This is a genomic window from Paenibacillus dendritiformis (genome assembly GCF_945605565.1).
GTDB lineage: Bacteria > Bacillota > Bacilli > Paenibacillales > Paenibacillaceae > Paenibacillus_B > Paenibacillus_B dendritiformis_A.
The window spans coordinates 6209301-6610000 of the sequence record NZ_OX216966.1; the positions used below are offsets into that span (position 1 = coordinate 6209301).

Annotated in this window: 331 protein-coding genes, 21 tRNA genes, 2 rRNA genes, 6 pseudogenes, 3 riboswitches and 2 other annotated features (2 of these 365 cut by a window edge); of the genes and pseudogenes, 89 read left to right on the plus strand and 271 right to left on the minus strand. The window is 54.5% G+C overall.

Features of this window, described 5'->3' with window-relative positions:
- Window positions 1-1681 carry the 3' portion of a M60 family metallopeptidase gene (locus tag NNL35_RS27915; protein WP_006677695.1) on the plus strand. 791 nt of this gene lie to the left of the window's left edge, so the window shows 1681 of its 2472 coding nt (coding positions 792-2472); its start codon lies beyond the left edge, outside the window; it ends in the stop codon at window positions 1679-1681.
- A gap of 734 nt (window positions 1682-2415) precedes the next feature.
- Here the strand turns inward: NNL35_RS27915 and NNL35_RS27920 are convergent.
- The 6 genes from NNL35_RS27920 to NNL35_RS27945 all read right to left on the minus strand — a co-directional run bounded on the left by NNL35_RS27920 (window position 2416) and on the right by NNL35_RS27945 (window position 12129).
- Window positions 2416-2766 (minus strand): type II toxin-antitoxin system PemK/MazF family toxin, encoded by a 351-nt coding sequence (locus NNL35_RS27920; protein ID WP_006677694.1) that lies wholly within the window; start codon window positions 2764-2766, stop codon window positions 2416-2418.
- A 3-nt stretch (window positions 2767-2769) separates the two neighbouring features.
- Window positions 2770-3051 carry a CopG family ribbon-helix-helix protein gene (locus NNL35_RS27925; protein ID WP_040731899.1) on the minus strand — a complete coding sequence of 94 codons (282 nt, stop codon included), beginning with the start codon at window positions 3049-3051 and terminating at the stop codon, window positions 2770-2772.
- A gap of 207 nt (window positions 3052-3258) precedes the next feature.
- Window positions 3259-4494 carry an alanine racemase gene (alr, locus tag NNL35_RS27930; protein ID WP_006677692.1) on the minus strand — a complete coding sequence of 412 codons (1236 nt, stop codon included), beginning with the start codon at window positions 4492-4494 and terminating at the stop codon, window positions 3259-3261.
- 241 nt (window positions 4495-4735) lie between these two features.
- Window positions 4736-5854 (minus strand): DUF4367 domain-containing protein, encoded by a 1119-nt coding sequence (locus NNL35_RS27935; protein WP_006677691.1) that lies wholly within the window; start codon window positions 5852-5854, stop codon window positions 4736-4738.
- Window positions 5855-6097: 243 nt separating this feature from the next.
- A complete protein-coding gene (locus NNL35_RS27940) occupies window positions 6098-9853 on the minus strand; it encodes an S-layer homology domain-containing protein (protein ID WP_006677690.1) in 3756 nt (1251 codons plus the stop codon).
- A gap of 161 nt (window positions 9854-10014) precedes the next feature.
- Window positions 10015-12129, minus strand: coding sequence for a 5'-nucleotidase C-terminal domain-containing protein (locus NNL35_RS27945; RefSeq protein WP_420832883.1), 2115 nt, complete (start codon window positions 12127-12129; stop codon window positions 10015-10017).
- Window positions 12130-12632: 503 nt separating this feature from the next.
- Between NNL35_RS27945 and NNL35_RS27950 the strand changes: the two genes are divergently transcribed.
- Complete coding sequence (locus tag NNL35_RS27950; protein WP_006677688.1) at window positions 12633-12914, plus strand: hypothetical protein; 282 nt, start codon at window positions 12633-12635, stop codon at window positions 12912-12914.
- Window positions 12915-12937: 23 nt separating this feature from the next.
- On the opposite strand, the gene NNL35_RS27955 is transcribed toward NNL35_RS27950, so the two are convergent.
- From NNL35_RS27955 to NNL35_RS27990, 8 genes are all read right to left on the minus strand, one after another.
- Complete coding sequence (locus NNL35_RS27955; protein WP_006677687.1) at window positions 12938-13759, minus strand: carbohydrate ABC transporter permease; 822 nt, start codon at window positions 13757-13759, stop codon at window positions 12938-12940.
- The gene (locus NNL35_RS27960; protein ID WP_006677686.1) at window positions 13760-14740 is read right to left on the minus strand and encodes a carbohydrate ABC transporter permease; all 981 of its coding nucleotides are present in this window, start codon (window positions 14738-14740) and stop codon (window positions 13760-13762) included.
- 100 nt (window positions 14741-14840) lie between these two features.
- Complete coding sequence (locus tag NNL35_RS27965) at window positions 14841-16193, minus strand: ABC transporter substrate-binding protein (RefSeq protein ID WP_040731903.1); 1353 nt, start codon at window positions 16191-16193, stop codon at window positions 14841-14843.
- 331 nt (window positions 16194-16524) lie between these two features.
- Entirely contained in the window at window positions 16525-17898 is a 1374-nt protein-coding gene (locus NNL35_RS27970; RefSeq protein WP_006677684.1) for an AraC family transcriptional regulator, read from the minus strand.
- Window positions 17873-19342, minus strand: coding sequence for a sensor histidine kinase (locus tag NNL35_RS27975; RefSeq protein ID WP_006677683.1), 1470 nt, complete (start codon window positions 19340-19342; stop codon window positions 17873-17875). Before NNL35_RS27975 ends, NNL35_RS27970 begins: the two co-directional genes overlap by 26 nt.
- A gap of 6 nt (window positions 19343-19348) precedes the next feature.
- Entirely contained in the window at window positions 19349-20341 is a 993-nt protein-coding gene (locus tag NNL35_RS27980; RefSeq protein WP_006677682.1) for a substrate-binding domain-containing protein, read from the minus strand.
- A 165-nt stretch (window positions 20342-20506) separates the two neighbouring features.
- Window positions 20507-20737 carry a cupredoxin domain-containing protein gene (locus NNL35_RS27985; RefSeq protein WP_006677681.1) on the minus strand — a complete coding sequence of 77 codons (231 nt, stop codon included), beginning with the start codon at window positions 20735-20737 and terminating at the stop codon, window positions 20507-20509.
- On the minus strand, window positions 20734-21762 hold the full coding sequence (locus tag NNL35_RS27990) for a TIR domain-containing protein (RefSeq protein ID WP_006677680.1): 1029 nt from the start codon (window positions 21760-21762) through the stop codon (window positions 20734-20736). The genes NNL35_RS27985 and NNL35_RS27990 overlap by 4 nt, the downstream gene beginning before the upstream one ends.
- 188 nt (window positions 21763-21950) lie before the next feature.
- On the opposite strand from NNL35_RS27990, the gene NNL35_RS27995 reads away from it, so the two are divergent.
- Window positions 21951-23777, plus strand: a complete 1827-nt coding sequence (locus NNL35_RS27995; protein WP_006677679.1) for an adenine deaminase — start codon at window positions 21951-21953, stop codon at window positions 23775-23777.
- 57 nt (window positions 23778-23834) lie between these two features.
- Here NNL35_RS27995 and NNL35_RS28000 read toward each other — a convergent pair whose 3' ends face one another.
- The 11 genes and pseudogenes from NNL35_RS28000 to NNL35_RS28050 all read right to left on the minus strand — a co-directional run bounded on the left by NNL35_RS28000 (window position 23835) and on the right by NNL35_RS28050 (window position 38839).
- Window positions 23835-24803 carry a metallophosphoesterase family protein gene (locus NNL35_RS28000; RefSeq protein WP_006677678.1) on the minus strand — a complete coding sequence of 323 codons (969 nt, stop codon included), beginning with the start codon at window positions 24801-24803 and terminating at the stop codon, window positions 23835-23837.
- Window positions 24804-24934: 131 nt separating this feature from the next.
- Window positions 24935-26260 (minus strand): DRTGG domain-containing protein, encoded by a 1326-nt coding sequence (locus NNL35_RS28005; RefSeq protein WP_006677677.1) that lies wholly within the window; start codon window positions 26258-26260, stop codon window positions 24935-24937.
- A gap of 143 nt (window positions 26261-26403) precedes the next feature.
- Window positions 26404-26583 carry a hypothetical protein gene (locus tag NNL35_RS28010; RefSeq protein ID WP_040731896.1) on the minus strand — a complete coding sequence of 60 codons (180 nt, stop codon included), beginning with the start codon at window positions 26581-26583 and terminating at the stop codon, window positions 26404-26406.
- 24 nt (window positions 26584-26607) lie between these two features.
- The gene (aceB, locus tag NNL35_RS28015) at window positions 26608-28206 is read right to left on the minus strand and encodes a malate synthase A (protein WP_006677676.1); all 1599 of its coding nucleotides are present in this window, start codon (window positions 28204-28206) and stop codon (window positions 26608-26610) included.
- 49 nt (window positions 28207-28255) lie between these two features.
- Window positions 28256-29539 (minus strand): isocitrate lyase, encoded by a 1284-nt coding sequence (aceA, locus tag NNL35_RS28020; protein WP_006677675.1) that lies wholly within the window; start codon window positions 29537-29539, stop codon window positions 28256-28258.
- A 37-nt stretch (window positions 29540-29576) separates the two neighbouring features.
- Window positions 29577-29924, minus strand: a complete 348-nt coding sequence (locus NNL35_RS28025) for a hypothetical protein (protein WP_138985644.1) — start codon at window positions 29922-29924, stop codon at window positions 29577-29579.
- Between the two features lie 1088 nt (window positions 29925-31012).
- The gene (locus NNL35_RS28030) at window positions 31013-32809 is read right to left on the minus strand and encodes a flavocytochrome c (protein ID WP_006676906.1); all 1797 of its coding nucleotides are present in this window, start codon (window positions 32807-32809) and stop codon (window positions 31013-31015) included.
- 597 nt (window positions 32810-33406) lie between these two features.
- A pseudogene (locus NNL35_RS28035) lies at window positions 33407-35731 on the minus strand (glycoside hydrolase family 95 protein); the annotation flags it as partial.
- Between the two features lie 125 nt (window positions 35732-35856).
- The gene (locus tag NNL35_RS28040; protein ID WP_254553927.1) at window positions 35857-36954 is read right to left on the minus strand and encodes a winged helix DNA-binding domain-containing protein; all 1098 of its coding nucleotides are present in this window, start codon (window positions 36952-36954) and stop codon (window positions 35857-35859) included.
- A 94-nt stretch (window positions 36955-37048) separates the two neighbouring features.
- Window positions 37049-38533, minus strand: coding sequence for a serine hydrolase (locus NNL35_RS28045; RefSeq protein WP_006676903.1), 1485 nt, complete (start codon window positions 38531-38533; stop codon window positions 37049-37051).
- A gap of 33 nt (window positions 38534-38566) precedes the next feature.
- Complete coding sequence (locus tag NNL35_RS28050; RefSeq protein WP_006676902.1) at window positions 38567-38839, minus strand: DUF3471 domain-containing protein; 273 nt, start codon at window positions 38837-38839, stop codon at window positions 38567-38569.
- 120 nt (window positions 38840-38959) lie between these two features.
- On the opposite strand from NNL35_RS28050, the gene NNL35_RS28055 reads away from it, so the two are divergent.
- On the plus strand, window positions 38960-40111 hold the full coding sequence (locus NNL35_RS28055) for a serine hydrolase domain-containing protein (RefSeq protein WP_006676901.1): 1152 nt from the start codon (window positions 38960-38962) through the stop codon (window positions 40109-40111).
- An 87-nt stretch (window positions 40112-40198) separates the two neighbouring features.
- Here the strand turns inward: NNL35_RS28055 and NNL35_RS28060 are convergent, their stop codons facing one another.
- Window positions 40199-40444, minus strand: a complete 246-nt coding sequence (locus tag NNL35_RS28060) for a hypothetical protein (protein WP_006676900.1) — start codon at window positions 40442-40444, stop codon at window positions 40199-40201.
- Between the two features lie 350 nt (window positions 40445-40794).
- On the opposite strand from NNL35_RS28060, the gene NNL35_RS28065 reads away from it, so the two are divergent.
- On the plus strand, window positions 40795-41883 hold the full coding sequence (locus NNL35_RS28065) for a S1 family peptidase (RefSeq protein ID WP_006676899.1): 1089 nt from the start codon (window positions 40795-40797) through the stop codon (window positions 41881-41883).
- 106 nt (window positions 41884-41989) lie between these two features.
- On the opposite strand, the gene cysC is transcribed toward NNL35_RS28065, so the two are convergent.
- The 6 genes from cysC to NNL35_RS28095 form a co-directional block, all read right to left on the minus strand.
- A complete protein-coding gene (gene cysC / locus NNL35_RS28070; RefSeq protein ID WP_006676898.1) occupies window positions 41990-42520 on the minus strand; it encodes an adenylyl-sulfate kinase in 531 nt (176 codons plus the stop codon).
- Window positions 42513-43403 (minus strand): STM4011 family radical SAM protein, encoded by an 891-nt coding sequence (locus tag NNL35_RS28075; RefSeq protein ID WP_006676897.1) that lies wholly within the window; start codon window positions 43401-43403, stop codon window positions 42513-42515. Before NNL35_RS28075 ends, cysC begins: the two co-directional genes overlap by 8 nt.
- Window positions 43400-44731: an STM4012 family radical SAM protein gene (locus NNL35_RS28080; RefSeq protein WP_006676896.1), complete on the minus strand. Its 1332-nt coding sequence runs from the start codon at window positions 44729-44731 to the stop codon at window positions 43400-43402. Before NNL35_RS28080 ends, NNL35_RS28075 begins: the two co-directional genes overlap by 4 nt.
- Before the next feature lie 158 nt (window positions 44732-44889).
- Window positions 44890-45672: an STM4013/SEN3800 family hydrolase gene (locus tag NNL35_RS28085; protein WP_006676895.1), complete on the minus strand. Its 783-nt coding sequence runs from the start codon at window positions 45670-45672 to the stop codon at window positions 44890-44892.
- The gene (locus tag NNL35_RS28090; RefSeq protein WP_006676894.1) at window positions 45669-46928 is read right to left on the minus strand and encodes an STM4014 family protein; all 1260 of its coding nucleotides are present in this window, start codon (window positions 46926-46928) and stop codon (window positions 45669-45671) included. Before NNL35_RS28090 ends, NNL35_RS28085 begins: the two co-directional genes overlap by 4 nt.
- A gap of 2 nt (window positions 46929-46930) precedes the next feature.
- Window positions 46931-47770, minus strand: coding sequence for an STM4015 family protein (locus NNL35_RS28095; RefSeq protein WP_006676893.1), 840 nt, complete (start codon window positions 47768-47770; stop codon window positions 46931-46933).
- A 385-nt stretch (window positions 47771-48155) separates the two neighbouring features.
- On the opposite strand from NNL35_RS28095, the gene NNL35_RS28100 reads away from it, so the two are divergent.
- Complete coding sequence (locus tag NNL35_RS28100; RefSeq protein WP_006676892.1) at window positions 48156-48539, plus strand: hypothetical protein; 384 nt, start codon at window positions 48156-48158, stop codon at window positions 48537-48539.
- A 131-nt stretch (window positions 48540-48670) separates the two neighbouring features.
- Here NNL35_RS28100 and NNL35_RS28105 read toward each other — a convergent pair whose 3' ends face one another.
- Window positions 48671-50257 carry an FAD-dependent oxidoreductase gene (locus tag NNL35_RS28105; RefSeq protein ID WP_006676891.1) on the minus strand — a complete coding sequence of 529 codons (1587 nt, stop codon included), beginning with the start codon at window positions 50255-50257 and terminating at the stop codon, window positions 48671-48673.
- A 280-nt stretch (window positions 50258-50537) separates the two neighbouring features.
- On the opposite strand from NNL35_RS28105, the gene NNL35_RS28110 reads away from it, so the two are divergent.
- Window positions 50538-51359, plus strand: a complete 822-nt coding sequence (locus tag NNL35_RS28110; RefSeq protein ID WP_006676890.1) for a sugar phosphate isomerase/epimerase family protein — start codon at window positions 50538-50540, stop codon at window positions 51357-51359.
- Window positions 51360-51424: 65 nt separating this feature from the next.
- Here NNL35_RS28110 and NNL35_RS28115 read toward each other — a convergent pair whose 3' ends face one another.
- The 6 genes from NNL35_RS28115 to mgrA all read right to left on the minus strand — a co-directional run bounded on the left by NNL35_RS28115 (window position 51425) and on the right by mgrA (window position 58513).
- On the minus strand, window positions 51425-52030 hold the full coding sequence (locus NNL35_RS28115) for a response regulator transcription factor (RefSeq protein WP_006676889.1): 606 nt from the start codon (window positions 52028-52030) through the stop codon (window positions 51425-51427).
- Window positions 52027-53163 carry a sensor histidine kinase gene (locus NNL35_RS28120; protein WP_006676888.1) on the minus strand — a complete coding sequence of 379 codons (1137 nt, stop codon included), beginning with the start codon at window positions 53161-53163 and terminating at the stop codon, window positions 52027-52029. Before NNL35_RS28120 ends, NNL35_RS28115 begins: the two co-directional genes overlap by 4 nt.
- A gap of 4 nt (window positions 53164-53167) precedes the next feature.
- Window positions 53168-53905, minus strand: a complete 738-nt coding sequence (locus tag NNL35_RS28125) for an ABC transporter permease (protein WP_006676887.1) — start codon at window positions 53903-53905, stop codon at window positions 53168-53170.
- Complete coding sequence (locus tag NNL35_RS28130) at window positions 53905-54816, minus strand: ABC transporter ATP-binding protein (protein ID WP_006676886.1); 912 nt, start codon at window positions 54814-54816, stop codon at window positions 53905-53907. Before NNL35_RS28130 ends, NNL35_RS28125 begins: the two co-directional genes overlap by 1 nt.
- A gap of 862 nt (window positions 54817-55678) precedes the next feature.
- A complete protein-coding gene (locus NNL35_RS28135; protein ID WP_006676885.1) occupies window positions 55679-57361 on the minus strand; it encodes an alpha/beta hydrolase family protein in 1683 nt (560 codons plus the stop codon).
- 159 nt (window positions 57362-57520) lie between these two features.
- Complete coding sequence (gene mgrA, locus NNL35_RS28140; RefSeq protein WP_006676884.1) at window positions 57521-58513, minus strand: L-glyceraldehyde 3-phosphate reductase; 993 nt, start codon at window positions 58511-58513, stop codon at window positions 57521-57523.
- A gap of 258 nt (window positions 58514-58771) precedes the next feature.
- On the opposite strand from mgrA, the gene NNL35_RS28145 reads away from it, so the two are divergent.
- Both NNL35_RS28145 and NNL35_RS28150 read left to right on the plus strand, forming a co-directional pair.
- Entirely contained in the window at window positions 58772-58876 is a 105-nt protein-coding gene (locus NNL35_RS28145) for a DUF6254 family protein (protein ID WP_220084708.1), read from the plus strand.
- A 136-nt stretch (window positions 58877-59012) separates the two neighbouring features.
- Window positions 59013-59258 (plus strand): hypothetical protein, encoded by a 246-nt coding sequence (locus NNL35_RS28150; RefSeq protein WP_254553928.1) that lies wholly within the window; start codon window positions 59013-59015, stop codon window positions 59256-59258.
- Between the two features lie 98 nt (window positions 59259-59356).
- On the opposite strand, the gene NNL35_RS28155 is transcribed toward NNL35_RS28150, so the two are convergent.
- Together NNL35_RS28155 and NNL35_RS28160 are read right to left on the minus strand one after the other, a co-directional pair.
- Entirely contained in the window at window positions 59357-59746 is a 390-nt protein-coding gene (locus tag NNL35_RS28155) for a tautomerase family protein (RefSeq protein WP_006676882.1), read from the minus strand.
- 3 nt (window positions 59747-59749) lie between these two features.
- The gene (locus NNL35_RS28160) at window positions 59750-60529 is read right to left on the minus strand and encodes a DeoR/GlpR family DNA-binding transcription regulator (RefSeq protein WP_006676881.1); all 780 of its coding nucleotides are present in this window, start codon (window positions 60527-60529) and stop codon (window positions 59750-59752) included.
- A gap of 251 nt (window positions 60530-60780) precedes the next feature.
- Here NNL35_RS28160 and iolA point away from each other — a divergent pair, with 251 nt between their 5' ends.
- From iolA to fba, 3 genes are read left to right on the plus strand one after another with little or no spacing between them, the layout of a single operon-like run.
- Window positions 60781-62244 (plus strand): methylmalonate-semialdehyde dehydrogenase, encoded by a 1464-nt coding sequence (gene iolA, locus NNL35_RS28165; RefSeq protein WP_254553929.1) that lies wholly within the window; start codon window positions 60781-60783, stop codon window positions 62242-62244.
- A gap of 42 nt (window positions 62245-62286) precedes the next feature.
- The gene (gene iolC / locus NNL35_RS28170) at window positions 62287-63261 is read left to right on the plus strand and encodes a 5-dehydro-2-deoxygluconokinase (protein ID WP_006676879.1); all 975 of its coding nucleotides are present in this window, start codon (window positions 62287-62289) and stop codon (window positions 63259-63261) included.
- A gap of 47 nt (window positions 63262-63308) precedes the next feature.
- Entirely contained in the window at window positions 63309-64163 is an 855-nt protein-coding gene (gene fba / locus NNL35_RS28175) for a class II fructose-1,6-bisphosphate aldolase (RefSeq protein WP_006676878.1), read from the plus strand.
- A 99-nt stretch (window positions 64164-64262) separates the two neighbouring features.
- Here fba and NNL35_RS28180 read toward each other — a convergent pair whose 3' ends face one another.
- From NNL35_RS28180 to NNL35_RS28290, 23 genes are all read right to left on the minus strand, one after another.
- The gene (locus tag NNL35_RS28180; RefSeq protein ID WP_006676877.1) at window positions 64263-65576 is read right to left on the minus strand and encodes a serine hydrolase domain-containing protein; all 1314 of its coding nucleotides are present in this window, start codon (window positions 65574-65576) and stop codon (window positions 64263-64265) included.
- Window positions 65573-65821, minus strand: coding sequence for a P-loop nucleotide/nucleoside kinase family protein (locus NNL35_RS28185; protein ID WP_006676876.1), 249 nt, complete (start codon window positions 65819-65821; stop codon window positions 65573-65575). The genes NNL35_RS28180 and NNL35_RS28185 overlap by 4 nt, the downstream gene beginning before the upstream one ends.
- Window positions 65822-66109: 288 nt before the next feature.
- The gene (locus tag NNL35_RS28190; RefSeq protein WP_238535331.1) at window positions 66110-66547 is read right to left on the minus strand and encodes a hypothetical protein; all 438 of its coding nucleotides are present in this window, start codon (window positions 66545-66547) and stop codon (window positions 66110-66112) included.
- 164 nt (window positions 66548-66711) lie between these two features.
- On the minus strand, window positions 66712-67200 hold the full coding sequence (locus tag NNL35_RS28195; RefSeq protein ID WP_040731204.1) for a hypothetical protein: 489 nt from the start codon (window positions 67198-67200) through the stop codon (window positions 66712-66714).
- A gap of 51 nt (window positions 67201-67251) precedes the next feature.
- The gene (locus NNL35_RS28200) at window positions 67252-68520 is read right to left on the minus strand and encodes a hypothetical protein (RefSeq protein WP_254553930.1); all 1269 of its coding nucleotides are present in this window, start codon (window positions 68518-68520) and stop codon (window positions 67252-67254) included.
- A 594-nt stretch (window positions 68521-69114) separates the two neighbouring features.
- Window positions 69115-70224 (minus strand): ethanolamine utilization protein EutH, encoded by a 1110-nt coding sequence (eutH, locus tag NNL35_RS28205; protein WP_006676872.1) that lies wholly within the window; start codon window positions 70222-70224, stop codon window positions 69115-69117.
- A 121-nt stretch (window positions 70225-70345) separates the two neighbouring features.
- A complete protein-coding gene (locus NNL35_RS28210; RefSeq protein WP_006676871.1) occupies window positions 70346-70891 on the minus strand; it encodes a BMC domain-containing protein in 546 nt (181 codons plus the stop codon).
- Window positions 70884-71162, minus strand: a complete 279-nt coding sequence (locus NNL35_RS28215) for a EutN/CcmL family microcompartment protein (RefSeq protein ID WP_006676870.1) — start codon at window positions 71160-71162, stop codon at window positions 70884-70886. Before NNL35_RS28215 ends, NNL35_RS28210 begins: the two co-directional genes overlap by 8 nt.
- Window positions 71163-71178: 16 nt before the next feature.
- Window positions 71179-71880: a hypothetical protein gene (locus NNL35_RS28220; RefSeq protein ID WP_006676869.1), complete on the minus strand. Its 702-nt coding sequence runs from the start codon at window positions 71878-71880 to the stop codon at window positions 71179-71181.
- Window positions 71881-71904: 24 nt separating this feature from the next.
- Complete coding sequence (eutD, locus tag NNL35_RS28225; RefSeq protein WP_006676868.1) at window positions 71905-72540, minus strand: ethanolamine utilization phosphate acetyltransferase EutD; 636 nt, start codon at window positions 72538-72540, stop codon at window positions 71905-71907.
- Window positions 72541-72550: 10 nt separating this feature from the next.
- Complete coding sequence (locus tag NNL35_RS28230; protein WP_006676867.1) at window positions 72551-73348, minus strand: ethanolamine utilization cobalamin adenosyltransferase; 798 nt, start codon at window positions 73346-73348, stop codon at window positions 72551-72553.
- A 145-nt stretch (window positions 73349-73493) separates the two neighbouring features.
- Window positions 73494-73781, minus strand: a complete 288-nt coding sequence (pduA, locus tag NNL35_RS28235; protein ID WP_006676866.1) for a propanediol utilization microcompartment protein PduA — start codon at window positions 73779-73781, stop codon at window positions 73494-73496.
- Window positions 73782-73917: 136 nt separating this feature from the next.
- Entirely contained in the window at window positions 73918-75384 is a 1467-nt protein-coding gene (locus NNL35_RS28240) for an acetaldehyde dehydrogenase (acetylating) (protein WP_006676865.1), read from the minus strand.
- Between the two features lie 29 nt (window positions 75385-75413).
- Window positions 75414-76085: a BMC domain-containing protein gene (locus tag NNL35_RS30495; protein ID WP_083835542.1), complete on the minus strand. Its 672-nt coding sequence runs from the start codon at window positions 76083-76085 to the stop codon at window positions 75414-75416.
- A gap of 11 nt (window positions 76086-76096) precedes the next feature.
- Window positions 76097-76750: an ethanolamine utilization microcompartment protein EutL gene (gene eutL, locus NNL35_RS28250; protein WP_006676863.1), complete on the minus strand. Its 654-nt coding sequence runs from the start codon at window positions 76748-76750 to the stop codon at window positions 76097-76099.
- A gap of 39 nt (window positions 76751-76789) precedes the next feature.
- A complete protein-coding gene (gene eutC, locus NNL35_RS28255; protein WP_006676862.1) occupies window positions 76790-77764 on the minus strand; it encodes an ethanolamine ammonia-lyase subunit EutC in 975 nt (324 codons plus the stop codon).
- Window positions 77765-77782: 18 nt separating this feature from the next.
- Entirely contained in the window at window positions 77783-79147 is a 1365-nt protein-coding gene (locus tag NNL35_RS28260; RefSeq protein WP_006676861.1) for an ethanolamine ammonia-lyase subunit EutB, read from the minus strand.
- Window positions 79148-79194: 47 nt separating this feature from the next.
- On the minus strand, window positions 79195-80625 hold the full coding sequence (eutA, locus tag NNL35_RS28265) for an ethanolamine ammonia-lyase reactivating factor EutA (protein ID WP_006676860.1): 1431 nt from the start codon (window positions 80623-80625) through the stop codon (window positions 79195-79197).
- A 137-nt stretch (window positions 80626-80762) separates the two neighbouring features.
- Window positions 80763-82181: a sensor histidine kinase gene (locus NNL35_RS28270; protein ID WP_420798529.1), complete on the minus strand. Its 1419-nt coding sequence runs from the start codon at window positions 82179-82181 to the stop codon at window positions 80763-80765.
- A 1-nt stretch (window position 82182) separates the two neighbouring features.
- Window positions 82183-82755: an ANTAR domain-containing response regulator gene (locus NNL35_RS28275; RefSeq protein ID WP_006676858.1), complete on the minus strand. Its 573-nt coding sequence runs from the start codon at window positions 82753-82755 to the stop codon at window positions 82183-82185.
- Between the two features lie 51 nt (window positions 82756-82806).
- Window positions 82807-83238 (minus strand): EutP/PduV family microcompartment system protein, encoded by a 432-nt coding sequence (locus tag NNL35_RS28280; RefSeq protein WP_006676857.1) that lies wholly within the window; start codon window positions 83236-83238, stop codon window positions 82807-82809.
- A gap of 11 nt (window positions 83239-83249) precedes the next feature.
- Entirely contained in the window at window positions 83250-83603 is a 354-nt protein-coding gene (locus tag NNL35_RS28285; protein WP_006676856.1) for a BMC domain-containing protein, read from the minus strand.
- A 199-nt stretch (window positions 83604-83802) separates the two neighbouring features.
- Window positions 83803-84945 carry a 1-propanol dehydrogenase PduQ gene (locus tag NNL35_RS28290; RefSeq protein ID WP_006676855.1) on the minus strand — a complete coding sequence of 381 codons (1143 nt, stop codon included), beginning with the start codon at window positions 84943-84945 and terminating at the stop codon, window positions 83803-83805.
- Window positions 84946-85035: 90 nt separating this feature from the next.
- Between NNL35_RS28290 and NNL35_RS28295 the strand changes: the two genes are divergently transcribed.
- From NNL35_RS28295 to NNL35_RS28305, 3 genes are all read left to right on the plus strand, one after another.
- Window positions 85036-85293 carry a hypothetical protein gene (locus tag NNL35_RS28295; protein ID WP_254553931.1) on the plus strand — a complete coding sequence of 86 codons (258 nt, stop codon included), beginning with the start codon at window positions 85036-85038 and terminating at the stop codon, window positions 85291-85293.
- 36 nt (window positions 85294-85329) lie between these two features.
- Window positions 85330-85481: riboswitch (adenosylcobalamin (AdoCbl) riboswitch) on the minus strand.
- A gap of 391 nt (window positions 85482-85872) precedes the next feature.
- Window positions 85873-86514 carry a 5,6-dimethylbenzimidazole synthase gene (gene bluB / locus NNL35_RS28300; protein ID WP_040731227.1) on the plus strand — a complete coding sequence of 214 codons (642 nt, stop codon included), beginning with the start codon at window positions 85873-85875 and terminating at the stop codon, window positions 86512-86514.
- A 483-nt stretch (window positions 86515-86997) separates the two neighbouring features.
- On the plus strand, window positions 86998-87927 hold the full coding sequence (locus NNL35_RS28305; protein WP_006676853.1) for a manganese-dependent inorganic pyrophosphatase: 930 nt from the start codon (window positions 86998-87000) through the stop codon (window positions 87925-87927).
- 761 nt (window positions 87928-88688) lie between these two features.
- Here NNL35_RS28305 and NNL35_RS28310 read toward each other — a convergent pair.
- The 9 genes from NNL35_RS28310 to NNL35_RS28345 form a co-directional block, all read right to left on the minus strand.
- Window positions 88689-89549, minus strand: coding sequence for a MurR/RpiR family transcriptional regulator (locus NNL35_RS28310; RefSeq protein WP_006676852.1), 861 nt, complete (start codon window positions 89547-89549; stop codon window positions 88689-88691).
- Between the two features lie 94 nt (window positions 89550-89643).
- Window positions 89644-90333 carry a hypothetical protein gene (locus tag NNL35_RS28315; protein ID WP_006676851.1) on the minus strand — a complete coding sequence of 230 codons (690 nt, stop codon included), beginning with the start codon at window positions 90331-90333 and terminating at the stop codon, window positions 89644-89646.
- A 12-nt stretch (window positions 90334-90345) separates the two neighbouring features.
- Window positions 90346-92493 carry a hydantoinase/oxoprolinase family protein gene (locus NNL35_RS28320; protein WP_006676850.1) on the minus strand — a complete coding sequence of 716 codons (2148 nt, stop codon included), beginning with the start codon at window positions 92491-92493 and terminating at the stop codon, window positions 90346-90348.
- A 61-nt stretch (window positions 92494-92554) separates the two neighbouring features.
- Window positions 92555-93847, minus strand: a complete 1293-nt coding sequence (locus NNL35_RS28325) for a citrate transporter (protein ID WP_202947080.1) — start codon at window positions 93845-93847, stop codon at window positions 92555-92557.
- A 46-nt stretch (window positions 93848-93893) separates the two neighbouring features.
- Complete coding sequence (locus NNL35_RS28330) at window positions 93894-95252, minus strand: FAD-dependent oxidoreductase (RefSeq protein WP_006676848.1); 1359 nt, start codon at window positions 95250-95252, stop codon at window positions 93894-93896.
- 218 nt (window positions 95253-95470) lie between these two features.
- On the minus strand, window positions 95471-96148 hold the full coding sequence (locus NNL35_RS28335; protein WP_006676847.1) for an N-acetylmuramoyl-L-alanine amidase: 678 nt from the start codon (window positions 96146-96148) through the stop codon (window positions 95471-95473).
- 283 nt (window positions 96149-96431) lie between these two features.
- Window positions 96432-96557, minus strand: coding sequence for an LPXTG cell wall anchor domain-containing protein (locus NNL35_RS30765; RefSeq protein ID WP_420798528.1), 126 nt, complete (start codon window positions 96555-96557; stop codon window positions 96432-96434).
- 182 nt (window positions 96558-96739) lie between these two features.
- Window positions 96740-97075 (minus strand): type II toxin-antitoxin system PemK/MazF family toxin, encoded by a 336-nt coding sequence (locus NNL35_RS28340; RefSeq protein ID WP_006676846.1) that lies wholly within the window; start codon window positions 97073-97075, stop codon window positions 96740-96742.
- Complete coding sequence (locus NNL35_RS28345) at window positions 97072-97341, minus strand: AbrB/MazE/SpoVT family DNA-binding domain-containing protein (RefSeq protein ID WP_238535330.1); 270 nt, start codon at window positions 97339-97341, stop codon at window positions 97072-97074. Before NNL35_RS28345 ends, NNL35_RS28340 begins: the two co-directional genes overlap by 4 nt.
- 487 nt (window positions 97342-97828) lie before the next feature.
- On the opposite strand from NNL35_RS28345, the gene NNL35_RS28350 reads away from it, so the two are divergent.
- The 3 genes from NNL35_RS28350 to NNL35_RS28360 all read left to right on the plus strand — a co-directional run bounded on the left by NNL35_RS28350 (window position 97829) and on the right by NNL35_RS28360 (window position 102629).
- On the plus strand, window positions 97829-99319 hold the full coding sequence (locus NNL35_RS28350) for a peptide MFS transporter (RefSeq protein WP_006676844.1): 1491 nt from the start codon (window positions 97829-97831) through the stop codon (window positions 99317-99319).
- Window positions 99320-99996: 677 nt separating this feature from the next.
- Complete coding sequence (locus NNL35_RS28355; RefSeq protein WP_006676843.1) at window positions 99997-102051, plus strand: methyl-accepting chemotaxis protein; 2055 nt, start codon at window positions 99997-99999, stop codon at window positions 102049-102051.
- Between the two features lie 362 nt (window positions 102052-102413).
- Entirely contained in the window at window positions 102414-102629 is a 216-nt protein-coding gene (locus NNL35_RS28360) for a hypothetical protein (protein ID WP_254553932.1), read from the plus strand.
- A gap of 212 nt (window positions 102630-102841) precedes the next feature.
- Here NNL35_RS28360 and NNL35_RS30770 read toward each other — a convergent pair.
- Window positions 102842-103084 (minus strand): annotated as a pseudogene (locus NNL35_RS30770) (transposase); the annotation flags it as partial.
- A gap of 185 nt (window positions 103085-103269) precedes the next feature.
- Here NNL35_RS30770 and NNL35_RS28370 point away from each other — a divergent pair.
- Window positions 103270-103710, plus strand: a complete 441-nt coding sequence (locus NNL35_RS28370; protein WP_040731193.1) for a hypothetical protein — start codon at window positions 103270-103272, stop codon at window positions 103708-103710.
- A 574-nt stretch (window positions 103711-104284) separates the two neighbouring features.
- Here NNL35_RS28370 and groL read toward each other — a convergent pair.
- From groL to ftsW, 8 genes are all read right to left on the minus strand, one after another.
- The gene (gene groL / locus NNL35_RS28375; protein ID WP_006676839.1) at window positions 104285-105913 is read right to left on the minus strand and encodes a chaperonin GroEL; all 1629 of its coding nucleotides are present in this window, start codon (window positions 105911-105913) and stop codon (window positions 104285-104287) included.
- A 120-nt stretch (window positions 105914-106033) separates the two neighbouring features.
- Window positions 106034-106315 (minus strand): co-chaperone GroES, encoded by a 282-nt coding sequence (groES, locus tag NNL35_RS28380; RefSeq protein WP_006676838.1) that lies wholly within the window; start codon window positions 106313-106315, stop codon window positions 106034-106036.
- A gap of 390 nt (window positions 106316-106705) precedes the next feature.
- Window positions 106706-107488, minus strand: a complete 783-nt coding sequence (gene tatC / locus NNL35_RS28385; RefSeq protein WP_006676837.1) for a twin-arginine translocase subunit TatC — start codon at window positions 107486-107488, stop codon at window positions 106706-106708.
- Window positions 107489-107559: 71 nt separating this feature from the next.
- Window positions 107560-107832: a twin-arginine translocase TatA/TatE family subunit gene (gene tatA, locus NNL35_RS28390; protein ID WP_006676836.1), complete on the minus strand. Its 273-nt coding sequence runs from the start codon at window positions 107830-107832 to the stop codon at window positions 107560-107562.
- A 111-nt stretch (window positions 107833-107943) separates the two neighbouring features.
- Window positions 107944-108435 carry a MogA/MoaB family molybdenum cofactor biosynthesis protein gene (locus tag NNL35_RS28395; protein ID WP_006676835.1) on the minus strand — a complete coding sequence of 164 codons (492 nt, stop codon included), beginning with the start codon at window positions 108433-108435 and terminating at the stop codon, window positions 107944-107946.
- Between the two features lie 109 nt (window positions 108436-108544).
- Window positions 108545-109231, minus strand: a complete 687-nt coding sequence (locus tag NNL35_RS28400) for a 5-formyltetrahydrofolate cyclo-ligase (protein WP_006676834.1) — start codon at window positions 109229-109231, stop codon at window positions 108545-108547.
- 299 nt (window positions 109232-109530) lie between these two features.
- Entirely contained in the window at window positions 109531-110679 is a 1149-nt protein-coding gene (locus tag NNL35_RS28405; protein ID WP_040731221.1) for an FtsW/RodA/SpoVE family cell cycle protein, read from the minus strand.
- A gap of 43 nt (window positions 110680-110722) precedes the next feature.
- Window positions 110723-111832 carry a putative lipid II flippase FtsW gene (gene ftsW / locus NNL35_RS28410; RefSeq protein ID WP_006676832.1) on the minus strand — a complete coding sequence of 370 codons (1110 nt, stop codon included), beginning with the start codon at window positions 111830-111832 and terminating at the stop codon, window positions 110723-110725.
- 185 nt (window positions 111833-112017) lie between these two features.
- A riboswitch (M-box (ykoK) riboswitch) is annotated at window positions 112018-112192 on the plus strand.
- A 369-nt stretch (window positions 112193-112561) separates the two neighbouring features.
- On the opposite strand from ftsW, the gene mgtE reads away from it, so the two are divergent.
- Both mgtE and NNL35_RS28420 read left to right on the plus strand, forming a co-directional pair.
- A complete protein-coding gene (gene mgtE / locus NNL35_RS28415; RefSeq protein ID WP_006676831.1) occupies window positions 112562-113908 on the plus strand; it encodes a magnesium transporter in 1347 nt (448 codons plus the stop codon).
- Window positions 113909-114206: 298 nt separating this feature from the next.
- Window positions 114207-116177 (plus strand): ABC-F family ATP-binding cassette domain-containing protein, encoded by a 1971-nt coding sequence (locus NNL35_RS28420; protein ID WP_006676830.1) that lies wholly within the window; start codon window positions 114207-114209, stop codon window positions 116175-116177.
- Between the two features lie 126 nt (window positions 116178-116303).
- Here the strand turns inward: NNL35_RS28420 and NNL35_RS28425 are convergent, their stop codons facing one another.
- The 7 genes from NNL35_RS28425 to tsaE all read right to left on the minus strand — a co-directional run bounded on the left by NNL35_RS28425 (window position 116304) and on the right by tsaE (window position 122565).
- Window positions 116304-116810 (minus strand): YbaK/EbsC family protein, encoded by a 507-nt coding sequence (locus NNL35_RS28425; RefSeq protein ID WP_337999302.1) that lies wholly within the window; start codon window positions 116808-116810, stop codon window positions 116304-116306.
- Window positions 116811-116921: 111 nt separating this feature from the next.
- A complete protein-coding gene (locus tag NNL35_RS28430; RefSeq protein WP_040731188.1) occupies window positions 116922-117143 on the minus strand; it encodes a hypothetical protein in 222 nt (73 codons plus the stop codon).
- Between the two features lie 39 nt (window positions 117144-117182).
- On the minus strand, window positions 117183-118814 hold the full coding sequence (locus NNL35_RS28435; RefSeq protein WP_006676828.1) for a 2-isopropylmalate synthase: 1632 nt from the start codon (window positions 118812-118814) through the stop codon (window positions 117183-117185).
- 75 nt (window positions 118815-118889) lie between these two features.
- Window positions 118890-119148: a binding site (T-box leader), on the minus strand.
- Window positions 119149-119188: 40 nt separating this feature from the next.
- Window positions 119189-119504: a binding site (T-box leader), on the minus strand.
- 127 nt (window positions 119505-119631) lie between these two features.
- Window positions 119632-120684: a tRNA (adenosine(37)-N6)-threonylcarbamoyltransferase complex transferase subunit TsaD gene (gene tsaD, locus NNL35_RS28440; protein WP_006676827.1), complete on the minus strand. Its 1053-nt coding sequence runs from the start codon at window positions 120682-120684 to the stop codon at window positions 119632-119634.
- A gap of 14 nt (window positions 120685-120698) precedes the next feature.
- Window positions 120699-121226, minus strand: a complete 528-nt coding sequence (gene rimI, locus NNL35_RS28445) for a ribosomal protein S18-alanine N-acetyltransferase (RefSeq protein WP_006676826.1) — start codon at window positions 121224-121226, stop codon at window positions 120699-120701.
- 15 nt (window positions 121227-121241) lie between these two features.
- Complete coding sequence (gene tsaB, locus NNL35_RS28450) at window positions 121242-122081, minus strand: tRNA (adenosine(37)-N6)-threonylcarbamoyltransferase complex dimerization subunit type 1 TsaB (RefSeq protein WP_006676825.1); 840 nt, start codon at window positions 122079-122081, stop codon at window positions 121242-121244.
- Between the two features lie 4 nt (window positions 122082-122085).
- Window positions 122086-122565, minus strand: coding sequence for a tRNA (adenosine(37)-N6)-threonylcarbamoyltransferase complex ATPase subunit type 1 TsaE (tsaE, locus tag NNL35_RS28455; protein WP_040731209.1), 480 nt, complete (start codon window positions 122563-122565; stop codon window positions 122086-122088).
- A 959-nt stretch (window positions 122566-123524) separates the two neighbouring features.
- Between tsaE and NNL35_RS28460 the strand changes: the two genes are divergently transcribed.
- Window positions 123525-124121 (plus strand): TetR/AcrR family transcriptional regulator, encoded by a 597-nt coding sequence (locus tag NNL35_RS28460; RefSeq protein WP_006679344.1) that lies wholly within the window; start codon window positions 123525-123527, stop codon window positions 124119-124121.
- Window positions 124118-124675: an HXXEE domain-containing protein gene (locus NNL35_RS28465; protein WP_006679343.1), complete on the plus strand. Its 558-nt coding sequence runs from the start codon at window positions 124118-124120 to the stop codon at window positions 124673-124675. The genes NNL35_RS28460 and NNL35_RS28465 overlap by 4 nt, the downstream gene beginning before the upstream one ends.
- An 83-nt stretch (window positions 124676-124758) precedes the next feature.
- Here NNL35_RS28465 and NNL35_RS28470 read toward each other — a convergent pair whose 3' ends face one another.
- Window positions 124759-124947, minus strand: coding sequence for an H-type small acid-soluble spore protein (locus NNL35_RS28470; protein WP_006679342.1), 189 nt, complete (start codon window positions 124945-124947; stop codon window positions 124759-124761).
- A 209-nt stretch (window positions 124948-125156) separates the two neighbouring features.
- Between NNL35_RS28470 and ku the strand changes: the two genes are divergently transcribed.
- The 3 genes from ku (at window position 125157) to ligD (ending at window position 128173) form a co-directional block, all read left to right on the plus strand.
- Complete coding sequence (gene ku, locus NNL35_RS28475) at window positions 125157-126173, plus strand: non-homologous end joining protein Ku (protein WP_006679341.1); 1017 nt, start codon at window positions 125157-125159, stop codon at window positions 126171-126173.
- Between the two features lie 14 nt (window positions 126174-126187).
- Entirely contained in the window at window positions 126188-127168 is a 981-nt protein-coding gene (locus NNL35_RS28480) for an ATP-dependent DNA ligase (RefSeq protein WP_254553933.1), read from the plus strand.
- A gap of 84 nt (window positions 127169-127252) precedes the next feature.
- Window positions 127253-128173: a non-homologous end-joining DNA ligase gene (gene ligD, locus NNL35_RS28485; RefSeq protein ID WP_006679339.1), complete on the plus strand. Its 921-nt coding sequence runs from the start codon at window positions 127253-127255 to the stop codon at window positions 128171-128173.
- 35 nt (window positions 128174-128208) lie between these two features.
- Here the strand turns inward: ligD and cls are convergent, their stop codons facing one another.
- Window positions 128209-129636 (minus strand): cardiolipin synthase, encoded by a 1428-nt coding sequence (gene cls / locus NNL35_RS28490; RefSeq protein ID WP_006679338.1) that lies wholly within the window; start codon window positions 129634-129636, stop codon window positions 128209-128211.
- A 398-nt stretch (window positions 129637-130034) separates the two neighbouring features.
- Between cls and NNL35_RS28495 the strand changes: the two genes are divergently transcribed.
- Both NNL35_RS28495 and NNL35_RS28500 read left to right on the plus strand, forming a co-directional pair.
- Window positions 130035-131342 (plus strand): M23 family metallopeptidase, encoded by a 1308-nt coding sequence (locus tag NNL35_RS28495; protein ID WP_238535450.1) that lies wholly within the window; start codon window positions 130035-130037, stop codon window positions 131340-131342.
- A gap of 46 nt (window positions 131343-131388) precedes the next feature.
- Window positions 131389-131847, plus strand: a complete 459-nt coding sequence (locus tag NNL35_RS28500; protein ID WP_006679335.1) for a bactofilin family protein — start codon at window positions 131389-131391, stop codon at window positions 131845-131847.
- Window positions 131848-132500: 653 nt separating this feature from the next.
- Here the strand turns inward: NNL35_RS28500 and NNL35_RS28505 are convergent.
- The 4 genes from NNL35_RS28505 to rfbC are packed head-to-tail and all read right to left on the minus strand — an operon-like array spanning window position 132501 to window position 134927.
- Window positions 132501-132707, minus strand: coding sequence for a hypothetical protein (locus NNL35_RS28505; RefSeq protein ID WP_006679334.1), 207 nt, complete (start codon window positions 132705-132707; stop codon window positions 132501-132503).
- Between the two features lie 28 nt (window positions 132708-132735).
- Complete coding sequence (locus tag NNL35_RS28510) at window positions 132736-133452, minus strand: hypothetical protein (protein ID WP_006679333.1); 717 nt, start codon at window positions 133450-133452, stop codon at window positions 132736-132738.
- A 22-nt stretch (window positions 133453-133474) separates the two neighbouring features.
- Window positions 133475-134353, minus strand: a complete 879-nt coding sequence (gene rfbD, locus NNL35_RS28515; RefSeq protein WP_006679332.1) for a dTDP-4-dehydrorhamnose reductase — start codon at window positions 134351-134353, stop codon at window positions 133475-133477.
- Between the two features lie 4 nt (window positions 134354-134357).
- Window positions 134358-134927, minus strand: coding sequence for a dTDP-4-dehydrorhamnose 3,5-epimerase (rfbC, locus tag NNL35_RS28520; RefSeq protein ID WP_006679331.1), 570 nt, complete (start codon window positions 134925-134927; stop codon window positions 134358-134360).
- A 414-nt stretch (window positions 134928-135341) separates the two neighbouring features.
- Here rfbC and NNL35_RS28525 point away from each other — a divergent pair, with 414 nt between their 5' ends.
- Both NNL35_RS28525 and NNL35_RS28530 read left to right on the plus strand, forming a co-directional pair.
- Window positions 135342-135710: a helix-turn-helix domain-containing protein gene (locus tag NNL35_RS28525; protein WP_254553934.1), complete on the plus strand. Its 369-nt coding sequence runs from the start codon at window positions 135342-135344 to the stop codon at window positions 135708-135710.
- Window positions 135711-136157: 447 nt separating this feature from the next.
- Entirely contained in the window at window positions 136158-136325 is a 168-nt protein-coding gene (locus tag NNL35_RS28530; RefSeq protein ID WP_254553935.1) for a hypothetical protein, read from the plus strand.
- Window positions 136326-136990: 665 nt separating this feature from the next.
- On the opposite strand, the gene NNL35_RS28535 is transcribed toward NNL35_RS28530, so the two are convergent.
- The 7 genes from NNL35_RS28535 to NNL35_RS28565 all read right to left on the minus strand — a co-directional run bounded on the left by NNL35_RS28535 (window position 136991) and on the right by NNL35_RS28565 (window position 149417).
- A complete protein-coding gene (locus NNL35_RS28535; RefSeq protein ID WP_238535359.1) occupies window positions 136991-138121 on the minus strand; it encodes an MFS transporter in 1131 nt (376 codons plus the stop codon).
- Window positions 138122-138453: 332 nt separating this feature from the next.
- The gene (gltB, locus tag NNL35_RS28540) at window positions 138454-143073 is read right to left on the minus strand and encodes a glutamate synthase large subunit (protein ID WP_006677524.1); all 4620 of its coding nucleotides are present in this window, start codon (window positions 143071-143073) and stop codon (window positions 138454-138456) included.
- 395 nt (window positions 143074-143468) lie between these two features.
- Window positions 143469-144320, minus strand: a complete 852-nt coding sequence (locus tag NNL35_RS28545; RefSeq protein WP_006677523.1) for an EamA family transporter — start codon at window positions 144318-144320, stop codon at window positions 143469-143471.
- Between the two features lie 228 nt (window positions 144321-144548).
- Complete coding sequence (locus NNL35_RS28550; RefSeq protein WP_006677522.1) at window positions 144549-146741, minus strand: Ig-like domain-containing protein; 2193 nt, start codon at window positions 146739-146741, stop codon at window positions 144549-144551.
- 212 nt (window positions 146742-146953) lie between these two features.
- The gene (locus tag NNL35_RS28555) at window positions 146954-147868 is read right to left on the minus strand and encodes an AraC family transcriptional regulator (protein ID WP_006677521.1); all 915 of its coding nucleotides are present in this window, start codon (window positions 147866-147868) and stop codon (window positions 146954-146956) included.
- A gap of 34 nt (window positions 147869-147902) precedes the next feature.
- Entirely contained in the window at window positions 147903-148640 is a 738-nt protein-coding gene (locus NNL35_RS28560; protein WP_006677520.1) for a phytanoyl-CoA dioxygenase family protein, read from the minus strand.
- Between the two features lie 204 nt (window positions 148641-148844).
- A complete protein-coding gene (locus tag NNL35_RS28565) occupies window positions 148845-149417 on the minus strand; it encodes a TetR/AcrR family transcriptional regulator (RefSeq protein ID WP_006677519.1) in 573 nt (190 codons plus the stop codon).
- A 210-nt stretch (window positions 149418-149627) separates the two neighbouring features.
- Here NNL35_RS28565 and NNL35_RS28570 point away from each other — a divergent pair, with 210 nt between their 5' ends.
- Both NNL35_RS28570 and NNL35_RS28575 read left to right on the plus strand, forming a co-directional pair.
- On the plus strand, window positions 149628-150749 hold the full coding sequence (locus NNL35_RS28570) for a UDP-N-acetylglucosamine--LPS N-acetylglucosamine transferase (RefSeq protein WP_006677518.1): 1122 nt from the start codon (window positions 149628-149630) through the stop codon (window positions 150747-150749).
- 21 nt (window positions 150750-150770) lie between these two features.
- Window positions 150771-151148 carry a hypothetical protein gene (locus tag NNL35_RS28575; RefSeq protein ID WP_006677517.1) on the plus strand — a complete coding sequence of 126 codons (378 nt, stop codon included), beginning with the start codon at window positions 150771-150773 and terminating at the stop codon, window positions 151146-151148.
- Between the two features lie 140 nt (window positions 151149-151288).
- Here NNL35_RS28575 and NNL35_RS28580 read toward each other — a convergent pair whose 3' ends face one another.
- On the minus strand, window positions 151289-152113 hold the full coding sequence (locus NNL35_RS28580) for a C40 family peptidase (protein WP_006677516.1): 825 nt from the start codon (window positions 152111-152113) through the stop codon (window positions 151289-151291).
- Window positions 152114-152483: 370 nt separating this feature from the next.
- On the opposite strand from NNL35_RS28580, the gene NNL35_RS28585 reads away from it, so the two are divergent.
- A complete protein-coding gene (locus NNL35_RS28585) occupies window positions 152484-153479 on the plus strand; it encodes a hypothetical protein (protein WP_254553936.1) in 996 nt (331 codons plus the stop codon).
- A gap of 145 nt (window positions 153480-153624) precedes the next feature.
- Here the strand turns inward: NNL35_RS28585 and NNL35_RS28590 are convergent, their stop codons facing one another.
- The 23 genes from NNL35_RS28590 to NNL35_RS28700 all read right to left on the minus strand — a co-directional run bounded on the left by NNL35_RS28590 (window position 153625) and on the right by NNL35_RS28700 (window position 169628).
- Entirely contained in the window at window positions 153625-154617 is a 993-nt protein-coding gene (locus tag NNL35_RS28590) for a hypothetical protein (protein ID WP_006677513.1), read from the minus strand.
- Between the two features lie 580 nt (window positions 154618-155197).
- Window positions 155198-156112, minus strand: coding sequence for a cation diffusion facilitator family transporter (locus NNL35_RS28595; protein WP_006677512.1), 915 nt, complete (start codon window positions 156110-156112; stop codon window positions 155198-155200).
- 285 nt (window positions 156113-156397) lie between these two features.
- On the minus strand, window positions 156398-157018 hold the full coding sequence (locus tag NNL35_RS28600) for a hypothetical protein (RefSeq protein WP_006677511.1): 621 nt from the start codon (window positions 157016-157018) through the stop codon (window positions 156398-156400).
- 93 nt (window positions 157019-157111) lie between these two features.
- Window positions 157112-157774, minus strand: coding sequence for an N-acetylmuramoyl-L-alanine amidase (locus tag NNL35_RS28605; protein ID WP_006677510.1), 663 nt, complete (start codon window positions 157772-157774; stop codon window positions 157112-157114).
- A 92-nt stretch (window positions 157775-157866) separates the two neighbouring features.
- Window positions 157867-158058 (minus strand): hypothetical protein, encoded by a 192-nt coding sequence (locus NNL35_RS28610; protein ID WP_050979429.1) that lies wholly within the window; start codon window positions 158056-158058, stop codon window positions 157867-157869.
- Window positions 158028-158423, minus strand: coding sequence for a sigma-70 RNA polymerase sigma factor region 4 domain-containing protein (locus NNL35_RS28615; protein ID WP_006677509.1), 396 nt, complete (start codon window positions 158421-158423; stop codon window positions 158028-158030). Before NNL35_RS28615 ends, NNL35_RS28610 begins: the two co-directional genes overlap by 31 nt.
- Before the next feature lie 81 nt (window positions 158424-158504).
- On the minus strand, window positions 158505-158921 hold the full coding sequence (locus NNL35_RS28620) for a phage holin family protein (protein ID WP_006677508.1): 417 nt from the start codon (window positions 158919-158921) through the stop codon (window positions 158505-158507).
- 75 nt (window positions 158922-158996) lie between these two features.
- Window positions 158997-159104 (minus strand): CD1375 family protein, encoded by a 108-nt coding sequence (locus NNL35_RS28625; protein ID WP_193372689.1) that lies wholly within the window; start codon window positions 159102-159104, stop codon window positions 158997-158999.
- Window positions 159104-159352: a hypothetical protein gene (locus NNL35_RS28630; protein ID WP_254553937.1), complete on the minus strand. Its 249-nt coding sequence runs from the start codon at window positions 159350-159352 to the stop codon at window positions 159104-159106. The genes NNL35_RS28625 and NNL35_RS28630 overlap by 1 nt, the downstream gene beginning before the upstream one ends.
- Window positions 159353-159541: 189 nt before the next feature.
- Window positions 159542-160726, minus strand: coding sequence for a tail fiber protein (locus tag NNL35_RS28635; RefSeq protein WP_006677506.1), 1185 nt, complete (start codon window positions 160724-160726; stop codon window positions 159542-159544).
- 99 nt (window positions 160727-160825) lie between these two features.
- Window positions 160826-161464 (minus strand): hypothetical protein, encoded by a 639-nt coding sequence (locus NNL35_RS28640; RefSeq protein ID WP_006677505.1) that lies wholly within the window; start codon window positions 161462-161464, stop codon window positions 160826-160828.
- Window positions 161457-162641, minus strand: coding sequence for a baseplate J/gp47 family protein (locus tag NNL35_RS28645; protein ID WP_006677504.1), 1185 nt, complete (start codon window positions 162639-162641; stop codon window positions 161457-161459). The genes NNL35_RS28640 and NNL35_RS28645 overlap by 8 nt, the downstream gene beginning before the upstream one ends.
- Complete coding sequence (locus tag NNL35_RS28650) at window positions 162613-162981, minus strand: DUF2634 domain-containing protein (RefSeq protein WP_006677503.1); 369 nt, start codon at window positions 162979-162981, stop codon at window positions 162613-162615. Before NNL35_RS28650 ends, NNL35_RS28645 begins: the two co-directional genes overlap by 29 nt.
- Window positions 162978-163250, minus strand: a complete 273-nt coding sequence (locus NNL35_RS28655) for a hypothetical protein (protein WP_006677502.1) — start codon at window positions 163248-163250, stop codon at window positions 162978-162980. The genes NNL35_RS28650 and NNL35_RS28655 overlap by 4 nt, the downstream gene beginning before the upstream one ends.
- A 43-nt stretch (window positions 163251-163293) precedes the next feature.
- On the minus strand, window positions 163294-164088 hold the full coding sequence (locus NNL35_RS28660) for a phage protein (RefSeq protein ID WP_006677501.1): 795 nt from the start codon (window positions 164086-164088) through the stop codon (window positions 163294-163296).
- On the minus strand, window positions 164072-164392 hold the full coding sequence (locus tag NNL35_RS28665) for a phage baseplate plug family protein (RefSeq protein WP_006677500.1): 321 nt from the start codon (window positions 164390-164392) through the stop codon (window positions 164072-164074). Before NNL35_RS28665 ends, NNL35_RS28660 begins: the two co-directional genes overlap by 17 nt.
- A 61-nt stretch (window positions 164393-164453) precedes the next feature.
- A complete protein-coding gene (locus NNL35_RS28670; RefSeq protein ID WP_006677499.1) occupies window positions 164454-165200 on the minus strand; it encodes a LysM peptidoglycan-binding domain-containing protein in 747 nt (248 codons plus the stop codon).
- Window positions 165201-165237: 37 nt separating this feature from the next.
- Window positions 165238-167019 carry a hypothetical protein gene (locus NNL35_RS28675; RefSeq protein WP_040731732.1) on the minus strand — a complete coding sequence of 594 codons (1782 nt, stop codon included), beginning with the start codon at window positions 167017-167019 and terminating at the stop codon, window positions 165238-165240.
- Entirely contained in the window at window positions 167012-167152 is a 141-nt protein-coding gene (locus NNL35_RS28680; protein ID WP_254553938.1) for a hypothetical protein, read from the minus strand. Before NNL35_RS28680 ends, NNL35_RS28675 begins: the two co-directional genes overlap by 8 nt.
- Before the next feature lie 31 nt (window positions 167153-167183).
- Window positions 167184-167468, minus strand: a complete 285-nt coding sequence (locus NNL35_RS28685) for a hypothetical protein (RefSeq protein WP_006677498.1) — start codon at window positions 167466-167468, stop codon at window positions 167184-167186.
- A 36-nt stretch (window positions 167469-167504) separates the two neighbouring features.
- The gene (locus tag NNL35_RS28690; protein WP_006677497.1) at window positions 167505-167909 is read right to left on the minus strand and encodes a phage structural protein; all 405 of its coding nucleotides are present in this window, start codon (window positions 167907-167909) and stop codon (window positions 167505-167507) included.
- An 82-nt stretch (window positions 167910-167991) separates the two neighbouring features.
- Window positions 167992-168990 carry a DUF3383 family protein gene (locus NNL35_RS28695; protein ID WP_006677496.1) on the minus strand — a complete coding sequence of 333 codons (999 nt, stop codon included), beginning with the start codon at window positions 168988-168990 and terminating at the stop codon, window positions 167992-167994.
- Window positions 168990-169628 (minus strand): hypothetical protein, encoded by a 639-nt coding sequence (locus NNL35_RS28700; RefSeq protein WP_254553939.1) that lies wholly within the window; start codon window positions 169626-169628, stop codon window positions 168990-168992. Before NNL35_RS28700 ends, NNL35_RS28695 begins: the two co-directional genes overlap by 1 nt.
- A gap of 234 nt (window positions 169629-169862) precedes the next feature.
- Between NNL35_RS28700 and NNL35_RS28705 the strand changes: the two genes are divergently transcribed.
- The gene (locus NNL35_RS28705) at window positions 169863-170324 is read left to right on the plus strand and encodes an ArpU family phage packaging/lysis transcriptional regulator (protein ID WP_006677494.1); all 462 of its coding nucleotides are present in this window, start codon (window positions 169863-169865) and stop codon (window positions 170322-170324) included.
- A gap of 76 nt (window positions 170325-170400) precedes the next feature.
- Here the strand turns inward: NNL35_RS28705 and NNL35_RS28710 are convergent, their stop codons facing one another.
- Window positions 170401-172032: an ABC-F family ATP-binding cassette domain-containing protein gene (locus tag NNL35_RS28710; protein ID WP_006677493.1), complete on the minus strand. Its 1632-nt coding sequence runs from the start codon at window positions 172030-172032 to the stop codon at window positions 170401-170403.
- A 447-nt stretch (window positions 172033-172479) separates the two neighbouring features.
- Between NNL35_RS28710 and rsgA the strand changes: the two genes are divergently transcribed.
- A complete protein-coding gene (rsgA, locus tag NNL35_RS28715) occupies window positions 172480-173655 on the plus strand; it encodes a ribosome small subunit-dependent GTPase A (RefSeq protein ID WP_254553940.1) in 1176 nt (391 codons plus the stop codon).
- Between the two features lie 140 nt (window positions 173656-173795).
- Here the strand turns inward: rsgA and NNL35_RS28720 are convergent, their stop codons facing one another.
- Window positions 173796-174761: an MBL fold metallo-hydrolase gene (locus NNL35_RS28720; protein ID WP_006677490.1), complete on the minus strand. Its 966-nt coding sequence runs from the start codon at window positions 174759-174761 to the stop codon at window positions 173796-173798.
- 447 nt (window positions 174762-175208) lie between these two features.
- Between NNL35_RS28720 and NNL35_RS28725 the strand changes: the two genes are divergently transcribed.
- A complete protein-coding gene (locus tag NNL35_RS28725) occupies window positions 175209-176360 on the plus strand; it encodes a virulence factor (protein ID WP_006677489.1) in 1152 nt (383 codons plus the stop codon).
- A gap of 162 nt (window positions 176361-176522) precedes the next feature.
- Here NNL35_RS28725 and NNL35_RS28730 read toward each other — a convergent pair whose 3' ends face one another.
- Window positions 176523-178367, minus strand: coding sequence for an ABC transporter ATP-binding protein (locus NNL35_RS28730; protein WP_006677488.1), 1845 nt, complete (start codon window positions 178365-178367; stop codon window positions 176523-176525).
- 628 nt (window positions 178368-178995) lie between these two features.
- Between NNL35_RS28730 and NNL35_RS28735 the strand changes: the two genes are divergently transcribed.
- Window positions 178996-180228 carry an IS110 family RNA-guided transposase gene (locus NNL35_RS28735; RefSeq protein WP_254552890.1) on the plus strand — a complete coding sequence of 411 codons (1233 nt, stop codon included), beginning with the start codon at window positions 178996-178998 and terminating at the stop codon, window positions 180226-180228.
- A gap of 698 nt (window positions 180229-180926) precedes the next feature.
- Here the strand turns inward: NNL35_RS28735 and NNL35_RS28740 are convergent.
- From NNL35_RS28740 to NNL35_RS28750, 3 genes are all read right to left on the minus strand, one after another.
- Entirely contained in the window at window positions 180927-181790 is an 864-nt protein-coding gene (locus NNL35_RS28740; RefSeq protein WP_238535424.1) for a MurR/RpiR family transcriptional regulator, read from the minus strand.
- 15 nt (window positions 181791-181805) lie between these two features.
- Window positions 181806-182684 (minus strand): ROK family protein, encoded by an 879-nt coding sequence (locus NNL35_RS28745; protein ID WP_006678794.1) that lies wholly within the window; start codon window positions 182682-182684, stop codon window positions 181806-181808.
- A 69-nt stretch (window positions 182685-182753) separates the two neighbouring features.
- Window positions 182754-183449, minus strand: coding sequence for an N-acetylmannosamine-6-phosphate 2-epimerase (locus NNL35_RS28750; protein ID WP_006678793.1), 696 nt, complete (start codon window positions 183447-183449; stop codon window positions 182754-182756).
- 271 nt (window positions 183450-183720) lie between these two features.
- Window positions 183721-183907: riboswitch (Lysine riboswitch) on the plus strand.
- Between the two features lie 118 nt (window positions 183908-184025).
- Between NNL35_RS28750 and NNL35_RS28755 the strand changes: the two genes are divergently transcribed.
- The 6 genes from NNL35_RS28755 to NNL35_RS28780 all read left to right on the plus strand — a co-directional run bounded on the left by NNL35_RS28755 (window position 184026) and on the right by NNL35_RS28780 (window position 194418).
- Complete coding sequence (locus NNL35_RS28755) at window positions 184026-185477, plus strand: amino acid permease (RefSeq protein ID WP_006678792.1); 1452 nt, start codon at window positions 184026-184028, stop codon at window positions 185475-185477.
- Between the two features lie 153 nt (window positions 185478-185630).
- Window positions 185631-187004 (plus strand): cytochrome ubiquinol oxidase subunit I, encoded by a 1374-nt coding sequence (locus tag NNL35_RS28760; protein WP_006678791.1) that lies wholly within the window; start codon window positions 185631-185633, stop codon window positions 187002-187004.
- Entirely contained in the window at window positions 187001-188038 is a 1038-nt protein-coding gene (locus tag NNL35_RS28765; protein WP_006678790.1) for a cytochrome d ubiquinol oxidase subunit II, read from the plus strand. The genes NNL35_RS28760 and NNL35_RS28765 overlap by 4 nt, the downstream gene beginning before the upstream one ends.
- Window positions 188039-188151: 113 nt before the next feature.
- Entirely contained in the window at window positions 188152-190641 is a 2490-nt protein-coding gene (locus NNL35_RS28770) for a GH39 family glycosyl hydrolase (RefSeq protein WP_006678789.1), read from the plus strand.
- 196 nt (window positions 190642-190837) lie between these two features.
- Window positions 190838-192079 carry a PTS sugar transporter subunit IIC gene (locus NNL35_RS28775; protein WP_006678788.1) on the plus strand — a complete coding sequence of 414 codons (1242 nt, stop codon included), beginning with the start codon at window positions 190838-190840 and terminating at the stop codon, window positions 192077-192079.
- A gap of 29 nt (window positions 192080-192108) precedes the next feature.
- Window positions 192109-194418 (plus strand): beta-glucosidase family protein, encoded by a 2310-nt coding sequence (locus NNL35_RS28780; protein ID WP_006678787.1) that lies wholly within the window; start codon window positions 192109-192111, stop codon window positions 194416-194418.
- A gap of 60 nt (window positions 194419-194478) precedes the next feature.
- On the opposite strand, the gene NNL35_RS28785 is transcribed toward NNL35_RS28780, so the two are convergent.
- The 9 genes from NNL35_RS28785 to NNL35_RS28825 form a co-directional block, all read right to left on the minus strand.
- Window positions 194479-195402, minus strand: coding sequence for a response regulator (locus NNL35_RS28785; protein WP_006678786.1), 924 nt, complete (start codon window positions 195400-195402; stop codon window positions 194479-194481).
- A gap of 34 nt (window positions 195403-195436) precedes the next feature.
- Window positions 195437-196690, minus strand: coding sequence for an ATP-binding protein (locus NNL35_RS28790; RefSeq protein WP_006678785.1), 1254 nt, complete (start codon window positions 196688-196690; stop codon window positions 195437-195439).
- 95 nt (window positions 196691-196785) lie between these two features.
- Window positions 196786-197436: an amino acid ABC transporter permease gene (locus tag NNL35_RS28795; protein WP_006678784.1), complete on the minus strand. Its 651-nt coding sequence runs from the start codon at window positions 197434-197436 to the stop codon at window positions 196786-196788.
- Window positions 197436-198107, minus strand: coding sequence for an amino acid ABC transporter permease (locus NNL35_RS28800; protein WP_006678783.1), 672 nt, complete (start codon window positions 198105-198107; stop codon window positions 197436-197438). The genes NNL35_RS28795 and NNL35_RS28800 overlap by 1 nt, the downstream gene beginning before the upstream one ends.
- Before the next feature lie 86 nt (window positions 198108-198193).
- Window positions 198194-199000 carry a transporter substrate-binding domain-containing protein gene (locus tag NNL35_RS28805; protein ID WP_083835608.1) on the minus strand — a complete coding sequence of 269 codons (807 nt, stop codon included), beginning with the start codon at window positions 198998-199000 and terminating at the stop codon, window positions 198194-198196.
- Window positions 199001-199055: 55 nt separating this feature from the next.
- Window positions 199056-199784 (minus strand): amino acid ABC transporter ATP-binding protein, encoded by a 729-nt coding sequence (locus NNL35_RS28810; protein WP_006678781.1) that lies wholly within the window; start codon window positions 199782-199784, stop codon window positions 199056-199058.
- Between the two features lie 217 nt (window positions 199785-200001).
- Window positions 200002-200682, minus strand: a complete 681-nt coding sequence (locus NNL35_RS28815; RefSeq protein ID WP_006678780.1) for a response regulator transcription factor — start codon at window positions 200680-200682, stop codon at window positions 200002-200004.
- Window positions 200639-202111, minus strand: coding sequence for a HAMP domain-containing sensor histidine kinase (locus tag NNL35_RS28820; RefSeq protein WP_254553941.1), 1473 nt, complete (start codon window positions 202109-202111; stop codon window positions 200639-200641). The genes NNL35_RS28815 and NNL35_RS28820 overlap by 44 nt, the downstream gene beginning before the upstream one ends.
- Window positions 202108-203016 carry a substrate-binding domain-containing protein gene (locus tag NNL35_RS28825; protein ID WP_006678778.1) on the minus strand — a complete coding sequence of 303 codons (909 nt, stop codon included), beginning with the start codon at window positions 203014-203016 and terminating at the stop codon, window positions 202108-202110. The genes NNL35_RS28820 and NNL35_RS28825 overlap by 4 nt, the downstream gene beginning before the upstream one ends.
- A 445-nt stretch (window positions 203017-203461) precedes the next feature.
- Here NNL35_RS28825 and pgtP point away from each other — a divergent pair, with 445 nt between their 5' ends.
- A complete protein-coding gene (pgtP, locus tag NNL35_RS28830) occupies window positions 203462-204826 on the plus strand; it encodes a phosphoglycerate transporter PgtP (protein WP_040733407.1) in 1365 nt (454 codons plus the stop codon).
- Between the two features lie 79 nt (window positions 204827-204905).
- Here the strand turns inward: pgtP and NNL35_RS28835 are convergent, their stop codons facing one another.
- The 4 genes from NNL35_RS28835 to NNL35_RS28850 all read right to left on the minus strand — a co-directional run bounded on the left by NNL35_RS28835 (window position 204906) and on the right by NNL35_RS28850 (window position 208861).
- Window positions 204906-205931, minus strand: coding sequence for a type II TA system antitoxin MqsA family protein (locus NNL35_RS28835; protein WP_040733403.1), 1026 nt, complete (start codon window positions 205929-205931; stop codon window positions 204906-204908).
- Window positions 205932-206214: 283 nt separating this feature from the next.
- On the minus strand, window positions 206215-207417 hold the full coding sequence (locus NNL35_RS28840; RefSeq protein WP_006678775.1) for a transglutaminase domain-containing protein: 1203 nt from the start codon (window positions 207415-207417) through the stop codon (window positions 206215-206217).
- Window positions 207418-207711: 294 nt separating this feature from the next.
- The gene (locus NNL35_RS28845; protein WP_006678774.1) at window positions 207712-208683 is read right to left on the minus strand and encodes an alpha/beta hydrolase; all 972 of its coding nucleotides are present in this window, start codon (window positions 208681-208683) and stop codon (window positions 207712-207714) included.
- Complete coding sequence (locus NNL35_RS28850) at window positions 208667-208861, minus strand: hypothetical protein (RefSeq protein WP_006678773.1); 195 nt, start codon at window positions 208859-208861, stop codon at window positions 208667-208669. Before NNL35_RS28850 ends, NNL35_RS28845 begins: the two co-directional genes overlap by 17 nt.
- Before the next feature lie 257 nt (window positions 208862-209118).
- Here NNL35_RS28850 and NNL35_RS28855 point away from each other — a divergent pair, with 257 nt between their 5' ends.
- Entirely contained in the window at window positions 209119-209484 is a 366-nt protein-coding gene (locus tag NNL35_RS28855; protein WP_006678772.1) for a FlxA-like family protein, read from the plus strand.
- A 203-nt stretch (window positions 209485-209687) separates the two neighbouring features.
- On the opposite strand, the gene NNL35_RS28860 is transcribed toward NNL35_RS28855, so the two are convergent.
- Window positions 209688-210341 (minus strand): bifunctional 4-hydroxy-2-oxoglutarate aldolase/2-dehydro-3-deoxy-phosphogluconate aldolase, encoded by a 654-nt coding sequence (locus NNL35_RS28860; RefSeq protein WP_006678771.1) that lies wholly within the window; start codon window positions 210339-210341, stop codon window positions 209688-209690.
- An 85-nt stretch (window positions 210342-210426) separates the two neighbouring features.
- Window positions 210427-211410: an ROK family protein gene (locus NNL35_RS28865; RefSeq protein WP_006678770.1), complete on the minus strand. Its 984-nt coding sequence runs from the start codon at window positions 211408-211410 to the stop codon at window positions 210427-210429.
- A gap of 380 nt (window positions 211411-211790) precedes the next feature.
- Here NNL35_RS28865 and NNL35_RS28870 point away from each other — a divergent pair, with 380 nt between their 5' ends.
- Window positions 211791-212000 carry a hypothetical protein gene (locus NNL35_RS28870; RefSeq protein ID WP_006678769.1) on the plus strand — a complete coding sequence of 70 codons (210 nt, stop codon included), beginning with the start codon at window positions 211791-211793 and terminating at the stop codon, window positions 211998-212000.
- A 178-nt stretch (window positions 212001-212178) separates the two neighbouring features.
- Here the strand turns inward: NNL35_RS28870 and NNL35_RS28875 are convergent, their stop codons facing one another.
- The 5 genes from NNL35_RS28875 to NNL35_RS28895 form a co-directional block, all read right to left on the minus strand.
- Complete coding sequence (locus NNL35_RS28875) at window positions 212179-212913, minus strand: YkyA family protein (RefSeq protein WP_006678768.1); 735 nt, start codon at window positions 212911-212913, stop codon at window positions 212179-212181.
- A 23-nt stretch (window positions 212914-212936) separates the two neighbouring features.
- Window positions 212937-213794, minus strand: coding sequence for a polysaccharide deacetylase family protein (locus NNL35_RS28880; protein WP_238535423.1), 858 nt, complete (start codon window positions 213792-213794; stop codon window positions 212937-212939).
- Between the two features lie 495 nt (window positions 213795-214289).
- Entirely contained in the window at window positions 214290-215279 is a 990-nt protein-coding gene (locus NNL35_RS28885) for a D-2-hydroxyacid dehydrogenase (RefSeq protein WP_006678766.1), read from the minus strand.
- A gap of 39 nt (window positions 215280-215318) precedes the next feature.
- Complete coding sequence (locus NNL35_RS28890; RefSeq protein ID WP_006678765.1) at window positions 215319-217451, minus strand: DNA topoisomerase III; 2133 nt, start codon at window positions 217449-217451, stop codon at window positions 215319-215321.
- Between the two features lie 144 nt (window positions 217452-217595).
- Window positions 217596-218384, minus strand: a complete 789-nt coding sequence (locus NNL35_RS28895; RefSeq protein ID WP_006678764.1) for an SDR family oxidoreductase — start codon at window positions 218382-218384, stop codon at window positions 217596-217598.
- Between the two features lie 204 nt (window positions 218385-218588).
- Between NNL35_RS28895 and NNL35_RS28900 the strand changes: the two genes are divergently transcribed.
- Both NNL35_RS28900 and NNL35_RS28905 read left to right on the plus strand, forming a co-directional pair.
- Window positions 218589-219296: a TraX family protein gene (locus NNL35_RS28900; RefSeq protein WP_006678763.1), complete on the plus strand. Its 708-nt coding sequence runs from the start codon at window positions 218589-218591 to the stop codon at window positions 219294-219296.
- A 189-nt stretch (window positions 219297-219485) separates the two neighbouring features.
- Window positions 219486-220223, plus strand: coding sequence for a stalk domain-containing protein (locus NNL35_RS28905; protein WP_006678762.1), 738 nt, complete (start codon window positions 219486-219488; stop codon window positions 220221-220223).
- A 57-nt stretch (window positions 220224-220280) separates the two neighbouring features.
- On the opposite strand, the gene NNL35_RS28910 is transcribed toward NNL35_RS28905, so the two are convergent.
- The 5 genes from NNL35_RS28910 to NNL35_RS28930 form a co-directional block, all read right to left on the minus strand.
- Window positions 220281-220481, minus strand: a complete 201-nt coding sequence (locus NNL35_RS28910) for a twin-arginine translocase TatA/TatE family subunit (protein WP_006678761.1) — start codon at window positions 220479-220481, stop codon at window positions 220281-220283.
- Between the two features lie 38 nt (window positions 220482-220519).
- Window positions 220520-221251, minus strand: a complete 732-nt coding sequence (gene tatC, locus NNL35_RS28915) for a twin-arginine translocase subunit TatC (protein ID WP_006678760.1) — start codon at window positions 221249-221251, stop codon at window positions 220520-220522.
- A 50-nt stretch (window positions 221252-221301) separates the two neighbouring features.
- Window positions 221302-223023 (minus strand): GMC family oxidoreductase, encoded by a 1722-nt coding sequence (locus NNL35_RS28920; protein WP_006678759.1) that lies wholly within the window; start codon window positions 223021-223023, stop codon window positions 221302-221304.
- A 21-nt stretch (window positions 223024-223044) separates the two neighbouring features.
- On the minus strand, window positions 223045-223836 hold the full coding sequence (locus tag NNL35_RS28925; protein WP_040733396.1) for a gluconate 2-dehydrogenase subunit 3 family protein: 792 nt from the start codon (window positions 223834-223836) through the stop codon (window positions 223045-223047).
- A 234-nt stretch (window positions 223837-224070) separates the two neighbouring features.
- Entirely contained in the window at window positions 224071-224454 is a 384-nt protein-coding gene (locus NNL35_RS28930; RefSeq protein ID WP_006678757.1) for a c-type cytochrome, read from the minus strand.
- Between the two features lie 186 nt (window positions 224455-224640).
- Here NNL35_RS28930 and NNL35_RS28935 point away from each other — a divergent pair, with 186 nt between their 5' ends.
- The 3 genes from NNL35_RS28935 to serS all read left to right on the plus strand — a co-directional run bounded on the left by NNL35_RS28935 (window position 224641) and on the right by serS (window position 227197).
- Window positions 224641-225120, plus strand: a complete 480-nt coding sequence (locus tag NNL35_RS28935) for a glutathione peroxidase (RefSeq protein WP_006678756.1) — start codon at window positions 224641-224643, stop codon at window positions 225118-225120.
- A 27-nt stretch (window positions 225121-225147) separates the two neighbouring features.
- Window positions 225148-225621: a MarR family winged helix-turn-helix transcriptional regulator gene (locus tag NNL35_RS28940; protein WP_006678755.1), complete on the plus strand. Its 474-nt coding sequence runs from the start codon at window positions 225148-225150 to the stop codon at window positions 225619-225621.
- Between the two features lie 301 nt (window positions 225622-225922).
- Window positions 225923-227197 carry a serine--tRNA ligase gene (gene serS / locus NNL35_RS28945; protein ID WP_006678754.1) on the plus strand — a complete coding sequence of 425 codons (1275 nt, stop codon included), beginning with the start codon at window positions 225923-225925 and terminating at the stop codon, window positions 227195-227197.
- An 89-nt stretch (window positions 227198-227286) separates the two neighbouring features.
- On the opposite strand, the gene NNL35_RS28950 is transcribed toward serS, so the two are convergent.
- The 5 genes from NNL35_RS28950 to NNL35_RS28970 all read right to left on the minus strand — a co-directional run bounded on the left by NNL35_RS28950 (window position 227287) and on the right by NNL35_RS28970 (window position 233948).
- A complete protein-coding gene (locus tag NNL35_RS28950; RefSeq protein WP_006679707.1) occupies window positions 227287-228375 on the minus strand; it encodes a copper amine oxidase N-terminal domain-containing protein in 1089 nt (362 codons plus the stop codon).
- A 251-nt stretch (window positions 228376-228626) separates the two neighbouring features.
- On the minus strand, window positions 228627-228959 hold the full coding sequence (locus tag NNL35_RS28955) for a hypothetical protein (RefSeq protein ID WP_254553942.1): 333 nt from the start codon (window positions 228957-228959) through the stop codon (window positions 228627-228629).
- A 505-nt stretch (window positions 228960-229464) separates the two neighbouring features.
- Window positions 229465-230097 (minus strand): LysE family translocator, encoded by a 633-nt coding sequence (locus NNL35_RS28960; RefSeq protein ID WP_006678620.1) that lies wholly within the window; start codon window positions 230095-230097, stop codon window positions 229465-229467.
- A 215-nt stretch (window positions 230098-230312) separates the two neighbouring features.
- Window positions 230313-233090 (minus strand): endo-beta-N-acetylglucosaminidase, encoded by a 2778-nt coding sequence (locus NNL35_RS28965; RefSeq protein ID WP_006678619.1) that lies wholly within the window; start codon window positions 233088-233090, stop codon window positions 230313-230315.
- A gap of 192 nt (window positions 233091-233282) precedes the next feature.
- Window positions 233283-233948, minus strand: a complete 666-nt coding sequence (locus NNL35_RS28970) for a tetratricopeptide repeat protein (RefSeq protein WP_006678618.1) — start codon at window positions 233946-233948, stop codon at window positions 233283-233285.
- A gap of 364 nt (window positions 233949-234312) precedes the next feature.
- Here NNL35_RS28970 and maa point away from each other — a divergent pair, with 364 nt between their 5' ends.
- Window positions 234313-234876: a maltose O-acetyltransferase gene (gene maa / locus NNL35_RS28975; RefSeq protein ID WP_006678617.1), complete on the plus strand. Its 564-nt coding sequence runs from the start codon at window positions 234313-234315 to the stop codon at window positions 234874-234876.
- A gap of 117 nt (window positions 234877-234993) precedes the next feature.
- Here the strand turns inward: maa and NNL35_RS28980 are convergent, their stop codons facing one another.
- The 7 genes from NNL35_RS28980 to NNL35_RS29010 form a co-directional block, all read right to left on the minus strand.
- A complete protein-coding gene (locus NNL35_RS28980) occupies window positions 234994-235566 on the minus strand; it encodes a class I SAM-dependent methyltransferase (protein WP_006678616.1) in 573 nt (190 codons plus the stop codon).
- 141 nt (window positions 235567-235707) lie between these two features.
- Entirely contained in the window at window positions 235708-236037 is a 330-nt protein-coding gene (locus NNL35_RS28985) for a thioredoxin family protein (protein WP_006678615.1), read from the minus strand.
- Window positions 236038-236405: 368 nt separating this feature from the next.
- Window positions 236406-238322, minus strand: coding sequence for a serine hydrolase domain-containing protein (locus NNL35_RS28990; RefSeq protein ID WP_254553943.1), 1917 nt, complete (start codon window positions 238320-238322; stop codon window positions 236406-236408).
- Window positions 238323-238353: 31 nt separating this feature from the next.
- Entirely contained in the window at window positions 238354-240684 is a 2331-nt protein-coding gene (locus NNL35_RS28995; RefSeq protein WP_006678613.1) for an ABC transporter permease, read from the minus strand.
- A 7-nt stretch (window positions 240685-240691) separates the two neighbouring features.
- Window positions 240692-241453 (minus strand): ABC transporter ATP-binding protein, encoded by a 762-nt coding sequence (locus NNL35_RS29000; protein ID WP_006678612.1) that lies wholly within the window; start codon window positions 241451-241453, stop codon window positions 240692-240694.
- A 115-nt stretch (window positions 241454-241568) separates the two neighbouring features.
- On the minus strand, window positions 241569-242828 hold the full coding sequence (locus tag NNL35_RS29005) for a HAMP domain-containing sensor histidine kinase (protein ID WP_006678611.1): 1260 nt from the start codon (window positions 242826-242828) through the stop codon (window positions 241569-241571).
- The gene (locus NNL35_RS29010) at window positions 242825-243508 is read right to left on the minus strand and encodes a response regulator transcription factor (protein ID WP_006678610.1); all 684 of its coding nucleotides are present in this window, start codon (window positions 243506-243508) and stop codon (window positions 242825-242827) included. The genes NNL35_RS29005 and NNL35_RS29010 overlap by 4 nt, the downstream gene beginning before the upstream one ends.
- 229 nt (window positions 243509-243737) lie before the next feature.
- Between NNL35_RS29010 and NNL35_RS29015 the strand changes: the two genes are divergently transcribed.
- A complete protein-coding gene (locus NNL35_RS29015) occupies window positions 243738-244661 on the plus strand; it encodes an aldo/keto reductase (protein ID WP_006678609.1) in 924 nt (307 codons plus the stop codon).
- Window positions 244662-244845: 184 nt separating this feature from the next.
- On the plus strand, window positions 244846-245034 hold the full coding sequence (locus tag NNL35_RS29020) for a hypothetical protein (protein ID WP_006678608.1): 189 nt from the start codon (window positions 244846-244848) through the stop codon (window positions 245032-245034).
- A gap of 99 nt (window positions 245035-245133) precedes the next feature.
- On the opposite strand, the gene NNL35_RS29025 is transcribed toward NNL35_RS29020, so the two are convergent.
- Entirely contained in the window at window positions 245134-246255 is a 1122-nt protein-coding gene (locus NNL35_RS29025; protein ID WP_254553945.1) for an acyl-CoA dehydrogenase family protein, read from the minus strand.
- A 248-nt stretch (window positions 246256-246503) separates the two neighbouring features.
- On the opposite strand from NNL35_RS29025, the gene NNL35_RS30575 reads away from it, so the two are divergent.
- Together NNL35_RS30575 and NNL35_RS29040 are read left to right on the plus strand one after the other, a co-directional pair.
- Window positions 246504-247778, plus strand: coding sequence for an NUDIX hydrolase N-terminal domain-containing protein (locus NNL35_RS30575; protein WP_006678606.1), 1275 nt, complete (start codon window positions 246504-246506; stop codon window positions 247776-247778).
- A gap of 91 nt (window positions 247779-247869) precedes the next feature.
- Window positions 247870-248442: a thymidine kinase gene (locus NNL35_RS29040; RefSeq protein WP_006678605.1), complete on the plus strand. Its 573-nt coding sequence runs from the start codon at window positions 247870-247872 to the stop codon at window positions 248440-248442.
- A 60-nt stretch (window positions 248443-248502) separates the two neighbouring features.
- On the opposite strand, the gene NNL35_RS29045 is transcribed toward NNL35_RS29040, so the two are convergent.
- On the minus strand, window positions 248503-248898 hold the full coding sequence (locus NNL35_RS29045) for a DUF3221 domain-containing protein (RefSeq protein WP_006678604.1): 396 nt from the start codon (window positions 248896-248898) through the stop codon (window positions 248503-248505).
- Between the two features lie 123 nt (window positions 248899-249021).
- Here NNL35_RS29045 and NNL35_RS29050 point away from each other — a divergent pair, with 123 nt between their 5' ends.
- The 3 genes from NNL35_RS29050 to NNL35_RS29060 all read left to right on the plus strand — a co-directional run bounded on the left by NNL35_RS29050 (window position 249022) and on the right by NNL35_RS29060 (window position 253667).
- Window positions 249022-249906: a hypothetical protein gene (locus NNL35_RS29050; protein WP_006678603.1), complete on the plus strand. Its 885-nt coding sequence runs from the start codon at window positions 249022-249024 to the stop codon at window positions 249904-249906.
- Window positions 249907-250993: 1087 nt separating this feature from the next.
- A complete protein-coding gene (locus tag NNL35_RS29055) occupies window positions 250994-252181 on the plus strand; it encodes an IS110 family RNA-guided transposase (protein ID WP_254553946.1) in 1188 nt (395 codons plus the stop codon).
- Between the two features lie 283 nt (window positions 252182-252464).
- Window positions 252465-253667 (plus strand): IS256 family transposase, encoded by a 1203-nt coding sequence (locus tag NNL35_RS29060; protein WP_254553947.1) that lies wholly within the window; start codon window positions 252465-252467, stop codon window positions 253665-253667.
- Window positions 253668-254348: 681 nt separating this feature from the next.
- Here NNL35_RS29060 and gpmA read toward each other — a convergent pair.
- Complete coding sequence (gene gpmA, locus NNL35_RS29065) at window positions 254349-255089, minus strand: 2,3-diphosphoglycerate-dependent phosphoglycerate mutase (protein ID WP_006679985.1); 741 nt, start codon at window positions 255087-255089, stop codon at window positions 254349-254351.
- A gap of 315 nt (window positions 255090-255404) precedes the next feature.
- Here gpmA and pepV point away from each other — a divergent pair, with 315 nt between their 5' ends.
- From pepV to NNL35_RS29080, 3 genes are all read left to right on the plus strand, one after another.
- Window positions 255405-256844, plus strand: a complete 1440-nt coding sequence (pepV, locus tag NNL35_RS29070) for a dipeptidase PepV (RefSeq protein WP_050979510.1) — start codon at window positions 255405-255407, stop codon at window positions 256842-256844.
- A gap of 111 nt (window positions 256845-256955) precedes the next feature.
- Window positions 256956-257327 (plus strand): phasin family protein, encoded by a 372-nt coding sequence (locus tag NNL35_RS29075; protein WP_006679983.1) that lies wholly within the window; start codon window positions 256956-256958, stop codon window positions 257325-257327.
- Window positions 257287-258981 (plus strand): ABC1 kinase family protein, encoded by a 1695-nt coding sequence (locus NNL35_RS29080; protein WP_254553948.1) that lies wholly within the window; start codon window positions 257287-257289, stop codon window positions 258979-258981. The genes NNL35_RS29075 and NNL35_RS29080 overlap by 41 nt, the downstream gene beginning before the upstream one ends.
- A 52-nt stretch (window positions 258982-259033) precedes the next feature.
- Here NNL35_RS29080 and NNL35_RS29085 read toward each other — a convergent pair whose 3' ends face one another.
- The 10 genes from NNL35_RS29085 to NNL35_RS29130 all read right to left on the minus strand — a co-directional run bounded on the left by NNL35_RS29085 (window position 259034) and on the right by NNL35_RS29130 (window position 267817).
- Window positions 259034-259444: a hypothetical protein gene (locus NNL35_RS29085; protein WP_138985681.1), complete on the minus strand. Its 411-nt coding sequence runs from the start codon at window positions 259442-259444 to the stop codon at window positions 259034-259036.
- A 782-nt stretch (window positions 259445-260226) separates the two neighbouring features.
- Window positions 260227-261129: an ectoine hydroxylase gene (thpD, locus tag NNL35_RS29090; protein WP_006679980.1), complete on the minus strand. Its 903-nt coding sequence runs from the start codon at window positions 261127-261129 to the stop codon at window positions 260227-260229.
- A gap of 89 nt (window positions 261130-261218) precedes the next feature.
- Window positions 261219-261602 carry an ectoine synthase gene (locus tag NNL35_RS29095; RefSeq protein WP_006679979.1) on the minus strand — a complete coding sequence of 128 codons (384 nt, stop codon included), beginning with the start codon at window positions 261600-261602 and terminating at the stop codon, window positions 261219-261221.
- A 60-nt stretch (window positions 261603-261662) separates the two neighbouring features.
- Window positions 261663-262946, minus strand: coding sequence for a diaminobutyrate--2-oxoglutarate transaminase (ectB, locus tag NNL35_RS29100; protein WP_006679978.1), 1284 nt, complete (start codon window positions 262944-262946; stop codon window positions 261663-261665).
- Window positions 262943-263482, minus strand: a complete 540-nt coding sequence (ectA, locus tag NNL35_RS29105) for a diaminobutyrate acetyltransferase (protein WP_006679977.1) — start codon at window positions 263480-263482, stop codon at window positions 262943-262945. Before ectA ends, ectB (NNL35_RS29100) begins: the two co-directional genes overlap by 4 nt.
- Window positions 263483-263484: 2 nt before the next feature.
- Complete coding sequence (gene ehuA, locus NNL35_RS29110) at window positions 263485-264351, minus strand: ectoine/hydroxyectoine ABC transporter ATP-binding protein EhuA (protein ID WP_006679976.1); 867 nt, start codon at window positions 264349-264351, stop codon at window positions 263485-263487.
- A 12-nt stretch (window positions 264352-264363) separates the two neighbouring features.
- Window positions 264364-265014 carry an ectoine/hydroxyectoine ABC transporter permease subunit EhuD gene (gene ehuD / locus NNL35_RS29115; RefSeq protein ID WP_006679975.1) on the minus strand — a complete coding sequence of 217 codons (651 nt, stop codon included), beginning with the start codon at window positions 265012-265014 and terminating at the stop codon, window positions 264364-264366.
- A 3-nt stretch (window positions 265015-265017) separates the two neighbouring features.
- Window positions 265018-265680, minus strand: a complete 663-nt coding sequence (gene ehuC / locus NNL35_RS29120) for an ectoine/hydroxyectoine ABC transporter permease subunit EhuC (RefSeq protein WP_006679974.1) — start codon at window positions 265678-265680, stop codon at window positions 265018-265020.
- 3 nt (window positions 265681-265683) lie between these two features.
- The gene (gene ehuB, locus NNL35_RS29125) at window positions 265684-266586 is read right to left on the minus strand and encodes an ectoine/hydroxyectoine ABC transporter substrate-binding protein EhuB (RefSeq protein ID WP_006679973.1); all 903 of its coding nucleotides are present in this window, start codon (window positions 266584-266586) and stop codon (window positions 265684-265686) included.
- Between the two features lie 337 nt (window positions 266587-266923).
- Window positions 266924-267817, minus strand: coding sequence for a DUF2268 domain-containing putative Zn-dependent protease (locus NNL35_RS29130; protein WP_006679972.1), 894 nt, complete (start codon window positions 267815-267817; stop codon window positions 266924-266926).
- A 344-nt stretch (window positions 267818-268161) separates the two neighbouring features.
- On the opposite strand from NNL35_RS29130, the gene NNL35_RS29135 reads away from it, so the two are divergent.
- The gene (locus NNL35_RS29135) at window positions 268162-268464 is read left to right on the plus strand and encodes a hypothetical protein (RefSeq protein WP_006679971.1); all 303 of its coding nucleotides are present in this window, start codon (window positions 268162-268164) and stop codon (window positions 268462-268464) included.
- A gap of 479 nt (window positions 268465-268943) precedes the next feature.
- Here NNL35_RS29135 and NNL35_RS29140 read toward each other — a convergent pair whose 3' ends face one another.
- The gene (locus NNL35_RS29140; protein ID WP_006679970.1) at window positions 268944-270095 is read right to left on the minus strand and encodes an epoxide hydrolase family protein; all 1152 of its coding nucleotides are present in this window, start codon (window positions 270093-270095) and stop codon (window positions 268944-268946) included.
- 230 nt (window positions 270096-270325) lie between these two features.
- Here NNL35_RS29140 and NNL35_RS29145 point away from each other — a divergent pair, with 230 nt between their 5' ends.
- The 5 genes from NNL35_RS29145 (at window position 270326) to NNL35_RS29165 (ending at window position 276111) form a co-directional block, all read left to right on the plus strand.
- Complete coding sequence (locus NNL35_RS29145; RefSeq protein WP_006679969.1) at window positions 270326-270886, plus strand: CGNR zinc finger domain-containing protein; 561 nt, start codon at window positions 270326-270328, stop codon at window positions 270884-270886.
- 309 nt (window positions 270887-271195) lie between these two features.
- Complete coding sequence (locus NNL35_RS29150; RefSeq protein ID WP_006679968.1) at window positions 271196-272434, plus strand: acyl-CoA thioesterase/bile acid-CoA:amino acid N-acyltransferase family protein; 1239 nt, start codon at window positions 271196-271198, stop codon at window positions 272432-272434.
- 396 nt (window positions 272435-272830) lie between these two features.
- Window positions 272831-273241, plus strand: a complete 411-nt coding sequence (locus NNL35_RS29155; RefSeq protein ID WP_006679967.1) for a BlaI/MecI/CopY family transcriptional regulator — start codon at window positions 272831-272833, stop codon at window positions 273239-273241.
- On the plus strand, window positions 273241-275115 hold the full coding sequence (locus NNL35_RS29160) for a M56 family metallopeptidase (protein WP_254553949.1): 1875 nt from the start codon (window positions 273241-273243) through the stop codon (window positions 275113-275115). Before NNL35_RS29155 ends, NNL35_RS29160 begins: the two co-directional genes overlap by 1 nt.
- Window positions 275116-275325: 210 nt before the next feature.
- Window positions 275326-276111 (plus strand): hypothetical protein, encoded by a 786-nt coding sequence (locus tag NNL35_RS29165; protein WP_254553950.1) that lies wholly within the window; start codon window positions 275326-275328, stop codon window positions 276109-276111.
- An 87-nt stretch (window positions 276112-276198) separates the two neighbouring features.
- Here the strand turns inward: NNL35_RS29165 and NNL35_RS29170 are convergent.
- The 8 genes and pseudogenes from NNL35_RS29170 to NNL35_RS29205 all read right to left on the minus strand — a co-directional run.
- A pseudogene (locus NNL35_RS29170) lies at window positions 276199-276374 on the minus strand (IS256 family transposase); the annotation flags it as partial.
- A gap of 195 nt (window positions 276375-276569) precedes the next feature.
- Complete coding sequence (locus tag NNL35_RS29175; protein ID WP_006679310.1) at window positions 276570-277859, minus strand: helix-turn-helix domain-containing protein; 1290 nt, start codon at window positions 277857-277859, stop codon at window positions 276570-276572.
- Between the two features lie 242 nt (window positions 277860-278101).
- Window positions 278102-279064: a siderophore ABC transporter substrate-binding protein gene (locus NNL35_RS29180; protein ID WP_006679309.1), complete on the minus strand. Its 963-nt coding sequence runs from the start codon at window positions 279062-279064 to the stop codon at window positions 278102-278104.
- A 122-nt stretch (window positions 279065-279186) separates the two neighbouring features.
- Complete coding sequence (locus NNL35_RS29185; protein WP_006679308.1) at window positions 279187-279945, minus strand: iron ABC transporter ATP-binding protein; 759 nt, start codon at window positions 279943-279945, stop codon at window positions 279187-279189.
- Window positions 279939-280889, minus strand: coding sequence for an iron chelate uptake ABC transporter family permease subunit (locus tag NNL35_RS29190; RefSeq protein ID WP_006679307.1), 951 nt, complete (start codon window positions 280887-280889; stop codon window positions 279939-279941). The genes NNL35_RS29185 and NNL35_RS29190 overlap by 7 nt, the downstream gene beginning before the upstream one ends.
- Complete coding sequence (locus tag NNL35_RS29195) at window positions 280879-281832, minus strand: ABC transporter permease (RefSeq protein ID WP_006679306.1); 954 nt, start codon at window positions 281830-281832, stop codon at window positions 280879-280881. Before NNL35_RS29195 ends, NNL35_RS29190 begins: the two co-directional genes overlap by 11 nt.
- A gap of 459 nt (window positions 281833-282291) precedes the next feature.
- A complete protein-coding gene (locus NNL35_RS29200; protein ID WP_006679305.1) occupies window positions 282292-283479 on the minus strand; it encodes a dicarboxylate/amino acid:cation symporter in 1188 nt (395 codons plus the stop codon).
- A 183-nt stretch (window positions 283480-283662) separates the two neighbouring features.
- Complete coding sequence (locus NNL35_RS29205) at window positions 283663-283932, minus strand: YqkE family protein (protein ID WP_006679304.1); 270 nt, start codon at window positions 283930-283932, stop codon at window positions 283663-283665.
- A gap of 256 nt (window positions 283933-284188) precedes the next feature.
- Between NNL35_RS29205 and NNL35_RS29210 the strand changes: the two genes are divergently transcribed.
- Together NNL35_RS29210 and NNL35_RS29215 are read left to right on the plus strand one after the other, a co-directional pair.
- Window positions 284189-284743, plus strand: a complete 555-nt coding sequence (locus NNL35_RS29210) for a PadR family transcriptional regulator (RefSeq protein WP_006679303.1) — start codon at window positions 284189-284191, stop codon at window positions 284741-284743.
- A gap of 12 nt (window positions 284744-284755) precedes the next feature.
- Window positions 284756-285229, plus strand: a complete 474-nt coding sequence (locus NNL35_RS29215) for a DUF4188 domain-containing protein (protein WP_006679302.1) — start codon at window positions 284756-284758, stop codon at window positions 285227-285229.
- A 58-nt stretch (window positions 285230-285287) separates the two neighbouring features.
- On the opposite strand, the gene infC is transcribed toward NNL35_RS29215, so the two are convergent.
- On the minus strand, window positions 285288-285776 hold the full coding sequence (gene infC, locus NNL35_RS29220; RefSeq protein ID WP_006679301.1) for a translation initiation factor IF-3: 489 nt from the start codon (window positions 285774-285776) through the stop codon (window positions 285288-285290).
- Between the two features lie 63 nt (window positions 285777-285839).
- Here infC and NNL35_RS29225 point away from each other — a divergent pair, with 63 nt between their 5' ends.
- The 3 genes from NNL35_RS29225 (at window position 285840) to NNL35_RS29235 (ending at window position 287754) form a co-directional block, all read left to right on the plus strand.
- Entirely contained in the window at window positions 285840-286172 is a 333-nt protein-coding gene (locus tag NNL35_RS29225; protein ID WP_006679300.1) for a hypothetical protein, read from the plus strand.
- Between the two features lie 233 nt (window positions 286173-286405).
- Window positions 286406-286858 (plus strand): GNAT family N-acetyltransferase, encoded by a 453-nt coding sequence (locus tag NNL35_RS29230; protein ID WP_006679299.1) that lies wholly within the window; start codon window positions 286406-286408, stop codon window positions 286856-286858.
- Window positions 286859-287085: 227 nt separating this feature from the next.
- Window positions 287086-287754: a DUF559 domain-containing protein gene (locus NNL35_RS29235; RefSeq protein WP_006679298.1), complete on the plus strand. Its 669-nt coding sequence runs from the start codon at window positions 287086-287088 to the stop codon at window positions 287752-287754.
- Between the two features lie 543 nt (window positions 287755-288297).
- Here the strand turns inward: NNL35_RS29235 and secA2 are convergent.
- The 7 genes from secA2 to NNL35_RS29275 all read right to left on the minus strand — a co-directional run bounded on the left by secA2 (window position 288298) and on the right by NNL35_RS29275 (window position 295419).
- Window positions 288298-290589, minus strand: a complete 2292-nt coding sequence (gene secA2 / locus NNL35_RS29240; protein WP_006679297.1) for an accessory Sec system translocase SecA2 — start codon at window positions 290587-290589, stop codon at window positions 288298-288300.
- Window positions 290590-291145: 556 nt separating this feature from the next.
- Entirely contained in the window at window positions 291146-291610 is a 465-nt protein-coding gene (locus NNL35_RS29250; protein WP_006679295.1) for a flavodoxin, read from the minus strand.
- 117 nt (window positions 291611-291727) lie between these two features.
- Entirely contained in the window at window positions 291728-292405 is a 678-nt protein-coding gene (locus tag NNL35_RS29255; protein WP_006679294.1) for a hypothetical protein, read from the minus strand.
- Between the two features lie 158 nt (window positions 292406-292563).
- Window positions 292564-293115 carry a GNAT family N-acetyltransferase gene (locus tag NNL35_RS29260; protein ID WP_006679293.1) on the minus strand — a complete coding sequence of 184 codons (552 nt, stop codon included), beginning with the start codon at window positions 293113-293115 and terminating at the stop codon, window positions 292564-292566.
- A 69-nt stretch (window positions 293116-293184) separates the two neighbouring features.
- Window positions 293185-293919 (minus strand): HAD family hydrolase, encoded by a 735-nt coding sequence (locus tag NNL35_RS29265; RefSeq protein WP_006679292.1) that lies wholly within the window; start codon window positions 293917-293919, stop codon window positions 293185-293187.
- Between the two features lie 129 nt (window positions 293920-294048).
- Window positions 294049-294930 (minus strand): DMT family transporter, encoded by an 882-nt coding sequence (locus NNL35_RS29270; RefSeq protein ID WP_006679291.1) that lies wholly within the window; start codon window positions 294928-294930, stop codon window positions 294049-294051.
- Window positions 294931-295035: 105 nt separating this feature from the next.
- On the minus strand, window positions 295036-295419 hold the full coding sequence (locus NNL35_RS29275) for an MmcQ/YjbR family DNA-binding protein (RefSeq protein ID WP_006679290.1): 384 nt from the start codon (window positions 295417-295419) through the stop codon (window positions 295036-295038).
- Between the two features lie 186 nt (window positions 295420-295605).
- On the opposite strand from NNL35_RS29275, the gene NNL35_RS29280 reads away from it, so the two are divergent.
- Together NNL35_RS29280 and NNL35_RS29285 are read left to right on the plus strand one after the other, a co-directional pair.
- On the plus strand, window positions 295606-296223 hold the full coding sequence (locus tag NNL35_RS29280) for a TetR/AcrR family transcriptional regulator (RefSeq protein ID WP_006679289.1): 618 nt from the start codon (window positions 295606-295608) through the stop codon (window positions 296221-296223).
- Window positions 296213-297484: a glycosyltransferase gene (locus NNL35_RS29285; protein ID WP_006679288.1), complete on the plus strand. Its 1272-nt coding sequence runs from the start codon at window positions 296213-296215 to the stop codon at window positions 297482-297484. Before NNL35_RS29280 ends, NNL35_RS29285 begins: the two co-directional genes overlap by 11 nt.
- A gap of 82 nt (window positions 297485-297566) precedes the next feature.
- Here the strand turns inward: NNL35_RS29285 and NNL35_RS29290 are convergent, their stop codons facing one another.
- From NNL35_RS29290 to NNL35_RS29340, 11 genes are all read right to left on the minus strand, one after another.
- Complete coding sequence (locus NNL35_RS29290; protein WP_238535447.1) at window positions 297567-299813, minus strand: fibronectin type III domain-containing protein; 2247 nt, start codon at window positions 299811-299813, stop codon at window positions 297567-297569.
- 595 nt (window positions 299814-300408) lie between these two features.
- Complete coding sequence (locus NNL35_RS29295; RefSeq protein ID WP_254553952.1) at window positions 300409-300576, minus strand: hypothetical protein; 168 nt, start codon at window positions 300574-300576, stop codon at window positions 300409-300411.
- A gap of 677 nt (window positions 300577-301253) precedes the next feature.
- Window positions 301254-301925, minus strand: coding sequence for a carboxylesterase family protein (locus tag NNL35_RS29300; protein ID WP_238535454.1), 672 nt, complete (start codon window positions 301923-301925; stop codon window positions 301254-301256).
- Between the two features lie 119 nt (window positions 301926-302044).
- On the minus strand, window positions 302045-302584 hold the full coding sequence (locus tag NNL35_RS29305) for a hypothetical protein (RefSeq protein ID WP_006679393.1): 540 nt from the start codon (window positions 302582-302584) through the stop codon (window positions 302045-302047).
- A 27-nt stretch (window positions 302585-302611) separates the two neighbouring features.
- Entirely contained in the window at window positions 302612-302908 is a 297-nt protein-coding gene (locus NNL35_RS29310) for a DUF6509 family protein (protein ID WP_040734107.1), read from the minus strand.
- 84 nt (window positions 302909-302992) lie between these two features.
- A complete protein-coding gene (locus tag NNL35_RS29315; protein ID WP_006679391.1) occupies window positions 302993-303355 on the minus strand; it encodes an SH3 domain-containing protein in 363 nt (120 codons plus the stop codon).
- A 102-nt stretch (window positions 303356-303457) separates the two neighbouring features.
- Window positions 303458-304795: an RCC1 domain-containing protein gene (locus tag NNL35_RS29320; RefSeq protein WP_254553953.1), complete on the minus strand. Its 1338-nt coding sequence runs from the start codon at window positions 304793-304795 to the stop codon at window positions 303458-303460.
- A 146-nt stretch (window positions 304796-304941) separates the two neighbouring features.
- Entirely contained in the window at window positions 304942-305094 is a 153-nt protein-coding gene (locus NNL35_RS29325) for a hypothetical protein (RefSeq protein WP_254553954.1), read from the minus strand.
- A gap of 208 nt (window positions 305095-305302) precedes the next feature.
- Window positions 305303-306196 carry an HD-GYP domain-containing protein gene (locus tag NNL35_RS29330; protein WP_006679389.1) on the minus strand — a complete coding sequence of 298 codons (894 nt, stop codon included), beginning with the start codon at window positions 306194-306196 and terminating at the stop codon, window positions 305303-305305.
- Between the two features lie 335 nt (window positions 306197-306531).
- On the minus strand, window positions 306532-306993 hold the full coding sequence (locus NNL35_RS29335; protein ID WP_006679388.1) for a 2-thiouracil desulfurase family protein: 462 nt from the start codon (window positions 306991-306993) through the stop codon (window positions 306532-306534).
- A 143-nt stretch (window positions 306994-307136) separates the two neighbouring features.
- Complete coding sequence (locus NNL35_RS29340; RefSeq protein WP_006679387.1) at window positions 307137-307751, minus strand: TetR/AcrR family transcriptional regulator; 615 nt, start codon at window positions 307749-307751, stop codon at window positions 307137-307139.
- A 106-nt stretch (window positions 307752-307857) separates the two neighbouring features.
- On the opposite strand from NNL35_RS29340, the gene cyoE reads away from it, so the two are divergent.
- Window positions 307858-308769, plus strand: coding sequence for a heme o synthase (gene cyoE, locus NNL35_RS29345; RefSeq protein ID WP_006679386.1), 912 nt, complete (start codon window positions 307858-307860; stop codon window positions 308767-308769).
- 42 nt (window positions 308770-308811) lie between these two features.
- Here the strand turns inward: cyoE and NNL35_RS29350 are convergent, their stop codons facing one another.
- The 4 genes from NNL35_RS29350 to NNL35_RS29365 all read right to left on the minus strand — a co-directional run bounded on the left by NNL35_RS29350 (window position 308812) and on the right by NNL35_RS29365 (window position 311328).
- Entirely contained in the window at window positions 308812-309621 is an 810-nt protein-coding gene (locus tag NNL35_RS29350; RefSeq protein ID WP_006679385.1) for a polysaccharide deacetylase family protein, read from the minus strand.
- Window positions 309609-310205, minus strand: a complete 597-nt coding sequence (locus tag NNL35_RS29355; RefSeq protein ID WP_040734094.1) for a YkoP family protein — start codon at window positions 310203-310205, stop codon at window positions 309609-309611. Before NNL35_RS29355 ends, NNL35_RS29350 begins: the two co-directional genes overlap by 13 nt.
- A gap of 257 nt (window positions 310206-310462) precedes the next feature.
- Window positions 310463-310636 (minus strand): hypothetical protein, encoded by a 174-nt coding sequence (locus NNL35_RS29360; RefSeq protein ID WP_158000477.1) that lies wholly within the window; start codon window positions 310634-310636, stop codon window positions 310463-310465.
- A gap of 26 nt (window positions 310637-310662) precedes the next feature.
- Window positions 310663-311328 (minus strand): ABC transporter permease, encoded by a 666-nt coding sequence (locus NNL35_RS29365; protein ID WP_006679383.1) that lies wholly within the window; start codon window positions 311326-311328, stop codon window positions 310663-310665.
- Window positions 311329-311571: 243 nt separating this feature from the next.
- On the opposite strand from NNL35_RS29365, the gene NNL35_RS29370 reads away from it, so the two are divergent.
- Both NNL35_RS29370 and NNL35_RS29375 read left to right on the plus strand, forming a co-directional pair.
- Entirely contained in the window at window positions 311572-312147 is a 576-nt protein-coding gene (locus tag NNL35_RS29370; protein ID WP_006679382.1) for a TetR/AcrR family transcriptional regulator, read from the plus strand.
- A 24-nt stretch (window positions 312148-312171) separates the two neighbouring features.
- Window positions 312172-314820, plus strand: a complete 2649-nt coding sequence (locus tag NNL35_RS29375; RefSeq protein WP_254553955.1) for a cation-translocating P-type ATPase — start codon at window positions 312172-312174, stop codon at window positions 314818-314820.
- Between the two features lie 119 nt (window positions 314821-314939).
- On the opposite strand, the gene NNL35_RS29380 is transcribed toward NNL35_RS29375, so the two are convergent.
- The 4 genes and pseudogenes from NNL35_RS29380 to NNL35_RS29395 all read right to left on the minus strand — a co-directional run.
- The gene (locus NNL35_RS29380) at window positions 314940-315716 is read right to left on the minus strand and encodes a formate/nitrite transporter family protein (RefSeq protein ID WP_006679381.1); all 777 of its coding nucleotides are present in this window, start codon (window positions 315714-315716) and stop codon (window positions 314940-314942) included.
- Window positions 315717-315909: 193 nt separating this feature from the next.
- The gene (locus NNL35_RS29385; RefSeq protein WP_006679380.1) at window positions 315910-316773 is read right to left on the minus strand and encodes a DUF4097 family beta strand repeat-containing protein; all 864 of its coding nucleotides are present in this window, start codon (window positions 316771-316773) and stop codon (window positions 315910-315912) included.
- A gap of 34 nt (window positions 316774-316807) precedes the next feature.
- Window positions 316808-317512 carry an ABC transporter permease gene (locus tag NNL35_RS29390; RefSeq protein WP_006679379.1) on the minus strand — a complete coding sequence of 235 codons (705 nt, stop codon included), beginning with the start codon at window positions 317510-317512 and terminating at the stop codon, window positions 316808-316810.
- A gap of 37 nt (window positions 317513-317549) precedes the next feature.
- A pseudogene (locus NNL35_RS29395) lies at window positions 317550-318239 on the minus strand (ABC transporter ATP-binding protein); the annotation flags it as partial.
- Between the two features lie 158 nt (window positions 318240-318397).
- Between NNL35_RS29395 and NNL35_RS29400 the strand changes: the two are divergent.
- A complete protein-coding gene (locus tag NNL35_RS29400; RefSeq protein ID WP_006679377.1) occupies window positions 318398-319117 on the plus strand; it encodes a response regulator transcription factor in 720 nt (239 codons plus the stop codon).
- Entirely contained in the window at window positions 319108-320211 is a 1104-nt protein-coding gene (locus NNL35_RS29405) for a sensor histidine kinase (protein ID WP_006679376.1), read from the plus strand. Before NNL35_RS29400 ends, NNL35_RS29405 begins: the two co-directional genes overlap by 10 nt.
- A 196-nt stretch (window positions 320212-320407) precedes the next feature.
- On the opposite strand, the gene NNL35_RS29410 is transcribed toward NNL35_RS29405, so the two are convergent.
- From NNL35_RS29410 to NNL35_RS29425, 4 genes are all read right to left on the minus strand, one after another.
- Window positions 320408-320480, minus strand: a tRNA-Lys gene (locus tag NNL35_RS29410).
- Window positions 320481-320675: 195 nt separating this feature from the next.
- Window positions 320676-321227, minus strand: coding sequence for a stage II sporulation protein M (locus NNL35_RS29415; RefSeq protein WP_006679375.1), 552 nt, complete (start codon window positions 321225-321227; stop codon window positions 320676-320678).
- Window positions 321228-321400: 173 nt separating this feature from the next.
- Entirely contained in the window at window positions 321401-321568 is a 168-nt protein-coding gene (locus NNL35_RS29420) for a hypothetical protein (protein WP_167539917.1), read from the minus strand.
- Window positions 321569-321789: 221 nt separating this feature from the next.
- Complete coding sequence (locus NNL35_RS29425; protein ID WP_006679374.1) at window positions 321790-323172, minus strand: Ig-like domain-containing protein; 1383 nt, start codon at window positions 323170-323172, stop codon at window positions 321790-321792.
- Between the two features lie 338 nt (window positions 323173-323510).
- Here NNL35_RS29425 and NNL35_RS29430 point away from each other — a divergent pair, with 338 nt between their 5' ends.
- A complete protein-coding gene (locus NNL35_RS29430) occupies window positions 323511-324872 on the plus strand; it encodes an FAD-dependent oxidoreductase (protein ID WP_006679373.1) in 1362 nt (453 codons plus the stop codon).
- 82 nt (window positions 324873-324954) lie between these two features.
- Here the strand turns inward: NNL35_RS29430 and NNL35_RS29435 are convergent, their stop codons facing one another.
- From NNL35_RS29435 to NNL35_RS29455, 5 genes are read right to left on the minus strand one after another with little or no spacing between them, the layout of a single operon-like run.
- Window positions 324955-325317, minus strand: a complete 363-nt coding sequence (locus NNL35_RS29435) for a hypothetical protein (protein WP_006679372.1) — start codon at window positions 325315-325317, stop codon at window positions 324955-324957.
- Between the two features lie 55 nt (window positions 325318-325372).
- On the minus strand, window positions 325373-326047 hold the full coding sequence (locus tag NNL35_RS29440; RefSeq protein ID WP_006679371.1) for an ABC transporter ATP-binding protein: 675 nt from the start codon (window positions 326045-326047) through the stop codon (window positions 325373-325375).
- A gap of 9 nt (window positions 326048-326056) precedes the next feature.
- A complete protein-coding gene (locus NNL35_RS29445; RefSeq protein ID WP_083835629.1) occupies window positions 326057-327589 on the minus strand; it encodes an ABC transporter permease in 1533 nt (510 codons plus the stop codon).
- Window positions 327590-327638: 49 nt separating this feature from the next.
- A complete protein-coding gene (locus tag NNL35_RS29450) occupies window positions 327639-329030 on the minus strand; it encodes a HAMP domain-containing sensor histidine kinase (protein ID WP_006679369.1) in 1392 nt (463 codons plus the stop codon).
- 22 nt (window positions 329031-329052) lie between these two features.
- A complete protein-coding gene (locus NNL35_RS29455) occupies window positions 329053-329724 on the minus strand; it encodes a response regulator transcription factor (protein WP_006679368.1) in 672 nt (223 codons plus the stop codon).
- 331 nt (window positions 329725-330055) lie between these two features.
- On the opposite strand from NNL35_RS29455, the pseudogene NNL35_RS29460 reads away from it, so the two are divergent.
- Both NNL35_RS29460 and NNL35_RS29465 read left to right on the plus strand, forming a co-directional pair.
- A pseudogene (locus tag NNL35_RS29460) lies at window positions 330056-330175 on the plus strand (Rrf2 family transcriptional regulator); the annotation flags it as partial.
- 159 nt (window positions 330176-330334) lie between these two features.
- Window positions 330335-331264 carry an MBL fold metallo-hydrolase gene (locus tag NNL35_RS29465; protein ID WP_006679366.1) on the plus strand — a complete coding sequence of 310 codons (930 nt, stop codon included), beginning with the start codon at window positions 330335-330337 and terminating at the stop codon, window positions 331262-331264.
- A 70-nt stretch (window positions 331265-331334) separates the two neighbouring features.
- Here NNL35_RS29465 and NNL35_RS30500 read toward each other — a convergent pair whose 3' ends face one another.
- Window positions 331335-331496 carry an IS3 family transposase gene (locus tag NNL35_RS30500; protein WP_276540158.1) on the minus strand — a complete coding sequence of 54 codons (162 nt, stop codon included), beginning with the start codon at window positions 331494-331496 and terminating at the stop codon, window positions 331335-331337.
- Between the two features lie 49 nt (window positions 331497-331545).
- Here NNL35_RS30500 and NNL35_RS29475 point away from each other — a divergent pair, with 49 nt between their 5' ends.
- From NNL35_RS29475 to NNL35_RS29485, 3 genes are all read left to right on the plus strand, one after another.
- Window positions 331546-332019, plus strand: coding sequence for a MerR family transcriptional regulator (locus tag NNL35_RS29475; RefSeq protein ID WP_050979488.1), 474 nt, complete (start codon window positions 331546-331548; stop codon window positions 332017-332019).
- A complete protein-coding gene (locus tag NNL35_RS29480) occupies window positions 332003-332449 on the plus strand; it encodes a hypothetical protein (protein WP_006679364.1) in 447 nt (148 codons plus the stop codon). The genes NNL35_RS29475 and NNL35_RS29480 overlap by 17 nt, the downstream gene beginning before the upstream one ends.
- Before the next feature lie 132 nt (window positions 332450-332581).
- Entirely contained in the window at window positions 332582-332719 is a 138-nt protein-coding gene (locus NNL35_RS29485; protein ID WP_254553956.1) for a hypothetical protein, read from the plus strand.
- Window positions 332720-333367: 648 nt separating this feature from the next.
- On the opposite strand, the gene NNL35_RS29490 is transcribed toward NNL35_RS29485, so the two are convergent.
- The 9 genes from NNL35_RS29490 to NNL35_RS29530 all read right to left on the minus strand — a co-directional run bounded on the left by NNL35_RS29490 (window position 333368) and on the right by NNL35_RS29530 (window position 379105).
- The gene (locus NNL35_RS29490; RefSeq protein WP_158000476.1) at window positions 333368-333988 is read right to left on the minus strand and encodes a transposase; all 621 of its coding nucleotides are present in this window, start codon (window positions 333986-333988) and stop codon (window positions 333368-333370) included.
- Between the two features lie 494 nt (window positions 333989-334482).
- Window positions 334483-353298, minus strand: coding sequence for a non-ribosomal peptide synthase/polyketide synthase (locus tag NNL35_RS29495; RefSeq protein ID WP_254553957.1), 18816 nt, complete (start codon window positions 353296-353298; stop codon window positions 334483-334485).
- 39 nt (window positions 353299-353337) lie between these two features.
- Window positions 353338-355071, minus strand: coding sequence for an ABC transporter ATP-binding protein (locus NNL35_RS29500; RefSeq protein ID WP_006679449.1), 1734 nt, complete (start codon window positions 355069-355071; stop codon window positions 353338-353340).
- A complete protein-coding gene (locus tag NNL35_RS29505) occupies window positions 355068-356894 on the minus strand; it encodes an ABC transporter ATP-binding protein (RefSeq protein WP_006679448.1) in 1827 nt (608 codons plus the stop codon). Before NNL35_RS29505 ends, NNL35_RS29500 begins: the two co-directional genes overlap by 4 nt.
- The gene (locus NNL35_RS29510) at window positions 356884-360192 is read right to left on the minus strand and encodes a non-ribosomal peptide synthetase (RefSeq protein ID WP_254553958.1); all 3309 of its coding nucleotides are present in this window, start codon (window positions 360190-360192) and stop codon (window positions 356884-356886) included. The genes NNL35_RS29505 and NNL35_RS29510 overlap by 11 nt, the downstream gene beginning before the upstream one ends.
- 153 nt (window positions 360193-360345) lie before the next feature.
- Complete coding sequence (locus NNL35_RS29515; RefSeq protein WP_254553959.1) at window positions 360346-375384, minus strand: non-ribosomal peptide synthetase; 15039 nt, start codon at window positions 375382-375384, stop codon at window positions 360346-360348.
- Window positions 375385-375917: 533 nt separating this feature from the next.
- Window positions 375918-377201 carry a diaminobutyrate--2-oxoglutarate transaminase gene (ectB, locus tag NNL35_RS29520; RefSeq protein WP_006678458.1) on the minus strand — a complete coding sequence of 428 codons (1284 nt, stop codon included), beginning with the start codon at window positions 377199-377201 and terminating at the stop codon, window positions 375918-375920.
- Between the two features lie 1050 nt (window positions 377202-378251).
- A complete protein-coding gene (locus NNL35_RS29525) occupies window positions 378252-378638 on the minus strand; it encodes a reverse transcriptase family protein (protein WP_050979468.1) in 387 nt (128 codons plus the stop codon).
- A gap of 254 nt (window positions 378639-378892) precedes the next feature.
- Window positions 378893-379105: a hypothetical protein gene (locus tag NNL35_RS29530; protein WP_138985660.1), complete on the minus strand. Its 213-nt coding sequence runs from the start codon at window positions 379103-379105 to the stop codon at window positions 378893-378895.
- A 398-nt stretch (window positions 379106-379503) separates the two neighbouring features.
- Between NNL35_RS29530 and NNL35_RS30775 the strand changes: the two genes are divergently transcribed.
- The gene (locus tag NNL35_RS30775; RefSeq protein WP_083835601.1) at window positions 379504-379851 is read left to right on the plus strand and encodes a TnsD family Tn7-like transposition protein; all 348 of its coding nucleotides are present in this window, start codon (window positions 379504-379506) and stop codon (window positions 379849-379851) included.
- Window positions 379852-380085: 234 nt separating this feature from the next.
- Here the strand turns inward: NNL35_RS30775 and NNL35_RS29535 are convergent, their stop codons facing one another.
- The 19 genes and pseudogenes from NNL35_RS29535 to NNL35_RS29615 all read right to left on the minus strand — a co-directional run bounded on the left by NNL35_RS29535 (window position 380086) and on the right by NNL35_RS29615 (window position 394963).
- Window positions 380086-380490 carry an ASCH domain-containing protein gene (locus NNL35_RS29535; RefSeq protein ID WP_006678459.1) on the minus strand — a complete coding sequence of 135 codons (405 nt, stop codon included), beginning with the start codon at window positions 380488-380490 and terminating at the stop codon, window positions 380086-380088.
- Window positions 380468-381514, minus strand: coding sequence for a GNAT family protein (locus NNL35_RS29540; protein ID WP_006678460.1), 1047 nt, complete (start codon window positions 381512-381514; stop codon window positions 380468-380470). The genes NNL35_RS29535 and NNL35_RS29540 overlap by 23 nt, the downstream gene beginning before the upstream one ends.
- Window positions 381511-382047 (minus strand): ATP-binding protein, encoded by a 537-nt coding sequence (locus tag NNL35_RS30780; RefSeq protein WP_420798540.1) that lies wholly within the window; start codon window positions 382045-382047, stop codon window positions 381511-381513. Before NNL35_RS30780 ends, NNL35_RS29540 begins: the two co-directional genes overlap by 4 nt.
- 258 nt (window positions 382048-382305) lie before the next feature.
- Window positions 382306-382575: pseudogene (locus NNL35_RS30785) on the minus strand (helix-turn-helix domain-containing protein); the annotation flags it as partial.
- A 251-nt stretch (window positions 382576-382826) separates the two neighbouring features.
- A complete protein-coding gene (gene glmS, locus NNL35_RS29545; protein WP_006678462.1) occupies window positions 382827-384662 on the minus strand; it encodes a glutamine--fructose-6-phosphate transaminase (isomerizing) in 1836 nt (611 codons plus the stop codon).
- 787 nt (window positions 384663-385449) lie between these two features.
- Entirely contained in the window at window positions 385450-386802 is a 1353-nt protein-coding gene (glmM, locus tag NNL35_RS29550; RefSeq protein WP_006678463.1) for a phosphoglucosamine mutase, read from the minus strand.
- A 120-nt stretch (window positions 386803-386922) separates the two neighbouring features.
- A complete protein-coding gene (locus NNL35_RS29555) occupies window positions 386923-388347 on the minus strand; it encodes a CdaR family protein (RefSeq protein WP_006678464.1) in 1425 nt (474 codons plus the stop codon).
- Entirely contained in the window at window positions 388340-389164 is an 825-nt protein-coding gene (cdaA, locus tag NNL35_RS29560; protein ID WP_006678465.1) for a diadenylate cyclase CdaA, read from the minus strand. Before cdaA ends, NNL35_RS29555 begins: the two co-directional genes overlap by 8 nt.
- 169 nt (window positions 389165-389333) lie before the next feature.
- Window positions 389334-389951 (minus strand): zf-HC2 domain-containing protein, encoded by a 618-nt coding sequence (locus tag NNL35_RS29565; RefSeq protein ID WP_006678466.1) that lies wholly within the window; start codon window positions 389949-389951, stop codon window positions 389334-389336.
- Between the two features lie 152 nt (window positions 389952-390103).
- Window positions 390104-390670 carry an RNA polymerase sigma factor SigW gene (gene sigW / locus NNL35_RS29570; protein WP_006678467.1) on the minus strand — a complete coding sequence of 189 codons (567 nt, stop codon included), beginning with the start codon at window positions 390668-390670 and terminating at the stop codon, window positions 390104-390106.
- Between the two features lie 374 nt (window positions 390671-391044).
- Window positions 391045-393837 (minus strand): phosphoenolpyruvate carboxylase, encoded by a 2793-nt coding sequence (ppc, locus tag NNL35_RS29575; RefSeq protein ID WP_254553960.1) that lies wholly within the window; start codon window positions 393835-393837, stop codon window positions 391045-391047.
- A gap of 216 nt (window positions 393838-394053) precedes the next feature.
- A tRNA-Gly gene (locus NNL35_RS29580) sits at window positions 394054-394127 on the minus strand.
- Between the two features lie 7 nt (window positions 394128-394134).
- Window positions 394135-394211: transfer RNA gene (locus NNL35_RS29585), tRNA-Pro, on the minus strand.
- 23 nt (window positions 394212-394234) lie between these two features.
- Window positions 394235-394311: transfer RNA gene (locus tag NNL35_RS29590), tRNA-Arg, on the minus strand.
- A gap of 7 nt (window positions 394312-394318) precedes the next feature.
- Window positions 394319-394393 (minus strand) — tRNA-Gly (locus NNL35_RS29595).
- Between the two features lie 230 nt (window positions 394394-394623).
- Window positions 394624-394697 (minus strand) — tRNA-Gly (locus NNL35_RS29600).
- A gap of 7 nt (window positions 394698-394704) precedes the next feature.
- Window positions 394705-394781 (minus strand) — tRNA-Pro (locus NNL35_RS29605).
- A 23-nt stretch (window positions 394782-394804) separates the two neighbouring features.
- A tRNA-Arg gene (locus tag NNL35_RS29610) sits at window positions 394805-394881 on the minus strand.
- 7 nt (window positions 394882-394888) lie between these two features.
- Window positions 394889-394963: transfer RNA gene (locus tag NNL35_RS29615), tRNA-Gly, on the minus strand.
- Window positions 394964-395217: 254 nt separating this feature from the next.
- Here NNL35_RS29615 and NNL35_RS29620 point away from each other — a divergent pair.
- Together NNL35_RS29620 and NNL35_RS29625 are read left to right on the plus strand one after the other, a co-directional pair.
- Window positions 395218-395754 carry a sigma-70 family RNA polymerase sigma factor gene (locus NNL35_RS29620; protein ID WP_006679692.1) on the plus strand — a complete coding sequence of 179 codons (537 nt, stop codon included), beginning with the start codon at window positions 395218-395220 and terminating at the stop codon, window positions 395752-395754.
- Window positions 395741-396850 (plus strand): DUF4179 domain-containing protein, encoded by a 1110-nt coding sequence (locus NNL35_RS29625; protein WP_006679691.1) that lies wholly within the window; start codon window positions 395741-395743, stop codon window positions 396848-396850. The genes NNL35_RS29620 and NNL35_RS29625 overlap by 14 nt, the downstream gene beginning before the upstream one ends.
- A gap of 472 nt (window positions 396851-397322) precedes the next feature.
- Here NNL35_RS29625 and NNL35_RS29630 read toward each other — a convergent pair.
- The 15 genes from NNL35_RS29630 to NNL35_RS29700 all read right to left on the minus strand — a co-directional run.
- Window positions 397323-397396 (minus strand) — tRNA-Gly (locus NNL35_RS29630).
- A 7-nt stretch (window positions 397397-397403) separates the two neighbouring features.
- Window positions 397404-397480: transfer RNA gene (locus NNL35_RS29635), tRNA-Pro, on the minus strand.
- A gap of 22 nt (window positions 397481-397502) precedes the next feature.
- A tRNA-Arg gene (locus tag NNL35_RS29640) sits at window positions 397503-397579 on the minus strand.
- A gap of 9 nt (window positions 397580-397588) precedes the next feature.
- A tRNA-Gly gene (locus NNL35_RS29645) sits at window positions 397589-397663 on the minus strand.
- 96 nt (window positions 397664-397759) lie between these two features.
- On the minus strand, window positions 397760-398548 hold the full coding sequence (locus tag NNL35_RS29650) for a ferric iron reductase (protein WP_006679706.1): 789 nt from the start codon (window positions 398546-398548) through the stop codon (window positions 397760-397762).
- An 85-nt stretch (window positions 398549-398633) separates the two neighbouring features.
- A tRNA-Leu gene (locus NNL35_RS29655) sits at window positions 398634-398716 on the minus strand.
- A gap of 15 nt (window positions 398717-398731) precedes the next feature.
- A tRNA-Lys gene (locus NNL35_RS29660) sits at window positions 398732-398807 on the minus strand.
- A gap of 7 nt (window positions 398808-398814) precedes the next feature.
- Window positions 398815-398889: transfer RNA gene (locus NNL35_RS29665), tRNA-Gln, on the minus strand.
- A 22-nt stretch (window positions 398890-398911) separates the two neighbouring features.
- A tRNA-Thr gene (locus NNL35_RS29670) sits at window positions 398912-398987 on the minus strand.
- Window positions 398988-398996: 9 nt separating this feature from the next.
- Window positions 398997-399072: transfer RNA gene (locus NNL35_RS29675), tRNA-Val, on the minus strand.
- Window positions 399073-399078: 6 nt separating this feature from the next.
- Window positions 399079-399153, minus strand: a tRNA-Glu gene (locus NNL35_RS29680).
- A 35-nt stretch (window positions 399154-399188) separates the two neighbouring features.
- Window positions 399189-399264, minus strand: a tRNA-Thr gene (locus tag NNL35_RS29685).
- A 4-nt stretch (window positions 399265-399268) separates the two neighbouring features.
- Window positions 399269-399344 (minus strand) — tRNA-Asn (locus NNL35_RS29690).
- Window positions 399345-399409: 65 nt separating this feature from the next.
- Window positions 399410-399526, minus strand: a 5S ribosomal RNA gene (gene rrf / locus NNL35_RS29695).
- A 61-nt stretch (window positions 399527-399587) separates the two neighbouring features.
- A 23S ribosomal RNA gene (locus NNL35_RS29700) occupies window positions 399588-400700 on the minus strand; it runs 1815 nt beyond the window's last position.

A 400700-nucleotide genomic window follows, 5' to 3' on the forward strand; every position in this document is an offset into this window, starting at 1 on the left:
GTCGCTCATGAACAACCAGGCGACGACATGGGATGGCTCGGCGCCGTTCCTGAATCTGACCCAAGCCGCTCACTATAACGCGAACCATATTATGGCCGAAGCCAAAGCGATTGAAGCCGGAACGAAAACGATCGGCGAAGCCACTATCGGGTTCTCCGATTCCGACGACAAGGCCAAAATGAAAATCATCACCTCGACATTGGGCTCGACGCTCGGATCCCTGTCTCCGGCAAGCCCGGCCTATGCCCAGGTCCAGGAGGACGCGTCCAAGCTGGGCAGCATTACGCTGCCTGTCGAGCCTGCCGCCAAGCCATACAGCGCTTCTCTGCTGCCTGCGCTGATGGAGCGCCTTCTCCGCGATCCGGCCGGCGCCAAATCGCCCTTCGCGGATGCGTTCCCGGGCAAAACCCTGGACGGCGGTCCGGCGGTAACCGGCAAGCGCATCTGGATCGATTTCGACTATTCCACCTACTCTTATCTGCGTCAATTCTACGTGCCTCAGAACTGGATCAGCACCGGCGTGTATGCGGAAGCAGGCAAGCCGATCACGATCGATGTCCCGCAAGGAACCACGAATCTCGATGTCCAGATCGGGGCTCATACCGACAACCTGAGCAGCCTGTCGCTGGACAACTGGAAGCGGGCCCCGGTTATTACGAAGCGGGAAACCTTGTCTCCGGGAAGAAATACGATCACAAGCCCTTATGGCGGCCTGGTGTATCTGATTCCGACGAAGCCGAAGCCGGGGACAGCCGTCACGGTCAACCTGAACGGCGGCGTTCAAGCCCCGCATTACATCAAAGGCACGACTAAGCTGAAGGATTGGCAAGATACGATTCGCCATTACGGAGCGCCTTGGGCCGAGCTTCAGACCGATCGAGTGATATTGACCCTGCCTTCGGAGCACGTCCGCAATCTCGATCATCCGGATGAAGTGCTGAAGCTGTGGGACGAAATGCTGACCGAATATGACAAGCTCGTCGGCACGGCGCCGAATCGAAGCTTGCCTCATCGAAGCATCTCCCTGCCTTACCGCTATGTGGGAGATATCCAGATCAGCGCCGGCTTCATGCATGCCGGATACCCGATCATGTTCTTCAACGATCCGTCCGCCATCGATGCCGTTACCGTGGATGGCATCAAGACACTGGACGGATGGGGCTGGTGGCATGAGACGGGCCATGAGTACCAGCAAAATGCCTGGACGTGGGGCAAAGTGACGGAAGTAACCGTCAACATTTTCTCCCTGTACATTCAGGACCACTTCGGCAATCCGTCTCGTCTGCTGCAAAAACGGTCCGACGGCACGACCATCTATGACACAGCCTTCAAATATATCGAGGCAACAAATGCGGATAAAAACTTCAATGATGACAATCAAGCCGACGTGTGGACCCGCCTTGTCATGTTCCGGCAGCTGCAGCTCGCTTACGGCTGGGAGCTGTACACGAAGCTGAATCATGACGTTCGCGAGATGCCTGCCGATCTGCTGCCAAAGACCGATCAAGAGCGCATCGATTTGTTCGTGACGAAGGCGTCGCAGCTGAGTGGAAATAACTTGCTGGAGTTTTTCGACAAATGGGGCTTAAAATATTCCGCTGCAGCCAAGAACAAGGTGGAAGCAATGAAATTGCCGAAGCCTAAGACCCCGATTTGGACATTGAAGGACAAGGAAAAGTGATTGCGTACGCATTATCGCGATAAGGGGATGGCGCGCTGCCGCTGTCCCTTTATTTTTTGCTCATTCGGCCGGTCGGGGCCTTGCTTTCACACTCCCCTTGCCCATTCTCCCAATCGCTCAGAATGCAGCCCTTGGGAGCTTATTCGCCTGTTCGGTGGTTCGGTGGTTCGGTTGTTCGGTGGTTCGCTTGTTCGTATTTGTTTCTTTCGTTTTGAATCCTTTTTTTGATCGCTCTCCCCGTCGTTCAGGTAAAAATATTCTCCAACGTCCTTATGTAATCTCCTGTAATCTCCCTTCCACTCAGGACTCATTATCTACTGTGTTTTTGTGATAGCAACTATCGTAAACCAAATGGATGGCAGGACTGGCTTCATTCCTCTGAACTATGGGGATATTGAACATAAGAGGCACAAATAGCTCGTAGAGCTGCCTTGCCTGTTCTGAGTCATTGGTATATTGAACGCAAGAGGCACAAAAGGGGCTCCGGATAGCGCTGGCCTTGGATGCTCTGAGTCATGGGGATACCCAACGTAAGAGACACAAATGGCTTGTGTGGCTTGCCTTGGCTTCTTCTGAGCCACGGGGATATTAAACGTAAGAGGCACATATATGCGGCCCGCCCCTCAAGCAGGCAACAAAAAAAGGCAGGGGCCAGCCCCCGCCCGAAGATTCGCATTTTTTAGCGTGGTAACAAAAAAACGAGGCAGGCCTCGTTAAGTGGGTCGTAATCGGTTTTAAAAATCAATCAATCCGAGGCTGATAAGCAGCCCGTCATCGACCTTGTGCATCGTCTCTTCATCTAAGTGTGTTATTTTGTCGGTGAGCCGTTGTTTGTCGATGGTGCGGATCTGTTCCAGCAATATGACGGAGTCGCGGTCGAAGCCATGCGTCTTCGCGTCAATTTCAACATGGGTCGGCAATTTGGCCTTCTGAATCTGCGCCGTAATTGCCGCCACGATGACGGTTGGGCTGAACCGGTTCCCGATATCATTCTGAATGACGAGAACGGGACGGACCCCTCCCTGCTCTGAACCTACGACGGGCGATAAATCCGCAAAAAAAACGTCGCCGCGCTTTACAATCAATGTCTACACCCCGCTAACCAGGCGGTCGAGCGTGCCATCCGCTTCGACTTCTGCGTAAAAAGCCTCGGATGCCATCGTCAAGTTAATTTTGGCCATTTCCATATAGCCGCGCTGCATCGATTCACGGATGTGACGCTTCTTGCGCTCTTGCAAATACAACTTCATCGCTTGGCGAATGAACTCGCTTCGATTCGATTTTTCCATAGCAACGATACCGTCCACTTCTTGCAATAGTTGGTCGGGCAAGCTGATCATAATTCGTTTGGTGTTCTGAATATTAGCCACCTGTCCTCGCACCCCCAAAGCCTTTGCTGCCTAGTACCCATTATGTCGATTCTGTAGAAAAATTATACAACAGCATATATATGCTTCATCCATATCGAGTATGTTGCAGACCTTCTGCCTACAGACAATCCCTGATACATATTCTCTCTTCAACCTGAAAATCCTGCCGAAAATGTAAAAATGATTTCGGTAAAAGGTACCATTCCCCTAAATTCCGTCAATTATTGCAGCTTCGGCGTATGCCTCCGCTTGCAGCAGCGGGTTAATCACTTTGACGGGCTTCCCGCTCTCGATATAGAGGCGCGGCATACGATGGGCAACCATGCAGACGACTTCATAATGAATCGTCCCGAGATGATCGGCGATCTCCTCCGCCGTAATGCGCTCTTCGCCCTGCTCGCCAAGGAGCACCACTTCTTCTCCCGGTTCCGGCAAGGGCCCATCTTTGGCGAGCGGCTCCAGCGAGACCATGCATTGATCCATACAGATGCGCCCCAACACCGGGACGCGCCGGCCTCGGATCAGCATATGCGCTTTCCCGCTCAGCATGCGGGAATACCCATCCGCATATCCGACGGGAATTGTCGCAATACACTCCTCTGCGCTCGTATAGTAATGCATGCCGTAGCTGATCGCCTCGCCAGCGGGAACCGTCTTCGCATGGACGATGGCCGTCTTGAGGCTAAGCACCGGCCGCAATTGAATTCGCTGCCGGTTCACATCGGCTGACGGGTACAACCCGTAGGCGCTAATGCCCACCCTTACCATATCATATGCGGACTCAGGCAATTCCATTGCCGCCGCGCTGTTGCTCGCATGTATCAACGGAACTGTCAGTTCCTGTCTTTTCAGCTCATCGATGACGGCCTGGAACCGCTCCTGCTGCAGACGGCTGTAAGCTTGATCCTTCTCATCCGCACCCGCGAAATGGGTAAACATGCCTTCGACCAGCACACCCGCAATCGCCTGCAAGCGGCGGACGCAGCCGGCCGTATCCTCCGGCGTCCGAATACCCAACCGTCCCATGCCGGTATCCGTCTTGACATGCACCTTGAGCAGGCGCCCGCCGTAGCGGCCGGACAGCCCAGGTGCCTCTTCCTCCAGCTTGCGGATCCATTCCCCGGTAAATACTGTCAAGGAAATATCATGCTCAAAGGCGGCTTCAATCCCGGCAGGCGGCGTATAGCCCAGCACCAATATCGGCACCTGTACGCCGGCCCGGCGCAATTGCACGGCTTCATCCAGGAACGCCACGTTCACATAATCCGCTCCGAACCGTTCCGCCGCCCGCGCGATCTCCACGGCGCCATGTCCGTAAGCATTCGCCTTCACACAGACGCTCAGCTTCGTGGAAGACGGAAGCGCGGCGCGAAAAGCTTCCATATTGTGATGCAGCGCATCCAGCGAAATCTCCGCTCGCGTGGGACGATAATACGCCTCCATGGTCAGTCACCTTCTTCATGTCTGTTCATCCCGTTCCATGTAACAAACCTATGTTAATGCCCATGGCGGAGACTGTCAACCAAAGAGAGATGGAAATAACCAACCATTGCTTAGGAAAATTCCGCTGCTCGCGGTCGGTCGTGTGCCGGAGGTACTATGATTCGCGCTGCGCGCCGATCACGAGAAGGTCCGCATCCGTGGAGTGCCACGAAATACGGACCGAAGAAATGTGCTGCAGCCGTTATTTCCCAGGCTGATCCACGAGTGACTGTGCAATTTTCACCATTTCTTGTTCCGGCAGGTCGCCGCTGAGCATCCGATACTTGACTCCCTCATAGGTCCAAGTCAGCGTCTTCTGCTCCTCGCCGGTCATTTGCCCATAGGTGAAGCCCAGATCCACCGCCTTTGACTCGCCGACCTGAAGCCCGACTTCCATATCCTTCGGCCGGGATTCGATCAGCGTGAACGAATATGTGCCCGTATACCGCATCATGACCGGATGATCTCCGTTGTTCGGAAGCTCTTTCTCATCGAGCTTCGCCACACCTTCCGGCAGATAAGACGGTTCAATGAAGCCGAACGGCCCCATATCCTCTTCCACATTCGCGCTGTCAAGCTGCTCCCCTGCCGCATCCGTACCTTCAGCTCCGTCCGGAGGGGCAAGCGTCTCCTGGGATGGCGGCTGTCCGTTCTCATCCAGCTCCCCGTTCGGGATCATCGCATGATTCATGCCTGTCATATTGCGCTGCATGTCGAAGGAATCTTTATCGAATTTTTTGCCGAATTCGAATTGATTGAACTTCATCTCGACGACAACCTGCGCTTCCGAATCGGTGACCTGCACCTGCTTCGGCGTGTAATCGCTCTTGTGCAGCCAGATCTTCTGGCGGACGAGCGAGTCGGTCTGATAATCGGCTGCCACATCGAATACATAGCTGTCGCCATCCTCGGTGAACTGGCGTCCCTCATCCGAGAGAATGCTGCGGACCAGGGTCTGGTAGAGATACACCTGTCCTTGATTGTCCGGCCACTCGCTCTGGAAGCGGAAAATTTTCTTCAGGCTCGGCGTCAGCACAAATACGCCCTCTTCATTGCGAAGCACGATCTGCTTGATGTCCTTCTTCTCGTTCGTCAGTTCAATCCGATAATAGGTCGGATCCTGATACCACACCTCCACGCGATACTGCAGCGGCTGAGTACCGGAATGCAGCGTCATCGTGCCGATGCCGGCATAGCTTTCCAATTTGCTCATTACTTGATCCAGGTCATGGACCACATCGGTTGCGTCCTTCTTCCCGCAGCCGGCGACCAGGATCGCCACACTCATCACGATGGCCAACATCCACGTGATTCGACGCATGTAATCATCCCCTCTGACATGAGTATTCTTCGATTCGGTGTACTCCGCATCACTGATAACATGTCTATGAGGGAACTTGGCCAATTATGCGGACTAGTTTGACGAGCCTTCGCCGGTCTCGAATCGGCTAGCCCTACTGATGGAGCGGCTTCCAGCACGCGGCTGCCACGGACCTTGAGCGAGTGAAAAAGCGAATGCCTTCCGATCAGAACGCAGCGATCGGAAGGCTTTGATCAGGCAGCCTTATGTTGATTGGGCCCGTAATTTAGCCAAGACAACGGCGGCCTCCGCTCGGGAGGTGAACGCCTTCGGCCGGAATTGGCGTTGATCGCTCCCGATCATAATCTGTTGCACGGTAACCCAATGGACCGCATCCGCTGCCCATGCCGAGATACCGGCAGCGTCTTCATAAGCCAGCGCCGGCAGCTCTTCAGATGAAGCCGCTCTATCCCCCGCATATACCCGGGCAATGACGGCAGCCATCTGTTCACGCGTTATTCGATCGTCTGGGCCGAAGGTGCTCGCATTATACCCTTTAATCAAGCCGTACTCTTGAGCAATCGAGATCGCTTTACTCGCCCAATGGTTCCCTGTATCGGCAAATACCGTCTCTTGGTGCTTCTCCAGCTTCAGCGTGTGGACGAGCAGGGTTACGAATTCCGCTCTCGTTACCGAGCGGCTCGGCTTGAACGTACCGTCGGGATACCCTGTAATGACACCAGCGGCCGCAAGCTCAAGAATCGATTCGCTTGCCCAGTGGCCTTCCACGTCCGTGAAGCGAGGCAAGCTCCCTGTGTTGTCGCAGGACCCCTCTGGCGGGCACTGCTTGTTGTCTTCGGGTACATCAGATTGCTTAGGCTCTTCCTTGTTCTTAGGGTCATTATGTTGAGGCACCTGTGCAGGAACCTTGTGGTTATCCTGCGGCGATGTGTTCCCGCCTCCATGGCTGCCTCCATTATCGTTGTCATCGACCACCGGACGAGCAGTCACTTTCACGGTGCGAAGGACTTCATCAGCCGCATTTCCCGCCTTATCGGTCACATTGTACCGCAAAATGTATTCACCCGGGATCTGGGTATTGACCTGTCCGGATACGATGATGGAGGCCGAGATATCCCCGTCGGCATTATCCATCGCGGAGGCGCCGGGATCCTGGAAAGCCGTGCCCTGGACGACATGGATGACCGGATCACCAATGAGGGTAATGGCCGGGTTCTCCCGATCGATATTTGTAATCTCAAGCTGCTTTACCGTCTCGTTCCCCGCCGTATCTGTGGCATAAAAGCTAATCCAGCCGTTATCCTGCACTTCAATCGGCTGCTTCTCTGACCAAGGCTCGCCTTCGCTGTGGAAGAAGGCCGCATCGTGAAGTCCAAGCGCCATCTTGCGATCCGCGATATCAATCGGAGCGTATACGGAAGCCGTTACCGTGACCGGGCCTTGCGTAGGCTCCGTCGGGAATAGAGTTAATGAAATCACCGGCTCCAGCCTATGAATATTGGTCACTTCAATCGTTGCGATGGCGGAATTGCCGGCCTCATCCCGGGCATAGACCGTATAGACATCGTTGACTTCCACCTCGAACGAATCCGAGCCCATAAAGCTGGTTCCGCCGGATTCGAAATAGCTTTCCGGCTGCTTGCCCGGCGCCCATTTCTGTCTGGCGATAGAGCTGGTCCTGTCGCTAATCCGGGCTGCGATCGTCACGTTGCCGTTCGTCTTCTCTTCGGGATGAACGGATAATTGGATGACAGGCTTGTCTACATCGATCTGCTTCACTTCAAAATGCTCGACAGCCCCGTTACCCGCTTCATCTTGGGCGAAGATCGTATAGTCCCCATTCGCGTAGACGATGAACCGGGAATCGGCAATCATCGATCCGCCCGTCTCAAAAAAGCTCGCTGGCCGGATGCCCTCGCTCCATTTCAGCATTTTGATCTCGCTCGCCTCATGAGTCGCCAGCACGCTCACCGTGACCGGTTGATTGGTCCAGCCCGCGGGCTCGAGCGTGATCTGAATGTGCGGAGGGGTGGTGTTCACATTCGTAATCGCGATCTGGGCGATCGCCTCATTGCCTGCTTCATCCTGCACATAGACGGTGTAGTCGCCGTTGTCGTGCACGGTGAAGCTCTTCCCCTCCAGAAGCTCCCCAGCGTCTTGAAAATAGCCGGTTGGCTGCTTCCCGCGCGCCCATTTCTTGAGCTTGACCGCAATTCCTCGGTCGGTCCCAATCATGACCGAGATCGTTACAGGCTGGTTCGTCCACGTATCCGGCGAACGCGCCAGCGTCAACTGCGGAGCCTGCTTGTAAATATTCGAAATCGTAATCGTTGCGACAGCTTCATTGCCAGCCCGATCCTTGGCATAAACGGTATAGACTCCATTGTCGGAGACGTTGAAGCGGTTTCCCGTGAGCGTATTTCCTCCATTTTCGAAAAATGCGATGCTTTGCTCTCCGGGTGCCCATTTTTGCACCGCTGCTCCGCTCTCTTCATCCACAATGCTGGCCGTAACCGTCACTTCCTTATTGGTCGGCGTCTCGGTGGATGGGGACAACGCAATGCCAGGCGGGGTCCGATCGATGTTCTCGATCGTAAAGGTGCGGATCGTCCCATTTCCGGCCCGATCGGCTGCATAGACGGTATAGGTGCCATTCTTCTGGACGGTAAAGGAATCGTTGACAATCATTGTCCCATTGCTATCGAAGTAGTCGGCAGTCCGGGTTTCCTCCGCCCATTTCAACTGCTGCACCCCGCTTTGCTCGTCTTCGGCCGCAACGGCAACCTCGATCGGAGCATTGGTCCATTCATGCGGTTCATATTGGACGTTCAACGTCGGGGCGATGCGATCGATATTGGCGATCTCGATCGTCTTCACGGCTTCATTGCCGGCGCGATCTTTGGCGTACCAGGTGTACACGCCGTTGGCGGAGGCGTTGAAGCTGTTGCCCGCCGGTATGTTGCCGCCAGCTTGAAAATAGGCGATGTTTTTCTGTCCCGCCGCCCATTTCTGCACCTCTACTCCGCTTCCGCCATCATCTGTAACCTCGGCCGTTACCTGGACATTATCGCGTGTCCAGGCTGTCGGCGCTTGCTTCAGGACAATAGCCGGCGGGGTGTTATCGAACCGGACCGAGCTGCCGTCGGTCGTCTCCGTACGCGACTTCACGATATCGCTGTCCGCTTCTTCGTAATCAATGCGAAATGCAATCTCTCCTTCGGCATCGGCAGAGGTTAGCCGGTAGCGCGCTGTCCATTTTCCGCTTTCTTCCTTCGCTTCAATCGGATGTCCTGCAATGGTGACGGTCGCTTTTTGTAAAGGAAAGATGGCAGTAAAAGAAAGCGTCACTTCATCGCCGGCCTTCGCGATGCTCGTGTTGGTGGCATGATTTGATGCGATGGCCACCGTTCTGATCGGGTCGATGTCCAGCGTATAGGTCTCGTAAGAGCGAGCGTAGTCCAGCGTTTTGTGCTCTCCTGACCACACGGTATCATACTCGCTTAAGGTGGCCCATAAAGCATTGGCCGGAACCTCCGGCCCGCTCAAAACACGGATTCCATCCACGCTGTACCTGTATTGCTGATTGGTAATGGCATGTCCTTCGCCGAAGGCTCCATCGAAGTTGCTAATCGTCAGCCACTTCAAATCGGCCGGTGCATCATTCCAATTCTGCATCTTAATGAATTGCTTTTCTGTAGTGATGCCGTCACGGCTGTAATAAAGCTCCACCCCTTCTTCAAATGCGCTGAGTGGAATAAAGCTGACCCAACGCGCATGGAGCGTACCCTTGTCCACGTCAATATAAGATACCTTGCTTCCATCGCTATAAAAGTGCATCACGCCGGAAAAGCCGCTTGGCTTGTAAACAATCACTTTGAGGTATTCCGCCTGGACCTGCTTCGCCGACACTTCGTCCGTCAGAAGCAGGAGCGCACACAGGGAGACGAATAGCATGGATAGCGCCACCCGAAACCTTATCTTTTGGTCACTGTTTTTCATGTGTTGCATCCTCCTTTCCCCGCTTTTTGTCGTAATCCATACCAAATTGTAGAGCATCCCCTATGAATCCGATATTCCCCGTTTGAGGGATTTTTGGCACGTTCGAGCACACGGATCAACAAAAAAAGCTCTCCGAAGAGAGCTTTTAGCGCGAGGGCTCATTATTTCACATACATCCCATCGACGTATGCGGTCTTCCCATCGATGGCAATTTGAATCCAGCCGTCTTTTTTACCTGTCACTTCAAGAATGGTTCCTTGCTTGACTACGGCTACAATTTTACTGTTCGGGGACGCCTGGTTGCGCACGTTTAAGTAGTAGGCTGTAACCGTTACCCGGGAAGCTGGCTTCGCCGGTTTGACCGACTCTGCCGGTCTGCCTGTGTCCGGTTCCCGTTTGTCTGATTTCGTCTTGTCAGGTTCAGGCTTCGCCGCTTTGTCCGGCTGGGCGGGCACCTCCGTTTTAGGCGTTGTGTTCTGTTGGGCCGCTTGATACGCAGCGTTTAATCGGGAATAGAGTTCACCTTTGTTCCGGGCCCCGGCAACCATTTTCACGTCCACATTGGCTTTCTCGGCAAGCGCCTTAACTTCATCGGCCTGTACGTCATCCAAAATATTAATGGAAGCCACATTCGTATATTTGCCGTCTTCCGTCGCCGGAACCTTCAGAATGCCCGCATTGACTAGTTCGATGACATCTTTGCGCGCCGGGGCGTCCGTCTCCACGCCGACAATCTTCCAGCGATTTTGCGCCTTTTGCTCCAGCACGCCCTTCTTCTCTTCCTTAATATATTTGATCGCCAGGTTGCGGATCGTGCCGCCCATTTCACCGAACGCGCTGTTGTCCTTGGAAGACCAGAGCTGTTCGAACGTTCTTCCTTCGAGAGCCCCGCCCTTGGCCACAAGCGCATCCATTCGATACGCATTCATTCCGAGCACCAGCGAATCGGTTGCCTGAATCGGGGAACCATCCAGACGGCGCAAGTTAGTAATCCGCTGGCCATAAGGCTTGCGCAGATCGATATCATATTTGATGTTCCCAAAAAAATCATTGGTGCTGTACTTGGAGGAGCGGCGCTTCAGATCAAAGCTAACCGTCACATCTCCCGGACGCGTGGAGTTAAAATACCCTACAGCCCACTCCATATAATCTTTCAGATCTTGGCCTGTTACTTTATAATTCGTTACTTCGCCAAATGTAAATTGATAGTTATAGGCGATATCCTTCTTCTTGATGTCGCCGACATCTAGTCGAGCCTTATCGTTGTCAATCTGAAAAGCGACGACATCCGCTTGGCTGTAATGCTGCATCACATCCGCAAAGAAATCCGACAGCAGCGTTTCTTCTACCTGAACCTGCGGAATCCCCTCGATTTCGTTCGGCGGAACCAGATTCTCTCCAACGAGCCGGCCGACAACCGTATTGGCATCTTGACGCGCAAATTCATGGAATGGCTTCAGGATTGCCTCAAGCCCCGGATCGGAGGCAAGAACATTGCCGTCCGCGTCTGTGACCGGGATCGTATAAGCACCTTTGGACGTCAGCACCATCTTCCCGTCTTCTTGGCTAAAATGCAAATCAATGCGGGAAATATGCGTTCCATATTTATTCGGTTCTGTAATCAATACCCCATTTACTTCTTCTTTGTTGACCAGTGTATGCATATGCCCGGCAAAAATCGCCGCCAGCTCCGGGTTCGCGTTGGCAATATCCCGCACGCCGGAATGAGGGGTGTTGTTTTCATTGTCCAGCCCCATATGCATAACCCCGATCATAACATCCACTTTGCCTGTTAATTCTTGAATCACCTTCTTGGTTTCTTCCACCGGATCGGTAAAGACCAAGCCTTTCACATGATCCGTTCCCTTTTCGAAGTCGGGGACAAACGGCGTCGTCATGCCGATTAAACCGATTTTGACGCCTTCCTTTTCTATAATCGTATAGGCAGGAAAAAAGCGTTCCCCATTGTCCTTATATACATTGCCCGCTAACATGACGCCTTCAAATTGGCTGCTCACCTTGTCCAATACATCCAACCCGAAGTTGAACTCGTGATTCCCATATGCCCATGCATCATAGCCCATCGCATTCATCGCCACCATCATCGGCGATTGGGGCTCGCTATTGAACAGCTCCGCAGAGTTGTCTTGAATCATGTCCCCGGCGTCCACCAAGATCGTATTCGGATTCTCCTGGCGAATCTGCTGAATGGCGGTGAATAACTGCGTCAGGCTTCCGCTCGGATTGGGCGCATCCGAGGCATAATCCCAAGGCATGGAACGCCCATGGATATCCGAAGTCCCTAACAAGGTAATATGTACATCTTTCTTTGCCAAGCCTTCATTGGCAACGCTTTCAGAAGCGGCCGCTGAAGTGACGACAAGACTTGTCAGCATCGTAACCGCCATCAACGCGCTCAGCCATTTTTTCCAAGTGGATCTGCTCTGGATCATCATGCTGCTGCTCCCCTCATATCGATTCATCATCCTTGACGAGCGCCGCTCTCCCATCGGCTGCGAAGCCAGACTAGCACAGGGTTGTCAGCGCTTTCGACAAATACTATACTCTTCCTTCCGCTTCATATCTATGAATGGATTAACATACATTTCGTGAAATCCGCCCATTTTCAAGAGGTTTAGAGGTTCAATTTGTCGCGCAGCTGCTCTTCCAGCTTGTCATCCCAGAACGGTTGCTTGCGACGCGGTGAAAGAAGGGCCGCGAATGACGGCAGGAGTTCACGGATACACTACTCGAAAAAGAAAGGCAGGTGCTCCCATTGATGGATCCATCGGATCGCGAGACCGAACACAACCATACCGATGTGTCGACGGTGCAATCGCAGCGCAATGACTTGACAGCGGAGGAATTCCCGGAAGGGCCATATGGCGCGAGCATCGAATCGGAATCGCTTGGCAAAAGTACGCCATGGCGAAAGGGGCAGCATGGTCCCAACCCGTTCGGCAATGAAAATCTGCAATTGCATCAAGGACTGGAACGGAACTATCCGGGCGAAGACCTGATGACGGAGGAATCGCAAAGGGAACGGATTGAAGACGAATAGTTCCGCCCGGAAAACGGCACCGCTTATCCTTTAATCGATCCGGCCAGCAATCCGCGAATGAAATATCTTCCCAGGAAAATATAGACGAGCAGCGTCGGCAAGGCCGCGAGCAGCGCCCCGGCCATCTGGACGTTCCACTGCACAATCTGGCTGCCGGACAAATTTTGCAGCGCGACCATAATCGGCTGCTGCTTCTGCGTTGTCATCGTCACCGCGAACAGGAATTCATTCCAGATGTTCGTGAATTGCCAGATGCCGACGACGACGAATCCCGTCACGGAGAGCGGCACCATCATGTTTTTGTAGATGCCGAAGAAGCCGCAGCCGTCGATTTTGGCCGCTTCCAGCATTTCATTCGGTATCGCCACGTAGAAATTCCGGAACATGAGCGTGCAGACCGGCAACCCATATACGACATGAATGAGGATAAGCCCCGGAATCGAATTGTACAGGTGGATGCGCTGCATGAACTGAATCAATGGAATCAAGATGCTCTGATACGGGATGAACATCCCGAACAGCATCAGCGCGAACAGCGCGTTCGAGCCTTTGAACTGCCATTTGGACAACACATAGCCGTTCATTGACCCGAACAGAGCCGATAATAAGGTGGCGGGAATCGCGAGCAGGAAGCTGTTGCTCAAATGCGGATACAGCTTGGACACAGCTTCGCGATACCCCGACCAATCGAGGCTCTTCGGCAGCGCCCACATCCGCTCCAGCGTAATCTCGTCCAACCCTTTGAAGCTCGTGACAAGCAGCACATATACCGGCACGAGAAAGAGCAAGGCCAAGCACGTCAAACCGGCGTACAGCGCTATCCGTTGCACTCGTTTTTGCGTCATCTATGCCTCCTCCTTCCTCATGCTTGACAGAAGATACGGGACGATTAACAGCGAGATAAGCACGAGCATGACCATCGAGATCGCGGCCCCCTGCGCGTAATGATTGCCCCGGAACGTCGTCTCGAACATGTAGACCCCGGGCATATCCGTGACGAACATCGCTCCCGGACCGGTCATGGCGTAGATAAGATCGAATATTTTGAGTGAAATATGGGTCAGCATGATGATGAGACTGACCGTAATCGGGCGGAGCTGCGGCAGCAGAATGCGCCGGAATATCGTCCATTCGCCGGCTCCGTCCACCCGGGCCGCTTCCTTCCATTCCTCGGGTATGCCGCGCAGCCCGGCCAGATACATGGCCATCGCGAAGCCCGACAGCTGCCAGACGGTAGCGATGACCACCGCAATCAGGGCGACGGGCAGCCCGAGCTCAATCTGCCCGAAGCGGAAGCCCGGGATAATGTCGGTGCTGACATACCATTTGGGCACATCCGTTATCCCGATGGCCTTCAGGATCAAGTTGACCCCTGTCGACGGGTTCAGGATCCACTGCCAGACGACGCCGGTAACGATGAAGGACAGCGCCATCGGGAAAATAAAAATGTTGCGGAAGAACGACTCGGCGCGAATCTTCCGATCGACTAGCACGGCCAAGAGCAAGCCGAAGCTAATCGTCACCGCAATAAAGAGCACCGTGAACACGAAGGTATTGCGCAAATCCGATTGGAACCGGAAATCTTGAAATAGAAAAAGATAGTTCTTCCAGCCGGCAAAGTCCAAATTGCGGGCCAGCGTGTTCCAATCGGTGAAGGACACATATCCGCTCCATCCGATAAAGCCGTACACAAATATCGCAATCGCGACAAGTGAGGGCAGCACCATCAATATGGGTACGATGTTGACCCTCTTCCGCCGCCGCGCCTTCCGCTCCGGCGGCATGGTTGGGCGCAGCGTCTCTCCGCCTGTGCCTGCGGCATTCATATTGATCCCTCCTGACCGCGGCAGCCGGCAGCGGAATCCCGCCCCCGGCCCCGCTTGCAATGTCCGTCAGAGCCGGCCGAGGATCGCCTCGGTCAGCCGCCTACTTGGCGATGCCGCTGGATAGCTGGGCGTCTCGTAGCGAGCGGGCCGCTTGCTCTACGTCCCCGTTCGTCACGAAGATGGTCATCACCTGATTGACCTGGGTCACGAAGCCTTCGGGAGCGGCGGAACCATGCGCCAGACTCGGCACGAGGCTGCTTTGCTTGAAGTCTTCGATTGTGGCTTGGCCATAAGCGTCATATTTGCTCGCATCCGCATCGATCCGCGCCGGAATCGACCCTTTGAGCGGATTGAACACATCCTGTCCTTCGACGGAGCCGAGCACCTTCAGCCATTCCTTCACCGAATCGGCATCCTTGACGTTCTGAGGCAGGCCGAACGTATCGGTAATGACCATGAAGCTGTTCCCAGAATTCGGCGTCGCAATCCAGCCGAAATCGACATTCGCCTGCATTTTCAAATCGGTCGTAAAGTAGCCTTTGGCCCAATCGCCCATAATGTTCATCGCCGCCTGGCCGTTAGCGACCAGCTGCGCAGCGTCCTGCCAGTTGCGCGCCGCATGATCGTCATTAATATAGCTGAACATGTGCTTCGTCTTCTCCAGCGCGTCCTTCACTCTCGCATCGTCGAACGGAATCTCGCCCGTGTACAGCTTCTTGAAGTCTTCCGGGCCGAGCACGCCAAGGAGCGCCGCTTCGAAGACCATGGTCGCGGTCCAAGGCTCCTTGTCGCCGAGCGCCAGCGGAGTGATACCTTTCTCCTTCAGCGCATCGGCCGCTTGGAAGAAGTCGTCGAAGGTGGCCGGAGGAGTCACTCCATGATCGTCAAACACTTTCTTATTGTAGAAAATGACGTTGCCGCGATGGATATTGACGGGGACGGAGTAGATCGTCCCGCCCTCGCTCACCATCTCGATTAAATCCTGCGGGAATTTATCCATCCAGCCTTCGCTCTCGAACAGATCATTCAAGCCCTCCATCTTGCCGGCCGCGACCCAGCCCGTGTTCAGTTCAGCCCCGCCATGCACCTGGAACGTTCCCGGCGGATCCCCGCCCTGCATTCGGCTGGCCAGCACCGCCTTGGCGTTCGTGCCCGCGCCTCCGGCCACGGCGGCATTGATGACTTCGATATCCGGATGCTTCTCGTTGAACAGCTTGATTAGGCCTAATAGCCCTGCCTCTTCCCCCGCTCCCGTCCACCAGCTGAAAATCTCAACCGACTTCTTCTCTCCGGAAGACGGCTTGTCTCCGTCTGTCTGTTGCCCTTCCTCCTGCCCGGACGCTGCCGGCTTGGCCGCCTCCGGCGGCTTCGTATCCGAACCGGAGCCGCAAGCAGCCAGGAACAGACTCATGACACAGATAACGGACAGCATCAACAGCAGTTTTTTTCTCATATCATATCCCCCTTCACGCTTGGATTTGCCATTGCGGATTTCATCATCGCACATATGAAATCGCTTACATTCAAAGTAACACAACTCTCTCCCCTGCCGGGGCGCGAAGACCTGCACTCGTTTGTCATTTATCTGGATTCATTTAAGGAGGGGAAAAAATACGGAGACGATAGCTGATGAACTAGCACTTATTTGCCTCGTTCCGCTTACATGAGACAATTCCGTCCAGGCAAGGAACGGAATAAGCCATTGCGCTGCGGGGGGACGGGCCGGCCTCTCCGCATGAAGCTTGCGTATTATGCTTCGCCGGCCCATTCAAGCAGCTCGCCGACTAATCGCCGCTATGACGGCTGCGGTATTCGGTCGGGGCTACCCCTGTCACCTTTTTGAACACGCGGCTGAAATAATTCGGATCCCGGTACCCGACCTGGTAACAGATTTCCTTCAGTGACAGCTTATCTTGCTCAATATACTGGCATGCCCGGGTAATGCGCAGCTGCGTAATATAGTCGGTGAACGTCGCTCCGGCCTGCTGCTTGAACAACTTGCTGAAATAATAAGGACTCAGATGAACCATCCCGGCCACTTCCTCCATCGCAAGCGGCAGGTGGAACCGCTCGTGGATAATGGCTCGCGCCTCCTCGATAACGGCATGCGCTTCACGATCGCGGCCCGCCTGCACTTGATGAATGGCTGCATGAAGCGCCTCTTCGGTATGGGTTCCGCTTCGGACCGCATGCAGCTGTGCCGGACGGGAGCAGCTGCCGGCTCGAACCGGAACCTGCTCGAAATGAACGACCGCGGCAGAAGCTGCATTCCGGGCATATGCTGCCGCGCAAGCCGCCTCCGCATACGATTCGCGCAGCTTGTCGATGCCGAGCTTCAAGCGCCCGATTCCGATATGGACCGCGGCCTCCGCCGCTTGCCGCAGCAGGGCAACAAGCTCCTCTCCCATCGCGAGCACATCCTCGTTCGCATATTGTGTGCCGTCCTTCAAGCGGACGAAGACCGTCATCTGTTCGCCGATAATCGGGCTGACGATACATGACAGGCGGCCGGCCAGTTCATGCCTGACGGCGTTGTATACTTTCTCCAGCCGCAAGCGCCGGCTCCCGCCCTCGCAAGCCTCGTCCGTATCGGGAGCGGCCACGGCGACGACCAGGGCATACCCCATCTGCAGCGGGAACTGAGCCAGTTCCGCCAGCTGCTGCACATTCCAGTCCTGGACCCGGTCGTTCATCAGCATCATCGCCAGCTCGTTCTCCACCAGGGGCATCAACCGCGAGACGGTGTCCCGCAAGGCCAGCTCGGTATCGCGCTTGCTTCGCTCCTGCTCCAGCTCCTGGACGAGCCGCTGCAATATGCCGATGATCTGTTCCTTCTTCGCCGGTTTCACGATGTAGTCTTTCACTCCCAAGGCAATGGCCTGCTTCGCATAAGCGAAATGATCATAAGCCGTCACCAGCACCATCTTCACCCGGCTGTGGATCGCCTGGATGTCCTGCAGCGCTTCCAGCCCCTGAATGCCCGGCATCTTCACGTCCATCATCACAATGTCCGGACGATGCCGTTCCGCAAGCTCTATCGCCCGGCGCCCGTTGGGCGCATGAATCATCTCGAAACGCTCCGGCATGGCACGGGTAATAATCAACTCCAGGCCTTCCCGTTCCAACGCTTCGTCATCCGCAATTAACAGACGGTACATCCGCTTCCACCTCCTCATAAATGGGCAGCCGCAGCCTTACCGTGGTGCCTCTCCCGGCCTCGCTCTCCAGCTCCACGATATCCTGCCGGCCGTAGAAGAGCTGCAGCCGCTTGAATACGTTCTGCAAGCCAAGCCCGGTCGAACGGTGCGCTTCGCCGCGGAAGCGGGCGTCCGCTTCCGGCGCTCCCTTCCCCAACAGTGAGGCCCGGGTCGCGTCATCCATCCCTGCTCCATTATCCGCGATGGTCACGATCACTTCCGTATCCGAGCGGGTAATGGACAAGCGCACGGCCGCGCCTTCTTCCATGCCCTCGACGCCATGGATGAACGCATTCTCGACGATGGGCTGCAGCGACAGGCACGGAATGTACTGTGCCAGCGCCCGCTCCTCGATACACATCTCGCAGCGAATGCGCTCCCGGAACCGCGCCTGCTGAATCGAGAAATATTCCGCGGTATTGTCCACTTCCTCGCGCAGCGTCACCGGGGTATCCAGCTTGCGCAAATTGTAGCGGAGCAAATTCGAGACGGACACAGTCAAGTCGCTTGTCTTGTCGGCCCCCTCGATCAGCGCCAGCTTCGACAGCACATTGAGCGTATTGAACAGGAAGTGCGGGTTGATCTGGCTCTGCAGCGCCCGCAGCTCCAGTTCCTTCACGAGACGCTCCCGCTCCAGATGCTCCATATCCTTGGCAATCAGCTTGCGGATATTGGCCAGCATATGCTGGAACGCCTCGGACAAGATCCGGAATTCATCATCTTGGCGGAACACGGGAGGCGCAATCTGCAGATTCCCCTTCGCGATCTGCTTGGCGGTTCGGACCAGCATATGTATCGGGCGGCTGATGCTCCGCGACAGCCAGATGACGAAGACGATGCTGAGCAGCATGCTCACCCCGAACAAGGCGAGGCCGATCTTGTTCATCTGCTGCGTATTTTGCAGGATTTGCCGGTAATATGGCTGATAGCTGCTCAGCTCCAGATCAACGAGCGACTGGCCTTGATCCCGAATGAATCCAGCGATTTTTTCCGTATCCTCGTACAAGACGACATACGACCGCAAACCGCGCACATCGGTCGCTCCCAACACCTCCTCCACTTTCTCCAGGAAAGAGTCCAGCATATGGTCATAATTCCGGACCGAGGTCTCATTGGTGTCCGTCTCCGCCTGCTTGGCCAGGTTCCCCTTCAAGGCGAGCAGCTCCTCTTGCTGGGCCGCCAGCTCGTGATATGTCGTATCCTTCTGGTCGATTAAATAACGGCTGAGCGTCCGAAGATGCTGCTCCGTCTGTTGGGCAATCTGCTTGTACAACAGAATGCGCTCCATCATCAGGTTGTAGCTCTCCTGCATCGTTCGGCTGCTGAAATAAATAAAATAAGTGACGGAGCTGACAAGGATGACAAGAAGAGGAATAAATACGAATAACTTCGTGCGGATATTCATCGAACGTCACTCCAATCGGATTCCATCCTTCGTCAGTATCTCCGTATCCATCAGATGATGGGCCGGAGCGCTTCTTCCCTCCAGCACGTCATGAATGATCGAGACGCTGTCATAGCCCATCCGGTACGGTTTCTGAATGATGCTCGCCTCGATCTCGCCACGGGCAAGCGCCTGCTTCGTCTCCTCGATATCATCGAAGCCGAAGATGAGCAAATCGTCCCGGCCCGAGCTTTTGGCGGCCTGCAAGATGCCCGCCCCGTCCAGCGCGCTCATCCCGACGATAATCGCAATGTCCGGATGTAAATACAGCATCTCCGACGCTTTCTGCGCCGCTTCAATCCGTGAAATATTCGAGACCCGAACATCGACGATCTGCAGCGAGCGGTGCTGGCTGATGACCGAGCGGAATCCGTCCAGCCGCAGCGTCTGATTCTCGGCGAGATTGCTGCCGATGAGAACGCCGATTTTGGTCACTGGACGATCGGAGAAGGCACGGCCGGCTTCGGCGACGATCTCGCCCAGTCTCCGTCCCGATTCATAATTGTCCGTGCCGACATAGCTGAGCCGCTTGCTGTCCGGCGAATCGGCATCCACGGTTATGACTGGAATGCCCTGCGCTACCGCTTGGTCAATCAGCCGGGTATAAGCGATGCTGTGAATGCCCTGCAGCAGAATCGCATCCACCTTCGCGGCGATAGCTTTTTCCAGCAGCATCGTCTGTTCCTCCGTATTGATGCGGAGCGGCCCGACATATTCCAAGGCAATGCCCAGCCGGTTCGCCGCATCTCTCGCCCCCTGCTCGATCATCCGCCAATACGGATTGTCCAGCTCCTGCGAGATAAGCATGACATGGGGCTTGCTGGACGCCCCGGTCTCCGTCTCGCTCCATTGGCGAATCAACTCCTGGTTGCGGTAGGTGGATGACATGAACTGAAAGAGCAGATACAGAAAGGACAGGAACAGCAAGCCGAGGACCGCGGCCCATCTCTTATCCGACATACCTCATCCCTCCCAACAAAGTTGAATACGCTTACAAATTTGATAATGATGATACGGCCCCCGCTGACCATCCGGCAACCCGCGTGGTCAGGATCTAAAAAAGATGACTCCTCGCTGGAAGAAGTCATCTTGCGCCCGCTGAACGGGTTGAATTCGTGTATCGATTTATGCGAATGAAGGCTTTGTTCGATCGACTTCGCCGCTGAGCACCTTCACATATTCTTCGTCAGAGCCTTCGACGGAAGGGCCGATATAGACAATGTCTGCCGCATTATGCTGACCGCTTCCACGAATGCCTTTCTTCCTGGAACGGCCAAACGGACCTCTTGCCTGGCGGTTAAGCTTGTTGATTCCGGCACTTCCCTTATGCAAGTGAATAGGATGATCGCCCGTCATGCGGAATCACCTCCAATTAAGTGGTCAATGGTTCGCAGCAAATCATTGTTCAGATATACAATCGCTGCTAATGCGGATTCATCCAGCAGCTTCTGCCCGGCAAAATGCACGGACAGCACGTGCTCTCTACCAAGAGGATAGCATAGCACATATACCAACGCAAGCTCCTCGCGCTTGAAAAAAGACCATTTTCCGTTAAGAAAGACATCTATCACATAAATTTGATGATCCTTGTCTTGCTGGCGCTCCGCCGCGCTGAACGAGAAAAATTGTCCTCTCCCTACATTACCCGCCACCTGCCCGATGCCATCATGGCCTTGCTTGCGCCATAGCGCCGCCCCCGTGACACGGAATCCGTGCGGAGGCATGATGGAATTGCGGACCGCCTCATACAGCGCTTCATACTTCTCCTGCACATTGGCTGTCGTCAGATTGCGATTATACTCCCAAAAAAAGTGAAGCAAGCTTTGCTTCTGCAGCAGCTCGGTTTCTTTGACAGCCAACAAGGTGCGAGGGTTTTGAAAAAAGCCCTCCTCCTTAATTTTGCGAATCAGCTGCTGGCAAGCGACAGACACGGCCGCCTCATGCTTGTTATCGGTTCGCAGCTCATAGCTCAACAGGGTAAGCCCCTGCAGATCGGAGAGCACGTGAAATTCATGTATCGTCTTCCCCTCAATCAGATCGCTGCGTTCCCGGACTCCACCTGGAATGATGGCGAACACTCTGCCCCGTCCCAGCTTTCCCCAAAAAAGCCCCATCTCGAACAACGTATTGTCCCGTGGAACAAACACATACTTCCCGCGATGCAACGCCACATCATCCGGCGCGAAAACGAAAATACCGAAATCATGCTGTTCAAGTTCTCTTTCCAATGTCTCCATCGTATATTCATTTCCGCCAAATGCCCCGGCATACCAAGGGGAAACTTGACAGTAATAATTGAGTTGCGAGTGCACGGCAGTCGCGATGTCAATCGCTTCCCTTGATGAGCCGATAAATAAATTCGGTTTCGCAGAAATGGACACAAGCGCAGCTCCTTTTTGAACTTGATAGCCCTAATTATACTATGATTTTCCAATTCTGTGTGGGGATAAAGCTATGAAATCGCTTTTTTCATAGGATTCGCTTCAATCGGTCAACGTGTAGAAAATGTTTCCTTGATCTATACTTATGCTGTTGCCATAATTTTTAGCTCACCAAAGGAGACGACACAATGAATACTAGCAACCCCTTTGCCCGGCCTCATCTTGCCGATTGCGTGCCCGACCTGATCTCGACGGCGAGAGGGGACAAAAAGGCAACCCTCGTCATTCAGCACGCAAAGCTCGTCAATGTATGCTCCGGGGAGATTCAGGCTGATATGTCCATTGGCGTGCAGGGATCGCGCATTGCCTTTGTCGGCAAAGATGCCAGTCATATGATCGGCGAGGAGACGAAGGTTATCGATGCGGGCGGCCGCTATGTCGCGCCCGGACTGCTCGACGGCCACTGCCATATCGAGAGCAGCCAGATCACGCCGTCGCAATTCGCGCGGGCCGTGCTTGTCACAGGAACGACCGGCGGCTTCTTCGATGCCCACGAGATTACCAATGTTCTCGGCCTGCCCGGCCTCCGCCTGATGCTGGAGGAAGCGAGAACGACACCGCTCGCGGCCTATATGCAGGTCGCTTCGTGCGTGCCGTCGACAGGGCCTGAGCTGGAGACCAGCGGCGCTTCAATCGGCCCGGCCGAAGTGGCGGAAGCCTTCACCTGGGGGCCGGATATGATCGCCCTGGGCGAGGTGATGAACTTCCCGGGTGTCGTGTTCAGCGATGAGAAAATGATCGGCGAGATCCAGGCGACCTTGCGCGCGGGCCGCGTCGCGGACGGGCACTATACGTGGCCGGTCGACGACTGGAGAATCTCCGCGTATGCCGCGAGCGGCATTACCGGCTGCCACGAGAGCGTCAAGGCCGAGGATGTCATCGAGCGGGTGCGCCGCGGCATGTACGCGAAGATGAGACGCGGCTCGGCATGGCATGATGTCGCCGAATCGATCAAGGCGCATACCGACTACGGCATCGATACGCGCCGCATGATTCTCGTCACCGACGACCGCAGCCCGGAATCGCTGGTGGATGAAGGACATATGGACTTCGTCGTCCGCCACGCCATCGCCCAGGGCGTTCGCCCGGTTACCGCCTTCCAGATGGCGACCATTAATACGGCGGAGCGCTTCGGCGTCGCCCGCGATGTCGGGACGATCACGCCGGCCTCGTTCGCCGACATCATTATCCTCGACGGCAACCTGGCCGACGTCAACGTCGCCATGACGATTGCCGCCGGTCAAGTCGTGGCCGAGAACGGGCGCATGATCGTGGAGCTGCCGGAGTTCAACTATCCGGAGGAAGCCATCCGTTCGGTGCATCTGACGCGGGAAGTGCGTGCAGATGATTTCGTCATTGCCGCTCCGGCCGCATCCGGCGAACGGAAGGCAAGAGCGATTCAAGTGCGGGAGAATCACGTCGATACGAAAGAGCAGATGGTATCCGTCCGCATCGAGGACGGCCGCGTGGCGCTGCGCGTAGAGGACGGCCTGTGCAAAATCGCCGTCATCGAGCGCCATAAAGGAACCGGCAATCAGGCGCTCGGCCTCGTGTCCGACGTCGGCTTCCAGGTTCCGGCCGCCATGGCGACGACTGTCGCCCATGATTGCCACAACCTGATGGTGATCGGCAACTCCGACACGTTGATGGCCACAGCGGCCAATACCGTGGCCGACATGCATGGAGGCATCGCCGTCGTGACAGAGGATGGCGTCGTCAAGCTGCCGTTGCCAGTTGCCGGCCTGATGTCCAATGCGCCGTTCGAGGAGGTCGCGGAACAATCGCGCGCCATCAGCAAGGCCCTGTACGATGCAGGCTGCACGATGAACTACGCGTTCATGACCCTGTCCCTGCTGGCGCTGATCGTCGTGCCTGAGCTGCGCCTGTCGGATATCGGCCTGATCAAGACGACGGAGCAAGGCTTCGTAGAAGTTCCGCTGTTCGTGGAAGAATAATTGTTTCTTATAATATGACAACAGGCAGCCGTCCCGCGGGATGGCTGCCTGATTCTATTACGCGTGAACCTCAGGGCGATGCTCCGGCTGTTCCCCGACGGTATGGCCGTCGCTCTCGCGAATCCATGTCTCGAAGCCGCGTTCCCCGGCCTTCAATTGAATGACGCGCGCGCCTGTCGGGAAATAATCGCTCCGTTCTCCATCCACGGAACTGACATATTGCGCCGACCGGCCGTAGCAGAGCCGAATGCCATGCAGCGTCCCGCAAAAATCATTCGCATGATCATGCCCGACGAAGGTGCCCATCACATCCCCCATCTCGACCATCGCCGCGAACAGGCCCGAGTTCACCACCGGCGAGCAAATCGGCTCCATCCGATGGCCCACGCACGTCCGGGTTTTCCACACCTCGTGATACTCCGGCAGCGGAATGTGGAAGAACGCGAGCGCCGGCAGCGGCTGCCCGCCGTTCTGCGCGGTCAGCGCCCGCGACTGCCGGATATACCATTGAATCTGATCATGGCGTATCCAGTCGTAGCCGCCCACCTGGCGCAGCGGCGAATAATCTCCGCTATCCAGAAAATAAAGGGCGGCCGCTGCCTTGCCGCTCTGATCGGCAATCGTCAGCACATAGTTCCCGTTACCGCTAACTCCAGGCGGATCAGGCTGGGCGACGCAGTGCTTGTAAGTCAACTGCGCCTGATGCATTTGCTGCCGCGTAGCCACGCCTTCCGAATCATGATTGCCGAATACGAACGCCCACGGAATCCGGTGCCGCTCCAATGTCATCGCTGCTTTGTCCAGGAAGTATAACGGATCTCCCTTCGCGCTCGCCGTCACGTCTCCCGCAATGACAATGAGATCGGGCTGCTCGGCTTCGATAATCCGATCCATCCCGGCCCGCGTCATATCATCGATATTCTGCGGGTCCTCCAGATTGAATTCACTTTCCACGCAGAACTCCGTATCGGAGAACTGGACAATCTTGAATAATCCATCCTCGCGGAACGCCAATGTCTGACTCATTAGGGGCAGCCTCCTTATTCGGGATCCCGAATCCGAATCGGGATATCGCTTGATGGCCGGAAGTATACCACGGTTCCCCCGGCCTGCTCAATATACGATATTCCCCGGGCAAGCTTTTTTCGCGAAGCGCCCTAATCCAAAATTCGGGCCGTCACCATCGCCTTGATCACACGCTGCCCTTGGACGAACATTTCCACTTCGATCTTGCAGAACCTGCGGCTTAATTCAATCACGGTCGGAATCATTTCCACGATGTTCTCGATCTCGATCGGCGCCAAATAATAAACGGAGGTGTGGTCGATCAGCAGATCCTTCTTCTTATGCTGCTTAATCGTGCGGGTGACGGCAAGCGTGATCATGCTGCCCAGGATGCCCTCGGAGATGTACCCCATCTGGTTGATCATCGAGGTATGAACGGGCCCGCGGAAATAAAGCCTGCCATCGTCCTCCCGAATCTCCTCGAACGCCGACCAGATCTGATCCTCCAGCGTCTCTCCCTGTTGAGGCTGGGACTGAACCGACTGCATCGCTTTCAATATATCCTTGCGGCTAATCACGCCGATCAGCTTCTTCTCCCCGTCAACGACCGGAATCAGCTCAATGCCTTCCCATACCATCATATGGCCCGCCGTCGCTATCGAGGTGTGAGGCATGACCGTAATCGGATTGGGGCTCATTAAATGCTCGATTCGTTCACTGTCGGAAGCGCCGATAATGTCCTTGGCGATAATCATGCCCACCGGTTTGTTCGCATCATCCACTACAGGAAAACGGTTGTGATCGCTTTCCTCGATCAGCTTTTTCAAATGCCCGACCGTGCTGGATTGGTGAATCGAGGTGAGCGGAATGTCTTTTCGAATGATATCGCCGACCAGAATGATCTGCTTCTTGATCATCCGTTCGGATAAGGCGCGGTTCAGGAGCGCAGCCACCGTAAAGGTGTCGTATTTGCAGCTGATGACCGGAAGCGCCAGCTCGTCCGCCAGCTCGCGAACCTCCGCCGGGGTATCGAAGCCGCCCGTAATCAGCACCCCTGCGCCCAAGGTCAGAGCGCTGTGATGCGCCTTGTTCCGGTTCCCGACAATCAGCAGATTTCCCGGTTCAATGTAGCGGATCATCGCTTCGAGCTGCATGGCCCCGATCACGAACTTGTTCAGCGTCTTGTCGAGGCCCGCTTTGCCGCCCAGCACCTCTCCGTCCACCAGGCTGCGTATTTCTTCGAAGGTCAGTTTGTCGATATGCTGCGGCTCTTTCTTCTCGATCCGTACGGTGCCCGTACGCTCTCTCGTGCTGACGATGCCCCGGCCCTCCGCTTCCTTGATGGCGCGGTAAGCCGTCCCCTCGCTCACGTTCAACGCTTGCGCGATTTTGCGCACCGAAATACGCGTCCCGATGTCAAGCTCCTCAATGTATTGAATAATCTGCCCGTGCTTCGTCATCATTTCTTGAGAATTCATAAGCTATCCCCTCTGTTATATAGCGGAATACTTCTATTATATAGCATGGGGAAAATATTGAAACGGAAGCGGAAAAAGAAATATCCAACAGGCCCGTTCTTCCACGAACAGGCTCTGTTGGAGATCAGATTGAACGTCTTTACTCAATCATTGCGGTAGCAATAATAATTAGTAATGAAATAATGCGACAGCGGCAAGGAGGACTGCTGGACTTCCTCGCTGCTCGAATGATAGTACAGGTCCAAAAATACGGGAGACAGCGGATAAAACGCTGTGTACTCCATCGTCTCGTCTGTCTCGTGTTCGACCTTGTTCATCGCCATATGCGTGAACCTCCTTATGCGAAATTAGGATAAGTGCATATAACCCGGTTGGGTCAAAAACGGCTCAAATGTATCCGCAACTGTCATATCGCGGAACAGAGAGGCAGCCAGCGTCAGCCGGGAGCCCGGGACTTGCTCTTCGCCGAGGCGAAGGCGGAGATTCTCCAGCTCTTCCTGAAAGATGCGATCGAAGAGTTCGACCGTTACTTTGCGCCCATCGTCGAGCACGCCCCGCGGATGGCGAATCCACTGCCACAGCTGGGCTCTCGAAATCTCGGCGGTCGCGGCATCCTCCATCAGATGGTTGATCGGCACCGCGCCCATTCCACGCAGCCATGCCTCCAAATATTGAATGCCGACCGAAATGTTCATTCTCACGCCAGCCTCAGTAATCGGCCCTTGAGGAACCTCCAGCAAATCCGCCGCGGTGATCTCGCGTTCCGGCAGCTTCCCGAGCTGGTTCGGTCCCGGCATATGGGCGTTGAACACGTCCATGGCGACTGGCACGAGACCGGGATGCGCCACCCATGTGCCGTCATGGCCGTTCTGCGCTTCCCGCAGCTTATCCTTCCGCACCTTCTCCAGCGCCGCTTCGTTCGCCGCCGGATTGTTCTTGATCGGAATCTGGGCCGCCATGCCCCCGATGCAGTAGGCTTGACGCCGATGGCACGTCTGGATGGCCAGCAGCGAATAGGCCGTCATAAAAGGCGATTCCATCGTCACGATCGCCCTGTCGGGCAAAATGACGTCCGGCTTGCTCCGAAGCTTCTTGATATAGCTGAAAATGTAGTCCCAGCGCCCGCAATTCAAGCCGGCCGCGTGATCGCGCAGCTCGAACAGAATCTCATTCATTTCGAAGGCGGCCAGAATCGTCTCGATTAAGACGGTAGCCTTAATGGTGCCGTGAGGAATGCCCAGCTCCTGCTGCGCGAATTTGAACACGTCATTCCACAGCCTCGCTTCCAGATGACTTTCCATTTTCGGAAGGTAAAAATAAGGGCCGCTTCCCTGCCGAATCAACGTCTTCGCATTATGAAAAAAGTAGAGACCGAAATCGAATAGCGACGCCGAGATCGGCTGCCCGTCGATCAACAGATGCTTCTCTTCCATATGCCAGCCCCGCGGCCGCACCTTGAGCACGGCCGGTTTCTCGTTCAATTCATAGATTTTGCCCGCCTCGTTCACGAACCGTATCGTCCGGTTCACCGCATCGCGAAGATTGACCTGGCCTTCCAACGTGTTGGCCCAGGTTGGGGAATTGGCGTCCTCGAAATCGGCCATAAACACTTTAGCGCCCGAGTTTAACGCATTGATAACCATTTTGCGATCCCCGGAGGGACCTGTAATTTCCACCCTCCGATCCTGCAAATCGGCCGGGATGGACGGAACTGTCCAATCGCCGTTCCGGACCTGTGCCGTCTCCGCCAAGAAGTCCGGCCACTCGCCCGCGTCCAATCGTTGCTGGCGCTCGTCTCTCATTCGGAGCAGTTCCTTGCGCCGCTTCCCGAACCGCCTTTCCAACGACGCCACAAATTCCAGCGCTTCAGGCGTCAAGATGATGCTGTGCGCTTCCGAGCTGCAATCCCCTTTCAATTCACGGTGTGACTGGCTCACACGGTTCATAGGTCGAACCCCCTTTTTTAAAATGGCTGAAATGCTGAAATATGGTTCATTAGCGGGTGAATTGCTCCTGCTCGGTCGAACCTGCCAACGCCGTCGTGCTGGCCAGGCCTCCGGCAATAAGCTGGGTCACTTCGTCAAAATAACTGGCTCCCACTTCCCGTTGGTGGCGGACCGCTTCATAGCCTTCCGCCTCGCTGGCGAATTCCGCTTGCTGCAGCTCGGAGTAGGCTTCCATCCCCCGCTCCTTGTACCCTTTCGCCAGACGGAACATGCTGTGGTTCAATGCATGGAAGCCGGCCAAGGTGACAAATTGGAACTTATAGCCCATGGCGCCAAGCTTCTGCTGGAAGGTGGCGATCTCCTTGTCGCTCAGCTTCCGTTTCCAGTTGAAGGATGGGGAACAGTTATACGCCAGCAATTTGCCGGGATAGCGGGCGTGAATGGCTTGCGCGAATCGTTCGGCCTCCTTCAGATTCGGTTCGGCGGTCTCGCACCAGACCATGTCGGCATAAGGGGCGTAAGCCAGGCCCCGCGATATCGCTTGATCCAGTCCCGCCCTTACATAATGGAAACCTTCCACTGTGCGTTGTCCGGTCAGGAAAGGCCGATCGTTGTCGTCGATGTCGCTGGTGAGCAGCTGCGCCGCATTCGCATCCGTCCGGGCAATCAGCACCGTATCCACCCCCATCACATCCGCCGCCAACCTCGCCGCGATCAGATGACGAATCGCCTGGCCCGTCGGCAGGAGCACCTTGCCGCCCATATGGCCGCATTTCTTCTCTGAGGCAAGCTGATCCTCCAGGTGGACTGCCGCCGCTCCCGCTTCGATCATGGCCTTCACGAGCTCGAATACATTCAGCGGCCCTCCGAAGCCGGCCTCGGCATCCGCGACGATGGGCGCGAAGAAATCGATGTCGTTCTTGCCCTCGGAATGCTGGATATGATCGGCGCGCTGCAGCGCCTGATTGATTCTCTTCACGACATGAGGAACGCTGTTCGCCGGATAGAGACTCTGATCGGGATACATTTGTCCGGACAGGTTCGCGTCCGCCGCCACCTGCCATCCGCTGAGATAGATGGCCTTCAGTCCCGCTTTGACCTGCTGAACGGCTTGGTTGCCGGTCAGGGCCCCCAGCGCGTGGATATAATCTTCCGAATGAAGCAGATCCCACAATTTCGCGGAACCTCGCTGGGCCAATGTGTATTCGATTTTCACAGACCCCCGCAATCTCAGCACGTCTTCCGGCGAATAAGGACGCCGGATGCCTTGATACCGGGTTCCAGACCAATGCTCCTTCATCTGCCCGAGTTCCGTTCTCCCATTCTCTCTCATCGCCAATCCTCCTCCATCGATTTGAATTTCGTTCGATTCATGCTTCCTGCTCCAGATAACCGTTGCCGGAGCACCGGCTGCAAGGCAGAACCCGCCTGCCCTCGCATAGCGGGCAATCATGATGTTCCTGGCCTTCAGCCATCGGGCTCATGCATTTGAAGCAGTCCAAATCGCCATTGCCGCTGCATACGGGACAATCCATGCCGTGCACCCCCTCATAACTGTTATATAACAAAACTGTTTTGTTGATGTCATTATATAACACTGGAAAGAACTGTTCAATACTGTTTTTAAATATTTTTATTGTTATATAACAAAATGGGCAGTATTCCTTAGATAGAGCGCTTCCAGCCGAGAATGTAACAAAGCCTGCACCTTGGGTCACAAGATACAGGCTCCTCCGGGAACAGGCTTGCTTCAACGACCGCCGCCCCATGCAAAAAGCCGCAGCTTGATGCTGCGGCTTTCAGACTGGCGACAAAGTCCTGTCGACAGTCTTTTTTCTTAGGAAGGCGGGGCCAGGGAAGGCAGAACAGGTTAGGTTAGGGCAAGTTGGTCCGCGCATGAAGCAAGCTGGTCCCCGCATGAAATTGCTGCACAGGCGCAGCATTTTTAACCTCAATAGTCTAAATTCCGAGAAAATCCTGCAAAATTACATTATTTCGCCATTTTAAACGCTATTTATGCCTCGCCGCACGGTAATTGCTGTATTTTTGCAGTAATCGTATTTTCGCAACCTCGTGTCAATGAAATTGCTGCATTCTTGCAGTATTGGCGGAGCAGATGACTAGGGTGGCGGGAGATACTGCTGCTTTAGGGGAGTGGATGACCGGAGCTGCAGACATTCTGGCCGGGAACGATGGAAGATGATATGGAGATGTATTTCGGAGCGGCTGCGCGCCAAGGCGGATCATCACCATCCGCTCGCCGCGGCTGAATGATGAATTTTTGCGTTCTGCCGCAGCAATCCGTGTTTGCCGGACTTCATACCGCTTCATTTCTATCCGCATGACCATATTGAGGAGGTGCTTCACGCCGAACTGGCCGCTCCGCTGGGGCTCCCTTTGCATCGGTACCGCTGAATATTGGAGGAGTTCATGGGGATCTCTCCAAATCCGGTGTATTTGCGGGACATGCTTGCGCAGGAGATGAAGCTGCTGGCCAGCAAAGGCTGTCCGACAAGGTGATTCTCACGGAATGGAATCGACCGCCTATCAGGGAATTGACAAATGACACCGTGTAACAAGGCGGCCTATCTCGGCAAAGCCATTGTCGACAGTCTTGTTTTTTATAAGATAATATTTCAATCATTCACTGCATTAATATAGTATAATATAAAAAATTCCGTATTTCTAAATAAGGATAAAAAACGTAAAGAACTCCTGCGGTTGCAGTATTCGCGGGAGTTTGTCTTCAATATGAAAGCCGCAGCTTGATGCTGCGGCTTCGCTTCGGCTTCTTTCCCATTGCTATTTACTTAGCGACTTGCTGGCCGGCGATACGGCCGAAGGTAATGGCATCGGCAATCGCATTCCCGCCAAGCCGGTTCTTGCCGTGAATAACGCCCGTGACTTCGCCTGCGGCGAACAGCCCCGGAATCGGCTGGCCTTGCTCGTTCAGCACCTCTGTCGTCTTATTGATCACGAGACCGCCCATCGTATGGTGAACGGAAGGCACCGCTTTTTGAATATAATAAGGCCCTTTGCTCATATCCTTCAATCCTGCGCGATGCTTGAAGTCCTCGTCTTTGCCCGACTTGGCGAATTTGTTGACGCGGTCGATTGTCGCCTGCAGCGCTTCCGGATCGATCTTGAAAAATTCCGCAGCTTCTTTCAGCGTATCCGCTTTGTACAAGAGGCCGTCTTTGACGAGCATTTCATATTCGTCTTTATGCGTGTCGACGGTCTTGCTGATATCCCCAATTTCCTGATTCCACAACTGGTAGGCATAGCCGCCTTCCTGAGCCAAAATCGCTTTGGAAATGACATCGCGGCGTTCCAGCTCTTCGACGAAGCGCTGGCCGCTCTGATTCACGAGAATCGCCCCGTCAAAACGGCTGTCCGCAACGAGCGAGATAACGCCGGTCTTCGGATTGCACACCGGATAAGTCTGAATGCTCTCCATATTGGTCAGGGCGGCGCCAATCGCCTGCGCCATCACAATCCCGTCTCCCGTCGTGCCCGGCGCATCCGTAGTCATATACTTCTCATCGTATTCCGGATTGTATTGCTTTCTCATCTCGACATTGGATCCGAAGCCGCCCGAGGCAATAATGACGCCTTTGTTGGCATGGAAGGTGATGGTGCCGCCGTTCGCTCCGGCTGCTTCGACGCCGATCACTTTGCCGCTGTCATCCGTGAGCAATTTCTCAGCCTTCGTGTTCGTCTTCAGATCGATGCCCATCTCGTCCAGATGCGTTTTCAGCTTCGTAATCAGTTCGGCTCCCGTATGCCCTTCCGGAATGAGCGCCCGCTTGACGGAGTGGCCGCCGAATTGGAATAAATGATCCTCCAGGAAGTTCACCTTTACTTCATCCTTCAGCCATTCTGCCGCCGCGGTCGCGTTCTCGGCCAGCACACGGACCATTTCCGGATCGCCGACATTGTCTCCGCCTTTGAGCGTATCTTCAATAAACAGCTCTGTGCTGTCTTCAATGCCCAACTTTTTCTGCACCCACGTGTTGGCCGCATTCATTTCACCGCCGGAAATCAGCGTGTTGCCGCCTACGCTAGGCATTTTCTCCAGCAGGACCACCGAAGCTCCCGCTTGCTTCGCTTCCAAAGCCGCACTGAAGCCGGCGCCGCCAGCCCCGATAATGACGACATCATACGTCTGCTCGGCCGGCTCGTCTGTCTGGGTTTTCCCAGCCGCCTGCTTCGCGACAAGCGTCAAGCCCGCCTTCGCTACCGCATCCTTCACCGCGTCGATGTAGCCTTGGCTTGTGACCGTCGAGCCGCTGATCGCATCCGCCTCCGCGCTGTTCGAGGCGATCATAGTCTCTCTCAGCTCTTTATATACAGGCTCGGCCAATACTTCGTTTTCCTTCTGTTCGAGTACTTTAATATCTGTAATCTCGTCGTTCTCAAACGTGACCTCTACCTTAATCGTGCCGTGCTTGCCATCGCCTTCTCCGATGGATGTCACGATCCGATCCTGATCCCCTCCATTATTGCCCTCCTTGCCATCTTTGTTCCCGCTCCCGCATGCCGCTAACATCACGGCCATACACAGGATAAGTGCCATGATTCCCGCTTTCTTCATCCTCTTCATGTCCCTAAAACCCCTTGTCTTCTCTTGTTGTATTCGTCTGCAGCAACAGTACTGTGCACTACACCATCATGATAGCACAGTAATCAATGCTTATTAGTGAAAGTTATCACTTTCACTATATAAAATCGTAAATAAATTCGTACAAACAACTTCGCTTCGCGGAGGAACTGCCAGGAGCTCCTCATTGCTGCAAAACTGCAGCATTTTCGCCTGTATCGCTTTCTGGAAAAGGGAATCCTGCAAATATACAGCAATTTCTTGCGTTTGGGCGCTCATGGAAGAGAAATGGTGTGAAAAGCTGCATTTCTGCAGGAATCATGCCAAGAATGCGCCTTCCTCGGGAATAAATCCTGCAAATTTGCAGGATTGGGCCGTTCATGCGCGGCGTGCAGCGCGCCTTGGGCATGAACCGCCGCGCCGCTTGCACAAAAAAAGCTGCAGCCCCCGCCAGGCTGCAGCTTCCCTTTATCCGCCCGCTTCAAACGAGGCGGGCGTGACGAGCAAGGGCGTATTCGCCTTGCACCTGAACGCCCGCTCCTGCCCGCGGTACCGGACGAGGCATTCCCCGTCCGCATCGGGCGCCACTTCGGCCGCGGCCAGCGCCCCATCCCTCCATGCCAGCGATACCGTGAAGCCGCCCCGCGCGCGCAGTCCCCGCACGGTGCCGCTCGGCCATTGGCGAGGCAGAGCCGGCAGGAGGTGGATGCCGCGATGGCTCTGGAGCAGCATCTCCGCGATCCCGGCCGCAGCTCCGAAGTTGCCGTCAATCTGGAATGGCGGATGCGCGCAGAACAGATTGACGTAAATGCCGCCATGATGATAATTGGCGCTTCCCTCTTCCTCGATGACATGCAGGAAGTTGTTCAAGATGCGCAGCGCGTGGTCCCCGTCCAGCAGCCGCGCCCATACCGCCATCTTCCAGCCCATGCTCCAGCCTGTGCCTTCGTCGCCGCGAAGCTCCATCGTCCGGGCGATCGCGCGCAGAAGCTCCGGGTTATCCTCAAGCGCGAATTGCGAGCCGGGATACAGACCGTACAGATGGGACAGATGACGGTGCTTCGGATCGGCTTCGGCGTAATCCCGCTCCCATTCCATCAGCTGCCCGCGGGCTCCAATCCGCGGCTGCGGCAGCCGCAGCGCCGCGGCCTCGCAAGCTCGGGCAAACGTGTCATCGAGGCCGAGCACATCGTTGGCCTGCTTCACGATCATCCATAAATCATACGCGATCTGCATATCCATCGCGCTGGACTGCGATACGGTGCAGGTCTGCTTCTCCCCCTCCTCCGCTCCGGGAATGAGGAAGGCGTTCTCCGGCGAGACGGAAGGGCTCGTCATCAGGCGGCCATCCTCGTCCTCCTGCACCACCCAATCGAGCAGGAAGGCCGCCGCTCCGCGGAGAAGCGGCCAGGCCCGCTCCGCCAGGAACGCCCGGTCCCGCGTATACTCGTAATGCTCCCACAGATGGCGGCACAGCCAGGCGCCGCCCATCGGCCAGTACGCCCAGGAGGGATCGCCGGACGGGCCGACATTGTGATTGCGCCATTGATCGGTCATCGCATGCGCCATCCAGCCTCCGCAGCCATAATGGACGCGGGACGCGGCCGCGCCGGTAACGGCCAGCTCCTCCATAAGCCGGAACAGCGGGTCATGGCACTCCTGCAGATGGCATACCTCCGCCAGCCAATAATTCATCTGCAGATTGATATTCAGATGATAATCGCAGTTCCAGGGCGGCTGCACCTCGTCGTTCCAGATGCCCTGCAGATTGGCGGCCTGCGTGCCGGGCCGGGAGCTGGAGATGAGCAAATAGCGGCCGTATTGGAACAAGAGCGCATAGATTCCGTTGTCGCTTCCCCCGGCGCCAATGCGCCGCAGCCGTTCATCGGTCGGGAGCTTGCGGCCGGCATCATCCGCATCGTCCAGCTCCAGCGAGACCCGCTCGAACAAGCGCCGGTAATCCTGGATGTGGGCATCCAGAAGCTGCCCGTAGCTGCGGCGGAGCGCCTCCTTCAACACGGCATGGCAGCGCTCAGCCGGAGGAACGGCCGCTTCGTCAGGCATCCGATCATAGCCTCGGAAGCTGGTTGCCGCCGCGAAGAGCAGCGTGACCGCTCGGCCCCCGCCAATCTTCAGCCGGTTATCGATACAGCGTACCCGGGTCTCCCCGTCCTCCTCCAGCACGGCCATCTTCACGGCGAAGCGGAGAGCCCGCCCCGATTCTTCGCTCTCCGCGCCATCCCCGTCATAGGCAATAGGCGGGACGGCGGAGTTGTTATGATTCCGTACCCGCTGCGGACAGCGTCCCGTCATAACTAGTCCGCCCTCGTCATCCGCCGCTACGCTATGCTCTAGCCGCGAGTCGAGCGACACGGTCACGCGCACGCCGTAAGGCGAATCGCTCTCCAGACGCACCACCATGACCTGATCGGCAGCGGAGACGAACACGGTCCGCTTCTCCAGGCTGTCTCCCGCCTGGCAGGAAGTTACGGCCAGCGCCTGCTTCAGCTGAAGCTCCCGCTTATACGCCGGCGCAGCCGGCTTCCCGCCAGCCGCCCCGCCTGTCGCCTCCGGGCCATCGAACTCCAAATAAACGTTCCCGAGCGGCTGGTACGGCTGAATGCCATGGCCTTCCGTTCCGACCATGCGCGTACCGATGAGCTCCATCGCCTCCGCATACTTCCCGGCATGCAGCAGCTGTCGCGCTTCCGGCAGCAGCTCTCCCGCCGCAGGATTATACTCGCTGACCGGATGCCCTGCCCACAGCGTATCCTCATTGAGCTGGATTCGCTCGCGCCGGACACCGCCGAACACCATCGCCCCGAAGCGCCCATTGCCAAGCGGCAGCGCTTCCGTCCACTTGTCCGCGGGCCGCGTGTACCACAGCTTCAAGTCTTCGTCACGTGCTGTCTTGCTCGTTGCCATCGCTTCTCACGCTCCTTGCATGCTCAGGTTCACTGTCATGTCACGATGTGCTTCATTTCCCGGGAAGCTGCGCCTACGGTCTGCTGCGGCATTTCCATAGAGGCTCGGAACGCACGGAATCAGAGTTATCCGCCTGCACGATGCAGCGGGGAGCTTTGATTGAAAAAAGAGGCTGTTTTCTCTGCTTCGCGGCTGAGCTCGGCCCGCCAACCTCCATCTCCCTCTCCAAACAGGCACACGTCTACTTTTTTTCCTTTTACTTTCCATGTTCCCGCTATCATGCCGTTGATCAGGACAGCCGCATGGACATGGCCCGCCGCGCCATAAATTTTTTTATAATACTCGCTTTCCATATAAAACTTTTCTTTATGCCCCAACAACAACGGATCGAATTTCGGCAGCAGCTTTACCGCCGGAATAGCCTCCGTACTGTTCGTTCTATATATGTTTTTATTATCGTACAGATCGCCAATCGAAATGAGATCGGCACTGCTATTTTTCAATATTTTTTTCGCCAGCGTGACCGTTATCCCTGACCAGTACGCAAAATCCTCGGCTCTTGCCGGACCATAAGCCTGCAAATAACGCAATAGAATGAGGCCAAGCGCTTCTTCCTGATCATACATATGATAGATGTCGGGCTGGTCCTGCAGCCACGAGCTTGTAAGATGGAATGCGATGTCCGGCTCAAGCGGGTTCCCGTGAATCACCATCCGCTTATAAGACAAGTCCTTTAATATCCCGCCCCACGGAGACAGTAAATAGTCTATGAGAGCGGTCTCGCATTTCAACGATGCGTTCAAATCCGCTTTTAACTGTTCTCGCGTCTTCGGTCCATCGGACAAGGAAGAGAGCACCGCCTCGGAGACAAGCTGCTTGTCATATTCGGTCACATGCTGCTTCAGATACGTTCCCCATCGGGTCATCCATTCCGTACCGAACGCGCTCCACATCACAGCGGCATCCGCTGTACGCATCAGATGCAATGTGCCTCTGAGCGACCACGTCCTGATTATTTTTTTCTCGTCCTCCATTAAGGACTTGATTTCATTCAAGGATACCTTGCTCTGCAGTCTGCACTGTATCGCCAGTAAGGAATGGCTGAAGATCTGTGACTGAATTCCGAACTCGTGTTCCAGCAAATCCATGACATGGGCAAGGGAGTTTTCTTGCGACAGTTTTTGTCTGTGCAGCAACTCTTGGCATCTGCTCCTCGTGTCCACCATAATGCCTCCTTCCGATTTTCCGATCCCAGGCAGCCGGATAACGCTGCGCACAGGAACAGCTTCGGTCTCCCTGCATGCCAGCTACCAGAGCCTATCCGCTTGGTACCGGATCCTGGACTTTTACAAATTCGATCTCCTTCTCCCCTGGATCCAGCAAGAACGAGACCGCAAGGCGGGATAAACGCCCCTCTGCATCCGCATGGAAGGCAGCCGGAATGCGCAGATCGAGGACGTCAAAATAGAGCTCATACCTGTCGTCGCCGAGTGGAGTCATCGCAAAGGTCAGTCCATGAAATAAGGCGCGTAATTGGCCATTCGCTATGTCGACAACCAACTCCCCATAGGCCGGGTGTTCGAATCTCCCCGTATACTCATTCACTGTGCGTACGGATACGCACCCCTGTTCCTCATTGCCGGGACGGTTCGTTTCCTTGCTCACCGCCTCTTTCCCTTGCTTCGCCCATTCCTCGTACTGCTTCATCTCCGTGGCCATTCGCTCGCTCCAGTCAATCGGCTCCAGTTCCAGCAGCCGGTCGAACAAGGTATAGGAGAGGAAGCGCGGAAGAAATGAACCATTTTTGTTCGTTAAAAGGATGACACCGATGTTCTCCTGCGGCAAAAAAGAGACGAGAGAAGAAAATCCGTCAATTCCGCCATCATGATGAACCAACTGATAGCCCCGATACGTTTCAATGCACCAGCCGAGGCCGTAAGTGCAGATGGGAAGCTCCTTTTTCCAGAAATGCGAGGAACCGCAAGGCATCTGGGGCGTATGCATCGTGGCGATGCTTCCTTCCGTGACCAGTTGCTTCCCCTGGAATGTCCCCTGATTCAACTGGAGAAGCACCCAGTTCGCCATCTCCATGACATTGCTGTTAATCGAGCCTGCCGGACCGATCACATTAAGATTGCGGTAAGCGGTCGCCTGCACCTGATTATCCTTATCTATATATGGCACAGCGGCATTCGGATGACGTTCCATCTCGTCAATGGAGAAGTTGCTGTTATCCATTCGCAGCGGCGCGAAAATCCGCTCCTGCACCCATTGCTCCCACGGAACTCCTGCAAGCTGTCCCACGAGATACCCCGCAGCCATATACATCAAATTGTTGTATTGCCACTTGGAGCGGAAATCGTGGTTCGGCTCCAAATATTGCAGCCGCTCGATGATTTCCTCCCGCGTGAACGGCGCATTGTACCACATGAGATCATGCCGCGGAAGTCCGGAGCGGTGACACAGCATATCCCGGATCGTTATTCGTTCCGTCGCGAAGCTATCATATAGTTTGAAATTGGGAAGATACTCCTTCACCGGCCGATCCCAGTCCAACTTGCCCTCATCTACGAGCATTCCCGCCGACATGGCCGTAAATGCCTTCGTGCAGGAGCCAATCGCGAACAACGTCTCCGGCGTCACCTCGAGCCCCTGCTCCACATTCCGCAGACCGAACCCTTCCGCCATCACGATCTGCTGCCCCTGGATAACCGCGATCGATAGTCCCGGCACCTTCCATTGCTCCATCTGCTGTCGAATGTATTCCGAGAATCCATGTAACTTCGCATGCATGATGCTCATCATAGTTCCTCCTTATACTTCATTCGAGTTCGTTCAACCGCCCGCTATCGCCGCCTTGACTTGTTCAAACTCGATCTCCTTCGCTGCCGGCTCCAGATTCAACGGCATCGAGAGCCGATCCTCGATCTGCTTCATTACCAAATTGCCGTAGCCCGGATGGGTAAACGTTCCCGTATAATCGTTCAGCGAAAGAGGGGGCGTGCGAACCTCTATATCCTTTGACGGCGGAGAGCCTTCCTCCCCTTCCTTCCCGTTCTTCTTTTGTGCTTCCGAGGCTGTCTGGTCTTGCTGCGGTTCACCCGACATCCGTCCGCTGTCCCGAACCCCTGGATTTGATGGTAAAATTTGTCCTTATCCACAGGGTACAGTACAATGAAGGAAGTGCTGCGCAGCCGCACAGATTGAATATAGGAGGCTTGAAGAACGATGAAGACAGCCGCGCAAACCGGGGCATGCCAGCCCCAATACGATCTCGTCAAGCTGGATACGCTGCTGCACGAGGATCATATCGCCTGGAATTTCCGCAATATGGATCATATTTTGCCGAAGCGCGATGTTCACGCGCCGGCGGACAAGTTCCGGTTCTCCGAGAACTTAGAGAATCTGGCCGATGTCCGCTACAGCTACAACGGACAAGCATCCACCGTAGGCGAGTATATGGCCAAGGTGAAAGCCACCGCTTGGCTGGTCATCAAGGATGATGCCATCGTAACTGAGCGTTATTATAACGGATATACGCGGGAATCGACCGCCACGTCGATGTCGGTCGCCAAATCGTTCATCTCGGCCCTGATGGGCATCGCCTTCGACGAAGGCGCGATGCGGGACGTCCATGATCCGGTAACGCGGTACTTGCCGGAGCTGGCCGGAAGCGGCTATGACGGAGCAACCATCAAAGATGTGCTGCAAATGTCCTCCGGCGTTCGCTTCAATGAAGACTACGCCGATCCCGATGCGGAGATTTATACCTTTATGAACGATGTCTTCGGGGAGTCGGCGATGCCGATCTCGCAGTACGTGCGCAAGCTGACGCGCTTGCAACCGCCGGGACATTACCAATACAAGAGTGTGGATACCCAAGTGCTATGTATGCTGCTGGAGCGGACGACCGGGAAAAAGTTATCGGCTTATTTGGAGGAAAAGCTGTGGCAGCCGCTTGGCATGGAATACGATGCCTATTGGAACACCGACCTGCACGGCAATGAGATTGCATTCGCCTTCTTGAATGCCGCTTTGCGGGACTACGCGAAATTCGGCCGCCTTGTTCTGCATCAGGGAGCCTGGAACGGCCGGCAGATCATTTCGGAGAAATGGATGAAGGAATCGGTCATTCCTGATCGGTCCAACCTGCAGGCGGGGCAAGCCGAGGATTGCTTCGGCTATCAGTATCAGTGGTGGACGCCGCTCGGCAGCGACGGCTCGGAGGTGATGGCCCGCGGCATTTACGGGCAACAGATCTATATCAATCGGCGGCATCATGCCGTCATCGTCAAGTCCGGCGTCGATCCGGCCGTCTTCAATGTTCATGACTTCGAGGCCGTCACGGCATACCGGACCATTCTCGAACATCTCGGATAATGTGTAACGTAAATGGCGGCACCCGTCTGCAGCCCAACACGGGTCGCGGATACCACGCAGGCGGTGTGTTCCGGGCTGCAGCGGTCGCTACCCGAGCGGAGGCTGCAGCCGAGCTAGCCGGGCAACGATGGCATGCTCCTTCCCTGGCTTGGCCTGCCGATCTGCTTGTCGCTCCCGGTGGCCGGCCCGCTTCCGCTTCTCATGCAGAATGTCATAGAAGCTGGGCTTGGTGTGGGAGCGGCCTCCGCGAATCGCCGGTCTCGCGTAAGGGTGCGCATACCAGGAATGATAAGGATCATAACGGTGCACATTGATTCGAACATCCCATTTCATCAAAGGTTCCTCCTCTTCATGATAAGCTTGCGGAAGCAGCCTTTGCCTAATGTAAAAAGACTCATGCTTGCTTGGTCTCTGCTTCTGCAGACATGGAACTCGAACAGTCCTCTCGACAATAATAAATACCCGATCTGGTCCCGCTTCAATCAGGAACAGCCTTCAGCAAACTGCTTCTTCCCCATTCTACTATTTCGTACAATGCTTTGCATCCCGTCAAGCTCCCGAGCCCGGTCTGATTGGTTCGTTGACCGGAAGGCGATTTGCTATAATATCCGTATGAGCCCCGCAGCAAGGGGATCACACATTCCAGGGTCTCTGCACGAACCTGATGCGAGGAGGATAAAGCGATGAATCCAGGCAAGCCGAACGATGCCAGGCGAGCGTCCGATCCGGCCCCGGCCGAGGAATCGGCACAGCGGTCCATTCCCGGGAGCTCCGTAATCGAGAGCGGGAATGCACGGCATGTCTCAGCCGCCGGCAAGGAGACAATGGAAGATCGGGACGCGAGCGAAGGAAATAACCTCCGGGAAGCGGAGCCGGGCAAGGAAGAGGCCCCAGCCGGATCTGCCGAAGCCTCCAGCGAACGGCAGCCCGCTGCCATGACGCAGCGGCCCGGCGAATGGCCGCAGCCCGACAATGACAATTCAGAACCGTTAACCGCAGCAGAATTCGAGCTATGGATTCGGGAGGACGAGGAGGAGGATCTGGAACCTGCTCCGCGGAGAAAATGGATGGCAAAGTCGATAACGATACTGCTTGCCCTGCTGCTGTTCGGCAATGTGCTCGCGTTCTGGCCGCAGATCTACAATCTGCCTGCCCTCCGCTTCCTCCATGCGGACAAGGAATTATCGCAGAGTGAACAGATACAGCAATACAAGCAGGCGGTCGTCATCGTCAATGCGCGTGATCGGAAGGGCACCGGCTTCAATGTGGCCGCGGAAGGCATCATCATTACGAACCGCCATGTGATGGCGGAGGACAAGACCGGAACGGTAACGTTTCAACATAACAAGACGTATCTCGCCGACGTGATCGCAAGCGATGCCGCCTTGGATGTAGCTGTATTGAAGCTGCGGGACAATCCCGATGATTCTTTGCCTGCCCTGCCGCTGGAGACGGACTCCGGGTGGCGGGAAGGCGCCCAAGTTCATATCATCGGCAACCCGCTCTCCTTCTATCATATCGCGATCGAAGGCAAGATTCTCGGTCTGACCCCGCTGCAGCAACGCGATCGGCCCGTGCTGATGATCCAGGCTCCGATCCATTCGGGCAACAGCGGGAGCCCGGTCCTGAACGAGCAGGGCCGCGTCATCGCCGTCGTCTTCGCCACCTCGACCGTGAAGCAGGGCGAAGAATCCGGGGAATCCGTTGAAGTCGGACTTGCCATCCCGATCGAAGATATTCGGCCCTATCTGAACGAAGCCGGTCAGGAGTAGCTTCACAACGGCGGGCTTCCTTGCAGCAGCGCCAACTCTCTCTCCCCCGCCTCCGGCTGAAGAAGAGGGATAGAAGCCGCCTGGCAGAGTGCCATGACCAGGACTTCTAGGTAAGCAAGGACAGGTCCTTCAGCCGGTTCAGCGCGAGCTGCACCCCTTCCTCCACGGAGCAGCGATCCGTCGGGAGGACAATCTCGGGCGCCTCCGGAGGCTCGTACACATCCGAGACGCCGGTGAACATCGGGATAGCTCCCTGCCGCGCCCGCGCATACAAGCCCTTGGGATCGCGCCGTTCGCACTCGTCCAGCGGACAATCGACGAACAATTCGATGAAGGGCGCCAGCTGCTCGCGCGCGTAAGCGCGCATGTCCCGGTACGGGCTGATCACCGAGACAATCGGAATAATTCCGTTGCGGGCCAGCAGGCCGCTAATATATACGATCCGGCGGATATTCTCCATCCGGTCTTCCCGGCTGAAGCCGAGTCCTCTGCCGATGGCGGCGCGAAGCTCATCTCCGTCCAGACATTCGACCCGGCGGCCATGCGATCGGAGCGAGGCCGCGATCGCATGCGCCATCGTCGTCTTGCCCGCCCCGGAGTATCCCGTCAGCCATAATGTGAATGCGTGTTCAGACAATCGTTGTTCCCTCCTTATGCATCGAAGCATGCCGCACAGGGATGCGTTCCAGCAATCCCTCCGCGTACACTTTGCCCAGCTCCAGCTCCGGCATATGAATATACCCGATATAACAGCCGCAGTTCTTCATTCCACAAGCACGCTCTGCCGCCAGCCCTTCCAGCCCGTCCCGGTACAGGTGGCCGATGACGCGCCGATCCTGATAGCAGCGCTTCACGATGCCGGAGCCCTGAATGTAGAAGACCGTCTCCCCTGCTGCGCAGGGCCGGCCGAGGCTGTCGTAATCCCTTAGATTGATCGCAAAATAAGGATCGATGCCCTGCAGCCGCTTCACTTCTTCCACCGCATAGTAATCGGGCTGATCCTTGTAGGCGTTCACCCAGATGTATACGTCTTCCGGAAGCAAGCGCCGGATCTCCTCGATCGCGTCGAAGGCGCTTCTGACCCCGACCGTTCCGACGCTGAAGGAGATGCCCTGCTCATACAGCCGCATGCATTGCGACAAGAAGCCGTCCCGGCTCGTCTGTCCCGGATGGTACGTGACCCAGAAGGCCGCCTTGTCCCGATTCAGCCGCTCCGTCCAGTCCAGCCGGCAGGACAAGTTCGTCTGAATGGCCACCTTCTCGATATGCGGAAGCTCGGACAGCTCAATCATCGCTTCCCTGTACCAGCGGTGAATGAGAGCCTCGCCATACGGATTGAAAAACAAAGCCAGCCGGTGCCCGGCCTCCTCCTGCGCCCTGATCCAGCCGATGAACATCTCCAGCTGGCGTTTGTCCTGGGCCAACGTCTCCTTGCTGTCCTTCGTCTTGCTGAAGGGACAATACGGGCAGCTGTAATTGCAGGACGACAGCTTCCCCCGGTAATAGAGCACCGCCCTCATCGCAGCTCATACCCTTCCATCCGCTCTCTCACGTCGGCAGAGATCAGCTCGTCCCCGATCGCGTCGGAATACGCCATCCCAAGCGCCGTCAGACGCAGCACGCCCGCTTCCAGCTCGGCCAGACCGAGGCGTAGCAGCTGCTCCAATTCGGGATGATCCTGCATCGCCCTGCTGCCGAAGCGCTCCTCATAAGCGGCCAGCTCCAGCCCTTCGCGATGCAGAATCGCCTTCAGCAGATAGCGCCGCTTCTGTTCCGCCTCACTCAGCACGAAGCCGTAATCGGCCTGATCATGCCGCTCCGCCGCTACATAGTCGGCGATGATGCTTCTCGTCGCCGCCTGGCTTACCCCGTAGCGCGACGCATAATGCACGCGGCGCGTATACGAGCGGGCGCCGCAGCCCAGGCCGACCATCCCTTCCTCTTGACAGCTGAAGGGCAGAATCCGCTTGTGAGCGAAGCCGTTCACCTTGGAGAAGCGCCGCATCGAGTACTGCGTATAACCTGCTTCCTCCAGCCGCTGGCGCGCCATCTCGTACAGCTCCAGCCGGATGTCCGTGCCCTGCTTGCGTATCTGATCCGGCTTCAGAATCGTATTCTCCCGCGTGTACAACGGGTAGATGAAGATCTCCCCCGGCCCGTAGCTGATAGCCTTCTCCAGCGAGTACAGCCAGGATTCCGGCGTCTGCCCCGGCAAACCGTAGATAAGATCGACATTCACCAGCGGGAACTCGAATGCCATCAGCCGCTCCAGGGCCTCCTCGGCCAACCGCGGCTTCTGCGGCCGGTAGATCGCCGACGCCTCTTGCTCGACGAAGCTCTGGATACCGATGCTGACACGGTCCGTCAGCCGCTCCTTGAGGACATGCAGCCGTTCCTCCGTCACCGTGTCCGGCGATGTCTCCACCGAGATGGAGGCCTGTGACGGATCCAGCCCCATCACCCGATCCGCAATATCGAACAATCGGCTCAGCAAGGGGGCTTCCAGCAGCGTAGGCGTTCCCCCGCCAACAGCAAACCGGGAAAATGACCGCCCGGCGAACCAAGGCGCCCATTGTCGGGCCTGCCGCTCCAGCGCATCGACATACTGCTCATGCACATCGGCCCGCCGGTCCGGCAGCGTGAACAGATTGCAGAAGCCGCAGCGGGCGCCGCAGAACGGAATATGCATATAGAGGAAATAATAGTCCGTCTCCTCCCCCTTCCACAGCTCCTCCAGCGGCAGCGCCGGCTCAAGGGGACGGTAAGCCGTCTTATGCGGATACGAATACAGGTAGGAACGGTACGGGGCTTGCAGCCAACGCTGCCGCTCCTCTGCCACTTCGTCCATTCGTTCGTCCATTCTTTCGCTCATTCGCTCTTCAGCCTGCCTCTCCGCTCGCCCTCCCGTCAGCCTCTCCGTTAGCCTGTCTGTTCCCCTGTCCGTTGGCCCGTTCACCCCGGCCGGAATTGATTTCGGCGCACTCATCATGCCTCTCCCCTCTCTCATTACAGAAAAAACTCCCGGTACGGCACATTCCATACGACCTCGTGCGCAAGGCGATGCCCATGATAACCATCCTCGCCATAGGCGGTGCCGTGATCGGAGAACGCCATGCAGAATGTCCTGCCCCGCTTGCGCAGCGCATCGAACAGAACGCCGAGCTGGCTGTCCACATAGCGCAGCGCCGCCCGCTGCGTCTCGACCGAATCCTCTCTCTCGCCGGGGACGAAATAATGGTTCGGCCCGTGAATCGCGGACACGTTCAGGAACAGGAACAGCCGCTGCCCCGGATCGGCCCGTTCCAGCAGCTTGATCGCATGCTGCACCTGATGCTCGGTGGAGCGGGGATTCGTCACTCCGAAGGTCATGCGCCAATAGCTCTCCTGGAAATAGCCGGGCAGTACTTTGGCCAGCTTGTTCTTTTTCGTGAAGAAAATGACCCCGCCGATGCAAATCGTCCGGTATCCTTCCGCCGCCAGCCCGGAGACGATATCCGGCGCATCGAATTGCCACGTGTACGGATGGGTCTTCAGCCCGGTATTACGCGTATGGAACAGCCGGATATGGGATGCCTTGTCCGTGTTCGCCGGGGTAGGCAGGAAGCCGCCAAAAAAGGCATGGTGCGCCGCATAGGTGAAGCTGCCCGGCGTATGCCGCTTCTCCCACGGGCCGTCCGCGCACAGGTTCGGACAGTTCGCCTCCTCCAGCTTCGCCACGTCGTACCGCAGCGTGTCGAGCGTTATCATGACAATATCGTGGGTGCCCACGATTTGATTCATATCGATCATCGGTGATTCTTCCTTTCCAGCAGCTGACGCATCTGCCATTCGTAGGTGTTCCACCCTTCATATTCGACCCGGTAGAGCAGATCGCCGAAGGGATTGATGTCGACGGCATAGGTCATCCCGCTGCCGCGCCGGACGAGCACGTCGATTCCCGCAACGGTCGAAGCCGGGAATGACGCCAAGGCCGCTTCCGCGGTCGAGGCTACCGCTTCCGCCATCCCGGAAGCGCTCATGCCTTTGTCCATCGGACGGCGCTCATTCCGCAGATGCAGGTTCGTGATCGGGCTGGAGCTGAGCCGCAGGACGGCATGGCAAGCCGACCCGTTCACGACGAGTTGGCGCACATCGAATGATTTGCCGTCGAGGCGCTCCTTCGCGATCCAGCGCTCCACGTGAGCCCCTTCCCCGCACAGCCAATCGACCATGCGGCGAATCACCGCATGGTCCCGGTACTGCCGCAGACGGCCGGAATTGTAAAAGACGGTCTCTCCCGCCCGTTCCTCCATCTCCAGCGTCGTGACCGCCAGCTCGGCTCCGGTCGCGGGCTGACACTGATACGCGATAACCCCGGCCGCTCCAGAGCCGCAGGCCAGCTTGAGGAAAAGGCGGTGCATGCCGCTCGACCGGATGGCCGCCTGCAGCTCTTCGTAGCCGGCAATCGAGCCGGCCGGGCCAGGGAGAGCAGGCATGCGCACGCCATGCCGGGATAGATGCTCCCAGCAGCGCCGCTTGTCGAACATGACCGCGATGTCGGCGGGATCGTTCACCCAGCGCACCGGGATACCGGCAGATAACGCCTGCAGCCGGAGCCGGGCGAGCAAGCGGCAATATCCCCGGAACCATTGAGCCGGATAGCGAATCCGCCCATGCTCTTCGGGAAGGCGCCGCGCAGCCTCACCCGGGATGCTCTCTTGCGCCCGGACGCCTGTCTCGTCCGCGGACCCATTCGGGGCGCCGAGCGCAATCAGCTCCCGCTCGACGGCGGGATGCTCGCCCGGAGCGTCCAGGCGGATGATTGGGCTACCGGCTCCCGAGCGGCGCAATCGATCCAGCAGTTCCTCCAGCGAGGCGGATCCCTGCAGCAGCTCCTGATAGGTCAGCAGCAGCGCGGGCGCCAGCCCGAATCTGCGGCGGGCCGCCTGCAGGCCGTCCGTGCGCCGGTTCCCGGCATTGCCGATCAGGATGTACGGCGTATCCGCAACCGTTCCTTCCCCCGCAACAGCCAGCTCAGTCCGGCGTTCTAGCTCAGACACGTTCATCGCTACTCGGTCAGGAACGGATAGCGCCAGTCGTCTTCCGTATCCTGCTGATCGCTGACATCGACGGACAATCCGGAATCTTTCCAGCGCTTCACCATCTCGTCCGACATGTAATGGTATTTGAGATCAAGATGCTTCAGCTTCTTGACCCGGGCGCTGGCGAGCAGCGCCTCTGCGCCTGCATCCGACAAGGTGCCGTATGACAGATCGAGCGTCTCCAGCTGATCCAGAATCGGCGCATCGGCTAGCGCTTGCGCGATCTCGTCCTGAATCTCGCTGTCCTTCAATCCGAGATAGGTCAGCTTCGGAAATAAACCGGGTTCTGCTACAGACAGCACGTCATCGAGCGAGCCGGAGAAGCCGTATTCATCCACGCCGAGATACAGCTCCAGCTTCCGCAGCTCCGGCAGCTTCGCGTTCCGGATGTCGGCCAGCACCTCTTCCGGCAGTCCGCCGCAAATAATGACCAGCTCCTGCAGCCGCGCATGCTCCAGAGGCTCCAGCCGCAGGTCCGTGCTTCCTTTGGCCGTGAATGATTCCAGATTCGGAAATGCCTTCAGCAAGGGAGACAGGTTCGTCTGAATAATCCAGGAGACCTCGCAGTCTTCATAGTCCATATCTCCGATGAACAGCTTTTTCAAGTTCGGGAACCGTTCCCGATTCGCAATCAGGGTGTCGAGGAAGCTGTCAGGGGAATTCTCGTAGGCCTGCCCCCAGTCGCCGATAATCAAGCTGACAAGCTGCTCGCTATGCTCTCCGGCTGCCAGCTTCTCGATCAGCGCAGACATTCTCTCTCCGTCTTCATATTCTTCGTATCCAACCGACAAACGAATTTCAATCATGGATAGCCCTCCCGTGGCGATATTGGACGTCCTATAGTTTTACGGCAACCTATTATATTTCAACATGCCGGGTAAAAGTCCTGTATCGATTCCACATTTTGGGCCTGAGATGCCGCAAAATGAATCCAAAGTCACGGGACGGTGGAAATGAATGGTTGATACAATAGAAGTCCCCTCTTCTGTATATTGTTCGCAACCGGGGAAGCGGGGTCCCATGCCCCGTGCTGCTCTCCTATATGCGAATGGGACAACACAACACGATGCAGATGGGGATACCGCTAACAGCAATTTTGAGGGTCTAAGGCCCCTTCGGGTCTTGCGCTCAAGTTGCTTGCCTGCTGACCAGGCTACGGCGGCACTCTGTCCGAGACGAAGGAGAAGCCGAATGGAGAATACGACTCTGTGGATTATCATTGGAATTTTGGTGATTGATATTATCATTGTATTGTGCGTGGTCTCGTCTATCTTGCGCAAGAAAAAGCGTGAAAGACAACAAGAGCATGAAGTGATGACACGAGGCATCCCCGCTTCCGCCACGATTATGTCCCTCTCGCCGACAACATCCATGATCGATGATCAACCTGTTGTTCTGCTGGCATTGGACGTGGCGATGCCGAACGGAGAATCGTATCCAATCGAGATCAGAACAGCCATTCATATGATAAACATTCCGCAATTCCAGGAAGGGGCGCAGATCAACGTCAAAGTGCTGGAGGAACAAGGAACGAAGCGCGTCGCCGTCCTTGGCACCGGTATGAAGAGCTATTGATCCGGCCGCCTCTCCCGTGCCGTTCCCGAACCGGTCTTGGCGAGGCGTGCGTGGCGCTTGTTCAGCGCAACTCGGGCAGGGGGCCGAACATGAAAAAGGGGGCCTGCGCCCCCTCTTCCGTCCCGCGCAGACTACATCTCGAAGCCATCCGGCCAATGGATCTGGACGCCCTTCTCCTGAATGAGCGACTGGAAGCATTCGAGATGGGATGGCTCCTCATACACTTGATGCGGCGTAACCTGATGCTGCAGCGAATAGGCGACCAGATAGCCTGCCGATTCGCCAATGTTCCATTCCGTTGGATGCAGCCGGTAGCTGCCGTTCGACACTTGGGTCGTACCGATATTTTTGCATACCGGCAATATATTGGTCATCCGGACAGGCAGCAGGGCGCCCAGCGGAATCTCATATGGATAGCTAGGCAGGTAGAACTTGCGGTGCGAGACCGTCGTCGTATGAAGATCCAGATGATAGCTGCCTACGCCGATGCTGTCGGGATAGCGGCGAATTCCTGCCTCTCCCCGCATCTCTTTGCCGACATCGGCTTCGGTAATGGTATAACGCGCCTTGATCCGGCGAGATTCCCGAATGTACGGTGCTTTGGCCATGCCATCCTCCGTGCCCAGCACGTCTGTGCGCAAGCGAAAGCCCGGGTAGCCCTTGCCGCCGTCCGGCCGCGGTATCTCCGTCTGCAGCCAATAGAGAAGCGAGAAGCTCAACTGCTTTGCATTCTCCAGATGCTTCTGCTTCTCCGCCTCGCTTACGCCGATAATCGAGCCCAGGTAGTAATCGTTCTGCGGCCAGTTGACCAGCGTGATGTCGCTGTCGTAGAAGCCCGGCTCGAACTGGGCCTTGTCGATAATCCGCCGGTACGTCCACAGCGGCATTGGATCCTGGCCGTCGGAGAACAGGTTGAATTTGCGGTACTTTGTCGGATCATTGACATTGATCGTATACATGCTTAACAGAGGATAGATGGACGGCTCCGGAACATACTCCCGCCAGAAATCATATTGCTCCGGCTTCTCGATCGTAAAGTTCCCTTCCGGGAAATAATCGATGGCGAAGACATGCGTGAACGACTGAATATCAAGCGGATTCGCCTGCTCTGACGCATGCAGTTCGCCCGTCTCCGTGCGGGACTCGGCCCCGATCACATGCTCCACCCCGGCGAGCGGCAGCAGGTCGCCGCACTCGGTCGCGTCGAGGAAGTATGAACCTCTCAGGCGGGTCAACTGCTGCGTGCGCACATGCGATACCGTGACCGAACGGACGATGTCGCCTTCCGTCTCTGCCTCGACCGGACTCGTCTCGTAGAGAATCGTAATCCTGCCGCTGCTCGTATACGGCGCCAGCATGTCATGCAGCACGCGCAAGGCCACCTTCGGCTCATGGCAGAGGCGGCTGACCCATCCCCGTCCGGGATTGAGCAGGGGATTATCCGCCGCTTGCTCGGTAAGCGGATAGTTCGCCCGGTAATAAGCACGCAATCGCTCGCGGATCTCCCGGTATGTACGGGTGCAGCCCATGGTCTCAATGACCTTGTGCTCATCGGGAGGAACCGCCTGCGACGTCAATTGACCGCCGATCCAATCCGTCTCTTCCGTCATCACCACACGCAGTCCCATTCCGGCGGCGGACAAGGCAGACGCGACGCCCCCCAATCCTCCGCCAATGATTACGACATCGGCCTGGATGTCATCCTTAACCAGTTTCATTTCCTAATCCCTCCCTTTGATGTTAAATTCATGTATACTATAGCACATCCTTCCGGCTCATTTCTCTCCTGCTTCCGATTCAAAAAGAAATTCCTCCTATCTTTTACCCGCTGCCAGACTCTCGAATCCTACAAAAAAATCGTTCGAAAAAGCCGGGGGAAATTCGACACCATTAGCATTTGAAGGGAGTCCGGTCTTATTTACACCTTCCCATTCCAATGATAGAGTAAGGGCAAAGTTCCCATGCAACCATCCTCATCGTATTGGAGGCGAGCAACCTATGTCCGAAGCCCACTCTCCATGGAAGCTGGGCACGTATTGGTACGACAAGGAATCGGTATCGCTTATGCAGGTAAAAGAAGCCGGCATCGCTTGTATTGAGCTGAATCTGGATAACGATATCCTTCCAGAGGAAGCGCTTACTCCCGCCATGCGCACACGTTACCAGCAGGCCGTGGATGCCGCCGGGAAGGCCGGTATCGAGATCTGGTCGGTTCATCTGCCCTTCGGGAACCCGTGGGACATCTCGGCATTCAATGATGCCGAGAGAATGGCCATCATCGAGGCCCACACTCACGTGATGGATTGGGCGCGAGACTGGGGCGCGCAGGTGGTCGTCATTCATCCCAGCTTCGAGCCGATTCCCGATGAGCAGCGGGAGCAGCGGTTGAAGCTGGCTGCGGCTTCCGTGCGCGAGTTAAGCGAACGGGCCCACGCGCGCGGCCTGAAGCTAGCCGTCGAGGATCTGCCTCGATCCTGCCTCGGCCGGGACAGCGCCGAGATTGCCGCCTTGATCAGCAGCGCGCCGCACGCTGTCGTCTGCTGCGATACGAACCATCTGCTGACGGAGAAGCCGGAAGAATTCATCCGCTCCATCGGGAGTCGCATCGGCACCCTGCATATCTCGGATTATGACGGCGTCGATGAGCGCCACTGGATTCCCGGCCGGGGCATCGTGAATTGGCCGGAAGTGCTTCAAGCGCTAATGGACAGCGGGTACGGCGGTCCCTTCATGTTCGAAGCGAACTACAAGGATCCCCATGATCTGGTACAATGCTACCAAGGGCTGATGAAGCTTGTCAGCGACGCACGCGCGCCGTAGCCCCGGCTGTGCTGACCAACGAGACGAGCCAGATCCGAACTCGGCTCTGGCTTGTTGTCAGGCTTTTATAACCATCCCTTGGACCTTGCGATCTCGATGGCCTCGATGCGCGTCCTGGCCTCCAGCTTGTTCATGATGCTGGACAAGTAATTGCGCACGGTTCCGTAAGATAAATACAGCGCCGACGCGATCTCATTCGCAGTGCGCCCTTCGGCGGCAAGCTTCAAAATCTCCCGCTCCCGCTCGGTCAGCGGGTTGTCTTCTTCGCGAATCACGGCAAAGGCGAGCTCCGGCGAAATCTCCCGCTCGCCCCGCATCACGTTGCGAATTGCGGCGGCAAGCCGTTCGCTCGGCTCATCCTTCAGCAGATAGCCTTGCACCCCGGCCTTCACGGCCCGTTCGAAATATCCCGGCCGGCCAAAGGTCGTCAAAATAATAACCCGGCAATTCAAGTGCCGGAGCTTCAGCTCTTCGGCTACATCCAGGCCGCTCTTGGTCGGCATCTCAATGTCCATCAGACAGACATCCGGCTCCAGCCTCGCGATCAGAGCCAGAGCCTCCTCCCCGTCGCCTGCCTGCCCAACCACTTCAATATCATCCTCCAGATCAAGGAGAGATGCGAGCGCGCCGCGCAGCATTCGCTGATCCTCAGCGATAACAATCCTGATCATGCCGCACCTCCTCCGTCCTTACCATCCTTGACGATAATCGGAACCGTTACCGTCAATTGCGTGCCGCTCTTATCCGAACCCAGCGTCAAGCTTCCATCGATCAAGGCAAGCCGTTCCGACATGCCGTTCAAGCCGTTGCCCATGCCGCTTCCGCTGCACAAGCCGATGCCGTCGTCCTGGAGACGAATCCGGGCCTCCGCATTCGTCCGCTCGATATGGATGCGGCAGTTCTTCGCGCGGCTGTGCTTAACAATATTGGTGACCGCTTCACGGACGCACAGACTGAGCATATTCTGTGTCAGGTCCGGGACTTCCTCCAATGCCAAATCCCCCTTCACCTGAAGCTCGATCCCGGCACTCCCCAGCATGCGCTCGGCCTCCACCAGTTCCTGAGCAACCGTGACGGCGCGCATGTCGGATACGAGCTCGCGCACCTGCCGCAGCGCGGCCCGGGAGGTCTGGCCAATCTCCCGGGCTTCCTCCCGTGCCCGATCGGTTTCCTGCTTCGTGATCAGCTTCTCGACCAATTGGCTCTTGAGCGTGATAAGAGACAACGTATGGCCGAGCGTATCATGCAGATCTCGGGCGATGCGCATCCGTTCCTCCCGCTTCACCAATTCACGAATCTGTTCGTTCGCCTGGTCCAACTCCTGCTCCAGTTGCTGGCGCCGATGCATCGACCGCATTCCGAATGGCGAGGCCAGCATGATGGCGATAAACGGAATAAAAAAGATATACTGGGACACATCAATGGCTCGTAAATGGAATATCATCGGCAAAAGAATGTACGCGACAAGCACGCCGTACGCAATATTGAATTTTCGCCTATCCTGATAAAATGAGATGAAGTTCGCTGTATAAAAACCAAGAAACAAATAGTTGGGATTATAGAATGTGAGCAGAATAGCGCTTAACAGCATCTGCAGCGCAATCCAAAAGTCATAGGCCCGGCCCGAAGCGAAATAAAGCTGCCGATAGGTTACGACGAATAAGGCGAGCATCGCGTAGCCGATGAGTTTCTTCACTCCATGCTCGAATTGCATATTGTAAATAAACAGGGCCATATAGATTAACCATATATAAGGATAGAATCCCAACTGTCTGGGAAACAAGCTGAACTTCGTCCGGGACATGAACCTACACCGCTTCCTGCTTTTTTCGGATATACGTAGATAGTATCATAAACAGAAGCAGATAACCTGCCAAAAACAGTGCGTGCTCCCATTGCGGCGTCTCGCCGCGCACAATCTCCCAAGCTCCGCCCCCGAAATGATAGGCCGGCAGCAGCTTCGCAGCCGTCTGGATGAACTTCGGCATGACATCCAGCGGGAACCACATGCCCCCTGTAATCGCCAGCAGCATGAAGATCGCGTTGCTGACACCGCTCGCCGTATCCACCCGCTTCATCGTCCCCACGAGGGCGCCAAGCCCGAGGAACGGGATCGATGCGAGCAACAGCCACAAGCCGCAGCTAAGCCAGGCCGACCAGGACAAGGACACTCCATTCAATAGATACCCGCACAGGAAAATTGCGATAATCGATAACAGATGCATCATGAACTGACCGAACATTTTCCCTGCAAAATAAATGCTGCCCTGCAGCGGCGTAATTCGGATATAGGTTGTCCATCCGTTCTTGCGCTCCTGCACGATGCGGATCCCCAAGGTCATAATCGCCGAACCCATAATGCTGAATGCGGTCATTGACATCAAATAATGCGCCTGCCACCAAGCCTTATTATCTACACCGACATTCACGATGCGGGTAAAGATAAAATAGAAGACCATCGGCATCAGCAGCGACCAAAATACAAAATACGGGTTCCGGATAACGCGCAGCAGTTCCATCTTGCATTGGACGAATAACAGCTTCATCAGTATGCAACCTCCTGGGTGCTCATAGTCAATTGCTCGAACGCCTCATCCAGGCGCCCTTGATCGATGCGGATATCTTTGGCCGGAAGCTGCCGCGCGAACATGGCAGCCAGCACGCTGTCGGTGTCATCCGTACGGATATGGATCCGCCCGTCGATATATTCGCAATCCGACACATTCGGCCATTGACGAATGCTGGCGGAGACTGCGCCCATATCTCCCTCAAGCTGGAAGGAGACGGATTTCTTCAGGAGCCGCGCCTTGATATCTGCTGGCTTGCCATCTTCCACAATCTTTCCCTGATGAAATAAAATAATCCGGTCGGCCGCATCATCAGCTTCCTGCAAGTAATGCGTCGTAAACAGGACCGTCTTCCCTTCGGATGCCAGTGTGCGCACTTGCTCCCAGAAGCGGCGCCGCGCCGCAACGTCCATCCCTACCGTTGGTTCATCGAAAAAGACCAGCTCCGGGTCACCAGCCAGTGCCAGCGCAAAGCCCGCTCTGCGCTTCTGCCCGCCGGACAGCTTCTCCGCATACATATTCAGCTCCGGCTTACTCAAGCCGGTCAGCTCGATCAGCCGCTCCATCGCCAGCGGCTTCGGGTAATAACTGCGGAACATCTCGATGACCTCATGCACCTTCAGCCGGTCGATGATACTGACCTCCTGCAGCATAGCCCCAATCCTCTGCCTTACTTGCTGATGCTTCGGCTCCTTACCGAACAGCCTGACCGTTCCATCGGTCGGCTCCATCAAGCCGAGCAGCATCGAAATCGTCGTGGTCTTCCCAGCACCGTTCGGCCCTAGAATGGCAACGACGGAACCTCGCATAATGTCCAGCGACACCCCGTTTACCGCCGTTTTATTTTTGAATCGTTTCGTGACATTGTCCATCTGAATCACTGCATCCATCTTGCGTCCCCCTCACTCCTTGCTTCTATCCTTATCATAAATATTCGGGGTTGGGCAGGTTAGTATGGACTGTCATGATGTCAGTATGACAATTGTCATCTTCATTACTTGGCGCGACAAGATCTGGTCCATCTCCCGGAAGTCTTGACTCTGCTGCTTTGGTTGCTGCTATCCCATTCGGTCAGATTTGTCCCTACTCCGTTCCTTTTGTTCGTTATCCCATTCGGTCAGCTATCTCTTCCTACTCCGTTCCTTTTGTTCGTTATCCCATTCGGTCAGATTTGTCCCTACTCTGTTCCTTTTGTTCGTCATCCCATTCGGTCAGATGTGTACCTACTGCGTTCCTTTTGTTCGTCATCCCATTCGGTCAGCTATGTCCCTACTCCGTTCCTTTTGTTCGTTATCCCATTCGGTCAGGCATGTCCCTACTCCGTTCCTTTCGCCTGAATATTGGGAGAATGATGGTAAGAGACCAGATACATATACGGTTACCTGACTGCTCGGGATAGTGACGTAAGAGACCAGACACATGGACGGTCTCCTGAATGCTTGGGATAGCGACGTTAAGAGGCCAGACACATAGACCTTCCCCTGACTGGTTAGGAGAGTGACGGTAAGAGACCAGACACATGGACGGCCTCCTGACTAATTGGGATAGCGATGATAAGAGGAAAGACACATATATTACGTTTACCTGACTGCTTGGGATAGCGACGAAAAGAGGCAAGACATACATACTATGTTCACCTGATTATTTGGAATAGCGACTATAAGAGGGATAGGTGGTACTGCAGGGGCAGCGCACAAAAAAGAACCGCCGGCAGCGTTTACGCTGCGGACGGTCCGGTCCGTCATGCTCAGTCTAGTTACTGCGAATCCAGGCGGCGATATCTTTCATGACTTGTTCTGGCACGTTGCCTGGAATAATGTATTCTTGGCCCGTGGACGGCTTGTCGCTCTCCACGAAGACGTGGTTCAGCTTCGAATACAGCTTGTATTGGACGTTGGTGCGGTTTTGGAGTGCCTTTTTCCATCCGTCCAGATGCTCTTTGCCGACCTGAACGTCATTGTCCCCCTGGATGATGAAGAGCGGCACCTTCTGATCCTTGGCGATCTCTCCACCGTGGTGGTTCCGGAAATCGATCCACCACGAAGCGTTCGGCAGCGGGAAATTAGCCGGAAGATTGTCAAGTGTGTATTGCTCATCCTTGATGATGGCCACCATCTGCTGCCACATCTTCAATTGTCCTTCTGCCGCCGCGACGACTTCCGCCGGTTGGCCGTTGTCTTTGGCATATTGCAGCTGGCGTTCCATCTGCTCAATCATCAAATCTTCGAGCGGTCCGGACGGACCGGCCGCGATGACAGCGCCACGGATCGCATTCCCGGTGTCGGCCTTGACGATATTCGGGATAAGCATGCCTCCCTGGCTATGTCCCAACACATAGATGCGGTCTTTGTTCAACCGCTTGTCTTGACCCGCCCACTTCACCGCCAGCACCGCATCGTCAACGGTCTCTTCCTTCACGGTGAAACGCGGAATCGCTGCGGATTGAACCGGATATTCCCGTGTCCGCTTCTCATAGCGGATGGTAGCAATCCCTTCCTTGGCCAGTCCGATCGCCATGTCACGGAACGTCTTGGCCGCCCCGATTGATTCGTCCCGGTCGTTGGCCCCCGAGCCATGAACCAGCACGAGCACCGGATATGTGCCTGCCGCATTCGCTGCTGCCGGCAGGGTCAATGTGCCCGGCAGCTTGAATTGCCCGTCGCCGATAAAAATCGTCTCTTCCTTGTACAGGGAGGCGTCGTCATAGGCCGGCGGCTGGTAGTTCCCGGATGGGAGATACGAGTAGAATACATCGTTCAACAGGCCGTTCTCCTTGTAACGAAGCGTAAGTGACAGCATCAAGTCTTTGTCCGTCTTGAACAGCACCTGCACGTTTTGGTGCACGCCATCGTTGTCGGAGGAGGCTTGAACGAATTGCGTCGGCTTCCCGACCATAGGGATGATCTGCTGCGCCAAGCGAGACAAGTGTGCCACCTTGGTCGCTTCCTTCAATTCCGGTGTTAAGAGAGAGGCCAGCTGCGCTTCCTCTTGCGGCGCTTCCGCCAGGGCCGCCCACTGGACCGTAAATTGGGCGGCGCGCGTTTTCCAATCCGCCTCATCGGCGAGCACCTTGCCGTTCACCCACTTCCCTTGAATCTGCAGCGCTTCCTTCATGGCGCCCCAAGCGATGTAATGCAGTCCCTTCTCCTTGCCTTGCAAAGAGCCGGCACCGAGCGTGACAGCTGTTCCGTTCACCTCGGAACGGCCGCTGGCGGAATCAACCGTCCACACCCGATCGCCGAAGGTTACGGTGATCGTCTTCGTCTGTTGATCCCATTCGACGAGAGCCCCAATCGATTCCGCCGCTTGCCGCAGCGGCACCAGTTCAGCCGCGGATTCGGTTGCCGCTCCGGCTTCTTGCGCCATCGCGAGCGGCGCCATGCTTCCGAATAATAGACAACCGGCGATCATCCATTTCCAGCTTGATTTTCCCATTAGTTTCTCCCCCTGAGTCATTTCATATGTAGCTGCAACGACATAAATCATTGCCATTTCAAATAATTATCCAAAAAAAACAATAGCACAGCGTTTCTTGGGGTGTCAAAGAAATCGCCAAAAAGGGAGATGTCACGATGTCGCCTACCTGTGCTTCCCCTAAGATTGCAATACTTGCTCGATATCAGCCAATTCTTCCATCGTGAACGCCAACTGCTCCAGCGCCTTCACATTTTCCTCGATCTGGCTAGCCCGGCTTGCGCCAATGAGGGCGGAAGTGACCTTCCCGCCGCGCAGTACCCAGGCAAGCGCCATCTGCGCCAGCGATTGGCCGCGGCGTTCCGCGATCTCGTGAAGCGGGCGAACCTTGGTGAGGACTTGGTCAGACACTTCTCCCTCTTTCAAAAATCCGGAAGCTTTTTTGGCTCTGGAATCTTCCGGGATCCCGTGGAGGTAACGATTCGTCAACAGCCCTTGCTGCAGTGGACAGAACGCGATGCTGCCTACGCCTTGTTCCTCCAGCACATCTTGAAGGCCATCCTCGATCCAGCGGTTCAGCATCGAGTAGGACGGCTGATGGATCAGCAGCGGCGTGCCTAATTCCTTCAAAATCCGGATCGCTTCGCTCGTCTGCTCCGCATCATACGAGGAAATGCCCACATACAGCGCCTTCCCTTGGCGGACAACTTGGTCGAGGGCCATCATCGTCTCTTCCAGCGGCGTATCCGGATCCGGACGATGCGAATAGAAAATATCGACATAGTCCAGCCCCATCCGCTTCAAGCTTTGATCGAGACTGGCGATGAGATATTTTCTCGATCCCCATTCTCCGTACGGGCCTTCCCACATGTAATAGCCTGCCTTGGTCGAGATGATCATCTGATCCCGGTACGGACGGAAATCCTCCTTCAGCATTTGCCCGAACATCAGCTCGGCGGAACCGGCCGGCGGACCATAGTTGTTCGCCAGGTCAAAATGCGTAATTCCCAGATCGAACGCGCGCCGCAGCATGGCCCGTCCTTTCTCAAATGAATCGATGCCTCCGAAATTATGCCACAGCCCCAACGAAATCGCGGGCAGCTTCAAGCCCGAACGGCCGCAGCGACGGTAAACCATCGAATCATAACGCTTCGAGTCTGCTTGATATACCATGTCCCTCATCTCTCCCTTCATAGAGCCGCCAAGGATGGCTCCTTGTTTTCTACCCCTTATTATACCTGTTCTTCCCCCTGCTGCACCTCCTGACTTTGGCGGGGATAAGGAGGGGCGCCCGGAACCATATTAATGACACATTCGATGGGGAGACCCCCGTCCGACGGATGCCGGGCAGGAGCTACGGTTGTGCAGCGACCCATCGAATGACGGATGTTATTGCCCTTATGTTCCATTATCATGAAGGAGGCTGAGCCGATGACCTCTCCGAAGCACCGGCGTGTTAATGCGGACAAAATCCGCAAACAAACTCCGCACTCCCACGGCAAAGTGAAATCGTTCCGCGAGCTGGCCGAGGAGTAGCACGGCAAGGGACAGACATCTCCGGGCGGGAAGCCTTGGCGGGGATGTCTTCCTCCCCCTCCATCATGATCAGAAGCAAGATTTCCTCCCTTCAGCGAATGAACGCATCCTTCTTGGGCAAAAATAATGGTAATCAATGTGTCAAGGGGATGAGCAAATGCATACGGCAGGCAGTGTCGCTTTCATTACGATCTATATCTTTATGGGTATTACGATATTCAGATCGCTATTCAAGCTGAAAGCAAAGTCGGAATGCGACGACGAGGCTTCAATTCTCGAATGCGATAAACAAGTGATTCATTTGTTGACCATGTTCATGGTATGGGGCGTATCCCTCATTTTTATTATTTGGTTTGTGCTGCATTTCTCTTTTCCTAAGTAAAGAATGAAGGGATCTGCTTGCAAATACAGTCTCTATGGAAACAAAAAAACTCCGTCATCGGAGTTTTTTTGCTTTTGAGGCTTGTTTTCCATTTTCATTTATAGCTTGCCCGTTAAAAATTGCGCTTCTCCGCGGCCAAAGCTCCAATCCGCCGCTCCGTTTTCCGTAATGGAAATCATCACGTCATCCGGCGATATTCCGCAGGCCGACTCCAGCCGTTCAGTAAGCAGCGCGTACAACCGTTCCTTCTGGGCGTTCGTTCTCGCTTTGCTGACGATGCTGATAATGACCAGATTCTTGGTTCGCTCGAAGCCCAAGCCCGTATCCTCGATAATCATCTCATGGGCAGGATGCTGATGCACAATCTGATAGCGGTCGCTGTGCGGCACATCGAATGCCTCCACCATCGCTTCATGGGCAGCGTCCAGCAGTTGTCTCAATTCTTGTTCGTTCCGGCCCTCGATAACATCAAAACGCAGCAATGGCATAGATCACATCCCCCTTGTACCTGATTCCTGTTCCGCCGCAATGACGGCAATTCCATGTTCGTCGCAATACTCTTGATATTCCTTCGACAGCGGCTCCGAAGTGATCAGCGTGTCCACTTTGTCGAACGGGGCATAGGTCAGCAGCGTCGAACGCCCGAATTTGGAGGCATCGGCCAGCAAATAGACCTGCTGCGCCTTGTCCACGATTTTCTTCTTAATCTCGTACTCCAAAATATCCGAGTTCGTCAATCCGCTCTCGATCGATACGCCCGTAGCCGCCATGAACGCTTTGTTAATATTGTATTTGTCGAGAATATGCAGGCTGTCGTTGCCGACGAACGATTTCGTGTCCCGTTTATAGGAATTCCCGATCGTCAATAGCGTGATATGTTCCAGATTCGCTGCCGCATTGATAATATCAAGACTATTCGTCAAAATGGTCAACTTCGGAACCCGGGGCAAATACTCCACCATACTGCGCGTCGTCGTCCCGGAGTCGATATATATCAATTCATTTCCTTCCACAAATCGAGCCGCGCACTTCGCAATTGCCGTCTTCGCCGATGAATTCGTAATATCCCGGTTCTCGAACGGAATCAGATGACTGGACATCGAGGTGACGCCGCCATAGACCTTCTGAATCGTCCCCTTGTCCAAAATATTGCTGATATCACGGCGAATCGTGTTTTTCGAAACATTGAAATGCTCGCACAGCTCGTCCAACGAGGCCGTTCCTACCGAATGGATATAATCTTCGATATCTTGCAGCCGTTTCTCCCGCATCGGCTCCTCCCCCTTATTCTTTTACAGAAAAATATAACATATAACCAAAAGTTAATCAACAGTTACCAATTTAAACAGGGTAATGTTCATTTAAAATTGAAACATCGACTCAATATAACCATGATATCACCAAATATTCGATTGACAATTACCCATCATAGGATTAATATGTACTCGAAAGATAACCAAGAAATGATAGGAGTTCATCAAGAACTTAACAACACTTACAAACCATACGGAGGAGGAGCACCATGAACGAGATCAGAAAAATCAAGAACTACATCAATGGCGAATGGGTGGAGAGCGGCACGGCCCACTATGAAAGCGTATATAATCCGGCCACTAAGGAAGTGATAGCGCAGGTTCCGCTCTCGACAAGAGCCGAATTGGATGCGGCGGCTGCCGCCGCGGCGAAGGCATTCGAGGAATGGAAGAATGTAGCCGTTCCCCGACGGGCCAGAATTCTATTCCGCTACCAACAGCTGCTCATCGAGCATCGGGAAGAGCTGGCCCGGCTCATTACGATCGAAAACGGCAAAAACCTTACGGAAGCGCTTGGCGAGGTACAGCGCGGCATTGAAAATGTCGAGTTCGCCGCCGGAGCACCCACGCTGATGATGGGAGATTCCCTCTCCTCCATTGCGACAGATGTGGAAGCGGTGAACTATCGTTATCCGATCGGCGTCATTGGCGGCATCGCGCCATTCAATTTCCCGATGATGGTGCCGTGCTGGATGTTCCCGATGGCGATCGCGCTTGGCAATACGTTCATCCTCAAGCCTTCCGAGAGAACGCCGCTCCTAACGGAGAAATTGGTCGAGCTGTTCACGGAAGCCGGGCTGCCCAAAGGCGTATTCAACGTCGTCTATGGCGCGCATGACGTGGTGAACGGCATCCTTGAGCATCCGGCCGTCAAGGCCGTATCCTTCGTCGGCTCCAAGCCGGTAGGCGAATATGTGTTCAAAAAAGGAAGCGAGAACCTCAAGCGCGTACAAGCGTTGACCGGCGCCAAAAACCATACCATTGTGTTGAAGGATGCGAATCTGGAAGAGACGGTTACGAATGTCATCTCCGCCGCCTTCGGATCGGCCGGCGAACGATGCATGGCTTGCGCCGTCATCACGGTCGAGGAAGACATTTCCGACGAGTTCATCGCGATGCTGCGCGAACGTGCGGCCGGCATCAAGATCGGCAACGGGTTGGAAGACGGCGTGTTCCTCGGTCCCGTGATCCGCGAAGATAATCTGAAGCGGACTCATCAATATATCGAGAAAGGAATCGAGGAAGGTGCCGCCCTTCTGTGCGACGGCCGTGAATCGGCCTCGGAGGACGGTTATTTTGTCGGACCGACCATTTTCGACCATGTCACGACAGAGATGACCATTTGGAAGGAAGAGATTTTTGCTCCGGTGCTCTCGATCATTCGTGTCAAAAATCTAAGGGAAGCGATCAAGATTGCCAATCAATCGGAGTTCGCCAACGGGGCGTGCCTGTTCACGACCAATGCGTCCGCTATCCGCTATTTCCGGGAGAACATTAATGCCGGCATGCTCGGAATCAACCTGGGTGTTCCTGCGCCGATGGCCTTCTTCCCATTCTCGGGCTGGAAATCGTCGTTCTACGGCACCTTGCACGCGAACGGCAAAGACAGCGTCGATTTCTATACGCGAAAGAAAGTCGTGACGGCACGATATCCAAAACCAGCATTTGAATAAAGCCGGTTCTGCATTTTAAGATCAAAAAAAGGAGTCCTAGCTATGCCTCATGCGATGGATAACACCAAGAAATACGATCTCATCGCCGTTGGTCGCGCCTGTCTTGATTTGAATGCAGTGGAATATAATCGTCCGATGGAAGAGACGATGACGTTCTCCAAATATGTCGGGGGCTCCCCCGCGAACATCGCGATCGGAAGCGCCAAGCTGGGCTTGAGAGCCGGATTCATTGGCAAAATTCCCGACGACCAGCATGGGCGGTTCATTCAAAATTATATGTCCGGGGCGGGCGTCGATACATCCCATATAGTGGTCGATACGGAAGGCCGCAAAGCCGGTCTGGCTTTCACCGAGATTAAAAGCCCGGAAGAATGCAGCATCCTGATGTACCGCGACAATGTGGCTGATTTGTATTTGAAGCCCGAAGAAGTGAGCGAAGCTTATATTCAGCAAGCCAAGACGCTGCTGGTGTCCGGCACGGCGCTGGCGCAAAGCCCGTCCCGGGAAGCGGTCCTGCAAGCGATTCATTATGCCAAGAGACATCAGATCGAGATTATATTCGAACTGGATTACCGCCCTTATACCTGGACCTCGGTTCATGAGACGTCCGTATACTATACGCTGGTAGCGGAGCAAGCGGATATCGTCATCGGAACACGGGACGAGTTCGACGTGATGGAGAACCGCAAGGGCGAGAATGAAGCGACGGTTCAATATCTGTTCCGGCACAAGCCGAAGCTGATCGTCATCAAGCACGGCGTGGAAGGGTCCTATGCGTATACGAAAGCCGGAGAGGTGTACCGCGGCCGGGCCTACAAGAGCAAGGTGCTGAAAACATTCGGCGCAGGGGATTCCTACGCTGCGGCCTTCCTCTATGCCCTGCTGTCCGGCAAAGATATTGAGACCGCTCTCCAGTACGGCAGCGCTTCGGCAGCAGTTGTCGTCAGCCGGCACAGCTCCTCGGAAGCGATGCCTTCGGTTGAGGAGATTGAAGCGCTAATCCGTGCCAACGCGTAATCAGAGGGAGCCTTGTGGAAACTTTATAGGCAAAGAGGGGAACAAGAATGACATTCGTACCGATGACAGAGATGCTGCAACGCGCTCTGAAGGAAAACTATGCCATAGGGCAGTTCAATATTAACGGTATGCTGTGGGTTCAGGCCATTCTGCAGGCGGCCGAAGAAGCACGCTCTCCTGTCATATTGGCGGCTTCCGATCGATTGATCGAGTATCTGGGCGGATTCGCCACCATCGCATCCATGGTGAAGACGGTGAAGGAAGAGTTGGAGATTACCGTGCCGGTCGCGCTTCATCTCGATCACGGCTCCAGCTTCTCCCGCTGCGTGCAAGCGATTGATGCGGGATTCAGCTCGGTCATGTATGACGGCTCCCAGCTTCCGATACAGGATAATATTTCTAATACGCAAAAAATAACCGCTTACGCTCATGCTCACGGCGTATCCGTCGAGGCTGAAGTCGGATCGGTCGGAGGGATGGAGGACGGACTCGTTGGCGGGATCCGGTATGCCGATCAATCCGAGTGCGAACGCCTGGTCAGAGAAGCCGGCGTTGATGCCCTCGCTCCTGCGCTCGGCTCCGTTCACGGCAAGTATCAAGGCGAGCCCGTGCTGGGCTTCAAGGAAATGCAGGCCATTGCGGAGGCAGTGCGCATTCCGCTCGTGCTTCACGGCGCATCCGGCATTCCGCTTCCGCAATTGAAGCGCGCGATTGAACTGGGCCATGCGAAAGTCAACTACAATACGGAGCTGGTGACGGCTTGGGCCGAGGCAGTCCGGGCGGTACTGGAGGAGAACCCGTCTCTATGCGAGCCTAGAGTTATTATGATGCCTGCCAAGGAAGCATTGGTTGCCAAGGTGAAAGAAAAGATAAACGAACTGGGCTCTGCCGGCAAAGCGTAGAGCCTGTGCCGTCCGGCGTCTGCTGCCGCCATAGACTGCGAGAGTCTTCACGGTATATGGCGGCACATTCGGTTCGCCAATAGCCTCCCGAATCCCGCTCTACTCGACTCGATGGGCCGTATGCCGCGCACCGCAGCAGTCAGTATACTCTACGCGCCTCATCACGCCCGACGGGGAAGCCGAGAACAGAAGGCGTTCGTAAATCATCTCGGTTACAAAGGTAGCATGGTTGCCATCGCAATGGACCGGGATAAGCTTGAACTTATAACTCACCCCATACATTTTCGGCACGGTCAGATACAGCTCCCCTTGCTTGACGGAGATATCCAGCACATGAAAGGGCTCCTTCTCCATCGCATATTTCCCCGCTACCGATTCAACCTCAGTGAAAGCGACGGGAACAGCGGGAATCGGCAATAACACTGGCTCCCCAAATAGGATCTTCGCCAATTCCCGGCTAACCTGCGTCACTGGAACGACATTCATATTGCTCAGCACAATGATTGCCGCTTCTTGATCAGGAAAGCGAAGCAAATCGCTGTAATAGCCGCTAACCTCTCCAAAATGATTCACGCATCGGCGGCCTAACAGTTCCGAGATCATCCATCCGCACGCGTACGAACCATGGAGCGGAGCGAACATCTTCTCCGTCCATTCGCGGCTGAGCAGCCGTCCTGATGACAATGCCGCATCCCACGCGAGCAAGTCCTCTGTCGTCGAATACAGGCCATAGGCTCCTAACGGAAATGACATGTCGGCGTATGCCGCATGAATCGGCCGCTCCCACCAGGAATAACCCGCAGCCAGCCCTGGTATCACCTGTGTTCCCTCATCGCAGCCAGTATGGCGCAGTCCGAGCGGCCGGCATATATGCTCTTCCACATAATCCGCATAGGACAGACCGGACACGTTCTCGATGATGGCCGTTAGCATCGCATAGCCCGAATTGGAGTAACCGAATCGGCTGCCTGGCTCGAATTCCAGGTCAAGCCCGCTGAACGAATCTATTACCTGATCCAGCGTCGCAGGAAGTCTCATTGTATGCGGCCAGAAGTCAGGAAAGCTGGTATAGTTGGGAGTTCCCGAACTGTTCGTCAAGCAATGGTAGAGCGTGATGCGCTCCCCGTGCGGATAATCGGGAATATACTGGCCGATCGCATCATCTATGCTCAGCTTCCCCCGCTCGTGCAGCTGAAATATGCACATCGCCGTAAATGACTTCGTAATGGAGCCGATGCGGAATGCCGTCGTCGGCCGATTCGGCACCTGATGCTCCCAATTCGCCATCCCAAAGCCTTCATTCAACAGGATGCGGCCGTTCATGGCCACCAAGATCGCTCCATGCAAATAGCCGTTCCGATCATAGGCTTCTGCCCAATGGCGAAGCCGTTCTTCCACAGACATCGAATTCATTTAGTTCCGCACCTTACGAGTGAGATGATTTCTTCCGCACACTCCTCGGGAGTCTTATCTTTGGTATAAATGATATGCTTTGCCAGCTTGTAGTTCGATTGATGCTCAACAAAGCCGATTTCCTCATAATATTGCCAACGCATACCATCTACGCTGCAGCGCGGATATCCTAGTTTTTGTGACAGAATGTCTGCTAGCGTAGATTTACCTGTTAGTATAGGACCAATGAGTATGATATTGGACACGATGATTTCCTCCTTAGCGTTATCTCTTCTGCAAGGAAACTACACCCGCCGTTGTTACGTTCCGTACAGTATACCATCTTGTTCCAGTATTTCAAGGAAAGTTCTTCCTAAATGGAACCATCCAACTCCATGTCAGAATTGATCCTCGCAATCAGCAAAAAAAAGCCCCGCAGCCGATCGATCGGCCTGCGGGGCATCAATTATATATATGAGAGCTCAGTATTGAGAGAAAACGTTACACAACAGAGCAGCGGCTTGCTCCGCCTCTACTGCCGGGGGGCCGTTGAATTACGGCACTTCAACAGGCATCTCTCCATTACAATTATTGTAATACCAGGTAGAATACCCATCTGCTTCGTGCTCTGAGCCAGAACCTGTTTTCTCATCATAGTCCGATTGGTACGGATAATCACTTACTTTATCCCCATCGACATTAAAGCTGATAGAGATTCGAGGGTACTCTTTTGCCTTTTTTGCGAATTTATAGGTTTGAAAATATTGACCCTCTATCACTTCGTTGAACACACTAGGTGTTGTAACAAACTTCGTCGTGTTCAGATATATTTCTTTCGTCTCTGTCTCCTGATGTTGCTTCTTCATCGTGTATACAAATTGCAGCGCCGTTGGAGCAAACATGACTTCCGTATGACCTATTCCGCTATAATGAGCGAGCATACGTTGTCGGAATTCATCTACAAGCGGTGAAGTTACCTTCTTATAACTCATACAGCCGGCTAGCAGTACAATCGGAAGGAGTGAACAAACCCAGTAGCACTTTCTCAAAACCCACATCCATTCATTATTGCAACTCCTCAAGGCATAGGATCGTCATTCGAAGTACATCAATCCGCCTTGCCACCACCCGTATCTTTGCATCAGAACAAAAGGACTTAATCGGGAACTTCTACAAGCATCTCTCCATTATTTGGATTGTAATACCAGGTTGAATATCCGGTTGAGTCTTGCTCCGGGCCAGAAGTTGTTTTCTCATCATAGTCCGAACGGTATGCATAATCACTCTCCTTATTCCCCTTGGTAGCAAAGCTGATCACGATTCGCGGGTAATTTTGTTCCCCTTTATAAGCTTTAAAGTATTCACCGTGTATGACTTCGCTGTCAAAACCAGGAGTTTTCACAAACTCCCTCGTTTCCAAAAATATTTCTTTCGTCTCGCTCGCACTGTATTGCTTCTTCATCGTGTATAAAAAATGTACCAATATTGGAGCAGAACTGACTTTCACCTGATCAATTTCGCTGTATTGAGCAAGCATACGCTGCCGGAACTCATCTACGAGCGGTGAAGTTACGTTCTTAAAACTGGTGCATCCGACTAACAGTGTGAGTACAATGATCGAGCAAGCCAAGCACCACTTTCTCAATAATCCACCTCCATTCGCCATTGCAACCCTTCATGGCATTACATAGAAGCGTCATTCGAAGTACATCAATCCGCCTTGCCACCAACCGTATTTCATTGCATCAAAATGAACTCGGTAATCGATACTGCGGCGCTGCCCCCAAGTGGACACGGCAATCCACCGGTTGTCATTGGGGTCTCTATAATATTTCGTTATCGTCATCCAATGCCATTCATATTCATAATTCGACCATTTTTTTGTATTCAGTGTGGCCACAGGAGAGTCAATCGACAAGCCTGCTTTAATGTAATTCGCCGTATTATCCAATGTAAAAGAAGAGTTATCCGTAACCCGGCTCAAGGTAACACCTTTATCCTTGGCATAACGTTCCACTTTAGAAGCAAAATCACTAACGGACACTTCCCCAAACATACCCGGATTAATATAATCGTACAAAGTATTCATATGCTTCATAAAGTCTGTATATGACGTAAATCCATCATATAATTTCCCGTATCTCAACGAGTTTGTGAATTTAGCTAAGTAGTTTGTAATATTTGCTGCAGCGACAGGACCACATCCCCGTTCTGCTCGTTCATTATTAGTATCCGCCCACCACCTTTGGTCGCCTCCATAACTATACACACGATTAGATAACTCTATCGGAACAAAAGTTCCATACGTCCGCTCCGAATATAAGCTGACGTCTTCTTTAGCTGCAAGCGTCGAGTAGCTAGGACTTGCCTGTTTCAAGTTAGTCATATGTTTTCTATTTTCTTCATTTCTGATGTTTTTATAAGAATCCTGAATATCGGATTGATTCTTCTCGATAATATTTGTTACTTCATTAATTTGCCTTATATTAGTTATATCAAAATATTGCACATTTTGATTCATTTCTCTTTTTATCAAATACTGCATTGGCGGTATAAATACGAGCTGAGCGGAACCTGCGTCGGAAGCGTTCGTTGCATTCAGCTCGCTGAGAATGTTGGAAATAATATTATCTTCAATGAAAATATTGTAGGTGGCATATCCATCTTCAATAGCTCCTACTGTCATGTACCCGATATCTTCTCCGTTTTCCAAAAGAGGAACCATATATGCAAACATATTATTTTGCAAATCATACAGTGGAATAAAATCTTCAGAAGCCGTAAGAGCCTTACCTTGTGTCTGAATATCCGTACTTAAATATCCTTGCAGATTCATATCTACGATCTTCATCACATCACTTTTCGGAAGAAGCTGTGCTGAACTTATGGCTAGTCCGTTTTCCACCTCTGCAGTTTCAGCAAATGCACTGGTCACAAAAACAGATGCAAGCAATGTTATGGCCATGAAAACAGCAACTATCGATTTCCTCCTCATTCAAAAGTTCCTCCTTTTAATATTGTTGTGAAACAAAAACACCTGTACGTACCTTCGATGCGCTGCTTGCTGCGCAATCGTCTCGGGGTCCGAAATCAAGCCCGGCAGTCGAAAGAAAGCTGTGCTCTGTCTTCATGCAGGAAGGTTATAGTTTGCAAATAAGCAGTTGTCTCTTGGCATGCTGTAATTAGTGTTAAATGGGGATCTAGTTGGCTCTATAATAGCGATGAGGTGATGAACAAGTCGTGGCAGCCATTCCAATATGTAAATATTTTATATTTTTGGTTATTTTAATTATTTCATAATTTTTTCCAATATCCAATAGGTACCCAGACCTATATTTTCATGAATATCGTTTCGAGGCACGGAATTACTGCATTGCGAAAAGAGACGGAGCTTGCGTTGAACTGCAACTGCTGTGGATTTCCCTTTCTTTTTCCTTGCAAAAAAAAAGCCCCGCAGCCGATCAATCGGCCTGCGAGGCATCAAATATATATATGAGAGCTCAGTATTGAGAGAAAACGTTACACAACAGAGCAGCGGCTTGCTAGGCAAGCCCGGCCTTTATGCGGCCTCCTGCTGCCCTTCGTTCGGTTCCGGCGCCATTTTCTTCGCCAAGTATACGGCTACGAAAACGGCCGTAATGCCGCCTATCAGCTTCCCGACAATCATCGGGAAGATCATTTCCTTGGCGACCCCGGCGGTAAAGCCGAGGTGATCGCCGAATACGAATGCCGCGGACACGGCAAAGGCCACGTTGATGACCTTGCCCCGGGCATCCATGTCCTTCATCATCCCGAACATCGGGATGACGTTGGCGAGCGTGGCGACCATGCCCGCCGCCGCAATCTCGTTCATGCCGAGCATTTTGCCCAGCTTCATCAGCGGCTTGTTGAATACCTTCGTGATGACAAAGACCATCGCGAAGGCGCCGGCCAGTACAATGGAAATGTCGCCGACAATCTTGATTCCTTCCTCAATCGGCGCGAGTCCGGGAATAATCGTGATGTCCGTCAGCTGCTGCGTAATGCCGGCCGCGAGCCCCAGCGTCGCGACGATAACAATGAACTGTCCGAAAATGGTGAAGCCTTTGATCATGCCCTGCGGGAACTTCCACAAGCCAAGCACGATCAGCAGGGCGAACAGCAGAATCGGCACCAGGTTGGACACAATCATCATAATCGGAAAACCTGCCGCTAATCCCCCGAGCAAGCAGCCGATTGGGATCGTGACAATGCCGGCCAAGACGCCGGTAGCCAAATATTTGTGGTCTTCCTTCTTAATGATGCCAAGCGCAACCGGAATGATGAATACGATAGTCGGCCCCAGCATGGCGCCGAGAATCGTACCGGCGAACAAGCCGGCTTCCGGCGTCTGCGCCAATTCCTGCGCCAATGAAAATCCGCCCATGTCATTGGCCAGCAGCGTCGTTGCGAACATCGCGGGGTCTGCTCCCAGCGCGCTGTACAGCGGGACGACAATCGGGCTTAACAGCTTGGCCAGCACGGGAGACAGCGAGATGATTCCGACCATCGCCAGTGTGAGCGAGCCCATGGCCATAAGTCCTTCATCGAATTGATGGCCAAGCCCGAATTTGTAACCGATGCACTTGTCGATGGCGCCGAGAATCATGAAAATAACCATGCCGTAAATGATGATTTCGTTAATCTCCACGAACGTGCTCCTCCATTCTTATTGTGCGTGTTGAATTGCGTGTTAGCGTTCGTATCGAACTATATATCGGAAAGGTTCAAAAAGGCGGTTTTTATGATCAAAAGCGGGCTTTTTGAACTGCCTATCGGAAATGCTGTCTGATTTCCTCGCTCGGGGAACGAAGCACGGTGCAATGAACAATCCGCTTTTCATCCATGGAGGAGGCGATCACCTTCATCCCTTGTTCCACGTCGCTCACGCTTCCCGTGAACACGGCGAGGAACTTGCCGCCAATCGCCATGCCGAGGTTCATCCTTTTCACATAAATATCGCACTGCTTCAAAGCCTCATTGAACGCATAAATCCCGGAAGAAACCGTTGACGTCTCCAAAATTCCGACGGCGTCCACGGGTTGGGAAGAATAGCGCTTCTTCAAGCCGTCCACGAGACCGGGATGAACGCCGTTCAGCATAAAATCGCTAATCCGGAATTCACCCGCTTCCGCCTTCGCGGAATCCATCGCCGCCTGTACGTCAGCGGTATCGCCGCTCATAATGATGAGGAACTTGCCTGGGCAAATCGGCTTCAGATGATGCACGTCCACGGGAGAGGTCTTCAGCATGCGATCCGCCGTTTCGTATCCTTTGCTGATGCTGCGAAGCTCCACTACACCAATCGCGCTACTCATGGCGGGCCACCTCGATCGAATCGACGATGCCCACGATGACCGCGTCAACGGGCACGTCCGCATTGGCTATCGATGTCCGGGCCGCGCTTCCTGTCGTAACGAGCACGGTGTCGCCGATGCCTGCTCCCGCGTTGTCCGCGGCGACGAAATGGTCGCGCTGAACCGGCGCGCCGTCCACCGATAACGGCTTGACCACCAGAAAGGTCAGCCCGTTTAGCTTATTGTCTTTACGGGTAGCCCACAGGCTGCCCGCCACTTTTCCCACGATCATAGGTTCACCTCGCCCGTTATCTTCTGTGCACCCGCATCTGCTGCGTGCGCATATAATCCTGCGCCAGCGGCGTAATAATCGCGTGCCGATCAATCACGATTTCCGTTTTGTTTTGGAGACGGCATTTTTTGAGCTCGGCTTCGGTAATGACTTTGCCGTGCAGCGCTTCCGGCTGGGAAAGCGCCTCAGCATCCGAATACGCAGCTTCGCCCCCCGCTTCGGGCACAATCGCCGCTCCTCCGTCTTCCAGACAAGCCGCCGGCAGCTCCGTCTGCTTGACCACACGGATGCCGTAGCCGCGAAGCTTGTCCACCATGCCGTCGTACAGCTTATACAGCAGGACAGGCGCTGTCGGCTTGTATTTCCGGTAAGCCAGCCCGTCCTCCAGCAAGATGACCTTCCTTCCCTTCAACAGCATCGTCAGCACGAATCGCTCGCGCGGGCCCGCGCTGATGCCATTGGCCAGGTTGGACAACAGCTGGATGCATGTCTTCGGAATGAGGAGCAGGTCGCAGTCCCGGAGCGACTCGTCGTAATAATGCACGTCATAATGCGGTTGTAGGACGCTCTCCAGTCCCGGAGCCGGCTCCGCAGCCAGCAGAACCGCCTGCTTCCTGGACGCGGCTGTCTCGGCTTCGGCGGCCTGCCGCAGCCTTTTCAATACTTCGGCCGCAACCGCTTCAATCAACGCTGCCCGATCCGGAGCTTCCATGTTCATAATTTCACACTCCTAGACCTAGTCCTAGTTGGTCTTTTTCAAAATCTTGCCCTTCGTGCCTTTCACAAAGCCGCACGCATTCGCCTCGTCATAGTCGATATGCATGTACGTTTCATAGTTCGGGCTCACCCGCACCAGCACGTCGTCGAAAATAAGCGGACGCTTGCCGTACACTTTCACCTGCACGATTTCGCCGTTCTCCACATTGTATTTCGCGGCGTCTTCCGCCTTCACGTGGATATGGCGCTGCGCGGCGATCAAGCCTCGCTCCAGCCGGATCATGTTGCTGCCCGAAGCGATGACGATGCCCGGAGTTCCTTCCAGCTTGCCGCTCTCTCTGACGGGAACAGGGATGCCCAGCACGACGGCGTCCGTCTGCGAGACCTCCACCTGCGATTCCTTGCGTTCCGGCCCCAGCACGACGACGTTGTGCAGAGCGCCCTTCGGCCCGATCAGCGTGACGCGCTCTTTGCAAGCGTATTGTCCCGGCTGGGACAGATCCTTCGCCTTCGTCAGTTGATAGCCTGGGCCGAACAGCGCATCAATCGCTTCCCGGTTCAAGTGCACATGCTTGCCGGATGCTTCGATCTCGATGCAGGCTTCATCCCGCACCCGCTTGACCACTTCATTCACGATGCTTTCTACCAGTTGATTATCCACCATTCTCACCTCAAGAATTGTACTGTCCTACGCGGATTCGGAACATGATGATCCAGAACAATGAAGACAGCCGGTTCAGCGTCCGAATGATGTCTTCGCGCTCGGCGCCTCCGTGCTCCGTTTTGAAGGCTTGGTAAGCCAGCAGCTCCGTCTCCCTCGTCAATGTGCGCAACGCATTTATGACAACAACCGCTTCGCCCATATCATAGCTGGGTTGAAAATGTTCCAATCCAAAGTATTTCTTGGGAAAATGGGACTGCTCGCGCAATTCCTTCGGTGTCATCCCAAGCAAATGAAATTCCTCGATGCTTTCGCTCAACACTTCACAGCGCACGATTTTTCGCACGAACTGTAAAATCTCTTCCAAATCGTCGACCAGCTTGGTCATGTTCAGCTTGGAGCAGCTGATTTGCGCTTCTAAAATTTTGGTTTCCAATGAATCCAGCTTGCCGCGGAATAAAATCCGGGGATGATCTTTAAAAACAAGCATATTTCCATATAAATGGGTCATATGCTCGGGCTTCGTCTCCAGAAAACCGCCGTACAGCGTGCGGAAACGTTTTTTTCCTTCGGCCGGGTCTTGCTGAGTGTCCAAGTTTTTGGTGATTTGAAGCTTGACTTCCTTCTTGGGCGCCGGGCTGTCTGCAGCGGGGGCTCCCACATAACGAAGCTCAATCTGATGATCGCTCAAAAAGCTTTTGGCGGAAGGGGTCAGAATCGTGCCCGCCGGAGCCTCATATACGGCAACCTCTTTCAGATTCTGATTCCGAAAGTGCTTGCGCAGCTCGCTTTCCGTAATCACAGCCATGTTTTCACATCCTTTTATTGCGTGCATCTTTGGTTACACGCGGGCGTCCGCGCCGCTGGCGATGAGCCGGCAGGCGGGGAGGGAGATGCGGCCGATGCCGCATCTCAGCTCCCTCTAACCCGTCAGGCTTGTCCGGAGTCGGTTATTATTCGGCTTTTGTCTTAGGAAGGATGGCATCCACTTCCGTGTGCGGTCTTGGGATAACGTGCACGGACAGCAATTCGCCCACGCGCTCTGCCGCAGCCGCGCCTGCATCCGTTGCCGCTTTGACGGCACCTACGTCGCCGCGAACCATGACCGTGACGAGACCTGCGCCGATTTGCTCTTTGCCGATCAAAGTAACGTTAGCCGCTTTGACCATTGCGTCTGCTGCTTCGATTGCGCCTACCAGACCTTTTGTTTCTACCATTCCCAATGCGTTTGCGTTTGCCATGATTAAATTCCTCCTAGTGAGTTGTATGGTTTATATGAAATGTTGTGAAAAACCGGGTTAACTTAAAGATTCGATGCCGAGCTGCTTTCTGTATCCACATCGTGATCAGAAGCGGCTTTTTGAACTGCCTTTCGAATTACATTTCTGCCAGGATGCGTTTGACGATCAAATTGATCAACTGCTCTTTATCGCCAAGATCGATGCTTGCCGCTCCGGTCTGTGCTGCCGGCTTCTCAGCCAGGTCTTCCATTTCTCTAAGCCCGTAAGCGACTCGACGGATGTTGAGCAGATTGAGCGGGCTGATGTTGTCGGATGTCGAGCTTCCGCCGACTGCGCCGCAGCCGAGCGTAAGCGCCGGTGCAATCGCCGTCGTCGCGCCGATGCCGCCAAGTGTTCCCGGCGTATTGACCAGCAAGCGGGATACCGGCTTCTTCAGTGCGAACTCCCGGACAATCTCTTCATTCTCGGAATGAATGACCATCGTATGTCCGGCGCCTTCCCCGTTCAAAATCTCGATGCAGCGCTCGCACGCCGCTTCCCAGCTGTCTTCGGTGTAGAACGCCAGGATTGGAGCCAGCTTCTCGCGCGAATACGGAACGTTGCGGCCGACGCGGTTCTCTTCGGCAATCAGCACGCGCGTGCCCGCCGGAATATCCAGGTTCGCCAGCTTCGCGATATGCTCTACGCTGCGACCGACGATTTGCGGGTTCATCGTGCCATTGGCCCGCATAATGAATTTCCCAAGCTGTGCGGCTTCCTCTGCGGAGAGGAAGTACGCGCCCTGCTTCTTGAATTCAGCGATAACCGCATCCTTGCTGCATGCTTCGACGACGACGGATTGCTCCGATGCGCAAATGGTGCCGTTGTCGAATGTCTTGGAATCCATGATGCGCTTGACCGCAAGCGGAATGTTGGCGCTCTTCTCGATAAAGGCAGGGCCGTTGCCCGGGCCGACGCCGATGGCCGGCGTGCCGGACGAGTAAGCCGCTTTGACCATAGCCGTTCCGCCGGTAGCGAGAATCAAGGCAACATCGTCGTGCTTCATCAATTGATCGGTGCCTTGAATCGTCGGAACCGACATCACCGCAATCGCGCCCTCCGGACAGCCCGCCTGTACGGCCGCTTCGCTGATAATCTTCACCGTCTCCAGAATGCACTTCAGCGCATTCGGATGCGGGGAGAAGACGATGCTGTTCCCGGCTTTAAGCGCAATGAGCGCTTTGTAGATAACGGTCGATGTCGGGTTGGTGGATGGAATCAGGCCGGCAATAACGCCGACAGGCACGGCCACCTCCATCACCTTGTGCGCTTTGTCCTCTTTCAGGACGCCAACCGTCTTCATATCTTTAATCGAGTCATACACTTGCTTCGAAGCGAATGCGTTTTTGATGATCTTGTCCTGCCAACGGCCGAAGCCCGTTTCTTCATTGGCCATCTTCGCCAGCTTCTCACGGTTCTGATAGCCGGCATCGGCGATCGCTTTGACAATCGCGTCGATCTGCTCCTGCGACATCGTGGCCAGTCGGGCTTGCGCCTCTTTGGCTTTTTTGATCAGATTGCGGACTTCTTGAATGGATCTTAGGTCTTTATCCAATGTTTCCATCAATACTCCTTCTCTCCGTTACTTTTTTGTTACGAGGTGGCTTTTTTCGTTTTCTTCGCTCGTTTCGCTGCCGGCGCGACGGCCGGCTCTGTGCGCGGTGACTGTGCATCGCTGCGGCTTGGCTGCGCGCTTGCCTTCATCTCGGCAGCCGGCGCAGGAGCTTCGGCCTTGGCGGCAGGCGCAGACATGCTTCCGGTCCGGCCGGAATCCGGTTGAACCGCGGCTTCCGCCTTGCTTGCCGCTGCGGTCTCTCCTGCCGGCGCTGCGGCGTTCACCTCAGCCTTAGCCTCAGCCGGTTCTGCCGCGGGAGGAGCTTCCGCTGCTTCCTCAGCGGCTGAAGACGTTGCCGCGACTTTCTCGCCCGCTGGCGCTTCGTCTCCGGCGGGGGCTGCCTCCCCGGCCTGCGGCTCATTGGCGTCTGCGTCAACCGGACCCGCCACCATGGCGGCCGTCTCCTCATGCAGACGCGCAATGACATGCCTTGTCAGCAGCACATTCAACTGCTTCGCCGCCTCGGCTCCCGCTTCCACGGCAGCCTGCACGGCGCCGACGTCGCCGCTCAGCTTGACCGTCACCAATCCGCCCTTGACGATCTCCGCGCCGATGCAGGTGACGCTCGCCGCTTTCAAGGCGGCATCCGCCGCGGCGATGGCTCCCAGATAGCCTCTGACTTCCACCAAACCTAACGCGTTATGTCTCATGGGCCGCTACCTTAATAGCTCGCCGGGTTATCGGCGACGAACTGGACAGCGTCCGCGAACGCGTCGCATGCCGCCTTGCAGGCAGACTGGCTGCCCGTCAGCAAGGCGCCGGCGAAGTTGGTCTCGGAAGGAGGACCGAAGAAGGCGGCCATCGTTACATCGGCGGCCTTCAGCGCCGCATCGATCGCATACATCGCTTCCAGCGGCGGGGCGATGAGATACGCCAGCGCTTCCCCTTCCTTGATGTTGGCGGTCTGGGACAAATAGCTTCCTGTACGGGAGACGCAATGGGCGAAATACGTGATGCTGTCATCCTCGTTGGCGCTAACGAAATGAGCGCCGGTCTCGATATAATCAACGGCAGCGTTCAAGCCGCTGCGCACTTCCTCCGGACTGGGGCCGGCCAATATCCCGATGACCTCGCCCGCCAGCTTCGTCGAAGCATTGGCCGAACCGGCGTACATGCTTCGCGCATAGACGACATCCACGGCAGCCGCTTTGGTCGCTTCGTCCAGCGCCGTATAGGTTACATCGTCAATGTCTGCGGTAAGGATCCCCAGGCTTTTATGATGCGGCTTCAGCTCCAGCGTACCAGCCAGATCCGGACTTACGTTGGGAATCAGCTTAACGCCTAACACCTTGGCATGAATCGGATCGTTTCTCATACGAGCCTCCTTGCGATTTTATAATTGCGAGAACTTCCTCTACAGTTTCAGATCAATCCCCGATGCTTTGCGGTCAATCATCGTCTTAATCAATTCGGCGATATGCGCGCCCGCTTCCACCGCAGGCGTTCCGCCCGAATGGATGTTGGAAATCACCGTGCGCCGCGCTTCCGGCATGCCGACCGTCGGCTTATAGGCGATGTAGGCGCTCATCGATTCCGCCGTAACCAGCCCCGGCCGCTCGCCGACCAGCAGGCAGACCACGTCAGCCTCGGTGACGTCGCCGATGACATCCATCGATGGCACGCGGCAATGCTTGACGAACAAAATATTGCCGGTCTCGATGCCATACATCTTGAGACCTTGGGTGATCGCCGGCACGATGTCGCGCAGATTTGCTTCGATCGCGGCCGAGCTCAGGCCGTCGCCGACCATCATCTGCACCTTGGCGCCCTTGGCTGTGTGCTGCTTAATATATTCAATCGTCTCTGCGGAGAACTGGCGCCCCAGATCCGGCCGGGTAATGTATTCATCCTTGTCCCGGCACATCGTCTCGATCGCCACCAGATTCATTTCCTTCACGAAATCCTCGGACACGTAAGAGAATACGGCATCCTGGGCGGCGGCGTGGTCAGCGCGGAACCGCAGCGACGTAATGGTTTTGTAGCGCGGGCCCGCACGCCATACGCCAAGACGGGCCGGCGTCTTTTCCTTCATCTTCATATAGCCTTCGCGATCGGCCGGTTCGGGAACGAGCAGCTGCTTGCGCAGGTCGATCTCCGTAATATCGTCCAGACATTCGCCGCTGTCCGCTTTCTCTTCCTCAGGCAGCGCCATCTGCATGGCCGCGGCCGGAACCGGCTCGGTCACCGCCATCTGCGGGGCAGATGCGGGCTCGGCTGCCGGCTGGGCAGGCGCCTCGGCTTGGGCCGGCTTGGCGGCTTCCTGCGGCAAGTTGCCTACCATCTCGTTCAGAATCGATTCAATCATCGATTTCAGGTCTTTTTCATTCATGAGAGCTTCCCCCTTTCCTTACTTGAGAAACACTGACGCGTCTCCGGCTTTTTTCGTCAGCTTGCCATTTTCGATGAAGCCCATTTTCTCCATCCACTGCTCGAACTCCCGGATTGGACGCAGGCCAAGCAATTCGCGCAGCGTCGCGGTCTCGTGATAGCCGGTGGTCTGATAGTTCAGCATGACATCGTCGCCATGCGGGATGCCCATGAAGAAGTTGCATCCTGCCGTCGTCAGCAGCACGGCCAGATTTTCCAGGTCGTTCTGATCGGCCTTCATATGGTTCGTGTAGCAAGCGTCGCAGCCCATGGAGATGCCCGTCAGCTTGCCCATAAAGTGATCCTCCAGCCCGGCGCGGATAACCTGCTTCGCATCATACAAGTATTCAGGGCCGATGAACCCGACGACCGTGTTGACGAGGAACGGATTGAACCGCTTGGCGAAGCCGTAGCAGCGCGCTTCCATCGTCACCTGGTCGATTCCGTGGTGGGCTTCGGAAGACAGCTCCGAGCCTTGGCCCGTCTCGAAGTACATCACGTCCGGACCGGACACTTGGCCATGCCGCAGCACGAGCTGCTGCGCTTCCTCGATCGTGGCGGCGTTGAAGCCGAATGCCGCGTTGCCTTTCTCCGAGCCGGCAATGGATTGGAAGATAAGGCCGGTCGGCGCGCCGCGCTTGACCGCTTCCATCTGGGTCGTGACATGGGCCAGCACGCAGGTCTGCGTCGGAATCTCCCACTTCTGGCGGAACTCCTCGAACCGCTTCAGGACGCGCGTTACGCTCTCGACGGAGTCGTCCACCGGATTAAGCCCCAATACCGCGTCCCCGATGCCGAACGTCAAGCCTTCCATCAGGGAAGCCATGATGCCGTCCGGATCGTCGGTCGGGTGGTTCGGCTGCAGGCGGGCCGACAACGTGCCCGGACGGCCGATCGTCGTGTTGGCGCGGGCCGTCACCCGAATCTTCTTCGCCCCGTACATCAGGTCGAGGTTGGACATGATTTTGGCGACCGCGGCCACCATTTCGGCGGTCAGCCCGCGGGATACGCGCTTGATGTCTTGTTCGGTCGTGTTATCGTCCAGAATCCACTCCCGCAGCTCTTCCACGGTCCAGTTCTGAATCTCGCTGTAAATGCGCTCATTGACCTGGTCCTGAATAATGCGGGTAACCTCGTCCTGCTCATAAGGAACCGCAGGATTGTTGCGCAAGTCCTTCAGCGTAATCTGGGACAGCACCACCTTGGCTGCCACGCGCTCTTCCGAAGACGTGGCCCCGAGTCCAGCCAGCATATCCCCCGATTTTTCTTCATTCGCTTTGGCCATCACTTCCATCAGCGTGTTGAACTGATAGGTGCGGCCGAACAGTCTCGTTTTTAAAATCACAAAAGCTCCTCCTTTCAAATGCACCCAATGGATTGGTTCAACCTCAATTAATGAAACACAAGCGTTTTGATAACGACAGGCAATACCTTGCCCTCCGCAATCGGCTTGCCGATGTCGATATAGTCGCCGTTGTCGACCTGCACGCTGTCGATGCAGACGACATCCTTCTTGTAATCCAGCAGGGCGTACAGCGTCTGTCCCAGCACCTTCGCCATATCGTGGTGGACAATCACGATTAGCGGGTACTCCCTTTCCAGCAGCTCCGCCATGCCTTCGCGCAATCCGTACGCATACTTCTGCACCTCTTGGAAGCTTGGGCTCTTCTTCCCTTCCAAAGCAATGGCGACCCGCTGCAGATCATTGTTCAGCTTGAACCAGTTCAATTTGTCGGCGATAGCCTGGGCCAGCGCCTCGGCGCTCCCCGATTCATCCGCAGACGCAAGCTTCAGAATCGGAATGTTTTTGATCGGGAAGCTCTCTTCCGTGTAGGTAATCGTGCTTCCGCTAATCTCGGTCGTATGGGAACCGGCCCCCACGACGGTGGCCCGGATGGTCTCGGCCGATCGCGCCACGGTCATCCGCTGCGTCAACGGGGAAGCGGCAATCGCTCTCCCAAGCAGGATTCCGATATCTCCATACTGGAACACATCGCCCGGCGCTTCCTGGTACACATAGTCGGCTACCCCTCCGGAGAAGGAGATGCACGGTATGTCCCGGTCCAGCTTCAGCCCTTTGTTGGTGACGATCGTGTCGTAGAAATCACCCGGCGGCCGGAGCCCGACGCTTTCCTCGAGCAGCTTCACCATCTCCCCGATGATCGGCTCCAGCGCGGCCGGCGTCACCTGCTGCCCAAGAGCCAGCTGCAATCCCCTTCGTTCCGCGAGCTGCTTGATCTTTGGCGCGATATACGTAATCTCGTGCGTCCGTTGGTCGACCTTGATCAGGCGGCCCCCGATGTCGAGACATCCCGTGTCCAGCAGCTCTCCATCGTCGAATAAGGCCAGATTGCTAGTCCCGCCGCCAATATCGATATTGACGATGGACGTCGAATGCTCCTTGGAATACGTGTGGGCCCCCGCGCCTTTGGCGGCAATGATGCTTTCCAGGTCCGGGCCTGCGGTGGCGACCACGAAGTCTCCGGCGAAGCCGCTTAGCGACTGCAGCACTTCATTGGCATTGTCCTTGCGGGCCGTCTCGCCCGTAATGATGACAGCGCCGGTTTGGATTTCTTCCTTGCGGATGCCCGCTTTCCGGTACTGCTCTTGCACGAACGTCTGGATTTGCCCGGCGTCAATCCGGTTGTCCGCCAGCACGGGCGTGAAGCAGATATCGCTCCGGTAGACCACTTCTTTGTCCGTAATGACCAAGCGGGGCACCGAAAAGGACGATGCCAGGTTCTGAATATGCAGCTTCGACAGCACGAGCTGGGTCGTCGAGGTCCCCATATCGATGCCAACGCTTAGCAGTTGCTCGTTCACGTCTCTCCCCCCCGTCGCTTGATACACATATATGCACGCAAAAAGGCTTAAAGTTATATCCCCCTCCCGCTTAGCGGGAATGGGTAACCTTAAGCCTCTTTGCTTACAGAACTACATCCTTGTAGCCCGATTCATTATTATTTTTTGAAGGTGAACGTCACGGTCGTGCCTTTCGACGGGCCGGACTCGATGTCAAGCTTGCCCTTCAGCTTGTCCTTCACATAACTGCGGACAATGGACAAGCCCAAGCTTTTGTTGGACACGTCCTTCACGGGGAAGCCGACGCCGTCATCCGCCACGACCACGGTAACCAATCCGCCATCCAGCTGCGCGTTCACTGTAATCGTGCCGTACGAGCAATCCCCAAACGCATGCTCATAGCTATTATGCAGCAGTTCGCTCACAATGAGCGCGATCGCGACCGTGCGATCGCTGTCCAGGCAGATGCTTGGCGAAGCCTCAATCTTGATGGCGACATTGCTGCAATCGACGAAGCAGCGCTCGATATTCGAAGCGATGAGCCGAATAACGTCAAGCAAGTCCACCTGCGCATCGATCTCCGTCGACAACAGCTCATGGGTCGCCGCGATGGCAAGCACCCGGCTGACACTGTCATTCAAGCATTTTTTGGCTTCCGGGCTGTCGCACTGCCGCGCCTGAATGCGGAGCAGCGACGCCACGGTCTGCAAATTGTTCTTGACCCGGTGATGAATCTCGCGGATAGCCACCGACTTCGAGACAATCTCCGCTTCCTTGTGCTTGATCTCTGTCACGTCATGCAGGATGACGCCGATGCACAGATCCCGCTCCGCGATGGACAACCGCTTCACCTGATAATAAGAGCCGGCCACCTTCACATCTGTCGTCAGCGGACAGGAAGGAGAGGTGGAGTACTGCTTCATCACGTCGGAGAAAATCGTCTGATCCAGCGACAGATTATCATAATGCAGGCCCTGAATATCCTCCAAATAACCAAGCTTCCGGTAATAGGCGTCCGCCTTCTTGTTCTTCAGCTTCAAAAATCCGTGCTTGTCGAAGACGAGAACAGCATCCTCCAGCTGATTGATAATCGAATCCTTGAACCGCAGCATGGCGGTCAGCATCGAGGACATCTCGCCGTCTTCGTATTGCGTTCCCGTCACATTGAAGTGGGCTTGAATATTGTCGCTCACATCTTTTTCATAGATGACGACCGCAATGACACCTTCCTGGTTTTTGATGGGATACACCGTCTGCCGAACCAGATGATTTTCCTGCGTGTTGGCGATGAGACCCTGCGACATGATTCCGGTCTCCAGCGTCCTCAGGACGCCGGGCTCGTTCTCGCGCAGCGCCTTCTCGCCCTCGACCGGGCGCTCGTACAGCGATTTGCCGTCATCCGGACGGCGGTGGTACACCACGATCGCCTCATTGCCCATGCTGGACAGGACGTCGATGAACACATCATCCTTCACTTCGGACATTTCGAACGACTCGGCAATCTCCGTCAGCCGGGTAATATCCGCCTCCGTCAGTGCCGTGTGCCGCTTGCACAGCCGCCGAATCCGTTCCTTGATCTCAATCATAGGAAATGACGATGGTTGTTGCAATTTCGATCATCGGACACCGTCGATCCATGCTAAGTTTGCGCAGGGTCTGATAGGCTTCTTCTTCGGTGCAGCCATTTTCCTTCATCAGAATCCCTTTTGCCTTTTCAACCGCTTTCCGCTCTTCCATCTTCTGCGACAGCTTCGATAGATTTTGTTCCAGCTTGCGTATTTCCTTGCCTTTGGCTATGGTCACTTCGACCATGGGAATGAACGACTTTTCATCGAGCGGCTTTACCAGATAACCAAGCGCACCGATAGAGGTTGCTTTTTCAATCGTCTGTTTGTCGCTGAATGCCGTCAGGAGAATAACTCCGCCGGCCAGCTGCTCTGAAATGATTCGTTTACCCGCCTTCAACCCATCCAGTATGGGCATTTGAACATCCAGGATGACCAGGTCGGGCAGATGCTTTTTGCATAATTCGATGGCTTCAAACCCATCAGAAGCTTCGCCTACTACGTTGTAGTCCGCCTCTTCCAGCATCTCACGAATATCCATTCTTGTAATAGGTTCGTCGTCGACTATTACAATTTTTCCATTCATGTGTCATGCACCTCTATGTCGATATTTGCTTGTATCCGGCTAACCAACCGCCTACTCCTCCAAGTAAGCCCGAAGAGCGTCCACTCCTACGTTCTCCACCGTTGAGACCTCGAAAATGCGCTCTGCGCCCGCCGCTTGCAGAAAAGCTCTCGCTTGCGCGATATCCTCATCTGTCCGGGCGAGCTCGGTCTTGGTCACAATCCCAATGACCGGCTTGGCGAACATCGTCGCGAAGGCCGGCGGAAAATAGCTTTCTTCCTTTGTGCAATCTTGCACAAGCCCGATTACATCGGCGTCGACGCTCGACACAAGGAGCATCTTATACAAATAACGGTTCTCGATGCACTCCCCCGGCGTATCGATCGCTTGGTCGAAGGTCTCCACCGCTTGCGTCTTTTTGTAAGCAATCTCCTGGCCGTGCAGCCATTGGCACAGCGTCGTCTTGCCCGAGCCGGTGCTGCCGGCGAAAATAATGGTCTTCATGATCGCTTCTCCTACGTTCTCGTAATCTTCGCAGCCGAGAAGCCGAGAATGTTTTGCAGGCCCAGCAGAACTTCATTCACGGCCGATTCCACGGATGATACATCGCCTGTAATGACGAGCGATCCGCTGAAGCGGTCGACGAAGCCGATCTGCACGCCAGCCGCCTTGGTCGCGATGTCCGCGCCAATAATGGAGGCTTCGCTTGGCGTAATGGTCATGATGCCGATGGCATCCTGCGCATCGCTCCCCAAGCCCAGCTTCTTGTAAATATCCGGGTTTGGGTTCGCGATAATATGAGCCAGCGTGACCTGCTTCCCTGGCACGTACTCCTGAATGACGCGTTGTTTTTCGTTATGTTGGTCCATACTCTCATCACTCATTTCTTATGAGAAAACAACATCAAATAGCCGTAAAAAAACATAAAGACCCCTTAAAAGTTCACGTAGAATTTTTAAGAAGCCTCTTCGCTTTGATTGGTATGCAACACGCCTTTGTGTTACTTTTACTATACTTTGAAGCTGCAAACGTTGTCAACCTGAACGCGCATGGTATTTATTTGATTACTTAATATTGAAACATTTTGTTCAAAATTCCGACAATATCCGACACGACCGGAACGCGCGGATTCGTGGCGGTGCAGCCGTCCTTGAGCGCTCCCTCGGCAATCGATGCGCTCATCTCTTCCAGCAGCGCTTCGTCGACATTGCACTCCCGCAGCGACTGCGGCATGCGCAATTGCTTCTGCAGCTGCTTGATCGCTTGAACCAGACTGCGAACGCCGCTCTTCGGATTCGGAGCCGACAGCCCCAAGCTCTTGGAGATTTCTGCGTATCTGACCGCCGCGGCATTGCTTTCCTCTTTGCCGTAGCCCGGCTTGTAATCGGCATTGAATTCAATCACATGCGGCAGCAGCAGCGAATTCATGCGCCCGTGCGCAATCTTGAACTTCGCTCCGGCCACATGAGCGATGCCGTGATTGAGTCCGAGCGACGCGATATTGAACGCCATGCCCGCCAGACAGGAGGCATTGTGCATTTTCTCCCGCGCCTCCAGATCGTTTCCATCCTTGTATGCTCTCGGCAAATACGCAAAGACCAGCTTGATCGCCTTCTCCGCCAAGGCGTCGGATATATCATTCGCTTTGGTGGATACATACGCCTCGAGCGCGTGAGTCAGTACGTCCATTCCCGTATCGGCGGTAATGAAGTCCGGCACGCTCTTGACCAATTCCGGGTCCAGGATCGCTTCCTGCGGCAGCATATCATCGGATACGAGCGGGTACTTGATGTTTTTCTTCTTGTCGCTGATAACGGAGAACGATGTCACTTCCGAGCCCGTTCCGCTCGTTGTCGGAATCGCCACGAACGGCATATCGTGCTGATTTAATATTTTTTGGGCGAAAATCTTCATCGCCTTGGCCGCATCGATCGCGGAACCGCCGCCAATCGCAATCATCCGATCGGCCTGGAACGCTCCGAGCGCTTCGACGCCCTCCGTTACGATTTCGATCGGAGGATCGGGCACGATGTTGCTGAAAATGTATTGCTCGTTGCTCTCATGCAGCCGTTCGAACAGCATGTTAATCATCCCCGACTTGACCATGAACGGGTCGGTGACGATGAAGATTCGTTGATTCCGCCATTCCATGAGGCGATCCAGCGCGCCTTGCCCCAGATAAATGTCGGTTTTCATCGATATTTTGTCCATAACAGGCACCTCCAATGAAGTAGTTGGCAATAAAAAAAGAGACTTTTAAAAGAACGGATTCCTTTAAAAGCCTCTTCGCTTATGATATAGGTGCACGCCATTGTGCAACTCGCCATCATTCAATTGTCTACCATCACTGTACACCGTGAACCGGACATTCGTCAACCCGTCCGATCACGGCTGCCCTTATCGGCAGGCAGTAAAAAAAGGGACCTGCACGCCGCTGTGCATCCGTTCTTCGGCCTTGAAGAACGTCCCCGCTTGCCAAGCTATACTTCATCGTATCTGTTCGGCGGCGACCACCCGGCTGTGCCGACAGCAATGTCGGCTGCCTTCCTGCAAACCTAAAAAAAGCCTAGCGAGGCGGTAATCGTCACTAGACTTGTAAACCAGCCACTTTCGCCTCGAAATGACTGGTCCAGCAAAGTTACTAGGCAAAAGACCTGACTTAAGACCGCGAATTCGGTCTATCACAGTGGCGGGACCGCGTTGGATTTGCACCAAACTTCCATTGCCTATAACTTCTTCTGTTGTGCATGACGTGAATGGGCGTCCATTCGACATCATTATAGCATAAAAAAGTGGATTGGCAAGAATGTTACTAAAAAAATACCGGTTCATTTACATCGAAATGTTACCGAAGGGAAGTTGTGATGAAAGTGTCAACCGCCCATGATTGCCTGCGATTGGAATGAAACACGTCCGGGGCGCTAGAAATCGATCTGGTTGAACACAACGGCGAATCGTCGCTCGGCTCAAACGTAGAATGAAAAAAAAGTAGAAAATTGATCTAATTTGTTGAATATATGGAATCTATGCTATCCTAAAAGGGTGAACGGATCGAGGAGTAGATAATTCGAGATGTTTCCGATTTCAAAACAACGCAGGATGAGGGAGACACGATACAGAATGAAAGAGGCGCATCACATGTTTAATGAGATCGAAAAAGAAGCAGTTTATAATGTCATTCATAAAAGAAGAGACATTCGGAATTTTCTTCCGAATCCTGTACCTGAAGAGATTATCGACCGAATTTTGGAAGCGGCACACCATGCACCCTCTGTAGGATTTATGCAGCCATGGAATTTCATTATAGTGGATTCTATGGAAGTCAAAGAGAGATTAGCTTGGGCGACAGAAAAAGAAAGACGAGCGTTGGCGATTCATTACGAAGAAGAGCGCGCTACCCAATTTTTAAGTTTAAAAATTGAAGGAATTAAAGAGGCGCCCTTAACGATCTGTGTCACCTGCGATCCAACAAGCGGTGGCTCGCATGTACTAGGACGAAATTCGATTCCGGAGACGGATATTCTTTCTACCGCATGTGCAATCCAAAATATGTGGTTAGCGGCGTGTGTAGAAGGTTTAGCCATGGGATGGGTAAGTTTTTACAAAAAAAATGATGTTCGAGATATTTTGCAAATACCTCCGCACATTGACCCCGTTGCTTTAATTTCCATTGGATATACGGACGACTACCCCTCTGCTCCCATTTTAGAACAAGTGAAGTGGGAAAAACGAAAATCTCTTAAAAATCTAATATTTCATAATAAATGGGGAGAACAATAAGCGAATGGATTGTAACAAGCTACAGTTATGTGGCTTGTTACTTGTCATCGGCTTCGGTCTGGGCCGCTCGGTTCATTCGTCACTGGGTGGGGGTAAGGACTGCCGCTCTGAAACAAGAACACTTTTTACTGTCCGTTGCTGAGCTTCTCGTGCAAACGATCCAGGCAGAAGCTGTAGCTTTCCTGCAGCTTCTTCTCCTCGTATACCGCCAACAACATCATTGTAATTCCTTTCATTTTTCCACATTTTCAAGGAGCAACGATCACGGATTCAGGTTACTATTGTCTCCTATGTGAGGGAAGACCAGTGGAATTGTTCATTATTCGCCGGGTATTGACAAAAAGGGTTTGGACTTGAAAATGGCTAAAATCGCGGCTTCGATTTTGCGATTATCTCGTCTGCCATCCGCTGTAACCTTGATTGTTAAATGGATTCTAAGGTATACTTTTCTCGCCAGAATATCGTTGTAAGGGAGTAAACATCATGGAAAAAGTTCTCATTTTCGGACATAAAAATCCAGACACAGATACGATTTGTTCCGCCATTGCTTATGCAGATTTGAAAACCCAATTAGGCTTCCATGTCGAGCCGGTTCGCCTTGGCAGCGTGAACGGGGAAACACAGTTCGCCCTGGATACGTTCCAAGCGGAAGCGCCGCGCCTGGTAGAGACCGTGGCTAACGAAGTGAACGGCGTTATTCTCGTCGATCACAACGAACGTCAGCAAAGCGCCAACGACATTGATCAAGTTCAGGTGCTGGAAGTGATTGACCATCACCGTATCGCGAACTTCGAGACGAGCGGTCCGCTGTACTACCGCGCAGAGCCGGTTGGCTGCACCGCTACGATCTTGAACAAAATGTATAAAGAGAACGGGAAAACGATCAGCAAAAATATTGCCGGCCTGATGCTGTCAGCCATCATTTCCGATTCGCTGCTGTTCAAATCCCCGACTTGCACGGAGCAAGACGTGGCTGCTGCCCGCGAACTGGCCGCCATCGCCGGCGTCGATGCGGAGAAGTACGGATTGGACATGCTGAAAGCGGGTGCGGACCTGAGCGACAAGAGCATCGAGGATCTGCTCTCGCTCGACGCGAAGGAATTCACCATGGGCAGCGCGAAGGTGGAAATTGCGCAAGTCAATGCAGTGGACGTGAACGATGTGCTCTCTCGCCAAGCGGAAGTGGAGGCGGCCTTGTCCGGCATTATCGCGAAAAAGGGCCTTGACCTGTTCGTGTTCGTCGTCACCGATATTTTGAACAGCAATTCCGTGGCCATTGCGCTCGGCTCCAAGGCGGACGCTGTCGAGAAGGCGTACAATGTAAGCTTGGAGAACAACACCGCGCTTCTGAAAGGTGTCGTATCCCGCAAGAAGCAAATTGTGCCTGTGCTGACAGACACATTGAGCAAGTAAATCCCCAAAGCCGGATATTAGGGCAATCCCCCGGATTTGGACCAATGGACCGGGCCGCGCTTACCAGTGCGGCCCGCCGTTTTGTTTCCTCCCCTACTTGACTTGCATTGACATCACCGCCAGATCGGCAAGGGGGCATCAGATAGCTTCCCTGGATGGAACGAGTTACAAATAGATGTGGAAAAAGTTGTTGTTCCTGCGTAATAAGAAATAGAAGGACATCTTATCCTGTCCCATTGGGATAACGTACATATAAGCCCAGAAGGGCATTCTCATCCTGATCTAGTGGGACACGTCGATTCGGTAAGCCTGTTTGGTAAGCAAAATCCTGCTTTAATACAGCAATTCGATATGGACGACTCTACCAGAAAGGGAATCCTGCAAAATTACAGCAATTTCCCCCGATTCCCTTCGGTTCGGAGCAAAAGGGCCTAAAATGATGTAGATGCGCAGCATTTCCTCGCAATGTCGACTCATTGAACCGAAATTCCTGTAAAATGGCAGCAATTCCCCCCACACGTTCAAGCCACAGGGGGCGATGATGCCTCCAGAAGACGGCGATGTCTCCAGAAAGGCAACGATATCTCCAGAAGGCGATGACTCCCCCAGGTTCCAACACCATCTCTTGTATCCCGTAAATCAGGCCGTTGTGAAAGGCCATGGGGGCTTTTGGCGATTCATTTTTTATGCGGTGGATCATAAATTTATTAAAAAAACGCCCCCGCCGCGCATTTGCGTGACAAGAGCGTCTGTTCCTGCAATCACAGAAAATAATTCGTTATCGACTGATCGCTGGCCAATATCCCTTCGCTGTCCAGCTTTTTCTTCAAATACTGCTTATCCGATGAAATGAAAACGCTCATAATGAGATCGACGACAAACAGAAACGTGATATGGTTGGACATAAAGGCGCTGTTGTTGACTGAGATTTTATCCGGCGCAATAATATCGACCACCGCATTTTCCGTAATCGGCGATGAGTCGTAGCAGGTGACCGCCACGGTCTTGGCCTGATTGACCTGCGCGATGGAGACGGCATCGATAATCTCCCGCGTCGAACCCGAACGCGAGAAGGCGATGACGACATCCTCGGGACCGCATTGGGAGGCGGCGATCTTCATTTCCCTGCTGTCGTTGATGGCATCGGCATGAACGCCGATAATCGCGAGCCGGTTCTTCAAGGCCATGGCCGCGAGGAACGAATCGAACAATCCGATGAGGACGATTCTGCGCGCTCCCTTCAGCAGCTCGACCACTTGATGAAGCTGATCTTCCGTAATGAGCGCCGAGGTGTTGACGATCAGCTCGTTATAATCGAGAGCCAGCGCATCAATGACGTTAATCTCGCGTCTCTCTTTCTTTTTGGCCTGCATATCGCGGTAAAACGCATCCTGGGCGAACGCGATTTTAAAATCGTTGAAGCCTTTGAAGCCCACCTTTTTGCAAAAACGGTTGATGCTTGTCTCGGATACGCCGATTTCATTCGCGATGGCCGTAATCGTATTACGGGTGATGAATTCCGGATTGTGTATAACAAAATTGGCGATTTGATTTTCGCCGTATGTTAATTTTTGCGTTTGCGATACAATTTTTGCGATGACCGCCGGAACCTGTGAAGACATGGTACCTCCTCCTGACTGCCAATGGGAAAAATGCGAATCCGGTAACCTCGCTAGCACACCCCATTATATCATATCAAGGGAGGTAATGAGAAAATCAGGCCAGCATCATTTTCCAATTTTCCGCCCTCCGGCGGAGCTCGCCTGCATCCATCGCCCCCGTCTGAACAAGAAACGCGTAATCGAGCGCATTTGGCAAACAGGGCAAGCCCAGCATCGTCTTGCAGAACGCATGCGCCGCGATTTCACTGCATTTCACAATGGTTGATCTCTTCGTATACCAGCTTCCAAGCTTGAAAACCGCAATCGGCTCCAGCGTCTCATTCGTGAATTGCCCTGCCCGGTACTCTGTATAATGAAAAAACTCATGCGCCAGATGAATGTCAATGAGCCGATCAAGCTCCTGTCCTTGCTCCTCGCATCCATTCCCCATCACCGACCGGTATGCCTGCCGCATATCGCGGAGCGACGACGCATAGATGATAATCGCCGGCGGATTCTTGGCGAAATCAATCTGCGCGCGGAAGCTTACGTTGTGGAATGTGCCGGACTGGTTCGTCACTTCATACTGCAAGCCTTCCATCTGACACAGCTCCCGTATGGACTTGCCCTTGCCCTTGTATGCAGCCGCCGTCTCTCTGCCCCGCTCAAGCGACATGCTCACATAGTACGCAATTCGGTCCTTCGGTATTTTGTGGAAAAGGGGGTCCTGCTCCAGCTCCGCGCACGCCAGCAATTCATCGGACCCTTCCCCTTCCGTCAAGCGACGGATGACCTCGTCCGGCATACCTTCCCCTCCTTACTGATAAGCAATGACGATCAATTCTTCTTCCTCTTTCAGCATTTCCGTCTCGATCTCGAGAATCGACATCAGTTGCTCCTTCGTCTGCATCCCGGTCAAATCGAGCATCTTCTCCCGATAAAAGACGAATACCTTCGGTATCGTCGCGTTCGCGTCGGAGTAGATCGTATTATCGTCTAGAAAATCTTGCAGCCGGTTCCCGAACTCGGCTTTGGCCACCTTCGCATAATGAACGTTCCCCTTCTTGAACCGGACCACGCCTTCCCGATCCAATACGCTCACATAGTTCGTCTTCTTCTTGATCAGGCCGAAGAACGATTTCTTCGTCTCCTCGCAGACGAACAGGCTCCAGCGGCCGCACTGGGACGCCAGCTTCATGCTGTCCGCCGGCTGATCGACGGAGCTGGCGGCAATGGCGGCCATCTCCTCGACAGACAGCGCTTGCTGGCCGAGATCTTTGGAGCGAAGCTCTGTCGAGCCGGTAGCGACTGCCCGCAAAATGTTTTTCTGGCTGTCGATCTCGATCGTCACCTCGACCGTATCCTCACTGGCGCCGGATTGGACGATACGCTCGACGATGTCAGAGCGGATGCGCTTGATGTCCTCTTCCGTCGGATTCACGACGGTTCTCTCCAGCTGCTCCTTCACCATCGCCAGGGCGACGCCGATGGTCGATACGTAAGGCGCGTTATTCGCGATCTGGAAGCGGAACCGCTCCCGCTCCGCCATCGCCGGGACGAGCACGGCGCCGCTGCCTCCGCCGCCGACCAGCGTCACGAACGAGCGATCCAGCTCATAGTCCTCGATCATCTCATTGACGGTCTTCATCGTCTTGTCGATCGCGATATTCATAACCTGTCTGGCGGCCTCCTCGACGCTCAAGCCGACATGGGCGGCAAGGGCTTCCCATGCCCGCACGGCCGCTTCCTTGTTCCCCCGCGCGTAATCGCCTTCCGGAATATAGCCGAGAATGTTGGCCGCGCCGGCCAGCGTGTAGGAGAATTCCTTGCCGGTCTCGCTCTCGAAAATGATATATTCGGCCGGATCCCCTTCCCGCGGGCTGACGAACTTGACCTTCGGATTGACGATCTGCTCCGTCGGGGCGAACGCCTCGTATTCCTTGCCCGCAATATGGGCGCTTCGCGGACCGACATCGATGATTTTCCCGTTCGCCACCTTAATCATGCTTCCGCCGGCAATACCAAGCGTCCGGACATCCAGGGACTGCAAATAGGTCCGGTGGCCGCCGACCTGGGCATTCTTGATCATGACCTTCCCGTTCTTGATAACGGAAATATCGACGCTCGTGCCGCCGACCTCGAAAAAGATGCCGTCCGACACCTTCTCATACATCAGCACGCCGGCAACTCCGGCGGCTAGACCCGACAGCATCGTCAAAATCGGACGCTTGCGCACCTCGTCGATGCTCATAACGCCGCCGTCGCAGCGCATAATCATGAGCGGGGATTGAATATTCGCGTTTTTGACGGATTTCTCCGTCATGTTCGCCGTTTCCATCATTTTCGGAATGAGGGACGCATTTACGACCGCCGTTCTTGTCCGTGTCTTGAGTCCATATAACTGGGAGATTTCATGCCCGCCGGTAGCATACATGCCTTTGCGGTTCGCTATCTCGACAACGCGGAGCTCGTTGGCCGGATCATCCACGCTATACGCCTCGGAAGCGACGATCACCTCCGCCCCCTGCCGGGCAAGCTCGTCAATCGCAGCTTCGATATCCTCATCCCGCAAATTTTTGGAATCGAGGTACGTATGGTACGTCTTCAAATATTTTCCCGGCGCCAGTTCAATGTCCCCGGGATTCGACTCCGAGCGCGCGCTCATGCCGTCAAGGCCGGAACCCATGCCGACAATGCCAACTCGGGCCACGTCCCCTTCCAGCAAGGCGTTCGTCGCTTGCGTCGTCCCGTGGGCGATAAAGGTCACATCGTCCGGAGCAATGCCCTCGCTCTCCAAAATCCGCTTCAATATTTGCACAATCCCTTTCGCCACACCGTCTTCGTCATGATGTGTCGTCGGAATTTTCATCTTCCCGATAACCTCATACGTCTCATTGTCAATGACGGCCGCATCCGTGAAGGTGCCTCCGACATCAATCCCAACCCTTACTTTTCTTCTCTCCATCGTTCTCCTCCTGCGGCAACGGGCGGACACCCGCAAGTCTCCGCCCTGATTCTCTCTTCATCTAAAAGACCATGAAAGACCCGAATACCATCGAAATCAGCACCGCGACCATCATCCAAGGAAGCGTCTTTTTCAAAATATCGTTAATGTCGCTCTTCGTAAAATCCGCGACCCACACATTATGCGAGTTGGTCGGGTCGGATACGGCCTGCACGTTGCTGACGACGCGCAGCGCCAGCATCGCCGCGACCGGAGTCATGCCCGCCGAGACGAACAGGGCAGCAATGCCGCTGCCCAGTCCCCATACGTTCAGCGGCCCGCGGTAGATGGCGAGCGGAGACAGCAGCGTGAAGAACAGAATGTACATCAGCGGGCTGGTCGGCAGCACCGCTTCAATCAACGGGCTGATCAGCGCCGATACCTGCGGCGCCATGACGGAATTCAACAGAATGCCGATGCCAATCATGAGCGCCATCGCGCCGGCGACGTCCTGAATCCCTTCCACCAACGCGCTGGACAGGACATGAATCGGCCGCTTCGGCCAAGTCAGCAGTATCGTAACTAACGCGCCGATGACCACCGCCGGCACGATGTCGAGCTTGAACGCAAAGACGAGAATGACCGGCACAAGCGGGCTAATGAGCGCAAAGGCAGGCACTTTTTTGCCTTCTCCACCGGAAGCCGTCGGCATCGCCCATGCTTTGCGGCCCTTGCCGTCCCGCCGGATGTAGAAAATAATCATCGCCAACGATACGAGAATGAGCGGCAGCGCGGCGACGAGCGTATAATCCGCAATCGTCTGAACCGAGAGGCCGAGCACATCGACATAGACGGCCCAGTTGGAGACGTTGAACAGCGCGCCGACGCCGACGGCGGAAATGACGACGATAGAGGCGACGAACTGGGAAATGCCCGCCGTCAGCATAATCGGAATAACGATCGTACCGACCAGGATGACCATGCCCAGGCCTCCGGCCGCCGAGAAAATAATCGACGCGGTTGCGAAAAACAAGACCGCGATCAGCACCGGCTTGTCGCCTGCAAGCTCGGCCGCTTTCCGGATAATCGACTTGGTAATGCCGACTTTATTCAAGATTTGCCCGAACCAGGCCCCGAATATCAAGCCTGCGATGGCGCCGGACAGGCGCATCGAGCCGGATGACAGAATCGTCTTGGCAATCGTGGTCGCCTCGGGATCGTTCGACATCCACGGCACGCCAGCGATGACGGCGAACAGAATCGCCATCAAGGGCAGGGCGAGAATAGTCGGAAGCTTCCGGGTCATCATTAACCCGACGAACACAAGAAAGACAAGTAAAATGCCGATGGCTTGAACCCACATTAACGATGTCACGATGATTTCCCCTCTCGAATCAAGTTCTTATCATGCTCAGGTTCATCTATATTTCTAAATAAGCGCCTTGTGCTTTGAGTACGGATTGCACTTCCTTGATGTTCACATCCTGCACGCGAATGCCGTTCTTGGCGGCTACCGCAGCGGCTACGCCGCCGGCATGGCCGATCGCCCCCGTCGTCGGCGTCGTCCGCATCGCTGCCTGCGCTTCGAAGGTGGCCGAAATGCATCTGCCGATGACGATCAGGTTCTGCACGGAATCCGTGATCATGCAGGAGTAAGGAATGCTATACATGCCTCCCCATTCCAGCTTCTGATGCTTCGTTCCTTCGCCGTCCGGACTATGGATATCGATCGGATAACCGGAATGCGCGATCGTATCCTCGAACATCCGCTGCTCCAGCAGATCCTCGGCCGTCAGCGTATACACGCCCTTAATCTGGCGGGATCCCCGAACGCCGATACTCGGGCCGGTCGATTCCACGACCGCATGCTCGAAGCCCGGAATATATTTTCGCACGAACAGTTCCAGCTCGCGGCACTGCTTCCGGCCTTCCATCTCCGCCTTGCTCAGACTGAATGCATCTGTCGGGTCATGACCGAGAATCCGGGTCGTATTCATAATGACCTCACCAGGGTTATTCGTCTCGAAGAACAGCACATTTTCCCGCTGGATCGAGATCTCGCCCCTCTCCTTCGCCAGCTTGAACAGGCTGTCGAACCCGCCTACCGACAAGCGCGGCGCCTTCTCGATAATGGACGTGTCGCCCTGATACAGAGGAAAGTCTTCCGGGTGGGCGTGAATATATTGTTTTACCTTCGGAATATCAACGTTGTACATCTTCATCTTCAACGTCATCGGCTGCATGGCCCCGTCGGATTCCCTGCCCTTGGTGAACTCGGCTCCCGCGCCGACGGACAAATCGCCGTCGCCCGTCCCGTCGATGAACACGGACGCCTCGATATCGCTCAGACCGGATTTGTTGCATACCGTTATGCTGACGATTCGTCCGCCCTCGGTCTTCACGCCGGCCAGCATCGTATGGTACAGAATCTCCCCACCGCTCTCGGTGACCATCAGCTCCAGCTCATGCTTCATCGCTTCGGCATCGAACGGGGTAACCGAATACGTGAAGCCGACCGTATCGAAAATATGTCCCGGCGACTTGCCCTGCTTCTTCAGCCGTTCAATCAACTGATCCGTAAACCCTTGAATAGCAAGCTTCTCTCCCGCATGGAAGGTCATCATCGGGCCTACCCCATTCGCGGTAAGCGTCCCGCCCAGAAATCCGTGCGACTCCACAATCAGGGTCTTCGCCCCCAAGCTGGATGCCGCAACGGCAGCCATCGCTCCCGATATGCCGCCGCCCATGACCACCACATCATACTTCAGCCTGTTCCCCATACCGTCCTCGCTCCTTCTGATTAAGTGATGTATGATTGCTGCTTACCCATAGCCTATCAGACAAAAAGTTAATTGTAAATGCTTTCAGGAAAATAATTTTCTATATATCCGAAAATTATGTTTATTATTTTCCGAGTGTTCTGAATCTGTGATTTACCGCATAAAAGGCAAAAAAATCACCGAAGCTTGTGCTCCGGCGATCTGTTATGGGCATTGCCTCATTCTCCAGGGTTATTTGCAATACGTCTCAATAGCCGCTCAGCGACCACAGCCACCTCGGCGCGGGTGATAGGCTGATTCGGTTCGAAATTTCCAGAGTCCCGCCCCACCATAATTCCGGCCTCGATCACTGCTCTGATAGAGGCTTCTGCCCAGTGGCCGATGATATCGGGTGGAACCGGCTTATCGCTTGCCTTCATTGCCTTTTCTACCAATTGCATAAACTCCTGCCACCGCGGGAGAATACGGGACGGGCACGCCTTCCCGCTCCAGTGGCGGTGCGGTACGATAGCGTTCAGCCCGATGCCGTGCCGCTTGGCCAGCAGAGCGATTAGCTCCGCGGCCCGCTGCCATGCCAACGGCTCGTCCATTCCCTGGTACATGCAGACCTCGACGCCGATGGATGACGCGTTTCCGGGGCCGCTGCCGTCGCCGGCGTGCCAGCCCTGCTCATTATCCCGCAGACTCTGGTAGATCTCATGGTCATCTACCGTGTAATGCCAGCTTGTCTGCGTTCCGCCGCTTCCGTTCAATATATAACGGCTATGCGCTTCGGCCGTAGCCCCGGGAGCGGTATTATCCGTATTGTGAACGGTAATATATTGCGGCGTCATCGGTCGGCTCGGCTTGTTCGGCCGCCCGTCGGGAAGCAATCGCTGCTTGATTTCGATAGTCACTTTTCATCAGCTCTCTTCAGCAAAATTTTTCTGGAAGAAAACAAATCCGATTGCGATAGAAAGAGTGACTTCATCGCTATGATGTTCAGCTTCTATCTTCCATAGTAAATTCTATGACGAAAAGATAGAATGCGCCGATTGCATATGTCCCGTGCCAAAAGCTTGTTTATTAAGATGGAAAATATATATCCAGCTTCCTCCAATACCTCCCCTTCTCGATGAGCATTGCAAACATAGCAAAAACCGCCTAGGAATCTATCCTTCGCGGCTGAAAAAAATAGTGTTATGCTCCGTCTCGCTTGTTTCTTTTCCGTACGTACCACAACGCAACGCCGGCGGCACATAAGAGCCAGCTTATAATCGGGAAAGCAGGTGCTTCCTCACCGGTCTGCGGCAATTTTCGCTCCATTTGATGTAAGGAAGCAACCAAAAAGAGCTTACCTGTAGAGAAAATTTCTCTCCGTAAAGATAAGCCCTGTTTTCGCTATCATCCTGATTATCGAATTTCCTATGACAACTAATAATCGTTTATATCTGGCATGTAAATATAGTCACATGAGAATCTTAACGCTTGCCTTCAATAGGGTAGCCCTAAGCCAGGATAGACCGGGCATTGCGAAGCACAGCTTTCATACATTCTGATTCTACATGAATATTCGCCACGATTTTCATTCTGCGATTTTTTACATCGAGGCTTTTCAATTGATCGGTAAGGACAACCCCTGTAAATGGAAATCCTTCCGGAAGGGGAACCTCAAAAGGATAATTTGTAACTTGGCTTGTAATCGGACATACAACCGCAAAGCCGGTCACTTCATTAAAATCGGCTTCGGACAGCACAATGGCGGGCCGCCGGCCTGCCTGTTCATATCCGGCTTGCGCATCAAAGTTAAGCCAAACTAAATCGCCACGTCCTGGAACCGTCAAATCATTTCGTCTCCTTCAATTCCTACATCCACTTCGTCATGACGAGGCGAATCTGGCTTAATTTTTGCAAGAAGCAATTTCAAATGAGCGCGCAACTCCTCGTTCGATTCTTGCGCTTTTTTCATAGGGCGAAGCAATAAATCATTTTCCGGAGTTACGATAAGCTCAATTTCCGCGCCTTCTTCCAGATTAAGACGTTTAACAATTTGGTTCGGAATACGGACAGCACTACTGTTGCCCCATTTACGGAGCGTTGCAGTCGTCATGAGAATCACGTCCTTCTCCTTCTTATGATCCAATTATACCTCAGCCCCTCGCGAAAATATGATATACAATAATCTTACATTTGATACTTCCAACTGGTCTGCAATCGAACAAGTTTGCAGAGACGGAGAGTCAAACCTTTTATGCCATATTGACGATTGGTTCGATTAATCAGTTCGAAGGCAATGATTCCCTCAGTGGCTCTTTTCATATGAATAGGCCAGCCAGAAGCTTCTGGGTTGGCCTACATCTTTTTTATACTTAATTTTCCAGTTATATTTGTAAACGCTTAACAATATAGCTAAGCATAGTTCACCTGGTAAGGCCGAAGTGTGTTCACCAAGTAACAGTATCACAGACAATGAAAATGGTTAATTGTCTTATATTGTCACTTCGAAAAGATTGCAGTCTAACTAATTAGGGTATTATAATAAAAAAAAATATTAGCTTCATTACGTTAAAGGATTATTTTATTAAAGGAGAACTGCTATGCCGAGTAATGACAGAAAGAAGATTATAGAGAGTGTTCCGCAAAAGGGATTTTTCGGGCATCCCAAAGGCTTGTTTACCCTCTTTTTCACTGAGTTCTGGGAGCGATTTTCCTATTATGGAATGAGGGCCATTCTTGTATTCTTTATGTACTATGAAGTGTCGCGGGGCGGACTCGGGTTTCCGGAGAACACCGCGCTTGCCATTATGTCCATCTATGGATCACTCGTGTATATGTCGGGAATCATCGGTGGCTGGATGGCTGACCGGATTTTAGGTACGTCGAGAGCCGTTTTCTATGGCGGTATCTTGATTATGCTCGGTCATATCGTGCTGGCTGTACCGGGGAATGCTTCGCTATTCTTTGTATCCATGATCTTGATTGTGTTAGGGACCGGTCTTTTGAAACCCAATGCATCCAGTTTAGTAGGGGAAATTTACAGCGAACAGGATAACCGCCGAGATGCGGGCTTTAGCATTTTTTATATGGGGATTAACCTTGGAGGGTTCCTTTCTCCTCTAGTTGTAGGGACCGTCGGGATGAATAATTTCCATCTTGGTTTTGGTCTTGCCGCAATCGGGATGTTCATAGGATTGGTCGTTTATTTGGTAACCCGATCCAAAAATCTAGGTCTTGCCGGTACGATTGTGGTCAACCCGCTTTCACCCGCTGAAAAGAAAAAGGTGTTTACTATTATAGGTGTGGGTATCGTTATTTTGGCCGCCTTGATCGTGGCTGCGATTGCCTTTGGTATTCTTACCTTCGATACCTTTATCAAGCTGGTTGGGATTCTAGGCATCCTGATTCCCACCCTGTACTTTATTATTATGTATCGTAGTCCAAAAACAACGCCCGTCGAGCGTTCACGAATTATTGCGTACATTCCTTTGTTCATTGCTTCGATTATGTTCTGGGCAATTCAGGAGCAAGGGTCCACGATTCTAGCCAACTATGCAGACAAGCGTACCCAATTGGAATTCGCAGGTATCCATATTTCACCCGCCTGGTTCCAGTCCCTGAATCCGCTCTTTATTATTCTACTAGCACCTGTATTCGCTTGGTTGTGGGTTAAGCTCGGAAATCGCCAGCCGACCATACCGCAAAAATTCTCACTGGGCTTATTGTTTGCCGGTTTGTCCTTTTTGATCATTCTGCTGCCGGCTTACTTCGGCGGAGCCGCTTCGCTCGTCAATCCATTGTGGCTCGTGCTCAGCTACTTCGTCGTTGTACTCGGTGAGTTATGCTTGTCGCCAGTAGGCCTCTCGGCTACTACGAAGCTAGCGCCCGCTGCCTTCACGGCCCAGACCATGAGCTTATGGTTCTTATCGAATGCCGCAGCTCAAGCCATTAATGCTCAGATCGTAAAGTTCTATACCCCAGAAACCGAGATGCTTTACTTTGGTGTGATTGGAGGGGCAGCCCTAGTGCTGAGTCTTCTGCTCTACCTGCTGTCCCCAAAGATTCAAGGCTATATGAAAGGGGTAAAATAAGCAGACCACCTCTAATGACACAGCCAGGTTCCTTGTCTACTAGGAATGACAACATATGTACTCGCAGCTCATGGCCGTCAGAAAGTGACATTCTTCTGGCGGTCTTGGGCGTGCTCGCATCGAACACCCAGACTCAATGAAGCTGTATATGGCGTCCCAAATATGGCGATCTAATGAACTTGACGATTCTGTGATAAGTCTACCATGTTTTTGATATTTCTTCAACCCAAACGTTTATCGCATATTGTTATTCTTTGATAAAGATAATGTCACTATGGGACAGGTGCAATGACACTGACCAGACCACAAATGAAGTAGTACTCGCTATGGCCCGCTCCTCTTCTCGTCCATCACGGACAATCCGCTCCCTTATTGAGTTAGTCATGCCTATACGGCCCTTAGAGTGACTTGCCGCCTGTCATCATTCGAACTACAAATCTACATATGCGCCTCTTCATATCCCACCTCCCATTTGACCCAGCAATTACTCTGGCCCTCAAGACTAGAGGCCTAAGCTCCTTGCAAAACCCAATACATTTTTCCTGCCCACATCCGACATAAGTATTAATAAGCCCCTTTTTTTGGACGATAAAGTACTCATGTCGAATTTTACTGTTTGTTGTCGAATTTCATTGGAAAATTCACTACTACTACAAACATCTTAGAGGAGGGGCTCTATGTTAAAAAGCATTAAACTGAAACTGATTCTATCCTTTTTAGTGACGATTCTCATTCCTATTTCTTTGATTGGCGTGATTGTGCAAAATAGTATGGTAAAGGAAATAACCGATAATTTCGTGACATCTACAACAAATGAAGTCTCGCAGGTGGACGGCCGAATGTCTCTTTATTTCGAAACGGTGAAAGAAAATGTCCAGCTCTTGGCTACCAGCCCAATCGTCAGCAAAGCCGATGACACCATCACCTCATATATGAACCATTCACAAAACAGAAAGGCAACACCTTCCAAAAACGGCGGCATTGAAACCGAAATTTATAAAGAATTAGAGCGTTTTGCCAAAACACATCCAAACACGTCTTCCGTGTTTTTGGGAACTGTTGACGGCGGCTACGTGCAATGGCCTGAAGAAGAAGTGGCCGCCCAATATGACCCGCGCACCCGGCCTTGGTACACCGATGGGTTAGCGAATCCCGACCAAGTCACGATGTCTGAACCGTATGCGGATGCGGTTAGCGGCGCTTTGAGAATGAGCAGCGTCACCGCCGTCAACAACGGCAATAACAAGCCGCTGGGCGTAATCGGACTTAACATGAGCTTGAGCAAACTGGCCGAGCAGCTCGACAGCATCAAAATCAAGACGACAGGCTATGTCATTCTGCTCTCCCATGACGGAACGATTCTGGCCCATCCTCGCAAACCGGAGCTAATCTCTAAAAATATTGCGGATATCGGCGTGCCGGAATTTGCCGACATCAAAGAAAAGACTTCAGATCATTTGGAGATACAGATGGATGGCACAGACTACATGACCAATTTATATACGTCACAGCAAACCGGTTGGAAATACCTATCTGTCGTTGAAAAAAACGAATTGACGCAAGAAGCCAACAAAATTGGGAAGATCAATATTATTACCAGCTCGATATGCGCTATCTTGGCCGTACTGCTGGCACTGGCGCTTGCATCAAACATTACGAAGCCGCTTCAGACTGTCGTCACCAATCTGAAAGCGATTAGCTCAGGCGATTTCACGGGCGAGGTCCCTGCTTATATCCAGCAGAAAAAGGATGAAATCGGCGTCTTAGGACAATCGTTGCAGACGATGCAATCATCCATTCGCCATCTGGTTGGAGAAATACGCGGCGCCGCAACTACATTGGCAGCCTCTTCAGAGGAGTTGTCTGCCCACACGGCAGCGAGCACGGAACAGATTCAAGAAGTCGGATCTATCGTTAAGATTGTCGCAAGCGGCGCCGAGACGCAGATGCGGGGCACAGAAGAAGGTTCCAAGGCGATGGAAGAGATGGCCATCGGCATTCAGCGCATCGCGGAGAGCACAACCAGCATATCCGAGACGTCGATGGATACGTCCGAGCAGGCGAAGAATGGCAACATGCTGCTGCAGGAAGCGGTACAGCAGATGAACGCGATTGATGAATCGGTACGTAATTCGGGGGTCCTGGTTCAAAATCTGGGCGAGCGCTCGGAACAGATGGCCTCTATCGTCGATGCCATCACCCAAATCGCAACACAGACAAACTTGCTTGCCCTTAATGCCTCCATTGAAGCCGCTCGCGCCGGGGAGCATGGTCAAGGCTTTGCCGTCGTTGCCCATGAGGTAAGGAAGCTGGCAGAACGCTCGGCGGATTCCGCGCGCGAAATCGCCGACCTGATCGAAGAAGCGAGAAATGATGCCTACAAGGCCGTCGAGTCGATGGATGACGTTCGGGAAAGCGTGGCCGATGGCATTTACAAAGTACAAAACTCCGGAAAACTGATTCAACACATCTTATCGGAAATTACCGATATGGCGGGCCAAATTCAAGACACGTCGGCCGTGACGGAAGAAATGTCCGCCGGCTCCGAAGAAGTGCTTGCATCTGTTAATGAAATCGCGCACATCGCCGAGAAGAACGCGGAGCATGCCACGACACTCGTGAAGTTCACGGATCAGCAGCTGCTCGATATGTCCACCTTGATGAAAAATGCGGAGCAGCTTAATCAAATGGCACAGACGTTGAGCCAAATGATGAGCCGCTACAAAATCTAATGGCAAAATAAATCGAAGCAGGGATCAAACCTCTTGCTCCAGGCCATCTCTATACGTGATTTTCCAGCAAAAAAGGCTCCATTCGGGAGCCTTTTCCCTTGCTATATCAAGCTCTGGGGGCGATGGATTACATCATGCCGCCCCTTCCTCGCTTTCCGCCAATATTCGCGCATTCATTCACAATCCCTTATCCGGCAAGAAGTGACTTACTGACTGCTTCCAGGGGCTTTATTTTGAGCGAAGCCTACAATAGACATTTGACCGGGTCGTTCATATATGGGGATGAATAACATGTGATTGTGATAAATACCTATAACACAATAATCAAACTGTGAAGGGAGAAGAAAATGAACGTTCACACTATGAAGGATTATGTTCTTGGCACCATTTCACCGGTCGTTAAGTACGGTTTATATGAAATGAAGTACACATCAGTAACTCATTCAATGTATGAGGTTACCGCCATCTCTTATTTGATGGGAAGAGGATATGATTTCCCCACCGCCCGGCGTATTGTCGAGTCATGGGAGGTTAATGAATCGTTTCCACCATATCAGGTGACGCGCGCGCGTTCCTAATAAACCCTCCGGGCTCCTGTTTTCTAATCCGCTCGCACTTTTCCGGTGTAAACAGAATTACATCTAAAAATATTTGATGTATCAGAAAAAGAAAAGGGGCCATCCCATAAGTAGTTTTTTACTACCCTTGAGATGACCGTAAGATTCAAAAAGGTCGAGTTAGGGTTTACATTTGTTACCGTACTCGACCTCTTTGCTTCATCACTGTCCACTAGCAAATCTTGGGCAAGGGAAAGCCACCCGACCTCGAGGCTTACTGTAGACAGGCCTCGGAGCAGGAAGCGTCTGAATCCTCTTTTGTTTTTCATTTGCCCAAATACACTTTCCGGTTCTATCATTCTTCGAACCGACAGGGCATATCCTTCTTCACTTCGCAGCTTTTTTCGCGCTTCTTGCTTATAACGGAGATACTTCATGTTTACCCGGATTTCCCAATTCCTTTTTGCCTTTTTGCAGGCTGCAGCCTCATGTGTCGCCCAGCCAACCATGTTCCCGGTTCGCTCGTTCCAGACGATGAGCTTAACGATACCCAAATTCCTCAATGCTGCGGCGCAGCTTCAACGAATTTGGATGAATAATACAGAATTTTATTCTTTCATTTGGTGAACATTAATATCGAGAAAATTTTAAGGAAAGGTTGATGAAAATGCTTTCTTTTCCCGTTCATGGTTCTAAGCACGATGAATTAGGAAACCAAAGAGCAATGGAGACAAGATTTACAATTTCAGCAAACGCAAGAATTGATGCTACTACAAAAACCTGGACTTCTGATCATTGGGAAGGATTTACTGGGTCTGTTGTTGTTTTTCTTACAGATGCTTCTGGTAACATCCTTCATGCGACTGATACCCACGCGTATGGTGTCAATGGCATTTACATAGGGGATCCAAGTCGAGAAGACATTTGGAATGAAACAATTCCTGATGACGCATTAAAGAATTTAGCAGGATATGCAGTTTGGCAGACACATACTCCTAACATTATAGTTACTCCTGACGCATTTAAAGAGTGGGCCGAGGCTATTGCGCCAATAACAAAATTTTTTGTATCCCAAGAAGAATTAGTAAGATTAAAGCAATAATCGGATCATACATCCCTTTTTGAGTTGTGTTGGTTTCTCGCGGATAATTAGGGAGATATATCCTTTCGCCGCCCGGTTACACAACGGGCTAGTATGCCGAAGAAAGCTATTGAAGCAAGGACGATCGTTTTTTCACCCATTTCAAAATTAAAATAGGAAGTAAGTGAATTTTGAATTGTACGCATTCCTAGCACAAAAAAATATCCAACAAGCCATCCTAATGCCATACCAAGTATCAGATTTATGTAATTTTTTTCTATATTTCAATATTACATAAACAATGTCGTCCTGTTCAAAAAAACATAGCTTCAAGCCATGGGCGGCGTAAATCTCCAACGCTTCAAGCTCCTTGGTTTATGTGGACTAAGCATTTCTAGGGCAAAGCCCCTAGCAAACTCTAACGGTTGCCCGTATATCCAAAAAATAAATCTACGTATCCAATGGAATTTTGAAGAAAAAACGACATAGAGGATATCATACTACAAAAAATGTGATCTAAATGTGATTTTTTTATAGAAAAAGGCTCCACTCGGGAGCCTTTTTCCTTGCTATATCAAGCTTTGCGGGCGATGGATTACATCATGCCGCCCATTCCGCCCATGCCGCCCATATCAGGCATTGCTGGCTTTTCTGGTTCCGGCTTGTCAGCGACAACCGCTTCGGTCGTCAAGAACATAGCAGCTACGGAAGCAGCGTTTTGCAGTGCGGAACGAGTAACCTTCGCAGGGTCGACGATACCCGCTTCGATCATGTTGACCCACTCGTCTGTTGCGGCGTTGTAGCCAATACCTGTCGCTTCTTTCTTCAGGCGCTCAACGATGATGGAGCCTTCTTGGCCTGCGTTGTCCGCAATCGAGCGAACCGGAGCTTCCAGCGCGCGAAGAACGATGTTGACACCAGTCAATTCGTCGCCAGTAGATTGAACGGCCGCTACCGATTGGTATACATTCATCAATGCCGTACCGCCGCCGGCAACGATGCCTTCTTCCACGGCTGCGCGAGTCGCGTTCAGAGCATCTTCGATGCGGAGCTTGCGCTCTTTCAATTCGGTTTCCGTCGCAGCGCCGACTTTGATTACCGCTACGCCGCCTGCCAATTTAGCCAGACGCTCTTGCAGCTTCTCTTTGTCGAACTCGGAAGTCGTTTCTTCGAGTTGTGTACGGATTTGCTTGATGCGAGCATTGATATCTTCTTTTGCGCCTGCACCGTCAACGATGATAGTATTTTCTTTCGTAACACGGATTTGACGTGCTGTACCCAATTGCTCGATCGTAGTCGATTTCAATTCAAGTCCGAGCTCTTCCGTGATCACTTGACCGCCAGTCAATGCAGCGATATCTTGCAGCATCGCTTTGCGGCGATCGCCGAAGCCTGGAGCCTTAACGGCTACGCAAGTGAATGTGCCGCGAAGCTTATTCACGATCAGGGTTGCTTGAGCTTCGCCTTCCACATCTTCAGCGATGATCAGGAGCTGCTTGCCTTGTTGAACGACTTTCTCAAGAACAGGAAGGATTTCTTGAATGTTGGAAACCTTCTTGTCTGTGATCAAGATATATGCGTTATCGAGGATAGCTTCCATCTTGTCGGTATCCGTGATCATGTATGGAGATACATAACCGCGGTCGAATTGCATACCTTCAACAACTTCAAGCTCGGTGTTGAAGCCTTTGGATTCCTCAACCGTAATTACGCCGTCATTGCCGACTTTCTCCATTGCTTCTGCGATCAATGCGCCGACTTCTTCGTCATCGGCAGAGATGGCAGCAACTTGAGCGATGCTTTGCTTGTTCTCGATTGGCTTCGCAATTTTCTTCAGATCTTCGACTGCAGCTTTCACTGCTTTCTCGATCCCTTTGCGAACGACCATCGGATTCGCGCCAGCCGTAACGTTCTTCAAGCCTTCGCGAATCATCGCTTGAGCCAGAACCGTAGCGGTCGTCGTACCGTCGCCGGCAACGTCGTTTGTTTTGGTAGCTACTTCTTTAACCAGTTGAGCGCCCATGTTTTCAAAAGCGTCTTCCAGTTCGATTTCCTTCGCAATCGTCACACCGTCGTTCGTGATAAGCGGAGCACCGAATTTCTTCTCCAATACGACGTTGCGGCCTTTCGGTCCAAGTGTCACTTTCACCGCGTTAGCCAGAGCGTCAACTCCGCGAAGCATGGAACGGCGTGCGTCTTCCGAGAACTTGATTTCTTTTGCCATCGTGAAACCCTCCTCAATTCATTCAGAATGATACGGCGTACATATATGTCCGTCTGGGAGTCTTCCATTCCGGAAAGACTCGAGCGTACTTATGTCGGTAAGGCTGTTCCGCCGGGCCGATTAGCCGATAACAGCGTGAACGTCGCTTTCTTTCATAATCAAATACTCTTTGCCTTCATACTTCACTTCAGTACCGGCATATTTGGAGAAAATAACGCGGTCTCCTTCTTTCAGATCGAGCGGCACACGTTGACCGTCTTTCCATACCCCGTTACCTACCGCGATAACCTTGCCTTCTTGCGGCTTCTCCTTCGCCGTATCCGGCAGAACGATACCGAAAGCTGTAGTTTCTTCCTTCGCGATTGGTTCGATCAATACGCGCTCACCTAATGGTTTGATCATGAAAAATAGCCTCCTTTGAACAAGAGTTTATAAGGTGAAGAATTCCCCGGCGCCTGACGGACAGGCAGCGGTAGAATCCTCAAAAACGAAGCATTCGCCTGGTGTTAGCACTCGATGATGCTTAGTGCTAATAACCAATTTCTATGATACTGATTTTGGGTTTACATTGCAAGAGGGTTTCGCGTGAAAAAATTATTTTTCCGATCCGGCGTTTCCGCGAGGGCACCTTACCCATTTTATCCAATAAGGCTCATAACATTCCATCCCGCCCGTGGATTGGCCCCGTTGCACGCCGAGCGCCCGCATTCGTCCGCCGGGCACAAAAAATGCAGGCACAACAAGATGAACGCTCCATGCGAACCTGTTACACCTGCATAACTGACTTCATAATCAGACCGCCGTCGTATCGGCGCCTTCCTCAAATTCCTTCTCCCATGCCTCTTGCTCCAGCAACTGCTTCCGATAGACGAGCGAAGACATGAATACGCTGATCTCATATAGAATGAGGAGCGGTATCGCCACGAGCAAGTCCGAGACGATATCCGGCGGAGACAGCATCGTCCCGAGCAAAATCAAGACAAAGTAAGCAATCCGCCGCATTTTCCGCAATCTCAGCGGGTTCAACAGCCGAATCCGGGTCAGGAACATAATGACAACCGGCAGCTCGAAGAGCAGAGAGATCGGGACCAGCAGATTGAACATGAACGAAAAATACTGCGTAATGCCGTAGGTCTCGGTCAGGTTCATATGCTTGTTAATGCCCGACGTAAAAGAAAACGCCATCGGAAAGACGACGAAATAGGCAAAGGACAGCCCAAGCAAAAACAGCACAAATACAAAAGGGACGTACCGAAGGGCAGCACGCCGTTCTATTTCCCGGAGCCCAGGGCTGACAAAAGCCCACAGCTGGTACATCGCAAACGGGAGCGTCACAGCCAATGCAATAATGAAGGCGAACTTCATGTATATCCCGATCCCGTCCCATAGCGAGAAGCCGTGAAGCGGCATCTGATTGGCCGGCTCCGTATTGCGCAAATATTCGTATATCGGATCAGCGACGAGGAGCCCTGCCACCAGGCCGATGACCAGGACAAGGATGATATAGACGACACGTTTGCGAAGCTCCGTAATGTGCTCGACCAGCGTCATTTGTTCTTCCGTTACATTCGACATGCCTCACCAACCTGTTCCTTCCATGGTAAAAGGCGGGCCCGGCCCGCTGAAAATAACAGAGAGTGCTCCCGTTACTCAGGGAGGCGGCGCTGATTCGCGCTGTTCGATTCGCCGGAAGCCTTGGCCGGCTCCTGACCAGCCGGTTCTACGTCAACCGTCTGAATTTCCTGGCGAGCAGGCTTCGCGCTCGGCTCATCCCCCATAATATCGCGTGCGCCTTCCTTGAATTCCCGCAGGGTGCGGCCGAAGGCCCGTCCCAATTCAGGCAGCTTATTCGGTCCGAACAATAATAGCGCAATGACCAAGAGCAGAAGTATTCCCGAGACGCCAATGCCGTTGAACATAGCAAAAATTTCTCCTTTCTGCAGATCCTAGAATAGAGTGCTTGTGATCTACATCATATCATACGCGCCATCCGTAATATACCAAATAATCTGTAACAATTATGAAGCGTTCTATTCCGCGCCCTTATACTCACCGTTCAGCACGGCGAGCGCATGCGGAATCTGATCCATAATCGGCAGCAGATTCTCATGCACGCCCTTCGGGTCGCCGGGAAGATTGATGATAAGCGTCTGTCCCCTCACTCCGCACACGCCGCGGTTCAGCATCGCCCGGCGCTGCTTCTGCATCGAAGCGAAGCGCATCGCTTCCGCCATTCCGGGCACGAGCCGATCGACGACCTTGAGCGTCGCTTCCGGCGTCACGTCCCGCTCCGCCATGCCGATTCCGCCCGTCGTAATAATCAAATGGGCCTGAAAATAATCGGCCATCTCGATGAGCGATGCGGAAATCTCATTCATCTCATCCGGCACAATCCGGTATTCCACAATCTCACCATGCAGTTCTTCTTCGACGAGTTCCCGAATGACCTGGGCGCTCGTATCCTCGCGCTCTCCCCGAGAACCTTTGTCGCTCGCCGTCAATATTGCTACTTTCCAGCGCATCAGGGCTCCTCCTCCCGCCTAGCCGGCATAACCGGCCTTCTTCAATATACTGGCACGCGCAGGAAGGATGTCTATCCTTCTTCCGCATGCGATGTCATTCTATCCACACTTACTCGCGCTTGCGGCATCCGTTCTTCGCGGTTAGCAGATCTGTATCGGCTGCGCAAGCAATAATCTCATCCTCGGTAATCAGCCACTCGACGGCGATGTCATGCGCTTCCATCGGCACGCGCTCCGCCAGCTGCCAGGAATAGATACAGGCCAGCCGCACGGCGGGATCGCGTCTCCGGTCAAGCGGCACACGGTCCAGCGCTTCCAGATAGGCATGCCAGAACCGGTCATAATATCCGGCGCCCAGCCCGAGCCGTCCGCCCTGCCGATCGTAGGCGATGCCGGGGACGAGAATCGCGTCCAGCTTGTCCCAATGCTCCGGATCCAGCCGTTCCGCATCGGGTCCCGGCTCCTGCAAGCCGAAGGTGCCGCTCGTGAATACCGTATGTTCTGTCCACGGGTGGAGCGACATCGTCCGCGAAGCCGCATCCGTGCGCGGAAGATAGACGACATCGCCCTGCTTCCGGCAAGCAAGCAGCAAGGCGGTAATATCCAGCTCATTGCCAAAAGGAAAATAGGCGCATAAATGCAAGGGACGGGCATGCCGCTCTCGCAGCGCTTTCATGAATGGGTAAGCCCGCCGGCATACGGCCTCGCTGCTGGCCTCCCGCTCCTGCCGGTCGACCGCCTTCCTGCGCGCCTTATATTGCAGACGAAGCATTCGCTTCTCCTCCGCTGCCGTCACCGTTACCGCCCCCTTCGATATCCGCCCTGAAGTGGTATCGGAATTCCGCAGGGCAATCTATATAGGTATGTACTCACATTTTCATTCATTTTTCATTATTTTCAACCTTAGTTTACCATCCTTCCCCCGTTAGCGCCACCATCCGGCCCATTTTTACGCAGCAAACGCCATGGCGCACGTTCTTAGCGATTCTTTGGCACGAATAGAAGCCATAATCTCAACCAATTCGAAAACCCCTGCGCAGCGCGCAGAGGGATGACTGGCGATGTTCGATTATCCCTAATCAAGCGCGCCCTTATCTAACTCCTATTGCCGTCAGTGTCTGCCGCCATGGCAATGTCGTCCTTATGGATATGGACGCTCAGCACCAGCCCGATGCACAGCATATTCGCCAGCAAGGAGCTGCCTCCGTAACTGATGAACGGAAGCGATATGCCGGTCAACGGCATGAGGCCGATATGCATGCCGATGTTAACGAAGATTTGGAACAGCAGCATGCCGGCAAGTCCGACAACGAGATAGGAGCCCGCCAGATCCCGGCTCTCCCTGGCGATATACAGCATGCGGAAAATAAGCAAATAAAACAATAGCAGCAGGACAGCAGAGCCGATAAATCCGAATTTCTCGCCAATGACCACATAGATGGAATCCGAATACGCATACGGAATGTAACCGCGATCAACGTAGAAGCCGGAATTTCCGCTCATCTGACCCGATCCGATCGCGTTCATGGCGTTATTGACATGCCACGATTTATCAGGATCTAGACCTGGTTCAAGAAACGTCTCGATTCTCGATAATTGATGGGGCTTCAACAGGTTGGCCAGGATATCATAATTCGCAAAATACAGCCAGCAGACGCCCCCGACCGGCAAAGCCATCGACGCGAGCAGCAGCAGCATATGCAAGACGCGAATGTTGCCCATCCACAGCATGACGGGCAGGACGCCGACGAACACGAGCGCAGTGCCCAAATCCGGCTGCTTCATAATGATGAATGCCGGAACGAAGAACACGGCGCCAATCGGCAGCAAATCCTGAATGAACCGAAGCTTATTGCCGGACCGCTTTTGCAGCAGATTGCATGTGACGAGCACGGCAGCTATCTTAACCAATTCGGAGGGCTGAAGCTGGAAGCTGCCGATTCTTATCCACCGTACCGCTCCGTTAATATTTTCTCCGGTGAACATCACGATCACAAGCAGAGCAAGCCCGATTCCATACAAAATATAAGATACGGCGCCCGTAAATACAGAGTAGTCGAGCAACGCTATCAGCAGCATGGGGATAAGGAAGAGAACGAAAAAGACAATGCTATACTTGTACAAGCCATCGAGATTCGTGCCGGAAGTAGCTTCATGCACGGCTACCGTCCCGAGAATCATAAGACCCAGCAGCAGCAGAAGTGTCGGCTTGTCCAATTTTGTCAGCTTGCGAATATAAAACATCATGTGAGTACCTCTAGTTCGTAGGTTGTGTAGGAAGGCATGCCTATTCGCGCTGTCTCCGATCATTATCACGAGAAATATTTAACAGAATTCCGGTACTGGCCATGCACAACAAGAGAGAAGAGCCGCCATAGCTGATGAACGGAAGCGGCACGCCCTTGATCGGCATCGCCCCGGTTACCGCCCCCAGGTTGAACGCGAATTGGGCGAATATCATAGTAATAATGCCCGTTCCGAGCATAATCCCGAAGGGCTCATCACTGCGAAGAGCTGCCATCAGGCCGCGCCAGAAGAAAAGAAAAAAGCAAAACAAAAGCAATAACCCGCCGACAAAACCGAATTCTTCTCCGATGATGGCAAAAATAAAATCGGTGTGCGCTTCCGGCAAATAGAACAGCTTCTGCACGCTTTGGCCGTATCCCGTTCCGGTCATCCCCCCGTGAGCCAGCGCGATTAAAGATTGAATCAATTGGTAGCCGGACCCTTCCGGATCATCAAACGGATTCAAAAACGAAATAATCCGCTGATAGCGATAGCTGCGGCTGAAGGCAAGAAAGACCAACAGCACTCCAAGTCCCCCGCTCAGCATCGCAATATGACGCATATTCGCCCCGCCGATAATAATAATGGTCATGGATATAATCGAAATGATCATCACCGAGCCAAAATCCGGCTGCAGCATAATAAGAAGCAGCATCGTCCCAATGACCATCAGAATGGGCAGCAATCCCCCAACGAAGACGCGAATCCGTTCTCCTTTTTTGCTGATTAGATGCGACAAATAGATGATCAAGGACAGCTTGGCGAATTCCGTCGGCTGGAACCGCATGCCGCCGACGTTGAACCATCTTGTTGCGCCATTCACCTTGATGCCGAAATAAGGAACGAGCACAAGCAGCACGATCGAGAACAACAGCAAGAAGGGGGCGGCCTTGCTCCATTTGCGAAAGGGAATGTTCATGAGAACAAACATAGCGGCAAGGCCGATGAGAGCGAACAACATTTGCTTCGACGCATAATAGGACGGATTCTCATACTTCAGGCTGACAACGGCCGAGCTGGCACTGTATATCATCGCCAATCCGAACATGACCAGCAGCAAGGTCACAAAAAGCAGCAAAAAATCCGGACGGCCTTTTATCGTTTGCTTCAAAAGAACTCACCTCGTGCATCCTGCAAAATGAAAACGTTAAAATGATTGTCATCTATGCCTCTCGCTGTTCCTGCGACACTACTCAAGTGTATTGACTCATCACCCAAAAGAGGTTATGAAAAGGTTAAAGTTGCTCCCCAGAGCTTGACAAAATCAAAAGGACGGTGTTAAGGTTTAACATGTCATAAAGACCTTGTTAGGTGAGGCTCCTATGCAAACATAGGCCACTGCCCAGAAATATCGAAAGATGCCCATGGGTAGAACAGGAATTGCCGGATTAAGGCTTTTCTTAAGGTGGCTAAGAGAAGAAGGCTTCTCTTTACGTTGCATAGTGCTAAAACTCAACTAGGGGGCGCGGGAATGTTATATTTGCGTGCATTCATCACACCCTCTAGGACTCCTGGAGGGTTTTTATTTTATTCTGCAAAGGGGGGAGAACACTCAATGGATAGTAGTTCCAGTATTCCGTCATCGAATCAAGTTCATAATCTTGTGAAGAGGGAGAACGAGGTTCTCTTTACCCTTAACTGTTATTCATACTGTGATTCGCATGCTGCCTGGTATCAGGGCAGGTGTATTTAAGTATGCATAGATGCAAGCAGTGAGTGTAAACGAGAACAGGAACTACAAGCTCTTCCTATGTGCAGGGAGGGCTTTTTTGTGTCTGTTTCCGAATGGATAATAAGTAACCATGTGTGGAAGGATGTTTGCGAATAGGAGGAAATCATTATGGTTCAAAAATGGATGATTCAAGACTTGAAAGATAGATTGGCCGAACAAAAGCAGGATGCCCTTACCGAGTTTCTGGCCCGGTACCAACCTTATGACTTAGCCGAAATGTTAATTGAGCTTGAGGAAAACGAGCAAATTCGATTTATTGCCGAGCTTCCCATTGCCCTCGGGGCAGAGATTTTGGAATATGTCGATCCCGAGTTGCAGTATCGAATTTTAGACCGCGGGACCAAGGAGACAGCAGCTTTACTGCTTAATGAGATGTCCAGTGATAAAGTGGCCGATCTGCTGCTAGCCATACATCCCCACCAAGCTGCAACGTTATCGGAGCTTCTGCCTGCCGATTACCGGGAGAAAATCAGCTCTCTGATGCAATACCCTCCAGAGTCGGCGGGAAGCCTGGCTACCGTAGATTATATTGCGGTGCGGAATTATTGGACGGTGGAGCATACGCTGCAGCACGTCCGCAAAGTCGGGCAAGATGCGGAAATGGTCTCTTACTTTTATGTGCTCGATAATAACGGCAAGCTGGTAGGGATCGTCTCGCTGAAGCAAGCTATCCTGGCCAAAGCCGATTCCAGACTAGAGGATATCATGCTCAAGGATTTCGTGTCGGTTTCTGCTCGCATGAACCAGCAGGAAGTGGCGACGATTTTATCCAACTATGATCTGGTGGCTCTGCCTGTAATCACCGATGAACAGCGAATGATCGGGATTATCACGGTCGATGATTTAATTGACGTTATCCATGAAGAAGCGACGGAAGATTTTCAGAAGATGGGCGGAAGCCAGCCTTTAGAAGTGCCGTATTTTAAAAATTCCTTTTGGAAGCTGTTCCGCAAGCGGATCGGATGGCTGCTCATCTTATTTGTAGCCGAAGCCTATACGGGGAATGTACTGCGTCACTTCGAAGACACGCTCTCGGAAGTGATTGCGCTCGCTTTCTTCATCCCCTTGTTAGTCGGCACGGGCGGGAATACGGGAACACAGACCGTAACAACGCTGGTTCGCGCCCTGGCGCTCGGGGAAGTGAAGCCGAAGAATATATTCAGAGTCATCCGTAAAGAGGTGTCCACGGGATTAATTCTGGGACTTTGTATGGGGGTAGCAACCTTTATTCGCGCCCAGATACTGGGGGTCGGTTTTGATATCGGAAGCGTCGTCGCCGTCACGGCTATTTTTATCGTGATCTGGGCCTCCCTCATCGCCGCTGTGCTGCCTCTGGTGCTCCACAAGCTCAGAGTCGATCCGGCCGTCGTCTCGGGCCCGTTTATCACCACCTTGGTGGATGGCACCGGACTTATCATCTACTTCTCTTTGGCTAAGCTGATGCTGAATCTATGATTGGAACCACTCCAATCGATTGCATCTTCTCGTGATCGCCATTATCGCTTACCGCTCCAAATGAAAGCCCCATCCTCTCCCGGGATGGGGCTCTCGTTATGCGTATCCTCCTCCCGTTGTGGCTTCCGAATCCGAAGCCTTTCCCAATCATGGGGTATCAATCGGTTCACGGCCAGAATGATTAGACAAATTTCCCGCGATCGGCGAGAATAGAAAATGTGTCAGGCCGAACAGATACTTTCATTATTTTTGAATCCTTATATGAAAATAGCTTGTTATTAACGGAGGAGATACCCCTATGCTGCTTCAAGTGAACGGCATGAGCAAGAGTTACGGGATAACTCCCGTATTGTCGAATATTACGCTGCAGATTCTGGAGCGCGAGCGGATTGGGCTGGTCGGCGTGAACGGGGCCGGCAAATCGACGCTCCTGCAGCTCATCGCCGGAGAGATGTCCCCAGACAGCGGGACCATTTATAAAGCCAAAGAAACACGCATCGGTTACCTGGCCCAGAACAGCGGACTGCAGTCCGACCGCTCCATCTGGGACGAGATGATGCTCGTATTCGCCCCATTAGTGGAAGCGGAACAGGAGCTGAGACAGCTCGAGCATGAGATTGCCGACCCGGAGACCGCCGCCGACTCCGCCCGCCATGAAGCGGTATTGCGCAGGTACGCCGAACGCTCGGAATGGTTCCGCATGCAGGGCGGTTATGAGATGGAGACGCGGGTGCGGAGCATTCTTCACGGGATGGGCTTCGGCCAGATGGACCCGGGCACGCCCATTCATACGCTGAGCGGCGGCCAGAAGACCCGGCTGGCCTTGGCCCGCATTCTGCTGCAGCAGCCGGATCTGCTGCTGCTGGACGAGCCGACGAACCATCTGGACATCCATACGCTGACTTGGCTCGAGAATTATCTTCGCTCCTATCCGGGAGCGGTGCTGGTCGTGTCTCACGACCGTTATTTCCTGGATGCGATGGTCACCACCATTATCGAGATCGAGCGGCATCAGGCGAAGCGCTACACCGGCAATTATACGAAGTATATGGAATTAAAAGCGGCCGAGTACGAGCAGCAGATGAAGCTGTATGAGAAGCAGCAGGACGAGATCGCCCGGCTGGAGGATTTCGTCCAGCGCAACCTCGTGCGCGCTTCGACGACGAAGCGGGCGCAGAGCCGGCGCAAGACGCTGGAGAAAATGGAGCGGCTGGATAAGCCGGCCGGCGAGCTGAAGAAGGCGCATTTCCGCTTCGAGACGACGAGACAGAGCGGCAAAGACGTGCTGCATGTGCAGCAGCTCTCCGCAGGCTATGACGCCGCGGAGCCATTGTTCCGCCATGCCGAATTCGATCTGAAGCGCGGCGAGATGGTCGCCCTTATCGGTCCGAACGGAATCGGCAAGTCGACCTTGCTGAAGGTGCTGATCGACAAGCATCCCCTTCGCGAAGGAAGCGTCCGCTGGGGCACCAATGTCTCGATCGGTTACTATGATCAAGAGCAATCGACGCTGAATCCGAACCATACGGTGCTCGAAGAGGTATGGAGCGCCTATCCTCATCTGGAAGAGGTGCGGATACGGACCGTATTGGGGAACTTCCTGTTCAGCGGGGATGATGTGACGAAGAAGGTCGCTTCCCTGAGCGGCGGGGAAAAGGCGCGCGTCGCCCTGGCCAAGCTGATGCTGCAGCAGGCGAACGTGCTGATTCTCGACGAGCCGACCAACCACCTCGATCTGTTCAGCAAGGAAGTGCTGGAATCGGCGCTGTACGACTATGAAGGCACACTGCTGTTCATTTCCCATGACCGCTACTTCCTGAACAAGATGGCGGAGCGCATCATCGAGCTGGATGCGGACGGAACGCACCCGTATCTCGGCAATTATGACGACTATATGGCCAAAAAGCAGGAGCTTGCCGAAGACGAAGCGATTCGCGCCTCGCTGCAGCCGGCGCCAAGCAAGCCGGCCGCGTTCCAGGGCAGCGCCGCGGCGGACAGTGCGGCCGATGCGGGCTTGAGCGCGGCGGAGGCGTATGAGGCCGACAAGCAGGCCAAGCGCGAGGAGCGTGCGCGCCAGCGGAAGCTGGAGCAATTGGAGACGCAGATTGCCGCGCTGGAAGCGGCGATCGCGGAGCGCGAGCTGGAGCTTGCCGAGCCGGACGTCTATAACGACTATGTCCGCGTCCAAGCGATCCAGACGCAGCTCGAGGAAGACAAGGAAGCATTGAACGCGGTATACGCCGAATGGGAGCAGCTGATGGAAGCCTAGAAGCAGAAGCGCGTCCATCTGCATGCCCGCCTATCCCAAGAACAAGGGGCCGCCCCGGGGTCTGTTCGGACTCTGAGGGCGGCCCTTGTCATGAGACGGCTGGCGTTTACACGGCGCCGCTGCCGCCTAGACGACCGGCATCACCCGCCCGCTCGTCATCCCGATCAGCTCCTGCGGCGTGAGCGGAAAGACGGCGTGCGGATGTCCCGCTGCAGCCCATATCTCCGCATACGGAAGCAAATCTTCATCGATTAGCGTCACTATCGGCTCCTTATGCCCGATGGGCGGGATGCCTCCGATGACGAATCCCGTGTGCTCGCGCACGAAGCCGGCGTCGGCTTTGCCCAGCTTCTCGCCGATCTCCTGTCCGATCCGCTTCTCGTTAATGCGGTTCGTTCCGCTAGCGACCACCAGCAGCGGCTTCTCTGACTGCTTCATCCGGAAGATGATGGACTTCGCGATCTGCGCGACCTCGCACCCGATCGCCTCTGCCGCTTCCTGGGCCGTGCGTGCGCTGTCCGGAAGGACGACGACCCGATTGGCGAAGCCAAGCTCCTCCAATTTGTCCTGCACCGCTTGAACCCGATCATTGATTTTTTCCATTGTGAAGATCCCTCCTGCTTCGAACCCAATCTGCCGCTGAAATCAATAGCGCGTTTTATTCCTCTGTCATCTTGCCTCGCGAGCCGCGGCGGCTGCCCGTTTTCATGTGATGAACCCCGGAACTCTCCACGCACTCGTAAATCACAAGTTATACACAGCTCGCGACTGAACGATCGGCTGCTGATCCCATGCTTCATATTCATTTTTCGCTGTCATACCAATGGTTTTCGTGGAATCACCAGCATTATCCACTGTTTTATCCACATTATCCACAACCAACAGGGCATATCTTGAAAAATCTGTCCTCTTTTTCACCTGGATACAGACCTTGGTACCAAAGGGGAGTAAGCGTTTTATCCCCATTTTCAACAGGATATGTGGATAACTTTGTCCACATCCGCATTAGGATGCATCGTGACGCTGGGCGGACAGGAGCTCCTGCTCTTGAACGGGCTCTCCATCAGCGGCGGCGCTGCGAAGCGCCTGGTTGCAGGCGGCCATATAAGCTTGGGCCGCAGCCAGCACGATGTCCTGATGCGTCGCGCTTCCCTGATACACCTGATCATGGAGCGACACCGTCACGATCGCTTCGCCCGACGCCTCTTCCCCGGAAGAGAGCGAATGCAGCTCCAGATCCTCGAACCGGATCGGCTCCCGGACGGCTTGGGACAAGGCGCGGATAACCGCTTCAATCGGTCCGCTGCCCACTCCGGCATACGTCTGCTTCTTGCCGGTCGCCTGCTCCTGCACCGTCACGGACGCGGCCCGCTTGCGGTCATTGCCCGCCACCACTTCGACATCAAGCAAGCTCAACGGCTCCAGCTGCTCGTTCAGCGTCTCGCCGATGCATTGCAGCAGCTGATCGTCCGTCACGACCTTCTGCGCATCGGCCACGCGCTTGAAGCGGTCATACACTTCGTTCAACTGGTCGGCATTGAGATGGACGCCATACTGCTCCGCGCGGTGCTTGAGCGCGTGCCGGCCCGAATGCTTGCCCAGAATAATCATATGATGCGGGATGCCCAGCTTCACCGGATCCATAATCTCATACGTGTTGCGGTTCTTGAGCAGGCCGTCCTGATGGATGCCGGACTCATGCTGGAAGGCGTTGCGGCCGACCACCGGCTTGTTATAGGCAATCGGGAAATGCATCATCCGGCTGACCGCGCGCGACGTCTCGTACAAATATTCCGGACGAATGCGGGCCGCGGCCCGCAGGGCATCGCCGCGCGTATCGAGCGCCATAATCAATTCTTCCAGCGCGCAGTTCCCCGTCCGTTCGCCGACCCCGTTGACCGTCACCTCGATCTGGGTCGCGCCCGCTTGAATCGCCGCCAGGCTGTTCGCGACCGCCAGCCCCAGGTCGTTGTGGCAGTGCGCGCTGAACACCGCATGCTCCGCCCCGCGTGCGCCCTGCCGCACCTTGCGGAACAGCGCTCCGTATTCCTCCGGCAGCGCGTAACCGACCGTATCCGGCAGGTTGATAATCGACGCGCCTTCCTCGATCGCCGCCTCCACCAGCTCGATAACGAAGTCCACATCCGAGCGCGTCGCATCCATGGCCGTGAATTCGATGCGATCGGCGAACTGCTTCGCATAGGCCACCGTCTCTCTCGCCATCTGCTTCACCTCGGCGCGCGATTTGCGCAGCTGATGCTGAAGATGGATATCCGACGACGAGATGAAAACATGAATCCTGCGCAGGGCGGCATCGGCCGTCGCCTTCACGGCTGCGTCGATATCCTCCCGAACCGCGCGCGCGAAGCCGCAGATCTCCACTTGCGGATACAAGCGGGAGATGCGCTGCACCGCTTCGAATTCACCCGGACTCGAGATCGGGAAGCCCGGCTCAATCACATCAACCCCGAGCCGGACGAGCTGCTCCGCCAGCTCCAGCTTCTGCGGCAGCGTCAAGGCCGCGCCCGGGGCCTGCTCGCCGTCCCGCAGTGTCGTGTCGAAAATCTGAATCATCCGCTTCTCCTGATCTTGCCCGATTTCGGCCTGCATCGAATTCCCTTGTGTATGTGTACCCATCGCGATTCCTCCCATTAATGCAGTTTTTCTGAAAATAATCCATCTTCTCTTGAAATAAAAAAAGCCTGACGTCTCTTAAGAGACGACAAGCTCTGCTCTGCCGCGGTACCACTCTCGTTGGAAGATCATCCGCAATCCGCAAGATCCTCCCCCTCGGCCTGATAACGGTCAGGTACCGTAGCTGCCTACTGCCGGCGGACATCCTTACGGACATGTTCAGCCGGTTCAGCCGCTCCACTCCCGGGCGAGTTCAGACGTTCCGCCGCTGCGTCGCACCACCCCGCAGCTCTCTGATCGGCTTCCGTGTCTTACTGCTCCCGTTCTACGTGTTCGATATATGCATGTTCATTGATAACAAAAAAACCTGCCATCTCGTTAGAGACGACAGGTAGATGCCGTGGTACCACTCTAGTTGACGATCTTCATCTTCGCGCTCAAGATGAAGCGATCGTCCGCTTATGCGTACACCGCCGGATCCGGATCATGGCGATGCGCGCGCCCGATGACGGGGGCACCGTAACGGCATACCACCCGCTTGAGGGACACCCGTCCACCTGCTTCCGCATCTCAAGCCGGCATTCCGCCGTTCCGCTCCCAGGCGAGTTCAAGGCAACCGCCGCTGCGTCGCACCATCCCGCAGCTCTCTGGTTCGGACCGTTATCCTCTACTGCTCCTGTTCATTGCGTGTCAACCGATATTCCCATTCCATGGAAGGATTGAGGTTTGATGACTATTATATTGTCCCGATGGAGGGGAGTCAATACCTAATTTGAAAATAAGGCACGCTCCTTCCCACTCGTCCGGCAGCGCTTGGCAGCTATTCCACCGACCACGCCTCGAGCGAGAACAGCGGCTGCGCCTGGAAATCAAGCGGCGTGAACTGCCCGTGCTTCCACTTGATATGCGCCGCGGCCGCGATCATCGCCGCATTGTCCGTGCAATATTCGAACGGCGGAATCAATAGCGGCACGCCTTCGGCCTGGCAGCGCTCGGCCAGCGCCGATCGCAATCCGCGGTTGGCGGCCACGCCGCCGCACAGCAGTAATTGGGCCGCGCCGTATTCCTTCACGGCGCGCATCGCTTTCTCCGTCAGCACGTCGATGACGGATTCCTGGAATCCGCGGGCGACGGCGGCGTACATCGGCGGCTCGCCCCGCATCTTCGCCTGATTGACGACGTTCAGCACGGCGGACTTCAGTCCGCTGAAGCTGAAATCATAGGAATCAGGCTCCAGCCAGGCGCGCGGCAGCGTGATCGCGTCATCCGCGTCCACGGCGAGGCGGTCGATATGCGGACCGCCCGGATAAGGGAAGCCGACCGCGCGGGCGACCTTGTCGTAAGCCTCGCCAACCGCGTCGTCGCGCGTGCTTCCGATGACGCGGAACACGCCCTCCCGCTCCAGATGAACCAGCTCCGTATGCCCGCCGCTGACGACGAGCGCCATGCATGGATAGGCCAGCTCCTGCACGAGCCGGTTCGCATAAATATGCCCGGCGATATGATGCGTCCCGATCAAGGGCACGTCCAGGGCCATCGCCAGCGATTTCGCCGCAACGATGCCGACGAGCAGCGAGCCGACGAGCCCCGGCCCCTGCGTGACCGCGACGGCCGTAATATCAGTCAGGGCAACGCCTGCCTGCTTGACCGCTTCCTCCAGCATGACGGTGATCGTCTCCACATGCTTGCGCGAAGCGATCTCCGGCACGACGCCGCCGAAGCGCTGATGGACGTCGATCTGGCTGGAGACTTGATTCGCCAGTACTTCGCGCCCGCCGCGAACGATGGCGACGGACGTCTCGTCGCAGCTTGTCTCGATCGCGAGTATGACGTCCGCTTCCGCCGGATGGGTATGAGAACTTGATATATTCACGAATGTCACCTGCTTTATTCCGCTTGTTGATAGGAAGAGGCGGCCAACGCTTTCAGGTCGGTCCACATAATGAGCGCATCTTCCTTGTTATCCGAATAGTATCCTTTGCGCACGCCCGCTCCCTGAAAGCCGAACTTCGCATACAGCCGCTGGGCGATATGATTCGACACCCGGACCTCCAGCGTCATCGCCTCCATGCCGTAGGCCATCGCCTGAACGACCATCTCCCGCAGCAAGCGCTCCCCGAGCTTCTGCCCCCGGAAATCGGGATGAACGGCGATATTGGTAATATGAGCTTCATCCACAACCGTCCACATGCCGGAATAGCCGATAATGCGATCGCCATGAAGCATGACCGTATATTTGGCAAAATGGTTCTGCGTCAATTCATTCCGGAACGCATCTACCGTCCACGGCACCGTGAACGAAGCGTGCTCCACCTCCAGCACGCCGGGAATATCCTCAAGCCGCATCGGCCGGAACTCCACTCCGCCGGCTTCCGCCGCCCGTTCATCCTCATCGTATTCAGGTCGTTGTCCCATCTGACATGCTCCCTTCTATAACTGCTGCTTCCGGTCCGCCCGCTCCTTCGCCAGCAGCTTCGCTTCCGCTTCGGCCAACTGCGTATAGTTCGGTTCGAGCCGATGGGTGTCTGTCCGCTCGCCTGCGGCATAGGCGCGCAGCCCGAGACGGCCGATCCAGCGCGCCTCCATCCCGCACGGGATGACGCGAATCCGGTCTCCCCATTGCGCCTGCAGGCCGTTCAGCGCTTCCTGCTGCGCTCCGGTGTCGCCGACGAACCATACTTCTGCGGCCGCATGCGAATGATCCGCGCCTCCCGCATCAGCCTGCAGCGCCCGGGACGCCTCCTCGGCGACCAGCGAGAACAGGCGAATCCCGTCCTCTCCATGCCGCTCCACGCCATTCGCCAGGGCCTCGTCCCCGCTTCCGTTCGAAGAGAAGGGAGCCGTATAGACCTGCCCCCTTCTCGCATCCATCAGCGGGTACACAAGGATTCGCCCAGCGCCGCCCGCTGCCGCGCCGTCCTGTTCGGCCTGCTGCAGGCCGGAGAGCGCCAAGGCCTCCAGGCTGGATACGCCAATAACCGGCTTGTCCCATGTCCAAGCCATCGTCTTCCCGGCCGTGACCGCAATCCGCACGCCCGTATACGATCCAGGGCCGACACCGACGGCGACAAGATCCGTCGACTTGCCGCTCCACCCGTTATCCGCCATCAGCGACTGCACCGTCGGCAGCAGCTTGATCGAATGATTGCGTTCGGCCTGGGAATGGCGCTCGGCCACGAGCGCGCCCCCTTCGAGCAAGGCGGCGGTCAGAGCAGCCGTCGATGTATCCAGGGCCAGCACCCGTGTTCTGTTATGATCCTGTTGATGCACGATGTCAGACTCCCATCCGTTTAAGTTCGTTAACCCAGCTTACATAAGGCTCCCCGTAGGCGGTCAAGCGAATGATCCGCTCCGTCTCGCCCTCCGTCTGCATAAAAAGATGCAAATAACGCGGCGGCAGCAGCGGCGTAATCAGGCTTGACCACTCAACCAGCGACACGCCGTCGCCATACAAATACTCATCCAACCCCAATTCATCCGCTTCCGCCATCGAGATGCGGTACACATCCATATGATAGAGCGGCAGCCTGCCGCTGTCATATTCCTTAATTATCGTAAACGTCGGACTGTTGACGATCCCCTCGATACCGAGCGCACGCGCGACCGCCTGCGAGAACCGGGTCTTGCCCGCCCCCAGATCTCCGTCCAGAGCGAGCACCGTGCCGGGCTGACAGCGTTCGGCCAGCTTCGCGGCCAGCCGTTCCGTATCCGCTTCGCTCGCGGAGTAAAAGGCGAATTCCGCTGATTGGTTCATAATTCCCTCCACGACATTCAACTGTTACTGACACCTCATTATACCACAAAAACGCCGTCTCTCCTCACAAGCGGCAATGCTCCAGGCAGGAACCCTCCCGCTGCCTGAGGACTGCCCGTGCCCCGGGATCCTATGTCACTTCTTCCCCCGCATATTCCGCCCCGGATGCGTCATCATCAGCAGCATATTTTCTAACGCCGGCCGCGATGCAGCTGCAATATACGCTTTGCCATCTTCACTAAGATTCCACGTATTTGGCACATGTATATGTATTTTGCAAGGTCTCTCTTTTTACATTTATTGCCCTAATCTTCAGGCTGTTGAGAAAGTCCAGAGGATTTTGGGCATTCATCAGGACTTGTCTCTCAGTAGAAAAATTTGTTCTGATCGAGTGCCTGAAAACTGCACAATGAAATGTCTATCCGATAGGCGAAGTCCTCAAAACTGCACGGTTTCTCAAGGCACGTTGATTCAGTAGGCAAAATCCTGTACAAATACAGCAATTCTGTAGGGACGACTTCACCAGAATGGGAATCCTGTAAAACGGCAGCAATTTCACCCGTTTCTCTTCCACTTAGCTCAAAAGGGCCTAAAATGATGTAGCTGTGCAGCAATTCCTCGAAATGCGGACTCGTTGAGCCGAAATTCCTGTAAAAATAGCAGAAATTCCCTCCACACGTTTAAACCCCAGGAGATTATGATGTCTCCAGAAGGCGATGACGCTCTGAATGCCATGTTTCGATTAGGTAATCACCCCTCCGAAAAAACAGGGGTTTTCCAACAGCCTGAATCTTGCAGGAAGTTTTACTCAGGCGCAAGATCGATTTTGAACTGGACTCGGGAGTGCACCGACACTGGACCTGAGCACCGAGAATTCTATCGGTATTCCCCCTTTACACGACAGGACTCGAATGGTACGATGTTACTAACTAGTTAGTTAGTAATGAGGAGGTTGCCCTATGGCACGCAATACCGCTCAGGAGAGCAAGCGCAAGCTGATGCAATCAGCCGAGAAGTTATTTGCCGCCAAGGGGGTGCGCGGTACAAAGGTCAGCGAGATCGTCGCCGGGGCGGGCTTGACCCAAGCTGCTTTTTATCTGTATTTCACAAGCAAGGACGATCTTGCCGCTCAGCTCCTGCAGCAGTTCAATGAGCAGCTGCTGCGCCTTGGCAACGCCGGTTCGGAGGTGAAGCATCTCCCCGCTTCGGATGTCGAGGCATATATCGTCTCGGCACTAACCGACTTGTTCCGTCTGTTCGGAGAACAGCCCCAGCTGACGAAGATCGCGCTGCAAATCTCCGACGACAGCGATCAGGTGCGGGAACGCATCGTCCGCCAGATCGTCGCCAACATGCTTCATAACCAATCCCTTGGAATCGTCAAGCCGGAGATCGATCCGGAGCTGACGGCCGAATCGATCGTCGCTGCGATGGAGAGACTCGTCTACCGCTATGTGGAGACCGGAGAGAGAACGCCGGAAGAGCTTGGCTCCCATACCGCAAGCCTGTTCCTTCAAGGCATGCTGCTTCATTCGGGGAAGGAGGGTAACCGATGATCGACGCGGTAACCGGTTGGATAGCCGCTCATCTTGATGCCGTCTCGGTCATGTGGCTGTTTCCTATCGTGTTCATGTTCCATGATTTCGAAGAGATCCTTTATGTCGAGCCCTGGCTTCGCCGTCACGGCGACCGCATTCTGGGGCAGATGTCCCCTGTTGCCCGCCGCTTTGCCGCGAGCAGCCTGAAGATGACGACGCGGGATTTCGCGGGCGATGTATTCTGGGTTTTCCTCGTCGTCGTAACGGCGACGCTCGCGGCCGTGCTGTTTTCCTGGTACGACCTGTATCTGATCCTGCTCCTTATCTTCTTCCTGCATGTATTCACCCATATCGGAATGTCCGTCTATACCCGCAGTCTTGCGCCCGGTGTCATCACCGCCGTCCTGCTCGTTCTGCCTTACTCCGGCTATGCCTTCTTCCGCCTGTTCGCGGATCGCGTCATCGCGCCGGAACGGTTGCTGTGGGATGGCCTCGCCGCCATCGTGCTGCTCCCTGCCATCTTCCTCCTTATGTCCCGCTGGCGCAGCCAATTCAGAACTGCGGGCAAATGACAAAACGGGAAGGCCAGACAACGCGCCTTCCCCTGCTCCCGCTCCTGTGCCTGACGCGGAATGTCCAACTTCTGCCCTTTCGCTTATTGCTGCGGCTCCTTCAACCGGTCAACCGCTACCGTCTCGGTATTGAGCGGGTTGTTCCCGACTTGCACCGTCGCCATACCATTGGCGACATCCACGCTCTCGATCCAGACCGGCTGCTCGCCGTCCAGTTGGACAGGGACCGTATCCTTCATTTCCAAAATATGCTTCGCGCGTTGTACATCCATGTTCAAAACCTCCCTTCCACTGCATCTAAGCCTTAACGTGACGCAAAGGCGCCTTTTTCATGCATGCGTAGAAGATAGCGAACTATCGCATACTTACATAGAGAGGTTACACACTGACATATAGGCGGGAACCCCATGAATACAGTGATACAGATGCCGGCACAGCGATGTGCAGGCGAATGAGTGAATAGGCGCGAGGAGGATAATTGATGCATACGGTCTGGAAAGGGGCAATCAGCTTCGGCTTGGTCCATGTCCCCGTCAAAATGCATACCGCCACCGAAGACAAAGACATCTCGATGCGAATGATACACAAGGAATGCGGCAGCCCGCTCTCCTATGTCCGCTCCTGCCCGGTCTGCAAGGAAGAGGTGGGCTGGGACGAGATCGTGAAGGGCTATGAGTATGAAAAAGGAAAATTTGTCCTGTTCGACAAAGACGAGCTGGAGCAGCTGCAGGATGATGCAAGCCGGGCGATCGCGATTCTCGATTTCGTCGACCTGCCCGAAATTGATCCGATTTATTATCAGAAGACGTATTATTTATCTCCCGATCAGGCCGGGAACAACGCGTATCAGCTGCTGCGCGAGGCGCTGGTGCAGACGGGCAAGATCGGCATCGCCAAGGTGACGATCCGGGCGAAGAGCAGTCTCGCGGCCATTCGCGTCATCGAGAATTGCCTCGTCATGGAGACGATGTTCTATCCGGATGAGATTCGCGCGGTCAAGCAGGTTCCGAATATTCCGGAGCATGTGGAGGTCAATCCGAAGGAGCTGGAGATGGCGAAGCTGCTTATCGGCCAGCTGTCGACCGCCTTCCAGCCGGAGCAGTACACGGATGAATACCGTCAGCGCTTGCTGGAGCGGATCGGGCAAAAGATTGCAGGCGAAGAAGTGCGCACCGCGCCGGCCGCCCAGCCGGCCGCCAATGTCGTCGACCTCATGGCGGCGCTGCAGGCGAGCATCGAGGCGATGAAGGGGCCGCGGCCGATCGGCACCGACCCGGGCCCGGCGGCAGCAGCGGCTCCGGCAGCAGCGGCGGAACCGAAGCGGCGTAAAAGAGCCGCACCGGCGGCGGCCGCCGACACGGCTGCCGAGGAAGCCGCACCGCGGCGCAAGAAGACGGCCCGCAAGGCGGAAGCGGGCGCGCAGAAGGCGGCCAATGACGGCGAGGAGCCGGCCGCCACGGGCGGCACGCGGCGCAAGCGGGCGCGGACGGAGACATAATGCCGCGGCCGCCGATGGAAGGCTTGGGACAGCCGCCGGGCCGGGAGGAACGGAACGCCGAAGGCTTCGCCGAGGCGCTCCCTCCATCTCTGGCGCTGCCTGCGGCGCCGATGTCTCCGCTTCGGAGCGACCGCATCCCCGCAGGCGAAGAATGGCTTCACCAACTGAAATGGGACGGCGTCCGGATGCTCGCCCTGTGCGTGCAGGGCCGCGTGCGGCTGTTCTCCAAGCGGATGCTGGAGAAGACGTCCATCTATGCGGACGTGACGGTGATGATGGAAGCGCGGCCCGAGCTTCGGGGGCGTACGCTGCTGCTCGACGGCGAGGTCGTCGTCTTCGATCCGAAGCTGGGACGGCCTTCTTTCCCGTTGGCGCTCCAACGGGAGCGGATGCGCCAGCGGCCCGACGGCGCCCTTCCCGCCGTCTACGTCCTCTTCGACGTGCTCGGCATCGAAGAGCGGAATGTAAGGCGGCTGCCCTATGAGGAGCGGCACCGCTTGCTGCTGGAGCTGTTCCCCGAGAAGCATCCCGCCTGCTTCGTGGCGGATATTTTCGAGGATGGCGATCAATTGTGGGAATGGGTGGAGCAGCACGGCTGGGAAGGCGTCGTCAGCAAAAGGCGAAGCTCCCCTTACCAGGAAGGTAAGCGTCATCAGGACTGGTTCAAGCATAAGAAGGATCTTCTCATCGAGGCCTTGACGGTCGGCTATATGATCAATAACGGCCGTCCGGCGAGCGTCGTTCTTACCGACTTGGAAGGACGCTATATTGGCAAGGCATCTATCGGACTTGATGAGATCCGCCGGCAGCTGCTGGAAGGCTGGGCAGCGCGTTATCCGGCCTCGGGCCCGCCCGGAGGACCGATTCCGGCTCTCCGCCGGGAGCCGATCGTCTGGATGAGTGTGCCGATTCCGTGCCGGGCTGCGGCCCTGGAATATACGCCGACCGGGCAGCTCCGCCATCCGCGCATCGATACGCTGCCGCTGCTGAAGTAACGGGAGCAACGCTACGCGCGAGTTTGAAGGGAACGGCATCAGAATACCGAGAGTACAGGAATGCAGATACAGGAAGGTGGGGCTATGGCCAGCAAAGAACCGCCCGCGTCCTTAATGGTGGAAGGGCATGAAATCCAAATCACGAACCCGAACAAACTGTTGTGGCCGGAAGCGGGCATAACGAAGACGGACTATATCCGGGAAATGATCCGGCTGAGCCCTTATTTGCTGGCGGCGTGCCGCGACCGCTTCCTGACGACAATCCGGTATCCGCATGGCGTTCCGGGGGAGTTTTTTTACCAGAAAAACGTGCCGCCTGGCGCCCCCTCCTTCGTCGAGACAGCGATGTCCGGGGATATCCGCTATATCGTGCTCCAAAATGTGCCTACGCTGCTGTGGCTCGCCAATCTGGCCTGCATCGAGTTCCATCCTTCGCTGCACCGCATCGGCGACCCGCTCCCGGCCGAATGGATTATCGACCTGGATCCGTCCGTTCGGGAGGAGGAGCGGATTATGGAGGCCGCCTGGATCGTAGGCGAAGCGATGGAGCGGATCGGCATCCGGACGATCCCGAAGACGTCCGGCGCCACCGGCGTGCAGCTGGTCGTGCCGATCAAGCGCGGCCCGACCTTCATGCAGCTCCGCGAGCTGGGCGAGATGCTCGCCATCTATCTGTGCGAGCTTCACCCGCAGCTGTTCACGATCGAGCGTCTGAAGAAGAACCGGGGCACCCGCATTTATATCGATTACATGCAGCATGATGCCTCCCGAACGATCGCAGCGCCGTACACGCCGCGGGCGACGCCGTATGCCTCGGTGTCGATGCCGCTTACCTGGGACGAGGTGAAGCGCAACCCGAAGCCGCGCGATTACCATCTGCTGAATGCCGCCGATCGGCTCGCCCAGGTCGGCGACCTGATCCGCGAAGCCGAGCCGCTGGCGATCGAGCCGATTCTGAAGGCATTCTCCAGCCAGATTCAAGCCATTCGGTCCCGAAAAGGCTAATTTCCGTACGTACCCTCAAATTAGAGAGAGAGAGGCTACAGCAGAGGCGACAGCAGCCGCATAACCGCCTCAGCGGCGCGCTGTCCGCGCGAGCGGGTCACGAACTGGTTGTAATCGATCTCGACGCTGTCTTCGAAATCGCGCAAAAAATCTTCCTCCAGCCGTTCGACCGCCGAAGCTTCGAACAGCACCGCATTGACTTCGAAGTTGCTGAAGAAGCTTCGCATATCAAGATTCGCCGTCCCCACGCATCCCAAGGTCCGGTCCATGAGGAAGGTTTTGGCGTGCGCGAAGCCTTTCTGATACTGATAGAAGCGGACACCCGCCTGCAGCAGCTCCTCCACGTAAGAGCGGGATGCCCAATCGACGAGGCGGGAGTCCGACTTGCCCGGAATAATGACGCGGACATCGAGGCCGCTGACGGCAGCCATCTTAAGCGCGAGCCGCACGCTGGCATCGGGAACGAAGTAAGGCGTAATGATCCAGACCCGTTCCCGCGCTGAACTGAGCACGCCGAAGAACAGCTCCTGAATCGCATCCCAGCTTGCGTCCGGGCCACTTGAGATCATCTTCACCTGCTCCGTCCCCTTGCATTGGTGCGGCGGGAACAGCTCCCGCAACGCCAGTGACTGCCCGGTCACGAACGTCCAGTCGTGCAGGAAGATCGCCTGCAGCGCATATACCGCATCTCCTTTCACCTGCAAGTGCGTATCGCGCCAAAAGCCAAGCTTGCGGTCCAATCCCAAATAATCGTCACCGATATTCATTCCGCCGACAAAGCCGATCCGGCCGTCTACGATAAGCAGCTTCCGATGATTGCGGTAATTGAGGCGGCGGCGGAAAAACGAAACCGACAGCGGCAAGAACCAGTGGAATTCCACGCCCGCTTCCTTGAACGTCCGCAAATATTTGCGGCGCAGCTCGATGCTGCCGACGCCGTCGACCACGACCCGCACCTTGACCCCTTCCTTCGCCCTGGCGATGAGCGCCTGCTGGAAGACGGTGCCGATGCCGTCGTCCCGCAATATATAGAATTCCATATGAATATGATTCTTCGCTTCTCGAATAGCGGTCAACATCGCTTCGAACGTCGCTTGTCCGTTCGTCAGCACCCGCGTCTCGTTGGAGCTCGTAATCGGGCTTTCCGACAAAGAAGACATGAGCGAGAATAACCGCTCCTGCGTATGCATTTCCGGGTTATTCAGCTCATCCGGACGGTTCACCGTCTGGATGCGGAGATGACCGATCCGGTTCTCCGGATGCGCCCAGCCTCCCCTTTTCCGCACCCGCAGCCGGGCCGTATATTCCTGGGCGAGGAAGTAGTACATGACGAAGCCGATCAGCGGGAAGCAGAACAGAATCAGCAGCCAGGCGACCGTCTTGGAAGGATGCTTGTACTCGAGCAGCACGATCGTAAAAATTTGAAATATGTATATGAGCAAGGCGACTACCAGCCATAACATCAATTTTTCTAACCTCCGCCTGTCATTGACCTCGTTGCCTTTGCAGGACTTATTTCTTGTATTACATCAGAGCGGACGTCCTGTCAACTCTGCCCATTCGGCTGTCCCTATCCTTTCATTCCTGTCCGATCAACCTGTCCTTCAAATCCCCTCAGGTTGTCCTTATCCTGTTCTGGCGCCCCACCCTTCCAGTCCCCTCGGGCTGTCCCTATCCTGTTCTGGCGCCCCATCCTTCCAAGCCCCCCGGTCACCCTATCCTTCCAGTATTGTGTATTTTTCGGCGCAATCATACGTGCAAAATCGTTCATTCGGACAGATATCCGTTCTGTATGGCAGGACACTGGAATAGAGTGCAATAGATAGACTTTGCAGGATTACGCGGAATCTGAGGTGATGTGATGAAAGGGCGTTGGTGGAATGGCCGTATGACACTGCTCGTCATCCGCGACGCGGAACAAGCGGTTAAGCAGATGAATGTGCCGAAAATGCTCGTTGTCTCCGTCCCGATTGCCGCCGTTTTGTCGATATCGGGTCTGGTGCTGAGCATGCAGTGGAAGGCCGCGGCGGAGATCCGCGAATTGGAAGGCTTGCTGTCTCATCAGTCCGAGGCGCTTGAAGTTACGGTCAAAGACAAGGACGAAGCGATTCAACGGCTGCAAAACGAGATCGTCCGCCTCTCTTCGGAGACCGAGACCGTCAAGCAGCGGATCAATCACATGAGCAGTCTGGAAAAGCAATTGGAAGACTTCGTGGAAGGAACCTCCGGCTTACCTAAGGAAAGCGGCGAGGAGCAGGCCCGCTTCGTCCGCACCACCGCCTGGAACGAACAGCGGCAGGTCGGCGGCGAGGAGATTGGCGTCGGTATGGAGCAGATGCTGCAATTGGCCAAGCGCTCGCGGCTGGATCTCGTCCAGATGCAACGCATGCTCTCCTCCCTGCAGCGCAGCGCGCCGACCGTATTGAATCAAGCGCAGAAGAAGCAGGAACTCATCGCGGGAACACCGTCCGTCTGGCCGACAAAGTCACGTCGCCTGACCTCCAGCTTCGGGTACCGGAAGGACCCGTTGACCGGATATGCCGCTTTCCATGCCGGCATCGACATTGGCGGCGAGACGGGCGACTCCGTCCTCGCAGCGGCTGAGGGAGAAGTGATTGAAGCCGGCTTCAACGCTTCGCGGGGCAATTATATTATTATCCGGCACGTCAACCAATTGGACACCTGGTATATGCATCTGCAGCAGATTCACGTCTCCGTGGGCGACAAGGTCGGCAAAGGCGATACGATCGGCGCGCTGGGCACGACCGGCCGCAGCACCGGGCCGCATCTCCACTTCCAGATAGTCCAGCGGGGCGAGCCGATTGATCCGCTGCCATTCCTGAACAATGCAACCGCAGACACCCCGGCAGAGGGAAGGCCCGTGAAGGTCTCTGCCGCCTCCAGCGCTTCAGGGGGGTCTGGGGAGTCGTGGGCATCTGGAGACCGTAGAGGTTCCGAGGGTGTCAGAAGCTCCGGAAGTTCAGGAAGGTCAGGAGGTTCTGGAGGTTCTGGAGATTCTGAAGGCTTTGGAAGTTCTGGAGGTTCTGGAGGCTTTGGAAGTTCCAGAAGTTTCGGAAGCCCCGGTCCCGGGAATTCCCCGCCATCCGTCAAGAGACTGTCGCCGCTGCCGATGTGGATTACGGGAAATGAGCAAGCCTACGGAACATAAACTGGGGCACAAGCAAGCCAAATCTGTCTAAGCAGGAGGGATTACGATGTTTCAACGCTCATCCCAGCGTATCAAGCCAACGGATACGTTCATCGGCCACGGCACCGATATGAACGGCACCGTTCACTCCGAGTCGAATGTGCGCATCGACGGGAAATTTACGGGCGAGTTGAGCAGCAGCGGCACGATCACCGTCGGCGAGCGCGGAGAGGCGCACTCCACCCTGATCGGCCGCCATGTCGTCGTCGCGGGGATCGTCGTCGGCGATATCAAGACGACGGGCAAGCTGCTTATCACCTCGTCCGGACAGGTGCTGGGCCACTGCGAATCGGGGCTGCTTGTCGTCGAGGAAGGCGGCATCTTGAACGGCACGAGCATGGTGGATCGGGAGGTGAAGGAAGGCACTGCAGCGAACGGCGCTGCCGCCGCCCACGAGCCGCCCGAACGGGAACGCGGAGAGAAGAAGGACGACGAGGCGGCTGTCGCAGAAAAGCAAGCGGGCTAACCAAGCCGCTTGCTTTTTTTCGGGGCCTCTCTGTCTCTTTTCCCGATAAGGAGATGATCTGGCCCCGCTATGTAATTCCGTATTCAATTCGTTCATACAATGCATCTCTTGCTTCGAGCTCGTCATCATGTGAGTTCTTGCCTTTTTCCTTCAATTCTTACGGCAGCCAGCGCGATTGCTTGGCCAACATACGGTATACACGTGAGCTTGTACTCTCCAAATGGACAAACTAGCCAAAGTGTCTATACATAAGTGGACAAAAGGGGGATATGATCTCACCAAGGAAAAGTGTCAATATATAGATATATCTCTGCATGTTCCCACTACATATGGTAGACCCTGAGACAGAGGAAACGATATCTCTTTTTCAAAAGTGTGTCCACTATTTGAAAGACATATTTTCTCATTTTCCATCATACAGGGACAGTGTGTAGTTGCTCCCAATATCGTAACCTGACACCCGCTCTCCGCCCGCTTCTTCGCCATCCGCCAGCCGCCTTAGCCCTTATTCCTTACTCGCTCCCTTCCTATCCCTATTCTTCTTCCCCCTCTGCTCTCTCCTTCCACTCTGCCCCCTTTCATCCTTCTTCCCAAGGCTGTTTTCTTCCCTGCTCCCGACAGGACTCTTGCCGGGAGATGGCAGCCGTTGTCGGTTAGTGCAGGGAATCATAGGGCAAGTCCGTCAGCCGGACGCGCCACATCCGGTTCAACGGCGGATGCTTCGAGACACATGGCTCGCACCCGCCTACCGGAATATCGCCGCAGAAGCCCGTCCGAAATACCAGCATCGCTTCCTCATTCGCCAGCAGGCGCTGGCAGCCCAGGCATTTCACTGCCGTGTGCAACTGCTTCGCTCTCATTTGCTTGCTCCCCTCGTCCGGAATTGATTCACTCCTGTATCCCCCGCGTTGCCGCGTTCTCGCCGGACACATTCCGCCGTTCTGCCCCGGTCACGTCCGGCGGCGACGACTCGCCCGGCATCGGCTTGGGCCAGGGCGGATAGCGCAGCCGCTCCACCCTGTCCAGCTCCGGGCGGCAGCAGCTTCGCCACAGCCGGCGGGCCTGCTCCTCCGCCGGTTCGGCGGGACGCTCCCGCCAGAGGGGGACCCCGCCGCGCGCCGCCCAGAGCTGCGCGTATTCCGCCACCCGGTACGGCACATAGCGTACCGGCCGCTTCATCGGCGCGAACAGCTCCGCGAGCGCCGCCAGCGGCTGCCCGTCCGCCGTGCCGAGGAGGACGGTGCCGGTCGCCTGCAGCCAGGCGGGAGGCAGATACGCGACATCGGTCGCCGCACCTGCCTCCCCGCTCCCGCGCAGGCGCTCCGTCGAGCCGGGCGCAGCCGCCGGCGCGGCCACGATGGCGAGGCGCATCGCATCCGCAAGCGCAGCGCCGCCCGGCCAGGAGCCCGGCACGACGACGGCATCGGCACGGCGGACGGCGTAGTCCGCATGCACCGTGCACAGCATGCGGTCGGCGCAGACGCGGCGCCAGCGCTCGGCCTCTTCGGCTTCCGGGAGGACGAGCCAGACGTCATGGCCGAGCTTCCTCAGCCGCCAGGCCAGGTCCAGGCCCCCCTCCCGCGCTCCCAGTACGGCGCATCGCATGCCTTTCCCTCCTTTGCCGCCGTCATTCCTTGCGAAGCGGACCGTTCGCGGCATAACGGCGCAAATAATCCGCCAGCGCTTCGCGCCACGGGCGCATCGGCGGAAAGCCGTTCAAGCGCAGCGCCCATCCCTCCAGGGCCGAGAAAGACGGCCGCCGGGCAGGACGGGGGAATTGCGATGTCGGCACCGAACGCACCTTGACGGACAATCCCGCCTCGTCCATAATTGCGAGCGCAAATTCATACCAGGAGCAGATCCCGGCATTCGTGACATGATACGTTCCAAAGCGGTTTGTCCGCAGCAGCCGCAAGATCATCTCGGCCAAATCAAGCGTATACGTAGGGCACCCCGATTGATCGTGCACCACTTTCAGCTCCGGCTGGACCGCCGCCTGACGCAGCATCGTCTTGACGAAGTTATTGCCGTGCGGCCCATATACCCAAGAAGTGCGAACAATGAAGGAGGACGGCTGCAGAAGCTGCACGAACCGCTCCCCTTCCCGCTTCGACGCGCCATATACATTGATCGGGCGAGTGCGGGCCGTCTCGTTGTACGGCTTGGTCGCCCGGCCATCGAACACATAATCCGTGCTGACGTAGATGAGCTTCGCACCGACCTGGCTGGCTGCCGCCGCGACATTGCGCGAACCGAAGGCGTTGACTTGATACGCCAGATCCGGGTTCTGCTCTGCTTCATCCACCTTCGTAAAAGCAGCGGCATGAATGACGGCGAATGGCCGATCCCGCAGAAATATCCGCAGAACCTCCTCCGTATCCGTCACATCCAGCTCCTGGCGGCCATAGCCCCGGGCCGGCACACCATAGCGGCGCAGCACCGCCATCATATCTTTGCCGAGTTGGCCCTCCGCTCCGGTAACGAGTACAATTCCTCCCTGATTCATCGTCTCATCCACCTCGTTCCAGACTGGACAGGAAGAACGTCTCGGCGTCTTCCAGCAGCGGCAGCGCCTTGTCCTTGTCCGACATTATCGGATTCGATGCCGGCCACGGAATCCCGAGGGCGGGATCATCCCACCGGATGCCCCGATCCCATTCCGGCGCATAGTGGGCATCCACCTTGTACATCACCTCGGTATCATCCACCAAGCTGCAGAATCCGTGGGCATAGCCCGGCGGAATCAGGAGCTGACGCTTGTTGGCCGCGCTCAGAATCACGCCGATCCATTGGCCGAACCGCGGAGAGCCGCGGCGGATATCGACCGCCACATCGTAGATGGCGCCGGCGAGCACCCGCACCAGCTTCGTCTGCGCCATCGGCTCCAGCTGATAATGCAGCCCGCGAATCGTGCCGGCCCGGACAGAGAGCGAATGATTATCCTGCACGAACGTCTGCGGAATACCGCAAGCCTCCCATTTTTCGCGATGATAGCTTTCCATAAAAAAACCGCGTCCGTCTTCAAACACCTGCGGCTCCAACATCAAAACGCCGTCCAGCGACGTAGTTATGATTTTCATAAATCCCAACTCCTTGTTCTGACGAATCGGACGGTTCAGACGCTTGGCCGCGCCCCTATTGCGGGACAGCCTCGCCGAGCGCTGATTACCTCTGCCCTCATCCTATGCAGAACCGCAGCGCAGCGTCTGTATGGCTGGAATCATATCGACGCCTACTCATATATATGCCCGCGGATGCCAAACGATGATCCCGCCGAGAACGGCCCGGAACGATCCAAGCCGGACGGTATGCTCATTGCGCCCCGGATGCAACCGGCCTATAATGAGACGGAAACCGGCCGCAAAAGACGAGCCCCTCACGGGCGCCTCACGACTGGCAGGAGTGCTAGAGCCGCACCGGTTCAACGCGGCCGCACATCCGGGACCGAATACGGTATCGGACATACGTATCCGAAGCAAAGGAGGGGCAATAATATGGAGCTGGGAAGCCGCTTGGGGCAGCTGCGCGAGCGCAGCGGCTGGACGCAGGAAGACATGGCAGAGAAGCTCGGAATTACGCGGGCGGCTCTATCGCATTACGAGAAGAACCGGCGCAAGCCCGACTTCGATACCTTGATACGAGCAGCCGATCTGTTCGGCGTATCGGTTGATTATTTGATCGGCCGCCTCCCTTGCGGGGACATTCCGCCGGATTCGGAGCCCGCGGAAGCCGCCCCCGGGATCGAGCTGGCGGATCCGGCGGCGCTGAGCCGCCTTCGCTTCGAGGTTGACGGGGAGCCATTGACTTACGAGGAGGCGCGCCGATTCGTCGCCTTCGTGCGGGCGGAGCGGATGATGCGGTAGGGGGAACGGGGGCGAATCCTTTCGGCAGCAAGCCCTTTCCCCTTTCAGCAGCTGCAAAATCCTGCAAAAGCGCAGGATTGGCGCTATACCCGCTTTTCGAAAACGAAAAACCGGCTAATGTCAGGCTGTTGGAAAACCCCTGTTTTTTACGAAGGGGTGGAGAGGTCCATTTACACAATTAAAACTCGGCGCTCAGAGCGTGCGTTTTAAGTCGACTTTTCTACGGAGAGACGAGATCCACCATATAAAAAAATGAAATAGCAAGAAATTCCCATAGACTTCTCAACGGCCTGATTTTACGGGATCCAAGAGAGACCGCGTCGGATCCTGGGGGCATCATCGCCTCCAGGAGGTATCATCGCCTCGTTGCCTTCAGGAGGCCTCGTTGCCTCTCGGGGCCTGAACGTGTGGAGGGAATTGCTGCTATTTTACAGGAATTTCGGCTCAATGAGTCCACATCCCAAGGAATTGCTGCAAATCTACATCATTTTAGGCCCTTTTGCTTCAAGTCGAAGCGAAACGGGTGAAATTCCTGCCGTTTTGCAGGATTCCCTTTCTGGTAAAGTCGGCCATATCAAATTGCTGTATTTGCGCAGGATTTCGCTTACCGATTAGGCGCGTCTGGAGAAATCATGCCGTTTTCAGGCTGTTGGAAGCCCCCTGTTTTAACGAAGGGGTGGAGATTGTCCATTTTCCTGCTCAAAACTTGGCCCCCTAGCGTTTTACATTGATTTTTTCTACGGAGAGACGAGATCTGCCACACAAAAATGAAATGCCACACAATCCCTTGGACTTTCTCAACAGCCTGCAAATGTACATCAATTTTCCCTCTTATCGCTCGAAATGGGATATAACATGAGAAAAACCTGTATTTTTGCAGGAATCATACCGAAAATGCCCTCTACCGCCATAAAATGATGTAATATCGCAGGATTGATAGCTCGGTGCGTCAATCGAAGCACAATCGGCCCAAAAGAGACGGCCATGCACATTCTAAACGACATAAAAAAGACACCCCCGCCTTGTACGCGAGGATGTCCCGTTGAGTTCGTGAAGCTATCTTACTGGATCTATGTTACTGAAACTAAGTTAGCGGATCTATGTTGCTGAAACTATACTAGTGAATTTATGCTGCTGAAACTATGCTAATGGAGCTATGTTACTGAAACGACTAGTGCTAAAACTATGCTGGCGAAGCTCTCTAACGAAACTATGCTGATGGAGTTCTGTCAGTAATGCTAGGGAATCTATGTTAGTGAAGCGATGCTTGCGCTCGACCCTTACCCGCGCATCATCATGTCATGCTGCGGAGAACGCTCCTTGCGCTGCAGCGCCGCATGCGCCACGAAGCTGAGGATGGCCAGCACCGCGATGAGCACGGAGATGAACGACACCCCGTCGAGGCCGCCGTGATCGTAGGTCAGGCCAAGCATATACGGGCCGATCATGCGCCCGATGGAAGCAATCCCCCCGGACACGCCCATATAGAAGGGCGCATCCCGTCCAGCGCGGGCCGACAGGAAGGCCGGCACCGCCGGGGAGACCAGCATCTCGCCCAAGGTAGCGAGCGCCATCGCCAGCAAGAAGCCGCTGTAGAAGGGCAGGAACCAGATGACGATATACGCCAATCCGTAAAATATCGCGCTCCATGTCAGCTGCGACGTCAACGGCACCGCGATCGTCCGCTTCATCCAGGACGTGATCGGCTGCGCCGCGAAGATAAGCACTCCGTTCAGCGTCCACAGCAGGCTGTACATGGAGAAGTTCATCCCTTGATCCGCAATATGCGGCGCAACCCCGGTTCCCCAGAGGGAATTGGCGAGCCAGATGAACAAGCTTCCTACCGACATGAACAGGTAGATCCGGTAGGCGGACAGCTTCTCCCACAGACTGCGCTCAGGCAGAACGCCCCGTTGGGCCCGGGCGGCAGCTGTCTTCTCCTCCCTGTTGGCTCCATCCGCAGTGTCTCCCTTCACGGACGATCCATCCGCCACCGAACCATTCACCGCCGCTCCATTCACGGCGCCGGCCGCAGCCGCCTCCTCGTTCTGCCCCCGCAGGAAGCGGTAGAAGAACAGGGCGAAGCCGGCGGACGTCAGCCCGTTAAGCACGAACGTCAGGTTGAAGGAGATATCCGCCAACACCCCGCTCAGCGCGGTGCCCAGCGCGACCCCGACATTATTCCCGACGTAGATGACGTTGAACAGCTCATCCCGCCGATCCGCCCAGCGGAAGCCGACGAACGACTGGATCGCCGGCATCGACGCCGAGTTGGTCAGGCCAAGCACCGTCATCGTCGTCACGTACAGCCACCAGTCGGCATGCGCCGTCACGACCAGCGACAGCTGCAGCAGGGAAGTGGCGGCCAGCGCGCCGATAAGCAGCCTCCGCACCCCGAGGCGGTAATACACTCCCCCCGCCCAACAGCTGGCCGAAAAATCCGCCCAGCATCTGCATCAAAATAACGAAGCCCGCATCCGCCAGCGGCCGGTTCAGCTGCGTATGCACGAACAGTGTCGTCAACGGCCACATCAGCGCGCCGCCGGTCGAGTTGATCATGCTGGCCCATATAAATACTTTCATTTCCCCTGTATATTTGCTCATCATGCCGCGCGGCATCAGTTTCATATCGATTCACCGTCAGTTCCCCGGAAGTCAGGCCTTCCCGCCAACGGGCAATAGCCTTGTTCCGCCGCCGGCCCCGAAGGGCTCGCACGGCGAAACAAGGCTATCGTAACATATTTTAGTTGCCTCCGGCACGTGTCAAATCTTTTACATTGGCCATAAATGCCGCATGTAGCGCATCCTTGCCCGTCATTCCGGACGCTTCTGCGAGCGCAATATGCTCCCGCATCCGCTTGTAATCCTTCGGAATGACCCGGACGAATTGCTGACGCGTCAATTCCCAGCGCGCGAGCAGACATTCGGCAAGATCGCTGCCAGTGTAGGAAGCATGCCGTTCCAACATGCGGCGAACCTGCTCTTCCTCCGCGTCCGAATCAAGCCGCTCCAGCAGGACCATCTCCAGATTGCAGCGTCCGGCGAAGACGCGTTCCGGATCGAGCACATAGGCGATGCCGCCGGACATTCCGGCCGCGAAGTTGCGTCCGGTCGGGCCCAGGACGACGACCGTTCCGCCGGTCATATATTCGCAGCCGTGATCGCCGACGCCCTCGACGACCGCTTCGGCGCCGGAGTTGCGCACCGCGAACCGCTCGCCCGCCATACCGCGGATGTATACCTCGCCGCCGGTTGCGCCGTACAGCGCCGTATTGCCGATGATGACATTGTCCTCCGGCCGGAACGTCGCTTCCGCCGGCGGCTGCACGATCAGCTTGCCGCCGGACAGCCCTTTCCCGACATAGTCGTTGCAGTCGCCCACGACGGTCAGCGTCACGCCAGGCGGCACGAATGCGCCGAAGCTCTGCCCTGCCGAGCCGTGGAAGCTGTACCGGATCGTGTCCTCCGGCAAGCCCGCGGCACCATAGCGGCGCGTAATCTCGCTGCCGAGCAGCGTGCCGGTCGCCCGGTCCTCGTTGCAGATGGCGAACACCCCTTCCACCGGATGGCGGTGCTCCAGCGCCAGCTTGGCGCGCGGGATCAGCTCCCGGGCATCGAGGGTCGCGGCCAGCTCCCGCTCCTTCCGCTTGGCCATCGCTTCCTTGTCAGCCGCGGCGCCGTTCCCGGCGGCGCTGGACGGGCGGTGAAGGAGCGGCGACAGATCCAGATGCCGCAGCTTTTCATGGCGCTGCATCTCCGCGCCGACCTGCAGCAGGTCGGTGCGGCCAATCATCTCCTCCAGCGAGCGGAAGCCAAGCTCCGCCATCAGCTCCCGCAGCTCCTCGGCGATGAAGCGCATGAAGCGGACGACATGCTCCGGGTCGCCCTTGAAGTTTTTGCGCAGCTCCGGATTCTGCGTCGCTACCCCGACCGGGCACGTATCAAGCTGGCAGACCCGCATCATGACGCAGCCGAGAGCAACCAGCGGCGCGGTGGAGAAGCCGAATTCCTCGGCCCCGAGCATCGCGGCGACAGCAACATCGCGGGCGGTCATCATTTTCCCGTCCGTCTCCAGCACGACGCGCTCCCGCAAGCCGTTCAGCAGCAGCGTCTGGTGCGTCTCGGCCAGGCCGAGCTCCCACGGGAGGCCCGCATGGCGGATCGAGCCTTGCGGGGACGCTCCCGTGCCGCCGTCATAGCCGCTGACCAGGATGACATCGGCCTTGCCCTTGGCAACCCCGGCGGCGATCGTCCCTACGCCCGCTTCCGAGACGAGCTTCACATTGATGCGGGCGCGCGGATTGGCGTTTTTGAGATCGAAGATCAGCTCCGCCAGATCCTCGATCGAATAAATATCATGATGCGGCGGCGGCGAGATGAGTCCGACGCCAGGCGTCGAGCCGCGCACTTCCGCGACCCACGGATACACTTTGCGGCCCGGAAGCTGTCCGCCCTCGCCCGGCTTGGCGCCCTGCGCCATCTTAATCTGAATCTCATCGGCCTCCACCAAATAGTGCGAGGTGACGCCGAACCGCCCGGAAGCGACCTGCTTGATCGCGCTCCGCCGGTAGTCCCCGTTCTCATCCCGCTGATAGCGCGCCGGGTCCTCGCCGCCTTCGCCGGAGTTCGAACGCCCGCCGATTCGGTTCATCGCGATGGCCAGACTCTCATGCGCCTCCTTCGATATCGAGCCGAACGACATCGCCCCCGTCTTGAAGCGGCGCAATATGTTCTCGGCAGGCTCCACTTCCTCCAGCGGAACCGCAGGACCGTTCGGCTTCAGCTCCAGCAAGGAGCGCAGCGTATAATGGCGCTCGCCCTCGCCCTGCACCCGCTTCGAATAAACCTTGTACTGCGCATAATCGTCGTTGCGGCACGCCTGCTGCAGCGCATGGATCGTGTGAGGATGGTACAGATGCTCCTCCCCGTCCCGCCGCCATTGGTACTCGCCGCCGGGATCCAGGGTCCGGTCGCGGTGCTCAGCGGTGAACGCCCGCTCATGCGGCTGCAGCGCTTCCCGGGCGACCTCCTCGATTCCGATTCCCCCGATGCGGGACGGCGTTCCGGTAAAGTACTGCTCCACGAACGCCTGGTCCAGACCGACCGCTTCAAAAATTTGCGCCCCGCGGTACGATTGAATCGTCGAGATCCCCATTTTGGACAGCACTTTGACAATGCCTTTGATGGCCGCTTTCCGGTAATTTTTCACGGCCTGCTTCGGCGAGACGCCGGCGAGCAGCCCTTCCCGGATCATATCCTCGATCGACTCGAACGCCAGATACGGATTGATCGCGCTTACGCCGTAGCCGAGCAGCAGCGCGAAATGATGCACTTCCCGCGGCTCGCCCGATTCCAGCAGCAGGCTGACCTTCGTCCGCGTCCCCTGCCGGATGAGATGGTGATGCAGGCAGGATACCGCCAGCAGCGCCGGAATGGCCGCTTCCTCCTCGCTGACGCCGCGGTCGGAGAGGATAAGCAGATTATGCCCCTTCCCAATGACCCGGTCCGCCGCTTCGCACATTGTATGAAGCGCCTCGCACAGGCCGTCCGTCCCCCGGGACGCCGTGAACAGGATCGGCAGCGTGATCGCCCGGAAGCCCGGCAAGCGGATATGGCGCAGCTTCGCGAATTGCTCGTTCGACAGAATCGGGTTCTCGATCTTAATCTGGTGGCAGCTCTCCGGCCCCGGCGCCAACAGATTCCGCTCCGGACCGATGGTCGTGCCCGTCGCTGTCACAATCTCTTCCCGAATCGCATCGATCGGCGGGTTGGTGACCTGGGCGAACATTTGCTTGAAATAGTTGTACAATCGCTGGGGACGGCGGGACAGCACGGCCAGCGGCGCATCATAGCCCATCGAGCCGATCGGCTCCGCCCCGCTGGAAGCCATCGGCTCCAGCACCTTGCGAAGATCCTCGAATGTATAGCCGAACGCCTGCTGGCGGCGGCGCACGCTCACATGTTCCGGAGCGGGCATCCGCGGCGCATCCGGTACCTCTTCCAGATCGACGAGATGCTCATCCAGCCACTGCCGGTACGGCTGTTCACCGGCGATGGCAGACTTCACCTCTTCATCGGAGATGATCCGGCCCTGCTCCGTATCGACCAGCAGCATCCGTCCCGGACGAAGGCGATCCTTGCGGAGCACCTGCTCCGGCGCGATGTCGACGACTCCGGTCTCCGAGGAGAGGATAATGACATCGTCCTTCGTCACCCAGTAGCGGGAAGGACGCAGCCCGTTCCGATCGAGAATCGCCCCGATCTGGACCCCGTCGGTGAACGCCATCGCGGCGGGTCCGTCCCACGGCTCCATCAGACAGCTGTGGTATTCATAGAACGCCCGCTTCGCCTCGTCCATCCGCTCGTCATTGGCCCATGGCTCCGGCACCATCATCATGGCGACATGAGACAGCGGCCGTCCCGCAAGATACAGAAATTCCAGCGCATTGTCGAACATGCCCGTATCGGAGCCGTCCCCGTGGATGACGGGAAGCACCTCCTTCAGTCCGACGCCGAACGCCTCGGATTCGAACTGCTTCTCACGGGCATTCATCCAATTGACGTTGCCGCGGAGCGTGTTGATCTCCCCGTTGTGGATCATGTAACGGTACGGATGGGCCCGCTCCCAGCTCGGGAACGTATTCGTGCTGAAGCGCGAATGGACCAGCGCCAGCGCCGTATCCAGCGACTCATCCTGCAAATCCAAATAAAAACGGCCGAGCTGCTCCGTCGTCAGCATCCCTTTGTACACGATCGTGCGGCTGGACAGGCTCGCGATATACATCCCGCCGCCGCTTGCGCCCGCCGCATAGCGGATCGTGCGCTCCGCGCGCTTGCGGATCACATACAGCTTCCGTTCGAAATCAAGCGGGCTTCCCGCTCCTTCCCGCAGCCCGCGGCCGATAAAGACTTGCCGGATGCACGGCATCGCTCCAAGGGCGGTGGCCCCCAATCCGCCCGCATTCACTGGCACCGTCCGGAAGCCGAGCAGCGTCTGCCCTGCTTCCTCAATCAGTCTGCCGAAATCCGCTTCCTGTCCCGCACGGATCGAGTCATCCGGGGAGAGGAAGAGCATGCCGACAGCATAGTCTCCGGGCGGAGGGAGCTCCCCTCCTTGAGCGGCCATCGCTTGCGCGAAAAATGGATGGGGAAGCTGAAGCATGATTCCCGCCCCGTCCCCGGTATTCGGCTCGCTGCCTTGACCGCCGCGATGCTCCATCCGGACGAGCATGCCCAACGCTTGCCGGACGATATCATGGGACCGCTTGCCCTTGATATGAGCGACAAAGCCCATGCCGCATGCATCTTTTTCGAATTGGGGATCATACAAGCCTTGCTGTGGAGGTAAACCATTCGGCTTCATGAGGGCACCGTCCTTTCCTGATGAAAATGTATTCTGTACATACGAAATCACATATTTATGCATTTGTATTGTTTCATCATTTTATCATCATGTTTTTTTTAGAGCAATTGAATGTTTTTATGGATCCGATAACTTCTTCGGATATCGGGATTACGCCTATATTATAAGTATTGCACATTAAATTTGCATACAGAAACATCCTTGCCCCCAATTTGCACCCATTGATATTTCTTTTGCACAATACTACATATTATTAATTAATTCACAAGAATCCCCCCAATCATTTCCTGAAAAGATTGAATTTTTATTCATTAATGCGAATAAAAAAACTGCATCTCCCTTTTTCCGGAAGATACAGTCTGCGATTCACGCTCTATTATGGAATTTTTCCCCTTTCAGCCCCACATGCTGATTAAGGCCATTCCGGCCGCGACAATCGTCGATGCGACCAGCCGCTTCTTGCCCTGCTTCTCCTTCAGAATCCAATACCCGAGAAGGGTACCGATAACAATGCTGAATTCGCGTATCGGCGCCAGATGAGCCAGCGGCCCCAAAGTCATCGCGAACAGGAATAGCAGATACGATCCTGGCGAAATAACGGCGCCGAGCCCAATCGTGCTCCAGTTCGTCCGCCATTCGCGCCGCAGCAGCCCGGCCCGCTTCACGGCAGGCGCCAGGAAGATAACGGCCCCGATGTTCGAAATCTCGATCAGCCCGAGCGGGCTGAAAAATTCGACGACGGCTTTGTCGGTCAAGGTGTATGCGGCAGTGCACATGCCGACGGAGGTCGTCAAGGCCAGCGCAATCCACCACGACTTGTCCTTCTGCTTCACGGAGAGCATGCCGCTCAAGCCGAACAGCCCTCCCACGATCAAGCTCCACCCGACCCAGCCGATTACCGACATGCTCTCCCCGTAGAGGGAGACGCTGACGAGCGGCACGAGCAGCGCGGCCGTCCCCCGCATCATCGGATACACCTGCGACAGCTCGCCTGACTTGTACGCCTGGGACACCAGATACAGATAGGTTCCCTGCAGCAGGAAGGATACGATAAGGAGCAGCGCATGTCCCCATGTCCAGGTCATCGCGATCAGATCGCGGATAAAAAAAGGCAAAAACAAAACAGTGGCAACCGCATGGAGCGAGAACAAGAACGATTCCTTGTGCAGGCTGCGCTTGGCGAATAAGTTCCATAACGCATGCGTGAATGCGGATGCGATGACGAGCAAAAGGCCATAAACCATCATGTTTTGCGTTCCTTCTTTCGTGTCGCCATCCCTTAGCCAGGGACGATTAGTCCGGTACCATGAAATAATGCTATTGTATCACATTCGCCGTGAACGACAAGACGTTATTTGAATCCGCTGCCAATGCAAAAACACCGGCACGCGGTTTTCCTTCCACGCCGAGGCTGGCCTGTCATATACGGACGGCCTGCCGCTTCTTAGGAAGCCGGCAGGCCGTACATTATTGCTTTATTTCACGCTGACACGCAGCGACGTGCTCTTGCCCTCGAAAGTCAGCTTCACGCTGGTCGAGCCTTTCGACACGGCCTGCACGCTGCCCCGCTCCACCTTCACCTTCGTGTTGGATGGCACGAACGTAACAGAGGAAGTAACATCGACGACTTCCCCGGTGTCGTAGATCGCCTTCACCTTCCAGTTCGCTTTCTGGCCGGCGGTCAGCTTCAGGCTGCCCGGTTCGGCAATCAGCTTCGTGAGCTTCGGCTTCACCGTGACAGGCACTTCCAGCTTCTGCCCCTGGAACTCGCCGGTCAGCAGCGTGCTGCCGATAGCGACTCCCTTGACGGACGTGCCTTTCACTGTCGCTACCTTTTCATTGTCCGACTTCCAGTTCACCTTGGATCCGAGCGATACCTTCTTCCCGTTCTTGTAGTAGCCCGTTACCTTGATGCTCTGGCTCTTCTTCACATTCAAGGTAAGCTTCTCCGGTTCAATCTCGAAGCGGACAACCTCTTCTTCAACCGTGACTTTGACCGAGATTTTGACATTGGCATAGGTTCCGTTCAACGTCACCTTGCTTGCCACCAGTCCTTTGATCTTTCCACCCACGACAATCAGATTCGGAGAGCTCGATTCCCATTTCACTTCGGAGGTGATATTCTCCTCATCCCCGTTCATATAGATGACCGTCACATCCGGGACCGCCTGCTCCCGTCCCGTCACGATATTCATTTCCGCCGTGTTGGACTGGAGAATGAGCGCCTTGCGCTTCACGGTCACTTCCATCGAAATCGTATGATCGCGCACGGTCGCGGTTAGAGTAGCCGTGCCCCGGCTCTCCGCCTTCATTTTCTCGTCTTTAATGGAAATGACGCCCGGGTTGGAGCTTGTCCATACCGCCAGATCGGATACATCTACGGTGTCTCCCCCCAGCGTAACCGCGCTTACCTTCGGCAGGCTCTGAGATTCTTCCATATAAATATCCATCTTGCGGATGCCGTCATTATCTTTATCCTTGTCTTCCTCCGGCCATTTCAGCTTGTCGATCGCCGGAATGACATTCACTTCAACCGATTTGGACAGTCCTTTGTACTTCGCTGTCACGGTCGCCGTGCCGGCTGCCTTGGCATAGACCTGGCCCTGCTCAACCGTCACGGCCATCACATTGCTTGATGTCCATTCCGCGAGATGCGTGACCTCTTGCTGCGTGTCGGCCGAGTTCAGGACGAATGTCTGCACTTGCAGCGGCGCGTCGCCCAGGAGCATCGTCTGCTTCTTCTCCGGCGAGATCCGCATCGCTTGGTACGATGGACGCACGACGACCGAGACCGACTTCGTCGCGCCCAGATAGGTGGCTGTAATGGTGGCCGAACCGACGCCGATCGGCTTGACAACGCCGTCCTTCACTTCCGCGACGCCGCTGTCGCTCGTCGACCAATCCGCCTTGTCGGTTACATCCTCCAGACTGCCATCCTTCGTCTTCGCCTTCGCGATTACGTTGACCGCCGCATCGCCGAATTCAAATTCAATCAGCTTGTCCGGGGACAAGGTCAACTCTTCATACGGAAGCTCGACCTTGATCTTGATTTTGCTGCTCAAGCCTTTATGCTTGACGGTGATCTCGGCTTCGCCCTTGTCCTTCAGCGTAAGCTTGCCCTTGTTCACTTCGACGACGCTCGAATTGGAAGAGCTCCAGGAAGCGTCGGAGGTCACATCGTTCTCCGTCTTGCCGTCATTGTCGTAAGCAAACGCCTTCCAATTCGGCTTCATGCCGAGGTAAAGAGTCGTTTCTTTGTCGATATCTACGCCGGTGTCTGCTGAGCGTATGCTCAATTCATCATACATATAATTAGAGACGACCGTCTTCTTCAAGGTATACCCTTGGTACTTCGCCGTAATCTCCGAAGTCCCCTTGCCGGCGCCCTTTACCCAGCCCGCGTCTACCGTGACCGCGCCCGGATTGGAGGAGCTCCAGTTCGCCTGGCCGGTCACATCCTTCTGTTCTCCCTTGATCGTGCCGATCAGCTTCAATTGAACGGACTCTCCATCCACGATGACATGAATCGGCGATACATCAGATTCAAAGTGGACGTCGGTTACCGTCTCCGCTGCGTTAGCCACTCCATGGAACGGCAGCAAGCCGATCACAAGCGCGCATACCAACACGACGCTGAGCCACGAAGTTCTTTTCCACGTTGGGTTCACTCGTTATCTTCTCCCTTCCAGCCTTGCCCTGCACTAAAAATACAAATTACTGATAGTTAATATAACGGACAAAAGACGTCAAAATGTTACCTCATAACAAAAAAATATAAGCGGCGATTCTCGATTTAGGGCTTCTTTCCTATATCTATCCGCATACGTTACACAGGACCTTTAGCCGCATCATAACCAACCGAAAAAGCCCGCGGCAGAGATCATCCGCCGGGGCTGTTCGTTGGCATATGGTCAGGGCGAGCGTTCCGCTCCGTCCGCAGACTGCGCGGTGCCCTTCCGTATTTCTTTTTGAAGGATCGTTCGAAATGATTCAACGTGCTGAAGCCGGAAGCGTAGCAGATCTCCGTGACCGGAAGGGCGGTCACGCACAGCAGGGAATGGGCGAACTGGAGCCGCCGCTCCTGCAGATAGCATTGAAACGAAGCCCCGACCTGCTTGCTGAAGCATTCGCTGAAATAATTGGCGGATAATCCGGCGTGGCTTGCCACCTCCGCCAGCGTCAACGGCTCCCGGAAATGATGCTGAATGTAGGTTACCGCGCTGCGGATCGAAGGATGAAGCCGCCGCGCCTCTTCCCCGAGCGGTTCCGGCAAGGGCGATCCGGCCTCCTCCCGCTTCTCCCTCCCGTTCCTGCGTAGACGCTCCCTCTCGATCAGCACCCGCTCCAGTGCCCCCTGAATAATGAATTCGCTGTCCTCCTGCCGCTGCTCGCTCTCGCGCCACATCCGGGCGAACTCCGCCTCGAAGGCCGGGAAGGCCTCTTCCCCCAGCCATACGCACGTGTTTCCCCGTGGGGCGAACAGCCGCCGGAACAGCTCCGGCCGGATGAACGGCTCCGAGAAAATGACATTATACAAGTCAATGCGCTGTCCCGGATCCGGAATGATCTCATGGAAATCGGCAGGCGTCATTAGAAAAAGAAGCCCTTTGCGCAGAGGAGCGGGAGTTCCGTTCACCACATGGGTGCCTTGCCCGCCGACCACAAGCGCCAGCTCAAAAAATTCATGCCAATGCACATCGATCCGCGTATCGATATGATGGCGGAAAATGCGAAAAGGGGACGAGAGAGACATATATTGTTCATGGCGCAGCCGCTCCGGCGTTGCATGACTCATTCCCCTCCCCTCCTTCCTTCAAGCTGTGGGCTTATTATACGTTGCAGAACGGATTGCCCGCAATGTCCTTGCCCCGGGCCAGCCATATTTTGAAGCCCTGATTGTTCTCCGGGATCACCTTCGCCTCGGTCGAGAAGTAACGCATCGTATACCCGCAGCGGCGGTGCATGCTCCGGTTCGGTTCCGCGCCATGGATAATCCGGGAATCATGGAGAGAGCATTCGCCCGGCTCCAGCTCGAAGTAGACCGCTTTCGACTCATCCACCTGTTTGATCTGGGTCGGGAACAGGTTCTCCTTCCCGTCCGCATCCACATATTCCGAGAAACCATTATCATGGGTGCCGGGAATGACCCGCATGCAGCCGTTCTCCTTGGTGCTTCTGTCGATGGCGAGCCAGACCGTCACGATCTTGTCGAAGCGGTCCAGACGCCCTTTCCAATAAGCCGAATCCTCGTGCCACGGGGTCGCGCGCCCCGTATACGGGTCTTTGCAAATAAAATGGCTCGACCACAATCCGATATTCGGCCCGATAATCGGCTCGACCACGTCCAGCACCTCATCGCTCAGCAGGAAGCGGAGCAGACGCTCATCCCGAAAATGCGGCGTGTCCAGCTCATCGGACAGCTTGTCGCCCTTCTGAGCCAGCTGATCCTCGAATATGCTGGTCAGCTCGGCAAAGTCCTCCGGACCGAAGAGCGGCTTTTTGTGAAGAAGGTACCCGTTCTTGCGATAGTGCTCCACCTCGGATGCCGGCCATATTGTTGTGCTCATTTCCTCATCCCCTTTGGCTGCTATGATGTACATCATAGCAACACTGTAAGCCATCGAACGCGGGAACGCTTTCGGTTTGCACGGGAAAAGTATGCATATCTTCAGGTCTCGCCTCCGAGTCCCGCAGCAACAACAAAAAAGATACCCGGACGACAGACTTGGCGGTCGCGGACCAGGTATCTTCTCTATAATAGGCGACAAATTCTACGGCGCAAGCCCTTCCATAAAATGAAGCCGGAAATGGAACTTAATCTCTTCCTTGTCCAGCGGATCGTACAGCTTGTTCCATTCTGTCGTCAGCGCCTTGTACATCTGCAGCATGACGAAGCTGATAATCTTCGGATTATGCCCCTTCACTTCGCCCTTGTCCATGGCGAGACGCACTTGGCGCTCAATATAGGTGAGCAGCTCGCTCTCCATCTTCTGAATCGCCTCCCGGGCCATGGGCGTGCCCAGGTCGCGGACTTCCTGCGTGAGCTTGATAGCCAGCTCATGGCGGCCCCGGAATTCAAGCACCCGATCAAGGACGCGATACAGATTGTCGAAGAAAGGCTTGTCTTCCTGAATTTCTCGGTCGGCAATCCCTTTCATTTCCATAATCAATTGTTGTAAAATCTCATCAAAGAGTTCTTCCTTGTTCGTGAAGAACGTGTAAATCGTTCCCTTGCCTACCTTGGCGATCTTGGCGACTTGATCCATCGTTGTCGCCTTATAGCCGAACAAGGCAAAAGACTGGGCAGCCGCATCTACGATGAGCTTACGGCGGTCAACGGACATGTACTCCGCCTCCTTCCTCCCGCTGGGAGGCTGATATGACTAAATGACCAATATCATTTTTCGGTCATCTCTTTTATACTATTGAACATAGCATATATCCGGTCTGTTTTCAACTTTGACAGCTTCCGGGACGCAGCTGCCCTTGACATTTCCGAATGCAGTAAGATGCTTCCTTTTCAGTTTCCGGTTATAATGAGAGTAGGTGAGAATATGCGAAAGAAAAGAATTCTTCTGTTGTCCGAAGGCTTCGGAACCGGACATACGCAGGCAGCCTATGCATTGTCCGTCGGAATCAGGCAGCTGGCGCCGGAAGTGCAGACCCGCGTCATGGAGCTGGGCAAATTTTTGAACCCAACGGTCGCTCCCTTAATATTTGCAGCCTATCGCAAGACCGTCAGCGTGTCTCCGAAGCTGGTCGGCATGCTCTATCGCAAGCAGTATAAAAAATCATTGAACCGGGTTACGCAATCGGCTCTGCATCGCATATTCTATACGCAAGCTTCTCATGTCATCAGACAGCTGCGGCCGGATGCCATTGTCTGCACTCATCCGTTTCCCAATATCGTCGTCTCCCGGCTGAAGCGGGCGGGACTCGACGTTCCTTTGTATACGCTGATTACCGATTATGACGCGCACGGTACCTGGATCACGCCGGAAGTGAACAAATATCTCGTCTCGGCCCCCGAGGTGGAGCAGAAGCTGATTCAGCGGGGCATCTCCCCCGAGCAGATCATCGTCACCGGCATTCCCGTCCATCCGAAGTTCTGGCAGCGCTGTCCGCAAGCGGAGGCCCAGCAGCGGCTCGGCCTGAAGCCGCTTCCGACCGTCATGCTGATGGGCGGAGGCTGGGGACTCGCTCTGGACGAGGAGCTGCTGCGTTATATGACGAAGTACCGGGAGCAGATCCAGCTTCTCCTCTGCATGGGAAGCAATGAGAAGGCGATACAGCGGATCGAGCAGGACCCGATCTTCCAGCACCCGAATATCCGGATTTTCGGTTATACGCAGGAAGTATCGATGCTGATGGACGCTTCCGACCTGCTCATTACGAAGCCGGGAGGCATGACGTGTACGGAAGGAATGATGAAGGGCATTCCGATGCTCTTCCATGCGCCGATTCCCGGACAAGAGGAAGAGAACTGCGACTTCTTCATCGAGCACGGCCTGGGGGAACTGCTGGAATCGAGAGAGACGATCGACCGCTGGTTCCATGATTTGAGCCAGCACTACGAGACGCTTCGGCAGAAGCGGCAGCTCGGGCCTTCCCCGGAAGTGAAGCCGGACGGCTGCCCGCGCGCCGTCATTGATTTGCTGTGGCATCCGCAATACTGAATATAAAGGAATGATTCACTTATGATGTTCACCCCGGTAGGGTTCGCAGGCTATATTATCATTGGACTGGCCCTTCTCGCCAGGACGCTCGGCTGGATAACGAATTCCTTCCTGTTCGCCGCGCTGATTATTGCCGGCTTCATTTGCTTCGGCATCGTGGAGAACCGTTGGGGACGGCGGCACTGGCTTGTCCGCTATCTCGATTACACGCCGCTCATGGTTCTCGTCATCGCCTATGTCGTTGCCGGGAGCGCGGTTCCCCAGTACGCAGCGATCGCGCTGCTGCTCCCGCTCGGCGCCGTCAGCTCCTTCGGAGCGGTGCGGCTCGCGCGCACGAAGAAGTACCGGACGATGCCGGTCATCGACGAGCATAAGAAGGAACCGCCGAAGTTCCAGTGACCACTGCCCATCCCCGCGCTCCGGCGTCATGCCCGCGTGCGCGGAAAATATCGCGAACAAGAAAAGAGGCCCTTGCGGCCTCTTTTCATATGAAAGGAAATATAAGTGCGTATGAAGGCGGTCAGTAAGCGGTTCCCGACTTACTTCACCACGCTGCCGCCGAACAGGAAGCGGTGCTCCCAGGTCGTGTTGAGCACATTGTTGACCCGAACGCCGCCGGATTTTTGGGAGTACGTATGCAGAATTTTACCGTCTCCCAAGTAAATCCCGACATGCGTAATCCGCTCCGTGCTCTTGTTGACGCCTTTATAATCGGAGGCCTTGGAGCCTTTATAGGACATGAAGAACATGAGATCGCCGCGCTTCAACTGGCTGATGCTTGTCTTCGCCGTGGAATTGGATTTAATCCAGCTTCCTTGCTTGCGTGAATCCGTCGGCAGCACGATGCCGAGCGCCTCCTTATAAGCTTGTCTCACGAAGGCGGAGCAATCGAATGTTTTGGTGCTGTTCCGGTTGGATCCGAATTCATATGGCGTGCCCAAATATTTTTCTCCGACCTGGATGACCTTCTCGATTTTGGCTGCGCGACTGGAAGAATCTGCCTGGTCGCTGACAGAAGGCTTGTCAGATGGCTGATTGGCTGTACCGGATTCAGCCACCTGTATGTATTTGCTGCTCGTGCTCATATATCCGGTATTGCCTTTTTCGTCCTTCACTTTGTACCAAGAGCTGTTATGCTTGTCCAATATCGTAACTTTCTCGCCTTTTTTCATGAGGCGGATAACCGAAGAAGAAGTAGACGGTTCTTTGCGCAAATTAACCGAAGCGATAATATTGCCTGTCTGGCTTGTCGACACTTGCTGCGCCGCCGCAGCCTGTGGAGCTTCGGCAGCATGGGACACCCCTGCGAATACTTGTCCGGCCATCGTAACCATCAATAATCCTAGCAATAGTTGTTTTTTCATGTCATCCTCCTTGTTGTTCTAACAATGGTGTGATTGTGACGTTGCAACGGAAAATTGAGCTGTTGTTCATATGAACAAGATGTCAAAGAATAGTATATTTTAATAGTTATACTAAAAATGTTATGACATCCCAGAAACAACTTGCCCTAATTATAAATAGAGCCGGATACAGGAAACTATCCGACAATCTGCTTAAAAATAGACAAAATTGTAACTTTCTCTAGTTCAATATGCCTATTACCCGTAAGAAAAAAGAATATTTTGTAACTATTACCCAGGAAATTAAGGTATATTATAGAAAATGGTTGATAGACTGGAGAGGAGTGTTTTGATGGTTCGGATGTCCCGGAATTCCATTTCGTGGCCATTTTTGATCCTATTATTAGTTGCAGCGGCCGATATTTCCATGCTCTTAACTTCCCCGTCGCCACCGCCGCTCGTGTCAATGGGAGTGGCTCTTGATTTCATGATCGTGCTGCCGCTGCTTGTGTTCTGGCTATGCATGCGCCGGATGAACAACGCCAAGCTGGCCGCCTTCGCTCGGGCGCTCGCCACCGCCCTCGCCGGTTATGCCGCTGCCCGGCTGTTCGTGCCTATTCACGGAGCCGAGCTCCGGCTGGCGCTTGACTCGGCCGCGCTTGGCGCCGGAATCGGATTGGCGGCATATGCGCTCTACTATGCGGCGCGGCTTCGGGCAACCTGCCGCCAATCGCGGAGCGGCGGTGCTTCTCCCGTAGACAGCATCCGCTTCGCCTTCGCCGAGACGGCATCCTCGGAGAAGCTGGGACGGCTGCTCGCGCATGAAGCCTCCATCGGCTACCATGCCTTCCTCAGCTGGCGGAAAAAGCCGTATGCGACGCAGCATGCCGCCGCCTTCCCCGCGACGGAGCAGTCCAGCATGCTGGTCGTCGTTATCGGCGCCATTCATTTGCTCGTCCTGGAAGGAATCGGCCTGCATTTTCTCGTTCACCTATGGTCTTCGGCGGCGGCATGGATCTTATCGCTATCCAACGTATACCTTATCTTCGTCCTTATCGCGGACTACCGCCTGACGAAGCTGAACCCGGTGCTGGTGACGGAACGCCTCATCCGAATCCGCGTCGCGCATGACATCTGGACCGATATCCCTCGGGATCAGATTGCCGCTGTCCGGCTGTTGAAGGAGCCGCTTCCGAATGACGAGCTGCGCAATACGGCGGCTCCCTTGTTCGGTACCCCGAATATTATGCTGGATCTGTCCGCCCCCGTCTCGGTCACGGGCCGGTTCGGAAGCCGCCGCGACCTGGAGCATGTCGCGCTCTGCCTCGATCAGCCGCATGAATTCATCGCGGCGCTGGAAGCGAAGGCGGACAGGTCGCCTTCCTAATGCCAAAAAAGCGTGCAGGCCGAATCGGATGCGAACTCCGAGTCTTCCTGCACGCTTTTCATTTTACCAATCAAGAAATTGTCTCCATTCCGCAATCGAGTAACTGCCCTCTAACCCCTTCAGATTGACCCGCAATGGCAGCACATTACTTATACTTTTCGTTCAAAAGCTGACGCAGCTCTTCATTCGAATATTGGCCTTTGATGCCTTTGATGTTTACGGTCAACTTTTTATCGGAGGCGGGTTGAATCGATTTCGCTTTATGCTGATTTTGATTGACAATCGTTTGTGAGGCGCCATCGGATACGACATATTGCCCGATATCCGGCCGGGACGAGAGGAAGAGCAAATATTGTTGGCCGGCCTTCACCTTGTCAACGGATTGATAGAGCTTAATCGTTGGCGACTCTGCCTGGCCATACAGCGTGTCATCAATGCGCAAGACAGCCTCTTGATGCGAAGCGAGCGGATCGGCTCCGTTTTCCTGGATTTCACTCACTGCATCGACATGAGCAACGACAACCAAGTCGGTCTTGCCATCTAATAATTCTTCAATATGGTAGTAAGGAAAATCCGCATGGACGGCTTCATCTGCTGAGGCAGGCGCGTTAGAAGAATTTCTTAATTGCTGGAGGTCGCTCAAATCGTGAGACTGAGGCGTAGTCATCGTGGCGCGATTGCGGTTGTAGCTCATGATGGACGTGGTTCCGTAGACCCCCTCGCCCGCCGTATCATGATCCCCCAGAAATTGAGCATGCCCGAATTCGTGGGTCGTGGAGCTGAGACTGGCGTTCCAGACTTGACTCGGGAAATCGCGAGCCAGCAACCTCTTATTCACCTTAATCGTAAAATAGGAGCTATATTTGCTGTACAGGCCATACCATGACTCCGGATAGTCCCGGTAATAGCATTTATTCTGGGACGACGATTTCTCGGTCATGGTCGTTCCCGCAGCCGCCGTCCAGTTTTTGGCCCCTTGCGCGCAGAGTCCGTTGTCACTGTCCGCACTGGCAAAGGTAATAGAATATAGATTCCACCCGGAAGGGATCGAATGGTTTTGGGCAGCGGAGGCTACCGGGGGCACAAGCGAGACAAGCAGCAAGAAAGAGACGAAAACCGATAAAAATCTTGCTTTCATTCGCATCAACCTCTTTTCTTATTCATTTTTCGACTTCTTAACCATGCTTATTTCTGTTGAATACGAGAGTGAAAAAACAAAAAGGAGGGCATTTTCATAGGTGATGTGCAAATCTGAAGAATGGCAAGGGTTCAAGAACATGAAGCGAAGGCAAAGCGTCTGGGGTTGCCTGGCGGCAAAGAGAATGCTGCACTGGAGTGTGCTTGGAAATCCTGCATGCGCAAATTTTTACCGATAACCGAACACGAATCAGGCTACGCTATTTCTCCCCTTCCGGACCCGGATTTTCTTTATCGCCAAGCAAACCAAATCGATCGGCCGATCAGGTATGTAGGATGATTGCTTCGCCATAAAAGAAGAGGTCATCGAACATCCACAACCATTATTGGGAATGTTTGTTAACGTAATCATATTTAAAAATTAAGGCTTTTGTCAATCGTTTTTTTTGAAAAAAAGCACCTTCTATTTGGTTTTGCCGTACCCCCTTGATCACATAAAAGCGCCCAAAAGAGTCTGATCCGATCAGAATCTTCCGAACGCTTTTCCGATACCAGAATACGATTCCCGATACGGCATCCGCTTAATGAGCCGTTCGGCCTTGCGGCCGGTTCTGCTCCGCTCCGGACACCATCGGCTCGACGTGAACATGAACATGGGCAATATTATGCTTGCGCTGCATCCGCTGCTCGATATCGTCGCAGATGCGATGGCCCTCCACCAGGCTCAATCCCGCATCGACCAGCACGACGACATCCACCAGCACCAGGCTTCCATGCAGCCGGGCCTTCACCTCGCGAATCGCCCGCACGCCTTCCGTGCTCTCCACCGTCTTCCGCAGCCGCTCCAGCTGCGCTTCGTCGAAGCCGTCCGTTAACGTATGGGTGGCCTCGCGGAAAATATTCCACGCCGTCTTGCAAATCAGAAGGCCGACGGTCAAGGCCGCCAGCGGATCAAGCCAGTTGAGTCCGAATTGGGCACCGAAGATACCGACTGCCGCGCCAATACTGACAAAAGCGTCGGAACGATTGTCCTGTGCCGCCGCCATAAGCGCCTGATTGCGGATCCGCGTTGCGAGACGCTTATTGTAGGTGTATACGACAAGCATAATAGCAGCACTGGCTAATGCCACCCAGCCGGTAATCGGGCTCGGGCTGCTCTCTTCCCCGGCGAACCAGGAGCGTGCGGTGGACAGAATAACCTGAATGCCGACCGTCGCCATAATGAAGGACGCAATTAGCGCCGCAATCGTCTCCGCCCGCAAATGCCCGTACGGATGATCCCGATCCGGCGGCTTCTGCGAGATGCGCAGGCCGATGAGAACGGCCGCCGAAGCGATAATATCGGTCAGGTTGTTCCAGCCGTCCGCCTGCAGCGCTTGCGACTGATACATCCAGCCAATCATCAGCTTGGCGCCGGACAAGGCAATATAAGCGGCGATGCTAATCCATGCCCCTTTTTCTCCCTGCTTCATATCCGCGTATACATCCGCACTCACGGTCAAGCCCTCCCCCGCTATCAATCCGCCACTACGAACAACTGTCATGAGCCGATGGACTTTGTCAGCGCTCATGTTGAGTTACTATCGTAACAGACGGATCCCGTGTGGGTCTACAGAAACAGTGTTGACCCCCCATACAACTCTTGAACCGGCAACAACCTGTTGCTGCCAGGTAGAAAAGTTGGGACCGTTAATGAAAGTTGCTGAGAGGCAACACTGCTTCATCCTCTTAGCTTGTACCGGATAGGGGCGGCGTATACTTGCGGGGGCTATCGAGAATCCCTAGATGAGACCATGCTTTCTTTTCAGCTCCAAAATCAATTCTTCGCTGCTCTTCGACCCGGATGCAGGGGGCTCTTCGGTGGAGAGTTCGGAATCGTTCGCGGTTCCCTCCAACTCCTTAAGTCTCTCATAATAACTCCATTCGCATACCGAGACCGTTTCAAAATAGAAAAACCTCCTATCATCCTCCTGAGCATCCAGCGACTGGGCCAAAAACCACTCTTCCTCCAAATCTTTCTCGGTAAAGACACGGGAACGATATAAAGTGAGTCCCATCTCCGTGAAGAGATAGCAGAATCCAGCGGATGCATCCCATGTTCGCGAATATGGAGAAATCTTGTCCAGCGCCTCAACCAAGTCATCTGCCTTCGTGCGAAACACATGAAATCCATGGCAAAGACAATGAGCATGCTCCTTCACATCGCTTGTCATTTGGAGCGCAATCAAGCGGTCATTCGAATCATATTCCGGCATGAAATACGAGGAAAAATCAAACGAAATATCATCGCGGCATTCATAGCGGGACGCATATTGGCGAATGCATTCCTCCACTTCATCCCTGCTCATCCCGAGCTTTATCGTTCCAATGGCTTGTCCCGGTTCGATCTCGATGGTATCCATAATCTCCTCCCTATTCGGAAGCTTCGTTTTTTCTATGTTACCATTTTCCAAAAGGTGGCGATAGAACCGGATAGCCTCAGGACACAGGAATGGCTATGCTTTTATTTGCTTGCACAGGCGCTCGACGACGACCGCCAGCTCGGCACGCGTGACCGGCTCATTCGGGGCAAACCCGGAGCCGCGGCCCGCCATCAATCCATTGGCGATCGCATACTGGATCGACGATTCGGCCCAGTGGCCCGCATAATCCCGCTCCTCGGGCTTGCCTTGTCCTCCCCGCTGCTCTTCTATGAGCTTCATGAACTCCTGCCAGCGCGGCAGCACGCGCGACGGGCAAGCCTTCCCGCTCCAGTGGCGGTGCGGAACGATACGCTCCATGGCGATGCCGTGCTTCTCCGCCAGCCGGGCGATCAGCTCCGCTGCCCGCCGCCATGCCTTCGGCTCATCCATCCCCTCGTACATGCAGATCTCGACGCCAAGCGACAGCAGATTGCCGGGTCCGTTGCCGTCCCCCGCATGCCAGCCCTGCTCATTTTCTCGCAAATGCTGATAGATCTCGCGATCGTCGACCGTATAGTGCCAACTCTTTTTCGCCCCGCCGCTTCCATTCAAAATATAGCGGGAATGCGCCTCGGCTGTGGCGCCGGGAGCCGGATTGTCCGTATTATGGATCGTTATATATTGCGGCTTCATCGGCCGGCTCGGCTTGTTCGGCCGCCCGTCGGGCAGCAGCCGCTGCTTAATTTCCAGACTCATCGTTGTTATCCTCTCATTTCTCTTGAAAATAAAAAAGCCGCAACCTTCCCAGGCAGCGGCTGTCATCCATACAAATGGTTCCTCGCATATGCTCATACCTCGGCATGCTTCAGCAGATCGATCAGTTCCAGACGAAGGCTCTGCTCCGCATCCTCCTTCGGCATGAGCATGAAGCGGCACATATATTGAATGTCGGGCTCGAAATAGCGAAGCAAGCGCATCAGGGCGTCCTTGTCATGCTGCCGGACCCGCCTCAGCCATTCAGCGAACTCAGCTTCTGACATAACCGGTGAAGGGATTTGCGTTTCCATTTGCTCACCGCCTGCTGGCTCAGATTCAGCTTCCTCGCAATCTGAACCTCTGTCTCGTTCTCTATATACAGGCTGTATAGAATAACCCGACCCTTGTCGCGGGGCAGTTCCTGCAGCAATTGCCGAACGAGCATGCGGTTGTCGGCTTGCGCCGTGAAATCGGGAGCGGCGAAGGATTCCGCCCTCCATGGGATCTCGCGGTGGCGGTCCGCCTTCGCCCGGTATTGCAGCCTCCAGGCTCTGCGATACAATTCCTTGCGAACACGTTCCATAAGAGTCGTCTGCGGAGTCACTTCGTCATTCCTCCCCTTCGGATAGCTGTTCAAAAAGCCCGGCATTCCGCCCCCTTTCCGGAGCAAAACCGGCCTTTTGAACGCTCAGTTTATCTCGCGGCCTCCGTTGGCGGCAGCGAACCGCGCTTACTGGTTCTTGTCGCGAACCTCGCCCTTGCCGCGCAGCACCTCGACCGCCTGCTTGATGACCGGCGGCAGCGGCACGCCCAGGCGGCCGCCATTCTCAATGATCGACAGCAGCTCATTGGCCAAATAGAAAAAAATCGTCGCGTCGCGCAGCAAATGCTGATCCCCCAGCACGCTGTCCACCTGATGCGCCACCGCCACGACGAAAAAAATAAACACCTTGCGCGCGATGCCCATCAGCCCGATGCTGCTGCGCAGCCGCCCTTCGGCCCCGGCCGCCATCACGCCCGTCACGTAATCAATCGCGACGATGATAAGCAGCACTTGCAGCAGCGCCGGCCAGCCGCCGAACAAAAACGCTGCCGTCCCGCCCGCCGCCGCAAAGGCTGACTTTAAGAGCACGTCCAGTCTTTCCATGTGTGGTCCCTCCTTTCAGGGATGAAAAATGCCCTCACGGGGTGTGAGGGCGTGAAAAATGCGCCTGTGCGACGCTTATGCTTCTTGTTCCACCTTTTCCTTTACGGCTGCTTTCCAGCGCTTTGGAACATCTTCGATTGTTTTCAATGCCTTTTTAATCAAGTCGCAATAAATGATAACCATTACATCTCACCTCCTTCGCTCATCTCTACTAGTTCGGCAAGAGCCATCTGCATGTTGGTAATGTCTTTTTCTTGAGTTTCTGCAACCTCGGTCAGAGCTAAGTGTGTATCGGTATTATCTTTTTCCTGTGCTTCTGCAAGCTCGGCGAGGGCAAGTTTTATTTCAACATTCTCCTTGCATAGATCAAGGATTCTACTCTCCAAAGTGTCGGGGCGCTCGTAATCGTAATAAAGTTGAGCCTTATCCACGTCGATTTTAAGGATGGGACGCAAGCCTAGAATATGATCCGGTTGCGGTATTCGACGTGCATCCCCGGTTCCTTCATCTGTTCGGGTGTTGGGTTGTGGTAGATGGTTTCTACTCTTTTACTCCGCTCATCGTAAATAACTTACATGCTATCCCTCCTAAATATCTTTAAAAGTCCCGCTTTCGCGGAGCTATGCCCACACAATGTTTCCTCGCAACACTGCCTGAATATATTCAGGGTACGATGAATTGCCTACAAATTGGGCTGACTTTAGCGCTAATCTGATTTTTATAGGGCCATTGAAGTTAAAGTCTCTCGGTATCATGTACCGACGCTCTTCCAGTGGGTCGGTATTATACCACCCTTTTTCAATGGAGACTGTATGAGGCAGGTCGCGCCGGAATGTAGCATTTTCCAGCAAGCGTAAGCTTGAGTATGACTTGGGGGAGTTAGTCTCCATGTCGTGGAGGTATATGATACGCTCCGCGTCATCTACCATTTGCAGACTGGCATACGCTCTACTATCACCCCAATTAACACCGTAATGATTTTTTATCTCGAAGGAGCACGGATTACTGACGTTTTCTAGGGGGCTGAAAATCACTATCTTAGGGTTGGTTATGGTAACCAAGTCTATGTTTCTTATTTGATATTCAGCAGTTATTTTTTCATCCACCCATATAGGATAATACCCGCCCATACTAATGCGGTTGACTCCGGCGGCCAGTTCAGGGAAAGTGCTTGCGGACGAAACTGGCCCTCCACCTTTGCCGTTGATGGCTGCCGCCACTTGCCCCTTCCCATCAACGACAGATTGCTTTACCAGCATCATCTCATCATATACTTGCTTTACAGCGAGTGGTGACGCGGCAAGATAATTACCAGCCCCCACACCCCCATCTATCCCGTCGTATAATTTACAAACCCCAAATTGTTTGGTGGTTGCGCCAGGCAATCTACCTGTATTAATCGTACCAGAAACAATATCAGAAGCGTCATGGGTGTGTTTCACATCAGCTTTGCCATTCCACGCCGTCCGCTCCGCCGCCGTAATATGCTTCACCGCGTCGGCCGCGTGTGCATCCAGATCGGCCTTTTTGGCGGCACCGATGGACTCCGGCGAGATTTTGGTCAGGTCGATATCGGCGACCTTCTCGTCCGTATACGCCTTCGCCTCTCCCAGCGCCTCCGAGACATCCTCCTTCTCCGCCGCCTTTTCCTGCAATTCCTGCAAGGCTTCGTAGGTCGTGTTCATCTGCCAGTTCAGCCACGCAGCTGGCGGCTTGTCGAGAACCTGGTAGCCTTCTTTGATTTTGGACTCCGGCGGCCGGATGCCGGGCTGCTTCCACTCCGGAAGCGGCTTCAGAAATGCCATATGGCTCCCTCCCATATCGAATCTATTGAAAAAGTTTTAGACCATTTGAGGAATCTACTTCTCCAATTAATAAAACTGCTGTTGTATGCTGCAACCCTCTTACACCGGAATCGGATAATCATGCCCCGGCGTATAGACATCCCCGAGCGTCCCGCCGACGGTCATTGCTTCATCGGCCAGCCCGTGCTCGCTCTGCTCCGGCTTGTCCGCCACGGATGACAGCTCGAACGTCCCTGACAGATCCACCTGCGCCACGCGGACGCCAGCGGAGGTGACGCTTTGGACGAGGCGGACGAACTGCGCCGGGCTCATGCCGACGCGGTTCAACTGCTCGTAAGGAACCTTGACGACCTGAATCGCCGCGGGCTCGGGATCATGGGCGTCGTTCTGCTTTTCCCGGATTGCCAGGACAGACTGATCGGCATTGAGGGCTAACGCCAGCACGCCGATGATGGAATCGATATCCCCGCTCGCATTCATGCGGGCGAGCTTCGAGCGCAGCAGGATGCGGTAGATCTCATCGGTCGCCTGCCCGCGGGGCTGGCCCAGGTTGCCGCCGATGTCATCCAGCGCGGCGCCTTCGGCCTCCTCGATGCTCTTCCAGGCCGAGATGCCCTCCACCGTGGCGCGTATCTCGTTCATCTGTTCGAGCCAGACGCTCACAAGCTGGGCGAAGCGGCTGTCTTCCTTCTCGATGACATCCGGGAGCAGCGCCATCACGTCATGCAGCTTAATCATCGCTTACCGCCACCTTAATCCGCTCCGGCGCCACGCGGGCCACCTCATACAGCGGAATATCGACGTTGCCGCTGACCCAGTCGCCCGCGCCCAGCTTCACCTTCAATTCGCTCACTTCTTCGACGCCGTCCACGTTTTGAATCGCCGCCAGCAAGCGGCTGTACACGATGCGCGAGCCTTGCGGCAGGCCAGTATAATCCTGCCGATCCGCGCCGACGCCGCCGATATACTGCGCGATCGCGGTGACGATGTCGTCCTCGCCGCGTGCCGGGAACGACGGCCCCGCCTTGACGACGGCTTCCACATGCGCATCCAGCAGCTTCATGCGGCTGAAGCAAATCTCATGCTCGTTCCCGCTCACATCCCGTACCTTGACCCTCTCCGTGCCGTCGGTGCCGATGCCCGCCGCCTTTTTCTCGAAAAGGGTCCGTGCAATCTGCTCCGACTGCCCCCCGTGCACATAGGCGCGAATCGACTTCGGCGGAACGCCTTCCGCGTTCGTCTCCATCGTATCGTTGACGCGTACGGCCGCCGACTTCACCTCCGGAAGCTGCAGCAGAGCCGATACGATCGCGTCCACCGTGGCGGCATGGCTGCCATCCCGGGCCGCCCGCAGCCGATCGCGGAATTCGGTGTCATTTTCCCGCTCGCGTCCGTCAGTCATGCTATTCGGATTCGTGATCGCCGCAATCTCCTTCACCGATGTAAGCAGCTCCGTGACCGAGCCAGCCGGAACGTTGCCGGTGCTGCCCGGCACCATCGCCGTCACCGTGACCGCGCCCTTGCCGCTCTCATCCAGCGCGCAAACCTCGTCCGTGGTGAACCAGACCCCCGACTTCGTGCCAACCTGCAATCCCGGCTGCACCGTATAATTCGGGGTTCCGGTCACCTGAATACGCCCATGCGCGGCCTGCTCCAGCTTCCGCCGCAGACCGTAGAATACGGCCAAAGCATCCAACTGGACCCCTGTCGCATATTGAATGTACGACTCATGGTACACCTGCTCGACATCCTCCCACAGCTCCGCCAAATGCCAGGCGAACACCTGCATCATCATGCCGAGCGGCGACGTCTCCGACATATTGATATCCTGACCCAGCCGCTTGCTCATGCCGGCCGCCATTTCCTCATAAATCTCATGGTACGTCTTACGCTTCAATCCCGCTTCTGTCAGCATAGACAAGCTCAACCTCCTCTCCGTCCGCGCTCGTCATCAGGACATGCGCCTGCACGGTGCGCGAATGCGCATCCCATTCCACGGTGACTTCTTCCACCGATTGCACGCGCGGTTCATCCGCGATGCAGCGCATAATCGCCTCGCGAATGCTGTCTTCGCTTACCTGCTTGCCGACGAGCCGCTCATGATCAAGCCCCATATCCGGCGCCAAAAAATATTCGCCCAAACGGGTGCTCAGCCGAATGCAAACCGCTTGCGCCAGTTCCTCGCGCCCGTCGATCCAGGCGATATCTCCATCGGTTATTCGAATATCTCCTTCATGGAGCGCCCACGTTCTCATGATCCCGCCACCTTTCCGACAATGACGCCGCCGTTCTGGCCCGCCTCGGTGAACACGACGAGGACGCGGCTCCCCTGTTCGATCACGATGTCCGGGGCCTGCTCCACCATCGGGAGCTGATAACGGATGAGGCCGGCTTCCCCGTCCAGCTCCACATCCGCCGTCCCCGACGCCAGGCTGACAACCGTGCCGATCTGCGCGCCCGCCGTGCCGGACATCTTATGATCGATCCAGGCCTCCAGGGCGCTGACCGCCCGATTCGTTCCCAATGCGCGCCACCTCCTTCTCTCATTCCGCCAAAATGACACCCGCCTAGATTTTGACCAAATCCACCTCAGTCAGGAATTGATCCGCCGACACCGTATGCTTGCCCCGCTTCACCTTGTACACGCCTTCGAACTCTTCGCTGACGAGCCGGATCTGCGCGCCCGCATGCAGCCGGTAGTTCAGAAGGGATGTCGCCCGGACCCCAGCCTCCTTGTTCTCCTCATAGGACTGCGGGCTGCCGATCAAGCCGCTCTTCGGCGATAGCCTGACGATGGAGCTTCCTCCGCCCCCATTGCTCTGCGCCTGAAAATAAAGCTTCCCCTGCCGCGTATATACGCCGGTCTTGCAGGCGGAAGCCGCGCGGCGAATCGCGTCCACCGGATCGCCCTTCACGATAAAGCCCTTCATATAGGTATGATCCGATTCCAAATCTACCGGTCCATGCGGAATCTGCGCCTGCGTCAGCAGATCGTGAATGATCGCGCTCGCCTTCGTCCCGGGCCGGTACGTATGCGCCATCTCATAGATGGAGACCGCCACGTCATCCTTCACTTGAATCGTCGTGATCCGTTCGGTCTGCTCCCGCTTCGTCCGCACCTCCACGATGCGGCCCTGAAGCACCGTGCCGAGGTCTTTGCCGTACCCCGCGTTCACAATGACGCGCATGCCGGTCCGAATATTTGCGAGCGTATGCTTGGACAGATTGTAGATCTCCACCGTTGATTCGCTCGGTTCCTTGTCGTCGTCGAAGTCGGCGATGACCTGCATCGTCAAGTCTCCATAGGTGAAGCGGTATCCGCCAATCAGAATCTCGCAGCCGCGCTTATATAAGTATTCCATCGTCATCCCCCAAATGAAGGTGCACAGACTGCCCCAGCGTGTCCCAAGTAATCAACTCTCCCGGATGATCGCCATATGGCACAATGACCTCCAGCGGGAACTCGCGCGTCTCCATGCTCTCGAACAAGGGCAGCCCCCACACGAGCTTCACGCCGAGCGCCAGCGGCTTATCCCCTTCGGACAGATCCACCGTAAAATAATCATGCGCCGCATTGTAGCGCACTTCGAACGTGTATGTTCGTTCCCCCAAGTCCATATCGAAGGAGTAGGGAATCAGATCTTTATCTATCCGGATGATTGCCATGCTTCTCCCCCTTTCCGGCCGCCGCCAGTCAAGCGGGGCGGGCTCTCCCAATGGGATCCCGTCATTTTACGCGAATGACCGTCCCTGGCGGCGGACTCATATAGGTGCTGACCCTTTTGAAATTCAGGGCGTGCAATGCTGTTACGCTGATTCCGAATTGCTTGGCGATCGAGGGCCAACTGTCGCCGGGCTGAACGCGATACATCCGTACCGGATCGCCCTTCGCCTTCGTCTTGCTCTGGTCCGACAGCAATTTCTTCCCGGTCTGAAGCGCCACGATCATGCCCGCCTGCGCGATGCCCGGCATGCCGGCGAGCTTCATCCCGGCCCGAATCCCCGCTTCGCTGACCTGGTAGTAGGCCGCGATATCTTTGACCGATTGGCCGGGGCGCACGACATGAACGTCCGGCTTCGGCCGGTAAGCCGTATTCCGCTTGCCGGAGCGGCTCTTCGGCTTGACGGCCGCTTTCCGCTTGGGCGGCAGCTTGTCGTACGCGATCTTGACGAGATTGACCTGCTTCAAGGTCATCGCGAACGACATGCCGTTCGCGATCGAATTGTCATGCGTCGTCCGCAGACTCGTAATGACACAATTCAACAGCATATTGCGGCCGCTATATTGCAACAGCTTCCCTTCATTCATCGCGGTGACGAGCCGATGCCTGTAATTCGAGGCCTGCGGCCCGATCAGCAAGCCTTCCAAATGCAGGCTCACCGTCTCCCTCTGCACATGGTCGGTGACCATGCCGCCCTTCTCGATGTTATGGCTGCTTACCTGCACCGAATATTCCGGTTCCTCGGAAATCACAAACAGTTCGACTCCGCCTAACTTGCTTTTTCGCGTACTAATAGGACATCATGCCTCCTTCCGCAACCACCGGCTTCGGCATTGGCTTCGGCGGCGGCAGCTTGCTCGCGATGCTTCGCTCGAACGAACGGAACGATGCGTCGAATTGTTCACGCGCAATCCGCTTAATCTCCTCGATCATCCGCATATCGATATAGCCGTTCACATTCAGATTCATGACCACGTTGCTATTGGCGGTGACATCGAGGCCGCTCCGGTTCCCGGCAGGAAGTGGCGGACCGAAGCTGCCCCTGCTGCTGGAATGGACAGGCTCCGGCAATGGAGAAGACGGAGCAGACGCCAACGGAGCATCTGCCATGGGCCGGTATGTTCCCGCAGCAACTGCAGGCGAGGGGAGCCGGCTTTGCACGCTCAGCTTCTTCGCGTCAGGCGCGGCGGCGGGCTGTTCCTCCTCTTTTGGAAGCAAAAACTTCTCTGCCGCCCACAGCCCGGCATCCAAAGCCAGCCCGCCCAAAAATCCGGCCGGCGTAAAGCGCAGAAACCTCGTCGCCTTACTCACGGTGCGGGCGCCTTTCAGCAGCTTGCCGAACCAGCCCGTCTTCTTGGCGGCGGACGCGGCCTTGCCGACATCCGATGCGGTTGATGTCGAAGTGGCGATCTCCGCCATCGTCCCGGTGGCGGCCTGGACTGATTGCACGGTCTCCGCCGTCGTCTGGGCGGCCGTGATCGCATATTCGCCGCCTTCCTCTTCCTCTTTCTCTTCCTTCTTCCGGCCGAACATGTTCAGGGCGAAGTCGCCCGCCATGGCGGCCACTGCGCCCCAGGTCCCGACCTTTTTCAAAAGTCCCCGCTTGGGCTTGGGGCTCGTTACTTTCCGTCGCGCGCGAGCAAACGGCGTGGACGCCGATGCACTCTTGCCTTGCGGAGCCGAAGCGGGCGAAGCGGCGGTTGCCGACGGGGCGGACGTTCCGCCTGCTGACGGCGGATTGGCTGGACCGCTATTAGCCGGCGACGATGCAGCCGGAGCGCCTTTGGCTGGCGGAACGAGTGATCCGGCTTTGGCTGGCGGCACGCCTGTACCGCCTTTGCCCGGCGGCGCGGCGGTCCCGTTCTTGGACGGAGCGACAGCCTTGCCAAGCTCCTTCTGGCGCTGCGCTCCTTCTCCGCCGCTTCGGCCTGGAGCTCCTCTCTTCAGCTTGAGAGGTTTGCCCCGGCCCGGCTTTTTCTTCTTGTTCCGTCCTCCCCCCGCGAGGCCAGACGAGATGCCTCCTCCACCCTGGCAGCAGCAGCATTTGCATTGGCTGCCGGATTCCCCGCTGAACAGCTTTTTCACGAACTCCACATTTTCAATGGCATCTTTTACTTTCGTGATGCTATCGCTCGCGGCATAGACATAATCTTGGGCGGTTTTCGCGAATTCAAGGGCTTTTTTCCAGTACGATTTCTCCTCATTCCCTGACTTCTTATCCTCCGCTTGCGCCGGGCATTGCACCACGACCGTCGTGCTCTGAAGGGCCGACAGCGAAGCGGACAACTGCTGCCCCAGCTCATTTGGCCGGGCTGCATGCGCAAGATTCTGCCCACCCGGACGGATAGAGGCCTGTCTTCGCATCATATTCGCGATCGACTTCACATCCGACGCGATGCCGCCGGTCGCCAGGGCGGGTCCGCCCCGCTTCGGTCTGGCGGCGCGCTTCATCTCCGCGATCTGCTCCTGTATGCTGTCCGTCATAATCCGGAACACGGAGCCAATCTCGTCCAGCTTGCCGTTCATCGTGCGCAGCTCGCGGTGCACATTTTTGGTAATCCGATCATCCATTGACTTGCCCCCCTCCTGTCCCGTACATCCATTCCAAAGCGGCGGCGGCCTCGCATAATTCCTCGATGCTCATCCCGCTCGCTTCCGCATACGTAATGCCGCCCCGGCTGTTCAGGACGACGCGCCAGAACAATTGCCGGAGCGGATTGCGGGAGATGGAATGTCTATACGTCGGATGATTCGGATTCCAAGGGCGTATCTACCATGCCGAGGAAGCGCGCGCATTCGAGCCAGAGCGGCGTCATGATGTCGGTCTTCTCTTCAAGCCCTTCCCAGCTCAGGCGCGGAGATACAATGACATGCTGAAGGAAAAAGTCCATCGACGGCTCCAGCTTCCATCCCCCGTCTGCTTTGAGCGCCACATCATAGAGCCGCATCAGGGCGCGGGCGCCCGGATGCTGCAGCACATATTCCTCTTGCTCGATCGTTACCGTCTGTTGCTTGCTCACTTCATTCACCCTTTCTTCCGAATCCAGATATGGAAATTAGTTCACCCGATGCGTGTAATCCAGCACTTGAATTTCAAATTCGCGATCCTCCAGCTCCGAGCCGTAAGCGGCCGCTGGCAGCTTCTTCACGATCGCCTGCGTGCCCCCGATCGTTTCGCCCGGCTCGTTGTTGGATTTCACCCAGATCGAGAACAGCTTCTTCTCGCGAGCCAGACGGTGCAGCAGGGCAATCTGCGGCGACGTCGACATCAGCGTGAGCTTGATTGTGCCGAGCGGATTATTTTTGTGCGCGATCGCCACCTCGCCGCGCGCGCCGACATGAGCCACGCTCTGCTCCTCGTCCTTTTCGCAGGAGACGAAGGTATTCTCGCCGAATCCCGTAATATACTCGCCGTTAATGACGACGGACACTTGCTTCGCATCATAAATGCCGATACTCATGAATGTGCACCTTCCTTAAATTCAATATTTTTAACCGCAAGGATGCTTTGGGATCAAAAGCAGACTATTTGCACTGCCTCCCTTAGAAACGGATGACGCCGTTCACCTTCACCTGATGCACCGCTCCGGCAATCTCGAACCAGAACGAGCCGCCGCGGTATTCGCGGTTCGCGCGATCGCTCGGATCGACCTGGTTGCGAAGCAGGAAGGAGGTGCCGAACAGCGGTTCGCCGCTGTCATCCGCGGCAATGATGCCCATGCGGAACGACTCCAGCAGCACATTGATCACCGTGCTCTCGATTTGCGCGATGCCTGCGTCCGTATATGGAATCTTGCTGGATTGATTGAGCAAATGCTGAATTTGCATTTCCATGCGGGCGCGAACATAGTCGCGCGCCATAATGACATCGATATATTCGCCGGACAGCGTCTTGCCTTCGGATGTGCGGGCTTCGCCCTGCTTGTTCACATACGTAATCGCCCCGCCGTCATGAATCTCCATCAATTCGCCGGCCGTCAGCTTCAATGGAGCGATGCCGGTGCAGGTCTTGAATTTCCAGGTCACGGAACCGACATCCGCGGATCCGACCGAGCCGACGAGCGCGGCATCCGGGTAGGCGCTGGCATCGGTATGATAGAACGCGACCGTGCGGTTGAACCCGGCGGCCTTCAACGCTTGCAGCTTCGTCTTGTCGGACACGCGCGTCACGAACAGGCGGTAGTCCTCTTTCTCCAGCTCCTGCGCCAGCGCCGTAACCGTCGCTTCGCTATTATCAGGGGAGAGCAGATAGTACCAGCCCATATCCATGACGGAACGGAGGCGCTCCGCCGCGTCTTCCTGCTCATCGCATGCCGCAATCGCGATGCGGGCCGGAGAACGGTCCCCTTGGCCGAACAGAGCTGCGGCCATCTTGTACTCCGCCGTCGATTCGGCGAAATCCGCCTGAACGGCCTTCAGATCGCCGTACTCCTTATAGGCCGATCCTCCCGCCTTCTTGCCGAGAATGAGCGGCATGCCGAAGGACAACCGTCCTGTCGGCTTCTGCAAATCAATCGTCACTTGAACATCCTGGATCGTCATTATTCCTTCATCTCCTTCAATGTCATATGAACCTTCTCAATATGGCCGGGACTTGTCCTGGCGAACGAGTCCCGCATGCGCAGACGGACGCGGATCTCCAGTCCGTGAACCGGTTCCGCCACCCATTGCGCGTCGCTGACATGAACCAACGCGGCCGACAAGCCTTCCAGCTTGTCTACGCCCTCGGTCCACAGCCAGCCGATCGCTTGGCGGCAGTGCTCCATCGCCGTCCACGGATCGGGCGAACACCAGATCAACTGCCATTCCATCTCGACCAGCCTGGTCAACGGCCCGGTCGTATCCCGGTGCCGCTGCGAGCGATCCGCGTAGGGCACGGACACGCGATACAGCAGCCTGGCTCCGTCTGGCGCCTGCCCTTCCCCGGACGCCTCCAGCGGCAGCGGTTCGAGCGGCAGTCCCGCGGACTCCGCCAGCGGCTGCAGCCACTGCTCGAAATAATCGCGATACACAATCAAGCCGCCTCTCCCCCCTCTCTTCGGCAATAAAAAAACCGGCAGCATCGCCGGCGATTGTTGCGGATCGAGGAGCAGAGCAAGGGAAAATTCGGTGCCTCTGGCAGCTTCGCCGCGCACCCTCTCGTCCGCCGATTGCGTGTCCCTTCTGCTCAACTCGTCCACAATAGCATTATAATATGGGGAACATATGTTTGTTTTATCCTATTTTTATAGAATAGCAACAGTATTTATAAAACGTTATTTTAAATAAATTAACGAACATTTGTTCTCGTTTTGTGGTATAATGAGTATATTCTCATCTATTCATGAATCTGCCGGCGGGAGGCACAGAATCGGCAGGCTCATTTTCATAAGACAAGGATGTATCGCAACAGATTATGGAGGAGGACAATCTATATGGAAGACCGGCAATTCACTATCCCTTCGTTCGATTCCTTCGATCCGAAGGCGGCCAAGCGGTTCATGGAGGAGACTTTCGCGAAATACCGGATGTGCAAGGTGATGCGGTATGCGGTGCGGGAAGCGGCGGTCACGATGAAATATGAAGCGAAGGAGCACGGCGCGACGAACCGGGTCGGCGATCCAACCGGCAGCATCGCCGCGCATAATGCGGACAAGGCGAACGAATGTCTCGCGTTCTGTGAAGTGATTGAATCGCTCGTCGACCAACTGGAGCCGGACGAGCAGTTGCTCATCCGCGAGCGCTATATGAAGGGGGCGCGCATCACGGACACGAACGTATACAGCTTCGCCTTCGACCCGCCGATCAGCGCGGTCACCTACGGCCATATCCGCAAGCGGGCCTTCCAGAAGCTGCTGCACGCGTTCCAGTATGTGTTCCCGGGTCATAGCGGATGAGGGCCACAACACAACGACAAATAAGCCCGGACCGCCTGTTCCCAGGTCGTCCGGGCCTTTCTTTTTCCGATAAGCCTTACTTCTTGCTCTCCTGCGGATACATCTGCTCGCGCAAGCCTTTGATCTCGTCGCTGTCGAGGTATTCGTCGAATGTCGTCACCCGGTCGATGATGCCGTTCGGCGTAATCTCGATGATGCGGTTCGCAATCGTCTGCACGAACTGATGGTCATGCGACGTGAACAGCATCGTGCCGTCGAAGTCGATCAGACCGTTGTTAAGCGCGGTGATGGACTCCAGATCCAAGTGGTTCGTCGGCTCGTCAAGGATGAGCACGTTCGCGCCCGCCATCATCATTTTCGAGAGCATGCAGCGCACCTTCTCGCCCCCGGACAGGACGCTCGCCTTCTTCAGCGCCTCTTCGCCGGAGAAGAGCATGCGGCCCAGGAAGCCGCGCAGGAATGTCTCGTCCTGATCCTTCGAATATTGGCGCAGCCAATCGACCAGATTGTCTTCCACCCCGTCGAAGTAAGCCGAGTTATCCTTCGGGAAATACGCCTGCGACGTCGTCACGCCCCAGCTGAACGTGCCGGCATCCGGCTCCAGCTCGCCCATCAAAATCTGGAACAGCGTCGTCTTCGCCAAGCCGTTCGGTCCAACAAGGGCGATCTTGTCGCCTTTGTTCACGACGAGATGCAGATTATCGAACACCTTCTCGCCCTCAACCGTCATGGTGAGGCCTTCGATCGTGAGCAATTGCTTGCCTGCTTCCCGTTCGGACTTGAAGTTGATGAACGGATATTTCCGGTTCGACGGACGGATGTCGTCGAGCGTAATCTTGTCGAGCATTTTTTTGCGGGCGGTCGCCTGCTTCGACTTGGACGCGTTCGCGCTGAAGCGCTGAATGAACGTCTGCAGCTCTTTGATCTTCTCTTCCTTCTTCTTGTTCTGGTCGCGCGCCATCTTCAACGCCAGCTGACTCGACTCGTACCAGAAGTCGTAGTTCCCCGCATACAGCTGAATCTTGCCGAAGTCGATATCGGCGATATGCGTGCACACCTTGTTCAGGAAGTGACGATCGTGGGATACGACGATGACGGTGCCTTCATAATCCATCAGGAAATGCTCCAGCCAGTTGATCGACTCGAGATCCAGATGGTTCGTCGGCTCGTCAAGCAGCAGGATGTTCGGGCGTCCGAACAGGGCCTGCGCCAGCAGGACGCGGACCTTCTGGTTGCCGTCCAGCTCCGACATTTTGTCGTCGTGGAGATTCTTCGGAATACCCAGCCCGATAAGCAGCTCGCCCGCATCCGCTTCGGCTTCCCAGCCGTTCAGCTCGGCGAACTCGCCTTCCAGCTCGCCCGCGCGCATGCCGTCCTCTTCGCTGAAGTCGGCCTTCGCATAGAGCGCATCCTTCTCCTTCATAATGCTGTACAGCCGCTGGTGACCCATAATTACCGTCTCCAGCACCGGAAATTCATCGTATTCATAATGGTTCTGCTTCAATACGGACATACGGTCTCCCGGAGTAATGTGAACCTCCCCGTTGGTAGGCTCGATTTCGCCGGATAATATTTTAAGAAATGTCGATTTACCTGCTCCGTTCGCGCCGATAAGACCGTAGCAATTGCCGGGAGTGAACTTGATATTCACATCCTCGAACAAAGGCCGCTTGCCGTATCGGAGCGTAACGCCGGTTGTACTAATCATGGCATTCCCGTCCTTTAACACGCGATTTATCATTCAAATGACTATTATAGCACAATATGGCCGGTTATGCCCGCTTCCTGCGCAATGACGCCCCTGCTATCTGAATCTGACGAATTGTCCCCCGCGTACCTTCGCCGTTCCCGGGATGTTCGGATAAATATGCCAGGGGGCTGTTTCCGCTGCTTTTTTTCCTATATAATGTAACTATCTGTGAATGAAAGCGAGGGATGTTATATGGTGAATGCATCTGTATATAACGTTCGGGAGGAACGAGCAAGCGCCCGGCGCTTCGGCATGATTCAACTCTAATCCCAAGCGTCGGCCCGCCTGATACCGTGCTCCCGAACTTGCTGCCGCTACGTCGTCTGTCCCTGCAAGGGACATCGTTGGTACTGCAACGCAAGTTCATTTTATGCGGCATCGACCGCACCGAAGGAGATATCAGGCTTGAACGAAACCGATAGCTATTGCAACATCCATAATGACCACAATCAACAACGAAATGAAATAAATGGAGCTGCTGCGGGCAGCGATGCGCTGGCCGGGCTGGCCAGCCTCGGCTGGGACAGCCGCTGGACCGAGACGTGGAGCCAATGGTTGAACGGGCTCAACGAAGCCGCCCAGCGCCGCTATGCGGGCGGACTGGTGCCGGCGCGCGTCTTGCTCGCGCACAAGCATCTGTACCGCATCGCCGGCCCGGACGGCAGCGAATGGCTCGCCGACGTATCCGGCCAGGCGCGCAACCAGATGACGGCTCCGGCCGATTGGCCGGCCGTCGGCGACTGGGTGGCCGCCGCGCCGCGGCCGGCGGAAGGCCGCGCGACGATCGCGGGCGTGCTGCCGCGCCGCAGCCTGTTCGCGCGCAAGGTCGCCGGCTGCCGCCCGGAGGCGCAGGTCGTGGCGGCGAACGCCGATGTGGCGCTGCTCGTCACGTCGATGACGCTCGACTTCGAGCCGCGCCGGCTGGAACGCTACGCCGCGCTTGCCTGGGACAGCGGGGCCGTGCCCTGCATCGTGCTCACGAAGGCCGATGCGGCCGACGATGCTGACACCTTCATCGCGCAGGCCGAGCTCGCCGCGCCGGGCACCGACGTGTTCGCGGTGTCCGCGCTTACCGGCGACGGCCTAGAACGGCTGCGCGCGCGGCTTGCCCCGGGGACGACGGTCGTGCTCGTCGGCTCGTCCGGCGTCGGCAAGTCGACGCTTGCCAATGCGCTGGCCGGCGGCGAGCGGATGGCGACGCAGGAGGTGCGCGCCGGCGACGGCAAAGGGCGGCACACGACGACGCACCGCGAGCTGCTGCCGCTCGAAGGCGGGGCGTGGCTCATTGACACGCCCGGCATGCGCGAGGTCGGCATGACCGCCGCCGACCATGACGGCTTGTCCTCGGCCTTCGAGGACATCGAGGCCTTGGCGGCCGCCTGCCGCTTCCACGACTGCTCGCACAGCCAGGAGCCGGGCTGCGCGGTGAACGCCGCGATCGCTTCCGGCGAGCTGGAAGCGGGCCGCCTCGCCAGCTACCGCAAGCTGCTGCGCGAAGAGGCCCGGATGCGCCAAGCCGAGGCAGTCCGCTTGCGGCGCCTGGAGGCGAAGGGCGCAAGGAAGCCGGCCAAGCGCCGCTAAGCGCAGCCGAAGCGGGCCGTCCTGACGGACGGTTCGCCTTCCCGCTCGCTGGACGGGCAATGCCCGCCCCAAGATCAACAAAGCCATCTGCCCCAGGCTCAGCGCCTTGGCAAATGGCTTTTTTGGCATGGATTACATTTCTATTGTCCGCCTGGCCACGTCTCTCCGAGCGCCAGCAGCTTGACCTTCGACTCATCGAGCTTCCGCCGCAGCCGTTCCGCTTCCAGCCGATCGAGCGCTTCCTTCGGCGTGTCATCGGCCAGCTTGAAGGCGCCGTAATGCATCGGGATCATCAGCTTCGCGCCTACATCCTCGAACGCCTGCAGCGCTTCCTCCGGCGTCACATGCTGACGGGACATGAACCATTCCGGCTCATAGGCGCCGATGGGCAACAGCGCGACATCGATAGCGAAGCGGCGGCCAATCTCCCGGAAGCCCCGGAAATATCCGCTGTCCCCGGCAAAATAAACCGTCTCCTTCGCTGGCAGCCGCTCTCCCGACTCCGCGGCTTCGAAATCCATCCGTTCCAGCACATACCCGCCCCAGTGGGAGCGGTTCATATCGGAAAGCGTCCGTCGCGTCCAATGCTGGGCCGGCACGAAGGTCACTCGTACGGAATCAATCACGAGTTCCTTCCACCATTCCAGCTCGACCGTCTGCGGGAAGCCTTTGCGCACCATCTTCGCCTTGAGCCCTCCCGGCACGACCAGCAGCGTGCGCGGGCTTACCAGCTTGCGAAGCGAGCCCAAATGCAAATGATCATAATGGGAGTGCGAGATGAGAATGACATCAACCGGCGGCATCTGATCAATCGGAATGCCGGGCGGAGACAATCGCTTCTCCATCGCCATGCTCGCCGCCCATACCGGATCCGTGACGATATTCAAGCCGCCCATTTGCAGCAGGAAGGTGGAATGCCCGATCCAGGTGACGGACAGGCCGCCATCATTGGCATGCAGCCTGGCGAGATCCGGCTCCACCTGCGGAACGACATAAGAATAATCCTTCTGCTTCAGCCGCACTTTGCGTTCGGCGCGCCAACGCCGGAATTGCTTCCATGCTTTTTCTGTCGACACATTGTCCATATTCGTGTAATAGCGCTTCATGGCACCACCTCATTTGCACACCAAGTATTCGTAAGCCTTGCCGTTCGATCGTGCATCAGCAAGGAAGGGCCGGGCAAGAAAAATCCATTCTCGTACTAGAATAACAAATCGGTCCGGCGAACTCCAATTCACCCCGCCGCCCAGCCGGCGTTCTCCAACCATTGCGTCGTTCCGCTTCCGCGCCGCACGCGGCCCGGCGCTGTCTGCCTCTATCGTATGCGCGCGCCGCAGCGCCGTCTATCTCCGTCCGGCAAAAGCAGCGAACGCCCACAGCGCTAGAGCGGTTGAGGCAGGCTGCTGCCGCAAAGCGCTTTTCTCTATTTTTAACTCAAAGCGGCCCGTTCCAACCTCTTCCCTCACAACATCTTGTCCGAGGACCCGCATTGTTCCCGGCTATGCCTTCATGTACAATGGAGACATACCAGAATGATACAGGAGGTGCCGTCAATGCAATTGATCACAATCGAACCGACGCCGAGTCCGAATTCCATGAAGCTTCATCTGGATGAGACGCTGCCGGCGGGCGTACGGCGAACCTACTCTGAAGATAACCGCCGCTCCGCGCCGCCGATCATCGGGCAGCTGCTCGATATCGACGGCGTGAAGAGCGTCTTTCATACCGCGGACTTCATCGCGCTGGATCGCTATCCGAATGCGGATTGGGCCCGCATCCTGGCCGATGTGCGCGATATTTTCGGACAGTCTCAGGAAGAGAGCGGACAGGGCGAGGAATGGTCGGCCTGGACCTCCTTCGGCGAGGCGCAGGTCTATGTTCAATATTTCCGCGGCATTCCGATGCAGATTCGGGTGCAGGCGGATAACCGTGAGGAGCGCGTCGGCCTGTCCGAGCGCTTCGTGAAGGCGGTCACCGAGGTCGCCAGCGCCACCTTGATCAAGGAGCGCAAGCTGAGCGACTACGGCATCCGCTACGGCGAGCTGGCGGATATCGCGCGCGAGGTGGAGCAGGAGCTGGAGGCCGCTTATCCGGAGGAGCGGCTTGCTTCGCTCGTGCGCCAGGCGATCGAGAAGGCCAAGAGCGATGAGCCGTTCATCGAGGAGCGGCGCGAGCTGACGGAAGAAGAGCTGGCCGCGCGCTTGAAGGACAGCGATTGGCGCGTGCGCTATGCAGCGCTCGATCGGATGGAGCCGGAGGCCAGCCGCTTGCCGCTGCTGGCGGAGACGCTCCGCGACCCGCAGAGCCAGATTCGGCGCCTGACGGTCGTCTACCTGGGCGAGATCAAGACGCAGGAATGCCTGCCGCTGCTGTTCGAAGCGCTGCGTGATGCCTCGGTCAGCGTCCGCCGCACAGCAGGGGACACCTTGTCCGATATCGGCGATCCGGCGGCGATCGAGCCGATGATCGAAGCGTTGAAGGACAAGAACAAGCTGGTCCGCTGGCGCGCGGCCCGCTTTCTCTACGAAGCGGGAGACGAGCGGGCCGTGCCGGCGCTGGAGGAAGCGGCGAACGACAGCGAATTCGAGGTCGCGCTGCAGGCGCGCATGGCGCTCGAACGCATCCGCTCCGGCGAGGAAGCGGTCGGCACGGTCTGGCAGCAGATGGCCCGCCTGCGCGAGCAATCCGAAGCCGAAAGGGCCTAACACTAGGCGGCGCTGCAGCAGTTCAGTAGACAATGGAACAACGGAACGGCAGGGTGCTTCCCTTTTTAGCAGGACACGCCACGCCTGCCCATAGCACAAGACGGTATCCTGAGCGGATACCGTCTTGTGATCATATCCGAACTCTACAGCCCGGGAATCAGCTCAATGTCCCGGCGACGGCGCCATTGCCGCTTCTTCCGGATGCTGTGTCGCATGGAACTGCGTCGTGTACAGCGAGGCATAGCGCCCTTCCCGCTTCAGCAGCGCTTCATGCCGTCCCCGCTCCACAATCTCGCCCTCTTCCACGACGAGAATCTGGTCGGCGGAGAGGACCGTGGACAAGCGGTGGGCGATGACGATGGTCGTCCGCCCCTGCATCAGCTCCGACAGAGCTGCCTGCACATACGCCTCCGATTCGGAGTCCAGATGGGATGTCGCCTCATCGAGAATGAGGATGCGCGGATTTTTGAGAATCGCCCGCGCGATCGCCAGCCGCTGCCGTTCCCCGCCGGAGAGACGGTGCCCCCGCTCCCCGACGACGGTGTCATAGCCTTGCGGCAGGCCGGCAATCATATCGTGAATATAAGCCTTGCGGCAAGCCTCCTCCAGCTCGGCCTGCGTCGCGCTGTCCTTGGCGATACGCAGGTTATCGGCCACGGTGGCATGGAACATGAACGACTCCTGGGTGACGTACGCGACCTGGGCGCGCAGCGACTCCAGCGTCACGTCCCGCACGTCATGGCCGTCGATGGAGACCGTGCCTGAGCTCGCGTCATACAGGCGGCCGATCAGGTTGATCAGCGTCGATTTGCCGGCGCCGCTCGGCCCGACAAGGGCGACCACTTCCCCGGGATCCGCCTGGAAGCTGATGCCGCGCAGCACCTCTCCTCCGCTGCCATAGCGGAAGGTGACATCTGAGAATTCCACCGCGCCTTGAACCGTGTCAAGCATCTTCGCATTCGGCCGGTCCGTCACCTCCGGCTCCATATCCATATATTCGAAAATGCGATGGAACACGCCCATCGCGGTCACGACCTCGACGTGCAGATTCAGCAAGGTCCCGAAGGGCTGATACAGCCGGGACAGATAGGCCGCGAAGGCGACGATCGCGCCGATCGTCATCGGGCCGTATATGACCTGATAACCTCCGTACATATAGATCAGCGCCGTGCCGAGCGGCCCCAGCGTCGAGACGAACATGAAGAACCAGCGTCCGGCCAGATTGAGCTTCACTTCCAGCTCTTTCACCTTGTTGTTCTGCTCCTCGAAGCGGGCTTGCAGGGCAGCTTCACGCCCGAAGATACGGGTCAGCATTGCGCCCGAGACGCCGAACACTTCCCCCAATTGCGCGGACATATCGGCCCGCACCTTCTGTGTCTCCGAGCGCAGCCGCTTGCGGTAGCCCGATACTTTGCGCACCGGAATCATCGACAACGGCAGGATGACGATCGCCATCAGCGCCAGCTTCCAGTCGAGCGTGAACAGGATGCCAATCGTCGTGCAGATGATGACGATCTGCGTGAGCGAAGAGACGGCGACATTCGTGACGACATTCTGAATCGCGGCCACATCATCGGTCACCCGCTGGATGACCTCGCCGGAGCGGGCGGCGGTGAAGAAGCCGACCGACTGCCGCTGCAGGTTCCGGAACAATCCCTGCCGCAGATCGGACATGATATGCTGCGTAACGAGCGTATTAAGATGGCTCTGCAGCACGCCCAGCATCCCGCTTGCGATCGGCAGCACGACGAGCAGGGAAGCGCAGGTCAGCAGCAGCGCCACATCCTTGTTCGGGATGGCGATGTCGATAATGCGCTGCATGACGAGCGGCGGCATCAGGCCGATGACGGCGCCGGAGAGCGCCAGAAACACAATCCAGAAAAGCCGGAACAGATACGGTCGGAACAGCGCCCCGATCCGCTTGAAGGACACGTCTTTCACTGAGACGCGCGGCTGGCCCTTCGCATCGCGGATTGGAACCGGGCGGTTGCCCCAGCCTTGGTACATTCAGATTCCCCCTCATTATCCGGCTTATCTCCCCGTTTACGCCAGTATATGTCTTGCCTTACACTGTCACCATTGTAGTACTGTGATGTTGATTCTATTATAATCGCAAAAAGCGGGTTAGGAAGACATTGCCCGTAGAAAAAACGAGGGTATTTCGCGTAACTCGCTGCACAGATCTCGAAATTCCTGCGAAATTCAGGCTGTTGAGAAAGTCCAAAGGATTTTTGGGCACTTCATCAGGACCTGTCTCTCAGTAGAAAAATTTTATCTGATCGAAGTGCCTGAAAACTGCACAATGAAATGTCTATCCGATAGGCGAAGTCCTCAAAACTGTACGGTTTCGCAAGACACGTTGATTCAGTAGGCAAAATCCTGCACAAACCCCCATGACGTCTACGACGTCACCCCCCAGAATGAAAATAGGTAGATGTAAACTTTTAAAGTTACTGTAGATGGTAATCATGAGACTAACAAATCCAAGGACGACTGTATTATTGGGGTACGACCCTGTTGCACAAACCGTCCAATTGCGATCGCGAGAACCGCCCAATGCACACCCAAGTGCGTGTATAAAATTTCCTTATTCAGGTCGCATGATTTGTTAGTACACATGAAAGCAGGTGCAAGCATGGATGCCGTACGCGAATGCTGTTGCGGATTAGATGTCCATCAAAAAACAGTAGTTGCCTGTATCCTTTACGGGGATTTAGAATCCAAGCCCAAGAAAGTCATCGAAAGCTTTGGAACAACAACTACCGAACTACTCCGACTTCAAGATTGGCTTAACGCACATGAGTGTAAAGAAGTAGCCATGGAGAGCACAGGTGTGCTGTGGAAACCGGTATGGAATATTTTAGAGTCTAGCTGCTATTTAGTGTTGGCAAACGCTAAACAAATCAAGAATACACCAGGGCGTAAGACAGACAAGAAAGATGCGGAGTGGATTGCACAACTTCATCGTTGTGGTCTCATTCAACCAAGCGTGGTGTTGCCGCAGCATTTGCGGGATTTACGAGATCTAACGAGGTATCGTCTGAGAATCGTGGTGACCATTGCTTCTGAGAAGAATCGTATCCATAAAATTCTTCAAGACGGAAACATCAAGCTTACGAGTTTTATGAGTGATTTGTTCGGCGTATCCGGGCGTCTGCTTCTGGAAAAGCTCATGGACGGAGAAGTACTCGTAGAAGATGACGTACGCGAACTTGTCAAAACCAAGCTAAAAACAAAAGTGCCTCAGTTAGTTGAAGCTCTGAATGGTCAGCTACGGCGACATCATCGTGTTATGATGCGTGCACACTGGAAGCACCTGCTGTTCGAGGAAGCAGAACTGCAAGAAATTGAATCATTAATCGACGAACAGCTTGAGCCTTATCGAAAAGAGATTGAGTGTTTAGACAGCATTCCCGGAATTGACAAGTCTTGCGCTTCCGCTATATTTGCAGAAATGGGGCCGGATATCGCCACGCGTTTTCCCACGGTCGAGCAATTCACCTCATGGGCAGGGGTATCTCCAGGTAATAATGAGAGCGCGGGGCGCAAGAAAAGCCGGAAATGCCTGCAAGGGAACAAGTATCTGAAACGTAGCATAACGCAAGCGGCATGGGCAAATTACAGGTCAAGGAATCGAATAGGTGAGCACTTTAGACGGATACGGAAACGACGAGGCGAAAAAACAGCAAGCGTAGCAACCGGACATCTCTTAATTAAGATCATTTATGCCATGATGAAAGAAGGAACGCCATACAAAGAAATAGACATGCAGGTACGCATGTCTAAACAAAGAACAGCTAATTTTTACGTAAAGAAACTCCAAGAGCTGGGCTTTGCACTTCAACTAACTGAAAACGAAACAAGCTAAATTTTGAAAATGATGTGATCATTTTCGGGGGGTGAGTCTTTTTTTGCTTTCTTAGAGTAATAATGGCCCGAAAAAGTTCTATTCATACATTTTGAAAGGGCTGTCGTGCTTACTTCAACGTTTTTATTTTCGTATAAAATACAGCAATTCTGTAGGGGCGACTTCACCAGAATGGGAATCCTGTAAAACTGCAGCAATTTCACCCGTTTCTCTTCAACTTATCTCAAAAGGGCCTAAAATGATGTAGCTGTGCAGCAATTCCTCGAAATGTGGACTCATTGAGCCGAAATTCCTGTAAAATAGCAGCAATTCCCTCCACACGTTAAAACGCCAGGAGATTATGATGTCTCCAGAAGGCGATGACGCTCTGAATGCCAAGTTTCGATTAGGTAATCACCCCTCCGAAAAAAAGGGGTTTTCCAACAGCCTGATTTTTGCAGGATTGCTGCTGGGCGGAGTTGGTTGTGTTGTTTTTGCAGACTGTGCAGGACCTGTGCCCCACAAACAAAAAAGAGCAGTCTGCACCGACTGCTCTCCAGTAATCCATAATGGCGATCGATACAAGGAAGATAAGGGGGCCGGCAAGAGAAGCATCGCGGTCCCTTCCGTCTCGCTCCGCAGCCCGGCTTCCTTCCGTCTCGCCCCGCAGCTTCGAGGCTGTCCGCCCCACCGCTGCGCTCCCCTTATCCGCGGGCGTTCTACAGCAGCTTCTCAATGACGGCGTTCGCCGTGCTCTCCTTGTTGTCGATCGATTCCTGGTACGTGCGCTTGAAATACTCGACATACAGCACATCCAGCAAGTACAGCTGCGCGATCTTCGCGGACAAGGATCCGCCCTGGAGCGGGCCCTCATTCGCTCCGCAGAGGAGCGTAACATCCGAGTGCGTTGTCAGCGGAGATTTGACGAAGCGGGTGATCGAGATGATCCTGGCTCCCTTCTCCTTCGCCTTCTTCGCAACCTCGATCGTGTCCTTGGTCGAGCCCGAGTAAGAGAACATGACCGCCACGTCGCGCTCGGTCATGAGGGCGGCCGACATCATCTGAAGATGGGAGTCGAAGGAGCATTCCGTCTTCTTCGTGATGCGCATAAATTTGTTCTTCGCTTCCAGCGCGGTAATCAAGGACGTGCCCACGCCAAAAAAATGAATGCGCTCCGCCTGAACCATGTACTCGATCGCCTTCTCGATATCGTCGGCCTTGAGGAGATCGTACGTCTCGTTGATCGCATTGACATTCGTGGTCAATACTTTGGATGCCACCTGCTCGATCGTGTCGTCCATCCCGATCTGCTCGGTCAGCTGCGGAATTTCATTTTCCACCGTAATGCTGTGCGCCAATGCGATCTTGAACTCCTGATAGCCCTTGAAGTTGAGCGACTTGCAGAACCGGAAAATACTCGATTCCCCGACGTCGCAGGCATCGGCCAGATCGGTAATGGACATATAGATGACGCTTCTCGTATGCTCCAATATATAATCCGCTACTTTGCGCTCGGTGTTCGTGAAGGAATTATACATGGAATGAATGCGAGTCAGAATACTTACAGTGCGCAGTGCATCCACCCCCTTAATGTCTTGTCACGGCAAAAGACGCGATGCGGCGCCCAACAGCCCCGCCTTGTTCCCGAGCGAAGCCTTGACGATGCGAACCCCGGCGAAGCTGTCCATAATGAACTCCTTCGTCCGCTCTTCCGCCTGGCGGACCAGCTCGTCCCGCTCCATGACGCCGCCGCCAACCACGATGGCGGAAGGATTGAAGATGTGGACGATGGACGCCAGCCCGGCCGCGACTTCCGTGATCCAGTCGTCAATGACGCGCCGCAGCGGCTCGTTGCCTTTATCTATTTTATCAAATAATATCCGCCCGTTGATACATTCCGGGTCAACCTGACGCGCCAGATGAACCAAGGCGCTCGTTGAGGCGAATTTCTCGTAATACGGTTTGAATTCCGGATCGCGGCGTTCCGCCCAAGCATGCGTCAGGATATGGCCGAACTCGGCGGCCACGCCGTTCGCGCCCCGGTAAATGTCGCCATTGATGACGATCGCGCCGCCGATGCCCGTGCCGTAGGTCAGACACAGGAAGTCGGCATAGGACCGGCCGGCGCCGAAGCGCCCCTCGCCCAAGGCAGCCGCATTGACATCGTTCTCGACCCGGACCGGCTTGCCGAACCGCTCCGTCAGCCTATCCGCGATGCGCATCCCCGTATAGCCCGGAATATTTTCATTCGCGTATACGATCACGCCCGCGTCCGCATCGACCTGACCCGCCGTGCTGACGGCAATCGCGTCATAGCCGCTGTACTCCTCCAGGTGAGCCATAAGCTTCCCGATGACATGCTCGCCGCCGCGCTTGCTCTCGGTCTCGTATTCCTGGAACCGCTCAATCCGTCCCGACTCGTCGCACAGGCCGATCTTTGTCGAAGTCCCGCCAATATCCGCCGCCACAATTTTCATAACGAACGCCCTGCCCTTCTCTATGCGCTGTATAGAAAACAATCAGAACATCATGCTAGACGTTAATCTTCAGTCCCGCTCAATGGCCTTCACGAAGCGCTTCGTAATCTCCATCGGTCTCGTAATCGCCGAGCCGACGACGGCCGTATGCACGCCGAGTTCGAATGCCCGCTTCAGCTCCTCCGGCGTCGAGATGCCGCCTTCCGCAATGACAGGGACAGGGGAAGCGGCCGCAAGCTTCCCGAGCAGCTCGAAGTCCGGCAGCGCCTTGCCCCGGGTCGCGTCCGTATAGCCGCACAGCGTCGTGCCGATGCAGTCGAAGCCCAGCTCGATCGCCGTCATGGCCTCCTCGTATGTGGAGCAATCCGCCATGAACAATTGATCCGGATACTTCGCTTTTAACTGCGGGAACTGCTCCGCAATCGTCGTCCCGTCCGGCCGCACCCGATCCGTCGCGTCAATGGCGATAATATCGACGCCTTCGCGATAAAGCAGTCCGACTTCCCGGTCCGTCGGCGTAATGAATACGTCCGAGCCTTCGTAGTCCTGCTTGATAATGCCGATGATCGGCAGCTTCACCTGCTTCTTCATCTCCTGAATATCTTCGACGCTGTTCGCGCGGATTCCCGCCGCTCCGCCCAGGAAGGCGGCATACGCCATTCTCCCCATGATGAAAGGGCTGTGCAGCGGCTCATCAGGCAGCGCCTGGCAAGACACGATCAGCTTCCCTTTGACTTGTTCAAATACATTGGCATTTCTGTTCATCTGTATGCATCTCCACGTGTTAGTAGTGTATTTCTTCACTCTGAAGTTATCCTTACTATATCACCGCTCTCGCCATACAGTAAATTATTTTCTTTTTATATTTTGTTTTTGAAAAAAATTTCTTCCTACTACTTTACGGACTCCGGAATGGCTTTCGTCGCATTCTGCAAACTTTCGGGAACATTTGTCATTGATTCCCCCGGGGGTATTCTTTATACTTAACGAATATAACGTGCCATTGTGCACATCATGCAAATCCTCATCCTATCCGAGATGAGGTAGAGGTTGCGGTTGTTAGTAGTATCTCTGCGGAGGCGGGAAGCGCCGAGGAGGCAGAGAGGAAGGAACCACCGCCGAAGTCTGCGGGCATCTTCCGGCACGCGGGCTGGGGCTGTTGCCGAAAGGCGCAGCACTGTCATACGGGATAACCCGTCCCCGTATGGTGCGCTATCTTTTAAGGAAGGGTATGATGGGGACGGTCTAACCGTCGGACGTGATACGCTCGAACGGTTTTTTGTCATGTCGCCGCTCCTTCCGACCACTGTTCAATCAACAAGGAAGCGAGGGTTTTCAAGAATGAAGGCAACAGAAGATAATCGGCAGTCCGGGCTGCGCCGCAGCCTGAAGACCCGTCATATTACGATGATCGCGCTTGGGGGCTCCATCGGCACAGGGCTGTTCCTGGCCAGCGGCGGAGCCATCGCCCAAGCGGGACCGGGCGGCGCGCTCGTCGCCTATATTGCCGTCGGCATCATGGTCTATTTCCTGATGACCAGTCTGGGCGAGCTGGCCACCTATATGCCGGATCCCGGATCGTTCAGCACCTATGCGACCCGCTTCGTCGATCCGTCGTTCGGGTTCGCGCTGGGCTGGAATTTCTGGTTCAACTGGGCGATTACGATCGCTTCGGAGCTGGTAGCCGCTACGCTCATCATCAAATACTGGTTCCCCGACAGCAATTCATTTTTATGGAGTCTACTGTTCCTCAGCATCATTTTCTTGCTGAATTTTTTGTCCGTCAAAGGCTACGGGGAGTCCGAATATTGGTTCGCTATCATTAAAATCGCAACAGTCCTTATTTTCCTCGTCGTTGGCGTGCTGATGATCTTCGGCATCCTGGGCAGTGAACGCGTCGGCTTCGAAAATTTCCGGATCGGAGACGGACCGTTCCACGGCGGATTCTTCGCAGTGCTCGGCGTCTTCATGGCGGCAGGGTACTCGTTCCAGGGCACCGAGCTCGTAGGGGTCGCCGCCGGCGAGAGCGAGAACCCGCGCGAGAGCGTGCCGCGCGCCATCCGGCAAGTATTCTGGCGGATCCTGCTGTTCTACGTGTGCGCCATCTTCGTCATCGCGCTGCTGATTCCGTACACGCATCCGAGCCTGCTGGCCAGCGATGTGGACAGCATCAACACGAGCCCGTTCACGCTCGTCTTCGAGAAGGCCGGATTCGCATTCGCCGCCGCGATTATGAATGCCGTCATTCTGACCTCCGTGCTGTCTGCCGGCAACTCGGGCATGTATGCCTCGACGCGCGTTCTCTGGGTGCTCGCGAAGGAAGGCAAGGCGCCCAAGTTCCTGAGCAAGCTGAACAAGCGCGGCGTGCCGATCAACGCGCTCATCGTCACGACGATTATCGGGATGCTCGCCTTCCTGGCCAGCTTCTTCGGCGACGGCGTCGTCTATATCTGGCTCTTGAACGCCTCCGGCATGTGCGGCTTCATCGCCTGGCTCGGCATCGCGATCAGCCATTACCGCTTCCGGCGTGCCTTCGTGAAGCAGGGCCATGATCTGAAGGAATTGCCTTATAAGGCGAGATTCTTCCCGTTCGGCCCGCTGTTCGCCTTCGCGCTCTGTATGATCGTCATTGTCGGACAGAACTATCAGGCCTTCACCGGGAACGGCATAGACTGGAAGGGATTGTTGATGACCTATATCGGTCTTCCGATCTTCCTGTCCGTCTGGCTCGGTTACAAATGGAAGCACCGGACGAAAATGATTCCGCTGGACGAATGCAAATTCGACACCTGACCCGAATCATTAGATGATACGGCCCGCTTGCGCCGGGGATTTTCCCTGTAGCGCAAGCGGGTTTTTCTGTATCGAAGAACTGGGTAATCATGCATATTCCGCACCTATTTTCCACACACTAGGCGGAAATGACAGCAGAAGAGGTGTGTGTGTATGGATTCCGTTACGATGACCCGATCCCTGTTCGGCACGTCGATGGCCTTCCACATTATATTCGCGACGCTGGGGGTCGGCATGTCGCTCATGATCGTCTTCGCGGAGATTATGTACTGGCGCAAGAAGGACTCGGATTATGCGATTATGGCGAAGCGCTGGACCAAAACGCTGGGCATCCTGCTCGGCGTCGCCATTCCGTCAGGCACCATCGTCGGCGTCATGCTCGCCCTCCTGTGGCCGGGCTTCATGGAAATCGTCGGGCAAGTCATCGCGCTTCCGTTCCAGATCGAGATATGGGCCTTTTTCTTCGAGGCTTTATTTATGGCCATCTACTTCTATGCGGCGGATCGCTTGACCCATGGCATGCGCATCTTGAGCGTCTTCTTCGTCATGGTCGGAGCCAGCGCCTCCGCCGCGCTGATCACGGCCGCGCAGGCATGGATGAATACGCCGGCCGGCTTCAACATCGTCGATGGGAAGATTACCGACGTCGATCCGTGGGCGGCCTTCTTCAATCCTTCGTACGCGACCTCAGCGCTGCACGTGCTGAGCACGGCCTATATGACCGGCGCCTTCTTCGTCGTGACCGTCGCGGCCTGGCGCCTTCTCAAGCGCAATGTGACGGAGCGGGAAGCGGCCTATCACCGCAAAGGACTCATGCTCGGCCTCGTCATCGGGCTCGTCATGACGCTCGCCACCGCCTTGAACGGCCATGCCGCCGCCCAGGGCATGTACCGCCACAATCCGGAGAAGCTGGCTGCGGCCGAGGCGCTGTTCGAGACGACGACCCACGCGCCGCTCGTCCTCGGCGGCATTCCCGATCCCGAGACGCGGACAATCAAGTACGGCATCGAATTCCCGGGCATGCTCAGCTTCCTCGCCTCGAACCGGTTCGATGCCGAGGTGAAGGGGCTCAATGAGATTCCGCGCGAGGATTGGCCGCCGCTCTTCGTCCACACCTTGTTCAATCTGATGGTCGTGATTGGCTTCGGCCTGCTCGGGCTGTCGCTTGCGGTCGTGCTGTGGCGCGCATTCACGCGCAAGTCGCCGCGCCCTTATCCGCGCTGGCTCCGCTATGTGCTGGCCGTCACCGGACCGCTGTCGCTGCTATCCATCGAGACCGGCTGGATTTTCAGCTGCTCCGCGCGCCAGCCATGGACGATCTACCGCATTCAGCGCACGTCGGAGGCGGCACTGCAGAGCGATGATATGGGCTCCTTGTTCCTCCTCTTCGTCGGCATCTATGTGCTGCTGCTCGTGCTGACGGCGCTCGTGCTCCGCTTCTACTTCCGGCGGCATCCCGTCTCTGCGGAGCTGCAGGAGCCGACACCGGACCATGACCATCCGCATACGGAGGAGGCCTTTACATGACCGATGCCACGATCGCGATTTCGATATTGTGGATGTTCCTGTTCGTCTACAGTCTGCTTGGCTCCGTTGATTTCGGGGCCGGCTTCTGGTCGATGATCTACGGCCGCCGCAGCGAGGACGGCCGGGCAGCCGAGCTGGCCAACCGGTATTTATCCCCTTCGTGGAAGGTCACCAACACGTTCCTTGTTCTGTTCGTCGTCGCGCTCGTCGGATTTTTCCCCGGGGCGACGCTTGGGCTCGCTTCCGTGCTGCTCGTCCCCGTCTGTCTCGTGCTCGTGCTGCTCACGCTGCGCAGCGCCTTCCTCGTGTACGGATATTCCGTCCACCGGTACGGCCGCACGATCAGCATTATCTCGGGCGTGACCGGGCTGCTCATCCCGGGGCTGCTCGTCTCGGTGCTTCCCGTGACGCTGGGCGGCTTCATTATGGAGACTCCGGACGGCGGCTTGACGCTCGACTTCGGGAAGCTGCTGGCCAGCCCGACGCTGTACGCCCATCTCGCCTTCGGCTACGCGACGGAGCTGTTCTTCTCGGCCCTGTTCCTGGCCGATTACTCCCGCGAGGCGCGCGATGCCGCGACCTACCGCATCTATCGGCGCTGGGCCGTCATCTTCGGCCCCTTCAGCCTGCTGACCGCGCTCGCCATCACGCTTACCGTGCAGCCGGAGGCTGCCTGGATCGTGGCGGGCTTCCGCGAGCAATGGCTTGGCTTCGCGCTGTCCGCGGCGGCCTTCGCCATCGGCTATGCGTGCCTGTTCGTCTCGCGCCGCGACGGCTGGAAGGGACATTCCCGAGCCGCCGTCGTGCTCGTCATTTTGCAGTACGCCTTCGCCAGCTACGCGTACGGGAGAGCCCATCTGCCTTACATTATTTATCCGCAGCTGACGATTGAAGCGAGCATCACGAATCCTGCGATCTTCCGCTCGCTGCTCATCAGCTATATCGTCAGCGCCCTCCTGCTCGTCCCGGTATTTTATTTGTTCTGGAAGCTGTTTTTGAAGGACCGGCGCTACTTCGAGAACGAGCCGGAATGACAGGAGCGGGAGCGCGTGCTACAGTGAAAGTGCCCAAGTAGGACCAAGGGTGCGAGCATCCGTTCGGATCAAGCGCGGATCGGCCGGATGCCGCGCTTGCGAGGAGGAATACCATGAAATACTTATATGAGTTCATTGAGCACCAAGAAGACATGCCGTTCCGCATGTTCGTCAACAGCGTGGATCATATTCATTTCCATTGGCATAAAGAGGTGGAGATGATCTGCGTCCTGCAGGGGAGCGTGCGGATCTATGTCGGCCGGGATAATCATGAATATCATCCCGGCGATTTCCTGTTCATCAACAGCTTATCCGCGCACAAAATCGAAAAGACGAGCCAGGACAACGTATTGCTGACCCTGCAGTTCAGTCCCGATCTGCTTGAGCGGCCCATGCATATTCATTGCAGATCGCAGGATCGCGGGGCCGACGGCAAGCCTGAGCATGACAAGCTCCGCCATTACTTGGCGCGAATGGCGTGGGAGCTGAACAAAAAGCCTCCCGGGTACCAATCTTGCGCCGTAGGGCTGCTGCATATGCTGATCGGGCATCTGGTTCGATCCTTTCCGCATGAGGCGCTCCCGGACAGCGAGCCGGGAACCGAACCAGGCAACGATTACGAACTCAGACGGTTGAACCGGGTGCTTCAATATATCGATAAGCATTACAGCCAGAAGATTACGCTGCAGGATATCGCGCGGCAAGAGCATTTAAGCCTGCACTATTTTTCCCATTTTTTCAAAGACAGAATCGGCATCCCGTTCCAAAAATACTTGACGCTCATCCGCTTGGAGAAATCCGCCGAATTGCTCGCGAGCACCAATAAAACCGTGACGCAGATCGCTTCGGAATGCGGCTTCGCCAATGTAAAAGCCTTCAACAGCTATTTCAAGGAAAAGTATGGCACAACCCCGACGGGATACCGGGAGAAGCAGGAGCGGGACACGCTCAAAAAAAGCAACCGTTGGAATGTAAGCACAGGCCCGATCAATGGCGCTTACTACGATATCGACACGATCCAGGCGATGGATTCCTTATACGCTTATCTGGAGAGCGGCCATGAGCTGCCGCTCAGCCGGCCGCTGGCCAGCGACAGCATCTCCATTGATGTTCACGCCGATGACCCGGTTCATCCCTACGAGCCCAACTGGAGGATGCTCACCACGGCCGGACGGGCGCTCGAGGGACTCCGCGCCGATTGGCAGGAGCAGTTCCGGGAGATGCAGTCCAGGTTGAAGTTCCGCTACATTCGCTTTCACGGAATTTTCAACGACGAGATGATGATCTATAGCGAGACGGAAGACGGCACGCCCGTCTATAACTGGTCTTATGTGGATCGGCTGTACGACTTTCTGTTGAGCGCCGGAACGAGGCCTTTTGTCGAGCTGAGCTTTATGCCTTCGCTGCTGCGCCGTTCGGAGGAGACCATTTTTTGGTGGAAGGGCAATATCTCGCCGCCTCGCGACATCACCAAATGGACGGAGCTGGTGCGCCAGTTCGTGCGCCATTGCGTGAACCGGTACGGGCTGGAGGAAGTGAAGCAATGGTATTTTGAAGTCTGGAACGAGCCGGATCTGGAGGGCATCTGCTGGGCCGGAACCCGGGAGGAGTACTTTCGCTTTTACCAGGCGACGGCGGAGGCGATCAAATCGGTGGATCCCGATCTGAGAACGGGCGGTCCCGCGCTGGGATACGGATCGATATGGAACGATACATGGGCGGAAGATTTTTTCGACTATTGCCGGACCTCCCAAGCGCCGCTTGATTTCTTCTCGTTCCACGTCTATTCCGAGTATCCGTTCACCAGATATGAAGAGCGGCTGACTACCATTATGCCGCCTGATTTTTACGGCAGAACGATCGAGCGGATTCGCGGCAAGCTCAAGGCCGCACAGCTCCCCGTGATGCCGGAACTGCATGTGACGGAGTGGAACTTCTCGCTCTACGACCGGAATTATATTCATGACACGATGTTCATGGCCCCGTTCATTCTGCGGCATGCGCTCCAGTCTCAAGGGAATCTCCACTCGCTCGGCTTCTGGTCGTTCACGGACGTGTTCGAGGAGAGCCAGGCCGTTCCCGCCATCTTGCACGGCGGCTTCGGCTTAGTCAACCGCAATGGATTAAGGAAGCCCGCCTATTACGCGTTCGAGCTTCTTGCCAAGCTGAGAGGGAACCTTCTCCGGCAGGGCGACGGGTATGCCATTACGGTATCGGGCGGTGACTATTCGATTCTGTTATACCATTACGTTCATGTCGATCCCTTGTTCGCGAGCGGCGATTGGTCCGGACTGACGGAGCGGGACAGATATACGGTATTTGAGGAAAAAGGGGATCTGGAAGTCGCGCTTCATCTCGCAGGGCTGTCGGGGAACTATAAGGCGACAACGTACCGGCTCGACCGCGATCATGGCTCGCTCTTCGACGAGTGGGTGCGCATGGGCGCTCCCGGCACGCCGAGCGAGGAGGAAATCGATTATTTACGGCGGAGAACGGGGCCGGCCGTCACGGTGGAGTTCCTCGAAGGCGTCTCTTCCTTCGATCGCCGCTTCGTGATTCCGCCGCACGGCGTGCAGCTTGTGACCTTGCAGCGCCAATATTGAAGTGGAAGACACCCTTTTGCAACGAGAGGGTGTTTTTTGCTGTCTCGGGCCGAGTTCTCCGCTTCGAGTTCCGGTTCGCGATGGCCAGAAGAACAAAAAACGCCCCCCGGGTCGGCAATAAAGGCCAAGAAAACGCATTCATTTTTATTTAAACTGGGGATGTGCACGAAGGAATTAACCTAAGGAGGAACGGCCTATGGATCGGTACATGAAGTGGATGAATGAACGTTTTGCGCCCAAATTAGACAGCTTCACGAAAAATGTATGGGTTTTCTCGATCCAGGAATCGATTATGATTGCTCTGCCGATGGTGTTTATCGGCTCTTTGATTACGCTGCTGTCCATTCTCAATGATTTTATCCCGGGAATGCCGGATTTGTCGCCGGTATCGACCTTCAGCTTCGGCCTGCTGGGCCTCTTCATCTCGTTCCTCACCCCGTATAAAGTGATGGAACAGAAAGAACGCCATAAGATCAAACTGATCGCAGGCTGCACCGGCCTCTCTTTCTACCTGATGCTGCTGAGACCGACCATCGGAGAAGACGGAACGATCAGCTTCATCCTGGAGCGGTTCGGACCGAGCGGCATGATCACTTCGCTCATCGTGGGCGTGCTTGTCGCCGTTATCTTCAGCGCGTTTCACCGGTTCTCTTTTTTCAAAAAAGATACGAGTCTGCCGGAATTCATTGTCGATTGGTTCGACTTTCTCGTGCCGATTGCCGTGATTTTGTTAGGCGGGTGGGTTCTGACGTATCCGCTGCAGTTCGATATCTTCGCCCTGATCTTGAATGTGTTCGAACCGTTGAACCAGATTAGCCAAAGCTTAATCGGGTTCGTGCTGTTCAACTTCATCGGCGTGTTCCTGTATTCCTTCGGAGTCAGTCCGTGGGTGCTGATGCCGATCTTTTACGCGATCTGGCTGCCGGCCATCGAAGCCAATGCCGCCGCCGTCGCACAGGGCATGGAGCCGATGAACATCAACACCTTCGAGACGTTCTTCTCCGGCTGGGTCGGGGTAGGCGGCATGGGGGCCACGCTGCCGATGGTCATCTGGTTCCTTTTCGCCAAATCGAAGCGGCTGAGCGCCATCGGCAAGACGACGCTGGTGCCTTCGCTGTTCAATATTAACGAGCCGGTCGTCTATGGCGCCCCGATTGCGTTCAATCCGATCTTGATGATCCCGATGTGGATCAATGGATTGATTGTTCCGATTATCGTGTATGTCACCCTGGATCTTGGTCTTGTTCCTATTCCAAGCCAGCTGTTCCAGATGTGGTACACCCCGCTTGGGATCTCGACTTACATCGTCTCGGGAATCAGTGGGCTGATCTTATTGGCCGCGGTCCTGCTCATCATGTTCGCCGTCTGGTTCCCCTTCTTCAAGGCATATGACATGCAGGAATTAAAAAAAGAACAGCAAGCACAAAATCAAAAATAGACATCACCGCATGATACGGAGGTCTGGCTATGAAAACAGCAACTGAAACGAACATGCTTCTGACGCAATTGACGCTGGAAGAAAAAGCGTCGCTCTGCGCGGGATTGAATATGTGGATGACTAAAAGCGTCGATCGGCTGAATATTCCTTCGCTCGCCATGTATGACGGCACGAACGGAATCCGGAAAACGGCCAGCACGGAAGAGCTCGGAATCTTCGGGCACAATGTGCCGGCTACATGCTACCCGACAGGTTCGGCGATCGGCTCCTCGTGGAACGTGGAGCTGCTGCGCGAACTCGGAATCGCGCTTGGGAAGGAAAGCAGAGAGCTCGATGTCGATATCTTGCTCGGACCGGGCATCAATATGAAGCGAACACCCCTGGGGGGACGCAACTTCGAATATTATTCGGAGGATCCATGCCTGACAGGAGAACTGGGGGCGGCCTTCGTGGAAGGGCTTCAAAGCCAGGGCGTCGCGGCATCCGTCAAGCACTTCGCTTGCAACAATCAGGAGTACGAGAAGATGATCACCAGCTCGGAGGTGGATGAGCGTACGCTGCGCGAAATCTATCTGAGCGCGTTCGAACGAATTGTGAAAAAGGCGGACCCATGGACGATCATGTGCTCTTACAACCTGCTTAATGGCGAGTACACCAGTGAGAACGAGTTCTTGCTGAAGCGAATTCTGCGGGAAGAATGGGGATATGACGGCGTCGTCCTCTCCGATTGGACCGCCGTAGACAATCGCATCAAAGGCATTAAGGCAGGTCTCGATCTGGAGATGCCGGGTCCGGCTCACTATCATACGCAAGCGATCGTCCAGGCGGTGCAAGCCGGGGAATTAGAAGAGCAGGAATTGGACGCATGCGTGAGAAGAATTCTGGAGTTGGTTCGACGGACGAGAGAGCACCAGGCGGTAGCGATCCAATCCGCCGAAGAACGGCATGAGTTGGCCCGCCGTGCGGCTGCCGAGAGCATGGTTCTGTTGAAAAATGATAACGGACTGCTCCCGCTTCAGCCTGAGCGCCTGTCCTCCGTCGCCGTCATCGGCCGGTTCGCGAAGCAGCCGCGCATTCAGGGTGCGGGAAGCGCCAAAGTGACGCCGGCTCGCGTCGATATCCCTTGGGACGAGCTTCAAGACATCGCTGGCGGACGCCTTGAGCTTCGCTATGCGGAAGGCTATGCCCAAGCGAGCCCGATCGATCAGATCGATGAAGGCTTGATCGAGGAGAGCGTTGCACTGGCTGCACGCTCGAATGTAGCGATCATCTTCGCCGGACAACCCGAATCCTCGGAGTCGGAAGGAATCGACATCGCCTCGATCAACTTGCCGCCCCATCAGAGTAAGCTGATCCAAGCGGTAGCCGAAGCCCAACCGAATTGTATCGTCGTTCTCAGCAGCGGTACCTCCCTCGTCATGCGCCCTTGGGTTGATCAAGTACCTTGCGTGATTCAGGGCTGGCTGTCCGGTCAAGGGGCAGGCAGAGCCATCGCCGAGATGCTGTTCGGCCTGGTTAATCCTTCGGGCAAGCTGTCGGAGACATTCCCGGTCAAGCTGTCGGACACCCCTGCGACTCTCTATCCGCGCGGCGAGGACGGCAAGCTGTATTATCGGGAGGGACTGTTCACCGGATACCGATACTATGATCGGAAGCAGTTGGAGCCGCAGTTCCCCTTCGGCCATGGCCTGTCCTATACGACATTCGAATACGATTCGATCGAAGCGGTTCAGACGGGAGACGAAGTGCATGTCGCCTGCGTCATTCGCAATACAGGCACCCGAAGCGGCAAGGAGATCATCCAGTTGTATGTGAATGATGAAGAATGCAAGTGGGTGCGTCCGGACAAAGAACTGAAGGCTTTCGCCAAAGTCGAACTGGAGCCGGGGGAAACGAAAAAGGTTCACTTTACGTTGGAACGGCGGGACTTCTCCTATTACAATACCAAGGAGCAGGGCTGGGTTGCCGATACCGGGTTTTACAATATCCTCGCGGGAAGCTCCTCTCGCGATATCCGGCTTTGCAGCCGGCTGCACTGCGATTTCGGCACGCAAGCCGTTGCATTCCACACCTTCAGCCTGTTAAGCGATTGGCTGCGTTATTCCCATTCGCAGGCAGTGCTGGAGGAATACCTGGAGGATATGAACCGGCATTCGGAAGAAGCCATCGTCTTGAACGAGGAATTCATCGGATTCTGGAATGATTTCCCGCTGATTAAAATTATTCAAATGTTCGGCCAGCAATGGCTGCAAAACAAATCCCCTCGCCTCGTCATCCAAGAGATGCTGGATCGCGTAGCCCGCTGCCAGCCTGCGGACGAAGCAACGGCGGAACGCTAGAAGCGGGACAGCTCCTTCCGGCCCTTGGAAGGAGCTGCTTTGCTGTGCGGGAGAGCCGGTTCACAGGCCGGGGGATGAGGACTCGATATAAAACACGTACAAAAATTTTCTCAGATTTATTTTGGAAGCGGATGACTTGCTCTGTTCCTCCAGCTCCCGCATGCGCAGGCGCACTTCCTGAAAATCGAATAAACGCGAAGCGAAGTATTCGAAGGTCGGGTTGCCATAGTCGCTCAAGCCTAGCGACGCCAGATTAGTAAGCGCTTGCAAGGCTAAGCGGCGGATGCGCTGCTCGATCGCGCGCACGTCCTTCTGCAGATGGGCATCGGATCCAGCCTCCTTGCGGCTGCTTAGCGCCACCTGTTCGTAGATGGTCTTGAGCGGGGGCAGATCCGGCAGGATGCTATCTCCTTGCTCCTGTTCCTTGAGCCATGTCATAATCCGAATCAGATCGGGAGCGCCCGCTTCGCCGGCAATCCCCAATTGCAGCAGCAAGGACCGGGCCTGTTGTTCGATTGATTTTTCCTTGTAGAGGGGAATGCCTGGCGCGGCATCCGCGGTTCCGGTCCTGTCCAGCGTGCGAAGCGAATTGCGGATCGTCTGCATAGACTTCTCCAGCAGCAGATGATCGGAGACGCGCCGGAGCACGGCCAGCACCTCCAGACGGTTGATCGGCTTTTGGATAAAGGTATCGACGCCTTGCTGGTAAGCTTCGCCGATCATTTCCTTATTCTCCACCTGGGAGATCATAATGAACCTGCCGCCGTACTTTTCATCGCGCAGCGCTTTGACCGTCTCAATCCCGTCGCGCCCCGGCATCAGCAAGTCGAGAATGACAATGTCCGCCTCCCGGACAGCGGCCGCGGAAGCATGAGATCCGTCTCCCGCTTCGCCCACGACCTCTCCCAGCCCGCTCTCGTCCACGATGCGCGACAACATTTTGCGAACGGCAGGGTCGTCTTCAACCAGATAAAATTTCAACAACGTTGACAGCCTCCCTTTCGATCGAACAACCTCTTCAAGTCAGCCGCTCCACAGGAATTCGTATCTCGAAGCATGTGTTCCCGGGAGCGCTGCGGACGCGGATGTCTCCATCAAGCAAGCGGACGATATCGGCGGCGTGCGATAGTCCGATGCCGGTGGAAGAGTTGCCTTCGGCATCGAATTTGGTCGTGAATCCGGGATGAAAGATCAAATCGAGCTCATCGGCGGATATGCCCGGGCCGTCGTCCGTGACGGAGAACAAGATGGAATCGTCGCGGAGATCAACCTGCACTTGGATGCGGCCTTGATGCGGCAGCGCTTCTACGGCATTCGATACGATGTTGTTCAGTACGGAGAGAAGCGGGTAAATTTCGGTGGTGGACAGATTGATGTCGCATGTGGCCTGGATGTCTGCGCTTTTGCCGAGCAGCAAGCCGTAATTCGCATTGGCCCGCGTCACCAAGGCGCATAGTTCGGCAATCGAGATACGCTTGGACAGCATCCGTTCCTGCTGAATAATTTTGAATAAGCCGGATAAAATCCGTTCTGAATCCTTTTTCACCTCATGCACATGCTCCGCGATATGAAGCGCCTGTGACGCGCCCGGATGAGATTCGGTTTTGAGCGAACGGTACAACCGGTAGCTTTCCCGCGTAATTTCTTCGATATGGGACATCGATTTGCGAAGATAAAAGGCCTCTTCGAACAGATCCGAATTAATAAGCATTAACCGCTCCAATTCCTTCTGCCTCTGTTCTCCCAATGCCCGAACTTGACGAATCGCCAGCATATTGCATAGGCCTACGGCAAAAAAGCTTCGCAGCAAGCCAACGAGAACGACCAGCATCGTCTCATGAGCCGTCATGTGCGGCGGCGTGCCGGCAGCGAACCGAATGAGCAATTCCGCCCCATTGGATACGATATCCGCTAACGCGCCGAATATGGCGACTTTGACATGATATTCTACGTTGGCTTTCAATTTGAGCAGGGAGATTATCGCTGCGAAGGTGACATAATAGAAAAATACGGGCATATGCTGCATAAATCCTTCGTCTGCCGGGATGCCATGCAGCAGCATTCCTAACATGATGCGGAAGACAACGACGAATGCGCCCACGGCGATGCCGGTCGCAAGCACAGGCACGGAGAACCATAGCAGTCCGAAAAAATAGGCCATAATTCCGAGCGAGAAGCGAAAATCGCCGCCGAACGGGGTGATCTTCATTTCGCCCAGCAATCCCGTCGATAAGAGAATGATGCTCCAAATGAGCAGCCTGTGGTCTCGCACGCTGATTGTATCGCCCCTTTCCTCCCGATGCCCTCAACGTCCTCCCTCTTATCGTACCGGAAAAGAACCCGTTTTGTCTCGTAAAATATCCATTTTCAGGAATGCTTGCTTTCGAGCTTGCGTGAAGCGATCGACAGCACGTAGTTGACTATGAAGTACAGCAGCGCCGCAAACAGGAACGTCGGAATGACGTAGTTGATATTGTGGCCGTTAATGATATTGACATGGTTCATCAGCTCCGGCAGCGCAATGACGACCGCCAGCGACGTGTCTTTCAACAGGGAAATGAATTGGCTCACCATGGGCGGCACCATGCGGCGCAGCGCGATCGGGAGCACGATATGCCTCAGCGTCTGCACCTGCGTCAAGCCGGATGAGCGTCCTGCTTCAATCAGGCCCTTCTCGACGGAATTCAGTCCGCCCCGCACAATCTCGGAGATCATCGCGGACTCGAAAATAACAAGCGCAATGACCGCGGCGGTAAATTTATCAAGCTTAATACCGATCTGGGGCAGGGCGAAATAGGTAAAAAAGATAATCAGCAGCAGCGGCAGGTTGCGAATGGCCTCGACGAGGACCGCGAATAATTTGCCCAGCACCGGCACCTTGGCGTACCGGACCGTTCCCACCAGGACGCTGATGACAAAGCTGATCGCAATCGAGATCAGAGCCACCTCGATCGTAATGAGAAAGCCCTGCAGCAGAAATTGAATATTGACGGGGGACAGCGCTCCGATAAAGTCCATTAGGCCTCCACTCCTTTGCCGGTCTGGTACTTCTGTTCCAGGAAACGAATGCCGAAGCTTAGCGGAATCGTCAAAAGCAAGTAGAACGCCGCGGCAAAAATATACGTGCTGAACGTGTCGAAGGTGTCGGAATTAATCAGGTCGGCTTGGTACATCAAGTCCGGGGCCGACAGTACGGTCAAGATCGAAGAGTTTTTTACCAGGTTCAAAAATTGATTGCCCAACGGCGGAATGACTAATTTGATCGCCTGCGGCAGGATGACATGCCGCATCGCTTGAATATAGGTCAGCCCGGAGGAGCGTGCCGCTTCCATCTGTCCGGCGGGAACCGCCTGGATGCCGGCGCGAATCACCTCCGCGATAAATGCGGAGGTATAGACCGTCAAGGCGGTCAATCCGGCCGCAAACGGAACCAGAAGGGCGCCCGTCAGCAGCGGCAGGCCAACAAGAACAAAAATGGCGATCAGCATTAACGGGATATTGCGGATAAACTCGACATACGCGGTGCCGAACCATTGCAGCGGCTTGATGGGGGTAATGCGGAACACGGCAATGACGGCGCCGAGAATAAAGCTCGCGATCAGTGAAATCACGCTGGCTGCAACGGTCCCCCCGAATCCGATGAAATAGCGGTCGAGATGCTCGGTAAGGACGGTAAATTGAATCAACATAGTTTCCCCCTCCCAGGATGGGTCAGCTTCGGTCACGGTTTTCTAAAAAGGGGGCGAGCGCCTGCTCCCCCCTCAACGGTTTCGGTTTAGTTCGGTTTTTTGCCGATCCATTTCTCATACATCCGGTCGTATTCGCCGCTGTCCTTCAGTTCCTTCAAGGTCTCATTGACCAGCTTGACGAATTCTTCATCGCCTTTCCGGATTCCAATCCCATAAGGCTCATCCGTGAAGGTCTCATCCAGGACGCGGAAGTTGGTGTCCTGCTGCGCCATTCCATACAGCAAGGCATTGTCGGTCGTCAGCGCTTGGCCCTGGCCCGCTTTCAATGCCGTGAACGCCTCGGCATAGTTCTCGAATTCGAGGATCTGCGCATCCGGTGCCGATTCGCGAATGTTTTTGGCCGATGTCGATCCTTTGGCGGTCAACACTTTCGATTCCTTGGTCAGATCCTTGATGGAGTTGATCGGGCTGTCAACGGGAACGAGCAGCGATTGGCCAGCCGTAAAATAAACATCCGAGAAATCGATCTCCTTTTTCCGCTCATCCGTAATCGTCATCGTCGCGATAATGAAGTCAATGTCGCCGTTCTTCAGCATCGGAATGCGCGTTTTGGACGTCACTTCCATCAGCTCGATCGCGTTTTCGTCGCCGAGCACCTTTTTCGCGATCTGCTTCGCGATGTCGATATCGAGACCCTGCACTTCCCCGGTGCCCGGATCCTTCAGCCCGAACAGATTCAGATCGTACTTCACCCCGGCAATGATCTTGCCTCTCTTTTTAATCTGATCAATCGTTCCTTGGCCTCCGGCAGACGTTTGGGAACACGCGGATAAAGCGCTTACAATCAATGCGGCGGCTACAGCGGCCCCAATAACTTTAAACCAACGTTTCATTAAGAACACTCCTTTTTTATTCACCTGGGTCACTTCGTGATCAAAAGCAGACTTCTTAGTGGTTTAATATCCGGCTGAGAAAGACTCGCGCCCTCTCCTCCCGCGGGCTGGTAAAAAAGTCGACCGGCTCCGCCTCCTCGATAATCCGTCCTTGATCCATAAAGACGATGCGGTCCGCCACTTCTCTCGCGAAGCCCATCTCATGGGTGACGACGACCATCGTCATCCCTTCCCGGGCCAGCGTTCTCATCACATCGAGCACTTCCCCGATCGTCTCCGGATCGAGCGCCGAGGTAGGCTCATCGAACAGCATAATTTTCGGCTTCATCGCCAACCCCCGCGCGATCGCGACGCGCTGCTGCTGGCCTCCCGAGAGCTGCGACGGGTAAGCCTTCGCTTTATCGGCAATGCCCACCTTCTCCAGGTTCAGCATCGCCGCCTGCTCGGCTTCCTGCCTCGACATGCCGGCTACTTGTATCGGAGCGAGCGTTATATTTTCCAGCACAGTCTTATGAGGGTACAGGTTGAAATGCTGGAACACCATCCCGATATTCCGCCGCAATTGATTGATGTCGGTGGACTTGTCGTTGACCCGGACGCCGTCCACAATCAGTTCGCCGTCCGTAACCGTTTCCAAACGGTTGATGCAGCGTACCATCGTGCTCTTCCCGGAGCCGCTCGGTCCGATGACGACGACCACTTCCCCCTGCTTAATCGATAAGTTAATATCCTTCAACACGTGGAATTTGCCGTAATGTTTGTTGATTTGATGGAATTGAATCATTGCTTCCCCCCCTTTGCGCCGGAATGAAATCGGTGATAACAAACAGGTTAATAGGAAAACAACGGAAAACTACCGAATCCGACAAAATTAAAATAATAAAATTTACAGGGAAATGTGCAGCGGATGGATCGCGGACATGTTCTCCGAAGGCCGGGCACAAAAAAATCACCTTTCAGCCATCGGCTTTCAAGGTGATTTTCCCAACCTGCATGTCACGCTACGATTCCGGACCGCCCTGCAGAAGATGATGCTTCATGGCATACTCGACAAGCTGGCTTCGGCGCGTTACGTTCAGCTTATTCATCATTCTCGTCTTATGCGTATCGACCGTCTTGATGCTGACCATCAATTCCCGGGCGGTCTCGACCAGCGTATAGCCTCTGGCGAGAAAACGGAGCACTTCGATCTCCCGCGGGCTCAGCAGCCGGTAAGGATCACCGGCCTCCGCTTCATGCGGCGTTTTTTTCAGCATCGACGACAACAGTATCCGTGTTTCCTGCGGCCGCAGGTAGACGTATCCGCTCATCACGGAATCAATGGCTGTATACAGCTCTTCATCCACCGCCGCCTTCGGAATATAACCGGATGCTCCCGCCCTCATAATCGATGTGATATAATCTTCATCTTCATGCATGGTGAGGACGATGACTTTTGCCTGTTCATGGCGCTGCTTGATCTCGGCAAGCACCTGGATGCCGTCCAGGCGCGGCATGCTGATGTCGAGCAGCAAGAGATGCGGCTGGACTTCCTCATACAACCGCAGGGCCTCCACGCCGTCGGCGGCTTCACCCACCACCTGGAAGGAAGGCTTTTTGTGCAATAGCAGCTTCAAGCCTGCGCGGAGCAACGCGTGGTCATCCACGATCATGATCTTGACGGTCTGAATGGTCTGTTCCATCACTGCCCCCTTGTTCCAGCGCTAGCGGGATCGACGCCCGAAGCTCGGTCCCGCCGGCACTCGTCGTTGTTACATGGAAGGAACCGCCCAGCAGTTCGGCTCTTTCCTTCATGCCGTATATTCCGATCCGCTGCTGCTCGCGCGCCCGTGCGAAATCTTCCGGATCGATGCCGTGACCATTGTCATGAATCGTCAACTGAATGCGAGAATCGGAGACATCCATCCTGATCTCAATCCGGGTCGCCGCCGCATGCTTCACGACATTGGTCAAGCTTTCCTGCAAAATCCGGTACAAAGCGACCGCGATATGGCTGTCGATGACGATATCCGCTTCGGGTACGGACAGCAGCACCGCAATCTTGTGCTTCTCTTCGAATTTTTGCGCATATTTATTGATGGCGGGAATCAAACCCAACTCGTCCAAAATCGGCGGTCTTAGCTCCACTGCCAAATCCCGGATCTCCCGCAAAATCCCGGCCGCCATATCGCGGCTGGCATACAGCAGCTCCCGCTGCTCCGCATCCTTCGCTTCATCGGCCAGCACGCGCATCGTCACCATCAGCGACGTGAGCGCCTGGCTCGTCTCATCATGAAGCTCGCGCGAGATTCTCTTTCTCTCATCCTCCTGCGCGGACAGCAGCTTCAAAATCAGCGTATCCCGCAGCCGATCTTTGTGCTGCAGCTCGGTCAGCAGCTTCTCTACTTCAATGTTGGAGTCAATCAGATTATCTGCCATTTCATTGAAGGCCTGCGCCAGCTTCCCTACCTCATCATCGCTCGTCACTTGCGCCCGCAAAGACAAATTCCCGGCCGATATCCCGGTCGCCACGGCAACGAGATTGTTGATCGGCTTCGTAATGAAGCGGGTAACATAATACGTAATGCCGGCCGTAGCCGCGCACACCAATAAGGCCGCGACAATCAGTTCCCCGATTTTCATAAAGATATAGGACCTGGCCTGGGTCTCCTCCATGCCGACGCGAACGAATCCGACATCTCCCCCCTCGATGGGGACCAGGATGTCATGAATACGGCCTTCATCCGTTAGCAGCGTGGCGGCCTGCTGCCCGTTCGAGCCATCGGGCAGGTGCGCGGTCCGGATGCCTCGCGGCAGCTGTCCGGAGAACGTGTCCCCGACCAGACCGTTATTGCTGTTGATCACCAGGATGTAGCGAACATCTTCGTTCGTCTTCTGGGCCTGGGAGATGAGCAAATGAAGCGAGAATTGATCGTCCGTAAGGATATAATCCGAGCTCAATGCCGCGATATTGTGCGCAATATTGGCGCCGCGCTTCTTCAGCTCCTCCGCCATCATGCTCGTCAGCGAGTCCCAGATGATGGAGCCGAGGACCAAGGCCAGGAAGATGAGGGCGGCGAAAATAGTGCCGAATATTTTCTGGTTAATTCGAAGCCTGCCCATCCATCTCATAGGCGGCCTCGCGAAGAAGGCTTATCTCTGTAAGCGGTCTCATACAGCCGCGGATCGAAGGGAACGAAGCGATCGATAAACAGTCCCTCCAGCGCAGACTTCATCGCTTCTTGCTCATGCATGGACAGAAAAATGTCTTTTAACATTTGCTTCTCTTCTTCCGGCAAGCTGCTGCTGATGACGACCGGACTGGTGCCTGCCGGCTTGGACTTGGCGATAATATGCAGGGAATCGGCCAACTCCGGATTTTTGTGCTTGGCCTGCTCATAGACCAGGCTGTTCACCGCTGCGGCATCCACGACTCTGTCAATGACGGCTTTGAGCGAGCTGTCATGATTGTAGGTATACACATAGCGTCCGAAAAAATGCTCCGGCGTTTCCCCGAATTCCGCTAGCCGCTCACTGATGAAAAAATAGCTGGAGTAGCTGGCAGGGTCGGTGATGGCAATGCTTTTTCCCCTCAAATCGTTAATATCCGTCATCCCGCTGTCGCGATTGACGACCAGATAACCATAATAATACGGCACTCCCATTCGCTCCTGCATGGCAATCGCTTCAAGCCCCTCGGCCTGCTTTTGCTTGTAGGTCAGATACGCCCCTGACGACAGCAGAGCAATATCCGCCCCGCCATTCATCATTAACATGGTGATTTCATTGTAGCTCTTGCGCTGAATCAGGATCGCGGGCCGGTTCAGCTTGTCTCCCACATAATCGGCAATCGCCCGATAATAATTGATCGTATCCGTCGGCGACAGCACACTGGAGATCGCCACACGAAGCGGGGGCGGCGAATCGTCTCGGGAATCGGGCGGCGCGCTTTCCGTCTCGGCGAACACAATCTGATAGCCGGAGCGCCCCGCCGTGCACCCCGATATCATCGCGGCAAGCAACATCAGAAGCAACATGCCTCTTGCCCTTGGCAGCCTGATCCTCCTATTCTTCATGATGCGTATAGGCTCCCTCCCTCGAAAGCGCCTGCCTCGGAGGCGTTTTTTTTGCATCCCCCAGTATAGCATGAAAAGCAGGCCCCCTCTATAAGCGATGCCCTTTCCAACCGATTTTAAGAGATTATGCCTACTCATCCCGGCCGGTGTAGGATTTTTTCTGACACCAGTCTCGATAACTCCTACAAAAAATCAGAACTTTGCTGATAGTATCGCAGCTTGCCTAAGGCCGATAATGAAAGGCGAGGAAAGCAAATCGGAAGACAGGGAGGTAGCGATAAGACAGTGGACAACCAATAGACAGCACGCTTATGAAACCGGTTCCCCAAACCGTTGAAATGCATCGTGCCCACCGTAATCGTTTTGCTATTTTATTTATCTACAGCTAAGAATCGAGGTTGATCGCATGATTTCATTTTTGAAGCCTAGAGTAAGCGCTGCCAAGGTGCCGCCCGAGCAAGTACAAAAAACGTACAAACGCTTCCGGGTGCAATCGTTGCTAGGTGTTTTCTTCGGGTATATGGCCTATTATATCGTTCGGAACAATTTTGCCTTATCGACGCCGCATCTCCAGAACGATCTCCACCTTAGCGCGACGGAAGTCGGGCTGCTGAGCAGCTGCATGCTCATTGCCTACGGCATCAGCAAAGGCCTGATGAGCAGTCTGGCCGATAAGGCCGATCCGAAAAGGTATATGGCCCTCGGTCTTCTCATGTGCGCATTGGTCAATGTTATGATGGGCTTCTCTACGGCATTCTGGATGTTCGCCGGGCTCGTCATCCTGAACGGCATATTCCAGGGAATGGGCGTCGGCCCCAGCTTCATCACGATCGCCAACTGGTTCCCGCGCAGACAGCGTGGCGTCGTCGGCGCGATCTGGAACATCTCGCATAATATCGGCGGCGGCATCGTAGCCCCTGTCGTCGGGGTCGGATTCGCCATGCTGGGCCAGGAGCACTGGCAAGCGGCAAGCTATCAAGTGCCGGCGGCGGTCGCCATCGTGTTCGCCCTGATCGTATTGGCACTGACCAAGGGCTCTCCGGTCAACGAAGGCTTGCCGCCACTGAACGAAATCGTCCCGGATGAATCCGAGCCGGCCGCATCGGCCTCCTCCGCTTCCAAGCCGCCGGAGGATATGTCGGTCTGGCAAATTTTCAAAAATTATGTCCTGTTCAACAAAAACGCCTGGTTTGTCTCGTTCGTAGACGTGTTCGTCTATATGGTGCGCTTCGGTATTATCAGTTGGCTGCCAATCTATCTTTTGAATGTGAAAAATTTCACCAAGGCGGAGATGAGCGTCGCCTTTCTGTTTTTCGAATGGGCGGCCATCCCTTCCACGCTCCTGGTCGGCTACGTATCAGACCGATTTTTCAAGGGCTACCGCATGCCCCCGGCTATCATTGCCATGGTCTTGATTTTCTTCTGCATCATCGGCTACTGGCAGAGCGGGTCGCTGCTGGTCACGACCATCTTCGCGGCCATCATCGGATGTCTGATTTACATTCCGCAGTTCCTCGCTTCCGTGCAGACGTTGGAGGTCGTGCCGCCCTTCGCCGTTGGATCGGCGGTTGGTTTGCGCGGGTTTATGAGCTATATTTTGGGCGCTTCCTTAGGAACTACCCTCTTCGGCTTCATGGTGGATCGGGTCGGCTGGAACGGCGGCTTCTATGTATTGCTGACTGCCGTAATATGCTGCATTATTTTCTGCATTCTGACCCATATGGGGGCCAAGGAAATGGAGCGCGCCAAGCGGGAAGCAGTGGAATCGTAAGTGCAGTTCAGAGAAGCTCCTCCCGGGCAGATGCCCGACAGGAGCTTCTTGTCGTGAAGCGATGCTTATGTCAAGAATGTTATTGGAGCTGGATGGTTTCTGCATAACTGTATGGTATCAACTCATCATTCTCTGTTTCCTTCCAAGCCAATGTATCATGAGCAAAATCACTGATTTTCCCTGAACCAAAATGTTCAAAATATTTTCTTACAAAACCTATCACTTCGTTTTCTTGTAAAGTGAATAATTCATGTTCAAATTGTTCCAGCGATGTAATTGTTATTCTGGTGAATCCATCCCGTTCCTCTTCCGTAGAAATCGAGATTTGATTCAATCCTTCAAGACAACCCAACACCATTTCATAATCTTTGGGGACAGGGCCGAATGGCTTGTGTATATACGGTACACCGCTGATCGACATACGATTTCGTTTGTACATCAAAAAGTCAGCATACCATAGAAGCTTCATCAGCTTTGTTTTTAAAACCCCCTCCTGCCCGAAGTAGAAAATCATATGAAAAAACTTCTTCATATTAACCGCAGAAAATCCATTATTGATGGTGTTTTGGAAGGGTTTATATATCATTTCGAAGAGTTGCGAAGACATCCGTTCAAATTCATTTCCGGAAAAAAGCTGTTTAAACTTTTTCTCCACAGCATGCTGTTCTTCAGAAGTGAGCCTTACCTTGTTTTCTTCGTAGAACTTCAATATGGACTCTGGATTATTCTTCAGTAACTTCAGAACATTAATTTGGGTTGTTGAGGGCGAAGAACTTCCGCTTTCATACCTTTTTATTGTAGCAATCCCCATGTTCAAGATTTTTGCAAATAGCGATTGAGTCAGGCCGAATTGCTGGCGTAAATCTTTAATCGACTCTGCATTGATGGAATGTTTATTTTCATATGCCTGGCTTAATTTTTTCAAGGTTTCCGTGCCCAATTTTTCATCGGTAACGTCATTTCCACATATGTTACATTTCATATACTGCTCAATAATATCAAATGGTTCCTTTCGAAACGTATACCTTGCTTCTCTTTCAAGAACCTCGACCTCACGTTCACACTGGCAATGATCGCAGAATCTGATTCTTTTGTCATGTTGCATAAGTGGCCCTCCATCATGTAATCGCTTCTTGACGAGCGTAATCTCCATCCGTTCTAAGGCTCATCTTCGTGGAAGGATAGACATACGCATCCACGTCTTTCGGTTTCATCTTTCAGCTTAATATAAGCCATAATTCCGTTAATTTCATTCTTAAGCATAGTATCATTTGATACCACATTTTTATCACAATTTCCATAAAGTATCAATTGATACATGAAATATAGGCCCCGGTTCCGCCTGAACGGAACCGGGGCCTTATAGAGAGGAAGAGGACTACCGTAAGTTAGGGCGAAGCCGGAATCGTAATCTCCACGATCCGATCCTCGCTGTTCGTCAGCGACGAGACGCGGTATTCCAGCGGAGCGGGAAGACCGAGCATCGCCACCATATCATGCAGATCCGACCGGAGCTGCAGCTCATCGCCTTCATACCGAAGCTGCATCCGCTCGCTGCCGGAATCGCGGGCTGTCTGGAACCGCTCGGCCAAGGTGGAGGCGTCATGAACGGCGCGCTCGGCCAGGAGCACGTCCGGGCTCCACACCTTCTCCAACTGGCGGGCGAAGCTGCTCAGCCCGCCGCCCTCCGCCTTCATCCGATCGACGGCCAGCGCATAGGCCCGGTCGGCAGCCGGGGCCTGCTCCGCCGCCCAGAGATGATCGCCCCGCATCTCTTCATCGGTGCGCAAATAATACGTATACCGAATCTGGCCGTCCCGGTTAGGCAGCGGGTCGTCCCAGGTTGCATCCAAGTGATACCAGGAACCGTCCAGCAGCACAAGATTCCAGGCATGCAAGGTGCCGCCCGCCTCGCCTTCGATAATTTGGCCCGGAATGCCCGCTTCTATCAGCATGGCATGTACCAGCAGCGCATAGCCTTGGCACACCGTCTTGCCCTCGGTCAATGCTTCATACGCCGTGAACTTGGTCATTCCCTCATCGTAGGTAAGATGGCTAACGACATAGTCGTGAATCGCTTTCACCTTCTGATGCGGCGAATCATCCGGGGCCGTAATCTCCTGCACAATCTCATGGGCCCGGTTCAAGACGAACTGCGTTTGTTCCCGCGTTTCTCTATACTCCACATATACGGTGACGAGCGCATAATCGGCGCTCCCTTTCCATTGGAACGAATACTTGCTTACATTGTACCTGATAAATGGATCAGAATGAAGCGCGGCCGACAAAGCTTCCGTCACCTGCGCCGTCAGCGTGTCCGTGCTGCCTTCATAACGGAAAGAGGAGATGCCCTCCCGCTCCGTGAACCGTTCCTCGAACCATGTCGTCATCGCCGCCGTATCATTCAGCACGACTTCGAAAGGGCGGGCTTCCACCGTCGGCCACAGGGCTAGTCCGGCCACTACGCTGACGATGAAGCAGCCCAAGAGCATAATCCGCAATACGGAGAACGGGGAGCGCCGTCTTGGCCGCCTCCGGATGGCCGTTCCCTCATTGCATCCCCCGCCCTCTCGCACGTCTGCATCAACCAATCCGCAACCCACCTTTCCATCCGGCGGTGTTGTCCGCCTTTGGTGGTTCGTATCGTAACATATGGGTTTTGCAGATGCTGTCTAGTTATGGAATGCGCTTCGCCGATCCCGTTCTCTGACGATTCTATTCCGCTCGACAGTGTCCACCAGCAACAGTGCGGGTTCCGGCTTGTTCCGCTTGGACATCCCCTTGCCCCCTTCTTGGAAAAAGACGAGCCGTAGCGAATCGATGCGGCATTTGCCTATAAAAAAAATGCGCAGCCGGCCTAAAAAACCGGTTGCGCATCATCGGATTCAAGTCAATAGTGTCTGCCGCGCCGCAGGCGCCCGCTCCGGATAAGAACAAGGCATCTCGGCCGACAGCCCCAGATGCCAGCGGAAGAACGGGAGCACCTCCGGCCAGAAGCGGGGATCCTGCTCTGAGCAGCTATGCCCCGGACTGTCGACGAAGACGTGCTGCTGCGGATACGCCAGCCGGGTCAGAATCCCTTCCAGCTCCCCGGCCGGGATGAAGCCGTCCCCCCGGGAATGCACCATCAACACCGGCACCCGGCCTTCCGTCCGAGCCTCGTTGTCGGACAGCGAGCGGGCCAGATCCAGCTCTTCATAGACCGACACGGGAATCTGGGAACGGTACAGCCAGATACGCGGAATGACCGTAGCGAGCGGAAAAGACGGCAGCCGCCGCCGGCGCAGCTCCGCAGCGACCAGGGTCAACGGGCGCGCAGGCATCGAGTCCGTCACCAGCGCTTGCACGTCGAGTCCGCAATCGAGCGCCATGACGGCGCCGAAGCCGCCCAGCGAATGGCCGAGCACCCCGATTCGATCCGGCTCGACGTCGGAACGGGTGCGCACATATCGAAGCGCGGCGAGCAGGTCATCGCGGAACAATAGCGGCGAAGGAGCCTTGACCGCCCCGCTGTCTCCATGGCTGCTGACATCATACAGCAGCAGATTGAAGCCGGCATCTGCCAGCGGATAAGCGTAGCGGAGCACGCGCTCCCGGTTCGAGCCCCATCCGTGGCACAGGATGATAACCGGAGCGCGCTTCGCCGGAGTGTTCCCCTTGCCCCACACGAACCAGCCATGCAGCGTGGCGCATCCGTTGAAGGAGATGCGCTCGAACGGGCGCTCCGGCTCATTCCGCACCGCCAATTGCCGTGGAGACTGGCTCTTCACCGCCAGCGTCCAGGTTCCTCCGGCGAGGCAGCCCAGCGCGGCCATCGCCCCCATGCTGTAGGACCACAGATCAGTCAGCTCTGTCATAATCATATCGCCTCACTTTCGGGTTCATCCATCCCATCGGTGCCGCAAGCCGCTGTTGCATGTCCGGCATGCCTTGGGGAGCGGCGATGTGCAGGATCACTTGTCGAATAACTTCTAGTATCGGTACCGCCACAATGGCTATCCTTCCCGAAATCAATTTACTTTTATTGTATACCATATGTCCAAATTTTCCTAGATTTACGGCTCAAGATACGATAAAAGGAAGCTGTCAACGAGAGCAACCGCTGCCTTCTGGGAACAATCCGTTCGCCGCGGAGCGTTTCCTTGAACTTCAATGTCCTAAATTTTGCCGTAACTGTTCAAAAATTGCGAAAGAAAACCGATAACTCCTGTATAGTGGCGAGATGCCCATGCTGCCCGCCAAGCGGCTGCGGCACGCATCTATCCCTTGCAGGGAGAAAGGAAGGATTGAATATGAATGTAACGGCGGTATCTGCAGGCGGTCCGGTCAGCGCTGGCAGCGGCGCGGCCAGCGGCATCGACCGGCAAATTGAAAGGCTGAACAAACGAAAAGCCGTCATTGCGGAGAAAATGTTGGCCGTCGCTACGGGCGACGACGCGCAAAAGGTGAAGGACGAAAAAATAAAGGCGCTCAAGATGGAGATGCAGGTCATTGACATGCAAATTCAGCAGCTGTTGAAGAAAAAAATGGAGATGGAGAAGAAACAACAAGACCCGTCCCAAGCGGCCGAGGGGGGTATTGGGCCTTCGATTAGCGAATTGATTCAACCGGACAATAAGCCGCAAGGCGATTCTGTTTTTATTGATATGAAGCTCTAGCCCGGGGCTTCCTCCCCACAATAGGAAGCTCCCTTCGCGCTCCGGCATCTCGCTTACGGTTCACCGCAGCATCCCATGCCGGAGCCCCGAAGGGGCGCTCTCTCCTCGGCTGCATCGTCATCGCCCTTGTGCGGCACTCGACTTCCCATTTCAGCAGCGTCTCTCTTGAATCACGAGCAGCAGCGGTTCTCCCGCATGCTTCGCTATCCCAAGGTCCGGGCAAGCTGGACGAAGCGGTCGGCATGTTCAGTCAGCGCGGCGTAATGGCCGGAACGGATATCCTCGCCCCGGACCAGCTTCGATCCGAGCCCGAACGCGGAGGCGCCGGCCGCGGCATAAGCCTCCATCGTCGACAGATCGACGCCCCCAGTCGCCATAATCGGAATATGGGCCAGCGGACCGCGAATCTCGCGGATATAATTCGGCCCCAGCGTGCCGAGCGGGAACAGCTTGACCGCCTTGGCCCCGGCATTCCACGCCCGCACGATCTCGGTCGGAGTCAGCACGCCCGGCCAGACATCGACGCCGCGCGCGGCGGCATAATCGATGACGGCCTCGTCCAGATTCGGCGAGATGAGGAATTCCGCTCCCGCCGCCAATGCCGCTCGGGCCATATCGGCATCCAGCACCGTGCCTGCGCCGATGAAGGCGCGGCCCTCAAACCGATCCCGCCACCGGCGGATGATATCCGGGGCGCCCTCGGTATTCATGGTGACCTCCATGAACCGGATCCCGCCGGATACCAGCGCTTCCCCTGCCTGATCGGCAGCTTCTCCGGTAAAGCCGCGGAATATGGCGACAATCTTTTCCTGCAGCATGAGTGAGGTTAGATCTTCCTTACGGTCCGGATACTCCATCCTTCCGCCCCCCTTCCCGGCACTTCTTATCATGACAGCCGATAGGGCTGTTCGTTCGCTTCGCATGGAGGCGAGGCTCCAATCGTTATATGATCCCCTCGCCCGTCTGCCGCAGCTTCTCGGCCCGGCTCTTGGCGAAGGCCGCGCTGCCGATGACGCCTCCGTCATCGATTAATTCGCCCTGGCGAATCGTGAGCCGCTCCAGATAGCCGTGATAGACGGAGCGGGACAGCGTCTCCCGTACCGGCTTGAGGAGCCGGTCGCCGGCCATGGCGCCGCCGCCGCCGATGACGATGACATCCGGGCTGAGCAGCGAGATGGAATACGACAGTCCGGTGCCGAGCACCTGGCCGGTATATTCCATAATCTCGATGGCGAGCGCATCACCTTCGTCATAAGCCTGCGATACATCGGCTGCGGACAGTTCTCCCCGCTCGTACGGGCCGCGCAGCAGGCTCTCGCGTCCTCTCTCCAGCGCTTGCTTCGCTTGACGCACGATGCCTGTCGCCGAGACCACCGTCTCCAGGCAGCCGGTCAGCCCGCATCCACACGGGGTCGTCTCGCCCGGGATCGCGATATGGCCCAGCTCTCCCGCCATGAAGCCGCTTCCGTAATAGAGCTCCCCTTGAACGACGGTAGCTGCCGCCAATCCGGTCCCGATGGTGACGCCGTGCACGACGCCCGCGCCCCGGCCGGCTCCGCTCATCGCCTCGCCATAGACGTACATCCGGACATCGTTGTCGATGAATACCGGCACGCCGACCTTGGCGTTAAGCCGTCCGGAGACGTCCACATTATGCCACTTCAGATTGGATGCGAAGATGCTCACGCCGCGCTCCGGATCGATGAACCCCGGGATTCCGGCGCCGACAGCCAGAAGACGGGTGCGATCCGCCTCGAACTGAACGAACAGCTCACCAATCATATTGGCGATCTTGTCCAACACATGGTCGACGCCGAGCGCCGCTTCCGTAGGCCGCTTCAGCTTTCCAACCAATTCATACCGCTCATTCACCAGGCCGCACACGATATTCGTGCCGCCGACATCGATACCTACCATATATTGCATGCTGGTTTCCTGCCCTTCCTTCTTGTTCGATAGCTCTGTTTGATTCGTATTATAGCACGAGAGGCGCCGATCTTTTGCGTGAAAAAATCACCGGATTACAAATTTCCCGCAAATGAGGAGAAAGAGATTCCATCCGGCGCCCCACGGTTCGAAGGCGCAACCGGTTCCTGCAGTCGCCCTTCAACAGCGCTGCCACAGCATTCTCCTCCAATTTTGCCTCAAAATCGCCTTAATCTTGCAATCATAATGGAAGACGCGGGGACGGCAAATCGTTATAATGATACTGTGATGTATATCACTACATATAGAAGGCTACATTTGGTTATAGATGTGCAGTACTAGGAGCAACGCTCAACCATCGGTTCAAGAGGTGATTATTCATGACCTACGTCGATATCAGTTCCATAAGCCCGCAGCTGTTCGTGACGGTGCTGTTTTTTCTGCTTATCGTGTGTCCGCTCGTCAGCCTGGGGATCGTCCGTCTCTTTCAGCAGCGTGTGAAGCTCGGCATCACCTACATTGCTTCCGCCGTCGTCTCCTACGTCGTCTTCCTCATTGCGGCTGAATTTGTGCACAAGACATGGGGATAACGAGCCACCTGTCCATACCTGTTCGTCCGGAGCATCCTTGCTGATAAGGATGCTTTTTTTGATCCGCTCTCCTCTTCATGTAACATGCAAGAACCTGCTGCAGCGCTCAAAAAAGCCCCCGCCGCCAATTCCGCCGCCTGCAAGGCGGAGAAAAAGCGATGAGGGCAAAGCATTTACATCATTCGGTGCCGTCGTTCTCGATTGGCGGGATCTCCAATTCGGGATCGACGGAGCCATCATCTTGCTTCGGCGGCGCAGGCTTCGTCACTTGCAAGCCCGCCTTCTCGTAGAAGGCCGATTTGAGCGTATTGAACTGCGTCGTGTAATCGTTGAACTGCTGCTTCAATTCTTCGACCTGGCGGTAGGCTTCATTCCGTTCCGCGACCGCCTTATTGATCGACTTCAGCTTCGTCTCCTCCGACTTCAGCTGCTCGTACAGCGACTGCTCATGTTGTATCCACTTGTCGTAGCTCTCGAAGAGCGACTTGAACGTCTCATACCGCTTCACGTAAGCTTGATAAGCTTCTTCCGCCGGCTTCTTCAGCTCCTCTTCCTTCAGATTCGCTATGATCCCGTCCATCTCGCCAATCTGATCGCGCGCCTCGTCCAACTGGGCCTTCATCTGCTCCAGCACCTGCTTGCGCTCGGCGAGCGCCTGATTCGTATTATCGATCAGGGTCTGTACATTGCGGTTGTCCTGCTTGCCTTGATTTATAATGGAAATGTATTGCTTCTCATCTTTATCTTCAAGGGTTTTCAGCGAGCTCATCGCAGCCGGCACATTCACTTCCGTCGATGAAGCCTTCTCGAACCGGTCGAAAATTTGCGTCGTCGGCGATGCGCCGCATCCTGATATCGCCACGGCGATGGACAATAATGCCGCCGCTGCGCCCCATGTTCTCAATCCTGCCACTCTTCGTACCTCCCTAGTTCCTGCTACAGACGCTTGTCATGATGGAAATTGCAGACAAAGTGAGCGTTCGGATCATAGACCTCGAACTCATACCCTTTGCTCTGGATATACTCGATAATCGACGGCAAAGCTGCCAGCGTCTGTTCACGATCATGCATCAGGATGACCTCCACGTCCTCTGTCAGTCCTGCCTTGACCTGCTCCAGAATCCGGTTCGGCTGCCCGACATATTGCCAGTCCAGCGAATCGAGCGTCCAGTCCCACATCTTGAATCCGGCCTGCGCGATATCGCCGCGGAACGATTCCCCGATCTGAGGAGCGCTGCCATAAGGAGCCCGGATAAGCGTCGGCGTCACGCCGGTCAGATCGTTGACGATGCCCTGCGCTTCCTGGAATTCCTTGATGAAGTTGCCCGAACCGCCGCTCTTGTACAGCTTATTGTAGTCGTGAGACATGCTGTGAAGTCCCGGATAATGGCCGTCTTCCACGATCCGCTTCACCGCGTCGGGATAGGTTCTCATATTGTCGCCAAGCATGAAGAACGTTGCCTTGATACCGTTTTTGTCCAGCAGATCCAGCATGTCGTTCGAATACTTGCTTGGTCCGTCATCGAATGTAAGATAGGCGACCTTGCGGGTCATGCCATTATACTCCTTCGGCACTTCCTTCTCGACCGCTGCCGAGGCGAATGCGGCTACTTCCGTGACAACCAGCTCGCTGCCGGTCGCCGATGCGGTGCCGGTGCCTATCAAGCTCTTGGCCACCGAATAAGCACCGTAGCAAATGCCAATAACGAGCAGCAACAATACCGTCCGCCCGATCCATCTCTTCTTGCTCTTCCGCTTCCGTGTGCTTCTCGACATCACGTTTCGATTACTCATGCTCTTTCTCCACTTCCTTCTCCTTCTTTCGACACTACTATAATACAAGTCTAGCATTTTGACATTACAGAAACATGACAAAAAGGGAAAATAAGCGGGATTAATATAAACAATGTTGTTACCATTTCATAGAAAAAATATGGTAGAAACGAGACTTGATCGGATAGCAGAACGAGGAAATCTAGTAAATAACAGGGGTCGGAATAACATAGAATAGAAAGCTGTTGAACTTGCATCGGTTGGAAAAAAGGCCGTATGTTTGCCGCTAATCCGTAGTGATGCCTTGCACCGGTGAACTGGTTGAAGGAGATTGCCCCGCTCGATCCAGGAGAACCGTCTGTCTGAACAGGAGCGGGTCGTGACGATGCCCCGTCCCGCGTGCCGCATCAGCATTCAGGACCGCCCCAACTATATATATTCATGGCATGCCAAAAAATGACCCGGGAACGAATCCCGGGCCAATCCTGATCGGCGTCTTCATCTCGCCGCCTTCTCCTAGCGATGGACGACATGCTGCGGGGAGCCTGTCAGATAGGCCCGAATATTATCGGCGGCAATCGCGAGCAGGCGCTGGCGGGCCGCTTGCGAAGCCCAGGCCATATGGGGCGTGACGATAAGCCGCTGATGGGGCATGAGCAGCGGATGCGATGCCGGAGGCGGCTCCTCCGCGAGCACATCCAGCAGGACGCCGCAGAGCCGCCCTTCCCGCAACGCGTCGGCCACTTCCTGCTCATGCAGCAGCCCGCCGCGGGACGTATTGATGAGCACCGCCGTCCGCTTCATCTTCCCGATGAAGGACCGGTTGACCATGCCGCGCGTCTCTTCGGTCAGCGGACAATGCAGCGACACGACATCCGCCTCGGCCAGCAGCTCATCCTGACTGACGAACCGAATGCCGGCCTCGCCCTCCGGCACGGTGCGGGTGGATGCGATGACATCCATCCCGAAGGCCCGGGCCAGCACGGCCACCTTGCGCCCGATCTGCCCATAGCCGATAATGCCGAACGTCCTGCCGGCCAATTCCGTCTGCGGCGACAGCCAGTAGCTGAAGTCCGGCTGGCGGGACCAGCCGCCCCGCTTCACCGACCGGTCATGGGCTTCCACGCGGTGGCACCAGGCCAGCAGCAGGGCGAAGACGAATTGGGCGACATTGTCCGCGCCGTACCCCGGGACGTTCGTAACGGTGATGCCCAGCGCCTGCGCCGCATCGACATCGACGATGTCATAGCCGGTCGCCAGCACGCCGATATAGCGGAGCGACGGCAGCTTCCGCAGCGTCTCCGCAGACAGCGGCGTCTTGTTCGTCAGCACGATATCCGCCCCTTGCGCCCGGGCCTCCATATCCTCTCGATTCGTGCGCGCATACGCCTCCACCTGCACTTCGGCCGCAGGAATGCCCGCCGCTTCCGCGACCGCCGCGCGCAGCACGTCCCAGCTCAGATCGCCGGGATTGAGCGCGTGGCCATCCAATATGACGATCCGCATCGCGCCTCTCGCCCCCTTATCCTTTTCGCTCGCGCTTCCTTATTCGCCGTCCTGCTTCGCCAGCGCGGCCTTGAGCAGCTCGCCCAGATTGTTGCCGAGCGGCTCCTGCTTCTCGAATTGCTTGACCAGCTTCCGCTCTTCATGCTTCTTGATTCTGCCGCCGCCTTCCTCCAGCTTCTCCGTAATGTTGCAAGGAAGACACTGCACGAATTTGCCGGCTTTGCCGATTTTGAACTCCATCTTTTTATGGCATTGCGGGCAGCGCCGGTTCGACAGATTCTTCTCATCCGAGCGCCGGTACTCGCAGGACTTGCTGGAGCAGACGAGCCACTTGCCCCGCTTCCCCTTGCGCTCCATCAGCCGCGAGCCGCACTCCGGGCAATGGCTGCTCGTCAGGTTATGCGGCTTATACTCCGCCTGGCTCCGCTTCACTTCGCTCACGAGCTGCTCCGTCATCTTGCGGATGTCCGCCATGAAGGCGGACGTATGCGACGAACCGCGGGCAATCTGCTCCAGCTCCCGCTCCCATTGCGCGGTCAACTCCGGCGAGCGAAGCTGCTCGGACACGAGGTTGATGAGTTGGGTCCCCTTGCCGGTCGGCTGGAGCGAAGAGCCCTGGCGTTCGATCGTGTCGGAGGAGACCAGCTTCTCGATGATATCCGCCCGGGTCGCCGGCGTGCCCAGCCCGTATTTCTCCATCTGGGTAAGCAGCGTAGCTTCGGTATATCTTGCAGGCGGCTTCGTCCGTCCGCGCCGGGTGAAGACGCGCTTCGCCTGCAGCCGTTGGCCCTGTGCGAGGCTCGGCAAGCGCTGCTCGGCCCTGCCCGCTTCGTCGGCATCGTCCTCGTCATCCGCCAGATCCCAATCGTTTTCATACGCTTTTTTCCAGCCGTTGTCGATGACCGTCTTGCCTTTCGCATGCAGCAGTTCCCCGCCCATGCCGATCGTGACCGCGACCTGCTCGTAACGGACCGGGGGCAGGAACAAAGCGAGGAAGCGGCGCGCGATCAGATCATAGAGCTTGCGCTCCTCCGGCGACAGATTGGCCAGCCGTAGCGGCTCATCCGTCGGAATGATGGCGTGGTGATCCGTCACCTTCGCGTCATCGACGATGCGCTTCGTCACATGCAGCTTCCCGCGCAGGAGCGGCTTCGCGATCGCGGCGTACGGGCCGACGGCCATCGCGTCCAGCCGCTCGGGCAGCGTTCCCGTCATATCGGAAGACAGGTACCGGCTGTCCGTGCGCGGATACGTCACCAGCTTATGCTGCTCGTACAGCCGCTGCAGCACATTCGAGGTCTGCTTCGCGGAGAAGCCGTAGCGCCGGTTCGCGTCCCGCTGCAGCTCGGTCAAATCATAAGCGAGCGGGTGCGGCTCAATCTTCTCCGTCTTCTTCAAGCCGGAGATAACCGCCTCGCGCCCTCTCAGCTTCTCGGCCAGCGCCGCGGCCTCTTCCAGCCGGAACAGGCGGGCATCCCCGCCGGGGGCTCGCCATGCGGCCTCGAAGCCGCCGAAGTCGGCGTGAACCGTCTCATATTCCTGCGACTGGAACTCCCGAATCTCCTGCTCGCGCTTCATCAGCATCGCCAGCGTCGGCGTCTGCACCCGGCCGGCGGACAGCGGGGTCTCGAACTTGGTCGTCAGCGCCCGCGTCACATTCAAGCCGATGAGCCAATCGGCCTCAGCGCGGCAGCGGGCCGATTCATACAGCCGATCGAACGCCTTGCCGGGCTTCAATTGGCGGAAGCCTTCCCGAATCGCCTTGTCCGTCTGGGAGGAGATCCAGAGGCGGTGGAACGGTTTGTTCCACTTCACCATTTGCATAATCCAGCGGGCGAGCAATTCTCCTTCGCGCGCCGCGTCGGTCGCGACAATCAGATCCTTCAGATCCTGACGCTTGCAGAGCTGCTGGACAGCCTTGAATTGGTGGGACGATTCCCGCAGCACCTTCAATCTCATCCGATCGGGGATGATCGGCAGATCTTCCAGACGCCAGGTCTGGTATTTCTTATCGTAGTCTTCCGGCTCCGCCAGCCCGACGAGATGACCGAGCGCCCAGGTGACGACATAGTCAGGACCTTCAAAATACGTTTTATGTGAGTTGCGGCATCCGAGCACGCGCGCGAGTTCCCGCGCGACCGAAGGCTTTTCTGCCAGAACGAGTGATTTCATGCGTCCATTCCTTCCTTATCGATACTCTGAACCCATTATAGCACGGCGTTCAACCGCAATGCGGGCACCTTTCACCGCCGCCAACGTCCGCAGCCCCGAAGGAAATTCTCCCCCGGGGCCCGCATGGCGATGAATCATTCCGGCTTAGAGCGAGCGGACGGCTCCCCCGTCGGCCAGCAGCGCCTGTCCGGTCATATAGCTGTTCGCCGGCGAGGCGAGGAACGCGATCAGCGTCCCCATCTCCTCCGGGCTGCCGTAGCGGCCGATAGGAATGCGGCGGCGCTGCTCCTCCGCAATCTGCCCGACCTCCACCTGCCGGGCCTCTGCCGCCAGTTCGTCCAATTGGATGACGCGATCGGTCGCGAAGCGGCCCGGACCGACCGTATTGATCAGAATATTGTCCCGCGCCAGCTCCGGAGCCAGCGTCTTCGCGAGACCGAGCACGCCGACCCGCAGCGTGGAGGAGACGACAAGATTCTCGATCGGCTCCTTGTGCGCGGAGGAGGTCACATTGACGATGCGCCCGAACTTCTGGCCGCGCATATAAGGAAGCACGGCGCGAATGGAGCGGATATAGCTGAGCAGCGTCAGCTCGAAGCCGTGCTGCCAGGCCGCGTCGTCAATCTCATCGAAGGTTCCCGGCGCCGGCCCCCCGCAATTGTTGACCAGAATGTCGACCGTGCCGTGCCGCTCCACGGTGACAGCTACGATGCGTTCAATGTCTTGCGGGCGGGTGATATCCGCCACGACGGCGAGCGGCCGGCTGCCTGTTCGTGCCTCTATCTGTCCCGCCGCCTCGCGAACGGTCTCTTCCTGGCGCCCGACCAGTGTCACGCGCGCCCCTTCCGCCGCCAGCGCGGAGGCTGCTGCCAATCCCAAGCCTTTGGATGAGGCCAACACGATGGCCGTCTTGTCGTGCAGTTGCAAATCCATAAATACCCGACTCCTCTCCTGTAAAATGCATTCGAGTCTGCCATGGGGCGGCAGCTCCGACATGCGCCTTACTACTCTGTCACCGACATTATACCAAATTCAACCACTTTCTTCGTAATCCTCCTCTGAGGTTGTGCTATGATTAGGAATGGAAAACCGTGGCCCGCACCGCCGCGGCCGCTATCGAAGGAGGGATTCCACGCCTTGAACGCGTTCACGCTGAAGCTGCTCGCGCTCGCACTCATGCTGCTCGATCATATTCATTTTTACTTCCCGGATTCTCCCGATTGGTTCCATAGCGCGGGACGGCTGGCCGCCCCCCTCTTCTTCTTCTTCGCGGCGGAAGGCTACGCTCATACGCGGGACATCCGGCGCTATATGCTGCGCATGTTCATCTTCGCCCTGGTGATGGCGGCCGGCAGCGAGCTGCTGACGTTTGCTCTGCCGGGCGGCACGATCGACAACAACATCTTCCTCTCGCTCTTCGCCGCACTCGTGCTGATGGCAGCGTTGGACTGGGCGAGATCGTCAGGCCAGACGGCGGGCGGCATCCTGATCTGCGGCACCATTATGGGAGCCATGTTCTTCGTCGAGTACAGCTTGCTGGCGGTATCGATGGCGATCGTCTTCCATCTGCTTCGGGGCACCAAAGCGATGATTCCGGCGTATATCCTCTCTTCTCTCGTGTTCTCGCTCGCCCCGTACGCCAATGTGCACGGAGAGGAGATGTGGACGGCGCATTACCTGTTGGTGGTCAATCCGCAATGGATGATGGTCTTCGCGCTCCTATTGATACTGGCCTATAACGGACAACGAGGCCCGGACCAACCGTGGGCCAAATACTTGTTCTATCTTTTTTATCCTCTGCATGTATGGATACTGTATGCCATCAGCTGGCTGGCCGCGACATAGGACGGCATCGTGACATCCGCCGCTTCTCGCAGCGTCCAGCAGAGCTAACGAGATAAGAGTGTGGTAAAATAGTCCCGCTGCTGATAGACTAGCAAGCAGATATCCGCTGCTGCGAGAAACATATGCCAAGTCCAAGCAGTGATAGAATCTATACTTTCTTGGGTACATAACTTCAAGAGGAGAGATGACATGAAAAAAAGATGGTTCATCGGACTCGCGTTCGCGATGCTGCTTGCCGCGTGTGCAACCGGAGCGTTGGCCGCCGGCTCGTACAAGCTGATCGTGGACGGGAAGAAAATAGATGCGGACATCCGGGACATCAACGGCACCGTCTATGTGCCGCTGCGCACCGTCTCGGAAGCGCTTGGGGCCGCCGTGCGCTATGACAAGACAAGCCATACGATTACGCTCCATTCTTCTCCGCGTGCTGTGCCGGCCGTGCAAGACGCGGCGGAATCGCGCAAGGCTTCCCGGCAGCACCCGGCTTCACTGGGCGAGACGATTGTCTTTGCAGCGGGCAACGGAGCCGATGCGACGGCGACAGGAAGCATAACCGTCGAGGAGATTGTTAGAGGGAAGGAAGCTTGGGAACAAATCTACGCGACGAACCGCTTCAATAAAGCGCCGCGCAAGGGCTATGAATACATATTGGCCAAAATCTCCGTCAGCATCGACTCTCATGCCAACCCGGACGCGGCGGTCGACGTCAACGCGTTCGACTTCACCATGGTATCATCCGACGGCGCCGATTATCCTGCAGTGGCGGTCGTCACTCCGGATCCCCCGCTCCGGACGAAGATATATGTCGGAGGCACCTATACGGGGTGGGCTGCCTTCCAAGTCCGTCACGACGATGCGGAGCCGCTCATTGCGAACGGCCGCAAAGACGACGGCACGAGCGGCCTCTGGTTCAAGACCGTTCCATAACAACAGCGCAGCCGCAGCACTCCTGGCTTAGGGAGGCTGCGGCTGTTTGCGTCGGTCCTATGGAAGCTTTTTCAGCTCGATCGTCTCTCTGTCTTCGTCTTCCTTGCCGTCGTCGGTCAGGCCGCGGGTGGAATTGCGGAATTCCCGCAGCGTGTCGCCGAACGCCCGGCCGAGCTGCGGCAGCTTCGCCGGGCCGAAGAGCATCAAGGCCAGCATCAAAATAATGACCAGGCCGGAAATCCCGATATTGTTCAGCATGGAGGGCCACCTCCTTCCTTGAAGATGTGATGTGAGGGCTACGGACTGGCAGACGAGGCCTCCAGCCGGCGGGAATAGGCAGCGGACAGAAAAATGCTCAACTCGAACAGTGCGATCAGCGGGATGGTCACTGACAAATGGGAGACGACATCGGGCGGGGAGATGCACGCCCCGGCAATCGTCAGGCCGAGATAGGCAGGCTTCCGGATGCGGCGCAGCTTATCCGGCGTTATCAGCTCCAGCCGGGTCAGGAACAGGACCACGACCGGCATCTCGAAGGCGATGCCGAGCGGGAAGACGATATTGAACATCAACGTGAAATACCGGTCGATGCCATAGATCTCCGCCGCCCCGATGCTGCGGTTCATCTGCATCAGAAATTCCAGCATCATCGGGAACACAAGGTAATAGCTGAAGGCAACCCCCAACAGGAACATCAGGAAGGAGGCGGGCACATAAGCCAGCGCCGCCCGCGCCTCCTCTTCCGTCAATCCCGGCCGGACGAACGCCCATAGCTGATAGAAGAGGACCGGCAGCGACAGCAGCACGGCGAAGAGCAGGGCGCATTTCATATAGACGAACAGGCCGTCCGTGAACGCGAACACGTTCCATTGAATCCCGAGCCGGGCTGGATGCGACTTCAGCAGAAGCAGCAGCCGCGGCGATAAATATAACCCGACGCACAGCATCGCAATGAACCACGATGTGAACACAATCAGCCGCTTGCGCAGCTCCGTCAAATGCAGAATCAGCTCTTCCTGGTTATTCATTCGATCTCGCCCCTTGCCGGACAAGTTGAGGACGCGAAGGATATCCGCATTTACGCCAGCGGCCCTTCCTGCTTCATATACTTGAGAATGCCTTCCGCCGCGCGATAGGCAAGCGCGCCTACGGTGGCGGTCGGGTTGTACCCGCTGTTATGAGGGAAGGCCGACGCGCCGACGACGAACAGATTATCCACGTCCCACATTTGCATGTAATTATTGACGGCGGAAGTAGACGGATCGCTTCCCATAATGACGCCCCCCGTATTATGCGTCGATTGATAAGGCACGATATTATACGGGGCAAGCTGCCCGTTCGATCCGATCTTGCTCGGCTTCATCTCCTCCATAATCTCCTTGGACTTGGCCGCCATGAACTTGACCATCTCTCGATCCTGATCCTCGAAATCATAGGTAATCCGGATCTGAGGAAGACCATAGGAGTCCTTGTAGGTCGGATCCAAGTCCAGATAATGATGCCGCCACGGCATATTCGCCCCCTGCGGAGCGATCGACAAGGTTCGGTATGCATAGTGAATTGAGGCTTTTTTGAAATCCTTCCCCCAGGACGGAACGCCTTCCGGCGTGGAATTGTTGGCGATCGGGCGAAGACCGGTCTGAGATAGGCGGATGCCCGCTCCATGAATGAAGTTGACATCGCTATGATCGAAGTTGTCGCCATTCAGATCGTCGACCTCGATGCCCAGCGCTCCGGCGCCCGCATAGGTGTTGAATTCGCGGTCCTCATAGAAGCCGACCGCGGCCCCGCCGTTCACCTGGTAGGCATAGTTGCGGCCGATGACTCCCTGCCCGGTCTCCGGATCGTAAGGCGTCCCCAGATTCGACAGCAGAAGCAGCTTCACATTATTGAAGACGTAGCTGGCCAAAATGACGACATCAGCCGGCTGAATGAACTCCTTGCGCGTCACGGTGTCCACGTAGACGACGCCCGTTGCTTTCTTGCCGCTATGTAAAATCTCGGTCACGTTGGAGTTCGTCCGGATTTCCAGATTCCCTGTCTTCTCGGCGACCGGAATGACCGTCACGACCGGATCGGCCTTCGCTCCGTATTCGCATCCGAAGCGCTCGCAGAAGGCGCAGTATTGGCAGGCTGCCCGCGCGATGCCGTCCGGATTCGTATACGCTTGAGACAGATTCGCCGATGGCATCATGTACGGATGGTAGCCCAGCTTTTTGGAGGCTTCCTCGAACATCGCAATCGCCGGCGTTTTTTTCATGGGCGGCGTCGGGAACGGGCTGGAGCGCTTGCCGACCATCGGATTCTGCTCCTGCTCCCCGGAGATGCCCGCCATTTTCTCGAACTTGTCGAAATAAGGCTCCAGCTCATCATAGGTAATGCCCCAATCCTGAATGGTCATGCCGTCCGGAATTTTTTTCTTGCCATAGCGTTCCACCGTCTTCGTATAAATCTCGAAATCATACGGCAAAAACCGGAAATGCTGGCCGTTCCAATGGATTCCGGCGCCGCCGAGACCTTCTCCCATCAGGAAGGAGCCGTAGCTTCGCAACGGCAGCGCCCGCTGGCTTCGTTTGTTGCGGAACGTGATCGTCTCCTTGGATAAGTCCTGCATCAGTTCATAGCGCTGGGCGTAGCGCAGTTCATCATGGACCATGAAATAGTCTTCCGTCTTGCGGCTTTTGCCCCGTTCCAGCCCGAGCACCTTGATGCCGGCCTTGGTCAGCTCGGAAGCGATGATTCCTCCCGCCCAACCCATGCCGACGATGACGACGGGCACTTTCGGTAACTTCGTTGCCATAGCATCGCTCTCCTTACGCGGTTATGAATGTTGGGTCATATGGCTGTGCAAGCTTTGGGGTTCAATCTCGACGAAATCAGGCTTATCGATAATATTGAGATAACTCATCTGGTTGCCCGGGTAGCGTCTCATTCTCCATCCCATCATATCTTTGTTCCCGCCATAGAGCGGATCGGCGTAGACGCCTTCGAGCGTCAGCGCGCGCAGCATTTTGAAGAAGGCTCCCGTCGTCTCCCCGTTATCCAGGAGGACATCCTTGCCGGCCTCGAACGCCTTGAGCACTTCATCCTGCTGATTCGCTTCCAGCTCGGTGAAGGTCTTGTCGTAATGCTTCGTGCTGAACATGTCCAACGCGTCCAATCCCAGCATGAACAGTTCATGGTGCTTGATGCTCGGGAATCCGCCTTGCGTCGGCTCGCCCTTGAAAAACGGCCCCTGCATATATTCGCGCGCGTTAATGCCCCACTGGCCTGCCAGTTGGTGATCGATATAATAGGCGACCCCGAGCTCGGCCGCTCCCGGCCCGGTATCGTCTGAGGGGAAAATCCGTTCCACGGCCGCTTCGGTGAGGCGGAACTGGCGCTGATTGAAAAACATCAGTGCCTGGTTATGATCCGCAACCTGCTGCGGCGCCGGCTGATTCGGAGCCGGCTGAGTCCCGGCGCCCGGCCGCACGGAGCGATCGATGACCGCTCCTACGACACCCCCGACTACGGCTCCGCCAAGCGCCGCCCCGGACACCTTCAGAAATTGCCGGCGGGATTGGTCGCGGGCTTGACCCTGTTGGTTGCTGCGTTTTTCAGCCACGTTCATCCTCCTTTTTTCTTATAGGTTGTTTAAAAAGTCCGCTAACCGGTCTTTTTAAACTTGTCTGAATTTATACAGTTTCCTTTATGTACGCTTACTATTTTCCGTTCACAGGAACAATATGCATCCCGCCGACGGCTTGACGGGAGCCGCCAATCGGTATAGCTGCATGCAAAAAGGAGCGGAGATAACCTGCATCTCCACTCCTTCGCTCCGCATCGTGCGGACGGCGGCTTCCGCTTATTTCTTGGCAGACAACCAGTCTACCAATGCGCTAATCTCATCCTCGCTCAATACTCCCTCGAACGCATTCATCCCGTTGCCTCCCTGATGAATGACGGTCGAGATTTCTTCCGGAGTGCGCGTCGCCCCGACCTTTTGCAGGTTCGGCCCGACTTGTCCTTCCAGATTGGCGCCATGGCAGACCAGGCAATTTTGCTTATAGACCGCTGCGGCATCTACGGTAGCGGCAGGGGGCGTCGTTTCTGCTGGGGGTTGGCCTTGATTCTGTCCCTGGTTCTGCCCCTGATTCGTGCCGGCTTCCTGCTTATTTGAAGAAGCGCATGCGCCCAGTCCGATTACAAGAACTACAGCAGTGATCATCATGGTCATTTTTTTGAACATAGCTTCATCCACCTCTTATTCATGCCGGGAATACCGTTAGCATACCCACTCGTTGCCTGTTCATGTATCTATCGTTTCACTCGAATTAAATTGTGCACAATTTAATTGATCTCAATTTTTAGATATGATATAAATAGGGTAGTAAGTTGATACGTTACTTTTGTTAAGCGAAGGAGCGGATGCATGATGGCAACGGTTTACGATTTTACAGTGAAGAAGCCGAATGGCGAATTGACGTCCCTGCGGGATTACGAAGGGCAAGTGATCCTTATCGTCAATACCGCGAGCAAATGCGGATTTACACCGCAATTCAAGGAGCTGCAGGCCTTGTATGACAAGTTTAAGGATCGCGGCTTCGCCGTGCTCGGCTTTCCGTGCGCCCAGTTCGGCAATCAAGAGTTCGAGAAGACGGAGGAGACGATGGAGTTCTGTCAGGTTAATTACGGCGTCACCTTCCCGATGTTCGCGAAGGTGGATGTGAAGGGGCCCGATGCCGATCCGTTGTTCGCCCATCTGACGCATGAGAAAAAAGGGCTGTTGGGCAGCACCGAGATCAAGTGGAACTTCACCAAATTCCTCGTCGGCAAAGACGGGCGCGTCGTGGACCGGTATGCTCCGCAGACGAATCCGGCCAAGCTGGAAGATGAAATTGTGGCTCTGCTCTAGCAGAGCCCGAAGGTAGGAGTGGTTGCGATGACGACATCCCATTCCCTGCCGCCGGATGAGCGGCTAAAGCTGGATAATCAGCTCTGCTTCGCCATTTATGCGGCTTCCCGGGAATTGACGAAGCTGTACCGGCCGCTGCTGGAGCGGCTGGAGCTGACCTACCCGCAATATCTCGCCCTCCTGGCGCTATGGGAGCATGACGGCATGACGGTGAAGGAATTGGGTCTTCGCTTATATTTGGACTCCGGAACGCTGACGCCGATGCTGAAGCGAATGGAGCAGCAAGGGCTGATTCGGCGGGCTCGCGCCGCAGAGGACGAACGCAAGGTCATCCTCTCGCTGACTGACAAGGGCCATTCCTTGAAAAAGGAGGCGGCCTGCATCCCTGTCCAATTAGCGGAGCTGGCTGACAGCGCCCGTCTGGAGCCGGCACGCCTGCTGCACGACGTCCGCACGCTGCTGGAGCATTTGTCGCAGCTTTCTCCGCAGCGGGCCGAATGACGGTTTGACTTTTGGATAGAATATTCTATAATAATATCAATCATGATACAGCCATCACGCCAATGAAGAGCATCCAACTCGGAGGCGTTCTCGATCGGATATGGGCGGCCTTTTGTGCCTGTCCTTGTCTCTAAGTGAACCGGGCCCGCCCGTTACCGCGGAACCAAGAGGATTCTCCGCCGCCTGCGCCTGAGCGGGAGCGGGAATCAAGTTGGGTGGCACCGCGAGCTAGCGCTCCTCGTCCCAATCGGATGAGGGGCGCTTTCTGTTTATTTTCGGTAGATCAAAGGAGTTGTGACGAATGCTGGATATCAAATGGATTCGCAGCCACCCGGATTCGGTTCAGGAGGCGGCCCGGGTCAAAGGAATGGAGTTCGACGTGAACGAACTGCTGCAATGGGATGAAGCGAGAAGAGCGAGACTGCAGGAGGCGGATACGCTCCGCCAAGCCCGCAATGAGGCTTCGGCCCGCATCGCGGCCTGTCTGCGCGACGGACGGCGTGACGAAGCCGAGACGCTGAAGGCGAGTGTGCGGGAGATGAACGAGACGCTGGAGCGGCTGGAACGGGAGCTGGGCGAAGCGGAGCGGGAGTACCGCCGCTGTATGCTGCTCGTTCCGAATCTGCCGGCGGCGGATTCTCCGATCGGCGCTTCGGACGCCGACAATGTGGAGCTGCGGCGCGTCGGGGAGCCGCCCCGCTTCGCCTTCGACCCGCTTGACCATGTCGAGCTTGGCGAGCGGCTCGGCCTGATCGATACGGAGCGCGGGGTGAAGGTCGCGGGCTCGCGCAGCTATTACTTGCGGGATGCCGGCGTGCTGCTCCATCGGGCGGTGCAGCAGCTGGCGCTCGATCTGCTCGCCGGCCGCGGCTTCACGCTGCTGGACGTTCCGCTCCTCGTGCGGGAGGAAGCGCTCGTCGGCACCGGCTTCTTCCCGCTTGGCGAGGAGCAGACGTACGCGCTGCCCGAGGACGGCCGCTGGCTCGTCGGCACGTCTGAGGTCAGCCTCGCCGCGTATTACAGCGGCGAGATTGTGGACGTGAGCGAGCCGATCCGGCTGGCGGGCGCCTCGTCCTGCTTCCGCCGCGAAGTCGGCTCGGCCGGCCGGGATGTACGCGGCCTGTACCGGGTCCACCAGTTCGCCAAGGTGGAACAGGTCATCCTGACGCGCAGCGATCCGGCGGAATCGAACCGGATGCTGGAGGAGATGGTCGCCCACGCCGAGGATATCCTTCAGGCCTTGGAGCTGCCGTTCCGCGTCATGGACGTCTGCACCGGCGACATGTCGCAGAAGACGTATAAGCAGTACGATATCGAGACGTGGATGCCCGGGCGCGCCGCTTACGGCGAGACCCACTCGGCCTCGAATCTGCTCGACTTCCAGGCGCGGCGGCTGCAGATCCGCTACCGGGACGAGGATGGCGCGCTCCAGTACTGCCATACCCTCAACAATACGGCCGTCGCCAGCCCGCGCATCCTGATTCCGCTGCTGGAGAACCATCAGCAGGCGGACGGATCGGTGCGGATCCCAGAAGCGCTGCGGCCCTATATGCGGGGAATGGATCGCATCCAATAAACGCTCAATGCACAGCAGCAGCCCCCGAACGGGAGGCTGCTGCTTTTTTTGCTGTCATATACTGATTTGGTCGGATTTGAGGTTGAGTCCTAGCTTCCGCTCTTGCCCGCATTCTTGCTCTCGCTGTTGTCGGGGGCCTTGCTTGCATTCTTGCTTGCGGTCTTGTTTGCATTCTTGCTTGCGGTCTTGCTTGCGGTCTTGCTTGCGGTCTTGTCGCCGCCTTCGGGGTCTGCCGCATCCTTACGCTTCTCCCCGGCAATGGCCGTCACCGCGTCCGCGGAGTTCCGCAGCGATCGCTTAACCTCGAAGGTACCCAGCTCGGTCGCCTTGCCGTCCTTGTCGATCTTGCCGTATTTGACCGTATCCTGAACCGGGAACGTGTGCTGAAAATAGATCAGCGCCTCCTCCCCTTCAGGCCGGGTCCCGCTCTCCTCCAGATAGGTGTCCGGATTGGCCGTCGTCCGTCCCTGCCATAAGACCTCTGCCAGGCCGTCCGCATTCACGGCGATGTAGCTTTTCACATCCTTCACCGTATAGTAGTAGCGCAAAGCCTCTCCTTCCGGGAATTCAATCTTGACCTCGAAGCCTTCGGCCCGATACGGCAGCTCCCGATTCGGGAAGACGGAGGGCAGCAGCAAGGCCTCCTTGCGCGCATCCTCCAGCCCTCCCGTGCGCAGCACCTCATCCCGCCGGACCCGTTCCGGCGTCCGGATAATCGCCGTGCGGTTGCTGTTGTTCCACTCCACCTCGCCGCCCAGCGCCTCGCTCACGAAGCGGAGCGGCACATACGTGTGGCCGTCAATGATTTTGACCGGGGCCGCCAGCTCCACTTCTTTGCCATTCACCCAAGCGGCCGTCTTGTCCGCGATCAGCTTCACGGCATTCGTCTTGCCCTTGGAATAGACCCATACCGTCTTGGTTGCCGCATCCCATTTGTACGTAATCTCCTGATCGTTCGGGTTGCCGAAGTAACTGTAATCGTCAAAAGCAAACAACGGAACCATGATGTAATTGCGCTCCCATCTCCATTCCGTCAGCTGAAATCCATTCATGTACACGTTGGTCGCCTTCCCGCCGGCCGCCGACTTGCTGGCTGCCTCCGCGTTCCCCGGCCCCGCCAATAATTCGAGTCCCAGCCCGATGACCAGACATAATCCGGCAAGCATCCATTTGCGCATCGCTTCCTGCTCCTCTCGCATTCGATGTAGGTCCTGGTCGTGCTTCTATGTAAGGGATTCGCTATTCATTCGACTGAACCCTTCTTCCAGATGCTGCAATCGGCGAAGAATTGAGGAAAATGTCGAGGATCAGGGGGAGTGGCGCGCCGGACCGCGAAAAAAACTGCAAAACTCAGGCTGTTGAGAAAGTCCAAGGGATCTTGTGGCACTTCATTTTTTATGTGGTGGATCTCGTCTCTCAGTAGAAAAAATCAATTTAAAACGCTATGGGTGCCGAGTTTTGAGTAGGAAAATGGATAATCTCCCCCCTTCGTAAAAACAGGGGTTTTCCAACAGCCTGAAAACTGCACCATTTCCCTAGACACGTCTATCCGGTAGGCGAAATCCGCAAAACTGCACGATTTCTCCAGACACGCCTGTTCGGTAAGCGAAATCCTGCGTAAATACAGCAATTCGATATGGACGACTTTACCAGAATGGGAATCCTGCAAAACTGCAGGAATTTCACCCGTTTCACTCCGACTTGAAGGAAAAGGGCCTAAAATGATGCAGATTTGCAGCAATTCCTTGGGATGTGGACTCATTGAGCCGAAATTCCTGTCAAATAGCAGCAATTCCCTCCACACGTTCAAGTCCCAGGAGGCAATGATGACTCCTGAAGGCGATGATGCCCCCAGGATCCGACGCGTTCTCTTGGCTCCGTAAAATAAGGCCATTGAGAAGTCTATAGGAACATTTCCCCACTTCATTTTTTATAGAGTAGAGCTCGTCTCTCCGTAGAAAAAATTCTGAGTGCCAAGTTTTGATTGTATAAAGGGACATCTCCACCCCATGATAGAAAACAGGGGTTTTCCAACAGCCTGAAAATTGCATTATTTCTTCGACCGGTCTTGGCGTAGAGAGGGAATCCTGCAAATCTGCATCAATTTTCGGAAGATAACGGCTTTCCTTGGAATATATTGGGGAAATGATGTAGTTGTGCAGGAATTCTATTGAATTTACGTTGTAACCCGATAAAATCCTGCACTTTTGCAGCTTTGCCCCTTGTCATTACGATAAAGAAGCTTCGTGCACGATCTTTAATAGCTATTATACTATTCCTTTGATAGCTACGATAAACTCATATAAAAAATAGCCCGCAAAACCAAATAAAATAAATCCTGCAATAATGGATACCCTTTTGATCATCGTTCTGCTCATGGCTTTCCTCGTTACCGCAACGATGGCCAGCAGACCAACATCATGGACGAGGATGCCGGCTAAAATCCCTGCCCCGACGATTAAAAATTTGGCAGGTTGTGTCATATCATACGAATCCGAAAGTACCGCTCCAAATACGGAGATCCAAAACACGAGATTCCCCGGCGACACGGCTACAAGCAGCCCATTGCGATAGGAGCTGAAAAATGATTTGTTCGGTTTATCGCCAGCTAACGCAATATCTTGATCCGAGTTTTTGATAGAATCATAGCCTAAAAACGCCAAGAACCCTGCCCCGATAATCCACATTGGGATCTGAATGTAAGGGATAGCAAGTATGGAAGCCAGGCCCATATATAACGCAATAATTAATAGGAGATCGATGGTCATTCCGCCTAATCCTACAGCCCAACCATGCATAAAACCCTTTTTCAGACCTTGCTTCGTCATTTCAACGGTCATTGCACCGACTGGCATTGCAACGGCAAGCCCCGCTAGCAGATACGTGAAAAATAGATTCAACCAAATACACTTCTTTCATATTATGATGTCGTTATCAGTCCATATACACTTTACTATAAGAATACGTAAAGATAAATAATTATGCAAAAAGAAGCGTGAAAATTCAATGTTTGAACCAAACGTACCGCCTTCCGCATCCGACATGGCGAATTACACAAAAGCAGGCCGGAACTTCTCCGGCCTGCCTTACTTTCCCCATATTAACCTCGTACTTCTTACTCCGCCGCGGGCTTGTTCTTCAAGCCGAGCACTTCAAAGCCGTAGATGCGCGCAGCCGTGTCTCCGCCCTGTGTCGGCTTCTGCACGAGCAGCCGGACGTAGCGAGCCTCGGTCTTCGCAATCGCATGCTTACTCGTCGCCTTGTCGTTGTCAGTCACGGTAACCGCATCGCTCCAGCTCTCCCCGTCCATGCTCAGCTGAATCTTGAATTCGCGCGTATTGAAGGCAGGAGACTCACCGCCTGCTTCGGCATGGTGAACGACGAACTGGGTAATCTCATGCGCCTGCCCCAGATCCACCGACAGCCAATGCTCGCCGCTGCCGACAGCGCACCACTTCGTGCTCATCTCTCCATCGACGGCGAATTGCGGCGCTTCGCTGTCATTGACGAAGCTGGACGCCTCCGTCTTCGCTCCGATCGCCAGATCCTCCGAGCGGAATGCCGCCTCTTTGGATACCGTAATCAGCTTAGATTTCGTCATTACGTCTTCACCGGCCGCGTTCTTGGCCTTCAGCGTAATCTCATACGTTCCTTCCTCCGCATAGCTCACCTTCGGATGGCGCTCCGTGCTGGAAGCAGGTGTGCCGCCCGGGAAGCTCCATTCCCATTCCGCCGTAACCTCGGACGATTTGTCCGTCAGCTGCACGGCTTCCCCCGGCGCCACGAAGGTCTTGTCGGCTTCGAAGTCCGCCTTCGGCGCCGGATAGGCCGGCCATTCGAACGATTGCGTCGCCGCGCGGCCTTGCTCATAGTGACGATTCACCGGCACGACCGCCAGCTTCGTCTCCTGCTCCATGCCGCTGCGCTTCATCTCGGACACATAGTAATAGTTGTTGCCTGTCGCCCCGGCGAACTCGCGGGAGCCGTCCGGCAGGACGCGGTATACTTCGTAGAGCATCGCATCGTCGCCGAGCGGGGTCCAGGTCAAGCGCGCATCGGCATAGATGCCGTCGCGGATATCGTTCTCAATGAGCTTCAGATCAGAGACTTGCCCGACTTCCGCCGCTTTGTCGTTCCGATTGCCAATCTCCAGCCGGCCGATATTGACCTCGTACAGATTGTCCCTTTCCTTGCCTTCCACTTGAACCGAGACGCCGGCGATCTTCTGGCCCGCATATGGGCTCAAGTCGTAGACGGCACGCGTCCAATCGCCATGAACCCCAGCTTTTTCGGTGGAAGCCGGCTTCACGATCTTGTACTCGTCCGGAGCCCCCTCCAAGGCTACGCCAATGTTAATGTCCGCCGCTTCGCTGTCATTGGATTGATAGATGAGCGACATTTGCAAGGCGGACGTCGCCGCGATGTCGGTCTTGAACAGCTTCACGTTCGTTGAAGCCCCCGGCGCGACCGTCCCGAGCAGTCTCAGCGAGCTTCCGCCATAGAAGGAAGTGGCGAAATCGAAGCTAGGCTTCAGCTTCTGACCCTGCTCGTCCACCATCCAGCGCCAGGTCGGCAAAATATCCTGAAGGCTCCGGTTGAACCACTCACGATCGCGCACCTTTTTCCCGTTCACACTGAATTGCTTCCCGTTCCCCGTATTGAAATGCGTAATAAAGTCCGCCTTCGTAATGACCGTCTTGTCTACAATATCATGGGCGATGCCGCGCCATGCGTTGCCTTGCGCCTTCGTATTCGACGGGTCCTTATTCTCCCCGACCCAAAGCTTCTGCTCCTTCTCCATGAAATCCTGGTTCGTCTTCGTCGTGTTGAATGCCCAGTCCGGACGATACAGGCCCAGCGAGGTTACGGCCGTGCCGTCTTCCGGGAACAATACCGGGAAGTTGTATTTGCCCTGGTACCCCCCGCCGCCTTCCAGATCCATGCCCGCATACAGCTCATACGGATCGCGCTTCAAGCTGTCGGCCAGCTTGGGCGAGTTCTGGAACGGCGTGACGTAATCATATTGGCCTTCTTTTTTGAACTGCCAGCGGAAGTCGATGAACATCTGATCCGCCACCCGCTCTTCCCCGTCCTGGAAGAACATGCTGTTCTTGTCCGTCAAGGCGCCTTGCCATTTGACCGGCCCTTCCTTAATCATCGAATCGTACCAGATGATTTCCATATGGGACGGCTTCTTTTTTTGCATATATTTCACAAACTGCTGCATAAGCTGCGCATCTTCCGGTGTCGCCCCCTGCGTCTCCTGGTTGATGAACCACCCGTCGAAGCCGTAATACGACGCGACTTCAATCAGCTTGTCCGCGACCGGGAACGATCCGTCCTCCTTCTGCTGCACCAGATCGCGCAGCCATTCGATCTTGCCGCCATGTTCCGTCTGCGGCAGGAAAACGGTTCCATATACCGGGACGCCGTTCTTATGCCCTGCATCGATGACATCCGCGCTTGGAGGCACAATCAGCCCTTCCCCTGCGGAACCGCCCCACATAATGAGCTTGTCCACATACTGCCAGTAGCTGAATGCATAGCCGTGGAACTGATCGTTCCCTTGCGATGGGGCGCCGCTCGTGCTTTTGTACATGGATGCGAGCGCCATTACCTTCGGCTCCGTCTTCGCATTCGGATTCACCTTGTAGCCCTGAACCCGTTCGGCATTCAGCTTCACCGAGCTGCGGTTGAATGGCGCATCCTTGTCTGTCTGCGGCGACCATTCCAGCAGCGTGTCCGGATACCAATAGGACGAATGCGGCTGCGCGGCATGGGCTTGTCCGGCCCATCCGGTGAGCGCTCCGGCGATCATCGCCGTGCTTAGCAATACGGCAAATTTGCGCTTCATATTGCTCCGGGACAGAACTGTTGGTTTTACGCGTTTCATTAATAACCCCTCCAAAAATGTCCATTATGTATACGAAAGATAACGCTTCCACTCAACGACAAGTCCATTGTAAACGTTTGCGCCGCAAAAAAAAGGGCAATTATCCCCAATCGGACAATCGCCTTTAATTAATCTCCCGAACCTTTAATTATTCCACTACTAGGATTTCCGGATTACCCTCTTAATGGTACACTACCGCTTGAGCATGCTCTTCAGCATCCACTTCCGTTCTTCCCGCTTCTTGTAACGCGGCAGCGAGCGGTAGATCGCGACAGCCTGGTTCCACGCTTCCCGGGCTTCCTCCTTACGGCCAAGCTGCTCGTACAGCTGGCCGAGGCGGTAATACGATTCGCATGATGACGAATGAACCTCCAGATAGTCCTGCAAAGCCTCAATCGCCCGGTTCTTGTCCGTCTCTGCATACAGAGAGGCGAGCCGGAGATGCGGCTGGCCGTACTTGACCCGGGGATTCAGCTCCAACGCCTTCCTGATCGCGGCTTCTCCCCGTTCCGGCTCGCCGGTGTGCAGCCAGCAGGTTCCGAGATCATCCCAGAATTCAGCCGAATGATCCATCGTCTCCTGCAGCGGCTCCAGCCATTGTCTCGCTTCCCGGTAGGCTCTGCGCTCGATCAGCAGCCGGGCGAGCTCCATCTTGGCGGACACATCATGCGGGTTGGTGCCGAGCTGCTGCTTCAGCTTCCCGATTCGATTCCGGCGCTTCAGCGGCTTGAACAAGCTCGGCGACAGCCCGACGAAGCGCCGATCGAGCACATATAGAATGAGCAGCAGCACGATGATCGCTACAATCGGATTGCCAAACAGCCAAAATAGCATGCCAAAGGCCAGAAATTTGCTCACGTTCAATTCCACCCCTACTAAGAATAATCCGAGTATACCACAATCTAGGCCCCGCCAATACCTGCCCCCATCCCCTGGTCCCCGCTTGTTCGTTCCATGTGAATTCAGCTGCGGCGCGGCCGCTCCGCGGTGGGCCGCCAAGCGAGGCTGGTTGAGTCGGGCCCCATGCGAAGACAGAAGCGATTGAAGGGGGCGGCCATGTCTTGTGGAGCAATGCCCGGAACGGTTAGCGGACTTGATTGGCCTGTTGTTATCAGAACGGTATGGTGCGGCGGAATGATGACCGCTTGCAACTGGTGCACCGATCGATTCATAATAAGGGGAGCTTGTGACTTATACTACGACTAGCGAAGAGGAGACATCTATGGTTTCGGAAAAGGAGAAAATGATCCGGGGCGAGCTGTACCTTGCCGGAGATGAAGAGTTGGTGCGTGACCGCGAGCGGGCCAGACGATTGACCCGGCTGTACAATCAGACCGTGGAAACGGATTACAAGGAGCGGACTAGCCTGCTGCAATCGCTCTTCGGCAGCTTGGGAGAAGGGGGCTATATCGAGCCGTCGTTCAAATGCGATTACGGCTACAACATTCATGTCGGAAGCCGATTCTATGCCAATTTCGACTGTGTCATGCTCGATGTATGCGAGATTCGCATCGGCGACGACTGCTTCCTGGCGCCGGGTGTTCACATCTATACGGCCACCCACCCGCTGGATCCGATAGAGCGCAGCTCCGGGGCAGAGTTCGGCAAGCCGGTAACGATCGGCGATCGGGTCTGGATTGGCGGCCGGGCCGTCATCAATCCGGGCGTCACGATCGGCAACAATGTCGTCGTCGCTTCAGGAGCCGTCGTCACGAAGGATGTGCCTGACAATGTCGTCGTCGGAGGCAACCCGGCGCGCATCATCAAGACGATCGACGTTAAATAGATAGCCGGACCGGGCAGCGGTCCAGCAAGCAAAACAGCCGGATAACGGGCCATGGCGGCTTCGCATCCGGCTGATCTCGATCGGTCTGACACGCGATGATGGCCCCTGGTTCCGAAGCTACGCCTTCATGCCGGTCATCACGTAATATTGTTCAGAAGGAAAAGAGACGCTGATCTCCTTGAAGCCGAGCTGCAGCATCGCATGCAGCAGATCATCGGACAATATCCGGTGAGCGGGCGGCGGGCCTTCCTTCGGCTTCTTCACGTCCCATTCGGCGATCAGCACCCGGCCGCCCGGCTTCAGAATGCGTTGGATCTCCTTCAAGCCCTGCTCTGGCGGCTCCACCTCATGCAGCACGAGCGAGGCGATGACATGATCGGCCGCCCCATCCGGCAGCGGCATGCGTTCAATCTCCCCGAGCTGGCTCTGGATATGGCTGAGGCCTGCCTCGCGGGCCCGCGTCTGCAGTTCCTCCAGCATCTGCGGCTCGGCATCCAGCGCAATCACCTTGCCGCGGGTCAGCTTCGCTGCAGGCAGGGTGAAATATCCTGTGCCTGCGCCGATATCGATGACCGTATCTCCATCCTCGATGTTCAATAAGGCGACTAGGCGCTCAGGGGGGAGCGATTGACGGCGTTCCGGGCTATCCAGCCTCGCCATGTTCTCCGGGTTGAAGCGACGTTCTGACATTTCTTCTCCTCCTTGACAATCAACCTGTTGCGCGGCGGCTCCCTATGGAAGACCGCTGCAAATCTCCTCTGCATTCATCTTAACCAAGAAGCGTGAAGCCAACAACAGAGGGAAGTCCCGATTCTACCCGGACCTTCCGCATTAAAAATCGGCTTCATGAGCGCTCTCTATCATGCCCAGCAGCACGGATAGCGGCTGGGTGCCTACCTTCCGCGCGAACTCCCTGCCCTCCTTGAACACCATCAGCGATGGTATGCCTTGAAGCTGGTAACGGACAGCGGCGACGAAGTTCACATCCGCATTGCACGCGGCAATGCTTGCCCGCCCCCCGGCTTCGGCGGCCAACTGCTCCATTACGGGGGTCATGGCTGTGCAGGGCTTGCACCACGGCGCCCAAAATTCTACCAGCACGATCGGATGCTTCCGTATATGCTCCTCAAATGTGGCATCCGTTAGTTCCACGATCGGCACGAGAACACCTCCTCCCCACTATTATATACCCCTCCCCGTATTATTTCATGCGAAAAATTAGATTTCTGAGGTTAGGCTGTGCGGTGTTCGAGAGTTCCTTTTTCAACAGCAAAAGAACGGATCAGCCCTGGATTTGTATCCTGGCCGATCCGTCTGTGAACAGTATGGATGAAGTTTTCCCATACGGCAGCTTCCTTGCCTCCAGCATCCGCTGCCTAAGCACAAAATAACGCGTTATCACCGATGATGACCAGCACGGCTGCCCACTGGGTGAATGTAAAAGGCATCCGCCTCAGGCCTATCCCTCCTATACACGAACCGGGCCGCAAACTCTATTGCCCGCTCCGTTCCATTTCTTTAGCGGACAGTCAGGCAATAAAATGAAAGAAGTTCCAATCGGCCATCAGCAGGATGAGACCGATAAGCAGCGCCGCTGTAGTTGCGCGAAACCCTATTTGCCCTCTGGATTGAGGAGTGTTCCTGCCTATCCACATAGAGAGAGCAAAGAATAGACCCGCAAGTATCGCGAGTATCCAGTTGATCATAATTCCATGATTCAATCGTTCGACAAGAAGATGCGGATTGCCGATTACGTCCAGGAGCAGGCGCAACACATTGATTATGATAGCGGTACCGCATACGATTACCGCTGCGAACCATCGATTGGCCCTGCTTGAAGGCGCAATTCCTTTTCTTTTCCGTACGAGCCAACGCAAGATCAGCACAAGCGGAGCAAGCAAAAAGAATCCGCCTGCGATGGCGGCAGCAACCAGGTAGGCCATCAGTGCCGGGGCCGAGCGGCTCGGCTTGACCGGGAGCAAATCCATCGCTTGCCCGCCGCTTAGCCGCGTTATTTTACCTTCCGACTTGTCAACGTACAAGACAGGCGCCATCATCTGAAGACTCTGATAATTGGTCTTCTCCAATTTATAGACATAGGGACGAATCTGCTTATAATCTCCCGACTTTCCCATCACGGTCAAGGTAAGATCATGTTCGCCCTTGGCCTCCAGACGAATGAGCCCCAGATAGGCCATCACTTCCTGGATCGTGGTGAAGGTATTGCGCGACAGCACATAGTATCCGGCTGCTTCGCTTGACGGCGGCAGGTCTTCGCCCGGCTGCACGGGCTCCTCTTCGTTATTCCATATAAGCAGGTTAATCAGATGAGGCACGATCTCGCGTTCCCCCTCTGTATTGGTTAATACGACAATACCGAGCTTTTCCTCCGGCACGACCGCGAAATTGCTTGAAAAGCCAATCGTGCCTCCACTATGTCCCAACGTGCGGGGCTGTGCCTGATATTCCCAGAATCCATGCGCATTGGACAGAAGATCCTGATGCGGCGTATAGCTCTGCGCAAGCATCGTATGCAGCGTCTGCTGGTTGGCGAACAGCGGACTGTCATCGGCCGTCAGCGCCAGGGCGAACTGTGCCAGATCTTCCGCCGTTCCTTTCATTGCTCCGGCAGGATAGTACGGGATATCATACTTTTCTCTGGGCTCGAAGCCTCCTGCCGCTGCAATCGCATAGCCTGTCGCTTCTGCCTCCTTCAAGTCCGGATGATCTTGCAATTGCGGATCGCCGGAGGTATGATTCATCCCCAGCGGACGTAAAATCCGGTTCATTTCGTAGTCGGAAAACCGTTCCCCGCTTACCTTCTCGACCACGAATCCTGCCAAGGCGGTCGCGAAGTTGGAGTAAGACATGACTGTGCCAGGCTCGAATATTTGCTCGGGTTGGGAAGATAACAGCACTTCTTCCAGGGAGTCCTTTTTCCCTGGCGGCTTGATAAATACGCCCCCCGAATATTCCTCGAAGCCGGCGGTATGGCTCATCATATCCAGCATCGTAATCGGCTGGTCGTAGCGAAGCTTCTCCGCGAACTCCGGAGGCAAATACGTCCGGATGTCCTGATCCAGCTCTATCTTTCCTTCTTCCGCCAACTGCATGACGGAAGTCCAGACGAACAGCTTGTTAATGGAACCGTAGCCAAACACCGTGTTGGCGGGGTCTACGGGTATGTGCTTTTCTAAGTTGGCATAGCCATAGCCTTTGGAAAAGATAATGTTGTCCCCTCTTGTGACCACCACCGCGGCACCGGGAGTGGATGTTCCGATATAGGCATCCATATAGCTGTCTATCTCTTCCTCAAGCCGGTCATAGGGAATACCGGAAGGGGTCCGGTCAGGGCCCGCTTCCTCCGCCCAAGCCGGGATCGAAAATGCAGGCAAGAGCAGAACGCTAATCATGAGTGCGACGACGAATTGGTTCCATATGTTCATGTTCCTGTTCATGCGGGTACTCCTCTCGAGTCTATTCCATAATCAGTCCATACGCTGTAATCCGCTTGATTCTGCGCGACACCAGCATCGATACAATGTAAGCCAGTACCGTCATCGCCATGCAGAGCTTCATGATAAGCGGGACAGGGATGATGAAGCGCGAATTGGACAAGCCGGCATCAAAAACAATCAGCTTCATCACGGAATTGGTATACAGGCCGCCCAACACGCCGCCAGCGATGATGCCGGCGATGACAATGGGCATGAGGCCAAATGCAATCTGAGTCATCAGCTGGAACGTAGTGTAGCCTATCGCTTTGAGAATGCCGAACTCCCTTTTTCGCTTAATAAGGCTCGCGTTGATGACCAGATAGAGGAGCAAGACGACGACCAGCGCGGTTATCGCGACGATGACACTCATGACCGTAAAGATGGCCGTAATATATCCCTCGCTCTGGCTCTCCAACGATTGGTTCACATCGGTAATCGCCTGAATGCGGCTGCCGTACGCCAACTCGGCTTCGCGTATAAAGTCAGCATTCACCGCACCTTGCAGGTAGACGTTAATGGACATGCCTTGGTGGCCGGGCAGGAGATGCTGCACCCCCGCCAGCGTTAACGAGGCGCCATTGTTCCCCCTGTGAAGCGACTGATTCAACCCGGTAATCAGAAACGGATGGGAAGCCTCCCCCAATCCGACCCGAATCGTGTCGCCAACCGTTTTGCCAAGCTGTCTGGCCAGTCCCCGGGTAATGGCAATCTCGTTATCATATTGCGGATAACGGCCTTCATAGATGGTCGGATTATCCAGCTTGCCGAAATCGTCGGAGAACTCCGTCGTCACCAGTTGCCCCTCTATCGCCGTTGTTATATAGTCCAAAATATTTGCTTTCTCCACTCCCGGCATCTGTTCCATCCGCATCAGCAACTGCCCGCTGTCATGACCGGGCGCAACCTGAATCCCGATGTCCGGCGTCTCGGCGCCAACCAGCTGGAAAAAGGCCGTTTTATCTTCCGCGGCATTGTAGTACAGGACGACCGAGAACACCGAAGCAAAGGTAATCGCGGCCGTAATGCCGGCGATCATCAGGTTCTGCCGGCGGTTCGCCAGCATCGCTTTGCATGCCAACAGCAATGACAGGCCGCCCTTGGCCTTATCCAGCGGGAGCGGATTCCGTCTGAAATTATGGGTCTGGATCCCTCCCCGCAGAGCCGCGGCCGGGTGCAGCTTATAAATGCGCAGCGAAGAGAGAAGCGTCACCGCCAGCACCAGCAAGATCATGATCAGTATAGTGAGCAGATCCGTTCCGATATGGATGCCCCCCGGCCACAGCAGCCCCGTCAAAAAAGAGAGGACGGCTCCGAATGCCGGCATCGCCGCATAAGAAACGGCTGCGCCTGCGGCACTTGCGGGAATCGCAATAAGCATATACTGCAACCCAATCGATGACACAATCTGCCGGTTGGTGTAGCCCAACGCCTTGAGCACGCCAATGTTCACCATCCCCTCCTCGATGCCGTTGGTGATGTGGAACTTGATGACAAGGAGCGACGCCAGCACGATCACCGCCGCGAAGGCGATCAGGATCAGGGCGGCGACATGAACGGTCATCATGCTGCTGTCGGCCATGTCGAGGTTCGCGCTCCAAAAGCTTGAGTCCGCAGACGCATACAATTGCGGGAATTGCTTGTGAAAATCACGTGATAAAGCGCCGGATTGCTCGCTCTTCGTTACAACGGCAGACAGCAGGATTCCATCGGCTGCAGGCCCGAGCTCGGCAGACAGTTGGCGGTAAGCCGTATCCGGCAAATAGAATTTGAGCATGGCGAGCTTGGTTGTCCCCATCAAGGCGGACTCGAAAAACCCGGCTACACGGTACCGATACGTCTTATTGCGATAGGTAAAGGCAATGGAATCTCCCAGCTGATAGCCGCCGGCCTTCAGGCCATAAGGGATATACATCCCGTCTTCCATGCCGGAAGCCGACTCCGCAACCAGCTTCAGCGGCACAACGGCACGGCCGGCATCTGCATTCAACAGGGCAAGGCGAATGCTGAACTCGTTGTTGTTGTAACGAATCGTGGCCGCGGGGAGAAAAATCATCTGTTCCGTTCCGGTCTCTTTTACGCCCGGGTAGGTTTTGAGAAAATCGGCGTAGGGCTGCTTAAAGTCCGCGGTGCTCATCACCATGCTGACATGCGCATCATGCAGCTCTTCCACCTTGTCTTCGTAAAAGGTGTTCATCGCAGACGTAATCGCCATGCCTATGTTCAGCAGCAGCGCCGCAGCAAAAATCAAAACGAACAGCGAGATCGCCGCGCTTTTCCCTTTTCTGATATTGGCGATGGCCAAGTCGACCATTCTCACCTTACCACCCCATTTCCGTCAAAAACGCATGGAGTCGCTCCTGCCGATCGCGATTCCGATCCGCATCATATGCGCCCAGAGCGAGATCACCGCCAATCATGCCGTCGCGCAGGTAGAGGACTCGGTTGCCCCGCAAAGCCGTTTTGATATCATGGGTGACCACGACCATGCTCTGCCCATTCCGGTTGACCTCGGTCATCACATCCAGCACTCTGTCGCTGGATGCGGAATTAAGCGCCCCGGTAGGTTCATCGGCGAACATCATTTTGGGATTGTTGATCAGGGCGCGCACAATGCCGGCCCGCTGCGCTTCGCCGCCGGACAACTGGGAGGGGAATGTCCCCCACACCGATTCAGGCAAGCCCACCTGGGCAAGCAGCTGCTTCGCTTTGGCAGCAACGGCCTGTTTGTTCTTGTTCACCAGCAGGCCGCACGCCAGCACATTATCCAGCACGCTCATATTGTCCAGCAGGCAGATGTGCTGGAATACGAACCCGCAATAATATCTGCGGAACACGGCAAGCTGATCATGATTCAGCTTGGTGAGATTTTTCCCGATGAAATGGACCTCCCCAAGCGATGGCTTATCCATGCCGGAGAGCGCGTAGAGCAGCGTCGATTTGCCCGAACCGGAGCTGCCCATAATAATCGTGAAATCTCCTTCTAGCAGGCTGATGTCCACATTTTTCAGCACATGCCGCTGAATTCCGCCCGTAGAGAACGTTTTGCATAATTTTTCGGTTCGAAGTATCGTATTTTGCATGCATGCGGTCATCCCTTTGGTTGAAGTGGAGTGCGGATTGGACTACAGTCCCATCTTACAAAATCAATTCTTATCCAGTCTTTGCTCAATCCTTAACCAATCCTTAATTCCATCATTAGCGGAGCTTGATTCGGAGGGTAACGGTAAACCCGTCGTCGCGGTTATAGCATTCGATATCGCCCTGCATGCTCTGCATGAGATATTTGGAGATGAACAAGCCAAGCCCTGCCCCGGAATGGCCTGCGATATTATGGCCCCGGTAAAATTTGTTGAACAGCAGCGGCAATTCTTCCTGGCTCACGCCATCCCCGTAATCCATAATGTCGATCTGCAAATGGGCGTGGGTGATTACAGAGGAGATGGTAATTGCGGTGCCGGCATATTTGTAAGAGTTGCTTATAATATTGTCAAAAACTTGCTGCAACCGCATCACATCCGTAACGATGATGCATTCGGGGATGGGACCGCATGAAATCTGGCCGTCATAATTCACGTTCGCGATGATATCCTTCAGCACGCCGCTATATTCCTCGGCAGCATTGACCTTCAGCTCTGTCAGTTCCTCCAGCGTCGCATGGAACATATCGGTCACCAGCAAGTTAATTTGCTCCGCCTTCGAATGGATCATATGCAGTTGCTTGAGCGCTTTCTCATCGGTCGCGCGAAGCAGCATGAGCTCGCTTATCGCCTTAATGGAGGCGACCGGCGTTTTGACGTCATGGCTCAGACTGGCTACGAGCTCCTTTTTGCTGCGGTTGGCCTCATACTCGCTCTGCCGCGCCGCCGCCAGCTCCTCGCGCATGATGTCGAAGCTTTCGGTGAACGCGCCGAAGAGATTGTTTTTATCCATGTGCAGAGGGATATCCAAGTTCCCCCGGGCCACATTGAGGGCAAAGCTTTGCAGCTTTTTGAACGGCTTCATGATGACATGATTCAAATAGAGAATATAGAGCACGCAGAGTACGGCCATTACAGTAAAGGTGATCAGGATCGCGGCAATAAGCTGTTTCTTATTTTGCAAGGCCTTTTGTTCGTAGTCATCATGAATGATGAGCTTACCTACGGCCGCCCCATGAACGGTAACATCCAGTATGGAATCCCGGTTTTTGATGGCGTCATACAAGGTGGTGGCCAGTCCATCCGCCGACTGGTAGCGCACGTTCCCGCTCTGATCGAGAACGACAAATTGCTGCGTGATGCCGCTGTAATCGCCCTGCTCGAGCCGCTCCCAGCTGCTCTCCACCGTCTTCAGCACTTGGTTGGCCATCACAACATCCACATCCATGCTTACTTCCGACTCAATAATCCGAACGGACAGAACAAGGCCGGCCACAAAAACAACAAGCATCGTCACGAGAAATCCCCTCGTCCTCATCGCTTCCCATCCTCCAGCATATATCCCGTTCCCCACACCGTTTTGATATATTGGGGCTTGTTCGGATCGGCCTCTATTTTCTCGCGCAAATGACGAATATGCACGTTCAAGGTTCCGTCCCCGGTAAAAGAGTCTTCCCACACCTTGGCGAACAGCTCTTCCTTCGGGACTACCCGGTTCCTATTTCGCGCCAAATAGCAAAGCAGCTTGTACTCCAGCGCTTTGAACTTGACCTCCGTCCCGTTCACGCGGACGCGGGACCGCACGCAGTCTATCTCAACCTGGCCGAATTCCAGCCTGTCCGGAGAGTTGCGGTGTCCGTATCTTTTGAGCACCGCCTTCACCTTCGCCAGCAATATGCTGAGCGTATACGGCTTCTGGATGTAATCGTCTCCCCCGATATGGAGGGCGATCAGAATATCGTCATCGCTGGAGCGGGCACTGATGAACAGAATGGGAATCTGCGTCGTTTGCCTCAGCTTTTTGCATAACTCGAAGCCCGAGGTCTGGCCAAGATTGATATCGAGAAGAATCAGGGAGGTCTCATTCGCTTGCAAGAACCGCTCGCATTCCTCCGCGCTGGTCACAAAAGCCGTTCGCACCTCGAACATATTCAAATACTCGCATGTTGTTTCCGCAAGAATACACTCGTCATCCACAATTAAACAATCATAGTTCATCTCTGTTCTCCAAAGAATCGTCAGAATTGGAACGGGGTCGCCCCTTCCATAAGATACCACGAAAAAAGGGAGTTTGGGCAATTTCCCCTTCAGCGGCCTGTCTCACTCACGTCGGGCAGAACAGACCAAGCGACCCGCTGCGCTCCGAACCTTGACGCTTCGAATTGTCGGCGAGGCTGTGATATTATGGGTACAAGACCATAGCGAAAAAGGAAGGGTGTGACGAGGCATGCAGTACCGCAGATTGGGACGGACCGATTTGAAAGTATCGGTCATCGGCATCGGGACATGGCAGTTCGGCGGGGAGTGGGGCCACGATTATACGCAGCAGGAAGTGGATCGTATATTACATAAGGCCAAGCAGCTCGGCATCAACCTGATCGATACCGCCGAGTGCTACGGCGACCACCTGTCGGAAGCCTTTATCGGCGATTTCTTGCGGCGGGACAAGCGGGAGGACTGGGTCGTCGCCACCAAGTTCGGGCATCAATTCCATTCCCATCTGAACCGCACAGACCGCTATGGGGCGGAAGAGGTGCGCGGGCAGCTGGAAGCGTCGCTCCGGGCGTTGAAGACGGATTATATCGATCTGTACCAATTCCATTCGGGCAATGATCAGGCGTTCGACAACGATGACCTGTGGACGATGCTCGACAAGCAGGTGCAGGCAGGGACGATCCGGCATATCGGCCTGTCGCTGAACAAGAGCAACAGCATGCACCAGACCGCTTCGGCGACACGCGTCGGAGCGGGAGCGATTCAGCTCGTCTACAATCGGCTCGATCGCGGGCCTGAGGAAGAGGTGTTCCCCGCTTGTCTCGAGCAGGATCTCGGCGTGCTGGCCCGGGTTCCGCTCGCGAGCGGCTTCCTGAGCGGCAAGTATAAGCCGGGAACCGAGTTCGCCGCCAATGATGTGCGCCATCGCCATGGCCGCGAAGAGCTCGACGAGCGGCTGAAGCAGGTGGAGGAGATTCAGAAGAACGAAGTGCCCCAAGGCATGGATATGGCCGAGTGGGCCCTGTCCTGGTGTCTCCGCCATCCGGCGGTCACCTGCGTCATCCCCGGCTGCAAGAACGAGGAGCAGGTGGAGAGCAATGCCCGGGCGGCGCGTCATGCCGCGGACGATCATCCGCAGATCTGGGCGGATCAATAACCGACAAGCCGGCATCGGCGCTCTCGGCAGCCTTGGCAGGCTCTGCACTCTGCATGACAAGCAATATGTATGGATGTACGGAGTTGTCCACACTCCGGCTCCCATGATAGTCTATCGGTAAGGAGCCTGTTGAACCGGCTCCGCGGGAGAAGATACGCCGGCAGAAGCGAAGGAAGGTGTAAGGATGACAGAACAGCAGAACGAGCCGAAGAAAATTAATCTGGCGGATGCGATGAAGGAAATGCTGGCCAAGAAGAAGCAGCAGCAAGCGAATCAAAAAGGCGGCTTTTCCGGCTCATCGACAGCCAAAGTGTTAAAAAGCCAAAATACGAAGAAGCCGAACAACCAGCGGCGCCGCACGGGTGGATCCTAGCAGCGTTCCGCACACGGCTCAAGGGGATGCGCAGGCGCATCCCCTTGTTCGCGTTCAGCGATGGACCCGTCCTCCGGGTCGGCCTGCCAGGCGTGTCCTCTAGGCCTGCTCCGCCCCGTCTTCGAACGAGACGAGCAGCGAATGGTGGCAGGCCGTCTGCAGATCGCGCCAGACCCGGTTCAATGGAGCGCTCTTCATAACCGATGTCATCCCCATATACGGGAAGACCGCTTGGGCGCATTCGAGCGCGGCCCGGGCCGCATGCCGGCAGGAGGCGGTCACGCGCGCCTGCTCATCTTCATCCAGCACATCGCCTCCGGCCACCCGCTCCCATGACGACTCCAGCTCGCCGTAGAACGGTTCCACAGCGGCAGCCAGCTTCGATCGCTGCGCCGCGAGTAGCCGCTCGACGAAGGCGGCGCGTTCGGAGGCCGACCAGGCGGCGCGCTGGGCCTCCAGCATCCGCTCCGCTTCATCAAGGAAGCGGCGACCCAGACCGGCGGCGACGCCGGCGAACGATGCCTGCGCGAACGGAAGGAACGGATAATCGTAGATCGGGTCCCGGTCCTCTGTCTGCCGCTCCGTCAGCAGGAAGGTCATCTCCTCCGGCACGAATTGCTCCCGCACGGATATCGTATGGCTGTCCGTCGCCTGCAGGCCGAAGGCATCCCAATCCTCCTCAATCGTCACCTGATCCGGCAGGAAAGCGAACGAGCGCATGTCTGGCTCCGCAGCGGCGCCATCATTGTCGATGAGCGCATTCGCCGTGAACAGGCTCGCATGCTTCGAGCCGCTGCAATATTTCCATTGACCGCTGACGATATATCCTCCCTCGACGCGGCGGGCCGTTCCGGTTGGCATGCCCGATCCGGCCACGACCGCTTGCGGCGGCGAGAATAACCGCTCCGCGGAAGCGGGCGGCAAGAAGGGAACGAAGAATCCGCCCCCGGAACCGATCGTGATCGTCCAGCCCACATTCCCGTCGACCCAGGAAGCCTCTTCGAAGAGGCGAACCGCCTCCGGCAGCGGTATCATGCTCCCGCCAAGCCGCTTCGGCACGAACAGCTTGAACCAGCCCTTATTGATTAGCAGATCGAGGACGCCCGCCGCCAGGCTTCCGGACCGCTCCATGTCCGCCGACCGCTCGCGGATATACGCAATTTCTTCTGAGTTGAAAAACATCGGCATCACTCCTGCTTCTCCGGTCTTGATGGTATGCATTCCGGGACGGGAACAGGTCCGTTCCCGCCCTGCTCTTTCCAATATATCATATGGACCGGGGCAGAGGACAGGCGCATGGCAGCGGGACGGGCAGAGCGCTTGCGCCTTCAATTTGCGCCATTGCTTTGGCCGCCTGCATTCTTTATCATAGAAGCAAGTGTAACCGAGACAGCTCCATGAACCGCTCCGCACAGGCAAGACGCGGGGCCCGATCTGACCATTCCCGAGCGGAAACGGAGGGCAAGACTATGATTCGTACCGTGTTGTTTGATTTCGACGGCACATTGGCGGATACATTGCCATTGTCTTTGCATGCATTTCGGCTGGTCTTCCAGACCTATGACAAGCGATCGCTGACAGACCACGACATCATGTCCATGTTCGGTCCGACGGAAGAGGGCATTTTGGCGGCTAACCTGCGTCACAAGGGCTTCCTTCCGCAAGCGATCGAAGCGTATTATGAGCACTACCGCCGCTGGCATCCGAGCCGCGCCCGCTCATCCGAGCCGGTCATGAACCTGCTGCGGGAGCTGAAGGCCCGAGGCTTGTCCATTGGCGTCCTGACCGGCAAGAGCCGGCGATCCTACGACATCTCGGTCCGGCAGCTCGGACTGGACGCGTATATCGACGCCTCGGTGACCGGCGATGACGTGCAGCAGCCGAAGCCCCATCCGGAGGGCATCTATCAGCTCCTGCAGACGATGGGCTTGGCGCCGAATGAGATCGTATGGGTCGGCGACAGCGAGGCTGACATCGCCGCAGGCCGCAGCGCAGGCGTCCTCACATTCGCGGCTCAATGGTTCGGCACGGTGCAGACGCGGCAATTCGAGACGCAGCCGAACGGAATGTTCCGGCAGCCCCAGGAGCTGCTGGACGTCATCAGCAGCCAGGGAGCCGATTCATCCGCCGATCGCCGCTGGCTCGACTGGACGCTGCGCATTCAGGCGATCGCCCAGACCGGCCTCGCTTACGGCAGAGACATCTATGACCGGGAGCGGTATGAAGAGCTGCGCGGCATCAGCGTCGCCATGATGGCGGATCAGACCGGCGCGGAGAAGCCGGCGGTGGAGCTGGCCTTCGCCCGGGACAGCGGCTATGCTACCCCGAAGGTCGACATTCGCGGCGTCGTCTTCCAACACAACCGCATCCTGCTGGTCAAGGAGAAATCGGACGGATGCTGGGCGCTGCCAGGGGGTTGGGCCGATGTCGGCCTCTCGCCCGCCGAAGTCGCCGTGAAGGAGATTAAGGAGGAGTCGGGCTATGACGCGGAAGCGGTCCGTCTGCTGGCCGTGCTCGATAAGCGGCTGCACCGCCATCCTCCCGAGCCCCATCATGTCTACAAAATCTTCATTCAATGCCGGCTGTCGGGCGGGACGGCGAGCGCCGGGATCGAGACGGAAGACGTCCGCTTCTTCCCCGAAGACGATCTGCCCGCTTTATCCGTGCAGCGCAACACGGCAGCGCAGCTGCACATGCTGTTCCAATACAATCGCCGACCGGAGCAGCCCGCATTATTTGATTAATTCATCATATATCAATAGGCGAATAGAACGTGTTCACACAGGCCGGTTATCATCACAAGATCCTCTACCAGTATAGAATGGAGTGGCAGCAATGGCTCAACTATATTACCGCTACGGGGCGATGAACAGCGGCAAATCGATCGAAGTGCTCAAGGTGGCCCATAACTATGAGGAGCAGAACAAACCGGTGCTTATCTTCACCTCAGCCGTGGACAACCGGGACGGCGTCGGGTATGTGTCGTCCCGCATCGGCTTGAAGCGCCCCGCTCGGCTTGTCCATGCCGATACGAATATATTCCGGGAGGTCTCCCTGCACGGTGGCCCCGTCTCCTGCGTGCTCGTCGATGAAGTCCAGTTCCTGACGAAGGAGCAGGTCCTTCAGTTGACCCGCATTGTCGACGAGCTGGATATTCCGGTCATGGGCTTCGGGCTCAAGAACGACTTCCGCAACGAGCTGTTCGAGGGCAGCCATTATATGCTGCTGTATGCAGATAAAATCGAGGAAATGAAGACGATCTGCTGGTTCTGCGAACGAAAGGCGACGATGAATCTTCGCGTCGGCGACGACGGCAAGCCCGTCTATTCCGGCGAGCAAATTCAGATTGGCGGCAATGAACGCTACTACCCGGTATGCCGCCGCTGTTATTTCCATCCCCCCTTGTAACGGATATTCAAACCAAAACCCAGCACCGAAACGGCGCTGGGTTCGCAGTACTTACATAGATTACTCTGTGATTTTTTCAAGGACAGGGGAAAGCGCAATGGGCGGGAGTGACATCGTCATCGCTTTATAATACACATTTAGTTTGTCTCCTACCGCATAGGTTTCATTTTTCGGAGAAGGAACTAATAATATCTTGCCTTGATTCACAAGTTCCCACCATTCCCCTTGCAGCGCTTCTTCTTTTGTAGGCGCATTGGCAATGGTCATATACGTGTCACCAATGGAAATGACATATCCGGTGAAGGTCGATAGTTCCTGGTTCTCGATGGATGAGACAGAAACCCTCTTCGATACGGATTCATCCGCATGTGCAAGAGTCGGTGTTACTCCTGCCGTAAACCCTAAACCTAAGGAGAGAGTAAGTACTGCAACCACCATTTTCTTCTTTGTAATCATATTTATGATCTCCCTTCTATATTTTGGTACAGGAATATATTTCTATATGGGAGGTTAATATCCTTTTATTTTTACTTTAATTAACAATATTGTCACAAATCATTTTTATTTGGAGGGGTTTTCATGAATCTGAGTACGATGATCCGACTGGATAAAATCATCTTTCTTTTTCCTGGCGCCACGGAAGCAGAAAAGGAATGGTGCGCTTACTTCTATGCCTTGCTGGAACAACTCCCTTCCTTCCGCACAGAAAGGGCGCTCCGCCCATCCTTTGCGGACACGGCCCTGCCGGCGATCGAGTTCCGGACGGGGGCTCCTAAGCTCCCGATGATCCTGTTGAACACGGACGAGAAGATTTGCATATATCACCATCAGCTACCTCTCCTCGTTGACACCAAATCCGGGGGCATCGAAGGCTCACCGATGACAGGCGAGGCTGGGATCCCGCTCCGCGACACGGATCATAATCCGCAGACCGAGCCGAATACGATATCTTACCTGTTCCACCAGCTGCAGGACCGTCTGGCAGGAGTCGATCATGCCGGGCTGAATATCCCCGCTTCCGAATTAGACAAAGCGGAATGGGATGCAGCCATGGCAAAGATAGGCAGCGTAAGCAATCTGTATCGTTATCCCGACGAGGAGTGGCCTTTCATCATTCCGGCCAGCGATGCCGAATGTAGGACCGATATTACTGACTTCACGGTCAAAAGAACGCCGAAGTTCGAATTCGTGTATGATGTTTATACAAATAAACCGGTGTTTCAATTCGCGTTGGAGACGAAGATTTCGCGGCAAGCGCTGGAGGAAATGTTCCCGGATCCGGCCGGATTTGCCATTCCGGGCTTGGAAGACATTTTCCGATCGGTTATCGTTCAGAGCCCATGGGACAGCAGCCTCGGAGTCCGGTTCGACTTATACTATGAATCGGAAGCAGCCGGATTGTCCGACTGGGAATCCGGAGAATGGCTGATCCGCCATGGAGGCCGACTGAGGCCGGAGCGTTAACCGCTTCGGTTCCTATTGAATGGTCACGTTATCCACCGTTGCAGGCAAGGAAGCACACATACATTTCATCTGGCAAAATAACCGCAAGCTGGTCAACGGAGAGATGCGTAATGTTTTATTGGGGCTGGAAGCCACCCGCCAAAGGGACTTGCCTGCATCTGGTCACTCGGGATCTATTCGGTGACAGGATTGATCGGTCGCCACGAGGTTGGAAGGCGAAGACCAGTACGATCGAGGTGGCGGCATCGCGTTGTTCCGCGGGGAGCACTGTATGGGCCAGATTCCCGCCGCGAAGGGTCTGCTCCTGTCCTTGCTGCGCCGTAGCTCCCCCGAATGGAGAAATGTTGATTCAGTTGGAGGGAGACGGGGGCAAAAAGAACACGTAAAGCCTGGGTCCATGTCCAACAAGTGGACGGTCAGCGTCTAGTAGCGGGACAGGGCGAGCCTGTCCCCTGAGGCAGCGAAATCCTGCGCAAATACAGCAATTCGATATGGGCGACTTTACTAGAAAGGGAATCCTGCAAAACTGCAGGAATTTCACCCGTTCGCTTCGACTTGAAGCAAAAGGGCCTAAAATGATGTAGATTTGCAGCAATTCCTCGGGATGTGACTTATTGAGCCGAAATTCCTGTAAAATACAGGCTGTTGAGAAAGTCCAAAGGATTTTTGGGCACTTCATCAGGACCTGTCTCTCAGTAGAAAAATTTTATCTGATCGAAGTGCCTGAAAACTGCACAATGAAATGTCTATCCGATAGGCGAAGTCCTCAAAACTGCACGGTTTCGCAAGACACGTTGATTCAGTAGGCAAAATCCTGCACAAACCCCCATGACGTCTACGACGTCACCCCCCAGAATGAAAATAGGTAGATGTAAACTTTTAAAGTTACTGTAGATGGTAATCATGAGACTAACAAATCCAAGGACGACTGTATTATTGGGGTACGACCCTGTTGCACAAACCGTCCAATTGCGATCGCGAGAACCGCCCAATGCACACCCAAGTGCGTGTATAAAATTTCTTTATTCAGATCGCATGATTTGTTAGTACACATGAAAGCAGGTGCAAGCATGGATGCCGTACGCGAATGCTGTTGCGGACCTGTATCCTTTACGGGGATTTAGAATCCAAGCCCAAGAAAGTCATCGAAAGCTTTGGAACAACGACTACCGAACTACTCCGACTTCAAGATTGGCTTAACGCACATCAGTGTAAAGAAGTAGCCATGGAGAGCACAGGTGTGCTGTGGAAACCGGTATGGAATATTTTGGAGTCTAGCTGCCATTTAGTGTTGGCTAACGCTAAACAAATCAAGAATACACCAGGGCGTAAGACAGACAAGAAAGATGCGGAGTGGATTGCACAACTTCATCGTTGTGGTCTCATTCAACCAAGCGTGGTGTTGCCGCAGCATTTGCGGGATTTACGAGATCTAACGAGGTATCGTCTGAGAATCGTGGCGACCATTGCTTCTGAGAAGAATCGTATCCATAAAATTCTTCAAGACGGAAACATCAAGCTTACGAGTTTTATGAGCGATTTGTTCGGCGTATCCGGGCGTCTGCTTCTGGAAAAGCTCATGGACGGAGAAGTGCTCGTAGAAGATGACGTACGCGAACTTGTCAAAACCAAGCTAAAAACAAAAGTGCCTCAGTTAGTTGAAGCTCTGAATGGTCAGCTACGGCGACATCATCGTGTTATGATGCGTGCACACTGGAAGCACCTGCTGTTCGAGGAAGCAGAACTGCAAGAAATTGAATCATTAATCGACGAACAGCTTGAGCCTTATCGAAAAGAGATTGAGTGTTTAGACAGCATTCCCGGAATTGACAAGTCTTGCGCTTCCGCTATATTTGCAGAAATGGGGCCGGATATCGCCACGCGTTTTCCCACGGTCGAGCAATTCACCTCATGGGCAGGGGTATCTCCAGGTAATAATGAGAGCGCGGGGCGCAAGAAAAGCCGGAAATGCCTGCAAGGGAACAAGTATCTGAAACGTAGCATAACGCAAGCGGCATGGGCAAATTACAGGTCAAGGAATCGAATAGGTGAGCACTTTAGACGGATACGGAAACGACGAGGCGAAAAAACAGCAAGCGTAGCAACCGGACATCTCTTAATTAAGATCATTTATGCCATGATGAAAGAAGGAACGCCATACAAAGAAATAGACATGCAGGTACGCATGTCTAAACAAAGAACAGCTAATTTTTACGTAAAGAAACTCCAAGAGCTGGGCTTTGCACTTCAACTAACTGAAAACGAAACAAGCTAAATTTTGAAAATGATGTGATCATTTTCGGGGGGTGAGTCTTTTTTTGCTTTCTTAGAGTAATAATGGCCCGAAAAAGTTCTATTCATACATTTTGAAAGGGCTGTCGTGCTTACTTCAACGTTTTTATTTTCGTATAAAATACAGCAATTCGGTAGGGACGACTTCACCAGAAGCTAAGTCCATATAATTGTGTAAAAAGAAAATGGCAAAAAAGTAGAGCCATAGCAAGGATCCTCGTATAGAATGAGGTTGTCGAGACAACATTCCAAAGGAGGATCTAGCTATGACTCAATACCAGATTACCCTAGATTCACAACTTTTGCATCAACTGTTTTTATCCGAATCAAGAGATGAGGGGATAGCGACCTTATTAGAATCTATCTTGAATCAAGTTTTGCAGGCGCAGGCAACGGAACAGTTGAAGGCAGGACACTACGAGCGCTCAGAAGAGCGTGCAGGTTACCGTAATGGAACGTACCCTCATCGGCTGACAACACGGGTGGGTCAATTAACCCTGCAAGTACCGCGTTTCCGCAGCGGTCAGTTCTCTACGGAACTCTTTGCTCGTTACCAACGAAGCGAGCAGGCCCTTGTCTTAGCCATGATGGAGATGGTACTTAATGGTGTGTCAACGCGAAAAGTAAGCAATATCACCGAAGAACTATGCGGGACAGAGTTCTCCAAATCAACAGTTAGTGAGCTCTGCAAACAGCTGGATCCCCTCATAGAAGAGTGGAATAACCGAAAACTGGACAAGGCCTACCCTTTTCTTATTGTCGACGCCCTGTACGTCAAAGTCCGGGAAGACGGCCGTGTGCGCTCACGTGGCGTGATGATTGCCACAGGGATTAATGCGGAGGGCTATCGGGAACTGCTTGGACTTACCGTAGATGATACCGAGTCAGCAGCAACGTGGGGGGCTTTCTTTACGCACCTCAAAAGTCGCGGGTTGCACGGTATTGATGTCATTACAAGCGACCATCACGGTGGTTTGGTTAGTGCGATTCGGCAACATTTCCAAGGCGTAACCTGGCAACGGTGTCAAACCCACTTTATGCGTAATATTCTGGACGCTGCTCCTAAATCATGCCGTGATGAATTGAAGGCCCATGTAAGGGCCATCTACGAAGCTGCGGACGAGACCAGTGCCCGTACACTGCTGAAACGGACACAAGAAGCATTTGAAGATAAAGCTCCAAAAGCCATGAGGGTCTTGGAAGAGGGCTTTGACGATGCGACAGCGATCTTGGCACTTCCGGCTGCCTGTCGGATACGTACGCGCACCACAAATGCCGTAGAACGTCTAAATGGCGAGTTGCGGCGGCGAGAACGCGTCATTCGCATTTTTCCCAACCGAGCCTCTGTCCTTCGTCTTTTTGGAGCCTTGTTGATTGAGCAGGACGAAAAGTGGTCTGCTGGGAAAAAGTATATCGAGATGAAAGAGTACCATGAGTGGAGGAAGAAGCTAAACAAGCCTGCAGCTTAGGCATCTTTTTGCTCTGGCAATCTCATTGAGGAATTTACACATAAATTTGGACTTGACCTCACCAGAAAGGGAATCCTGTAAAACTGCAGCAATTTCACCCGTTTCTCCTCGACTTAGCTAAAAAGGGCCTAAAATGATGTAGCCGTGCAGCAATTCCTCGAAATGTGGACTCATTGAGCCGAAAATCCTGTAAAATAGCAGCAATTCCCTCCACACGTTCAAGCCCTATAAGGCAACGATGCCTCCAGAAGGCAATGATGCTTCCTGAAGGCAACGATGTCCCCAGGATCCGACGCGGTCTCTTGGATCCCGTAAAATCAGGCTGTTGAGAAGCTATGGGATTTTCCCCACCCCAATTTTTATTTAGTAGAGCTCGTCTCTCAGAAGAAAAAATCGATTTAAAACGCTCTGAGAGCCGAGTTTTGTTTAGGAAAACGGACAATCTCAACCCCTCCGTAAAAAATAGGGGTTTTCCAACAGCCTGTGTTCTGCAGGAATTTGGGTAACGGAGTACACCTCATAAGGAAAAACTGTATTTTAGCTGTTTTTCCAGCAAGTTGAGTTGTTAGAGTAGAGCTGTTAGAGTAAGTCGAGCGGTGAAAAGAAGGGGGACTGTCTCACCCAGCTAAAAACTAGGAGCAGGACAGCCCCACAGTCATGGAATCAGTGAATCGTTCCGGTTCAGACGGAGTGCGGCAGATGGGGGAAGTCCTCCATCGGAATCTCGCCGTCCAGCCCCAGATAGTAACGCCGGAGCGGCGCGAGGGAGTCATCCAATTCATAGACTAGCGGCGTTCCGGTCGGGATATTAAGACTGACAATGCCGTCGGACGTCAGATTGTCCAGATACCGGACCAACGCCCGGATCGTGTTGCCGTGAGCGGACACGATGAGCCGCTTGCCGCCCGAGATGGCGGGAGCGAGCGTCTCATTCCAATAGCTGAGCACGCGGGCCTCCGTATCGTCCAGATTTTCCGTCACCGGAAACTCCCCTTCCCGGAGATCCTTGTATTGAGGAGCGGACGCTTCATACCGCGGATCGCTCGGGTCCAGCGCAGGCGGTCTGACATCGACGGAACGGCGCCATAGCTGAACCTGCTCCTGTCCGTACCGTTCGGCCGTCTCCGCCTTGTTCAGGCCCTGCAGCGCTCCGTAATGCCGTTCATTGAGCTTCCATGTCTTATGGACGGGAATCCACATCAGATCCATCTCATGGAGCATGATCCACAGCGTGCGGATCGCCCGCTTCAGCACCGAAGCATGCCCTTCGTCGAAAGTGTAGCCATGCTTTTTCAAGATTTCTCCTGCCAGACGCGCTTCCTTCAGACCTTGCTCCGACAAGTCGACATCGGTCCAGCCGGTGAAGCGGTTCTCCACATTCCATACGCTCTGGCCATGGCGCAGCAATACGAGTTTGTTCATCTCAAATCCCTCCTACCTTCATCCGGTCCAAGCCGGTATATCTGATATGGATGATTATAGCAAATTTCGGAGGCTGTATCGAATGCATAGCTGCCCTGCGTTCCCGCGCCGATCCTGTCGGGCGCGCGGCACAAGATGCCCCGATGACACGATTGTCCGGCGGATAAGAAAGTTGAGTATTTTGCGCCTCCCGCTTTATACTACTTAATAGAGCGAAGCTTGACTTGGCTTGCATCCGTTCCCGCCGTCGGGAAGGAGAAAAGCAGATTGATACATTACATGGGATCGAACGCCATGCTGAAGGAGCGTGTTGACATGAACTGGTTGGCTGAAGTCGAGAAAAGAAAAGAAGAACTGCTGCAAGACCTGCAAGGCCTGCTCCGGATTGAGAGCACGAAGGATAACGCTACGGCCGGGCCGGGACAGCCGATGGGACGCAATATCGCCCAGGCGCTGGATTATATGCTCGGGCTGTCGGAGCGGGAACAATTCCGCACCGGCAATCATGACGGCTATGTCGGCTATGCCGAATACGGGAATGAGGCGGCGCCGGAATATGTCGGCGTCCTCTGCCATCTGGACGTCGTCCCGGCGACCGGCCAGTGGACCACCCCGCCGTTCGAGCCGGATATCCGCGACGGGAAGCTGTTCGCCCGGGGCGCGATCGATGACAAGGGACCGACAATGGCCGCCTTCTACGGTCTCAAGCTCGTGAAGGACCTGGGCCTGCCGCTCAAGCGCCGGGTGCGCGTCATCTTCGGAACGGACGAAGAGAGCGGAATGGAATGCATGAAGACCTATACCGAGCGGGAAAAGATGCCGGTATCCGGGTTCGCGCCGGATGCGGATTTCCCGATTACTCATGCGGAGAAGGGGCAGATCAATACGAAGTTCTACCTTCGCGGCTTCGGCAGTTCTTCTGCCAGCGACGCTGCGATGCCGCAATTCAAGCTCGTACGCTTCGATGGCGGGGGCATCGCCAATATGGTGCCGGAATCGGCCATGGCCGTCGTCGCAGGCGAACCGGAAGCGCTCGCCTCCCTCGCCAAGCGCTATGAGGCGTACTGCGCCGATGCGGGACTGGCCGGCACCGCGGAAGTGAGCGCAGGGCAAGCGACCCTGCGCATGCGGGGCATATCGGCGCACGGGATGGAGCCGCATGTCGGCGTCAACGCCGCCTTGAAGCTCATCCGCTTCCTTGGCGGATACACCTTCCAGCCGGACGCCGCGCGGTATATCGGCTTCATCGACAAGCATCTGGTCGATGACCATCTGGGCACCGCCCTCGGCATTGCCTGTGTCGATGACATTACCGGCCCGCTTACGGTCAATGCCGGTATTTTCCAATATGATGGCGAATCGGCTCCGTTCTTCCATCTCAATATCCGCTTCCCGGTCTCCTACAGCTCTGCCGATGTGCTGAAGCCGCTCGAGGAGAAGATTGCGGAATACGGCATCGAGATTGATCGCGAGATTGATCTGAAGGAACCGCATCATGTCGATCGGAACCATCCGATGATTCAGACGCTCCAGAAGATCTATGAGGAAGAGACGCAGCTGGAGCCTACGCTGCTCACGACCGGCGGCGGCACCTATGCAGCCTTCCTCGATAACGGCGTAGCGTTCGGCGCCCTCTTCCCGGGACGCGAAGAGACCGCGCATCAGGTCGATGAGTACATTATCATTGACGATCTGCTGAAGGCAACGGCCATCTATGCCCGCGCCATCTATGAGCTGGCCAATCTGGAAGACTGATTGAAGCGGATGGCTCACTGTTCCCGCCCTCTCCCGCCTCTGTGGCGTATCAATGAAATCGGACCCTCCTGGGCATATTAGGGATATAACGATGAGGGAGGGATTGGGAACGTGAGTGATCTGTTGAAAAAAGCGGTCTCCTTGGGCTGGGGTCTCGCCGTGGTCAGCAAAGAGAAAATCGAAGCCGCCGTCGACGAGCTTGTCCAGAAGGGACAGCTCGCTCCCGAGCAGTCCAAGGCGCTCGTTAACCAACTGGTGGAACGGGGAGAAGAGGAGCAGGCCTCCTTCAGCGCCTCGATTCAGGATATGGTGAAGCGCAAGCTGCAGGACTTCGATGTGGCCGCCAGTTCCGACCTGATCGCGCTGAAGCAGCGGGTGATGATGCTGGAGCAGCGGGTTGCCGCGCTTGAAGGGGCTGACCCGGAAGAACCCCGCGAAGAAGATGGACAGCCGAATATGGAGACGGACGGCCGTGCGGATTAGGCATGCCGGCCGCTACCGCGATATCGCCATGGCGCTCATGCGTCATGGCTTCGGCTATATTGTGGAGGAAATCGGACTGCGCCGGGTATTGTCCCTGCCCCGCCGCTGGATTACGCAGGAGACCCTGCAGACGAAGACGCTGGGCGAACGCCTTCGCCTCGTGCTGGAGGAGCTCGGCCCCGCCTTCATCAAGCTCGGCCAATTGCTCAGCACGCGGGCCGATCTGCTGCCGGGCAGCGTCATTCAAGAGTTGGAGAAGCTGCAGGATCAAGTGCCGCCCTTCACGGGCGCCGAAGCCGGCCGCATCATCGAGGATGAGCTGGGCCGGCCGCTCGGCCAGCTTTTTCTGCGCTTCGATGATATCCCGCTTGCCGCCGCCTCCATCGGCCAGGTTCACAAGGCCTGGCTGCCGAACGGCGATGCGGTGGCCGTCAAGGTGCAGCGGCCCGGCATTACCTCCATTATCGAGCGGGATTTGGAAATACTCCAGGGGCTGATCGAAGCGGCTACGCGCCGCTGGTCCTGGGTGTCCGAGTATCAGATTCCGGAGATGGTTCAGGAATTCGCCAAATCGATGATCGCCGAGCTCGATTATCAGCATGAAGGGCGCAATACCGACAAGATGGCGCAGCTGCTGCGCAGAGACCCGGGCATCCATATTCCGCGCATCGATTGGGATCGCTCTTCAGCCAAGGTGTTGACGATGGAATATATGGACGGCGTGATGCTGAACCATTATACGGAACGGCTCCCGGACGGGCCGGAGCGCAAGCGGATCGCCGAGCGCCTCGTGCACGCGATGCTGCATCTGATCTTCATCGACGGCTTCTTCCACGCCGATCCTCATCCCGGCAACATTATGGTGCTCTACCAGAACCGGATCGCCCTGATCGACTTCGGCATGGTGGGCCAATTGAACGGGGAAATGAAGGAGTATTTAGCGGAGCTGATTATCGCGCTGATGCAGCATCGAACCTCGGGCATGCTCCGGGCAATTGCGCGGCTCTGCCTCATCTCCGACCGAACGGACCTGGATGCGCTTCGCCGCGACCTGGACCGGCTGCGGGACCGGTACTATGACGTCCCGTTCTCCGAGGTGAGCCTCGGCCAGTCTCTTCATGACTTGTTCGCCGTCGCCAAGAAGCACCGGATCGTGTTCCCTCCCGATCTGATTCTGCTGGCCAAGGCGCTGCTCACCATGGAAGGCATCGTGGAGAGGCTCGATCCGACCCTCTCCATCCTCGATATGGCCGAGCCGTTCGGCGTGAAGCTGCTGAAGGAGAAGTACAGCTTCCGCCGCATTCAGAAGAAGGTTGTCGGCGGCACGCTCGATCTGGTGCAAGCGGTGTCCGATCTGCCGATGCAGGCGAATCGGCTGACCTCCCTCCTCAGCCGGGGCAAGATCAAGGCCGAAATGGAGCTGCGCGATCTGGAGCATGTGCTGCACAAGCTCGATCAGATCAGCAACCGGCTCTCCTTCAGCATCGTGCTGCTAGCCTTCAGCATCATTATGGTCGGACTGATCGTCGGCTCTTCGCTCAGCAGGCAGCCGACGCTGCTCTGGGACATTCCCGCGATCGAGATCGGCTTCTTCATCGCGGCCTTGATGTTCATCTGGCTGCTCCTGTCGATTTTCCGATCCGGCAGATTCTAGCACGACAATACGGGGAGCTGCGTCGCGACGCGCCTCCCCGCCTTTATCCTCTTTACTCTGCGCAACTTTGAAGCGGTATGTCCTTCCTTCCCCACCATCCCTCCGGATCCGGAGAGGCATACACAATCTCTTGCTTGGTATTGACATAGACAAAGTACGGATATTCCGTAATCTGGTACGATTCAAATATCTTTGCGTCCGCTTGCAAAAAATGGATTCCTTTACTATGGCTATATAGTTCTTTGTAGCCGTCAATTCCGCCTTCTTTTAGCAAAACTGCAGCATGCAGAGTGGATCCCCGCTCCATATTTGCTTGAATCCATCTCTCTAATGAAGGGAACTTGAAAATCTGCTCGGACTGGTGCTCAAAAAACAGATATTCAGCAAAATTATGAATCTGCCTTACTCCACCTTTGAGGACCCGTCTTTTTATGATCAGAACCAGCGAATTATCAATAGCCACTTCCAAATTGTTTCGATGATTAAGACCATCATGTCTCTAGGAAGCACCATCATCACGGTGGTATCGTTAGTGGGCTACATTACTCATATCCATTGGGGATTGCTAATCATTATCTTTGTATTTACGATTCCAATCCTGTTGATTCATATCCGTTTCGGGAATAAAAGATATGTTCTCACTCGATTTTTGACTCCCTAACAAAGAAGGAAGCTTATGGTGTAACCAAAGTTCCCTATGCTTTTCTAGTGAATCAAAACGGAATGCTTGAATCCCATCGTTCGTTAATGAATTCGAACATGCTGTGGAATATGCTGGAGAATGAAACGGAGCGGTCTCATGACCGGGTCCCAAGCTCCTTATCGGTTATGAATGAGCAGGGTTAGCGTGGTAAGAAAAACGGCCACAGAAAGAAGCGCTTCTGCATCTTTGCAGAGGCCAAATCGCTTCCCTGGTTCATCCCATTCCTATTCTGGCGAAAATAGGCTTCTTCCTAGCAACCGCATCTTACTTTTGTTGGCCTTGTACACTCTTCTCCCGTATCCCGATCAACATAGTACTCCCAGGAGGACACTTTTTGCATAATGCACAGGGCGTCGGATCGGCAGGAGACAACTCTGCGCGTTATTGCATACACATTATATGCTATTTATATCATAAAATCCATATTTGGTTTTATTATCAAATATAAAGCGGAAGCGACGCCCATGCTGGGCGTACGGTAAAAGAAAGACCCATCGCGCGATGGGTCTTCTCCATATGGTTAACCGGTCTCTCATTTTCTGCTAGGATGAACGGGCCGCAATAAAATCAGGTCTTGGCGGCTTGCCTGAGTATGGCGGTTCAAGCTGATTGTCGACACTATTATAGACGATAAATACATTGCTGCGCGGGAACGGCGTAATATTGCTGTTCGAGCCATGCATCACATTGCAGTCGAACAAGAGAATGGAGCCGGCCTTGCCCGTCGGCGCGACAATGCCGCCTTGATTGGCCAGATGGATGAGACTGTCCCGATCGGGAATGCCGTATTCCTGACGGCGCAGCGATGACTTATAATGATCGTCCGGCGTGGCCCCGATACAGGACACGAACGTGCGGTGCGAGCCGGGGATGACCATTAATGGACCGTTGTTCGCATTGTTCTCTTCCAGCGCAATGGAGCAGCTTAATGCCCTCATGCGGGGCATGCCGTCTTCCACATGCCATGTCTCGAAGTCAGAATGCCAGTAGAACTCTTTGCCCGTAAAGCCTTGCTTGAAATTGATCCGGGATTGATGCACATAGACTTGACTGCCGAGAATCTGCTCCACGATCTTGATAATTCTCGGGTGATTCGCCAGCTGCTGGAATATGCCTTCCCGGTGCACGGCAAAAATCGAGCGTATCTCTTCGCTGCCCGGCTCCCGAATCACTTCCGGTTTCGCGCTGCCCTTATTATCTTGGAACAAGCGGACCAGTTCCCGCTTCCATACCTGCACTTCTTCCTCGCTGAAGAACGAATCCAGGAACAAGTATCCGTCCGCTTCATAAGAAGCAAGCTGATCGGCTGATATCTCCGCTTGATCGATCGTATGGTTGTAGACAACCGGATCCTGGCGCTTTAACAATAAGGTCTCCGTATTCACTCTGGACGGATACAGATCCGGCGTTCTTGCGGCCTGCTGAACTTGGCTGTGTCCTGTCAATATGATCGTGCTCCTTCCGTAAAAGAGAATGGCGGTTCGCGTTCCCGCTTTTTTCGTTATCGCTTCTATTCGTTCGCTTGCAACCACGATTAGACTTCTAACGGATAGGCGCCTTCCGCATCGTGCACCTCATTGCCCGTGCAAGGCGGATTGAATACGCACAGCATGCGCATCTGGCTCTTTCCTCTCAGCAGATGCTTCTCATGACCATCGAGCACATATAACGTACCCGGTTGAATCGGATAGATCGCTCCGCTCTCGACCACCTCGATTTCCCCTTCTCCTTCGATGCAGTAGACCGCCTCCACATGATGTTTGTACCAGATTTCCGTCTCCGTGCCTGCCTTGATCAACGTGTCATGCAAGGAAAAACCAACTCCGTCCTTCTTGAGCAGCAGTCTGCGGCTGTTCCATGTCTCTGCCTTCACATCCTGTTCCGTGCCGAGAATATCAGACAATTGCTTGACGATCATCGCAAATTCCTCCCATTGGTTCATTTTTTCCCATTCGCTATGTCGCGAAAAGATGGCTTGCTACCGTTCTTCCGCCAGTTCCTTCACGCATGTTCGCAAAATATCCAAGCCTGCAAGCAGACCCGTGTCATCAATCGTGAGCGGCGGCATAATCTTCGCCACTTCGCTGTCTGTACCCGATGTCTCCATGATGAGCCCTCTCGCAAAGGCTCTGGCGCAGAGTCGCTCCGCCATGCCCGGGATGCCGAAGGCAATCCCCTGCATCAATCCCCGGCCTCTCGCCGTTCCTTGTAGTTCAGGATATTGTGCGACTAGCTCTTCCAAGCAAGAGCGAATAACCTTTCCTTTTGCCATAATCTCTTGCGTAAATCGTTCATTGCTCCAATAGTCAAGTGCCTCGGCAGCGGTGATAAAAGCCAGATTATTCCCCCGGAACGTGCCATTGTGCTCGCCAGGCTCCCAAATATCCAGGTCGGGGCGGATTAATGTAAGCGCCATGGGCAGCCCGTATCCGCCTATCGATTTGGACAGACAGACGATATCCGGCGTAATGCCCGCCCGCTCGAAGCTGAAGAAGGTCCCTGTCCGGCCGCACCCCATCTGCACATCGTCTACAATGAGCACAATCTCGTGGCTTCGGCAAATCCGCTCCAGCCGCTGCAGCCATTCATTGCTCGCCTCGTTAATGCCGCCTTCCCCTTGAACGGTCTCCACGATGATGGCGGCCGGCCGCGACACCCCGCTTCCGCTATCATTCATATAGTTCTCCATATAGTCGAGCGTATCGATATCCGGACCCAGGTACCCGTCATACGGCATCGAGACCGTATGGTGCAGAGGGATGCCCGCCCCTTGCCGCTTGAACTTGTTGCCTGTGACGGATAAGGCGCCAAGCGTCATGCCGTGAAAGGCATTCGTGAAGCTGAAAACGGTCGATCGCCCTGTCACTTTGCGTGCCAGCTTCAAGGCGCTCTCCACCGTGTTCGCCCCTGTCGGTCCAGGGAACATCACCTTGTAAGCCAATCCTCGCGGCTCCAAAATCACTTGATGGAACTTCTTCAGAAATTGCTCCTTCGCCTTGGTGGCCATGTCCAGGCTATGCGTCACGCCGTCTTGCTGAATATAGTCCAGCAGCTTCCGCTTCATGGACCGATTGTTATGCCCGTAGTTGAGCGCGCCGGCTCCGGCGAAGAAATCAATATATTCGCGATTGTCATCATCCCACAGCTTATAACCTTGCGCCTTCGTAAATACGGCCGGGAACGACCTGCAATAGCTTCGCACCTCAGACTCCAACGAATCGAATACTTGCAACGATGGTGTTCTTACATCCAATACCTTCATGTCACCGTCTCCATTCTATCGTGTGTATTGTGGCGCAATGGCCCAATGCGGATCAGCTTCTCTGTCTCATGCGCCCCGTCCGGAAATAGCTGAGAGGCGAACCCCACCTTCGTCACGAGCGCGCTCTTCCATGTCTTCGCCATCTTGGCGAAGAGTCGCTGGGATGCCGTGTTGCTTGGCGTGATCGTCGTCTCGATAAATCGCACCTGATCCCGGCATGCCGTATCGTACAAGGTGCGCAGCAGCGCTTCGGCGATCCCTCTGCCTCGATAGCGATCGCGCACCGCGATTTGCCAGACGAACAGCGTTTCCGGCATATCTGGCCGCCGAAGCGCGGATACGAAACCGATAATGTTCCGATTGTGTTCCGCCACGATGCAGGTGTCGGCGAAATAGTCGCACAGCATGATATAGCAATAGGCCGAGTTGACATCAAGTGTGCCGCTCTCTTTCACCAGCTTCCATAACTCCGTTCCATCGCCCTTCCGCGCGTTGCGGATCGTGCAGGGCAAGGATGGCGTCACGTTGACATTCATGCTCAGATTCCCCCCTCTTCCGCAGATGGTGAAGCTTGCTGAACTCCTCCCATATACCACGTCTGTCTGAACCGGCTCAAAAAGGCTTGCAGGCGCGGGCTTTGCGGGTTCTCGAATATTTGCTCCGGCGTTCCTTGTTCGACGATAGAGCCGCCATCCGTAAACAGGATCCGATCGGCAATCTCCCGGGCAAAATCCATTTCATGCGTGATGAGCATCATCGCCATGTCGCCTTCGGCCGCCAAGTCCTTGATAACCGCCAGCACCTCGCCGACCAGCTCCGGATCGAGCGCGGAGGTCGCTTCGTCGAAGAGCATCACCTTCGGACGCATAACTACGGCTCTGGCAATCGCGACGCGCTGCTTCTGCCCCCCGGACAAGCGTGCAGGGTATTCATTCACCTTGTCTGCCAGCCCGACCTTGGCGAGCATCTCCAGCGCGCGCGCTTCGGCTTCTTGCTTGCTCCACCCCAAGACGTGAACCGGCGCTTCCGTTACATTGCGCAAGATGGTCATATGCGGAAATAGATGAAAGTGCTGAAACACCATGCCTATCTTGCTGCGTACGTTGTGCAGGTGTTTTTCCTTCGCCGCAACAAGCTTGCCCTTCACTTCCTGGTGCCACAGCCACTCCCCATCGACCTGAATCGTTCCCGAGGTGGGCCGCTCCAATGTCATAAGGATGCGGGCCAACGTCGTCTTGCCGGATCCGCTAGGACCGATGACGGCAACCTTTTCCCCTGGATTAATGGATAGATTGATATCTTGCAGCACCCTCACAGAGCCGTACGACTTGCATATGTTCCGATATCTGACGATCGGATCGTGTACCGTGTGAGAGGCCAGCGGCCTGCATTGAACGCTCTCCATGCTCTCCACCCCCTATTTGATCTGAAATTTCTTCTCCAATCTGCTCACAAGCAGAGATGAAGGATAGCTAAGCAGGAGAAACAATAAACCGACCATCGTAAAGGCTTCCAGATAACGGAATGAGCCGGAACCTATCGCTTTCGCCGTTTGCAGCAGTTCGACCAGCGTAATCGCCGATAAGACGGGAGTTTCCTTGAACATCGTAATCAAATAGTTGCCCATGACGGGAATAATTGGCGGTATGGCCTGGGGAAGTATGATGTTCGTCCACGAATGCCGCCTGCCGAAGTTAAGCGCCTTGGCCGCTTCCCATTGACCGGCGGGCACCGCCTCAATCCCTGAGCGAAACACTTCAGAAAGATAAGCGCTATAATGCAAGCCCAATCCGATGATTCCGGTCACAAACGGGGAGAATGAGATGCCGTAAAGCGGTAATGCGTAAAAGAGCACGAACAACTGAACGAGCAGCGGAGTGCTGCGGATGAATTCCATCCACGCATTCGCAAGCACGGATACAGCTTTATATCGGGATCGGCGGGCAAGCGCCAACGGCAAGCCGAGCAGGCATGCCGCCGCAAATCCGAGCAGCGTCGCTCCGATCGTGATCGGGAGCACCTGCAGCAGCTGAGGAAGAATCTCCAATGCGTAGTCCCAACTCCACATACGCTATATCCTCCCCTTCACGGCCCTGCGCTCCAAAAATCGAATGCCGAGCGTCAAGGAGTAGGCCATGATGAAATAGATCAGGAGCAATAACGCAAAAATCTGCGGCGTGCTGGAGTTGTCAAAGGAGCGTAATACCATGCCTTGATAGGTCAAATCCATCAATGTGATGAGGTAAACAAGCGATGTTCCCTTCAGCAGCTCGATAAGCAGATTGCCGAACGAAGGCAGCATAAGCGCCATCGCCTGCGGCAAAATGATCCTCCTCATCCGCAGCCAAGGACTCATATTCAGCGCCATGGCCGCTTCGTATTGCCCCTTGGGCACGGACAGGATCGAACCCCGCACCACTTCAGAACCATAAGCGCCATAATTCAAGCCAAGCGCCAGCACGGCCGCGGCCATCGCCGACATGCGGATGTCGAGCAGCATGGGCAGCGCAAAATATAACCAAAACAACTGAACCAGCAAAGAAGTTCCTCGGAATACCTCTACGTACACCGCGCTGACAAAGCGGATGACGCGGTATTTGGACAGGCGAGTCAATCCCGCCGCAAAAGCGCATATGAAGGCCAGTATCACAGAGAAGCAAACAATTTGCAGCGTGACCCATGCTCCTTGCAACAGCGTGGGTAAATATTCAAGCATAGTGGCAACCGTATTCATGGCTTACTCTTGCGCCAGCCGTTCGGCTGTCATCTCTCCAGGCAGCTCCTGCTCCGTGAACCCGAACGGCTCAAGCAGTTCAAGCAGCTTGCCCGATTGCTTCAACGCTTCCAGCTCTTGATTGAATGCTTCCCGAAAGTCGGCATCTTCCTTGCGAAACGCCGCCGCGCCATAGCCTCTTACGCTTTTGCCGTCAATCTCAGGCTGCTCGAAATCCATGACCCGCTCCAATTGATCGTCCTTCGTGGAGTCAAGCATGGCTTGCAAGGATGGTCCCGTCATCGTCACCGCATCCACGCGGCCCGCCTGCAAAGCCGAGATGGCCGACGGTTGATCCGGCACGGTTACGATTTGTTCCTTCGCCACACCTGAGTTCGCTAAATACTCCAGCTCGATCGCTCCCACCATGACAGCGACTTTGACATCCTTGTTGCCAGCAATATCCTCGTAGCTGCGCAGATTGGACGGATTCCCCTTCTTGACCGCCAGCGCCTCGCCAATGCTGTATTCGGGGTTGGCGAAGGCCACCTCCTTGCTCCGCTCCGGATTGATGAACATTCCTGCGGTGATGATGTCGAACCGCTTCGCCTTCAACCCCGGAATGAGAGAACCGAATTCCGTCAGGACGCCGTTCATCTCCTCGATGCCCATCCGCTTCAACACTTCCCGGGCTACCTCCACGGCCTCGCCCGTCAGTTGGCCATCCGGCGTGGCATAAGCATACGGCTTTTCATTCGCGAAGCCTACGGTAACGTATCCTTCCCGCCTCGCTTTATCCAGCACCGTCTCCTGCTCGGGCGATGTCCTGCCGCCGGCTTCTGTCTGGCTATCGCCGGTTTTCGACGCACAGCTTACCAGCAGGATGGCCAGCGCGCAGCATAACGCATACGAATACCATTTCTTCATCCGACAACTCCTTTTTCCCTTTTTTTGGGGCCCTATTCAAGGGTAACATGTTCCTTCCTGTATCTCACCCTTGATATTCCCACTTAATTCCTCCTCAGCCCTCCTGACCTTGGAACAGGGGAGATTAGAGGAGGGATCCAAAAAATCCCTCCCATATCCTTCCCTATAGGGCATGATATGAATTTTAAAAAGTCGTTATCGGAAGAGAAAATAAATAAAAAATCGCAACAGAAAATAGTTCATTTGATGATTTAGCCGTAAATGAACGTTTTTCGCCTATATTAGACAAATTCAGACTTTCGTGTGCTTGCAAAATAGAAAAGGCGGAAATTCATCCTCAGAACAGGCCGCATTCCCGCACAATGTCCCAGCTATCCAGTGTCGTCGCCTCTGCTGCGGTCATGCCGCTGCGCGCCAGGAACGACTGGACAGCCCGGTATCCGACGGCATATCCGGAGCATTCCGACAGACCTGCCGGCGGGAAGCCTTGGGCCCGCGCAATCTTGTCGCCGAACATATAGGCGGCCACTTCGGCGAATCCCTTCATCGTGAGCCGTTCTCCAATCACCTCGATCGAATAGGCGAACTCCTCTTCGTCGAATGAGGTGACCCACGGCCCCAATTGCTCCTCCCCATACATCTCCTTGGCGAACGATTCCGCCAATCCTTCAATGACGAGGTATTCGCCGAGCGTCACATTGCCGTGATCCCAATCGGTGTAAGAGAAACGGAGATTGTGGTGGAATTCATGAGCCAAGATCGACGGCAGCCGAGGCAGGTTATATTCCGTCGGGTATACGATAATCTGGATATACCCGGGGATGCCGCCGAAGCCGGTGTAGCTGCGCTGCAGGCGAAGCTTGTCCGGATCGGCGAGGAAGAAGCCGCACAGGATCTCGTCCGCCTTGACCTTCAGTCCGAAGCGGCCGGCATAGGCCGCACACTGCGCCAGCACTTGCTGCGCCTTCTCCGGCCAGCCCTGCTCCCGCAGCGTCTTCACCGCAGGCTGCCCGAGGTCATCGCGTGCGGCATCGAGGCAGCCGAGCATCCCGGCTGCCATCACGACATCATATCCGCCGGGCTGCGCCGCCTTGAGCGGCACCTGTATCGTCGTCCACATCGGCTCGAACGGCTTCATCAGCTCATAGCGGAACATCTGCTCCCGCTTTGCTGCCGGTTGTTCATACATTCGTTCATACATGGCCATCGTGTCGATGACGTTTATTTTCATGGTGATTCCCTCCTGTTATGTCGCGCCGTTGATGCCCTGACTGCGCATCTGTTGACTGTGCATCTGTTGACTGCGCATCTGGACTGCGCATCTGTTGACTGCGCATCTGTAGCTCTTACTGCGCATCACCGCGATGAACTGGCGTCTCCTATGCAGTGTACGGGGTGACGCAGCGAGAGGGTCAAGCCGGACATGCGGAATGGAGGTAAGCGATGGCCTGGATGGTATATAATGAGAAGTAGAATGAAGGGGGCCTGTTCCGCAGCCGGCATCATTCCGTTCTTAAGGAAGATGATCGGGATACGGCCTACGCTGGCCCCCCGGAGGATTAAGGATGGTGAATGATGGCCTTTGGCATATCCCGCACGGAGCTCAACGAGTGGAAGCGTCGCGTTGCCCGCGGGGAAATCGCTTATTTGACGCATTATTGGCAGGATGAACGCTTCCCGGGAATCACGACGGTCACCAAGGTCGGCTGTGCCGATATGGCCCGCCTGACCGCCTGGTGCGTAGAGCATGGTCTGAACCCGCGCTATATCCATGCCCGCCGCCCCTTCCCCCACTTCGATCTCATCGGCCCGCGCCAGCGGGAGATTCTGCGGCAGGAGCAGCAATGGGATCAGCTCGAACGGTTCCGGCTGACATAGAACAAGCGGGGCGCCTCATGCGCCCCGCTTCAGACTGCGGCAAAGTCCTGTCGACAGTCTTTTTTCTTATGAAGGGCGGGGCCGGGAAAGGCAGGGCAGGTTAGGTTAGGGGAAGCTGCTTCACATGAAAAATGCTGCACAGGCGCAGCATTTATAATCTCAAGAGGCGAAATTCCGAGAAAATCCTGCAAAATTACATCATTTTGCCACTTTGAACGCTATCTATACCTTGCCGCAGGGGAATTGATGTACTTTTGCAGCAATCCTATTTTCGCATACTCGTGTCAATGAAATTGCTGCATTCTTGCAGTATTGGCGGAGCAGACTGCATCAATGCAGGCTGCGTCAATCCGCGTATTGGCGGAGCAGACTGCGTCAATGCAGACTGCGTCAATCCGCGGCAATCGCTCGACCGATGGCGCCTGCCCGTGGACCGGTCCTGCGTCAATGCCTCAATCGTTACGCCTAATCGCTCCTGGCTATCGAAGCCGGGCAAAAAAGGAGCGAATCTGGCTCGCGACCCGTTCCGGCTGCTCCAACGCCACAAAATGTCCGCCGGCGTGCAGCTCCTCCCACTGCAGAATGTTCGGAAACAGCCGCTCCACATATTCCCGCGGCGGGCGCTCATGCGGCTGCGTGGCCGTCAAGGCCACCCCGTGCGGGACGAGGCACACCTCATCCGGTCCCGGCCATTCGATATGCTTGCCTTCGTAATAATACCGGTTCGCGGCGTTGATCGTCTGCGTGAACCAGTAAATTGACACATTCGCCAGCAGTTCCTCCTTGCTGAAATGCCGCAGCAGATCGCCGCTTGCCGGACCTGTCCAGTAATGCCATTTTTCCAGAATGAAGGCGGCCAATCCTGCCGGGGAATCATGCAGCGCATAGGCGGCAGTCTGCGGCTTCGTCCCCAGGATATGGGCGTAGCCTCCCTCTTCCCTGTACCACTGCTCCGAACAGGCGAGAAAAGCCTGCTCTGCTTCAGAGAGCTGTGCCTCCTTCCCCAGAAAGGGACTCGGGTTGCCTGGGGATGTCGTGTGGTACCCAATCACGCATTCCGGGTGATCCAGACACAGCAAGCCGAGTACACTCGCCCCCAAGTCATAGCCATGCGCCCCAAATTGCTCATATCCCAATCCGCGCATCAGCTTGACCAGCATATTCGCCGCTTGCCGATCCTCGAATCCGGTTTTCCCCGGAATGCCCGAAAATCCATGCCCTGGAAGGGACGGGACGATGACATCGAAGGAAAGCGCCGCATCTCCGCCATACCGTTCCGGATGGGCAAGATAGGGAACCAGATCGAGCATTTCGTAGAAGGTGCTTGGCCAGCCATGCGGGATCATAATCGGAATCGAATTCGAGCCGCTCCCTTTTTCATAGATAAAGTGAATATCCATGCCGTCAATCGTCGCGATATAGTTCGAGAAGGAATTGATGCGCCGTTCCACTGCGCGCCAATCGAATTTCTCCTTCCAGTACGCGATCATATCCTTCATGAAGGATAGGGGAATCCCGTAATCCCAATTCGCCCCGGGGAGCTCGTCAGGCCACCGTGTCCGCTCGAGCCTTCGCTTCAGCTCTTGAATATCATCCTCGTGAATATGCACCGTATAAGGCGTCATTTCCATACAGCATGCTCCTTAAAATGAGGTAGATGCAGGTAAATACTTACCGTATGGTGCCCTGGCAAGAGGGCAGCCGAGAGGTAGGATAGAGGGCGCCCATCTGGTAAACTAAGTATCGAAAGAGATTACGCCATCAGAGAATAACCATTAAAATAATGTAAACAGTTAGCTAACTTGTAAATTGATTTTACTGGTTAGGGAGATACATGTCAATAGAAGGAAGTGTTGCTGCGATGACGGCTGAATATGATAAGCTATCCATGATTGCTGACTTTTTCAATACACAGGACAGACGGATGCGGTATGAGGGAGATCCTGGGCTCGAGCATTTATCCGAACCGCGCCGCTTATATGAATGGTTCTTGCAGCATCAATTGATTGCCGCTTCCGATACGGTATCTGAAGAGGATCTCCAGTTGACGCGAGCGCTCCGAGATGAATTGCGGAGAACCATTGTGAACAACGAGCATGATGGTCCTGTGCATGGGGATAAGCTGGTTGAACTGATGAGCTTGTTCCCATTCGGCATCGTGTTCGGAGAGCATTCGGATCAGCTTATTCCGCTCGTAGAGAATGGCCGCAAAGGGCTGGCCAACCTGCTGGCGCAGGTATTCGATCTAAGGCGGGCGAACCTGTGGCATCGCATCCGGGTATGCACTGCCGAGGATTGTCAGTGGGTATTCGTTGATCGCTCCCGGCCGGGAACGGGCAGATGGTGCTCCATGAAGGCATGCGGCAATCGGGCGAAGAATAAGACATTTCGGGAGAAAAGGAAGTCGGAAACGGGGATGTAAGCACGCTCTCAATTCTTGTTAGAGTATGCTTGAGTCCCCTGCACACATAAGTGTATTGACAGGAAAAATAAACCGCTCTATAATCAAACCAACATAACCAATGTTGGATATACAACGTTAATCATCTTGCGCATGGAATCGCGCGCATGGAAGGGGATCCATCTCATCCTTCTGGCTCTGCTGCGCGATCGAATAATCGTCTTATTGCAACCATAGTGTCGATGCAGTCGGGCGATTTTTGTTTCGTCTATTATCCAATATTGGATATGCAACATTGATTAAAAACAACAAAACTAAGGAGGAATTCCATTGAAGCCAATTATTGAAGTGAACCGAGCGACCAACTTGGCCGACGAACCGGCATATCTGCATATCACCGGCTTGAAACCGGGAGCAACGTATCAACTGAGAGCATCCATGCTCGATGATCTCGGCAGGTTATGGCAATCGGCAGCGACGTTCACTGCCTGCCCGGACGGCTGCATCGACTTGCGAGCTGCAGCCCCGTTGACGGGAACCTATGAAGGCCAAGATGCAGCGGGACTATTCTGGTCAATGCATCTGGCTCAGCAAACGGACGGTCTGCCGTTTTTTATGAAAATGAATAGTGAACCATTAACGGTGACGATTGTATTGGAACAAGATGAAGCTGTGCTTATTCAAAAGCAATTCGATCTTTCGTTCCGCAGCAATAGCGTTCAGGAAACATTCGTAACGGATGGCTTCATTGGAAAATACTTTGCGCCTGGTGAAGCTGCAGACTTGCCAGCTGTTCTTGTCGTGGGAGGCTCGGGCGGCGGCTTCCAGTGGTCCGAACAGGTCGCCGCTCTGCTTGCATCGCGTGGTTATGCAGCAATGGCCGTTGCCTATTTCGATTACCGCGGCCAGTATGGTCTGCCGACCGGATTGGCGGATATACGACTCGAACAGTTCAAGCTTGCGGCGGATTGGCTGAAGGCACGGAACGAGACGGATGGACGCGCGATTGGTGTAATGGGCATTTCAAAAGGAGCGGAGCTTGCTTTGTTGCTCGGTTCTGTCTTCCCGGACGATATCCGCGCAATTGTTGCTTTCGCTCCATCTCTGTATGTATTCCAAGGCATCCAAATCGGCGTCAACGTCCCCACTTCATCGTGGTCGCTCGGCGGAACCCCCGTTCCATTTGCCGTGTATCCATCCGATTATGAGCCGCGAGAGGATTTCGACAAAACCTTGCTGCGGGATCTGTATATACGAGCGCTGCAGGACAAGGAAGCCATTCAATACGCAAGAATCCCCCTCGAACGCATGAAATGCGACTTGATGCTCGTCACCGGCGACCTTGACGCGCTCGGACCGACTTCGGAAATGGCGATCGAGACGTTGCAAGTGTTGGAGCGGGAGCGTTACCCGCACCAGGTCACTCACCTGCGTTATCCGAAAGCGGATCATGGCTTCTTCATTCCAGGTCTGCCGCCGCTTGTTCTCAGCAAGCATGCTGCGGCTCGCGATATCGCAATGGCCGAGCGGGATGCTTGGTGGAAAGTGATCCGCTTTTTGCAGACGTAATGCTTGAACGACCATAGAGAGAATCCTGTTTTTAAGCGGTACGGGGTTGAGAGGATGCCATACAAGACCATATAAAAAGAGAGGGCGAACTTCAAACTCCTTGAAATCCGCCCTACCATAAAATCTCTCCTTACTTCAACTGTCCCGCTTCACAATCCTCGCCACCTTGCTGCGCGGCACCGTCGGATTGTGGTGTACGATGTACGCCTTGGAGAAGCGCGAGGGCAAACAGCAGGGAGCTTAACGATTCCTCTCCGCCCTAGAAGGGGGGCCTAACCCCCGACCTCTCACACCATCGTATTCTGTACAAAGGATGTTGACTTTACCAGACTGCAGTTGTAGCATAATCCATAACTACATGCGTAGTTTTGCAAATTGATTTTGGAGGTTTTATGCATGAATCAAATACCGCCCATCACGGATGCAGAGTTGGAAATTATGCGCGTCTTGTGGACAAATCCGAATTGTCCTTCGAGCGAGGTCGTAAAAAAAATGATGGAACGAATGGGGTGGAGCCCGAATACGACTCGGACGCTCCTTAGCCGTCTGGTGCAGAAGGAAGCGGCGGGCGCGAAGCTGGAAAAGGGTTCGAAGCGCACGCAATTATTTTATCCGATCATCAGCGAGCAGGAGTACCTGCGGTCTGAAACTAAATCCTTCATGAAAAAACTGTATGGCGGAGCATTGAAGCCAATGTTGGCCAACTTTTTGCAGGATAAAAAGCTGAATGCGCAAGAAATCGAGGATCTGAAGGCATTGTTTGACGAAAACCGCAGCGACGGGGAATCGGAAAAGAGAGAGCCCTGATGAGTCCTGCATGGAACGAATGTTTATTGTCGTTCTTCGGCTGGGTCATCCGCGGGTCTTTAATGGCCGGCATCCTGGTCGTGCTTGTCCTGAGTTTGCAATTTCTGCTGCGCAAAAGGCTTGAGGCTAGATGGAAATATTGGCTCTGGTTGCCTGTGGCGATTCGTCTGCTGCTCCCTTGGGCGCCGGAATCCTCGCTTAGCTTATACAATGTTCTGCCTGTGGATGTCTTAGCGCCCGGAATTCAACAACAAACTCCAAATCCATCAGCTTGGCATCAATGGTTGAAGGGGACTGAGGGGGATTACGAAGAGACAGCTCAAGCAGAGCGTTCCTACACCCCGGAGAAAATCAGCCAAATCAGAGGAGATGCGGAAGTATCAGATCCGCCCCATAAATCGGGAACTATGCGGGACATAAGCATCTGGTGGAGCGGGTTCAAACAAATGGGATTCACCAATCTGCTGATGTTGGTTTGGCTTGCAGGCGTGCTGTTTCTTGCGGCGAAGACGGCATACGACCAGCTTCGATTGGCACAAGCTCTGCGCGCGGGCCGATGTATTGACACGCCTTTGTTATCGGCAATCTTCAGGGAAACGAAGCAGCTAATGGGCGTAAAGCGTGAAGTGCGGTTTGTAGCAAGTGAGGGCATTCCTGGGCCTGCCGTAGTCGGTTTTCGCAAGCCGGCGATCGTTGTTTCGCCGAGTCTGCTCGTTACGCTGCGAGAGCATCAGCTTCGGTGCATTTTGGCGCACGAATTTGCGCATATACAGCGGCGGGATGTGGCGGTGAATTGGACGATGCACATTTTGCTCATTCTCCATTGGTTTAATCCATTGTTGTGGCTTGCCGTACATAAAACAAGGCAGGATCAGGAGATGGCCTGCGATGCATGCGTACTGAATCGGATGAGTTCACAGCCAAATCTGCAGCATATCAATACATACGGGCAAACCATCATCCATGTGCTGGAGCATTTTCATTTGTCCGGCAAACGACATCAGCCAGGGCTTGCCGGATTGTCCGCGACGCATAAACAAATGAAGAAAAGATTGTTAATGATCAAGCGATTTCATAAAAAATCCTATCATTTATCCATTTTGGGGATGGCGATTATTGTTGCGCTTGGCAGCGTGACGCTGGTAAATGCGAAGGGAAACGATGTTGGGGCCGCTCCATCCCCTGCTTCTAGCGATATCGCCCTGATGACCGCGGCCGCTAAACCAAAGGCTATCAGTGAAGGCGAAATGCTGGAGAAAGCAGAGAAGGAGAGAGTCGCCAAATGGCGTGAAAAAAATCCGGATGATGTGTATATGATATATGTCAGCAATGAATTAAAGACAGAAAAAGGCGGCCGAGAAGTTTTTCTCATGGGAGGCTCACCTCCTGCATTCGATACATATGAGGCTTACCTCAAAAGAGCATCGACCTTGAAAGAGGCGGTCCTGCAGCAGCCGGCTGACTTGCCGGAGGGCTATACTTTCGCCGACGCGAATATTTACTTCGTGTTCACTTCTAAGCATTTTGCACCAGTCAAAGCCGAGGCTAAAAAGCTGGGCAAACAGGTATATTCCAAGAAAATTAACGTGACAAAAAGCCACCACATCGGGTTAACGTACACGAATGGAGAAGACTTTATCTCATTTCAGAGCTTTCATTTTGACGAGGAAGATGTAAAAGATAAGAAGAGGAAAGAAAAGGAATATAACTATATATCCGCTAAAGACAAAGAAAAGGAAGATCCGAAGCACGAAGGAAGAAATTATCTCTTCTGGGGAGAAGGTGAAAAAAGCTTTCAAATCGTAACCAATAAGGGGAATCCGTTGACGGAAGAAGACCTGATCAAGCTGGCGAAAACGGCAATAAAAAAATAGCTTTGTTGCCCATGCAGTCTGAAATAGAATGCAGGGGCTATCTTTTTGAGCGTGATCCGCAGGTTGAAATAGGTCAACTTTTGCATGTATGAAAAGTGAAGAAATTTACATCAATGATGTTGACATTTATAAACTACAGCTGTAGTATATTACTAAACTACAGTTGTAGTTTATTTTGATTGAAATCAATAATGAGAGGAGTACTACAAAATGAAAGCAGCATCAAAAGTAGCAATTACCGCATTAAGCAGTATTTTATTACTGGGTTTTTCGATGAACCTAACGGCAGAGGCGGCCCCATCCCGTGCTTCAAGCGACATCGCCTTGAAGACGGCAGCTGCTAAACCTAAGGCGATAAGTGAAGGGGAAAGGTTAGAAAAAGAAGAGAAGGATAAAATAAACAAGTTGATGAAAGAAAATCCGGATGATACGTACATGCTATATGTCAGCAATGAATTAAAGAAAGAAAAAGGCGGCCGGGAAGTTTTTCTCATGGGAGGCTCACCTCCAACCTTCGATACATATGAGGCTTACCTCAAAAGAGCATCGACCTTGAAAGAGGCGGTTCTGCAGCAGCCAATTGACTTGCCGGAGGGCTATACCTTAAGCAAGGCGAATATTTATTTTGTATTCACTCCTAAGGATTTTGCAGCAGTGAAAGCCGAGGCTAAAAAGCTAGGCAAACAAATATATTCCAAGAAGATGAACGTAACAAAAAGCCACCACATCGCGTTAACGTACACGAAAGGAGAAGACTTTATCTCATTTCAGAGCTTTCATTTTGACGAGGAAGATGTAAAAGATAAGAAGAGGAAAGAAAAGGAATATAACTATATATCCGCTAAAGACAAAGAAAAGGAAGATCCGAAGCAAGAAGGAAGGAATTATCTTTTCTGGGAAGAAGGTGAAAAAAGCTTTCAAATCGTAACCAATAAGGGTAACCCGTTGACCGAAGAAGACCTGATCAAGCTGGCGAAAACGGCAGTAAAAAAATAGCTTTGTAAACGGAATGATTGTAGAAATGATGAAGATATAATAGGTCTTGTAAAAGCCCATGCAGTCTGAAATCAGATGCATGGGCTATCTACTCCCCGGGCAATGGAGCACCATCGCCATCATAGCTAACTCTTCGCTTCGTTGGTATCGAGCCAAAAGTTCCGTAGAGAACTGCCCGTTACGGTACGCTGCACGTTCTCTCAGCGCTCATGGTGCCCCGCCCCCAACTGTTCCGTTGCTTATGCCTGCAACACTTGGTTCAGATGGGCCGAGGCTCCTTGCTGTGGCTCTTCTTTTTGCCATTTGCTTTTTACATAAGGATACGCACTTAGCTAGCTCTCTCTAGCTCTCTTACCAAGGGTGGACACTTCCTGAACCGCCAGTAAACATGGATGCTGTGGTGGTTATTATAACAGTGCTAAGAAGGACATTAAAAATTAGTTTTTTCATTTTGTTTCTCACGCTAATTCCCCCAATTCTTTAACGATTCGTTGGTAGTAATTGCTTAACAGTTCTAGCGTAAACTGAGGTGAAACGTTATTCGTTAAATGGATATGCATAGCGGTATTGAGAACTTCTTTTTCCTTGGCTGCATCATCTACTTTGGAATACCAAAAGGCAGACTGAACCATATTCGTAATGCCTTTGCCGGTGTCGCCCGCAGCCAAATAATATTCTCCCTTGACTCGAAGATAATCAGCGTATGTAGCGCAAACTAACGGATTTCTCTCATCAACGGCAGCGGGAGTTGCCTTGTCGTTCTCCAAAACAACTTTAGCGCCTTCGAGGTTGCCCAGCTGTAAGTACAATTGCAGAAGTTGTTTGGTCGCCGGAATAACGGAGGCACTTCTGCACGTATCAAGAAATGATTCGAGCTGTTTGATTGCTTGGTTGACATTTCCTTTTTTTGCATTGAAGAATGCATCCATAAGTATGACATTATCTTTTGTTTGAGGGTATGTGAAATTTTTGTACTGTATAAGATACAGTTCTGACTCTTTATATGCTCCAATACTGAAATAAGCATCTATAAGGACACCGAGCGCATCTGCTTTATATTGGCTTTCTCCGCTTTTCAATACTTCTTTGCAATAATCAATGCACTCGTAATGATTGCTCAGGGTGTATGCATGAATGCCTAATTTATAATACAAACACACACGTTCCTCGGACGATAGGAAATCAACATAATGCAGAATATACTTTCCAGTCTGGTAAGTTTCCTTCAATCTGCTGAAATCATTTCGTTCAATAAGATAACGTTGGTACATGCTTTTAGCTATGTAAGGCATAATGCCATGAGAACGTGAGTAATTAAGGATGAGGCCGTACAACGAAAGTTTGATGGAGTCATTATTGATGGAGTCTGTAGCACGATACAACTTTCCTACTAAATACAGGGTATCTTCATTTGGTGCTTCAAGGAACTTTCCGGCTATTTTTGTTATCAACGACGGGTGCTCAAGTGTTGCCAACTCATTTTGCAAAATAGCATATATGACTTCCGATTTGTGTCCAATCTCGATGTACTGTTCTACGATGTCACTATGGGGAATGCCTAATACTCCAGCGATGGACAAGATGGATTGAAAATCAGGGCGTTTAACCTCGCCGTTTTCAATTCTCGACAAGCTGCCCTTGTCAACGCCGACTGCTTCTTGCAGCTTCGACAGACTCATTTCTTTCTTCTTCCGATGGTACTGTATCAGCTCCCCCAAGCTCCTTGGCCTCGCAGCAACGGTACTCACAATCTCACTCCTTCAGTTTCAAATTACTGTTCACCTATATATTACCATATAATTCGGGAAAAACAAACATTTGTTTACATATTATCCATTTAGAAAGAGAAACAAAAAAAGACAAAAACCACAATGCGGTTTTGTCTTGTCGATTGATATCGTCTGACTATCTCTTTCCATCATATAAAACAAACCGGGACGCACGAGGCGCCCCGGTTGCCGTTCCGGCTTAACTGCAAGCCGGCGATTGATTATTGAATGGCCGCTCCGATTTCTTGCACCATGGCTTCGACGGAGACGAGGCCGCCTCCGGATAGGTACCAGTAGCTCGGATCGAGGTAGACGATATGTCCTTCCTTGTAAGCTTTGGTCTTCATGACCAGTTCGTTCTCTACGACTTGCTTCGCAGACGATTCGCCGCCGACGACGGCGCCTCTATCGATAACGAACAGATAGTCCGGATCCTTCTCCACAATATATTCGAAGGACACAGGGTCTCCGTGAGTCGATGTTTTAATGTCTGGATCTACTGGCGTGAAGCCGAACACGTCATGGATAATGCCGAACCGGGAGCCGGCGCCATAGGCGCTGATTTTGCCGTCGTTCGCCAGAATGATAAGCGCGTTTTTGTTCGCCGCTGTCACTTTCTCATTCAATTGCTTGATATCCGTATCGATCTTCGCAAGCTCCGCTTGTACTTCGGATTCTTTGTTGAAGATTTTACCAAGGTTTTCCGCGTTCTCTTTGAAGGACTCCATATAACGCTCCGTGTCAATATCCATGTAGATCGTCGGCGCGATGGCCTTGAACTCTTCATACGACGACGATTGTCTGCCGGCAATGATGATCAGGTCCGGCTTCAGGCCATGAATCGTCTCGAAATCCGGTTCCTTCAATCCGCCCGCATTCACATACTTCTCGTCCTCGAATTTTTTCAAGTAAGGAGGCAGGTTGTTCTTCGGCAGCGCCGCGATCTCCACGCCCAGCTTATCCAGGGAATCGACGACTCCATAGCTGAATACAACGACTTTGGACGGGTTCTTCTTCACTGGCGTTTCGCCCAGCTCATGCTTAATTACAATTTCTTCCGCCGTGTTGTTCGCTTCGGCTCCAGTAGGTGTCGTACCATTGCTGCTGTCTGTCTTATTGGAACCACATGCTGCAACGAGGGTTGCCATCATGGCTATAACCAGAATCAGGACTGTTTTCTTCAATTTTTTTCACCTCTACCACGTATATTTATAACTATATTTATCGCCGTTAATATCACAAATTCGTACTATTATGGCACGACAATGCGATATTACCGAACGGTGTGACCCCTTTTTGTGTCGAGCTATGCATAATAAACGCAGATCTTGTTATCATTAAAGTTCTCGATGCTCATGTCCATATCATAAATGTCATGGAGAACCGCGCTGTCGATAATGTCATCGGTCGCGCCCTCCTTGATGACTTTGCCATTCTTCAATGCCACGATATAGTCGGAATAGCAGGAAGCAAAGTTGATGTCGTGAATGACGATGACGATCGTTTTGCCGAGCTCATTGACGAGTCTGCGCAATATTTTCATAATCTGCACAGAATGCTTCATATCCAGATTGTTCAGCGGTTCGTCCAGCAAAATATACTCCGTGTTCTGCGCGATGACCATCGCGATATAAGCCCGCTGCTTCTGCCCGCCGCTCAGCTGATCCAGATACTTGTGCTGCATTTCGGCAAGACCCATATATTCAATTGCTTCATCGACGTACTTCCAGTCCTCGTCGGACAATCTCCCTTGCGAATAAGGGAAGCGGCCGAAGGAGACCAGCTCCCGGATCGTGAGCCGCAGGTTGATATGGTTCGACTGCTTCAGAATCGAGATCTTCTTCGCCAGCTCCTTGCTGTCCCACTGGCTGATTTCTTTCCCGTCAATAAGCACTTCTCCGGAATCCTTCGAAATGAGCCTGCTTATGATAGACAGCAGCGTACTTTTGCCTGCGCCATTCGGACCGATGAACGACGTGATTTTTCGTTTGGCAATCGTAACCGAAATGTCCTCGATCACGTTTTTGCCGCCATATTGTTTGGATACGCCTCTTACTTCTACCATGATTTGTTCTCCTTCAATAGAAGATAAATAAAGTAGACCCCGCCGACGAAATTGATGATGACGCTAAGCGTCGTGGAGAAGGTGAATATCCGCTCCACAATGAGCTGGCCGCCCACAAGGGCGATAATGCTGATGAGGACGGAGCCGGCGATAAGATAGCTGTGCCGGTACGTCTTCAGAAACTGATACGTTACGTTCACGACGAGCAAGCCGAGAAAAGTAATCGGCCCGACAAGCGCCGTGGAAATAGAGATAAGTACAGCGACGATAAAGAGCAGCCGCTTCACGACATAGTCGTAATTGACGCCGAGGTTGATCGCCTGCTCCCTGCCCAGCGAAAGCACATCCAGATACTTGATGAAGCGCAGAAAGTAGAGCGTGACGAGCAGAAGCAGCACGCCTCCCATAAGGAGCAGCTTCGTGTTGACATGGTTGAAGCTGGCGAACATTTTGTCCTGCACGATCATGAACTCTGCCGGGTCAATCAGAACCTGCATGAAGGTGGACATGCTTCCGAAAAAAGTGCCAAATATAATGCCAATAAGCAGCAGGAAGTATATGTTCTGGTTCTCGCCCTTGAATATAAGCTTGAACAGCAGGCCCGAGAATACAACCATGAGTCCGACGGACACCAGGAAGTCCACGTTGCTGTTCATCATCATCAGCGTCTTCGAGCCAAATACGAAGATGACGATGGTCTGAATCAGCATATACAGCGAATCCAGGCCCAATATGCTCGGTGTCAGTATGCGGTTGTTCGTAATCGTCTGGAATACGGTTGTGGCAAATGCGATCGAAGCGCCGGTCAGGACAATCGCCAGTACTTTGATTGTTCTTTTCGGCAGCACGTAGTCCCAGTTGTCCCCCAGCTTGAAGAACAGGAACAACCCAATCAGCGTGAGAGCAAGGACAGCAAGAACCCCCGTTTTCGCTTTATAACCCATGTGCCCTTCTCCTCATTAACATATAGACGAAAATGGCGCTTCCGATGACACCGACGGTCAAGCTGATCGACAATTCATACGGGAAGATGATGATGCGCCCCAATATATCGCAGAACAGAACGAATACGGCCCCGAGAAGCGCGGTATGCGACAAGCTATTCTTCAAATTATCGCCTCTGTAAATGGAGACGATATTCGGAATAATGAGACCCAGGAAAGGAATCGTCCCAACGGTAAGCACGACCGTGCACGTAACGAGCGCGACCAGGATCAAGCCAATGTTGACCACGCGCTTGTAGTTGAGCCCGAGGTTTTTCGAGAAATCCTCGCCCATCCCCGCTACCGTGAACTTATTCGCATACAGGTATGCAATTACGATAAGCGGAATGCTGATATACAGCAGCTCATAGCGCCCCTTGATAATCATCGAGAAGTCGCCCTGCAGCCATGAGGACATGTTCTGAATCAAATCATACTTGTAAGCGAAAAAGGTGGAAATGGAACTGATAATATTCCCGAACATCAATCCGACGAGCGGAATGAAGATGGTATCTTTGAATTTGATTCGATCCAGTATTTTCATGAACAGCATCGTGCCTATCAAAGCGAAGACGAACGCTACGAGCATCTTCACCAACGGGCTCGCCGTCGTGAACAGCATCAAGGAGACGAGTATCCCCAAGCGGGCCGAATCAAGCGTCCCTGCCGTCGTGGGCGAGACGAACTTGTTCCGGCTGAGCTGCTGCATAATCAGGCCGCATATGCTCATGCTGACCCCGGCGAGAATGATGCTGATAAGCCTTGGCACCCGACTGACGAGAAAAGTATGAACCTTGTCGTCGTTCAGATTGAACAAATCCCATGGCTTAATGTCTATGACCCCGATAAACAGGGAAATAAAGGAAAACAGGATAAGCGCAATAACCAGATATCTCTTCTTCATGTCTCTTTCCTTATAAGTCAGAGTATAGGCGTTCCGGATGTATGGTCTGCATTCCCCGTGTTCACCCGCATGTATAATAATGATATTCATTATCAGTAACGCGTTGTAACAGTTATGATTATAGCGGTTCCCTCGGTAAAGTCAATGGATTTGGCCAAAATAATTGAGTATCGTTCTCAATTAGAATCTTTATTATAATGAAATCATTTGATAAAAACGATTGGATTGGCTGCGGATGGAGCGATGCTTCATCCGTCACCGGGCTGCCAGCTCATGAGCAAGGCGTCCGCGCCTCGGCGCTGCAATGGGATAGCAGATCGCCTGTTCTGAGTCGCGGGGATACCGGCCAATAGAGGCCAAGAAGCTGATATTCCCGCCTGTGAGGCTGGCCGGATGCAGCTAAGGGAAAAGCCCGGTGAACGTATCACCGGGCTCTCACCTTTTCCGATCAAGGAATTATCATAAGCTAGTGTTGGCAGACGGCTCTTGGCGTCCCCGCTTCTTCTTCACGGCGTGAATGATCTGTGCAATCGCACCGTCTCCGGTGACGTTGGCAGCCGTTCCGAAGCTGTCCTGTGCAATATAGAGCGCAATCGCTAAGCTAACCATTGCCTCATCGAAGCCGAGCATCGACTGGAATAATCCGATAGCCGCCATCACTCCGCCGCCTGGCACGCTGGGAGCGGCGATCATCGCGATGCCGAGCATGAATATGAAAGGCACCATGGTGCTCACCGTCAGCGGCACGCCATGAATGTATAGTATGGCGCTCGCGACCGAGGTAATCGTAACCGCCGATCCGGTAATATGAATCGTCGCGCACAACGGCACGACAAAGTTCGTTACTTCTTCGTCTGTCCCAAGCTTCTTCACTTGCTGCATCGTCACCGGAATCGTCGCCGCCGAAGATTGCGTGCCGAGCGCCGTGAGGTATGCCGGGAGCATCGTGCGCAGCATCGCCAGCGGGTTGCGCTTGTTCACTGCCCCTGCGATCGCATATTGGCACAGGATGACCACGAAATGCATCACGAGGATGACCGCGAATACCTTGACGAACACTTGCAGAATGAACGCGACTTCGCCTGCCTGCGTCATATTCATGAAGAGCCCCGCGATATGAAACGGCAGCAACGGAATAATAATCGCTTGTATCGCCTTGGCTACGATGTCCTTGAATTCCAGCGAAGCGGTAAGAAGCGCGTTCGTCTTCACGAAGGTGATGCCGACCCCAATCAGGAAAGACAGCAGCAGCGCCGTCATAATGTCGAACACGGGCGGCATAGGCAGCTCGAAGTAGGTGGTCAGCAGCATCTCCTCCGGATTCTTGGCTGCCAGCCCGGAAGCCCCGGACAGCAGCCAGGGAAAAGACGAAGCCGCAACGCCATAAGCGAGCATCCCGGATAGCACCGTAGATACATATACGATAAATGCAGTCAATCCGAGGAGCTTCCCGGCTCCCCTGCCAAGCTCCCCGATCCCCGGAACAATAAAGCCCAAAATAATGAGCGGAATCAGGAAGCTCAGAAACTGACCAAATACATGATTTAATGTCGCAAAAATTCGTATGAACCAGTCCGGCATAATAAGCCCTGCTCCAATGCCGAGCATAATCGCAATGACAATGCGCGGAAACAATCCCAATCGCATATTCATAGACCTTCTCCCCTCTGACTACCTGAGAAAAACAAGATTACTATTTCGTCTCCCCAGTAAATACAAATGTTCCTCTTGCGAGTACAGTTCAATATACTAACATATCAGACATGCAATTGACAATTACCGAATACAAAAAAGCCCGATGAACGGATCATCGGACCTTCTCTTCTCATGTTATTTATACTTGCGCCAATCCATGCTGCTATTGTTCAACAAATAATTGAAGTCATTGTCCAGCCGCTTCTGTTCTGCCGTACGGGCTTCCTCCGCCTGGCGTCTCGCGTCTTCCTTCCGCTGCACTTCCTCCGCCTTCAATACGGTAGCCTGCGCCTTCAGCTGCGCTACGACATCAGGCCGCAGCAGATCCTTCAGCGTCGCCGGCTGATCTTGGCCAGTTCGGGCAGTCCCTTGCGGAGCGGCGTTCCGGCCTCTCTTCTTCGCCATCGCACTCACCTCATCCCTATTATAGCAGAATCTCCCTCATGCAGCACTGCTGTCATGGACTGTCGGGAGCCCTGCTGCCTGTGCGTGTTATGACGTTCGGTCCGTTATGACGTTCGGTCTGTTATTGGTTCCACAAATACGATATGAGCGCCGCTCTGCCCTAATCCACTGCTCAGGAAAATTCCCCCTTGTCACCTTTCAAGTTCTAATGTATCTTTATGATATATATCATTATGATACATTAGAAGGTGATACAATGGCTGCTAAGCACAGTGACACGACCTATGCCATTCTCGGGCTGCTCACGACCGATTGCCACACAGGCTATGACATGAAGCGGATGATGGACACCAGCCTCAATCATTTCTGGAAGATCAGCTACGGCCAGATCTATCCGACGTTGAAGAAGCTGGTCGAGGACGGCTGGGCCGTGGTGACCGATACCGCCCAGGAATCGAAGCCCGACAAAAAAGAGTACCATATTACGCCTCAAGGAATGCAGGCGCTGCAGGCTTGGCTGCAGGAGCCGCTTCAACAGCTCCACACGTACAAAAATGAATTTTTGCTCAAGCTGTTCTTCCACCGTCATCAAGAGACGGATGCGACGGTCCGGCAGATCGAGCGATTCAAGTCGATGCTCCAGGAGCGTTATCAGATGTACGAAGCGATCGAAAATCAGATCATGACGCATTGTTCGGATGAAGAAGATTTGGAATATTGGCTGCTAACGCTCGACTACGGCAAGCGTGTCGTTCAGGCCGAGATGGAGTGGAGCGATGCGGCGATGCGGCAGCTTCAACAGAAAAGATAAGGAGGAGATACGATGGGAAAATCAATCTTTGGCGGGCGCTATACGGTAGAGGATAGAGAGCAGGATATTGTCGTGTTCCTGATCGGAATGAGGGTGAACAAATGGTGGGCCGTTCATCAATGGTGGCCGGTCTTCACAGCGATGCCGCCAATGATTCGCGAACTGTATACGAACCCGGAGCTTGGCTTTCTCTCCTTGGAGACGACCGTCAATCTAAGAACGATCTTGATGGTTCAATATTGGCGATCCTTTGAGGATCTGACAGCCTATGCGCGGGGGCCGGAGCATTTGAAGGCATGGCGGCGATTCTATCAAGCGGTCGGGAAAACGAATGCGGTCGGCATCTATCATGAAACGTATATCGTACGAGGAGGCCAGTTCGAGGCCGTCTACGGCAATATGCCGAAGTTCGGCCTGGCCAAGGCGCGGGGACATGCGCCCATCACGACTCGGACCGATTCTGCGGCGCAGCGCGTCCGGGCTTGAATGAAGACTCCCATCTGTCCAATGTACGGTCGGATGGGAGCCGATTGCTTTGCTTAGGCTATGCTTCCGCACCTGGCGCCGGATCGACCTGTACCATCGCCTGCTTGCCGCTCAATTGAATGCCGGTGCGCTTCGTTCCTGCCGGACGCAAATCCTGCAGCAGCCGCTCGAGGATCTGCTGCGCTAGCGCGCCTTCCTTGCCCTTGATGCGGATGACGAGCTGCACCGAATCTCCGGCGCGCAGGATCCGTTCCGCCTGATTTTTCTTCGTCTCATAGTCATGATCCTCGATCTGCGCCGTCAGGCGAATCTCCTTCACCTTCGGCTGCCGATCCGCCTTGCGGGCCTGCTGCGCTTCCTGCTTGGCCGCCCCCGCTCCGATCAGCTTGCAGGGTGGCGGGCTGCTCATCAGCGACAGGCAGACGAGATCCACCTTCAATTTTTTGGCCATCGCGAGCGCCTCCGAGGTCGGCACGATGCCGAGCTGTTCTCCGTTCAGACCGGTCAATTCGACTTCGGCAGCCCGTATCTTCTCGTTCTTGATCATTGTGAATCCTCCTGCCCATTCGCTATAATGAACCCATATTACCGCCTGGAAGGAGATATATCAATGTCTCGCAAAGAAATCGAAGAGCAGATTATCCGCAACTATGAACGGGATGAGCAGATGATGATCCTGGTGTTCGCCCAGTGGTGCGTCAATCATGACCTTGATCCGGCCGAGCTCTATCAGCAGGCCTATCCGCAGCAGGGCGCCAATCCGGCGCTGCAGCAGGCCATCGGCCTCACGGTTCCGAAGGAAGAGGCCGGCGACATTCCCGACGACACGGTGCTCGGCGTCCTGTCGCTCTACGGCAACGATGATCTGGCCTTCGTCGTGACGGAGGCGATGAAGAATCGGGCCGCACGCGCCAAGGCGGCCGGCGGGAATGAAGCTTCCTGACGGAGTCGGGATGCGGCCAGCCTCCCGCCAATTCGGGCCGCTAACGCCGCTCGGCTAACGCAGCAGGAGTCAGACACTCGTGCTGGGCCTACTGACGCCCGCTGTGCGGCAGCGCTATCCCCGCCTAGCCCTCGGGAGAGGCGAACATTTTCAGCAAAAACAGGAAATGTCCGATACCGCCCCGAAGTAGATAGAGATATCAGTTTGTCGCATCAAAGGAGAAAAAGACTATTATGCAGATTCGAAAATGGAATGCGGAGGAACAGCCTCCGATGGAATTGCTGCTGCTGGCAGACCCTTCTGCCGAACTCGTGCAGGAATATCTCGGGCGGGGAACATGCTTCCTTGCGGAGCAGGAAGGGGAAGTCATCGGCGTCTATGTGCTGCTGCCGACCCGGCCGGGCACGATCGAGTTGGTCAACGTGGCCGTCGCGGAGAGTCACCAGGGACAGGGCATCGGCAAGCGGCTCGTCCTTCATGCGGTCGAGACCGCCAAGGAGTTCGGTTACCAGACGATAGAAGTAGGTACCGGCAGCACCAGCATAAGCCAGCTCGCGCTCTACCAGAAATGCGGGTTCCGGATGACGGGCATCGACCGCGATTTCTTCGTTCGCCATTATGACGAGGAAATCTACGAGAACGGCATGCTGCTGCGGGATATGGTGCGTCTGGCTCAAGATCTGTAACAGTCGAGCAGAGAACAAGATGACTGTGTTCCGGACTATCTGACCCAGTGGTTCGGCAAAGGATTGTGAGTGACTGCACTATGTCTACTCACTGCTGCCAGCCATGGAGCCAGGCTGGTCAAGCATCCGATTCCACAGTATAATAAACGTAAGAGACGAAGAACGTCCCGATCCTTTCCATGCGAAGGGAATCGGGACGTTTTTATTTTGTGGAAGGAGGCGGTAAGGTGAGTTTTGAAGAGGCGCATGATGCGTTTATTCAGCACCACTTGCAGAGGAGAACGGGAGAGCGAAAGGGGCGGCTGGAGCGGGGACATCGGGAGGCCGAGAAGCTGTTTTGCCGCAACGTATGGTGGCCCCTTCGGGGCAGCTTTGGCCAGCTGCATCCGGAATACGAAGTCCTCGATTGGCGGGGCCTGTCCTATTTCTGCGATTTCGCCTGGTTGTCCCCGCATGTCAAGCTGATCATCGAGATCAAAGGCTTCGTGCCGCACGTCCGAAATATGGACAGGCAAAAGTACTGCAATGAGCTGAACCGGGAGACATTTTTGTCCGCGATTGGGTTCCAAGTCATCTCCTTCGCTTATGACGACGTCGCGGATCGCCCCGAGCTGTGCATGGCGCTGCTGCGCATGGTGATGAGCCGCTATCACGCGAACTCCGCGCCTGTCAGCCTGCACAGTCTGGCGGAACGGGAGACCATCCGGCTCGCTTGTATGCTCGGCCGTCCGATTCGCCCTATCGATGTGGAGGCGCATCTAGGCGTGAACCATCGCAAAGCGGTGAGAACGCTGCAGTCGCTCTGCTCCAAAGGATGGTTTACGGCTGTCACCGGAGGCTCAGGCAAATATGTCGTGCGTTATGAGCTTAGGCCGGGCGCGCTTGACTATTTGTAGAAAATGCTGCAATTTTACATCATTTCTGATCGGTGATATACCGCTCTGAAGGATTCCTGCAAAAGTACATCATTTTCGCGCTCAAACTGGAATAAAGGCAGGTAGAGTATGAAATTGCTGCATCTCTGCATTATTTTTCCTCCGATCGGCGTTTTCTGGTGAAAAATAATGTATTTTTGCAGCATTGGTCTGCCCGGGGGTAGGCGAAATGCAGGCAAGATCGGTTATACGCGGGATAGATGCTCGCGAAAGTGGAAGTACGAGGATACGGGTAAATGAAAATGCGTATGTACGAAGTAGGAATGTACGTGAAATCGGATGTACGAGGTACGAGTGTACGTGAAAGCTGATGTACGAGGTACGAGTGTACGTGAAAGCTGATGTACGAGGTACGAGTGTACGTGAAATCGGATGTACGAAGTACGAGTGTACGTGAAAGCTGATGTACGAGGTACGAGTGTACAAGGCATGAAAATGATGCAGGGAGACCGCATCGCCGACAGCGCTACGGTCTCCCGCATTCTCGCTCTGCCGCCTTGCGGCCTAGAACAGCGAGAAGCGGTTCGGCACCACATGATCGTGCAGCAGATAGGTCCAGGTCGACTGCCGCGGAGGCTTCTCCTCCGGCCATATATCCGGCCCGGACTCATCGAACGCGCGCAGCTCCCGCCGAATGCTGTCCTCGATGAGATGCGGCAAGTCCGCGAAGGCCCCGATAAGCCGCTGATGGAACAGATCGAGCGGATCCTGGCGGCTCAGCCCCTCCAGGTGGAGCCCTTCCCTTACCGTGGATACAAATTCCACATAATCGGACCAACGCTGATCGATATGCAGCAAGGTCACCCGCTTCTCCAGACGTCGCACCCGCTCTGCTCCCCACCGGCGGCACAAGCGCTCATGCCGCGCCGCATCTTCAGCAAGCTTCAGTGGCGGCGGCGCCTCCTCCATCAGCACGCCCCGGCGCCAGGCGGCGATGATGCGCCGCTGCTGCTCCAGCACATCCGCGTAGCGGTTCAACATGCGGCGCCTCTCCGCATTCCGTCCTTCCGCCACCCGCTGAATATGGGCGAGCAGACGGGGAACGGCTGTCCCTCGCAGCGGCTTGTCCGGAGCCGCAGACTGCCACCGTTCCGGGAATGGATACTCTCGGCCGTAGCGATGCAGAAGCGGATCCTCCAGGCTGAGGAAGAAGCGGGACGTCCCCGGATCTCCCTGCCTGCCCGCGCGCCCCCGGAGCTGATCGTCGAGGCGGCGGCTGTCATGCAGATTCGTGCCGATGACGTACAAGCCCCCAAGCTGCGCGATCTTGGCATATTGGGCCGAATCCCCGCCGCCGAGCACGATGTCGACTCCCCGGCCAGCCATGTTCGTCGAGATGGTGACCGCGCCCCAGGTCCCTGCCCGCGCGATCAGCTCCGCCTCCTCCTCGTCATGCTTCGCATTCAGCACGCAGCAAGGCACGCCCGCCTGCAGCAATGCCTGCGCCAGCCGGTCCGATTCCGCCACGCTTGCCGTTCCTACGAGAATCGGCCGGCCCGTACGGTGGACTGACGCGATCTCGGTAAGCAGCGCCCGCTGTTTTCCCAGCAAGTTCGGAAAGACGAGCGGGGGCTCATCCTGCCTCCGGCATGGCCGGTTCGGAGGAATGACGGCCACCTCCAATTGATAGGTGTCCCGCAGCTCTTCCGCCGAGGAGCGGAGCGTACCCGACATGCCGCAGATCGACGGATAGAGGCTCAGCAAATGCTGCAGCGTAATCATGCCGAGAATGCGGCCGCCAGGCTGCGGCGCCACGCCCTCCTTCGCCTCTACAGCCGCCTGCACCCCGTCCGGCCACCTGCGCTTGTCTGCAATGCGGCCGGTGAATTCGTCCACGAGCTCGACCCGCCCCTCCCGGACGATGTAATCGACATCGCTCCGCAGCAGCGCTTCCGCGTGAAGCGCGTGGTGCAGACCCGCGAGCCGGCCGGACTGTTCCGGATCATACAGGCTGCCGCATCCGAGGAGCGCTTCCGCCCGTTCCGCCCCCGCCTCCGTCAAATAGACCTGCCCGCCGGCGTCATCCACATCATAATCAAGCCCCGGCCGCAGCCGCTTCGCCAAGGCCGCCATTCTCTCCGCATCGGCGCGGTCCCCGGGCGGCTTCCCCTCGCCCGCGATAACGAGCGGCACTCTTGCCTCATCAATCAGGATGGAATCAGCCTCGTCAATCAGCGCCAAATGGAACGGGCGCTGCACCAGCGAATCCGAATCCATGCTGAGGCCGTCCCGCAAATAATCGAACCCCGCCTCCTTCGCCGTCACATACGTAACATCGGCCGCATAAGCCGCCCTTCGTTCGGCTGCAGGCATTCCCTCGCGGACACAGCCCACCGTAAGGCCTAAGTACTCATACACCGGCCCCATCCAAGAGGCATCCCTGCCCGCCAAATAATCACTGAAAGTCATCATATGCACACCCTGGCCATATAAGGCATGCAGGCAGGCCGGCAGCACGGCGGCCAGTGTCTTCCCTTCCCCGGTCTGCATCTCGACCAGCTTCCCTTCATGCAAGGCCATGCCGGCCATAAGCTGGACATCGAACAAGCGGATGTTCAGTATGCGCCGCACCGCCTCGTACGTCAGGGCGAACGATTCGATGAGCAGATCATCGGCGCAGACTCCGCCCCGTGCCGCTTGAATCAGCCGGCACGCCCGCTCCCGAAGCCGGGGATCCGTCTCCTGTTCCAACGAGAGAGCGCGTATCGCCTGGAGCCGTTCCCCGTAAGGCTTGAGCTTCCGGAACCGGAGCGCGCGCTCCAATCGATTCCGTATGCGATAATGAATAGATTCCATGAAAATCCTCCCTTATCTGTACGATCACCGTATCTGTGAGATCGGAGTGTCGTGCGACAAGGCGGTTTTCTGGATCTTTGATCATCCGAAGCAAAATAACCCGCAGGGCGCTCATCCTGCTCACATAGCGCATGGATTGCACCCCATGGTTGCAGAGCAAGGCCTGCGGCCGAAAGAGCATGATCGACAAGGACAGCATCTCCTGGCGCTGGGCCGTATTTTCCCCCAGCAGCAGGACGCAGATCGGCACTCTGGTTCTCATCTTTTCCAGACAACGAGAAAAGAAGCCAGCCACTCCGAACAGCCCCGCCGCTGCGACGGCCATCCAGAGCAGCATCCGGACGACAGCGCCCGTCATGCCGTGCCAACTATCCGCTTCCGTCTGATGCCCCCATAGCCACAGCCGCGGTCGCAGCTGCAACCGGTTCAACGCCAATTCCTCCATAGGCTCCATCCCTCGCTCCGCAGGTTTAAGCAGTTTCATAAGTATGTACGGCACAAGGAGCCCTCCGTTCCATCACGGAAGACTCCTCTCCATAAAATCGCATGCATCCAATTATTGCTGCACGGTCGTCCCATGAACGACGCTGTTAACCAAATTCCTTCCGAACGCCCGGCATAATTCTTTGTCCAAGTCGGACGGGGTCAGCTCGACCTTCAAGCCGTCCTGCACGATCTCGCTCCCCAATTCCCGCAGCCGATCAACCAGAATATCGACCGCTTTGCCTACTTGGGCATAGCATGAATCGCACGAGCCGAACACGGCCGCTTTGGTCCCGCTCAGATCAAGGTCTTCCATATCATCGTAAAAATCGAGAAATTCGTACGGCAGCTCTCCATCTCCCCAAGTGTAGGCGCCAAGCAGGATTCCGTCATATCCGGCCAAGTCGGCCGCATTGGCATCCGTAACCTCCATTACAGTGAGATCCTCTCCGGCTTCGCGAACCCCTGCTGCAATCGCATCGGCCATCTCCTCCGTATTTCCGCTCATACTGGCATATATCAAAATGATCTTCGCCATTCTCTCATCCCATCCTTTCCTTATCTCGACCCATCATCACCCCGGCATCGCCAACGGCGCTATGGGAAATCGTATCGTCAAAGCGAGTAAATCCCCTTTTCCTGCAAAAAAACTGATTTAGTGATACAGGCCGCTGCCCGCCGGCCCCTCATTCATGACCCCGAGCATCAAGCGCACAAAATCAAGCGAAGAATGATAATGCTCCTCCTTCGGGCGGAAGGCATACGCCGAGCCATTCATCAAGGCATAGATTTCGATTCGGTCCGGCAGCCGGCCAAAAGCCTTGTATGCGAAGACGAGTGCAAATTGAACGTAGGCTTTAAATACTTGCGGCTCATCGGCGACCACATACTTCCGTATGACGAGAGACGAATCCGTGCACTCGGCCACCTGGAGCGTCATCGACAGATCTGCTCCCAATTCCACAGCCTGGACGTTCATCTTCTCCCCTAACAGCAGCGCATGGCCGGGGGCTTCCTCAGTCAAGTATTCATCCAAAAAGTGAAATACCGAACGCTTGATTCGCAAATAATGCTGTTCCGACGGGAAACGGTCCCGCTCCGGCGTCCAATAGCTCTCCATATCGCACAGGACGGAAGCGGCCGTTCTCGCCTCGGGAGCACGTGAATAATACGCATGCACGATCTGATTGACCGACGCTTGCGCCGCATACACCCAGCTCGATTCATGAGCATTCCGGCACTTGCGATAATAACAATGCCGGCAGCGGACGAACCGTTCGATGTCCTCATCGCTGAGCCGCTCCTTCGGCACCGGTATTCCCGGCAATGACATGGGATTCCTCCTTATCGCTTAATCTACTGATAATGATTATCATTATTAACGACAGCTCTATTTTATTACAACCTGAGCCCCGCTTCAACCCGCAAAATCGCAGCATAGCTGTACACAGCAAAAAAACACAGGCGGTCCGCCGCCTGTGTCTGTCCCTACTATGATGCCCCAAGGTTAAAATAATGCTGGGTGTTTATCCTAGCTTTCTTTTCATACAAATTGGCGCTCCAGCCTTCTCCGGTTGCTGTCCGCACAAAAGCAAAACCAGCCTTCGTATAATACTGGTTCAGGCCTTTATTTTCGGCCATGCAATCCAGCCGGAAGAACCGTTTCCCTTCGCTTTTCACATATTCCTCGGCCCGTTCCAGCAGCCTGTATCCTAGCCTCATCCCGCTGTATTTTCTGCTGACGACGAGCCGATGCAGGTAACTCGATTCCTCATTGTCAAGCTCTCGCCATATCGCAGTGTCGCTCCATTGAATGGCAAAGCATCCGATTCCGTCCCCGCCTGCCAAGGCGATGAACACTTCCCTCTCCTGCATGAAGCGCTTCATATACGCGTCGGTAAAAGCGTGCTCATCCCAGAGCCTAATGCCGCGCGCGGCTCTCCAGCGGGCAGCTTCCACATACAGCTCTTGCAGCAGGGCAATATGCTCCGAAGCGGCCCGTTGAATCACAAGGGAACGGGCGGCGATATTCGCGGCGGCCATCTATATATTCGCCTGCCTTTCTGATGATAATGGAAGGGCGGAAGATGTTACCGAGAGGCACGGCACGCCTCATCCCTGGGCCGAAGCCCGTGACTGCTCCAACGTGCGGATGATCTCCTCCAGACTCATATCGGCCAATGAGGCCAATTGCAGATCGACATGATCGAACGAGAAAAGGCGGGTCACCCGGTTCGGCACGGCGACGCAAGACAGGCCGGCTGCCTTCGCCGCCAGCGTCCCGACAAGGGAATCCTCGAACGCGATCGTCTCCTCCGGCTTCACGCCGAGCTTCTCCACCGCCTTCCGGTATATCTCCGGATCCGGCTTCACCTTGGCGGCATCGTCCCGCGTCTGCAGCACATCGAAATAATCAATAAGCCCGCAGCGCTTAATATGCTCTACGGCCCAGGCGGCCGAGGCGCTGGAAGCGAGGGCCACGCGCAGGCCGATGCGGCGCGCATCCTCCAGCAGCTGCTTCACGCCCGGCATCACATCCAATTCCGCGATTAATTCGGTGTACATTTCCCGGTGACGGCGGTGCAGCCCCTCCCGATCGACAGGCTTGCCGAGCTGCTCATCCAAGTAATCGCAGGCCAGCTGCCATGTCTGAATGCCGCCGACCCACTCCTTCCATACCTCCAGCGGCATGTCCAGATCGAAGCTCCGAACGAGCTCGCAGAAGGAATCGTAGCTGGCTGTCTCCGTATCTACAATGAGTCCGTCAAAATCCAACGCAATCGCCTTGATCGCCACATTCCCGCCTCCTTCCCAATCCACTCCGTTATTTTCCGTTATAAAGAACATACTTCCATACCTCGCTGCTTATTTCCTTCTACTGAACCAATCACGATGTACGGCACTTCATCAGATATGCGCCCTTCCAGACCTGCGGGTTCAAGAAAATCTGCCGTATCCTGGTGCAGCTTATGATTGTCAGCTTGTAAGGTATTCTTGTCTGGATTCCGGCTTCCACAGCGAACCGGCCATCCCGGCAAAAATAAGCACGATGCCGGCAAGCTGCAGCAGTGTCGGACGAAATCCGGTAAAGACCGTATCAAGCAGAATGGCGACCGCCGGATCGACAAAGATGAGTGCGGATATGATCCGGGCCGACAAATTGCGAAGGCTGTCAAAAAACAAATAATAGACAAAACCGGTATGGATCAGCCCGGTCGCCGCAATATACGCCCAATTATATGGCGTCAGGCTGTGGAACGCGCCGAAGTCCACAAAGGGCAGCAGCAGAAAGACGCCTAACAGCGTCTGCAGCACCGTCATCAGGTAGGCGCTCATAACGTTGATGCCTTTGCCCAGCAGCGTCGTCCCGGCATAGAACAGCGCGGCCAGCAGTGCCCAGCCGGCGCCTGTAGACCATACCTCCCGCCACGACAAGCCCTGATCGAGGCCGATGACGAACAGCGTGCCGACGAAGCAGACGAGGATGGAGAGCGCCGCCAGCAGCGTCATTTTCTCACGGAACAGGAAGCTCCCCAAGATGAGGACAAAGACAGGCGCGAGATGATAGATTGAAATCGAGATGGTGACCGACATCGTCTCGAAGGATCGGAACAGAAAGACCCAATTCAGGACGAGGAACACGCCGCACGCCAGAACCTGAATCACTTCTCTTCCGATGTATCGCTCCCGCTTGGCCTGGCCGGTCAGCACCCAGCACAGGCTGAGGAACAAGGTCGCGCAGATGCAGCGGACGAACACCAATTCAAGCGCGGGCAAGCCCGTCTGCTGCGAGAAAAAGCCGACGGAGCCGAAGATAGCCATCGACAGCGTCAACTTCAATTTGGGGAATGAATTCATATGCAAGTTCAACTCCGCTATAAAGACTGATGTATTCCCCCATCATACCCGTTCTCGGGCGAGGCGGCAATTCTTGAGGCGTGATCGCCGCGATTTTCCGCAGTGTCAAGTCTGCGGCTTCACCTGCTTCACGAGACGCTTCGGGGCCGCGCGCAAATAAGCCTCCTCGATCAGATCGCCCAGTTCATCCCAATCCAAAGTCTCATCCGTCTTGATCGATACCCAGCCGTGATGGCCGATATAAGGCGTTTTCATAAAGCCGCCCTGCTGGAGCAAAATATCCTGCGTCTCCCGGTCCGACTTGAACGACAGGCCGGGCACTTTGCCGTTTTCCCCCATAATGACGAATGATTTGCCCTTCACCTTGAAGGTGTTGTGGCCGAATCCGTCAATGATCTCTTCCACTTCCGGCAGCGCGCTGCAGATGCGGCGCACCCGCTCCAGCATTTCCAGCCCTTCCGGCGATGTCATGCCTTCTCTTGGTTCCATACCGTCATGCCCCTTCCACATTCCTGCAGACGTTCAATGTTGTCCCGATTATAGCACAGCGGCGAGAAGATCCGAAAAGAGGACAGTTAAAGCTCAAATGTATTGACCATATGGTCAACGCGCAGTATAATAGCATCACATCAATTGACCACATGGTCAAACCTCAGAATTGGGAGGCATGTTGGAATGGACAAACGGGATGTGCTGCTTCAAGCGGCCTTGTCGGAGTTTTCCATGAAAGGGTATGAAGCCGCTTCGACGAATCGGATAATCCAGTCAGCTGGCGTATCCAAGGGCATCTTATTTCATTATTACGGGGATAAGCAGTCGCTATATATGGCCGTGGTCCGGCATTGCAACGATTTCGTCATGGAAGCGATGCAGCGCGAGATGGAACATATGTCAGACGATATCTTCGAGGCGCTGGTTCAGCTCTCTGCCGCCAAGCGCAAGCTGTTCCTGGAGCATGCTCCGATATTCGGCGTGCTTCGCTCCGCCTTTGCCAGCCCTCCGAAGGCATTGCGCCAAGAACTGAAGCAGATGCAGCAGCAGATGGAGAATCAATACGTCCCGCTGCTGAAGGAGCGAGTGAATCACGCGCATTTCCGCGAAGGGGTCGATCCCGATCAAGCCCTCCAGTTTATCCTGATCTCCTTGGAGGCGCTCGTTGCGCATCAACTGGCCCAGAACGGCCCCCCTTCGCTCGACGATTCGACGGCAGAAGGGGATTCCGGTCTAGCGCCTTTTCTGGACATGTTAAAGTACGGAGTCTACAGAACAGGACAATACGGTTATGAAAATTAATCTTCTCACATTGGGGACACGCGGAGATGTGCAGCCCTTCGTCGCGCTCGGGATGAAGCTTCAGAACGCGGGACATGCCGTGACTGTAGTAACAGCAGAGAACTTCAAGCCGTTCGTCGAGCGGCATGGGCTCTCCTGCAGCCCGATCCGGGCCCGCTTTCTGGATCTGGCCCAATCCGAGGAAGGCAAGCAAATGCTAGGCGGCAACCCGCTCGCGATCATACGGAATATGAAGAAGCTCATGTATCCGATGATGGAGCAAATGCTTGCCGATCTGTGGGCGGCCTCCCAGGAAACCGAAGCGCTTATCTTCCATCCGAAGGCATTGGGCGGCGCCGATATCGCCGAGAAGTTGGATATTCCGGTCTTCGCGGCTCACCCCGTGCCCTTGCTTATGCCGACCTCGCGCTTCGCGAATCCGGCCCTCCCGTTGGATACGGGCATGGGCTGGTTGAATCGGATGAGCTATTCCATGAATCGTCTAATCTCCGCTCCTTTCCTGAATCTGTTGAACCGGTGGAGACGGGAGACGCTCGGCTTGCCGGCTCGGAGGCTGTTCACCCCTGATCTGAGAATCAACGGACGAGATATTCCTGTCCTGTACGGATGCAGTCCTGCCGTTGTTCCCTATGACCCGCGTTGGGAGGATCGTGTCTGTATGGCCGGGTTCTGGTATTTGCCGGAGACAGAGCCATGGCAGGCTCCCCAGCAATTAGCCGCTTTCCTGAGTCAAGGCCCTGCCCCGCTGGCAATCAGCTTCAGTAGCATGCCGTTGAAGCAGCCGGAGCGCATTCTCGCGATGATGATAGCAGCGTTGCAGCGGGCAGGGCAAAGAGGCGTTATCCTAACCGGCGGAAGCGGTATGCAGGCGGAGAAACCGTTGGATGACGACAGCCTCTTCCTTATCGAATCGGCCCCTCATGACTGGCTGTTTCCACGGACGACGGGGATCATTCACCATGGAGGAGCAGGTACGACCGCTTCTGCATTGCGGGCCGGCAAGCCGATGCTCGTCTGCCCGTTCGTTGGCGATCAGCCGTTCTGGGCGAGGCGAATGCGGCAATTGGGCGCAGCGCCTGCCCCTCTCCGCGAGAAGGATATGACGGTTGACTCGCTCACTGCCCGCTTGAGGGAACTTGCCCGGAACGAGAGCCTGTCGCGGAGCGCGCACACGCTTGCCGAGACGATACGGCAAGAGCACGGCCTGGAACAAACCTTGCAATTCATCCATCGCAAGATCGAGCAGTTCCGGCGGCGCTGAAGCTCGTGCATGCTGCGAAGCCCCTCGCTCGCCGTTCCGGCCAAGCAAGGGGCTGCAAGGAGCTGCACCGTAGGATGCTGTCTTACCGCTTCACGTACACCGGATCCGAGTTGTTCCGCGTGCCGACCGCTTTAATAATGAACTCATAGGAACGGCTCGAATCGAGGTTGTTCACGGAGTGCGTATATTGGGTCTGTCCTGCGGCCGCCGGAATATAGGCGCTCCAGTTGGTGCCAGCCTGGCCGTTCTTCTCATAGATGCGGAAGCCTCTGACCGGCTCGGAGCTGGAAGAAGGCATCTTCCACGAGAGATCGGCCCGCTTGCCGCTGAAGGTGAGCTTCGCCTGCTCGACCTTGTCCGGCTTGCCGTCCGTGCGCTTAATCGCGTACTCGTCATAGACGGCCGGCTTCGCCTTGTCCGCCGTATAGGCCGTCAGCTTGAGCACATCATCCGCAATCGAGACATCGACGAACATTTTCTTGAACGGCTGCTCATTAATGGCCGCAAAATAATCATTATAGCCCGGATACTTCGTGTAAAATTTCTCGCCGAGGGAATTCGGCATCAGATAGATGCTTCCCGGCGGGTTCAGCACGCGGCCCTGCCCATCCTTCGGCACGTTCTTCACCGGAACGTCGTTCAGCATCTGATACGAACGCATATACATGTGGTCGTGCGCCTCGAACACGATATCGATGCCCATCTCATCGAACACCGGAACGAGATATTTTTTATAAAATTGAATCCGGCCGTCCTCCCATTGACCTGCGTTGTCGCCTGCCGAATATGGGCCTTTGTGAAGCGACACGAACTTCCACTTCTTATCCGTCTTGGCGACCTGGAGCCGCATCCAATCCAGTTGGGCCCAGAACTCGTCATCCGCCCAATCGACATCCTTGCCGTTGGACTTCAGCTCGCCCTCGAACTGCGAATTGATGACGAGGAAGAGCGCGTCGCCATATTCGAACGAGTAAATCGAGCCTTCATGCGCCCCGTTCACCCCGGCGCTAAGCGGCACGTTGAAATGATTATAGAAGTTCCGGTTCGGCGTCGTCTCGTCGCCGTCATAATCCTGCACTTCATGCCCTCCGAGCACCGGAACGAAAGGAACCTGAGCCAATTCTTCCTGAGCGACGCCCAGCATCCACTGCCACTGCTCCTCCAAATCGCCGTTGTCGACCAGGTCGCCGACGTTGATCAGGAATTTCGGATCGCCGATCTGGTCAATGGCTTTACGGAACGTGTCCTGCCACTTCTCGAAGGCGGACAGCTTCGAAGCTTGGGAATCGGATCCGACGATGAAGTGGTACGGCTGATTGCCCGCGGCATCAGTCGTGAAGCTTCCAATCCGGCTCCAGCCTGCGTCATCCCCGTTACCGACCCGGTACTTGTAAGCGGTGCCCGGCTTCAGGTTGACGGCGGAAGCGCGGTGGCTGATGAAGGTCGTATACTTTTTCTTCTCGCGATCCTTGGCGCTCATGAACGTCTTGATCGCTTCCGCGCTGCCGTTGAAGACCAGCGCCTCTTGGACAGGGAATTCGCTTCCCTGCATTTTGGACGCTTCCACGACCTGCAGCACCGTGCCCGTCATCTGATCCGTATACCAGGCGAGCGCAATGCTCGTCTTCGGATCGCCGTTGAACGTCATATTGACGAGCCGCGGCGTATGCCCCGAACCATCAATGCGCTCGCCCGCGATGCGCACGTCTTTGATGCGGCTGGAGCCGGCGCTGCCGACGCCGCCCGACTCCCCGGATGTTCTTGCATCCGAATTGACAACCCACCGTACATAGAGCAGCGGCTCGTTGTTGGCCTCCTTCGGAAGCGGCTTGTTGATCAGCTTGCATGCGTTATTTTTACAGTTAAAATTATGGGTCTCCATCTTAAGAACGCCGCCCTGGATGTCGGTCCATGTCCGGTTATCGAGACTGAATTGCGCCTTGAAATCCCGCGGCCCCGTGCCTGAAGAGGTCTGGGTCGACGATACCGTAATATTTTTGAAGCCGGTGGTCGGCACCGTCGCGAGCCAATATTTCGTCCCTACCCCGCGATCCCAGCCTTGGTACGTAATCGCGTTGTCGCTGTAGTATTCATAGGTCCCGCCCACATTCTTGAATAATGCGGCATTCTTGTAAGCCCCGGAGGCCGCGGGAAAAATTCCGTTGTCTCCCGCATCCTTGAATACCCATTGGGCAATCGCTTCCTGCTGCGCAAGCAGCTGTTGCTGATCTCCTTCCGCCGCGGCGGGTCCCGGGACATGGATGACAGCCAGCATGAATGCCATCAGCAGGCATAGCATGCGATTTCCTGTTCGTCTCAATTCCTTCACCTCTCTCGCTCATGTGCACAACTTCTGACTTCGCTCGATGTTAAGGATGACACAGCAGTTCTGCTACAGGAAATAATCCGCAGCTCCCTCCCCTCCACTGTTCCTATTCGCTTTTAGCCTACAACATAGGATTCATTGATTTCCAGAACGTATCTTATCTATTTTTCGGAATTTCAACATATCTTCTTGTCATTTTCTGATGCATACGGCCATAACAAAAAGGGACTGCCCCCTACTTCATTAAATAATGACGAGAGACAAGACGGGATAACGATGAAGGCGGGAAGTGCGGAAGACGGCGGCGGGTAATGCCGCGGAAAATGGATGAGGCAGCGTAATCCTGCGTAAACCAGGCTGTTGAGAAAGTACAAGCGATTTTTTGGGACTTCATTTTTTATGTGGTGGATCTCGTCTCTTAGTAGAAAAAATCGATTTACAACGCTATGCGTGCCAAGTTTTGAGCAGGAAAATGGACAATCTCCACCCCTTCGTAAAAAACAGGGGTTTTCCAACGACCTGAAAACTGCACCATTTCCCTAGACACGTCTATCCGGTAGGTGAAATCCGCAAAACTACGCGATTTCTCCAGACACTTCTATTCGGTAAGCGAAATCCTGCGCAAATACAGCAATTCGATAATGACGACTTTACCAGAAATGGAATCCTGCAAAACTGCAGGAATTTCACACGTTTTGCTTCGACTTGAAGCAAGAGGGCCATAAATGATGTAGATTTGCAGCAATTCCTCGGGATGTGGACTCATTGAGCCGAAATTCCTGTAAAATAGCAGCAATTCTCTCCACACGTTCAAGCCCCGAGAGGCAACGAGGCGATGATACCTCCTGGAGGCGATGATGCCCCCAGGATCCGACGCAGTCTCTTGGATTCCGTAAAATCAGGCCGTTTGAGAAGTCTGTGGGAATTTCTCCACTTCATTTTTTATATAGTGGATCTCGTCTCTCAGTAGAAAAAATCGACTTGAGTGCCAAGTTTTGATTAGGTAAATGGACATCTCCACCCTTTCGTAAAAACAGGGGTTTCCAACAGCCTGGTAAACGCAGCAATTTTCGTAACTTGAGTTGCGAATTTTGATGAGATTCCTGCAAAAGCGCATCATTTCGCCGATTTTTGCTTTCAATCCATTGGCATGGCTCAAATTAATGTTGTTTTGCAGGAATTGCTCCAACGGAATAAACGTTATAAGGGAAACCTGCATTTTGGCAGTTTTTTCGGGAAGTCGAGCCGTGGAAGGAAGGTGGGGCCGCAGGCGCCACCGAAGGCACCAGACAAGTAGAACGAACAAATTGAACCAACCTTCACATCAAAGAATTAGAATGATGAATACTTGGACATGTCCGGCAAAGCGCGCGACTCTTTTACACAGGTTGGGGCCGGCTCACCGCAGCGAAGAACTGCTTGTGAGGCAGCCCCCCGCCTGGCTTATCTCTCAGGCCTGCTGCGCAGCGAATGCTGCAGCAGCCAGTCGTACAGCTCGTCATTGTTATACGTCTCGGTCCACGAATCATGACCGGCCTCGGGGTACACGGTCAGCTTCACATCGCCGCCCGCGTCCCGGAGCGCTTCAACCATCGCTTCCGATTGGCTTAGCGGAACGACCGTATCCTTCGCCCCATGGAAGACCCAGACCGGAACCTGCTTCAATAGCGAGACCTGCTGCGGGTTGTTGCCCCCGCAGATCGGCACCAGCGCTGCGAACCGATCCGGGTAAGCTATTCCGAGGCTCCAGGTGCCGAATCCGCCCATGCTTAATCCCGTCACATAGATCCGATCCGTATCCGCCCGGTAAGCGGCTGTAACCTCATCGAGCAGCGCGATCACCGCGTCCATCTCCAACTGCCAGTGCGAATGCTCCGGGCATTGCGGCGCGATGACGATGAACGGCAGATCGGCATAATCCGCCAGCTTGGGAGGACCGTGAACCTTCACCTTGTCCAGATCATCACCCCGCTCGCCTGCCCCGTGAAGGAACAGAAGGACCGGCCATTTTTTGTCGGAAGAGGCTTCATATTGCTCCGGCAAATGAAGCAAATATTGAATATGTACCGTTTTGCGAATCTGGGTATCCAGGGTATGCGCGGTTAGAGCCATCATTCGTCACCTCACGTGTTCGAATTCCGCTGCGGCAGCATTGCTCCCTTCATTGTAGCATGAATGCGTTCACCATGGCTGTAGAAGGTATGGCCCATGACCCGCCGCCCTCTCGTTCCCGGCTACTTCGTCCCTTCGCTCTGGCCTGCGACGCTCCAGCGATGCGCATATTGCCGCAGCCGCGGATGCGTCTCTTCCGGCTCGGATGCCAGCAGGAGGCGGAGCTTCCCGATCCATTCCGCGAAGGAAGAGAAGGATGCAAGCTGGTTGGCGGTCTCCGGCGTCACATATAAGAAATAAGGAGAGGGATACTTCTCCGTCAGATGGCGAAGCGCGGCATCGAGCGGCGTATACTTCTTCCGCTTGCCTTCCCAGTCTTCGACGGCCGCCTTCGCACCGCCCCGATCCCGGGCCCATTGCTCCAGCCGGTTCAACCGCTTATAATAGGCGGTCGCGGTTCCCTTCGCCATTCGCTTCACCGTCTCCTCATGGATCGGATACAGCACCAGTATTTTGAAGGCATACATCGCGGCATATTCCGCGGCCCGATCGAGCTCTTCCTCCGTGGCCCGTTCAAAAGAATCGTAGTAAATGAGCGTTCCTTTCTCCTTCTCGACCGGCGGCTCATAGCCATACGGTACGGTTATGTTGCTGCGTCCCATGGCTGCTCCCTTCTGGGCGGAGATTCTTTACTCGTCCGCCTCGGCATAATGCTCGCTGCAGAACAAATTCACCGCCTCTATCTCATCGTCTTCCAGATCGAACTCCAGATAACGGTCGGTCGTCCGCTCGTAGAGCTCGTGCTTCACGATATAGGACCGCTCCGCCTCGACGGCATAGATCACTCTGACGTAGACGCCGTGTTCCGAATACAATTCATCTTCCTCGGCTACTTCGATATCGAGTCTGAATTCATAGCGCCGTCCGGCCAAAATGCGGAACGGATCCTTTACTGATTCTATGCTATAGTCTGTTATGTTCAACATCATCTCATCCCTTCGCTGCATTGCCTTCCACCATCGGCAGCTTCCTGCCGCGCTCCTGCGGCCGAAGCCGGGAGCTTCACATCGTTATTCTACCGGCTCCACATTGTCCAGGGGAACCCAGCCCCATTCTTCTTCTTCCCCTTTCCGCCGGCACCATACCCACTGATTCAGCTCCCGGTGCACATTCACGATATCGCCGGGATCGACATTCAATTCATTGGCGCAGTACGGCTCCTTAATGATTCCTTCCTGATCCCGCTTCTCGATAATCTGCTCGGGCACCCAGCCCTCCAGCTTCCGGTCGAGCGTATAACAGTAGCGCCAGTTGGGCCAGCCTTCCGGGCCATCATCCAATCTGCCCACAATCACCCGCTCTCCGGCTGACAACCGAATCGGCTGCGGGTAATTGGAACGATGAGGCTTGATCACTTTGTATGTACGGCTCATCCCGCCCACCTCCTTCTTCCTAGAACATATATTCCTATCATAGCAGAAATCGACTCCTATAAAAATTCCCGACGGCCCACAAGGACCATCGGGAACAAAGCTTTATTTCGAGAAACGGATCGTCTGCGCCGTATCATAGTTCGCGCGCGTACCGTTCCCCAGCTGCCCATCATCATTATTCGTTCCGTAGGCCCACAGCTGCCCGTTCGAGATGACGAATACATTGCTGTTGGCCGCGGCGACGTAATCGGCCTTCTGATACAGATTGCCTGTCCGGAACGGAATGGATAAATAACCGAAGAAGAGCATCTCCTTATTTTTCGTCAGCAGGATGGCCCCGTTGGAGCCCGCCGTCACGGAGGCATAGGTTGGCTTATCCCGCTTGCCGATCGGCCCGTTGGAATAGGCGTCGAAGTTCCGGGTCGGCGCTGCGGACGCATCCGTTCCCTTCTGCATCTTGAAGGGCAGCCCGAATCCGAGATTGCGGGCCGAATTATCGCCCCAGGCCCATGGGTTCCCCTTCTCATCCAATCCGACCGCGAAGTCTCCGTTCCGGCTTCCGGCCGCGATCGCCGCCATTTTCGCAAATCCCGGCAGCTGCGCCGCCGCATATTTCTTTTTCTGCACGATATTTTTCCATGACCAGACCGTGCCGTCCTTCAGCACCGCATAGCTTCGCAAATTCCCCGCCGCGATCGCCTTCGCTTGGCCAATGTCCAGCTTCCAAATAAAATCTTCGGGATCAACCTCCGTGCCATAGTAAAGGGTGCCGCCCATCTGGTATACATCCCCGTTCGCCGTCAAGATGACGGCGCCGCGCTCATATGCGCTGATATCGGCAATCTTGTCCTGCCCGAACCGTTCGATCAAGGTTGGCGCAGCCGCATTCTCCAGCCCAATCCGCTGCAGATTCCCCCAGCCGTACAGCTCTCCGTTGTTCCGAAGCAGCAGCGAGAAGTCTTCCCCGGCCTGCAGCTTCTTGACGCCGTTGTACGTGCCGATAAGGCGCGGCGTTATATATTGCGCGGCTGACTCTGCGTTGATCTGGTGCGCGCGGTTGCTGCCCCAGCCGTACAGCTTCCCGTCCTTCGTCACGGCCAACGTGTGGTTGTCTCCCGCCGCCACCAGCTCCACTTGAGCCATTCCCTTGATGGGCTTCGGATCGAACAGGATCGGATAGGGCTGCCCATTGCCGAGCTGCCCATACACATTGTTGCCCCAGGCCAGCAGGCTGCCGTCCGCCCCGATTGCGAGCGTATGCCCGTCCCGGCTGCCGAGCGCCGCATGCTCGGCTGCGATGACGCCGCTCAGATTGCGGTCGGGTTCGGCATTGACAGCAGATTGGCTATAATAGCTGAAGCCTCCATCCGCCAGCTTCACTTCCGGCAAGTTTTTGAAGATGCCGATGACATGAGAGTCGGTGTTGACTATCTTGGGCACTGTGGGAGATGCAAGATCATCATTAAGCATCCATAGATCGAATTGCTCGCTGTTCAAAAAAGCGCCGCGGTAGTAAGGCTCGAGATCAACGATTATGGGCAGGCCCTTCAGCTGCTCCGGTACCGAGTCTTTCTCATATATTGTTTTTACAGCGTTCGATCCGGCGCCAAGAAGGCATTGATCGAGACGGCGCTGCCATCCGACGCGCTTGCCGGTTCCGCATGCAGCACTGCCGCCCACAGCAGCGTTATCAGCACTATCGGCACTGCGGTCATGCTTCTTTTTCTCTTGCATGTCATTTCCCAATCCCCCGGTACATAGGTATATAGTCACAATCTTTTTGTCGGGAAAATATACCTAAGTGATGAGACGAAAAGCCCCCTTCCAAGCAAATAATCCGGCAGAATGAAGGTTTTCATAATATGGGTTGATAGAATGTGCGCATTGATTTATTTTGACCTTAGCATTTCGATGCGATATGGGAAGTCATTCGGAGAGGGGGCCCCTTCACATTGATTTCGTAAGAATATTGCGAGGATGAGACAGAATACGCTCCCCTTCCCGTTCGACAATCTGAATAAAGATCTCGGCGATGTCGGGATCGAATTGTGTGCCTTTATGCTTGCGAATCTCATCAAGAGCCCAGCGGATATCGGCCTCAGGCCGGTAGACCCGCCTTGACGTCATCACGTCGAAGGAATCGGCCACAGCCATAATGCGGGCCGCCAACGGAATGTCGGTACCCTGCAATCCGTGCGGATATCCGGTCCCGTCGTAGCGTTCGTGATGGAACAGAATCATGTCGAGAACGCCGTTTTTTTGAAAACAAGAAATATGCTTCACCATCTCATATCCGATGAGAGGATGCTGCTTAATCACCTCGTACTCTTCCTTCGTCAGCTTGGACGGCTTATTCAAAATCGCTTCAGGCACGCCTATTTTTCCGATATCATGCAGAAGTCCGCCGATATAAATATGGCCGCACTGCTTGCGCTTCAGCTTCATCTCCTTCGCGATGCATACGGCATAATAAGCCACATTCTCCGAATGGAAAGCCGTATACGGATCTCTCGAATCCAGCGATTTGGCTAAGGTCAGCGTCAGGTTGAGCGTATTCTCTTTTTCCCGGATGTAATATTTAATGGCAAATGAAATTGATAAGATCGCCAGTAAATGAATGAGGGCTTGGGATATAAACACATTGACATGAGGGAACGGAAAGGGCGCCAACGCGTAATGGAGCCACGTAATCACAGCCGCCGCGAGAACCTGCAGCATCGCATTGCGCCAGAACACAAATCCGGCAAACACAGTATCGACGAGATACCAGATGAACATATCCTGCTCCGGGTAGAGGAATACGTCAATCCATATCGTAAGCGATAAACATAATCCGTACATAACAATTAACAGGGTGGGCCGCTCCCACCAGATTTTCAGTAATCTTCTTTGCGTAAAATAAACCATAATCCACCTTATCTCGGGATCCGAGGTTGAAACGAACAGCGTTCCCGATCCCTTCCACTTCATTGCCTGGTATCCATCTCGGGTCGCACGCTGCAATCCTGATGTCACATCAAGCGATTCCCGAATTATACTACCTGCTTGTTCATACCTTCATATAGAATAGCCGCTGCCTCACTTCACGAGCTTGCACCCCTGCCTCCCGTACCGGAAGCCTATCAAACAAGGATGACGGCAGCCCATTGAATCTCCTTCGGCAGCAAGGTAATGACTTACTCGATATACCGCTTGGAGAACTGCTCCTCCGATATCACTTCGATTCCGTGCCTTCTCAGGAGCGCAGCGGTCACGCCGAGGCCGGCCTTCGCCTTGCCTGCGAATTCCCCATTATAAATCATCGAGCTTCCGCAAGAAGGACTGTATTCTTTGAGCACAACCAGCGTGGCGTTCACCGCCTGGGCCTGTCTCAGCGTCTCCCAGGCTCCTTCGACATACATGGCGGTCACGTCTTGGCCTGTTCGCTCGATGACGCGGGCCTTCCCGTCCAGGACATCCTCCCCATCTCCGCCGATAATCTCGGCCGGTTCCCGGGGCGTCGAGAAGCCTCCCAGCAGCTCCGGGCATGCGGTAACGGCCTTCCCTTCCTCCAGCAGCTTCGCGATGCGATGATCGAGACGGTGCGTTCCATCATATCTTACTTCCAATCCGGCCAGACAAGCACTGACGATAATCACGTTTCTTCCTCTTTTCTATTCGATTCGAATCTGCAGCTAGCAATTGCCTATCTATTTTACATCGACAACTTGCAGGAATAAACAAAAAACCGAGAAAAAAACAGGAGAAAATTCCTGAATTCCGCTCGGTCTGGGATTTTTTATTACTCTTCTTGGCGCGCAGGCAGTAGCATCTTATGCAGAGCCTTCTTATATAAATGGGGGGGCATGCTCTCATCGCCAATATAACTGAATATGGCCAGGCCATTTTCCAAGGACAAAATCGTCCATGCGATTTCATCCGCGGATAACGCCGTCCCGCCCTTCTCCCTCGACATCAACTGCTTAATGGACCCCGAAATTTGCGCCACGGACTCCGTTAGCATGCGCGACCATTTATGGCGCACCCCTTCTTCGCGCATCGCGTACAGCAAAAACTCGATATATAGCATATTCCAGGTTCGGTTTCTCTTCTTCACCGCTCCGAAGCAGGTATCCATCGCATCAATAAATTGAGAAATGGAATGCTGCTGGTCGATGACATGCTGAATATTATCTACTTGCAGTTGCATCTGCTGATCCAATATGGCGAGAAAAAGCTCTTCTTTCGACTTGAAATGAGCATACACGGCCCCTTTGCTAAAGCCTGCATGTTCCGCGATTTTATCGACAGAAGACCCGTGAAAGCCAAGTTGGGCAAAGATCTCAATCGCTGACTCGATAAGCAGGTGCCTCGTTTCCTGTTTTCGTTGTTCCTGGGTTAATCTCCGTCTGCCCATGGTTCTTCCTCCCTCACTTGACAATGATACCACACCCCATTAATATACCACATAGTATTTAAATTCTAATTAGTATATATTTATCAAAAAGGGGGAGAGATTCATCATGCGAAGGATGCTAGACATTCCAAAGCAAGAGAAAACGCGGACGGCCATCTTGGCACAGACGGTCAAGAGCGGAATTATTAAATCCAACCTGATTCCGATGTTTGCGGGACTAACATTGGCCCTATATACCTACCATCTGAGCTTGGTGGAGAAGCTGCCGGAAATTGTACTGTCCTTGATTGGATCGGTGTTCGTCATGGGCGCGGCCGGAGCATTCAATAATTTGTATGACCGGGATATCGACTCCATTATGGAGAGAACCAAAAACAGGCCGACGGTGACCGGGGAAATCAAGCCGGCAGCCGTGCTCTGGCTTGGCATCTCCGCGTCTATTCTTGGTCTGGCGTCTTTATATTTGGCCACGCCGCTGGCCGCATTGCTCGGTTTTCTCGGCTTGTTCTTTTACGCGGTTCCCTATACGATGTGGAGCAAAAGAAAGACGGTCTACAATACGGAGATAGGCAGCATTGCCGGAGCCATGCCCCCGCTTATCGGATGGGCCGCGATCTATCCGGACCTGACCCATCCTGTGATTATCGGACTTTTTGTACACGCTGTCATCTGGCAAATGCCTCACTTCTATGCGATCGCAATCCGCAAGCATGAAGAGTACAGAGCCGCGAAGATTCCTATGCTTCCCGTCGTCAAAGGCATCCAAAGAACCTACAGGCAAACAAATCTATATTTGGTGGCTTTAATTTTGGCCAGTTCTCTTTTCTGGCCGTTAAGCGTTGGCTTGATGCTAGTCGCGTTGCTGTCAAGCGTCTCCTGGCTGATGTTCAGCATTTTCGGCTATCGAAACATGGATTCCGAGAAATGGGCCAAATCCATGTTCTTGTTCTCCCTTTTTCATATGACCATCTTGTTCTCCACCGTAATTATCTATTCTCTTATCGGCATATTGATTTGAGCGGTCTGGCCGCAGCTCTGCATAGTTGGCGCCATAGCGCCGCTAGCCGTGATTTTGGTGGTATTCGCGATGACGAGGCAGCGCCATCTTCACCTGATCGCGTCCCGGGCGAACCATTGGGCTGCGGCCGGCATATGGCTGGCCTTGAAGCTCATCCACACGCACGCATTGATATCCTTGCAGCCGCAGCTTGGCAAGAACCTCCCGCAGACTCTTCAGCATTTGCTGCGGAGCAGCCTCGTCCGCTCCGGCCGTGTCCCCGCTGTCATGCAGCAGCACGATCGAACCGGGCTTGATGTTCCGCATCAGTCTCCGCGTCAGCCGCTTCGCATCCGTGCCGCGCATCCAATCCCACCCCATGACGGACCAGAGCACGATTCGGTATGATTTGCGCAGCGAGAGCCAATCCCCGGCGTTCACGATTCCCCACGGGGGCCGATAATAAACAGGGCGTTCTCCGACGATGCGCTCGACAATGTCGGCCGTTCGTTCCACGTGCTGCTCCCTCACCTGCCCGGGCGTCATCAACCAGTTGGACAGGTGCGTATAGTTATGTATCCCGATCTGATGGCCTTCGAGATAGATGCGCCTCGTCAAATCCGGATACTGCTCTGCCTTGCTGCCCAGCACGAAAAAGGTGGCCTTCCCCCCATGCTCCTGGAGCAAATCAAGCAGTTGGGGGGTGTATCGCGGATCAGGCCCATCATCAAAGGTAAGGGCGATCCGGGCCATAGGCTTCCCTTTCCTCAACACGCCAAACCCGCATATTCTCGTTATAAAAAAGGGGAGCGCCATGTAGCAGACAATCAGGAACAGAATCAACAGGGCACCGCCAAGCATCAGCTTTTGCATGGAATCACATCTTTGCGGTAACGCTCCAGTAAAGACTGCTTCGTCATCATCAAGATCATCGGATTGAGCTTGTCGCTGTTCTGCTTCACTCTTCGCGTGCCGCTTGGATGCATCACCGCCAGCAAGAGGCGAAGATAGTGCGTTGTCGTCCACCGGAGCCATTTGGACTTCATCGGGTGCAACTCAAAGCCCAAACCATAAATAATTCCGCGATGGAGCAAGGTAATGCCGGTTAATGCTTTGACCCTCCCAAGCTCGGGCGTGCTCTCCATAGCCCAGCTGATCTGATGGAGCGCATCTCGCAACTGGCGCGCCGTCATCAAGGCGGCCCGGTTCGGCCCGAGGGAACGGGACAGCTCCAGCACTTGCCTGTTATCCAGATGGAGTTCCCCTACCCAATCTCCGGAATGGACCCATTGTCCGTCATTGCATTGCATGCTGTGCCCATGATAGCGTCTTACGACAAGCTTGCATATGCCATATTGGGATACAGATATGCTTCTTACTTTCGTGATCATGTCGAACACGCGCTCCCACATCATCCATAGCGATTGCACGCATACTTTCGAAGTTGATGCAAACACACTCAATTCCGTCACCTATTTCCTTCGTAGAATATGTTCATTCCCTTCTACAATTCATAGTAGGGAATGAACTTCTCTTTTTCCTTACTCCATTCTTACAAAATCCTTAAGCCCGGATACCTATCGCCGCAATCGCTGGCTCCTTGCCAGCCATAAAGCGAGCCGCAATTGCAGCAGATATAAAAAGGGATGCCCCCAAAGCCAAGCTCGACTTAAGGGACACCCCCCCTTTATTCTTTTGACGTTTCGATTCCCGCTTACCCCTTTTTCCTCGTGACCAGCAGTCCGATACCGCTTAAGACCCCAATTCCGGCAGCACTACACAGGCTGATGAGTACCTTATGACTTCCCGTCCCCATGAACAGAAGCCCATTCACGAAGATTGTGGCAGCACAAAGTAAACAGAGCCATTTCAACACTTGATTCGCCATCGCTCTCCCCCCTCTGCTTCGTTATGTCACACATCGACATGCTCAATGTGGCGTATCGACCTATAGGCGACGATGACTCCAAGAAGCGCCAAGCCGATTGGCACGGCAATGATAGAGTACAACGAGAAGCCGTCGATACTCTGACAGACGAGCATCACCACGATAAGCGACGATAAGATGGTGGCCGAGACAGAATGCTTCCGCATTCCGAAGAACAACGGAATCAAGCTCAAAAAGCTGGTCGCCAAGGCGCTCATCACCATCGTAAGCAGGGAATGGGCCGCCATTGATACGGTTAACGGCTCCGGCACGATAGGCGTGAACAGGTTGAATACATAGAAGCCGATCCCGACGAACAAATTCCCCGCCATATCCGCACACAGCGTGAACAGGACCACGATAAGCAGCTTGGCTGCAAGGAGCTTTTTGCGGTTGATGGGGTACATGAACAGAAGCGCGATCGATTTGCTGCGGAACTCATCAATGACGATTCGTGACAACAGCACCGCCGCGAACACGATGTAAGTCGCCCGCATAAGCGTATCGATGATAGAAAAAGCCATGCCATAGTCGGTCAGAGGCATCTTTTCCTGCACTTCTCCGAAAAAACTAATCAGGCATATAAGAGCAAATATGATGACATTGGCTATGAGTGCCGCGCGAATATAAGGGCCGATGCGAAATTTACGCATTTCGAGCCTCATCAGGTCAAGCAATGACGCCACCTCCGTTTGGTTACAAGCTTCATTATAAGAATCGATGTTTGCTTATTTCTTACCCGATTCTTACAAATTTCTTATATTGCGCTTTGCAGTTGCAGCAGATAACAAAAAAATAAAAAAAATGCGATCTATTTCACAGACATAGTCATCATCGATCCGTAAACTAAAAATCAAGCAAGTACTTACTTGACGAATAGAAAGGAGACAATAGTCGTGAAACAGACGGTTAGAGAAAAAATGCTGTCGGCCGCCCTGGAGAATATGGCGGTGCATGGATTCAAGGGTACGACAACCAAATGTATCGCCCGGCAAGCAGCTATTAATGAAGCGACGATATTCAAGCATTTCAAAGGCAAAGATGATCTCATTCATGAGGCACTGGAACAGCAAATGACCCTGATAAAAACAAAGATCGATACCTTTTTCCACGCCGACCATGAAAACATTCGTGAACTCCTGCTGGCGAAGATTGATTTTATCCATGAGATATATGAACAGCATAAAGCGTTCTTCTTAGTCACCATTAGAGAAATGGGCAGCAAAGAACTGGAGTTTATGTATCCTTCGATCTTCGAATATATTACGGAGGAACTTGAAAAAGAGATTGCCAAGATGGCGGACGACTCCATCACGGAGGATGAAATCAGCGGCATCGCGCTCATCGCGAACAGTGTGCTGCTAACCATTATTCTTGAAAAAGTGAAGGCAGAAGCTTTTGGACACCCGGTTCGACTGGATATGAAAAAGGAAATGCTCGTTGAATTTTTGCTTCGCCTCTGGGGCGGATAGATTTCATAAAGAGAGGTGCATTGAATGAAATGGATGGAGAGAACACGGGAAGATATCTTTAAGACGCTTCGGACCAACAGAGAGAACGGACTAAGCAGCAAGCAAGCAGCGGAGATGCTGCAGCAAAAGGGCTACAATGAGTTCGAAGAAGAGAAGAAAGAGAGCATCTGGGCGAAGCTCCTGCATCAGTTATCAGAGGTTACCACATTAATCTTGATTGTAGCCGCCATCATTTCCACTTATCTTGCGGTGACAGAGGGGCATGACTATGCGGAGCCGATCGTGATCATCGCCATCGTCATCCTGAATGCGGTGCTTGGCATCCGTCAGGAGCTTAGCGCAGAAAAGGCGCTGGATGCTCTCAAAAATATGAATGCTCCACTGGCCAAGGTTGTGCGTGATGGAATGCTGCAGCCAATCAGCGCGAAAGAGCTCGTGCCTGGTGATATTATCGTGATCGAAGCTGGAGACATGGTTCCGGCGGATGCCCGTATTATCGAGAGTTCCAACTTGCTTGTTGAGGAATCTGCCCTGACGGGCGAGAGTGTGCCCTCGGAGAAAAACGAAAATGCCAAGGTCAAAGAATCCGCCCCGCTCGGAGACCGGGTGAATATGCTCTTCTCCGGCTGCCTGGTCACCAATGGACGCGGCAGAGCGGTGGTCGTAGCAACCGGGATGGAGACCGAGATGGGCAAGATCGCTTCCCTTCTCAACAATACGAAAAAGAGCAAGACTCCGCTTCAAAAGCGCCTCATGGAGCTCGGGAAGAAGCTAAGCGTCGTGGCTGTTGTATCTGGTGCGCTTGTCTTCTTCATTGGCCTCATGCATGGCGAGACGATGATGGAAATGCTGATGACCGCCGTATCCTTGGCCGTAGCGGCCGTGCCGGAGACGCTGCCTGTTATCGTCACCATCACCCTGGCATTTGGCATTCAAAATATGGTGAAGAAAAATGCAATCATTCGCCGTATCCCGGCGGTGGAGGCGCTGGGCAGCGCGTCGGTTATCTGTTCCGACAAGACGGGAACACTGACGCAGAATCAGATGACGATCAAGCAGCTCTGGGCTGTCTCTCATGAGCCGAAGGACGCCGGAACTGTATTTAATGACAGCGAGAACGATCTTCTCGTCATGTTCAGCCTGGCAAGCAACGCATCCATCGAAGTAAAGGATGGAGAGGAGACGGTTATCGGCGATCCGACCGAGTCTGCGATTATTCGTCTCATGCTGAATAAAGGGATGACCAAGGCAGATCTTGAAGCGAAATATCCGCGTGTGCATGAGCTTCCCTTTGATTCTTCACGGAAGCTGATGACGACAGTGCACCGCACCGCGGATGGCTATATCTCCATCACCAAGGGGGCCTTCGATCGTATTCCGTTGGATCCGAATGCTGCCTGCACGCTTCAGCATCAAGCGCAGGCGAATCATGTTCACGATCAATTCGCGGAGCAAGCCCTTCGCGTCCTTGCGCTCGGGTACAAGCACTATGATGAGCTGCCTGAGAGGCTGGACGCCGAAGAATTGGAGCAGGGTCTCCGCTTCGCCGGTCTCGTAGGGATGATCGATCCGCCGCGTCCAGAGAGCAAGGCTGCGGTGCAAGCTGCCAAGGATGCAGGAATTAAGACCGTCATGATCACAGGAGATCATATGGCCACGGCATCGGCCATTGCCCGCGAGATTGGCATTCTCGAAGAAGGCGACCTCGCGATATCCGGTGAAGAGCTGGCGCGCATGTCTGATGAGGAGCTCACGCGCAAAGTCAAAGATATTGCCGTATACGGCCGTGTCTCCCCGGAGGACAAGATTCGTATCGTACAAGCTTGGCAGGCAAATGATGCTGTCGTCGCGATGACTGGCGACGGGGTGAATGACGCCCCTGCCTTGAAGGCTGCGGATGTGGGTACGGCTATGGGCATCACCGGTACAGATGTAGCGAAAAGCGCTTCGGACATGGTATTGACCGACGACAACTTCGCAACGATTGTCGATGCCGTTGGGGAAGGAAGACGCGTCTATGAAAATATACGCAAGACGATCTACTTCCTGCTCAGCTGCAACTTCTCTGAGATCATGATTATGATTATTGCGATTATGCTCGGTTGGGGAGCGCCGGTAATCGCGATTCAATTGCTCTTGATCAATGTCGTCGCTGATGGTATCCCGGGCTTCTGCCTGAGCCGCGAGAAGATGGAGCCTGATGCGATGCAGCAGAAGCCAGTCGCGAAGAATGCCGGCATCTTCTCGAATGGCTTGGGCAAGAAGATTGCCTTTCAAGCAACGGTTTACACGATTCTGACGTTAATTGGCTTCTATGTAGGGAACTTTGTACAAATCTCTGATCAAATCGGGCCGTCCTACGAAGTGGGGCAGACGATGGCCTTTATCATCCTGGGCTGGTCCTCTGTCGTTCATATTTTCAATGTGCGCAGCAACACCTTGTCGATCTTCACGATCGGGTTCATGTCCAACCGGCCATTGTTCTGGTGTGCGATGCTGTCACTGGCGATTGTATTCGGCGTAGCCGTCATCCCGGCGCTGATGGACATCTTCCATCTCGTGCCGCTGAGCTTGGCCCACTGGGCTCTGGTTACGGTTCTGTCCGTAATCCCGCTCGTCGTGGTCGAGCTTATCAAGCTACAGAAGCGTGCGCAGCTAAGAGCGCAAGGATAGATTCGAATGCGGGGCGGCCTGGGGCCGCCCCAAGCACGATTTCGTTCCCTATGCCACGAACATTATTTGCAAAAAAACACAGAGACCTCATCTCTGTGTTTTTCCCGCTTCCAAAGGCTTTATGTTTTCACCTTTTCCAGATAGAAATAGACCAACCCCATAAAGACGCTTCCCCCGATGATATTGCCTAAGGTGACGGGGATCAGATTATGCAGGGCGCCGTATACGGAGATGCCGGGCCGCTGTTCCATAATCAAGGCGATCGCAAATGAGGTCATATTGGCGATGCTGTGCTCGAATCCGGAAATGAAAAAGCAGTACACAAACAGAATCATCGCAAACAGCTTCGGCCCATCGCCTTTGAGGCTCATCGGGATAAAGAACGCCATGCAGACCAGCCAATTGCACAGGATTGCCCGGAAAAATAACTGAACTGTTGGAGCGTCCATCTTATGTGCAACGACATCATAGAAAAATACGTTGCTGTGCGGGTCGCGGAATAATCCGGTGCCCCATAAAAGGGCGGCGAAGAGGAGCGCGCCGATGAAATTCCCTGTGTAACTGGCGCCCCACATCTTTAGCACGTCCCCCCAGGTCGTCGATCCGCGCAGCGTAGAGAAGGTAAAGTAAAAGGTATTTCCTGTGAACAAATCGCCGCCCGCGTAACCAATCAAAATAATAGCCGCGCCAAATGTCACAGCAGCAGCCGTATAGGCAAACGGCGAAGCGCCTTCGTCGAACAGATTGCCCGTCTTAAACGCAACAACAATGCCGAACCCGATAAACATACTTGCCAGGATGGAACGAAGCAGATACTGGAACTTGCCGGAGTCCCACGCCGCCTTCTTTTTTAATGCCAAGGCCTCCACCTGATCTAATGCATGCTGCTGTTCCATAACCTCTCCTTGTCCCGCTTCTTTTCCTGTATCATGCCTCCAAGTCCTATCTCCCATACGTAAATTTCCATTCATACGAGCCGAGCCGAAGCCAAGGCTTCGTTCTTCCAGCATGCGGCCCACAAAAAGCCCCGATGCCGAAAATATGCACCGGAGCCCAATATTCTTTATTCTTTGTCTGATTCTGTCCCATCTAATTTACCTGTATCGTTCCATTTTTACTGATGAGCTCCAATTGATTGGATGCATCCCCGATCGTGCCTTCTTTCGCTGTTTCCGTGCTCTTTTTTTCCTTGAAGCCATCTAAATCAACGCTTATATCCGATGAGTCGCTGTTCGCGGTAAGCATTAATGAAGCGGGAGCCGCTTTATAAGACACCGCGATATCTCCTGACTTGGTTTCGACGCGCAATGACTTCCCTTCTTGCAACTCTTGGATTGTTACTTCACCATCTGTTGATGTAATGTTCATCTCAGGGCTAATCACACCGGTAATATAGCTGTCACCGCTCATGGAGGTTACCGTTAATTTCTTTAGCGAGCTATGTTTCAAGTTTAATTCCCCGTCTTGGGATGTAAACTCACCCTTGTCTGCTGACACTCCTTCCATGATTTCCGTGCCGGAATCGTTGGAAATGACCATGTTTTGGGCCGTTACACCCTTCATTTTGATGTCACCCGAGCCATTATGCAATGTAATCGTCTCTACTTCATTGTCGGGGATGGTTATATAGATAGTGCCTTTCTTGCCAAAACTGAAGCCTTCCATGCCCCCCTGATCTCGCTGCGTGACGACAAGTTTATTTCCCTCATTTGTAACGGTCACCGGGTCGATCTTCTTGTCTTCCCGTTTTCCTTCACATGTGATGGTTATTTGTTTGGAGTCCGTATTTTTGAGCTCAATATCCCAGGAATCATTGTTAATTTCGATGGCTTGAATGCCGTTTGCCGCAAAGGAAGTTTTATTTTCAAAGCTCTGCCTCCCCACTCCCTGGCAGCCGACCGCTAACCCGCCAACGGTAATCAAGACAAGCGAAGCGATTATGATGTTTTTCAATGTTGTTCCCCTCCATTCATTTCAAATGGGTCTATTAGGCCACATCGATTTTGTCCACTTTATAAAAAGAAAGATAGCCAATGAGAAGGCCAAGCAGACAGAGCGCAATCGGGATTCCAATGAATTGGAATAAGCTAGTCGAGCTTCCCCCATCAGACACTGTGGCGTTAATCACAAATCCAATGACGACTGCCGAGGTAATGGTGGAAGCAGCCGATTTTTTTCTCATGCCAAAAGATAAAGGAATCAGGCTGATTCCCGCAATCATAAAGGCGTTCAACAATGTTGCCGGAACGGTAGCCACCATTTCATCGATACGAACGGATCCTTCAAATAAACCAATCATCGGATTCAAGAAGAACGTGAATAGATTTATGATCACCGTAGTTATGATGATGCTAAAAAAACAGAATCCAAACACAATGGATAGCTTGGCTTGAATGATTTTTTTCCGTTGCAGCGGATAGGTATACAACACTTGAATCATGTTACTCTTGTATTCATCAATAACTAAGCGTGACAAGATCACGCTTGAGAAAATGATATATACGATTCGAATCAAAATATTCGTTAAAGACATGAATGCCGCATAATCCGGAAACATGGGGTTACTTTCACCGTGAGAGCCCCGCGCCATCAGCGCAACGGCAGCGAAAATGGCCACAATACAAATGGCTAATCCTTTCAAATAACTGGATACGTTACTTTTTTTCCACTCTAGTCTCATCAGTTTAAGCATATAGATTGCCTCCATGAATTAGATTGATGAAGTACTCTTCTAACGAGCCGGCATGTTGTCTGCGGATGGCCTCCATCTTTACTTCTTTTATTAAATTCCCATGATGAATAATGCCAATCGTATCGGCGATAGATTCAATTTCGGACACGATATGACTTGAAATTAACATGGTAATGCCGTATTTGCCTCTTAAAAGCAAGAGAAGCTCGCGAATGTCCTTAATCCCGATCGGATCAAGTCCATTGATAGGCTCATCCAGAATGAGAATCTCCGGTTTCGTCACAATCGCCCGCGCAATTCCTAACCGCTGCTTCATTCCTAGAGAAAATTCATGGATTTTTTTATTTTCCACTCCGTGAAGACCCACGATCTCCAGCGCTTCCTTGATCGCAGTCTGATCGAGATAGCCTAAAACATATTCACAATGAAATTCCAAATTTGCCTTTGCCGTTAGCCGATCATAAAACACGGGATATTCAATGATGCTGCCTATCCTTTGTAAGTATTGATAAGACGTTGGCAGAACCGGCTGGTTGAATACTTTGATTTCACCGGAAGATGGCTTTACTAGATTTAATATCATTTTCATGATGGTTGTTTTTCCCGCTCCATTCGGGCCTAAAAACCCATAAATTTCTCCCTTGTTGACGTTCATATTGACATTCGAAATCGTCTCCGTGCCCCTGAAGGTCTTGCTTACTTGATGGATTTGAATGACGGCTTCCACTCCGAGTTCCTCCCGATTTCTTATTGATGTGCTACACTAAGTGTAAGGAATGAAAGTAAAATCAAAGTAAACGCTGCGGAAAATGCTCGTAATATTTTTTGATAGGGTAAGATAGAAAATGAATGGGCAGGATAAGTTTGAAACGAGGGAAGCATACAATGGAATCTGCAAACATATTAGCGGTCGATGATGAAATCGGTATTTTGAAGCTATTGGAGATCACACTCCGAAAAGAGAACTTCACTCATATCGACACCGCTTCCACGGGCAAAGGTGCGCTGCAGCGCATCAAAGAAAAAGCATATGATATCATTTTGCTCGATATTATGCTCCCGGATATAAGCGGTTTTGAACTATGTACGGAGATGCGGAAACATACAAGTACACCGATTATTTTTATCAGTGCGCGTTCTACCGACTTCGACAAATTAACGGGGTTAGGCATCGGTGGAGATGATTATATTACAAAGCCTTTTAATCCGTTGGAGGTCATTGCTCGCATCAAAGCTATCCTCCGCCGGCAAAGGATGGTTGAGCATTCACACCAACAGAACACCGTGTACGATTATGGGTACTTCACTTTTCATCCGGAATCGGCAACGTTAACTGTGAAGCATCAGCCTGTAGATTGCACAGCCAAGGAACTGGAGCTGCTTCATTTCTTTTGCAAGCATCCGAATCATATTTTCACGACGGCTCAGCTTTACGAATTGGTATGGGGAAATGATATGTTCGGGGAAGAAAAAACGGTCACGATCCATATCTCCAAGCTGCGAAAAAAGCTCGGTGATGATACCCGCAAACCAAAAATCATTGTAAATTTGCGAGGAATCGGGTATAAATTCATCCCCCCGAATGAGGCGTTACGATGCGAATAAAAACTCGATTCACTCTTCATTTCGCGCTGGGACTTATTCTGTGGATGCTAGGGACGGGATTCGTTATTGTCATGTTGTTCGAAGGCCTTCTGCCCTTGCTCAAAATCCATGTCAGTCCCGATTCTGAAGGCTTACTCGCAGGTTGGATCTTTATGATTAGCACGCTGCTTTGCATTGGCTTGTTTGGATGGTATTTTGGCGGTCCGATCGGGTTCATTATGGCCTGGATTCATCAACTCTCGCAGGACAACTACAAGCAACCTGCCGGTTTGCCCCGCATTTATACCCGCAAAGGGAAGCTTCGCATGCGTTACCGTCTGTATCGGGAGGTGCTCCAACACCTCCAATCCTTGGGTGTCACCTTGCAAGCGAATGAAGTCGAGAGAACCAAAATCGAACAAGCCAAACAGGATTGGATTGCAGGAATTTCCCATGACTTGAAAACGCCTTTAACCTATATCAAAGGCTACTCCACCCTTTTATTGAATGATCAGTATGAATGGTCGAAGGAAGAGGCTCTTTCTTTTATCCAGGAAATTGATGATAAAGGTAAGCATATGGAAGAATTAATTCAAGATTTAAGTCTCGTTATACAGCTCAATCGCGCTGACGGCGCCTTGCCATTACAGAAGACGAACCAGGATGTCGTCGAATTTACAAAAAGGGTGGTTGCCGACATCAGCAATAATCCGCAAGCAAGTAACTATCATCTGCATTTTCAAACCGACACGCCTGCCATTCACGTTGAGTTTGATCCGAAATACATGCAGCGCATCCTGCAAAATATAGTAATGAACTCCATTATCCACAATCCTGAACATACGAATATCTATATACAGCTTGCGGACAAAGGGGAACATGCAGCTATTCGCATCATGGACAATGGCGTTGGCATGCCCGCTGAGATGGTAGGAAATCTATTTCAACAATATTATCGCGGCACCACCACGGATTCCTCCTCGGATGGCACCGGCTTGGGAATGGCCATTGTCTACAAGCTGATTCATGCTCATGACGGCACAATTACGGTCGAGAGCGAGCCTTCGCAAGGAACATCGTTCGAGATTAGGCTGCCGAAAAAAGGACGTTCATAAAAGGAGAGGCGTATCGTTTTTTTACGGCAGGCCCTAATCGTTCGGCCACAATGCTTATAGACCAAACGTGTTAAAACACAGAAAAGCCCCGATGCAATCCATCGGGACTTTCCTTATCGAATAATGAACAGGCTGTATAACTTTTTAGTTGGATTCAAAAAAAACGGCATCTCTGCCGTTTTGATTACATAACTAGTGGGTTCTGAGGGGTTCGAACCCTCGACCTGATGATTAAGAGTCAACTGCTCTACCAACTGAGCTAAGAACCCATATTCGATACTGGGTTCAAGGGGGATCTCTATATCCCGATTGAACGAAGCTATTATGGTGAATGCCACCACGAAGTGATAGACTCCGTAACTGATTACTTCTTTATTATAAAACTTTTCGGCAGAATTGTAAACCGAGTAAGCCTGATAAAATATTGGTTTTTTTTCCTTTTTTATCTGAATTTTAACTCCGAATTATTGCAACCAGCTCATCGTGACGGGTGAGACATACGTCTCGATCAAGCTCGCAACCGTAAACAATGCGACCATTAAGCCAAGCAGCGCCGCGATTGTACGCCATTCCTTCTTCCAATCAACCGATTGCTTGGTGCGTACGTATCGAAGGACCCAGCTAAAGGGCTTCAAGCCTATGGTACAGGCCAATAGGATGGCCGGAAGCTCAAAGATGCCATGGGGCGCCAACGCCGCGATAATTGCCGCCGCAGAATAATGGGAGGCAGACAGCATAACGAGATAACCTAGCATAAACCCGTTGAAGAGAGTCAGCAGAACGGCAGGAACGGATAATAGAATCCCGCTGGCTGCAATCAGAAGCCCTGCACCGATATTGTTCGCCGCAATCTGGTACCATTCGTAATCGAACCCGGTGATCAGATTGGATTTATCCAAATGAATCTGCTTCCCAATGAATAGACTGAGCGCAATGCCTGCGAAGAACCAGATTGCCGCGGCCCGAATCAGCTTCTTTTCATCATGCCAAATCTTCTTCCAGAATGTTCGCAACATAACCCGCTCCCTTCCTCTGCCATGGTTGTAATCAAGTACATCATATGTAGAAAAACGTGCATGCGTGCTAGATTCAAGTACAACGAAGTGAGCAACCTAGTAATCGGTCGATGCGGTTGAAAGAGGCGCACCCGATAACGGGTGCGCTTCGTTGCGTAGAACTCGTGAATGCCTTACAATACAACGGCAAGGTTGCTCAAGCCTGCGTCTACAAGGAATAAAATTAAATCTTTGACAGGCTCAAGCGCTGGAGGAACGACGCCGTTAAGGATTCCTTCCAGAACCTCCTGCGCCTCCGCGAGGTTAATTCCCAAAATAGAAGCGATGTGAAATAATGCCATGGTATCACCTCCTCTTGCCTTTCTGGGATTACTATATTCGGGGGTTGTCCTTTCGGTTCCTGAAACTATGAAAATCAAACGAATTACACATTTTCATGGATTGGTATACGAGGAACGATGCATCACAAAAAGGACTGTTCATAAGTAGATGAACTACTATGAAACAGCCCTCAGACTACACGTCATATTCAAACTGTTAAAGAAATGGAGAGTTAATCATGCTACTCTACCGTTATGCGCAGGGATGCTTTTTTGCCGCCATAGGTAAAGGTAATGACGGCCTTCCCTTTGCTCACTGCGGTAATCGTGCCCTGATTGGCGGTCGCTTTGCCATTCGACTTGGACTGGGCGAGCGACGTTACATCCGTGCTGTTGCCGCTGCTGGATATAGCCTGTACCCGGTAAGTCGTCGTTTGATATGGAGCAAGCTTCGAGTCCGATGCCGTAACCGTCAGCTTCTGCAGCTTAGGCGTGACCTGAACCGGGATTTCAAATGTGCGATCACCGTAAACGCCGACGAGTTTCGTCGTGCCTTCCTTCAGCCCCTTTACGCTGGCGCCTGCTGCTTTGGCGATTTGCGCGTTTTCGGATGTCCATGCCACTTTGTTTGCAAGCGACACCTTTTTACCGTTGGAATAGGTGCCGATTACTTTGATAGGCTTAGAGGCTCCGGCCCCAATGACGAGAGACGCAGGTTTCACCTCGATGCTCGCCAAGCTCTCCTGCAAGGTGACTGGAAGCGACACTCCTTTTCCTCCATAATACAGTTTTACGCTGGCACGCCCCTGCGGCTGGCCCACCGCCGTAACTGTGCCGTTGCTCGCTTGAATGCCTTTGCCGGCGACTTTCGCCGTCACCTGTGAGGAGACATCCACCGTGCGCCCGCCTTCGTACACCGCCTGAACGGAATAAGTGGCCGCTTTACCGGGAGTCAGCACCAGCTTCGCAGGCGTTACGGTTAGTTTTTTAATCTTCGGTGTAACCTGCACGGGAATTTCGAACTGTTGCAGGCCTACAACGGCCGTAACGATCGTACTGCCTTCCGCCACTCCCTTTATCGTTCCGTTGCTAACCCTCGCAACTTGATCATTTCCGGATTTCCATTGGATTTTCGTTCCGATCGATGCTTTTTTTCCATTGGAGTAATACCCCGTTACTTTAATCGGCTTAGAGGAACCCGCACTTAATGTGACGGTAGTCTTCGGTTCTACATCATATTTCACGAAATCCTCTTGTATGCGAACGGGAACGGTAACCGTCTGATTGCCGTACGTGCCTTTCAGCTTCGCCGAGGCGCCATATCTGCCGCTCACCTTGCCTCCGCTGATCGTCAACACATCCGAACTGGGCTGCCATGTGATGGAGCCAGTCACGTCCTCGATTCTGCCGTCCTTATATACGGCGTTCACCTTGGGAAGATCGGTTTCTTTCCCGATGACGAGAATTAATGATTTGGACGCAGCCTTCAATTTAAAGGAAGCGGCTGCGGCATTGCTCTTGGCTTGCATGCTGGCCGGCCACGATAAGGTAAGGAGAAGTATCGCAAAAACAACGAACAAACCAAAACCGAAGCGGCCTTTTCCTGATTCAAATACGGACTTCATAAGTTTCTCCTCTCTCAACTGCCTGATTGTATCTTTTCGATGCCTTATTCCGATACTCAATGAGGAAACTGTGTTTCTTTCGAAAAGGTTCATATGATCGTGAAAGGCTCTACTTCTTATAACGGCTGTTGATGGCAAAAAGTGTTGCTTTTTTCTTACAATATATCGTTTTGATTGAACTGAACTACAAATTAGGCATTCATGCCCTCTGTGAAAATTTGAACAAATTGGACTATTGATTTGTGAAAAAAATCACAGTAAACTGTAAGTGTGAAAGAAATCACAATAGAATTCAACCATTTGGTTAATTTAGATTTTATACTTAGGGAGGAATTATGATGAATATTGCCGTGATTGGATGTACTCATGCCGGAACCGCAGCGGTGGTCAATGCCGCCAAGCTTTACCCCGATGCCCGGATTACCGTTTACGAACGCAACGACAACATCTCGTTTTTATCTTGCGGTATCGCTTTGTATGTGGGCGGTGTCGTGAAGAAGCCGGAAGGGCTCTTTTACTCCTCGCCGCAGCAGCTGGCGGATTTGGGCGTCGTCACCCGCATGCGCCATGAGGTCCTCTCGGTCGATACGGATGCGAAAATCATTCAGGTGCGCAACCTGCTCACCGGAGAGGAATTCAAAGATTGCTTCGATAAGCTGATTGTCACGACGGGATCTTGGCCGGTCATTCCACAGCTTCCAGGCATGGAGCTTGGCAACATTCTGCTGTGCAAAAACTACGAGCATGCCAACACCATCATCGAAAAGGCAAAACAAGTGAATCATATCACGGTGGTCGGTGCGGGATATATCGGCGTAGAACTTGTGGAGGCGTTCCAGCAAAGCGGCAAGCAGGTGACGTTGATTGACAGCGCAGATCGGATTTTGAACCGGTATCTGGATACCGAATTCAGCGGCCAGATCGAGGAAGCGTTCTGCGGGAAAGGCATCGAGCTTGCGCTTGGGCAGACCGTGAAAGCTTTTGAAGGCAAGGAAGGCCTTGTCAACCTCGTCATCACCGACAAGGGCGAAATCGAAACGGATATGGTCATTCTTTGTATCGGATTCCGCCCGAATACCCAGCTGCTTGAAGGTCAAGTGGATATGCTGCCGAATGGCGCGATCATCGTCGATCCATATATGCAGACCAGCAAGCAGGACGTGTTCGCCGCCGGCGACAGCTGTGCTGTGCATTACAATCCGACCGGCAAGGCGGCTTACATTCCGCTGGCCACCAATGCGGTGCGGATGGGAATGCTGGTGGCCCGCAATCTGATGGGGCCAACGACAAAATATTTGGGCACACAGGGCACATCGGGTCTCAAAATATACGATCTCAACCTGGCTTCCACGGGACTTACCGAAGTCGCATGCGCCGACGAGAAGATCAATGCCGAAGCGGTTACGGTAACCGACGCCTACCGGCCGGAATTTATGCCTACAGCAGAGACGGTAACCTTGAAGATTGTGTATGAACAAGAAAGCCGCCGTCTGCTGGGTGCGCAAATCATGTCGAAAGTCGATCTGACCCAAGCGATGAACACCTTGTCGGTATGCATTCAAAACGGGATGACGATCGACGAGCTGGCTTTCGTCGACTTCTTCTTCCAGCCTTACTTTAACAAGCCTTGGAACTTTTTGAATACCGCCGGCATTGCCGCGCTTCCTCAGGTCGTAGACGGGGAGCTGCAGCGCGCCTGATTGGACAAGCATGAATAAAGATCATCGAGTCATCTTGATAGAAGACCCGATGATCTTTTTGTGTTATCTTGATGGAGCATCCTCATTTATCATTATTCTGAAACCACGTGTCAAAATCATCTTCGTCGGTTTCATTCTTACGTACTCCTCCGGACGAAGCGGCTTGGTTCCCCGTGTTAAGAGTTCCTGCATGAACGGATGAATTCATATGCAGGATCCACCCTAATGTAAATAGGATAACGGCAAACAGGAAATATTGTGCACAGTTATTCATAAAAAAGTTTACAATTTCATATCTATTTTCGCTCGCCACCAACTGATTCATTGCTATCATCTCGGAAATATAACCATAACTGTGGGACGCTGACCAAGCCGTATAGAGCATAAGCAACCCGGCGAGAGCATATAGAACCATACTCAAAATGGGAATCTTCTTTTTTCTCATGTTTTCCTTCTCTTTTCGCTAGATTTTTTAAATGTTCGATCCTCACGGCCACGACTCAGTCAGTTTCTCCAACTAAAAACAGTCTTCCCGCATGTATCCCCAAGACCTCATCGGCAATCGATGTAACCTTCTTTGAGTGGGTAACGATAATGACGCATTTGCCTTCCTCATGGGCAAGCGAAGTGAAAATCTTTAAAATTTCGACCTCCGTATCTTTGTCCAAATTTCCGGTTGGCTCGTCGGCTATGATAAGGTCTGGATGATGCGACAGCGCCCTTGCGATTCCAACGCGCTGCTGTTCGCCGCCCGATAACTTCAGTACCGGCCGATCGGCTGTTTCACGGTCAATCCCGACTTTTTCAAGAATTTCATAGGCAAATGCCTTCTTATCCTTTTCAGGGCTCTTGCTGATGTTCATCGACAGCACAATATTTTGAACCGCCGTAGCGTTTGTAAGCAGGTTATACGCCTGAAAGATAACGCCGATGCTTTTAGCCCTGTAATCGTCGCGGTCAATTTTTTTCAGATCATCGCCCCGATAATAAATCGCACCTTCCTTGCAAGTGTCAAGACCTGACATCAGCGACAGCAGGGTGGACTTGCCAGAACCCGACTTGCCAATAATCGTATATACCTTCCCTGGCTCGAACGCGGTGCTTACCTCTTTAAGAACGTGTTTTTTGGCGCCATCATATTTGTAGGAGACGTTTTTTAATGTCAATACACTCATATTTATCACTTAATTCCTTTCCATAAGAATTTTGATCGGTTCGTATTTGGTAATTCGGCTGATAGATATGAGACTGGCGACAGATACAAGCAGCAGCGCGATACCTATAATTTGAAGAGCCGCGTTCATATTCAAGGACAGATCGATGCTGCTGAGCGGTTCCACGTCGGTGCTGGAAAAGGAGCTCTGTGGAGCCATCATCATCATGCCTCCGCTTGGCTGATTCGCCGCCTCTTCTGCCAATTCAATCTGGTTGGCAAGCAAGGCATTGGTGACAGGCTGCGCAGACAGGCTGCCCACGCCAAGTCCGACCGCCAAACATACACAGGTGATTATCATGATTTCAGACCACAATCCAAAAGCGACCTTCCCTTTTTTCAGCCCCATGGCCCGAAGAACGCCGATTTCATATTTGCGCTCTCGGATAGACATCGAGGACAGAAGTGCGATAATGATGCCCCCGAGAATTAACACGACCGCCATGAATGTCACGGCCACGCCTTTGAGTCCTTCCACGGGACCGATGATTTTGTTATAGGAAGCCTCATCCGTAGTAACGTTAAAGGTTTGCTCCAACCCTTTATCATATACTTCCTCAGCGAAGGCATCCAACATGTCGGGTTGCTTCAAATAATAGGTCGCTTCAACCTTGATACCCGACATTTCTGGTTGAATTTCCTGTACAACCGTATCATAGGTCGTAAGTATTTCATTGCGGCGGTTGGTAAAAGCGTTTTTCATTGAGCCTTCAGCGTATTCATCCGTCACGTCATAATAGGTTCCCACTACGGTCAATTCATATGATATATCCGCGCGTTCCCCCTCCGCTCTATTGGTCAATTCACTATATAACGATAGCTTATCCCCGATTTGAATCCCGTTTTGCTCCGCCAAATCCGTACTAATGATAGCCTCGTTACGTTCTCCCGGCATTCTCCCTTCCGCAAGCTCCCGCATTCCACCCTCGAATTCAGTAAATTGATTTCCGAGAAGACTCAGCATGAACTGCATCGGTTCATCCTGGGACATACCCGGACCGCCACCCATCCTCATCATGCCGCTTCCCGGGCCAAGCTCCGCGTCAATCGCGGTTATGTTTTCGCTATTTACACCGGTTCTGGCCGTATATACGCTGTTTTGCAGATATTCCGATTCACCGAACGCAATATACTGGTCAGCAGGGATCGACGGAATGGTTATCATCACCCGCCCATCTTTGCTGTTTGCCATTGCCTCCTCTCGTATTTTCTGCATGTCAGGTTCAAGACGCACTTCCGCTCCAAAACGGCCTTTATAATCTTCTATGATGCCATTTGCGGTGTTGCGGATCATTATCGCAATCACGGTAGTCACGATAACGCCCAAAATGATTGCGCCGATCAGAATGTTTCTGCCTCTATTTTGCCTAACATTGTGAAGGGCATTTTTTAAAATATACATGTTCTCTCCTCCTGAAAATCCTTTTGCGACGAGCCCCGGCTTCTCATCGGAATACAGCATACCGTCCCAATCTAACTTTAATCTAACTTTGGATTTCAACATAAAAAATAACCGGCAGATTCATCTGCCGGTTAACCGGTTAGACCTCATTCTATTCGTGTGGTAGATCCATGCGAAATAACACGCCATTGTCCACATTGTCAAGCGCAAACGGGATTCCCATGAAATCGAGAGCTTTTTTCACAATGGTAAGGCCCAGGCCGCTGCGCCCCTGACTCCGGCTTCTGGCTTTATCCTCGCGGTAAAAAGGCTCAAAGAGCTTAGGCAGCATTTTCTCTTGAATCCTCACGCCATTGTTGAAGACACAAAGACGTACGCCTTTTTTCATTTCCTGCGTATAGATATGAATTTGTCCGCCATCCGGCGTATTTTGAACCGCGTTCATGATAATGTTGGACAACGCTTTGCGGAACAGCTTCGGATCCAATGTGCAGCATAGGTTCTCTGGAATATCCACATCGATGCGTTGCTCTCTTACATCTGCTAATGTTCGGTAGAAGGAAAGAATACTTGTCATAAATTCGTTAAGATTGATTCGCTCTTGTTCCTGTACGGTCATGTCATTGCTCAACGTCACAATTTCTAAGATCTCCGAGACCAGTTTATTTTGTTCATTCATCATTTTCAAACATTCGCGTAGATATTTGGGATATTCCGCGGGCGCAATCACATGTTCCAGCATCCCCTCCAGCAATGCACTGGTGGCAGCGATGGGCGTCTTTAACTCATGCGAAGCCGCAGAGAAAAAATATCGCTGATTTTCTTCCATTTCTTTTTCCCGTTCAATTTCGATTTCCAATTGCTGAATCGTGACTTGCAGGGTTTTATACATTTTGTAGACATCTCCGGCAAGCTGACCAATCTCGTCTTTGCGGGAAGCTGGAGCAGACACCGGCTCCAAATCAGACATTTTCTTCGTGTCTTTCGCGATTTTTTCAATAGGCTTTGCGATTTGTCTGGCAAATAGGGCTGCGGCAAGGAGACTTGCCATGAAAATCAATACAAAAGCGAAAACCATTTTTTCTATAAATTCGCTATATACTTTAGTTCCAGATATCGTACCCGTAACATATAAGGTTACGCCCCCGGAAGCTTTCACCAGGAATTGAAACCGCTCGCTGGAATCTCCGGTTATAAAATGAAATTTACGCTCCGTCAATACATTTCCTTTGACGATTACATTGTTTGATGGCGGTAACTCGATATCATTTTGTATCATGTTAAAATTTTCAGTTTGATATAAAATTTGTCCATCAGCAGCCTCCAAGCAAAATTCAAAGGAGGTGTTTTTTTCGTGAAAGCTATTAGCCATATTCCTAATTTCATCATCAGATTTTCCATGTAGATGATTGAGAAGAGGTTGAAATACCTCTGATATTTGCTGGCGCTGCGTTGACTCAACGACCGATTTGACTTGGTCGAAGAAAAAGATAAACATAAAAAATATAACAAAAAGCAATATCAACGCGGTATAGAAAAACACCTTTCCATAAATTCCAAAAAATCTACGCTGTATGATCCTCGACCTCCAAACAATAGCCAATCCCCTTTACGGTTTTGATGATACTCTTAGGCAATTTATCCCTCAGCTTTTTGATGCTTGCGTGAATAATACCCTCGTTGCCGTCAAAATCATATCCCCAAATCTTAATCAGCAACGTTTCATGTGACACAATTTTATGTCTGTTTTGTGCAAGCAGCATCAATATCTCGAATTCCTTTGGCGACAGCTGAATTTTTTCGCCGCTGTATTCCACTCCGTAGGTTTCGGGGAATAATGTCAGCTTTCCCGCTGTAATTTCTTTTTTGATGGCCCCGCTGCGTCGTAGAAGAGCTTCCACACGTTTGACAAGAATCGGCATAGAGAACGGCTTGGTGACATAATCATCCACTTCATTAGTAAAAGCGGTCAGTTGGTTCCGATCATCGCTCAAAGCGGTCATCATCAATACCGGGGTGTCGTTTATTTTACGAAACTCCTTCAAAAGCTCCTGTCCGTTCGTGCCAGGCAGCATAATGTCCAGTATGATGAGGTGGTACTGTGTGTTATAAAATCGCTCCAGCGCGTCATCGCCATCCGAACACGTATCGATCCGATAACCCGCGCTTTGCAAAAATTTTTGGACCATCGATCTAATATGCTCATCATCCTCGACAACCAAGATTCTAATCTCCATAATCTCACCCGACACCACTATAACATGATAATCTAACTTTCATCTAACTGGGATGTAACATCATTGCCTTAAATCATTTTCCAGAAATGCAACTGCATGACAAAGGTGTTTTTTACGCTTCTGCTCAACGGGATTGAATTACATCTTTCACTTTGTGGACGGAATGCCATCTGAAGGATTTACAGGTGCCTTAACAGATAATCGGAACTTTCGCCCCCCTCTTCCGTGTGCCGTACCGGGAGATTCCAGCGCGTCGAGAACAATTTCAAAAGCCCCCTTGACACTTGCTATGTGTTGTAACTATAATAGTTACACCGTGAGGGTGTCAGTAATGAAACTAAGCAGCAGATTTTCCAAAGCGGTTCACATTCTTTCATTGCTTGTTCCAGCCAAGGATGCGCACTGCACGTCGGAATGGATTGCTGGCAGCGTCGGAACGAATCCGGTTATCGGAAAATAAAGTGAACCCATTTTTTTTGGAATGGTTGTAATAAAGTTGGTTACAACACCAAATCTCGAAATCCATTGAAAGGAGAGTCGTGGATTACGACGTGCATGACATGCTGGTAGCCAAAATCGTTATCAATATAAGGAAGAGGGAGATTTGACGATGTTTAGTAAGAAATCATCGATGGGAATTATTTTGTTGCTTTGTATCACGTTATTGCTGAGCGCATGCTCCGGCGAGGCGAGTACGACGAATACCGCGAGCGAAGGAACTCAGACGCCGGCGGCGGACCTCAAGATCACGCCGTTCAACCCTGGAGAAAACGGCCTCTTCTCCGTCACCTCGAGCCTGATCGAAGGACCGAACGAGGTACTGCTCGTCGATGCTCAGATCGAAAAGAACAATGCCGAGCAACTGGTCAAGATGATCCGCGACACCGGAAAGAAGCTGACTACGGTTTATATCAGCCACCAGGATCCGGATTTCTACTTCGGCCTGTCGACGATCCGCGAGGTATTTCCCGACGTAAAGATCGTTGCCACCCCGGCCACTGTGGAAGGGATCAAGGCAACCATCCAGCTCAAAAGCGATTTCTGGAGTCCGATCCTGAAAGAAAACGCCCCAACCGCGCTGATCGTTCCTGATGTCCTTGACGGGGATAAACTGACGGTCGATGGCGAAACCGTGCAGGTGATCGGTCTCGACGGTTCGGATCCGTCTCATACTGTCCTTTGGGTTCCGTCGAAAAAGACCATCCTGGGCGGTGTGCCGATCTACGAGAACCTGCATGTCTGGATGGCAGACAACCAGACCCCGGAGAGCCGTGACCACTGGCGGGAGATTCTGGAGCGGATTCTTGCCCTGAAGCCGGAACGGGTTATCCCGGGCCATTACCTGGACAAGAGCTCCGAAGATACATCCAGCATCGTCTTTACCCGTGACTATATTGCAGAATTTGAAGCTGCGGCGAAGCAGGCCAAGAATTCCGCTGAGCTGAGTGCAGCGATGCAGAAGGCCCATCCGGACTTAAAGAACACAAGTGATCTGGAATTGGGCGCCCAGGTGATCAAGGGTGAGCGTTCCTGGCCATGATATAACGCCGACGGCCGGTAGCTGACGGCCTTGAACTGTGGCCCTTAACGTGGACAGTATAAAAAAAGCACTACGTTGCCAGAAGATGATTCCTATATTCGTTAGGGGTCATCTTCTTTAATGTCCACTGATATCGCTCAGTGTCGTAAAAGTGAATGTACTCATTAATGCGGGTACGAAGCTCGTCAAGTGCAGTAACAGAGTGGTTGTTAGAATACCGCGTGAAAAAAATAGTAAAAACGTATTGACATTGGAGTTTGCTCCAATGTTATTTTTGATGTATGGAAAAACAATATTCTATAAAAGAGGTTTCACGGATACTTGGTATTCCGAAGGATACGCTTCGGTACTATGACCGTATTGGACTCGTATCACCGTCCCGGGAACACAATTCTTACCGCAGTTATTCTAAGGAGGACCTCATCGATTTGATGAATATTCAAATCATGAAGTATGCGGACTTTTCTCTAGAAGAAATCAAAGAGAAGTTTCAATTCCACAGAATGCAGAGTGTAGATCCTGCTTATTACCAGGAGGTCGCTGAATTCCTTGATTCCAAAAAAGCAGAAACGCTCAAAAAAATTGCACATCTTGAAAAGGTCAGTCAGTTGCTAGACGTAGCAATTGAATCACTAAGGGACTTTAATCATGAAAGTGACCAGCGGCTGGCAGCGTTCGTTCGGGAGATTTACCGGGATCTGCACAAGAAGGATCCTGGAATAACTAAGGAGGATTGTGATGGACGTGAAAATTAAAAATTTTTACTATCTGATTGCTGGCGTTCTTGCAATACTGTTTGCCGTTACACACGCATGGAACGGGCAATCCGCTGTACTGCCGATGCTCTTGGTGAATGATATAGCCATGGATACACGGATAGTATTTAGGTATGTCTGGCATATTATCACTGCGGAGAATCTGATCTTCGGCATTGTATTCATTATCCTATCATTTCAAAGCGAGCGATCGAAGATCCGGTCTGCTGCATGGATAATCGTGTCACTTCTGCTCGTTCGTCTGATTGTCATTCTTGGTGTAACGGCATATTATGATGTTTCGGCACTTACGGACACATTAATTGATTCGATTGCCATCCTAATCTATGTCGCTTTCATCATACTGGGCATAAGAATGAAGAAAAAAGAGTTCGGAGGTCAATCACCACAATCCAGTAGGAAAGTTTAAAGAACTAACTGGGGGGCGTATCACTGCCAGTGATCGCAACACGCTAACGGGAAACGTTAGCTCAATAAATTGGCTTTTACCACTTTTGAGCAGATGCTAAAATACATGTGTACCAGTTAACCTCCGAGTCTAATGTGGCCTCCGAAATCGGATACCGATCTGGCGACTATCGGCTCCTCCGCTTATCGGGTCTATCGCTATGAAGTCTACTATCAAGCTCAAGTTGGGGATACATTAGCCCAGATTAAAACGCAGCTCAATGCTGCATAGGGATACTGTCATATTTTTCAACTCCAAAATTATTGAATCGATTATTGGCAAGTATGTTATATATAAACAAACCAAAAGAAAAACCACCGGTTCCTCCGCAATGCACAATCACCCGCATCAGGGGAAGAGAACCGATGGTTTATCCCTAATTCAATACATCACTGCCCATGACCGCTGTTACCTCTTGTTTTCCTCGTATTGAAAAGGCGCTTCGAATGAATAAATGTCGTGGAAAAATCCTCTATACGGGATGTCTTCCTCCAAACATTTGATAAGGTACAACAATGCTTCGTCGCACTCCACTTGCTCTCCGTTATGTTGTGCCACCTCAAATGCGTCAATCATATTCTCCAAGATTTGGGTGGTAGTTTTATCCAGTAGTAATTTCAATGCCTTAGATATTCTCACTAGCGTTGCATAAACATTGACAGACAATTCAGATAATTAGCATCTACCATGAGAACCAAAAGGTCGAGCAGCCACTAAAGGTAGCACTGTCCATTTGAAAATTTATGTATATTTACTTGGCTTTTGCGTCAGACAACGCCCTTCGGGCCGGCTCGGTTACGTGGGTTCTAACCGCTTTCGTCCTGCCGACTTGCGGCTCGGTTTTCGCTTCATACGCCCGATCCACTGTGCATAGGGCTTCTAAATCAGAGCCTTCAGCCACCGCTGGATTTGCAGGAGGGAGTGCTCTACGTTCGCGTCCAGTTTGGCCAGCATAAGCAGGCAAAAAGCGACGAGTGTCCGCCAAACCTGGTTGTGCACGGCCTGTTTGCTTGTTCCATAGAAATGCTTGATCTTCAGGTGCTGCTTCATCCATTTGAAGAAGGTCTCAATGGCCCTGCGGCTGCGGTACATCTCACTGATTTCATCGCAAGACAGATCGAAACGGTTGGTCCACGTAACCGCGGTCAACACATAGGTGATTCCGGCATCTTCGATAAGGTCATCCATCTGTGTCCGGTCATTTTTCTTGGCTGTCGTAATGGTTGCCTTCTCTGGCAGGACCTCATGAGCATCTGCAAAAGCAAGGCGGAGGTCAAGCTTTATACCTGCCTTGGTCTTGCGAAAGTCGGCCCACTTGTACCTCCGCAAGCAAAGAGCAACGGTGGTAGAGTCGATAGTCCGGAGTGCTTTGCGGTCTGCTATCGAACAACCATGTCTAGACAAAATCTGCATAGCCAGCCGCTCGAAAACCTGCTGGAGCAGGTTCGGATCCACCTGATTATGCTTGCGGCATAATTTTGCCGGTGAGATCGATTCCAAGCCTAGCATTCCTGTTGAAATTCCTTATTCAGAACGTCGTCGGCTATCTCTCTCAGCCCTTCCTGCGGCCTATTTCGGCCATTGTATTTCGGAACTTTTCCCCTATGAGGTAGTAGTAAACGAGTAGCCGCGGCGCACGTTTTAGATATCTGTATTTCTTCCTGTAGTCTTCGTGTGCCTTTTGTTGTTCTTCTGGTGTCATAGTCAAAAGATTAAACTCGTCTGCAACGATCGACAATTACTTCTATTCGTTTTTCGGGTATTCGGATTTATGGTGGAATTATCTCTGTTTAAATGGTTTGATTCTTAGTATACCGCAAAGGTAAACTAAGATTTCTGTTGTGTTTTGTCGATTTTCCAATAAATTGAAATCGTTACTCAGCGGCACTTGACCTCAGATTCCTGTGGTGGATTTTTCCCTTTCATTTGGAAAAAAACACCCGGCAGGATGCGTACCGAGAGAAATACGGCATACACCCAAGCCGGGTAAGGGATTAGAAAATAATATCAATGGCCTCTAGCACATCTTGCTCCTGTTCGGATTGCCCGTTCAGGGAAATATCCTTCAACAGCACCGAAGGCTGTTCGCAAATTTGGGTGATGATCACGAGCAGGTCCTGAGCGAAATTGTCGATCAGATTGCGCGTAAACAACTTGGTCGCATATTCAAACTGCCCGTTCATTCCCTCATCCAGCAACGAAATGACCAAGGTAAGATCAAATTGGGAAACCGTATGAGTTTCCGGATAAGATTCGATCTTGATATCCCCGAAGCTTTGAACGTTATCTTCCTTCGTTTCCAGAGCAAACATGACATCGAATACAGGATTGCGGCTTTGATCTCGCGGCGCCTGCAGCTTTTTCACAAGCTCCTCGAACGGATAATCCTGGTGGTCATAGGCCCCCAGCATCGTTTCTTTGACTTCGTTCAAGTAGGCGAGGAACGTCTTCTCCCCGGACGGATAATGGCGAATCGCCAAAGTGTTGACAAACATTCCGATGAGCGGCTCCAGGTCGGCATGTGTGCGGCCCGAAACCGGCGTGCCTACAATGAAGTCTTCTTGTCCCGAGTACTTGCTGAGCAGGATCGAATAGACCGTCGATAACACCATATAAAGGGTGGCACCGTTATCATCGGCGATGCGCTGCAAGCTGTCGGTCATCTGCTTGTCGATGCTGAAAGGCAGCACATCTCCCTCAAAGCTGCGAGCGGCAGGTCTGACAAAGTCCGTAGGCAGTTCAAGCGTCGGCAGTTCGCCTTCCAGCATCTCCAGCCAGTAGGCTTCCTGACGTTTCAGCCGCTCTTTTACAGGTTCGGACTGCTGCCAAGCGGCGAATTCCTTGTATTGAATCCGAAGCGGTTCCAGCGTCTCGCCGTTATACAGGCGCAGCAGCTCTTCGACGAAGATGCCCATCGACATGCCATCCGTGACGATATGATGAATGTCCAGCATGAGCAGATGCCGCTCCGCTTCCCATTCGACTAAGCCCACACGCAGCAGCGGCGGCCGCTCCAAATCAAAGACGCGCACAAAGCCGTCTGCGATGCTCTTCGTTTCACTTTCCGTCGCTTTCGTATACTCGACGGCAAACTTCAAGTCCGGATAAATCCGTTGTACCGGTTCGCCGTCGACCATTTCGAAGCCGGTTCGCAAAATTTCGTGACGAGCGATCAATCCTTTGAGCGCCGCCTCGAATTGATTCCGTTCCAAGCGCCCGACGAGAACCGTCATGCCGGACATGTTGTAGCTAAGCTCGGCGCCTTCCATCTGCTGCTGGATGTACAGCCGTTTTTGCACGGAGGAAAGCGGATAGTGATCCCTCTTATCCAGAACCGGAATGGAGAGGTGTTCCTGCCGCTCCAATTGGCTGATCGCTTCGGCCATCGCTTCGATGGTCGAGTGCCGGAACACATCGCGCAGCGGCAGGTCCACGCTCAACTCCTTGTGCACCTTGCTGACCAGCGTCGTCGCCCGCAGTGAGTGCCCGCCGAGGTCGAAGAAGTTGTCGTGAACGCCAATCTCCTTCGTAAGCCCCAGCACCTCCTGCCAAATACCCACCAGCTTCGTTTCCAGCTCATTGCGCGGTGCGACGTACTCCGTTCCGCTCCCTGCTTTCCCTTCCGGCGCCGGCAGCGCCTTCCGGTCAATCTTTCCGTTCGGCGTCAGAGGCAGGCGCTCCAGCTCGACGAAGTACGACGGGATCATGTAACCCGGCAGCTCGCTGGAGATCGCCCGTTTCAGGTCTGCCACCGTCAGTTCGCCATCCGTTGTGTAGTACGCGCACAGCGCTTTCTGCCCGTTTGCGTCACTTCGAACCAACACCACTGCTTCGCGCACGCCTTCCACCCGCAGCAGCTGCGACTCGATCTCGCCCATCTCAATCCGGTACCCCCGGATTTTCGCCTGATTGTCGATCCGGCCGATGAAGTCCACGTTGCCGTCCTCCATCCACCGCGCCAAGTCTCCCGTGCGGTACAGCCGCTCGCTCGCGACGAACGGGCTGTCTACGAACTTCTCTTCTGTCAACTCCGGACGGTTCAAGTACCCGCGCGCTACCCCGACTCCGCCGATAACCAGCTCGCCCAGCACCCCGACCGGCACCGGGTTCAGGTGCGCATCCACAATGTAGAATTTTGCATTCAGCCACGCTTTGCCGATCGGCACATTGCCTGTCTGTGGCAGCTTCGCCAGCTCCTCGTCGTAGAAGCTGGAGTCGATCGCCGCTTCCGTCACGCCGTATGCGTTGATGATCCGGAACAACGAGCCGAAGCGTTCCTGCAAGGTCCGGTAATCCGCCACGCTGCAGCTGTCCGAGCTCGTGATCAACAGCTCCATCCCGCTCATATCCAGCCCCTGCTCGTGCACGTACTCCAGGAACGGCACGATCAGCGCCGGCGTCGATTCGAAGACGGTGACCCGCTCCCGCTCCATCCAGTGGTGCAGACGAGACGGATCGATCCGGTCGTCCTTCGGCACAATCACCATCGTGCCTCCGTTGTATAGCGTCCGCGCGATATCTCCCACGAACACGTCGAACGAGAAGCTTGCGAGCTGCAGCAGCCGCACCGGGAACTGATCCAACCGGTATTCCCGCCGGTAGCCCGCCGCCGTGTTCACCAGGCTGCGGTGCTCGATCATGACGCCCTTCGGCTTGCCCGTCGTTCCCGACGTATAGATCACGTACGCCAGATCCTCCGGACGGGCTTCATGGAAGCTGCCCATGCCGACCTTCTGATGGCTCTCATCGCCGTCGTCCACAGCATCCGTCAGCTTGCCGGAGACCATGCCGGAGCCAATCGGCGCATTCGCCCGCTCCTCGCTGTACGACGCTTCGTCGTCGAGGTACAGCACCGCCGCCAGCGCCAGCTCCTCCTCGCCGAGCCAGGCTTCGGCGCGTTCTCGCAGCGGCGTTTGCGTCAGCAGCACCTTCGCTCCGCTGTCTTCAAGCATGAACCGCACGCGGTCTGCCGGATAATCCGGGTCGAGCGGCACATACGCCCCGCCCGCTTTCCAGACGGCCAGCACGGCCACCAGCAAGTCCACCGAACGCTCGGCGAGAATGCCGACGATCGTCTCCCGGCCGATGCCGCTTGCGCGCAGCGTGGCTGCCAAGCGGTTCGCCCGCACGTTCAGCTCCGCATACGTCAGCCGGTCGTTCTCGTACACGACGGCCTCCGCTTCCGGCGTCAGCTCCGCCTGTTCCTCGAACAGCCGGTGGAACGCGGCCGCAGGAGCCGCTTCCGGCTGCGCCGGGTTAAACGCGCCGAGAATTTGCTCTTTTTCCGCCGGTGTCAAAATGCCCAGCTCGCCAATAGTCGCCGACGGGTTGCGGAGAATGGATTCAAGCAGCTGCAAGTAGTGAGCGGCCAATTTCTCCACCGTTTCGGTTTTATAAAGAGCAGTGGCGTATTCAAACAAATATTCCAAGCCTTCCTCGATCTCCGTGACGTCCAGGCTGAGATCGAATTTAGAAACAATCTCCTCGCTGGTATACGTTGACAAATGCAGTCCAGGAAGCTCGATTTCCAAATTCTCTGTATTCTGCAAAGCAAACATCGTATCGAACAGCGGATTGCGGCTTAAATCGCGAGCCACGTTCACCTTATCCACCAGTTCCTCAAACGGATAATTCTGATGTTCAAAAGCGCCCAGCGTCGTCTCCTTGATTTCCTTCAAGTAGTCAAGGAACGTCTTACCGGCAGTCGGATAACTGCGGATGGCCAGAGTATTGACGAACATCCCGATCAACGGCTGAACGTCGCTGTGATTTCTTCCCGCAATCGGTGTACCGACCACCACGTCTTCTTGTCCTGTATATTTATGCAGAAGCACGTTATACGCCGCAAGCAGAACCATGTAAAGCGTTGCGCCGTTCTCGGCTGCAAGCCGTTTCAGACCCTCGCTTTTCTCCTTATGCATAAACAATTGCAGCGTGCGGCCCTCGTAGCTCTGCATAGCCGGGCGTGGATAGTCCGTCGGCAATTCCAAAACCGGCAGCTCTCCGCGGAACATGTCGAGCCAGTAGGCTTCCTGCTTGGCAAGCTGAGCTTTCTGCTCGTCCGATTGCTGCCATACCGCATAATCTTTGTACTGAATGCGGAGCGGCTCCAACGGCTCCCCGCTGTACAAGCGGACGAACTCGTCGATCAGTACGTCCATCGAAACGCCGTCAGATACGATATGATGCGTATCGAACATCAGAATGTGCCTGTCCGGCGCCAGTTCGGCAAGGCCTACCCGCAGAAGTGGCGGCTTCGCCAGATCAAACGGACGAACGAATTGGCGCACCGTTTCTTCCGCCTGCTCCCCGCTAATCTGCACATATTCCACCTGGAAGGCGGCTTCTTCGTAAATCCGCTGAACTGCTTCGCCTTTTACCATCTCAAAGCCGGTACGCAGCGTTTCATGACGAGCTACGAGCCCGCGGAACGCTTCTTCAAACCGCTGCCGGTCGAGCTCCCCTTCGAGCAGCATTGCTCCCGGTATGTTGTAGCTCAGCTCGCCTCCTTCCAGCTGGTTCAAGATATAGAGACGTTTCTGAGCGGAAGATAGCGGGTAATACTCGCTAGGTTCCGCAGCCGGAATAGCCGTGAACGAGCCGATCTCCAGCCGCTCCATAGCCGCGGCCATTTCCTCAACTGTCGAGTAGCGGAATACGTCGCGAAGCGGGAATTCAATGCCTAGCTCCTTATGCATTTTGCTGACAAGCGTCGTCGCCCGCAGGGAGTGTCCGCCGAGGTCAAAGAAGTTGTCCGTTACGCCTACCGCCTTCTCCCGAACAAGCACCTCCTGCCAAATGGCGGCCAGCTTCGCCTCCAGTTCGGTGCGCGGCGCCACGTATTCGCGGCCTCCGTCTGCTCCCCCTTCCGGTGCCGGCAGCGCCTTCCGGTCGATTTTCCCGTTCGGCGTCAGAGGCAGGCGCTCCAGCTCGACGAAGTACGACGGGATCATGTACCCCGGCAGCTCGCTGGCAATCGCCCGCTTCAGGTCCGCCGCCGTCATGCCTTCTTCCGCTGTATAATAAGCGCACAAAGCTTTCTGACCTTCTTGATCTTCCCTGACGACAACGACCGCTTCCTTCACGCCACCTGCACTCAGCAGCTTTGCTTCAACTTCGCCCGTCTCAATCCGGTAGCCCCGGATTTTCGCCTGGTTGTCGATCCGGCCGATGAAGTCCACGTTCCCGTCCTCCATCCACCGCGCCAAGTCTCCCGTGCGGTACAGCCGCTCGCCCGCGGCGAACGGACTGTCTACGAACTTCTCTTCCGTCAGCTCCGGACGGTTCAAGTACCCGCGTGCTACCCCAACTCCGCCAATGACCAGCTCGCCCAGCACCCCGACCGGCACCGGGTTCAGATGCGCGTCCACAATGTAGAATTTCGCATTCAGCCACGCTTTGCCGATCGGCACATGGCCTGTCTGCGGCAGCTTCGTCAGTTCCTCGTCGTAGAAGCTAGAGTCGATCGCCGCTTCCGTCACGCCGTATGCGTTGATGATCCGGAACAATGAGCCGAAGCGTTCCTGCAAGGTCCGGTAATCCGCCACACTGCAGCTGTCCGAGCTTATAATCAACAGCTCCATCCCGCTCATATCCAACCGCTGATCGTGCACGTACTCCAGGAACGGCACGATCAGCGCCGGTGTAGATTCGAAGATGGTGACCCGCTCCCGCTCCATCCAGTGGTGCAGACGAGACGGATCGATCCGGTCGTCCTTCGGCACAATCACCATCGTGCCTCCGTTGTACAACGTCCGCGCGATATCTCCCACGAACACGTCGAACGAGAAGCTGGCGAGCTGCAGCAGGCGCACCGGGAACTGCTCCAACCGGTATTCCCGCCAGTAGCCCGCCGCCGTGTTCACCAGGCTGCGGTGCTCGATCATCACGCCCTTCGGCTTGCCCGTCGTTCCCGACGTATAGATCACGTACGCCAGATCCTCTGGACGGGCTTCATGGAAGCTGTCGGTGCCGACATGCTGATGGCTCTCATCGCCGTCGTCCACAGCATCCGTCAGCTTGCCGGAGACCATGCCGGAGCCAATCGGCGCATTCGCCCGCTCCTCGCTGTACGACGCTTCGTCGTCGAGGTAGAGCACCGCTGCCAGCGCCAGCTCCTCTTCGCCAAGCCAGGCTTCGGCACGCTCTCGCAGCACCGTTTGCGTCAGCAGTACCTTCGCTCCGCTGTCTTCGAGCATGAACCGCACACGGTCTGCCGGATAATCCGGGTCGAGCGGCACATACGCCCCGCCCGCTTTCCAGACGGCCAGCACGGCCACCAGCAAGTCCACCGAACGCTCGGCGAGAATGCCGACGATTGACTCCCGGCCGATGCCGCTTGCGCGCAGCGTAGCCGCCAAGCGGTTCGCCCGCTCGTTCAGCTCCGCATACGTCAGCCGGTCATTCTCGTACACGACGGCCGCCGCTTCGGGTGTGCGCTCCGCCTGTTCCTCGAACAGCCGGTGGAACGCGGCCGCAGGAGCCGCTTCCGGCTGCGCCGGGTTGAACGCGCCGAGAATTTGGTCTTTTTCCGCTGGTGTCAAAAGCTCCAACTGATTCACGCGGATGTTCGGGTTAGCCGCAACCTTCTCCAGTGCCCGGGCAAAGTGACCGTGGATCTGCCTGATGTCTTCCTCTCTGAACGTCAGCGCATTGTACGTAAACCGCAGCAAAATATGCTCTTCCGGAATGACGGTAATGTCCAGGTCGTAGTTCGTTTGCTCCGGCGACTGGATATTAGCGATTTTCAGCGCTTCTTTGTCTCCGCCGACCACCTGCTCAATCTGTTCTTCCATCGGATAATTTTCAAAGACCATAATATGGTTGATCAAGTCGCGCTTTTGCTCGCTCAGCGACTGAATTTCGAACAGCGGGAACGTTTCGTAAGCTCCCGATGCCAGCGCTTGATCCTGGGTTTTTCTCAAGACATCGGCTACCGTCTCCTCGGCTTTGCCTTGAATACGGACCGGGATCGTATTAATAAACAGGCCGATCATGCTTTCGATGCCCGGAATTTCCGCCGGACGCCCGGATACGACGGAGCCGAATACGACATCCTCGCTGTTGTTGTATACCTGCAGAACCAGTCCCCATACGGTCTGCATGAACGTATTGAGCGTCACCTGCTGCTGGCGCGCCACCCGCTTGATTTGCCCGGTCAGTTCCTTGCTGAGTTCCACATCGAGTTCAGCCGCTTCAAAAGCGCCCTGCTTCAGCTGCGTTTTCTCCTGGGGCAGCTTGGTCTGCTGATCGTAACCCGCCAAATACTCGGACCAGTAACGCGAAGCTTTCGCGGCATCTTGAGCTTCCAGCCATTCGATATACCGGGAGTACGAGGTAACCGGAGGAAGCTCCAGCGTCCGCTTCTCCTGGAACGCGAAGTAGGTGTCGAACACTTCCTTGATCATGAAGGACATGCACCAGCCGTCCATCAAAATGTGATGATGACTCCAGATCACATGGTAGGACTCGTCGCCCGTGCGCAATACCGTCACGCGCATAAGAGAGCCTCGGGCCAAATCGAACTTGTTCGCTTTATCCGCGCTGACGAAATCGGCTATCGTCTTCTCCAGGTCTTCATCGCTTACCGAGCGAATATCTTCGAAGTACACTTCACACTTCCGCTCGCGGAATACCACTTGAATCGGCTCGTCTCTCCAGCCGGTAATAAAGTTGGTCCGCAGCGCCTCATTCCGCTGCACCAGCGTATCCAATCCTTGGGTGAAGGCTTCGACATTCAGGCTTCCATACAGATCGAAGGTCACCTGTTCGAAGTAAGCTTCCGAATCGGCATCCAGCAGGCTGTGGAACAACATCCCTTTTTGCAGCGGAGTCAGGGTGTAAACATTCTCCAGTTCGCCGAGCGCCGCCGTATGTTCAGCCAGCCGCTCCAGTTCCTCCACCGTCACATCTTGAAGCAGAACGTCGCTAGGCGTAAGCTCCGGCCGCTCTTTCGATACGCAATGGCTGATGACTTCACGCAAGCTCGATTGAAGCAGGGTGCCCAGGCGCTCTACCGTTTCCCGTTTATACTGGGTTTCCCCATAACGGATCGTGAGTTCCAGCACTCCTTCCGACACCATACCATTGATATCGAGGACAAAATCCATCACTGCATTCGGGCTTGAATCGGAGCCCGGGCTGAACGGAGACGGCTGCGAGCCGCTGCTTTCGTAATCCTGGTCGAACTGACCCAAATAGTTAAAGCTGATCTCCGGCTCCAAAGCGAAGCGCTCGCCGTCACGCGGCACCGACAAATAACGCAGGATGCCGTAGCCGATTCCTTTGTTCGGAATGCGGCGCAAGCTTTCTTTAACCTGTTTCACCTGGTGACCGAGCGCCTGGGCGTGACCCGGCTCCAGAACGATAGGGAATTGGCTTGTAAACCAGCCTACCGTGCGCGTAATGTCCACATCCGGCAAAATATCTTCCCGGCCGTGGCCTTCAAGATTCACCAGCACGCGTTCCCGGCCGCTCCAAGCTTGTACCGCGAGGCCAAGCGCGGCAAGCAGTAAGTCGTTCATTTCTGTATGGTAAGCACGGTGTGCCTGCTTCAACAGCTGTTCGGTTTCCTCCGCCGTCCAGCGGACGGTCACGAGCCCGCTGTCCTTCAGCTTGGATCTGCCTTGTTCAAAATCTTTCGGAAGCGGCTCATAGGTCAATTGCTCAATATGCTGCCAATACTCTCTCTCGCTTTCCATCGCCGGACCGTTCGCATAATCAGCGAGCTGTTTCGCCCACGTTTGGAATGAAGCCGTTTTGAGGGGCAGACGGATCGGCTGCCCTTGCAGCGCCTTTTCATAGCCGGCAGCAAAATCCTCAAGCAGAATCCGCCAGGATACGCCGTCTACGACCAAGTGATGGATCGCGACGAGCAGGTGGTCGCCGTCGTCGCAGCGGAACAAGCCGAGCTTCACCAGCGGACCGTTCTCCAGATCGATGCTCGCTTGAATGTCATTCGCCTTAGCCTCTACCGCTTCTTTCACGTCGCCGACTCCCTTGCAATCGACAACTTCCAGATCGAACAGCGCTTCGTTCTCCCCGGCGCCGCGGTTCCAGGCCATATAGCCGTTCTCGGTTTGGCGGTAAACCGTACGGAGAGCATCGTGATGCACGACAAGCTGACGCACCGCTTGGCGTAAAGCTTCTTCGTCAAAGCCATGCTTGGAGAACTGCATAAACGCCTGGTTGCTGTGATGCAAGTCGGCCGGGTTTTGTTCAAAGAACCAGCGCTGAATCGGGGTCAAGATGACCTCTCCCGTCACTTCGGCCTGGCTTGCCGTTCTCTCCGCCGTTTGCAGTTGCAAACTAAGGGTGGAAATCGTCGGGTAATGGAACAAATCTTTCATGACCAGCTTGTACCCCGTTTGCAAAAGACGGGACGATACCTGCAAGGCCTTGATCGAATCGCCGCCGAGCGCAAAGAAATTGTCCATCGTGCCGACCTGATCCACGCCCAGCACCGACTGCCAGACCGACGCAAGTGCTTGCTCGGCAGGAGTACGAGGCGCCGTGTATGCAGCCTCGGCACGAATGCTTCCTTCCGGCACAGGCAGCGCTTTACGGTCGATCTTCCCGTTCGGCGTAAGCGGCATTTGATCCAGGCGCATGATGCGCGAAGGCACCATATGGGAAGGCAGCGCGGCGTCCAGATGGGCCACAAGCCCTTCCAGACCGAAGCTGGAATCCGCTACGACATACCCGCACAAATATTTCTGCCCCCGCTCGTCCGTCCGGTCGATGACAAGCGCTTGACGCACTCCGGCAACATTTTGCATAGCCGCTTCAATTTCTCCAAGCTCGATCCGATAGCCGTGAATTTTCACCTGATTGTCGATCCGGCCGATGAAGTCCACGTTGCCGTCCGGCATCCAGCGCGCCAGGTCGCCCGTCCGGTACAGCCGCTCCCCAGCGGCGAACGGGCTGTCTACGAATTTCTCCGCCGTCAAATCCGGGCGGTTCAAGTAACCGCGGGCCACACCCGCTCCGCCGATAATCAGCTCGCCCAACACCCCGATCGGTACCGGCTTCAGATTCGCATCCACGATGTAGAACTTGGCGTTCAGCCACGCTTTCCCGATCGGCACGCTGCCCGTCTTCGGCAGCTTCTCCAGCGGCTCGTCATAGAAGCTGGAGTCAATCGCCGCTTCCGTTACGCCGTAGCTGTTAATAATACGGAACTGCGAGCCGAAGCGCTCCTGCAAGGTGCGATAATCCGCTACGCTGCACGCATCCGAGCTTGTGATCAGCAGCTGCATCGAGCTGAGGTCCAGACCTTCAGCATGTACATGCTCCATGAACGGCACGATCAGCGCCGGAGTCGATTCGAACACCGTCACGGCGTAGTCGCGAATCCAGCCGTAGAGGCGGGTTGGATCGATCCGGTCGTCCTTCGGCACGATGACCATGGTGCCGCCGTTGTACAGCGTCCGCGCAATGTCGCCGACGAACACGTCGAACGAGAAGCTGGCGAGCTGCAGCAGCCGCACCGGGAACTGATCCAGGCGGTATTCCCGCCGGTAGCCCGCCGCCGTGTTCACCAGGCTGCGGTGCTCCACCGCCACGCCCTTCGGACGGCCCGTCGTACCGGAGGTGTAGATGACGTAAGCCAAATCGCGCGGCTTGTTCACATTCGCCGGATTCGATGCGAGATCCGCCGCTCCGAGGCTGTACGTCGCGGCGTCGTCAAGCGCAATCACCGTTTGCAGCGCTAGAGCTCCGTCGCTGCGCCAAGCTTCCGCCTGCTCCAGCAGGCCAGTCTGCGTGAGCAGCACCGACGCCCCGCTGTCCGCGAGCATATACTCGATCCGTTCCGCCGGATAGTCCGGGTCGAGCGGCACATAAGCGCCGCCCGCTTTCCATACGGCGAGCACCCCGATCAACAGCTCCGCCGAACGGCCGGCCAGAATGCCGACCACCTGCTCCGGCTTCACCCCGCGCGCCCGCAGCGCATACGCCAGACGATTCGCTTTGGCGTTCAGCTCCGCATACGTCAGCTTGCTGTCTTCATAGACAACCGCCAGCGCTCCCGGAGTGCGCTCCGCCTGCTCCTCGAACAGCTCGTGGAACGTTCTCTCTCTCCACGACTCATCCGCTTCCAAGCCTGTACCCTCTGCGGCGGGTTGCTTCGCAAGAACCGAAGACGACACGTCAAACCCGACCAGCAAATCATGCTTTTCGCTGTTCGTCAAGATATCCAAATCCGCAATACGCGCACCCGGCTGAGCCAGGATCGACGCCAAAAGCTGCTCGTAATGAGCCGCCAGCCGTACCATCGTTTCCTGTCTAAACAACGAGGTAGCGTACTCGATCTTGCAAACCAGCTCGTTATCGGCTTCCACGATATCTAAGCTGAGATCAAACTTTGCCGTCTTTTCCTCGATGTCGAACAGCGACCATTGCAAGCCTTCCAGGGTTAAATCCAAGCTTTCATGCTTTTGCAAAGAAAACATGGTGTCAAACAGCGGATTCCGGCTTAAATCCCGTCTCACCTGAAGAGCTTCCACCAGCTCCTCGAACGGATAGTCCTGGTGCTCATAGGCTCCAAGCGTCGTTTCCTTCACTTCCTGCAAGTAATCCAGGAACGTCCGCTCCGCCGCCGGACTCAAGCGAAGGGCCAGTGTATTGACGAACATGCCGATAATCGGCTGCAGGTCGGCGTGAGAACGGGCGGCAATCGGAGTGCCGACCACTATATCTTCCTGTCCCGCGTATTTATGAAGCAATACGGAGTACGCAGCCAGCAAAAGCATGTACAGCGTCGCCCCCGAATCGCCGGCAAGCCGTTTGAGAGCTTCGCTTTTCTCCGCATCCAGCGTAAACGTGAGCGTCTGACCGTCAAACTGCTGGACGGCCGGGCGGGAGAAGTCGAGAGGCAGCTCAAGAACCGGAAGCTCGGAGCTGAATACCCCGCGCCAGTATTCCTCCTGCCGTTGGATGCGCTGGCGCTGCTCCTCGGATTGCTGCCAAACGGCGTAATCCTTGTATTGAATCCGCAGCTCCGGCAATTCTTCTCCATTGTAAAGCCGCACGAATTCGCGCAGCAGCACGTCCATGGAAAGGCCGTCCGAACCAATATGATGAATATCCAGCGCGAGCAGGAATTTCTCTTTCTCCAGTTCGATCAGCAGGGCGCGCAGCAAAGGCGGCTGGGTCAAGTCAAAAGGCTGAATGAAGCCTTCAAGAATGGCCGCAACCTGATCTTCGCTTGCTTGAAGCTTCTGGAGCTTAAAAGCTGCGAGCGGATGAATACGCTGAACCGGCTCCCCATCCACGATTTCAAAACCGGTGCGCAGCATATCGTGACGAGCCACTAAAGTAGTCAGCGCCTTTTCCACTTTAGCCTCATTCAAAGCCCCTTCCAATTGCAAGGCGCTTGGGAGGTTGTAATTCAGCTCCGAGTCATCCAGCTGGTGCAGGACGTACAGCCTTTTTTGCGCGGAGGAAACCGGATAGTACGCTTTCTTTTCCGCTTTCGGAATCGAGCTGTGCTGCGTTTCTTCCAAGCTGGCAATAGCCCCGGCCATCGACTCTACCGTCATATAGCGGAACACATCGCGCAGCGGAAGTTCGACGTTCATTTCCTTCCGAATCTTGCTGACAAGGTTCGTCGCCCGCAAGGAGTGGCCTCCGAGCTCAAAGAAATTGTCCAGGACTCCAATGCCGGAGTAACCCAGCACTTCCTCCCAGATCTTCACAAGCTGGGACTCCGTCCGGTTACGCGGCGCTACGTATTCGACGCCCGTTTGTATGCCGCCTTGCGGCTCCGGCAGCGCTTTGCGGTCCACTTTGCCGTTGGATGTCAGCGGCATACGCTCCAGCTGCACGAAGTACGACGGGATCATGTACCCCGGCATTTCCTTGGCCAGTGAGGTTCTCATTTCACTGACCGTCAGTGTCCGGTCCGCCACAAAGTAGGCGACAAGCGCCTTCTCGCCCCCGCCGTCCTGACGGGCAAGCACCACCGCTTCTTCCACGGCCTCAACGTTCAGAAGCTGCGTCTCAATTTCGTCCAGCTCGATCCGGTACCCGCGGATTTTCACCTGGTGGTCGATCCGGCCCAGGTATTCGATGTTGCCGTCCGGCAGCCAAGCCGCCAAGTCGCCCGAGCGGTACAGCTTCTCCCCCTCCGCAAACGGGGAATCGACGAACTTCTCCGCCGTCAGATCCGGACGGTTCAGGTATCCTCTCGCCAGGCCTTCCCCGGCCACGTACATTTCGCCCGCTACGCCGATCGGCAGTGGGCGGCGGTTTTCATCCAGGATGTACACGCTCAGCGTCGGGATCGGCTTGCCGATATTGCTCTTCGCCGCCTCCATTTCGACCCACGTAATTTCCTTATACGTCACGTGAACCGTCGTCTCGGTAATGCCGTACATATTGATCAGCTTCGTCTCCGGGTACTTCGTCTTGAAGCCCTTGAGCAGCAGCGGACTCAGCGCTTCGCCCCCGAAGATGACGTTGCGAATCCGCAGATCGTACGGATGGTCCGCCAAGACCTTACGCAGCAGCTGGTAGAAGTACGTTGGCGTCTGGTTCAAAATCGTGACCTGTTCGCGGCCCAGCAGCGCCAGAAAATCGGCCGGATTTTTCGCCGTGAGCGGCGGTACGATGACCAGCTTGCCTCCGTACAGCAGCGCTCCGTACATTTCCCAGACGGAGAAATCGAAGCAGAACGAGTGGAACAGCGTCCACGTGTCGGACGGCCCGAAGTCGAACAGGTTCTTGTCGTTGAACAAAAGGCGCACGACGTTCTTATGCTCGATCAGCGTTCCTTTCGGTCTGCCGGTCGTTCCCGACGTGTAGATAACATAAGCCAGGTTGCCCGGCCCGGAAATCGGCTCCAGGTTCAAAGTGTCCAGCGCACCTTCGGAGTCCGCCCCTCTGTTGCCCCAAACAAAATCATCCAATTCGAGGCGCGTTCCTGCGAAGTCGGTCTTCTCGTGCAGATGCTTTTGAATCAGCAATAACGGCGCGCCCGAATCCTCGATCATGAAGCGGATGCGCTCCTCCGGGTAGTCGGGATCGACAGGCACGTAGGCTCCGCCCGATTTGAGAATCGCCAGAATGCCGACGACCATATCGAGCGAGCGTTCGGCCAGAATCGCTACCAGCTGGTCCGCTTCTACTCCCGTCTCCCGCAGCTTCCGCGCAAGGCGGTTGGATCGCTCGTTCAGCTCGCGGTAGGTCAACTGCCGCTCATTCATAACGGCGGCCACGTTGTCCGGGTAAAGCTCCGCCTGCTCTTCGAACAAGCCGTGAATCGTCTGCTGCCGCGGGTAGTCCGCCTCCGAATCGTTGAAACCGCGCACCAGCAAGCGGATTTCCTCCTCCGTGAGCATTTCCAGCGAGGCAATATCCCCGTCCGGCGCTGCTGCGATGGTTTCGAGCAGTTTGTCATAATGTCTGGCGAACCGCTCCGCAGTCTCCTGTTTATACAAAGCCGTAGCGTACTCCAACCGACATTCAAGCTGACCGTCCAATTCCGAAATATCCATGAGCAGCTCGAACTTGGATGTTCGGTTCTCCAGCGGATAAAACGATTGCTCCAGCCCCTCGATGACAATTTGCTCGTTCTCCGTATTTTGCAGGGAGAAGAACGTATCAAAGAGCGGATTCCGGCCGGTCGCGCGCGGAATGTGAAGACTTTCCACCAAGTCTTCGAACAAATAATTTTGGTGTTCGAAAGCCCCGAGCGTGATGTCCTTGATTTCTTCCAGGTACGAAAGGTAAGGTTTGGAACGCTCTGGACGGCTGCGAATGGCCAGCGTGTTGATAAACATCCCTACGATCGGCTGCACTTCATCCTGCGTTCTTCCGGCAATCGGCGTTCCCACGATCAAATCTTCCTGACCCGAATATTTATGCATAAGGATGGAGTAAGCCGACAGCAGCACCATGTACAGGGTCGTCCCCGTCCGTGCCGCCAGCTCTTTCAGCTTCTCCGTCCTCTCTTTCCCGATATAAAACTTCACGGTCCGTCCGTCAAAACTTTGCACCGCAGGCCGCGGGAAGTCCGTCGGCAGCTCCAAGACCGGCAGCTCGCCCGACAGCTGTTCCAGCCAGTACTCCTTCTGCGGCTGGAGCATCTGCCCGTAGGCTTCGGAATGCTGCCAAACGGCATAATCTTTGTATTGAATGCCCAGTGGAGCCAGCTCCTCGCCCCGATACAGGCGGCTGAACTCGTCGAAGAGCAGCGCTGTCGAAATGCCGTCCGAGACGATATGGTGCATATCGAACAGCAGAATGTGGCGATCCTCGGCGACTTCGATCAGGCCGATGCGGAGAAGCGGCGGCTTGGTCAGATCAAACGGGCGATAGTAAGCTTCCACCACTTGTTCCGCTTCCCGCTCGCTTGCATGGAAATAATCAACAGCAAACTCCACCTCGTCATAGATGCGCTGCACAAGCTCGCCTTGAACCTGCTCGATCCCGGTACGCAGCGTCTCATGGCGCTGAATCAGCGCCCGGAACGCGTGCTCGGCGCGCATGCGGTCCAGCTTGCCTTCGAGAAGAAGCGCCGCCGACATATTGTAGCTGCGCTCGGCCCCGTCAAGCTGGCGCAGGACGTACAGACGCTTTTGCTCGGATGAAACCGGATAGTACTCGGCCTCAGCCGCCTTTGTAATCTCATACGCCTCCTGCTGCCTTAAACCGCCAATTCTTTGGGCCAGCTGTTCAATCGTGATGTAGCGGAAAACGTCCCGCAGCGGAACCTCGACTTGCAGTTCTTTCCTAATCTTGGAAACAAGCGCGGAAGCCCGCAAGGAATGACCACCCAAGTCAAAGAAATCGTCTTGGACTCCAACTCGCGCAATCCCCAGCACCTGCTGCCAAATGAGAGCAAGTCTTGTTTCCAGCGTTGTGCGAGGAGCCACATGCTCACGGCCTGCTTCTATCTCTCCGGTCGGTTCAGGCAGCGCTTTACGGTCAATTTTGCCGTTCGGTGTGAGCGGAAGCTTATCAAGAGACACCAGCCGGGCCGGGACCATATGCGCCGGCAGCTCTTGCTTCAATTGGGACAGCAGATCGCTCAGCTGCAAGGAAGCATCCCCCGCCACGTAGCCGCACAAATACTTTTGCCCCTGCTCGTCCGTACGGTCGGTCACCACAGCCTGCTTGACGCCCGGAAAACGCAGCAGGGCCGTTTCAATTTCGCCAAGTTCGATCCGGAACCCGCGAATTTTCACCTGATAGTCGATCCGGCCGATGAAGTCGACGTTGCCGTCTTCCAGCCAGCGGGCCAAATCGCCTGTCCGGTACAGACGTTCGCCCGGCACAAACGGGCTGTCCGCAAACTTCTCGGCGGTTAGGTCCGGACGGTTCCAGTACCCGCGCGCCACCCCGGCGCCGCCGATGACAAGCTCGCCCGGAACCCCTACAGGAACCGGCTTTAACGCGGCATCGACAATGTAAAACCGGGCGTTCAGCCAAGCTTTGCCGATCGGCACATGACCCGACGGCGGCAGCTTGTCCAGCGGCTCATCGTAAAAGCTGCTGTCAATGGCCGCTTCGGTAACGCCATAGCTGTTGATGATTCGAAATTGTCCGCCGAATCTTTCCTGCAGCAATCGGTAATCGGTGACACTGCAAGCATCCGAGCTGGTAATCAGCAACTGCATGGAGCTAACGTCCAGCCCTTCTTCATAAATATGCTGCATGAACGGCAGGATGAGCGCAGGCGTCGATTCGAATACCGTAATGTTTTGATCCCGAATCCAGCCGTATAAGCGGTTCGGGTCAATCCGGTCATCCTTCGGCACAATCACCATCGTGCCTCCGTTATACAGCGTCCGGGCGATGTCTCCGACGAACACGTCAAACGAGAAGCTGGCCAGCTGCAGCAGCCGCACCGGGAACTGATCCAATCGATACTCGCGACGGTACGCATCCGCCGTACTCACGAGACTACCGTGCTCGATCATGACGCCTTTCGGGCGTCCCGTCGTACCCGAGGTGTAAATCACATAAGCCAAGTCTTGCGGGGCGCTGCCGGCAGATTCAAATTCCCCGGCTAAGGCATCCCCGTTATAAATCTGTTCATCGTCCATGGCATAGACAGCTTGAAGCTTCAGCCGGTCATCGGCCAACCAACCTTCGGCCCGCTCCAACAGATGACGCTGCGTAAGCAGCACCGATGCTTCGCTATCGCTGAGCATGTATTCAATCCGCTCCGCCGGATAATCGGGGTCCAGCGGTACATAGGCACCGCCTGCTTTCCAAACGGCGAGCACCCCGACCAGCAGTTCCACCGAACGCTCCGCCCAGATCCCCGTAATCGTCTCCCTTCCGACGCCCTGTTCACGAAGGAGAGAAGCCAGTCGCTCGGCGCGTTCGTTCAATTCGCCGTAGGTCAGCTGTTTGTCCATGTAGACGACTGCCGGATGATCCGGAATTTCCCGGGCAAACTTTTCAACATACCGATGAAACGCTTCTCCCTCGCTCAGCCCTGCCACAGGCGGGTTAAACACGTTGAGAATGCGGTGTCTCTCCTCATCGCTCAGCAGAGAAATCTCGCGTACCGGCAGTTCGGGAGTCTGAAGAAACTGGTCCAGAACAGTTACATACTGTTCCATAATCCGATCAATCTCGGCCGTCTCGAACAGGCCGGTACGATAGGAAGCATGGAGAATGACATGGCCTTCACTCAGCATATGGTCGAAGCGCAGCAGCAAATCGTCCATCTCATGCCTAGCGAAGTGAGCCTCCAGACGCACCTTGATTTCTTCGTACTCCACGATTTTCAAAGGCAGATATTCCAGAGACGTGCGGAACAGCCCCGAAAGATCGTTGCGGCCGTGTTGTTCGCGTAAATCCTGAATCAATTGGTTATAAGGGTATTTCTGATACCGCAGATCCGCCGTATTTTCCTTGGAAACCGATTGGATCAAGGAAAGCACGTGCCCGTCTGGATTCAGACGAATCCGCGTAGCCACGGTGCTGACGAACATGCCGATCGTTTCTTTTTCCTTTTTGCTGGTGCGATTGGCGAAAACCGTGCCGACCGGAATATCGGTGCTGTCGGTCAGCTTGTACAATAAGGCATACATAGCGGACAAAAATAACGTATATAAGCTGACCTGATATTGTTCGCTGAAGGCCAGAATGCGTTCATACCGGGAACCGTCCAAAGTGATGGCCCGTTTATTGGATTCGCTGCCGATCGCGAATGGCGGATACGATTTAATGCCGGTCGTTTCAGGCAAAGTGCTGTACTTCGTCAGCCAGTATTCCTTGCCTTTTTGATACCGCTGCGATTGCTCATATTCACGCTCCGCGAAAATATAATCCAGATAGGAGGGGGCCTGGTAACTGCTGGAGATGCCTTTGCGCAGTTCCAGGTATTTTTCCATCACCGCATGCAGCAAGGCAGTGACGGACAAACCGTCGGCGATAATATGATTAATCGTCAAATTGAGCCATACTTGGCCGTTCGCGAAATGGATAATCGTAAATTGGTGGAGGTATTCGTCAAACACGCTGGCCGGTTTTTCGCTTACTTCTTTCACCCAAGCATAGAATTGTTCGGTTGTGTCTATTTCGAGGCGGCTTATCCTGGCTTGGACATTCTCCGGTTCTTCGAACCACTGCGTTGGATTTTGCAAATCCCCGCTAATGCGGATTCGGAAAGCGTCATAGGTTTTGACGATCTCTGCCGCCGCTTGCTCCAGAAGCTGTGTGTCGATCTTGCCCGTAATTTGGTAGGTCGCGGAAAGCATCGTGATGGACGTGCCCGGATTCATAATTTCCATGAACCATATCCGGCGCTGGGCTTGCGTTAATCCATATTGCTTGTTAGTATTCTCTCTCACATCGACACACTCCCGTTTTAGAGATTGTTTGTAGATAGGCTAACCGTACAGCCGGGCGTAATAACCCCCGAGCGCCAGCAGGTCCTGATGACGGCCCCGCTCGACTACCGTGCCTTGATTCATGACGGTAATCAAATCCGCATGTTCCACGGTGCTGAGACGGTGGGCAATCAGAATGGTGGTGCGCCCCTTCATCAATTCGTTCAGGGCCTGCTGCACCCAATGCTGGGATTCGTTATCCAGCGCGGAAGTCGCTTCGTCCAGCAGCAGAATCGGGGCGTTTTTGAGAATCGCCCGGGCAATCGCAATTCGCTGCCTTTGTCCGCCCGACAACGACGCTCCTCTCTCTCCCACCGGCGTTTTATACTGTTCCGGAAGTTCCTGAATGAAATGGTGAGCATACGCCGCTTTGGCCGCTTCAATCACTTCTTCATCCGTTGCATCCGGGTTGCCGTAGCGGATGTTTTCCTCAATCGTGCCGGTAAATAAGAACGGCTCCTGCGGAACGTATGCAATCTGCCTGCGGATTTCGTCCAGCGTGTAATGGCCGAACGGTTTGCCTTGGAGCAGGATTTCTCCGCTGTCCACAGGATAAAAGCCGAGCAGCAGCTTGATCAGCGTACTTTTGCCGCTGCCGCTGGCCCCCACAATAGCGGCGACCTGGCCGGGAAACACCTGCATGGACATGTCGACAAGCACCTTTTTATCCGACTGATAGGAAAATTCCACATCGCGAAACTCCACCGCAGCCTCCGACACAAGCTCGCTGTGAGGAGATCCCAAACTCTCCGGTTCCTCTTCCTCTCTTAGTACCTCTTGAATCCGGTGAGCGCCCGCGAGCGAATTTTGGGTCATCGACAGAACCATCCCCAAGTTCAACAAGGCGTGCGTCAGATTCACTTGCAGAACCGCCAGGGCGGCGACGCTTCCCATTCCCATCAGTCCGTAGGCATAAAGAAGACTGCCGATGACGATGATGCCGCAGAACGTGACGTAGCTGATAAAATGGTTCACCGCAGCCTGCATGCCATTCTTCTGCGCAGTTTGCCGAAGCGTCTGCGTCATTTGTTCGTTCAACGCTTCGTACTGGCCGTAAATCGTACGGATGCGGAACAGCTTCACAATTTGAATGCCGCCCATAAAATCTTTGAATTTTTCGGTCATTTTACCGAGCGTTTGCAAGCCTTGTTCGGACAAGGCTCGAATATCCCGCGCAAATTTCAGGCTGACCACGGAGGACAGCAGCAGAATGACGAAGGATACGCCGGCAAACCGCCAATCGATCAACACCATGGAGACAATGGAGCCGATGCAAAAAACAATTTGAAGCAGCAAAACGAAGTAAACCTGCGAAAATGTAAACTCAACGGTCGTTACGTCGTTGTTCACCCGCGACAGCAAGTCCCCATGGTGCGTCTGTTCCAGAAATCTCGGCCGCACCCGGCACAGCTTGTCGTAAAGACGTTCGCGGATATTCAGCACAGTCAGCTCGACACTGCGCTGGTATAAGTAAATGAACCAAGGTGAAATCACATTTTCCAGGAACAGCGCCGCACCCAAAATAATAAAGGCTTCCACCATCAGGGACGTATCTCGAGACACGGCGAAATCAACCAAGTTATGTACGACCAAACTGAAGGCGATCAGGAACAATGTCTGGGTGAGCGCCGTCACGGCCAGGCCAATGGCGTACTGGGTTTTGCGCTTGCGGTTCATAAAGGTCAGCAAGTAGCCGAGTTCTTTCACTTGCGAAAGCCATCCGCCCTTTTTCATGTGTACGCCACCTCCCTGCGTTCGGCAGAATCGGTAAATTCCTGGTAGTACGACTGGGCGTACAGTCCCTTCATCTCCAACAATTGTTCATGAGTGCCCTTTTCAACAATATTCCCCTGTTCCATGACCCAAATTTCGTCGGCGTTTTGAATAGTAGAAAGCCGGTGGGCAATAACCATGGTCGTTCTATTCTTCATCAATACGCCCAGCGCTTCCTGAACCGCGCTTTCCGACTCCGGATCAAGAGCCGACGTTGGCTCGTCCAGCAGCAGAACGGGAGCATCCTTCAGAAAAGCCCGGGCCATTGCAATGCGCTGGCGCTGGCCGCCGGACAAAAAGCCTCCGCGCTCCCCGACATACGTCTGGTAGCCGCCCTCAAGCTGCATAATGAAGGAATGCGCCTGAGCGGCTTTGGCGGCTTCGATAATCTCGTCCATCGACGCTTCTTCCCGCCCGTAGCCGATATTTTCGGCAATCGTGCCGCTAAACAAATATGAGTCCTGGGTTACCACGGAAAAATGCGACCGAAGCTGCTCCGGATCGGCGCCGTGGATCAGGCTGCCGAACACGCGGATCTCACCCTGGTCCTCCGGAAGCGGATAAAAGCCGCATACAAGCTTAAACACCGTGCTCTTCCCTCCGCCGCTCGCTCCGACAAGCGCGATCGTCTTCCCTTCCGGCACCGAAAAGCTAACATTCCGCAGGATCGGGGAGCTCTCCTCATACCCGAAGGTTACCTTCTGAAACTCGATGGGGGCGGCGCTCGCCTTCGGAAGCGAACGGCCATTTTCCGTTTCGGTCGGCTGCTCGACGATTTCGGAGACCCTTCTGAGGGCACCGGCCATTTCGAACGTCCGCGTGATGAGCTCGGGAATATGCTCCAGCGGCTCCAGACACAGATTCAGCAAGTACAGGAAGGCGACCAGTTCCCCCGCGCCTAGCTGCCCTTGGTAGATCAAATAGCTTCCGTAACTGACGGCGAAAATGATCGGGCTGATCATCAGCGTGGAAAGCAACGGATTGACCCAGGCTTCCCGCTTTTTCACGGCCAGCTTTTTTTGGGCCGTCAACTGCAGCAGCACTTGGTAGGAGCGAGATAACATGCCGGATAGCAGGTAGCTTTTTACAATAGGCATACCCCCGAGTGTATCCTGGAGGTTGACGTTCATTCGGCCCATGTTCGCCTGGGCTTCCTCCGTCAACCGTTCCAACTGCTTGCCGATCCATTGGGAAACCAGCAGCGCTAAGGGAAATAACAGCAGGCTGTACAGCATCAGCTCCCATTGGAGGCAGATCAAATAAGCGAAACAGCCAATGAACAATAGCGGATGATAAAACCACTGGGCAAGGTCCCGAATCATAAACTGCTGGATGAGCTGCAGGTCGTTGTTGATCCGCGACAACACGTCGCCGGAATGCTGCTTTTCCAAATAGGAGACCGGGAGTTTGCCGATATGACGCATGACATGGTTGCGGATATCCTGCACCGCAGAGGCGCTGCTTCGCTCCACCCCGAAGCTCATGAAATACTTCGCCGGCACACCGATCAAGATGACCGCAAAGACCGTGTACACGATTTGCAGAACGATTGGCCCCGCCCCCTTCTCGGCCTGGGTGGTCAACTGCTCGATCAAACTTCCCGTCCATATCTCAATAACGGCGGCGGCAATTGCGGACAAGGTACCGACGATCATCCAGCCTTTGTGACGGCTTACATAGGACATCAGCCAGCGGAACGCTTTCCAGGTGGCGTAAGCGGATTGGCGCTTGGAAGGCGCCGCTGTGCCGTGCTCTCGAACAGACGGCTGCCGGTCAGCTTCCATGCAGTACCCCGGCCTCCGCTTCGATCTGCCGCTTGACTTGCTCTAAGATGTCCCGGATGACAACGGCCGTTTCGTCCACGCGCGCGAGTTCCAGCAATTCCTCGTGCGCGCCCTCCAGCCGGTAATCGGCGTAAGCTTGCGTCGTTGCCCCCTGCCAGGACGGCAATTGGTGCTCCAAGCGGAACGCTTCGCTGTCCTTCGCAATCAGTTCGTAAATCCGGGCCGGGATCGTGCCGGAGTTAATAAGCTGCGCTTCGTACGCCAAGGTCGCTTTGACCTTCCGATGAACCCGCTCCCGCACGAGCGGGTTGCTCATTAATTCCTTCTCTTCTTCGTCGAAATCGGCAAGCATTTCTTCAAGCTCTTTCTCCGACGTTTCGGGAGGCGTCAGCGTGTCCTTAATCCACGAGTCCACCATAAGCACGTCCGTTACGAGATACCCTCTTTTCACCATCGTTTTGGCTACCTCGAACGTGAGGTTGCCCCCGAAGCAGTAGCCGAGCAGCACGTAAGGTCCTTCCGGCTGGATGCGGACAATCTCGTCCACATAACGGTTCAGCGTGGCCTCGTAATCGGCGGCATCGTCGATAAAATCAATGCCGTAGAGCACGAACTGGCCGTCGAGTCTGTTTGCGAGCTCTCGGTAACCGATGCCGAAGCCGCTGCCTGGAGGGAAGCAGAACACGTTCAGATCTCCTGCTTTATTCAGCTTAATGAAGGAGTATCCCCCTTTATCCAGGCCCAGATCCCCCTCTCCGAAAGCCATGGCTTCAACGGTTACATGATGGAATTGGCGGTTCAGCGGTATCTCAATGCCCGTTTCATCGTAAACGGCTTGGACGAGCCTCATCAGACTTAACGAATTGCCACCCAACTCAAAAAAGTTATCCTTTACGCCGACCTGCGGAACGCCAAGCGTATCCTGCCAGACGCGGGCGATCTTCATTTCGAGCAGCGTTCTCGGCGCAACATATTCCGCTCCTCCGGCCGCGGCTTCCTCCGGCGCGGGCAGGGCTTTGCGGTCGATTTTCCCGTTCGGAGTCAGCGGCATCCGCGAAAGCTGCACGAGGTGCGAAGGAATCATATACCCTGGAAGCTGCTTGGCGAGCTCCTCCTTGAGTTCATGCGCCGCCAGCCTCGTTTCCGCGACGTAGTAAGCGACAAGCTGCTTATGGCCGTTCGCGTCGTCACGGGCAAGCACCACCGCTTCTTCCACGCCCTCGACGTTGAGAAGCTGCGTCTCGATTTCGTCCAGCTCGATCCGGTACCCGCGGATTTTCACCTGGTGGTCGATCCGGCCCAGGTATTCGATGTTGCCGTCCGGCAGCCAAGCCGCCAAGTCGCCCGAGCGGTACAGCTTCTCCCCCTCCGCAAACGGGGAATCGACGAACTTCTCCGCCGTCAGATCCGGACGGTTCAGGTATCCTCTCGCAAGGCCTTCTCCGGCCACGTACATTTCGCCCGCTACGCCGATCGGCACAGGGCGGCGATTTTCATCAAGGATGTACACCCTCAGCGTCGGGATCGGCTTGCCGATATTGCTCTTCGCCGCCTCAATCTCGACCCACGTGATTTCCTTATACGTCACGTGAACCGTCGTCTCGGTAATGCCGTACATATTGATCAGCTTCGTCTCCGGGTACTTCGTCTTGAAGCCCTTGAGCAGCAGCGGACTCAGCGCTTCGCCCCCGAAGATGACGTTGCGAATCCGCAGATCGTACGGATGGTCCGCCAAGACCTTACGCAGCAGCTGGTAGAAGTACGTTGGCGTCTGATTCAAAATCGTGACCTGTTCGCGGCCCAGCAGCGCCAGGAAATCGGCCGGATTTTTCGCCGTGAGCGGCGGTACGATGACCAGCTTGCCTCCGTACAGCAGCGCTCCATACATTTCCCAGACGGAGAAATCGAAGCAGAACGAGTGGAACAGCGTCCACGTGTCGGATGGCCCGAAGTCGAACAGGTTCTTGTCGTTGAACAGGAGGCGCACCACGTTCTTATGCTCGATCAGCGTTCCTTTTGGTCTGCCGGTCGTTCCCGACGTGTAGATGACATAAGCCAGGTTGTCCGGCCCGGAAATCGGCTCCAGATTCGAAGCGTCCAGCGCACCTTCGGAGTCCGCCCCTCTGTCGCCCCAAACGAAATCGTCCAATTCGAGGCGCGTTCTTGCGAAGTCGGTCTTCTCGTGCAGATGCTTTTGAATCAGCAATAACGGCGCGCCCGAATCCTCAATCATGAAGCGGATGCGCTCCTCCGGGTAGTCGGGATCGACAGGCACGTAGGCTCCGCCCGCTTTGAGAATCGCCAGAATGCCGACGACCATATCGAGCGAGCGTTCGGCCAGAATCGCTACCAGTTGATCCGCTTCTACTCCCGTCTCCCGCAGCTTCCGCGCAAGGCGGTTGGATCGCTCGTTCAGCTCGCGGTAGGTCAGCTGCCGCTCGTTCATGACGGCGGCCACGTGATCCGGGTAAAGCTCCGCCTGCTCTTCGAACAAGCCGTGAATCGTTTTCCCCTGCTCGAACCCGGTTTCGGTGTCGTTAAATCGCTTCAGCAGCGTCTCCCTCTCGTCTGGGGACAGCACATCGGCTTGTCCAAGCTCCAGATCCGGCTGAAATAAAAGCACGGACAGCAGCCGAACAAGATGGTCGGCCGCCTGTTCCACAAATGCCCGCTCGTACCGCTGCCCGTCAAAGCTTATTTCCAGCTTGATGGAGTGGTTTTGGCGGTCAAATTGAAAAACCGTATCGGCCGCCACCCGGTTACCCAGCGGTACCGGATGAATCGGGGCGAAAGATGCGACGGTGTTGACGACCGGGAGGCCGTCCCCCGTATAGTCCAGATGGAGCGGCTCCACCATTTTTCGAAAAGGCAGATGCTGATGCTCCAGCGCCTCGCCGATGGAAGCTTTGATGCCCCCGAGCAGCGTTTTCAGCGTAGTCTGGCGGCTTACGGACGTCTTGATCACCAAGATGTCATGCGGCGGCGGAGTCCCGTCGGGGTCTGCGCTATAAGAAGGCATGCCGACCAGCACTTGGTCCTGCCCGGTATATTTGAACAGCAGGCTTTTTACTCCTGCCAAAACAATAATGTACAAAGCCAAATCCGAACCGTTGGCGAGGCGAATGATTCTCTCCGAGAGTTCGCTCGGCAGAGTACGGTGAAGCAAGCCCGGCTCGGCCGCAGCTTCCCCGTCGGCGGATAATTTGGAGGATTGACTGTAGGGAAGGAAGCTCAGGCTGTCATCGGTGTCAAACTTGCCGCTCCAGTACCGTTCTTCCTTTTCAAATAAAGATTTCATTCGTACCTCCCCTAAAAATGAAGTAACCCCTCGCCCAGGCGCAGGTCCGAAAAAGCTTGCTTTCGGCCAGCGCGTTTACGGGCTTGGACGTTGTTCGCCGTCTTCCTTGGGATACGCGCGCTTTCGATTGACGTCGGAGGCGCGCTTGTAAGATTAAAACGCGAATTCGATCGTATCGACGGCACTCTTTGCGCCTGCCGACGGTTTGTGACATTCAATCCGGCTTAGCTCGAGTTGCGGATTTTCCACAATTTGAGACAGTACCCGCAGGTAATCCTCACTCAAGGTGCGGATCATCGCTTCTTTGAACAGCTTGGTGGCGTAGAAGAAGCCCCCGCTCAGCGCCCCGTTGTTTTCATACATAAACAGCGTCAGATCGAACTTCGCTTCTTCCAAATGGTCAAGCTCGTAAGTCTTCAGGCTGACCCCTTCCAGTTCGGCGTCTCGTTCTTCGATATTTTGCAAATCGAAAACAGCATCGAACAACGGGAAGCGGCCAGGCTCCCGCTTCACATTCAAACGCTCCACGAGTTCCTCGAATGGATAATCCTGGTTCTCGAAAGCGCCCAAAGCCGTTTCCTTTACTTCTTCCAGGTAAGACAAGAACGTTTTGTTGCCCGACGGACGATTGCGGATCGCCAGCGTATTGACAAACATCCCGATGACCGGTTCCAAATCGGCATTCGTTCTTCCCGCCACCGGGGTGCCCACGACCAAGTCCTCCTGCCCGCTGTACTTGGACAGCAGCACGGTATAAGCCGCAAGCAGCACCATGAACAACGTGCTTTCACGCTCGGCCGCCAATTCGCGCAGCCGCGCAGAGAGAGAAGCTTCAACGTCGAACTCCAGATGCGCGCCTTCGTAGCTGCGAACCGCAGACCGTTCGTAATCCATCGGCAGGTCCGCCGTCGGCAGCTCGCCTGCGAAGGTTTGCAGCCAGTACGCTTCCTGCCGCCCGATCCGCTCTCGGTAGGCCTTCGACTGCTGCCAAACGGCATAATCCTTGTATTGAATGCGCAGTGGCGGCAGTTCTTCCCCGGCGTAGAAACTCGAGAACTCATCCATCACAATCGCCATTGATACCCCGTCGGACACGATATGGTGCATGTCGAAAAGGAGAATATGCAGATTTGGCTCCAGTTCAATGACCCCGGCTCGCAACAGCGGCGGCTTTCCGAGATCAAACGGACGAACAAAGCTGCGAACAATCTGCTCGATTTGAGCCACATCCGCTTTATCTGCTTGATGATGCTCGATAGCAAAATCAACCTGCGGGTAAATTCGCTGAACCGCTTCACCCTTCACGATTTCAAAACCGGTGCGCAGCGATTCATGCCGTGTTATCAATTTCCGCAAGGCGGCTTCCAACCGGTCTAAATCAAACTCGCCTTCCACCTGCACCAACTCCGGCATGTTGTAAAGCTGATCCGCTCCATCCAGCGTGTGCTGAATGAACAGCCGTTTTTGTGCAGAGGACAGAGGGTAGTACTCTCTCTCCTCCGCTTGAGGAATGGCCTCGTGCTCCCGCCGTTCCATCCGGGCGATAGCCTCGGCCATCGCCGCAATCGTCGAGTGACGGAATACGTCGCGCAGCGGCAGATTGACGTTTAATTCCTTAAATACCTTGCCCGCCAGCGTTGTCGCCCGCAGGGAGTGGCCGCCGATGTCGAAGAAGTTGTCGTGAACGCCAATCTCCTTCGCAAGGCCCAGCACCTCCTGCCATATCGCCGCCAGCTTCGTTTCCAGCTCATTGCGCGGTGCGACGTGCTCCGTTCCGCTCCCCGCTTCCCCTTCCGGCGCCGGCAGCGCCTTCCGGTCAATCTTTCCGTTTGGCGTCAGAGGCAGGCGCTCCAGCTCCACGAAGTACGACGGGATCATGTAGCCCGGCAGTTCCTGTGCCAGCGCGCCGCGCAGATCGTTCACTGCCAGTTCCGCTCCGGTATCCAGCGTGTAATACGCGCATAGCGCCTTCTGCCCGTTCGCGTCACTTCGAACCAGCACCACCGCTTCGCGTACTCCTTCCACCCGCAACAGCTGCGACTCGATCTCGCCCGTTTCAATTCGGTACCCCCGGATTTTTGCCTGGTTGTCGATCCGGCCGATGAAGTCCACGTTCCCGTCCTCCATCCACCGCGCCAAATCCCCCGTGCGGTACAGCCGCTCGCCCGCGGCGAACGGACTGTCTACGAACTTCTCTTCCGTCAGCTCCGGACGGTTCAAGTACCCGCGCGCCACGCCGACTCCGCCGATAACCAGCTCGCCCAGCACCCCTACTGGCACCGGGTTCAGGTGCGCATCCACGATGTAGAATTTCGCATTCAGCCACGCTTTCCCGATCGGCACGCTGCCCGTCTTCGGCAGCTTCTCCAGCGGCTCGTCATAGAAGCTGGAGTCGACCGCCGCTTCCGTCACGCCGTAAGCGTTGATGATCCGGAACAACGAGCCGAAGCGTTCCTGCAAGGTCCGGTAATCCGCCACGCTGCAGCTGTCCGAGCTCGTGATCAACAGCTCCAACCGGCTCATATCCAGCCCCTGCTCGTGCACGTACTCCAGGAACGGCACGATCAGCGCCGGCGTCGATTCGAAGATCGTCACTTGCTGCTGGCTGATCCAGTAGTGCAGACGAGACGGATCGATCCGGTCGTCCTTCGGCACAATCACCATCGTGCCTCCGTTGTACAACGTCCGCGCGATATCTCCCACGAACACGTCGAACGAGAAGCTGGCGAGCTGCAGCAGGCGCACCGGGAACTGATCCAACCGGTATTCCCGCCGGTAGCCCGCCGCCGTGTTCACCAGGCTGCGGTGCTCGATCATCACGCCCTTCGGCTTGCCCGTCGTTCCCGACGTATAGATCACGTACGCCAGATCCTCCGGACGGGCTTCATGGAAGCTGTCGGTGCCGACATACTGATGGCTCTCATCGCAGTCGTCCACAGCAGCCGTCAGCTTGCCGGAGACCATGCCGGAGCCAATCGGCGCATTCGCCCGCTCCTCGCTGTACGACGCTTCGTCGTCCAGGTACAGCACCGCTGCCAGCGCCAGCTCCTCTTCGCCGAGCCAGGCTTCGGCACGCTCTCGCAGCGCCGTTTGCGTCAGCAGTACCTTCGCTCCGCTGTCTTCGAGCATGAACCGCACGCGGTCCGCCGGGTAATCCGGGTCGAGAGGCACATACGCCCCGCCCGCTTTCCAGACGGCCAGCACGGCCACCAGCAAGTCCACCGAACGCTCGGCGAGAATGCCGACGATCGTCTCCCGGCCGATGCCGCTTGCGCGCAGCGTGGCCGCCAAGCGGTTCGCCCGCTCGTTCAGCTCCGCATACGTCAGCCGGTCGTTCTCGTACACGACGGCCTCCGCTTCGGGTGTGCGTTCCGCCTGTTCCTCGAACAGCCGGTGGAACGCGGACGCAGGAGCCGCTTCCGGCTGCGCGGGGTTGAACGTGCCGAGAATTTGTTCTTTTTCCTCTGCCGTCAACAAGTTCAGCTCGGCGATCTTCGCATCCGGACGGCTTACGATCGTTACGAGCAGCTGCTCGTAATGCTTCGCCAGCCGTTCAATCGTCTCCCTTTTGTAGAGAGCCGTCGCATATTCGAAGCTGTAATCCAAGCCGCCGTTCTCCTCGCCCACATCCAAGCTGATATCAAACTTTGCGGTATCCAGTGCGCTCGGATAAGGAATCAGGCGAAGCCCTTCCAGCTCAAATTCCTCGTTCTCCGTATTCTGCATCGTAAACAGCGTGTCGAAAATCGGATTGCGGCTTAAATCACGGGTGACTTGCACCTTGTCCACCAATTCTTCGAACGGATAGTTTTGATGCTCGAAGGCGTGGAGGGTCGTTTCTTTGACTTCGTTCAGGTAGGACAGGAATGTCTTCTCCGAAGCCGGATAACTGCGGATCGCCAGCGTGTTTAAGAACATCCCGATTAACGGCTGCACATCTCCATGATTCCTTCCAGCAATCGGCGTACCAACGATCACATCTTCCTGACCTGAATATTTATGCAGAAGGACGTTATATGCCGCAAGCAACACCATAAACAGCGTCGTGCCCGTTTCCGAGGCCAGTTGCCTTAGGCCGTCAGTTTTCGAAGCGTCGAAGAAAAACTCCAGCGTTTGGCCTTCGTAGCTCTGCACGGCCGGACGCGGATAGTCGGTCGGCATTTCCAGCACCGGAAGCTCGCCTTGGAACATGTCCAGCCAGTACGCCTCCTGACGCTGAAGCCGTTCCTTCTGCTCCTGCGAATGCTGCCACACGGTGTAGTCTTTGTACTGAATGCGCAGAGGCTCCAATTTCTCGCCGCCGTACAAGCGGACGAATTCTTCAACAAAGATTTCCATGGAGACACCGTCGGAAATAATATGATGCATGTCGTACATTAGAATATGGCGTTCGGGAGCCAGCTCGACAAGGCCTACCCTCAGCAGCGGAGGCTTCGCCAAGTCAAACGGACGGACAAAACGGCGAACCGTCTCTTCGGCCTCTTGCTCATCTACTCGATAGAACTCCACGGCAAAATTCAAGTCCTGGTAAACCCGCTGCGATGCTTCGCCATCCACCATTTCGAACCCGGTGCGCAGCATTTCATGCCGCGCCATGAGCTTACGGAACGCTTCTTCGAACCTTACCCGGTCCAAAGCCCCCTCCAGCAGCATCGCCTCCGGCATGTTGTAGCTAAGCTCCGCGTCTTCCAGTTGATTCAGGATAAAGAGACGTTTTTGAGCAAAAGATTGCGGGTACACCTCCCGGTCATCCGCCACCGGAATGGCAACGAATGTCTGCTCATCCAGCCGGGAAATGGCGGCCGCCATGCTCTCGATCGTGGAATGGCGGAACACGTCGCGCAGCGGCAGATCCACGCTCAGTTCCTTGTGCACCTTGCTGACCAGCGTCGTCGCCCGCAGGGAGTGGCCGCCGATGTCGAAGAAGTTGTCGTGAACGCCAATCTCCTTCGCAAGCCCCAGCACCTCCTGCCAAATCGCCGCCAGCTTCGTTTCCAGCTCATTGCGCGGTGCGACGTACTCGGTTCCGCTTCCCGCTTCCCCTTCCGGCGCCGGCAGCGCCTTCCGGTCAATCTTTCCGTTCGGCGTTAGAGGCAGGCGCTCCAGCTCCACGAAGTACGACGGGATCATATAGCCCGGCAGCTCCTGTGCCAGCGCGCTGCGCAGAACGTTCACCGCCAGCTCCGTTCCGGTATCCGGCGTGTAATACGCGCATAGCGCCTTCTGCCCGTTCGCGTCACTTCGAACCAGCACCACCGCTTCGCGCACGCCTTCCACCCGCAGCAGCTGCGACTCGATCTCGCCCGTCTCAATCCGGTAGCCCCGGATTTTCGCCTGGTTGTCGATCCGGCCGATGAAGTCCACATTGCCGTCCTCCATCCACCGCGCCAAGTCTCCCGTGCGGTACAGCCGCTCGCCCGCGGCGAACGGACTGTCTACGAACTTCTCTTCCGTCAGCTCCGGACGGTTCAAGTACCCGCGCGCTACCCCGACTCCGCCAATGACCAGCTCGCCCAGCACCCCGACCGGCACCGGGTTCAGATGCGCATCCACAATGTAGAATTTTGCATTCAGCCACGCTTTGCCGATCGGCACATGGCCTGTCTGAGGCAGCTTCGTCAGCTCCTCGTCGTAGAAGCTGGAGTCGATCGCCGCTTCCGTCACGCCGTAGGCGTTGATGATCCGGAACAACGAGCCGAAGCGTTCCTGCAAGGTTCGGTAATCCGCCACGCTGCAGCTGTCCGAGCTTGTAATCAACAGCTCCATCCCGCTCATATCCAGCCCCTGCTCGTGCACGTACTCCAGGAACGGCACGATCAGCGCCGGCGTCGATTCGAAGACGGTGACCCGCTCCCGCTCCATCCAGTGGTGCAGACGAGACGGATCGATCCGGTCGTCCTTCGGCACAATCACCATCGTGCCTCCGTTGTACAACGTCCGCGCGATATCTCCCACGAACACGTCGAACGAGAAGCTGGCGAGCTGCAGCAGGCGCACCGGGAACTGATCCAACCGGTATTCCCGCCGGTAGCCCGCCGCCGTGTTCACCAGGCTGCGGTGCTCGATCATCACGCCCTTCGGCTTGCCCGTCGTTCCCGACGTATAGATCACGTACGCCAGATCCTCCGGACGGGCTTCATGGAAGCTGCCGGTGCCGACATGCTGATGGCTCTCATCGCCGTCGTCCACAGCATCCGTCAGCTTGCCGGAAACCATGCCGGAGCCAATCGCCGCATTCGCCCGCTCCTCGCTGTACGACGCTTCGTCGTCTAGGTACAGCACCGCTGCCAGCGCCAGCTCCTCTTCGCCGAGCCAGGCTTCGGCACGCTCTTGCAGCGGCGTTTGCGTCAGCAGTACCTTCGCTCCGCTGTCTTCGAGCATGAACCGCACACGGTCTGCCGGATAATCCGGGTCGAGCGGCACATACGCCCCGCCCGCTTTCCAGACGGCCAGCACGGCCACCAGCAAGTCCACCGAACGCTCGGCGAGAATGCCGACGATTGACTCCCGGCCGATGCCGCTTGCGCGCAGCGTAGCCGCCAAGCGGTTCGCCCGCTCGTTCAGCTCCGCATACGTCAGCCGGTCGTTCTCGTACACGACGGCCTCCGCTTCGGGCGTGCGCTCCGCCTGTTCCTCGAACAGCCGGTGGAACGCGGCCGCAGGAGCCGCTTCCGGCTGCGCCGGGTTGAACGCGCCGAGAATTTGGTCTTTTTCCGCTGCCGTCAACAAGTTCAGCTCGGCAATCTTCGCATCCGGACGGCTTACGATCGCCGCAAGCAAATGTCCGAAATGAGTCGACAGCCGCCGGATCGTGCTTTCTTTATAAAGAGCCGTTGCGAATTCAAAGCTGCACTCCAGGCCGCCGTTTTCTTCCGTAACATCCACACTCAGGTCGAACTTGGCCGTGCCGTATTCGCTAGGGTACGGGGACAATTTCAGCCCTTCCAGCTCAAACTCTTTATCCTCCAAGTTTTGCAGGGAGAACATCGTGTCAAACAGCGGGTTGCGGCTCAAATCCCGGCTGACCTGCACTTTATCGACGAGCTCTTCGAACGGATAATTCTGATGCTCGTAAGCGCCTAAGGTCGTTTCTTTCACTTCTTCCAGATACGACAGGAAGGTCTTCTCCGAAGCCGGATAATTGCGGAGCGCCAGCGTATTGACGAACATTCCGATCAAAGGCTGCGTGTCTCCGTGCGTTCTGCCCGCAATCGACATTCCGACGATCAAATCGTCCTGACCTGTGTATTTATGCAAAAGCACGGTATATGCCGCAAGCAGCACCATATACAGCGTCGTTCCTCTTTGAGCGGCCAGCTGCTTCAAGCCTTCGTTCGTTGCCTCGTCCACGAAGGACGTCAGCGTTTGTCCCTCAAAGCTCTGCACGGCAGGACGCGGATAGTCCGTCGGCATTTCCAGAACCGGCAGCTCGCCCCGGTAACGGTCCAGCCAGTAAGCTTCCTCGCGTTTCAACTGCACTTTTTGCTCGTCCGACTGCTGCCATACCGCATAGTCCTTGTATTGAATGCGCAAAGGCTCTAATGACTCGCCGCCGTACAGACGAACGAGTTCCTCGACTAACACGTCCATCGAAACCCCGTCGGAGACGATATGGTGCATGTCGAACATCAGCAAATAACGTTCGGCTGCCAGCTCTACGAGCTCCGCCCGCAGCAGCGGAGGCTTCGCCAAGTCGAAAGGCCGGATGAAGGCCTGCACGACTTCAGGCGCTTCTTCCTCGCTCGCATGACGGTACTCGACGGCAAAGTCGACGCTCTCGTAAATGCGCTGTACTGCTTCGCCTTGTACGATCTCAAAGCCGGTTCGCAGCGTTTCGTGCCGTGCGATCAGTCCGCGGAAAGCCTTCTCCAGCAGGCTCCGGTCAATCGATCCTTCCAGCAGCAGCACGCCCGGCATGTTGTAGCTCTGATCGGCCCCTTCCAGCTGATTCAGGATAAACAGCCGCTTCTGAGCTGAGGAAAGCGGATAATATGCTCTTGCGCCTGCCAGCGGAATCGACGAGAACGACTGCTCTCCGATCCGGGAGATGGCGAGAGCCATCTCTTCGATCGTCGAGTAGCGGAATACGTCGCGCAGCGGAAGTTCGACGTTCATTTCCTTCTGAATCTTGCTGACAAGGTTCGTCGCCCGCAAGGAGTGGCCTCCGAGCTCGAAGAAATTGTCCAGGACTCCAATGCCGGAGTAACCCAGCACTTCCTCCCAGATCTTCACAAGCTGGGACTCCGTCCGGTTACGCGGCGCTACGTATTCGACGCCCGTTTGTATGCCGCCTTGCGGCTCCGGCAGCGCTTTGCGGTCCACTTTGCCGTTGGACGTCAGCGGCATGCGCTCCAGCTGCACGAAGTACGACGGGATCATGTACCCCGGCATTCCCTGGGCCAGCGAGGTTCTCATTTCGCTGACCGTCAGCGTCCGGTCCGCCACAAAGTAGGCGACAAGCGCCTTCTCGCCCCCGCCGTCCTGACGGGCGAGCACCACCGCTTCTTCCACGCCCTCGACGTTCAGAAGCTGTGTCTCGATTTCGTCCAGCTCGATCCGGTAGCCGCGGATTTTCACCTGATGGTCGATCCGCCCCAGGTATTCGATGTTGCCGTCCGGCAGCCAAGCCGCCAAGTCGCCCGAGCGGTACAGCTTCTCCCCCTCCGCAAACGGAGAATCGACGAACTTCTCCGCCGTCAGATCCGGACGGTTCAGGTATCCTCTCGCAAGGCCTTCCCCGGCCACGTACATTTCGCCTGCTACGCCGATCGGCACTGGGCGGCGGTTTTCATCCAGGACGTACACCCTCAGCGTCGGGATCGGCTTGCCGATATTGCTCTTCGCCGCCTCCATTTCGACCCACGTAATTTCCTTATACGTCACGTGAACCGTCGTCTCGGTAATGCCGTACATATTGATCAGCTTCGTCTCCGGGTACTTCGTCTTGAAGCCCTTGAGCAGCAGCGGACTCAGCGCTTCGCCCCCGAAAATGACGCTGCGAATCCGCAGATCGTACGGATGATCCGCCAAGACCTCACGCAGCAGCTGGTAGAAGTACGTTGGCGTCTGATTCAAAATCGTGACCTGTTCGCGGCCCAGCAGCGCCAGGAAATCGGCCGGATTTTTCGCCGTGAGCGGCGGTACGATGACCAGCTTGCCTCCGTACAGCAGCGCTCCGTACATTTCCCAGACGGAGAAATCGAAGCAGAACGAGTGGAACAGCGTCCACGTGTCGGACGGCCCGAAGTCGAACAGGTTCTTGTGGTTGAACAAAAGGCGCACGACGTTCTTATGCTCGATCAGCGTTCCTTTCGGTCTCCCGGTCGTTCCCGACGTGTAGATGACATAAGCCAGGTTGCCCGGCCCGGAAATCGGCTCCAGGTTCGAAGCGTCCAGCGCATCGGCGGAGTCCGCCCCTCTGTCGCCCCAAACGAAATCGTCCAATTCGAGGCGCGTTCCTGCGAAGTCGGTCTTCTCGTGCAGATGCTTTTGAATCAGCAATAACGGCGCGCCCGAATCCTCAATCATGAAGCGGATGCGCTCCTCCGGGTAGTCGGGATCGACAGGCACGTAGGCTCCGCCCGCTTTGAGAATCGCCAGAATGCCGACGACCATATCGAGCGAGCGTTCGGCCAGAATCGCTACCAGCTGGTCCGCTTCTACTCCCGTCTCCCGCAGCTTCCGCGCAAGGCGGTTGGATCGCTCGTTCAGCTCGCGGTAGGTCAGCTGCCGCTCGTTCATGACGGCGGCCACGTTGTCCGGGTAAAGCTCCGCCTGCTCTTCGAACAATTGATTGAGCGTCTTCCGGCGCGGAAATTCCGTAGTGGTGTCGTTAAAACGTCCGAGAAGGTCGGCCTTTTCCGCCTCCGTCACAAGTTCCAGCTCACCCACGGTAATTTCCGGGTTATCCGTCACCTGCTCCAGCAGATGGACGAGATGCCCCTTGAGCCGTTCGATGCTGTCTTTATTGAACACTTCGGCGTTAAAGTCGAACCGAATTTCGATCTCGGCTCCCGGCACCACGGTCACGTTGAAGTTATAGTTCGTCTGCTCCTCCATCTGAACGTCAGTGATCGTCAGGTCGCCGTGCTGCTGGTCGCCCGCCTGCTCCATCTGCTCGTCCACCGGATAGTTCTCGAAAGCGATGATATGGTTGATCAGGTTTTGCTTTTGCACGCTGCGGGCTTGAATTTCATACAGCGGATAGTAATCATAACGCCCGGACTCCAGCGCCCGCTCTTGGAGCTTCGCCATCAGGTCGGCGAACACGGTGTCCCCTTCGCTCGTGACGCGGACCGGCACCGTATTGATGAACAGCCCGATCATGGACTCAATGCCCGGGATTTCCGCCGGTCTTCCGGCCACGACGCTGCCGAATACGGCATCGTTTGTTCCGTTATATTTTTGCAGCATCACGCCCCAAGCGGCTTGCAGCAGCGTATTGACCGTAACCAGACGCTCTTTCGCCACCCGGTCCATCCGCTCGCTCAAGTCCTTGCCCAGCTCGGCGGTGACGTGATCAGCCGTAAATCTGCCGTTCGGCTGCGCTTCCTTTTGCCCCGGGAGTACGGTTTGCCCTTCGTAACCTGCCAGGAACGCCGTCCAATAGCCGGATGCCGCCTGATCGTCCTGTTTCTCCAACCATTCGATATAAGCGCCATAATCCGATCCCTTATCTCCCGCTGGCTGCTTGCCGGATGCCAAGGCCGAGTACGTCTCAAACAGCTCCTGCGTCAGTTGCGGCAGGCACCAGCCGTCCATCAAAATATGCTGGAAACTCCACAGCACATGATAGCTCTGCTCTTCGGTGCGCAGGATCGTAACCCGAACGAGCGCGTCATGTTCCATGTCGAAGCCGCGAAGCTTGTCATCCTCGGCCTTTTTATCCAAATACGCTTGTTTCTCGTCCGGCTGCAAGTGAAGCAGCTCTTCATATTCAAAACCGACCAGCTTGTCGCGGTATATGATTTGCAGCGGCTCGCCCGCTGGTCCTTTCACAAAATTCGCCCGCAGCACCAGATGACGTTTCGCAAGCTCCATCCAGCTCCTCTCGAAAAGCTGGACGTCAAGCGCTCCCCGCATCGTAAACCGCGTCTGCTCGAAGTAAGCGGCCGTTTGCCGGTCAAGCGCGCTGTGGAACCACATGCCCTTCTGCATCGGCGTAAGCGAGTAAATATTTTCGATTTCCCCGACATGGCCCGAGCGCTGGCCGATTTGCTCCAATTCCGCGATGGTCAAGCCTTTAAATTGCACATCGCTCGGCGTCAATTCGGTGTGTTCTTTGCCTGCGCAGTGGGTAATGAGCTCTCGGAGACTTTGCTCAAGCCGCTGAGCGAAGGCTTCCATCGTTTCCTTGCGATACTGCTTCCGGCTGTAGCTGAGATCGAGCGATAGAGAGCCGTCCAGCACCATGCCGTTGATATCCAGCACAAAGCTGCGGGCCTGCCGGTCGCTGGCCGGGTTTCCGCTGGAATAAGAAGATATAGATATGCCGATCTCGTCCTGATTGACATCATCGTCGAACTGGCCGAGGTAGTTAAAATTAATTTCCGGCTCTGCGCCCCAAACAAAGCCATCCTCCGATTTGGAGAGATAGCGGCACACACCGTACCCAAGCCCCTTGTTCGGAATGCGGCGCAAGCTTTCCTTGACCTGTTTAATCTGATAGGCCAAATCCCGGTTGGTTTCCGGCTCCAGGACGACCGGAAACTTGGTCGTAAACCAGCCGACTGTGCGCGTGATGTCGATATCCGTTCCGATCGATTCGCGTCCGTGTCCTTCGAGATTGATCCGCACCCGTTCGTGTCCCGTCCACTTGCGAACGGCTATGCCGAGCGCCGTTACCAAAATATCGTTCATTTCGGTGTTGTAGGCCCGGTGAACCCGCTTCAGCAGCAGCTCCGTTTCTTCAGGAGTCAAACGGACGAACAGCGATTCGCTGTCCTGCTGCGTCGTAACGTCCGCCTCCAGATCCTTCGGCAAGGCCGGAACCGCAATTTGTTCCACGGCCTGCCAATAGGCCCGTTCCTTCGCCATCTCCGGGCTTTGCGCGTAAGCGGCCAGCTGCTCGGACCAAGTGCGGTACGCATCCGTTTTCGCCGGGAAACGAATTTCCTCGCTTTTGCCGGCCTGCTCGTAACCCAGAGCGAAATCCTCCATCAAAATGCGCCAAGACACGCCGTCCACCACGGCATGATGAACCGCGAGCAGTAAATGATCGCCGTCCGCGCACCGGAACAGTCCCGCCTTCACGAGGGGCCCTTTCTCCAGATCGATGCCCGCTTGAATATCCGTTGCCTTCGCTTCCACAGCCTGTGCGGTATTCTCCACACCCTTGAAGTCGAACACGTCCAGCGTGAACAGCCCGCCTTCCTGAATCGCGCGGTTCCGCGCGCTAAACCCTTGTTCCGTTTTGCGGAACACCATCCGCAAGGCGTCATGATGCTCGGCCAGCTTTTGCAGCACCTGACGCACCGTCTCTTCGTCAAAGCGTTCCTTCCGGTACAGCATCACCGACTGGTTGAAATGATGCGGGTCCGCAAAGGAGCTCTCGAAAAACCAATGCTGAATCGGCGTCAGCGCCGTTTCACCCGTTATTTCGCCTTGATCGATGGTACGTCCGATCGGTTTCACATGCAGGCTGAGCTGTGAAATAGTCGGATATTTGAACAAATCCCGGATTTCCAGCTTGTACCCGGCTTGATGTAGCCGCGAAGATACTTGAATGGACTTGATCGAGTCTCCGCCCAGCTCGAAGAAATGATCCGTTACCCCAACGCGATCGGCGTTCAATACCGCCTGCCACACATCGGCAAGCGTCCGCTCGGCTTCATTGCGGGGAGCTACGTACGCGCCGCCGGTCAGCGCGTTTCCTTCTGGGGCGGGCAAAGCCTTGCGGTCGATTTTGTCGTTCGGCGTGAGCGGCATCCGCGGAAGCTGAACAAAATGCGCCGGAATCATGTAATTCGGCAATTTTTGCGCCAGCGCGCTTCTCAGCTCGCCGAGCGTAAGCGGGCGGCCCGCGACCAGGTAAGCGCACAATTCTTGCCCGCTTTTGCCCTCCCGCGCGATTACCATCGTCTCCTGCACGGAGTCGATCTTCAGAAGCTGCTCTTCAATCTCGCCGATCTCGATCCGAAATCCACGGATTTTCACCTGATGGTCGATCCGGCCCAAGTACTCAATATTTCCGTCCGGCAGCCAGCGGGCGAGATCTCCCGTCCGGTAAAGGCGTTCTCCCGGCGCAAACGGATGTTCCACGAACTTCTCTGCCGTCAGCTCCGGATGGTTCAGGTAACCTCTCGCAAGCCCCACGCCTGCCACGCACAGCTCGCCGTCCACTCCCGGAGGCACAAGCTGCAGGTGGGCATCCAAAATAAAAATCCGGTGATTGGCCAGCGGGCGCCCGATCGGAATGACTCTGCGCTCCGGCTGCTCCTCATCCGCATCCCAAAGCGTCGTAACAATCGAAGCTTCGGTAGGGCCGTAAGCATTGAAATAGTGGACCTTCGGTTTCCACTGCTGCACGAATTCGGCCGATACCGCCGAGCCTCCCGTTACGAGCTTCGTTAAGCTGGGAAGGCGGTCCGGGTTCAAATAAGCGCTGTACGTCGGAGGCAAAATCGCCGCCGTAATCGCATGCTCGTTCATATAACTCTCGAACAGGCGGTTGTCGAGAATCGTCTCGGCCGTCGGGATGTACAATGCCGCGCCAAAATAGAGCGCTTTGAACACTTCCCAGCAGGACGCGTCGAACGACAGGCTGGCGAATTGAACGATCCGGTCATGCTCCGTGATGCCCAGCCTGTCCGCGAACATCAGCTTCAAGCTGACCAAACCGCGATGCTCCAGCATGACCCCTTTGGGTTTGCCCGTCGTACCTGACGTATAGATGACATAAGCCAGATCATTCGGACCGCTGGCCGGCTCCAGGTTCGTTCCATCGTCGCTGTAGGCCTGCTCGTCATCCAGCGCCAACACGGTCCCTTCGAACGGGACCTGCTGCTGCAGCTCCCTTTGAGTCAGCAGCAGCTGCGCGTTCGAGTTCTCCAGAATGTAGCGGATGCGTTCTTCCGGGTATTCCGGGTCGATCGGCACGTAGGCACCGCCAGCTTTCAGAACCGCCAGAATGCCAACGACCGTCTCCAGCGATCTCCTGGCCATCAAGCCTACCAGTTGATTGGGCAGCACGCCGACCGATCGCAGCGTCCGCGCCAGCCGGTTCGCCCGTTCGTTCAGCTCCGCGTACGAAAGCCGCCGCCCCTCAAAGACAACCGCCGTTGCTTCGGGCACCCGATTCACCTGCTCCTCCACGAGCTGATGAATCGTCCGATCACGGGGATAGTCCTTCTCGGTATCGTTAAAGCTTTGCAGCAATTGAAATTTCTCGTCCTCCGACAGCATGTCCACCCGCACGATGTCCAGCTCCAACTCGTGAAGCCCCACGGCCAGCAGGCGATTCAGATGGCCGACGACCCGAGTCATGAACTTCGAGTCATATAAGTGCTCGTTATATGACAGCGCTAGCTGTATCGTCCCGCCGGTTAAGCTGAATTCAAAGGAACAATCCGTGACCACGTTTTGCCCGATTTCGTCCAGATGCAGCTCCTTAAGGGATACTAGCGTATGGATGACGGGTATCCCGTCTGCATATTGCAGGTCCAGCTTCTCAGTCATTTTCAAGAACGGAATATGTTGATGCTGAATCGCCTCCGGCAAGGAAGTCCTCAGCTCGCTCAGAAGCGTTTTAAAAGTCGCACCCGCCGAAAGCGAGTTTTTCAAAATGACCGTATGATTAACGGATCGGCGCGTCTCCGTCGGTTTCCGTACAACCGGCATGCCGACCAGAATGTCAGAAGCGCCTGTATATTTATGCAATAGTGACTGAACACCGGCGAGCAAAATCATAAAAGCGGCCAGCGGAGCGCCCTTGCTCATTTGAAGGACGCGCTGCGCCGCTTTCTCCGAAAGCGAACCGCCGACGGTTGTCATAATGGGCGCCTGGGAGCTTGGAGCTTTGCTGTAAGGCAGCCGCGTCAAGGTATAATCGTCGCTACCGAATTTTTCGTTCCAAAACAACGTTTCTTTTTCAAAAGCCACCTGGATCGTTCCCCTCTCTTCATCGGTAAAAGCAATCCGGCGGAGCATATGCCGCAGCAACGCTCCAGCCTTGCTCCCCGCCTTTTCAAACATGTGACTTGCTTCATATGCTTGCTGCGGACGAGCCGCCCGAAGACGGGCTTTGGTTTACTATTGGGTTCGGAATTGGATTTGGGGATGGACAAGGGATGTTCCTCCCATCGATGTAAGGCTTGCTGTAGGGTTCCGGCCGGCCAGCAGGAAATCGGCCGTACCTCCGGATTCGGCACCGGAGCTGCCTTTGTCGAAGCCTATGTTTAAGGGGTATTGATCCACTCTATGTACGATTTATGTATTCCCCCGCAGCCCTGGTGTGGATAAGTAAAGATCCGGCTGCAGGGTAGTGAGCTTTTCCTGACGATTAGATGTGACGATGGCGCTGCATGAGTCTCAAAGAATGCTCCGTATGGCATGAACGGGACAGCCCTTGGATTAGCGGTGAATTCCATGCTGACTGACGGTACCGCAGCCAGCATGGGGAGAAAATCTTCCAATAGGGTAAAAACGTTATCTTAACATCAGGGCCACACGGCCCCCGGAAGGCACTTCCGTGCCTCTTGCCGGGGCGGTCACCGGCTTGGCCGAGCTTAGGTCGTTACCAGCAAATCCTGGGTCTCCTGAGAGATCACCTGCTGTATACTGGACTTGATAATGTCGCAGCCGGCGGCAAGATGCTCCATTGAGACGGTCAGCGGAGGCATGATCTTCAGCACGTGGTCTCCTCTGCCGGCTCTTTCAATGATGAGCCCGTTCTCGAAGCTGATCTCCGTCATCCGCTTCGCCCCGGCTTCATCCGTGAAGCCCGAGACGTCAATGCCCCAGATCAGGCCGAGTCCGCGGATCGCGATCGACGGATGCAGAGGCTTGATTTCTTTGTCAAGGAACGAGCGCACAAACTCTTCCTTCTGCTTCACCTCGGCTTCCAGGGCGGCTCTGTCCCGGAACTCGAGAGCGGCCTTGGCGGCCACAAAAGCGAGCTGGTTGCCGCGGAAGGTGCCGTTGTGCTCGCCCGGCGTCCAGAGATCCAGTTCAGGCTTCAGCAGCAGGAGGGACATTGGCAGGCCGTACCCGCTGATCGACTTCGACAGGGTAATGAGATCCGGCTGGATCCCCGCACGTTCGAAGGAGAAGAATTCGCCTGTCCGGCCGCAGCCGACTTGAATCTCGTCGGTAATGAGCAGGATATCGTGCCTGCGGCAAAGCTGCTGCAGCCCTCGCAGCCACTGCGCGTCGGCGACGTGAATTCCGCCTTCGGCTTGTACCGTTTCAAGCAGGATGGCGGCCGGCTTGTCGATTCCGGAGTGCGAATCAGTCAGGATATTCTCGATATAGCCGAGCGTATCCATTTCTGCGAAAGCCCCGCTCGGGTGCGGCATGAACGTAACTCCGCCCAGAGGAAGCCCCGCCCCTTCCCTCATGGACTTGGAGCTTGTCGCCGACAGGCTGCCGAGCGACATGCCGTGGAAGCCGCCCATGAATGCGAATATCCCGGTTCTCTTCTTCGCCTTGCGTGCGAGCTTCAGGGCCGCTTCCACCGCGTTCGTCCCCGTCGGACCGCAGAATTGAAGCTTGTAATTCAGCTTCTTCGGCTCCAGGATCCGCTCCGAGAAGCTCTGGATGAATTCGCGCTTGGCCATTGTATACATATCCAGACCGTGCATAATCCGGTCGGAGGTCAAGTAATCGAGAACCCGGTCCTTGATATAATCGTTGTTATGACCGTAATTCAGTGCCCCAGCACCTGCAAAAAAATCAATATATGCTCTTCCGTCCTCAGAATATAATAGGTCCCCCTTGGCCCGGTCGAATACCACCGGAAAGCTTCTGCAGTAAGATCTTACGTTGGATTCCAGCTTTTCAAAAATGCTCATGCGCTTCATCCTCCATCGGAATTGGGATAAGGTTGGCTTCATCCTTTCTGAACCTTCTGATGTCATGGAGCAACATATTCTCGGCTGTCATTTTCCACAATTGTCGGTCCCCGCATGCCGGCTTTCTGGGTAGCCAGTGGACTGGTCTCTCGCGCACAGCTTGAATAGGTATAAGGACCCTACAATTCTATGTTCTAGCATAATAGGAAAGGTGAGCCAAGTATAATTATATCAAAATTTCCAATAATGTATAGTAAAGCTTTAGTTAAATTTGGTCTTTCCAACATAAGGTGTAAATATTTTGTCTAAAAAGAGCGAATAAAGAAGAAACGCTGGGAATGGTTTGCCATCAATCGAGGAATTCGACACGTGTCGACATTCAGGGGGGCGGCAAATTTGGTAGATATTACCTGTACACATTCTCTGCCGGTGCTCCGAATCCTTGCGTTTTGCGATAACTTAACATGATTACCTGACGAATTTCTGGAAGCCTGGCTGGAAACGTGACTGGATGTCAGCTGGATATTCGGCTGGAAAATCCGTTGGATACTCGGTTGGAACACCTGATGACTGCCCGGCTGGAAGCTGGCCGCAGCGTCCGCCGGATGGCAGCCGGCATAGTTTTGTATCCCGCCGTCTTCACTGCGCCTCTGCTAGAGTAAAGGGCAGATAAATTCTGCCTCTCCTCATCAAACCATACGTGAGGTTTTCCCTCATACGCTTTCCGATGTTCGTCATTCATGTGCATGCAGATTACAATAGCGTTCTGAGTCCGAATTGAACGATTTCACTTCGCGTAATGAGCTCCTCCATCGAGCGCGTTGACGCTTCTTGGCATAGTATTCCAAATGTTCTTGGAATGATTTGTGACGCATATTCACAGGGGCTAGTCGTTCCTTCACGACTTCCCTAATTCGCTCCTCTGCCTTACGGCATAGCCATTGTTGGGTCGTATAATATACTTGACTTTCGGAAGTTTCGGCCTTCATCTTTCGGTGATGCATGCCTAGGAAGTCGAAAGCCTTCTTCTCCTGTCCATAGTCCGACGGTTCACGTTTTGGTCAGGTGTAACGTTAACTCCAGACGTTCCATTATCGTTCGAATGATCTCGTATGCCCGATCCGCATCCTTCTTGGGGATATATTGGCGCTTTACGGGTTGCCGATGGTAGTCGCCTTCTTTAAGAAGTCGATGACATTCGTGCACGAAGAACATTTCTCCTTGCTTCTCAATATCAGCTAGCGTCTCCCCATCAATTTCAGCAGAGTCCATATCGGCTCGTACTCTCCGCCATGCTTCCCACAGGATGTCTAACCGGTAGACCTTGTCATACAGAGCGTGAAATCTTCGCTTCTTGCTTTCCTTGGCCGCATGACCTAGTTTCTCTTGGAGTAGTTGAACGTTTTCCTTTGGTGTCGTTAGCCGTTTGGCATTCACTGACTCGTACCTCCTTAAGAAACAAAAACAAAGCAGGGCTCCTTTCCTCCCGCAGGTTGTGTTGTCCTGCGTTCCTCGGTGTAGAGTCGAAGGAGGTCGGCTTGTGCCTTCCTCCGTCCGCTCGTTCAAACGGATCATGCAGTTTTCCCGCAATCCGCTTTCCTTCATGTCACCCTCTGGGTGCAGTCCGTAGGTTCAAGTCTGGTAATAACGACAGGAGGTTTACCAATTTGTACTTGGAGTAGAAGACGGATTCATGCAACTTTTTCCATCCTATGTTGCGTCAATCTTTGAATGAGATGCTCCATGTTTCTACCAAACACCTGATTTTTATCTGATTTTAGACCGAATAAATCCATTTTGCTTTCCATAAACTCTCTATTACTACTTTGTATATGATAACGATAGATTGTACTTCGAAAATCCTCTCCTTCATAAGGAGTAGGAAAAAAACTAAGCTTTGTCATCTTATCCGTGCCCTTGTACTATTTGATACAGCTTGGTCATCCTTGTCTAGTAATTTCAACAAAATTAGTGTACACACTTTTTCTTAATGGATGATTTAGACTAGCTGTTTTGAGTAATTTCCACCCCATTACTCTTCCTTCAGTTTCTTTCAGTTTATTCGCCGCCCATGTCATCCTCCGAATTTGAAAAGATTCCGTCGTATCAATACAATGCTCGATGTAATTTCTCGTTCTTGGTAATTTGCTCAAATTTCTCGGGAGTTTCCAGACAAATATTCGTTGGTAGCAAACCTCTTAATTGACGCTACAGATATTCTTTGGGGTTCGGGTAAACTGATTATTATATCAACCGCATTCATGTGGGGGAAACGGATGATCCCACTATAAATTGTTTTTAATTGTTATCCGCTAATAGAGAAATAAGTGCCGCGGCTCGCGGCGAAGAGAAAGTAAATAACTTTCGAAATACCATATCTGGATTGATTCGAAGTGTTAATACTCGGAAGGAAGTTCGGTTGAAAGCCACAAAAGAATATAATTATCTATTCAAACATGATCGACAATGGATGGAGGAACATTTACCGCCTCGAAAATATATTAAGAGAATTGATTGTGGAAAGGTTGATGATGAATTATCAGTTATAATCGAGGAAACAGCTAAAAGCTTCTATGCATCGGATCCTCCTACTCAGATAAAGCGATATTCCATTATTAATGCATTACCACACCAAAACCAAATAACATAGCAATAGTGACTTTTATCAAAATACCCTCAAATATCCCTAGCTTTTGCCTCATTAAAGCGCCCCCATTCTTCGTTTTGTTTGATTACGTATTGGCCTTAATGATTACCCCGTTTTATATCAGTGTTGCCAACAGTAGCGCGGGCTAACTCTTCACATTGATTTATCAATAAGTGTTCAAAAAAATAAAGGCCCCAGCCAAAAAAATCCTTGGCTGAAACCATTTGTTCTTCAACATTACAAAACTAATTGAAGTTCCTTCCATTCCTCATCTGCAACATAACGATACGACTGCGGAGCTACGAAATGTCCAAAAACCTCTTCCGGTTGAACAGGGTTTTCATATTCCCGATATTCCTTAATTTGAATTGCATAACCGGTTTCTCTGTCTGAAAAATATTGCATGAAAAAGTCTTTAGAAATTCCTGATTCATTGTGAGTCCGATCCCATAGCGCTTGAGGAGTATCAGATATAATATAATCAAATGTAAATTCTCCGACAATCATCCCTACTGGCTTCGTGCAGTAAATGATGACGGACTCAACCTCTTTCTTAAAAATCCTCTTCCGGTATTCGAAAAGCTTCTTACCATTTACAATCTGCTCCACAAACTCAGGTCTAATCGATAACAATACTTTCAAGTACTCCACCTTCTTCTAGTATACGAACAAACTGTTCATCCGTGATTTGAAAGAAGCCCCAATAAATGTTGCGGTCAATCCCAATCTGCTCAATAAGCTTCTGACGAATCAATCGTTTGCTTAATGCTGCATTATATGTCATTTTTATTGTATAGCACCCGCCGCGGTTATACCAATATTGTAAATCATTTCGATCAAATACACTATATTTTGTGGCATAAGAATAAAATGCTTCAAAATTTTCGAATTCGGTTTGGTAACGGACTTCCTCCACTACGCATACAGAACTGACGACAGAACTATACTCTGCTTTTTTTCCTTCATCCTTGGTTCGATACATGACCAATATATCTCCTCTTACCAGAGGAAACACTTTCATCCTGGTTACATATATCTTGTGAATGCTGTTCGTGTATGAGACATCTTCTAGGATGTTGACGTTCTCATTTCTTAAGATAGAGTCTGGGAACATGACGGAATGATATTGAGGATAGATCGAAAGTATGTATTTGTTATTGCCTTTTATCGAAATCAAAGGATAATCCGTTAATATTTCGCCCGTAAATGTGGTCAGAGACTTTACAAACACCAACTCAGTTCCGTTTACTGTTACCTTTACTCCATGGCGTGAAAACCCATACTTTTCAAACAGATCCACGAGTGCCTTATGCTTTTCAAATACAGTGACGTAACATTGTTCTACACCCATTACAATTGCATAATCGATGGCCTTTTTTATAAAACGTTCGCCTAAGCGTGTACCGTGTGGATTTATTTTGAGCGTACCTATCTTCAGGAGGCGCTTACCGGAGATGACGGGTTCTACATCTGTAATGGGTCCTGATTCAACTTTAAAATAAAGAAAGCCTTGAACAAATCCGTTTTCGTAATACAGATATGCCTCTTCATCTCCCTTTCGTTTAAACCAAGCTGCAAATTCCCGATAATCGAATTTCAGAGAATCAAAAAAGGGGTCATTCAGATTAACCTCTCTAAACTTCTTCCGTTCAAGTATTCCGCTCATAGGGTCCCCTCCTTGTAACATTCGCTTACGAAACCGGTCAAATCAAACGTACTGGTGGGAGTAATAATACTAAAAGGGCAACGCAATTTTCCCGACACGTATTGAGCGTATTCCATTTCTGCATTTTGAAACTTCTCTAGAAATGATAGGTCATAATGCTGAGCATCTCTAGCACCTAATCTATCGTAAATGGAACACACATCATCCTTTAGAAGAATTATTCCAGAGGGGTTAATATCTGCGAATGTTTGGTACGGTACCCTTTCAACCGCATTTCCTTTATTTACAAGGCAAAAGTGCCCGTCTAATAAAAATCTCTGGGACACGCAGATACGCCTCACGGCGGATAGAAGCAACAGTTGGTTTTCCTCAACTTGATCCACTCTCTTGTCAAGTGTAAATAACTCGTTTCTTTCTTGAGCAATTAGCGTACTTGCAGAGTAATGCGCTATACCTACATGAGTAGACCTTTCTCTACACCAGCTTGTTTTGCCGACACCGTGTATACCAGCAACGAATATCAAGGACTTCACCTCAGAAATATAGTCTTATCGGACTAATATTTCGACAAATTACAGTAAATTCCTCTACACCCATCTAAGAAAAAATTGATTTTGAGCAAAAACTATAATAATTTCGTACTATACGGCGACTATGACAAACGAAAGTTCCCTCACGTAGAGACAACACTAACCATTATAATTGCTGGCCACACAATAAATTTAGACACAGGCAGTTCACACTGTTCACTTATCTTAATCTAATCGAAATCCTTTACTTTCATTGAACAATTAAATTGATCTTAAATGTATTTTTACTCGTATAAACTCAATTATTTCGTTCTTATCATAATCATCAAGATTTCTATAAACTTCAATCAACCTTCGCTCAAATTCATCTTCATATGTCGTCCCATCTTCTGCATTGACACCACTCAATAGCCAATTTAAGTTCACATTATATTGTGTTCGAATAGATATTAATGTTTCCGCAGATGGGTTACTATTTCCCAGTTCAATCTCGCTCAGGTTACCTTGAGAAATTCCTATGCTTTTTGCAAATTGAACCTTGGTTTAAATTGTTTTCTTTACGGATACATCTTATTTTATGGCCAATGTCATTCAACATTTTCACCACCAATTATGAAGTATGTATATTGTTTTTTAGCATTTTAAAAGGGAGCCACGAATCAATCCCTCGGGCTCCCTTCTAGATACTGAAAATCAATCATCTTGCATTTTGGTTCACGACATCTTTTACTGGTTCACGACTTTTTTATACTGGGACATTACAGTGCAAATAACAACCTAACTTACTCCACCGTCACGCTCTTCGCCAGATTGCGCGGCTTGTCAACATCATTGCCGCGGGCCAGGCTCGCGTAATACGCGATAAGCTGCAGCGGCACGACAGCGAGGGCGGGCGCCAGCAGCGGCAGCGTAGCCGGGACGACGAAGGTGCCGTCGACCGCCTTCTGCAGCGCCGGAGCGTTGGCTTCGTCGGTGACCGCGAAGACGACTCCGCCGCGAGCCTTCACTTCCTTGATGTTGCTCACCGTCTTCTCCAAGAGCGCAGACTGGGTCGCAAGCGCGATGACAGGCACGCCTTCTTCGATCAGAGCTAGCGTACCATGCTTCAATTCCCCGGCCGCATAGGCTTCGGAATGAATGTATGAGATCTCCTTCAGCTTGAGCGAGCCTTCGAGCGCTACGGCGTAATCGAGGCCACGTCCGATGAAGAACAGATGCTCATGCCCGGCCATTTCCTCGGCCACCCGCTTCAGCTCGCCAGCCTGCTCCAGGATGCGCTCAACCTGCTCAGGCAAGGCCTCCATCGCGGCCAACTGTTCCCGGATCCAGGCTTGGTCCTTCGTGCCCAGCGTCTGGGCAGCGTACAAGCTGAACAGCATGAAGGCAATCAGCTGCGACGTGTACGCCTTCGTCGAAGCGACCGCGATCTCCGGACCGGCCCACGTAATCATCGTGTCATCCGCTTCGCGGGCGACTGAGCTGCCGACCGCGTTCGTAATGGCCAGCACGGCGGCGCCGCAGCGCTTCGCTTCCCGCAGAGCGGCAAGCGTATCGGCCGTCTCTCCCGACTGGCTTACCACGATGACCAGCGTCTCCGGGGTAATAATCGGCGAGCGGTACCGGTACTCCGACGCGACATCCGTCTCGACCGGGATGCCGGTGCACTGCTCGATGAGAGTCCGTCCGACGAGACCCGCATGATAAGCGGTGCCGCAAGCGACAATGTGAATATTGCGAATGTTCCGCAGCTTCTCGGCGCTGAGCACATTCAGCTCCGGCAGCTTGATGCCGCTGCGGCCCTCTGTAATTCTTCCGCGCATCGTATCCCGATACGCCTTAGGCTGCTCATGAATTTCTTTGAGCATGAAATGGTCATATCCGCCTTTTTCTGCAGTGACCGCGTCCCAATCGACAACAATCATTTCCCGAGAAATAAAATTCCCTTCCAGTGTCATCAATTCGACAGCGTCCCGGGTGAGGACCGCCATCTCTCCGTCATTCAAAATATAGACTCGACGCGTATACTGTAAAATTGCCGGTATATCCGACCCGATAAAATTCTCGCCATCGCCGATGCCGATGACAAGCGGGCTGGCAAAACGTACCGCGACCAGCTTATCCGGCTCGTATTCCGTCAGCACAGCCAACGCGAAGGCGCCGCGCATATGGGAAGTCGCCCGCTGGACCGCCTTGACGATGTCGCCATCGTACTCCCGGGCGATCAGGTGGGAGATCACCTCCGTATCGGTATCCGACACGAAATGAACTCCTTCCGCGATCAGCTCTTCCTTCAGTTCCATATAGTTCTCCACGATCCCGTTATGGACGACGGAGAACTTCCGCGAAGCATCTGTATGCGGATGAGAATTCTCATCCGAAGGCTTCCCGTGCGTCGCCCAACGCGTATGCCCGATGCCGACGTTCCCCTCCAGCGGCTGCGCTTCCAGCCGGGAAGCGAGCACCGCCAGACGGCCTTGGGCCTTGCTGACCTGCAGCCCATCCGGGGTAAATACCGCAATGCCCGCCGAATCATAGCCCCGGTACTCCAGCTTGCTCAGTCCATCCAACAATACAGCTTGAGAATTTCTTGCACCGATATATCCGACAATACCACACATCCTAATCCAACCTCCGTTATGCCAGCGTACGTGAAGGACGCCGCACACGGAAGCCATGCTGCCTGCAACAACGCATCGATGCATGGCATTAGGGCCAGACCCCTTGTCAAGGAACGATCCCCCTGACAAGGGAGAACCGCAATCCGTGATATTCAATTGTGCAAGGAATGAGCGTTGCACAGCAGCATGTCCGGAAAGATCTTCCGAATCCGATGTGCGCGTCCATTCATGAGCCAGCCCATTTAGTTTATATTTTCGTTCCTGTATATTCGATATTCATCCTGTCAACGTAAGCAGGCGTTGTCCGGCAAGTCGCCTTGCCTCTTTCCGTCATGCTATTGCGGTGCCGTTGGCGCACCGGGAGGTCCCCGCCGAACAATTTCGAACACCTCCACCTCGTCCACTTGTCCAGCATGCCGAACGCTGGTGCCAAGTGCTGGCGCTTATGATGCAGTTCCCTGCGAAATGACTTCTACCCTCGCTTTCCTCATTGAATCGTATTACCGTGCATGCTTCCCGTTCGGCAAGCACTTCGAATCGCATTAGCGCTCTCCAGAGTCTTACCGCCCTGAACAGAAATATCGCGTATTCCGCCGCATGCTTATCGATTCCGTGCGTCAGCCGGCTACTGCTGTGATGTCGTGAAGCCCGGCAAGCTGTCCTTCCATCCTGCCACAGCGGAATCTGCTCTTATTATATTCATGTTGCAGCCCGTTGGCAACTGGCGTCCCGGCAAGTTAGGACAAAAGCCGCCCATCCGCTCGACACGGACAGACAGCTTGCTCCCCTAGTTCGATACGCTCAATTCCTGCGAGATCACGTCTGCAATCTGCTTCACATATCCTTCGACAACATTGACTTCCGGGCCTTCGGCCATGACGCGAATGAGCGATTCCGTACCCGACGGACGCACGAGCACGCGGCCGTTGTCCCCCAATTCCCGCTCCACCGAAGCAATCGCTTCTTCGATGACCGGATTGTCTTTGTACTTGCTCTTATCCTCAACCCGCACGTTCACGAGCACCTGCGGGAACTTGCGCATCACTTGCCGGGCTTCGCTCAGCTTCTTGCCGCTGCCCTTCAGCGTGTCGACCAATTGAATACCGGTCAGCATGCCGTCCCCTGTCGTGTTATAGTCCAGGAAGATAACGTGACCGGATTGCTCTCCGCCCAGGTTATAGTCCCCGCGGCGCATCTCTTCCATCACGTAGCGATCCCCGACCGCCGTTTTGGCCGTGTTCAGCTCTAGGCTGTCTGCGGCCTTGAAGAAGCCGATATTGCTCATGACGGTCGTCACGATCGTATCCTGCTTCAGGCGGCCCTCCTTCTTCATCGCCTCGCCGCAGATGAGCAGCACGAAGTCGCCGTCCACTTCTTCTCCCGCTCCATCGATGGCAATCAGCCGATCGGCATCTCCGTCGAAGGCCAGTCCGAGATCCGCTTCTTGCTTCACGACCTCCCGCTTCAAATGCTCCGGATGAGTCGATCCGCACTCGGCATTGATATTCAAGCCATTCGGCTCGGCGCCAATCGCGATGACCTCCGCGCCCAGTTCGCGGAACAGGCGGGGAGCCAGCTCATACGCCGCTCCATTCGCGCAGTCCAGCACGATCTTCAGACCGTCGAACCGATGCTTCACCGTTGATTTCAAATATTCGACGTAACGCCACTTCGCTTCCGTATCGGTAGTGACCGTCCCAAGATCGATGCCAATCGGACGAGGCAGCTCGTCGATCTCTGCATCCATCAGCCGCTCGATCTCCAGCTCGGTCTCGTCCAGCAGCTTGAAGCCGTCATGGCCGAAGAACTTGATTCCATTATCCTCCACCGGATTATGGGAAGCGGAGATCATGACGCCTGCATCCGCTCCCAGCTCGCGGGTCAGATAAGCGACAGCCGGCGTCGTCACGACGCCAAGCTGGATCACGTCCGCCCCAATGGACAGCAGTCCGGCGGTCAGCGAAGCCTCCAGCATCCGTCCCGATACCCGGGTGTCCATGCCGATAACCACCTTAGGCTTGGTGGCCGCCTTTCCCGTTAATACATAACCGCCGCAGCGGCCGATTTTATAAGCAAGCTCCGCAGTAAGCTCCGTATTGGCAATACCGCGTACGCCGTCTGTGCCGAAATATTTCCCCATAACAAACCTGCTCTCCTTCATTGTTCTGCCGCATGCATCCGCTCGCGCCAGGCGGGCCGGATGGGGCTGGCAGTTCCTCGATTACTTGTTATATATCGTTCACATGCTGATTATATGCGTTCATTCCTGAGTGAGCGTGTCTTCGCCGGGATCGGTAGAAGTCTCTTCTTCCGGCGTCTGATCTTCCTCATGGTTCGAGCCGTTCGGCTCGGTTGTATCTGTATCTGGGCGATTCCCTTCCGTAGCGCCATGCGTTCCGTTATCCGATTCGCCGCCGCCTTCCGGAGCGGGATCTGTCGTGACGGGCTCCCCCTTATCCCGAATCTCGACAGTTACCGTGAGCGGAGTCTGTTCCGCTCGCCTTACGAAGCGGGGCAGATTGACCTGAACGTTGATCGTATGGGTGCCTGCCGGCAAATCATTGACATTCGCGATAAGCTGAATATCGCTGGCGGTCATCTCATCGATCAGGTTCGGCGCACCGACAACGGCGACATCGAGCTTGCGGGTAGCCGGTTCCACAATCGCTGTCTCCAGTCGGTCATTCTCCCCGGTGAGCGTAATCGGAACACCGGTAATCACCTTCTGCTTCACGGCGGATACGATGACATCCACCGTAATCTCACTCGGTTCTATTTTCTCAATGTTCGGCGGCGGCGTCAATGTTACGTCCAATTTATATTGTCCGGCCTGGTCGATTTGCTTCAGATTCACTTGAACCCCGTCGAAAAATTCAACCTTATTCAATGCTTCCTGAGGACCGTACAGCGTAATCTGGTTGACGCTCGGCATCAGCGAAGAGACAGCCAGTCCGTCCGGAAGCTGACCAACAAGATCCAATTGAAGCGGAACGGTCTTGAACGGCTTCGTGATCGGAACTTCAATCTCTACGACCGATGGCGTAATGACCGCATCCTCGATTTCCTGCCCACGGTCATTATAGGCCGTTAGCTTCACGCGCTTGGCAATCACCGACTCGTTGGCCCCCTCGATATTGACGGCAGCAGAGACAGCGGCCACCTCGGTCATCCGCGACGCCGGCAGCGTCACATGAACCCGGTTCGACGGGGAGACAATCGGCGTCCCCGGCTTATATCCTTGGGCAGCCGCTCCCTGAGTCCGGACCTGAATCTCGAACTCCTTCGTCTGCACGTCCTCCAACTCGACCTTGACGCTCGACGGCTCCATCGCCTGAAGCTCGATGCCCGGAGGGAAATCATGCTGCAGCTGAACGACGTGTGTCCCCGGGCCATAGCCGGTCAAGTCGAGAATCACCTTATAATTCTCAGGCAGCGCGGCTGCGATCGTGGTTCGCTTCCCGCGCACCTGAATCCGCACCGAATCCGGCGTAATTGACTGGATTACCTGCTGCTTCGTATCCAAGCCGACGGTCCGCACCTGGACGTTGTCAATCCATCGCGTCTCCATAAGCGGAGGAACCGAGACACTCGTCGGATCATCCTTATGTACGACGATGAACAGCAGCACCCCGATGAGGAGCGCGATAACCTTGGCAGATGTGTTGTTCATTAACCATTTATCCATGATGCTCACCTTTTCGTTTCCAGAACAAGCGGCGTTCCTTTTTGGCAGGCGGCTTCAATTCCTCGAACAGCTTCGAGATGAGCGACTCTTCCTTGATGTCACGGACCACTTGCCCGTTCATAGACAGAGACACCTGCCCCGTCTCTTCCGATACGATCACCGAGATGGCATCGCTCACTTCGCTGATCCCGATCGCCGCGCGGTGTCTCGTTCCGAGCTCTTTGCTGATGAACGGATTCTCCGATAATGGCAAGTAGCAAGCCGCCGCGGCGATCTGGCTGCCGCGCACGATGACCGCGCCGTCATGAAGCGGCGTATTCGGAACGAAAATATTAATTAACAGCTCGGAGCTAAGCCTTGATTCCATGGCAATGCCCGACTCGGTATATTCATTGAGCCCCGTCGTGCGCTCAAAGACGATAAGCGCCCCGATCTTCCGCCGCGACATGTAATTCACCGCCTTAATGAGTTCCCCGATAATGCGGGCGGTCTCGTCCTCATCAACGGCGGTGCGGCGCCCTAATATTTTCCCTCGGCCCAGCTGCTCCAGCGCGCGCCGCATCTCCGGCTGGAAGATGATGACCAGCGCCAGCACCCCGAAGGTGAACATCTGATTCATTAACCATTTCAGCGTATATAAATTGAACCATGTACTGACCGCCCAGATGATGACGAGGATAAAAATCCCCTTCAACAGCTGAATGGCGCGAGTGCCACGGATAAGGACAAGCAATTGATAAATAATATAGCTTACGACTAGAATATCAATAACATCCTTGAGCATGTTCGGCCACGTCATGTCCGTAAAATAATTCATGCTGGTACCCCCAACATTCCCTGATAAAATCATTCATCTACAGCGTTCTCTCATGAACTTAACTATATACTTTTCTCCGCCATGACGCAAAACTCCTGTCTGAACCAAAAAAACTCTCCTACAGACATCGCAGGAGAGCTTGATATCGGTCAAGAGGCCGAGCATTGTGTCAAGGGACATCCGGCCTTGTACCGAACAGACTAGTAATTTGGTACCATATCCAGCTGATGGCTTCGTCGATCTGGTGGACCGATCCCGAAATATTCGCGGTGGATGCCTGGAACAGCTTCCCGTCGATGACGGTGACGTCTCCCTTCACCTTGCCGTACACTTCGGCTGCACCATTGCGAATCGTCAGATCGCCTGCTACCTCCTTGTCAGGAGGCACGATGACGACGTTGTTCTCAATGACAACGCCATCCAGATTCGAGCCTTTCACGATAAGCTGTTTATCTGAATTCCACATACTGAGCCAACTGGTCATCATAACCAAAACAAAGACGGCCGCAACCGTAATTGCGGGATGCCGCTTCACCCATACCGAAAAGGCGCTACGCTGCTTCGGCTTCGGGATGATACTCATAATGCGGTCGGTGAGATCCTCGGATACGGGCTGCAAACGATGATTGAACCCGTACAGCAGACGGTCCGTATGCTCCAACTCACGGAATCGCTCATGGCAAGCCGGGCAACCAAGCATATGCTTTTTCAGTTCCACCGCACATTCTCGGTCCAAATCGTCATCCAGAAGATCATGCATCAATGAGACGGCTTGTTTGCAATCCATTTGAGCCAGTCCTTTCTTGAAGTCTCATAAAATAACCCGCAAATGAAAAATTCTCTATCCGGCCGGAAAAGAGAAGTCGGACATTTGCCGGTCTCATATACGTTACGCTGCAGCAATCGAATAGTTTCAAACAAATAATCTGTTATTTATTCCTATAATTTCCGTTCCAGCTTTTTGCGCAAAAATTCCCTGCCCCGGTGCACGCGCGTTTTGATGGTCGTGACCGGCATATCCAGCACATCGCTGATCTCCTGCAGCGACATATCCTGCAAATACCGCAGCACCATGACCGACTTATATTTGGACGGAAGGCTATTAATCGCTTCCTGCACCATCCGTTGGGTCTCGCTGACAATCAGATACGATTCCGGCGTCCGGTCGTCGCTTGGAATCATGGCATATCCGTCCACGCCCTCCTGTTCCGTCATCTCGGCGTCCAAGGAGTAACTCGGCTTCCGCTTGCGAAGCCGATCGATACATAAGTTCGTCCCGATGCGGTAAATCCACGTGGAGAACTTCTGATTCTCGTCGTAGCGGTCCAGATTGCGGTATACGCGCAAAAAGGTATCCTGCACCACGTCCTCCGCCTCATGCCGGTTATTCAGCATGCGGTAGGCCAGGTGATAGATCTTATCTTTATATAATTCGACAATCTCGGCGAAAGCCCGTGTGTCTCCTTTGCGGGCCAATCTCGCGAGCCGTTTCTCCAATGTATTCACGGTCTCCCTCCATCCTCACTGCCCGTTAATGCCGATGTCTTCCACAATCATTGCGGTACAATGACAATGCCGGACATCGCAAGCAGGAATCCGAACCTATGGAGCACCGTCCCCTGTACTCTGTCCATCCGTCCACTCTTACGCAGCACGATGGCCGTCCAATTATGCGTGGTTCACAGGCGAGTCCGCCGTCCGCCACGCTTCAAGGCCCGTCCGCCCCGGCACACGATTCCTTTCTCTCTCGTTGAACCTGTCCTGCGTCTACACAGGAAAAGTCGAGTCTTGAATACTCAAGACTCGACTGCATCGTCGCTTGCTTCCTACGCTGGTCGAATCGACGAATCCTATATACGGTGATTCCTACTTGTCGGCCGTCAACCTGTATTCCGAAGTCCCGCCGCAATGCCATTGATGGTCAATAGCACTTCACGAAGCAGAATCGGATTGTCATTGCCCGCTTCACGCAGTTCACGCAATTCGGATACGAGACCAACCTGCATATAGCTGAGCGGATCCACATACGGATTGCGGAGCCGGATCGATTCCTGAATGACCGGGACATTGTCGAGAATCTCCTGCTGTCCCGTAATCTTGAGAATCAAATCCGACGTTAATTTGTACTCTTCTTCAATCAGGCTAAAGATGCGTTCCCGCACGGCATCATCCTTCACCATGCCGGAATACTCCTTGGCGATGACCAAGTCGGCCTTGGCCAATGCCATCTGCAGGCTGTCGATCATCGACTGGAAGAAGGAATAATGGCGGTACATGTCGCGCATCACGGCCAGATTCTCTTCCTTGCCCTGATAAAAGCTCTGCAGGCCTGTTCCTGCCGCATACCAAGCCGGCAGCAGATATCGGCTCTGCGTCCACGCAAACACCCATGGAATGGCACGCAAATCCTCAAACCGGTCGCTGTTCTTCCGCTTCGAAGGCCGGGAACCGATGTTCAGCTCGCCGACTTCAGGCAGCGGCGTCGATTCCTTGAAGTAAGTCAGGAAATCCGGATCCCGGAAAATCAAATCCTGATATTTCTGCAACGACGTCTGGGAAATGCTCTCCATCAGCTCTTTCCACTTGGATTCATACAAATCCGTATGGGCTGTCCGTGCCAGCATAGCGGCTTGAATGAGCGCAGAGGTCGCTTGTTCCAGACTGCGGTAGGCAATGCCCTGCATCGCGTAACGGGAGGACAGAACCTCGCCCTGCTCCGTAATCTTGATGCCGCCCCCGATCGTATGCGGAGGCTGGGCAAGGATGCTCCGGTTGAGCGGCATTCCCCCGCGTCCGAGCGCTCCGCCCCGTCCATGGAAGAACTTAATTTTAACATTATAGTCTTGAGCCATTGCTGTCAATTCCTTAAGCGCCATCCGCAGCTCCCAGTTGGCGGTAAAGACGCCTCCGTCCTTGTTGCTGTCGGAGTACCCGAGCATAATCTCCTGCACATTGTTCATTGCGCTGACCGCGCTCCGGTAGATCGGAAGGTCGAACAACCGCTTCATGATGCCTGGCGCTTCATGGAGGTCGTCAATCGTCTCGAACAGCGGCACCGCCTGAATCGTGCAGTGCACGTTGCCGTTCGCTTCCTGGCGGAACAAGCCAACTTCCTTGGCAAGCAGCATAACCTCCAACACGTCGCTGGCCGCTTCAGCCATACTGATCAAATAGCTGGTGATGCATTTCTCGCCGAACTCCTTCTGGGCGCGCTGGATCGTGCGGTAGACGTCCAGACATTCCCGGGTCGACTCGCTATACTCTATATAGGACGACACCAATGGTCTTGGGTCCTGCAAAAGTTTATGAAGCAAATCGATTTTTTCTTCTTCGCTGAGCGCGCCGTAATTATCGACAATCTTCATGTTGGCCAAAATTTCGGTCATGGCGTTCTCATGCTCTTTACTGTGCTGGCGAATATCAAGCGCGGCCATGTAGAACCCGAACAATTCCACTTGGCGAATCAACTTCGCAACAAGCGTATCGGCCACATAATCCGCATAGTGATGGCGAAGACTACGATCAATAATGCGCAGATCCTCTACGAATTCCACAGGATCGCGGTAACGCGCAGAAGTGTCTCGCGTAGACTCATCCATCATATTATGCAATCGTTCGAACATATAGATTAACTTGATGCGATATGGTTCTTTTTCATTATTCCAAAATTCAGTGCGCTTCAATGGGACATTCGCGCGATCGGCCGCAATCGATTGCAGCAGTTCATCGGATACTTCTACAATGCCGGTGCTGAAGCTAAGGCTGCGGAATAATTCCTTCAGCCGCCCTTCGTATTTGCGAATCGCAAGCTTCCGGTGCATTTGCAGCGTCTCCCACGTCACCTCCGCAGTGACAGACGGGTTGCCGTCCCGGTCTCCTCCGATCCAGGAACCGAACCGCAGATACGTTGGCACATGCCAGCTCTGCGTCGGATAATATTTATCAAGGCAACGTTCCAGTTCCTGATATACCTCAGGCAGAACATCGAATAACGTCTCATTGATGTAATACAATCCATTGCGGACCTCATCCAATACCGTCGGCTTCCGATCCCGGAGTTCATCCGTCTGCCATAGCGTAATGACTTCATTCAACAGCTTGTCGCGCAGCTGCTCCCGTTCCCGGTACGTCAGCGTAGGATTATCAAGCAGCATCATGTCTTCCGCAATCCGCTTATGAATATCGAGAATCGCACGGCGCATCGCCTCGGTCGGATGGGCGGTCATGACAAGCTCCAGCGAGATGCTGTCCAGAATCTGGCGCAATTCCGCTTCCGAACAATTGCGTTCCTTCAATTCCAGAATGACGCTCTCGATCGAGCCCGGCTGGACCGTCTCGCCAGCGGAACGTTCATAATCGCGCTTGCGCCGAACCCGGTGATTCTGTTCTGCGATATTCACCAACTGAAAATAAATAGCAAAAGCACGTATCACTTGATGCCGGATATCTGGGTTCAACGTATTGATCAGTTGTTTGAACTCTTCGTATAATTCGGGCAGAAATACAGCTCGCAACGATTTGCTTATTTCCCGAATCTTCTCCACAATGTCAAGCAGCTCGTTCCCGCCCTGATGGACGAGCACTTCACCGAGGATATTACCCAGAAAACGAACGTCCCTCCGCAACAAGTTGTTGGAGTTCGCTTTGCTCGCGGTTAACGTAAGGTCTGTCATTCGTCTCCCCCTATCTCTGCAATCCTGTTCCAACGGATTTTGGCTTTCCTAACATCATACTACAAAATAACTCGAAAATCTTTACTTTATTATGAAAAAATCGGACGTTACCTATGCGCATCTTCTCATTAGTTCGGAAGTTCGGATTTGGAAATAAAAAAAGGACCTCTCATCGAAGGTCCGTTCGGTGCGAAATATGTATTGGCTTACGGTTAATGGAGCGGGTGATGGGAATCGAACCCACGCTACCAGCTTGGAAGGCTGGAGTTCTACCATTGAACTACACCCGCAAATGAATGGTCGGGACGACACGATTTGAACATGCGACCCCCTGGTCCCAAACCAGGTGCTCTACCAAGCTGAGCTACGTCCCGATGTATGTATCCATTTGTTGAAGTGGCGCGCCCTGAGAGATTCGAACTCCCGACCTTTTGATTCGTAGTCAAACGCTCTATCCGGCTGAGCTAAGGGCGCATTCTTCTGGAGCGGACAACGGGATTCGAACCCGCGACCCTCGCCTTGGCAAGGCGATACTCTACCACTGAGCTATGTCCGCATTATTTTACAACATTAATTATTATACCACAACCTGCGCTGAATTTCAACATCGCTTCCCGCAGAATGCAGATAATGGAGCGGGTGATGGGAATACTCAACATGCTCCGATTCGGACTGCCTGCGGCAGGCCTGGCGGTTCATGTTGACGCGCGTCCTGATTAGCCACGGCTCCGATGCATGCACGGACGGTCGAACCCTGGGGTTCGCTTCCCAGCAGAATGCAGATAATGGAGCGGGTGATGGGAATCGAACCCACGCTACCAGCTTGGAAGGCTGGAGTTCTACCATTGAACTACACCCGCAAAGAAATGGTCGGGACGACACGATTTGAACATGCGACCCCCTGGTCCCAAACCAGGTGCTCTACCAAGCTGAGCTACGTCCCGACGTATGTATCCGTTTGTTGAAGTGGCGCGCCCTGAGAGATTCGAACTCCCGACCTTTTGATTCGTAGTCAAACGCTCTATCCGGCTGAGCTAAGGGCGCATTCTTCTGGAGCGGACAACGGGATTCGAACCCGCGACCCTCGCCTTGGCAAGGCGATACTCTACCACTGAGCTATGTCCGCATGATGTATGTCGTATGTTGTATATTATTGCACAACGTAAGTATGATAACATATTTCCTGCTGAGTATCAACAATGAGTTGATGCCAATTTTTGAATGCAGTTAGGAATGTGTCAACATTTATTAAATATGTTATATACTTTCAAGTCAGGTATTTTTATTTCCATGTAACCTTTCCTGATAATGCCGGATCTAATGTTTGAAAATGACTCAGAGGAGGATCATACGGATTTATGAGGAAGGTGGCGATAACAGGTGGATGTACATAAAGAATATATTCTTAAGGCGCAGGCCGGTGACAGTGAGGCTTTCATTCATCTGATGCAGGAAATGGAACTGCCCCTGTATCGAATGGCGCTTCTGATGGTGAAGCAGGAGGCGGATTGCGCCGATGCCATTCAGGAAACGATGTTGAAAGCCTACAAATCGATACACTCGTTAAGAGAACCGGAATTTTTCAAAACATGGCTCTACCGCATTCTTATCAACGAGTGCAACAAAATATTGAAGAAGCGCTCGCAAGCGGTAACGATTGAGGAGTGTCCCTACCCTTCCGCCAATTCAATGGAATATGACAAGATCGATTTGCATGAAGCCGTCGATCGGTTGGATGAGAACCTGCGTGTCGTCATTGTGCTGCACTATTTTCATGATTTACCCATCCATCAGATTGCCGATGTGCTCGATATTTCGGCGGGAGCGGTCAAGACTCGGCTGCATCGGGCCAGGAAGACATTATTAAGCTGGTTAAGCAACAATCCGGAAGGGGAGATGAACTGTGGCACGTTATAATTTGGACAAGGATCTGATGGAATGCCGGAACAACCTGCCTGACCAACTGACGCCGATGCTGCGCTCTCGCTTGGACGGCACGTACCAACTCATTCGGCAGCTGGAGCCAGGTACGAGCCAGTTCGCCGAACCCGTCCTGACAAGACCGAGTCGTATAAGAAAAGCAGCCATATTTACTGCAGTCGTCGCCTCAATGGGCGTAGCTCTGGTCGGGGCTGGTTTCCTCTCGCCGACACTGGCCGAGTCACTGAAAAGCATCCCGGTTCTGGGCAGCATTTTCAAGCTGATGGGGGATGCCGGACTGCAAAAGGCCGATCAAGAGGGACTCGTCTCCGTCATCAACGAAAACATAGAACAAAATGGCATCTCACTCATTGTTCCCAAAGTGACCTATGACGGGGTACGCATTGCATTTGAATTGACGAGGCAACCGCCTAAAGGCACGAAAGGCGTACTGCTCGATGTAAGGGCCGTCTTCGAAAATAGAGTGCCGAAAGGCGCATTTGACCGAATTCAAGTATCCATGCCGGGTGCCTATGGAAGCCTTGGAGTCGGCACCCCTGCGAACGAGCCGTCCGAATCCGTTATTGTGCAGCTTAACGAGCTATCTGGCAACATCCCCGATCAATTCAACATGTCGGTGAAGGTATGGCTTAAAGGTTACGAGGAGCCTTACGAATTGACTGTGCCGGTTACCAAAAATACAAAAGACAATATCACTTTGGTCCCCGAGGAGCCAACCAAAACGTATGGGAACATTAACTTTACCATTGAAAAGCTGGAACTGACGCCGATTTCCACAAACCTGAATCTGAAGCTAACTGGCGAACCGAGCATCGGGGGCTTAAGCGACATTAATGCCGATATTATCGATGAACAAGGTCGAACACTGGAAGTGCTGAGCGGGAGGGGAATGATGGGCGATACCTTTTCTACCTGGACTTCTGAAACAACGTTCGAGCCTATTCCGGCCAAGACGAAGACAGTAACAGTCAAACCGTATATGATGAGAACGGTGGAAAATAATAAGCGGGAGAAGGAATATATTCCGGAGCTTGAGTTCACCATTCCGGTAAAACCGCGCCCTGCCGATTAGCCGGGCCAAGCATAGACAACACCAAACCCGATTCGAGCCTTCGCCCGATCGGGTTTGGTCATGATGGCCTATCGTCTCCTGGGAAACGACGAATTGCAGCAGATCGTCAGTAGCGCAGCCGCTCTCATCCCCATTCCTCGGTTATAAGGGCCTCTCTTTTACGTTCCATAGCTAAATCCTGCAAAATTGCAGTATTCTCGCCACCCAACTTTTCCGCAAAAGAAATTCCTGCAGAGCTACATCAATTTCCCTCTATTTCGTTCATCGTAGCGCTTAACTGGGGAAAATGCTGTACATTTGCAGGAATTGTCATGATTAGCGCCTGGAGCTAAATAAATACTGTAAAATCGCAGGTTTACTTTACTTAGGCAGCATCTCCACTCGAAAAGTATCGGTATCCGACGCTTTAAGCAGGTCAGATTGCCCTTAAACGCAACAAAACCGCCCAACGGCGGTTAACTGATGTTAAGTATGGAGCGGGTGATGGGAATCGAACCCACGCTACCAGCTTGGAAGGCTGGAGTTCTACCATTGAACTACACCCGCAAATGAATGGTCGGGACGACACGATTTGAACATGCGACCCCCTGGTCCCAAACCAGGTGCTCTACCAAGCTGAGCTACGTCCCGATAAGTATCCATTTTTTGAAAATGGCGCGCCCTGAGAGATTCGAACTCCCGACCTTTTGATTCGTAGTCAAACGCTCTATCCGGCTGAGCTAAGGGCGCATTTTATTCTGGAGCGGACAACGGGATTCGAACCCGCGACCCTCGCCTTGGCAAGGCGATACTCTACCACTGAGCTATGTCCGCATCTTGTCTCTTCATCAAGATTTATCAGAAGCGACAAGTAATAATATATCATAAAACAAATACAATTGCAACATGAATTTTATATTTTTTTGCTTCTTATTGATACAATTTGCAAATATCGGCCCGCTGCCGCTCCGTAATATGCGGACAGGTCGTGCAATGAAGGCCTTGTTCGCTTCGGAACTTGAGACAGCACACTTCCCGAATCCTCAACATGTTGCCGTCCTGTGCAGGGTGCGGAATGACCGTGTAGGTGAATGCCAACGGATTGGCTTCATATTGGCCGTATAAGGCCCCTGCAGCTTCATGCAGTACCCCATCCCTATCTTCCTGCAAAAGCAGTTCCTGCGCCGTTGTATGTGCCTCTGTAGCCCAAAGATCGTAATAGTACTCCAGCACGTTGGCAACATTGGCCCATAGCACCTTAATGGAAATACCGGACACCTGATTCATCAGTTGAAACAACCGGTTGAAATGTCCCTTGAACAAAAGCTCTATCTGCCGTTCTCGCGCCAGGCTTCTGGGTTCTCCCCAACATGGTTCAAGCTCCGGCTCACCTAGTACATGGATATCCCCAGATGCGTCGAGTATAAGGGTAAAGGACCATTTGTCCGGATCCAGCAGTTGTCCCAGCCTGGAGAAAGCATGCATTCCTCCCCCGGCAAGCGGATGGGCATACCGCTTCATCAAGAGCGAAGCAGCCACCTTCTCGTCCGCACAGCGGTACAGGCGCTTCGCCTCCCGCAGCAGACGCCGGATTCCTGCTTCGGTAAGCAGCTCCTCCTTCGACAGAGCAACCCGTTCAGACTTGGCCGCACGCTCCCTGTCAAGCGGAGCGCGAATACGGAACATATCCTCCCAGCATGGCTGCTGTTCTCGAAACATCCATTCTCCTCCTGACATCCCGTATTGAACGCATTCTCTTCATAAACAAACAAAAAACCCTTGTCCGACAAGGGTTTCATGGTACTGGTGCGCGTGGAGGGACTTGAACCCCCACGGTTGCCCGCTAGATCCTAAGTCTAGTGCGTCTGCCAATTCCGCCACACGCGCATTCCTATACATTACTGGTGAGCCATGAAGGACTCGAACCTTCGACACCCTGATTAAAAGTCAGGTGCTCTACCAACTGAGCTAATGGCTCTCATAAATGGCTGGGGATATAGGATTCGAACCTATGCATGACGGAGTCAAAGTCCGTTGCCTTACCGCTTGGCTAATCCCCAACGATGTTCCTATGTGATGTCATGGTGCCGGCGATAGGAGTCGAACCCACGACCTACTGATTACAAGTCAGCCGCTCTACCAACTGAGCTACACCGGCTTACATGAATGGTGGACGCTGACGGGATCGAACCGCCGACCCTCTGCTTGTAAGGCAGATGCTCTCCCAGCTGAGCTAAGCGTCCACAAAGTGGTGACCCGTACGGGATTCGAACCCGTGTTACCGCCGTGAAAGGGCGGTGTCTTAACCGCTTGACCAACGGGCCTCAGGATAACTTGTCTATAGTTTGTAAAAAAGTACTGGAGCTCTCAACCGGGATCGAACCGGTGACCTCATCCTTACCATGGATGCACTCTACCTACTGAGCTATGAGAGCAAGATGGCTCCCCGAACAGGACTCGAACCTGTGACAACTCGGTTAACAGCCGAGTGCTCTACCGACTGAGCTATCAGGGAACAGTAAGGAACAGTTCTGCGCTGCGCGGAATTGCAAAAGCAAATCCACGCTCGCATTTCTGTCTGCTTGGCAGCGTCCTACTCTCCCAGGACCCTGCGGTCCAAGTACCATCGGCGCTGGAGGGCTTAACGGTCGTGTTCGGGATGGGTACGCGTGGAACCCCTCCGCCATCGCCACCAAACAGATAAGGTATTGTACCTTAAAAACTGAATGCGAAAGCAAGTTCTTCAAATCATCTTCGTTAGGATAAGCCCTCGACCGATTAGTATTGGTCAGCTCCATGCATTGCTGCACTTCCACCTCCAACCTATCTACCTCGTCGTCTTCAAGGGGTCTTACCAATGTGGGAAATCTCATCTTGAGGGGGGCTTCACGCTTAGATGCTTTCAGCGCTTATCCCTTCCGTACTTGGCTACCCAGCTATGCCTCTGGCGAGACAACTGGTACACCAGCGGTACGTCCATCCCGGTCCTCTCGTACTAAGGACAGCTCCTCTCAAATTTCCTACGCCCGCGACAGATAGGGACCGAACTGTCTCACGACGTTCTGAACCCAGCTCGCGTACCGCTTTAATGGGCGAACAGCCCAACCCTTGGGACCTACTTCAGCCCCAGGATGCGATGAGCCGACATCGAGGTGCCAAACCTCCCCGTCGATGTGGACTCTTGGGGGAGATAAGCCTGTTATCCCCAGGGTAGCTTTTATCCGTTGAGCGATGGCCCTTCCATGCGGTACCACCGGATCACTAAGCCCGACTTTCGTCCCTGCTCGACTTGTAGGTCTCGCAGTCAAGCTCCCTTCTGCCTTTGCACTCTTCGAATGATTTCCAACCATTCTGAGGGAACCTTGGGGCGCCTCCGTTACTCTTTAGGAGGCGACCGCCCCAGTCAAACTGCCCGCCTGACACTGTCCCCGAACCGGTTCCACGGTCCCAGGTTAGAACTCCGATACGATCAGGGTGGTATCCCAACGGCGCCTCCACCGAAGCTGGCGCTCCGGCTTCCCAGGCTCCCACCTATCCTGTACAGACCGTACCAAAGTCCAATATCAAGCTGCAGTAAAGCTCCATGGGGTCTTTCCGTCTTGTCGCGGGTAACCTGCATCTTCACAGGTATTAAAATTTCACCGGATCTCTCGTTGAGACAGCGCCCAAGTCGTTACGCCATTCGTGCGGGTCAGAATTTACCTGACAAGGAATTTCGCTACCTTAGGACCGTTATAGTTACGGCCGCCGTTTACTGGGGCTTCGGTTCATAGCTTCGCCTTACGGCTAACCACTCCCCTTAACCTTCCAGCACCGGGCAGGCGTCAGCCCGTATACTTCGCCTTACGGCTTCGCACAGACCTGTGTTTTT

Bases quoted from the DNA above. Each gene is read 5' to 3' on its own strand.
- alr (WP_006677692.1), bottom strand. From the start codon at position 4,494: ATGGAGGCGTATTATCGTCCCACGCGAGCGGAGATTTCGCTGGATGCG.
- NNL35_RS27935 (WP_006677691.1), bottom strand. From the start codon at position 5,854: ATGCGTCGAATCACGTGGATGTTGGCCATCGTGATGAGTGTGGCGATC.
- NNL35_RS27940 (WP_006677690.1), bottom strand. From the start codon at position 9,853: ATGAAAAACAGTGACCAAAAGATAAGGTTTCGGGTGGCGCTATCCATG.
- NNL35_RS27945 (WP_420832883.1), bottom strand. From the start codon at position 12,129: ATGCCTTGGGATTATGCCTCGGATGCGCCCAATCCGAGCGGAAGCCTG.
- NNL35_RS27950 (WP_006677688.1), top strand. From the start codon at position 12,633: ATGGATCCATCGGATCGCGAGACCGAACACAACCATACCGATGTGTCG.
- NNL35_RS27955 (WP_006677687.1), bottom strand. From the start codon at position 13,759: ATGACGCAAAAACGAGTGCAACGGATAGCGCTGTACGCCGGTTTGACG.
- NNL35_RS27960 (WP_006677686.1), bottom strand. From the start codon at position 14,740: ATGAATGCCGCAGGCACAGGCGGAGAGACGCTGCGCCCAACCATGCCG.
- NNL35_RS27965 (WP_040731903.1), bottom strand. From the start codon at position 16,193: ATGAGAAAAAAACTGCTGTTGATGCTGTCCGTTATCTGTGTCATGAGT.
- NNL35_RS27970 (WP_006677684.1), bottom strand. From the start codon at position 17,898: ATGTACCGTCTGTTAATTGCGGATGACGAAGCGTTGGAACGGGAAGGC.
- NNL35_RS27975 (WP_006677683.1), bottom strand. From the start codon at position 19,342: ATGAATATCCGCACGAAGTTATTCGTATTTATTCCTCTTCTTGTCATC.
- NNL35_RS27980 (WP_006677682.1), bottom strand. From the start codon at position 20,341: ATGTCGGATAAGAGATGGGCCGCGGTCCTCGGCTTGCTGTTCCTGTCC.
- NNL35_RS27985 (WP_006677681.1), bottom strand. From the start codon at position 20,737: ATGACGGGCGATCATCCTATTCACTTGCATAAGGGAAGTGCCGGAATC.
- NNL35_RS27995 (WP_006677679.1), top strand. From the start codon at position 21,951: ATGAATACTAGCAACCCCTTTGCCCGGCCTCATCTTGCCGATTGCGTG.
- NNL35_RS28000 (WP_006677678.1), bottom strand. From the start codon at position 24,803: ATGAGTCAGACATTGGCGTTCCGCGAGGATGGATTATTCAAGATTGTC.
- NNL35_RS28005 (WP_006677677.1), bottom strand. From the start codon at position 26,260: ATGAATTCTCAAGAAATGATGACGAAGCACGGGCAGATTATTCAATAC.
- NNL35_RS28010 (WP_040731896.1), bottom strand. From the start codon at position 26,583: ATGGCGATGAACAAGGTCGAACACGAGACAGACGAGACGATGGAGTAC.
- aceB (WP_006677676.1), bottom strand. From the start codon at position 28,206: ATGAACCGTGTGAGCCAGTCACACCGTGAATTGAAAGGGGATTGCAGC.
- aceA (WP_006677675.1), bottom strand. From the start codon at position 29,539: ATGAGAGAGAATGGGAGAACGGAACTCGGGCAGATGAAGGAGCATTGG.
- NNL35_RS28030 (WP_006676906.1), bottom strand. From the start codon at position 32,809: ATGAAGAGGATGAAGAAAGCGGGAATCATGGCACTTATCCTGTGTATG.
- NNL35_RS28045 (WP_006676903.1), bottom strand. From the start codon at position 38,533: ATGAGCATCATGCATGCGAAGTTACATGGATTCTCGGAATACATTCGA.
- NNL35_RS28050 (WP_006676902.1), bottom strand. From the start codon at position 38,839: ATGTCGGGTGAACCGCAGCAAGACCAGACAGCCTCGGAAGCACAAAAG.
- NNL35_RS28055 (WP_006676901.1), top strand. From the start codon at position 38,960: ATGAAGACAGCCGCGCAAACCGGGGCATGCCAGCCCCAATACGATCTC.
- NNL35_RS28060 (WP_006676900.1), bottom strand. From the start codon at position 40,444: ATGAAATGGGATGTTCGAATCAATGTGCACCGTTATGATCCTTATCAT.
- NNL35_RS28065 (WP_006676899.1), top strand. From the start codon at position 40,795: ATGAATCCAGGCAAGCCGAACGATGCCAGGCGAGCGTCCGATCCGGCC.
- NNL35_RS28075 (WP_006676897.1), bottom strand. From the start codon at position 43,403: ATGAGGGCGGTGCTCTATTACCGGGGGAAGCTGTCGTCCTGCAATTAC.
- NNL35_RS28080 (WP_006676896.1), bottom strand. From the start codon at position 44,731: ATGGACGAAGTGGCAGAGGAGCGGCAGCGTTGGCTGCAAGCCCCGTAC.
- NNL35_RS28085 (WP_006676895.1), bottom strand. From the start codon at position 45,672: ATGATCGATATGAATCAAATCGTGGGCACCCACGATATTGTCATGATA.
- NNL35_RS28090 (WP_006676894.1), bottom strand. From the start codon at position 46,928: ATGAACGTGTCTGAGCTAGAACGCCGGACTGAGCTGGCTGTTGCGGGG.
- NNL35_RS28095 (WP_006676893.1), bottom strand. From the start codon at position 47,770: ATGATTGAAATTCGTTTGTCGGTTGGATACGAAGAATATGAAGACGGA.
- NNL35_RS28100 (WP_006676892.1), top strand. From the start codon at position 48,156: ATGGAGAATACGACTCTGTGGATTATCATTGGAATTTTGGTGATTGAT.
- NNL35_RS28105 (WP_006676891.1), bottom strand. From the start codon at position 50,257: ATGAAACTGGTTAAGGATGACATCCAGGCCGATGTCGTAATCATTGGC.
- NNL35_RS28110 (WP_006676890.1), top strand. From the start codon at position 50,538: ATGTCCGAAGCCCACTCTCCATGGAAGCTGGGCACGTATTGGTACGAC.
- NNL35_RS28115 (WP_006676889.1), bottom strand. From the start codon at position 52,030: ATGATCAGGATTGTTATCGCTGAGGATCAGCGAATGCTGCGCGGCGCG.
- NNL35_RS28120 (WP_006676888.1), bottom strand. From the start codon at position 53,163: ATGTCCCGGACGAAGTTCAGCTTGTTTCCCAGACAGTTGGGATTCTAT.
- NNL35_RS28125 (WP_006676887.1), bottom strand. From the start codon at position 53,905: ATGAAGCTGTTATTCGTCCAATGCAAGATGGAACTGCTGCGCGTTATC.
- NNL35_RS28130 (WP_006676886.1), bottom strand. From the start codon at position 54,816: ATGGATGCAGTGATTCAGATGGACAATGTCACGAAACGATTCAAAAAT.
- NNL35_RS28135 (WP_006676885.1), bottom strand. From the start codon at position 57,361: ATGGGAAAATCAAGCTGGAAATGGATGATCGCCGGTTGTCTATTATTC.
- mgrA (WP_006676884.1), bottom strand. From the start codon at position 58,513: ATGGTATATCAAGCAGACTCGAAGCGTTATGATTCGATGGTTTACCGT.
- NNL35_RS28145 (WP_220084708.1), top strand. From the start codon at position 58,772: ATGACCTCTCCGAAGCACCGGCGTGTTAATGCGGACAAAATCCGCAAA.
- NNL35_RS28150 (WP_254553928.1), top strand. From the start codon at position 59,013: ATGTGTCAAGGGGATGAGCAAATGCATACGGCAGGCAGTGTCGCTTTC.
- NNL35_RS28155 (WP_006676882.1), bottom strand. From the start codon at position 59,746: ATGCCATTGCTGCGTTTTGATGTTATCGAGGGCCGGAACGAACAAGAA.
- NNL35_RS28160 (WP_006676881.1), bottom strand. From the start codon at position 60,529: ATGCGGGAGAAACGGCTGCAAGATATCGAAGATTATATCCATTCGGTA.
- iolA (WP_254553929.1), top strand. From the start codon at position 60,781: ATGAACGAGATCAGAAAAATCAAGAACTACATCAATGGCGAATGGGTG.
- iolC (WP_006676879.1), top strand. From the start codon at position 62,287: ATGCCTCATGCGATGGATAACACCAAGAAATACGATCTCATCGCCGTT.
- fba (WP_006676878.1), top strand. From the start codon at position 63,309: ATGACATTCGTACCGATGACAGAGATGCTGCAACGCGCTCTGAAGGAA.
- NNL35_RS28180 (WP_006676877.1), bottom strand. From the start codon at position 65,576: ATGAATTCGATGTCTGTGGAAGAACGGCTTCGCCATTGGGCAGAAGCC.
- NNL35_RS28190 (WP_238535331.1), bottom strand. From the start codon at position 66,547: ATGAGTTATAAGAAGGTAACTTCACCGCTTGTAGATGAATTCCGACAA.
- NNL35_RS28200 (WP_254553930.1), bottom strand. From the start codon at position 68,520: ATGGCCATAACATTGCTTGCATCTGTTTTTGTGACCAGTGCATTTGCT.
- NNL35_RS28210 (WP_006676871.1), bottom strand. From the start codon at position 70,891: ATGAGTAGCGCGATTGGTGTAGTGGAGCTTCGCAGCATCAGCAAAGGA.
- NNL35_RS28215 (WP_006676870.1), bottom strand. From the start codon at position 71,162: ATGATCGTGGGAAAAGTGGCGGGCAGCCTGTGGGCTACCCGTAAAGAC.
- NNL35_RS28220 (WP_006676869.1), bottom strand. From the start codon at position 71,880: ATGAACATGGAAGCTCCGGATCGGGCAGCGTTGATTGAAGCGGTTGCG.
- NNL35_RS28230 (WP_006676867.1), bottom strand. From the start codon at position 73,348: ATGGCTGTGATTACGGAAAGCGAGCTGCGCAAGCACTTTCGGAATCAG.
- pduA (WP_006676866.1), bottom strand. From the start codon at position 73,781: ATGGCAAACGCAAACGCATTGGGAATGGTAGAAACAAAAGGTCTGGTA.
- NNL35_RS28240 (WP_006676865.1), bottom strand. From the start codon at position 75,384: ATGGAAACATTGGATAAAGACCTAAGATCCATTCAAGAAGTCCGCAAT.
- NNL35_RS30495 (WP_083835542.1), bottom strand. From the start codon at position 76,085: ATGAGACATAACGCGTTAGGTTTGGTGGAAGTCAGAGGCTATCTGGGA.
- eutL (WP_006676863.1), bottom strand. From the start codon at position 76,750: ATGAGAAACGATCCGATTCATGCCAAGGTGTTAGGCGTTAAGCTGATT.
- eutC (WP_006676862.1), bottom strand. From the start codon at position 77,764: ATGAATGAAAAAGACCTGAAATCGATGATTGAATCGATTCTGAACGAG.
- NNL35_RS28275 (WP_006676858.1), bottom strand. From the start codon at position 82,755: ATGAATGGAAAAATTGTAATAGTCGACGACGAACCTATTACAAGAATG.
- NNL35_RS28280 (WP_006676857.1), bottom strand. From the start codon at position 83,238: ATGAAGACCATTATTTTCGCCGGCAGCACCGGCTCGGGCAAGACGACG.
- NNL35_RS28285 (WP_006676856.1), bottom strand. From the start codon at position 83,603: ATGGACCAACATAACGAAAAACAACGCGTCATTCAGGAGTACGTGCCA.
- NNL35_RS28290 (WP_006676855.1), bottom strand. From the start codon at position 84,945: ATGGACAAAATATCGATGAAAACCGACATTTATCTGGGGCAAGGCGCG.
- bluB (WP_040731227.1), top strand. From the start codon at position 85,873: ATGTTTAATGAGATCGAAAAAGAAGCAGTTTATAATGTCATTCATAAA.
- NNL35_RS28305 (WP_006676853.1), top strand. From the start codon at position 86,998: ATGGAAAAAGTTCTCATTTTCGGACATAAAAATCCAGACACAGATACG.
- NNL35_RS28310 (WP_006676852.1), bottom strand. From the start codon at position 89,549: ATGTCTTCACAGGTTCCGGCGGTCATCGCAAAAATTGTATCGCAAACG.
- NNL35_RS28315 (WP_006676851.1), bottom strand. From the start codon at position 90,333: ATGCCGGACGAGGTCATCCGTCGCTTGACGGAAGGGGAAGGGTCCGAT.
- NNL35_RS28320 (WP_006676850.1), bottom strand. From the start codon at position 92,493: ATGGAGAGAAGAAAAGTAAGGGTTGGGATTGATGTCGGAGGCACCTTC.
- NNL35_RS28330 (WP_006676848.1), bottom strand. From the start codon at position 95,252: ATGGGGAACAGGCTGAAGTATGATGTGGTGGTCATGGGCGGCGGCATA.
- NNL35_RS30765 (WP_420798528.1), bottom strand. From the start codon at position 96,557: ATGGAGCGAAAATTGCCGCAGACCGGTGAGGAAGCACCTGCTTTCCCG.
- NNL35_RS28345 (WP_238535330.1), bottom strand. From the start codon at position 97,341: ATGACGACTGCAACGCTCCGTAAATGGGGCAACAGTAGTGCTGTCCGT.
- NNL35_RS28350 (WP_006676844.1), top strand. From the start codon at position 97,829: ATGCCGAGTAATGACAGAAAGAAGATTATAGAGAGTGTTCCGCAAAAG.
- NNL35_RS28355 (WP_006676843.1), top strand. From the start codon at position 99,997: ATGTTAAAAAGCATTAAACTGAAACTGATTCTATCCTTTTTAGTGACG.
- NNL35_RS28360 (WP_254553932.1), top strand. From the start codon at position 102,414: ATGAAGGATTATGTTCTTGGCACCATTTCACCGGTCGTTAAGTACGGT.
- NNL35_RS28370 (WP_040731193.1), top strand. From the start codon at position 103,270: ATGAAAATGCTTTCTTTTCCCGTTCATGGTTCTAAGCACGATGAATTA.
- groL (WP_006676839.1), bottom strand. From the start codon at position 105,913: ATGGCAAAAGAAATCAAGTTCTCGGAAGACGCACGCCGTTCCATGCTT.
- groES (WP_006676838.1), bottom strand. From the start codon at position 106,315: ATGATCAAACCATTAGGTGAGCGCGTATTGATCGAACCAATCGCGAAG.
- tatC (WP_006676837.1), bottom strand. From the start codon at position 107,488: ATGTCGAATGTAACGGAAGAACAAATGACGCTGGTCGAGCACATTACG.
- tatA (WP_006676836.1), bottom strand. From the start codon at position 107,832: ATGTTCAACGGCATTGGCGTCTCGGGAATACTTCTGCTCTTGGTCATT.
- NNL35_RS28395 (WP_006676835.1), bottom strand. From the start codon at position 108,435: ATGCGCTGGAAAGTAGCAATATTGACGGCGAGCGACAAAGGTTCTCGG.
- NNL35_RS28405 (WP_040731221.1), bottom strand. From the start codon at position 110,679: ATGTTTTATATTCGCAAGCTGACAAAATTGGACAAGCCGACACTTCTG.
- mgtE (WP_006676831.1), top strand. From the start codon at position 112,562: ATGGTTCAAAAATGGATGATTCAAGACTTGAAAGATAGATTGGCCGAA.
- NNL35_RS28420 (WP_006676830.1), top strand. From the start codon at position 114,207: ATGCTGCTTCAAGTGAACGGCATGAGCAAGAGTTACGGGATAACTCCC.
- NNL35_RS28430 (WP_040731188.1), bottom strand. From the start codon at position 117,143: ATGGGGATAAAACGCTTACTCCCCTTTGGTACCAAGGTCTGTATCCAG.
- NNL35_RS28435 (WP_006676828.1), bottom strand. From the start codon at position 118,814: ATGGGTACACATACACAAGGGAATTCGATGCAGGCCGAAATCGGGCAA.
- rimI (WP_006676826.1), bottom strand. From the start codon at position 121,226: ATGGGACAACGACCTGAATACGATGAGGATGAACGGGCGGCGGAAGCC.
- tsaE (WP_040731209.1), bottom strand. From the start codon at position 122,565: ATGAACCAATCAGCGGAATTCGCCTTTTACTCCGCGAGCGAAGCGGAT.
- NNL35_RS28460 (WP_006679344.1), top strand. From the start codon at position 123,525: ATGGCACGCAATACCGCTCAGGAGAGCAAGCGCAAGCTGATGCAATCA.
- NNL35_RS28465 (WP_006679343.1), top strand. From the start codon at position 124,118: ATGATCGACGCGGTAACCGGTTGGATAGCCGCTCATCTTGATGCCGTC.
- NNL35_RS28470 (WP_006679342.1), bottom strand. From the start codon at position 124,947: ATGGATGTACAACGCGCGAAGCATATTTTGGAAATGAAGGATACGGTC.
- ku (WP_006679341.1), top strand. From the start codon at position 125,157: ATGCATACGGTCTGGAAAGGGGCAATCAGCTTCGGCTTGGTCCATGTC.
- NNL35_RS28480 (WP_254553933.1), top strand. From the start codon at position 126,188: ATGGAAGGCTTGGGACAGCCGCCGGGCCGGGAGGAACGGAACGCCGAA.
- ligD (WP_006679339.1), top strand. From the start codon at position 127,253: ATGGCCAGCAAAGAACCGCCCGCGTCCTTAATGGTGGAAGGGCATGAA.
- cls (WP_006679338.1), bottom strand. From the start codon at position 129,636: ATGTTATGGCTGGTAGTCGCCTTGCTCATATACATATTTCAAATTTTT.
- NNL35_RS28495 (WP_238535450.1), top strand. From the start codon at position 130,035: ATGAAAGGGCGTTGGTGGAATGGCCGTATGACACTGCTCGTCATCCGC.
- NNL35_RS28500 (WP_006679335.1), top strand. From the start codon at position 131,389: ATGTTTCAACGCTCATCCCAGCGTATCAAGCCAACGGATACGTTCATC.
- NNL35_RS28505 (WP_006679334.1), bottom strand. From the start codon at position 132,707: ATGAGAGCGAAGCAGTTGCACACGGCAGTGAAATGCCTGGGCTGCCAG.
- NNL35_RS28510 (WP_006679333.1), bottom strand. From the start codon at position 133,452: ATGCGATGCGCCGTACTGGGAGCGCGGGAGGGGGGCCTGGACCTGGCC.
- rfbD (WP_006679332.1), bottom strand. From the start codon at position 134,353: ATGAATCAGGGAGGAATTGTACTCGTTACCGGAGCGGAGGGCCAACTC.
- rfbC (WP_006679331.1), bottom strand. From the start codon at position 134,927: ATGAAAATCATAACTACGTCGCTGGACGGCGTTTTGATGTTGGAGCCG.
- NNL35_RS28525 (WP_254553934.1), top strand. From the start codon at position 135,342: ATGGAGCTGGGAAGCCGCTTGGGGCAGCTGCGCGAGCGCAGCGGCTGG.
- NNL35_RS28530 (WP_254553935.1), top strand. From the start codon at position 136,158: ATGAGTCCACATCCCAAGGAATTGCTGCAAATCTACATCATTTTAGGC.
- gltB (WP_006677524.1), bottom strand. From the start codon at position 143,073: ATGAAGCCGAATGGTTTACCTCCACAGCAAGGCTTGTATGATCCCCAA.
- NNL35_RS28545 (WP_006677523.1), bottom strand. From the start codon at position 144,320: ATGATGGTTTATGGCCTTTTGCTCGTCATCGCATCCGCATTCACGCAT.
- NNL35_RS28555 (WP_006677521.1), bottom strand. From the start codon at position 147,868: ATGAGTCATGCAACGCCGGAGCGGCTGCGCCATGAACAATATATGTCT.
- NNL35_RS28560 (WP_006677520.1), bottom strand. From the start codon at position 148,640: ATGAGCACAACAATATGGCCGGCATCCGAGGTGGAGCACTATCGCAAG.
- NNL35_RS28565 (WP_006677519.1), bottom strand. From the start codon at position 149,417: ATGTCCGTTGACCGCCGTAAGCTCATCGTAGATGCGGCTGCCCAGTCT.
- NNL35_RS28570 (WP_006677518.1), top strand. From the start codon at position 149,628: ATGCGAAAGAAAAGAATTCTTCTGTTGTCCGAAGGCTTCGGAACCGGA.
- NNL35_RS28575 (WP_006677517.1), top strand. From the start codon at position 150,771: ATGATGTTCACCCCGGTAGGGTTCGCAGGCTATATTATCATTGGACTG.
- NNL35_RS28580 (WP_006677516.1), bottom strand. From the start codon at position 152,113: ATGAAAAAACAACTATTGCTAGGATTATTGATGGTTACGATGGCCGGA.
- NNL35_RS28590 (WP_006677513.1), bottom strand. From the start codon at position 154,617: ATGAAAGCAAGATTTTTATCGGTTTTCGTCTCTTTCTTGCTGCTTGTC.
- NNL35_RS28600 (WP_006677511.1), bottom strand. From the start codon at position 157,018: ATGGATACCATCGAGATCGAACCGGGACAAGCCATTGGAACGATAAAG.
- NNL35_RS28605 (WP_006677510.1), bottom strand. From the start codon at position 157,774: ATGAGTCTGGAAATTAAGCAGCGGCTGCTGCCCGACGGGCGGCCGAAC.
- NNL35_RS28610 (WP_050979429.1), bottom strand. From the start codon at position 158,058: ATGTCAGAAGCTGAGTTCGCTGAATGGCTGAGGCGGGTCCGGCAGCAT.
- NNL35_RS28615 (WP_006677509.1), bottom strand. From the start codon at position 158,423: ATGCCGGGCTTTTTGAACAGCTATCCGAAGGGGAGGAATGACGAAGTG.
- NNL35_RS28620 (WP_006677508.1), bottom strand. From the start codon at position 158,921: ATGGAAAGACTGGACGTGCTCTTAAAGTCAGCCTTTGCGGCGGCGGGC.
- NNL35_RS28625 (WP_193372689.1), bottom strand. From the start codon at position 159,104: ATGGTTATCATTTATTGCGACTTGATTAAAAAGGCATTGAAAACAATC.
- NNL35_RS28635 (WP_006677506.1), bottom strand. From the start codon at position 160,726: ATGGCATTTCTGAAGCCGCTTCCGGAGTGGAAGCAGCCCGGCATCCGG.
- NNL35_RS28640 (WP_006677505.1), bottom strand. From the start codon at position 161,464: ATGATTAAGCTGCATGACGTGATGGCGCTGCTCCCGGATGTCATCGAG.
- NNL35_RS28645 (WP_006677504.1), bottom strand. From the start codon at position 162,641: ATGCTGACAGAAGCGGGATTGAAGCGTAAGACGTACCATGAGATTTAT.
- NNL35_RS28650 (WP_006677503.1), bottom strand. From the start codon at position 162,981: ATGAGAACGTGGGCGCTCCATGAAGGAGATATTCGAATAACCGATGGA.
- NNL35_RS28660 (WP_006677501.1), bottom strand. From the start codon at position 164,088: ATGGAATACTTATATAAGCGCGGCTGCGAGATTCTGATTGGCGGATAC.
- NNL35_RS28665 (WP_006677500.1), bottom strand. From the start codon at position 164,392: ATGGCAATCATCCGGATAGATAAAGATCTGATTCCCTACTCCTTCGAT.
- NNL35_RS28675 (WP_040731732.1), bottom strand. From the start codon at position 167,019: ATGGATGATCGGATTACCAAAAATGTGCACCGCGAGCTGCGCACGATG.
- NNL35_RS28690 (WP_006677497.1), bottom strand. From the start codon at position 167,909: ATGAGTATCGGCATTTATGATGCGAAGCAAGTGTCCGTCGTCATTAAC.
- NNL35_RS28695 (WP_006677496.1), bottom strand. From the start codon at position 168,990: ATGACGATCCAGGATGTTCAAGTGACGATTGATTTGCAGAAGCCGACA.
- NNL35_RS28705 (WP_006677494.1), top strand. From the start codon at position 169,863: ATGGAAGACCGGCAATTCACTATCCCTTCGTTCGATTCCTTCGATCCG.
- NNL35_RS28710 (WP_006677493.1), bottom strand. From the start codon at position 172,032: ATGATTAGTACAACCGGCGTTACGCTCCGATACGGCAAGCGGCCTTTG.
- NNL35_RS28720 (WP_006677490.1), bottom strand. From the start codon at position 174,761: ATGAAGCGCTATTACACGAATATGGACAATGTGTCGACAGAAAAAGCA.
- NNL35_RS28725 (WP_006677489.1), top strand. From the start codon at position 175,209: ATGCAATTGATCACAATCGAACCGACGCCGAGTCCGAATTCCATGAAG.
- NNL35_RS28730 (WP_006677488.1), bottom strand. From the start codon at position 178,367: ATGTACCAAGGCTGGGGCAACCGCCCGGTTCCAATCCGCGATGCGAAG.
- NNL35_RS28735 (WP_254552890.1), top strand. From the start codon at position 178,996: ATGGATGCCGTACGCGAATGCTGTTGCGGATTAGATGTCCATCAAAAA.
- NNL35_RS28745 (WP_006678794.1), bottom strand. From the start codon at position 182,684: ATGAAAATTGTGGCGGCGGATATTGGCGGGACTTCGACAAAGATCGGC.
- NNL35_RS28750 (WP_006678793.1), bottom strand. From the start codon at position 183,449: ATGAACAGAAATGCCAATGTATTTGAACAAGTCAAAGGGAAGCTGATC.
- NNL35_RS28755 (WP_006678792.1), top strand. From the start codon at position 184,026: ATGAAGGCAACAGAAGATAATCGGCAGTCCGGGCTGCGCCGCAGCCTG.
- NNL35_RS28760 (WP_006678791.1), top strand. From the start codon at position 185,631: ATGGATTCCGTTACGATGACCCGATCCCTGTTCGGCACGTCGATGGCC.
- NNL35_RS28765 (WP_006678790.1), top strand. From the start codon at position 187,001: ATGACCGATGCCACGATCGCGATTTCGATATTGTGGATGTTCCTGTTC.
- NNL35_RS28770 (WP_006678789.1), top strand. From the start codon at position 188,152: ATGAAATACTTATATGAGTTCATTGAGCACCAAGAAGACATGCCGTTC.
- NNL35_RS28775 (WP_006678788.1), top strand. From the start codon at position 190,838: ATGGATCGGTACATGAAGTGGATGAATGAACGTTTTGCGCCCAAATTA.
- NNL35_RS28780 (WP_006678787.1), top strand. From the start codon at position 192,109: ATGAAAACAGCAACTGAAACGAACATGCTTCTGACGCAATTGACGCTG.
- NNL35_RS28795 (WP_006678784.1), bottom strand. From the start codon at position 197,436: ATGGACTTTATCGGAGCGCTGTCCCCCGTCAATATTCAATTTCTGCTG.
- NNL35_RS28800 (WP_006678783.1), bottom strand. From the start codon at position 198,107: ATGTTGATTCAATTTACCGTCCTTACCGAGCATCTCGACCGCTATTTC.
- NNL35_RS28805 (WP_083835608.1), bottom strand. From the start codon at position 199,000: ATGAAACGTTGGTTTAAAGTTATTGGGGCCGCTGTAGCCGCCGCATTG.
- NNL35_RS28810 (WP_006678781.1), bottom strand. From the start codon at position 199,784: ATGATTCAATTCCATCAAATCAACAAACATTACGGCAAATTCCACGTG.
- NNL35_RS28815 (WP_006678780.1), bottom strand. From the start codon at position 200,682: ATGGAACAGACCATTCAGACCGTCAAGATCATGATCGTGGATGACCAC.
- NNL35_RS28820 (WP_254553941.1), bottom strand. From the start codon at position 202,111: ATGAGATGGATGGGCAGGCTTCGAATTAACCAGAAAATATTCGGCACT.
- NNL35_RS28825 (WP_006678778.1), bottom strand. From the start codon at position 203,016: ATGTTGCTTCTGATGTTGCTTGCCGCGATGATATCGGGGTGCACGGCG.
- pgtP (WP_040733407.1), top strand. From the start codon at position 203,462: ATGATTTCATTTTTGAAGCCTAGAGTAAGCGCTGCCAAGGTGCCGCCC.
- NNL35_RS28835 (WP_040733403.1), bottom strand. From the start codon at position 205,931: ATGCAACATGACAAAAGAATCAGATTCTGCGATCATTGCCAGTGTGAA.
- NNL35_RS28845 (WP_006678774.1), bottom strand. From the start codon at position 208,683: ATGACAGAGCTGACTGATCTGTGGTCCTACAGCATGGGGGCGATGGCC.
- NNL35_RS28850 (WP_006678773.1), bottom strand. From the start codon at position 208,861: ATGGTATACAATAAAAGTAAATTGATTTCGGGAAGGATAGCCATTGTG.
- NNL35_RS28855 (WP_006678772.1), top strand. From the start codon at position 209,119: ATGAATGTAACGGCGGTATCTGCAGGCGGTCCGGTCAGCGCTGGCAGC.
- NNL35_RS28860 (WP_006678771.1), bottom strand. From the start codon at position 210,341: ATGGAGTATCCGGACCGTAAGGAAGATCTAACCTCACTCATGCTGCAG.
- NNL35_RS28865 (WP_006678770.1), bottom strand. From the start codon at position 211,410: ATGCAATATATGGTAGGTATCGATGTCGGCGGCACGAATATCGTGTGC.
- NNL35_RS28870 (WP_006678769.1), top strand. From the start codon at position 211,791: ATGACCTACGTCGATATCAGTTCCATAAGCCCGCAGCTGTTCGTGACG.
- NNL35_RS28880 (WP_238535423.1), bottom strand. From the start codon at position 213,794: ATGAGTAATCGAAACGTGATGTCGAGAAGCACACGGAAGCGGAAGAGC.
- NNL35_RS28885 (WP_006678766.1), bottom strand. From the start codon at position 215,279: ATGCGGATCGTCATATTGGATGGCCACGCGCTCAATCCCGGCGATCTG.
- NNL35_RS28890 (WP_006678765.1), bottom strand. From the start codon at position 217,451: ATGAAATCACTCGTTCTGGCAGAAAAGCCTTCGGTCGCGCGGGAACTC.
- NNL35_RS28895 (WP_006678764.1), bottom strand. From the start codon at position 218,384: ATGGATTTGCAACTGCACGACAAGACGGCCATCGTGTTGGCCTCATCC.
- NNL35_RS28905 (WP_006678762.1), top strand. From the start codon at position 219,486: ATGAAAAAAAGATGGTTCATCGGACTCGCGTTCGCGATGCTGCTTGCC.
- NNL35_RS28910 (WP_006678761.1), bottom strand. From the start codon at position 220,481: ATGCTGAACAATATCGGGATTTCCGGCCTGGTCATTATTTTGATGCTG.
- tatC (WP_006678760.1), bottom strand. From the start codon at position 221,251: ATGAATAACCAGGAAGAGCTGATTCTGCATTTGACGGAGCTGCGCAAG.
- NNL35_RS28920 (WP_006678759.1), bottom strand. From the start codon at position 223,023: ATGGCAACGAAGTTACCGAAAGTGCCCGTCGTCATCGTCGGCATGGGT.
- NNL35_RS28925 (WP_040733396.1), bottom strand. From the start codon at position 223,836: ATGAACGTGGCTGAAAAACGCAGCAACCAACAGGGTCAAGCCCGCGAC.
- NNL35_RS28930 (WP_006678757.1), bottom strand. From the start codon at position 224,454: ATGTTCAAAAAAATGACCATGATGATCACTGCTGTAGTTCTTGTAATC.
- NNL35_RS28935 (WP_006678756.1), top strand. From the start codon at position 224,641: ATGGCAACGGTTTACGATTTTACAGTGAAGAAGCCGAATGGCGAATTG.
- NNL35_RS28940 (WP_006678755.1), top strand. From the start codon at position 225,148: ATGACGACATCCCATTCCCTGCCGCCGGATGAGCGGCTAAAGCTGGAT.
- serS (WP_006678754.1), top strand. From the start codon at position 225,923: ATGCTGGATATCAAATGGATTCGCAGCCACCCGGATTCGGTTCAGGAG.
- NNL35_RS28950 (WP_006679707.1), bottom strand. From the start codon at position 228,375: ATGCGCAAATGGATGCTTGCCGGATTATGTCTGGTCATCGGGCTGGGA.
- NNL35_RS28955 (WP_254553942.1), bottom strand. From the start codon at position 228,959: ATGAGTCCACATCCCAAGGAATTGCTGCAAATCTGCATCATTTTAGGC.
- NNL35_RS28965 (WP_006678619.1), bottom strand. From the start codon at position 233,090: ATGAAACGCGTAAAACCAACAGTTCTGTCCCGGAGCAATATGAAGCGC.
- maa (WP_006678617.1), top strand. From the start codon at position 234,313: ATGGTTTCGGAAAAGGAGAAAATGATCCGGGGCGAGCTGTACCTTGCC.
- NNL35_RS28980 (WP_006678616.1), bottom strand. From the start codon at position 235,566: ATGTCAGAACGTCGCTTCAACCCGGAGAACATGGCGAGGCTGGATAGC.
- NNL35_RS28990 (WP_254553943.1), bottom strand. From the start codon at position 238,322: ATGAACATATGGAACCAATTCGTCGTCGCACTCATGATTAGCGTTCTG.
- NNL35_RS28995 (WP_006678613.1), bottom strand. From the start codon at position 240,684: ATGGTCGACTTGGCCATCGCCAATATCAGAAAAGGGAAAAGCGCGGCG.
- NNL35_RS29000 (WP_006678612.1), bottom strand. From the start codon at position 241,453: ATGCAAAATACGATACTTCGAACCGAAAAATTATGCAAAACGTTCTCT.
- NNL35_RS29005 (WP_006678611.1), bottom strand. From the start codon at position 242,828: ATGAGGACGAGGGGATTTCTCGTGACGATGCTTGTTGTTTTTGTGGCC.
- NNL35_RS29010 (WP_006678610.1), bottom strand. From the start codon at position 243,508: ATGAACTATGATTGTTTAATTGTGGATGACGAGTGTATTCTTGCGGAA.
- NNL35_RS29015 (WP_006678609.1), top strand. From the start codon at position 243,738: ATGCAGTACCGCAGATTGGGACGGACCGATTTGAAAGTATCGGTCATC.
- NNL35_RS29020 (WP_006678608.1), top strand. From the start codon at position 244,846: ATGACAGAACAGCAGAACGAGCCGAAGAAAATTAATCTGGCGGATGCG.
- NNL35_RS29025 (WP_254553945.1), bottom strand. From the start codon at position 246,255: ATGCATACCATCAAGACCGGAGAAGCAGGAGTGATGCCGATGTTTTTC.
- NNL35_RS30575 (WP_006678606.1), top strand. From the start codon at position 246,504: ATGATTCGTACCGTGTTGTTTGATTTCGACGGCACATTGGCGGATACA.
- NNL35_RS29040 (WP_006678605.1), top strand. From the start codon at position 247,870: ATGGCTCAACTATATTACCGCTACGGGGCGATGAACAGCGGCAAATCG.
- NNL35_RS29045 (WP_006678604.1), bottom strand. From the start codon at position 248,898: ATGATTACAAAGAAGAAAATGGTGGTTGCAGTACTTACTCTCTCCTTA.
- NNL35_RS29050 (WP_006678603.1), top strand. From the start codon at position 249,022: ATGAATCTGAGTACGATGATCCGACTGGATAAAATCATCTTTCTTTTT.
- NNL35_RS29055 (WP_254553946.1), top strand. From the start codon at position 250,994: ATGCTGTTGCGGACCTGTATCCTTTACGGGGATTTAGAATCCAAGCCC.
- NNL35_RS29060 (WP_254553947.1), top strand. From the start codon at position 252,465: ATGACTCAATACCAGATTACCCTAGATTCACAACTTTTGCATCAACTG.
- gpmA (WP_006679985.1), bottom strand. From the start codon at position 255,089: ATGAACAAACTCGTATTGCTGCGCCATGGCCAGAGCGTATGGAATGTG.
- pepV (WP_050979510.1), top strand. From the start codon at position 255,405: ATGAACTGGTTGGCTGAAGTCGAGAAAAGAAAAGAAGAACTGCTGCAA.
- NNL35_RS29080 (WP_254553948.1), top strand. From the start codon at position 257,287: ATGGACAGCCGAATATGGAGACGGACGGCCGTGCGGATTAGGCATGCC.
- NNL35_RS29095 (WP_006679979.1), bottom strand. From the start codon at position 261,602: ATGATCGTCAAGCAATTGTCTGATATTCTCGGCACGGAACAGGATGTG.
- ectB (WP_006679978.1), bottom strand. From the start codon at position 262,946: ATGAAGGTATTGGATGTAAGAACACCATCGTTGCAAGTATTCGATTCG.
- ectA (WP_006679977.1), bottom strand. From the start codon at position 263,482: ATGAATGTCAACGTGACGCCATCCTTGCCCTGCACGATCCGCAACGCG.
- ehuA (WP_006679976.1), bottom strand. From the start codon at position 264,351: ATGGAGAGCGTTCAATGCAGGCCGCTGGCCTCTCACACGGTACACGAT.
- ehuD (WP_006679975.1), bottom strand. From the start codon at position 265,014: ATGTGGAGTTGGGACTACGCATTGGAGATTCTTCCTCAGCTGCTGCAG.
- ehuC (WP_006679974.1), bottom strand. From the start codon at position 265,680: ATGAATACGGTTGCCACTATGCTTGAATATTTACCCACGCTGTTGCAA.
- ehuB (WP_006679973.1), bottom strand. From the start codon at position 266,586: ATGAAGAAATGGTATTCGTATGCGTTATGCTGCGCGCTGGCCATCCTG.
- NNL35_RS29130 (WP_006679972.1), bottom strand. From the start codon at position 267,817: ATGAAAATAAACGTCATCGACACGATGGCCATGTATGAACGAATGTAT.
- NNL35_RS29135 (WP_006679971.1), top strand. From the start codon at position 268,162: ATGGCCTTTGGCATATCCCGCACGGAGCTCAACGAGTGGAAGCGTCGC.
- NNL35_RS29140 (WP_006679970.1), bottom strand. From the start codon at position 270,095: ATGGAAATGACGCCTTATACGGTGCATATTCACGAGGATGATATTCAA.
- NNL35_RS29145 (WP_006679969.1), top strand. From the start codon at position 270,326: ATGACGGCTGAATATGATAAGCTATCCATGATTGCTGACTTTTTCAAT.
- NNL35_RS29155 (WP_006679967.1), top strand. From the start codon at position 272,831: ATGAATCAAATACCGCCCATCACGGATGCAGAGTTGGAAATTATGCGC.
- NNL35_RS29160 (WP_254553949.1), top strand. From the start codon at position 273,241: ATGAGTCCTGCATGGAACGAATGTTTATTGTCGTTCTTCGGCTGGGTC.
- NNL35_RS29165 (WP_254553950.1), top strand. From the start codon at position 275,326: ATGAAAGCAGCATCAAAAGTAGCAATTACCGCATTAAGCAGTATTTTA.
- NNL35_RS29185 (WP_006679308.1), bottom strand. From the start codon at position 279,945: ATGGTAGAAGTAAGAGGCGTATCCAAACAATATGGCGGCAAAAACGTG.
- NNL35_RS29190 (WP_006679307.1), bottom strand. From the start codon at position 280,889: ATGGGTTATAAAGCGAAAACGGGGGTTCTTGCTGTCCTTGCTCTCACG.
- NNL35_RS29195 (WP_006679306.1), bottom strand. From the start codon at position 281,832: ATGAAGAAGAGATATCTGGTTATTGCGCTTATCCTGTTTTCCTTTATT.
- NNL35_RS29200 (WP_006679305.1), bottom strand. From the start codon at position 283,479: ATGCGATTGGGATTGTTTCCGCGCATTGTCATTGCGATTATGCTCGGC.
- NNL35_RS29205 (WP_006679304.1), bottom strand. From the start codon at position 283,932: ATGGCGAAGAAGAGAGGCCGGAACGCCGCTCCGCAAGGGACTGCCCGA.
- NNL35_RS29210 (WP_006679303.1), top strand. From the start codon at position 284,189: ATGGCTGCTAAGCACAGTGACACGACCTATGCCATTCTCGGGCTGCTC.
- NNL35_RS29215 (WP_006679302.1), top strand. From the start codon at position 284,756: ATGGGAAAATCAATCTTTGGCGGGCGCTATACGGTAGAGGATAGAGAG.
- infC (WP_006679301.1), bottom strand. From the start codon at position 285,776: ATGATCAAGAACGAGAAGATACGGGCTGCCGAAGTCGAATTGACCGGT.
- NNL35_RS29225 (WP_006679300.1), top strand. From the start codon at position 285,840: ATGTCTCGCAAAGAAATCGAAGAGCAGATTATCCGCAACTATGAACGG.
- NNL35_RS29230 (WP_006679299.1), top strand. From the start codon at position 286,406: ATGCAGATTCGAAAATGGAATGCGGAGGAACAGCCTCCGATGGAATTG.
- secA2 (WP_006679297.1), bottom strand. From the start codon at position 290,589: ATGGAATCTATTCATTATCGCATACGGAATCGATTGGAGCGCGCGCTC.
- NNL35_RS29250 (WP_006679295.1), bottom strand. From the start codon at position 291,610: ATGGCGAAGATCATTTTGATATATGCCAGTATGAGCGGAAATACGGAG.
- NNL35_RS29255 (WP_006679294.1), bottom strand. From the start codon at position 292,405: ATGTCATTGCCGGGAATACCGGTGCCGAAGGAGCGGCTCAGCGATGAG.
- NNL35_RS29260 (WP_006679293.1), bottom strand. From the start codon at position 293,115: ATGGCCGCCGCGAATATCGCCGCCCGTTCCCTTGTGATTCAACGGGCC.
- NNL35_RS29265 (WP_006679292.1), bottom strand. From the start codon at position 293,919: ATGTTCTTTATAACGGAAAATAACGGAGTGGATTGGGAAGGAGGCGGG.
- NNL35_RS29270 (WP_006679291.1), bottom strand. From the start codon at position 294,930: ATGAATTCATTCCCCAAATTGAAGTTGACGCTGTCGATGGCTATCTTC.
- NNL35_RS29275 (WP_006679290.1), bottom strand. From the start codon at position 295,419: ATGGAACCAAGAGAAGGCATGACATCGCCGGAAGGGCTGGAAATGCTG.
- NNL35_RS29280 (WP_006679289.1), top strand. From the start codon at position 295,606: ATGGACAAACGGGATGTGCTGCTTCAAGCGGCCTTGTCGGAGTTTTCC.
- NNL35_RS29285 (WP_006679288.1), top strand. From the start codon at position 296,213: ATGAAAATTAATCTTCTCACATTGGGGACACGCGGAGATGTGCAGCCC.
- NNL35_RS29295 (WP_254553952.1), bottom strand. From the start codon at position 300,576: ATGAGTCCACATCCCGAGGAATTGCTGCAAATCTACATCATTTATGGC.
- NNL35_RS29300 (WP_238535454.1), bottom strand. From the start codon at position 301,925: ATGATGGCTCTAACCGCGCATACCCTGGATACCCAGATTCGCAAAACG.
- NNL35_RS29305 (WP_006679393.1), bottom strand. From the start codon at position 302,584: ATGGGACGCAGCAACATAACCGTACCGTATGGCTATGAGCCGCCGGTC.
- NNL35_RS29310 (WP_040734107.1), bottom strand. From the start codon at position 302,908: ATGTTGAACATAACAGACTATAGCATAGAATCAGTAAAGGATCCGTTC.
- NNL35_RS29315 (WP_006679391.1), bottom strand. From the start codon at position 303,355: ATGAGCCGTACATACAAAGTGATCAAGCCTCATCGTTCCAATTACCCG.
- NNL35_RS29325 (WP_254553954.1), bottom strand. From the start codon at position 305,094: ATGACATGCAAGAGAAAAAGAAGCATGACCGCAGTGCCGATAGTGCTG.
- NNL35_RS29330 (WP_006679389.1), bottom strand. From the start codon at position 306,196: ATGTACGGATTATGTTTATCGCTTACGATATGGATTGACGTATTCCTC.
- NNL35_RS29340 (WP_006679387.1), bottom strand. From the start codon at position 307,751: ATGGGCAGACGGAGATTAACCCAGGAACAACGAAAACAGGAAACGAGG.
- cyoE (WP_006679386.1), top strand. From the start codon at position 307,858: ATGCGAAGGATGCTAGACATTCCAAAGCAAGAGAAAACGCGGACGGCC.
- NNL35_RS29350 (WP_006679385.1), bottom strand. From the start codon at position 309,621: ATGCAAAAGCTGATGCTTGGCGGTGCCCTGTTGATTCTGTTCCTGATT.
- NNL35_RS29360 (WP_158000477.1), bottom strand. From the start codon at position 310,636: ATGGCGAATCAAGTGTTGAAATGGCTCTGTTTACTTTGTGCTGCCACA.
- NNL35_RS29365 (WP_006679383.1), bottom strand. From the start codon at position 311,328: ATGCGTAAATTTCGCATCGGCCCTTATATTCGCGCGGCACTCATAGCC.
- NNL35_RS29375 (WP_254553955.1), top strand. From the start codon at position 312,172: ATGAAATGGATGGAGAGAACACGGGAAGATATCTTTAAGACGCTTCGG.
- NNL35_RS29380 (WP_006679381.1), bottom strand. From the start codon at position 315,716: ATGGAACAGCAGCATGCATTAGATCAGGTGGAGGCCTTGGCATTAAAA.
- NNL35_RS29390 (WP_006679379.1), bottom strand. From the start codon at position 317,512: ATGCTTAAACTGATGAGACTAGAGTGGAAAAAAAGTAACGTATCCAGT.
- NNL35_RS29400 (WP_006679377.1), top strand. From the start codon at position 318,398: ATGGAATCTGCAAACATATTAGCGGTCGATGATGAAATCGGTATTTTG.
- NNL35_RS29405 (WP_006679376.1), top strand. From the start codon at position 319,108: ATGCGAATAAAAACTCGATTCACTCTTCATTTCGCGCTGGGACTTATT.
- NNL35_RS29415 (WP_006679375.1), bottom strand. From the start codon at position 321,227: ATGTTGCGAACATTCTGGAAGAAGATTTGGCATGATGAAAAGAAGCTG.
- NNL35_RS29420 (WP_167539917.1), bottom strand. From the start codon at position 321,568: ATGGCATTATTTCACATCGCTTCTATTTTGGGAATTAACCTCGCGGAG.
- NNL35_RS29425 (WP_006679374.1), bottom strand. From the start codon at position 323,172: ATGAAGTCCGTATTTGAATCAGGAAAAGGCCGCTTCGGTTTTGGTTTG.
- NNL35_RS29430 (WP_006679373.1), top strand. From the start codon at position 323,511: ATGAATATTGCCGTGATTGGATGTACTCATGCCGGAACCGCAGCGGTG.
- NNL35_RS29435 (WP_006679372.1), bottom strand. From the start codon at position 325,317: ATGAGAAAAAAGAAGATTCCCATTTTGAGTATGGTTCTATATGCTCTC.
- NNL35_RS29440 (WP_006679371.1), bottom strand. From the start codon at position 326,047: ATGAGTGTATTGACATTAAAAAACGTCTCCTACAAATATGATGGCGCC.
- NNL35_RS29445 (WP_083835629.1), bottom strand. From the start codon at position 327,589: ATGTTGAAATCCAAAGTTAGATTAAAGTTAGATTGGGACGGTATGCTG.
- NNL35_RS29455 (WP_006679368.1), bottom strand. From the start codon at position 329,724: ATGGAGATTAGAATCTTGGTTGTCGAGGATGATGAGCATATTAGATCG.
- NNL35_RS29465 (WP_006679366.1), top strand. From the start codon at position 330,335: ATGTTTAGTAAGAAATCATCGATGGGAATTATTTTGTTGCTTTGTATC.
- NNL35_RS29475 (WP_050979488.1), top strand. From the start codon at position 331,546: ATGGAAAAACAATATTCTATAAAAGAGGTTTCACGGATACTTGGTATT.
- NNL35_RS29480 (WP_006679364.1), top strand. From the start codon at position 332,003: ATGGACGTGAAAATTAAAAATTTTTACTATCTGATTGCTGGCGTTCTT.
- NNL35_RS29485 (WP_254553956.1), top strand. From the start codon at position 332,582: ATGTGGCCTCCGAAATCGGATACCGATCTGGCGACTATCGGCTCCTCC.
- NNL35_RS29500 (WP_006679449.1), bottom strand. From the start codon at position 355,071: ATGAAAAAGGGCGGATGGCTTTCGCAAGTGAAAGAACTCGGCTACTTG.
- NNL35_RS29505 (WP_006679448.1), bottom strand. From the start codon at position 356,894: ATGGAAGCTGACCGGCAGCCGTCTGTTCGAGAGCACGGCACAGCGGCG.
- NNL35_RS29510 (WP_254553958.1), bottom strand. From the start codon at position 360,192: ATGAAATCTTTATTTGAAAAGGAAGAACGGTACTGGAGCGGCAAGTTT.
- NNL35_RS29515 (WP_254553959.1), bottom strand. From the start codon at position 375,384: ATGTTTGAAAAGGCGGGGAGCAAGGCTGGAGCGTTGCTGCGGCATATG.
- ectB (WP_006678458.1), bottom strand. From the start codon at position 377,201: ATGAGCATTTTTGAAAAGCTGGAATCCAACGTAAGATCTTACTGCAGA.
- NNL35_RS29530 (WP_138985660.1), bottom strand. From the start codon at position 379,105: ATGACAAAGCTTAGTTTTTTTCCTACTCCTTATGAAGGAGAGGATTTT.
- NNL35_RS29540 (WP_006678460.1), bottom strand. From the start codon at position 381,514: ATGAGCGGAATACTTGAACGGAAGAAGTTTAGAGAGGTTAATCTGAAT.
- glmS (WP_006678462.1), bottom strand. From the start codon at position 384,662: ATGTGTGGTATTGTCGGATATATCGGTGCAAGAAATTCTCAAGCTGTA.
- glmM (WP_006678463.1), bottom strand. From the start codon at position 386,802: ATGGGGAAATATTTCGGCACAGACGGCGTACGCGGTATTGCCAATACG.
- NNL35_RS29555 (WP_006678464.1), bottom strand. From the start codon at position 388,347: ATGGATAAATGGTTAATGAACAACACATCTGCCAAGGTTATCGCGCTC.
- cdaA (WP_006678465.1), bottom strand. From the start codon at position 389,164: ATGAATTATTTTACGGACATGACGTGGCCGAACATGCTCAAGGATGTT.
- NNL35_RS29565 (WP_006678466.1), bottom strand. From the start codon at position 389,951: ATGGATTGCAAACAAGCCGTCTCATTGATGCATGATCTTCTGGATGAC.
- ppc (WP_254553960.1), bottom strand. From the start codon at position 393,837: ATGACAGACCTTACGTTAACCGCGAGCAAAGCGAACTCCAACAACTTG.
- NNL35_RS29650 (WP_006679706.1), bottom strand. From the start codon at position 398,548: ATGTTTCGAGAACAGCAGCCATGCTGGGAGGATATGTTCCGTATTCGC.